The following is a 457,697-nucleotide window of genomic DNA, read 5'->3' as shown; positions in this document are numbered from 1 at the left end:
TTACGCGCGGCACCGCTCGACGGCACGCTGCGCTTCGGGCTGCTGGCCGATCCGCAATATGCTGACATTGAGGCGGATGTCCCGGCGAATCTCTACTATCGTCATGCGCTGCATAAGCTGCCGCAGGCGATAACCGCGCTCAATCAGCAGCCGCTGGATTTTGTCGTTACGCTCGGCGATCTGGTGGATCGCCACTGGGCCAGCTATGCAACGCTGCTGCCGCTCTACGATCGGCTACTCCATCCGCATGCCGTGGTGCTGGGGAATCACGACGCCCAGACCATCGCGCAGCACTTTGATGACGCGCTGCCGCTGCCAAAAAGTTACTATGCCTTTCAGCTGCCGGGCTGGCGCTTTATTGTCTACGACGGCAACGATATCAGCCTGTACTGCAATCAACACAACGGCGACGATCGCCAGCGCGCGGCCGCACTGCTGGCTGATTTACAGGCGCGCCAGCAACCGCAGGCGCAGCCGTGGAATGGCGCGGTCGGTGCGACGCAGCTGGCGTGGCTGGAAACGCAGCTTATTGAGGCCCGCACCTGCGGCCAGCAGGTGGTGGTGTTCGGCCATTATCCGCTGGCACCGGGCTACAGCCACAGTCTGCTCAACGGCGCGCAACTGGCAGCGCTGTTCTGCCGCTATGGCGTGCGCGCCTGTTTTGCCGGCCATGATCATCGCGGCGGCTATCATCGGCGCGCGGATACCGTGTTTATAACCCTGCAGGGGATGCTGGATGGCCCGTCGCGCGTGCCCTTTGCGGTGGTGGAACTGACGGGCGAGACGTTGCGGCTGCGGGGATGGGGCGGCGAAATCAGCCGCGAAGAGGTATACGGTGCCGCGCCGATGGCTAGCCGGCCAGGTTAAAACTGTTGTCAATGCGCAACAAAACCTCGGTCGTCGGGACTGATCCATCCAGACACAGGGTGACCCAATGCTTTTTGTTCATATGGTAGCCCGGGAAATAAACCTCGCCATCGACCAGCGAAGCGATCGTCTGCGGCGAGACTTTAATATTGACGATTTCAATCAGGCTATCATCCGGTCGGCCCAGCTTGCTGCTGTGAATCATCAACAGCGCGCCGAACCACTTTTGATTATCGTTGCGGCGAAAGATGGCGTTTTCAGGAAAGCGCGGCCATAAGAATTCCAGCTCAGTCTGATACTGCTGTTTCAGGTGCTGAACGATCGCATCGGCCTGCGTTGTTTTGAAATGCTTCTGCGGGAAACATTTTTCTGCGATATCCAGCAAGATAGCGTCATGTTCTTCACGAACCTGTCCCACAAAGGCACCGGTGGCAGAAGTAATACGGTGAAGAATGTAATCTTCTCCTGTGACTTTATCGATAATGGTGGCGGCAATGTCACCCTGAGTAGTGATGTTTACCTGCAGGGTGAACTGTTTATTCATCACATCACAGCGGTAGCCGTAATCCTGCCCGTCCTTGCGGAAACCGTAAGCCAGCAGCTTTTTCACATTCATTTCCCGGCTGACGAAAAGATGATTTACGTTGTACATTTTCATGCCTGGTTAACGGTGAGATGTTCACAATATCCGGAGTTTACTCAGGGGCGAGCGGGCTATTTTAACCGACAGGAGGGATTTTTATGTGCCATAAATCGCTATGGCACCCGGTACCGCTTTTTCGCCATATCACACCGCAAAGCACAACCGCCACCGGACGCTTAACCCAGCCTTACGCAACGCGCGCACATGCTGTATAGTCCGTTTTTTTTCGGAGGAACCATGCTGCCCAACTCATCCACGCGCCTGAATAAATACATCAGCGAGAGCGGAATCTGCTCGCGCCGTGACGCCGATCGTTACATCGAACAAGGCAACGTTTTCATTAACGGCAAACGCGCCAGCGTCGGTGCGCAGGTGTTCGCCGGGGATGAGGTCAAAGTCAACGGGCGGTTGATTGAACCGCGCAACGAAGACGATCTGGTATTAATCGCCCTCAACAAGCCGGTGGGCATTGTCACCACCATGGAAGAGGGCGAGCGTGACAACATTGGTGACTTCGTCAACCACAGCAAGCGCGTGTTTCCGATTGGCCGGCTGGATAAAGACTCGCAGGGGCTGATTTTCCTCACCAATCACGGCGATCTGGTGAATAAAATCCTGCGCGCCGGTAACAATCACGAAAAGGAGTACGTGGTCACGGTGGATAAGCCGATCACCGATGAGTTTATTGCCGGCATGGCGGCGGGCGTACCGATGCTCGGCACAGTGACGAAAAAATGCAAAGTGAAGCGGGAGTCGACCTTTGTATTTCGTATTATCCTGGTGCAGGGACTGAACCGGCAGATTCGCCGCATGGCCAAACACTTTGGCTATGATGTGACGAAGCTGGAGCGCACGCGGATCATGAACGTGAGCCTGAAAGGTATCCCGCTCGGTGAGTGGCGCGATCTGACGGACGATGAACTGATCGACCTGTTTAAGCTGATTGAGGATTCGTCGTCAGAAGATCAAAAAACGCAGCAGGCACAGGCGAAGAAGAAAGCGGCGACGCCCGCCGCGAAAAAACCGGCCGTCAGCGCACCGAAACAGAGTGACAAAGCGGGTCAGGGCGCTAACCGCAAGCGCTTTACCCAGCCGGGACGCAAGAAAAAAGGGCGTTAAAATCACACCCGCGGCGCCCGCGACCATCACGTATCTTTAGCGCCGCACGCCTTCATTCCAGCCACGTTTTTATTATTTATAACCGGGCGTCAGAATATCTGCGCCCGGTCATGCTTTTTCACGCAATCAATATGCAAATCCGCTGCATATCCAAAGGAGAAAATGGCATTAGGGATAAATAGTGACTGTGATAATTTTCAGCTATACGCCGGATAGCAGGCGTCACTCACCTTATTTAGCTGAACCTTTTCCAGGGATATAAACAATGCATAAACACCGCCTGGCCGGACTATTACTGGCCTCTGCATCGCTGCTCGCCGGCTTGTCGCTGCACGCTCGCGCCGCTGATGCATCCATTCCCTCACTGGCCGGTAAACGTATCGGTATTACCGTGGCCGGTACCGATCACTACTGGGATCTGAAAGCCTATCAGGGACAAATTGATGAAGTAAAGCGGCTGGGTGGCACGCCTATCGCGCTGGATGGCGGACGCAAAGAGTCACAGCAGATCGCGCAAATTCAAACGCTGATTGCACAAAAACCGGATGCCATTATTGAAACGCTGGGCACCGCCTCAGTGCTGGAACCCTGGCTGAAAAAAATTCGCGACGCCGGCATTCCCTTATTTACCGTGGATACCGCCAGCCCATCCAGTATTAACGTCACGACCTCCGATAACTTTTATATTGGCGAGCAGCTGGCATTAAAACTGGTCAATGATCTGCGCGGCGAAGGCAATATTCTGGTGTTTAATGGTTTTTATGGCGTGCCGGTGGTGGCGATGCGCTATGACCAGTTAAAAGCCGTGCTGAAATGGTATCCGAAAATTAAAATCATTCAGCCCGAACTGCGCGACGTAATTCCCAATACCGTGCAGGATGCCTATGCGCAGATTAGTCAGCTGCTTAACAAGTATCTGCAAGGGTCAGTACAGGCTATCTGGGCGGCATGGGACGTACCGCAGATTGGTGCCACTCAGGCGGTTGATGCTGCCGGTCGCAGTGAAATCAAAACTTACGCCGTGGACGGCAGCCCGGACGTGGTCTCGCTGGTGAAAGATCCGAAATCCAGCGCGGCGGCGGTGGTGGCGCAGCAACCTTATCTGATCGGACAGACTGCGGTACAAAATGTGGCGAAATACCTTGCCGGCGATCGTTCACTTCCGCCTGCCACCTATGTTCCGGCCATTCTGGTCACCAAAGAGAATGCGGCGCAGGCGCAGCAAACGCTGGGCCAGAGCGATGATAAATAAGACAGTGCGACTGCAGCTGCGCCAGATCAGTAAAGCTTTTGACGGCATTCCCGCGCTGCAAGCGGTATCGCTTGATGTCCACGCCGGCGAAGTGCATGGGCTGATTGGGCATAACGGAGCCGGAAAATCGACGCTGATCAAAGTGCTGGGCGGCATCCACGCTGCCGATGAGGGCAGCGTGACGCTGGAAGGCCGGCCACTGGTGTTGACCAGTCCGGCTCAGGCACAACAGCAGGGCATCGCCATTGTTCATCAGGAGCGGCTATTGCCAGGCACGCTGACGGTGGCGGAAGCGCTGCTGCTCGGTAATGAGCCACGGATTGGCAGCACACCGTTTATCGATCGCCGGCGTATGCGGCAGCAGGCGCGGCAGCTACTGCAACAGCACTTCGATCTGCAGATCGATCCCGATGCGCTGATCGCCGGGTTAAGTGTGGCGGAACAGCAACTGGTGCAGATCTGTCGCGTATTACAGCGCGCGCCGCGCGTGGTGGTACTGGATGAACCGACCGCCGCGCTGGCGCGCCACGAGGTGCAGGCGCTGTTTCGCGTTATTGAACGTATGCGTCAGCAGGGGATCGCACTGATCTACGTTTCTCACTATCTCGATGAAATCCAGGCGCTGTGCCAGCGGGTTACGGTGCTGCGCGATGGTAAAGACGTCGCGCATTTTACCGGCGACGCCCTTTCTCCGCAGGCGCTGATTAATGCCATGATCGGTGAGACGCAGCAGGCGATTGCACCGCGCGGTCTGCCACCTGACGGCGAGCCGGTGCTGACCGTAGACGCCCTGAGCGCGCCGGGTCGCTTTCACAATGTTTGTTTCAGCGCACGACGTGGCGAGATCGTTGGCATTACCGGCCTGCTGGGCTCCGGAGGGAAGGCGTTAATCAGCGCACTGTTTGGTCTGGAACGTGGCGTGAGCGGGACGCTGCGCGTAGGTGAGACGCACGGCGTACCGGCTTCGCCACATGCCGCGGTGAAACGTGGCATCGCGCTGGTGCCGGAAGATCGCCGCGCCAACGGCATCGCGCTCGATGTGAGCCTGCGCGACAACATCACCCTGACGACCGTGCAGCGCCTGCTGCGCTGGGGCGGCGTCTCCGCAACCGCCGAGACCGTGCTAGTGGCGGACAACATCCGCCAGCTGGTGATCCGCACACCGGGCCAGTTGGCACCGCTGCGTCAGCTGTCCGGCGGAAATCAGCAAAAAGCGGTGCTGGCGAAATGGCTCAACACCCACGCCACGCTCTATCTGCTGGATGAGCCCACGGTTGGCGTCGACATTGCCGCCAAGGCCGCCATTTATCAAACCCTGCAGCAGCTGGCGGCCGCCGGGGCGGTGATTATCCTGTTTTCCACCGATCTGCTGGAACTGCAAACGCTCGCCGACCGCATTATTGTGCTGGCGCGCGGCGAGCAGGTCGCCACGCTGTCCGCCCGGCACACCAGTCACCAGGAGATTCTGTCCCTGGCTTCCGGCACGGGCGCATTGACGGAGCAAATCCTATGAGTGAACTGAGCCAACCGGCGGTGGTGACGGCGGCAGGCAAACCGCAGGGGCAGCCGTGGCTGCAGCACGTCGCGCTGCTGATTATTGTACTGGTGCTGGCGGTATTTGCCTGGCTGTCGCCTATTTTCCTCAGCGTGATCAACCTCGGTAATGTATTGCAGCAAACGGCGGTGGTGGGAACGCTGGCGCTGGGTCTGACGCTGGTGCTAAGCGGTGGCGGTGTTCAGGGGATTAGCGGCGGCATTGATTTATCCATTGCCGCTAATATGGGGTTGTGTGCCGCGGTATTCGCGGCGCAGATCGCTGAGCAACACTCTGTCACTTATGCGCTGCTGCTCACGCTGCTCACCGGCATCGCCGTGGGGATATTCAATGCCCTGGCGATTGTCTGGCTTGGTATTTTGCCCCTGCTGGCGACGCTGACCAGCATGAACATCGCCATGGGACTGGAGATGGTACTGAGCGGAAACGCGTCGATTTCAGCCAGCAGCGCGCTGCAAAACCTGCTGATAGCCAGCGGACCACTGGGCGTTTCCTGGCTCGGCTGGGGATTTCTGCTGCTGGCGTTGAGTGCACTCGCGCTCAGTCGTTTCACCGCGTTTGGCCTGCGCCTGCAGGCGGTGGGTAGCCATCCGCAGGCCGCCAACGCGGCGGGCATTAGCGTGGCGCGCTATCAAAGTCTGAGTTATGTGCTGTGCGGCTTCAGCGCTGCACTGGCAGCCATTGCCTCGGTGGCGCTGCTCAGCGGCAGTTCGCCGGGCGCTAACGACAATCTGCTGATGGTGATTGCCGCCGCGCTGCTCGGCGTGGTGTTTTCGCGTCGCCTGGTACCGACCCTGGGCGGTGCACTGATCAGCGCGCTGTTTCTGAGTCTGATAGCCAACGGCTTTCAGTTGGTTAACGTCTCAAGTTACTGGATTAACGGCGTCGAGGGTGTGCTCATCCTGCTGGTTGTGGCGCTGACCGCGCTACTGCGGCGCCGTCAGGCGGGGAGGGCATCTCATGTCTGAACTGAGCCTGAGCGGTAAAAAAGTGCCGGGGCTGTTGCGCAGCCTGATGGTGCTGACCTTTGTTGCGCTGCTGCTGTTTTTCATCATCGCCGCGCCCGCGTTTGCCACTGTCGCCAACATTCGTAGCGTGCTGCTGAATAATGTCGCACCGCTGGCGATTGTGGCGCTGGCCATGACGCTGGTCACGCGTATCGGCGCGATCGATCTGTCCGTCGGTACGGCGATTGATGTCGCCTGCCTGGTGCTGGTGACGCTGGTACTGCATCAGGTCGCGCTGCCGCTGGCGCTGTTGGGTGCGCTGACGGCGGCACTGCTGGTAGGCGTGTTCAACGCTTTTCTGGTGACACAACTCGGCGTTGAGCCGTTTCTCGCCACGCTTGGCACGCTGTTTATTGGTCAGAGCGTACAGCAACTGTCGTCCAACGGTGGGCAGCCGGTCTATCTGCTAAGCCAGACGCTGCCGGCGGGTTTTACCGCTATTGGTCACGGCACGCTACTTGGCGTTCCACTACCGCTCTGGCTGTTGCTGGGCGTGGCGCTGGTGCTGTATCAACTGTTGCACCGCAGCGCCAGCGGTCGCGCACTGCGCATGATGGGTGAACAGCTCAGCGTAGCGCATCATTCTGGCGTGGCGGTCAAACGTCTCACCGCGCTGGCATTCATATTCAGTGCACTGGTCGCCGGCATCGTCGGGTTAATTCTCGCCGCCAATGTCAAAGCCTGGGTACCGTTATCGGGCAATGCCTATCTGCTGAATGCCATCGGTGCCAGCTTTATTGGCGCGACCTTCGCGCCTTCGCGCCGCCCGAATGTACCGGGTACGCTGCTGGGTGTCGTGCTGCTGAGTTTCATCGCCAACGGACTGTTGCTGGTCGGCTGGAACTTTTACTGGCAGCAGGTGGCAACCGGCGCACTGATCTTTGTGGTACTGGCCGTGGGTGCGCTGCGTGCGCGTCGCCCTGTCTGAGGAGGGTAACGGATGCCTTCACCGTTTTTGCTGTTTGCGTTCATGATGAATGTCCCTGGTCATCTCTCTGCCGGATTGTGGCGACATCCCCAGGATCAGGCGCACCGCTATACCGAGCTGGATTACTGGACGACCCTCGCGCAGCAGCTTGATACCGCAGGTTTTGATGCGCTGTTCATTGCTGATGCGCTGGGACAACTGGATGTATGGCAGGGCAAGCCGGACGCGGCGTTGCGCCTGGCCGCTCAGATGCCGGTGAACGATCCGCTGCTGCTGGTCTCAGCCATGGCAGCCGTCACGCAGCACCTCGGTTTCGGTATTACGGTCTCTGCCACCTACGAACATCCTTATTTGCTGGCGCGCAAGTTCACGACGCTTGATCATCTCACCCGCGGGCGTATCGCCTGGAACGTGGTGACTTCCATGCTTGATTCCGCGGCGCGCAATCTGGGTTTGACCCGGCAGCTGCCGCATGATGAGCGTTACGATCGCGCACAGGAGTTTCTGGATGTGACCGCGAAGCTGTGGGAAGGCTCATGGGAGGAAGATGCGGTTAGCCGCGATAAAGCCAACAGCCTGTATAGCGATCCGCAAAAAGTGCACGCTATTCAGCATTATGGTCGCTGGTATCAGGTGCCGGATGCACATCTCAGTGAGCCCAGCCCACAGCGCACCCCGGTGCTGTTTCAGGCTGGCACTTCGGCACGCGGTGCGCAGTTTGCTGCCCGTAACGCAGAAGTCATTTTCCTCGGTGGCGTCACCGCGCAGGCGATTGCCAGCGATATTCAGCGCATTCGTCAGCTGGCCGTGGCAGAAGGGCGCGATCCGGCGTCGCTGCGTTTTGTCACAGCCATCACGGTGATCACGGCCGAGGATGATGATGCCGCCCGGGCCAAACTTGAGGATTATCAGCAATACATCAGTGAAGAGGCTGCGCTGGCGCTCTTCTCGGCGTGGACCGGTATCGACTGGTCGCAGGAGGATCCGGACATGCCGCTGGCCTTTCGCGAAACCGACGCCTGCCGTTCGGCGCTGGCCAGCCTGACGCGAATTGACGATCAAAAACGCTGGACGCTGCGTGAGGCAGCACGCTACATCGGTATCGGTGGTCTGCATCCGTTGCTGGTGGGCGGCGGCGAAACCATTGCCGATCGGCTGGATCAGTTTGCGGCAGAATCGGGCGTGGACGGCTTTAATCTGGGCTGGGCTATTAGCCCGGGCAGCTTCAACGATTTCATTGCCTGGGTCATGCCGGTGCTGCGCCAGCGCGGGCGGGTGCGTCCTCAGCCAGCACAGCCGTTAACCTTGCGTGAACGTCTCACGGGTCAGCCGCGCCTGGCAGCTGACCATCCGGCAACGCGCTTCCGCCGCCCTTAGCTCCACGCATGGCGCGGCGGCGGCGTGCCGTTGAGATAATAATTACCCACGTGGTAATACTTCCAGCGCACCGGATCGTGCAGCGTATGGGTGCGCGCGTTGCGCCAGTGGCGGTCCAGATTAAACTCCTGCAGCGTGGCGCGGGTGCCAGCCAGCTCAAACAGTTTGTTACCGGCAAGCAGAGCGATCTCCGTCGTCAGCACTTTGGCCTCGGCGGTGGCCACGGTCGCGCGTGCCACGCTGGTCTCATCGGGCTGCGCCAGCGCGGCGTCAATCGCTGCTCCGGCCTGCCACAGCAGCGCTTCGGCAGCGTGCAGGCGGATTTTCAAATCACCGACTGCCGCCAGCGTGAAGTGGTCATCGGCAGCGCGCGCCTGGCCACTGTCAATCCACGGCCGCGAGCGTTCGCGAACAAATTGCAGGGTGTCTTCAATGGTGCCGCGCGCAATACCGACATCCACCGCCGCCTGAATGATCTGTGAAATCGGCCCGGCAGCGGTTGGCCGCTCAAACGCCTGCCAGGTTGGAATAACGCGCGACAGCGGGGCGCGGACATTCTCCAGCAGTACGGTACCGGAAGCCGTCGTGCGCTGACCAAAGGCCGACCAGTTATTAATGACGCTGATGCCCGGCGTGTCGCGATCGAGCACAATCAGATGCGCCCGGTCCTGCTCGTCCAGCGCCACGGCATGGATTCGATGCGCCAGCAGCGCGCCAGTGGCATAAAATTTTTCCCCGTTAATCACCACCTCATCACCGTCACGCCGAAAGCGCGTCTGAAAATCGGCGACCGTGCGGCCATGCTTCTCCGAGAAGGCGTTACCCCAGCGCAGCCCGGCCAGTACCTCGCTCAGCAGTACCTGTTTTTGTGCTTCGCTACCGTCTTCCAGCAGATGGGCCACACCGGCCAGATGGTTTTGCGGCAGCTGACCGAGCGCCGGATCGGCAGCTGAAATGATGGCGATCACCCTGGCCACGGTGGTCCACGACACGCCCGCTCCGCCCCAGGCTTTGGGGATGGCCATTGCCCACAGGCCGCTTTGCGAGAACGCATCCAGCTCTTTGAGGGGCAGAATGCCCTCACGATCGCGCAGTGCCGCCTCGCGCGCGAAGCTGGCCGCCAACTGATGGGCTACGGCGATAGCTTCCGCATCGTCGCGAATGATATGCGCGGCGCCAGCCGGTAATGGCACCGGTGCTTCCGTCTGTTGCGTATTGACTTTACGCGGCAGCGCCGCGGAGTCGGCTAAGGTCAGCGACATAATGACTTCTCCGGTAGAAGAGGATAGAGGAGGGCATCATCGCATGCGCACGTGGAGGGCTTATATCTCAATAGCGGTTAAGCAAAGCGCAAAAAAGCCTTAGTGCTCGCACACTAAGGCCGGATTTACAGTCGGGGAGAGAACCGCTGGCTACGCCACTTTCACCACGGTTTTGCCGAAGTTTTTGCCTTTCAGCATGTCAATAAACGCCTGCGGCGCATGCTCCAGCCCTTCTACCATGTGTTCGCGGTACAACACTTTTTGTTGCTCGACCAGCGGCGTCATCGCCTGCAGGAATTCCGGATAGCGATCGCCATAATCCTGGAAGATGATGAAGCCCTGCATACGGATGCGGCGTTTCAGAATCCCGCCCATGATCAGCGGCGTGCGATCGGGGCCGGGTGGCAGTTCGCGACTGCTGTAGCCCGACACCAGGCCACACACCGGCACGCGCGCGGCGGTGTTGAGCAGCGGGAAGACGGCATCGAATACTTTGCCGCCGACGTTTTCAAAATAGATGTCGATACCGCCCGGGCAGGTGGCCGCCAGCTGTTCCGCGAAATCGTCACGATGATGATCGATACAGGCGGAAAAACCGAGGGTGTCAATCGCGTAGCGGCACTTCTCCTCACCGCCGGCCACGCCGACGACGCGGCAGCCATTCAGCTTACCGAGCTGACCGACCGTGGCACCCACCGGTCCGGTGGCGGCGGCGACAACCAGCGTTTCACCGGCTTTGGGCTGACCGATATCCATCAGGCCCATGTAGGCGGTAAAGCCCGGCATACCCAGAATGCCCAGCGCCCAGGATGGATGGGGCAGATGACCGATTTTAGTCACGCCAGTGCCATCGGACAGGGCATAGCTCTGCCAGCCGCTGGCCGCCAGTACCCAGTCGCCGGCGCTGAAGTCCGGATGCTGCGATTCCGCCACCTGGCATACGGTGCCGCCGACCATCGGCTGGTCGAGTTGCGCCGGCGGCGCGTAGGATTTGCTGTCATCCATGCGGCCACGCATATACGGGTCGAGCGACAGATAGTGGGTGCGCAGCAGCATCTGTCCCGCCTGCACCTGCGGCAGCGGTTGTTCGACAAAGCGGAAGTTCTCTTTCACCGGCTCGCCGTCCGGGCGTGACGCCAGCAGCCAGGCGTGATTGAGTGAAGCGTGTTGAGTCATAGCATTTCCTTGTTTCTGCGCGGGTAAAACAGCAAGTGTAGCCAATGACCGGGCAGGGAATGGATGATTGATGCGGCTTGCGCCTACATCAGAATGATACCAAACCGCTTCAGCAACAGCGCCCAGAGGGCGAACAGCACCACGGTAATCACGCAGGAGAGCAGTAGCGTGAGCCAGAAGCCGACGCGCTGGTAAAAAAACGGAAACAGGATAAACATCGGCAGTGTCGGCACCACATACCAGAACGTATACCATGCGTGAGCGGCAATCTTTTCCTGCGTTTGTCCTTCTATTTTCATCCAGATAAGCACCAGCAGGGTGACCAGCGGTAAAGCGGCGAGCAGGCCGCCAAGACGATCGCTGCGTTTCGCGGCTTCTGAGATCAGTACCACCATAAAGGCGGTTAATGCGTATTTTGAGATTAGCCAGAGCATCGTTATTCCCGATAATTATCATTAAGCCGGCTGGGTGCCTGATGTTCTATTTCAGGTAAGAACGAATGACCGCCACGATCTCTTCCAGATCCTCACTTCGCGCCTGCGGCGTAGCCTCTGCGTTCATCAAATGTTCGCGTATATGGCCTTCAAGCAATTCGCTCATCAGGCCATTAATAGCGCCGCGCACTGCCGCGACCTGCTGCAGTACCTTGAGGCACTCTTCACCCGATTCGACGGCGGTTTCAAGCGACGCCGCCTGACCTTTTATACGTCGAATGCGGGTGAGTAAGCTTTTCTGATTTCTCAGGGTATGGGCCATTACTGCCTCCGATTGATCATGTTCTATACTGGGGTATAGTATATAACTCACTTTACGGCGCTTTCGGGTCGCCTGCAACTGATTACCCCGACATTGACATCCAAATCCCAGGAGGCTGGATATGGCCGCAAAATCACCGTGCATTGATCTCTGTGTATTTGATACGAAAACCGGCTGGTGCGAGGGATGCGGACGCACCCGTGGGGAAACCCAAAGCTGGCGCAAGCTTTCGCCTTACCATCGCAAAGCGACAGAGCGGGCGCTTCCGGCGCGCCTGAAAGCGCTTAAAACCCGAGAGGCGTAGTCTTGTTCGTCAGGTCGAGGCGACACACATTGAGGGTGACGCTGCTGCCGGGGAATGAAACCTGAGGGTGTAGCAGGACATTTGTGATTAACATCTTACTTACATCATTAACATCCCCTTTTTGCTGGCTATCGGTTATGGGGTGAATCTATAGTCAATTTACTATGTAAAACTGTGTTTTATCTGGTGCAACTCATAGCTTAGCCGATGAGGCATGCCAGCAGCGTTACAGACCTGATTTAAATCAGGCAGTTAAGAGGGGATACTATGGAGATTGTTAACGCACCGCATCTGCCTGTCAGAGAGCATTGGCTGGCACTGCATCATGAGCCCGCATTGATGCCCGACCTGCCGATGGTCGATGCGCATCATCACTTATGGGACTGCCAGTCAGGGCGTTATCTGGCGCCTGAATTCAGCCACGATATCGAAACGTCCGGCCACCGGATACTCTCCACCGTCTACATTCAATGCCGTTCAATGCTGCGCCGTAACGGACCGGAGGCCTTCAAACCCGTCGGTGAGGTGGAGTTTGCCAGCGGCGTTGCGGCAATGTTTGACAGCGGCCATTACGGCGCGGCGGCAGGCTGTGAAGCGATTGTCGGCGGTGCCAGCCTGCTGGCTGGCGATGACCTGCTGCCGGTGATTGAAAGCATGACGGAACGTTCAGGGGGACGATTACGCGGGATGCGTAATCCGCTGGCCTGGCACGATGACCCACGCGTGGTATCCAGTCCCGTGACGCCGCCCGCCGGTCTGGCGGCCAGTGCCGCATTCCGGCGCGGTGCCGCATGCCTGGCCCGCAAAGGACTGTCGCTGGATGTCTGGGTTTATCACACCCAACTCGATGAAATCGCTGAGCTGGCACGGGCGCTACCCGATCTGCAGATTATTGTGGACCATTGCGGCGGGCCGATCGGTAGCGGGCCGTATGCCGACAAACGGGATGCCACCTTCCAGGAATGGAAAAAGGCCATCATTGCGCTGGCGGCGTTGCCAAACGTGAGCATCAAAATCAGCGGTTTCGGCATGACCGTCATGGGCTACTCCTTCGCCCAGCATGCCATACCGCCGGACTCTCAGACGCTTTCGCAGGCCTGGCGGCCGCAGTTTGAAACCCTGGTTGACGCGTTTGGCGTCGGGCGCTGTATGTTTGCCAGCAACTTCCCGGTCGACAAAGGGATGTTCAGCTACGGCGTATTCTGGAATGCCTGTAAAAGGCTGGCTGAGCACGCTTCGCCAACCGAAAGAGAACAGCTGTTCTGGCGCACCGCGGCTGCACGCTATCGCTTATCCTCCCTGGAGAATATGGATGAATATCAAATCAAGACTGCATGAAGCGCCTCCCCTGGCGCAGGATGAGTCCGCTGCAGCGATCTCGTATACATCGGCAGAAAAAAGGACGCTGGCGCTGGGCGGGTTAGGGTGGACGTTTGAAAGCTATGACTCGTTTTTGCTCTCGCTGTTACTACCGGTACTGGGCGTGGTATTTGATGTCAGCAAAACAGAACTTGGCGTGTTTATCAGCACCACGGCAGGCGGGCAGATTATTGGTGGCATTCTTTTTGGGCTGGTTGCCGATAAGATCGGACGCGTCAGAACGGCCTTCATCTGTATCGCCATCTATTCACTCTTCTCCGGACTGCTGGCGTTCTCCCACAATCCTCAGGCGTTTGCTGCGCTGCGATTCTGCGGTGCGCTGGGTATGGGCGGCATGTGGACGTCAGGAGCGGCACTGATCGCCGAAACATGGCGTCCGGAGCGTCGTGCACGCGGTGGCGCGCTGATGCAAATGGGGTTACCGGTGGGGGCGATTCTGGCGATTGGCCTGACGGCGCTGGTGACGGCCCTGACCGGCGGGCTGGAAAACGGCGGCTGGCGCTACCTTTTCATGATTGGCGCACTGCCGGTGTTTATCATGATGGTCATTGCTTATATCACGCCTGAATCACCTGTCTGGCTGGCGCGCCAGCAGGAACGCGCTCACCGCCAGAACAAAACGGCAGGTACCGGCAAAATCAACCTCAAAGGATTGCTGCTGGCATTTACCTTTATCTTTTTCATTCAGTACCTGTTCTGGGGCGTATTCACCTGGACGCCAACCTATCTTCGTGAAGTTAAGCATCTCGATTTTCTTCACAGCCTGAAATTTGTGCTGGCACTGCAAACCGGTGCCATTGCTGGCTTCCTGGTGTTCTCACTGCTGGCCGATAAGTGGGGGCGCAGGCCGATGTTTCTGCTCTACCTATTTATCGGTGCGGTGGCGGTCGGCATGTATCTGGCGACCACTCAGCCGCTGATTCTGATGGTCGCCATCTTTATGGCAGGTTTTGGCGTAAACGGTATTTTTGCCGGCTCCGGTCCTTTCCTCGCCGAGATCATTGGCGACACGCAGTCACGCGGCTTTTTGATGGGGCTGGCGTATAACGGCGGGCGCCTGGGCGGCTTTATCGCGCCGCTGCTGATTGGCTTTGTGGCCAGCGTTGGAGGATTCACCGCCGGGCTGGCCACCACGGTGATCGCCTTTCTTGCCGCGATGGTGGTGGTCTGGTTAGCGCCAGAAACCAAAGGCGTGAAGTTGCAGTAAGCTGTGCACCTGTCGCGCAATCGGCAGGTTAAAACCTGTGACACGGTTGAACACCTGACGCGCTGTCAGGTGTTCAGCCAGTTGTGTGGTATACCCACCGTAGCCAGAATCATCACCGCAAAATCCTGCACCACATCGCGGCCACGCCAGGTGAGCCCGCGCACAAACCTGGACAAAACATCAGGTTCGCCGGCGCGCTAATTGCCTGATTAGCCTGGCTTGCTGGAGAAGTGCCCAGGTGACGTCGGGCAATCTCACATAACAGGCGCGTGCTTTACTGCGTATAACCGGGTCTGATTACCCTCATCAAGGAGAACACCATGATAAACAGCCTGCGCACCGTTACGCTGCTGGCGGCAATGACGGTGAGCGCGCCACTGCTGGCGCAGACCTTTGTGTACGTATCCGCCGCCGACGACGGCACCATCGCGCGCTATACGCTGGACGCGCGCAGCGGCGCTTTGCAGCTGCTTGGCCACACTGAGGCCGGGAGAAAAGTGATGCCGATGGCGCTCAGTGCGGATCACAAAACGCTGTACGCGGCGATTCGCAGTAAACCGCTGCAACTGGCGAGCTGGCAGATTGACTCGCAGAGCGGCGAGCTGAACAACCGGCACACCGTGCCGGCTGCGGCCAGTTACCCCTACATCAGCACTGACCGTCAGGGACGCTTTCTGCTGGGGGCCTCATATGACGGCGACGTGGTGCAGGTTTACCGCCTGACGGCCAGCGGCACCATCGCTACGCCGCCGGTCGGCAGCTATAAAACCGGTCATGCGGCGCATTCGGTGATTGTCGATGCCAGCGGTCGTCACGCTTATGTGGGTAATCTTGGCACCGATCGCGTGCTGCAGCTCCGGCTGGGCGCAGACGGCACGTTGAGCGCCCTCGGCAAGGGGGAGGTAGCAACCGCCGCCGATAACGGTCCGCGCCACTCGGTGTTGTCGCCGGATAATCGCTATCTGTACAACATTGGTGAAATGGGCGGCATCATTACCCAGTTCCGGCGCGAAACCAGCGGCGAGCTGGTGAAAGTGGCGGAAACGCCTAACGCGGTGGCGGCGCAGTATCATCTGCAACATGGGCGTGAACGGCCGCCGGGTTACAGCGACAGCACGCCGCGCATCTGGTCAGCGGATATCCAGCTGACGCCGGACGGGCGTTTTCTGTATGTCAGCGAGCGCACCAGCAGTACCGTGAGCGGTTATCGTGTTAACCAGCAGGATGGCAAACTGACGCTGATCGGCAGCTGGCCGGTGGAGAAACAGCCGCGCGGCATGGCGATCAGCCCCGATAGCCGCTGGCTGGTGGTGAGCGGTGAGAAGAGTGCGGTTATTGGCAGCTACGCGATTGAGGCGCGCAGCGGGGCGTTGCAGCGGGTGGGCGAGGCGCCAGCCGGCCGGGACGCGAACTGGGTGACCATCGTCAGCTATTAAAATGATCGGGCGCAGGAAACTGCGCCTTATTACGCGAAATTATTTTATGGATAGCATCGTCTGGCAGTAAAGTGTGATCTGCGACACATTTCTGCCGCTGAAGGCAGATTGCTGCTTTCTGCGGCAGTGACAGCGCAGATATCCCGCCGGCGACCCGCCAGTCGCTGCGTTCGATTAGTTTCCTTAAAGCATTCTGTGCCTGATGTCAGGCGTGTATGAACACCGTTTTCGATTACGAAACAATTTGTCGTAGTTATCGGGATGAGTGCCCGCCAGATTCTGGCAGGATACGCCGCACTTAGCGCCTTCTGGTCTCCGTGACATGCAGTGGTTTTCGAAAAACGCCGTTTTTTTTGCCGTAAAAACCTGTCTGGCCGCCTTTCTGGCATTGTATCTGGCTCTTGAACTGAATGTTGATCGTCCCGCCTGGGCGCTGACCACGGTGTTTGTTGCATCGCAGCTTTATTCGGCCTCCACCATCTCCAAATCGCTGTTCCGCCTGCTCGGCACGCTGCTCGGTGGCGTCTTCATCTTTTTTATCTTTCCGCTCACCGTAGCGCATCCGCTGCTGTTCAGCCTGTGTATCTCACTGTGGGTGAGCCTGTGTCTCTATCTGTCGCTGCACGACCGCACGCCGAAAAGCTATGTTTTTATGCTGGCGGGCTACAGCGCCGCGATTATGGGTTTCCCGGAAGTGACGACGCCGCTCGGTATCACCAGCACCGTGCTGTCGCGTATTGAGGAAATTACTTTAGGCATTGTCTGCAGCAGCCTGGTGCACGCGCTGTTGTTTCCGGTCTCGATGCGCAGTCTGCTGGAGCAGAGCGTCAGCCAGTGGTATCTCAACGGGCGCAAGCTGTGCCGCGATTTACTCTCTGGCATTTCCGCTGACCGATCGCCAGAACGCGACGAAATCCTGACCCGTATGGCCACTAATCCGCAGCAGGTCGAGATCCTGATTACCCATTGCGTGTACGAGGGCGACGCGGCCCGGCGGCTGATTCGCCTGGTCAGCACGCAGTATCAGCATCTTTCATACTTAATCCCCACGCTGACGGCGATTGAGATGCGGCTGCAGCGGCTGGCGGCGCGCCAGATTGCCTTTCCTGCCTGGGTTGAGCAGACCCTGCAGCAGTTCCTGCTGTGGCTGAATGACGGCGAAGCGGTGGGCGATGTCATTGGCATTCAGCTGGAACTGAGCCTTTGTCAGGATCGGCTGAATGCGGCGTGGCGCAACGGCGAATTGTCTACCGAACACTGTCTGCTGTTTACCGGCCTGCTGGAGCGGCTGGTGGATTTTGTGCGTATCGCCGGGGCTTACCAGAGCGTGGGCGGGCTGGTAAGCGATCTGTCAGGCGACACCACGCTGGCGCGCGGTAAACGCACGCATCGCTTTTTCGACAAAGGACTGATTCGGCTCTCGGCGCTGACGGCATTTTGCGCCACCTTTGGCTCCTGTCTGTTGTGGATGGCGACCGGCTGGCGCGACGGAGCATCAGCGCCAGTAATGGCCGCGATTCTCAGCTCCTTCTTCGCCAGCCTCGATACGCCGCTGACCTCAATGAAGCTGTTTATTCGTGGGGTGATCGTGGCGATCTTTATCAGCGTGATTTATGTCGCGCTGCTGCTGCCGCAGGCAACCTCGTTCGAGGCGCTGATCCTCTGTCTGGCTCCGGGTTTGCTGCTACTCGGGCTGATGATTGCGCGACCGGCCAGCAACATGATCGGTCTGAGCGTGGCGATTCAGATCCCCGGCTTTATCGGGCTCGGACATCATCTGAAACCCGATCTGGTGCTGCTGGTGAATAACGCGATTGCTTCGATGGCCGGCGTGCTGTTTGCGGTGATCCTGACCGCGCTGATGCGCAATAAGCGGCCATCGTGGACTGCGCGCCGCGCCGTGCGTCACGGCCTGCGTGAACTGCTGCGCTTTATTAAGGAGATTGAGCGCAACGGCTCATCGCTGCTGGGACGCCAGCGTTTTATTGGCCTGATGCTGGATAAGGTCAACGTGGTGCTGCCACGCCTGCACCTTGATCCGCAGTCCGATATGGCGCCGGCGGGAATGCTGCTGACCGAAGTGTGGCTGGGGGTCAATAGCTTTGACTACTACGCGCGCCATCAGGCGCTGCTGAGCCGTTATCAGCTGGACAGCGGGCAGATGTTTCACGAGCTGGGACTGTTTCTCAAGCGCAGGCTGAAGTCGCTGCAGACGCCACCGCATGAGGATTTGCAGGAGGAGCTCGATGTGCTGCTGATGCAGCTGGAACAGCTGGCGCAGCGTGACGAGGCGCTGATGCTGCCGCTGTTTCATCTGTTCAGCATCCGGTTATACCTGTTTCCGCAACTTAGCTGGCCGGTGGCGACGCCGCGTCAGGCCGAACGCCTGCAGCAGCATCGTTACCGCCTGCAGGCTTAGCCATACCAGCTGTAGCCTTTCGGCACGCGGGAAAAACCGGTGGCTTTCAGGGCCGGTAGCAGCGATGACTGGCTGGCCGGCTGATCGTCCACCCGTTCGAGAATGAAGCTGTGGGTTTTCTCCCGGCGTAAGGCCTGGCCCAGCGCCACGATGGCGGCCTGACGTTGGTCCTCAGAGATGTCGCCAAAAGTTAACAGCTCTTTACCACCCGGCGGCAGCCACAACATAACGCGCCCATTGCCAATCACCACCAGTGCGCCGCTGCGGCGGGTAGGCCGCACGCCACCGACGCTGAGCGGCCACGCCAGCTGCACGCCAAAGGGATTGGCGGGATCCAGCACCGCCAGCGCCACCGGCGGGTGCGTGGCCTGCGCGCTGCCGAGCTGGCGCAGCCGGTCGATGGCCGGATTTTCAGCAAACTGCGCGCCGCCCATACCAGCAACAAAGCGGCCGCGCAGCAGCCGTCCGGCATCCTCCATACCGCGCAAGAGCGGCTGCAACGCCGGAAAGCCGCCGGGAATCTGCTCTGCCACGGCGGCACCGCGCGTGATCACGCCAAAGCGGTCGAGCATATTTTCAGTCAGCGCCAGGGCGCGTTCGGTATCGGCCAGCGGCTGCCGCACAATCAGCGACCAGCGTCCGGCCATGCTGTTGAGCGAGGGCTGCGCAGCTGCACTGCGGCTGGCCGCGAAACTGGCCCGACTGTGGCGACTGCGCGCAGGACGGGCCGGGCGTGGACGCGGCGTGTGGCTGGTGGTGCTGAGCTGGCGCAGCGCGGCCCAGGTATCCATGGTCAGATAGCCGCGCCATACCAGTTCCCACATCGCGGCAAAGACTTCGCCGGGATCGACAGCATGTTCAGGCTGCGCCATCACGCGCGGCAGCAGCTCGCGGGCGAACCAGCCGCCACCGTCCTGTAACTGCGCCACAATCGCCTGCTGCAAAGGTGACAACGTCACATTCTTACCCTCATCAGGCACCGGTAACGTTTCACTGGCAAACTCACTCAGGTGCAGGGAGACCAGTCCGTCCTGCGCGCCAGGTGCCCGCTGGCCACTCCAGATGACTTCACCGGAAGAGAGCAGCTCATCCAGCATCGCTGGCTGATAATCACGCACCCGCGCCGGCAAAATCTGGCTTTCCCACAGCGAAACCGGCAGCGCCACGCCAGCCAGTTGTTCAATCACCCGCACCACGCCGTTGATACCGGCAAAGGCGCCCTGCGCCGCAGCTGCCGCGACATCGCTCAGCAATCCCTGCCGCTCAAGCAGAAAAGCCACGTACGCCGGCGCTTCGACCGGTCGGGTGGCCTCACGCGCCGCCTGCAGCGATCGCACTCGCAGACGACGGAACACGCTTTCCGCTACCCACTGCGTTGACGCATCGACCGCAGGCGAGAGGAAGTCGCCTTTCAGTACGCGTTGCTGCTGACACAGCTCTTCCAGCGTGTGGTCGACCACGGCGCGGCCCAGACCAAAACGGGCGGCGATTTGCAGACTGGTGGCGACAGCGTGGGTGCGCAGATAGCGATTAAGTAAGTCATGCAGCGGACGGGCCACCGGCGCGAGCAGCCCGGCGGGCAGATCAGCTGGCAGCGCCGTGCCCAGCGCGTCGCGCAGCCGCACGCCATCTTCGGCGACAGCCCAGCGCGCCTCTGCCGCAATCGTAACCTGAATGATGCGTTGCGCCTGTTGCAGCGTGGTTAGCAGCGGCATCAGCGCCGCCTCGCCGTTGTAGCGCGCCGTGATTTCCGGCACAGTAAGCGGCCCCAGCTCGCGCAGCAGATCAACCACGGCTTCCTGAGTGCTGGCCTGATAATCGGGGACGGTGCGCTGAAGCTCCTGCTCAATGCGTACCACCACCTCGGGCGCCAGCAGCTCGTGCATCTCAACCTGGCCCAGCAGATCGCTCAGCAGCGTGCTGTCGAGCGCCAGCATTGAGGCGCGCCGCTCCGCCTGCGGCGCATCGCTGGCATACATGAATTCAGCGACATAGCCAAACAGCAGCGGCGCAGCAAACGGCGAGGGCGTGTCGGTGGTGACGTCAGTCAGCTTAACCTCGCCCTGTTGTATCCGCGCCATCAGCTGATGCAGCGCCGGCAGGTCATACACGTCCTGCAGACATTCACGCGCGGTTTCGATCAAAATCGGGAAATCGTCGAACTGCCGCGCTACTTCCAGCAGCTGCCCGGCACGCAGCCGCTGCTGCCACAGCGGAGAACGTTTACCGGGATTGCGGCGCGGCAGCAGCAGGGCGCGCGCGGCGCATTCGCGGAAGCGGGCGGCAAACAGCGCAGAATGTCCCACCGCAGCCGTCACCTGTCGCTGGAGTTCGTCCGGCGCAAACAAAAACAGTTCAGCGCCTGGCACCCGGCCTTCGCTGTCAGGGAAGCGCGCGACAATCCCATCATCGCTAGCGACCAAGGCCGGATCGAGGCCCATCTGGCGGCCAATCCGCTCAGCGATGGCCAGCGCCCATGGCGCATGCACACGCTGACCATAAGGGGAATGCAAAATCACGCGCCAGTCGCCGGTTTCATCGCGACAGCGCTCAATCAGCAAATTGCGATCGTCAGGCACCAGGCCTGTGGCGGCAATCTGTTCGTCGATGAGCGCACGAATGTTGTGTCGGGCATTGGCGTCAAGGTTGTCGCTGCCGGGCAACACCCCGCTGGCGGCATGTCGCAAATAGCGGCCAATGGCTTCGCCGAGTGTCGCCGAACGCCCGAGACTGTCGCCGTGCCAGAAGGGCAGGCGCGCTGAGCGACCGGGTGCCGGCACCACTACCACCTGATCATGCGTAATTTGCTGGATGCGCCACGAGGTGGCGCCAAGCGTGATGATGTCGTTAATCCGCGACTCATACACCATCTCCTCATCAAGTTCGCCGACCCGGCGCGCACCGGACTGTTCTTCGCCCTCCGGCAGCATCACGCTGAACATCCCGCGGTCCGGAATGGTGCCACCGCTGGTGACGGCCAGATGCTGCGCGCCCGGGCGACCGCTTAAGGTTTGCTGTTGTCGATCCCAGATAATGCGCGGGCGCAGGTTAGCAAACTCGTCCGAAGGGTAGCGGCCAGACAGCATATCCAGCACCGCATCGAAGGCGTTACGCGGTAACGTTTTGAACGGATCGGCACGGCGCACCTGTTGATACCACGCCTCGACGGACAGGGTGTCCATGGCCGCCGCCGCCACCGTATGCTGGGCGAGAATATCGAGCGGATTGTGTGGCAAAGCGATAGCATCCAGTTCACCTGCCAGCATTGCGTCCACCGTCACGGCCGCATCAACCAGATCGCGGCGCGTGCGCGGCCAGATAATGCCTTTCGGCGTACCGCCGACCTGGTGACCGGCACGGCCAATACGCTGCAGCGCGCTGGCCACCGAAGGCGGTGCCCCGACCTGAATCACCAGATCGATATCGCCCATGTCAATTCCCAGTTCAAGACTGGATGTCGCCACCACGCAGCGCAGTTCGCCGGCTTTCAGGGCGTTCTCAATCTCCAGCCGCTGCTCTTTCGACACTGAGCCATGATGCGAACGGGCAATATACGCTTCAGCAGGCGTGGCGCGTTTTTCGGTTCCACCGCTAAAAGAGCCATAGGCGAGGGCGGGCTCTGTTACGCCCTGTTCCGGCGCGGCTCGTCGCGCATACAGTTCGTTGAGTCGTGCGGTGAGTTTTTCCGCCAGCCCACGCGAATTGGTAAACACCAAAGTCGCGCGATGGCGCAATACCTCATCCAGAATGCCGGCTTCAATATGCGGCCAGATGGAACCGGCGGCGAGGCTGCTCTCCTGCGCGGCGCGCGCATCGGGACGCTGCTGGATGTCCGTCATGTCCTCTACCGGCACAGTAATTGTCAGCTGCAGCGGCCGCTGCGCCGGCGGGTTGACGATACGCGTAGCGCCCGCGCCACCGAGGAAAGCCGCCACCGCTTCTGGCGGTCGCACAGTGGCCGACAGGCCAATGCGCTGAGCAGGCTGCGCTAGCAATACATCGAGCCGTTCCAGGCTGAGCGCCAGATGGGCGCCGCGTTTACTCCCGGCTACCGCGTGTACTTCGTCAATAATCACGGTTGAGATGCCGCGCAGCGTTTCGCGGGCTTTTGACGTCAGCAGCAGGAAAAGCGATTCCGGGGTAGTAATCAGGATGTCCGGCGGCCGGCGCTGCAGCTTTGCCCGTTCGGCGCTGAGCGTGTCGCCGGAGCGCATGCCGACCTCCAGCGTGATGTCCGCCTCACCTAATTCCGCGCGCTGAGCGGCAACGCCCGCCAGCGGTAGCGCCAGGTTACGCTGCACGTCAGCCGCAAGCGCTTTAACCGGTGAAATATACAGAATGCGCGTCTTATGACTGCGCGCTACGGGTTCGTCACGGCTGCGCTCGCGAAACAGCGCGTCGATCGCATGCAGAAATGCCGCGAGCGTTTTGCCGGAGCCGGTTGGGGCAATGACCAGGCAGTGTTGTCCGCTGGCGATGGCGTGCCAGGCTTCCTGTTGTACGGGGGTCGCCGCCGGGAAAGTGCGGCGAAACCACTGTTGCGTGGCCGGGGTGAACAGTGAAAGCGCTGAGGCTGGCATCCATGACTCCTGCAATCTCGTAAGGGCGATCAGCAGTGTAGCGTGCCGCAGCGTTTACGACATTATCAGAATATTGCCGATGAGGGCGGCGCGAAAACACGCGCCGCAGCACTAGTATGCGACAACGTCACTGAGGGTAAACCGAGTCGGCCAGTTTCCCGCGTCGATCAAAGCGACGTGCGGCCAGCCACAGCAATGCGGTAACAAACCAGCCGATGATCCATGACACATCGTTGCCGGCAAAAATCCACGTCAGGGAACCATGATGCAGCGGGTTATCAATGAACGGCAGCTGTACCAGCACTCCGAGGAAGTAAATAATAATGCCGGCCCAGTTCCAGCGACCATAGCGGCCATCCGGTTGCGACAGCGCGGGCACATCGACTTTCCCTTGGGTAATCAGATAAAAATCCGTCAGGCTGATGGCGCTCCACGGCACAAAAAAGGCCAGCAGGAACAGCAGGAAGTGGGTAAATGATTTGAGAAACGCCGGTTCGCTGAGCAGCGCAATGATGCAGGAGATCGTGACCATCAGCACCACAAACAGGATACGTCCGCCACGGCTGATCGCGGTTTGCTGGCGAAAACCGGAGACAATGGTGGTCAGCGACATAAAGCTGCCGTAGGCATTGAGCGTGGTGAAGGTGATTTTGCCAAAACAGATGGCGAAGTAGATAACCATCGCCATGGTGGCGCTGCTGCCCAGCCCGACGATGTAGCCCACTTCATTACCGGAGAACGCTTTACCCGCAATTGCAGCCACAATGACGCCGAGCGTCATGGATGCCTGCGTGCCCAGCACGGTGCCAAAAAACACCGAACTGAACAGCTTTTTCGCGGAGACATCCACCGGCAGATAGCGCGAGTAGTCCGACACATAAGGGCAAAACGCAATCTGCCATGACGAGGAGAGCGATACCGCCAGCAGAAAACTGGCAACGCTGAAGTGCTGATTTTGCCAGACGGCCGCTAAATCGTGGCTGGAGAGTAGGGTGATGAACAGGTAAACAAACGCCAGCACGCCGATGACGCTGGCCACTTTGCCGAGTTTATGAATCACCCGATAGCCGAGCACCGCAATCACGATGATGATGGCGCTGAAGATGATCATGCCGGCTGCATTGCTGACGTTGACCAGCTTCGCCAGCGCCTGGCCGGCCAGTACCGTGCCGCTGGCCGAGAAGCCCACATACATAATGCACACCAGCACCAGCGGGATCACCGCGCCAAACACGCCAAACTGCATACGGCTGGTGATCATCTGCGGCAGGCCAAGTCGCGGGCCCTGAATCGCGTGCAGCGACATGATGGCCGCGCCGACGATCTGTCCCACCAGTAGACCGACAATCGACCACACAACATCGCCACCCAGCACCACCGCCAGCGCACCGGTAACAATGGCGGTAATCTGCAAATTGCCACCAAACCACAACGTGAACTGGCTGAACGGATGCCCGTGACGCTCGCTGAGCGGGATGTAATCAATGGAACGTGTTTCTGACAGGCGCTGTTTCTCTGCACCTGAATAATCTGCGGCAGGTATCTGAGCGGACATAGTTTCCTCGCTGGAACGGCTAAAGGTGGTTAGTCATTGATTTTTCTTGTTAGTCAGTAGTAAATGTCACGAAACATACATGTATATACATGTAGCGATATTGTCACGAGGTTGATAAGGTTACAAGCTGGCCGGTCATTGGAAATTGTGATGACGCTGGCAATGTTGTCCGTTAATGTCAGGAGCCTGGCCGGTAACGGACGCGCACAAAGGCGATGATGCGCTAACTACAGACCCACTAACTGTGGCGATCAGGACAACCCGGGGAGGGAATCATGCAGGCAGTGATTGAAACAGAACGCTTACGACTGGAACCTTTTGCGCTAAGCCACCTCGCCGGCTTGCGCGCGATGGATGATGACCCGGAAATCATGCGTTATATCAATGAGGGACAGGTGAAGAGCGAGGACGAGACGCTGGCGACCATTGAGCGCGTGCAGCAACGCTGGCAGCGCTATGGTTTTTCCTGGTGGGCACTGCGCGAGAAGAGCAGCGATGACATCGTCGGGGCGGCTTGTCTGCAGCATCTGGCCCATCAGGAACAGGCGCCGCTGGAAATTGGCTGGCGACTGTTGCGCAGCAGTCAGGGGAAAGGGTATGCCACCGAAGCCGCTACGGCGATTGTGCAGTTTGCTACCGGGCAGATTGGCGTGGATTATCTGGTGGCGGTGGCACATCCGGAAAACCTTGCATCCCATCGGGTGATGCAGCGGCTGGGTATGCGCTATCGCGGTATCGAGCAGCATTACGACCAGCCCTGTGTGGTTTATGAACTGGATATGAAGAGTGCCCCAGCGCATTCGTGAGGCAGGGCGCGCACCTCTGGTAGCGGCGCGATTTATCACGCAATAAATTGCGCCGCTATCAAACATGCACCCGGTAAGGGTGCGCTCAATACCCTGGTACGTGCGCGGCTTTCATGATCAGATTTGCCACCGCCTGCGGCTGGGAAATCAGCGACACATGGCTGGCCTTGAGTTCGATGGTCTGCGCATGCATGCGTTTCGCCATAAAGCGCTGCAGATCCGGATTGATAGTGTGATCCTCCATCGACACCGCATACCAGCTCGGTTTGCTATGCCAGGCCGCCATGCTGGTTTTCGCCTGGGTAATGGCTTTACCCATCGGTTGCTGAACGGCGTAATAAGCCCGCGCTTCGCTTTCCGGCAGATCGCCGGCAAAGTCGTGGATAAACGCCTGTTCACTGAGCGCCCCGAAACCGTCGTCACGCCACTTCAGGCCAGCGGCAACCGGTGCTGCAGGGAACTTTTTGGTGAGCGCCGGATAATCTTCACCGGCCTCCGGCGCGCGCGCTGCGATGTACACCAGCCCCTTCACTTCAGGTTCATCGCCCGCCTGGCTGATAACCATGCCGCCATAAGAGTGCGCAACCAGAATCACCGGTCCGTTCTGCTGTGCCAGCGCGCGTTTCACCGCCGCCACGTCATCATTCAGCGACGTCGTTGGGTTTTGCACCGCGGTGACGTGCAGACCTTTCGCCTGCAACAGTGGGATGACTTTTCCCCAGCTGGATCCATCAGCGTACAGGCCATGGACCAGCACAATATTTTTTACTTCCTGCGGCGCGGCAGCGCTGTCGGCGTGCGCCAGTCCGGCACTCAGGGCAGAGATTACCAGCGCCGTCAGCGCCGTGATTTTGCGTAATGTCATGATCGGTCCTCATAATTAATCGGGTTCATGCACCACTGTAAGCGCCGGGGACCAACAATCCGCTGACGTGGAAATGACAAAAAAATGACAGCGACACGATGTGGCAGCGGAGGATTTAAAAGTAATAAAAGCAGAGGATTAGCCGTGACTCGGAGCATAGCCGCTATGCTTGATAAGGATGAGACCCGACCAACCCGAGAATCTCTCAAAGGAGTGCTGAATAGATTATGCTGTTGCGCAAGAAGAAAATCCGCTCTCACAGCGAAGACCGCCTGCTGGCGTTAACGCTGGCCACCACGGCCGGTATCCTCAACGCCATGGCGTTTGGCGCATTTGGTTTTTTTCCTTCCCATATGACCGGCAATACCTCGCAAATTTCGGCAGAGGTGAATGGTTCTGACCTGCACGATCTGCTGTTTCTGGCCGTGCTGATTTTTGCTTTTGTCTGCGGTGCCATGCTGGCGCGTTTGACGGTAGCTTACGGCCTGAAGCGGAATCTGCGCACCGTTTACTGTCTGGTGCTGCTGGCCGAGGGTATTTTCCTGCTGCTGACCTCCCTGGTAGAAATCCTGTGGTATTCCGAACGAAACAACGGCGAAATTCTGGTTACGCTGAGTTTGCTGATGGGCATCCACAACTCAACCTCGACCCAGCTTTCTTCCGGTCGTGTTCGCTCCACGCACGTGACCGGCACACTGACCGACGCCGGCATCGCGTTAGGCTCCTGGCTGCGCGCATCCTTCAGTCAAAGCGAGGCCGCCGATCGCGATGGCCATCGAACCGTGCTTTTTACTCATCTTGTTACGATCTTCTCATTTCTTTCCGGCTGCGTTGTCGGTTATCTGCTGTTCAGGCACCTTGGATTTGAAGCGATGGCGGGGTTGGGCATTGTGCTGGCGCTGATCGCCGTCGGTGGCATCGCCAGAACCCTGCATTTAACCGGCATGCGATTTTGGTAACACCGACGAAGATTTGTCCGATTTGAAGCAGGTGGATTAAGTGCACATAAATACCACTTTTTGTTGGTATTCATGTGCACTTGAAAGTGCAGAGCTAATCATGTACACATGAATACTCTATAAATAGGGTTTTCCCGTAGACTTATTATGAACAAAATGACGGCAATCGAGCGGCTTAACGCGTTTGACAGGCAGGGGCGCTATGTCTTTGCTGTTCGTGATTTAGCCAAAGTCTTTTATGACGACAGTGACAAGGCTTTCAATGCTGGCCTGAACCGTCTGGTGAAGGACGGCATCCTGCAGCGCGCCAGCCGTGGCGTCTATGTTTACGCCTATGCGAGAAGTAAAGACGCTTACACGCTGGAAAGAATCGTACAGACGTTGCGCAGAGGAGAATACAGCTACCTGAGCCTGGAATCGGCGTTATCGGCTTACGGTGTAATTTCACAAATCCCGATGGGGCGTCTTACCGTTATGACCACGGGCCGTTCTGAAGAACACATTACGCCTTATGGCGTGATCGAATTTACGCATACCAAACGTTCGCCTGAACAAATTTTGCAGGACACCATTTTGGGCGAGTCACCTTTGCGCCTGGCAACCAAAAAAGCCGCACTGCGCGATTTACGTCGGGTGGGGCGTAATACGCATCTGATTGATGAGGCGGAAATGAACGATGAATCAGAAAGTCAGTTTCACTGAACTGGTCTCTAAGGTCATGGCTTCAGCGCAACTCGAGGGTATGCGTAACGTAGTGGAAAAAGAGCTTTTACACTACGACATCCTTTACTGTCTGGATAAAGCGGGTCTGCTGCAAAATCTGACGTTCCAGGGCGGTACCTCTTTGCGGCTATGTTATGACGGCAATCGGTTTAGCGAGGATCTGGATTTCGCCGGCGGCATCAACTTTTCCGGTGCAGATTTAAAAAACATGAAGGTCTGTATCGAAGACTATCTCGGCACGCGTTACGGTTTAGAAGTTACGGTCAAAGAGCCGGCAGAACTTCGCCGCCAGCCCGGCTATGAAGAGATTAGGGTCGATAAATGGCAGGTCTCCGTGACGACAGCACCCGAAAAACGCGATATGCCTAAGCAACCCATCAAAGTCGAAGTTGCTAATATTCCCGCTTACAGTCGCAAACCGTTGCCGCTGAGCCGCAATTATCCGGTGTTGCCGGATGGCTACAGCGATACGCTGGTGATGTGTGAAAGTCTCGACGAAATCATGAGTGATAAGCTTATTTCTCTGGTTGCGACCACCAAATATCTTCGTTATCGCGATGTCTGGGATTTACCGTGGCTGATGCAGCAAGGCGCTGCGTATGATGTGGGCTGGATTCGGCAAAAAATCGAGGATTACCGGATTCCTGACTATGAAAAGTTATTAAAACAACGACTGGCTGGTATCGAAAACATCGTCAAAGACGGACGTTTTTACAACGAGATGCGCCGTTTCATACCCCAGCAGGTATTTGCCAGAACGCTGGGACGTGCAGAATTTACCGATTACATCGCCGAACGTTTGACCTCGCTGTTGCAAAGATTGCAGCGAGATTTAGCAGGAAAACGACCAGACGACGCCTTCAGAATGTAACAGCGACAGCTGGCCCGGCGTGCAGAGGAGATAAAAGAGCAGGGGACGGGCGCTGTCAAGCCGGCAGCACGCTCAGGAAGCGGATTTTTTTGTTAATTTGCCGTCTGGTTTTCTCACAGGCGCTATAACTTACTATTCCTGCTTCAACAAACTGCTGATGAGGTAAAATAATGGATAACACCATGATAACGGATGAATTTTCCAAAGATTTGTCTGCGTTTGTCGGGACACATTTCGTTTATACCTATGATAATGGCTGGAAATATGAGTGGTACGCGCGCAACGCGACGACCTGTGATTATCGTATCCATCAGGGATTGGTTGGTGGCCGTTGGGTGACCAATCAAAGCATGAATGCGGTGCAGTTTGCACCGGGCATTTATAAAGTCGACTGGCACGAGCCGACCGGCACCTGCGTCAGTCTGCTGTTTGATATCAACCGCAAGGTGATTCACGGCACCATCTTTTTCCCGCAGTGGATTGCCGGCGAAGGACAGCATCCGGAAAAAACCATCTGCTATCAGAATGAATTTATCGAAGATATGCATCGTTTCCGTGATGAAGGGCCAGCGTATCCGTACGTAGTGATTCCTGAGTTTGCCAAAGTGACCTACATGAAGAATGAAGGTCCGGATAATGATGCCGTAATCAACATGCCGCCGGGACAAATGCCGGAAGATTATTTTAAAGATAAATGAGGGTGGCAATCCGCTGACGGCGCCGGGTTCGGTCGCCATGAATGGCGACCCTGCGATTGTGCAGTGCGGAGTGGCATTGCAGGGTTCGCATTGATGCGCACCAGAGTTACTCGTGAGTGGTATCCAGCAAACAGACCGATCGCGCTACGTGAAATCTGACAAAAGCGCTGAGGGATAACCGGGAAGTCTTCGCGTAGCGTTGTCGTTTTGGATGAGCTAAAGACATGATTAAAGCGACGAAGCGCGAAGCTGACTTGTAGGGTGCGCATTGATGCGCACCAGGATAACACAGTAGTGTCAATCAAACAGACCGGTGGGATAGGTAAGAGGCGTGAAGGGCGAAACTGAAGGATTGAGATACCTGATCAGACACCTTATTTAACATAATATACATTATGCGCCATTTGATTATAGAGTCAAAGCTGACCTGTCCGCTAAGGCTACCTGCTGAAAATCCTGAAATACCTGAATAATTTCTGCATGCATTTCCGTGAATACCTTTTAGACAAAAAGCCTGGCATCCATCAGGTTCAACCCAGAGTTCATGCTTCAAACTTTGCTTTCCTGAGCATGTGTCGGCTCCACTGAACATACTCTGATCACCTGCAATAAGATTCCATTTGAAAGCGGCAATGATAGATTCATACGCTCAACGCTATGACACGTTGCGTAATTAATCCGGCAATGTGCAGAGATCAGCAATATTTGTTGGATAAACGACGTCGCGAGTGTTTCGCAGCTCAGTAAGATCCCACCAGTGATAACTATCAATGACTGACTTTTCATTTTCAGTCCAACCACTGGTACGAATATCTTCATCTCCAACTTTAATTAAATAAAATCGTTCATTTGCCAAAACCACCTCACCGCTGGGAAGCGTCATTTCAAAAATGCGCTTAGTTAACGGCTGACCCACATCATCGACATAAAAGCCTGTTTCTTCTCTGAGCTCTCTGATAGCTGCCTGTTCAAAAGTCTCTCCCGGTTCAACGCCTCCGCCGGGTGTGGCCCAGTATTCTCTGCCTGACAGGGCATTATTTTTATGCTTAAACCAGAATAATAAAACCTGATTAAGAGGATTTATAATAAGCAAACGAGCCGAATCGCGGGTGCGCACTTTATAATTCCTTTATGATTTTTAATACAAATCAGCATAACTGATCATGGTCAGAAAACGAAACGCCACAGGCTGCAGGAACAGGACGACAGGATAGACATCCCTCCCCGGCTCGCTATATAGTAAGCGCGCATCTCACTTCTGACTTGCCGTAGGCGTTACCGTCATCCAACGCGCCCTGAACCGGAATGGGCCTCTGCGCAGAGGAAAACCGGAACAGCGCCACGGCATCGTTCACGCTTTCTACGCATCCTGTTTCACGGGATAGCTAGCAGTGCATCACTGCACGTGGCCTTTCATTCTCTGACTGACAAGGCACACTATGAAACTGACCAACAACACCCTGCTCATCACCGGCGCAACCAGCGGTATTGGCCGCCGACTGGCCGAGGTTTTTCACGATCGCGGTAACCGCGTCATTATCACCGGCAGACGTCAGGCGCTGCTCGATGAGATCACCGCCCAGCGTCCGGCCATTACCGGCTTTGCTCTGGATGTTAATGACACCACCGCCCTCGCCCGCTGTTCCGCGGCGATTCACGCGCAGTTCCCGCATATCAACGTGCTGATCGCCAACGCCGGTATCTCGCAGCCGGAAACGGTGACGGCGGACGAATGGACCAGTGATATTGCTGAGCAAATCGTGATGACCAACATCCTCGGTGTGATTCGCGTCACCGCCGCTTTTTTGCCGCTGCTGCGCCGTAAGCCGCAGGCGACGCTGATGGCAACCAGCTCCGCGCTGGCCTTCCTGCCGCTGGCCAGTTTTCCCACCTACTGCGCCAGCAAAGCCTTTCTGCATTCCTGGCTGGTTTCGCTGCGTCATCAGCTGCGTAATACCTCGGTAGAAGTGCTGGAAATGCTGCCGCCGTATTTACAGACGGCGCTGACCGGTAATCAACAGCTCAGCGATCCCCGCGCCATGCCGCTGGACGACTATATCGCGCAGATTCTGCAGATGCTGGAAAATGGCCCGGTCGCGCGCGGCGAACTGCTGCTGGAGCGTGACCATGCGCGGCGCTGGGCCGAACGCGACGGCAATTTTGACGCCATATTTGACATGATGAACCCGCGCTAATCCGCTTTGATCCGGTGCGCCCGGCAGCGCACCGGGTCTATCATGATGTACGCAAAGGTGCGCCGTGGCTGAAGTGCGCCAGCACCCGTTCTACCGCCGGATTGGCCTGCGCCTGAACCGCATAGCAAATGCCGACACGCCGCATCAGCGGCTGACCGGGTAAAGCGCGCCAGGCCAGACGATGACGCGCAGCAACCAGCGGCGCCGGCGCAATGGTGACGCCAAAGCCGGCTTCCGCCAGATCCAGCGCCAGCGCGTAGCTGCCGGCGTTGGCCGCGGCCGCACCCGCACCGTAAAACGGCAGCAGCCGCTGATGTGACTCATCAGTCGGCACCATCACCCACGGCAGCGGATGCAACTGGTCATGAGTCAGCGTCTCCAGCTGACTTAGCGCATGACTGGCGGGATACGCCAGCACGTAGTGCTCTTCAAACAGCGGCATAAACAGCTCGTCTTCGCAGCGCAGTCTTTCACACGCCAGCCGGATATCGCCCACGCAACCGGGCTCGACGTTAAGCAGCACCGTGGGAAAATGTTGCCGGATGGCCGTCAGCAGTTGTGCCAGCTGGGCGGGCGCGACATCCCCTTCGACGCCAATCTTCAGCGGCAGGCAATCCGACGGCTGCCGAAAGCGTATGACCAGCGCCTGCATATCGCTGAGCATCTTGCGCGCCTGCGGATAAAGGACGCGAGCTTCCTCCGTGACCTCCACGCCGCGCGGCCTGCGGATAAAAAGCGTGGTGGCCAGCTCCTCTTCCAGCAGTTTGATCGTGGCCGAGAGCGCGGGCTGCGTCAGATTGAGTAACTGTGCGGCGCGCGTGATGTTGCGCTCCTCAAACACGCAGATAAAAGCTTTTAGCTGTCGCTTATCCATAGAAAATCATTATATCGGCGAAAGAAATAAACCATTTTTCACCAATTGCTGCGCGATTTAAAGTGCACGCCTCAGCTTCGCCATTAATTTTATCTATGAGGAAGTCATTATGACGCAGAATGTTAAACCCTTAATCGTCATCACCGGCGCCAGCTCCGGTATCGGTCTTGCCACGGCGAAACTGCTTTCGGCGCGTGGACATGCCCTGCTGCTGCTGGCTCGCCGTATCGATCGTATGACGGCACTGAATCTGCCCAACGCCCTGTGCCGCGCGGTTGATGTGACCGATCGCCACGCATTTACCACCGCAGTGCAGGATGCTGAGCAGCAATTTGGCCCGGTCGATGCGCTGATTAACAATGCGGGCGTGATGCTGCTCGGCGCGATTGAACAACAGGATGCCGGCGAATGGGATAAGATGTTCGACGTCAACGTGAAAGGCCTGCTCAATGGCGTGCAGGCGGTCACCGCAGGCATGATTGACCGTAAAAGGGGCACGATCATTAATATCAGCTCAGTGGCCGGACGGAAGACGTTTCCTAATCACGCAGTGTATGTTGGCACTAAATTCGCTGTGCATGGCATGTCAGAGAACCTGCGCGAAGAGCTGTCGCCGCACAATGTACGCGTGATCGTTATCGCGCCGGGCGCAGTTGAAACCGAGCTGTTGAGTCACACCACCAGCGAAGCAATTAAGGAAGGTTATCACGCGTGGAAAGCCGAAATGGGCGGCAAAGTGCTCAGCGCAGACGACGTGGCCAGCGCCATCGATTACGCCTATTCACAGCCGCAGTCGGTCTGCGTGCGGGAAATCGTGCTGGCGGCCACCCACCAGGGCGCATAAACCTCAGTAACCCGGCAGCGCTGCGCCGGGCTCCATCTCTTCGGCTAAGGCCATCAGCGCCGCGCGGTTACCGATCGCATAACCCCCCTGCTGCTTACGCAGCACCCCTTCTGCGCTGAACTGCGCAAACACATACAGCAGGTGGCGATAGGTCACGCCAAGGTACTCCGCCACCTGCGTATGCTTCTCTTTATACACACCATCATGCTGGGTCAGCAGGATAAAGGCCGCCAGCCGGTTAACCAGCGGAAACGCCTGATTGCGCGTTGAGGTGACAATATTGCGGAAATTCTTTTTCACCAGGCCGAGACAGGCGTGGCGCAGGAACTGTGCATCATTTAACAATAGCGTGCGGCAGGTTTTCACCGGCAGCGCCAGGCACCAGCAGGCTTCAATCGCCTGTACCGCGCGTGAAGCATGCGTTTCATCCAGCACTTCAATCTCGCCAATAAAACAGGGCGCATTAAAGAAATCCACCAGCGAAATACGGCCGTTTGCCAGCGTGACATACAGTTTAGTGCGACCGCGCGCCAGATAAAACATATACGCCGGCAGAGCCCCCTCGCGCACAATATAGTCCCCGGCAAGAATATGAAATAAATGTGTGTGCGGGATCACATCGGCTGAAAATTTATTGCAATAGCCGGACGCCATTATTAACTGCTGCTTCAGCGCGTCATTATTTATTTCTTTCATCATTCGATGTCCACTATGAGATTTCTCATACTCTGGCGTGTCACGCCGCTGCTAAGGTGAAGGCCTCTACCCTACCGCACCGGAAAATTTCTGCAATGAAATTAAGGTGATAAATAAAGAAGCTGAGGAGTTAACCATGACAGCACGTAAAATTATTCTGGACTGTGATCCCGGTCATGATGATGCCATCGCCATCATGCTGGCCGCGAAACATCCTTCGATAGAACTGCTCGGCATCAGTATCGTGGCGGGCAATCAAATTCTGGACAAAACGCTGGTTAATGGCCTGAACGTTTGCCAGACGCTGAATATTGACACGCCAGTTTATGCCGGCATGCCGCAGCCGATTATGCGCCAGCAGATCGTCGCCGATAATATTCACGGCGAAACTGGTCTTGACGGCCCGGTGTTCGGCCCGCTGACGCGTAAAGCGGAAACAAAGCACGCGGTGAACTTTATTATCGACACGCTGATGAACAGCGACGGGGATATCACGCTGGTGCCGGTCGGCCCGCTCACCAATATTGCGGTAGCGATGCGCATGCAGCCGAAAATCATTCCTAAAATCCGTGAAATTGTGCTGATGGGCGGCGCTTACGGCACCGGTAATTTTACCCCGTCGGCGGAGTTTAATATTTTTGCCGACCCGGAAGCCGCGCGCGTGGTATTTACCGCCGGCGCCCCGCTGGTGATGATGGGGCTCGACTTAACGCACCAGACGGTGTGCACGCCGGACATCATTACCCGCATGGAAAAGGCCGGCGGCCCGGCCGGAAAGCTGTTCAGCGACATGATGAATTTTACGCTGAAAACCCAGCACGACAATTACGGTCTGGCGGGCGGCCCGGTGCATGACGCCACCTGTGTCGCCTATCTGATCAATCCGGATGCCTTCAACGTTCAGCCGATGTTTGTCGAAATCGATGTTAACAGCGGTCCCTGCTATGGCCGCACGGTGTGTGATGCGCTGGGCGTGCTGGGGAAACCGGCAAACACCAAAGTGGGCATCACGCTGGATACCGCATGGTTCTGGGATTTAGTCGAAGACTGCGTGCGCAGGTACCGCTAATCATTTAACCCCACAATATGGGCAGAAAGTGGTCGCCCATACCGCTATGCAACCTCACCAGGCTGACATCAGGAAATATCATGATGGATATAATGAGAAGTGTTCTGGGTATGGTGGTATTACTGGCGATCGCGTTTCTGCTGTCAGTAAATAAAAAGCACATCAGTCTGCGCACCACCGGTGCCGCGTTACTGATTCAGATTGCCCTCGGCGGCGCGATCCTCTATTTGCCGCCGGGCAAATGGCTGGCGGAAAAAGTCGCCAGCGGCGTGCATCAGGCGCTGGCTTACAGTGATGCGGGCAGCGCGTTTCTGTTTGGCGCGCTGGCCGGACCGCAAATGGACAAGGTGTTTAACGGCGCCGGCTTTGTGTTTGCTTTTCACGTTCTGCCGGCCATCATCTTTATCACCGCGCTGGTTAGCGTGCTCTACTACATTGGCGTGATGGGCGCCATCATTCGCCTGCTGGGCGGCATCTTTCAGCGCGCGCTCAACATCAGTAAGATCGAATCCTTCGTGGCGGTCACCACCATTTTCCTCGGCCAGAATGAGATCCCGGCCATCGTCAAACCCTTCGTCAACCGTCTCAATCGCAACGAACTGTTCACCGCCATCTGCAGCGGCATGGCTTCAATAGCCGGTTCCACTATGCTCGGCTATGCCGGGCTGGGGGTACCGATTGAATATCTGCTGGCCGCCTCGCTGATGGCCATTCCTGGCGGCATTCTGTTCGCCCGGCTGCTCAGTCCGGCAACGGAAGCGTCGCAGGTGACTTTTACCCACCTGTCGTTTAGCGACACGCCGGCACGCAGCCTGATTGAAGCCGCCGCCAGCGGAGCGATTACCGGGATGAAAATAGCCGCCGGTCTGGCGACGGTGGTGATGGCGTTTGTCGGTATCATCGCAATGCTCAACGGCATACTCGGCGGCATCGGCGGCTGGTTTGGTCACGGCGACATCAGCCTGCAGGGAATACTCGGCTTCGCGCTGGCCCCGCTGGCGTGGCTGATGGGTGTGGCGTGGCACGATGCGGCGCTGGCGGGCAGCCTGATAGGTCAAAAACTGGTGGTGAACGAGTTTGTCGCCTACATCAGCTTTTCACCTTATCTGCATCAGGCGGGCGCGCTCGACGGCAAAACCATCGCCATCGTCTCGTTCGCCCTGTGCGGCTTTGCTAACTTTGGTTCGATTGGCGTGGTGGTCGGCGCCTTTTCTGCCGTCGCACCAGAGCGCACCCCGGAAATCGCGCGGCTGGGCCTGCGCGCGCTGATCGCCGCAACGCTCTCCAATCTGATGAGCGCCACCATTGCCGGCTTCTTCATCGGCCTTGGCTAAGGCGCGAACCGGGCATTACGCCTCTGTGCGTCCCTGCCCGGTTTTCATTGGTGCCACCACCACATTCACCCCCAACTCCTGCAGGCGACGCAGCACCGGCACCGGCGTGCCCTGATTAACGATCACCACATCAAACTCGCTCAGGTGAGCAAAGCGATGCAGCGCGCGCCGCTCAAACTTGGTGTTATCCATCATCAGGATGCGCTTCTGCGCCGCCTCGAACATCGCGCGCTTGGTTTCCACCGTCTCGGCCGACTGGTGAAACACCGCATCATCAATAATCGCCGACATGCTGACAAAAAACACATCGGCGCGCAGGCTGGCGATTTCGTCTCGCGTCATGCGCCCCATAAAGGCGTTACACCAGTGATGAAACTGGCCGCCGAGCCCCATCAGAGTGATATCGCGACCGTTGCGTAATTCATTCATTAACGTCAGCGAATTGGTGATCACCGTGAGCGGCGCTTTGGCCGGCAGCAGCCGCGCCATCTGCAGCACGGTGGTGGAATCATCAAGAAACAGCGCCTGGCCGGGTTCAAGGTACCCAGCGGCCACTTCGGCAATCGCCTGCTTCTCTTCCAGCTGGCGCGTGGCACGGTAGAGATCGCTGGATTCCACCAGGCTGGTTGGTGTGGCAGAGACCACGCCGCGTGATTTATGCAGCAGCCCGCGCTCAACCATCTCATCAATATCGCGATGGGCGGTCATCAGGCTGATCCCGAAACGCTCAGTAATATCTTCGATACGCACCGCGCCTTCGGCCATCACGGCTTCGGCTATGAGCTGGCGTCGTGCCAGCTGACGCGCCTGACGGCTGTCGCCCGGTAAGGTTTCATTCAGGAAGTGACCAGCGGAGGTCTCTTGCGGGTTATGCGCCATGTTTCGTCCGGAAAGTGAAGCGGAAATGCAGTTTCGGCTTTGATTACAGCGCGTAAACGTTTCTTTTGCAAATCAGGCGCGCAGCAGGCAACCGATGACGGCCAGAATGCCGCCATCGGTAATCTGACTTACTGCTTCAGGACAAACGGCGAAACGAAATCACCGGCGTTGTCTTTGGTGATCAGAATACAGTCAAACAGCTGCTTCTCCTGTGCTACCCCGGTTTTGCCGGTTTTGAGGAAGGTGTCCGCCTGCTCTACCGCCTTCTGCGCAAACTGCGCTACCGGCTGCATCACGGTATAGGCCAGCGTACCGGCTTTAACCGCGTCGACCGCATCCGGTGAACCGTCAAACCCACCCACTTTCACCTGACTGAGTTTGCCGGCTTCCTTCAGGGCGGCGATAGCACCCAGCGCCATCTCATCGTTACCGCTGATCACCCCTTTGATGTTCGGATTAGCCTGCAGCAGCGACTGCATTTTGTTGAAGCCCTGGGTGCGATCCCAGTTCGCCACTTCCTGGCCGACTTTCTTCAGCGTCGGGTACTGAGACAGCACGGTATCGAAACCGTTGGCGCGCGTGGCGGCGTTGTTATCCGACGGCGGTCCCACCAGCTCGACATAGCTGGCGCTGTCACCCACCTGCTTCACCCACTCCATCGCGCCTACTGCCGCGCCCTGCGCGTTATTCGACACCAGCTGCGCTTTAGCCAGCCCGCTCTGGTTCAGTTCGGCATTGATCACGAACACCGGAATATTGGCGGCGATGGCTTTCTTTACCGAGCCAATCGAGCCGTCGGCGTTAGCCGGATCGAGAATGATCGCCTTCGATTTATTGGTGATCGCCGTATCAATCAGCTGGCTTTCGGTGTTGGTATCCCCTTTGTGCGCGCTGACTTTGGCACTGTAGCCCAGCTTCTCCGCCGCCTTCTGCGCGACCTGGCCCTCAGTCAGCCAGTAAGGGTTGGAGGGATCGTTGACGATGATGGTCATCAGGCCGTTGTTGGCCCAGCTGGGTAAGGCAAAGGTGGAGATGGCCATCGCGGCGGCGGCGATAAACAGACGTTTAGTGAACATAGGTGCTCCGTTATTATTAGGGTACAGGTTTGTTTTACGGTTACTCGCGCGCCAGCCGGCCAGCGCGCACAGGGTTAGCGACCGCGCCGGCCGTATTGCAGGGTGTTGAGCAATACCGCCAGTACAATCACGGCGCCAGTGAACACCGTCTGCCAGTAGGCAGAAACGCCGATAATCACCAAGCCATCAGAGAGAAAGCCAATCACGAACGCGCCCAGCAGCGTGCCGCGCACGTTACCGCGTCCTCCGGTCAGTGCCGCACCGCCAATCACCACCGCAGCAATGGCGGTCAGCTCGTAGGTGGTGCCTGCGGTCGGACCGGCGGAGGTCAGCTGCGAAGAGAGCACCAGCCCGGCCATCGCCGCACAGATACCCGACAGCACGTAGACGCTGATTTTGATGCGTTTCACCGGCACGCCGGAGAGATCGGCGGCGCGCTCGTTACCGCCCGAGGCATACAGCCAGCGGCCAAACGCCGAGCGACTCAACAGGAAACCGCAGGCCAGCGCCACTGCGCCGAGCACCAGCACGCCGACCGGGATGTTGAACAGGCGGTTAAAACCGAGCCAGTCGAAACCGGTATTGCCCAGCGCTTCGCTGCCGGATAGTTTGTTGTAGGTCAGACCGTTGGTGATCAGCAGCGCGATACCGCGCGCCACATACATGGTGCCGAGCGTGGCGACAAACGCCGGGACGCGAAAAATCGCAATCAGCACGCCGTTGACCAGCCCTACCAGCGCGCCCAGCACCAGCGTCAGAATTGCCACCGCCCACACTGGCAGATAGAGCACCACGCCCAGCGCTTCAAGGTTGATGCCCTGCATCATAAAGCCGGCCATCACCCCGGCCAGTCCCAGCGTCGAGCCGACTGACAAATCAATCCCGCCGTTAAGGATCACCAGCAGCATGCCGATCGCCGGCAAACCGAAGATGGCCACATGGGACGCCATGGTGAGGAAGTTCGCGCCGGTAAAGTAGTTGGGCGATAGCAGGGAGAAAGTGGCGATAATCACCAGCAGCGCGATAAAGGCACGCCCTTCCAGCAGCAGCCGCGCCAGATTGAGGCGCTTGCCGCTGGCCGGTTTCGCCACCCGCGGTGCGCTATCCAGCGTTTGAGTTCTGTCAGTCATACCGTTTGCTCCGTTTTTCATGTCATGCCACCAGAGACTCGCCCGAAGCGGCCATAATGCGTTCTTTGCTCACGCTGGCGTCGAAGATGGCCGAGATGCGCCCTTTGCTCATCACCACGATGCGGTGCGCGATACTCAGGCACTCGCCCACTTCCGAGGTGGTGTAAACCACCGCCAGCCCTTTGCTGGCATTCTCCGCCAGCAGACGAAACACTTCGGCTTTGGCACCGATATCGATGCCGCGGCTCGGCTCATCCAGCAAAATCACTTTGGGTCGGGTGGCGAGCATCTTGCCGATCACCACCTTTTGCTGATTGCCGCCGGACAGGGAACCGATAGCCGCCTCACCGCCGGCAGTCTTGACCGTCACGTTACGAATGCTGTCACTAATCAGCTGTTTCTCCCGTCGCGTTGACAGCACCAGCCCGCGCACAAACTCGCTGATGCTGGCCAGCGACAGGTTTTCGCCCACCGTCATGGTCTGCACCAGCCCATCGCGCTGGCGATCCTCCGGCACCAGCGCCAGTCCCATTTTGATGCGCTGCGACAGCGACAGCGCGGAGATCTCGGTATCCTGCAGCAGGATGTGCCCGCTGCTCTGCTTCAGCCGTCCGGCGAGACACTCCAGCAGCTCGGTGCGCCCCGCGCCCATCAGGCCATAAATGCAGACAATCTCGCCGGCCTGCACCGTCAGCGACAGCTGATCCACCAGCCGGATGCCGGTTTTGCTTTTCACGGTTAACGCCTGCACCGTCAGCGCGTCACCGCCGAAGGCATAGCCGCCGGGCGGTGAACCGAGGTCGAAGTGCTCTCCCACCATGTTGCGCACGATCCATTCGAGGTCGATCTCGTCGCGCCGGGCATAAGCGGTCATCACGCCGTCACGCAGCACCACTGCGCGATCGGTGATCTCCAGTGCTTCCTCCAGGTGGTGTGAGATATACACAATCGCCACGCCCTGACTGGTCAGATCGCGGATGACCTGAAACAGCACCGCCACTTCCGCCGCGCTGAGCGCCGAGGTCGGTTCATCCATGATCAGGATTTGTGAATTCACCGACAGCGCGCGGGCGATCTCCACAATCTGCTGCTGCCCGAGACGCAGGTTCTCCACCGGCGTCAGCGGATCAATATCCTCCTCCAGCGCCGCCATCAGATGGCGGGTCAGCCGCGCCTCTTCGGCGTAATCCACCCCGCCGGGCCGCATGATTTCCCGCCCCATAAAAATGTTGTCGCGCACGTTCATGTTGGGCGCGAGATTCAGCTCCTGATGAATAATCGAGATACCACAGTCGCGCGCCTCGGTGGCCGAACGGAACACCTTTGCTTCGCCGTTTAACAGAATTTCCCCGGATGTTGGCGTAATCACGCCAGAAAGAATTTTCATCAGCGTCGATTTACCGGCGCCGTTTTCACCAAACAGCGTGGTGACTTCGCCGCGGCGGATTTCAAAATTGACGCCTTTCAGCGCATGGGTGGAGCCATATACTTTGCTGACGTTGCGCGCCTGCAGAATCACTTCTCCTTTCAGCAGCGCCGGGTTGACGTTGAACGGTTTCATTGCACCTCCACGCGCACCGGCGTAATCAGCCAGTTGGTTGGACTGAGCAGACGGAACACGCCGACCACCTGCACGGTTTTGCCCGGCAGCGCGTCGCGGTCTAGTTTCTCCAGCACCGCCGCTTTCATGGCACGGTTAATCGCCGCCCCGGCGTTCTGGTATTCGATCTGATTAGTAAAATCACCAAACTGAATTTTGCCGCTGGCATCACGCAGATCGGTGCCGGTAATCGCCGGGCCGGTTTGCAACCGCAGCTGCGTGCCCGCCGGCAGACCGGCGACCTGTAACGGGAAAACACCCATCTGCCCCGGCTGCACCACGCCCTGCAGTTTGACCGGCAGCACCGGCAGCGGCGAGCCGACACCGTATCTGGCCACCGCCTGCTGCCGATCGCTGTTCAGTGCGGCCGCAAGCGTGGCGGCATCCACCGCGCGCGCTTCAACATCCTGCTGGATGCCGGGAAAGGTTTTTTGCCCGTAGCTGTCTGCGGAGAAGCCCTGCTGACGCGCGTCGTCCGCCGAACCGATGCGCACCACTTTGGTATCCAGCGCCATGGCGGCTACCAGCGCCACGATCACCACGCCGCTGAGCGTGTAGCGCCGCCGACGTTTGCGTGCCAGCTGCTGCGTTAAGATTGAGACCTCGGACATAACGTGACCTCTCAGGGTGAACAGCGACGATATTCATCGCCGTGCAATGTTATAAATGTGATAACTTGTGTGATGAGAATTGTGCTGTTGTGACTAAATTGTCAACAGGTGGCGCGCAATTTTTCGCACAGCGCGATCTGGATCGCTTATTTGCCTGCAATCACCCCAAATCCGTTTAAAAACCCCTTTAATACAATCATTAAAAACCTTTCACAGTGTTCAGGTGCATCCGCAACCCCCACTAATTTTGTGATCGTACTCGCCATCCGGAGTGAAATTTATTCTTTTTTGAGAAAAATAATACATCAGATATGTTATCTCCATGAGAAGTGGTGTAAGACATTATTTAGCAAAATCATCACAGCTCATTAACAAGGCTGCGGATAAACCAAACAGGGGTTCCCGCACCGGGAGCAGCGAACGGAGGTGTATGTGGAGAGTGGCGATATCATTCTGGGTCTGGATTCCGGCACCTCGGTGGTTAAAGCGGTGGCGTTTGATCTGGAAGGTAACCAGCTGGCGTGCGCGTCGGCGCGCAATCGCTATTATCGCAGCGCAGGCGGTGCCGCCCAGCAGTCAATGACGCAAACCTGGCAGGATGCGGTCAGTGCGATTCACAAGCTCGGCGATCGGGTGGAGAATCTGGCGGCGCGCGTGGTGGCCGTGGCGGTGACCGCCCAGGGCGATGGCAGCTGGCTGGTCGGTGCTGATAATCAGCCGGTGGATGATGCGTGGATCTGGCTGGATGCCCGCGCCGCCGCCACGGTGGAAAAACTCAATCAGCAGCCGCTGGCCGCCGCACGCTTTCAGGCCACCGGCACCGGTCTTAACACCTGCCAGCAGGGTGCGCAGCTGGCGCACATGGACCAGCACTATCCCGAACTGCTGGCGCGCGCCGAAGTGGCACTGCACTGCAAGGACTGGCTCTATCTCAATCTGACCGGTGTGCGCGCCACCGATCCGTCTGAAGCCAGCTTTACCTTTGGCAACTATCGCCACCAGCGCTATGACGATACGGTGATTGACGCGCTGGGGCTTAACCACCGGCACCACCTGCTGCCGGAGATTATCGACGGTACGCAAATCACCCATGGCCTCACCGCTGACGCCGCCCGGCAAACCGGCCTGCTGGCTGGCACGCCGGTGTGTCTCGGCTATGTCGATATGGCGATGACCGCGCTCGGTGCCGGGGTGCACACCGGTGAAGCCAATACCGCCTGTTCGATTGTCGGCTCAACCGGCGTGCATCTGCGCAGCGTCACCATTGACGAGGTATGGCTCAACCCGGCGCAAACCGGCTACGTGATCCCGCTGCCGTGGCCAGGTTATGTCACTCAGGTACAAACCAACATGGCCTCCACGCTCAATCTCGACTGGCTGCTGAACGTGGCCAGCGATCTGCTGAGCAGTTTTGGTTGTGAAACCGATCATGCGCGGCTGGTGCAGCAGATCGATCGCTGGCTCAACGACGCGCAGCCGGGCACCCTGCTGTTCCATCCTTACATTTCGCTGGCCGGTGAGCGCGGACCGTTTGTTAACGCCGACGCGCGCGCCAGTTTCACCGGCCTCAACTACCAGCACAACTTTGGCGACCTGGTGCGCGGCGTGATTGAAGGCATCGGCATGGCGGCACGCGACTGTTATCAGGCGATGGGCGCCACGCTGCCGGGAGAAATTCGCCTTACCGGCGGTGCGGTGCGATCGCAGCCGCTCAGGCAGATACTTGCCGCCTGCATCGGCGCGCCGGTGCGCATCAGCCAGCGCGAAGAAGCCGGCGCTGCAGGCGCGGCCATGATGGCGGCGGTGGCGATTGGCGCGTATCCGGACATGGCGCACTGCGTTGAACTCTGGGTGCGTCCGCTGCTGGACGACGCCGAAGCACCGTCGCCTGCGCTGATGCAGCGCTACCAGCAGCTGTTCCCCCAGTATCAGCAGATCCGCCGCGATCTTCCTGCCGCCTGGCAGGCATTAAACAGTTTTAAGGAGTAACGCATGAGTGACAACACGTTGGATCTGTTTGTGATCGGCGGTGGCATTAACGGTGCTGGTATCGCGCGCGATGCCGCCGGGCGCGGGCTGTCGGTGATGATGTGTGAAAAGGACGATCTTGCCGCAGGCACCTCCTCGCGCTCCGGTAAACTGGTGCACGGCGGCCTGCGCTATCTGGAGTACTACGAATTCCGCCTGGTGCGCGAGGCGCTGATTGAACGCGAGGTGCTGCTGAACGCGGCGCCGCACATTATCTGGCCGATGCGCTTTGTGCTGCCGCACAGCCCGTCCGATCGTCCGGCGTGGCTGGTGCGGCTGGGGCTGTTCCTGTATGACCACCTTGGCGGACGCAAAAAACTGCCGGGCACGCGCGTGCTCGATCTGACGCGCGATCCTGAAGGCGCACCGCTGCTGGACAGCTACCAGAAAGGCTTTGAGTACTCCGATTGCTGGGTGGACGATGCCCGGCTGGTGACACTCAATGCGCTGGATGCCGCCGAGCGCGGCGCCACCATTCTGCCGCGCACCCGCTGCGTGGCAGCACAGCGTCTGCCGGGCAAATGGCAGATTACCCTGCAGGATCAGGCCAGCGGCGCGCAGCGCACGGTGTTCGCCCGTGCGCTGGTGAATGCCGCCGGGCCGTGGGTGCTGGATATCGTCAATCAGGTTAGCCACACGCAAAGCCAGCGCAGCGTGCGGCTGGTGAAAGGCTCGCACCTCATCGTGCCGAAATTCTGGGAGGGCCAGCAGGCCTATCTGGTGCAAAACACCGACAAGCGGGTGATTTTTATCAATCCTTATGAGGGTGATAAAGCGTTAATCGGCACCACCGACATTCCCTGGCAGGGCAAAGCGGAAGATGTCAGTGCGGATGATAGTGAGCAGCAGTACCTGATCGACGTGGTGAATCGCTACTTCAAGGTTAAGCTGCGCGCCAGCGATGTGATTACCCGCTTCTCCGGCGTACGGCCGCTGTTTGACGACGGTAAAGGCAATCCCTCGGCGGTGACGCGGGATTATGTGTTCGACCTCGATAATCAACAGGATGCCCCGCTGCTGCACGTGTTCGGCGGCAAAATTACCACGTTCCGCAAGCTGGCCGAGCATGCGCTGCAGCAGCTGGCGCCGTTTTTCCCCAACATGGGCGCGGACTGGACGCGCAGCGCCACGCTGCCGGGCGGCGAGATCGCCAATGCCGATTTTGACAGCTTCCTGGAGGAGATCAAAACGCGCTGGCCGTGGCTGCCGCAGCCGCTGCGCAAGCACTATGCGCGACTGTACGGTGCGCGTATGAGCACGCTGCTGGGCACCGCCAGTTCGCTGAGCGATCTCGGTGAGCATTTTGGCGGCCAGCTGTACGAGGCCGAGGTGCGTTATCTGGTGCAGTACGAATGGGCGCAGCAGCCGGAAGACATTCTCTGGCGTCGCACCAAACATCAGCTGCACCTCAGCGCTGCACAGCGCACCGCGTTCAGCCAGTGGTTCGAACAGACTTTCCACCCTGCCGCGCCGCTGCGCGCCCACGCTGGCTGAGAGGTGCCGCATGCCATTAACGCTTTCGCTGAATACCAATCCGCTGGTGAACCGCTTCGCCGATCCCGGCGATTTAATTCACACCGTGGCTCAGCAGATCCGCATCCGCGATCTGCAGCTGACGCATGAGTTTATCAATCCCGGCTGGCCTGCTGCCACGCTCACCCACATGACGCGCCGCATGCAGCAGGCGCTGCGTGCCACCGGCGTGCGCGTCACCTCCGGCATGACCGGCCCGTATGGCCGCCTCAACCATTTTGGTCATCCGGATGCGGCGGTACGTCGCTACTACATTGACTGGTTCAAGACCTTTGCCGACATCACCGCGGAACTGGGCGGCGTCGCGGTGGGCTCGCAGTTTGCCATCTTCACTCAACGGGATTTTAACGATGCGGCGCGGCGTGAAGCGCTGATTGCCATCGCCATTGACTGCTGGGCGGAAGTGGCGGAACACGCCAAAGCGGCCGGTCTGCATTACCTTTTCTGGGAACCAATGAGCGTCGGGCGCGAATTTGGCGAAACCATTCCCGCCTGTATGGCGCTGCAACAGCGGCTGAGCGCGGCACAGTTTGCCCTGCCGATGTGGATGATGGCGGATATCGATCATGGCGATGTCACCTCTGACGATCCGCGTGACTACGATCCTTACGCGTGGGCTGAAGCGGTGCCGCGCTTTTCGCCCATCATCCATATAAAGCAGAGCATGATGGATAAAGGCGGGCACAGGCCCTTTACATTGCAGTACAATGCCGGCGGTCGCATTCAGCCGCAGCCGCTGCTTGAGGCGCTGGCGCGCGGCGGCGCGCAGGATAACGAGATTTGCCTCGAGCTAAGCTTCAAAGAGCGCGAACCCACCGACAGCAATGTGGTGGCGGAGATTGCCGAAAGCGTGGCGTTCTGGGCCGACCATATTGATACCGGGGTGCAGGATTTGCATCTCGCGTGAGCATGCCGTGCTGAGGGCTTTCGTCAGCCCGCAGCACCCCTCAACCAGACAGGGACAACCCGATGAAATCCGCACCGACTTCCGCTGAACGCGATGACTCTCTGGCCCTGCGGGCGGCCTGGCTGCACTATGTTGGCGGCCTGACGCAGGCTGAAGTAGCCAAACGGCTCGGCCTGCCGTCGGTGAAAACCCATCGGCTGATTGCGCGCATGGTGGCCGAAGGCGCGGTGAAAGTCACCATCGACGGCGCGATTGTCGCCTGCGTGACGCTGGAAGAGCAGTTGCGCAGCCGCTACGGCCTGAACTTTTGTCAGGTGGCACCCGATCTCGGTGAAGAAGGCCTGCCGGTGCGCGCGCTGGGCATGGCCGGTGCCGACTATTTGCGTAATCTGCTGGCCTCCACGCCGGCAATCACGCTGGGTCTCGGCCATGGCCGGACGCTGTCGGCAGCGATTCACCAGCTGGCACGTATCGACGCGCCGCACCTGCGCTTTGTCTCCCTGCTCGGCTGTCTGACGCGCAACTACGCGCTCAATCCGCATGACGTGATGCATCGCATCGCCGAAAAAACCGGTGCGCAGGCCTACATGATGCCGGTACCGTTTTTTGCCAACACCGAAGAGGATCGCGATGTGCTGCTGGCGCAGCGTGGTGTCAGCGAAGTATTTAGCATGGCCGCGCACAGTGAAGTGAAGCTGGTGGGCATTGGCACCGTGGAACCAGCCGCCCAGCTGGTGGAAGCCGGGATGATCGATGCAGCCGAGATCCGCGCCCTGTCGGAAGCCGGTGCGGTGGGCGAACTGCTGGGGCACTTTTTCGCTGCCGACGGGCAGATGATTCACAACTCGCTGACGGCACGCACGCTGTCGGTGCCGCTGGATCTGGCGCAGCGCGCAGAGATCGTGGCGCTGACCGGCGGACCGAGCAAAGTGGCGGCGATCCGCGCGGTGCTGGCCAGCGGACTCGTCACCGGTTTGATCACCGACGAGCTGACCGCGCAGGCGCTACTCAGCGCATGAATCAGGTTAAACCAGACTGAGCTGCAGCGACTGCGCACGCAGCTGCTGCTGCCAGCCTGCGGCGAGTTCCGCGTCGGTGATCACCTGCTTAAACGGCTGTAGCGGCGCCAGCGCATAGGGATGAATCTGACCAAATTTGGAGGAGTCGGTGAGCGCGACGGTGTGCGTCGGTTTTTCCATGATGGCGTTCACCACATCGCAGCGCAGCATGTCGCGGCTGGTGAAACCGGTCGCCTCATCCCAGCCGTCAATGCCAATAAACGCCTTATGGAAGTTGAGGTGCTGAATGCACAGCCGCGTTAACGGCCCGACTACCGACTCACTGCTTTTCTGAAACAGCCCGCCGAGGATAATCACATCGCCGCCCTGCTCACGCAGCAGTCCGGCGATGTAATGGCTGACGGTGATGATGGTGATGTCCTGCCGATGGCTGAGCTCTCGCGCCAGCAGCGCATTGGTGCTGCCGCCTTCAATAAACACCGTTTCGCCGGGGTTAACCAGCCCGGCGGCGTACTCCGCCAGGCGTTTTTTCACCGCAAAGCGGGTTTGCATGCGCGCGCCTACGTCATCACTTTCCGGTGCCACGGCGGAACCGTGCACGCGGCGCAGAAAGCCGCCCTTCTCCAGCAGGTTCAAATCCTGACGCACCGTCACCTCCGAAACGCCGGTGGTTTGCGCCAGTTCATTGACGCTGACGCTGCCGCGCTCGCTGACCAGTTGAATAATGTGCTGATGACGTGCGTTCATAGAGCCTGCTGTAAAAAAGTTTTTGCCCAGCTTAGCAGAAATCACGCTAATCCCAGACTGCGCCGGCCGTTTTCATTCAGATCCTGCGGCGTAAAACGGCCGCGCCAGCTGGCTTCGTAATCCTCTTTGGGGAAATCGCCCGGCGAGACACCGGTCGCCAGCGCCTGCGCCACCTGCTGCGCATAGTCGGCGTTTTTATCGCACATCGGCGCGGCAGGAATGTACATCACGTTGCCCCAGCCCTGCTGATTTTCTACCGGTGCCACCGCATGAATCACATCGCAGTGCCACCACACCGAATCGCCCGCCTGCAGCGCCGGGATCGAACACAGGCCGGCAATTAATTCCGGATGCCAGCGCTCCGATACCGGCAGCACTTTGCCCGGCGCCACGCCGCACAGTTCCTCTTCCGGCACATCCTTCAGTAACGGACGCAGCAGCAGATAAGCCATGGCTTCCGGCACCGGCACCACGTGCAGCAGTCCCTGACCGGGCTGCATATCAGAGAGTGCGGTCCAGCCCTGGAAAGTGCGGAACACCGAACATTTGGTGGTGGTGCCAGACTGATACTCCTGCACGGCCGTGCGGTGCGCCGCATCCCACGGATCGTACTGATCGAACTGGTTAGAAAAGATCTTGCTGAACACCTGCTGATAGGCCGGCAACAGCCAGCGCTCCAGCGCGCCGGAATCGGTGTGCGCGCCCAGCCCTTTTGAGGTGGTACCCGGCAGCCGGCGCCGGATGCGATCCGGATAGATGATGCTCACGTCCGGATCAAACCAGCGCGTACCGGCGGATTCGAATTTCCACAGGCGATTGAGGAACGCCTGGGTTTGCGCCATGGCCTCGCTCTGGCGGGCTGACATCTGCGCATCGCTCCAGTAAATGGGGTAGATCTCCGGCCGCGAGGCGTCGAGGTTGCCAAAGAAGTTGTCGCCCGGCCCCTGATAGACACGGTCGAAATCATTGTCGTCGAGGTAGTTGAGCATGTCAGCATCCCACGCCAGCGCCTGCTCGCGGCTGAAGGTTTGCTTCACCACCACGCAGCCGCGGCGGCGGATATGATCTTTGGTCTGTTCGCTGATGCGACCGGCGGCCAGATCCGCGAAGCTGACCTGCGGCCACGCCGTTCCGTGCTGCTTCTCTTCGGCGCGCGCGGCCGCGATTTCACTGACAATCTTACTTCTGACCTGCTCAAACAGGCCTTCGACATCGCCAATCTGTGCTCTGAGCGCCTGCTTCATCAGGCGCACATGCTGTTTAAAATCGTCGGGTTGTTGTTCTGAGGTAAAAGTGGTGTTCATCTCGCACTCCGTCTGTTTACGCCTTAGTTTCATTCGAAACACATTACATATTCATTCATAACATCGAGCGAACAAAAAGACAGCACGCAGGCAAAAAATAGCGAGCATGATCACAGTTATTTATCTGAGGGATTTTCGTTTGAAAGGGTTCAGGGAGCGAAACGGTGGGATGAATAACGCAAGCGCGCCTTGATCAGGCACGCGAGGGCCACCCTCCATGGCAGCCCGGGAAAATTATGGCTGATCGAATAAATGACGGTACTGCACAAAGTCGGTTTGTTGCGCCAGCCGATCGTACAGCGCCCGCGCGTGGCTATTAGACGCCTGCGTCAGCCAGTAAACGCGCGAACAGCCGAGCTTCTCTGCCTGTTCATAGACCGCCAGAATCAGCGCCTTGCCGGCGCCCAGACCGCGCGCGGCCTCGCTGACGTAGAGGTCCTGCAAATAGCAGTAGTCGCCCTGGGTCCAGGTTGAGCGATGGGTAAGAAAATGCACCAGCCCGACCATCGCGCCGTCCTGCTCGGCCACCAGACAGTGCATGGGTTCCGCGCGGGACAGCAAGCGGCGGAAGCTCTCGCCGGTGGTGTTATCGTCAATGGTAGTCTGATAAAAGCGCTGATAGCCCTGCCACAGCGCCAGCCACGGCATAAAATCTTCTGCGCGCAGCGCTCTGATGGTGATCATTCGCCCTTCCCGATGTTGCTGATGATTTTTTCCGCAGCCACCACCCGATCGTCATTCGGGAACCACTTATTTGCCAGCATAATCAGCGCAACCCGCTGCGACGGAATAAAGACCGCATAGGTGGCGAATCCGTTAGTGGAGCCGGTTTTGTTATACCACGCCTGCTGCGGCGCAGCCTGCGGCGGCGTAATCAGCGTGGCTTTCATGCCCTTCATGATGCGCGCGCCGCTGTTGCCATCCACCAGCTGCTGCGTAGTCACCGGCAGCGGGTAATATTCCCACATCATCGCCTGAGTAAAAGCGGCCTCGGTGTGGTAATAGCCCTGATGCGTCGCGGCCACCGCCTGTTGCCATGCGGGCGCGACCGGCTGTTGCTGCAGCTGAATGGCCAGCCAGCGAATCAGATCGGCAGAGGTGGATTTCAGGCCATAGGATTCCGCATCCAGCGGGCCTGGCGTCACCCGCACCGGGCGATCCTGCTTGTTATAACCCTGGGCGTAGCGCCCCATCTGCGATGCAGGCACCTGCACATAGCTGTGCGTCATGCCCATCGCCGGCAGCAGCTGCTTTTCCATCGCGCTGATGAATGGCTGATGCAGACTCTTAGCCGCAATCATGCCGAGCATACCGATACCGAGGTTGGAATAAACCCGCACCGTGCCCGGCTGGGCCTCTGGCTGCCACTGTTTGTACCAGCGCATCAGCTCGCGGGTGTTGGTTACGTCATCCGGTACGAACAGCGGCGTGCCGCTGGTGTGCGTCGCCAGATTCAGGAGCGAGACGCGATCAAAAGCGCTGCCTTTCAGTTCCGGCAGCCACTGGCTGGCCGCGTCGCTGAATTTCAGTTTGTTCTGCTGCGCCGCATAGCTGGCTAAGGTGGCGGTAAACGTTTTACTCAGCGAGCCGATTTCAAACAGCGTCTGCTCGTTGATCGGCTGTCCGCTCTCTTTCGATGCCACGCCGTAGTTATAAAATTCGGTTTTGCCGTCGTGCAGAATCGCCACCGCCATTCCGGGAATCTGATACTGCTGCATCAGCGGTTTGATGATGCTGTCTGGTGATGTCGTTGCCAGCGCACTGCCGCTGACCAGCAGCGCGAGTGCGCTTAATCGGGCCCATGAAAACATGAAAATTCCTTTTCCTGCAGGTTAACCATGATGTCTGACCGGCAGTATATCGTTACCCCTGCCAGGCTTCCCGACAATTCTCATTGGTAGTGAACAAAATCACATCCTTTATGACCTGATTTGCCGTTTGCTGCGCCCGCTCCTATACCTTTGACAAGTAAGCGTTCATCGCAAGGAGCTGACAATGGAACAGGTTTTGACCCGCGGACAACGGCTTAGCCGCCTGCGCGCGCGCAGTTCGCTGCCGGTGCTGATCGTCGGCGGCGGCATCAACGGCATCAGTACTTTTCGTGAGCTGGCATTACAGGGCATTCCTGCGGTGCTGGTGGAGAAAGGTGACTGGTGCCAGGCGGCCAGCGGCGCGCTGTCGCGCATGATTCACGGCGGCCTGCGCTATCTGGAGACCGGCGAGTTTGGCCTGGTGAAGGAGTCGGTGATGGAGCGCGATCGCCTGCTGAAAAACGCCGCGCACTATGTGTTTCCGCTGCGTACCACCGTACCGATCGATAATCTCGGCGGTGGACTGGTTAACGCCACGCGACGTTTCCTGCGCCTGAGCGATAAGCCCACCCGGCGCGGCGCGCTGCTGATCAAAACCGGCCTGAGCCTGTACGACCTCTACACGCGACAGTATGGCGCTATGCCGCGCCACCAGCTGCGTAACGAAGCCGCCACGCGCGATCGCTGGCCTGGCTTCGCGCCCTGGGTGAAATACAGCGCCAGCTACTACGATGCGTGGATCAGCGCGCCGGAGCGACTCGGGTTTGAGCTGATTGAAGATGCGGAACGCGCCTGCCCGGAGGCGCTGGCGCTCAATTATCTGCGGGTGGTCAGCGCTAGCGACGAGACGGTGCTGCTGGAAGATACGCTGAGCGGTGAGCGCTTTAGCCTGCAGCCGCACGTGCTGGTCAATGCCGGCGGCGCGTGGATCGACCAGCTGAATCAGCAGCTGGCCGTGCATTCACAACCCACCAGACTGATAGGCGGCACCAAAGGATCGCACCTGATCCTCGATCATCCCCAGCTGTTACAGATGCTGGACGGTGAAATGGTCTATTTCGAAAACCAGGAAGGCCGGGTGTGCATCATGTTTCCTTGGTTTGGCAAAGTGCTGGTGGGCTCCACCGATATCCGCGTTGATGACCCTGATAGCGTGGTATGCGAAGCCGAAGAGCAGGCTTACATCCTTGAGTCGCTGCGCTTTGTGTTTCCTGACATTGTGGTGCCAGCATCCGCGGTGGTTTACACCTTCTGCGGCGTGCGCCCGCTGCCGGCCAGCGAGGCCAAAGTTAATGGTCAGATTTCGCGTAACCATTCGCTGGTGCTGCTGCCGCCAGACCACGCGCGCGCCTGGAGCACGCTGTGTCTGGTCGGCGGTAAATGGACTACCTTCCGCCGCTTCGGGGAAGAGGCCGCCGACCGCGTGTTGCGCCTGCTGGGAGAAAAGCGTCGCGTCTCCAGCAGCGACCTGCCGATTGGCGGCGGCCGGGATTTTCCGGCGCCGTCCGCCCAGCCCGCCTGGCTCAGTGCGCTGGCGCAGCAATATGACATTCCGCTGGCGCGCGTGACGCAACTGGCGAAACGCTACGGCAGCCGGGCCCTGCCGCTGCTGCAGCAGATTCAGCAGCACGGCGAACAGCCGCTGCAGCATCATGCCGGTTACAGTGCCACCGAACTGCGCTATCTGATTGAGCATGAACAGGTGTGCCAGCTGGAAGATGTGCTGGTGCGCCGCACGTCGCTGGCTATCTGCGGTGAATTAACGCCGCCGCTCATGCAGGAAATTTCGCAGCTGCTGGCCGACTCGCTCGGCTGGCAGGACAGCCAGCGCGCTGAACATCTGCAGCACACCGCAATCAGCCTGGCGCAGCGCCATGGGCTGCACGCGCTCGCATCCGCGTTTTCACAGGAGGAAGTTCAGGATGTCACTCACCCCTAAAGTTCGCCTCAACCGGTTATTTCACCACGGCAAGTGCCTGGATGTGGCGATCGATCACGGCATCGCCAACGAGCCCGATTTTCTGCTGGGGCTGGAAGATATTGAAAGCGTGATGCGCAACCTGATTGCCGCACAGCCGGATGCGATCCAGGTCAATTATGGTCAGGCCGATCTGCTGCAGTGCGTTGCCGGGCGCAAACCGGCGCTGGTGATGCGCACCGACGTCGGCAATGCCTATAACGCGGCGCGCCATCGCGAGATGTGGGCGGTGCTGCACAATCCGGAGGCACCGATTCTTGCCGCGCTGCAGATGGATGCCGCCGCCGTGGTGGTCAATCTCTACCAGATCCCGGATGAACCGGGCATTTTTCGCATGTGCGTGGAGAACATTGGCCGCCTGCGCCAGGCCTGCGATCGCTATGCCATGCCGCTGATGGTGGAGCCGCTGGTGATGGCCCCCGCCGGCCAGGGCGCGGCGTACGGCTCGCTGGGTGACGTCAGACAAATTGTGCCGCTGGTGCGGCTGGCGCGGGAGCTGGGCGCCGACATCATTAAAGCCGACCCCACGGATAACGTAGAGGATTTCCATCGTGTGGTGGAGGCGGCGCGCTGTCCGACGCTGGTGCGCGGCGGCGGTAAAGGGGAACTGGGCGCGGTGCTGGCGAAAAGCGCCGCGCTGATGGCGCAGGGTGCCAGCGGCATGGTGTATGGCCGCAACGTTTATCAACATGATAATCCGTCACGCGTGGTCAGCGCGCTGATGGCGATTATTCATCAGGGTGTCAGCGGCGCGGATGCGCTGGACATCTACCAGCAGGGTTAAGCGTGACCTGCACCGGCGCTTAAGCGGTGCGCCGTCTTCGCCTGAAACGGAGTCGGATATGAGCCAGATTCTCGGCATCGATGCCGGAAATACCATGATCAAAGCGGTACTGTTTGACCTGAGCGGCCGCGTGCTGTCGGTAGCGGAGTGCGCCGGCGAAACGCATCAGCCGCAGGAAGGCTATGCTGAACGGCCAGTTGAAGATATCTGGCGCGGCGTCAGCAACGCGGTGAGTCGCTGCCTGCAGCAAGCCGGCACGCGTGGCAGCGAAGTGATTGCCATCGGGGCCGCCGGACACGGCAACGGGTTGTATGCGCTGGATCGTCAGCAGCGCCCGCTGTTTGGCATCCAGTCGATTGATCATCGCGCCAGCGCCACGGTGCAGGCGCTGGAATCCAGCGGTGCGGCGCAGCAGATTTACGCGCTGTCATTGCAGAAACCGTGGCCCGCCGCCACGCCGGTGCTGATCAGCTGGATACGTCAGCATCAGCCGGAACGCTGGGCGCAGATCGGCCATCTGCTGTGTGCCAAAGATGTCATCGCCCATTTTCTGTGCGGCAATGTCAGCGCGGACTATTCGGATGCCGCCGGTGCCGGGCTGATTGATTATCGCCAGCGCAGCTACAGTCGTGAATTGCTGGCGCTGTACGGCATCGAAGAGGCGCTCGCCCTGCTGCCACCGCTGCGTGAATCCTGCGAGGTTACCGGCGTGGTCTCGGCCCGCGCGGCACAGCTCACCGGTTTACCGGCCGGCATCCCGGTGGTGGCCGGCATGTTTGACGTGGTTGCCAGCGCGGTCGGCTCGGGCGTAGTGAACTGCGGTGAGGCCTCCATTGTCGCCGGTACCTGGAGCATCAATCAGGTGGTGGTCGACAAACCTGATTATCTGCGCCCGGTGTTTATGAATTCGATCATCGAGCGCGACCGCTACATGGCGATCGAGGCCAGCGCCACTTCTGCCGCCAATCTTGACTGGTTCCTGCGTGAATTTGATGATGGCCGCGCCGGCCAGGGCGCGGCGCGCAGCAGCGACAGCGTGGCACAGGTCAGGCCTGACGCGCAGCTGCCGCTGTATCACCCTTACCTCTATTCGGGGCGGAAAGCCGAACCTGCCAAAGCCGGCTTTTACGGCCTCGGCGGCTGGCATACGCGCGCTGACATGCTGTTTGCCCTGTTCGAAGGCGTGACCTTTGCCCACCGGGCGCACATTGACCGACTGCGCGCGGCCGGCATTACGGTCAACCAGGCCACGCTCTCCGGCGGCGCGACGCGCAGCAGTGTCTGGCCGCAAATGTTTGCCGATGTGCTGGGGATGCCGATTCGCGTCGCAACCTGCCACGAAACCGGGGCGCTGGGCGCGGCCCTGTGTGCGGGCGTGGGCGTGGGTCAGTGGCCGAATCTGGCTGCCGCCGTGCAGCAGGCGGTCACCCTTGCGCCGGAGGCGCTGCAGCCCCGCGCGGCGCGCTTCGCGTTCCATGACACACGCTACCGGCTGTTTAAAAAACTTGAGCTGGCGATGAGCGACATCTGGCGCACCGCCAGTTAATGGCGGTGAGGCGTGAACAAACCATGACACCGGTGGGCAAATGCTGTACACTTGATGCATAAAAATGTTCACATGAACATTATCAGGAGGTTGTGATGTCCACCGCATCGGCTTTTAATCCCACCAGCGGATCGCGCATCTTTGATCCGTCGCTGATTCAGCACGCCCGCCCCTCTTTTATGGATCAGATGGGGCTGCCGCGTAACCGGCTTAAGGCGCATAAGTTGATCACCGACGGCATGGATGTCGGCATTGTCGAACGCGCCGCCACGATTCTGAAAGCGACGCCGATCGACATCGCGCAAATGGTCTCGATTGACCGTAACACCTACCGGCGCCGCGAGAAGTCCGGATCGCAGCTCTCGGTCGAACAGGGCGCACGCATCTATCAGGTGTTTGAAGTGCTGGATGCGGTGATCCAGCTGTTCGCTGGCGATCCGGAAGTGGCGATGCACTGGATGTATCAGCCTGCGCTGGCGCTCGACAACGCGCAGCCGATTAACATGCTCAGTACGCCCGCCGGCTGCGATGCGGTACTGACGCTGATTGGCCGCCTTGAGCACGGAGTGATTGTCTGATGACACGACGGAAGGATCCGGCTGCACCCGTCAGGGTGTTCTATCGAATTGTCAAAGCGGAGTACGCCAGCCAGGCGTTTAACGGTGCTGGCGCAGAAAAATGGGGTGGCCGCTGGAATCCGCCCGGAATGAAAGCGGTTTACCTCAGCAGCTCAAAAGCGCTGGCGACGCTGGAACTGGTGGTGCACGCCGGGAAAACGCTGCTGGAGCAAAGCCGCTTTGTGGTGTTTACCGTGGCGGTACCGGAGTCCGACATCATCGCCCTCGACAGCAGTAAACTGCCGGCCGGCTGGGAAAAATATCAGCAGCAGGAGGAGACGCAGGCCATCGGCGCGGCGTTTCTCGATCCGCACAACGGCTTTCCCCTGCTGATGACGGTGCCCAGCATCCTCACCGGCGAAGATAATGCGCTGTTTAACCCCGATCACCCGGGCGCGGCCGCGCTGATTGCCACAGCGACCTCCGCTCCCTTCGCCATCGATCGCCGCATCAAAGACGATCCGTAAACGCTCTAGCGGCACTGGCTGGCACAGTTTTGTACGCAAATCTGCGCCAGCGAGCCACAGCCGCCGCCGTTGTCATTCTTGCACTGTGATTGCTGCACGTAACAGTTCTGCTGACAGGAAGAGACATCACACTTCGCTGCTACCGGCGTGAGCTGCGGCAAATCCCCTTTTCTCTCCGGCTGCCACGGCGTTTGGGCCGCTGCGCTCAGGCTGCCCAGCAGCCATAACATCATTATCCATTTCATCATTCAGTCCTCGCAGGATGGATGTAGAGAGTATGAACGCTGGCCGGATGATTGCCAGCGTGAAACCTTTGGTTCACCTTCCGCCTGATGATGCCCTGTTAAGGTGCAGCATCTGCGCCCATTGCCGAAGCAGCGTCTGACCCAACCGGAATATAAATCATTATTTTCAATACTTTAACTCGCCATCACCCTGACCCCGCAAGATGGTACAAAAGTTGCATGGCTTAGGGTGCACAGTAAAGGAGACGGTAATGAAAGCGATTGTGATTGGAGCGGGTATCGGCGGCATGAGCGCGGCGCTGGCGCTGGAAAAAGCGGGTTTCAGCACCGCAGTGTATGAAGCGGTGAAAGAGATGAAACCGGTCGGCGCGGCTATCTCTATCTGGCCTAACGGCGTGAAGTGCCTCAATGCGCTGGGTCTCAAGGCACAGCTGCGCGCGCTCGGCGGCAATATGGCGTTTATGGCTTACAACGATGGCCACAGCGGCAGCACCCTGACCCGCTTCAGTTTGTCACCGCTGGTGCAGCAGGTCGGCGAGTATCCTTATCCGGTCGCACGCGCAGAGTTACAGGCGCTGCTGATCGACAGCTACGGCCGCGAACGCATCCGCTTTGGCAAACGCGTTGTGCGGGTGGAGCAGCATGCCAGCGGCGTGACCGCCTGGTTTGATGACGGCAGCCAGGCTGAAGGGGATTTTATGGTGGCCGCCGACGGCACCCACTCGGTGATTCGCCATCACGTGCTGGGCGAACACGTCGAGCGCCGCTACGCAGGCTACGTTAACTGGAATGGCCTGGTCACCATCGATGAGAGCATCGCGCCCGCCGATCAGTGGACCACGTTTGTCGGCGAGGGCAAGCGCGTCTCGCTGATGCCGGTGAGCGGTAACCGCTTCTACTTTTTCTTTGATGTCCCGCTGCCGAAAGGGCTGGCGCAGGATCGCGCAACGGTGAAAGACGATCTGCGCGGCTATTTTGCCGGCTGGGCCGAACCGGTCCAGCGGCTGATCGCCAGCATTGACGCACAAACCACCAATCGCGTGGAGATTCATGATATCGAACCCTTCAGCCGCTTTGTCAGAGGACGTGTGGCGCTGCTGGGGGATGCGGCACACAGCACCACGCCGGATATCGGTCAGGGCGGCTGTGCGGCCATGGAAGATGCGGTGGTACTGGCGCAAACCCTGACCGCCCACTCGCTGGGCATTGAGGACGGGCTGCTGCGCTATGAAGCGCGGCGCGTGGCGCGCACCCGTGATTTGGTGCTGAAAGCGCGCAAGCGTTGTGATGTCACCCACGCCAAAGATGCGGCGGTCACCGCGGAATGGTATGCCGGACTGAAAGAGGAAACCGGCGAGCGCGTGCTGGCCGGCATGTGTGACACCATTGAAGGCGGTCCGCTGGGATAAGCGTGCAGGCCAGCCAGCTGCACCGCTGGCTGGCCCTTCGGTTACGGCGCGTTATGCCTCGTCGAGGCCGCGGTGTTTCAGCATCGGCCCGATGTCCGGCGCTTTACCGCGCCAGGCCAGCCAAAGATGCTGCAGATCGCTGCTGTTACCGCGCGACAGAATCTGCTCACGGAAGCGCTGACCATTTTCGCGTGTCAGACCGCCCCGCTCGACAAACGCCTGATAACCATCGTCGGCCAGCATCTGCGTCCAGATATAGGCGTAATACCCGGCCGCATAGCCGCCACCCCAGATATGACGGAAGTAGCTGGAGCGATAGCGCGGCGGCACGGCACTCAGGGCAATATTCTCCGCCGCCAGCGCCTGCTGCTCAAAATGGCTGACATCCTGCGGATTATCGTGCGGTGACAGCGAGTGCCACTGCAAATCAAGCAGTGCCGCCGCCAGCAGTTCGGTCATGTCATAGCCTTTGTTGAATTTCGCGGCGCGCACCATTTTGTCGCGCAGCGCGGCGGGCATCGCTTCACCGGTCTGATAATGGCGCGCATAGTGGGCAAACACCTGATCCTGACTGGCCCAGTGTTCGTTGATTTGCGACGGAAACTCGACAAAATCACGCGGCGTGGCGGTGCCGGACAGGCTGGCATAGCGCTGGGTGGCGAACAGGCCGTGCAGCGTGTGGCCAAACTCATGGAACAGCGTGATCACCTCATCCCAGCTGAGCAGTGCCGGCTGACCGGGCTGCGGCTTGCTGTAATTGCAGACGTTGTAAATCACCGGCCGGCTTTCCAGCAGCGTCGACTGGTCGACGAAATTGCCCATCCATGCGCCACCGCTCTTGTTATCCCGCGTGAAGAAATCGGTGTAGAACAGCGCTAACGGTGCACCGTCGGCATCGAAAATCTCATAAACGTTGACGTCCGGATGGTAGACCGGCAGATCGTGGCGCTGTTCAAAGCGAATGCCATACAGCTGGCTGGCACACCAGAACACGCCCTTTTCCAGTACAGTGTTGATCTCAAAATAGGGGCGGATTTGCCCTTCGTCCAGCGCGTATTGCGCGGTGCGTACCTGTTCCGCGTAGTAATTCCAGTCCCAGGCGCGCAGCGGGAAGCTGTGGTTTTGGTCGGCGATCAGCTGCTGAATATCCGCCGCTTCACGCCCGGCGCGCGCCGTCGCGGCGGGCACGATGTTGCGCATAAAGGACTGGGCAGCTTCCGGCGTTTTCGCCATCTGATCCTGCAGACTCCATGCTGCAAAGCTGTCAAAGCCCAGCAGACTGGCCTGCTGCGCACGCAGTTGCGCCATGCGCGACACGATGGCGCGCGTGTCGTTGTCGTCACCCTGCTCGCTGCGCGTCAGCGCCTGCTGAAACAGCGCTTCGCGCGTGGCGCGCACCGTCAGCGACTGCAGTACCGGCTGCTGGGTGGTATTTTGCAGAGGGATTAGCCATGCGTCGTGCAGCCCGCGCGCCTCAGCGGCGTCCTTCGCCTGTGCCAGCGCCGCCGGCGACAGGCCGTCCAGCGCCGCCGCGCTGCTGACGGTATAAGCGGCGGCGTTAGTTGCCGCCAGCAGCCGGTTACCGAAACGCGTTCCCAGACTGGCCAGCTCCTGATTACAGGCGCGCAGTTGCGCTTTATCGCGCTCACTCAGACTGGCGCCGGCCAGCTGAAAGCGCTGCCAGGTGACTTCCACCAGACGCATCGCTTCGGCATCCGGGCACTGCGAACCGCGCTGCTGATACACGCTGTCGAGCCGCGCAAACAGCGCCGGGTTAAGGTAGATTTCGTCATTGAGCGCCGTCAGCTGCGGGGTGATCAGCTCGTCAACCTGCTGGAGCCGCTCGCTGGTATTGGCTGAGGTCATCGCGGCAAAAACGGGGTACACCCGGTTTAGCAGGCTACCGCTGCGCTCCAGCGCTTCATAGGTATTGGCAAAGGTTGCCGGCTTGGGGTTGCTGGCAATGGCCGCCACTTCCTGGCGCTTTTCGGCGATTCCGGCTTCCAGCGCCGGCAGGAAATGCGCTTCGTCGATCAGATCAAACGGCGGTGTCTGGTACGGCAACGGGCTGACGTTAAAAAACGGATTGGCACGTGAAGTCATTATCGCTCCTGATAATCAGCAACGCCGCAGCCACCTGCGGCGGGATGCTTTTATCCTGGCAGTTTCGTCGCCTGGCAACAACCTTGCGCGTGCGTATGGCTTTCCCGCTGCCACACGCACTTACCGTTGACCCAGGTTTGCGCGATGTTACGGTCATCACCCAGCGTCATCAGGACAAACAAACGCTGATGGATATCGTCGCTGTTGGCCATGCGCAGCTGCTGCAGTGGTGATACGGCAGGATCGATCACCACAAAATCTGCCTCTTTACCGGGGTTGAAGTTGCCGATTTTGTCATCAAGATCCAGCGCATGGGCGCCGCCCAGCGTAGCGTGGTAAATCGCTTCTGCAGCGCTGAGTTTGTACTGCTGCAGTTGCCCCACCTTATAGGCTTCACCCAGCGTCTGCAGCATATTGAAGGTAGTGCCGGCGCCAACATCGGTGCCCATGCCCATGCGCACGCGCTGCTGCCAGCGGCGTTTAAGATTGAACAGCCCGCTGCCGAGGAACAGGTTGGAGGTCGGACAAAAGGCCATCGCCGAATCGGTGTCATGCAGGCACTGCCATTCGCGATCCTCCAGATGCAGGCAGTGGGCAAATACGCTGCGTTTGCCGGTGAGCTGATGCTGGTGATACACATCAAGATAGCCGTCATGGGCGGGAAACAGCGTTTTTACCCAGGCGATCTCCTGCTGATTTTCGCTGAGATGGGTATGCAGCCAGGTATCGGGAAACTCGTTTTTCAGCTGCTGCACTTTTTCCAGCAGCTGCGGCGATGAGGTCGGCGCAAAGCGCGGCGTCAGCGCATAACCGAGACGCCCGCGCTGGTGCCAGCGCTGAATCAGCTCACGCGTCTGCTGATAACTTTGCGCCGGCGTTTCGGTCAGTTCCGGCGGTGCGTGGCGATCCATCATTACCTTGCCGGCGATCAGCCGCATCTCCAGCTGTTCGGCGGCGCTGAACAGCGCGTCTACCGATTGCGGATGCACCGTACCAAACACCAGCGCAGTCGTGGTGCCGTTGGCCAGCAGCTGTTGCAGGAAAAACGCTGACATGCGCGCCGCGTGCGCCGCACAGTGATACTGGCTCTCGACCGGAAAAGTGTACTGATTGAGCCACTCCAGCAGCTGTTCACCGAATGCGCCGATCATTTCGGTCTGCGGATAGTGAATATGGGTATCCACAAACCCCGGCAGGATCAGCTTGCCGCGCAGATCGATCACCTGCGTTGATTCCAGGTGTTGATGTGCCGGCTGCCAGCGCTCCAGACTCACCACTTTACCGTCGCGCAGCGTCAGCAGACCGTCTTCAATATAGCGTGCCTGGTCGGCGAGGCCATCGGGCTGGTCAGCTAGCGCGGGGAAATCAAAAAAACTGGCGCGCAGACGGGTTACAACAGAGTCAGACATGACGCTTCCTTCAGGGTATAATGCAGGTTTCAGATAGATATAGCAAAGATATTGCAAACCGCATGCCAGGCAAGCCCACCCAACAATCACTTTAAATTCAGATAAATACACAATTTCAGCGCGATTATCGTCGCAAAAATTGCAGGCAATCGTATGCGTAACCGATTGCCTGTTCATGGTATTGCCCTTGCGCATTGCGCTGGCGTTTTACGCCGGGAAAAGGTGCCTGATCGGGCTCGCTCATGGTGCAGGACTGCACCGCAAACGTGCAGGAAAGATTCTGCAACACGCCGCTCACGCTTTTCATGAGCGCCGCTGCGGGGTTAATGCTAAGGTGTGGCAGAGAACCTGAAATCGTATAAGGAACAGTGAGATGATTATTTTTGTTACCGGTGCGACCGCCGGTTTTGGTCAAAGTATCACCCGCCGCTTCATTGCTACAGGTCACAAAGTGATCGCCAGCGGACGCCGTGCTGAGCGTTTGCAGGAATTAAAACAGGAACTGGGCGACAACCTGTACACCGTGCAGTTGGATGTGCGTAACCGCGCGGCTATCGAAGAAGCCATCGCCGCCCTGCCCGCCGAATGGCGTGATATCGATGTGCTGGTTAACAATGCCGGGCTGGCGCTGGGCGTCGAACCGGCGCATAAAGCCAGTGTTGAAGACTGGGAAAATATGATCGACACCAACAACAAAGGGCTGGTGTATATGACGCGCGCCGTGCTGCCTGCCATGGTAGAGCGCAACGTCGGTCACATCGTCAACATTGGCTCGATAGCCGGCAGCTGGCCGTACGCCGGCGGCAACGTGTACGGGGCAACCAAGGCGTTTGTTCGCCAGTTCAGCCTCAACCTGCGCACCGACCTGCACGGCACCGCGCTGCGCGTCACCGATATCGAGCCTGGCCTGGTGGGCGGCACCGAGTTTTCGAACGTGCGCTTCAAAGGTGACGATGGCCGCGCGGATGCGGTGTATGAAGGCACCACCGCGCTGACGGCGGAAGACGTGACGGAAGCGGTCTATTGGGTGACCACGCTGCCGAAGCACGTCAACATCAACACGCTGGAAATCATGCCGGTGACGCAAACCACCGCCGGACTGAAAGTGTTTAAAGGATAAGCAAGCTTAGCGTGGCGGCCCATCGGGTCGCCCTGCGCGGCCGGTTCAGGCCTTGCCCCAGCCGATAACGATAATCAGCATGCCGCTGAACGCCACCAGCGCACCCACCCAATCCCACGCACTCAGTTTGACGCCATCGACCAGCCGCAGCCAGATCAGCGCCGTTAACACATACACGCCGCCATAAGCCGCATATACCCGGCCGCTGGCTGCCGGATGCAGGGTCAGCAGCCAGACAAACAGCGCCAGGCTGGCTGCGGCCGGTAACAATAGCCAGGCGCTCATGCCACGCTTCAGCCACAGCCACGGCAGAAAACAGCCGGTGATCTCGGCAATCGCAGTGATAAAAAACAGCAGCGCGGTTTTCACCAGCATACAAAGTCTCTCTGATCGTTAAACAAACCGCTCACCGCTGGTGAGCAAAGAAGCAGCGATGATATACTGGCAGACAGTGTTGTGACAGCCGCCCTGCGCGCTGTGCTGGAGTTAACGAAAGGAAATGACGATGAAAAAACTGTTTTCCGCCCTGCTGGCTACCACGCTGACCGCCAGCGTATTGCTGACTGCGCCGCTGGCTGTCGCTAAGACGGATCGCCTGATTATTGAAGATGGCAACAACGCGGCCAGCAACGAGGCGGCGCGTCAGAGCAAAGAGCAGTGGAACGATACGCGCAACCTGCGTAACAAGGTAAATACCCGCGTGGAGAAAGAGTTCGACAAGGCAGACCGGGCCTTTGATACCCGCGACGCGTGCGAAAAAAGCTACAACGTTAATGCGTACTGGGAACCGAACACCCTGCGCTGCCTCGATCGCCGCACCGGCCGTCCGCTGGCGCCGTAATGCGCGCCAGCTGCTATAGTTTTCACGGGAATGACGCAACAAGGAGTGAGTGATGAAAAAACGTAATGCAGTTGTGTTGCTAATGGCGCTGGCGTTACCGCTGGCGGTGCAGGCGTCCTGCGAAAGCGTGCGCGCCGACATCAGCAAAAAGATCATCAACAATGGCGTGGCGGAATCGGATTTTACGCTGGATATCGTGCCGAACGATCAGGTTGATCAGGCAGGCGGTCAGGTCGTTGGCCACTGTGAAAACGACACGCAGAAAATCGTTTACAAGAAAAACGGTCGCGATGCGGATAGCAGCGTGCCGGACAGCGCGGGCAGCTCGCAGGATGCTCCCGCACAGTAATCTCTTCGGGCGGCTGGTCGGCCGCCCTGCTTTATTCCGCCTCCGGCCGCTGACGCGGCATCAGCCACGCAATCCACAACGTCAGCAGCGCAATCAGCAATGACACCACAAATACCCAGTGCAGCGAACTGGCAATCTGCCCGGTCCAGAAGTGTAACTGCTCCTGCGGCAGCGCCTGACGGCTCTCCGGTGCCATAATTTTCTGCATCGGATCGCTGGCCTGCGGCAGCCGCAGCGACAGGTTGAGATTGAGCACCGCGCCCATTATCGCCGTGCCGATCGCCGATCCCAGCATGCGGCTGAACATAATTGAGGCGGTGCAGATGCCGCGAATTTCATAGTGCGCATGATTTTGTACCGAAACCAGAAAGGTGGTGCTGGTCATGCCCATCCCGGTGCCAATAACAAACGCCGTCAGCCCGGCCTGCATGATGCTGCTGTCGGCGCGCAGCAGCAGTAACAGCGCGCTGCCGGCAATCAGTAAAAACGCGCCGAGCTGCGCGGTAAAACGATACGAGGTGATCAGCATCAGGCGCCCGCTGAGCGTACTGGCCAGCGGCCAGCCAATTGACATCATCGCCAGCGCGCTGCCCGCCTGCAGCGGCGTGCCGCCAGTAATGCCCTGAATCCACGTCGGCAGAAACGCGCTGATGCCCATCATGGTGGCCCCGATAATCAGGTTCCCGGCATTACCGGCCACAATCAGGCGGCTGCGCCACAGCGCCAGCGGAAACAGCGGCGCATCGGCCCGCTGCTCGTGATGTTTCAGCCGCCAGCCGGCCAGCAGCGCCAGCGCCAGGAACGGCACCAGCCAGAAACCCAGCGCTTCCGCCTGTAACAGCGCCACCAGCAGTGCGGTGACGCTGATCATCAACCAGCAGCTGCCGGTCAGATTCAGCGTTGCGCCCTGATGCTGTTCGCGCGCCGGCAGAAAACGCGCCAGCAGCAGCATGGAGAGCAGACCAATCGGCACGTTTACCCAGAAAATCACCGACCAGTTAAAGTGCTGAACCAGCCAGGCGCCGCTGAGCGGACCGATGACGGCCGCGACGCCCCAGACGCTGGAGAGCCAGCCCTGCACGCTGGCGCGCTCGCGCGGCGAATAGATGTCCGCCACGATGGTGGTGGTCAGCGGCATAATCGCCCCGGCCCCCAGGCCCTGAAAGGCACGAAACACAATCAGCCACATCATACTATGGGCAAAACCGCACAGCACCGAGCCCAGCAAAAACAGCGTTACGCCGATGAAAAATAATCGTTTGCGGCCCCAGATATCCGCCAGTCTGCCGTACAAAGGGACGCTTACCGCCTGCGTCAGCAGATAAATAGAAAACACCCAGCCAAACTGCGCGAAACCGCCAAGATCGGCAATGATGGTTGGCATGGCCGTGGCCACAATGGTGACCTCAATGGCAGCCATAAACATCGCCAGCATGCAGGCAATCAGAATCCAGTGGCGATGTTCCGTTTGTAATTGTGCGCTTTCAGTCATACGTCTCCCTTTTTCTTACAAGGCTAGTCGAAATTTCGCCGACTCAGTTTCCTCTGCGTGCGCCGCTTTGTGACAATGTCACCTATCTTGATGAAAATTTTTTATTGTCGAGCGACTCCTTATTTCATGCGGGTTTCGCTTAGTTTTACTGCTTTTGTATCTACCTGATTTTGCCGTGAAAACTGGCAATGATCATCAAGCGTTGCTATAGGTCTAAAGGCAGTTTCTGGTTTTTCACTGTGAAAAAGCCGGGAAGCAGTCATTTTAACTGCAATTTGACAGCGTGCTGGATTTTCGTCTGTGTATTGCACCGCATAACGCCGGCACGCTGAAAATAACGTCATAAAATCAATCGATTTTTTCAATCAGGGAGACGCACGCTATGCACAACGCATCGCTCGCCCGACGTGCCGGGCTGGCACTGCTCGCCATCATGGTGGTGATAGCCCTGCTGGTGTGGGGATTAGGGCTGGATACGCTGCGCGACCGCAAGGTGGATTTACTTTACCTTGGGCAGCAACACCTGTACTTAGTGTTCTGGTCGATGTTATGCGCTTTACTGGTTGGCATCCCGAGCGGGATTTTGCTCAGCCGTCCCTTCGCCCGTCGCTGGGCTGAATATGTGATGCAAATCTTCAACGTCGGTAACACGCTGCCACCGCTGGCCGTGCTGGCGCTGGCGATGGTGATTGTCGGCATTGGCGATCGCCCGGCGCTGATCGCCTTGTTCCTCGCCTCGCTGCTGCCGATTGTGCGCAACACCTATGCCGGTCTGAGCGCGGTGCCGCCGTCGCTGATTGAAGCCGCCAACGGTATCGGCATGACCAAACTGCAGCGGCTGAGCCGGGTTGAACTGCCGAATGCGCTGCCGGTGATCCTCGCCGGGGTGCGCATCGCGACCGCGATTAACGTCGGCACCGCGCCGCTGGCCTTCCTAATTGGTGCCAGCAGCTACGGCGAGCTGATCTTCCCTGGTATTTATCTCAACGACTTCCCGACGCTGATCCTCGGCGCAGTGGCCACCGCCCTGTTTGCCCTGATCCTCGACATGCTGCTGGCAGCATTGGGACGCGTCCTCAGCCCGCACTCTGCGGCTTAACCCGGAGCATGTAATCATGGCCACTGCTAATCTGCTGGCGCGCTGGGTCAAACGCACCGCGCTGGCCCTGACCGCCACCTTAACCCTCAGTCACGGCGCGCTCGCCGCCACCCCCATCGTGATGGCGACCAAAAGCTTTACCGAGCAACATATCCTGTCTGCGATGACGGTGATGTGGCTGCAAAAGAAAGGTTTTCAGGTCATCCCGAAAACCAACATCGCCACCACCATCGGGCGTAACGCGATGATCAACAAGCAGATTGATATGACATGGGAATATACCGGCACCTCGCTGATTATTTTTAACCATATCAACAAGCCGATGTCGTCTGAAGAGGCGTACAAAACCGTTAAACAGCTGGACGCGAAGCTGGGACTGGTGTGGCTCGATCCTGCCCCGATGAACAACACCTACGCGTTTGCCATGCAGCGCCAGCGCGCTGAGGCGGAAGGCATCAGCACCATGTCACAGCTGGTGGCGAAGCTGGAATAGGTGCGCAAAACCGACCCGGATCACAACTGGAAACTCGGTCTGGATCTGGAATTTGCCGGCCGTTCGGATGGCCTGAAACCGCTGCAGAAAGCTTACAACATGCCGCTGGATCGCCCGCAGATTCGTCAGATGGACCCAGGCCTGGTGTACAACGCGGTACGCGACGGCTTTGTCGATGCCGGACTGATCTACACCACCGACGGCCGGGTTAAGGGTTTTGAACTCAAGGTACTGGAAGATGATAAGCACTTCTTCCCAAGTTACAACGTCACGCCGGTGGTGCGTCAGGATGTGCTGGAAAGCCATCCCGGCCTTGAGGCCGCGCTGAATGCGCTGTCGCCGCTGATTACAGATGAAGCCATCACCGAGATGAACAAGCGCGTCGATATCGATCACCAGTCGCCGCAGCAGGTTGCGCGTGATTTCCTCAAATCCAAAAACATGCTGTAAGGAGGCGCAATGGATACCCTGCATTACATCATGGATAACTGGAACACGCTGCTGGCGCTGACCTGGCAGCACACCTGGCTGGTGCTAGTGGCGGTAGGTTTTGCCATCCTCGTCGGCGTGCCGCTGGGCATTCTGATTGTCCGCTTCAAATGGCTGGCAACACCGGTGCTGGGCATCGCCACCATCGTGCTGACCATCCCGACCATTGCGCTGTTTGGCCTGATGATTCCGCTGTTTTCACTGATCGGTCAGGGGATTGGCGCCCTGCCGGCGATTACCGCGGTGTTCCTCTATTCACTGCTGCCGATTGTGCGTAATACCCATACCGCGCTGGAAAATCTGCCGCCCGGGCTGCGCGAAGCCGGTCGCGGTATCGGCATGACCTTCTGGCAGCGCCTGCGCTGGGTGGAAATTCCGATGGCGCTGCCGGTGATTTTTGGCGGTATCCGCACCGCCGTGGTGATGAACGTCGGCGTGATGGCCATTGCGGCGGTGATCGGTGCCGGCGGCCTGGGCCTGCAACTGCTGGACGGCATCAGCGGCAGCGATGTGCGTATGCTGATAGCCGGCGCACTGATGATCTGTTTACTGGCGATTATTCTTGACTGGCTGCTGCACCGTCTGCAGTCGGCGCTGACTCCTAAGGGGATTCGATAATGATAAAACTGGAAAACCTGACGAAAACCTTTACGCAAAAAAACGGCACCACATTCAATGCCGTCGATAACGTCAGCCTGGAAGTGCCTGCCGGGGAGATGTGTGTGCTGCTGGGCCCGTCCGGCTGCGGCAAAACCACCACGCTGAAGATGATTAACCGTTTGATCCCCGCCAGTAGCGGGCGGATTTTAATTAATGGCGAAGACACCAGCGGCCAGGATACCGTCACGCTTCGCCGCAACATCGGCTATGTGATTCAGCAGATTGGTCTGTTCCCGAACATGACCATTGAAGAGAACATTACCGTGGTGCCGCGCATGCTGGGCTGGGACAAAAAACGCTGTCGGGAACGGGCGACGGAGCTGATGAGCATGGTGGCGCTTGACCCGACGAAGTTTCTGCATCGCTACCCGCGTGAGATGTCGGGCGGCCAGCAGCAGCGCATCGGCGTGATCCGCGCGCTGGCGGCGGATCCACCGGTACTGCTGATGGATGAACCGTTCGGTGCCGTCGATCCGATCAACCGCGAGGTGATTCAGAACGAGTTCCTCGATATGCAGCGCCAGCTGAAGAAAACCGTGATGCTGGTGAGCCACGATATTGATGAGGCGCTGAAACTCGGTGACCGCATCGCGGTGTTTGGCCAGGGCAAAATCGTACAGTGTGCCAGCCCGGACGAACTGCTGGCGCAGCCGGCCAACGAATTTGTCGGCTCGTTCGTCGGTCAGGACCGTACGCTGAAGCGTCTGCTACTGGTGCAGGCGGGCGACGTCACCGATCAGCAGCCGACCATCACCGTGCAGCGCAGTACCCCGCTGCAGGAGGCGTTCGCGACCATGGACGACAACGACATGCGTTCGGTCACGGTGGTCGACGAAGATGGCAAACCGCTGGGCTTTGTCAAACGTCGTGAAGCGCGCGGCGCCACCGGCCGCTGCGAGGAGATGCTGCACACCTTTAAGGTCACCGGCAAAGCGGAGGAGAACCTGCGCGTGGTGCTGTCGAAGTTGTATGAACACAACACGGTATGGATGCCGATTGTCGATGAGGAAGGTCGCTACAGCGGCGAAATTTCGCAGGATTACATCGCGGATTACCTCAGCTCCGGCCGCACGCGCCGTCGTCTCAACCCGTAACCCCGACCGAACCGCGCCACGGAGGGCGCGATTCTCCAGGTAAATTGTGCGTCAGTGGCTCTCTTCGACCGCGCCGACCGCCGCAACCGTTTTAGCTTCATTCGGCAGCACCACGTTCAGCAGCATGGCGAGAATCCCGCCGGTGGTGACTGCGTGACCAAACAGGTTGCTGACCAGCGGCGGAAACTGTTTCAGCACGTCCGGAACCGCTTCCACCCCGAGGCCAATGCCAAACGACACCGCCACAATCAGCATCTCACGCCGCCCCAGCGGTGCCTGGGTCATCACGCGAATACCGGCGGCGACCACGCTGCCAAACATCACCAGCGTTGCCCCGCCCAGCACCGGCGGCGGAATCTGCTGTAGCAGGTTGCCGACCAGCGGGAAGATGCCCAGCAGCACCAGCATCAGGCCAATCACCATCCCCACGTAGCGACTGGCGACACCGGTCATCTGAATCACCCCGTTGTTCTGCGCAAAGGTGGTATTGGGAAACGCCGAGAACAGTGCCGCCAGCAGACAGCTGAGGCCATCGGCCAGAATCCCGCCCTGCAGCCGGCGCTGAAACCCGTCGCCTTCCAGCGGCTGGCGTGAAATCAGACAGTTGGCGGTCAGATCGCCCACCGCCTCAATCACGCAGATCACCGAGACCAGCGCAATCGGCACAAACAGCGTCCAGCTAAAATCAAAGCCAAAATGCAGTAGCGAAGGCAGCACCAGCCAGTGCGTCTCCGCCATCGGCTTCAGCGGCAGATGACCGCTCAGCGCCGCCGCGATGCAGCCCGCACCAATGCCGGCGACCACCGCCACCAGTCGCGCCCAGCGCGAGTGGGAACGGTTAAGCACGATAATCACCAGCAGGGTCAGCGCCCCCAGCGCCAGATTACCCGGCGCACCAAAATCGCGGGCGTTATGCCCGCCCGCCCAGTCGGTAATACTGACTTTTATCAGGCTGATACCAATCAGGGTGATCACCGTACCGGTTACCACCGGGGTCAGCACTTTTCGCAGCGGTGTGATGCAGCGGCTAATCAGCATCGGGATCAGCGCCGCCACCAGGTTGCAGCCAAAGATCATGGCGAGGATCGCCTGCGGTGAACCGCCCTGCGCTTTCACCGTCATCCCCGCAGAGAGAATGACGCCGAGAAAGGCGAAGCTGGTGCCCTGCAGACAGATCATGCCTGCGCCAATGCCGCAGAAACGGCGCGCCTGCAGAAAGGTACCGAGTCCGGAAACCAGCAGCGACATGCTAATGAGATACGGAATCCAGGCCTGTAACCCCAGCACGGAACCGATAATCAGCGGCGGCGTGATGATACCGACCACGCTGGCCAGCACGTGCTGCAGGGCGGCAAAGAACGCCGGTGCAGGACCGATGCGGGCATCCAGCCCGTACAACAAACCTTTATCTTCTTCTGGGTGCGACATAGCAGGGCTCCGGCAAACGATTTATCAGTTTGCCTGATGCATGAAACGCGCCAGGGCGACAACGGACAGGAAAAATTCAGGACAGATGATTGAATATAAACAGGTTTATTGCATAAAAAAAAGCAGCCGCTCCTGAAACTCCGGATTCAGCTGCGTGCGATATGCCGCATTTTGTTTCATCAGGCGGCGGGCTTTGCACTCTCGCTGTGCAGCGCATCACCCCCGAGTAACGTAATATCCAGATAACCACTCAAATCACGCTGTTCGGCGCGCGGCAGATAAGGCAATTCACCCAACAGCGGCGCGTTCAGCTTATCGCGCAGAACATCAATGATTTCAGCATAGTGCGCCAGACCGGGATTAATACGATTGGCGACCCAGCCCGCCAGCGTCAGACCATCGGCAGCAATCGCTTCGGCGGTCAGTAAAGCGTGGCTAATGCAACCCTCTTTAATGCCCACCACCAGCACCACCGGCAGTTGCGCCTGCTGCACCCACTGCGACAAGGGCCGTAAGTCGTTCATCAGGCTGCGCCAGCCGCCCGTGCCTTCCACCACCACACGTGCAGCGCGATCCTGTAAGCCAGCCAGCCCGCGATTGAGTAACGGATAATCGATGCGCTGCGCCGGGCTGGTGCTGATTTCATCCTCTTCCAGCGTCACAGGATTGACGTCGCTGTAGTTCAGCGTGAGGCCGGATGCCTGCTGCAGCAGTACGGCATCTTTATTACGGAGCCCTTCCGGCGTGTGCTGCGCGCTTTTGGCAACCGGCTTGTAGCCAGCGGCACACAGATTCGCTTTGGCAAAGCACTGTAACAGTGCGCGGGAAACCACGGTCTTACCCACCGCGGTGTCGGTACCGGTGACAAAAATCGTTTTCACCTTTCTCCTCCTTCATTAAAGCGATGTGTAACCTGCAAAGGAGGCAGTTTAAGGATTTGTCCCAGGCGAGAGCTTGCGTTAGCGCAAACTTAAGGCGGGCTGGCGTTAGCCCTGCAACAGTTTTATCAGTAAATGGCCGCTATAGAGCGCGTCTTTGATCAGCGCCGCGCCGCCCAGCGTGCCGGGATCGTTGAAGGCCGCAGGGGTTAGCTGGATAGCGTGACTGTACGCCGGCAGGGCCTGCTGGCGAATGGTGCTGCTGACCGCCGGGAACAGCACGTCCGCCGCCTGGTTAAGCGGTGAACCGATAAGAATTTGTTGAGGATTAAAGATGTTGACCATCATCGCCAGCATGCGCCCGATATGATGACCGACGCCGGCAATAACGTCCCGCGCCAGCCGGTCGCCCTGCTGCGCAGCGGCACACAGCGAGGCCAGCGTCAGCGGCTGCTGGTGCAGCTGGCTGTCCGGCTGCGACGATAAACGCTGTGCCGCCAGCTGCAGCAGGCTGCCGGTGCTGGCCACCGTTTCCAGACAGCCATGGTTGCCGCAGTAACACTGCTGGCCGTAAGGATCGATCTGCGTATGACCGATCTCCACCAGCGCGCGTCCGCTTTTGTGCAGCAGCTGGCCACCGCTGATCACCCCGGCGCCCACCGTTTCGTCAATGACAATCTGAATCACGTCCTGCGCACCCCGCGAGGCACCAAACAGCGCCTCTGCCAGCGTCCATGCGGAGATATCGTGCTGGACGAATACCGGCAGCCCGGTGCGCTGCGCCAGGGTTTCGCCCAGCGGCATATCCTGTACCTCATAGCCCGGCATACGGTGCACCACGCCGGAGGCGGCGTTGATCAGTCCCGGCAGGGTAATGGCGATAGCGGTGAGACGCTCAAGTTTTTGCTGATGGCGAATGAAAAAGGCGTTGACCAGCTCCTGCAGCGTCTGCAGTAGCGGCGTGTCGGCGCTGGCAGGCAGCGGCAGGCGATCTTCCTGTAGCGCGCGGCTGCTGAGATCGCGCAGCGTCAGGGTAATGAACCCCGGCTGGAGGCGAACAGCCAGATAGTGCCAGGCCAGGGTATCGAGGATCAGCCCTATCGCCGGCCGTCCGCGACTGCCTGGCTCCTGAAACTCGGTCTCCTGCACCAGATGCGCATCCAGCATTTCGCGCACAATTTTGGTGATGCTGGCCGGGGCCAGCTGGGCACGTTTCGACAGCTCAATCCGCGAAATCGGACCGTAATGGTCAATCAGACGATACACTGCACCGGCATTGGTCTGTTTTATTTGGTCAATATGGCCAGGCTGACTGTCCAGATTCACGCCCTGCTCCCGGATATTTTCGCGCTTCTAAATAAACAGCAGCTATGGTGATGCAGATTGGCGCGCAGCGTCAAATATTTGATTAGAAATGTGATTTATCGCACACAAAGAACGCGGTTTTCTGTACCCTCGGGTTCATTCCTCGGCATGGTGCAGCAGCAGCGCCATCATATTGCTCATCTGCGCACTCGGCTGGCGCAGCGCTGACCACACCAGCCACACCTCAGAAATGGCATCGCTTTCCTGTAGCGGAATCCAGGCGACTTCCGCCAGTCGCGCGCGGGCAAACGAGGCGGGTAAAATCGACACGCCAAGGCCGGTTGCCACCAGGCCGAGTATCGTCATGGCTTCACCCACTTCCTGGGTAATGTAAGGTTTGATTTGGTAGCGATGCAGCAGCGCCAGAATTTCACCGTACAGGGCCGTGCCGCCCTGCGCATCAAAGAAAACAAAAGGTTCGCTGGCTAACGCCCGGATGCTAATTGACGTGGCCTGTGCCAGCGGATGCGCGTGGTGCACCACCGCGCACAGCGGTTCACGCAGCAACAGGCGGTGCTGAAGATCCTCCGGCAGCGGCGTATTGCGCATGACGCCCAGATCGAGTCGCCCCTCGTGCAGCGGTGCCAATTGCTGCCGCGTGTTGTACTCCTGCATCTGAATATGCACGTCCGGCCAGCGCTGCCGATAGTGATACAGCGCATCCGACACCAGTCCGGTAAACGGCGCCGAGGAGGTAAAGCCAATACGCAACTCTCCCTGCTGACCGTGATGAATGCGCGCCGCGCGCCCGGCCGCCTGCTCTACCTGCAATAAAACCGCGCGCGCATCCTGTAAAAACGACTGGCCGGCCGGCGTGAGCTGTACGCTGCGATTAGTGCGGGTGAACAGCTGCGCATCCAGCGCCTGTTCCAGTTGAAGAATCTGCTGACTGAGCGGCGGCTGAGAAATGTGCAGCCGCTGCGCGGCGCGGCCAAAGTGCAGCTCTTCCGCAACGGCAATAAAGTAGCGCAGATGGCGCAGCTCAATCATCATATCTTAAACGTCTCATTTGAGATTATTAATATATTGTACAACCTATTTAGCCTTTCCTACAGTATTCAGACATTTGCTGAATTGAGGATGTACTGTGAGTCGCTCTTCCCAGGCTGTGACGCTTGATGAGGACAGCTTGTCCACGAAGCCTGTTACCGCCGATACCGCTACTGAATGGATTGAACGTGGATCGCCGCAGTTTATGCGCGTGACGCTGGCGCTGTTCTCTGCCGGTCTTGCCACTTTCGCCCTGCTCTATTGTGTACAACCGATTCTGCCGGTGCTGTCACAGCAGTTTGGCGTGACGCCTGCCGAAAGCAGTATTTCGCTGTCGCTCTCCACCGGGCTGATGGCGCTGGGCCTGCTGTTCACCGGCCCGCTGTCAGATGCGATTGGGCGTAAATCGGTGATGGTGACCGCGCTGATGCTGGCGGCGATTTGTACGCTAATCTCCGCCACCATGAGCAGCTGGCAGGGGATTCTGCTGATGCGCGCGCTGACCGGTCTGTCGCTCAGTGGCGTCGCGGCGGTGGGCATGACTTACCTGAGCGAAGAGATGCATCCGCGGGTCATCGCCTTCTCCATGGGTCTGTACATCAGCGGCAACTCGATTGGCGGCATGAGCGGTCGTTTACTCTCCGGTGTGCTGACCGACTTTTTCTCGTGGCGTATTGCCATTGGCGTCATTGGCTGCTGCGCGCTGGCTGGCGCGCTGATGTTCTGGAAAATTCTGCCCGCGTCGCGCCATTTTCGCCCTGCCTCGCTGCGGCCACGCAGTCTGCTGATCAACTTCCGCCTGCACTGGCGCGACAAAGGGTTGCCGCTGCTGTTTGCCGAAGGCTTTCTGCTGATGGGCGCGTTTGTCACGCTGTTTAACTACATTGGCTACCGTTTACTGAGCGCGCCGTGGTCACTGAGCCAGGCGGTGGTCGGGCTGCTGTCTGTGGTGTATCTCACCGGTTCGTGGAGTTCGCCGAAAGCTGGCGCGATGACCAGCCGCTTTGGTCGCGGTCCGGTGATGACGGGCGCCACGGCGATCATGCTGGCCGGTCTGCTGCTGACCGCCTTTAGTTCGCTGTGGCTGATTTTGCCGGGCATGATGCTGTTTACTGCCGGCTTCTTTGCCGCCCATTCGGTGGCCAGCGGCTGGATTGGACCGCGCGCGCGCCGGGCGAAAGGCCAGGCATCATCACTTTACCTGTTCAGCTACTACGTGGGCTCCAGCGTGGCCGGCACCATGGGCGGCGTGTTCTGGCACCGCTACGGCTGGCCGGGCGTAACCCTGTTTATCAGCGCCCTGCTGGTGCTGGCACTGCTGGTTGGCCTGCGTTTACAGGGCCGCAAACTGTAATACCCTTCATCGTTAGCGCGGGACCTCAGCGTCCCGCCTGCTCCGCTGGATTCGAATAATCAGGCATTCGCGCCGTACCACTTAAAACAAAATAGCAATTCATCGCTATAATTCGTTCTATTCCAATAATACATAGACTTATTTTTTACACAGCAATGAGGTAGTCAGATGGAGCTTTACTATTATGTCGATAAGCATGCCGGTTATAACGACAATCATGTGGTGCATGCGAAGGGCTGTCCGTTCCTGCCTTCCGACGGCGGTCGCCGTTTTCTGGGGACTTTTTACACGCCCGGGGCCGCAATCCAGCAGGCGCGTAAATTTTACGCCACTGCGTTGGGCTGCGAACACTGCTGCCCGGTGGGCGTAAAAAAAAATCCGACCCACAACTTTAGCGTGGCACTAAAGCATATGGCGTGACTCTGATAATCCTGGTCTGAACCACACCCGTCCGCACGATACCCGCCCTCAGCACGGCTAAGTGATTTTTCTATTACAGAAACAGCTGACTTAGCCTGTGCTGGTACGGCAGACTCGCGGGCCGGCAGCACGCAGCCGCAACAACTCCCCATAACCGCAGGCTATTTACCACGCTCAGCGCGATAAGAAATATTCAGTGATAAAACCCGGGTTAACGGTTTTCATCGGCTGACTAATGCTCCACAATAGCGGAAATTTGTGATCGAGGTCACTTTACCGGGTGCGTTCCTGCCCCCTCACTCGTCGTTTAGCCGATTTGAATTCAATGCAATCAACAACCGTTTCCCGTAAAACAGCCTGGCTGCGCGTGGTGCTGCTGGCTATCGCTGCTTTTGTCTTCAATACCACCGAATTTGTGCCGGTTGGCCTGCTGTCGGACATCGCCAGCAGCTTTGCAATGAAAACCGCTGATGTCGGTATCATGCTGACCATCTATGCCTGGGTCGTGGCGCTGTTATCGCTGCCGTTAATGCTGCTGACGCGCAACGTCGAGCGCCGCCTGCTGCTGGCCATCCTGTTTATTCTGTTTGTTGCCAGCCACCTGTTATCGGCCGTGGCGTGGGATTTCACGTCGCTGGTGCTGTCGCGCATTGGCATTGCGCTGGCGCACGCGGTGTTCTGGTCGATCACCGCCTCGCTGGCGATTCGCGTTGCGCCGGCCGGCAAGAAAACCCAGGCGTTGAGTATGCTGGCCACGGGCACGGCGCTGGCGATGGTGCTGGGCGTACCGATTGGTCGTATTGTGGGTCAGTATCTGGGCTGGCGTACCACCTTTGGTATGATCGGCCTGTCAGCGCTGGTACTGCTGATTATGCTGGTGCGGATACTGCCGCGCCTGCCGAGTGAGCACACCGGTTCACTCAGCAGCGTGCCGATGCTGTTTCGCCGCCCGGCGCTGGTGGCGATGTACATTCTGGTCACCGTCGTGGTGACCGCGCACTACACCGCTTACAGCTATATCGAGCCGTTTATGCAGGTAGTGGCCAGTGCCGATGAGAACTTCACCACCCTGTTACTTCTGCTGTTCGGCTCAGCCGGCATTCTGGGCAGCATTCTGTTCAGCACGCTGGGCAATAAATTCCCGTCCGCGCTGCTGATCGCCGCCATTGCGCTGATTACCTTGTGTATGGGTCTGCTGGTGTTTGCTGCGGTACGCCCGGCAGCGATTACCGTGCTGTGTATTATCTGGGGAATGGCAATGATGATGATCGGCCTGGCGATGCAGGTGCGCGTGCTATCGCTGGCACCGGACGCCACCGACGTCGCCATGTCGCTGTTTTCCGGTATTTATAACATCGGTATTGGCGCAGGCGCGCTACTCGGTAACCAGGTCAGTCTGCATCTGCAGATGGCAGACGTGGGCAACGTGGGCGCAATCATTGGCCTGGCGGGACTGTTCTGGTGCATCGCCATTTTCCGCCGTTATCCGCAGCTGCGCTCCAACGGCTAGTGCGTTTCACAGGCAGCGGCGCCCCTGGCGGCACCGCTGCTGACATGGCCGGCTAAGGCAGGAAAAACATCGGCTGAAGTGTTTTGCTCACCGGGCTGTTGTCGGGATTTGATGGCATCAGATCACGCATCGACGCCCACCAGCGCTGACACACCTCAGTTTGCGCCACGGCCTGCCAGCGCGCTTCGGATTCAACCTCGACGCTGGCAAACAGCAGGTTGCGTTCAGCATCCAGCCAGATCGCGTAGTTGTGCGCGCCATGCGCTTTCAGCGTCCGTTCCAGCTCCGGCCAGATTGGCGTGTGACGGCGCTGATACTCTGCATGGCAGTGCGCATAGACTTGCATGACGAACGCTTTACGCAACATCACTGCGCTCCGCCTGCAGCGCCGCCGGCCACGGCTTCACGTTAAAGCGCTCGCCCAGCGCAATCAGCTGTTCAGTGGTGATGCTCTGACGAATGCCGCCCATCGACAGCGCCATGACCACCACCTGCGATGACTTCTCAGCGGTATCAATCAGACCAAAGGTTTCGTCGAGCGTCGGTCCGGCGCCAAAGATTCCGTGGAAAGGCCACATCACCAGGCTATGGCTGGCCATCGCTTCTGCCGTCGCCTGACCAATGCCATCGGTACCCGGTACCATCCAGGGCAAAATGCCGACGCCATCGGGGAACACCACCAGGCACTCGGTGCTGCCCTCCCACAGCAGGCGGGTAAAGCGCGCCGCATCCAGATCCACCACATAGCTGAGCGCCATGAAGTGGGTGGCGTGACAGTGCATAATCACCCGGTCCGCGCCGTGGCTCAGTGCCTTGCGTACGCTGTGTGACTGAAAGTGCGCCGCCAGCTCGGACGTTGGCAGCCCTCCGTTGCTGAGCCCCCAGTGAATTTTGTACGACAGCCCTTTGTCATCCACCTGCAGCAGCACCAGACTGTCTGACGGATCGAGCTGCACGTTGCGAAAGAACTTCCCGGAGCCGGTCACCAGAAACCAGTCGTTGGCCAGCGCGGGCGCCGGCTTGCTCAGTTCAATACAGCGCGGTGCCGGATAAAAATCGCTGGCATACGCGCTGACCTCTTCCGGCAACAGACGCAGACTGACGTTGCCGCCGTTACGTTCATCCCAGCCTTTCAGCCACATGTCACTGGTGGCTTTAACCATGTCGCGCACAAACCACGCGGAGAGAATTGTTTGCATGAATCGATTCCTTAACGTTGACGCAGCACGTGTTGTTCGTAGTGACGGACTTCGCTTAGCCAGCTGGCATCGGCTGGCACATCGTGGCGCAGGCACCACGCTTCCCATACCGCCTGCCACGGCAGCGACTTCTGCTCTTCAAGCAGCGCCAGACGGGCGGTGAAATCCCCTTCACGCTCCCGCTGACGCAGCTGTTCGCCTGGCTCCAGCAGCGCCCGCAACAGGGCTTTTTGGGTATTGCGCGTGCCGATCACCCAGGCGGCAATGCGGTTGATCGAGGCATCGAAGAAGTCGAGACCGATGTGCACCTTGTCGAACAACTTTTGTCGGGCGATCTCACTGGCAATCGCCTGGGTTTCATCATCCAGCAGCACCACGTGATCGCTGTCCCAGCGGACCGGACGGCTGACGTGCAACAGCAGGCGCGGCACAAACAGCATGGCGCTGGAGATTTTGTCGGAGATCACTTCGGTAGGATGGAAGTGGCCGGCATCCAGCGTCAGCGCGGTCTGGCGGCTGGTGGCGTAACCGAGGCAGAACTCACTGGAACCCACGGTGTAACTCTCCGCGCCAATGCCAAACAGTTTGCTTTCTACCGCATCAATGTGGTGCTGCGGATTCAGCGGTTCGCGGATGATCTCATCCAGCGCGCTGGCGAGACGCTGGCGCGGCGCGAGGCGATCGACGGTGAGATCTTTCATCCCGTCCGGCACCCAGATATTCATGACTGACGGCGTGCCCAGCTGCTCGCCAAACCAGGCAGAAATACGGCGGCTGGCGGTGCAGTGGTCGATCCAGAACTGGCGAATGCCCGGATCGGCATGCGACAGCGTAAACCCGTCTGCGCTAAGCGCATGAGAAAAACAGGTTGGGTTAAAATCCAGCCCCAGCTGCCTGCTTTTCGCCCACTCCAGCCAGTTGCTGAAGTGCTGCGGTTCAATCGCATCACGTTCCACCGGGCGGTCGCTCTCGAGGTAGATGGCATGCAGGTTGAGGCGTTTGGCGCCGGGAATCAGCGACATCGCTTTGTCGAGATCGGCACGCAGTTCAACCGCGTTGCGCGCCCGCCCCGGATAGTTGCCGGTCGCCTGAATGCCGCCGGTGAGCGCCCCCTGCGGATTCTCAAACCCACGTACATCGTCGCCCTGCCAGCAGTGCATCGACACCGGAATGGTATCCAGTTGTGCCATCACCTGTTCCACATCTACCCCAATGGCGGCGTAGCGTTGTCTGGCCAGTTCAAAGGCCTGTTCAATCAGCTTTGTCATATGCAAGTTCCTTAGCAGGTAGGCTCAGCGCCGCAAAGCGAGCCTGATGGGCCGCAAAGACGCTGTGATTCAGCGGGATAAATTTTTCTAACGGGAAATTGTGGCGAATGCAGCGGCGTAAATCGGCCACGTCGCGCAACTCACCCAGCGCGATCAGCTGGCAGCCGATGTTGCCCAGCGTCGAGGCTTCCACCGGGCCGGCAAACACCGGCAGCTGGCAGGCATCGGCGCACAGCTGGTTAAGTAGCGGATTCTGGCAGCCGCCACCGACGATATGTAACTGACGCAGCGCAGCGCCGCGCAGGTGGCTAAGCTCCTGCAGCGTCTGCGAATAGAGCAGCGCCAGGCTGTCAAAGATGGTGCGCGCCAGCGCCGCCGGGCTGTGCGGCACGGGCATCGCCTGTTCGGCGCAGGCGTTCTGGATCTCCTGCACCATACTGGCGGGATTGATGAAGCGGTGATGATTAGGGTGAATCAGGGCGCGGCAGGCCGGTTCCCGCGCGGCGTCGGCAATCAGCGCAGTGAGATCGCTGATGTGCAGTTCGCTGCACACCCGCTGCAACAGCCACAGGCCCATGATGTTTTTCAGCACCCGATAGCCTTCCGCACCGCCTTCATTGGTCAGATTAGCCTGCAGCGCCGCCTCGCTGACGCAGGGCTGCAGGCTTTCGATGCCGATCAGCGACCAGGTGCCGGAGCTGAGATAGGCAGCATCGTCCTGCTCCAGCGGCGTGGCCAGCACCGCGCTGGCGGTATCATGGGTGGCGACGGCGATCACCGGAATGCGCTGGCCGCTGGCGTTGCGCCAGTAACCGACGGTATTGCCCGGCGCACGCGGCGTGCCGAACCAGCTGGCGTCGGCGCCCGCCCAGGCCAGCAGCTCGCGATCCCATTCGCCGCTGTGAATATTGAGCAGCTGGGTGGTGGTGGCGTTGGTGTATTCCCAGTTGAGTTCACCGGTCAGGCGATAGTGCAGATAATCCGGAATCATCAGCGCGTGCTTCACCTGCGCCTGCCAGTCGGGTTGCTGCAGATGCAGCGCGCGCAGCTGATACAGCGTGTTGAACGGCAGAAACTGAATGCCGGTGCGCTGATAGAGCGCCGGTTTCCCGAGTTCACGCATCGCCTGGGCCATCAGGCCGTCGGTGCGTTTATCACGGTAGCTGACCGCTTCGCCTACCCGCTCGCCGTGCGCGTCCAGCAACACCAGATCCACGCCCCAGGTATCAATACCAAGGCTGTCCGGCACAATGCCCTCCTCATCCAGCTGCTGCAGTCCGGCGCGGATCTCCTGCTCCAGCCGGTCCAAATCCCAGCAGTCATAATCGCCGCGCTGCACGCGCGGGTTGGCGAAACGCCGCACTTCGCGCAGGCTGAGCTGCTGACGGTCAGCCTGCCAGCTGGCCAGCATGACGCGGCCACTGGATGCGCCTAAATCGATGGCAACAATATTACGCAGACTCATGGCGAGTACTCCCTGTGAAGACATGGCGACAGAGTAGAAATCCTGCGCCGCAGACACCTTCCCGCGAGTGCCAGCGGGTCATCACCGCTGGCAGGTTTGCAAAGGTGTTCGTGAGTGAGCTCACAGAACCGCATAACGGCAGAGTTGTGAGCCTTGCCGCAATTCCATCAATCACTTAGGCGATCTTGAATAATTGGCGATTTTCCTGCGCTGCCCGGTGCAAAATTCAAGGTAAGGTGGCAGGCGGCTGCGTAGACTCGGTTACGGTTTTGTTAACTGAGGGCGCATGATGACGGTATTACACAGTGCTGATTTCTTTCCGGCCGGCGATTACACGATAGCCATTGAACCGCGTGTACCGCAGTCGGCGTTTCCGGAGCATCACCATGATTTTCATGAAATTGTGCTGGTGGAACAGGGCTCGGGCATCCACGTATTCAATGGTCAGCCGCAGGCGCTCAGCGCCGGCTGCGTCTGTTTTGTGCGCGATCACGATCGCCATCTGTACGAGCAAACCGACAATCTGTGCCTGACGAATGTGTTGTATCGCAGTCCGGCGGCGTTCCGCTTTCTGTCCGGCCTGCAGGCGCTGCTGCCGCGCGAACAGGACGGCCAGTATGTTTCACACTGGCGGATCAACCATAAAGTGATGGCGCAGGCGCTGCAGCTGGTGACGCAGATGAAGCAGCCGGCCAGCTGGTCGCTGGAACGTCAGGCGCAGCAGGAACAGCACTTTTTGCAGCTGCTGGTGCTGCTGCGCGAGGCGGCGCACAACGATCAGGCGCAGGACCAGGATGCCCGCCTGCACCGCTTGCTGGACTGGCTGAATGCGCACTACAGTGAGGAGATTGCGTGGGAAGCGCTGGCCGATCGCTTCTGTTTGTCGCTGCGTACCCTGCATCGCCAGATGAAGCAGCAGACCGGCAGCACGCCGCAGCGCTATCTCAATCGGCTGCGTTTATTGCAGGCGCGGCACCTGTTGCGCCACAGCGAGATGCGCATCACGGACATCGCCTATCAGTGTGGGTTTGGTGACAGTAATCACTTCTCCACCCTGTTCCGGCGGGAATTTGGCTGCGCGCCGCGCATGGCGCGCCAGCAGATGGGGTAACCGGAGGGCTGACATGCCGCTGTTACTGACGCGCGAGGATTACTTCCCGGCCAGCAATTTGCCCATAGCCGTGGCAGAACGCATGCCGCAGCCCTCTTTCCCACCGCACCGGCATGAATTCAGCGAGATTGTGATTGTCTGGCGCGGTAATGGCCTGCATATCCTCAACGATCGGCCGTGGCTGATCACCTGCGGCGATGTGTTTTACATCCGCGACAGTGATTGCCACAGCTTTGATAGCGTCAACGACCTGGCGCTAGACAATATTCTCTACTGCCGCGATCGCTTCAGCCTGGCGCTCGACTGGCAGCAGCTGCTGCCGCCACAGGATGAAGAGACACCCGCCAGCTGGCGTCTGACCACGCGCGGCATGGCGCTGGCGCGCGGCGTCATCAGCCAGCTGGAGCGCGAAAGTCGCAAAAGCGATTCGCTATCGATTCAGCTGTCGGAAGCGCTGTTTTTGCAGCTGGCACTGATATTGCGCCGTCACGGCTATGCCGCCGATCGCCCGTGGGTGCTGCCGGAGGGCGAACAGCTCGATCTGCTGATGTCGGCGCTGCTCGGCGATATCAGCCGCCCCTTCGATCTGCCCCATTTCTGCCAGCAAAATCAGCTCAGCGAACGGTCGCTGAAACAGCTGTTCCGTCAGCAAACCGGCATGACCATCGGCCACTATCTGCGTCAGCTGCAGCTGTGTCAGGCAAAATATCTGTTGCGCACGCAGGCATGTCTGATTAGCGAAGTGGCGGCGCGCTGCGGGTTTGATGACAGCAACTACTTTTCCGTGGTGTTTACGCGCGAAACCGGGTTAACACCCAGCGCGTGGCGTCAGCGTTTTTTGTCGCCGCGCGAACCGATGGCAGACAAAGAAAAAGCCTGACGCGCGCAGAGACGCGTCAGGCGGTGTGATGTTAAGCGCGGTCAGGCGGCCATACCGAGACCGACAATGTTTGCCGCGATAATGATCACCACGCAGCCAATCGATAACACGCTCACCGGTCGACGCCCCACCGATTTCCACTCCTTCAGCACCAGTCCTACCAGGCCGCCGCACAGCACGTACAGGCTCATGTGCAGCATCCAGCTTACGAAGTCGTACTGCGGAGGAATTTTTGCGTGGCCCCAGGCATAAAAGAAGAACTGCAGATACCACATGGTTCCCCCCAGCACGGCGAAGGCGATGTTGGCGATCAGCAGCGGTTTTGCCACGGAAAAGTCGCGGCGCAGCGAAAGCTCCGGCTTCACCGCCAGGCGGATAAAGCAGTACGCGAGGTTGAACAGCGCGCCACCGCCCATGATCACCACGTAACTCGGCAATGCCACATACAGCGGATTGATGCCCAGACTGGCAGCGGCTTCATGCATCGGCTTCGCCGCATCCATGGCAAATGACATGCCAGCCGAGAAGATGCCGCACAGCACCGCCAGCACCAGGCCTTTCTTCAGGTTGAAATCTTCGGCGTTAATCCCCAGCGCCCGTTCCTTTAGCAGCCCGGCGCGCGACACAATCGCCACACCCAGCAGCGCAACCAGTACGCCCAGCAGCGTCATCCGGCCGCCGGCGGAGCTGAACAGTTCAACGAATCGGCCCTGCAACAGCGGCGTCATCAGCGTCCCCACCACCAGCGTAATGCCAATGGCGATGCCAATCCCCATCGACATCCCCAGATAGCGCATGGTGAGGCCATAGTTGATGTTGCCGATGCCCCACATGGCACCGAACAGAAACACCGGCAGCAGCTGCGATAAACTGAAACTGCTGTAGTACGCCCAGAAGTTCGGTAACAGCGCAGCACTGACTGCCCAGGGCAGAATCAGCCACGACATCACGCCGCCGACCGACCACATGGTTTCCCATGACCATTTTTTAACCTGTTTAAACGGAGCATAAAAACAGGCGGCGCTGGCGGCACCCACCAGATGCCAGAAGATACCTGCAAGAATGGCACTGTTCATTGTTATTCCTTCGTAAGGTTGAGGCCAGACGGAAACACCTGCGGTTTCCGATTAGTGGCAGTCTATGGCGCACTGCGTGGACTCAGCCTTTAGATGGTTGCCGTAAAGCCAGGCTGACTGGCAAAATCGGGGGGGTATGCAACATAAGGATCACAAATTCGCATTTGCCGCTGTTATGCCGGATAAGTTCTCTAAGTTGCTTATTATTCGGCATATTTTTAATTTATGTTGTGTTGATCGGCACAATTTTTCCTCTGTTGCCAGCGCGCCGCTTAACATGGCACTCACACAAAGCTGCGCGAAGCACTTCCCCCGACGGGGTTAAATCCGTATAACGTGGGAAAAATCATCGGAACCAGGGATTGAGATGAAGAGCAAACGGTTAACGCTGGTGCTGTCGCAGGCGGTGAGCCGCGTGATGCTGGATGACATCCGCGCCATCGTGCCGCCCGAGGCGCTGAATGTGTTCATTAATGGCTTAGATACTACTCACTACGCCACGCTGGACTGCGTGCAGAGCGAAGAGAACTGCGCGCTGCTGGCGTCAGCCATTGTGGTGTGGCGTCAGCTCGGCCATGTGCATCAGATTCAGTATCAGAAAGGCGAACATCTGCGTCAGGTCGATGACGCGACACAATTTCAGCTATTCAGTATGATGAAAACCCACCGCGCGCTAATCCAGCTCGCCTAACGCTCAGGATGCATATGAAAATCGGTCTGCTGTTCCCCATCGCCATTATCGTTGCCGGTGTCAGTTTTCTGGTCTGGTTTATTGCCAGCGGCGCCATGATGCCCGGTTCCTGAAAAGGTCCACTGACGCAGAATGCTGCGTCGGTCGCGTGATTCTTGCCGCTATTGCCAGCGCCCTGCCGGTGCTGGCAGTGATAAAAAGGTCGCCAGTGTTCATCTGCTTCACTCTTCCTTCACATCAGTTTAACAAAACCGAGCGTGGAGCCCCTGCACATGACCCTTCATCATCAACACTACATTAATGGCGCGTTTGTCGAGGCGCATAACGATAGCTGGATTGAAGTGATTAACCCGGCGACGGAGACCCTGCTGTCACGCGTGCCCCAGGGCAGCAAACAGCAGGCGGCGGCAGCCATTGCCGCCGCAGAAGCCGCTCAGCCCGGCTGGGAAGCGTTACCGGCGGTGACGCGCGGCGGCTGGCTGCACCGCATCGCCACGGCAATTCGCCAGCGCGAGCCTGAGCTGAGCGCCACCCTCGTCGCGGAGGGCGGCAAAACCCAGGCGCTGGCGCAAACCGAAGTGCTGTTTACCGCTGACTACTTCGACTACATGGCGGAATGGGCGCGACGCTACGAAGGGGAAATCGTCAACAGCGATCGCCCAAACGAAAACATCTTTGTGTTTAAGAAAGCGATTGGCGTGACCACCGGCATTCTGCCGTGGAATTTTCCCTTCTTCCTGATTGCGCGCAAAGCGGCACCGGCGCTGATCACCGGCAACACTATCGTGCTGAAGCCGAGTGAGATCACCCCGAACAACGCCGCCCTGTTCGCCGCCATTATCGACGACCTCGGCCTGCCGCCCGGGGTAATTAACATCGTTTACGGCTATGGCCCGGAGGTGGGACAGGAACTGGCCGCCAATCCTAAAGTCGGGTTAGTGAGCCTGACCGGCAGTGTCAACGCCGGCATCGCCACCATGGCCGCCGCGGCACCGAATGTGACCAAAGTGTCGCTGGAGTTGGGCGGTAAAGCGCCGGCAATTGTCATGGACGACGCCGACCTCGATCTGGCCGTCAGGGCTATCGTCAGTTCGCGCATTATTAACAGCGGTCAGGTGTGTAACTGCGCCGAGCGCGTGTATGTGCAAGACGGCATTTACGATCGCTTTATCAGTGCCCTGACCGTGGCGATGCGGCAGGTGAAATTTGGCGATCCGGCGCAGCAGGCCGATGTGGATATGGGGCCGCTGATTAGCGCAGCCGCGTGCGACCGTGTCGGGCAAAAGGTTGCCAGCGCCGTTGCGCAGGGCGGCAAGGTGGTGCTGGGCGGCAAACGCGCCGGTGAACGTGGCTTTTATTTTGAACCGACCATCATCACCGGGGTACGTCAGGAGATGGCGATCATGCGTGAGGAAATTTTTGGCCCGGTGCTGCCGGTGATGCGCTTTAACACGCTGGATGAAGCCATCGCGCTGGCTAACGACTGCGACTATGGCCTGACCTCATCGCTGTATACCCGCGATCTGAACACCGCGATGATCGCGCTGCGCCGGCTGAAATTCGGGGAAACCTACATTAACCGCGAAAATTTTGAAGCGATGCAGGGGTTCCATGCCGGCTGGCGCAAATCCGGCATCGGCGGTGCCGATGGCCGCCACGGGCTGGAGGAGTATCTGCAAACGCACGTCTCCTATCTGCAGTTTGCCTGATGCGTAAACACCGGTGCGCAGTGCGCGCACCGGTTGCCACTTAGCGTATCCGTTTCTGACTGCGCAGCAGCGCTACCCCGCTTAAGAGCGACATCGCCATCAGGTAGTAGCCCGGCGCCAGACTGGTGCCGGTAGCGCTGATCAGCAGCGTGCAAATCAGCGGCGCAAAACCGCCAAACACCGTGACCGCAATGTTATAGCTGATGGCCATGCCGCTGGCGCGCGTACCAATCGGGAACAGATCCGCCATCACCGAGGGTACGGTAGAAAAATAGATCGATTTCAGCAGCGCCATCCAGCATACCAGCACAATCAGCGTGGCCGGCGTGGTGTGATTGACCACCAGCCGAAAGGCCGGATAGATGGTGACCATCAGCAGTATGAGCGATCCCCACATTAGCGGCAGGCGGCCAATGCGCTCCGCCCACCATCCCATCAGCGGCGTCACCACCGTCAGAATCACTCCGGCCAGCAACGTGGCGGTAAAGGCCACCGAGCCCGGCAGATGCAGGTTTTTAGTTGCGTAGGTCGGCACGTAGTTGAGCATGTAGTTGACCGCCGTTGAGATCACCATCAGGCCAATCGCCAGCAGCATCAGCGCTTTTTGCCGGCCAAACAGCCGTTTCAGCGGGGCCGCTTCCGGTGTCTGCGCAGCAAAGCTGGCGGGCTCGTGCACGTGACGGCGGATATACAGCCCGAGCGGGCCAATCAGCAGGCCGAAGGCAAACGGAATACGCCAGCCCCACGCCTGAATCTGGCCTTCGCTCAGGATCTGCGTCAGACCGAGACCAAACGCCGAGGCCATCAGCGTGCTGGCGCCCTGGGTGGCGAATTGCCAGCTGGCGATAAAGGCTTTGCGCTCGGGAAAATGCTCGACCAGAAACGCCGTAGAGCTGCCAAATTCGCCACCGGCAGAGAAGCCCTGCACCAGGCGCGCCAGCAGGATCAGCAGCGGTGCGAGCAGGCCGATGCTGTCGTAGCCCGGCATAAACGTGATGATGGCTCCGCCAAGCATCATCAGGTTGATGGAGAGCAGCAGCGCTTTTTTACGCCCGTGGCGATCGGCATAGTTGCCCAGCACCACCGCACCCAGCGGGCGAATCAGGAACGAGACGCCGAAGCTGCCAAAGGTCAGCAGCAGCGAGACCGACGCATCGCTGGTGGGAAAGAAGGCGTGGGCGATATAGCTGGCGAAAAAGCCATACACCGCAATGTCGAACCACTCCAGCGCATTACCAATGCAGGTTGCAAACAGCGTTTTGTGCAGGTTTGGCTTCACGCCGCTCAGCGGCGCGCTATGGCTGAGGCTGCTCATGCGCCACCTCCGGCATAGGCGCGGTGTTGCGCCAGCCATTGCGTGCCCTGCTCGCCCAGCTCCCACAGCAGCTGCGTCATGATCTGCAGCCCTTCGCGGGCAATCGATTTCAGCATGTGCTCATTCACGCCATGCTGACCGCAGGCGGGATACGAATGTGGCACCCACAGCGTTGGCAGGCCCAGAATCTCCGCGAACACCTCATTTGGCAGCGATCCACCAAGGTTGGGCAGCAGCGCCGGTTTTTTGCCGCTGGTTGCCGCCATGCTGTTCAGCACCCAGTGCACCAGCGGATCGTCAGGATCCAGACGCGTGGCGGGTGAACCACGCAAAAATTCAACCTCAACATCATGGAAGCCGTGCTGCGCCAGATGCGCGCTGACGTGCTGCGCCAGCAGCTGCCAGTCGGTACCGACCACAAAACGCAGCTGGCACACCGCTGTCGCGCTGCCGGGAATGGCATTCATCGGGCGCGCCGGGTTACCGGTGAGAAACGACAGCACTTCCAGCGTGTTCCAGCCGTACAGGCGTTCGGCAGGCGTCAGGCCTGGCTCGCCCCAGTTGGTGTCAATCGCGGGATCGCCTGGCATGCCACCCACCTCGATATCGCTGAGAATGGCGCGCACCTGCGGGGTCAGCGAATCGGGCCGCAGCGCCTCAACCTGCAGCACGCCCTGTGCGTCCACCAGCGTGGCGATGGCGCTGGCCAGCCGGGTGCCGGGATTGCTCAGCAGTCCGCCCCAGTTGCCGGAGTGATAAGCATTGTCACGCGCGTTGATGGTCAGACGGAAATTTACCGCACCGCGCGAACCGAGGAACAGCGTCGGCCGCACGGCGTTGAGCCGCGGACCGTCTGAGGCAATGAACAGGTCAGCCTGCAACAGTTCCGCCTGCTGCTGACACAGCTGCGCCAGCCCCGGCGAGCTGATCTCTTCGCCCATCTCAAACAGCCATTTGCAGTTAAAGCCGAGACGGCCGCCGCGCGCCTGGTAAACCTGCTCCAGCGCCGCAAGATTGACGCAGTGTTGACCTTTGTTGTCGGCGCTGCCACGCCCGTACCAGCGATCACCCTCTTCGGTCAGCTGCCACGGCGACAGCCCGCTGCGCCAGTTTTCGTCATCGCCGAATACCACATCACCGTGCCCGTAGCTCAGCAAGGTCGGTAAGGCGGGATCTTCCATGCGCACCGCCACGAGGAATGGCCGGCCGGCGGCGTGTGGGTTATCGATGAGCTGTAGCGTGAAGCCCAGCGCCTGCAGTTGCGGCGCAATCTCCTGCTGCAAATAGTCCTGTAGCGCCGCATCGCGATCGTCGCGCTGGCTCTCGGTGCGCCACGCCACGCGGCGCGCCAGGATACGTTGAAATTCCCCGCTGTCGAAATATGCGGTGGCCTGCTGAACCGCCTGTTGTGCTGTCATGTTTGCCCTGCCTGTTATAGGTCTGCTGTTTTTTCATCTTTGCGGAAAGGCAGCTTTGCCACAATTATCAATTTATCGAGTAAGATTTGCCTTTAAAGCAAAGCTGCGTTGCCCGATTTCGAGGCAGGCACAGACGGAGGCCATGGCATGTTAAGCACGGAAATGCGTTATTTTCTCGCGGTAGCCGATTGCGGTTCGCTCAGCGCGGCCAGCGCCCAGCTGTTTGTGGCGGTCTCTGCCATTAGCCGCCAGATTCAGCGGCTGGAGCAGCAGCTGGGCGTGACGCTGTTTGCCCGTCATGCGCGCGGCATGGTGCTGACCGAGGCCGGCGAGATTTTTGCCCATCACGTGCGCAAAAATCTGCTGGATATGGAGTATGCGCTGGCGGAGATCAAAGGCCTGAAGGCGGTGCGGCGCACGCTGATTCGTGTCGCCTGTACCGACGGGCTGGCGTTTACCCTGCTGCCCCGGCTGATTGCCGCCTTTCGCCGCGATCATCCCGGCGTGCTGTTTGACGTCCGGGTGGCTAGCGCGCAGGGCGTGGCTGAACTGCTGCGCAGCGGCGAGTGCGACGTGGCATTGCAGTTTAGCCTGCACGCGGAACGTGCGGTTGAGGTGGTGGGCTCATGGCCGGCGCCGGTGTTGCTGGTGATGCATGACAGCCATCCGCTGGCGGGCGTGCCGCAGGTGGCGCTGGCCGATCTTAGCCACTATCCGCTGGCGCTACCGCAGCAAAACACCACGGTACGCCAGCTGTTTGAGCTGGCCAGCCACATGAGTGGCCACCTGATTGAACCGGTGCTGACCTGCGACAACTTCTCCACCCTGTTTCATTTTCTACTGCGCACGCCGCTGGCGGTGACCATTTGCAGCAGTTTTACCCTGGCGGAAGAGGCCCAGCAGCAGGGTCTGGTGATGCGCGCGGTCAATATCGATCAGCTGAGCCAGCGTACGCTGCAGCTGCAGACGCAGTCAGGGCGACCCCGTAGCGCCGCCCTGACTCTGTTTCTGACCTTTCTGCAACAGCAGCTCAGCGCGCTGTCCGCTGCGATTAAGGCGTGATATCCACCGGATAGAAGATGTGCTTGCCGAACGGATCCACCTGGTAGCCGCTGACCGATTTACGCACCGGCTCGAAAATCGTTGAGTGCGCAATCATTACCGCCGGCATCTGGTCATGCATCATCTCCTGCGCCTCACGGTATAACGCCACGCGCTTGTCGTGATTTTGCTCGGCGCGCGCCTCGGTGATGATTTTCTCAAACGGCGCATAGCACCATTTGGACGAGTTGGAGCCGCCGTTCGCCGAGGTGCAGCTGTACAATGGCCCGAAGAAGTTATCCGGATCGCCGGTGGCGGTGGTCCAGCCCATCAGCGCCGCCTGATGCTCGCCGCCCTTAACGCGCTTGAGGTATTCGCCCCACTCATAGCTGACGATGTTGGCTTTGATGCCCACTTTTGCCCAGTCGGCCTGAATCATCTCAGCCATGCGGCGGGCGTTGGGATTATACGGCCGCTGGACCGGCATCGCCCACAGCGAAATTTCGGTGCCCGGCTGAATGCCGGCCTGCTGCAGCAGCGCTTTGGCCTGTTGCGGATCGTAGGCGTAATCCTGCAGATCTTTATCAGCACTCCACACATCCGGCGGCAGAATATTCTTCGCCACCGTGCCGGTACCTTTGAAGATGGCATCAATGATCGCCTGCTTATTGATGGCCATCGCCAGCGCCTGGCGCACTTTCACGTTGTCCAGCGGGGCTTTGGTGGTGTTGAACGACAGGAAACCGGTGTTGAGGCCAGATTTCTGTTCCAGCGTGATGTTCGGGTTGTGGCGCATGTTGTCGAGATCGGCCGGATTAGGGAACGGCATCACCTGGCACTCGTTTTTCTCCAGTTTGGCATAGCGCACCGAGGCGTCCGGGGTGATGGAAAACACCAGACGATCGATCTTTGCTTTGCCCTGCCAGTACTGCGGGAAGGCTTTGTAGAGAATGCGGGAATCTTTTTGATACTGCACCAGCTCAAACGGTCCGGTGCCAATCGGCTGCATGTCCACTTTTTCCGGCGTACCGGCTTTCAGCATCTGGTCGGCATATTCCGCCGAGTGAATCGAGGCGAAATACCACGCCAGATCGGCGAGAAACGGCGCTTCGGCATGGGCCAGCGTAATCCGCACTGTCAGATCATCCACCTTATCGATACGGGTGATCAGTTTTGCCAGCTCGAGGCTTTCAAAGTTGGCATAGTTACCGCCCGAAACGGTGTGATACGGGTTTTTCGTATCCAGCTGGCGCATAAACGAGAAGATCACGTCGTCGGCGTTGAGATCGCGTGACGGCGTAAACAGTTTATTGCTCTGGAACTTAACCCCTTTGCGCAGATGGAAGGTATACACCTTGCCGTCCGGGCTGATCTCCCAGCGCTCCGCCAGGCTGGGCACCAGCTCGGTGGTGCCCGGTTTGAAATCCACCAGGCGGTTAAAAATCGGCACGGCGCTGGCGTCCACGCTGGTACCGGAGGTGTAGAGCTGCGGATTGAAGTTTTCCGGCGAGCCTTCAGAACAGTAAACCAGCGTCTTCGCCGAGACGCCGCCTGCAACCGCTAACCCCAGTGCGCTAAGCGCCAGTTTTCCTATCATCTTTTTCATCGTCTTCTCGCTTTTTATTGACTTCCATGAGCCAGCATCGGTATTTATTTCATAAATAACATGATTTAGCCGTCTGGCGTATCTCCAGTGGCGCAAAGCTAATAAGGAATTGTGATGACAGACCAACTTGCCCGTCAGCTGACCCAGCGTTTTTACCGTTATCTGGCGGTCTCCAGCCAGAGCGATGCCAAATCCAGCACGCTGCCCAGTACGCCGTCGCAACATGCCATGGCGGAACTGCTGGCGCAGGAGCTGCGCGATCTCGGTCTGCAGGATGTGGTGATTGATCAGCATGCCACGGTGACCGCCGTGAAACCGGGCAAGCGGCCTGGCGCGCCGCGCGTAGGCTTTATCACCCATATTGATACCGTGGATGTCGGGCTATCGCCGGATATCCATCCGCAAACCCTGCGCTTTGAGGGCGCGGATCTGTGTCTGAATGCGCAGCAGGACATCTGGCTGCGGGTGGCGGAGCATCCGGAAATCCTGCCGTATGTCGGTCAGGAGATTGTGTTCAGCGACGGCACCAGCGTGCTGGGGGCCGACAACAAAGCGGCAGTCAGCGTGGTGATGACGCTGGTGGAGAACCTGCGTGGCGAGCACGGTGATGTGGTGGTGGCGTTTGTGCCGGATGAAGAGATCGGCCTGCGCGGCGCCAAGGCGCTGGACCTGGAGACGCGCTTTAACGTCGATTTCGCCTGGACCATCGACTGCTGCGAGCTGGGCGAAGTGGTGTACGAATGCTTCAACGGCGCCTCCGCTGAAATTACCTTCACCGGCGTGCCGGCGCATCCCATGTCGGGCAAAGGCGTGCTGGTGAATCCGCTGCTGATGGCGCACGACTTCATCGCCCGCTTCGACCGGCTTGCCACGCCCGAACATACCGCCGGGCGCGAAGGCTATATCTGGTTCAATGATATGCAGGCCAATGCCAGCCAGGCGGTATTGAAAGCGTCGATTCGCGATTTCGATTTAAAAGGTTTTGATGCGAAGAAGCAGCAGCTGGTGGAAGTCGCCGATCAGATCGCCGCGCACTATCCGACTGGTCACGTCGCGCTGAAGATCAATGATATCTATAGCAACATCAGTAACGCGATAGGTGAGGACCGGCGGGCAATCGATCTGATTTTTGCTGCGCTGCAGCAGGTGGGCGTGGAACCTAAAGTGATTCCGATGCGCGGCGGCACCGATGGGTCTGCGCTGTCGGCCAAAGGGTTACTGACGCCGAATTTCTTCACCGGCGCGCACAATTTCCATTCGCGCTTTGAATTCCTGCCGATCCCGTCATTTGTGAAGTCGTATCAGGTGGCGGAAGCGCTCTGTTATCTGGCAGCCCGATAAGCGCGGTTGCAGAGAAATGTTGAAACTGCCTGACCGGCGACTGCCGGTCAGGCTGACACCCGCTTATTTGCTAACGCTGACGTCAATGCCCGGGAAGAATTTCGCCGCCAGTTTAGTCACGGTGCCGTCGGCCTGGACTTTGGCGATGGCCGCATCCAGTTCACCTTTCAGCTTGCTATCGCCTTTGCGCAGACCGAAACCAATGCCGGAACCGAGAATGGTGTCGTCTTCCACCGGCTTACCGGCGAAGGCGAAACCTTTGCCCTGCGGCTTATCGAGGAAACCAGACTGACCGGCGGCGGACATCACCAGCGTACCGTCAAGACGGCCAGCGACCATGTCGTTGTATACCTGGTTCTGATCCTGATACGACGTCACCGTCACGCCCTGGGATTCCCAGTGCTTTTTAGCGTAGGTTTCCTGGATTGAGCCCTGCAGCACGCCGATATTTTTTCCTTTCAGCGACGCCGCCGTCGGCTCGAGTTTCTCGCCCTGCTTCACAATCAACATGGTGGGAATGCGGTAGATCGGGTTGGTGAAGTCGATACTTTTCGCCCGCGCCTCGGTGATGTTCATCGCCGAGTTAATCGCATCGAATTTTTTCGCCTGCAGCGCCGGGATCAGCGCATCAAAGCTGCTCTCAACCCATTTGCAGTCAAAATGGCCGACCTGACAGATAGCTTTACCCAGCTCGATGTCGAAGCCTTCCAGTTCGCCCTGAGCATTGCGGCTTTCAAACGGCGGATATTGCGACTCCAGGCCATAGCGCAGGCTCTCCTGCGCCAGCGCCTGCACGGAGGTGATCATGCCCAGTGCGATAAACAGTGCGTTCAGTTTTTTCATTATTTTTCCCCTAATTACCCTTTAACCCGGCACAGCGCCTGCGCGCCGGCTTCGAGCGTTGCGTCGTCTTTAGCAAAAGAAAGGCGGATTAATTTATTGTCAGTGCCATCCATATAAAACGCCGACAGCGGAATGGTAGCCACACCGTGATCGACGATGAGACGTTTTACCATTTCACTGTCGCTTTCGTCACTGAAATGTCCGTAGCTGGCCAACGTAAAGAACGAACCGGCGCTCGGTAACAGCCTGAACGGTGAATCCTGCAGCAGCGTCTGCAGCCGATCGCGCTTCGCCTGATAAAACGACGACAGCTGCAGATAGTTTTGCGGGTTCTGCAGATACTGCGCGAAGCCAACCTGCATCGGCGTATCGGCGGCGTACATCATGAACTGATGCACCTTGACGATCTCCGCCATCAGCGCAGCAGGCGCCAGCGCATAGCCGACGCGCCAGCCGGTGACGTGGAAGGTTTTACCGAAGGAGGACACCACCACGCTACGCTGTGCCAGTTCCGCGTGCGTGGCCATGCCGCAGTGCGTCTGGCCGTCAAACACGATGTGTTCGTAGACTTCATCAGACAACACCACGATGTCGGTATTACGCGTCAGGGCCGCCAGCTGGTCGAGATCGGCGGCATTCAGCACCTGTCCGCTCGGGTTATGTGGCGTATTGATGATGATCATGCGCGTACGCGGCGTGATCGCGGCACGCAGTTCGTCCCAGTCAATCGCAAAATCCGGCACCTGCAGCTTGAGGCCGATCGGCGTCGCGCCCTGTAACCGCACCACCGGCGCGTAGCTGTCAAAGGCCGGCTCAAAGAAGATCACTTCATCTCCCGGGTGCACCAGCGCCGAAATCGCCATGTAGATGCCCTGACTGGCACTGCCGGTGATCAGGACTTCGCTGGCGGCATCGTACTGCTGGCCATACAGGCGGTGCACTTTCTCCGCCAGCGCTTCGCGCAGCGCCGGTAAACCGGTCATGGCGGCGTACTGATTATGGCCGTCGCGCATCGCCTGGCTGACCAGCTCAACCAGCTGCGGGTCACACGGGAAATTGGGTGCGCCCTGAGAGAGATTAACGGCCTGGTGCTGTGCGGACAGCTGGCCGATCACGCTAAAAATGGTGGTGCCGACGTCCGGCTGTTTGGAGGAGAGCTTCACGCTGCTGTTCAGGGTCATCATTGCTCCACAGGTTGCATAAACACGTATCGTAAGTAGATTTCTATTCAACGGCGCGACGCTTGAGTCGACAAGCGAATTGTTGTCATAATAGCCATGATAAAAAATCATAGCTCGAGGCCGTTATGTCCCGCTCTGCTCTGCCACTCAACGCCATTCACGCCTTTCTGGTCACCGCGCGTCATCTCAACCTGACGCGCGCCGCCAGCGAACTGTGCATCACTCAGGGTGCGGTGAGCCGCAAAATTGCGGCGCTGGAGAGCTGGCTGGGATTTGCCCTGTTTGAACGCCACGCGCGCGGTCTGCATCTCACCGATCAGGGCGCGGCGCTGCTGCCGGAGCTGCAGCAGGGATTCAATCTGCTGGTCAATGCCACTGAGAAAGCCAGCCGCAGCAACGCCTCGATTCGGCTGAAAGCCCCGACCTGCGCCATGCGCTGGCTGGTGCCGCGCCTGGTGGCGCTGGAGCAGCAGCGGCCTGACATACACGTGGCGCTAACCACCACGCTCGATCATGCGTCGCAGCTGGAAAACTTTGATGCGGCAATTGTGTTCGGCACGCCGCCTGCCGGTGCCATTCCGCTGTTTGCCGAGCGCCTGACGCCGGTGCTGGCCAGCAGCGTGCCGGCGCCGCGCCATGTCAGCGAACTGGCCAGATTCACCTTCCTGCATCCGACCGGCGATACGCGCGACTGGCAGCTGTGGCTGTCCGGCCAGGCGGAGCAGCTGCCGATGGCGCGCAATCAGCACTTCGCCACCATGGATTTGGCGATCAGCGCGGCGATTCAGGGATTTGGCGTGACGGTGGCGGATATTACGCTGGTGGAGAATGATTTGGCGAATGGGCGGTTAATCGCCCCGTTTGCCGCGAGTGTGGCAACCGGGGCGAGCTACAGCCTGTTACAGCGGGCGGAAAAAGATGCGCCACCGTTTTTGCCGCAGCTGGTGGCGTGGTTGTGTCAGCCTCAGAATGAAACCCACTCTTCACTGCTGGCGGGTTTACCCTGAGCGCCTGCGGCGGCAGATAACACCGGCCGGCGCAGCGCAGGCGCGGCAGCGGATGCTACGGCCTGCGCGCGCGGCGCGCTGTCGGACAGGCGGAACTTCGCCACCGACGCCTGCAGCTCTTCGGTCTGACGCTCCAGCGCGCTGGCCGCCGCCGACACCTGCTCCACCAGCGATGCGTTCTGCTGGGTGACGCTGTCCATTTCGGTGACGGCGGTGCCGACCTGCGAAATCCCTTTGCTCTGCTCTTCCGACGCGGCAGCGATGTGCTTCATGATCTCATTCACATCCTGCACCGACTTCAGAATGTCATGCATGGTGCTGCCAGCGCTGCTGACCAGCTCCGAGCCCTTTTCAACGCGTGACACCGAATCTTCAATCAGCGTGGCGATCTCTTTTGCGGCGCCGGCGCTGCGTTGCGCCAGGTTGCGCACTTCGCTGGCCACCACGGCAAAGCCGCGCCCCTGCTCACCGGCACGCGCCGCTTCGACTGCCGCGTTGAGCGCCAGGATGTTGGTCTGGAAGGCGATGCCGTTGATCACGCTGGTGATTTCGGCAATCTTTTTCGAACTGCCGGAAATGCCCTGCATGGTGGTCACCACTTCGCCAACCAGACGGCCGCCCTGCTGTGCGGTGCCGGTGGCGGTCTCCGCCAGCGCGCTGGCCTGACGTGCGTTGTCGGCGTTGAATTTCACCGTGGCGGTCAGTTGCTCCATGCTGGCCGCGGTCTGTTCCAGCGCGGCCGCCTGCTCTTCGGTGCGCGATGAAAGATCGTTATTGCCGGCTGAAATTTCTGCCGCGCCGCGATAGATGTTCTCCGTGCCGCTGCGGATGGCGCTGACTGCTTCACGCAGGCTGTCCTGCATCGCCCGCAGCAGTGGCACCAGTTTGCCGACGCAGTTGCGGCCAAATTCTTCCACCGGCTGGCTGAGATCGCCCTGCGCAATCACCGTGAAATGGTTACGGATGCGATCCAGCGGTTTCACCAGCATCGTCACCAGGTAACGGTCAGTGAACAGCAGAATCAATAAGCCGAACACCACCGCCGACACAATAATCACTTTGGTCATGCTGGTAAGCGTATCCACGGTCACGCGGGTCTCATCCAGCTTGCTGCTGGCGGCCTGATTAAACGCTTCTGCGCTGGCACCAAACGCCCGGCTCAGCGGCGGCGTGACATTGTTGGCCTGCGCGCGCCATGCATCCAGTGAAGCCTGCTGCGCCAGCGCCACCTGTGGTGCGATCCCCTCATCCAGCAGTTTCTGCCAGCTGCTGATCACATTGTTCACCGTCTCGCTGTCCATCGGACCCGGCGCCATGGCTTTGAACTGGCTTAACTGCTGTTTCATGTTATCCAGTGCCTGCTGCACCGGCGCGAACGCTTCTGCGGTCGGCGCGTTACCGGCGGTGCGGCCTTCCATTACCCGCGACAGACGCGTGACCACGCGGAAATATTGATCGTTGCCTTTGCTGAGCGCCGTCATCTGGTTTACCAGCTGACGATCAATCTCGTTACCCTCGCCGAGCGCATTCAGCGAGTGGACGCTGAACAGCCCTACGCCACACCATAACAGGCAGAAAAGCCCGAGAATGGTCAGCATAACGGCGCGAATCGTGAAGTTTTTTAACATACCCATACATAATCCCCTGGTGTGAACGCTGGCAGCCCGGATAAAACAGGGCTTAGGGTATTTATCGGCAGCGAACCGGGAAAAGATAAATGTTTTGTAAGCTAATTAATTGCAGGATGAGGTGCCGCGCGGAGCGGCTGAGCGGTCGTAAAATCAGGCAGATAGCGGCCAATTTGCCTTAAAAAAACATTGATGTTTTTACATGATTAGCAGGCTTATTAAAGTTTAACGTGGCTGCGCATCATCAGGCGAAACAGACGCAGACGGCCGCGCATAAATCGCGCCTTCAGCACCGATTCCGCTTTACCGTCGTGGCCAAAGGCGAGAGTCAAATCTTCCCCTGGCCGCCATACCGGCCAGTCAGGTTCTCCGTCGAGCCGCAGCCGATGGCTGAACTCACTGGCATCCCGTGCAAAGGCCACCCACCAGGCGCTGACGCGACCGGCAAAGGCGATATCGCTGGCGCTGTAATGCCAGTCACCCGGCGGCGGCAGCGTCGCGAGCGTATTGAAGACATAAGGAATTTCGTTGCCGTGCCAGGTGCCGTGCGGATAGAGATGACGCGCGTTTTCTGACACATAATCAAACCAGTAACGCCACGCAGGCATGCCGATGCTGTGCTGTGACTGTGCCACCAGCAGCGGCATGACGGTAAACGCCATGTCGCGCGCCACCGCGCGCCCCAGCAGGCTGTCATCATGGATATCGTACAGCCACCTCAGCAGGCGATAACTCAGGCGACTTTTGCTGCGCAGTTGCTGTAACACGCTGCGGGCATCCACGCCGAAGTAGTCCAGCACGCTGGCTTCATCGCTGTTGCTGCCAATCATCAATGGCACGCGATGCTGTTTACCCGCCATAAAGGTGTCGAGCATCGGTCTGGGTAGCACCGCATCGCCGCTGATGGCCACCGGCCCCAGCGCCAGCGGTCGCTCCAGCGGCCAGAAACTGTCGGCCGGCAGTGCGCGCAGCTGCTCCGCACTGGCATCCGCGGCCAGATTGAAATGCGCTGCCACCTGCAGGCCGGTTTGCTGCGCCTGCTTATGCGGCACGTCCGGCAGGCTGTAGGCACTTTGCACGATGCCCTTATGAAACAGTCCTTCGGCCAGCGGCGAGCAGCACAGCGACAGTACGCTGCGCGCGCCGGACGATTCGCCAAACAGCGTGACGTTATGGCGATCGCCGCCAAATGCCGGAATGTTGCGCTGAATCCACTGCAGCGCGGCAATCTGATCCAGCAGCGCAAAATTATTGACCACCTTGCCCGGCGGATACTGGGCGTCGAGCGCCGGATGCGCGAAAAAGCCGAAATGGCCAAGGCGGTAATTGAGTGTCACCACCACCACGCCCTGCGCCGCCAGCGCTTTGCCGCGATAGGGATCAAGGCTGCCGGCGCCGATGCTGAAGCCACCGCCGTGCAGCCATACCATCACCGGTAACGGCGTAGCGGGTTCGACATCCGGCGTCCAGACATTCAGATAGAGGCAATCTTCGCTGAAGCGGCCCGGATCGCCGCCGCCGGCCGCCACGCAGTAATCACGATTTTGCCAGCTGGCATCGCCCCACGCGGTGGCATCGCGCAGCGTTTGCCACGGTACCACCGGCTGCGGCGGACGCCAGCGCAGTGCGCCAACCGGCGGCGCTGCATAAGGTATTCCTTTAAAGGTAAACAGTTCATCATCCATCAGGCCTCTGAGTTCACCTTCTGCCGTCATGATCCTCAGACGTCGTTCATTTTTCATTGCGGGTTCCTGGTAAAGCCTGATTCCATTATTTGCAGGCCTCAGTGGAATGTCTATGTTCTGCAAGCATTTGCAGATTAAGCCGAATAAGCGACCGATTCATTGAACAACTTCATCAAATTTTTTGGTTAACTGCAGCGGTGCATTCTGTTTTATGGTTGCAAGTTAACCTGGCGTGACGGAGAGACGCGATGTTTGCTGGCATCAATCAGCTGTTCACCCGGATGAGCGATCACCCGGATTTCGGTAAATTGCTGTTACGCTTAACCTTCGGCGGGCTGTTGCTGTTTCATGGCGAGTTTAAGGCGATTCATGGCGTCGGCTGGATCGCCCATCTGCTCAGCGTCAAAGGCATGCCAGGTTTCATCGCTTACGGTGCTTACATCGGGGAAATTGTGGCACCCATTATGGTCATCGTTGGCCTGCTGACGCGCCCGGCGGCCTTTATCATTGCCGTTAACATGGTAGTCGCAACGCTGCTGGTGAAAATGGGCGCACTCTGGCATCGCACCGATGTCGGCGCCTGGTCGCTGGAAACGGAAGCGCTTTACCTGCTGGGCGCGCTGGCCATCCTGTTCCTGGGTGCCGGAAAATATACGCTGGTGCGCGACGCACGCCTGCAATAATCATTAGAAAGAAAACCAGCCGGCCTGTAAAAGTGATCCTGTCACTTTTCAGGCCGCTTTTTTACGCCCTACTCCTGCACGCCGCAGCGCGCCAGACTGCGCTGTTGAGTCTGCTGATACAGCACCATCTCATCCTGCACGGCGGCACCGAGCGCGGCTTCAAAATCGGCACGGCTGGCATTGCCAGCGCTGCGCGCCTGAGTCTGGTTGCCCAGATTCGACTGGAAGATGCCGGCCGCGCTCACCGGCAGAAAATCTTCGTAGACAATCGGTTCCGCCTGTAAACGGCCGGCGGCCAGCAGCTGCGCCACGGTTTCCCCGGCGCGCGGCGGCTGATGCTCGCCCTGCGGCGTCAGACGGTAGCGGAACCACGCCAGCTCCTGCTCGCGCAGCGTCTGTTCATCATCAGGAAAATCACGAAACACCGCGCTGAGGTGCTGCTGATGCTGCTGGTTATCGCTGCCGGTACCGGCCTGCGCCAGCAGCCGGTCGTACAGCGCGCGGCCTTTAGGCGTAAGCGCCGCGCCGCGCTGCTCAATTTCACCAAAGCGCGCGGTATGGGTGCCAGGCGTGCCATCATTAAAATGCACCGCCTCTTCCAGCGCTTTGAAGCTGGTCTGGCGCAGCAGAATCGGCACCGCGCGCGGCGGCGGCCCCTCAATCAGGATTTTCGGTTCGATGCCGCGCGAAGGCATCAGCGCCTGTACGCGATCGATGTCCAGCGTGCGTGGCGTCAGGTGATTGATGTGGCAGCCGCGGAAGCACACGACGTCGGCAATCAGGCGATGCTGCTGGCTCAGCGCGCGGTAGGTGGCGCTGTCCACCGTGGTGTGCGCATGCCAGCGAAAGGTTTCCAGCGCCTCCTGAACAAAGCGGGCGGCATCGGCAGCATTGAGACCGCCCTGCTGCTGATGCTGCGCGATCAGTGCCCGGCAGCCAGGCGTGAAGATGTCGCGCGCCGCCAGGATAGCCGCGGCTTTGTCGCGCAGTGCGGCATCGTCGATCAGATCCAGCCGCAGCAGCGAGGTGAAAACGCGGAAGGGATTGCGCCGCAGCGCGCTGTCGCTGACCGGGCGAAAGGCAGTAGAGTGCACCGGCACGCCCGCCTGTGACAGATCGTAATAGCCCACCGGCTCCATCCCCATCACGGCAAACATCTGCCGCAGCGTGCTGAGCTCTGCGGCAGTGCCGACGCGAATAGCACCGTGACGCTCCACGCCGAGCCGGCTCAGCTCATCGGCGGCGGCCAGACGGTTTTTCAGCGCCGGCTGCGCTTCTAAGGTGCGTTCGTTAACGGCGGTAACCAGCTGCGTCAGGGTGCCATATTGCGGCACCTCCTGCTGGTACATGGCCGACATGGCCTGAGAAAACAGTGTGCGGATGGCATCGCGGGTGAGAAAGTTATCCATGGTCATCACCTTGGGCTAAAGGGTTGCTGCTACTGTAGATCAACCCTTTAGCGGCGGGTAACATTTTCGCGGAACTGTGATCGCCCTGTCACTCGGTGGCGCGCGGCCGGTCACCAAAGCGGCATTTCAGTATCAGCATCAGCGTGGTCAGCGCCGCCGGCAGCGCCAGCAGCAGAAAGATCTGACTAAACGACCAGCCGAGGGACAGCAGCTCAGCGCCGACGAAGGCGCTGATGATTGCGCCGATGCGGCCAACGCCGTGCATCCAGCTGGAGCCGGTCGCGCGGGCATGGGTGGGATAGTAACTGGCCGAGAGTGCATTCATGCCGGTGTTGGCACCGTTAAAACAGAAGCCGCTGCAGAAGGCGATGGCGCTCATCAACCCGACCTGCGCCGGGGAAAACCCGAGCGCCACGATGGCGATGCCGCCGCAAAAGTAAATGATGGCCAGCGCCAGATTGGCGTTGATGCGGTCCATCAGCCAGCCGGCAAACAGTGAGCCAACGGTGCCGCCCGCCTGATACATGGCGGTGACGATAGCCGCTTCGGTGACAGACATGCCCAGTGTGTTAATCAGCGATGGCAGCCAGCTGCCGATCAGGTAGACCAGAAACAGCCCCATGAAGTAACCGCCCCACAGCATCAGGCTGCCAAACAGATAGCGGGGTGAGACGACGGTGGCCACTGCACCGTGGCGCGCGGCCAGCGGTTCACTGCTTTGAAAATGGCTGTCAGGCCGGACGCTGCCCGGCAGCATGCGCGCCAGAATGGCGTGAATGCGCGCAGCAGGCGCGCGCTGGCTGATGAGAAAGCGCACTGACTCCGGCAGGCCGCGCAGCAGAAACGGCAGCACCAGCAGCGGCAGCACGCCGCCCATCAGCATCACCGAATGCCAGTCATAGCGCGGCAGCAACCACGAGGCGGCAAAACCGCCGGAGGCCGCGCCAAAGGTGAAGCCGCAGAACACCACGGTGATAATAAACGAGCGACGCCGCTCGGGCGCGTATTCAGCCACCAGCGTGCCGACGTTGGGCATCGCCGCTCCCAGTCCCAGACCGGTAAGGAAGCGGAACAGCATCATCTGTTCGATGTTTTGCGCCATGGCGGTCGCCAGCGTCCAGAGGCCAAAAAACAGCACGCTGAGCAGAATCATCACGCGGCGGCCGTAGCGATCGGCCAGCGGTCCAGCCACCATAGCACCCAGCGCCAGGCCAATCAGCGCCGCGCTGATCACCATCCCCAACTGATGATTGGTCACGCCCCAGCTGGCTTTCAGCGTCGGCGCGATAAAGCCCATCAGCGCGATATCCATGCCATCCAGCGCCACCACGACAAAGCACAGCGCAATCAAACGCTTCTGCCAGCTGCTTAACGCGCTCTGGTTGATGAGCTGGCGGACGTCAATGGCTTCAGCGCTGGTCACGGTACCACTCCTGCAGGATTATCACTAATAGGTCATCAGTTTTGGTAAAAAAAAACGGCGCTTATGATAGCGCATCGTTAACAATAACGGGCAGGATTTTTAAGTGGAATTGAGAATTATTCAACATTTTACCCGCTAAGCGACTGATAATGTTGAGTACTGAAACGCGCCTGGATACCCGGTTATTTATAAAGCCAACCAATACAGCCACTTACTAAAACTTCTCACGCTGACCGTTTTTGTTAATATAATTTTGCAGGTAAGTTAACAGAATCCCGGTCAGCCACTTGCCGCTGACCGCTCTGACTCATTACGCTGGCGTTTATGGACAAAAATCATCTCTTTAATCAGCGCATTCGTCTGCGCCATTTACACACCTTTGTGGCAGTCGCGCAACAGGGCACGCTGGGCCGCGCGGCGGAAACCCTGAATCTGAGTCAGCCGGCGCTGTCTAAGACGCTGAATGAGCTGGAGGAACTGGCGGGCGCCCGTCTGTTTGAGCGCGGTCGCCTCGGTGCTCAGCTGACGACGTTGGGAGAACAGTTCCTGACCCACGCGGTGAAAGTACTGGATGCGCTTAACCACGCCGGCCAAAGTTTCAACTCGCCGGTTTCCGGACGCCCAATCGTGATCCGCCTTGGCGCCCTCACCACCGCCGCCATGGGGATGCTGCCGCAAATTCTGGATCGCTTCCATGAACAGCAGCCGAACACCACGGTACAGGTGGCCACGCTGCACAATAATGTGCTGCTGGCTGGCCTGCGCGCCGGGGAGTTTGATATTGGCATTGGCCGTATGGCGGACAGCGAAATGATGACCGGCCTGACCTACGAATTGCTGTTTCTCGAATCGCTCAAGCTGGTGGTGCGACCGGAGCACCCGCTCTTAAGTGACAACGTCACGCTCTCCCGCGCCATGCAGTGGCCGGTGGTGATTTCGCCTGAAGGCACCGCGCCGCGGCGTATTGCCCAGCACATGCTGGATGAACAAGGCTGCTCGTTGCCGGGCAACTGTGTCGAAACCTCGTCCACCTCGCTGGCCCGCCAGCTGGCGCTGCGTTATGACTATGTGTGGTTTGTACCATCCGGCGCGGTGAAGGAAGATTTAAGTCACAATGCGCTCAGCGCACTGCCCATCGCATCGCCCGGCCCCGGCGAGCCGGTGGGCATTATTACCCGCAGTGGCCACTCGCTCTCGCTAAGCGCGGAAGTGCTGATGGCCACCATCCGCAAATTTCACAGTTAACGGCTGCGTTTGGCGTGGCGTTCGCGATTGTCGAGGCGCGCGCGATCGGTTTTGCGCAGCCCGACATAAACTGCACCGCTGCCACCGTGCTGCGGTTGCGCGCTGCAGAAGGTCTGAACGTCGTCAAATTGCCGCAGCCAGCGTGCCACGTAGCTGCGGACAATATTGGCGTGCGCTTCATCATCCCGCCCTTTGCCATGAATAATCAGCAGATTGCGCAGGCCCTGTTTGCGCGCTTCCAGCATAAAGCTAAACAGCGATTGCCGGCAGGTCTCCACCGGCTGGCGTAACAGATTAAGACTGGCGTCCAGCGTATATTTGCCCAGCCGCAGCTTATCGAGCACGCCCTGCTGAATGCCATCGGCTTTGTATTCCAGCGGCGTGTCGCGCGGGATAATCTCAAGGAAGCCGCGCGTCAGGAAGTTGTCCGGTGCGTCGTCATGCGGCTGCTGGCGCGGCGCTTTGGTTGACGGCGCGCGCAGCCACTGGGTGTTGGCGCAATCTTTTAACGGGGTTACATCACCCATGGCATCGCGGAAAAGGTCTTCATCATCAAGGTTCATGGTGTTTTCCTCACGCCTGGTGGTGAATCGGGCGCAACATGCCACCCGAAAGCAAAATAGTAGCAAAGGTTATCGGCTATCACATCCGTCACTTTCTGCGCGGGATCAGGTTGTGTCCGGATGTAAATATGGAAAGAAAACGTTCCAGATCAAAAACCGGCTGGTAATTTGCAGACATCAAAGCCGCGAATACCCAGCATTTGTGCGGTTTTGATCATTATTACTGCTCGGATGAGTTCACATGACAAAGAAAAATGTTAAAATTGACGACAGTCAATAATCATCGAGCGTACCTATATGATCCCGGAAAAACGCAGCATTCGACGTATTCAGTCTGGCGGTTGTGCCATCCACTGTCAGGATTGCAGTATCAGCCAGTTGTGTATTCCCTTCACGCTGAACGAACATGAACTGGATCAGCTGGACAATATTATTGAACGCAAAAAGCCGATTCAGAAAGGCCAGACGCTGTTCAAAGCCGGTGATGAACTGAAATCCCTTTATGCTATCCGCTCCGGCACCATTAAAAGTTACACCATTACCGAACAGGGTGATGAACAGATCACCGGTTTCCATCTGGCGGGCGATCTGGTGGGCTTTGACGCCATCGTCAGCGCGCATCATCCGAGCTTCGCTCAGGCGCTGGAAACGGCCATGGTATGTGAAATTCCGTTTGAAACCCTCGACGATCTGTCCGGTAAAATGCCGGCGCTGCGTCAGCAGATGATGCGTCTGATGAGCGGCGAGATCAAAGGCGATCAGGATATGATCCTGCTGTTATCGAAAAAGAACGCGGAAGAGCGTCTGGCGGCGTTTATCTGGAACCTGTCGCGCCGCTTCGGCCAGCGCGGTTTCTCACAGCGTGAATTCCGCCTGACCATGACGCGCGGCGACATCGGTAACTATCTGGGACTCACCGTCGAAACCATCAGCCGTCTGCTGGGACGTTTCCAGAAAAGCGGCATGCTGGCGGTGAAAGGCAAATATATCACCATCGAAAACCATGCGCTGCTGGCTGAACTGGCCGGCCAGACCGATCAGGCAGCGTAACCGCCTGCCGGGTCGATAAATGTTATTTTATTGATCCGGCAACAACTTTTCCGCTTCTGCCCTGCGCCATCTTAGGCTATCTTTAATCCAACTTCGCTTTGGTTTGAGGAGAGTGCCTTATGTCCCGGTATCAGCATATTCTGGTGGCGATTGATGCTCAGCAGGACGACCAGCCGGCGCTGCGGCGTGCGGTGTATCTCAATCAACGTATCGGCGGAAAAATCAAAGCCTTCCTGCCTATCTACGACTTCTCCTACGAAATGACCACCCTGCTGTCGCCCGACGAGCGCGTCAACATGCGCAAAGGGGTGATTAGCCAGCGTACCGAATGGATCCGCGAACAGGCGCAGGCCTATCTGGAAGCCGGCGTGGATATCGAGATCAAAGTGGTGTGGCATAACCGGCCGTACGAAGCCATCATTCAGGAAGTGCTGGCGCATCAGCATGATTTGGTCCTGAAGATGGCGCACCAGCACGATCGTCTGGAAGCAGTGATTTTCACCCCCACCGACTGGCACCTGCTGCGTAAGTGCCCGTGCCCGGTATGGATGGTCAAAGACCAGCCGTGGCCGGAAGGCGGCAAAGCGGTGGTGGCGGTAAATCTTGCCAGCGAGGAACCGCATCATGATGAGCTTAATCAAAAACTGATCCGCGAGACCACACGACTGGCCGAAATGGTGAATCACACCGAGGTGCATCTGGTGGGCGCTTATCCTGTCACGCCGATTAACATTGCCATCGAACTGCCGGATTTTGATCCCAGCGTCTATAACGATGCGATTCGCGGCCAGCACCTGGTGGCGATGAAAGCGCTGCGCCAGAAATTCTCCATCGGCGAGGAGTTCACTCACGTGGCGAAGGGCCTGCCGGAAGAAGTCATCCCGGATATCGCTTCGCATCTCGACGCCGGGATTGTGGTGCTGGGCACCATCGGTCGTACCGGTCTGTCAGCTGCGTTTCTCGGCAATACCGCTGAACAGGTGATCGATCACCTGCGCTGTGATTTGCTGGCGATTAAGCCGGATGATTTCAAATCGCCGATTGACCTCGACGATGAGGAAGATGAAGAGGATTAAATAACACAGGGCGGCCATCCTGCGCCGCCCCGGTTTGAGCTTGTCAGGGCGGTGACATCACCGCCCTTTTCGTTTCCTACAGCGCGCGCAGAATGCCTTCGACGCTGGCTTTGGCATCGCCAAACAGCATCTGGGTGTTCTCTTTAAAGAACAGCGGGTTCTGCACCCCGGCATAGCCGGTGTTCATCGAGCGTTTGAACACGATGACGTTTTGCGCTTTCCACACTTCCAGCACCGGCATACCGGCAATCGGGCTGCGCGGATCGTCCTGGGCCGCCGGGTTGACGGTGTCATTGGCACCGATAACCAGCACGGTGTCGGTATCGCTGAAATCATCGTTGATCTCATCCATCTCCAGCACCACATCGTACGGCACTTTGGCTTCCGCCAGCAGCACGTTCATGTGCCCCGGCAAACGACCGGCTACCGGGTGAATACCGAAACGCACCTTAATACCGCGCGCGCGCAGCTTCTCGGTGATCTCTGCCACCGGATACTGCGCCTGGGCGACCGCCATCCCGTAGCCCGGCGTGATGATCACCGAGGTCGAGTTTTTCAGCAGTTCTGCCGTCTCTTCCGCGCTGATCTCACGGTGTTCACCCGCTTCTTCGCCCGCATCCGCACCGCTCACGTCAGTACCGAACCCGCCGGCAATCACGCTGATAAAGGAACGGTTCATCGCTTTACACATAATGTACGACAGGATGGCACCGGAGGAGCCCACCAGCGCACCGGTGACGATCAGCAGGTCGTTGCTCAGCATAAAGCCCGCCGCCGCCGCCGCCCAGCCCGAATAGGAGTTGAGCATCGAGACCACCACCGGCATATCCGCACCGCCAATCGACGCCACCAGATGCCAGCCGAACACCAGCGCAATCACCGTCATCAGCAGCAGCGCAACGACCTGTGCAGCGGTGCTGTCGGTACGCACAAACCACAGCATCAGCAGGAATGAGACCACCAGCGCCGCCAGATTCATTTTATGGCGATGCGGCAGCATCAGCGCTTTTGAGGAGATCTTGCCGCGCAGTTTGCCAAATGCCACCACCGAACCGGTGAAGGTCACCGCGCCGATAAAGATGCCGAGGAACACTTCGGTCAGATGGATATTTTCCATCACCGCTGACAGCCCGGGCGCGTGGTCAAGGTAGCTGTTGAACCCGACCAGCACCGCCGCCAGACCGACAAAGCTGTGCAAAATCGCCACCAGCTCCGGCATTTCGGTCATTTCGACTTTCTTCGCCAGACGAACGCCAATTGCACCGCCGATCACCATCGCCAGCAGAATCCACGCCACGTGGCCGCTGTGCGGACCAAAAATGGTGGCGAGCAGCGCCAGCGCCATGCCGCTGATACCAAAAATATTGCCCTGCTTTGAGGTCTCATGCTTCGAGAGCCCGGCCAGGCTGAAAATAAACAGAATTGCGGCAACAATGTATGCTGCAGTCACTAATCCGCCAGACATGTTGTTACCCCTTAATTCTTACGAAACATTTTCAGCATGCGCTGGGTGACGGTGAAACCACCGAAGATATTGATGCTGGCAATCAGGACGGCGATAAACGCCAGGAAGGTGACCCAGCCGCCATGGCCCATCTGCAGCACCGCGCCCACCACAATAATGCCGGAGATGGCATTGGTGACGGACATTAACGGCGTATGCAGCGCGTGACTGACGTTCCACACCACGTAATACCCGACGACGCAGGCAAGCGCGAACACGGTGAAGTGCGACAGGAATTCCGCTGGCGCGACGTTGGCCAGGCAGCCGAACAGCACTACCGCGAGCGCCAGCAGCAGATATTTGCGCCACGGCGCAGCGGGCTTCTCTGCCGCTTTCACCTGCGGCTGTGCGGCAGGTTTTGCGGCCTGTGGCGCAGCAGAGACCTGAATCGGTGGCGCAGGCCAGGTCACTTCGCCGTCACGAATTACCGTGACGCCGCGCACCACGACATCGTCAAAATCAACCACGATCTCGCCGTTTTTCTCTTTACACAGCAGCTTCAGCAGGTTCACCAGGTTGGTGCCGTACAGCTGCGAGGACTGCGTTGGCAGCCGGCTCGGCAGATCGGTGTAGCCGATGATTTTGACGCCGTTGTCGCTCAGCGTGACGCGGTCGGCGACAGTCAGATCGCAGTTACCGCCGGTGGCTGCCGCGAGATCAACAATCACGCTGCCCGGCTTCATGCTGGCCACCATCTCTGCGGTGATCAGCTTCGGTGCCGGCTTGCCCGGGATCAGCGCGGTGGTGACGATAATGTCCACTTCCTGCGCCTGCGCCGCGAACAGCGCCATTTCCGCCTTGATAAAGGCCTCGGACATCACTTTGGCGTAACCGTCGCCGCTGCCCGCTTCCTCTTGAAAGTCGAGTTCAAGGAACTCGGCGCCCATACTCTGCACCTGCTCCTTCACTTCCGGACGGGTGTCGAAGGCGCGCACGATGGCACCGAGGCTGCCCGCCGCGCCAATCGCCGCCAGACCTGCCACGCCAGCCCCGATGACCATCACTTTGGCCGGTGGCACTTTACCGGCGGCGGTGATTTGCCCGGTGAAGAAGCGGCCAAACTCATGGGCTGCTTCGACAATGGCACGGTAACCGGCGATGTTCGCCATCGAGCTGAGCGCATCCAGCGACTGCGCGCGTGAAATACGCGGTACGGAATCCATCGCCATTACGGTGATGTTGCGTGCGGCTAATTTCTCCAGCAGCGCCGGGTTCTGTGCTGGCCAGATAAAGCTCACCAGCGTACTGCCCGCGCGCATCAGGGCGATCTCGCTGTCGTCTGGCGCGTTCACCTTCAGCACGATGTCGGACTGCCAGACATCCTGCGGATGACTGATGCTGGCACCGGCGGCGATAAAACTGTCATCATCAAAGCTGGCGCGCAGACCGGCGCCCTGCTCAACGGTGACGCTGAATCCCAGCTTAACGAGCTGCTCAACGGTCTTTGGCGTCGCTGCGACGCGGGACTCGTTAGCTAACCGCTCTTTGGGTATCCCAATTAACATACTGTTTCCTTTCCATGATTAAAGGATGAGGTTCTGTAAGGGGCACATGCTTAAAAGCCGAAACGCTGTTTCAGCTTTTTATGAGCGAAATGCACTATGTAACAAAGTCTTTATAACCTACTGAAAATGCCCAGGACGATCTAGCGCCATAACGCACACTTATGACATTCACACAGATATTCAGATGCCAGCGATGAATACCGCGGGATGCGACCAGGTTTGCGGCATTATGGAAAATAATCTGCTGTGCCTAATCGTGTCATGACGAATTAACTGTTTTTAAAAACCTATATTTAACAATGCGTTAACTATTATGGTACTAAGCGATACCGGTTAAAGCGGTAAGCTGACCAAAAAAAAGCCATAACAGCGAAAGATGACAGGCCGATGAATAAAATGCTGGGATTGTCAATGTTATGCGCATAAATTGGCTGAGACAGGCCGATTATTACATGCAATAATCAGCGGCTAATCTGTTATACATCAAGAGTCCAGCACGTTTTCGTACTCAATTTGCGTAAGGCGAAGGATCATTTTTATGAAGCTGAAGAACACCATTCTGGCGTCGACCCTGTTATCACTGCTGGCAGCCAATGCGTTTGCTGCCAAAGAGTTAACGCCAGAACAAGCGGCCGCGTTAAAACCATTCGAACGCATCAATATTAGCGGCCGTTTTAATGCAATTGGCGATGCAACAGACGCCGTATCTAAAGCCGCCGACGCCAAAGGCGCGGACTCTTTCTACGTGCAGGGCATCAACGACAGCAACGGTAACGGTGGCAACTGGCGCGTTACCGCCGATCTGTACAAAGCCAACGCGGCTAAAGTGGAGCAAAGCACGCAATACCGGATGTTCAACGGCGTGAAAGAGCTGCCAAAAGCCGAAGCCTATCGTCTGGAACCGTTTGATACCGTGTCCGTTAGCGGCTTCTTCTCCAGCCAGCCGGACGTGAACGAAGCCATCGCCAAAGCGGCGAAAAACAAAGGCGCGGCCTCCTTCTTTATTGTGCGTCAGGTGGATGCTAACAACGGTGGCAACCAGTACGTGACCGCCTACGTGTATAAAGCCGATGCCAAAGCGCGCGTGGTGCAGGATACGTCTGACTCCATTCCGGCCGATTCAGAAGCCGGTAAAGCAGCCCTGGCTGCGGGCGGCGCAGCGGCGAAGAAAGTGGCAATCCCTGGCGTTGCTTCCTCAGATACGCCAAGCACCAGCGTGGGTCGTTTCTTTGAAACCCAAAGCTCTACCGGTCAGCGTTATACGGTGACGCAGCCGGATGGCCGCAGCGTGCAGGAAGTCAATGCGATCACGGCCGCACAGATGCAGCCGTTTGACACCATCTCCTTCTCCGATCACTTCGGCACGCCAACCGAAATCTCAGAAGCCGTGGGCAAACGCGCCATCGCTAAAGGCGCGAAGTATTATCACATTACGCGCCAGTGGCAGAACCAGAGCGGCGGCAACCTGACCGTCACCGCTGACCTGTTTAAATAATCCCCGCGCAGGGCGGCGCCCGTCGCCCTGCCGTTTGCATAATCCGTGTGCAAATCTGCATAGTCTTGCATTGCCTTCACCGTTCGCTCTCCGTAAAATCTGCCGCCTGTTTTCAGGGTATTCCGTTTTAAACGGGACTGATTGCCACGTTACACTCTGGCTGAACAACTACTACCCAGCACACTCTGCTGCTCAGGAATGGCGTTTTGGATAAAAAATTAGGTCTTAGCGCGCTCACTGCGCTGGTGCTCAGCTCGATGCTCGGCGCGGGCGTCTTTAGCCTGCCACAAAATATGGCGGCGGTTGCCGGTCCGGCGGCGCTGCTGATCGGCTGGCTGATCACCGGTGTCGGTATCCTCTTTCTGTCGCTGGCGATGTTGCTGCTGACGCGTCTGCGCCCGGAACTGGATGGCGGCATCTTCACCTACGCGCGCGCCGGCTTCGGCGAGCTGACCGGCTTCTGCTCGGCATGGGGCTACTGGCTGTGCGCGGTAATTGCTAACGTCTCGTATCTGGTGATTGTGTTCTCGGCGCTGAGCTTCTTTACCGATACGCCAGATCGCATCGTGTTTGGCGATGGCAACACCTGGCAGGCGATGCTCGGCGCTTCCGTGCTGCTGTGGCTGGTGCACTGGCTGGTGCTGCGCGGCGTCCAGACCGCAGCCAGTATCAACCTGCTGGCGACGCTCGGCAAGCTGGTGCCGCTGCTGCTGTTCGTGGTGCTGGCGCTACTGGCATTTAATTACGATCGCTTCCGTTTTGATTTTGACGGTATCGCGCTCGGCCAGCCGCTGTGGCAGCAGGTTAAACAAACCATGCTGATCACACTGTGGGTGTTTATTGGTGTGGAAGGCGCGGTGGTGGTCTCCGCCCGCGCGCGGCACAAAAAAGATGTCGGGCGCGCCACGCTGCTGGCGGTGCTGGCCGCGCTGCTGGTCTATCTGCTGGTGACGCTGCTGTCGCTTGGCGTGGTGCCGCGTGCGGAACTGGCGCAGATGCGCAATCCGTCGATGGCCGGTCTGATGGAACGGCTGCTCGGTCACTGGGGCGATGCGGTGATTGCGGTTGGCCTGATTATCTCGGTGTGCGGGGCCTATCTCAGCTGGACCATTATGGCGGCGGAAATCCCGTTCCTCGCCGCGCAGCAGGGTGCGTTTCCGCGCAGCATTGCCCGGCAGAACCGCCATAACGCGCCGGCGGCGTCACTGTGGCTGACTAACGGCAGCGTGCAGGTGTGCCTGATTCTGATTGCGGTTACCGGCGCGGATTACAACACGCTGCTGACTATCGCCTCAGAAATGATCCTCGTGCCCTATTTGCTGGTCGGTCTGTATCTGGTCAAAGTGGTACGTGGTCAGCACAAACCGCTGGCCCTGTTGACCGGTCTCGGTGCCAGCGCCTATGGACTGTGGCTGCTGTACGCCTCGGGGCCGCTGCATCTGCTGTTGTCGGTGGTGCTTTACGCGCCGGGCCTGCTGCTGTTCCTGTATGCACGACGCGGTGGCCGCGGCGATCAACCGCTGTTTGCGCTGGAGCGCATCGCCATCGTGCTGTTAATTGCCGCCTCACTGCCCGCGCTGTGGCAGCTGACGCGCTAATCAGTGCGGTTGTAAGGGAATAGAAACGCACAGCAGATCATTCTGCTGTGTCAGATTGAGTGGCTTGCGGTATTCCAGATGGATGGCGTCAAGCTGCTCAGCGGACAGCGGATAAGGCAGCTGAATATCGAAGCGGCTAATGTGCTGCTGTTCGGCCAGAGTGATCAGTCGGGCGATGTTAATTTCGTCGCTGACCTGGGTTGAAATGATTTGTAATGCTAATTCTTTCAGATGGTCGTCGCTGGCCTGTAAACTGTGCCCGGACTTGCGCGTCACCATGCCAAAAATTGGCATCACGCCGTAAATGGCATCGACAAAGCTCCAGCGTTTTTTGCAGGAAGCGGAAAGGAAGTCACTGTAGTTGAAGCAGATGCGGTCACTGTATCCGGCTGAAGCCAGCTCTTTATCAGACACCCTCGCACTCCTCCTGTTTTCAGTACGATTCCGAACCTTGCGCCAGAACGCGCCGGTAATAATGGCACATTTCACGGTGTACATACCAGTAAGACAAGGATAATTCGTGCGGTAGCGTAGAGCTCAGGACCAGGAAAAGCTATGCTGCTGACATTCTCAGCCATGACAGAGCATTATGAACAAAATTGTCTATGTGGAAGATGAGCCGGAAGTCGGCGAACTGATTGCGGCTTATCTTGGCCGCCACGATATTGAGGTGCTGGTTGAGACGCGCGGCGATCGCGCGGAAGCGACCATTCTCGCCGCCGATCCGGATCTGGTGTTACTGGATATCATGCTGCCGGGCAAAGATGGCATGACGCTGTGCCGCGATTTGCGTGCGCACTGGCAGGGGCCGATTGTGCTGCTGACCTCGCTCGACAGCGACATGAACCACATTCTGGCGCTGGAGATGGGCGCCAATGACTATATTCTGAAAACCACGCCGCCGGCGGTGCTGCTGGCGCGCCTGCGCCTGCATCTGCGCCAGGCGCACGTGGCCAAACCGGAAGCCGCACCCGCCGTGCAGAGCTCGCAAAAGGTGCTGCGGTTTGGTTCGCTCACCATTGATGCGCTCAACCGCCAGGTGATCCTGTTCGACGAACCCATCACCCTTTCGACCGCCGATTTTGATCTGCTGTGGGAGCTGGCGAGCCACGCCGGAGAAATTCTCGACCGTGACGCGTTGCTGAAAACCCTGCGCGGCGTGAGCTATGACGGCATGGATCGCAGCATCGACGTCGCCATTTCACGCCTGCGCAAGAAACTGTACGACAGCGCCACCGAGCCGTTCCGCATCAAAACCATCCGTAACAAAGGCTATCTGTTCGCGCCGCAGGCCTGGGATACCCGCTCCTGATGAGAAAGCTCTTCATTCAGTTCTATCTGCTGCTGTTCGTCTGCTTCCTGGTGATGACGCTGCTGGTGGGTCTGGTGTACAAATTCACCGCCGAGCGCGCCGGACGCCAGTCGATGAACGACCTGATGGCCAGCTCGCTGTTTCTGATGCGCAGCGAACTGCGTGAGATCCCGCCGCGCGACTGGAACAAAACCATCCGCAATCTCGATCTCGATTTATCCTTTGAGCTGCACATCGAACCGATGAGCAAGTATCAGCTGGACGAAGCCGACATGAAGCGGCTGCGCGCCGGTGAGATCGTCGCCCTCGACGATCAGTACACCTTCCTGCAGCACATCCCGCGCAGCCACTATGTGCTGTCGGTCGGACCGATTCCTTACCTGTTTTATCTGCACCAGATGCGCATCCTTGATATCGCCCTGCTGGCGTTTATTGGCATGTCGCTGGCGCTGCCGGTGTTCATCTGGTTGCGCCCGCACTGGCAGGAGATGCAGCGGCTGGAGAAAGCGGCTCAGCGTTTTGGTCGCGGCGAGCTTGACGTGCGCACCCATTTTGAAAATACCTCCAGCCTGCACAGCCTTGGCGTGGCGTTCAACCAGATGGCGGACAACATCAATACGCTGGTGGCGAGTAAAAAACAGCTGATTGACGGTATCGCGCACGAGCTGCGCACGCCGCTGGTCCGGCTGCGTTACCGGCTGGAGATGAGTGAAAACCTCAGCGCGGCAGAGTCGGCGGCGCTGAACCGTGACGTCGGCCAGCTGGAGAGCCTGATTGAGGAGCTGCTGACCTATGCGCGCCTCGACCGGCCGCGCGTTGACCTCAATCTGCAATCTTTCGATCTGGCCCAGTGGCTGCGCGTGCACATCGCTGACGTGCAGACCATGAATCCGCAGACGCACATTACGCTGGATATTCCGCAGCTGGAAAACATTGGCGCGGCAGATACGCGCCTGATGGAGCGCGTGCTGGATAACCTCGTGAATAACGCCCTGCGCTATGCGCAGCAGCGGCTGCGTGTCAGCCTGTGGTTTGACGGCGCCATCGGCAATCTGCAGGTTGAAGATGATGGTCCGGGCATTCCGCCGGATGAACGCCAGCGGGTATTCGAGCCTTTCGTACGGCTCGATCCCAGCCGCGATCGCGCCACCGGCGGCTGCGGCCTCGGTCTGGCGATTGTGCACTCTATTGCGCAGGCGCTGCAGGGCCAGGTCTCGATTGAGAGCAGTCCGCTGGGCGGCGCCTGCGTGCGCTTCTGCTGGCCGGTTGATCTCCCCCTGCGCGACGTGACGCCGCGCTTACCTTCATAAGGAGCTTGTTACATGACTGCAGCTTATCAGGAACTTAGCCGCACCTTTCAGCGCCTGGCGCGTTTTGGCCATCTGGGCGCGATTGCCGGCGTGGATATGCAAACCACCATGCCGCCGGGCGGCAGCCAGGCGCGTGGAGAAGCGATGGCAGAGCTGAGCGTATTTATGCACGAGCTGCTGACCGACAAGCGCCTCGGCGGGCTGTTTGACGCCGCCGGACAGGAGTCGCTGAACGATGTGGAGCAGGCCAATCTGGGCGAAATGCAGCGCGCGTGGCGCCAGGCAACGCTGCTGCCGGCCTCGCTGGTGGAAGCCAAATCGCTGGCCGGCTCGCGCTGTGAACACGCGTGGCGCAGTCAGCGTCCGGCCAATGACTGGCAGGGCTTCAGCGCTAACCTGAAAGAAGTGGTGAAGCTGAGCCGCGAAGAGGCACAGCTGCGCGCCGATGCGCTCGGCGTATCACGCTACGATGCGCTGCTGGATGTGTTTGAGCCAGGCATGACCAGCGCGCAGCTCGACAGCACTTTTGGCGATCTGAAAAGCTGGCTGCCGGATCTGCTGCAAAAAGCGGTAGCCCGCCAGCAGGCAACGCCGATTGCCCAGCCGGTCGGTCCCTTCGCCATTGAATCGCAGAAACAGCTCGGCCTGAGCGTGATGGCTACGTTAGGGTTTGATTTTAATCACGGCCGGCTGGACGTGAGCGCCCACCCGTTCTGCGGCGGCGTACCGGAAGATGTGCGTATCACCACACGCTACAACGAAAACGATTTTCTCAGCGCGCTGATGGGCGTGATCCACGAAACCGGCCATGCGCGCTATGAGCAGAATCTGCCACAGCAGTGGCGCGGACAGCCGGTGGCGCTGGCGCGCTCGACCGCGATGCATGAATCGCAAAGCCTGTTTATGGAGATGCAGCTGGGGCGCAGTCACGCCTTCCTGCAGCATATTCATCCCCAGGTGGTGGCGCTGATGGGCGACCAGCCGGCGCTGGAGCGCAACAACTTTATTCGGCTGACCCAGCGCGTGAAGCCGGGCTTCATTCGCGTTGATGCCGACGAGCTGAGCTATCCGGCCCACGTGATTTTACGTTACGAAATCGAGCGGGCGCTGATTGAAGGCGAGATTGAAGTCGAGGATATTCCGGCGCTGTGGGATGAAAAAATGCAGCAGTCGCTGGGTATTGATACGCGCGGCAACTATCGCGACGGCTGCATGCAGGATATTCACTGGACCGACGGTGCCTTCGGCTACTTCCCGACCTACACGCTGGGCGCGATGTACGCCGCTCAGCTGTTCCAGGCGGTAAAGCGCGCCATTCCGCAGGTGGACGAATTGATTCAGCAGGGTGAACTGCAACCGGTGTTTGACTGGCTGCAGCAGAACATCTGGCAGCACGGCAGCCGCTTCCCGACGCAGCAGCTGCTGATCAATGCCACTGGCGAAGCGCTTAATCCACACTATTTCCGTCAGCATCTGGAACAGCGTTATCTCTCTGCCTGATTCGTGCGGCGGCCTGCCCGGCCGCCGTTTTTTCCGCGGAGAGTGATCCGCAATTATCCCCGCCCTGCCCGGTTTTCCTGCTTTGTACAATCCGTTACACGCCGATACCATTCCCTCACTGAAGGCGCGAATTGTTTTACATATAGTGCATTCACCGGCCCCGCAGTGGGCTACACATGAAAAAATAGTTCGAGGGTTTTGCAATGAAAAAATTATTTGCGCTGGTGATCGCCGCTGCTATGGGTCTGTCTTCTGTAGCCTTCGCTGCTGAGACAACAACTGCTGCTCCTGCTGCTGCTGCAACTACCGCTGCACCGGCTAAGCACAAAGCTGTTCACCACAAAAAAGCCGCTGCTCAGAAAGCGCAGGCTGCCAAAAAGCACAAGAAAGTAGAGAAGAAAGCACCAGCGGCTCAGAAAGCGCAGGCGGCTAAAAAGCACCACAAGAAAGCCACCAAACCAGCTGCTCAGAAAGCCCAGGCCGCTAAAAAGCACCACAAGAAAGCCACCAAGCCAGCTGCTCAGAAAGCCCAGGCTGCTAAAAAACACCACAAAGCCACCAAGCCAGCTGCACAGAAAGCTCAGGCTGCTAAAAAGCACCACAAAAAAGTAACCAAACCTGCTGCTCAGAAAGCTCAGGCTGCTAAAAAGCACCACAAAGCGAAAAAAGCTGCTAAATAAGGTTGCCTTGCGCGCCAACACCGCATTAATGATTGAAAACACCCGGTTCTGCCGGGTGTTTATTTACTGGAGTAGCGAAAAATGGTGCGTCGCTATCGCTTCGAAATTATCCTGATTGTCATGATTCTGTGCGGCATTATTGCGGCCAGCTTTTTTATCTAGTCGTTGTAGCGTGCTGATTACTCCAATATTTCTCCCTTTTTTACCGCTCACCGACTATAGTTATCGCTCAAGCGTGATGACCATAACCTCTATTTATTCTCGCCATTGAGAGAACTATGCGCCTGGCTATCCTGTTATTTGTAGGTCTTTTTAGCTTTAACCTCACAGCACATGCCGATGATGAAGACGGCCCCAGCCCGGAAGAGATTAAGACCCTGTTCTTCGGCAAAGATCATCGTAAAGCCATTACCGACGTCAGTGCGGCGCCGTGGGATGCCATTGGTCAGTTAGAGACGGAAAGCGGCAATTTGTGCAGTGCCACGTTGATTTCGGCCCATCTGGCGCTGACGGCCGGACACTGCTTACTGACGCCCCCGGGCAAATTCGACAAGCCGGTCGCGCTGCGCTTTATGGCGGGTGCCAAAGGCTGGCGCTACGAAATTCATGATATTGACGCGCGCGTAGAGCCTTCGCTGGCGCGGCGTCTGCAGGCGGATGGTGAAGGCTGGATCGTGCCGCCAGACGCGGCACCTTACGATTACGGCCTGGTGATTCTGCACAATCCGCCGTCCGGTATCGTGCCGATTCCGTTGTTTGACGGTTCGCGCAGCGATTTAACCGCCGCGCTGAAAACCACCGACCGCAAAGTGACACAGGCCGGTTATCCCGCTGACCATCTGGATACGCTCTACTCGCACAGCGATTGCCTGATCACCGGCTGGGCGCAGCGTGCCGTGCTGTCGCACCAGTGCGACACCCTGCCGGGCGACAGCGGTTCACCGCTGCTGCTGAAGCGCGACGGCGAGTGGCAGCTGATTGCGGTACAGAGCTCGGCACCGGCACCGGCCGATCGCTATCGCGCCGATAACCGCGCCATTGCCGTTACATCCTTTAAAGACAAGCTGGAAGCGCTGGCGCAATAAGTCAGCCCAGCTGCTCCATCGCCTGCAGAATACGTTTGTCGGAGATGGGATACGGCGTGCCCAGCTGCTGCGCAAAATAACTGATGCGCAGCTCCTCCAGCATCCAGCGGATCGCCTGTACCTCTTCATCGTCCTGACGCTGCGGCGGCAGCTTGTTACGCCAGCTTTGCCACGCCTGCTCTACCGCCTGCACTTTCAGCATCCGCGCCCGATCGCTGTGCGGATCAACCGGCAGCTTCTCCAGCCGGCGCTCAATACCGTGCAGATAGCGCAGTGTGTCGCCCAGCCGCTGATAGCCGTTGCCGGTGACAAAACCGCGATACACCAGGCCGCTCAGCTGCGTTTTAATATCCGCCAGCGCCAGTGCCAGCGTCATGTCCACCCGTCCCTTAAGGAACTTGTTGATGTTGAACACGCTGGTGAGAATCTGCTCGACCTGGCTGGCGATGGTCACCACCGTGTCGTTCAGTTCAGCGCGTACTTTATCGCGCAGCTGCTCGAAGTTTTCCTGCTGCCACGCCGGGCCACCGGCGTCCGCCATCAGCTTGTCCACGCCGCAGGCGATACAGTCATCAATCAGCTCCAGCACTTTGCCGTACGGATTGAAATAGAGTCCGAGCTTGGCTTTGTTTGGCAGCTTCTCGTGCAGATACTTGATCGGCGAAGGGATGTTCAGCAGCAATAACCGCCGCTGGCCGCGCCACATCATCTTCTGCTGCTCGCGTTCACTGTCAAACAGGCGAATCGCGACGCTGTCTTTTTCATCCACCAGCGCCGGCCAGGCTTTGACCTGATAGTTGCCGCGCTTCTGCTCGTAGCTTTGCGGCAAATCACCGAAGCTCCACAGATGCAGCCCGCGCTGTTCCAGCCCGTCATCCGCCACGTTGGACAGCGTCTCCTGCACCTTGCCTTTCAGCACCTGCTTCAGCTGATGCAGGTCTTTGCCTTCCTGCAGCTTCCGGTTGTGCTCATCCACCACGCGGAAGGTCATTTTCAGGTGATCGGGCACCTGATCCCACTGCCAGGCGTCGCGCTCAATGGTGACGCCAGACATGCGGCGGAACTCACGCTCCAGCGCATCCAGCAGCGGCTGTTCCAGCGCCGTCACGCGGCCAAGGAAGGCTTCGGCATAGTTGGGCGCCGGCACAAAGTTGCGTCGCACCGGCTTGGGCAGCGACTTGATTAGCGCGATGATCAGCTCGCGGCGCACGCCGGGGATCTGCCACTCGAAACCGGCTTCGTCGACCTGGTTGAGCAGCGGCAGCGGGATGTGCACCGTTACACCATCCGCATCGGCCCCCGGTTCGAACTGGTAGCTGAGCTTCAGTTTCAGGTTGCCCTGATACCAGAAGTTCGGGTAATCCAGCTGGCTGACCTTCTCCGCCCCGTCTTTGATCAGCATCTGCTTATCAAAGCTCAGCAGGTCCGGATTGTCCTTACTGGCCTGTTTCCACCAGCTGTCAAAGTGCCGCGCTGAGACCACCTCGCTGCCAATGCGGCGATCGTAAAACGCAAACAGCGTCTCGTCATCGACTAAAATGTCGCGCCGCCGCGATTTGTGCTCCAGATCCTCGATTTCATTGCGCAGTTTCAGGTTGTTGCGGAAGAAGGCGTGACGCGTCTGCCAGTCGCCCTCCACCAGCGCATGACGAATAAACAGCTCCCGGCTGAGTTGCGGATCGATGCGGCTGTAATTGACCTTGCGCGCCTGCACAATCGGCAACCCGTACAGCGTGACCTTTTCCGTCGCCATGACTGCGCCCTGCGCTTTCTCCCAGTGCGGTTCACTGTAGCTACGCTTCAGCAGATGCTGGGCCAGCGGTTCGATCCACTCCGGATCGATGCGCGCCGCAACGCGGCCCCACAGGCGGCTGGTTTCCACCAGTTCCGCCACCACGGTCCATTTAGGCGGCTTCTTAAACAGGCCGGAACCGGGGAAAATAGCAAACCGCGCATTGCGTGCGCCGGTAAACTCCTGCTTTTCCGCATCTTTCTGACCGATGTGTGACAGCAAACCGGTGAGCAGCGCGCAGTGCACTTCGCGGTACGGTGCCGGCTCGCTGTTGAGCGGCATGCCCAGTTCCCGCACCACCTGACGCAGCTGGGTGTAGATGTCCTGCCATTCGCGCACGCGCAGGTAATTGAGATAATCGCTTTTACACTGGCGGCGGAACTGGTTGCCAGACAGCGCTTTCTGCTGTTCCTGCAGGTAGTTCCACAGATTAACAAAGGCGAGAAAATCCGACTCTTTGTCAGCAAAACGCCGGTGTTTCTCGTCAGATGCCTGCTGTTTCTCCACCGGACGCTCGCGCGGATCCTGAATCGACAGCGCAGCGGCAATAATCATCACTTCGCGCACGCAGCCAAATTTCTGCGCTTCCAGCACCATGCGCGCCAGGCGCGGATCGACCGGCAGCTGCGCCAGGCTGCGCCCGGACGGCGTCAGTTTGTACGCACCTTCCTCGCTCAGGGTGATCGCGCCGAGCTCCTCCAGCAGGCGCACGCCGTCCTGAATATTGCGCTTATCCGGCGCTTCGACGAACGGGAATGCGGCGATGTCGCCCAGTCCAAGCGCCGTCATCTGCAAAATTACCGACGCCAGGTTGGTACGCAGAATTTCCGGGTCAGTAAACGCCGGGCGGCTGAGGAAATCATCCTCTGAATAAAGGCGGATACAGATCCCTTCCGACACGCGGCCGCAGCGCCCTTTGCGCTGGTTAGCCGACGCCTGCGAGATCGGCTCGATCGGCAGACGCTGAACTTTGGTGCGGTAGCTGTAACGGCTGATGCGCGCGGTGCCGGGATCGATGACATATTTAATGCCCGGCACGGTGAGCGAGGTCTCAGCGACGTTGGTCGCCAGCACAATGCGGCGGCCGCTGTGCGCCTGGAACACCCGGTTCTGTTCGGCGTTGGACAGGCGCGCATAGAGCGGCAGAATCTCGGTGTGCGGTAAATCGCGCTTCATCAGCGCATCGGCGGTATCGCGAATTTCGCGCTCACCGCTCATGAAGATCAGGATATCGCCGCGCCCTTCGCTGCTCAGTTCGTCAACCGCATCGAAAATTGCCTGCAGCTGATCGCGCTCGGTGTCCTCGGCATCTTCCACCACCGGACGATAACGTACATCGACCGGATAAGTGCGGCCCGAAACCTCGATTACCGGGGCATTATTGAAGTGGCGCGAGAAGCGCTGCGGATCGATGGTCGCGGAGGTGATGATCACTTTCAGATCGGGACGATGCGGCAGCAGTTCGCGCAGGTAACCCAGCAGGAAATCGATGTTCAGACTGCGTTCGTGCGCTTCATCGATGATGATGGTGTCATACTGCAGCAGCAGACGATCCTGCTGAATTTCCGCCAGCAGAATACCGTCGGTCATCAGTTTGACCTGAGTGGTTTCGCTGACCTGATCGTTAAACCGCACCTTGTAACCGACGGTGCCGCCGGGTGTGGTTTCCAGCTCTTCGGCAATGCGGTTCGCCACGGTGCGTGCCGCCAGACGACGCGGCTGCGTATGCCCAATCAGCCCTTTCACACCGCGCCCGAGCGCCAGACAGATCTTTGGTAGCTGGGTGGTTTTACCTGAGCCGGTCTCACCGGCGACAATCACTACCTGATGATCGCGAATCGCGTCGGCGATGTCCTGCTGCTTCTGGCTGACCGGCAGATTGTCCGGAAACGTAATGCGCGGCGTCGCGGCGGCGCGCTGCGCCACGCGCTGTTCTGCCGCGGCGAACACCGGCTCCAGCTCAGCCATAATTTCCTGCTGCGCAGCGGGATTTTTCACCTTCGCCGCACCGTGCAGACGACGCTGCAGCGCTTTGCGGTCGCGCAGCATCAGGTTATCGAGCCGCGACCAGAGGGGGGCCAGAGGTGACGTAACGGATGATGACATAGTGATGAATTACCTGTTGTTGCAGTGAGCCGGCACTTGCGGCTCGGCGCCGGGCAGAATTTTCCGGCGGATTCAATCGATTAATGCCCGCCATCTTAGCACAGATTGGAACATCTCACCTGACCGGACGTGCCGCCTTATTCAATAATTTCGAACATAGGCCTCGAAATATTGCGCTTTTACCTGCCGGACGAACTCCGTAGAGTGTAACGCATTGAGCGGTAAGCCAACCGCGTAACGTACAGGAAAATACCATGAGCAAAGTTTTAGTTCTGAAATCAAGCATCCTTGCCGGTTATTCACAGTCTAACCAGCTGGCAGACTTCTACGCTGATGAAGCCCGCGCCAAAGGCGACGAAGTCACGGTACGCGATCTGGCTGCCCAGCCGATTCCGGTACTGGACGGTGAACTGGTTGGCGCCCTGCGTCCTTCAGACGCGCCGCTGTCGCCACGTCAGCAGGACGCGCTGGCCCTGTCCGATGAACTGATTGCTGAACTGCAGGCGCACGATACCGTGGTTATCGCCGCTCCGATGTACAACTTCAACATTCCTACTCAGCTGAAAAACTACTTTGACCTGATTGCCCGTGCCGGCGTCACCTTCCGCTACACCGAAGCAGGCCCGGAAGGTCTGGTGAAAGGCAAACGTGCGGTGATCCTCTCCAGCCGTGGCGGCATTCACAAAGACACCCCGACTGATCTGCTGACCCCGTACGTGAAACTGTTCCTTGGCTTCATCGGCATCACCGACGTTGACTTCGTGTTCGCCGAAGGCATTGCTTACGGTCCGGAAGTGGCAACCAAAGCCGCCAGCGATGCCAAAGACGCCATCAAACAGATTGTTGCTGCGTAATCATCATTAAAACAATGCTATCTGTCTTGCCGGGCCTGAGTGCCCGGCTTTTTTATGCCTGCGCTGTCGTGGAAGCAGCTATTTCTGCACCCACTGGCCATTAATCCCGCGCACATATTCGCCGCTGCGGGCACGGTTAACCAGCTTCTCGCCGGCGATGCGCGCCACCTCGGCGGTGGTGAGATTGTTCTGCTGCGCCACGCGCTGATACTGCTGGCTGCGGCCTTCATTGATGCGCTTAACCAGCGCCAGCGTCTCGTCATCCTGCTGACGAGCGGCGATATAACCGCTTAGCGTTTCGCCCACGCGCCCCTGCTGGCGCGCCTGATCCAGCGTCAGTGCCCAGGCCGACGGCACCAGCAAAAACGCCAGCAACAGCGCTATCCCCTTGCGTTTCATCGGGCCTCTCCTCAAAACAGTCCGCTCTGATTCTTCAGCAGCGCTTCGACGTCTTTATCCACCTTGATGTGGATTTCATGTTCGATTTTTACGTTCATGTTGATGGTGATTGGCTCTTTGGGTGCGGCGACTTCGATGCGCGGCACACAGCCCAGCAGCGGCAGTCCCGCTGTCAGCACCAGTAATGCCCTCAGGCTCATGGTTTCGGGTCCTTGTTGGATGGCAGGGTGGCGTTTTGCTCCACCCAGGATTGCAAATTATCGCCAAAGCGCAGGCTGCGCCACAGCTGGAACAGGTTTTCCTGATGACGGTAGTTAAGATTGACGGACTGGCGGCGGTTACTGAACTGGCTGGTGCCTTTCACCTCGCTTTGCAGAATCAGGTTACCGAAGTTATCCAGATCCAGCGTCGCCCACGAACGGGCAATCTCCATGTAGCGCAGCCAGTCCATCGCCGCCCCGGCGGCCACGTTATTGCTGACAATCGCATCCGCCATGTCTTTGTCCATGCGGAATGTCAGCGGGCCACTGTTAGCGATCCAGCCCTTTTCAATCAGCCAGTGCGGATTGTTCACCCACAGCGGCAATTCGCCATTCACTTTACCGGACATGGCAAACTGCTTCGGCTTGAGCGCCGTCACCAGCCGGCTGAGATCAATGTCACGCAGCGAAATCCGCGCCGGCTGATGCTGCGGTAAACGCAATGCTGGCATGCTGACGTGCCCGCCGAGCAGATCGAGATTGACGTTGCTGAGCGTCAGCGGCTGGCGCTCCTGCCACGGATAGTGGCCCTGCAGATCCGCGGTAATGTTCTGCAGCGCAAACTGGTTTTTCACTTCGGCGATGCGCAGCGACACCGGCCCGCGGCGCCCCAACTGCCACTGATGATCTTTCAGGCGGAACGGCAGGATAAAATCGATGCCGTTGATTTCGCTGTCCGGCATCCATACGCTGCCCTGTTTCACCGCCCAGAAACCGCCCGCCTCAAACCCCTGGCCGCTGACGGCGGAAAAGGCCATCTGCGCGCGCAGCTCGCCAGACTGGATACGCATCTTCAGATCGCTGCTCAGCAGCGGCTGAAAGACACTGAGCGACTGCGCCGGCCACCAGGCTTCGCCGCGCAGCCGCTCGCCGTCCCAGCGGCCGTGCACGCGCAGCGGTCCGATGTCTTCAGCGGTCAGCTGACCGCGCCACAGAAAATGCCCCGGGTCGCGCCCTTTGGCATCGAAATGCAGTTCGGACGGCGGCAGCCAGCCACCGTAGCTAAAGCGGGTCTGGCCGGAACGCAGCGCAAACCCGCCGTTAAACGCCGGCTGTGCCACATCGCGCTGCCAGCGCACCGGCGCGGTCAGCGTCAGGCGCGGCTTATCCACCTGCACCATGCCGTACGCCAGCTGATCAAACCCGGTGTTCAGCGTATCGAGACTGATCAGGGTGTCGTGCCAGCTACCGGTGCCCTTCACATCCCATTTTGCGCTAAGCGGCGCCATCACGCCTTCGCCCCAGTAACGCCAGTTCCAGCGTCCGCTGTCTGGCCAGAAGTCGCTGGCGCGTCCGTCGAGATGCAGCCTGAAGCGGCCGAAACTGGGGTCGTGCGCGTTGAGAATCGCCTGTAACCGGCCGTTGATGCCGCGCGAGGCCACGCTGACGCCGGCCAGCGGCCAGCGCGCTTCATCCACTTCCAGCGTCGAGAGTAAGCGTCCGCGCAGGCGCAGCAGTGCGCCCGGCTGCAGGCTGAGCTGCGGATCGCTGAGCATGCCATGTAGTTGTCCGGGAATGGTGCCGTACAGCTGCAGGTCGGCAAACTTGCTTTCGCCGGTTAACTGGAACGGCAGTGCGCTGTCAGTCAGGCTCAGCTTGCCCGGCCCAACACTCAGTACCAGGTTGCCTTTCCCGCCGCGTCCGGCGGTCAGTAAATTGAAGCGGCCGCGGATCTGCGTCTGTTCCAGCCCCTGCTGCCAGTCATCCAGCGTCAGCGCCACGCCGCCCGACAGCGGCTGCGACCCGAATGGCCAGCGCCAGTGACCGGCAGTGATGCGGATTTGCTGCGCATCGACCTGCCACGGCAACTGCAACAACGGCTGTGGTTCCTGTTGCTGGCGCACCACCAGTTCGCCCTGCTGCTGCTGCCAGTTGAGCGTCAGCGCCAGCGGCTGCGGCCACTGCGTCAGGTTAAGCGCACCGCTGAGCTCACCCGCCACCGGCAGGCCATCGGCAAAAGTTGGCAGCGTCAGATTGCCATGCAGTTCGACCGGTTGCGGCAGTAAAGGATGGCTGAGCTGGAGCTGATCAATGTGCAACTGCTGCCCCTGCAGGCGCGCGGCGACGCGCAGGTTGTCGCCCTGATAACGCAGCTGCTGAAGGTCTTTGTCTAAAGTCAGATCGAAGCGGCCGGCATATTGCTGCCATGGCAAAATACTGAGCTGTTGCAGATGGATATCCGCGCCGGGCAGCATCTGCTGCCACTCTGCGAGGCTGCGCGGCGCATCGCGCGTGGCACTGTGCGGCAGCGCCTGCAGGCAATCGCTGTTTAGCGCCACCTCGCGCGCATCAAGCTGCCAGCGCTGTTGCGTCCGGCCAAGCCCCACGTCCGCGACCTGCGCCAGCAGGCAGTCACCGGCCAGATAGCGCACATCAGGAAATACCAGCCGGCCCTGCTGCCAGTGCGGCGCGCCGTGTAGCTCGACGCGGGTATTTTCCGGCAGCCAGATACCTGCCAGCCGCGGCAGCCAGTGCGTCAGCGTCAGCAGCAATCCCAGCAGCAGCAGTATCAGCGCCAGTAGCGCAGCAAGTAGTCGACGGAGGCCCCGCGTCATGGCTGTTAACGTTCCTGTTCTTTACCCAATCCTGACAGAGATGATGGCATGTTACGCCCGGCAAATGAAGGCGTTACCGCTTTAGTCTGGCTGAAGAACAGCAAAATGACGCGGAAAACGTTATCCTGATGTGATACCGACGTAACATTTTTCAGGAGCGAAACAATGAAAGTTGCGGTTTACAGCACCAAGCATTACGACCAGAAATACCTCGAGCACGTTAACGAAGGCTACGGATTTGAGCTGCAGTTTTTTGACTTCCTGCTGAGCGAAACCACGGCGAAAAACGCCGCTGGCTGTGATGCGGTCTGTATCTTCGTTAACGATGACGGGAGCAAAGCGGTGCTGGAGGAGCTGGCGGCGCTGGGCGTGAAATATATCGCGCTGCGCTGTGCCGGTTTCAATAACGTCGACCTCGACGCAGCCGCCGCGCTGGGACTGCAGGTGGTACGCGTGCCCGCCTATTCGCCGGAAGCGGTGGCGGAACACGCGGTAGGCCTGATGATGACGCTCAACCGCCGCATTCACCGCGCTTACCAGCGCACGCGCGATGCCAACTTCTCGCTGGACGGCCTGACCGGTTTCAACATGCATAACAAAACCGCTGGCGTGGTCGGCACCGGCAAGATTGGTGTGGCGACAATGCGCATCCTGAAAGGTTTTGGCATGCGTCTGCTGGCGTACGATCCGTACCCCAGTGACGCCGCGCTGGCGCTCGGGGCGGAATATGTTGATTTGAAAACGCTGCTGGCGGAGTCCGATGTCATCACCCTGCACTGTCCGCTGACGCCGGAAAACCATCATCTGCTCAACGCACAGGCGTTCAGCCAGATGAAAGATGGCGTGATGATTATCAATACCAGCCGCGGTGGGCTGATTGATTCACAGGCGGCGATTGAGGCGCTGAAACAGCAGAAAATCGGCTCGCTCGGCATGGACGTGTATGAGAACGAACGCGACCTGTTTTTTGAAGACAAGTCGAATGACGTGATTCAGGACGACGTGTTCCGCCGCCTGTCGGCCTGCCACAACGTGCTGTTTACCGGCCATCAGGCCTTTCTCACCGCCGAAGCGCTGACGGCGATTTCAGAAACCACGCTCAGTAATTTACAGCAGCTGTCACGCGGGGAAACCTGTTCGAATCAGGTTAAGGCGTAAGGTTTTGCGCCTGCGTTAGCGGGCGCAGGCACCGCCGATCAGCGCCTGTTCGTCGCAGCGACGACCGTTAGCCAGCTGACACATCCCGATGCGTGAACCGTCTAACTGACGCGAGAACGCCAGCGTGCCGCCTGCGCTGTTGCAGTTGGCTTCTGCCATGGACGACATCACGACGTGCGGCTGCACGTGCGCGGCGGTGGCCTGTTGCGGCGGTTCATTGTCGCTGTTGCTGCTGCAGGCAGAGAGTAACAGCGCTGCGCCGGCCAGCAGTAAAGTTGCGGCTTTCATCGGTCGGGCTCCGGGAGTGTGAGCGGAAAAGTCGCACCAGCATATGTCAGCAGCGGTGCGCGATCGATAGGCGACACAGCTTTTTACAAAATTTAATATCGTCGTTGGCAAGCAGAATTATCCTGATTGCAGCGTTTTGCCTCTTTTCTCTGCCTGTTCATAAAAAACATCAATCAATAAGGAGGAAGGATGTTAGCCGACATGCTCATCCGCATCGCATTAGCCGGAATACTGGGCGGACTGATTGGCCTGGAGCGCCAGATGCGCGCTAAAGAAGCGGGCCTGCGCACCCACATTCTGGTCGGCATTGGCAGCGCCATGTTCATGCTGGTGTCAAAATATGGCTTTGCCGATATGCTGACTAACGACCATGTGGCGCTGGATCCCAGCCGTATTGCGGCGCAGGTGGTCAGCGGCATGGGCTTTCTTGGCGCCGGCACCATCATCATTCAAAAGCAGATTGTGAAAGGCCTGACGACCGCCGCCGGCCTGTGGGTGACCGCCGCGATTGGCCTGGTGATCGGTAGCGGCATGTACGAAATCGGTATTTACGGCACGGTGCTGGCGCTGGTGGTGCTGGAAACGTTCCGCCGAATCAGCCACTGGCTGATTGGCCGCCATCACACTCTTATCGTCCATCTCAAAGCCAAAAGCGTACCGCTGGTGTTGCTGGTACTGCAGCGCGAAAATTTGCGCTATGGCCACATCGCTGTAGTCAATCGTAACGAAGAGAGCGGCCTGTGCGAGCTGAGCGTTGAGGTGACGTTGTCACGCAGATTTCCTATGCACAGCATTTATGACAAAGTGATGGAAATCAAAGGTGTGCAGTCGCTGGAAATGGTTTGACTGCGCTGGCGCTGGCGGGTTAACCGCTGCCGTGGAGGGAAGATAAAAAGCCCGGCACTGAAGGCCGGGCGGCTGGGTTAGCAGGGTTTGAGTTGTCCAATCGCCATTTCAACAGCGCGATTGGGCGCGCCGGTTAATTCCCGATAGCGCAGTTGCAGGTTCCGCAACTCGCTGGCCAGCACCTCTTTTTCGGTAGCGGCACCGCGCTGCGCCAGTTCCAGATAGCATTGCCCCACCAGCCGGCACGCCTCCTCAAACACCATATCGTACGTTTGCATTATTCCTCTCCTCACCTTTAAAAACTAAAAAAAGCGCTGAATCCATCCTGTCAGCGCAGTGAGAAGAAATCTTTACCCAGATCAATAAATATGCAGTTACCGCTGGCAAAATGTGCGCAATGGTAGCCGACTGCGGCGCTGCGTGATTAAGACGGATCCTTTTTGTCGTCATCGCTGGCGCTGCTCACACCGGTAATACCTTCCAGCGCCTGCTGGTTGATGACATCATCGGCGCTGTCAACCGCACGCGAAATCGTCAACAGATCCTGGAACTCGCTCAGCAGAATAGCGGCGTCCGACTTAAGCATATCGTCAGCCTCGGCTGACTCAATCACCATGTTGATGGCTTTGTTGGCGCTTTCAATAACTTCAGTGACACCGCCTTTCTTACTGACGGCAAGTACCAGCGCACCGATCAGCAGCGACTGAGCCTCAACGCGCGCGGTCAACTGCTTGGTGGTGGCATCAATTTGTGAAATCTTCGCCAGCATGCTTAACACAACATTTTTCATCGCTTATTCCTCCCTGGGGAAGCAGGCAGTGTACCGCTTGCCAAATCCGCGACAAACTAAAAATTGTGAATAGCGCAACAGGTCTCTGAGCGCGATCGCGCGGCGCACAGAGCGCATCACTGGCAAACCCATAAATCGTGCTGGAATTTGGCGCTGTAATCCGTACCATACGCCACAGACTTTTCCTGCTGACTGCGGTCAGCCGGCACCCATAAAGGCCAGCGCAGCGACCCACAGCGTGCGCGGACACGGTTAATGCAGGCCTGACCAGGGCCGCATCAACGCGACATCCGCAGCTGACCAGCGATCACCGAGACCGAAATTCATGTCTGAACATCAAGAAGTTAATAAAAAAGAGCAGTACAACCTGAACAAACTGCAGAAGCGCCTGCGCCGTAACGTCGGTGAAGCGATTGCGGATTTCAACATGATTGAGGAAGGCGATCGCATCATGGTGTGCCTGTCCGGCGGTAAAGACAGCTACACCATGCTGGAAATTCTGCGTAACCTGCAGCAGAGCGCGCCGGTCAACTTTTCGCTGGTGGCAGTGAATCTTGACCAGAAACAGCCGGGATTCCCGGCACACGTGCTGCCGGCTTACCTCGACACGCTGGGCGTGGAGTATCAGATCGTCAACGAAGACACTTACTCCATCGTTAAAGAAAAAATTCCGGAAGGCAAAACCACCTGCTCGCTCTGTTCACGCCTGCGTCGCGGCATTCTTTACCGTACCGCCACTGAACTGGGCTGCACCAAGATTGCCTTAGGTCACCATCGCGATGACATCCTGCAAACGCTGTTCCTCAACATGTTTTACGGCGGCAAGATGAAAGGCATGCCGCCAAAACTGATGAGCGATGACGGTAAACATATCGTGATTCGCCCGCTGGCCTACTGCCGCGAAAAAGATATCGTGCGATTCGCCGAAGCGCGCCAGTACCCTATCATTCCGTGCAACCTGTGTGGTTCACAGCCGAACCTGCAACGTCAGGTGGTTGCCGATATGCTGCGTGACTGGGACAAGCGCTATCCGGGCCGCATTGAAACCATGTTCAGCGCCATGCAGAACATCGTGCCATCACATATGGCTGATATTAATCTGTTTGATTTTAAAGGCATTAAGCATGGTGATGCGGTGGTTGACGGCGGGGACATTGGTTTTGATCGCGAATCGCTGCCAGCGCAGCCCGTCGGCTGGCAGGCTGACGAGGACGATCAGCCGGACCTGAGCGCTCGCCTCGACGTGCTGGAAATTAAATAACGCGGTGACTTTGCAACATAGAGGCGCGTCGCTGCGGCAACGCGCCTTTTTTATTAGCGGTGCGGTGGAGGATCGCTAATCGGCGGAAACTCAGGATCGTGCGGCGGCTCAGGCTCGGGAATCGGCTGCGGTTGCGGCACGGGTTCGGGAATCGGTGGCGGATCGGTCGGGATAGGTTCGCTGGCGTGAATCATGCGCATGCCGTTCTCCTGTTCGCTGAATGTCTGTTAAGCATAGGAAAGGATGCGGCAGCAAGCCAAACGGCAAAAAAAAAGCCGGCGGATAAGCCGGCGTCGTACGAATCAAATGTGCTATGCAGTAATTCAAAAAAAGGAAGTAAGACAATATGGAGCGCAACGCCCATCGCTTGACGTTGCATTCACCTGCGGGAGAGAGTTTGCCCCGGTTGGGCTATGCGCTTATTGATGTCGATCAGGTTTTTTCCGCTTTTCTCCCCTGCACCGCCACAATTACCCGTTCATGACCTGCAGATAACCCCCTGATAACATCACAGCCAGTTGCGGCGTTTCAGCCACAGCGCGACCCCCAGCACCATCACCAGTAACAACCCGCAGAACATGGTAAAGCCGTGCGGCCAGCTGCCACCGGGAATGCCGCCGAGATTGACGCCAAACAGCCCGGTGAGAAACGTGGCAGGCAGGAAAATCATCGCCATCAGCGACATGGTGTAAGTGCGCCGGTTCATGGATTCCGCCAGCAGCGAGGCCACTTCATCCGCCAGAATACCGGTACGCGCCACGCCCGCATTGAGGTCATCCAGTCCGCGCCCCAACCGGTCCGCGACATCCTGCATGCGGCGGCGATCGTCATCGCTCATCCACGGCAGTTTCTCGCTTGCCAGCCGCGCATAGACATCACGCTGCGGCGCCATATAGCGGCGCATCACGATCAGCTGTTTACGCAGCAGCGCCAGCTCTCCGCGCGCCGGGACCTGCTGGTCCATCAGCGCATCTTCCAGCGCGATAATTTTATCGTGCATCTCTTCAATGAATTCGCTGGCGTGGTCGGTGAGCGCATCGCAGACGTCCACCAGCCAGCTGCCGCCGTCCACCGGCCCGTTGCCGTTTTGCAGATCGGTCAGCACTTCATCGATGGCATACACTTTACGACGGCGGGTAGAAACAATCAGCTTGTCATTAATAAATACCCGCATCGCCACCAACTGGTCCGGGCGCGAATCGGCGTTATGATTCACGCTGCGCAGCACGATCATAAAGCCGTCACCGAGGCGCGTCACGCGCGGTCGCATGCTGTCACCGGCCAGCGCATCCCGCACCGCATCAGGAATCAGCGGCGTGTGCTGCAACCAGTCAGCGCTCTGCCGCTGGGTGTAGTTCAGATGCAGCCAGCAGTGACGCTCGCAGTTGATGACATCTTTATCTTCAATGGCGATAACGCCACCCTTGCCGTCGAACTGGCAGGCGACAATCGCATCCGACACCTGCAGCGCTTTTCCTTCAATGACGTTCACGTACTCGCCTCACTAACAAAAACAATACGATACAGTCTAGCGCGGCGCGGGACAGTTGCAATTACCAGGGTGTGAGTAAAAATGACAGCGCAACCGGGTCGTTCACCGCCCTCCGTGGCGGTTCAACGTCAGTGCTTCTCAATCCACAATTCCCGGCTGTAGGCAACGTCTTCCGGATTAGTGATGGGATAGCCCTTAACCCACGGCTTGATCAGCCGCCCGTTGGTGTACTGGTAGATCGGCGCAATCGGCGCCTGGTCAGCGATGATCTGCTCGGCTTTGTTGTAATCGGCATTGCGCGCCGCCACGCTGGTTTCATTGCTGGCCTTACTCAACACCGCATCATATTCCGCGTTACTGAAGCGGGAAATATTGCCGCTGTGGCTGGCGGTCAGCAGGCTGAGGAAGGTCGATGGCTCATTGTAATCGCCCACCCAGGAAGCGCGGATCACATCGAAATTACCGCTGTTGCGGCTGTCGATATAGGTTTTCCACTCCTGGTTCTGCAATGTCACGTCAACGCCGAGATTCTTTTTCCACATCGAGGCTACCGCAATCGCAATCTTCTGGTGACTTTCAGAGGTGTTATACAGCAGCGTCAGGTGCAGCGGTTTAGCCGGGCCGTAACCGGCGGCGGTCAGTAGGGCTTTGGCCTGCGCATTCAGTTCCTGCTGGCTGTGCTGCTGCAGATAGCTCTGCTGCGGCGTGAAGCCGGCAGTGACGTCCGGTGTGAAGTGCCAGGCCGGTTTCTCGCCGGTGCCCAGCACTTTTTCCGCGATAATGCGGCGGTCAATGCTCCATGACAGCGCCTTACGCACCCGCACATCCGCCGTCGGCCCTTTCTGGGTATTAAACGCGTAGTAGTAGGTGCCAAGCTGATCCGGCGTATACACCTGCCCCGGCAGCTCTTTTTTCAGCAGGCCGTACATATTTTTCGGGAAGGATTCCGTGATATCGATATCCCCGGCGCGGTAACGCTTGGTGGCGCTGGATTCTTCATTGATGGGAATAAAGGTCACTTTAGTCAGCACCGAATGGGCGTTATCCCAGTAGTGCGGGTTGCGCACCAGCACAATCTTTTCGTTAACCACGCGCTCCTGCAATTGATAAGCGCCATTGCCCACCAGTTTACCCGGCGCAGTCCAGCCATCGCCGTTTTGCGCGATGACCTTTTGCGGCACCGGGAACATGGCCACGTTAGCCACCATGCTGGGGAACCACGGTAGCGGACGTGACAATGTCACCTTCAGATGCGTCTCATCGGTCGCCACCACGCCCAGCTTGTCCGGGCTCATCTGCCCTTTGGTGATGGCTTCAGCATTCTCAATGCCGCTCAGCGCAGCAAACCAGGCAAAAGGCGAACTGTTTTTAGGATCGACCAGGCGTTGCCAGCTGTAGACAAAATCCTGTGCGGTCACCGGTTCACCGCTGGACCAGCGCGCATCTTTGCGCAAAGTAAACAGCCAGGTTTTATTGTCATTGCTGCTCCAGCTCTGCGCAACGCCCGGCACGATTTTGCCCTGCGCGTCCTGGTTGGTCAGCCCTTCAAACAGATCGCGCAGCACCTGAATCTCCGGCAGACCGACCGCTTTGAGCGGATCAAGCGAGGCCGGTTCATCTTTGATATGGCGCACGATTTCCTGGCTGCTGGCCAGTTGCGCCCCGGCAGGCACACTGGCGGCATAGGCGGATGAGAGAGCGCTGCTGATGATGAGCGCGGCCAGCGTGGTGCGGAAAGTTAGTTTCATCACGACTCCTTGACCCGAAAAAAGGGCGACGGCCAAACCAATGCGTCGCCAGCAACTTTTCGCACTTTATCGCAAATCGCTGATTGATAAATAGCTATTTCCCCGTCTGCTGTTTACCGTTATGTTGAGGCTGGATGGCAGCTCACAATTTTTGCGGCTGAACGCGATGCATGACAGAGAGGAAGGTTATGTCGACACACCACCCGCGCCCGCTGCGCGGTAAGCTGGACGCCGTCTGGCAACAGTATGGACATTCGGTGCTGGGTGCGCCGCTGCTGTGGTTTCCGGCATCAGCGGCCGACGAGGACAGCGGACTGATTATCGCCGGCACCCACGGCGATGAAAACGCGGCGGTAGCCACGCTCTCTGCCGCCATGCGCACGCTGCCGGACACATTGCGGCGTCATCATGTGATTCTGGCGGTCAATCCGGATGGCTGCCAGCTCGGGCTGCGCGCCAATGTCAACGGTGTCGATCTCAACCGCAACTTCCCTGCCGCCAACTGGCAAGCGGGCGATACCGTCTATCGCTGGAACAGCGTGGCCGACGCGCGCGATGTGCTGCTCTCAACCGGAAACGCGCCGGCGTCAGAGCCGGAAACCGCCGCACTATGCCAGCTGATTCATCGTATCCGGCCGCGCTGGGTCGTCTCCTGGCACGAACCGCTGGCCTGTATTGATGATCCGCACCACAGCCCGCTGGCCAGCTGGCTGGCGGAACAAACCGGTCTGCCGGTGGTGAGCAGCGTCGGCTACGCCACGCCGGGCTCGTTTGGCAGCTGGTGCGCCGATCTCAGTCTGCCCTGCATCACCGCCGAAATGCCCGCCATCTCGGTGGACGAAGCCACCGAGGTGTATCTTGATGCGATGATCAACCTGCTGCGCTGGCAGCCGTCGTCTTAAGCACGCCGTGCGAGAAGTGCAGCGACGGTTCCACATCGGCCGCCAGCCACGTCGGACCGTCGAGATCAGCAAACGTAGCCTGCGGCGTTAACGGTAACGCGGCGCGAATGGCGCGTGAGGTACACAACATACAGCCCAGCATGATGGCAAATCCCTGCGCGCGCGCGGCCGTGGCCAGCGCCAGCGCTTCGGTCAGCCCACCGGTTTTATCCAGTTTGATATTCACCATGTCGTAGCGCCCGTGCAGTGCTGCCAGACTGTCGCGCGTGTGGCAGCTCTCATCCGCACAGATCGGTAGCGGATGGATAAAATGGGCCAGCGCCGCATCCTGCGCGGCAGGCAGCGGCTGCTCCAGCATCGCCACCTGCAAATCCGCCAGCAGCTGGCAGCGCGCCGCCAGCCCTTCTGCCTGCCAGGATTCATTGGCATCGACGATCAGCGTGGCGTCCGGCACCGCACTGCGGATCGCCACCAGCCGTTCGCTGATCAGATGGTTATCCAGCTTAATTTTCAGCAGGCGCGCGCCGTGCTGCCACAGCGCCAGCGCGCTGCTGGCCATCGCTTCTGGCGTATCAATGCTGACGGTATGCGCCGTGACGATCTCCTGTGCCGGCACCGCTTCACACAGCGCCGCCAGGCTGGTGCGCTGCTGCTGGCGCTCCAGATCCCACAGCGCGCAATCAATCGCGTTGCGCGCGGCACCGGCCGGCAACGTCTGTTGCAGCGCCGCACGCGTCATGCCGTTTTGTAACGCACCAAGCTGTGAAGCAATCTGCTGCAGCACCGAAGCCTCACTTTCGCCATAGCGCGCATAGGGCGTGGCCTCGCCAATCCCTTTGAGGCCATCCTGCTCAATCTCCACCACCACCACGTGCGCCTCGGTGCGGCTGCCGCGCGAAATCACAAACGGCGAGTGCAGCGGCCAGGCTTCCGGATAACTTTTCACTGTTCTCATACTGACTCCTCAAATCCATGACGTCATAACGTGCTGGTGCAGCTCCACGTTGAATTAGGCTCGTAAACCCTTAAAATTTATGTCATAAACAAACGCTATACCTGTTCTGGTGGGGTTAACGCCAGATATTTCATCGTTAAAAGGAAATTGTATGTCGCAGAATGTTCACTTTCAGGGCAATCCGGTGCCGGTTGCCGGCCACTTCCCGCAGGCTGGCGAGCAGGCAAAACCGTTCAACCTGGTAGCGAAAGATCTCAGTGATGTGTCCCTTTCTCAGTATGCAGGCAAACGCAAAGTTCTGAACATTTTCCCAAGCATTGATACCGGCGTGTGCGCCGCGTCGGTGCGCAAATTCAACGAGCGTTCTGGCGAAGCTGACAACACCGTGGTGCTGTGCATCTCTGCCGATCTGCCTTTTGCGCAATCGCGCTTCTGCGGCGCCGAAAACGTCAACAACGTAGTGACGCTGTCTACGCTGCGCGGTGCAGAATTTATTGAAAATTACGGCGTCGCGATCGCCGATGGCCCGCTGAAAGGCCTGACTGCCCGCGCGGTGGTGGTGCTGGATGAGAACGATAAGGTGCTGTACAGCGAGCTGGTGAATGAAATCACCGAAGAGCCGAACTATGAAGCGGCACTGGCCGCGCTGAAGTAAGGCTATTGCTGATAAAAAAGCCGTCTGTCACAGACGGCTTGTTCATGCAGAACGCGGATTATTCGCCTTCGCTGCGTTTCTGACCGAGGCCATATTCGCGCAGCTTGTTGGCGATCGCGGTGTGTGACACCCCAAGGCGTTTCGCCAGTTTACGCGTGCTGGGATACGACAGATAGAGACGAGTCAGCACTGAACGCTCGAAACGGCTGGTGATTTCATCCAGCGACCCTTCCATTGCCTCTTCGCCCAGCGACACATCCAGCGCCTGCTCCGGTAGTACGATATCCTGCGGACGCAGTTCATAACCTTCAAGCTGCGTGAGCGCGCGATACAGCGCATTTTTCAACTGGCGCACGTTGCCCGGCCAGTTATAGCGCGTCAGGAACGGCGTCAGCTGCGGTGACAAACGCGGGCGCGGCAGTCCCTGCTCATCGGCGAAGCGCGCCACAAACATTTCGGTGAGCGGCAGAATATCCAGCGGACGTTCGCGCAGCGGCGGCAGATTCAGCGTCAGCACGTTCAGACGATAGAACAGGTCTTCGCGGAACTCGCCGCGCTGCACCAGCTCAATCAGATTCTTTTGCGTGGCGCAGATCACGCGCACATCCACATGCACTTCATGATCCTCGCCGACGCGGCGGAAGGTGCCATCGTTCAGGAAGCGCAGCAGTTTGGTCTGCATGCGCGGCGACATCTCGCCGATTTCATCCAGCAGCACCGAGCCGCCGTTCGCCTGCTCAAAGAAGCCCTTCTTCCCTTCCAGCGCGTTGGGATACGCGCCCGCCGCGTGACCAAACAGCTCGCTCTCAGCGACGTCATCCGGGATCGAGCCGCAGTTAAGCGCCAGGAACGGTTTTTTACCGCGTGCACTGCGCAGGTGGCAGGCGCGCGCCAGCATATCTTTACCGGTGCCGGTGTCGCCGACAATCAGCAGCGGCGCATCGTGCATCGCCAGTTTGCGCGCCTGGTCGATCACCTGACGCATTTTCGGCGTCACCGCCACGATGTGATCGAATTCGGAGTCATCGGTGACGCTGAGGTTCTGCAACTGCCGCCCCATGCGCGCGGTGGATTTCAGGGTGATCATCGCACCTACCGGCTGATCGTTCTGCTCATCTTCCTGAGCCAGATAGATCGGGCGCGCTTCCATGAGGAAATCACGCCCCTGTATCACCACATGCTGCGCCTGCGCGTCAACACGTTCACTCTCCAGCCAGCGCTGGAAATTAAAGCCGGCAATCAGCGTGCCGGCGTTCTGGTTACGGATCTTCTGTTCGTCGAGGTTAAACAGGTTCTGCGCCGCCGGATTCGCCAGTTCGACTTTACCTTTCAGGTCGAGGGAGAACACCGGCTCGGGCATCGCCACCAGCAGCGCGCTCAGCGCGCGATGTTCACGCTCAGACGGCATGAAAGACACGGTGCGAACGTCTGTCACGCCCGGTGTACGGCGAATCTCCGCCATCAGGTTGCTGAATGCGTCAAATTCCAGCGCAGAAAAGTTGAGGTAGATGCGGCCCAGCGAAGCAATTTCAATGCCGCGCAGGTCAATATTACGGGCAACCAGCAGGTCGAGTAGCTCGCGCGCCAGACCGATACGGTCCTGGCAGAAAACTTCCAAACGCATTGCGATGAGCCTTAGTCAGGTTTTGATTTTAGAGATAATACGCTAACTTGCAGCGCCTCAGAAGGGTTCTGTCATGAAAAGTTGACACTCTGAGGCAGGTGACGAAGAGAAGTGTAGCGGAACAACCAACAATAATCCCGCCAGAAAACACCCTGAGCACAGATAATTTTACCTTTCACGCCATCGGCAGCGTGAAAGGCAGACAAGGTGAGATTATTTAGCAGCCTGACCTGCTTTATCACCGCTTTTGGCCAGCGATTCTTTAAGCTGTCCCACCAGTTCACGGCGGAAATCGCCGAGCCGCGGTTTGTCCTCCGCCAGCCACGGCAGCGGACGGCATAATTCCATCGCTTTGATCCCCAGTCGGGCGGTGAGCAGCCCGGCACCGATGCCCTGCGCCGCACGCGCCGAGAGGCGGGCGGCGATGTCCTGCGACATCCAGTCCATACCCACTTCGCGCACCAGCTCTGACGCCCCGGCAAACGCCATATTCAGTAATACCAGCCGGAACAGCCGGATGCGACTGAAGTAGCCGAGCTCAATGCCGTAGATGGCCGCGATGCGGTTCACCAGCCGCAGGTTACGCCAGGCGATAAACGCCATGTCCACCAGCGCCAGCGGGCTGACGGCAATCATCAGCGTCGATTCTGCCGCGTGGCGGCTGATTTCGCGCCGCGCCTGCCGGTCCAGCACCGGCTGCACCAGCTGGGCATACAGCGTGACAATTTCGCGGTCGTTATGGGTTTCGTGCAGCGCCGCATGCCAGCGCTGCAGTGCCGGATGCGCCTGATCCAGCTGCGCCTGGCGCGCCAGCTTTTCACAGAACGCCCGGCCTTTGCCGATACCGTGGCTGGCCAGGAGTTCACGGCCCACGTCCCGCTCTTCCGCCCGCTGACGCAGACGATACAGCCGACGCCATTCGCCAATCAGCGCGCCCGCGCCGGCGGCGACAATCAGCCCACCGGCCACGCCGCTGCCCAGCGCAAACCAGTCGCGCGTCAGCCAGGCATCGTGCAGCCACTGGGCGCCCTGCGCCACCACGCTAATGCCAAAGATACCCAGCCCGACGCCCACCATTTTGCGCCACAGGCTGCGCTTAGGCCGCAGCGCGGCTTCCACCACTTTCTCGCCGGTGCCCTCTTCCAGCGGCTCCGCGTCAGGCGTCACCAGAAACCCCTGTTGCGCGTCGCTGCTAAAGGTGTGTGCCGCGCGCAGGGTCGGCTCCACAGGCTCCTGCAACGGGCGGGCAAAATCTATCCGTGGTTTGAGTGGCGTTTCATCGCTCATCGCAATTTATCTCCCAGTAAAAATTCCAGCGCAGCATCCATGCGGATATGCGGCAACGGCCGATCGACATCCAGCTGCTGCGGCCGGAACTGTTCAAACTGAAACCCCTGCTGGTGCCAGAAGCTGTTGCCCGGCAGGCGCGGCGGTACTTCGCCCGGGTAAAAGGTCAGCGGTTCACCGTCGGCGAGGCGATGACCGCGCAGCGCCGGTAATTTTTCTCCGCGATGATCCACCAGCCCGCTCTCGGTCGCCTGCACCGACGCCAGCCCCAGACAATCCATGCTGATGCCTTCGAACGCGGCATTCTGCCATGCGTCCTGCACCAACTGCTGCAGCAGCGACACCATATTGGCGTGCTGATCGGCGGTGATGTGATCGGCCTTGGTGGCGGCAAACAGCAACTTATCGATGACCGGCGAGAACAGACGGCGGAACAGCGTGCGCTGGCCATAGTGAAAACTTTGCATCAGTTGGGTGAGCGCCAGCCGCATGTCGTTGAACGCCTGCGGTCCACTGTTGAGCGGCTGCAGGCAATCGACCAGCACGATCTGGCGATCGAAGCGCAGGAAGTGATTTTTATAAAACCCTTTCACCACATGCTGACAGTAGTAGTGGAAACGCTGCTGCAGCATGGCGAAATTGCTGCCGGCCGGTGCCTGCAGCAGCTTGCCGGCCTGCTGTTCATCGACGTTGGGCCACGGGAAAAACTGCAGTGCCGGCGCGCCAGCCATGTCACCCGGCAACACAAAACGTCCCGGCTGGATGAAGTGCAATCCTTCGGTTTTGCACTGATGCAGGTAGTCGGTCCAGGCGGCTGCGATCTCCGCCAGGCGGTTTTCATCGGCGGGCGCGAACGGGTCGAGATCGGCGCTCAGGCTGTGCCAGCGCGCGGCCCACTGCTGCCGATCGCCCTGCAGCAGGCCGACCATCTGGCGTGACCAGCTGAGATAATCCTGCGCCAGCATCGGCAGATCGAGCAGCCACTCGCCGGGATAATCGACAATTTCGAGGTAAAGGGTGGCGGTATCTTTGAAATGGCGCAGCAGAGACTGATCCGGCCGGTAGCGCAGCGCCAGGCGCATCTCGCTGACGCCGCGCGTCGGGGTCGGCCACATCGGCGGTGTGCCGTACAGCTGGGCCAGCCCTTCGTCATAGGTAAAGCGCGGCGTACCCAGCTCTCGCTGGGGTACGCGCTTCACGCCCAGCAGCCGCTCTTCGCGCACCACGGAAAACAGCGGCAGACGCGCGCCGCTGTGGACATTGAGCAGCTGGTTAACCAGCGAGGTGATAAAGGCGGTTTTGCCGCTGCGGCTCAGGCCGGTGACGGCGAGGCGCAGATGACGATCCACGCCACGGTTCATCAGCCCCATCAACTCATTTTGCAGTCTTTTCATCGCTCTCCCTGATGAAACGTGCCGACAGGCGGTTAAACGCCTTACTCAGCAACGGTTCCAGGGCGGCCGCCAGCAACAGGCGCAGCGGACGGCGCGCCACCGATTTCACTGCCCAGCCGGCCAGGCCGCCGGGCGCATAGGTTACTGCACTGATGATGATGAATTTTCCCGCCGACTTCAACGCAGGCGTTGCGCGGCGGCGCAGAGCAGTTAAACGTTGCGTATGCATAGCGCCTCTCTTAGAGCAGCGGACCCGCTGACGGGCCCGCGACAGGGATTAAATCTGGCGGAAACGGCTGCGTACGCTGAAGGTTTCTGAGGTCACGTAACGCTCAATATCGCGTACGTTACGCTCATCCGCTGTGAGCGTGTTCTCCAGCTCATCCAGCAGTTCGCGCGCCGTTGGTGTGCGCTCAGAGGGTGCGTCCAGCGGTTTTTCATCCAGCACGTAGCCAAGGATAAAATAGGCGGTCACAGTGATCATAAACAGACCGAAAAACAGTGACAGCACCACAATCACACGCAGCAGTCGCACCGGAATATCCAGGTACTCGGCCAGCCCGGCACACACGCCGCGCACTTTGCCCTGCTGCGGAATACGCCACAGTTTGCGTCCGTTCATCATGGCTGCCTCCAGTTCGGGTGTTCGGCATCGAGGATCGCTTCCAGCGCTTCGACCCGGTCACGCATGCGGCGCGCTTCCTGCGTCAGCTGCTGCAGGCGCTGCAGGTCACCGGACGAAAGCGTCCCGCCGTTGCGTTTGTTGCTGTAGTGCAGCCATAACCAGATCGGTGCCACAAACAGCACGAAGATCGTTAACGGTATGGCCAGAAATAGTGCGCTCATTGACTCTCCTTTTTCAGTACACCCGGCAATCCGGGCCCGTTAGCAGGCCCGGGGCGATCACTCGCTGCGGTTCATTTTGGCTTTCAGCGCAGCCAGCTGCTGACTGATTTCGTCATCGGCTTTCAGGTCGGCAAACTGCTGGTCCAGCGTTTTGCTTTTGCCGAAGCGCTGGCTTTCCGCTTCTGCTTCCATGTGATCGATGCGACGTTCAAACGATTCGAAGCGTGCCATTGCCTCATCCAGCTTGCCGCTGTCAAGCTGACGACGCACATCGCGTGACGATGAAGCCGCCTGGTGACGCAGCGTCAGGGCCTGCTGGCGGGCGCGGGTTTCGCTGAGTTTTTTCTCCAGCTCGCCGATCTCGCCTTTCATGCGATCCAGCGTCTCTTCAACGTGGCTGGCTTCCTGCTGCAGCGCAGCGATCAGGTCGGTCAGCTTCTGTTTCTCAATCAGCGCCGAACGGGCTAAATCTTCTTTCTCTTTACTCAGCGCCAGCTCAGCTTTTTCCTGCCATTCGGCCTGCTGAATTTCGGCCTGCTCAATACGGCGCAGCAGCTGTTTCTTTTCTGCCAGCGCGCGGGCCGAGGTGGAACGCACTTCCACCAGCGTGTCTTCCATTTCCTGAATCATCAGGCGTACCAGTTTCTGCGGATCTTCGGCACGCTCCAGCAGCGAGTTGATGTTAGCGTTCACGATATCGGCGAAACGAGAAAAAATACCCATAATGATGTTCCTCTGGTTGTCATGTCTTTACGCCCATAACTAATACAAGATGCGTGCCAGTTTTTAATGTGCTGATTTTACTGGGTTTGACTGTTTTACACGAGCGGCGCAATCCGTTAAGGTAGTGAAATTAATTAATCAGTGGTGAATTTCATCATGGCAAACGGTAAAGACAATCTGCTGGGCGAGTCGAATAACTTTTTAGAGGTGCTGGAACAGGTATCGAAACTGGCGCCGCTGGAGAAACCGGTGCTGGTGACTGGCGAACGCGGTACCGGTAAAGAGCTGATTGCCAGCCGCCTGCACTACCTCTCCGACCGCTGGCAGGGGCCGTTTATTTCGCTCAACTGCGCCGCGCTGAATGAAAACCTGCTGGATTCCGAGCTGTTCGGCCATGAAGCCGGAGCCTTTACCGGTGCCCAGAAGCGCCACCTTGGCCGCTTTGAGCGCGCCGATGGTGGCACGCTGTTTCTGGATGAGCTTGCCACTGCGCCGATGCTGGTGCAGGAGAAACTGCTGCGGGTGATTGAGTATGGCCAGCTGGAACGCGTTGGCGGCAATCAGTCGCTGCAGGTTAACGTGCGGCTGGTGTGCGCCACCAACGAAGATCTGCCCGCGCTGGCCGCCGCCGGCCGTTTTCGCGCCGACCTGCTCGATCGCCTGGCGTTCGATGTCGTCCAGCTGCCACCGCTGCGCGAGCGCCGCAGCGATATCCTGGTGATGGCCGAGCATTTTGCCATTCAGATGTGCCGCGAGCTGGGCCTGGCGCTGTTTCCCGGCTTTAGCGAGCGCGCTCAGCTCACCCTGTTGCAGCACAGCTGGCCGGGCAACGTGCGTGAACTGAAAAACGTGGTGGAGCGCTCGGTGTACCGTCATCACAGCACCGAACAGGCGCTCGACACCATCATCATCAATCCGTTTGCGCCACGTAGCGCTCCTGCGGTAACTGAAGCGGAAGCAGAACAGCGTGAAAACGCCCTGCCGGCGCTGCCGCTGGATTTACGCCAGTGGCAAAACCAGCAGGAGCGCGCACTGGTCGAAGCCAGTCTGCAACAGGCGCGATACAACCAGCGCCGCGCCGCTGAACTGTTGCGCGTCACTTATCATCAGCTGCGTGCGATGATGAAAAAACACGGGATCGAAGCACAGTAGGGTTTAACTGACGGGTATCGCTGCGGCAGCTGTCAGTTTTGCACGCCGGGTTGTCAGCTATGCGTGAGCCGCGTCCGGCAGGTTACTGCAGACTACAGGCAGACCTCAAGGAGACCCCCATGCTGACTCAACCTGCTGAAAAATATCGCCCGTGGCCTGTCATCAATCTGGCGGATCGCCAGTGGCCGTCTCGCCAGATCACCCGCACGCCGCGCTGGCTCTCAACCGATTTGCGTGATGGCAATCAGGCGCTGGCCACGCCGATGGACAGCGCGCGCAAATTAGCATTCTGGCAACTGCTGCTGCGCTGCGGCTTTAAAGAGATTGAAGTGGCGTTTCCCGCCGCCTCGCAAACCGATTTTGATTTTGTGCGCCTGCTGATTGAACAGCAGCACATCCCTCACGACGTCACTATTCAGGTATTAACCCAGGCGCGCGGCGATTTAATCGATCGCACCTTTACAGCGCTGCGTGACGCGCCGCAGGCGATTGTCCATCTGTATAACGCCACCGCCCCGCTGTTCCGTGAGCGCGTATTTCGTCAGAGCAAAGCTGAGATCGTCGAGCTGGCCTGCGCCGCCGCGCGGCAAATCCGCGCACGCTGTGCGGCGCAGCCCGCCACACACTGGACCTTTCAGTACTCGCCGGAAACCTTCTGCTTTACCGAGCCGGAATTTGCGCTGGAAATCTGTGAAGCGGTCGCCGCCATCTGGCAGCCGGGACCGCAGCGGCCGATGATCATCAATCTGCCCGCCACGGTGGAAGTCAACACGCCCAACGTGTATGCCGACCAGATCGAGTATTTCTGTCGCCACTTCAGCCAGCGCTCGCAGGTGGCCATCAGTGTCCATCCGCATAACGATCGCGGCACCGGCACCGCCTGCGCCGAGCTGGCGCTGCTGGCCGGGGCCGATCGCGTTGAAGGCTGTCTGTTTGGTAACGGCGAGCGCACCGGCAACGTCGATCTGGTGACGCTGGCGCTGAATCTCTATACCCAGGGCGTGACGCCTGAGCTGGACTTTAGCGATATGCGCGAGGTGCTGGAAGTGGTGACGCGCTGTAACCAGCTGCCGGTGCATCCACGCCATCCTTACGCCGGCGAACTGGTGTTCACCGCCTTCTCCGGCTCACATCAGGATGCCATTCGCAAAGGCTTTGCCGAACGCAGCGCGCGTAATGAAGTGGTATGGCAAATGCCCTACCTGCCGCTCGATCCGCTGGACATCGGCTGCAGCTATGAAGCGGTGATCCGCGTGAACAGCCAGTCCGGTAAAGGCGGTGCCGCCTGGCTGCTGGAACAAAATCACGGCCTGCAACTGCCGCGCGGCCTGCAGCAGGATTTCAGCCGCTGCGTGCAGCAGCAGACCGATGCTCACGGCCAGGAGATGACGCACCACGCGCTGTGGCAGCTGTTCTGTCAGCAGTACGGCCTGCAACAGCCACGGTGTCGCCTGCTGCAGGCGGAGAGCCATAGCGATGATCAGGGCGAGACGCGGATTAAAGTGCGCCTGCAGCAGGGCCCGCAGCAGCTGACCCTGGAAGGGCGCGGCAACGGACTGCTGTCAGCAGCGGTCGCCGCGCTGCGTCAGCGCTACGATCTGGCCGTAACCATTGAGGATTACCATGAACACACGCTGGGCAAACGCAGCGACAGCCGTTCGGTGTGCTATATCAGCTGCATCACGCCGCGTGGCGAGCGTGCGTGGGGCGTGGGTATTGATAATGACGTGACGCGCGCCTCGCTGCAGGCATTGCTTAACGCGGCGGGCGCTTTTCTGCCGCCGGAAAGTAGTTCGCTGGCGTAACGCCCAGCACACGGCGAAACATGGCGCTGAAGGCGCTCGGGCTGTCATAACCGAGATCGAGCGCCACGGCCAGCACCGTATCGCCCTGCGCCAGCCGGGTCAGCGCCACGCTCAGCCGGGCACGCCGCAGCCAGTCGCTAAACTGCAAACCGGTTTCGCGACTGAAATGGCGCGCCAGCGTGCGTTCCGCCACACACAGCTGCGCTGCCGCGCGCGCCAGCGTCCAGCTCTCGCCCGGCGCCTGCTGAATCTGCTGGCACAGCGCCAGCAGCCGGTCGCTGTGTGGCAGTGGCAGGCCAAACGGCAGCACGTCCATCACGCGAATTTCATCGAGAATCAGCTCGTAAATGCGCTCGGCGCGACTGCCAGACGCGTAATGCTCCGGCAGCGTGAGCGCGCTGACAATCAGCTCCCGCAGCAGCGGCGATATCTGCACCACCTGACAGCTGGCGGGCAGATCGGCGCGCGCCAGCGGATCGACAAACAGCGTGCGCGCCGCCACGCTGCCAACGATGTGCAGCGCATGACGCGTGCCGGCCGGCAGCCACACGCCGCGGCTGGGCGGCACAATCCAGCTGCCGTGTTGTGTTTCCACTTTCACCACGCCGCTCAGGGTATGGATCAGCTGCGCGCAGTGGTGATAGTGCCACGGCTCCGCATCGCCGTGCGCGTAATCGTGCGCATACGGCACCAGCGGACGCTGAGAGAAGTCAAAGTCGAGCCGCTGACTCATTTAGCGTTTCAGGTACTGATAAACCGCCGCCAGATCCTGCTCGCCGTAACCGGCATCGACCGCCTGCTGCCAGACATCGACGATGTTTTCCAGCGCCGGCAGTGAGGCGTCGCCAGCGGCGTCCAGCGCCAGCCGCGCATCCTTCAGCGCCCAGACCAGATGCATCTGCGGCGTAAAGTCGCCGCTGGCAATCATGCCGAGTTTCATTTTGGCGTACGGGGCTGCCAGCGGACCGCCCTCCAGCACCTGCCAGAGATCGTCGGTAGTGAAACCAAACTGCTCTGCCAGCCGGGTGCTTTCGGCAAGACTCTGCATCAGGCCAATCAGCCAGCTATTCACCACCAGCTTCATGCGCGAGCTGGCACCGGCGGCCCCCAGCCACTGCGTCCCTTTACCAATTGCGGCAAACACCTGCTCCGCCGCCTGGGCACGCTGCCGGTCGCCGCTGGCCATCACCAGAATCTGCGCGTTCTCCGCCGGCGCTTTGGTACCGGAGACCGGCGCATCAATAAACACCACGTCCGGCCGTGCGGCCGCCAGCCCGGCGATCAGCGCGTCGGTCGCTTCAACACCGATGGTGCCCATCTGCGCCACGGTAGCGCCCTGCTGCAGCGCGTTTTTCACCTGGTTTAGCGTGGCGCGCGTGGTAGCGCCGTCCGCCAGCATGGCAATCACCACGTCTGCGCCTTCCACAGCCTGCGCGGCGCTGTCGCTCAGCGTCAGGCCTGCGGCCACCAGATCTTCACCTTTGGCACGGGTGCGGTTCCAGCCGCGCACGGTAAAGCCCTTCTTCAACAGATTGGCGGCAAATGCGTGTCCCATCGCGCCTAATCCCAGTACCGCCACTACAGGTTGCTGATTCATGTTTTCTCCTTCTTCTTACCGCAGGCAAAACGATCACACTGACAGAAATTGGGGCTGACAGCCAGGCCAGAGGTGCGGTGAAAGGACATTTTTCACGCCACACTTAACAGGGTTCCGCCCTACTATTAACGCTTTTCAAACCCGCGCTAAAACGATTAACATACGCGCGATAAATGTCCCGATTGGTTCATTTCACGTCTTTTTACGGTTTATTAAAATGAAAATTGCTCTTTTGCGACAGGCGCCGTTGCTGATGCTGCCTGCACTCCTGCCGCTGCCGTTATTAGCGGCGGACAATGCCAGCAATACCCTGGTGGTGAGCGCCGCGCCCGCGGCCAGTGGACTCTCCGAGCTGGATACCCCGGCGGCGGTCAGCGTTGTCAGCGGCGACGATATGCGCCACGCCGCACCGCGCGTTAACCTGTCTGAAAACCTCACCAGCGTGCCCGGTCTGCAAATCCAGAACCGACAGAATTATGCGCAGGATCTGCAGATTTCAGTGCGCGGCTTTGGATCGCGTTCCACCTTCGGCGTACGTGGCATCCGAATGTACGTCGACGGCATTCCGGCCAGCATGCCGGATGGCCAGGGGCAAACCTCGAATATCGATATCGGTTCCATCGATCGCGTGGAAGTGCTGCGCGGCCCGTTTTCCGCGCTGTACGGCAACGCATCGGGCGGCGTCATCAATGTGGAAACCCAGCGCGGCCAGCAGCCGACTACGCTGGAAGCCAGCAGCTGGTACGGCAGCTACGGCAGCTGGCGCAACAGCGTGAAAGCGAGCGGTGCCACCGGTGATGGCAGCCACACCGGCGATGTTGACTATACGGTGTCGGCTTCGCGCTTCACCACGCACGGCTATCGCGACCACAGCGCCGCGCAGAAAAACCTCGGCAATGCCAGGCTTGGCGTGCGCATTGACGATGTCAGCACCCTGACGCTGCTGTTCAACAGCGTTCACGTTGAGGCGCAGGATCCGGGCGGCCTGACGCCAGCACAGTGGCATGATAATCCGCGCCAGGTGGCCAGCAACGTCACGCTGTACAACGCGCGCAAAACCGTTGATCAGACCCAGGCGGGTCTGCACTACCAGCGCCAGATGAGCGATAACGACGACCTCAGCGTGATGCTCTATGCCGGTGAGCGCGAAACCACCCAGTATCAGTCCATCCCGCTGGCGACTCAGCTGAAAGCCGGCTATCCCGGTGGTGTCATTTCACTGGCGCGCCACTACCAGGGCATTGATACGCGCTGGACGCACCGCGCTACGCTGTTGACGCTGCCGGTGACCCTGACCGGCGGCCTCGACTATGAGACCATGAGCGAGAAACGCAAAGGCTATCAGAACTTTACCCGCAGTGATGGTGCCACCGACTACGGCGTGCAGGGTGATCTGCGCCGCAACGAGCGCAACCTGATGTGGAACCTCGATCCCTATCTGCAGACCGCGTGGCAGCTGAGCGATCGCTGGTCGCTGGACGCCGGCGTGCGCTTCAGCACGGTCAATTTCGATGCTAACGACTATTACGTGACCGCCAGCGATCCGGATGACAGCGGCAATCGCCGCTATCACCGCTGGCTGCCTGCGGCCTCGCTCAAATACGCGATTAATGATGGCTGGAACGCCTATGTTTCCGCTGGTCGCGGCTTTGAAACGCCGACGCTCAATGAACTCTCCTACCGCGCGGCGGATCAGGCCGGGCTCAATCTCAACCTGCAGCCGGCCACCAGCAATACCGTGGAGCTCGGCAGCAAAAAACGCCTCGGCAACGGCCTGCTGACCGCTGCGCTGTTTCAGACCGATACCAAAAACGAGATCGTGTCAGACAGCAGTTACGAAGGCCGCACCAGCTACAAAAACGCCGGTGAGACGCGCCGCCGAGGCCTGGAACTCGGACTCGATCAGCAGTTTGGCTATGACTGGCACCTGAAAGCCGCGTGGACGCTGCTCGACGCGCGCTACCGCAGTAACGCCTGCGGCAGCGACAGCTGTGACGGCAAGCGCATCCCCGGTATTGCACGCAATATGGCTTACGCCGGACTGGCCTACGCGCCGGAGCAAGGCTGGTATGCCGGCGGCGACCTGCGCTACCTGAGCGACATTGCGGCCAACGACCAGAATGATGTCAAAGCGCCGGCGTATACGGTGGTGGGACTGAACAGCGGCTATAAATGGCTGGTGCAGAACTGGACGCTGGATCTGTTTGGCCGTGTGGATAATCTGCTCGACCGCCACTATATCGGCTCGGTCATCGTTAATGAGAGCAATGGCCGGTATTACGAACCCGCACCGGGGCGTAATTACAGCGTCGGCCTGACGCTAAGCTACGCTTTCCAGTAATCTAAATGGGGCACCGGCGCACGTCGGTGCCTTATTCAGGTGCGATAACGCGCTGAGCCGACAAATTTCGAAAATTGCTCACTCCAGATTTGTACGGCACAATATTCCTGCGGATCGATGCCTTCCGGCAGCGATTTAATAAAATCACCAAAGTTATTTAAATCGCCAATTAACGCCGATTGATGTTTTATTTGCAGAAATGAGTGCTGATCAAACGCCTGAGTTTTGGTGAGGTAAATTTTATAGTGTGGACCGGGGGCAATTTCCCCCTCAAAGGCGATGACGTTTTCATTGAGATAGACCTTGCCGCTGGCCCAGTACAGCGCATCACTGCCCGGCTGATGGCGATCAAACTCACCGCTATATAGTGCTTGCTGTTTCACCAGATTAACCTCCTTTTGCGTGGCATTTACTTCCGCGGTAATTAACGGTGACAGCACCAGACCTAAGGTAATACCGGTGCCCAGAAAAAACAGGCTGGCGATGAGATAAAGCACGTTTAATTTTTTTAGCATCCCTACCTCCCTGCAGCAGAATAGCGCTGTATTTCTCTACCCGATCCTGCTGCTCACTGGTGTTAATAAAAACGTAAAGTCAGGCTAAATATTGGTTATCGTGTTGCTGTGCATACTGTGACAGTAACCAGCGCTGTTACAACCAACTCTCAACGGCGGCAGGGAAAGCGAGGCGCAGCAGAATAACCCGCGGCAGCGAGCAGCAAAGATAAGGGCCGGCAGCGCCAGCCCTGGAGGGAAAAGATCAGTTCAGCAGCGCGAGGATTTCGTCAGTGGTGCCGGTTTCACCGAGGCGCGGGAAGATACGCTCAATGCTGTTGTGGTGGGTTTCGGCGTTCAGGCAGCTCATCGCATCGGTCGCCAGCGTAACGTTGTAGCCCAGCTCGTAAGCCTGACGCGCTGTGGATTCCACGCCGATACTGGTGGCAATCCCGCACACCACCACCTGCGTTACGCCACGCTGCTGCAGCTGCTGGTGCAGATCGGTATTGTGGAACGCGCCCCAGGTTTTTTTCGTTACGCTGATATCGCCCGGCTGCGGGGTCATTTCCGGCACCAGCACCGCCCAGTCTGCCGGCAGAGCAGCATCGTGACGCGGCTGCTGATTGCGGCCCGGCGCGCCGCCCGCCACGTTCACCAGCACCACCGGCAGCTGTTTCGCGCGAAACGCCTGCGTCAGCTGCGTGGCGCGTGCAATCACTTCATCCGAATGGCGCGGCGTAACCGGCAGGCGGACGATGCCGTGCTGCAGGTCGATGACAATCAAGGCGGTTTGGGCATCTAACGTGGTGACAGCCATGGTGAGTCCTCTCAAATTAGTGGTCAGCGAGTCGTTGCAGTAAGGGAATGGCGGCCAGCAGCGTTTGCTGTTCCTGCGGGCTGAGCAGGCTGCTGATGCTGTGCAGTAGCCAGTCGTCACGCTGGGCGCGATTGCTGGCGACGAGCTGCAGGCAGGCAGCGGTAGGCTGATAACGGGTTTTGCGGCCATCCTGCGCATCGGCCACGCCCTGTACCAACCCCAGCGTCTGCAGGCTGGCGACCGTGGCACTCATCGACTGGCTGCGCACCCCTTCGCGCGCGGCCAGCTCGGTCACCGTCATCGCGCCGTCACGCACGAGATACCCCAGCACGGAAACCTGCGGCCAGGTGAGATCGCCCGGCGGGGCCGATTCACGCAGGCGGCGCATCAGTTTGCCATTGATGCTGCGTAACGCGGCAGCGGCGCTAATCAGCTCGCTCATCGCCCTTCTCCTTTACTGATGAGACCGCAGTATATAAATACGCAGGTAAACTGTGTAGTTTGCCTTCGTATCAATTTGTAATTGCGCATCCCGCCGCTCAGCTGCGCTGCAAATAGTGAATCAGGCTATGAAAGCGCAACGGGCTGGCCAGCGGATTGCGGTAGCTGTGCGGCTGATCGGCGGCGAACTGGCTGGCCTCGCCGGCCTGCAGGCGACGCCAGCTGCCCGCCATGCCCAGCAACAGCTCACCTTCCAGCACCACCACCTGCTCAATCACCCCGCTTTCGTGCGCTGACGAATCGCTTTGCGCGCCCGCCGCCAGCGTCACTTCCAGCAGATCGAAGCGCAAACGCGCGTCATACGGCAGCAGCGGCTTCACCTGCATTTGTGCATTGGGCTGGCTGAAGGTCGCCACATCGCCCGACGGCTGCGCCCCGCTCTGCACAAAAAACGAGAACGGCACATTAAAGCCGGTGGCGATTTTCCATAGCGTGGCGATCGTTGGACTCGACTCGCCGCGCTCAATCTGACCGAGCATGGCTTTACTCACGCCGGTGCGCGCCGCCGCCAGCGTCAGGCTCCAGCCATTGGCCTGACGCAGCTGCTTCAGCGCCTGGCTGAGATGTTGATGCAGATTTTCCATGAATTCTCCTGAAAAGCGGGCGCGCAGTGTACCACTTGTGCGCGCCATACCGTGCGTGCCACAATGTGCGTTATAACGCACAACAGGATGTGATTCCATGACCACTGCGACTGTTCGTCCGGCTTTTTCCTTTCCGATGCTGATTTCCGGCCTGATCGCCGTGCTGGTCGGCTACAGCAGCACCGCGGCGCTGATCTTCCAGGCGGCGCAGGCCGCAGGCGCCTCACCGGCGCAGATTGGCGGCTGGCTGTCAATGCTGGGCGTGGGCATGGGGCTGGCGTCACTCGGCCTGTCGCTGTGGACGCGGATGCCGGTGCTCGCCGCCTGGTCGACGCCAGGTGCCGCGCTGCTGGCCACCAGCGTGCACGGTCTGACGCTGAATGAAGTGGTCGGGGTGTTTGTCGCGACCAATCTGCTGATTGTGCTGAGCGGCGTGACCGGCCTGTTTGCCCGGCTGATGAACCATATTCCCCAGTCGCTGGCGGCCGCGATGCTGGCGGGGATTCTGCTGCGATTTGGCATCGGCACCTTCAGCGGCTTACAGGATCATTTTGCCCTGTGCGGCAGCATGTGTCTGGTGTGGTTGCTGGGCCGCCGCTGGCTGCCGCGTTATGCCATTCTGCTGGCGCTGGTGACGGGCGTACTGGTGGCGCTGGGTCAGCGCGCCATTCACTTTCCGCCTCATGCGCTAACGCTGAGCGTGCCGGAATTTATCATGCCGCACTTTAATCCTGCCGCGCTGATTGGCGTCGGCTTGCCCTACTTCCTGGTGACCATGGCGTCGCAGAATGCGCCCGGTATTGCCACGCTGCAGGCGCATGGTTACCGGCCGCCGGTCTCCGCGCTCACCGGCTGGACCGGCCTGATCGCGCTGCTGCTGTCGCCGTTCGGTGGCTTTTCGGTGTGTATTGCGGCGATCACCGCCGCGATCTGTATGGGCGATGATGTCGATCCGGACCCGGCGCGCCGCTGGGTGGCTTCCGCGCTGGCGGGCGTGTTCTATCTGCTGACCGGCTTTACCGGCGCGCTGATCGCCGTGATGCTCAGCGCATTGCCGCCGGTACTGATCGCCACGCTGGCCGGTCTGGCACTGCTGGCCACGCTGGCGGGCAGCCTGCAGCGCGCGCTGGCGGAACCCGCGCAGCGCGACAGCGCCATCGTGGCATTCCTGATCACCGCCAGCGGCATCTCCCTGCTCGGCGTCGGCTCGGCGTTCTGGGGCCTGATCGGGGGTGTCCTCACCCATTTGCTGCTCAGCCCACGCCGGAACGGTTAACATTTCACCACCCCGCGTACCGTGGGGGGAATAACGCCCTGTTTTCCCCCCTTTTTCCCCCGTTTGATTGCGGCGCATTTGGCTTAAGATCACTACCATCGCCCATCACACCCGATGTTTGGCTTCAGATAACCACCGATAAGGGCCCAACGAGTGGCAAAAACTTTTCTGCGCAGCGGTAATCTCGACGCGTTACTGGCACTGGGGGAGAACGGCCAGCCGGTCTGGGCTTCTGCCCTGCAAATTCGCGAAACGTTACGTTTGCGCCGCCAGACGACACTGGCCAACTGCCTCGCGATCCCGCAGGCCAACGAGCGCGGTGACCGCCTTGACTGGTACGCGCCATTCAGCGGCAAAGTGAAATCCTGGCTGGCGGCCAGCGATCGCGAAAAGCGTCAGGCGCTGGAACAGCTCACCCTTAATCAGCAGGATTTGCAGGCGCTCAGCCTGCGCGCCCGGGATGCCGACAATCCGGCGATGCGCCTGTTTGGGGCGCTGCTGGCAAAGACGCTGCAGTTTCCCGATCAGCAATACGTCTATCTGGTGGATGGCAAGCCGGTGATCACCTTCTGGGGCTTTGTCGACCCGCAGGCGCGCACGCGTGATGATGCGCTGGCCTGCCTGCGCGACAGTCTTGATGAAGAACTGCCGCCGCTGGTGGTGCCCGCGCCGGAGCCAGAAAGGGCTGCCGCGCCTGAACCGGTTGCGGCCCCCGTTGTGGCGGAGCCCGAGCCGGAACGGCTGGCGGAACCCGAACCACAGGCCGCACCCGAACCCGCACCGCTGAGCGTGGTCGCCGACGCGCCCGCGCGGAATAAATCCGCACTGCGCCCGCTGCTGCTGGTGCTGCCTCTGGCCGCTGCCGCCGCAGCGGGCGTGGCCTTCTGGTTACACGACGCGCCGGTCCAGCCGGCAGAAACCGAAACCGCGCCTGTGGTCAGCGCCGCGCCCGCGCTGGCCCCGGCGATGCTGGCGAAAGCACAGACGCTGGCCGCCACGCTGCCGCACAGCAGTGCGACGGTGACGCCTGCGCCGGCACCGGCTACCCCACCGGCACCGCCGGAGGTCGTAGCGGAACATACCGAACCGGCCAAAGCGGACGATCTGGTGATGACGGCCGATGACGCGCGCCTCGGCTCGGTGAAATTTATCAATGGTACCTGGCGCGTGACGCTGCGTCAGACCAATCTGCCGACCGGCAAGCCGCCGAGCCTGCGCTATCAGATCCGCAACGGTAAAGGCAGCGCAGTGATTACCCAGGGCGACAATATTCGCTGTAAAGCCGATGTCACCGCCGCCATGACCAGCGCCGGCACCATGGTAGTGCGCAGCCGCTATACTGCCAGCTGCAGCGATAAATCACGCTATCGCATGCCGGAGCTGGTGTGCAAAGCCGGTGATGGCATTGCCAGCTGTACGGCGCAGTATGGCGCCGATCAGGTGTTCCCGTTGACGATTAAGCGTGAGAGTAAGTAACCATGTTGGCTCCCCTGATTGATGACAAACAGAAAATCACGCTGATCGAAGACAGCGGTGTGCAGTTTCTTGATTTTGGTCTGCGCCTGCCCGCGCTACAGGCGCGGCGGCAGTTTGTGCGTCAGACCGCCAACGGCCCGCTGCTGCGCCTCAACGTTGATGGCAACAGCGGCAAGTTTCTGCTCTATCCGCAGGATGGCGGTGCCGCTGAGGTAGTGCGCCCGGAGACCGATATCGCGCTGGCCGATTCCCTGACGCTGCTGGCCGGGCAGTGGCTGCCGCTGCCGGTGCTGCGCTGTTCCAGCGGCCGTCGTTTTATCGGTGGCCCGGATAACTGGGCGCGTCTGCGCCTTGCGCCGCTCAGCCAGCCCGACGCGGCGGGTAATACCCATCGCATCACCCTCGCCTTTGATACGCGCCTGGTGGCCGACGCGGACGGCGGTGAGCAGCTGGGGTTGAGCAAAGCCGATGCGCAGAACGGCGTCAGCTTTGCGCTGGCGTGGCACAACTATGAACTGGGCGAGTTCCTCGACCTCACCTGGGTTGACGGCTGGCTGCGCGAGACGTTCAGCCAGCAGGTGTATGCGCTGGAATCACGCCGCGAGCAGGAAGTGAACCAGGCGCTGCGCGAATTTGAATATCAGGCGCACTATCTCAACGTGCTGGAACTGCTGGGCGAACAGCTCGATCTGGCAGAAATCACTATCCAGACGGCCTCACCGCAAACGCCGGCGGTCAACGTGGATATCATTCTCGACGTCGGCAACTCGCACACCTGCGGCATTCTGGTGGAAGATCACCCCGAAGAGAGCAACGGCCTGCGCCAGACCTATGAGCTGCAGCTGCGCGATCTGTCGCAGCCGCACCGGGTCTACAACGAGCTGTTCGATAGCCGACTGGAGTTTGCCGAAACGCACTTTGGCAAAGCCAACTTCTCGCTGGAGAGCGGCCGCGAAAACGCGTTTATGTGGCCCTCGCTGACCCGCGTCGGTCGCGAAGCCAGCCGCCTGGCGCTGCAGCGCGCCGGCACCGAGGGCAGCACCGGCCTCTCCAGCCCGCGCCGCTACTTATGGGACGAAGCGCGTTATCAGCCAGGCTGGCGCTTCAACGCCAGCGGCGGCAGCGACGAGCCGCAGGCCACCGCGCTGCCGTTTACCCTGTTGCTCAACGATGAGGGGCAGCCGCTGCATGCCCTGCCGGAAGATGACCGCCTGCCGGTGTTTTCTGCCAGCTACAGCCGCAGCTCGCTGATGACCTTTATGCTGTGTGAACTGCTGGCGCAGGCCATGATGCAGATGAACAGCGTGGCCCAGCGCCAGCGTATGCCGCAAAGCCAGGCGCCGCGCCAGCTGCGTCATGTGATCCTGACGCTGCCGTCGGCCATGCCGAAGCCGGAGCGGGAAATTTTCCGTCGCCGCATGCAGGAAGCCATCGCGCTGGTGTGGAAAGCCGAAGGCTGGCATCCGGCCGACGCCGCGTTTGACGCCGCCAGCCAGGCACACAGCCTGCGTCCGGTACCGGATGTGCAGATGGAGTGGGATGAAGCCACCTGCGGTCAGATGGTGTGGCTGTTCAACGAAACCCAGGTGAACTTTGCCGGTCGCGCGGAAGATTTCTTCAGCAGCATGGCGCGCCCGGATCGCCCGCGCGAAGCGGATGAGCTGCCGGGCAAAAGCCTGCGCATCGCCTCGATTGATATCGGCGGCGGCACCACCGACCTCGCCATCACCCAGTATCGTCTGGATGATGGTCAGGGCAACAACGTGAAAATCACCCCGCGTCTGCTGTTCCGGGAAGGGTTTAAAGTGGCCGGCGATGACATTCTGCTGGACGTGATTCAGCTGTGGATCCTGCCCGCGCTACAGCAGAGTCTGCAAAAAGCCGGCCTGGCGCTGGCGGAACCGCTGATGAACAAGCTGTTTGGACACGACAGCCGCATGGACGGTCAGGCCACGCTGCGCCAGCAGGTCACCCTGCAGCTGTTTATTCCGCTGGCGCAGGCGGTGCTGGAGCGCTATGAAAACTGGAATCCGCTCGACAGCCACAGCGAAATTAACGCGCTGTTTGGCGAGCTGGTGCCGCAGAAGCCAGCCAGCAGCGTGCTGGCGTTTGTCAACGGAGAGATTCAGCGCGCGCTCGGCGGCGACAGCCGTTTCGATCTGCTTGACGTGCCGCTGGTGGTGAGCATGGCGCAGTTGCATGCTGAGTTTCTGCAACACCGGATGGCAATCATCCCGGCGCTGCGCGCCATGTGCGAAGTGGTTTCCCTCTATCAGTGCGATGTGCTGCTGCTGACCGGTCGCCCGTCGCGCTTCCCGGGCATTCAGGCGCTGGTGCGTCATTTGCAGCCGCTGCCGGGTAGCCGCATTTTGTCGCTGGAGGGGTATCACACCAGCGACTGGTATCCGTTCAACAAACAGGGGCGCATTGACAACCCGAAATCCACCGCGGCGGTCGGTGCCATGCTGTGTCTGCTGGCACTCGATCTGCGTCTCAGCAGCTTCTGGTTCCGCGCCGGCGATTTTGAACCCTACTCGACCATTCGCTACCTTGGCGTGCTGGATGAAAACGCCACGCTGAGCGATGACAATCTGTGCTACAGCGAGATTGATCTCGACAGCCACAGCTTCGCGCTGGACCGTAAAAGCAGCTTCCGCATTCGCGGTAACGTCTGCCTCGGTTTCCGCCAGCTGGAGAACGACCGCTGGCCGGCGACACCGCTCTACAGCCTGAGCATTACCGATCCGCAGCTGGCGCGCCAGGTAGCGGGCGAAAGCGTGCTGCGCATCAGGCTGGCGGTACAACCGGGCCCGGATAACCTCGGCCCGGAGCGGCTGGTGCTGAGCGAGGCGCGCATGGACGATGGCACGCGCGTGCCGCTGGAGCAACTGAGTCTGAAACTGAATACGCTGTCGGCCACCGGCAACGCCAATGCGCAATACTGGATCGACAGCGGGAGCGTGTGTAAACGATGAGAACTGCCAAAAAAGCCACGCCGGCGACACCTGCTAAACGCCTGGGTCTGCTGCAGGAGACGGTTGACGGCGCGCTGAACTGGGTGGAGAGCCACCAGGCGCACTCGCCGCGTCTGGCGCTGGAAGCCGATACGCTGCGGCTCCAGCTGCGGCGCGCCCGAGTTGAAAGCCACGCGCTGGCGCGACAGCTGGCGCGGCCGGTCACCCTGGCGCTGTTTGGTCAGTCGCAGGCGGGTAAAGCCTGGCTGCTGAGTGAAATGGTCGGCGACGCGCAGGGCCAGCTGATCGCCCGTCTCGGCGACAAAACCCTGAACTATTTTCAGCACATCAATCCCGGCAATCTCGATTTTGCCATCGCCACCCGTTTCAGCCATCAGCGTGAAGCGCAGTCTGGTGCGTGGCCGCTGGAGATGACGCTGCTGAGCGAAGCCGAGCTGATTCGTCTGATGCTGGCCGGCGCCAGCGCGGGCACCCAGCCGGACAGCGCGGCGATTGATGCCGCGCTGCAGCGCCTGCAGCGCCATCGCCAGAGCGAGATGCAGCCCGGCCTCGACAGCGACGCGCTGGTGACGCTGTGGGCGTGGCATCGCCGCCAGCCCGACCACGCCGAGGTGCTGGACCGCCATTTCTGGCCGCAGGCGATTGAGCTGGCACCGTGGCTCAACGTGGACGACCGCGTGCAGCTGTTTGCGCTGCTGTGGCCGCAGCGTCCGGCGCTGAATGAAACCCTGCGCAGCCTGCTGCATCTGCGCCATCAGCTGCGGCACGCGCCGCGCGTGCTGGCGCCGCTCAGCCTGCTGGTGGATGACGCCTCGCTGCCCGCTGAAAAGCTCATCGGCCATGACGCCGACCTGAACGAATTGATTGAAGTGTGTCCGGTTGTCGCCAACCGCGTGGGCAAACCGCAGTCGGTACCGCTCGGCTGGCTGGCGCTGCTGACGCTGGAAATCACCCTGCCGCTCAGTTCGACGCCGCGTCAGGCGCTGTATGACGAAGCCGATATGCTGGAACTGCCCGCGCCGGGCACGCCCGCCGACCGCGATCAGCAGGATGAGCGCGCAAGGCTGCAGGCGCGTGATGCGCTGCGCGCCAGTCTGCTGGAGCAGAAACGTGCCCTGCTGCCGGGCTTCTATGCCGCCCGTCAGGGCATCGATTTAATGCTGATTTGTACCGCCGCCAGCCAGCGTCAGGATGCGGATCTCGCCGCCAGCGCGCTGCGCGAGTGGCAACTGCAACAGAGCGCGACGGCCAGCGCAGACAAGCCGCGCCTGATTTGGGCGATTACGCCGCACGATGCGCGCTATCAGCAGTCGCAAATCAACGTCGATGAAGCGGTACAGCGGCAGATTGGTCAGCCTGGCCAGAGCTGGGGCTCAATGCTGGCGCGCGATCGCGCGGGCGTCGACCGCATGAGTAGCTGGCTGCAGGATGAGATGCAGCCGGAGGCACGGCGCGACCGGCTGGCGCTGCAGCTCAGCACGCTGCAGCAGAAACTGGTTGAGCGTCTGCAGCCGTGGACCGAAGCCAGCGCCACATCGGAACAGGCCGCGCGGAAACAGGCCATCGCCGATACGCTGCTGAAGTGTTTACAGCATCGCACCGGCCTGCACGGCGAGCTGCTTGAGCGTTTACAGCCCTCGCGCGAAGCGGTGCGCCAGCTGTGGCTGAGTCAGAGCCACGGCAGCACGCCGTCCACCGGCGGTCAGGCAGCCGCGGTGGAGCAGAGCTATTTTGGTATTGGTTTTGAGTTTGACCTGTTTAACGATGAGCCGGTAACCACCGCCGAACCGCGCAGCAGCAGCGGCCAGCGCGATCAGCAGTTTCCTCAGCAGGTGTTCGCGCTGTGGCTGGCGCACCTGCGTCAGTTGCCGGAGAGCCAGAGCCTGCTGGCGCTGCTCAACGTTGATAAGCCGACGCTGGAACTGCTGGTGGAGGAGCTCATCACCGCCAGCTTCCGTCTGCAGGTGCTGAGCAAACTGCAAAGCGCGCTGAACGAAACGGAGACGCAGGCCAGTGCCCATGAAGCGCGCACCGATCGCCAGGTGTCGCGTGCCATGACGGTGCTGGGTGACTTTGTCGCCTGGCTCGGCTTCCTGCAGCGGGATGAACGTGAACGGCCGCAGAGTCGCGTCAATCGCGGCAGCCCGATTTTCGCCCGCCCGCCGGCGCCCAGCGTCAGCTTTTCTTCAGGCCAGCGTCTGACGCGGCTGTCTGCCGCGCCGGCTAATCACACCGCCTATTATATTTATGACTGGCTGGTGGGGTTAAATTCGCTGATCGTCGAGAATAACGGCTACACCGGCGGCGGCGATTTGCCGGCCAGCGCACGCCAGACGCTGGCGATTATGCTGCTGCCGCTGCACGCGTAGTCAGTGAGTAATCAGGCGCAGCTCACCCGCCAGCTGCTGCGCCGCCTCTTCCAGCAGCGCCAGCACCGGGGCAAACTCCGCACTGGCGCTGACCTCGGCGACATGCTGCAAATGCAGCGTTGCCGGCAGCGCCATGCCGCCGGTTAGCCAGTCCCACAGCGCATCCAGATTGTAGCCAAAACGTTCACCGCAGCCGCTCTGATCGACCAGCGCCTGATAAAAGGCCTGGCGCGTTTCCAGCGTGCGAAAATCAAAATGGAGTGTCAGCATAGTCAGGGTACCGGCGTGAAGCTGCGATAGTGATCGGTGGTGAGAAAGATCAGCCCATCAGAAGAGTAAAGCAGACGATCGGCATCGCGGTGGCCGCAGTCGTAATTGACGTCCGCTTCATACCACTGGCGCCCCGCCTGCATCGGCAGCCGCCGTTCGCGGTTACTGAAGCGATCGCCGCCAATCGCCCGCCCTGGCAACACCTCACACAGGTTACCCTGCGCCGGGTTCCAGCCCTGACGACGTGCCGCGCTTTTGGTGAGATAAAAATCAGGCAAACGGTGATGCTGCTGTAGCCAGCGCGCCACGCGATGTACATCGGTCAGTTGCGCAATATCCGTCTGTTTTTCTGGTGCAGTACCGCTCAGATGGGGCTTCAGCCCGATCCAGCAAACCACCAGCGCAAACAGTAATCCAATCCAGAGTTTTTTCGACATAGTGACATCCTGAAAAGCAGGACGCCGATAATAGCAGGTTTCAGGCGGGGAAAAACGCGGGCCAGCATGGCTGGCCCTGGCGGAGGTTTACTGCTGCATCGCGCTCGGGGTGTGCGCGGCGTGACGACGCCATGCGCCCGGTGCCACGCCATACTGGCGCTTGAAGCTGCGGTTAAACGACTGCTGTGAATCGAAGCCCAGCGAAATGGCTACGTTGAGGATCGGTTCGTTGGTGGTTGTCAGGCGGTCGGCCGATTTTTTCAGCTTCTTAGCCCGGATGTACTCACCCAGCGGATAGCCGGTGTGCTCTTTGAACATACGCTGCAGGTGCCACTTCGAATAGCCGGCGCGCCCCGCTACGGTGTCCAGATCCAGACGTGCTTCAATGTTGTTATCAATCCAGTCGATCAGATCGTGAATAAAAGCGTCGCTCATCATCCCATTCTCTCCCGTCGCCATGGCGAACAGTATCAGTATCAGTTGCAATTACACTTTAAGGGTGACTGACTATCGCATTTAATGCAAGTTTTATTATTGCATTAAATGCCGCACTCGCCGTAGGGGCTTTCGCTACCTGTTACGAATTGATCAAAACCGCACATAAAGTGTATCAGATATTCTTGCAGATGCAGTTCGCCCAAGCCTACACTCCTGTGGTTTTAATGCAATCTTAAAAGTTGCAGATTTTTCGTACGTCTCCTTTCTTTTTCACCAACGCGGAATAACAACAATGCATCTGCAAACATATGGGGTTCGTCGGGCCGTAAGCCTGTCAGGAGTGATGTTGCTGGGAAGCCTGCTGGCCGGTTGTGATCGCGGTGTGGCGCAAAATGCGCCGCCGCCTCCGCCCGAAGTGAGTGTCGCGCAGGTGGTGCAACAAAAAGTCAGCCAGTGGGATAGCTTCAATGGCCGCATTGAAGCGGTGCAGAGCGTGCAGCTGCGTCCGCGCGTCTCGGGCTACATCGATCAGGTTAACTATCGCGAAGGCGATGAGGTGAAGAAAGGTCAGGTGCTGTTCACCATTGATGACCGCACCTACCGCGCCACGCTGGAGCAGGCGCAGGCCGAACTGGCCAGCGCGCGTAGCCAGGCGGCGCTGGCCCGCAGCGAGTCGGCCCGTACCGACAAGCTGATCGGCACCCAGGTGGTGTCGCGCGAAGAGTGGGAACAGCGGCGTTCGACCGCCAGTCAGGCGCAGGCCAGCGTGCTGGCCGCCCAGGCGGCAGTCGATATGGCGCAGCTGAACCTCGACTTTACCCGCGTCACCGCGCCGATTGATGGTCGCGCCAGCCGGGCGATGATCACCACCGGTAACCTGGTGACCGCCGGCGACAGCGCCAGCGTTCTCACCACGCTGGTTTCGCAGGACCGCATGTACGTCTACTTTGACGTCGACGAGGCGATTTATCTGCAGTACCAGGCGATGGCGCGTCAGGGCCAGAACCGCGGTTCGCTGCCGGTAGAGATTGCGCTGACCGGCGAACAGGGCTATCCGCACCGCGGCACCGTCGATTTTCTCGATAACCAGCTGACCGCCAGCACCGGCACCATTCGTATGCGCGCCACGCTCGACAATCAGCAGCGTCAGTTTACCCCAGGCCTGTTTGCCCGCGTGCGGCTGCCGGGCAGCGCAGAATTCAACGCGCTGCTGGTCGACGACCGCGCGGTACTGACCGACCAGGATCGTAAATACGTTTACGTGGTTGATGCGCAGGGCAAAGCCGAACGCCGCGATGTTCAGCTGGGCGATCTGGCTAACGGCCTGCGTATTGTGCAGCAGGGTCTGAAGCCAGGTGACAAGGTGATTGTCAACGGTCTGCAGAAAGTGTTCATGCCCGGTATGCCGGTAAAAGCGCAGCCGGTGGCCATGCGCTCCGCTCAATAATAATCGAGACTGCCCGTTATGGATTTCTCCCGCTTTTTTATCGACCGACCGATTTTCGCCGCGGTGCTGTCGATTTTGATATTTACCACCGGACTGATCGCCATTCCGCTGTTGCCGATCAGTGAATACCCCAACGTGGTACCACCCAGCGTGCAGGTGCGCGCAGAATATCCCGGTGCCAACCCCAAAGTGATTGCTGATTCGGTGGCAACGCCGCTGGAAGAAGCGATCAACGGGGTGGAAAACATGATGTACATGAAGTCGGTGGCCGGCTCAGATGGCGTGCTGGTTACCACCGTGACCTTCCGCCCGGGGACCGATCCCGACCAGGCGCAGGTCCAGGTGCAAAACCGCGTGGCACAGGCTGAAGCGCGTCTGCCGGAAGAGGTGCGTCAGCTCGGCCTGACCACCCAGAAGCAGTCACCTACCCTGACGCTGGTGGTGCATCTGTTCTCGCCCCACGGCAAGTACGATTCGCTCTATCTGCGTAACTACGCCACGCTGAAGGTGAAAGATGAGCTGGCGCGCCTGCCGGGCGTCGGCCAGATTCAGATCTTCGGTGCCGGTGACTACGCGATGCGCGTCTGGCTCGACCCGAACAAAGTGGCGGCGCGCGGCATGACCGCCGGCGACGTGGTCAGCGCCATGCAGGAGCAGAACGTGCAGGTTTCTGCCGGGCAGCTGGGCGCAGAGCCGACGAAGAAAGAGAGCGATTTTCTGCTGTCGATCAACACCCAGGGGCGGCTGGAAGATGAGGCGCAGTTTGGCAACATCATCCTGAAAACCGCCGACGACGGCACGCTGGTGCGCCTGCGTGACGTGGCGCGCATCGAGATGGGCTCCGGCAGCTATGCCCTGCGTTCGCAGCTGAACAACAAGGATGCGGTCGGTATCGGTATCTTCCAGTCACCGGGCGCAAACGCCATCGACCTGTCGAATGCGGTACGCGCCAAGATGGCCGAGCTGGCAACGCGCTTCCCGGATGACGTGCAGTGGGCCGCGCCTTATGACCCGACGGTGTTCGTGCGTGACTCGATCCGCGCCGTGGTCCAGACGCTGTTCGAAGCCATCGTGCTGGTGGTGCTGGTGGTGATTCTGTTCCTGCAGACGTGGCGCGCCTCGATCATCCCGCTGCTGGCCGTGCCGGTGTCGGTGGTCGGTACCTTCAGCGTGCTCTATCTGCTGGGCTTTTCGCTCAATACCCTGAGTCTGTTCGGGCTGGTGCTGGCGATTGGTATCGTGGTCGATGACGCCATCGTGGTGGTGGAGAACGTCGAGCGTAACATTGAGCAGGGCTTAACACCGGTGGCGGCAGCTCACCAGGCGATGCGCGAGGTCTCCGGGCCGATTATCGCCATCGCGCTGGTGCTGTGTGCGGTATTTGTGCCGATGGCCTTCCTCTCGGGCGTAACCGGTCAGTTCTATAAGCAGTTTGCCGTGACCATTGCCATTTCGACGGTGATTTCGGCGATTAACTCGCTGACGCTCTCTCCGGCGCTGGCGGCGAAACTGCTGAAGGCGCACGGTGCGCCGAAGGACCTGCCGACGCGCCTGATCGATCGCCTGCTGGGCTGGGTGTTCCGGCCGTTTAACCGCTTCTTCCAGCGCAGCTCAGACGGCTATGAATCGATGGTCGGCAAAACCCTGCGCCGGCGCGGTGCGGTGTTTGGCGTGTACGTGCTGCTGCTGGCCGGTGCCGGCTTTATGTTCCATACCGTGCCAGGTGGCTTTATTCCGACGCAGGATAAGCTGTACCTGATTGGTGGCGTGAAGATGCCGGAAGGCTCATCGCTGGCGCGTACCGATGAAGTGATTCGTAAGATGAGCGAAATCGGCATGAACACCGAAGGCGTGGCCTACTCCGTCGCCTTCCCCGGCCTGAATGCGCTGCAGTTCACCAATACGCCGAATACCGGCACGGTGTTCTTCGGTCTGAAGCCGTTCAGCGAGCGCAGCCGCACTGCGGCGGAAATCAACGCTGAGATCAACGCGAAAATTTCCAAAATCCAGCAGGGCTTCGGTTTCTCCATCATGCCACCGCCGATCCTCGGTCTGGGCCAGGGATCGGGCTATTCGCTGTATGTGCAGGACCGTGCGGGCCTGGGCTATGGTGCTCTGCAAACCGCGATTAATACCCTGTCCGGTGCGGTGATGCAGACGCCTGGCATGATGTTCCCGATCTCCTCCTATCAGGCCAACGTGCCGCAGCTGGATGTGCAGGTCGATCGCGACAAAGCCAAAGCACAGGGCGTATCGCTGACCGATCTGTTCACGACGCTGCAGGTGTATCTGGGTTCCTCTTACGTCAACGACTTCAATAAGTTTGGTCGTACCTGGCGCGTGATGGCGCAGGCCGACGGGGATTTCCGCGACAGCGTGCAGGATATCGCAAACCTGCGCACCCGTAACGATCGCGGTGAGATGGTGCCGATTGGCAGCATGGTGAACATCACCACCACCTACGGTCCGGACCCGGTGATTCGCTATAACGGCTATCCGGCGGCCGACCTGATTGGCGATGCCGATCCGCGCGTGCTCTCTTCTGCGCAGGCGATGGAGAAACTCGAGGCGATGTCCAGCCAGGTGCTGCCGAACGGCATGAATATCGAATGGACCGACCTGAGCTATCAGCAGGCAACCCAGGGCAACACCGCGTTTATCGTGTTCCCGGTGGCGGTGCTGCTGGCGTTCCTGGTACTGGCGGCGCTGTATGAGAGCTGGACGCTGCCGCTTGCGGTGATCCTGATCGTACCGGTGACGATGCTGTCCGCACTGGTCGGCGTGTGGCTGACCGGCGGCGATAACAACGTGTTTGTCCAGGTCGGTCTGGTGGTGCTGATGGGGCTGGCATGTAAGAACGCCATCCTGATCGTCGAGTTCGCCCGCGAACTGGAGATGCAGGGCAAAGGGATTGTGGAGTCGGCGCTGGAAGCCTGTCGCCTGCGTCTGCGCCCTATCGTTATGACCTCCATCGCCTTTATCGCCGGCACCGTGCCGCTGATTCTGGGCGAAGGTGCGGGTGCCGAAGTGCGTGGCGTCACCGGCATCACCGTGTTCTCGGGCATGCTGGGGGTTACGCTGTTTGGCCTGTTCCTGACGCCGGTGTTCTACGTGACGCTGCGTAAGCTGGTGACGCGCAAGCAGCAGCCAACGGTGGAAACGCAGACGGTGTAAACGCTGAGGAGTAAAACCCATCCGGGCCACCGTGCCCGGATTTTTTTTGCCTGGCGCAGCATGACGATGTTACACAGCAACAGCGCGCCTCTGCGCCAGAGCACAGCAGCGTGATTTCACAGGATTTACAGGGGTAGATTGCGCATGCAGAAGCGGAATGGAAAGGTGCGCATCAGCGATGCGCACGGGAGGTTAGCGGTCTTTTTTGCAGAGTTCGGCGATTTCGAGGTCAGGCAGCGGTTCACAGTTGCTGGTATCGTGCTTTTTCAGCTCGTTAAGGGCATCGGCGACGGTGCGGGTTTCCAGCACTTTAAGCGACGCCTCTTCCGCTTGCTCCGCGATCGATTTGAAGTACCAGCACAGGTTGGCGCTGACCAGGCAGCGCGGTGCGACATCGGGGCGCGACGCCCACAGTTTTTTGTCTTCAATCACTGAGGTGTAGATATCGCGCAGCGTGATCTCAGCGGCCGGACGACCCAGATGGATCGAGCCGGTACGGCCAAGCGTCGAGACAATGATGCCATCGCGCGTTAACGGAACCATGAGTTTCCGAATGAAACTGGGGTTCGCTTCAAGACCGTACGCCAGAATGGCACTGGTCGAGCGTTTACCCAATTGCTCCGCCATCGCTACGCTCAAAACCATCTGCAAAGCTGTCGGGAAGCGGTAATCTAGCATTTCTGTTTCCTGAGTTGCGGCCTATCTTCTTGTTTTCATACCGCGGCAGTGAATAATCAATGAGCAATAAATATAACAAACACTGTTGCTTTTTAGAATACCGAAAATGCTTTCCACCCGTGACTAACCTGCGCTATTACCCGCCTTGATATCGACTTAATATATTGAATTTAAATAAAAAGATACCAGTATGACATGCCGCTGGCCGCTTTAGCACTCTGAGCCTTGCGCAACAATATGCGCGATGTGTCACTTTTTTGCCCCCACCGCTGTAGCTGCGGGCTGGCAAAGGACGTTGTGACAAGGGGACGATGATTTCTGCACGGGTGTCGCGCCGTGTGCGCAACCCAGCCTCTGACAAGCTGTTGTTTCTGAGTAAGAAACAAAAACACACCGGCGAAGGGGGCTGCGTCAGGGTCGATAAACCGTCTTCTGAAGGGGATAATATTGATCCGGGTCATGATTCCCTTGCTATTTTTTGCACAAAATGCGCGCCGTTACTATTTTCGAGGCGCGAAATAATGTCTGTATTATCCCCGGTCGTCGGCGCATTATTGCTGACCGTTCTCCCGCTGACGGTGGGCATCATCACGGCGGCAACCAGCTGCCTGAACGCGCCAACCTTATGGCAATGCGCACGAATGGCACCGCTGCCTTTCGTTGTCTCGGCTGGCTGCACTCTGCTGTTAAGCGCGTTGTGTTGCCTGCTGCAATATCTGACGGATCGCCACTAAAGCGCAGCAGCGGCCATCTCTGCCCGTTAGCCGTCAGTGGCGATTTCAACCTGCGGATTCCGGAGCGCCTGCCGGCAATTTCCGCTTCAGCACCACCACCAAAAGCACGTTGATGAGCGCCAGCCCGCATAACAGCCACAGCGTAGCCTGCGCGCCGGAATGCTGGAAAATATAGCCGCCAATCAGCGGCGTGAGCGCCTGACCAATCAGCGCCGGTCGCGCCATGCGGCCAACCACAATGGCGTACTCTTCCGGTTTTACCATCGCCAGCGGCAGCGTACCGCGCACGATAGCCCGCAAGCCATTTCCTGCACCGTACAGCACCATACTTACCAGCGCCCACGCGGGATAACAGGCCAGCAGCAGTAATCCCAGCGCCACCAGCCCGACTGAGAAGAAAGTGGTCCAGATGGGATGGCCGCGCTTAAACGCCATATCGACAATGCGCGACGCCACCTGGCACGGCCCCAGCAGCGTGCTGATCGCCAGCGCGGCGCTCAGCGAATGCCCGCTCGCCTGCAGCAGAGTAATCAGCTGCACCGATATCGCCGTCATGATCACCGACGCAAGGGTAAAAATGCTGCACAGCAGCCAGAACAGCGTGGGAGCCAGTGAATTCTGTGCGGTATGCTGTTGCCTGGTTTTTGGCATCGATGGTGTGCGCGGCGCCGGCAGCGCATACAGGTAAGCCGGCAGCACCGCCAGACACAGCAGCGCGGCAATGGCCAGACAGGCGCCGCGCCACTCCAGCCAGTGGATCAGCAGCGCGATGCCGGGCCACACCAGCGAGGTGCAGAATCCTGAAATCAGCGTAATACCGGTAATCGCGCCACGCGCCTGGCCGCCATATAAGGTGCCCAGCGTGGCGAACAGCGCGTCATACAGGCCCATCGCCATGCCCGCGCCGATAATCAGCCAGGCGAACAGTAACAGCGGCAAATTGTGGCTCAGCGCCATGATCACCAGCCCGAGCGCCATCACCGCCCCGCTCGCCGCCAGCAGCCGGCGACCCTGTGCGCGGGCAATCAGTCGGCCGCACAGCGGTGCCAGCAGGCCGGAGACCAGAATGCCAAGCGAAAGTGCGCCATACACCCACTGCTGCGACCAGCCGGTTTCCGCGATGATCGGGTTAGCCATCACGGCCATCAGATAAAACGATCCGCCCCACGACAGGATCTGCACGGCGCCGAGCGTGACGATAGCGGGCGCGCCCGGTTTTGGCTGATACTCCACAGCTAATATCCGTTAACAGGTAAATCACGGTTATAACATGTTCATCCGGCAGGAAAAATGCCCGCACGCCCTGTCGAGCCAAATTCCACGCCGGGGTTTCAGCGATCGGATGGATAAATTTTGTTATAGTATGTTGTAACTAGTATACCTGCTTGCTCGCCGCGTCATTCAGTGCCACCCTTTGGTATGTTGTAACTATGGAGAACTGTAATGGCTCGCTACGATTTGGTGGCTGATTTACACGAATGCGTGAATACGCTGGAGCGCGAACTTACTGCACTGCGGGCGTCGGTTGAACAGCAGCCGCTGTTGCTGGCGCGCGTATTCAGCCTGCCGGAGATCGAGAAAGGCAAAGAGCATGATGAAATCAACCGCATCGCGGTAACCCAGCATCTCGGTAAACGCGCGCGCGAACTGGCCCTCGCCCACTATTGTCGCCTGTTTATGCAGCATCAGTCAGAAAAACTCAGCACCAAAGCGGCGGTGCGTCTGCCTGGTGCCCTCTGCATTGAGGCGGATGAGGCGGCCAGCCAGCGACTGGAGCAGCAGGTCACGACCATCAACACCCTTAAACAGCGGCTGGAGCAATTGATCACCGTCGACTCCGGCCTGCCGAGCGAGGCGCGTTTTGAGTTTGTGCACCAGCATCTGCGTGGCCTGATCACGCTCAACGCCTACCGCAGCGTCACGCTACTGCAGGCGCCGGATACGCTGCGTTTTGGCTGGGCGAATAAAAACATCATCAAGAAGGTGACGCGCGAGGCTATCGTCGGGCAGCTGGAGCGCAGCCTGAAGGCGAACCGCGCGCAGGCGCCGTGGACGCGCGAACAGTGGGCAGAGAAAGTGCAGCAGGAGCTGGAGCGGGTGCGGTCATTGCCGGACGGCGCGCAACTGAAGATCAAGCGGCCGGTTAAAGTGCAACCTATCGCGCGGCTGTGGCGCGCCAGCGAGAAAAAACAGCTGCAGCTGGCCTGCCCTTCGCCGCTGCTGGTGCTGTGCCGCGATCGTACGCAGGTGCCGACGCTGGGTGAACTGCTGGATTACGATGCTGAAAACATCACGCACCGTTACAAGCCGCTGGCGCAGCCGCTGCATCTGATCATCCCGCGGCTGCATTTATGGAGTGACCGTCTGTAAGGCAAAAAAAACAGCGCGACAGGTCGCGCTGTAGTGTCCGGCAGTAAAGCTATTGCTTCATGCTGCCAACCATCTCTTCCGGCCGCACCCATTCGTCAAACTGCGCTTCGGTCAGGTAGCCGAGCTGCAGCGCCGAGGCTTTCAGCGTCAGCCCCTGTTTGTGCGCCTGCTTGGCAATCTCCGCCGCTTTGTCATAGCCGATATGGGTATTCAGCGCGGTAACCAGCATCAGCGACTCGTTGAGCAGCTGATCAATGCGCTCGCGGTTGGGCTCAATGCCCACCGCGCAATGGTGATTGAAGCTGTCCATGCCGTCGGCCAGCAGCCGTACCGACTGCAGGAAGTTGTGGATCACCATTGGCCGGTAGACGTTGAGTTCGAAGTTACCGGATGCACCGCCCATGTTCACCGCCACGTCATTGCCCATCACCTGGCAGCACAGCATGGTCAGCGCTTCACACTGCGTTGGGTTGACTTTGCCTGGCATGATCGAGCTACCGGGCTCATTTTCCGGAATGCTGATTTCACCGATGCCGCAGCGCGGACCGGATGACAGCCAGCGCACGTCGTTAGCGATTTTCATCAGCGACGCGGCCAGTCCTTTCAGCGCGCCGTGCGCATGCACCAGCGCATCGCAGGTCGCCAGCGCTTCAAACTTGTTGGGCGCAGTGACAAAGGGTTGCTGCGTCAGGTCGGCCAGCGCTTTCGCCACGCGCACCGCATATTCCGGATGGGTATTCAGGCCGGTACCGACCGCCGTGCCGCCCAGCGCCAGCTCGGCGACGTGCGGAATACTGTGTTCGATGTGCTTCAGATTGTGCTCCAGCATGGCAACCCAGCCGGAAATCTCCTGGCCGAGCGTCAGCGGTGTGGCGTCCTGCAGGTGGGTACGACCAATTTTAACGATGTCTTTAAACGCGGCGGACTTTTCGCTCAGGGTATTTTTCAGCACCTCAATTTGCGGAATCAGCTGTTCGCGCAGCGCAATCACCGCGGCAACGTGCATCGCCGTCGGGAACACATCGTTGGAGCTCTGGCTCTTGTTAACATCATCATTCGGATGCACTTTGCGCGACATGCCGCGCTCGCCGCCCAGCAGTTCGCTGGCGCGGTTCGCCAGCACTTCATTCATGTTCATGTTGGTCTGGGTGCCGGAGCCGGTCTGCCAGATGGCCAGCGGGAACTCGTCGCTGTGCTGGTCGCCCAGCACCTCGTCAGCGGCGTCGATAATCGCCCCGGCCCGTTCAGCCGGCAGCAGCCCCAGATCGCGGTTAACCTGGGCGGCGGCGCGCTTGGTCAGCGCCAGCGCGTGCACCAGCGCCACGGGCATCTTCTCGGTGGAGATACGGAAGTGCTCCAGCGAACGCTGCGTTTGTGCGCCCCACAACTTATCTGCCGGAACTTCGATCGGACCCATTGAATCTTTTTCAATGCGGTTGGCTGCCATGACTACGTCTCCTTAGCTCAGATTTTGAGGTTTCCGCCTAAGTCGTCTTCCCGCGACGCCTTAGAGCGAGCAAGATTGTCACATACAAGAAATTAACATTATGCGAGCCCATCGCGTTTATTGCACTTGTTCGTGTATTTTCTATGGCACTTTCTGCTTTAATACGCTTATTTACTTACCGTTATTAAGGGTAAACGATGCAAAAATTGAACAATTCGCTGCAAAATTATGCATGGGGCAGCAAAACCGCGCTGACCGAACTCTACGGCATCGAAAACCCGCAGGGATTGCCGATGGCGGAATTATGGATGGGCGCGCACCCGAAAAGCCCCTCTACCGTTGAAGTGAATGGCGTCACCCGTTCGCTGCGTGACGTGATCAATGACGATCAGGTCGCGACGCTGGGCGCTGCGGTAGCGCAGCGTTTCGGTGAGCTGCCGTTTCTGTTTAAAGTGCTGTGCGCCGATCAGCCGTTATCGATTCAGGTGCATCCCAGTAAAACCGCCGCAGAAGCCGGTTTCGCGCGTGAAAACGCGGCGGGCATTCCGCTCAGCGCCGCCGAGCGCAACTATAAAGATGCTAACCACAAGCCCGAGCTGGTCTATGCCCTGACGCCGTTCCAGGCGATGAACGGCTTTCGCGAACTGCCTGAGATTGTCTCGCTGCTGGAGCCGGTCGCGGGCGCGCATCCGCAGATCGCCCATTTCCTCGAAAACGCCAGCGAAGCCGCGCTGGCTAAACTGTTCGCTACCCTGCTGTCGCTGAAAGACGAGAGCAAAACCCGCGCGCTCGGCGTACTGAAATCCGCGCTGAACGCGCGCGAAGGCGAGCCGTGGCAGACCGTTAAAACCATCGCCAGCGACTATCCGGACGATAATGGCCTGTTCTCACCGCTGCTGCTGAATGTCATCACCCTGCAACCGGGTGAGGCGATGTTCCTGTTCGCCGAAACGCCGCATGCCTATCTGAAAGGCGTGGCGCTGGAAGTGATGGCCAATTCGGATAACGTGCTGCGCGCCGGCCTGACGCCGAAATTCATTGATATTTCGGAACTGCTGGCCAACCTGAAGTTCGAGGCCAAACCGGCGGCGACGCTGCTCACACAGCCGCAGACACAGGGCGACAGCCTCAACTTCCCGATTCCGGTAGAGGATTTTGCCTTCGCCATCCATACGCTTTCGGCCACGCCGCAAACGCTGGCACAGCACAGTGCCGCCCTGCTGTTCTGCATTGAAGGCCAGGCGGTGATTGAAAAGGCCGGACAGCAGCTGGTACTGCAACCGGGCGAATCCTGCTTTGTCGCAGCCAGCGAGTCGCCGGTGAGCGCGGCGGGGACCGGTCGTCTGGCGCGGGTGTACAACGCGCTGACGTGAGGCGGCTGACGCCTGCAGCATTAACTGCTATTATTTCAAACTATTAATTAAAAAACGCCTGCGGGCGTTTTTCTTCACCCGTCGCGCGGCCCAACGGTATGCGCACGCAAGGATAAGGACGACTCAGCGATGAAAAAGACCAAGGTTGCCGTAGGTGTGATTGTGGCGCTCGGCGTAATCTGGACTGGCGCAGCGTGGTTTACCGGTAAACAGCTGGAAAGCCACATGGATGAGATGCTGCAAAATGCCAACAGCCAGATTAACGCGTACGCGCCGAATAGCCGTCTGACGCTCAGCTATCAGGATTACCAGCGTGGCGTATTCAGCAGCAAAACCAAACTGGTGATTCAGGCCAGTTCGCAGACCGAAGACAATCCGTTGCTGAAGCCGGGCCAAAGCATCGTGCTCAACGAAACCATCGACCACGGTCCTTTCCCGTTTGCTCAGCTGAAGCGCGGCAACCTGATCCCCAGTATGGCCTCGGTGCACACCGAACTGGAAAACACCGATGCGGTGAAGAAACTGTTTGAACTGACCCAGGGCAAATCGCTGGTTAATGCCGATACCCGCGTCGGGTACAGCGGCGCGACCGATACCGCGCTGCACCTGCTGCCGGTGGATTACAGCAATGCGCAGACCGGTGATCGCCTCGCCACCAACGGCGGCACGCTCAACGTCAGCGCGGACAGCAAAGGCGACAAAGTCAGTCTGCAGGGCGACTTCTCGAGCATCGCCGTCACCAGCAAAAACCAGCTGCAGCAACCGGTGCTGTTTACCCTTAACGGTCTGAAACTGGGCGGTGACACCCACCTGAGTCCGGAAGGCGTGCGCGTCGGCGACCAGACCATCACGCTGGATAAGCTCGACGCCAGCATCAACGGTCAGGAAGGCCTGACGCTGGAGAAGCTGGACGGGAAGTCCTCGTTCGACAACAAAGACGGCAAGATTGGCGGCCAGATTGATTATCAGGTTGATAGCATCAGCCTGCAAAAACAGCCGTTCGGCAAAGCCAAACTGGCGATGAAATTTGCGCAGTTTGATGCTCAGGCGGTGAAAACCTTCTCTGACCAGTACAATGCGCAGATGCAGGATCTGCTGAACCAGCCTGGCGTGGTGGACGATCCTATCCGCTACCAGGCCAGCGTGCAGACCATCCTGAGAAATAACCTGCCGACCCTGCTGAAAGGTTCGCCGACCGTGAGCGTCGCGCCGCTGAGCTGGAAAAATGACAAGGGCGAGAGCACGTTTAACCTTAACGTCGGTTTCAACGATCCAGCGACCGTCACCGGTGAACCGCAGAGTCTGGGTGCCGCCGTGGATCGCGTGCTGAAAACGCTCGACGGCAAGCTGAGCATCAATATGCCGATGGCGACCGAAGTGATGCGTCACGTCGGGCTGGCGGAAGGTTATCAGGGTGATGATGCGCAGAAGCTGGCCGATCAGCAGGTGAAAGGTCTGGCGGCGATGGGCCAGATGTTCCGTCTGACGCAGCAGCAGGACGATAACATCACCACCAGCCTGCAATACGCTAATGGTCAGGTCACCATGAATGGCGACAAAATGACGCTGGAGCAGTTCCTGTCGCGCTACATGTTAGGCGCGCCAACCAGCGAAGGCATGCCAGAGTAATCCCCGCGGCAGCCCGCTCCGGGCTGCCGTTTTCCCCCGGCAAAAAAATTTCACCCTTTTCTGCATCCGTTCAGCCGCACCGTACGTATATCCCTTTGTGAGCACCCTTCTGCTCCTTCAATGAGGATATATGATGAAAAAGTTAATCAGTTATGCCGTCCTGTCTGCCGCCCTGCTTGGCGCGAACGCTGCGATGGCGGCCATGCACGCCGATTCGGTGATGGTAGGCGGCGCGGCAATGTATCCACAAAAAAACATTATTGAAAACGCCCTGAACTCGAAGGACCACACTACGCTGGTCGCCGCCGTTAAAGCCGCGGGTCTGGTCGATACCTTACAGGGCAAAGGCCCGTTTACGGTGTTTGCGCCGACTAACGCCGCCTTTGCCAAACTGCCTGCCGGCACCGTTGATGCACTTCTCAAACCGGAAAACAAAGCCAAACTCACCAGCGTGCTGACCTACCATGTGGTCGCCGGTAAATATGATATGAAAGCGCTGGAGCAAAAAATTAAACAGGGTGGCGGTAAAGCCGAATTGAAAACGGTGAATGGTCAGCCGCTGTGGATTATGAACAACGGTCCGCACAATATTCAGCTGAAAGATGGTCAGGGTAATGTGGCGAATATCAGCACTTATGATGTTAACCAGAAAAATGGCGTGATTGATGTTATTGATACTGTTTTGATGCCTGAATAACTGTCTATACTCGGTAAGGTTAAATAAACCCGCCAGGAGTATTATGGACGCGTCTCAGGCTGAGCAACAAATAGCCTTAATACAGGCGGTCGCGAAGAGCGATCGCCTGGCTTTTGAACAGCTGTACCGGCTGACTTCCCCGCATCTGTTTGCGGTAGCGCTGCGCATGTTACGCCAGCGGGCGTGGGCGGAAGAGATTCTGCACGAGTGCTATATCACCATCTGGCACAACGCCGCGTCATTTAACAGTGCGCTAAGTTCGCCGCTGACCTGGATGACGCACATTGTGCGTAACCGCTGCATCGACTGGCTGCGCAGCGGCTATGCCAGACAATTTAACACTGACGAAACCTGGCTCGACGAACACAGCAGCGCGCTGGATGACACCCGCATTGATGAGCAGTGCGATCCGCAGGTCGCCCGCTTACACCAGTGTATGAAGCATCTCAGCAGTGAGCAGCGTCAGTCTATCGCGCTGGCCTACTATCAGGGCTTGTCACATGCGGACATCGCCGGATGGCTGCAGCAGCCGGTGGGCTCGGTGAAAAGCTGGATTCGACGCGGGATGGAACATTTACGGGAGTGCGTAGGACTATGAGCGACAAGGTGCAGCGAGACGAAGCCCTGGCTGCAGAATACGCCCTCGGCACCCTGCGCGGCAGCGCACGCCTGCGTTTTCAGCGCCGGCTGCAGGCCGAGCCGGCGCTGGCAGCGCGCGTGGCGCACTGGCAAACGCTGTTAGCCGGACTCGATCTGGCGCAGCCGCCCGTCACGCCGCCGGCAACGCTATGGAAAAAAATCGTGCTTTCCCTGCCACCGCAAACACGCACTGCGCCAAAGCGTCGCACTCTGCCGTGGCTGGCCGCCGCCTGTGTCGCGCTGGGATTAGCGCTGTCGGCATACTGGCTGCGCGAGCCGGCAATGACGCCGCTGGCGGTACTGACCGATGCGCAACACAGTCAGCAATGGGTGGTGAGCGCCAGCCGCCGGCAGGACGTGATCAGTCTGGCGCCGCTGCAGGTCAGCGCGGTCAGGGCGGATCAGAGTCTGGAACTGTGGCTGATTCCGCCTGGCCAGGCGCCCGTTTCACTCGGTCTGGTCACCGGAAGTGCGCCGCAGCAGTATCCGATTGAGAAACAGCAGTCGCTGGTTAAGGCGACGCTGGCGATCAGTCTTGAGCCGCACGGCGGTTCGCCAACCGGACGTCCTACTGGCCCGGTGCTGTACAGTGTGAATTTATAAATTGTCAGGGTCGCGGCAAAAAAGACCACGTTAGCGTGGCATGCTATTCAGACGTGTTACGCCGGGCGGATATTAACGGATAGGGTTAATAAAATAGCCGCGCGTGACTTAATGCAAATTATTAAGTCGTGGAGAATACTATTTCAGCAAACGGAAATAACGATTAATCATTATTTACTTTTTCGCCATGTTTAATGCTGCGGCCGGGCTGATATCGTCAGCATGAAAATTAATTTAACGCATCTTGCGGAAAGAAATATTTTATCGACGATTCATTTTCTTTTTCAGAATTCCCTGCCATGCTTAAAACGCTAAACCATAGTACGCGATATTATCGCGAACAATAAATAATAACGCTCGACACCATTGTGTCTTAAACGACACCGGGGAAACTCACCATGCGATTTCTTAAAAACTTCACCATTCGCCGGGTTGTGCAGTGCATCCTGGTCGCGGCGCTGCTGATTGTGGCGCTGGCCGGGATCTATGGCAGCACGGTGCTGCGCGACATGCATCAGCGCGAACTGCATAACGCCACCCTGACCAGCCAGCTGCTGTTTCTCAATCGCGCCAGTTTAGTGATGGCATCGGGAACCACGGCGGCAAAAGCGGCCGTAGCGGCCGATGCCCCGGTCGATAGCGACTGGGCGCCGCTGCGTACCGCCCTCACCGCATCGCCGGCTGACTTTGCGGTGCCTGCGGCTGAGCGCCTGCAGTTGCTGCAGCGCGACATCGCAGCGAATAACCATGCCGACCAGTCCGATCGCCAGCGTCTGCAAATGGCCTTTGGCATTGCTGCACTGCTGATGCTCGCGCTGCTGCTGTTCTGTGACCGTTTTCTGGTCACGCATCTGGTCAGGCCGCTGGGTTCGCTGCGCGAGCACTTCCGCGGCATCGCCGCTGGCGATCTTACGCGCGAACCACAGGATTTTGGCCGCAACTGCGTGGGTCAGCTGATTCCGCTGGTGCAGCTGATGCAGCAGAGCCTGCTGACCACGGTGCGCGCCGTGCGTGACACCACCGAGGTGCTGCGCAAGGAGTCAGCGGATATTGCCGGCGGCAATGTCGATCTGTCCGATCGCACTACCCGCCAGGCCGCCGCGCTGGAGCAGACTTCCGCCAGCATGGAGCAGCTTAGCGCCACGGTAGAGAAAAATGCCCACAGTGCGGGCGAAGCGCGCGAGCTGGCTGAGGATGCGGCGCGCACCACGCGCGACGGCGAAGCGCTGGTCAAAAGCGTGTCAGCGATGATGGCCGATATCGCCGCCGAAGCCGATAAAATCCGCCAGTTTACCGCCACGGTTAACAGCATCGCGTTTCAGACCAATATTCTGGCATTGAACGCAGCTGTTGAAGCCGCCCGCGCCGGCGAGCAGGGACGCGGCTTTGCCGTGGTGGCAGCTGAAGTGCGCACGCTGGCACAACGCAGCGCCAGCGCCGCGAAGGAGATCGAAGGGCTGATTAATGGCACCGTGACGCGCGTTGGTGAGGGAACGCAGACCGCACAGCGCGCCGGCGCCATCATGGACAGCGCCACGCAAAGCGTTTCTGCCGTCACCTCGCTGATTGGCCAGATTGCGCTGGCGTCAGACGAACAGAGTAAAGGCATTGCCCAGGTGACGCTGGCAGTCAACGATCTTGACCGCGTCACGCAGCAGAATGCTGCACTGGTGAAAGAGATCGCCACCTCTGCCGGCAGCCTGAATGGCCGCACCGAAACGCTCTCTGCGGTCATCAGCCATTTTCGTTTTTCTGACAGCCCACCGCCCGGGGCTCAATCCGGGTTAACAACATCCGGCACCGGCACCGCTGCTGTTGCGGCCAGCCTTGCCAGCCTCTGACCGACGCTGCGTGCAGCACATAACAACACCGCCAGGGAAAGGCCACAATAAGAGAAAAATTTATGAGTCATCAATTATTGCAGCACCTTGTACCGGTTCAAACCGATGTCCGCGACTTGCGTATTGCCGCAGGCATGACACAACTGCTTGCCGCGGAGCGCTTCGACCTCAGCCTGCGCGTCTGGCAGATGAAGGAGTCCACCGCAAAACCCTCCCCGCTCAGTCAGGGAGAATATGAGTTTTTGCTGCTGCTGGCGGGCAAACATCCCTTTCTTGATCTGACGACGAAAGCACGTTAACTCACCTGGCGCTGGCCGTCAGGCCAGCGCCGCTCTGCCCCCAGGGTTGATGAGAAGCGGCTAAACCGGCCGGTCATATATCCACTCGCTTTGGTGCGTTTACGCCTGAGGCCCGATCGGCCTCGCCAGCTAACTGATAAAAAGCGTCCAGGCTGGCGCGAAAGCGCGCCGGATCGTGCTGGTCTTTAATTCTTTGCAGCGCCCGCGCCGAGCGGGTGCTGATCGCCTCGCGCTGCGCCATCATCTGCGTGATGATCTGTTTGAGCTGCGCAATAATTCTGGCCCTGATCACCTGTTTCTCCTGCGCTGAAGCGATAGCGATTTCAAACATATCATTCAACGGACAATCAATAAGCCAGCCGGCCGAAGCCGGGTTTATTTCCGGCAGTGCGCGCACATTGGTGGTAATGACCGGACAGCCGCACGCCTGCATTTCCAGCACTGAAAAGCCGTAGGTATCCTGCCAGGTCGGTAATAATCCCACATCGGTCTGTTCGAGCATTTTCATCAGCCGATCATTTTGCAAAAATGTTTCATGCCTGAAGATTGTCTGCTGATTAATCAGGTCTTCAATCCGCTGATGAAATTGCGCGTCATCCTGCTGCGCGCCGTGCGCGATATTATAGCGATGCTTCAGGTTGCCCGTTAAATTCACCTGCACGCTGTCGGGGTGAATGATGCCTTCTGCCAGCAACTCGCTAAAAGCCAGCACCACTTCCGCCCCACCTTTACGATAAAACTCATTGCCGACAAAGCTGAACGTCAGCTTCGCCTGATTCACCGGCCTGACCCGATCACAGATAATTGCCTGCGGCGGATGCAGCGTATGCAGTTTGGGCAAAATGGCTGCAGCCTGCTGCGGAAACGCCTGTAACAGCTTGATTTGAATCTTTTTCGTCGCGTCGGAAATAGCCAGCAGCGCCGTACACTGCGGTGCCGCGATCAGTTTGAGTTGTTTCTGCAATTGTGGATTATGCAGTTTGGCCATGCCCGGCACCAGCAGCACGCGCGGAATTTCGGTTTCAAATGTCGCCATCCAGCGTTTTTTCGTGCAGGCCACTTCATTAAAAAGATGGATGATTTGTGCATCGTCCGGCACCGAGAACGGTAGCGGCGCGAAAATAAACAACTTATTGGCTTTGCTGATTTTCTGCCTGACGGCGTTACGATAAAACCAGATATTTTTATATTTCAGATTGAGATAATGGTGTAAATCGTTGACGATGATATTTCTCTTTTCCGGATAACCTTTCCCATTTACGATTATTTTCATACGTGCCCCGGCACAGGAAAAATAAGCATAACTGGCAGTATATTCCTCGCCAGTCACAAATCCAGCGAGCAAGTAAACCCTCGCTAAACAATAAGAAAATACACATTTTGTGACAGGTAATAACATCAGCCAGCCTGAATAAAATTCAGGCGCGGCCGGTAAAGAATATTAATCAATACAAAATTCGCGTAATTTATAAAAATGGCTAACGCGTTGATTTTTATTTAACGCTGGCCATATTATGACAATTTCGTGTCAGGATTTGATGCCGAAGTTTAATCTTTATTTTCTGCTGGCCCGCAATGCATAAGCAGAACGATGATCACAGGACGGCTGACAATCGGTAAGCAGCGGTAACAGAAACGCGGCAAGGGATGACCTGACGCCGGGCGGGCGACAGGCTTAGCGGCCCTGCACCAGCTGCGGCGGCACGATTAACGTCTGCACATCGGCCTGTGGCTGCGCCAGGCGCTGTAATATGCGTTCTGCCGCACGCCGCCCGACGATGCGCGCTTCACTGCTGACAAACGTCAACGCCGGATCGTTCAGCTCAGGCTGCGGATCGTCATTGAAGCCGACCAGCGCCAGCTGCTGGGTGTAGTAACTGTCCACGGCATCTTCCCCGAGGGTGCGGCCGCTGCGCAGCGCGCCGAAATAGCAGCCGAGCGTGGTGCTGGCATTGTGCGCCAGGATAGCGGTAATACGCGGATGCTGATGCAGCAGCGCCTGCGTCAGCGCAGAGACACTCTGCTGGCGATCGTCACATTCGATAATCCAGTCCGGACGAAACGGCAAACCGTACTGTAGCAGCGTGGCGCAATAGCCGCCGATACGTTCGGCGCGCGTCAGTGAGGAACCCAGACCGCCCACCCAGGCAATGCGCTGATGCCCCTGTTTGATCAGATACTCGGTGGCCATCCGCGCCGCCTGGCTGTTATCCGGACGCAGCGAATCGACTTTTTCCAGACTGCTGGCGCGCGCGGCGCAGATCAGCGCAATATTTTGCTCCTGCGCCTGCAGCCGCAGCGATTCCGCCTGCGCCACCGCGCCGCCCAGCACAATGCCATCGGCGCCCTGCGCCGCCAGCGAATCAAAACAGCGCTGCAGATGCTGGCCGTGCTGGCCACTCTGCGTCAGCACCAGCACTTTGCCCTGCTGCTCCAGCACCTCGCTCAGTCCCGCCGTCATTGCCGCATAAAAGGGCTGGCTGAGATCGCGCACGATCAGGCCAATCACCCCGCTCTCACCGCCGCGCAGCATGGAGGCTGAGCGGTTACGCACATAGCCGAGTTGCTCAATCGCCTGATTCACCCGCGCGGCGGTGGCGGGTGAAATACGCCCTTTGCCGGACAGCACCAGCGATACCGTGCTGACCGATACGCCAGCGGCCTGCGCGACATCATGGATGGTGATTTTTTGCTGGGACATAGTGTGACGCTATTCGTTGCCGGAAAATTCAAAGAGGTAAAACGTTACACTGATTCACATAAAAATAAAGCCTGATGCTCGTCACGCTTTGTGATTATCACCACAAAAAGCCGTGATAAAACGTTTTATCATCCCCCACCACTTTACCCGCTTGTTACTTTTTAGCCAGGAGAGACTATGCCTCACAGCCAACCCAAAATGTCGCTCTGGGAATTTTTCCAGAGCCTGGGGAAAACCTTCATGCTACCCGTGGCGCTGCTGTCGTTTTGCGGCATCATGTTAGGGATCGGCAGTTCACTCAGCAGCCATGATGTACTGACGTTGATCCCGCTGCTCGACCAGCCGTTCCTGCAATATTTGTTTATCTGGATGGCGAAAATCGGCTCCTTTGCCTTTAGCTATTTGCCGGTGATGTTTGCCATCGCCATCCCGCTGGGCATGGCGCGGGAAAACAAAGGCGTGGCGGCATTTGCCGGCTTCGTCGGCTTTGCGGTGCTCAATCTCAGCGTTAACTTCTGGCTGAACATCAACGGGATTCTGCCGACTACCGATGCGGCGGTGCTGAAAGCCAATAACGTGCAGAACATTCTCGGCATTCAGTCCATCGACACCGGTATTCTCGGCGCGGTGATTGTCGGCATTGTGGTGTTCTGGCTGCACGAGCGTTTTCACAATATTCGCCTGCCGGATGCGCTGGCATTCTTCGGCGGCACGCGCTTTGTGCCGATTATCACTACCGTGGTGATGGGCCTGCTGGGGCTGGTGGTACCGCTGATCTGGCCTTTCTTTGCGCGCGCGATCACCGGTCTTGGCTGGATGATCAACAGCGCGGGCGAATTCGGCCCGATGATCTTCGGCACCGGTGAACGTCTGCTGCTGCCGTTTGGCCTGCAGCATATTCTGGTAGCGATTATTCGCTTTACCGATGCCGGTGGCACCATGGAGGTGTGTGGTCACAGCGTCAGCGGCGCGCTGACCATATTCCAGGCGCAGCTGGCGTGTCCGGAAACTCACGGCTTCGCGGAAAGCGCCACCCGCTTCCTGTCGCAGGGTAAAATGCCGGCATTCCTTGGCGGCCTGCCGGGAGCAGCGCTGGCGATTTATCACTGCGCGCGCCCGGAAAACCGGCACAAAATTAAAGGCCTGCTGATTTCGGGCGTGGTTGCCTGCGTGGTCGGCGGCACTACTGAACCGATCGAATTCCTGTTCCTGTTTGTCGCACCGGTACTGTATCTGATCCACGCGCTGCTGACCGGTCTCGGCTTCACCGTGATGGCAATGCTTGGCGTGACCATTGGTAATACCGACGGTAACGTGATCGACTTCTTCGTGTTTGGCGTGCTGCACGGCCTTTCGACCAAATGGTACTGGGTGCCGGTGATTGCCGCCGTGTGGTTTGTGGGTTACTACGCCATCTTCCGTTTCGCCATCACCCGCTTCAACATCAAAACACCGGGCCGCGAAGCAGAAACCAGCCGCGTTGAGCAGCAGGTCAGCCGCGCCGGCGTGGGCAAATCCGGCTACAACACGCCAGCGATTCTCGCGGCGCTGGGTGGCGTTGACAACATCACCTCGCTGGATAACTGCCTGACGCGCCTGCGCCTGTCGGTGGCCGACATGAGCAAGGTCGACGATGCCGCGCTGAAAGCCAACGGCGCCATCGGCGTGGTGCACCTGAACCAGACCAATCTGCAGGTGGTGATTGGCCCGCAGGTGCAGTCGGTTAAAGATGAAATGGCCCATCTGATGAGCGCGACGGTGTAAACATGCAGGCGTTTAATTTTGATCGGGTGGTGGATCGCCACGGCAGCTGGTGCACGCAGTGGGACTTTGTCGCCGACCGCTTTGGCGTGCCAGATCTGCTACCTTTCACCATCTCGGACATGGATTTCGCCACCGCTCCCTGCATCATTGACGCGTTGCAGCAGCGGCTGAATCACGGCGTGCTGGGCTACAGCCGCTGGCAGCACGAGGATTTCCTCTCCGCCCTGCAGCACTGGATGCGCAGCCGCTTCGAATGCGAGGTTGCGGCGGAATCGCTGGTGTACGGCCCGTCGGTGATCTACATGGTGGCGCAGCTGCTGCGCCACTGGACGCAGCCGGATGATGAAGTGCTGATTCACACGCCCGCCTATGATGCGTTTTACCAGACGATCGCCGGCAACCAGCGCAGGGTGCTGGAACTGCCGTTACAGCGCGCTGGCGAGACATGGCACTGTGATATGGCTCAGCTGGAAACCCTGCTGGCGCGGCCGCGCTGTAAGGTGATGCTGCTGTGCAGCCCGCACAATCCCACCGGCAAAGTGTGGCAGCGCGCGGAGCTGGAGCAGATGGCGGCACTGTGCGCACGCCATGGCGTGAGCGTGATCAGCGATGAAATCCATATGGATATGGTGCTGAGCGCGGCGCGTCACACGCCGTGGTGCAAAGTGGCGCAAAGCCGCTGGGCGCTGTTTACCTCGGCCTCAAAGAGCTTCAATATTCCGGCGCTGACCGGCGCCTGGGGGATGATTCCGGACGCGGACGATCGCCGGGCATGGTTTCACGCGCTGAAGCAGCAGGATGGGCTGTCGTCACCGGCGGTGATGGCGCTGGCTGCTACCATTGCCGCCTACCGTCACGGCGCACCCTGGCTCGACGCGCTGCGCGATTATCTGCGCGCCAACATGCAGCACATTGCGCAACGGCTGAACGCAGCGTTTGCCGGACTCAACTGGCAACCGCCGCAGGCTACTTATCTGGCGTGGATTGACATCGCACCGCTGGCCATTGATGACGTCGCGCTGCAGCAGCGGCTGATCCACCAGCATAAGGTGGCGATCATGCCGGGCAGTACTTACGGCAGTGCCAGCCGCAACTATCTGCGTCTCAATGCTGGCTGCCCGCGCAGCAAGCTGGATGACGGCCTGGACCGGCTGATTGCCGCACTGCAATCGTTCTGAACGGGGGCGGATGCTGATTAATTCAGCATCCGCTGCCCGGTTTGCGCAAATCACTGGCGCGGTTGCGCAAGATGTTTTTATAATGGTCTGCACTTTACGTTAATTCAGCGAGTGCGACATGATTGATGCGAAACTTCCCCTCACCGACCTTCACCGCCACCTCGATGGCAATATCCGCGCCCAGACCATCCTTGATTTAGGTCGCCAGTTCAATCTTGCACTGCCCGCCGATACGCTGGATACGCTGCGTCCGCACGTGCAGGTGACCGCCAACCAGCCGGACCTGGTGAGCTTCCTGCAGAAGCTTGACTGGGGCGTCAAAGTGCTGGGCGATCTCGACGCCTGCCGCCGCATTGCGCTGGAAAACGTCGCTGACGCCGCGCAGGCCGGTATCCATTACGCTGAGCTGCGCTTCTCCCCGGGCTATATGGCAATGAACCATCAGCTGCCGATTGCCGGCGTGGTGGAAGCGGTGATTGATGGCGTGCGCGCGGGCGTACAGCAGTATGGCGTTGATGTGAAGCTGATTGGCATCATGAGCCGCACCTTCGGCGAAGAAGCCTGCCTGCGCGAGCTGGAAGGTCTGCTGGCGCACCGCGACGGCATCACTGCCGTCGATCTGGCCGGTGACGAACTGGGCTTCCCGGGCAGCGAATTCCTCAGCCACTTTAACCGCGCCCGCGATGCCGGATTCCGCATCACCGTACATGCCGGTGAAGCCGCCGGACCGGAGAGCATCTGGCAGGCGATCCGCGAGCTGGGCGCTGAGCGCATCGGTCACGGTGTCAAAGCGATTGAAGACCGCGCGCTGATGGATTTCCTCGCCGAACAGCGCATTGGCGTTGAATCCTGCCTGACGTCGAACATTCAGACCAGCACCGTGGCCTCGCTGGCCAGCCATCCGCTGAAGGCGTTCCTGCAGCACGGCATTCTGGCAACCATCAACACTGACGACCCGGCGGTACAGGGCATTGAGCTGGCGCATGAATATGAGGTCGCTGCACCGCAGGCGGGCCTGAGCGCCGCTGAGATTCGCCAGGCGCAGGAGAACGGTATTGCCATCGCCTTTTTAACCGAGGCAGAGAAAGCCGCGCTGCGCCAGCGCGTGGCGGCATAAGCCATAAAAAAGGAGCGCAGATTGCGCTCCTTGTTGATCGGCTGGCGATAACGCCGTCCGGTTTACTTCAGTGACAGAGTCTGGCGTTTCTCCGCCGACTGCAGGCCAAGCTCAATCAGCTCCATCACCTGAATCGCCTCTTCCGCCGTAACCGGGTTGGCACCGTTACCGGCAATGGCGTCGCGGATCGCCGCATAATAGGCCGGATAGTTCCCCGGCAGCGTCAGCAGCTCTTTCTCCACCATCACCTCGCCTTCGGCCAGCGTCAGCGTGCCGTTGCGCATGTCGTAACCCCAGTCTTCCTGCGGCGGGCGTTCACCGGCTTTCAGACGGTCTTCCTGCGGATCGAGCCCGTACTTGACGTAGCTGCCGCGCGTGCCGTGCACCACAAAACGCGCCGATTCCGCGGCCACCAGCATGCTGGCGTGCAGCACCACGCGCCGGGTGGGATAAGTCAGCACCGCGTGGAAGTAATCGGTGGTTTGCGCGCCCGGACGCAGTTCAGCCATGTCGACGTTGATCGCCACCGGCGGTCCAAACAGCTGCAACGCCTGGTCCAGCACGTGCGGTCCAAGATCGAACCAGATCCCGCTGCCCGGGCCTTTCATTTCGCGCCAGCGCTGACGCACTTCCGGACGGAAGCGATCGAAGTGCGATTCCAGATAGCGTACCTCGCCCAGCGTACCGTCGTTCAGCAGCGTTTTCAGCGTCAGGAAATCGCTGTCCCAGCGGCGGTTATGGAACACCGACAGCAGCAGCCCTTTGGCTTTCGCCAGTTGGTCGAGTTCGCGCGCCTGTGACAGTGTCACGGTAAACGGTTTATCGACCACCACATGCTTGCCGGCATTGAGTGCCGCTTTGGCGAGCGGGAAATGGGTGTCGTTCGGGGTAGGAATTACAATCAGGTGCAGCGTCGGGTCATCCAGCAGCGCCTGCGGATCGGCCACCACCTTTACCGACGGCCAGTCAGCGTGCACTTTACTGGCATCGCTGCTGGAGATCGCCGCCAGCTCAACGTCTGGCGTACCGGCGATCAGCGGCGCATGGAAGGTTTTGCTGGCAAATCCGTAGCCGATCAGGCCGACACGTAGTTTATCGCTCATTCTCATTCCTCTTGTTCGTGACCTGACTGATTTAAGACGAATCAGTCATTAAGAACAAGGCGGAATCACCTGAAAGCTCAGGAGATCGCACTCCGTGCCGGTTGCCAGCTCTCCTGGGCCACCAGCGCGTCGTGCGCATCCTGACTGCGGCGGCGGAAATCGCTCGGACTGACGCCCACCCGCTTGCGGAACACGCGCGAGAAGTAGAGCTGGTCGTCATAGCCGACCTCGCGCCCCACCGAGGCGATCGGTTCCTGAGTGGTTTGCAGCAGCAGCTTGGCGCGGATCACCCGCTGATCTTCGCGCCAGCGCAACAGGTTGATCCCCATCTGCTCGCGGAACAGGTGGGCCAGACGCGACGGCGACAGACAGACGTGGCGCGCCACTTCCTCGATTTTCACCTCGCTGGCCAGATGATTGGTGACGTACTGGCAGGCTTCAATCACGCGCGGATCGCGAATTTGCTGATGGCTGCGCGGATCCTCTTCCACCGCACGCAGCAGCAGACGCTCCAGCAGATTCATCGCCAGCTCCTCGGCAAAGCGACGTCCGGAGTTGTGCGTCTGTTCGATGCTGGCAAACAGACGGTCAAATTCGGCGCGCAGCGCATCCGGCAGCCGCAGCCGGCCAACGCCCTGGTTCTGATCCTGCCACTGCAGCCAGTCGGTCCAGTAGGCGCGCGGACGGAAATAGACCCAGCGATGGTGCCAGCACGGACTGTCCGGCGCGCGGCCATAGTAGTGCGGCGTTTTCGGCTGGAACAGCAGCAGGTCGCCCGGCTCGCAGTCAAACGCTGACGCCCCGTCAAACACCCGTCCCTGACCTTTGATGGTCAGATTGAGGATGTAACCTTTCATACCGTGCGGGCGATCGATAAAAAAATCGAGCTGATCGCCGGCGTTGATTGGCGTCAGGCCGGCCACCAGCCAGGCGTTAAACGGATAGCCCGGCAGTAACGGATTTTGCTGTTCACTCGGCGCTTCGCGGTGGTACATAAGGATCTCCCGGTTCGCGTGACGTTGGGGCGCAGCGTTGCGGCTGCGCCCGCGGGATCAGGCGGTTCTGCCTTTTTGTTTGTAACGGTCAAAGATCACCGCCGCTAACAGTATCAAACCGCGCACCACATACTGTGAGAATGGCGAGATATTCAATAAATTCATCGCATTCTCGACGGTACCCAGAATCAGTACCCCGGCGACCACGTAGGAGATCTTGCCAATACCGCCCTTCAGCGACACGCCGCCCAGCACGCAGGCGGAGATGACGATCAGCTCATAGCCGAGCGAGGTCATCGGCTGACCGCTGGTCATGCGTGAAGCCAGGATAATGCCGGCCGCCGCTGATACCAGCCCGGAAAGGATAAAGATGATGATGCGCGTGCGCACCACCGGCACCCCGGCCAGCCGCGCCGCTTCCTCGTTGCCACCAATCGCCAGCGTGTTGCGGCCAAAGGTGGTTTTGTTCAGCAGGAAACCGAACACGATCATGGTGGCGATGGTCAGCCAGATCGGTGCCGGCACGCCCAGCCAGTTGGCGTAGCCGAGGGTGAAAAAGCGCTCATCCTCAATCCCCACCGCTTTACCGTCGGAGAAGATATAGGCCAGGCCGCGCACAATCTGCATGGTCGCCAGCGTGGTGATCAGCGCGTTAATTTTGAGACGCGCAATCACGAAGCCGTTAACGAAGCCGGTGGCCATACCGAGCAGCAGGCCGGCGGCGACGCCGATCCACAGGCTTTCGGTCATGTTGATCACCACGGCGGTGACGACGCCAGCGCAGGCAATCACCGACGCCACCGACAGGTCGAAATCGCCGGAGGCGAGGCAGAACAGCATGCCGCACGCCACCATGCCGGACATCGACATCGCCAGGCCCAGCCCTTTCATGTTGATAAAGGTGCCAAAATTAGGCACGAAGATGGCGCAGACGATAAACAGCAGCGCAAACACCACCAGCATGCCGAAGTTGTCCCAGATGCGCCCGAGCTGCAGGCCACTGCGCTGCACCGGTGGCGTATTGGACGTGGTAGATGAAGCCATTTTTACTCTCCTTTACCTCAGGCCACGGCGGCCGCTTGAGTGGTTTTCGGCATGGCCAGGCTCAGCGTCAGCTGCTCCGTGGCGGCGTCGTGGGGCAGTTCACCGGCAATCTCACCTTCGCGCATCACCACGATGCGGTCGGCCAGTCCCATCACTTCGGGCAGATCGCTGGAGGCAAACAGCACCGCGATCCCTTTGTTCGCCAGCTGATAAATCAGGTTATAGATTTCATGTTTGGCGCCGACATCAATGCCGCGCGTCGGTTCGTCGAGCAGGATCACGTTCATCTCCTCCGACAGCCAGCGGCCCAGAATTGCCTTCTGCTGGTTGCCACCGGACAGATTCATGATCAGCTGATGCGCACCCGGCGTTTTGATGTTCAGCGAGCGAATGTGGTGGTCCGCGTTTTTCGCTTCCCAGCCCGGCTTGATCAGACAGCCGGCACTCAGGTTGTGGCGGCGCGCGCTGATATTGATGTTCTCGCGCACCGAGTGCACCGGGATGATGCCTTCGGCTTTGCGATCTTCCGGGCACAGCATGATGCCGGCGCGGATGGCATCAATCGGTTCGCGGATGTTGAGCTGCTTACCGTCCAGCGTGACCGTGCCCGCGCGCAGGCGGGTGGCACCAAACAGCCCTTTCATCAGTTCGCTGCGGCCGGCACCGACCAGTCCAAACAGACCGACAATTTCTCCGGCGCGCACCGTCAGCGATATCGGCATCCGCACGCCTTTCGCTTCCACCTTGTCCAGCTGCAGACGCACGGGGCCCAGCTCACGTGGCGCGTAGCCATAGATATCTCCGAGGTTGCGTCCGACCATCGCCTCCACCAGATCGTCATGGTGGGTATTGGCCATATCCGTGAAGGTGCGCACGTAGCGCCCATCCTTAAACACCGTAATGGCATCGCTCAGCGCGAAAATTTCTTCCATGCGATGCGACACATACAGCACCACCCGGCCCTGCTCGCGCAGCTGGCGAATCACGCGGAACAGATGCTCAATTTCGCGCGCCGACAGCGAACTGGTCGGCTCATCAAAGGCGATGATGCGCGCGTTGCGCGCCAGCGCTTTGGCGATTTCGACCATCTGCCACTGACCGAGCGACAGGTATTTCAGCGGCATGTCGGGATCGATATCCATGCCAAGATTTTTCAGCTGCAGACCGGCTTCGTAGCGCAGCAGCTTGCGGTTAACCAGCCCGCGCTTGTGCGGCAGCTGGCCAAGATAGATGTTCTCCGCCACGCTCATTTCCGGTACCAGATGCAGCTCCTGGTAAATGATCGCTACACCGGCATCCAGCGCATCAACGGTATTGCTGAAGCTTTTCGCTGTGCCTTTGATGCGGATTTCGCCGCCGCTGGGTTGATAGCTGCCGCTGAGGATTTTCAACAGCGTGGATTTGCCCGCGCCGTTTTCTCCCATCAGCGCGTGCACTTCCCCGGCGCGGCACTGAAAAGAGATATCCTGCAGCGCTTTCACGCCAGGGAAGGTTTTGCTGATGCCATGAAATGACAGAAATGCTGGATCCGTGTTCATGGGAACTCCTGAGCCTCCATATTTCGCACCGTAGCGGCGTTGGCTGCACACATTTACCCCGGTCACTGACTTCAGTAAGCTCCCGGGGATAAACGTGCCTGCCGCCTTGCTACAGCACGAACTATGCCGGCTGCCTGTTAATTAACATCACATTGAGGACGGCTTATAACCGACTTACATCAGCCCTTTCTTCGCCAGCTCGGTTTTGAAATTGTCGCGGGTGATCAGCACCACGTCGGTCACTTCGGTGAATTTCGCTGGCTCCTGCCCTTTGGTCACCCAGTTATAGAGCATTTCGCTGCTCTTATAGCCGTGCACATCCGGGCTCGGCAGCAGGGAACCGTAGAAGCCGGTTGGCGCGCCCTTCGACAGCTCGCTTACCGCATCCACCCCGTTGATGCCGATACCGATCACGTCCGGTGCCTTGAAGCCCTGGCCTTCGGTGGCGCGCACGCCGCCCAGCACGGTGTTATCGTTCATGCCGACAATCAGCCAGTGCTTCACTTCCGGATGCTGCACCAGCAGCGAGTTACCGGCGTCAAACGCGCCCGGGATATCGTTGGATTTGGTCGGCACCTGATAAATCTGTTTCTCCGGGAAGCCGGCCGCTTTCAGCGCGGCCATCGAGCCACCGGTGCGGCGGCGCGCTGTGTCCAGTTCGTTAGCGGTAATCGCCATCACGGCGGTTTGCTTCACATCCCAGCCGCGTTTCTGCATCTCTTTGTACAGCTCCTGACCCTGACGCTCGCCGATTTTGGTCGCCGCCATCATCACCAGCGGCACGGTATCCATTGGCTTACCTTTGGCGGTGACAAACTGGTCATCCACGGCAATCACTTTCAGGTCATAGCTGCGTGCTTTGGCAACGATGGCCGAGCCCAGCTTGGGATCCGGGGTACAGATGACAAAGCCTTTGGCGCCGCTCGCCGCCAGGCTATCGATAGCGTTCAGGGTTTTTTCACCGTCCGGCACGGCAATTTTGATCACTTCAAAGCCGAGATCTTTGCCGGCCTTATCGGCGAATTTCCACTCGGTCTGGAACCAGGGTTCCTCCGGCTGTTTGACGAGAAAACCGAGCTTCATGGTCTCGGCGATAGCGGATTGTGACATAAGCGCGGCGAGGCCTGCGGCCGCCAGTGCTTTAGTGAATTTATGCATGATGCTCTCCGGCACAATGGTGTTTTATCGCTGTTATCAACGAATCGGTGTAAACGCTACCAATCAGATTTCACGTTCGGGTACAGCGCAAAATCAGCGCGTTAGCTCAAAGGTTGTACAAAGGCTGTGCAAACGCTGGGCTAGTTGTAGCGGGAAAAGCGCGGAAAAATGTAGAGCGGTATCACATCCCAAAACGATGACTAAATCCTCCATATATTCAGCAAAATTAACCGGACATTAACTTTTGCTGTCGATCACACAACCCCGCCGATGACAGAAAAGTGCATATTCTCAGCCGCTGATGACTAACCGCCGCCCGCGCCCCATTCCAGGATAGAGCGAGACAACTCACACAGGAGAATCCCGATGAGCGCGGGTGCCATAACAATTGGGCTGGATTTCGGCAGTGACTCGGTACGGGCGCTGGCCGTGGAGTGCCACAGCGGTAAAGAGCTGGAAAAGGCGGTGGTCAACTATCCGCGCTGGGCAAAGGGTGAATTCTGCGATGCACACGCAAACCGCTTTCGTCATCATCCTCAGGATTATATTGATGCGCTGGAACAAGCCATCGTCAGCGTGGTGCAGGCGTTAAGTCCGGGGCAGCGCGCCGCGGTGGTGGGTATTGGCGTCGATTCTACCGGCTCGACGCCGGCCCCCATCGATCGCGACGGCAACGTCCTCGCGCTGCGTCCGGAATTCGCCAGCAATCCCAACGCCATGTTTGTGCTGTGGAAAGATCATACCGCCATAGAAGAAGCCGAAGAGATCAACCGCCTGTGCCGCAGCGGCCAGTTCACCGACTATACCCGCTACATCGGCGGCGTTTACTCCTCCGAATGGTTCTGGGCCAAAATTTTGCACGTGTCGCGTGCCGATGCCGCGGTGCGAGAGGCGGCGGTTTCGTGGGTAGAGCTGTGCGACTGGGTGCCCGCGCTGCTGAGCGGCACCACCGCACCGGCCGAACTGCGGCGCGGACGCTGCGCCGCCGGGCACAAATCATTGTGGCATCCGGAGTGGCAGGGTTTACCGCCGGCGGCGTTCTTTCGCGCGCTCGATCCCATGCTGGTGGAACAGCTCGATTCGCCGCTGTTCAGCGATACCTTTACCGCCGATGTGCCGGTCGGCACGCTGTCGGGCGAATGGGCGCAGCGCCTCGGTCTGTCAGAACAGGTGGTGCTGTCCGGTGGCGCCTTTGACTGCCACATGGGCGCGGTTGGCGCGGGCGCACAGCCGTACACGCTGGTGAAAGTCATCGGCACCTCGACCTGCGACATCCTGATCGCCGACAGCGAACAGGTGGGCGATCGCGCGATCAAAGGCATCTGCGGTCAGGTCGACGGCAGCGTAATGCCGGGCGCCATCGGCTGTGAAGCCGGACAATCGGCGTTCGGCGACATCTATGCCTGGTTCAGTCGCCTGCTCGGCTGGCCTTTGCAGCAGGCGGCGCAGCGCCATCCTGAATTACAGCCGCAGCTGGCCGCGCTGCAGCAGGATCTGATCCGCCAGCTGACCGACGCCTGGGCGGCAAATCCGCAACTCGATCACCTGCCGGTGGTGCTGGACTGGTTTAACGGTCGCCGCACGCCGGACGCCAACCAGCGCCTGAAAGGCGTGATTACCGACCTCAACCTCGGCACCGATGCGCCGGCGCTGTTCGGCGGCCTGATTGCCGCCACCGCCTTTGGCGCGCGCGCCATCATGGAGTGCTTCGAGCAGCAGCAGATTCCGGTGCAGAACATCCTGACGCTCGGTGGCATTGCGCGCAAATCCCCTGCCATCATGCAGGCCTGCTGCGATGTGATGAACCGGCCGCTGGATATTGTCGCTTCCGATGAGTGCTGCGCGCTGGGCGCGGCAATTTTTGCCGCCGTTGCCGCCGGCGTTTACCCCGATGTGCCGGCGGCGCAGCAGGTGATGGCCAGTCCGATTGCCGTCACGCTGCAGCCGGACAGCCAGCGCGTGGCGGCTTATCAGCAGCTTTATCAACGTTATCAACACTGGTGCCAGGCGGCTGAACCGCAGTACGCCGCGCGCGCCGCATCCGCTAAGTAAAGGAGCGATGAATGGAACAGAAAGTCTGGTTTGTGATTGGTACACAGCATCTCTACGGAGCGGAAACCCTGCGCCAGGTTGAGCAGCATGCGCGCCAGGTGATGGACGGCCTCAACCAGGCCGGTACGCTGCCGGTGCCGCTTGAGCTGAAGCCGCTGGTGAAATCACCGGATGAAGCGCTGGCGCTGTGCCGCGAGGCCAATCACGACAGCCAGTGCGTCGGTATCATTACCTGGCTGCATACCTTTTCGCCGGCAAAAATGTGGATTGGCGGACTGAGTATTTTGCATAAGCCGCTGCTGCAGTTTCACACCCAGTTCAATGCGGAAATTCCGTGGGACAGCATGGACATGGACTTCATGAACCTGAACCAGACCGCGCACGGCGGCCGTGAGTTCGGCTTCATTGGCGCGCGCATGGGTCTGCAGCACAGCGTGGTGACCGGTCACTGGCAGGATAAAACCAGCCAGCAGCGTATTGCGCGCTGGATCAATGCCGCCCTGGCGAAGCAGGCCAGCCAGCAGCTGAAAGTGGCGCGCTTCGGTGACAATATGCGCGAAGTGGCGGTCACCGAAGGCGATAAAGTGGCAGCGCAGATTCAGTTTGGCTATGCGGTTAACGGCTGGGGCGTCGGCGATCTGGTTGAGGTGGTGAACAGCGTCAGCGACGGTGATGTCAACGCGCTGGTCGACGAATATGAGAGCCAGTATCTGTTCAGCGCGGCGGCGTCTGTAAACGGCGACAAGCGGCAGAATGTGCTGGATGCCGCACGCATCGAACTGGGCCTGAAGCGCTTCCTCGATAGCGAAGGCTGTAAAGCCTTTACCACCAATTTCCAGACGCTGCACGGTATGACCCAGTTGCCCGGTCTGGCGGTTCAGCGCCTGATGGCTCAGGGCTACGGTTTCGCTGGTGAAGGCGACTGGAAAACCGCCGCGCTGCTGCACATCCTGAAAGTGCAGGCCGGCACGCGCGCCGGCGGCACCTCGTTTATGGAGGATTACACCTACCACTTCGCGCCGGGCAACGAGCTGGTACTGGGCTCGCACATGCTGGAAGTGTGCCCGTCGATCGCCAAAGAGGAGAAGCCGCTGATTGATGTGCAGTTCCTCGGCATTGGCGGTAAAGCCGATCCGGCGCGTCTGATTTTCTCGACGCCGGCGGGTCGCGCGGTGAACGCCAGCGTCATCGACATGGGCGATCGCTTCCGTCTGCTGGTCAACGTGGTCGATACCATTGAACAGCCGCAGGCGCTGCCGAAGCTGCCGGTGGCACGTGCGCTGTGGCGCGCGCAGCCGTCGCTGGCCACCGCTTCTGAAGCGTGGATCCTGGCGGGCGGCGCACACCATACGGTGTTCAGCCAGGCGCTGGATGTAGAGGATATGTACCTGTACGGCGAACTGCACGGCATTGAAGTGCTGGTGATTGATGACAAGACGCGCCTGCCGGCCTTCAAAGATGCGCTGCGCTGGAACGATGCGTACTACCGCCTGAAACGTTAATAGCCTGAAATGTTGAAGCAAGCCGCGAGGGTATCGCGGCTTTTTTTATGGCGAAACTGCGGTCCAGTCAACAACGGCAGGCGTTACGTAAAGCCGGCGTGAATACCTCCCTGTCGCCCCGGCCGCCTTGATCTCCTTAATGCAGGTTGGTTGCGCTTTTACCGGAGCCGAATTTGCATCAGCCATTAAGCGTCGTACTGACTACAGCAATGACAGTCCCACTTGCCCCATCAAGACCAGCCCGAATAGCAAAGCGTCCGCGCCAGGGATGGCGCGGCCGATCGGCATGGATGCGGGGTTTCTTTGCGATCGGGCTAGCCTTTGTGGGGCCTGGCACCCAATTAACAGCAACCCCACCAAACTTTCACGACTCTGAGCGCTAAAACTGCAAACCCCACCTAACATCCACGAATCTGAGCATAAAAAAAGGTGCGCCAGTTTGCGCACCTCTTAAAAGACACATGCGATCACGACTAAGAGGTTAAACGCTTAACCGGCGCGTTCTGCTGGCGGTCCCACATCACCGTCAGCAGACGCTGCAGCGCAATAAAGGCAAACAGCAGAATACCGATGGCGATTTTGGTCCACCACGAACTCAGCGTGCCGTCGAAGTTAATCCATGTCTGAATCAACCCCTGAATCAGCACCCCGAACAGCGTGCCCAGCACCGTACCGACGCCACCCGACAGCAGCGTGCCGCCAATCACCACCGAAGCGATGGCATCCAGCTCGACGCCCAGCCCGGCCAGCGCGTAGCCGGCCGAGGTGTAAATGGAAAATACGATGCCTGCCAGCGTCGCCAGCGTGGTCGACAGCATATAAATCCTGATCGTGGTGGCGCGCGTCGACACGCCCATCAGCTGAGCCGACGTCAGATTGCCGCCAATGGCGTACACCTGATTACCGAAGCGCGTACGGTGCGCCAGCAGAATGCCCCCCGCCACCACCACCAGCATAATCACCGCCAGCAGGCTGAGACGTCCGCCGCCGGGAATTTTCCACGCCAGGCTCGACAACGTGGTATACAGCGGATGATCGATAGGAATCGAGTTCTCCGATACCAGATAGCTGCAGCCGCGCAGGAAAAACATCCCGGCGAGCGTGATGATAAAGGCCGGGATTTTTAACGCATCAATCAGCCAGCCCATCATGGCACCAAACAGTGCGCCTGCCGCCAGAATCAGCGCAAAGGCCAGCAGCGGATCAACATGGTAGTCGCCGATGATGCGCGCCAGGAACACGCCGGTGAAGGCGATCACCGCGCCAACGGACAGATCGATGCCGCCGGACAAAATCACAAACGTCATGCCGACGGCGATGATGCCGAGAAACGCATTATCAGTGAGGATGTTGCAAATCACCCGCGTTGAGGCAAAGCCGGGAAACTGGCTGAGGCAGAAGAGGTAACCCGCGACAAACACCAGCAGGGTAATCATTAACGGTAAATGACGCTTGATCATGGTTTACGTCTCCCCTGCAGCATGGCGATAAAGCGCGGCGACTGCAGCAGCAGAACGCACATCACCACCACCGCTTTCACCACCTGGTTCAGCTCTGGCGGAAAACCTGACAGCAGTATTCCGGTATTCATTGACTGGATAATCAGCGCACCAACCAGCGACAGCACCAGGTTAAAACGCCCGCCCATCAGCGAGGCGCCACCAATCACCACCGCCAGAATGGCGTCCAGCTCCAGCCACAACCCGGCATTATTGGCATCGGCACCGCGAATATCGGCGGCGACAATCAGCCCGGCTACCGCCGCACACACGCCGCTGATGGCGTAGGTGGACATTACCACCAGCCAGCCGGTCACCCCGGCATTGCGCGCCGCGCGCAGGTTGATGCCTACCGCTTCGATGAACAGGCCAAGCGCGGTTTTGCGCGTCAGCAGCCACACCGCCACGGCCACCAGCAGGGTAATCCACACCGGTACCGGCAGCAGCCACAGCGAACCGCTGCCAAACCACGCGAGGCTGTCACTGTTAAAGGTGACGATCTGTCCCTGGGTAATCAGCTGCGCGATGCCGCGCCCGGCCACCATCAGAATCAGCGTGGCGACAAACGGCTGAATCTTCAGCAGCGCCACCAGCACGCCGTTCCACAGGCCGCACAGCAGCCCGGTGCCGAGCGTAGCCAGAATAATAAAACTCAGGCTGTGCCCCGCCACCGTCAGCGTCGCCGCCGTCGCGCCGGCAATCGCCATCACCGCCCCCACCGACAAATCGATCCCGCCGGTGGCGATCACCAGCGTCATACCAATCGCCAGCAGCGCCACCGGTGCGGCGCGGTTGAGAATGTCAATCGGGCTGCCGAATAACCGCCCGTCCTGAATGTGAATAGCAAAAAAGTTATTCGCCACCAGGCTGTCGATCAGCAGCACCAGAATCAGCGCGACGATCTGCGGCATGCCCGGCGGCAGCTTCGGCTTCCGCCGTTCCGGTTTTTCGTGTGTCATAGGCGATTCAAGCATGTTGTGCTCCTCCGTCCGCGATGGCGTTGACGATCGACGCCACCGACAGCTGCTCCAGCGGAATTTCGGCGACCTGCTTCAGATCGCGCATAATCAGCACGCGATCGGCATAGCCCACCAACTCTTCCAGTTCAGAGGAGATGACCAGCAGCGCCAGTCCGTCGGCGCACAGGGATTCAATCAGCCGAATGATCTCGGCGTGGGCACCCACGTCGATACCGCGCGTCGGCTCATCCAGAATCAGAAACTGTGGTTTAGTCACCAGCCAGCGTGACAGCAGCACCTTCTGCTGGTTGCCGCCCGACAGCAGCTCCACCGGCTGGTCGGCGTGCGGCGTGCGAATACCCAGGCTCTTGATAAAACGCTCGGCTATCGCCTGCTGCTCACGACGTTTGATCGGCCGCAGCCAGCCACGCTGCGCCTGCAGCGCCAGAATGATGTTTTCCCGCACCGAGGCCGCGCCGATGATGCCGTCAGTTTTACGATCTTCCGGGCAGAAGCCCATGCCGAGACGCGAGGCTTTGGCCGGCGTGCGGATGTGCTGCACTTTGCCTTTGATGGTGGCGGTACCACGATCGGCACGGCGGATACCAAACAGCACCTCGGCGGTCTCAGTGCGCCCGGAGCCGAGCAGTCCGGCCAGCCCCACCACTTCGCCCGGCCGTACCTGCAGGCTGAACGGTTCAATGGTGCCTTTCTTGCCGTAATCCTCAAACGACACCACCGGCTGATTGCTGCGTAACGTGCTGCCCTGGCGCTGCAGTGCGGTTTCCAGCAGCTCTCGCCCCAGCATAAGCTTGATCAGCTCAATCTGCGGCAGCGAGGCGGTGTCCCGCGTGGCGATAAACTGACCGTTGCGCAGTACGGTAATGCGATCGGTGATGCGGTACACCTGGTCGAGAAAGTGGGTGACGAAAATCAGGCTCATACCTTTGGCTTTCAGCTGCGCCATCAGTGTAAACAGCATCTCCACTTCGCTGGCATCGAGGCTGGCAGTTGGTTCATCCAGAATCAGCACCTGCGCGGAGAGATCGACCGCGCGGCAAATCGCAATGATCTGCTGCATCGCCACCGAGTAGTGGCCGAGCGGACGCGTCACATCCAGCGCGAAGCCGTAGTTGCGCATCAGCGCATCGGCGTCGCGCACCATGCGCTTGCGATCGATCATGCCGAAGCGGCGCGGCTCGCGGCCAATATAGAGGTTATCCGCCACCGACATATTCGGCAGCAGATTCACTTCCTGATAAACGGTGCCAATGCCCATCTGCTGCGCATCGGCGGTACTGTGCGGCGCAATTACCGCGCCGTTGAGGGTGATAGTGCCGGCATCCCGCGTGTAGACGCCGGTCAGCACTTTAATCAGGGTGGATTTCCCCGCGCCGTTCTCACCCAGCAGCGCCATAATTTCGCCCTTGCGGATACTGAACGACACGTTATCCAGCGCTTTGACACCGGGAAAGCCTTTGCTGATGCCGTTGAGGCTCAGCAGGGGTGTTTCATCGTAGCTGCTCATCAGATTCTGCCTCGCTTACGTCATAAAAACCGCCCCGAAGGGCGGTTGCGGGGATCAGTAACCCATGCCTTTTTTCTTATCCAGCTCCGCCTGAGCGTCAGCCGGTAAGAACAGTTTTGATTCGGTTTTGATTATTTTCGGCGGCAGCGTGCCGTCTTTTTTGAATTTCTCCAGCGCATCAAACGCCGGGCCGGCCATGTCCGGCGTCAGCTCAACGTTGGCGTTGGCCTCGCCGGCCAGCATCGCTTTATAGATATCCGGCACGCCATCAATCGAACCGGTGAGAATGTCTTTGCCCGGTTTCAGGCCAGCTTCTTTAATCGCCTGGATGGCGCCGATCGCCATGTCGTCGTTATGCGCATACACCATGCAGATGTTTTTGCCGTTGTTCTCGGCTTTGATAAAGCTCTCCATCACCTCTTTACCCTTACTGCGGGTAAAGTCACCGGACTGCGAGCGAATCACTTTGATGTTGTTGTGGCCGGCGATGGCTTCGGCAAAGCCTTTCTTACGGTCGATCGCCACGCTGGCACCGACGGTACCCTGCAGTTCCACCACGTTACACTGCTTGTCACCGACGGTTTTCACCAGCCAGTCACCAATCAGTTTGCCTTCCAGCACGTTGTCGGCCGTCACCACCGCCATGTACAGCGATTTATCTTTCACCACGATGGCGCGGTCCAGCAGGAACACCGGGATTTTGGCGTCTTTGGCCTCTTCCAGCACCGGTTCCCAGCCAGTCTGTACCACTGGCGCGATAAAAATGGCGTCAACGCCCTGAGCGATAAACGAGCGCACCGCTTTGATCTGGTTCTCCTGCTTCTGCTGACCATCGGCAATTTTCAGGGTGATACCGCGCTTTTGCGCTTCACTTTTTGCCACGTTGGTTTCGGCTGAGCGCCAGCCGGATTCAGAACCGACCTGCGAGAAGCCCACCGTCATGTCGGCAGCCAGAACCGATGTGCTGAGTGCGGCGCTGACCATGGTGGCCAAGAGTAAACGTTTCCACATAATTTTCATTCCTCTGAAGGGAGTGTGCTGTAGGGGTACAAACGCGCTTCAAGCCTGGCGCAATTGCGCTAAAACAAGCGCGACACACCTCACAAAACAGAATGAATTAAAGGGGTTACGCGTATCAGCGTGTCAGACAGCTGACTCAGCTTATGGACAAAACGCCTGTACTTTATGTCAGCGGAGGTTAAATAACTGTAATAAACAGAAGCGGTTATGACCGCAGGCACTGGAAACGATTACAACGGACGCGTAAAGAATGGTTATTCATACGCGCGGCAGGCAATGTTCTGTTTTGTGATAGTTCGCACACTTGCGATTTGACGTTTCATCACAGCTGCACCCTTGTGCGTCACCCGTTACCGATAAATCGCTTTTTCGCGCCTGCTGCGTTTCAAAATAAGCGTAACAAAAGTGCGAAAAATAGCGTCTGGAATACCGCTTAAGGCACCTGTTAAATTTTCTCACCAGCCCCCGGTTAACGGGGCCAAAAACGCGCCTGACGCGCAGGAAAATGCGCGTTAAAAAAGATAAAAGCGTAAAAAAGTCCCTTTTGATGAGCGAATTAGCGCACGTTGTCTGAATTTTGAATTTTTTTAACCGCGGTGTCTGGACTCTGGCCGCGTGCTCCCTATACTTGAGCACTTCCCCGTTCTCTATCTTTTATGGCAATCATGACTGCGCTCGATTACCTGCTGAAATTTCGTAAAGTGAATAATCTTGAGAGTCTGGAAAAACTCTACGATCACCTCAATTATTCGCTCACTGATGATAACGAGATCATTAATATGTACCGCGCCGCCGATCACCGCCGTGCTGAACTCGCCTCAGGTGGCCGTCTGTATGACCTCGGCTGTGTGCCGAAATCCGTCTGGCGCTACGTGGTGTAAAGCGCGCTTATCTCTGTTTCTGCCCCTGGTGCGCTGTCCGAATCGGGCGTGACCCGTTTGGACATGGTACGCTCTGCCTCGTCTTTTTTCTTACATCAGGATGAACAACATGTCCGAATCGGTAAACCCGCCGCGTATTGCCGGCTGGCTGCTGCTGCCGCTGGCCTGGCTGATTATGACGATGCTGACCAGCGCGCTGGTGGTGGCGCTCTACCTGCGGCCGCTGTTTGACACGGAACTGCGCACCACGCTGTTTTCTCACGCCAGTATTTTAATGACGCAGTGGCTGGTGTCCTTACTCACCGCCGCCGCGGTGTGGCTGTACAGCATCTGGGTGTGCTGGATCTTTTGTCAGCGTTCGCGCCGTCTGCCACGTCACTACATTCTCTGGCTGCTGATGACCGTATTGCTGGCGCTGAAAACCTTCGCTTTTACGCCGGTGGCCGATGGGAAAGCGATCCAGACGCTGCTGCTGGCCCTGCTCTCGGCGGCGGTCTTTGTGCCCTACTTCAAACGCTCACAGCGGGTCAAACAGACCTTTATTCAGCCCTGATGACGCTCTTTTCGTCAGGAATTTAATTCTGAGTGCTCTCAGCCAGCGCACGAATCGCGCAAAGGTTGAGATGCACCTCTCAATTCCGGATAATAAACGCCTTTCGGCTCCCCAGGTTAAAAAATGACCGATTACTTACTGCTCTTTATTGGCACAGTGCTGGTGAACAACTTCGTGTTGGTCAAATTCCTCGGCCTTTGCCCTTTTATGGGCGTGTCAAAAAAACTGGAAACGGCCATTGGCATGGGACTTGCCACCACGTTCGTCATTACGCTGGCGTCGATTTGCGCCTGGCTGGTGAATCACCTGATTCTGCTGCCGCTTGATCTGGTGTACCTGCGTACCATGGCCTATATCCTGGTGATTGCGGTAGTGGTGCAGTTCACCGAAATGGTGGTGCGTAAAACCAGCCCGTCGCTGTATCGCCTGCTCGGTATCTTTTTGCCGCTGATCACCACCAACTGCGCGGTGCTGGGCGTGCCGCTGCTGAGCGTCAACCTCAACCACACGTTCCTGCAGGCGGCGCTGTACGGCTTCAGTGCGTCACTCGGCTTTTCGCTGGTGATGGTGCTGTTCGCTGGCATGCGTGAACGTCTGGTGCTGGCCAACGTGCCGGCACCGTTCAAAGGAAACTCCATTGCCCTGATCACCGCTGGCCTGATGGCGCTGGCGTTCATGGGCTTTACCGGTCTGGTGAAATTCTGATATGACCGCGATTTGGATTGCTATTGCTGTTCTGGCGGCGCTGGCACTGGTGTTTGGTGCCCTGCTGGGCTACGCCTCGCGCCGCTTTGAAGTAGAAGAAGACCCGATTGTTGAGCAGATCGATGCGATTCTGCCGCAGAGCCAGTGCGGCCAGTGTGGCTATCCCGGCTGCCGTCCGTACGCCGATGCGGTGGGCAATAACGGTGAAGCCATTAATAAATGTGCGCCGGGCGGCGAACAGACCATGCTGAAGCTGGCCGAACTGCTCAACGTTGAACCGCAGCCGCTGGACGGCGGCGCGGAGGTGCTGACGCCGGTTCGCACCGTGGCGTGGATTGACGAAGCCAACTGCATTGGCTGCACCAAATGTATTCAGGCCTGTCCGGTTGACGCCATCGTCGGTGCGACGCGCGCCATGCACACCGTGCTGAGCGATGTCTGCACCGGCTGCGACCTGTGCGTCGCGCCCTGTCCCACCGACTGTATTGAGATGCGCCCGGTTGCCACCACCACCGCCAACTGGAAGTGGGATCTCGACACCATACCTGTACGGGTGATCCCGGTAGAACATCATGCTTAATCTGTTATCGCTGCTGCGCAAAGAGAAGCTGTGGGATTTCGAAGGTGGCATTCACCCGCCGGAAATGAAAACCCAGTCCAGCGGCACGCCGCTCAGCCAGCTCCCGCTGCCTGAACAGTTCATTATTCCGTTGAAACAGCATATCGGCCACGAAGGCGAAATCTGTGTCGCGCCGGGCGATAAGGTACTGCGCGGCCAGCCGCTGACCTTTGGCAGCGGCCGGATGCTGCCGGTGCACGCGCCCACTTCCGGCACCATTGAAGCCATCGCGCCACACATGACGGCGCACCCTTCCGGCCTGTCCGAGCTGTGCGTTTTCCTGCGCGCCGATGGCGAAGATCGCTGGATGCCGCTCGATCCGCAGCCGGACTATCGCGCGCTGGGTCGGGACGCGGTAGTGAAACGCATCCACGAAGCCGGTATTGCAGGCCTCGGCGGCGCGGGCTTCCCGACCGCCACCAAACTGCGTGGCGGACTGCGCGGCGTCAACACGCTGATCATCAACGCCGCCGAGTGCGAACCTTACATCACGGCGGACGACCGCCTGATGCAGGATTGTGCGGCGGAAGTGCTGGAAGGCTGCCGCATCCTCGCCTGGGTGCTGCAGGCGGAGCGCGTGCTGATTGGCATTGAAGATAATAAGCCGGAGGCGATTGCCGCGCTGAAACAGGCGCTGGCCGGTGACCGCGAGCTGCAGCTGCGGGTGATCCCAACCAAATACCCTTCCGGCGGTGCCAAACAGCTGACCAAAATTCTCACCGGGCGGGAAGTGCCGCACGGCGGACGCTCCACCGACATTGGCGTGCTGATGCAGAACGTCGGCACCGCCTGGGCGGTGAAGCGCGCCATTGTCGATGGCGAACCGATTACGGAACGCGTGGTGACGCTGACCGGCGAGGCCATTGCCCGGCCGCGTAATGTCTGGGGCCGTCTTGGTACCCCGGTAAGCCATCTGTTGCAACAGGTCGGTTTCACGCCGGGTGCGCGCCAGATGGTGATCATGGGCGGGCCGCTGATGGGCTTTACCCTGCCGTCCCTCAACGTGCCGGTGGTGAAGATCACCAACTGTATTCTGGCACCGTCGGCCAGCGAGATGGGGCAACCACAGGAAGAACAGTCCTGCATCCGCTGCAGCGCCTGCGCTGACGCCTGCCCGGCAAAACTGCTGCCGCAGCAGCTGTACTGGTACAGTCAGGGTGGCGATCATGACAAAGCGCGCGCCCATCACATTGATGACTGCATTGAGTGCGGTGCCTGTGCGTATGTCTGTCCCAGCAATATTCCGCTGGTGCAGTATTACCGTCAGGAAAAAGCCGAACTGCGCGCCATCGATCTGGAGGCCAAACGCACCGCCGAAGCCAAAGCACGCTTTGAAGCGCGTCAGGCACGCCTTGAGCGGGAAAAACTGGCGCGGGAAGCGCGCCACGAGCAGGCCAAACAGCGGGTTGCGCGCAGCGATAAAGCCGAGCTGGAAGCGGCAACCGGGCGCGTGAAAGCGCGTCAGGCGAAGACGCCGGAACAGGAAGCGGCCGAACGCGAAGCGCGCCATGCGCAGGCGCTGGCGCAGCAGGCCGAGAAGCAGGCTGAAACCGAACCGCTAAGCCGCCAGGCCATTGACCCGCGCAAGGCCGCCGTGGAAGCCGCCATTGCGCGTGCTAAAGCGAAAAAAGTGGCCGCGCCGGCACAGCCAGCCGCTGACACCACGACCGCAGAAAGCGATCCGCGCAAAGCGGCGGTCGAGGCGGCTATTGCGCGCGCCAAAGCGAAGAAAGCGGCGGCGGCGCAGACGCCGGCCGACGCTGAGCCGGCAGCGGAAACGCCAGCGGCTGAGGTCGATCCGCGCAAAGCGGCGGTTGAAGCGGCTATTGCGCGCGCCAAAGCGAAGAAAGCTGCGGCCGCGCAGACGCCGGCCGACGCTGAGCCGGCAGCGGAAACGCCAGCGGCTGAAGTCGATCCGCGCAAAGCGGCGGTTGAAGCGGCGATTGCCCGTGCCAAAGCGAAGAAAGCCGCGGCCGCAGCGCAGCAGACAGCCGACGCGCCCGCCGCATCCCCTGAAGTGGAGGCCGCTGCCTCTCCTGACTCCGCCGACCCACGCAAAGCGGCGATTGCCGCAGCGGTCGCCCGTGCCAAAGCGCGTAAAGCGCAGCAGCAGCCTTCGACGACTGAGGACTAAATGGCTTTTCGTATTGCAAGTTCGCCTTATACCCATAACCGCCGCAGCACTGGCAACATCATGCTGCTGGTGGTGCTGGCCGCGCTGCCCGGCATGGCGGCACAGTGGTATTTCTTCGGCATCGGTTTCCTGATTCAGGTGCTGCTGGCGGTCGCTACCGCATGGATCACTGAGGGCGCGATTCTGCGCCTGCGTCACGCGCCGGTAGTGCCGACGCTGGCGGATAACTCTGCCCTGCTGACGGCGCTGCTGCTGGGCATCAGCCTGCCGCCGCTGGCGCCGTGGTGGCTGGTGGTGCTCGGTACCGTATTTGCCGTGGTTATCGCCAAGCAACTGTACGGCGGCCTCGGCCAGAACCCGTTCAATCCGGCCATGGTCGGTTATGTGGTACTGCTGATCTCCTTCCCGGTGCAGATGACCAGCTGGCTGCCGCCGGACGTACTGCAGGCGATTAAACCTGGCCTGATGGACTCACTCAGTATGATTTTTACCGGCCACACGCTGGCCGGTGACACCATGCAGCAGTTGCAGCTGGGTGTGGATGGCGTGAGCCAGGCTACGCCGCTGGATACCTTTAAAACCGGCCTGCGCGCCGGGCACAGCGCCGAACAGCTGCTGGCCCAGCCGATTTATGGCGGCGTACTGGCCGGCCTCGGCTGGCAGTGGGTCAATCTCGGCTATCTGCTCGGCGGCATGCTGCTGCTGGCGAAGAACGCCATCCGCTGGCATATCCCGTTCAGCTTCCTGCTGTCGCTGGCGCTGTGCGCCACGCTCGGCTGGCTATTCGCGCCGCAGTCACTGAACTCGCCGCTGGTGCATCTGTTCTCCGGGGCGACCATGCTCGGTGCCTTCTTTATTGCTACCGATCCGGTCACCGCTTCCACCACCAACCGTGGCCGGCTGATTTACGGTGCGCTGATTGGCCTGCTGGTGTGGCTGATTCGCAGCTTCGGTGGCTATCCGGATGGCGTCGCCTTCGCGGTGCTGCTCGCTAACATCTGCGTGCCGCTGATTGATTACTACACGCAGCCACGCGTGTATGGCCATCGCAGGGATTGATGATGATCGAAACCATTCGTAAAAACGCGTTCACGCTGGGCATGTTTGCCGTGATCACCACCGGCGTGACGGCGGTGGTCAACTATGTCACCAAACCGACGGTCGATCACCAGACCGCGCTGCAGCAGAAAAATCTGCTCGACCAGGTGGTGCCGACCGATTTGTACGACAACAATATTCAGCAGGAGTGTCTGCTGGTGACCGATGCCCGCGCGCTCGGCAACGACAAACCGCATCATCTGTATGTGGCGCGCAAAGGGGATCAACCGGTGGCCGCGGCGCTTGAGACCACGGCACCGGACGGCTATTCTGGCGCGATACAGATGCTGGTCGGCGCCGATTTCCACGGCAAAGTGCTGGGCGTACGCGTGATTGAACATCATGAGACGCCGGGTCTGGGTGATAAAATCGAGCTGCGCATTTCTGACTGGATCAACAGTTTTAACGGCAAAGTGGTGCACGGTGCCGACGATAAAGCCTTTGCCGTGAAAAAAGATGGTGGCGAATTTGACCAGTTTACCGGCGCGACCATCACGCCGCGCGCGGTGGTCAACGCCACCAAACGCACGGCGCTGCTGATTGAAACGCTGCCAGCGAAGCTCGCTTCGCTGCCTGAATGTGGAGATGCACCATGAGTGAAGCGAAAAATTTACTGATTGGCGGACTGTGGAAGAACAACTCGGCGCTGGTGCAGCTACTGGGGCTCTGTCCGCTGCTGGCGGTGACCTCAACCGCCACTAACGCACTGGGCCTTGGACTGGCAACCACGCTGGTACTGACCATCACCAACAGTGCGATTTCCGCTTCGCGCCGCTGGGTGCCGGGTGAAATTCGTATTCCGATCTACGTGATGATCATCGCCTCGGTGGTGAGCTGCGTGCAGATGCTGATCAACGCCTATGCCTATGGCCTGTATCAGTCGCTGGGCATCTTTATCCCGCTGATCGTTACCAACTGCATTGTGGTGGGACGTGCGGAAGCGGTGGCATCGAAAAGCAGCATTCCCCTCTCCGCGCTGGATGGCTTTGCCATCGGCATGGGCGCAACCTGCGCGATGGTGACACTGGGTTCGATTCGTGAACTGATTGGTAACGGCACGCTGTTCAACGGCGCTGACCAGCTGCTGGGGCCGTGGGCTAAAGCGCTGCGCATTGAAGTGGTGCATTTTGATTCACCGATGCTGCTGGCGATGCTGCCGCCGGGTGCGTTTATCGGCCTCGGTATGCTGCTGGCCGGCAAATACCTGATCGATCAGAAAATGAAGCAGCGCGCCGCACGTCAGCTGGACGCTGCTGCTGCCGCGCCGCAGGGCGAAACCGGGAAGGCTGTGTGAATAAGGATAAACGCCTGCAGATCCTCACGCGGCTGCGTGACGCCAATCCCCATCCGACCACCGAACTGAATTTCAGCTCACCGTTTGAGCTGCTGATCGCTGTGCTGCTGTCGGCACAGGCAACCGATGTCAGCGTCAACAAAGCCACCGCCCGACTCTATCCGGTGGCCAATACGCCAGCGGCAATGCTGGCGCTCGGCGTGGAAGGCGTTAAAGAGTACATCAAGACCATTGGCCTGTTTAACAGCAAAGCGGAAAACGTCATCAAAACCTGCCGCATTCTGCTGGAGCAGCACGGCGGTGTGGTGCCGGAAGACCGCGCGGCACTGGAAGCCCTGCCCGGCGTCGGGCGTAAAACCGCCAACGTGGTGCTCAATACCGCTTTTGGCTGGCCCACCATTGCCGTGGATACCCACATTTTCCGCGTCAGCAATCGCACCCGCTTTGCGCCGGGTAAAAACGTTGAGGAAGTGGAGCAGAAGCTGCTCAAGGTGGTGCCGGCCGACTTTAAGGTTGACTGCCATCACTGGCTGATTCTGCACGGTCGCTACACCTGCGTGGCGCGTAAACCGCGCTGCGGCTCCTGCCTGATTGAAGATTTGTGTGAGTTCACGGAAAAGACCGACTGATCAATAACGGCGCGACCCTGCGCGCCGTAGATTGCTTATTAACCGTTATCGCGCCGCCTGCAGCCACGCCACGACCAGCGGCGACAGCCGGTTTTGTAACGCGGCGCGTTCAGACTGGAACAGCGTGGCGACAAAGAACGGATGATCGGTCAGCTCTACCCCGCGCACATCCCCCTCCAGATCCCATGAGGTAATACGCAGATTGCGCGTGGCCAGCGCCTCGCTGAACTCAGCGTTAACGCCAAAGTTGCAGTGATAGCCTTCATTACTCTGCAGCGCGCCATAGGCCTGAGCGATACGTGAACCCGGCTCAAACGTCACTTCACCGCGCTGTTCCACCAGCGAGCAGGCCAGCGGCGCAATCACCCAGCGCGCGTCAGGGTCGGTCTCGGCATGGCCAGCATCCTCCCAGCCCAGCACGTTGCGCGCATACTCCACTACCGCATACTGAAAGCCGGCGCACGAGCCTAAAAAGGGTTTACCGCTTTCGCGCGCCCAGCGAATGACGTCGAACACGCCGGCATCATTCAGGAAGGGACTGCCAGGCACTACCCAGACGGCATCATAGTCGTGCAGACGCGGCAGATCGATTTCCGGCGTCGCGATCCAGTCGGCGGTTACGTTAAGTGAGAGAGAGGTTGCGGCAAGCTGAACAGCGGGAGGAATAGCCTGGTGCGCAACGGCACTGGCACGGTAATCGCCCACGAGAGCGACACGAACGGACTGCTTCATGATGAGTTCCTTGCAGGGAAAAAACGAGGTTACAGCAATTTCTTCAGGCTGTCTAAGGGCTGGCGATCGGCTATCCCTCCTCCCCCTGCCTTGCGCAACAGGTCCCTGCCGCCGGGGCGTTACAGAGCTTATACAATGAAAGCCGCGATTAAGTGGTGAAATTGTCGGCAAACGGGAGAGCAGCAGTCGTTTTCTTTTTTTACATTTCTAATTAATTGATAATTTTGTGCGCGGGATCAACAAATTAGCCTGCGGCGAACCGTCAGCTGCTTATTGTGCTCAACAATCAGACAATTGCGCTTACTTCTTCGGCAAAAATCAGGGGAATCATCCAGCTTAATGGGCTGGATAATATTATGTCCTGCCCGGAGCAGGAAAAGCAGTTTATCTCAGGAAAATCCATCAACCGATCTGCAACAAGAACAATTATCCTGCTATAATGTCACGCAGTGATATTTAACACTGATTTACAAGTTATTATCCTGGTTATAACCCTGCCTGTAACAAGTATTTCAGCGTGCAGAAAATGCTTGCCCTGTTGGCCTGATTCAGCCAAATTAGGCGCCGTTTTTCCTTTCTAATAACAATGTTGCGCGGGATTACCCAGCCCGACGCAGACTTAATTCCTGTTGTAAAACAGGCGATGTATAAACTGAGGTATACGTGTCAACTGCAAACAAACACACTGATGAGGCGGTAAGCCTTAACGCCTTCCGTCAGCCGAAAGCGTTCTATTTGATCTTCTCCATCGAACTGTGGGAGCGTTTTGGCTACTACGGTCTGCAAGCCATCATGGCGGTCTATCTGGTGAAACAGCTGGGGATGTCCGAAGCGGACTCCATCACCCTGTTCACCTCGTTCAGCGCACTGGTTTACGGCCTGGTTGCCATTGGCGGCTGGCTGGGCGACAAAGTGCTCGGCACCAAACGCGTGATTATTCTCGGCGTCATTGTGCTGGCGCTGGGCTATGCGATGATTGCCTTCTCCGGTCATGACACCACCATGGTGTATGTCGGCATGGCGACCATCGCCGTGGGTAGCGGGCTGTTCAAGGCTAACCCTTCTTCACTGCTGTCGACCTGCTACGAGAAAGACGATCCGCGCATCGACGGTGCCTTCACCATGTTCTACATGTCGATCAACATCGGTTCGCTGTTCTCCATGATGCTGACTCCGTGGCTGGCGGCCAAATATGGCTGGGGCGCGGCGTTTTCGCTGTCGGTGGTGGGCCTGGTGATCACCCTGCTGAACTTCCTGTTCTGCCAGCGCCTGGTGAAGAATTACGGATCTAAACCAGACTTTGCGCCGCTGCAGGTCGGTAAGCTGCTGATGACCCTTGTCGGCGTGGTTGCGCTGATCGCGCTGGCCACCTGGCTGCTGCATCATCAGAGCATTGCCCGCATGACGCTGGGCGTGATCGCGATCGGTATCGTGCTGGTGTTTGCCAAAGAAGCCTTTGCGCTGCACGGTGCGGCACGCCGCAAAATGATTGTTGCATTCCTGCTGATGGTCGAAGCCATTGTGTTCTTCGTGCTGTACATGCAGATGCCAACCTCGCTGAACTTCTTCGCCATCCGTAACGTTGAGCACGCGATTCTCGGTATCACCTTTGAGCCGGAACAGTTCCAGGCGCTCAATCCGTTCTGGATCATGGTGGCCAGCCCGATTCTGGCGGCAGTCTATAACAAGCTTGGCGATAAGCTGCCGATGCCGCACAAGTTTGCCATTGGCATGGTGCTGTGCTCTGCAGCGTTCCTGGTGCTGCCGTTTGGCGCGAAATTCGCGAACCAGGCGGGTATCGTTTCGGTAAACTGGCTGATTCTGAGCTACGCGCTGCAGAGTATCGGTGAGCTGATGATCTCCGGTCTCGGCCTGGCGATGGTGGCGCAGCTGGTGCCACAGCGTCTGATGGGCTTCATTATGGGCTCCTGGTTCCTCACCACCGCTGGCGCCGCGATGATTGCCGGTAAGGTAGCGAACCTGATGGCGGTGCCGGAAAACGTCACCGATCCCCACGCCTCACTGGCCGTGTATAGCCAGGTGTTCCAGCAGATTGGTATCGCCACTGGCGTAATCGCCCTGCTGATGCTGATTACCGCCCCGCTGCTCAACCGCATGACGCAGGATGATGCGCAGGCATAACTGAAGCGCGCCAGCGCTAACCAGTAATCGTTTCTGAGCCGGGCTAAGCCCGGCTTTTTTTATCCCCCTTCACAACCCCCGCTTTCCGCTGTAGTTTAAGCAACACGCTTTTTATGCTCGCCTTGCACGGCTGAGCTCGGGAATGGCTCATGGACAGATTTGACGAGCTGCAGGTGTTTGTTGCGGTGATTCAGCAGGGCAGCCTGGCTGGCGCGGCGCGCGTATTGCAGCGTTCGCCGCCGGTCATTACCCGCACGCTGAATGCGCTGGAAGCACGTTTCGGCACCACCCTGATTGAACGCACCACCCGTCAGCTGGCTCCCACCGAGAGCGGCTGGCAGCTGTTTGAGCAGGCACAGCGCTTGCTTAACGATTACCAGAGCGCGCTCGACAGCGCCCACCACAGCGGACTGCACGGCCTGCTGCGCATCACCGCCCCGGTGATGTGTGGCCGTCGCCACGTGATGCCACTGGTCAATGCCTTTCTGCAACAGCATCCGGAAATGCAAATCGAACTGATTCTAAGCGACAGCTATCAGGACCTGATTGAAAACGGGCTGGATATTGCGGTACGCATTGGCGAGCTGCAGGATTCGTCGATGGTAGCGCGCAACGTCGGCAGCGTACGCTCGATGCTGGTCGCCAGCCCGGATTACCTCCGCCAGGCCGGAATCCCGGCCCATCCGGCTGAACTCAGCATGCATGCGCTGGTGGCAGGCGTGCGCCATACCCGTGAGTGGCGCTTCGCGCACGACCTGCGTGTGCGCATCACCCCACGCCTGCGCGTCAATGATATCGCCAGCCAGCTGGATGCATTGCGCAGTGGCCAGGGCATTGGTCGTCTGTTGTCTTATCAGGTGATAGATGAACTGCAGGCTGGCACGCTGATCCGCCTGCTGAGCGAGTGGGAGCCGGCACCGCTGCCGGTGCATCTGGTGGCGCAGCGGGTGAAAAACATGGCGCCCAAGGTACGCTGTTTCTGGGATTTCGCGCTCACGGCACTGCCGCCGCGACTGCAGGCGGCCGCTGAATTTCCCGCGCCCGCCCGCAATTCCTGATCGCTGTCACTGGTAAAAATTTCTGGCAGTTTTATGCTGCTGACATCACAACAACTCATCAGGAGAGGCCATGATGAAACTCTATTGTAAGCCCGGTGCCTGTTCGCTCTCGCCGCATATCGTTGCGCGCGAATGCGGGCTGGATTTTACGCAGGTCAATGTCGATCTGCAGAAGAAAGTCACCGAGCGCGGAGAAGATTACTGGCAGATAAACCCCAAAGGACAGGTTCCCGCGCTGCAGTTTGATGACGGCAGCATACTGACGGAAGGCGTGGCGATTGTGCAGTATCTGGCGGATCTCAAGCCGGATCGCAACCTGCTGGCACCGACCGGCAGCCTGACGCGCTATCACACGCTGGAGTGGCTGAGCTACATCAGCAGCGAATTGCACAAAACCTTTTCCCCGCTGTTCCGTCCGGATACGCCGGAAGAGTACAAAGCCATAGTGCGTGCACAGCTGGAGCAGAAATTTCAGCGCGTTAACGATGCGCTGCAGGATAAACAGTGGCTGATGGGGTTACGCTTCACCGTCGCTGATGTCTATCTGTTTGTGGTTACGCGCTGGGCAAAAACCATCAAACTGAATCTGGAAGGTTTGAGCGCGCTGGAGGCATGGTTTGCGCGGGTGGCCGCGCGGCCGGCGGTTCAGGCCGCACTGAAGGCTGAAGGTCTGGTCTGACGCCACAGGCCGGCGTGCTGGCCGGCCTGTTACTTAGCAGCGATTACAGCTGTTCTGCCGCAAAGTGCTGCGTGGGTTGCGCAATCGCATCCTGCGCCGCCACCAGTTGCAGTTCATACTCGCCCATCTCGTGGGTTTTCAGCATCACTTCATATACTGCCGCCGTGACATGTTCCAGCGCATCCTGCAGCGATTTGCCGTGCAGCAGGTCAACCAGCAACAGGCCACTGGTCAGATCGCCAACCCCCACCGGCTGACGCACACCAAAATCCACCAGCGGACGGCTGATGTGCCAGCACTGATCGGCGGTGACCAGCAGCATTTCGAAGCGATCGCTACGGCGCCCGGCACGCGCCAGGTGTTTCACCAGCACCACGCGCGGCCCCTGCGCAATCAATGCGCGAGCGGCTACCACCGCCTGCTCCACGTTTGCAACCGTCTGGCCACTGAGCATCTCCAGCTCCAGCAGGTTCGGCGCGATAAGATCGCTGGCCGGCATCGCCTGCTTGCAGTGAAACTCCGCTACGCCGGGCGCAACGATGCAGCCTTTTTCCGGATGGCCCATCACCGGGTCACAGAAATACCAGGCGTCAGGATTCGCCGCCTTCACCATACGCACGATTTCCAGGATCTGTTCGCCCTGCTCCGCCGAGCCGAGATAGCCGCTCAGCACCGCATCGCAGGTTTTCAGACGATCGATGGCGGCGATCCCGCTGACGATATCGGTCAGATGGGTGGCGGGCATCACGGTGCCGGTCCAGTGACCATACTGGGTGTGATTGGAAAACTGCACGGTGTTTAACGGCCAGACGTTGGCGCCCATGCGTCGCATCGGGAATTCAGCCGCGCTGTTACCGGCGTGGCCATAAACCACGTGAGACTGGATTGCGAGGATATTTTTCATTATTGCCCTGTACTGCTTGCCATAAAAAAGGGCCGGAGACCGGCCCTTGCACCTTACTGCCAGCTAATCAGGCAGTAGTGTTTTTTGCCGCGACGCAGCAGCGTGTAACGACCAAACAGTTTGTCGCTGTCGCTGAAACGATACTCGGCATCAGACTGTTTCTCACCGTTGACAGACACCGCGTTGGAGCCAATCATGGTGCGCGCCTGGCCGCGTGACGGCACCAGTTCCGCCGCCACCAGCGCCTGTTGCAGATCGTCGTCCGCATTCAGGCTAATGGTCGGCATACCATCCTGTGCCAGCTGCTCAAAGTCCGCTTCGGTCATGTCGCTCAGACTGCCGGAGAACAGACTGTCGGTGATGCGCTTCGCCGCGCTCAGCCCGCTTTCGCCGTGCACCAGACGCGTCACCTGCTCAGCCAGCACATACTGCGCGCGCGGCGCTTTGCCACTGGTTTTGTCTTCTTCTTCCAGCGCATTGATCTCCTCAATGCTCATGAAGGTGAAGAACTTCAGGAAGCGATAGACGTCCGCGTCGGCGGTGTTAATCCAGAACTGGTAGAACTTGTACGGACTGGTTTTCTTCGCATCCAGCCATACCGCGCCACCTTCGGTTTTACCAAATTTGGTACCGTCCGACTTGGTGATCAGTGGCACCGTCAGTCCCCACGCCTGCTGCTGATGCAGACGACGCGTCAGATCGATGCCGGAGGTGATGTTCCCCCACTGGTCGGAGCCGCCAATCTGCAGCACCACGTCGTAGCGCTTGTTCAGTTCGGCAAAGTCGTAACCCTGCAGCAGGTTGTAGGAAAACTCGGTGTAGGAAATGCCCTGATCTTCACGGTTCAGGCGCATTTTCACCGCTTCACGGTTGATCATCTGGTTGACCGAGAAGTGCTTACCGATATCGCGCAGGAAGGTCAGCACGTTCATGCCGCCAAACCAGTCATAGTTGTTGGCCGCGATGGCGCTGTTGTCGCCGCAGTCAAAATCGAGGAAAGGCGCAACCTGTTTGCGGATCTTCTCTACCCACTCGTTAACGGTTTCCGTGGTATTGAGTTTACGTTCGGCCGCTTTAAAGCTGGGATCGCCGATCAGGCCGGTGGCACCGCCGACCAGGGCCACCGGCTTGTGGCCGGCATCCTGGAAACGTTTCAGGCACAGCAGCGGCACCAGATGGCCCAAGTGCAAGCTATCAGCGGTGGGATCAAAGCCGCAATAGAGTGCAATTGGCCCTTGCGCCAGCCGCTCTGCTAACGCTTCCTCGTCCGTTACCTGGGCTACTAAGCCTCTCTCTTGCAATTGTTGTATCAGGTTACTGCTGGTCATCACTGACTCCAAATTGATCAGACTGCACCTATGCTGGTACACAGCTGTCCGCTGACGTGCGGATACGAAAAAAATGAGGGCTATAGCATAAAGCGCTGACGAGCCGTGCGCCAGCGCTGAAAGGGGATAAAACGCAGTTTTACGGTGCTAAACGGTCGATTGTCCAGCCGCTGCCATCACGCTGATAAAGGAAGCGGTCATGCAGGCGATGTTCGCCGCCCTGCCAGAACTCCATGGTGTGGAATCTGACGCGGAATCCGCCCCAGAAACTCGGCAGCGGCACTTCCCCCTGCTGAAACTTCTGCTTCAGCTCAAGGAACTTGCCCTCGAGCACGCCGCGCGCGGAAATCCGGCTCGACTGTTTCGATACCCAGGCGCCAATCTGGCTGTCTCGCGGACGGCTGTGGAAGTACTTCAGCACTTCCAGCGGCGACAGTTTCTCCACTTCGCCCAGCACCATTACCTGACGCTCAAGGAAGTGCCAGGGGAAATGCAGGGAAATGCGCGGATTGTCCGCCAGCTGCAGCGCTTTACGGCTGCCGAGGTTGGTGTAAAACACCATGCCCTGCTCATCGTAGTGTTTAAGCAGTACGATGCGCTGATAGGGCTGGCCGCTGCTGTCCACCGTCGCCACCGTCATGGCGGTGGGATCGGGTAGCTGCGCGGCGCACGCCTGCTGCAGCCACTGCTCAAACAGCGCCAGAGGAGTATCTGGCAAATCTTTGCGCCGCAGCCCGCCGCGCGTGTACTCCCGGCGCAGGTGGGCAATTTGTTGCAAGCTGTCACTGTCGCTCATGCTGGTATCCCGGTTCTCTCTTACTGTGCGGAGGCATCCGCGTTCTGCAGTTCACAATCATTAATCACGATTTTATCGTTGCGTTCAACAAAGGCGCCATTGCCTTTTGACCAGAAAACGTAGGTCCCATCGCTGTAGCGCGCGCCGGAGGCAGACACCGTCTGGGTCAGCGTGAGTGGTTTGCCGTCCAGAATAAAGCTTACCTGCTGCTTCGCGTTGTCCAGAGTGACCGTCAGCGGCAGCGTGCCACACTGGTAATGTAACGTCTCTGGCGCGGGTGCAGGCTTATGCCAGATACCACAGCCGCTGAGTAAGGTCAGGGTGCCGGCCAGCACGATCATCTTTTTCATGTTTGCTCCTTAACGTATTGCTTGGGGATTGGCGGGATAGATAGCACCCAGCACGCTCATTTCGCGCGCGCCGGTTACCGCCGGCAGATTGCCCGGCAGCCCGGACAGGGTGCGGAACGCCAGCCAGGCAAAGGCCAGCGCCTCCATATCATCACCGCTGATACCGGCCTGATCGGTGGTGCCCACCTCGGTGCCAGACAGATGCGCGGCCAGCCGCGCCATCAGCAGCGGATTGCGACTGCCGCCGCCGCACACCAGCAGACGATCGCAGCCATCGTTGAGCTGTACCTGATGGGCGATAGTCAGCGCGGTCAGCTCGCACAGCGTTGCCTGCACATCCTGCGGGGCCAGCGCCGGGAAGCGCTGCAGCTGCTGTTCCACCCAGCCCAGGTTAAAGTATTCCCGACCGGTGCTTTTGGGTGGCGGCAGCGCAAACCACGGATCGCCCAGCATCTGCTCCAGCAGCGCGGGCACGACCTGGCCACTGCGCGCCCAGCCGGCATCTTTATCAAACGGCAGGCCTTTGTGGCGCCAGATCCACGCATCGATCAGCATATTGCCTGGCCCGGTATCAAAGCCGCGCACCGGCTGACCGGGGATCAGCAGCGACAGATTGGCGATGCCGCCAATATTCAGCACCATGCGCCGTTCAACACTGTCCATCAGCAGCGCCTGGTGAAAAGCCGGTACCAGCGGTGCGCCCTGGCCGCCCAGCGCCATGTCGCGGCGGCGAAAATCGCCCACCACCGTGACGCCGGTCGCGGCAGCGATCTGGTTATTGTCGCCAATTTGCAGCGTATTTGGTGCCGCCGACTGCGGCTCGTGCCACACCGTCTGGCCGTGGCAGCCAATCGCCATGATATCGCTGGCCTCCAGCGCCTGCTGCTGCATCAGCGTCAGTACGGCTTCCGCAAACAGCTGGCCGAGCCGGGTATCAAGCTGACCGAGCTGCGACAGCGTCAGCGTCTGTCCCTGACAAATTTCCAACACCCGCTGACGCAGCGCCAGCGGGATGGGATGGCAGTAGCTGGCCTGTTGCGCCACCATATGCTGGTCGATCGCGGCCAGCACGACGTCTACGCCGTCCAGGCTGGTGCCGGACATCACGCCGATATAGCGTCCTGATTTCATAGCGCTTCCTTACCCGTTTGCGGGCCTGCAATGCATCTGTGTTTAGCCTGGCAAATTACCGGGGCTAATTCTATGATAAATTTCCGCTTTTCAACTGCGCTGCGACACGCATTCCGGCAGCAAACTATTTTCATCCGGCAATTGAATTTTTGTTGATGGGCGGTGGTCTATGCTTCGGCCCAGCCGCATATTGTTCGGACATTGCGTCAATTGACCATTTTCTGACTTATACTGTTGCAGTACAGGACGAGAATATGGCGTTTTTTTGCATTAAGGAGCTTTCTCATGATTAAGCGTTTCGTAGCCGTAGCCCTGGCGGGTATCACGCTGGCTGGCTGTGTTAATAACGATACCCTTTCCGGCGATGTTTACAGCGCCAGCGAAGCCAAGCAGGTTCAAAGCGTCTCATACGGTACGCTGGTATCCGTGCGTCCGGTAAAAATTCAGGGCGGCGATGACAGTAATGTGATCGGTGCCATTGGCGGTGCGGTGCTGGGTGGTTTCCTCGGTAACACCATCGGCGGCGGCGCGGGGCGCAGTCTGGCAACGGCCGGCGGTGCGGTACTGGGCGGCGTAGCCGGTCAGGGCGTGCAGGGTGCGCTCAACAAATCTGACGGCGTAGAGCTGGAGATCCGTAAGGATGACGGCAATACCATTATGGTGGTGCAGAAGCAGTCCGCCAGCCGTTACTCGGTCGGCCAGCGCGTGGTGATGGCCTCCAACGGCAGCCAGGTCACCGTCTCTCCGCGCTAAGCGCACAGATAAAAAAAACCGACGCCAGTGCGTCGGTTTTTTTATTTCTCGCGGTTCTGCAACTCGAGAATGTTTTTTTCCAGCCGGGCAATCAGCGTCACCATCTGATTGATCTCTTCGAGGCTGATGCCGGAGAGGATGTCGTCACGCGTCGCGTCGATCACGTTTTCGACCTGCTCAATGATCGGTTCAGCCTGACGGGTCAGCTTGATGCGCTTGGCGCGGCGATCGTTAGCGCAGGTGGCGCGGGTGATGAGCCCCTTCTCTTCCAGCTGATCCAGCGTACGCACCAGCGACGGCTGCTCAATACCGATGGCTTTCGCCAGCTGAATCTGCGACTGCTCTGGCGGGAGTTGATGAATATTGTGCAACGTCACCCAGTGGGTTTGTGTCAACTCAAGCGGCTTCAGACGCTGGTCGATCAACGCGCGCCAGATGCGCACCAGGCGAGACAGATCTGTTCCAAGCGGCGTATCCATTTCATCTCCTTATAATTAGCTTGCTAGCTATCAAGCCAGATTTTACACTATTCTGCGAGTTTACAGGACAAATTACAAATCCCGGGCCAGACGGCACGCCCGCTGTCTACACTTGATTTAACCGTGCCCGGGTAAAAAGGATGATGCCACGTGTCAATCTTCGCGCTCACCGCGACGGCGCCGCTGACCGATCTGGTATTCGGTGCCTCACTGTTCTTCCCGCCGCTGTTCAAAGCGGTGCTGCTGGGCTTCTTTTTCTGGCTGCTGATTCATCCGCTGCTGCGCGGCTGGATCTACTCCGGCGATGTCTGGCACCCCACCTTAATGGATCTCTCACTGTTTGTTCTGTGCGTGAGCGGCGCACTGTGGATACTGAGCCTCGGATAAATCACCATGAAATTCAACCCCTTTAAGTACTTTTCTACCCTTGTGGTGTTTACCCTGGCGCTGCTCGCAGGCTGGTGGATGTGGAACTACTACATGCAGGCCCCATGGACGCGCGATGGCAAAGTGCGCGCTGAACTGGTGGACGTGACGCCCGAGGTTTCCGGCCGTATCAGCACGCTGGCCGTGCGCGACAATCAGTTCGTGCATAAAGGCGAGGTGCTGCTGACGCTGGATCCGGTGCCGTGGCAGATTGCGCTGGCCAATGCGCAGGCCCAGCTGGCGAAGGCGCAGGCCGACCTCGCCAAAGCGCAGCATGAGGCGGATCGCCGTGCCAGCCTGCCGCGTAACGTGATCTCCGCTGAAGATATGGACGCGGCGCGCCTCAACGCGAATGCGGCGGCCGCCACGGCGAAAGCCGCACAGGCGATGCTCGATCAGGCGCGCTGGAACCTGCAGCAAACCACGGTGACGGCACCGACCGACGGCTGGGTCAGTAACCTGACGCTGCGTGCCGGCAATTACGCGACCGCCGGTACGCCACTGTTCGCGCTGGTCGACAGCCACTCTTACTATGTGATGGGCTATTTCGAAGAGACCAAACTGCGCCATATCCGGCCCGGCGCGGCGGCGCAAATCGTGCTGTATAGCAACGGCGCACGACTGCAGGGCCAGGTGGAGAGCATCGGGCGCGCCATTTACGATCAAAGCATCGCCAGCGACGGCGGTCTGGTGCCTGATATCAAACCCAACGTGCCCTGGGTCAGGCTGGCGCAGCGCGTCCCGGTGCGTATCCGGCTAAACGCGGTACCGGATAATGTGCCGCTGGTGGCCGGTACCACCTGCACCATCTCTGTCGCGCACTGAGGCCGGTATGAATCTGCAGTGGCTGGCCTGGCACAATCTGCCGTGGATAAAGGCAACCGGCGGCGAGTGGCGCTATGCGTTGCGTAACGCAATCGCGATGTGTCTGGCGCTCACCCTGGCGTATGCGCTGCAGCTGGATCAGCCTTACTGGGCCATGACGTCCGCCGCAGTGGTGAGTTTCCCCACCGTTGGCGGCGCCATCAGCAAAAGCCTGGGGCGCATCGTCGGCAGCCTGCTCGGTGCCAGCGCCGCGCTGCTGATTGCTGGCCATACGCTCAACGAACCGTGGCTGTTTGCCTTTTTCATGGCCGGCTGGCTGGCTCTCTGCACCTGGGTCGCCAGCCATTTTCAGAACAATGTGGCCTACGCCTTTTCACTGGCCGGTTACACCGCCGCGATTATCGCCTTCAGCAGCGTTAACGTTAGCGACGTCAGCCAGCTGTGGGACATCACCCAGGCGCGCGTGTGCGAAGTGATCGTCGGGATCCTCTGCGCCGGGCTGATGATGATGATCCTGCCCAGCACCTCGGACGGCAGCGCACTGATGCTATCGCTGCGCCAGATGCACACCCGCCTGCTTGACCACGCGGTGCTGCTGTTGCAGCAGAGCAGCACGGAAAATGTGCGCACCGCCCACGAAACGGTGATCAGCCAAATCCTCACCATGAATCTGCTGCGCATTCAGGCCTTCTGGAGCCACTATCGCTTCCGCCGGCAAAATAACGTGCTTAACTACGTGCTGCATCAGCAGCTGCGCCTGACCAGCGTGCTCTCCAGCCTGCGGCGCATGCTGCTTAACTGGCCCGACGCGCCGCCGGCGCTGTACAGCGCAATGCAACAGCTGCTGCACGAACTGGCGCAGCCGCAGTGTGATAAATACCGTCTGGCGCAGATTCTGCGCAGCATCACGCCGGACGTGCACGGTGATTTCCGCCAGCGTGCTTTTGTCCAGCGGCTGCGCTACTTCTGCTGGGTATGGCTGAATGTGGAGCGCTGGATTCGCCTGATTGAGCGCGCCGACGCTGACACCCGTTTCCAGCCGCCGTACGCGCCGGCACTGGCACGTGCCAGCGACAGTGCCGAAGCTGGCTGGAGTGCGCTGCGCACGTTTAGCGTGATCATGCTGGGCTGCGCGTTCTGGATCGGGACCCAGTGGGACGCTGGCGCCGCCGCGCTGACGCTTACCGCTATTGCCTGCGTACTCTACTCGTCATCGCCTTCGCCCGGCGGCAGCGTGTCGCTGCTGCTGAAAACGCTGCTGTGGCTGTCGCTGTTCAGCTTTGTGCTGCAGTTTGGTCTGATGGTGCAAATCAGCGCGCTGTGGCAGTTTTTGCTGCTGCTGTTCCCGCTGCTGCTGACGCTGCAACTGTTTAAGCTGCAACAGAAGAAACGCGCCGCGCTCTGGGGCCAGTTTATCGTGTTTATGGGATCGTTTATCGCGGTAAGTAATCCGCCAGACTGGGATTTCCAGAGCTTCCTTAACGATAACCTGGCAAAAGTGTGTGGCGTCCTGCTGGCGTGGCTGGCGTTTCAGGTGTTACAGCCGGGTTCTGATGCGCGCCGCAGCCGGCGCCATATCCGGGCGCTGCGCCACGCTTTTCTCGATCAGCTACGTCGCCAGCCGCGCCTGAGTGAAAGCCGGTTTGAATCGCAGATTTATCATCACATCAGCCAGCTGAGCCACAGCCGTGATGAGCAGGCGCGCCTGTGGCTGCTGCGCTGGGGCGTGGTGCTGCTGAACTGTTCGCACATTGTCTGGCAGCTGCGCGCCTGGCAACCCCGCTCACCGGCGCTGGCGCAGCTGCGCGACAGCAGTCTGCAGGATTTGCAGCGCATTATGAGTCTGCGCGGTGTGCGTCACGACTCGCTGCAGACCGCGCTGGATACGCTGCAGCATGCCATTGATCAGCTTCAGGGGCAGCCGGAGAGCGACGCGAATACCCTGGCGGGTATGTTGTGGCGCCTGCGCTGTTCGCTGGCGCAGCTGCGTCAGGCGGTGCCGGATTGATCATTCACAGTACTGGGTAAACTGCCGATCAAAGTCATCGTGCAGCTGCTGCAGGGTCTTCTGCCCTTCAAAGCGGGTTTTATCCTGCTCGGACATCGGTTCGATCACCAGCGCTTTCTCGTCCGACGAGTAGATAAAGCGCCGCGCCAGCGTGCTGCCGGTAAAACTGGTGCCCTGAATGCCGCCGCACACCACGGTGATGCTGTGACGGCGGATTTCGGTATGGGTGAAATTGGTTTCGGTGGCGCTGCGCAGGACATTCTGACAGCCTTTGGCTTGCAGCCGCTGCAGGGTATGCTGCGTCAGCCATTCGCGGCCGCGGGCAATATTTTCACAACTGGCGCGCAGCGGATTGGTATCTATATCTCGCTGCAGCTGACGGCTGGCCTCCAGTCGCAGCTGGGTATCATTCGGGCGATCGCAGCCCACCAGCGCTAAACACAACAGCAAAATCCCACGCGTTTTCATGCCTGCCCCTGAGCGGTTCCGTTCCTGAATCAACATCATAGGATGGAATGTTGCCGCTGAGTAGCAGGAAAATGGGTCAGAATTTTTCTGCGCGGCGGCGGCGGGTCAGGCCCGTCGCCGCCCGGTGGTCAGATCACGCCGCAGGCCAGACGCGCCCCGCCACCGCCAAGCGGTTGTGGATGGTCAGCATGGTTATCGCCGCCGACGTGCACCATCAACGCTTTGCCTTTGATCTCGCTTAGCGATTTCAGACGGGGCGCCACCACGGGATAGCTGGCTTTGCCGTCGTCGGTGACATACAGCGCGGGCAAATCGCCGAGGTGGCCGTCAGCGTACGGACCGAGGTGCTTGCCGCTGTTTTGCGGATCGAGGTGACCGCCCGCCGCGCCGGCCGCCACGGTTTTGCCGGCGGATTCGCCGGGCTCACAGCTGCCTTTGGCGTGAACGTGGAAGCCGTGAATGCCGGGTTTCAGCCCGCTCAGCGCCGGCGCGAACTGCAGACCATACGGGGTTTCGCTGATGGTCACCTTACCGATCGACTCACCGATACCCTGCGCCGTCACCTGATGCAGCGTCACGTCTTCTGACGCCGCGTGTGCACCGGCAGCACACACCAGCGTCAGCACGGCCATAATGGTTTTTTTCATAACGTCTCCTTACGGTTCAGATTCCCTCTAAGCCTGGACCGCTTTTGCCCAGGTTGCCGTAGTTTGACGCAGATTTACGCTTCAGGGCACATCGTAGCCGAGTGCCGCCTTGCGAATACGGAACCACTGCTGGCGATCCAGCGTCAGTTCACAGGCTTTCACCGCGTCGCTGACGCGCGCAGTTTTACCGGAACCGATAATCGGCAGCGGACGACTGGGCAGTTTCATTACCCAGGCATAGACCACCTGCTCGATATTGCTGGCACCGATCTCCTGACGCACCTGTTCCAGCTCATCGCGCAGCGGCTGGTAGTGCGGATCGTTAAACAGGCGGCCGCCACCGAGGCACGACCACGCCATCGGGCGCATACGCGTCTGCTGGCACTGGTCGAGCGTGCCGTCGAGCAGCGCCGACTGCTCCAGCGGTGAGATTTCCAGCTGATTGGTGACCAGGCTAAACGGCAGACGGGATTGCAGCAGCGTGAACTGCGCAGCGGTAAAGTTGGACACGCCAAAATAACGCACCTTGCCACTCTGATGCAGCTGCAGGAAGGCGTCGGCGATTTCATCCGCATCCATTAACGGATCCGGACGGTGAATCAACAGCAGATCGAGATAATCGGTGGCAAAGTGGCGCAGGGAATTTTCCGCACTGTGCAGGATGTGGCTGGCTTCGGTGATGTAGTGACCGATTTTATGTTCCGGTTTCGCGCGGGTGGCAATGCCGCACTTGGTGACGATTTGCAGTTGCTGACGCAGCTGCGGTGCCAGGCGCAGCGCTTCGCCGAACGCGGCTTCACAGCGATAGTCGCCATAGATGTCGGCGTGGTCAACGGTGGTGATGCCCAGCGCCAGATGATGCTCAATAAACTGCACCAGTTGCTGCGGCGTCATGCCCCACTCCATCAGCCGCCAGTAACCGGCGATCAGCGGCGAAAAAGCGGGTCCCTGTGGGGCAATAGCGTGCGGTTGTAACATGGTTAAACTCCCTTCTGCGCAATAGCGAAAGCGCGAGTATAACCAAATGCGCACGGCGCGTTTTCTTAAAACAGCTCCGGTTGCTGTGGATCAGGATTTTCATCCACTTTTTGCTGACGCTGCAGGCGCAACAGGCGCTGGCGACACAGGCGCAGCACCTCGCGTTTTTGCGCATCGCTGAATTTCATCCAGTTGAAGCGCTCCTCCCGGCTGCGCAGACAGCCACGGCAATAGCCGCGCGCATCGCTCTGGCAGATACCGCGACAAGGGCTCGGAACCGGAAAAAACTCTAATTGCTCAGCCACATCACCTCCGCAATGAACCTATCCACTCTTATTGATAACAGCTTAGTGACATAGTGCAAGGCATAAACCGTTATTACTGGTACTGTACACGGCGACAACCACGCCAGCTTCCGACACCGTGGCAATAGTCAGGGAATCAATCAGGTAAGGAGACGCGGTTAAGGTTTTCCTCATCTTCAATTCATACGATTGTCATATTCCGTTATTCCGATGAGTCTCCATGAAACCGACCTCTAAGTTACAGTGTCACGACAACAGTTTTAATTTACTGGCCGCGTTGTTCTTTGCCTTTGTCCTCAATGCCCTGTTTTTACTGCGCGCGTGGGAAATTATTCCCTACACACGCGTGCATGATTACCTGTTCGCTGCCAGCATGCCGGTGGTGCTGGTCGCGGCGTTTTATCTGCTCTTCTCGCTACTGGCCTGGCCGTGGATACGCAAACCACTGCTGATTGTGCTGATTCTCGCCAGCGCCGCCGCCAACTACTTTATGCACAGCTTTGGTACGGTCATCGACACCAACATGATTGAAAACGTGTTTGAGTCAAATGCGCAGGAAACCGGCGCGCTGATGAGCCGCAACTATGTCATCTGGATGTTGCTGATGGGCATTCTTCCGGTCGCGCTGGTATGCAGCGTCCGTATCAGCAATCGCCAGCGCTGGTGGTGGAACCTGCTGCAGCGCCTCGCCAGTGCGCTCGGTGCCGTACTGGTGATTCTGCTGATGGCCGTGCTGTTCTACAAAGACTACGCTTCGCTGATCCGCAATAACAAAGGCCTGGTGAAGATGATCACCCCTGCCAATATTGTCAGTGGCACCGGCCATTATGTCGATCAGCGTTATCTGCAGGGCAGCCAGGCGCTGGTGAAGATTGGCGAAGATGCGAAGAAAGGACCGCTAATCACCGCCGGGCCGAAGAAGACGCTGGTGGTGCTGGTGGTGGGCGAAACTGCGCGCGCGGAGAACTTCTCCCTCGGCGGCTATGCGCGCGACACCAACCCACAGCTGAAAAAGCAGCAGGTGATTTATTATCCCAACGCCAGTTCCTGCGGCACAGAAACCGCCATTTCGGTGCCGTGCATGTTCTCGAATATGCCGCGCGAGCATTATGAGGCGAACCTCGCCCATCATCAGGAAGGCGTGCTGGATGTGCTGGCCCATGCCGGAGTCAGTGTGCTGTGGCGCGAAAACGACGGCGGCTGCAAAGGTGCCTGCGACCGCGTGCCGCATACCGATATGACGCAGTGGCAGCTGCCACAGTACTGCCACGATGGCTTCTGCCTCGATGACGTCTTGCTGCATCGCTTTGATAACTATGTCGACAGCCTGCACAATGACGGCATCATTGTACTGCACCAGATGGGCAGCCACGGTCCGGCTTACTTTAAGCGCTATCCGGCCGCGTTCCAGCGCTTTACGCCTACCTGCGACAGCAATCAGATTCAGGATTGCGATCACCAGGCGCTGGTTAACACCTACGATAACTCGCTGCTGTATACCGACGATATGCTGAGTCGCACCATCGATAAGCTGAAGGGCCTGAGCGATCGCTTTAACGTGGCGCTGGTGTACCTGTCCGACCATGGCGAATCGCTGGGCGAACACGGCATGTACCTGCACGGTGCGCCGTACCTGTTTGCGCCGTCGCAGCAGACGCACATCCCGCTGCTGCTGTGGATGTCGCCGGGCTATGCCGCGGCGTATCACATTGATCAGGCCTGTCTGCGCCAGCAGGCGGCAGAGACAGCGGTGTCGCAGGATAATCTGTTCCACACGGTGCTCGGCCTGTTCAATATCCAGACGCAGCAGTATCAGCCCCAGCTGGATATGATCAAATCGTGCCAGAATCGCGTCTGAGGATTGCATTAGACCGACTGGTCTAATACTCTGCCTGCCATGAATAAGACAGTGCAACGCAACGAAACCCGTGAACACCTGCTCGCCACCGGCGAGCAGGTCTGCCTGCAGCGCGGTTTCACCGGCATGGGGTTGAGCGAAATGCTGGCGCTGGCGGAAGTGCCGAAAGGCTCGTTTTACCACTACTTCCGCTCGAAAGAAGCGTTCGGTGTGGCGCTGCTGGAGCGCTACTTCGTCAACTATCAGCAGCAGGTTGAACAGCAGCTGACCCAGCCCGGCGTTACTGCGCGCGAACGCTTACTGCAGCATTTTCGCTACGCGGAACGGCTGTTTATTGAGCAGGGTCACATCGTTGGCTGTCTGGGCGTTAAGCTTTCCGGCGAAGTGTGCGATCTGTCAGAACCGATGCGCGATGCGCTGCAGCGCGGTGCCACGGCCATTACGGCGGCTTACGCACGCTGTCTGACGGAGGTCGCAGCCGAACAGCCGCTGCCCTATGGGCAAAGCCCGCAGCAGCTGGCGCAACGCTGTTATCTGCTGTGGCTGGGTGCCAGCCTGCAGAGCAAGATTTCACGTGAGCCCGGGCCGATTAGCCTGGCGCTCGACACCATCGAACAGTGGCTTAATCACCGCTGATTTTTAAAAACGGCAATTTCTAGACGACCGGTCTATTACAGGAGTCATCATGGCGAGTAAACAGCTGTTCACCCCGCTGAAAGTGGGCGCGATTACCGTACCTAACCGTGTCTTTATGGCGCCGCTGACGCGTCTGCGCAGCATTGAACCGGGCGATATTCCTACCCCGCTGATGGCGGAGTATTATCAGCAGCGCGCCAGCGCGGGTCTGATCATTACCGAAGCCACCCAGGTTTCGTTCCAGGCGAAAGGCTACGCTGGTGCGCCGGGTTTGCACACCGCGGAGCAGATTGCTGCGTGGAAAATGATTAACGAAGGCATTCACGCCGCGCACGGTCATAGCGCCGTTCAGCTGTGGCACACCGGCCGCATCTCGCATAATAGCGTGCAGCCGGATGGCAAAGCGCCGGTCGCACCGTCCGCGATCGCCGCTGGCACCCGCACCTCGCTGCGCGCCGCCGACGGCAGCGTGTATCGCGAAGATACCTCCATGCCGCGTGAACTGAGCGTGGCAGAAATTCAGCAGATCGTTAAAGACTTCGGCCAGGCGGCAGCCAATGCGCGCGACGCCGATTTTGACCTGCTGGAGCTGCACTCTGCGCACGGCTATCTGATGCATCAGTTCCTCGCACCGGGTTCTAACCAGCGTACCGATGAATACGGCGGTTCGATTGAGAAGCGCGGCCGTTTCGCGCTGGAAGTGGTCGATGCGGCAATTGCTAACTGGTCAGCCGATCGTATCGGTATCCGCATCTCGCCAATCGGCGCCTTCCAGAATCTGGAAAACGGTCCGGATGAAGAAGAAGCGGCACTGTGGTACATCAGCGAACTGGGCAAGCGCGGCCTCGCCTACCTGCACCTGTCTGAGCCAGACTGGGCGGGCGGTAAGCCTTACACCGATGAGTTCCGCCAGAAAGTGCGTGCCGCCTTCCCGGGCGTGATTATCGGTGCCGGTGCCTACACCGTGGAAAAAGCGGACGATCTGATTGCGCGTGGCCTGATTGACGCGGTGGCCTTTGGCCGTGACTTCATCGCCAACCCGGATCTGGTAGCGCGCCTGCAACAGGATGCACCGCTTAACCCGCAGCGTCCGGAGAGCTTCTACGGCGGCGGCGCGGAAGGTTACACCGACTACCCGACACTGTAAGTCAAACGCGGCCGCAGCGGATGTGCGGCCGCGTGCTTTCTTCAGGGCATTCCCTCGCTATACTAAGCGGGTTCCCTGATGACTTTTGAAAAGAGGATGTTATGCGTTTACTTCACACTATGTTACGCGTTGGCGATCTGCAGCGCTCCATCGATTTTTACACCCGCGTGCTGGGCATGCGCGTGCTGCGTCAGAGCGAAAACACCGAATACAAATACACCCTGGCTTTCGTGGGTTATACCGAAGAGAGCGAAGGTGCGGTCATTGAGCTGACCTACAACTGGGGCGTGGATAAATACGACCTCGGCAATGCCTACGGCCACATCGCGCTGGGCGTGGATGATGTCGCGGCGACCTGCGACCGCATCCGTCAGGCGGGCGGTAACGTCACACGTGAAGCCGGCCCGGTAAAAGGCGGCAGCACCATCATCGCTTTCGTGGAAGATCCGGACGGTTACAAAATCGAGCTGATCGAAAACAAACACGCCGGTCACGGCCTCGGCAACTAATGCCGTTAGTCAGCCTGCTAATTTGCGGGCTGACTTCCCTCTCCTGCTGCACCCTGCGCCGATTTTTGCCATAATGCGCGCTGCCCCATTTCCTGCAATGAGATCCTGATGTCTGAATCGAACGCCTTAAACGCTCTCCATCAACGCTTCCGTGGTTTTTATCCTGTGGTGATTGACGTTGAAACCGCCGGTTTTAATGCGCAAACCGATGCGCTGCTGGAAATCGCGGCCACCACGTTAAAAATGGATGAGGATGGCTGGCTGCACCGCGATGAAACCCTGCATTTCCACGTGGAGCCGTTCGAAGGGGCGATTCTCAATCCCGAAGCGCTGGCGTTTACCGGCATCGACCCCAGCAATCCGCTGCGCGGCGCGGTGAGTGAATATGAGGCGATGCACGCCATTTTCAAAATGGTGCGTAAAGGCACCAAAGACAGCGGCTGTAACCGGGCGATTATCGTGGCGCACAATGCCACCTTTGATCATAATTTTCTGATGGCGGCAGCAGAGCGCACCGGCATGAAGCGTAACCCGTTCCACCCGTTCGCCACCTTTGACACCGCCGCGCTGAGCGGGCTGGTGCTGGGACAAACGGTACTGGCGAAGGCCTGTAAAGCGGCGGGGATAGATTTTGACAGCACTCAGGCGCACTCGGCGCTGTACGATACCGAACAGACCGCCACGCTGTTTTGCGAACTGGTGAATCGCTGGAAACGCCTCGGCGGCTGGCCGCTGGCGGTGAGTGAAGAGCCGGCCGAAGACGATGCCTCGGCCTGAGGCCCGTGAGACCGCAGCCAAAAAAAAGGCCGACACTGCTGTCGGCCTTTTTCTTATTCTGCTTCTTTGTGCTTCTCAGCGGTCTCTTTGATCAGCGGTTGCAGTTCGCCGCGCTGGAACATCTCAACGATGATGTCACAGCCGCCGACCAGCTCGCCATCCACCCACAGCTGCGGGAAGGTTGGCCAGTTGGCGTATTTCGGTAACTCAGCGCGGATATCCGGATTTTGCAGAATGTCTACGTACGCAAAGCGCTCACCACAGGCAGACAGCGCCTGTACCGCCTGCGCAGAGAAACCGCAGCTTGGCAGTTTCGGCGAACCTTTCATGTACAGCAGGATCGGGTTTTCTGCGATCTGGCGCTGAATTTTTTCAACAGTACTCATTTTTGCCTTCCTTAATCCTTCACTTCGTGTTTGTTTATTGTAGCGACTTCGCCCCGCGACTGAAAACGGGATTTTGCCTTAGCCGGCGCATATCGCCATGTTTGTTAAGTTCGCGCGCCACGAATAACATTTTCATATCATTAATAAGCATTAATCAATTAATAATTAGCAATAATTCCGCTGGGTTAAACAGCTGAAATCGCTCATTTTTGCCCCACTTTCAGTACCGTGACAGATTAATGGAAAAAGACCTTACCTTTTGCAAAAAAAGTGGATTAGAATTGCCCCGGTGCTGATCGTCGATCAGATTTTTCTAACTTTACCGCGGTCTGGCTTCCTGCCGACGGCTTAACCTGTAACCGGACTATGCGTTTACTGATTACGCTTTTCATACTGGCTTTTGCCCAACTGTTCTTTAATGTGGCGGCGGCTTCTCCGCATGCGCCGGTTAATGCCAGTTTGCAGAAAGCGGAGAAAAAGAACGCGCGTGAAGATGAGCGTCGCAAACGACGCCCGGTGAAAACCACCAGCAAAAAGTCACGCCTGACGTCGGTGCAGAAGTTCAGGCTGAAAAAACAGCAGAAAAGCGAAACGGTACTTCAGCACACCACGCAGCGCAAATCCTCACTTAAGCTCAGTGCGAAAAAATATGGTCATCAGCGGCTGGCGAAGAAATCGCGTGACGTTGCCGTTGATGATGAAGTGCAGCAGCTGAGCGGCATTAAAATGAGCAAAGCCCACCGCCTGCGCTATCAAAAAGCACGTGAAACCGCGATGACGAAACTGATGGGCCAGCTGGGTAAACCGTATCAGTGGGGAGGCACCTCACCGCACACCGGTTTCGACTGCAGTGGTTTAGTGTGGTACGCCTACAAAGACCTGGTGAAGTTTAAATTTCCCCGCACCGCCAATGAGATGTATCACCTGCGCGACGCCGCGCCGATCAAGCGCGAGATGCTGGAGAAAGGCGATCTGGTGTTCTTCCGCATCAACAACCGCGGCACCGCCGACCATGTCGGGGTTTATCTGGGCAATGGCAAATTCATTCAGTCTCCGCGCACCGGTAAGGACATTCAGATTAGCGCGCTGGGCGAGGATTACTGGCAGAAGCATTACGTTGGCGCACGCCGTATGATGACGCCGAAAACCGTGCGCTAACCTCAGCGTTGCGCAACAAAAAAGCCGGTGGCTGTTCAGCAGCACCGGCTTTTTTATTAATGCAGAATGGCGGTAAAGCTAAAGGCAATAATCATCAGCAGAGCAGCGGCGGTGGTGGTCAATGCCAGTTTTAAATCGGTACTCATCACAACTCCTTAGTCACACAGTTTGCATGGTTAAATAATTTTCGCACAGTGATGGGCAAAAATCTCGTGTTATCCGCCCCGGCTTGCTAGAATCGCCGCCTTTCGTTGCGCAACAGATTTAGCGCATGCTGCATTGACAGCCTGCTGAAGGATGTTTCCCTGCCCGATTAAGCAGATTAGCCCTGATATTCAGGGCGCAAAACCATTAGCAGACGCAAACGTTTAACAATATACTTATCAGTAAGTTGCGATAAGCCCAGGAGTACCATTTTCATGGCAACCATTAAAGATGTGGCGAAACGCGCCGGGGTCTCAACCACCACGGTTTCGCATGTCATCAACAAAACGCGTTTTGTCGCGGAAGAGACGCGTAACGCCGTATGGGAAGCGATTAAAGCGCTGCACTACTCACCGAGCGCGGTGGCCCGCAGCCTGAAGGTGAATCACACCAAGACGCTGGGCCTGCTGGCGACCTCCAGCGAAGCGCCCTACTTCGCCGAAATTATTGAAGCCGTGGAGAATCACTGCTTTGAGCGTGGTTACACGCTGATTCTCGGCAACGCGCATAACGATCTGCAAAAACAGCGCGCTTATCTTTCGATGATGGCGCAAAAGCGCGTCGATGGCCTGCTGGTCATGTGCTCCGAATATCCCGACGATCTGCTGCAGATGCTGGAAGAGAACCGCAATATCCCGATGGTGGTCATGGACTGGGGCGAATCGCGCGGTGACTTTACCGATACCGTGCAGGACAATGCGTTCCACGGCGGTTACCTCGCCGGGCGTTACCTGATTGAGCGCGGCCATCGCGACATCGGTGCCATCCCCGGCCAGATGGAGCGCAACACCGGTGGTGGCCGTCATGCGGGTTTTCTGCAGGCGATGCAGGAAGCGGGCATCAGCGTCCGTCCCGAGTGGATTGTGCAGGGTGACTTCGAACCGGAGTCAGGTTATCAGGCAATGCAACAGATCCTGAACCAGAAACAGCGCCCGACGGCGGTGTTCTGCGGCGGCGATATCATGGCGATGGGCGCGATTTGCGCGGCCGACGAGATGGGACTGCGCGTGCCGCAGGATATTTCGGTAATTGGCTATGACAATGTGCGCAACGCGCGCTACTTCACCCCGGCGCTGACAACCGTGCACCAGCCGAAAGCGCAGCTGGGGGAAAAGGCACTGGAGATGCTGCTGGACCGCATCACCAGCAAACGCGAAGAGCCGCAGACCATTGAAGTGCAGCCCACGCTGATTGAGCGCCGCTCCGTGGCCGATGGCCCGTTCCGCGATTACCGCCGTTAAGCCGCCTTCTCGCTGAGCCACTCGTGGTTCAGCGTCTCCGCATCGCCCAGATATTCCAGTAACCACGCCAGCGCCGGTGACGCGCGTTGCTCAGACCAGCTGACGCAACACGGGCTGTCCGGAAACGGCTGCGGCAACGCCAGCTCCACCAGCGCGCCGCTGTCCAGCAGCGGGCGCGCCAGGTGCCCCGGCACCATGCCCACGCACAATCCAGCCTGCAGGCAATCCAGCCCGGTTTCCCACTCCGGCACCACCAGCCGCCGCTGGTTATCCAGCGTCCACGTCATGCGGCGCGGCAGCGCGCGCGACGTATCTTCCAGCACCAGCGACGGCCAGGCGCGCAGGGTTTCGTCGTCCAGCTGCGGACTGTGGGCCAGCGCATGCTGCGGACTCACCACGCAGCGCCAGTTGAGCGCGCCCATATCCTGAAAGGCGAAGCGGCCGCCGACCGGAATGGCCTGGGTGGCGCCAATCGCCACATCGACACGACCATCAGCCAGCGCGTCCCACACGCCGTTAAATACTTCGTAGCTGATGATCAGCTCCATATCGGGGAAATGGCGGTAAAAATCCTTTACCAGCTGGCGGGTGCGCTGCGGTTTGACGATGCAATCTACCGCGATACTGAGCTGACCGCGCCAGCCATTAGCCAGCTGCTGACACTGGCGGCGCGTGGCCATCATTTTTTTGATAACAGAACGCCCTTCACGCACAAAATGCTCGCCTGCTGCCGTCAGCACCACTTCGCGATGCTGCCGCTCAAACAGCGGTACCGCCATCCAGCCTTCCAGCTGGCGCACGGTATAGCTGATGGCAGAGGGCACGCGGTGCAGCTCCTGCGCCGCCGCGCTAAAACTGCCGGTGCGCGCTACCGCGTCCACCACCTCAAGTGCATATTCCGACCACATAGTTTTCCCATCAAAAATTTTAACAGCACCCTGCAAATATTAGCGTTTCACAAAGCCCGCTGCACCCTTTTACACTCCCCGCCGTTCAACCTGCCGAATGAGAAAAACCATGCTGTCATCCAAAGGATTTCTGCCTTACCTTGCCGTGCTGAGCATGCTCGGCTTTCTGGCCACCGATATGTATTTACCCGCCTTCGGCGCCATGCAGCGCGACTTTGCTTCCGCACCGGGCACCATCAGCGCCAGCCTGAGCCTGTTTCTGGGCGGCTTTGCCTGTGCGCAGGTGCTGTGGGGCGTGCTGTCGGACCGCTTCGGCCGTAAACCCATTCTGCTGGCGGGCCTGAGCCTGTTTGCGCTGAGCTGTCTTGCCATGCTGTGGGTGACTAACGTCTGGCTGATGCTGGCGCTGCGTTTTGTGCAGGCGGTAGGCGTGTGCGCCGCAGCGGTGAGCTGGCAGGCGCTGGTGGTTGATCGCTATCCGCAGGCCAAAGCCAACAAAGTATTTGCCACGATTATGCCGCTGGTGGCGCTGTCACCGGCGCTGGCACCGCTGCTGGGTGCCTGGCTGATGGCCCATTTTCACTGGCGCGCCATCTTCCTCGCGCTCACGCTGGTGACGCTGGTGCTGCTGTTCGGCACGCTGAAACTGGCCAGCGCGCCGCGTGCGCGCCACGAAAGCACGCCGCAGCCCAGCTGGCTGACGCTGCTGGCGACGCGTATTTACAGCGGTAACGTAGTGATTTATGCCGCCTGTTCCGCCAGTTTCTTCGCCTGGCTGACCGGCTCGCCGTTTATCCTCGCCGCCGCGGGTCTGAGCCCGGCGGACATTGGCCTGAGCTATATTCCGCAGACCATCGCCTTCCTGCTGGGCGGGTTTGGCTGTCGCGCACTGCTGAACCGTTTTCAGGGTGCGCAGCTGCTGCCGTGGTTGCTGATGATTTACAGCCTGAGCATTCTGGGCCTGTTTACGGTGGCGCTGATGACCACGCCGCCGCTGGTGGCTCTGCTGCTGCCGTTCTGCGGCATGGCGCTGGCCAATGGCGCGATTTACCCGATTGTGGTGTCCAGCGCCCTCGCCCCGTTCCCGCAGGCCACCGGCAAAGCGGCCGGCCTGCAGAATCTGCTGCAGCTGGGCTTATGCTTCCTCGCCAGCCTGATTGTTTCCGCCGGTCTGCAGCAGGCGCTGTTACATACCACGCTGGTCATGGTGGCCACGGTGATCCTCGCCTGGGCCGGTTTCCTGTGGCAGCGCAGCGCCAGCGCACAAAGTGATATTGCTCACGCTTCCCGTCCCTGCGAAGATAATTGCTAAGGCAACGATTATCGTTAGCAAACTAACGATAAGCCATTGAATACTGACCTGCGTGAGCATATACTCAGTGGGTCAGCATTTCTGCAACAAATCAATAACATAATGAGCGTATTTTTTAGCGACACTGTCGCTGGGATGGCGTCTGCACGATATTCACCTCCGGAGTTGTGGCAGACATTTCTATTCAGATTCATACCTCTGTAATACGTCGGCTATCTGGCGCACGGATTTTCCGTGAGTTCTCTCACAGGCCTGAGGAATTTGACTATTCTTTTTCTCAGGTTCAAATCGGAAAGGTGATGGAGAAGCTATGAGTTCATCGTGTATAGAAGAAGTGAGCCTTGAAGAAAACCAATGGTTTCGTATCGCCCATGAATTACTGGAGCGGGCGGACATTCACATCAACGGCACACGCCCCTGGGATATTCAGGTCAGACATGCGGATTTTTTCAAACGGGTCCTGCAGGAGGGATCGCTGGGCCTCGGTGAAAGCTACATGGACGGCTGGTGGGAGTGTGAACGTCTGGATATGTTCTTCCACCGCGTGCTGAAACATCATCTGGATAAGCAGTTACCGCACCATTTTAAAGATACGCTGCGCATTGCTGCGGCGCGCCTCACCAATCTGCAGTCAAAGAAACGCGCCTGGATTGTTGGTAAAGAGCACTACGATCTTGGCAACGACCTGTTTTCATTGATGCTCGATCCATTTATGCAGTACTCCTGCGGCTACTGGAAAAGCGCGGAAACGCTGGAGCAGGCACAGCAGGACAAGCTGGATATGATCTGCCGCAAGCTGCAGCTTGAGCCGGGCATGACGCTACTGGATATCGGCTGCGGCTGGGGCGGACTGGCGGAATTCGCCGCGCGTCATTACGGGGTGAAAGTGCATGGCGTGACTATCTCTGCCGAGCAGCAGAAAATGGCGCAGCAGCGCTGTGCCGGTCTGGATGTGACCATTCTGCTGCAGGATTACCGTGATTTGAACCAGCAGTTTGACCGCATCGTATCGGTGGGCATGTTCGAACACGTCGGGCCGAAAAACTATGCCACCTACTTCGATGTGGTTGATCGTAACCTGAAACCGGAAGGCCTGTTTTTGCTGCACACCATTGGGGCGATCAGAACCGACATGAACGTCGACCCGTGGATCGATAAATACATTTTCCCCAACGGCTGTTTACCGTCGGTACGGCAGATCGCCGATGCCAGCGAATCCCACTTCATCATGGAAGACTGGCACAACTTCGGCGCGGATTATGACACCACGCTGATGGCCTGGTACGAGCGATTTCAGGCGGCATGGCCGCAGCTGGCAGAGAAGTATGGCGAGCGTTTCGAACGGATGTTCAGCTATTACCTCAACGCCTGCGCCGGTGCGTTTCGCGCGCGGGATATTCAGCTGTGGCAGGTAGTTTTCAGCCGCGGCGCCGAAGGCGGTTTGCGCGTGGCGCGTTGATTTCCGTGCAATGCTAAAAGGCGCTTAACGCGCCTTTTTATTCGCGATTACTCCGCGTCCGGCAGCGTTTGTGCCGCCAGCGCGGCCGCGGCATCACGCTGCGCCAGCACACGTTCAACGGTGTCAACAATCGCCTGGGTATGCGGATCGATTTCGATATTGACCCGGTGCCCTAGCTTCTTCGCGCCCAGCGTGGTGCGCTCCAGCGTTTCCGGGATCAGGTGCACGCAGAACTTACTTTTGGTGACATCACCGACTGTCAGGCTGATACCATCGATGCCGACGAATCCTTTATGCAGAATATATTTGATCTGCTCAGCGTCCTGTAATTTAAACCACACTTCGCGGTTATTCTCTGACTGGATAATTTTACAGATTTCGGCGGTGGTCATAATATGGCCGGACATCAGGTGTCCGCCAATTTCATCGCTGAATTTCGCGGCGCGCTCAATATTGACGATGTCACCAACCTGTAATTCACCGAGGTTGGTGATGCGCAGCGTCTCTTTGATGAGATCGAAGCTGACGCGATCGCCGTCAATGGCGGTCACCGTCAGGCAGCACCCGTTGTGCGCTACCGAGGCGCCCAGCGCCAGGCCGGGCAGCAGCTCAGCAGGCAAGCGCACGGTGTGGGTGCGGAACAACTCTTTTTCTTCAATGGCGACAATTTCTGCCGTGCCCTGCACAATTCCGGTAAACATAATTTCAGCCTCTGCGAAGTTTGTGGCAGTTTATCACAGCTTGCGCCGCAAGGTTTAATTTGCCGGCGCGCAAACTTTACACAAATGACGCAGCCAAATGCGATCAATGTTTGGCGGAAGTGCGGGCTACCGCTACACTAGGTCGCGCATTCTTTGGGGATTTCACCCCGCTCTCTTCTTAAATTACGCAGGTGATACGTGCAGAAGTATTTAACAGAAGCGCGTCAATTGCTGGCCCTCGCGATCCCGGTCATCCTTGCTCAGGTGGCACAGACCGCGATGGGATTTGTGGATACCATAATGGCCGGTGCGGTGAGCGCCACGGATATGGCCGCCGTTGCTGTCGGCACCTCTATCTGGCTTCCCGCCATTTTGTTTGGTCATGGTCTGCTGCTGGCATTGACGCCAACCGTTGCGCAACTCAACGGATCCGGGCGACGCGAACGCATCGCAGAACAGGTGCGCCAGGGTTACTGGCTGGCGGCGGGCGTGGCGCTGCTGATTATGGTGGTGCTGTGGAACGCCGGCTACCTGATTCACACCATGCATGACATTGATCCTCAGCTGGCGGCCAAAGCAGAAGGTTATCTGCACGCGCTGCTGTGGGGCGCACCGGGCTACCTGTTTTTCCAGGTGGCACGTAATCAGTGTGAAGGGCTGTCGAAGACCAAGCCGGCGATGCTGCTGGGTTTCCTCGGCCTGCTGACCAACATTCCGCTGAACTATGTGTTTATTTACGGCCATTTCGGTATGCCTGCGCTGGGCGGCGTGGGCTGTGGCGTCGCCACCGCGTCGGTTTACTGGGTGATGTATCTGGTGATGCGCTTCTGGCTGAAGCGCATGCCGGCCATGCGCGATATCCGCATGCATAGCCGCTGGTCGCCACCATCGCGCGCCATCCTGACGCGCCTGTTCACGCTGGGATTACCGGTCGCGCTGGCGCTGTTTTTCGAGGTCACGCTGTTTGCCGTGGTGGCGCTGCTGGTGTCGCCGCTCGGCATTGTGAAAGTGGCTGGTCATCAGATCGCGCTCAACTTTAGCTCGCTGATGTTTGTGCTGCCGCTGTCGCTCGGCGTCGCCACTACCATTCGCGTCGGCTACCGTCTGGGCCAGGGCTCGGCCGAACAGGCCCGCATCGCCGCGTGGACCGGCCAGGGCGTGGGTATCACCATGGCGGCGATCACCGCGCTGTTTACCGTGACCTTCCGCCACGATATTGCCGCGCTCTATACCGCTAATCCGGAAGTGATTACCCTGGCGGCACAGCTGATGCTGCTGGCGGCCATCTACCAGTTCTCGGATTCGATTCAGGTGATTGGCAGCGGTATCCTGCGCGGCTATAAGGACACGCGCTCGATCTTCTTTATTACCCTGATCGCCTACTGGGTGCTGGGGCTGCCGGTGGGTTACGTGCTGGCGCTGACCGACTGGGTGGTGGCACCACTGGGGCCAGCCGGTTTCTGGTGCGGATTTATCGTCGGCCTGACGTCGGCGGCGGTAATGATGATCTGGCGCATCCGCCGTTTGCAGCGTTTACCGGCGCAGGTGATTCTGGCGCGCGCCGCGCGCTAAGTGGCTGAGCGGGCGTTTATTTGGCCCGCAATGGCGAAAAAAACGACGCATAGCACAGTTGCTGGTCAGTCGTCAGGAAAAATCACTTTTCCGCTTGCCAGCATCACGGCCTGCCGTTAATATTCGTCCCCGCTGTCGCCCTGACAGCGTGTTGCGCTCTTAGCTCAGTTGGTTAGAGCACCACCTTGACATGGTGGGGGTCGATGGTTCGAGTCCATTAGAGCGCACCAAGTGCGTCCGTAGCTCAGTTGGTTAGAGCACCACCTTGACATGGTGGGGGTCGGTGGTTCGAGTCCACTCGGACGCACCAGATTTCTGAAATGCGCTCTTAGCTCAGTTGGTTAGAGCACCACCTTGACATGGTGGGGGTCGATGGTTCGAGTCCATTAGAGCGCACCACTTTTGCTGTTATCTCCCTTGCGCAACTCGCTTTTCCTTGATCTGAGTCGGTTTTCTCCCTCTGCTTTTATATTGGTTTTCGCATACTTAGCGACTATACTATGCCGCGTTGTTCCACCTGAAAGGTTTCAGCGCTAACGTGCCTATGCCAGCCACTTACATCATTTGCGCAACGCCGTCGCTACGGTCTCTCCGCCCGGCGCATAACTTCTCTGCACGCTTAGCCGTCGTCACCTATTCTTACTTCTGTGGCAAACGTACCATCACCAAACAGATTTTTACTTCGGTGCCAGGCGCATCGAACCCCGACCTTTATCATCCATCACAACTTACAGAAATCTGACATGAAAAAGACCAAGATCGTTTGTACTATCGGTCCGAAAACCGAATCCGAAGAGATGCTGACTCAACTGCTGGAAGCGGGCATGAACGTCATGCGCCTGAACTTCTCTCACGGGGATTATGCCGAACATGGTCAGCGCATCACCAACATGCGTGCCGTCATGGAAAAAACCGGTCGCCAGGCCGCGATTCTGCTGGACACCAAAGGCCCGGAAATCCGTACCATGAAACTGGACGGTGGCAATGATGTGTCCCTGAAAGCTGGCCAGACCTTCACCTTCACCACCGATCAGTCAGTGATTGGTAACAGCGAACGCGTTGCCGTTACTTACGCCGGTTTCACCGAAGACCTGAAAATTGGTAATACCGTGCTGGTCGACGATGGTCTGATCGGGATGGAAGTCACCGAAGTCACGGAAAACACCGTGGTGTGTAAAGTGCTGAACAATGGCGACCTTGGCGAAAACAAAGGCGTCAACCTGCCGGGCGTGTCCATTCAGCTGCCGGCACTGGCGGAAAAAGACAAGCGTGATCTGATCTTCGGCTGCGAGCAAGGCGTGGATTTCGTTGCGGCTTCCTTCATCCGTAAACGTTCTGACGTGCTGGAAATCCGTGAGCACCTGAAAGCCCACGGCGGTGAGCACATTCAGATCATCTCCAAGATCGAAAACCAGGAAGGCCTGAACAACTTCGACGAGATCCTGGAAGCCTCTGACGGCATCATGGTCGCGCGTGGTGACCTCGGTGTGGAAATCCCGGTTGAAGAAGTGATCTTCGCGCAGAAGATGATGATCAAGAAGTGTAATAAAGCGCGCAAAGTGGTAATCACCGCGACGCAGATGCTGGATTCGATGATCAAGAACCCGCGCCCTACCCGTGCTGAAGCCGGCGACGTGGCCAACGCCATCCTCGACGGTACCGACGCGGTGATGCTGTCCGGTGAGAGCGCCAAGGGTAAATACCCGCTGGAGTCGGTCACCATCATGGCGACCATCTGCGAGCGTACCGATCGCGTGATGAAATCGCGCATCGATTCCCTGCAGGATTCGCGCAAGCTGCGTATCACTGAAGCAGTGTGCCGTGGCGCCGTTGAGACCGCTGAGAAACTGGAAGCGCCGGTGATTGTGGTGGCGACCGAAGGCGGTAAGTCGGCTAAATCCGTGCGTAAATACTTCCCGGATGCCACCATTCTGGCCCTGACCACTAACCAGACCACCGCGCGTCAGCTGATTCTCAGCAAAGGGATTGAAACGCGTCTGGTGAGCGAAATCGCCTCGACCGATGATTTCTACCGCATCGGCAAAGAGATGGCGCTGCAGAGTGGCTACGCGCAGAAAGGCGATGTCGTGGTGATGGTTTCGGGTGCGCTGGTACCGAGCGGAACCACCAACACCGCGTCGGTGCACGTACTCTGATCGAGCCGGTGATGTTTATTTAAAAGAGCGCCTTTCGGGGCGCTTTTTTTTATTCCGCGCCTGAGACAGAAAGCGGAAAATTCCAATCGATAATAACTATTCAATATCCCGCAGAATTAAGGTTAATCCGATTAAATCTCTCTGTTTTCGCTAAATATTTTCATCATGTTCTGCGAAACGCTGCTTCTTTGAGCGAACGATCAAATTTAAGCATGTTCTCATCAAAAATTTATTCTCAACTTAAAAAGCTTTGTGTAATACTTGTAACGCTACATGGAGATTAACTCAATCTAGAGGGTATAAATAATGAATCGTACTAAACTGGTACTGGGCGCGGTAATCCTGGGTTCAACTCTGCTGGCTGGTTGCTCAAGCAACGCTAAAATCGACCAGCTGTCTTCAGACGTTCAGACTCTGAACGCTAAAGTTGACCAGCTGAGCAACGACGTGAACGCAATCCGTTCTGACGTTCAGGCTGCTAAAGACGACGCAGCTCGCGCTAACCAGCGTCTGGACAACCAGGCTCACTCTTACCGTAAGTAAGAGTTCTGGTTTGAAAAATGGTGCCCTTGTGGCACCATTTTTTTTGTCCGGATTCTGCCGTCCGCTGGCCCTGAATCACGGTGTCGCAGCGGCTTCGCCCTGCGCCTGACTGATGGTGGCTTGCGCACCGCCTGTTGCCCCCTGCTGCGTCTGCAGCACTGCCGGCAGCGGCGTCGCCTCATTCACTGGTTCCCCACTGCTCACCAGCACCGGCATGCCTGAACGACGTTCAATCGCCGCCTTAATCAGCGCACTGTCGCTCTTCGCACTCTTTATAAAGGCTTTCAGCGGCGCGCTCAGCGCAATTGGCATGGTCTGTGGATCGTCCTGTTCATTACGCGACAGCGGCTGGTGTACCTCGATGTAGCGTTTGCCGTCGGGTTCGATGGCATATTTGATCGGCTGGTTAATCACCTGTACGCGTGTACCCTGCGGCACGCTGTTGAACAGCGCTTCGATATCGTCCGGGCGCAAACGAATACAGCCGGAGCTGACGCGCATCCCGATGCCGAAGTCGGCGTTGGTGCCGTGAATCAGATACTGGCCGCTGCCGCGCGCCAGACGCAACGCAAACAGCCCCATCGGGTTATCCGGCCCGGCAGGCACCATCGCGGGCAGAGTGATGCCCTCTTTGGCGTAGCGTTTGCGGATATTGACGGTGGGCGTCCAGGTGGGGTTAGGGATTTTCTGGCTGATACTCGTCACCATGCTCGGCGTGGCGGCACCCAACTGACCGATGCCGATCGGATAAACCACGACGCGATTTTCCCCTTTGGGATAGTAGTAGAGGCGCAGTTCGGCCAGGTTGATCACGATGCCTTCACGCGGCGCATCCGGCAGCAGCATCTGCAGCGGCACGGTAAGCTGCGTTCCGGCTTTCGGCAGCCAGGGGTCGACGCCCGGATTGGCTTCCAGCATGCCAAGCATGCCTATCTTATAACGCGCGGCAATGCTCTCCAGCGGCCGTTTGTCATCCGGGACGGTGGTCAGGGTGTTTTCGCCAATCAAACGGCTATCAGCGGCTGGCAGGGGGTATTCCGTAGCAAACGCAGGTGCAGACAGTCCGAAACAGGACAACAGCAATGCACCGGCTAAACGAAGCGCAGGTTTCATGCAATTTTCTCTTTGTCGGATGGAACAGACCCCGGTCATGGCCGGGGTCTGGAGAGTGTAACTTAGCTGAGAGACTGTGCGTTATGCCGGATCGCGCGAATCATCGCTTCCAGCCCCTGCGAACGCGAAGGGGTGAGGTGTTGCGTCAGGGCCAGTTCGCCAAACCAGTGGGCGACATCCAGTGCCAGAATCTCTGGCGCTTTCAGACCCTGATACAGGCTAAATACCACGGCAATCAAGCCCTTAACGATGGCGGCATCGCTGTCACCTTCAAAAGCAATGGTGCCGTCAGCCTGTGGGGTCATGCGAATCCATACCTGACTCTGACAGCCTGAAATGACGTACTGCGGCTGATGCAAGCTTTCAGAGGATTCTGGTAATTTTGCCCCGAGTTCAATGATGTAGAGGTACTTCTCTTCCCAGTTGGCGCAACGATTGAAGTTGCGCACCAGTTTCTCTTTTTCTGGCAGGTTTGCCATGCATAACTCCTGAAATCTGCTCAACCGCCCAGCAGACGATGAATGCGCGTCAGGCCAGCCGCCAGGCGATCGGCTTCCTCTTCGCTGTTGTAGAGCGCGAAAGAGGCGCGACACATCGCGGGCACCGCATAATGACGCATCAGCGGCATGGCACAGTGGTGGCCGGTGCGGATAGCAATGCCGTACTGGTCGAGGAAGCTGCCAACGTCAAACGCGTGGTGCTTACCGAGGTTAAACGCTACCACGCCGCTGCGCTCGGCCGGGCCGTAAATAACCAGGTCCGGCACCGACGCCAGCTTGTCCAGCGCGTAACGCATCAGCTGGCTCTCGCGCTGATGGATCGTTTCCAGACCGAGTTCGCTGATCCACGTCAGCGCTGCGCCAAGGCCAATGATGCCGCCGGTATTCGGCGTGCCGGCCTCAAAGCGCCACGGTGCGCCATTCCAGGTGGTGCCGGTGGGCAGCATGACCTGATCGATCATCGAACCGCCGCCTTCCCACGGCGGCATGATCTCCTGCAGCGCTTTACGCGCGTACAGCACGCCAATCCCGGTCGGCCCATAGATTTTATGGCCGGAGAACACGTAGAAATCGCAGCCGATATCCTGCACGTCAACGGGGTGGTGCATCACAGCCTGGGCACCGTCCACCAGCGTCACCACGCCCGCGGCTTTCGCCTGCGCCACGATGGCTTTCACCGGGTTAACCGTGCCGAGCACGTTGGAAACGTGCGTCACGGCCAGCAGGCGCGTACGGCTGTCGATCAGCCCCGCCAGCTGTTCCAGCGCCAGCTCGCCGTTGTCGTTAAGTGGCAGCACACGGATTTCCGCGCCGGTGCGCTGGGCCACCATCTGCCATGGCACGATGTTGGCGTGATGCTCCATCTCAGTGACGATCAGGTTATCGCCCGGCTGCAGCTGACTGCCGCCCCAGCTGTTGGCCACCAGATTGATGCCTTCGGTGGTACCTTTCACGAAGATGATCTCTTCGGCTGCCGCGGCACGCAGAAAACGCGCCGCCTGGGCGCGCACGTTTTCCATATCGCTGGTCGCCTGTGCGCTCAGCGAGTGAATACCACGGTGCACGGCCGCATAGCCGTGCTGATAGAAGTGACTTTCCGCGTTGATCACCGCGAGCGGGCGCTGTGCGCTGGCCGCGCTGTCAAGGTAGGCCAGCGGATGTCCGTTGACCTCACGACTCAGAATCGGAAACTCCGCTCTGACTCGTTCGAGATCGAAACTCATGACTCAACTCCCGGGAAACGGTCGGTAATACGTTGCAGTACCACCTGGCGCAGCGCGTCATCTTCCAGCGCTTCCGTCAGTTCAGCGGCGAAAGCATGGATGATCATCTGCTGCGCCGCGTCTTCGGCGATGCCGCGCGAGCGCAGATAGAACATCTGCTCGTCGTCGATGCGACCGATGGTCGCGCCATGGCTGCACTTGACGTCATCGGCGTAGATTTCCAGCTGCGGCTTGGTGTCCACTTCCGCCAGGCGACCGAGCAACAGGTTGTTGTTGGTCATCTGGCCATCAGTTTTCAGCGCGTGCTGTGCCACTTTGATGTGGCCGTTAAACACCGAGCGCCCTTTGTCACGCGAAATGGTTTTGTGCAGCTGGCGACTCAGGCAGTGGCCTTTGTTGTGCTCCAGATAGCTGCGCGTATCCGCCACTTCGCTGCCTACCGGCAGCACCAGGCTGTTCAGCGACAGCTGGGTGTTCTCACCGTTCAGCTGCACGCTGGTGTTGTGACGCGACAAACCGGCACCCAGCAGGAAGCTGGTGCTGCTCACCTGCGCGTCACGGCCAATCACGATGTCGTTGTGCGCAAAGTGGTAGCTGCTGCTCTCTTCAAACGCCAGCTTGGTATGCTTCAGCTGCGCATTGTCGCCCACCGCAAAGGTAAAGCGCGCGCCAGTGAAGTGGGCGCTGCCATTCAGCGTCACGTAATGCTCGATCACCTGCGCTTCCGCACCGGACTCCAGCTCCAGATGGTGACGATGATGCACCGTGTTGAGCGCATCCGCCTGGCCGCTGGTAATGTGCAGCAGATAGAGCGGCTGCGCCGCAGCTTTGCCGCGCGGCAGACGAATCGAGGTCACCTCTTCCGCCAGACTTTCCGTCAGGTGCAGGAACACCTCCGGCTGTACCGCAGCCGGTAACGGACGTCGCTCAGCGGCACGGCTGTGCTGCACGTCAAACAGACCGGTGTCACGCGCGCTCAGCTCAGGCTGGAAGCGACCGTCGACGAACACCAGGCAAATCGCGTCCAGCGGCAGCGCCAGCGCAGCCACCTGCTCAGCGCTCACGCCTGGCGCTTCCGCCTGCACGAACTGCTGTGCCAGCAGGCTGTCCAGCGCGGTGTATTTCCAGTTTTCATGCTTGCGCGTCGGCAGGCCGACACGCATCAGCTGCTGCCAGTGCTGCTGTGCCTGCAGCGAACGCTGTTCGCCGCGTGACTCAAACAGGTGATGCCACTGCTGCAGCGCGTTATCACTCCTGGTCGGTAAGCCAGCCATAGCCTTGCTCCTCCAGCTGTTTCACCAGCGTAAAGTCGCCAGACTTCACGATTTTGCCCTGATACAGCACGTGCACGTGATCTGGCTTGATGTAATCCAGGATGCGCTGGTAGTGCGTTACGATGATGAATGAGCGCTTGCCGTCGCGCAGGCTGTTCACGCCTTCTGCAACAATTTTCAGCGCATCGATATCCAGACCGGAGTCGGTTTCATCGAGGATGCACAGCTCAGGCTCCAGCGCCGCCATCTGCAGGATGTCATTACGCTTCTTCTCACCGCCGGAGAAACCGACGTTGACGGAACGGGTCAGCAGATCTTCCGGCATCTTCAGCAGCTTGATCTTGTCTTCGATGAAGTCCTGGAAGTCGAAACGGTCCAGCTCTTCCTGCTCACGGTATTTACGCACCGCATTGACTGAGGTCTGCAGGAAAAACTGGTTGCTGACGCCCGGGATCTCGACCGGGTACTGAAACGCCATGAAGATGCCCTCACCGGCACGCTCTTCCGGCTCCAGCTCCAGCAGGTCTTTGCCTTTAAAGGTCACGGAACCGCCGGTGATTTCATAATCTTCACGACCGGCCAGCGTGGCAGACAGGGTGCTCTTGCCGGAACCGTTCGGGCCCATGATGGCATGCACTTCGCCCGGCTTAACCTCGAGGTTCAGACCGCGCAAAATCTCTTTGTCTTCAACGCTAACCTGTAAATCTTTAATGCTTAACATACTCTTTCCTTCACATTGCTTCCGGCAACGCGTGTGGCATCAGCCGACACTGTGCTCAAGGCTGATCGCTAACAGTTTTTGCGCTTCCACGGCGAATTCCAGTGGCAGCTCGGAGAAAACGTCTTTACAGAAGCCGTTGACGATCATCGAGATCGCATCTTCTTCGCTAATGCCGCGCTGCAGGCAGTAGAACATCTGATCTTCACCGATACGCGACGTCGTGGCTTCGTGCTCAAGCTGCGCGCTGTTGTTACGCGTTTCCACGTACGGGAAGGTGTGCGCACCACAGTCCGGCCCAATCAGCATCGAGTCACACTGGGTGAAGTTACGCGCGTTAGTCGCGGTCGGCATGATTTTCACCAGGCCGCGGTAGGTGTTCTGGCTCTTACCGGCCGAGATACCTTTCGAGATGATGGTCGATTTGGTGTTTTTACCAATGTGAATCATCTTGGTACCGGTATCGGCCTGCTGGCGACCGCTGGTCAGCGCGACGGAGTAGAATTCGCCCACTGAGTAATCACCGCGCAGGATGCAGCTCGGGTATTTCCAGGTGATGGCTGAGCCGGTCTCGGACTGCGTCCACGACATTTTGCTGTGCTCGCCTTCACACAGCGCACGCTTGGTCACGAAGTTGAGGATACCGCCCTCGCCTTCTCCGCCCGGGAACCAGTTCTGCACCGTGGAGTATTTCACTTCGGCGTTTTTGTGGATGATCACTTCAACCACCGCTGCGTGCAGCTGGTAGGTGTCGCGCACCGGCGCTGAACAGCCTTCGATGTAGCTGACGTAGCTGTCTTCATCAGCAATCAGAATGGTACGTTCGAACTGGCCGGTTTTCGCCGCGTTGATGCGGAAATAGGTCGACAGCTCCATCGGGCAACGCACGCCTTTCGGGATGTAGACGAAGGTACCGTCGGACGCCACCGCCGAGTTGAGCGCAGCAAAGAAGTTATCGTTGTGCGGCACCACGGTGCCAAGATACTTCTGTACCAGCTCCGGATGATCGTGGATCGCTTCACCGAAGGAGCAGAAAATAATGCCCTGCTCAGCCAGCTTGTCACGATAAGTGGTCGACACGGACACCGAGTCGAAAATGGCGTCCACCGCCACTTCTCTGCCTTCACGCACCGGCACGCCCAGCTGGTTAAACGCGTCTTCCACTTCTTTGGTCAGGTAATCGCTGGAGGCGACGCTGCCGGACGTCTGGGTGGCACCCGGTTCAGAGGCACAGCTGTCATCGCAATTGCCGCAGGACGGCGCGGAATAGTAGCTGTAATCCTGATAATCGAGTTTGTCGTAGTGCGCTTTCAGCCAGTGTGGCTCTTCCATCTCCAGCCAGGCGCGAAACGCCTTGAGACGGAACTCCAGCATCCACTCGGGTTCGTTACGTTTGGCCGAAATGGCACGCACCACATCTTCATTGATGCCGTGTGCCAGTTCGTCGGTTTGCAGCTGGGTGAAGAAGCCTTCTTTATAGTTCAGGCTGCCTTCCCAGGTTTGTACATCGTCAGATGCTTCGCTGTGTCGTGACATATTTCACTTACTCGACGCCAAAGCTTTCACCGCACCCGCAGGCGTGCTGAGCTTTAGGGTTGTTGAATTTAAAAATCTGGTTCAGGCCTTCGCGGACATAATCCAGCTCGGTACCGTCAACAAACGGCATCGCCTGAAGCGGCACAAACAGTTTTGCGCCATATTGCTCGAACTGCAGGTCGTCATCGGCAGGCGCTTTCACCAGGTCCATAACGTACCCAAAACCGGCACAGCCGGACTGTTTCACACCCAGTTTCAGGCCCTTAACTTCCGGGTCCTGTTCCACCAGGCTGAGAATCTGTTTCGCTGCCGACTCGGTCAGCGTGAGCCCTTTCCAGACGAATTCGTCAGGTGAAAAAGACGCTGCATTTACTGATGACATAGTGCTACCTCGTAAGTCTGGGCCTTTTCAGGCTATCCCCCTATGGTAGTGATATCAGATATCACTTCAACCTCTTGTTTTGCAGGGATAATCATCTCGTGCTGTTTTTTACTGCTGCTTTATTAAGCATAGTCCCTTCCCACCAGCTTGTGCGCGCCATTCCCGCGCGCGCCGTCAAAACGTAACCTGTTCATAAGCCGTAAATTTTCCAGTTCGCTTTTTACGTTTATGCTCTAATTGATAGGTTACGCCTTTGCTGAATGTAAAGAGATTGTTATTGCCGATTTTTGTAACAGGCAAAGGAAATCAATAAAATTTCACGGCGGGAATTGCATTCCTGGCGCGGTTTAATATGATAATGATTATCATTAACCTACTTTGGGTGGCGACATGACGCTTTCCGTCTCAGCCTGGTTACAACACAAAATCGACGAATATAAGTTTTCGGTCCGCGATATCACCGTCGACTTCTATCTGGCTCAGGCAAAGCTCAACCGCACCGATTGTTCCATTGAACAACTGCGTCGTTTTAACGATACCTGTCTCGACATGGCCGAAATCTGCCAGCTGAACGGCGACGATCACAGCTACCTGCACGCGATGGGCAAGCTGCACCACCGCTTAGTGCAGGAGATGGGCAATGCCGATCGCGATCGCCTGTTCCGTATTCAGGCTTACCAGCTGGCGCGCCTGTCGCTGACCCGTTTGTGTCATCAACTGGCGCTCAGCGGCGACTGGGACCAGGCTACCCGCCTGCAAAGTGATTTCGTCCGCCACGCAGGCTGGATATTCTAATCCAGCTTTGTGACGGCTCCTACAATTTGTTTACATCAATTCCAGCAAAGCCTGTAGCGGATGGCGCATACCGTTGCCCTCGGCGCGTTTCACCTGGCTGCGGCAGGAGAAGCCGGTCGCCAGACAGCGCTGACGCGGCAGCTTCTGCAGTTGCGGATGCCACGACAGTTCATAAATGCCCAGCGAGTTGGCCAGATTTTTACTCTCGTGACCATAAGTGCCGGCCATGCCACAGCAGCCCACGTTGATGTTCTCCAGCTTCGCGCCAAAACGGGCAAAAATAGCCTGCCACTGATTCGGCGTTGACGGCAGCGCCGTGACCTCAGTGCAGTGGGCAAACAGATACCAGGCTTCGCCGCTGGCGATCTGCTCCTCGCGCCCGGCCAGCACGCCGTGCAGCCATTCATGCACCAGCTGCACACTGAACGCGCCGCGCTGCTCGCCCAGCACCTGCTGATATTCGTCGCGATAGCACAATACCGTGGCCGGATCGACACCGACCATCGGCACACCGAGCTGCGCCACCCGGTTGAGGAACTCAGCGGTTTTGCCAGCGGTGCGGGCAAAGCGCTGCAGAAAACCTTTCACGTGCTGCGCTTTCCCGTTAGGTGAGAACGGCAGCAGCACCGGCCGGTAGCCGAGTTTTTCAATCAGCCGGATGAAATCGGTCACCAGCTGCGCTTCGTAATAGCTGGTAAACGGATCCTGCACCACCAGCACGTGCTGTTCGCGCTGGGCCGCATCCATCGCCTCCAGTTGCTCCAGCGTGACCCGCATCGCCGGGTGGCCGCTCAGCTGCTGCTTCAGGCTCGGCGAGGAGAGCAGCGGCAGATCCACCATGCCGATGTGGCGCTGGCTGAGGTCGCGCATCCACGGCTGTTTCAGGAAGAAGTTGAACACCCGCGGTGCTTTCGCCATCAGCGGCGCATAGCTTTCAACCGACGCCACCAGATGGTCGCTGACCGGGCGCAGATAGCGGGTGTGATAAAGCTGCAGGAAGCGCGAGCGGAAGTTCGGCACATCGATTTTAATCGGGCACTGGGTCGAACAGGCTTTACACGCCAGGCAGCCGGACATCGCCTCTTTCACTTCATGCGAGAAGTCATATTCGCCCTGCTTCGCATGCCACGAATTGCGCGTGCGCTGAATCAGACTGCGCAGGCTGGCGCCCTGTGCTGGCAAGGCCTGCTCCAGCTTAAGCGGGTCAACGCCCTGCTCCGCCAGCAGGCGCAGCCACTCACGTGTTAGCGTGGCGCGTCCTTTTGGCGAATGGATACGATTGCGGGTGATTTTCATCGACGGGCACATCGGGCTGCGCACGTCAAAGTTGAAGCACAGTCCGTTGCCGTTACACTCCATCGCGCCGCGCCAGTCATTGCGTACCGTCAGCGGAATCTGGCGATCCCAGCTGCCGCGCGTGGCGGCATCGACCTGCATCATGGGTTCGTCGTTACCCAGCGGCGTACAGATTTTGCCGGGGTTGAGACGGTTATCCGGATCGAACGCCGCTTTGATGCGACGCAGCTCATTAAACAGCGTTTCGCCAAAGAACGCCGGACTGTACTGGGCGCGAAAGCCTTTGCCGTGCTCGCCCCACAGCAGACCGCCGTAGCGCGCGGTAAGTGCCACCACTTCGTCCGAGATCTGCTTCATCAGCCTCTCCTGCTGCGGATCGCACATGTCCAGCGCCGGACGCACGTGCAGCACGCCGGCATCCACGTGACCAAACATGCCGTAGCTCAGGCCGTGGCTGTCGAGCAGCGCACGAAAATCCACAATGTAATCCGCCAGATGCTCCGGCGGCACGGCGGTGTCTTCCACGAACGGAATCGGTTTGGCGCGCCCTTTGGCGTTGCCAAGCAGACCTACCGCTTTTTTACGCATGTTATAGATGCGCTCAATGCCCGCCAGATCATCACACAGCTGATAGCCCATCACGCCACCCTGCTGCTGCGCCATCAGCTCATCCAGCCGCGCGCACAGCGTGGTCACCTGCTGCGCAATCAGCGCCGCATCGTCGCCGGCAAACTCGACAATATTCAGGCCGAGCATCTCTTTGCCTGGCACATCGGTGATCAGCTCGCTGACCGAATGCCAGACAATATCCTCGCGCGCCAGGTTCAGCACTTTCGAATCCACTGTCTCCACCGACAGGGCCTGCGCCTCGACCATAAAAGGTGCATTGCGCAGTGCGGAATCGAACGAATCGTACTTAATGTTCACCAGCCGGCGCACCTTGGGAATGGGTGTGATATCCAGCCGGGCTTCGGTGATAAAGGCCAGCGTGCCTTCGGCGCCGCACAACAGGCGCGTCAGGTCGAAAGTTTGCAAATCATCACTGAACACATGGCGCAGGTCATAACCGGTGAGGAAGCGGTTCAGTTTGGGGAATTTTGCCAGAATCAGTTCACGCTGCTCGCGGCAGCGGTTAAGCACTGCTTTATAGATGCGCCCTTCAGCGGTCGGCGTCGTGGCCAGCTGTTCCGCCAGCGCGGTCGGCATGGCGCGCGTATCAAGAATTTCGCCGCCCAGCAGCACGGCACGCAGGCCTTCGACGTGATCGGAGGTTTTGCCATACACCAGCGATCCCTGACCGGAGGCATCGGTATTGATCATGCCGCCCAGCGTGGCGCGGTTACTGGTCGACAGCTCCGGAGAGAAGAAAAAGCCGTACGGCCTGAGCCAGGCGTTGAGCTGGTCCTTCACCACGCCGGCTTCTACCCGCACCCAGCCCTGCTCGGTGTTGATCTCGAGGATACGGTTCATGTAGCGCGACATGTCGACCACAATGCCCTGATTGAGCGACTGCCCGTTAGTGCCGGTACCGCCGCCGCGCGGGGTAAACACCAGGCTGTTGAAACGCGGCTCACCAGCCAGTCGGGCGATCAGCGCCACGTCCGCCGTTGAACGCGGAAACAGCGCCGCATCGGGCAGGAGCTGATAGATGCTGTTATCGGTGGAGAGCGTGAGGCGGTCGGCATAGCTGGTCGCGGTGTCGCCGGTAAAACCTTGTTCTTTCAGCGACTGCAGGAATGTCAGCACCAGTTGAACGAGGCCTGGCGCCTGAGAAATCTGTGGGATCATTATTTCGTGACCGGGATGTTGTAAACGTTTGCGTGGTTAATTTTTTTCAGCTCTTGGTTGTATCACATTTTTTTGCCGCCCGCTGTTTTTTCAGGAAAACGGCCGCGTCGCGCTGCTTTTTCTGTTTAATTTTCAGGAAATAGATCATCATTGTGAAGGCGCCGCGGAGCGCCCTCCTGAAGGATTACTGAGGTCTGTGTTGTGATGAAAAGCCTGCAACGCGGTGTGGATCTACCGCAAATGTTGTTCTCGCTGATGTTTATTTTGCTGATGATCATTGCCTGTCTGTGGGTGGTGCAGCCGTTCATTCTCGGCTTCGCCTGGGCCAGCATGGTGGTGATTGCCACCTGGCCGCTGATGATTCGTCTGCAGCAACTGCTGTGGGGTCGCCGTTCGCTGGCGGTGATTGCCATGACGATTCTGCTGTTGCTGCTGTTTATTATTCCTATCGCGCTGCTGGTCAGCAGCCTGATTGATAACAGCGCGCCGGTCATCGCCTGGGCGACCCAGCGCCATCTGGTGCTGCCGGATCTTGCCTGGCTGCGCGATATTCCCTATGCCGGACGCAAACTCTATTCCAGCTACCATAAACTGATCGATGGCGGCGGCGCGGCGATCATGAGCCAGGTCCAGCCTTATATTGGCCGCACCACCGGCTTCTTTGTCGCCCAGGCCGGACATTTTGGCCGTTTCATGCTGCACCTTGCCCTGATGCTGTTGTTCAGCGTGCTGCTGTACTGGCGCGGTGAGCAGGTTGGTCTCGGCATCCGTCACTTTGCCTACCGCATGGGCGGACGGCGCGGTGACGCCGCCGTGCTGCTGGCCGGTCAGGCGATCCGCGCCGTGGCGCTCGGCGTGGTGGTGACCGCGCTGGTGCAGGGCGTGCTGGGCGGCATCGGCCTGGCGATTTCCGGCATTCCGTATGCCACGCTGCTGACCGTATTAATGATTCTTACCTGCCTGGTGCAGCTTGGACCGTTGATTGTGCTGGTGCCGGCAATTATCTGGCTCTACTGGAGCGGCGACACCACCTGGGGCACGGTGCTGCTGGTGTGGAGCTGCGTGGTAGGCACGCTGGATAACGTGCTGCGTCCAATGCTGATTCGCATGGGCGCCGATTTACCGATGATTCTGATACTTTCCGGCGTCATCGGCGGGCTGATCGCCTTCGGTATGATTGGACTGTTTATCGGTCCGGTCGTACTGGCGGTCTCTTACCGGCTGGTTTCGGTGTGGATGCATGAAGCGCCGGCACCGGATGACGATCCGGAAACGGCCATCGAAGCACTGGCCGAACACGAAGAGCCGCAGCCGTAACGCGCTTCCGGCGCATAACCGGGCGTCCAGCCCGGTTTGCTTATCCGCATTTCCCTCACATCACCCAACGCGATTTGCATTAGTCAGCCGTGGTTAACACTCATTAATCCGTACCACTTAATTTCGCGGCACAATAATTTTTTCCATTAGTGATTTTTAAGAAAAAACGCACTTTTCAGCGTTTAAGCCCGATCGCACCGATAAAATGATTATTTTTCGCACTGATTCCTGTGCCGGATGGGTCATAAAACGTAATGAAAGATTATCAGCTTTAAACTAATAAGAGGATTCTTAAAGACGCCAGCGGCGGCGGTGAATAACATGTTCACTATGTTTTAAATCAAGCCACTGATTTTTAAACAACCTTTTTCCCCTGAGTAAAGTGAAGAATTGCTGTGTGTAGTCTTTGCCCATCCCCTGTGATGGGCTTTTTTTTGCCTGCAATTCAGCGATAAACAGAGCGGCCCGGCGGCGAACGCCGTCAGCGCTGGGTTTATGGCAATCTTATGTTGTGAAAAGTGGGATGGGATAAGGGACAGGTGCCCGACGGTTGCCGGGCACCAGGCAGGTGTAACAGATTATGCTTTGGCCGCGTCCAGCTCAGCGAGGCTCAGCCAGGTTTCCACCACGGTGTCCGGGTTGAGCGACAGGCTGTCGATGCCCTGCTCCATCAGCCAGGCAGCAAAGTCCTGATGATCGGAAGGTCCCTGGCCGCAGATACCGACGTATTTACCCTGCTTCTTCGCCGCCTGAATCGACATCGACAGCAGCGCCTTCACCGCATCGTTGCGCTCATCAAACAGCGCCGACACCACGCCGGAGTCGCGATCCAGCCCCAGCGCCAGCTGCGTCATGTCGTTGGAGCCGATAGAGAAGCCGTCAAAATGCTGCAGGAACTGCTCTGCCAGCAGCGCGTTGGACGGGATCTCACACATCATGATCACCTTCAGTCCGTTCTCGCCGCGTTTCAGGCCCTGCTTCGCCAGCTCGGCCACCACGGCCTCGGCCTGATCGACGGTGCGTACAAACGGCACCATGATCTCAACGTTGGTCAGCCCCATCTCGTTGCGCACGCGCTTCACGGCTTCACACTCCAGCGCAAAGCAGTCGCGGAAGCTGTCGGCCACGTAGCGTCCGGCACCGCGGAAGCCCAGCATCGGGTTTTCCTCTTCCGGCTCGTAACGCTCGCCGCCGACCAGGTTGGCATACTCGTTGGTTTTGAAATCCGACAACCGCACTATCACCCGCTTCGGCGCAAATGCCGCGCCCAGCGTGGCGATCCCTTCGGTCAGCCGCGCGATGTAGAATTCCACCGGATCGTCAAAGCCTTTCATCATCTGACCAATTTGCGCCTGCAGTTCCGGCGTCTGCTGATCAAACTCCAGCAGGGCTTTCGGGTGCACGCCAATCATGCGGTTGATGATGAACTCCAGACGCGCCAGACCAACGCCCTCGTTGGGCAGGCAGGCAAAGTCAAAGGCGCGATCCGGGTTACCGACGTTCATCATAATTTTCAGCGGCAGATCCGGCATGGTATCAACCTGCGAACTGGTGACTTCAAAGTCCAGCAGATCGTTATACACATAGCCGGTATCGCCTTCAGCGCATGACACCGTGACCTTATGACCGTCCTTCAGCTGCTCAGTGGCGTCACCACAGCCCACCACCGCCGGAATGCCCAGCTCGCGTGCAATGATTGCCGCGTGACAGGTCCGCCCGCCACGGTTGGTGACGATCGCCGACGCCTTCTTCATGATCGGTTCCCAGTCCGGGTCGGTCATGTCGGTGACCAGCACATCGCCTTTTTCGATGCGGTGCATCTCGCTAATATCGTGAATCACCTTCACTTCACCCGCACCGATGCGATGACCGATGGCCCGGCCTTCCACCAGCACGCTGCCTTTGCCCTGCAGGCTGTAGCGTTCCATCACCTGTCCGTTGGAACGCACCGTTTCCGGCCGCGCCTGCACGATGAACAGTTTGCCGGTGTGGCCATCTTTGGCCCACTCAATATCCATCGGACGCTTATAGTGCTGCTCAATCAGCACCGCCTGGCGCGCCAGCGCCTGCACTTCGTCATCGGTCAGGCTAAAGCGGTCTCGCTGTTCCTGTTCCACGTCCTCAATGCGCACCTGTTCGCCGTGCTCCTGCGAATCGGCATACACCATACGGATCTTCTTCGAGCCCAGGGTACGGCGCACAATCGCCGGGCGATTAGCGGCCAGCGTCGGTTTGTGCACGTAAAACTCATCCGGGTTGACCGCGCCCTGCACCACCATTTCGCCAAGACCAAACGCCGAGGTGATAAACACCACCTGGTCGAAGCCGGATTCGGTATCAATGGTGAACATCACGCCGGAGGAGGCGAGATCGGAACGTACCATGCGCTGCACACCGGCCGAGAGTGCCACGCCACGGTGGTCGTAGCCCTGATGCACGCGGTATGAAATGGCGCGATCGTTAAACAGCGAGGCGAATACGTGCTTCACGGCCACCAGCACCGCGTCGAAGCCCTGCACGTTAAGGAAAGTTTCCTGCTGGCCGGCAAACGAGGCATCGGGCATATCCTCGGCGGTGGCCGAAGAGCGCACCGCAAAGGAGGCTTCGGCGTCATCAGCAGAAAGTTGTTCATAGGCGCTGCGGATCGCCGCTTCCAGCTCTGGCTGGAAAGGCGTATCCACCACCCATTGACGAATCTGTTTGCCGGCCTGCGCCAGCGCTGCAACATCATCAATATCCGTGTTGTCCAGCAATGCATAAATACGCTGGTTCAGTCCGCTTTGGTCGAGAAACTGATTAAAAGCGAAAGATGTCGTCGCGTAGCCGTTTGGCACGGATACCCCGAGCGACGACAAATTGGTAATCATTTCTCCCAGGGAAGCATTCTTGCCCCCTACCCGATCAACATCATGCATGCCAAGCTGGTTGTACCAGAGCACTAGCGACTGTTGGTCTTGATTGGACATTGAGATTATCCTTTTAAATGATTGGAGCACATGGAACATTTTGCTATTCGCCAAATCAGCCTGGCACAATCAATTAATAAAGACTAAGTGTTGAATCGTTAAAGCAGAAAATCAGCGTTAAAATCGGATTACTCCCCGAAAAGCGCCTTGTTGCGCAACGCAGCTATTTTTTGCCAACCTATTGGCAATGCGATATTTTTCACTTTTTCATGAGGTTATCCGCGTTTTTTTGTTGCGCAACGCCTGCCGTTTTTATTTTGCGCCCGCGCGGGCAAAAGCGAGAAATTAGCGCTGAATAACCTGGCATTTCATCTATGATGGGTAATCAGCGCAGCGTAAAAATAGATTATTCGCCGGGCAGATATGGATATTTCATTTTACCCTTAGTGAAAATGAAATATTTTAGGCGATAATGTTACGCAAAAGTAAACAAAAGCATGAGGTCAACCATGAGCACTGAACGCAGCGTATTCTATATCTCTGACGGCACCGCCATCACCGCGGAAGTGCTGGGCCACGCGGTACTGTCACAGTTTCCGGTGAATACCAACAGCGTGACGCTGCCGTTCGTGGAGAATGTGCAGCGCGCCCAGGCGGTGAAAGCCCAGATCAATGCGCTCTACCAGCAGAGCGGCGTGCGCCCGCTGGTGTTTTTCTCGATTGTCACACCAGAGGTGCGCGACATCATTCTGGAGAGCGAAGGTTTCTGCCAGGACATCGTGCAGGCGCTGGTGGCACCGCTGCAGAGCGAACTGGGCGTGGCCTCGATGCCGGTGGCGCACCGTACCCACGGCCTGACGGCCAGTAACTTAGGTAAATACGATGCCCGCATCGCCGCGATTGATTACACCCTGGCGCACGATGACGGTATTTCGCTGCGCGGGCTGGAAGATGCGCAGGTGATTCTGCTGGGGGTATCGCGCTGCGGCAAAACCCCGACCAGCCTGTATCTGGCGATGCAGTTTGGCGTCCGCGCGGCTAACTATCCGTTCATCGCTGATGACATGGACAACCTAAAGCTGCCGCCTGCGCTGCGCGCCCATCAGCACAAGCTGTTTGGCCTGACCATCGATCCGGAACGGCTGGCGGCGATTCGTCAGGAGCGCGCTGAAAATACCCGCTATGCGTCGATGCGTCAGTGCCGGCTGGAGGTCGGTGAAGTGGAAGCGCTGTTCCGCACCCATCAGATTCGCTATCTCAACAGCACCAATTACTCTGTCGAAGAGATCGCCACCAAAATCCTCGACATCATGGGCCTGCGCCGCAGCATGTACTGACCTCACCTGCCAGGTTGTAAAGCCTGGCTGCCGTCAGTAATGAATAGCCTTTTGATTTAGCTGGTTGAATTCACGGGCTAATGGTTTATTGTGATCATCATCACTTCCCGGTATTTCACCGCTGCGAAGAACAGATTTTTGAGAATCCCAATGAACAAAACTGATGAACTGCGCACCGCGCGCATCGGCACGCTGCTGACGCCGGCCGCGCTGGCGCAACAACACCCCATTTCGGCGGCGATTGCCGCTAACGTTACCGCCGCGCGTCAGCGTATCGCGCGCATCCTGACCGGTGAAGATCCACGCCTGCTGGTGATTATCGGCCCCTGCTCGCTGCACGACCCAAAGGCCGCGCTGGAGTACGCAGAGCGTCTCAATCTGCTGCGTGAACAGCACAAGGACCGGCTGGAAATTGTGATGCGTGCCTACTTTGAGAAGCCGCGCACCGTAGTCGGCTGGAAAGGTCTGATTTCCGATCCGGATCTCGATGGCAGCTTCGACGTCAACCGCGGCATCGCTATCGCGCGCCAGCTGCTGCTGGATATCAACGCCATCGGCATGCCAACCGCCACGGAATTCCTCGATATGGTGATCGGCCAGTTTATTGCCGACCTGATCAGCTGGGGCGCGATTGGCGCGCGCACCACCGAGAGCCAGATTCACCGTGAAATGGCCTCGGCGCTCTCCTGCCCGGTGGGCTTCAAGAATGGCACCGACGGCAACGTGCAGATCGCGGTTGATGCGATTCGCGCTGCGCGCGTCAGCCATATGTTCCTGTCACCCGACAAAACCGGACAGATGACGATTTATCAGACCAGCGGCAACCCGCACGGTCACGTGATCCTGCGCGGCGGGCGTCAGCCGAACTATCACGCTGAAGATGTCGCCGCTGCGGCCGCCAACCTGCGCGACTTCAACCTGCCGGAACAGCTGGTGATCGACTTCAGCCACGGCAACTGCCTGAAGCAGCATCGCCGCCAGCGCGATGTGGCGCAGGACGTGGCGGCGCAGATCCGGGCCGGTTCACGGGCAGTGGCGGGGGTAATGATTGAGAGTTTCCTGCAGGAGGGGAATCAGAAAGTGGTGAGCGGCCAGCCGCTGACCTATGGCCAGTCGATTACCGATCCGTGCCTCGGCTGGGATGACAGCGCGGAGGTGCTGGCGCTGCTGACGGCTGCCGTGGACAGCCGCTTCTGATGCCTGCTAGCTGGAGCAGCTTACCTCCAGCGTTTTTCCCCACTCCGGCGGCCGCTGGCGCAGTTCCGGGCTGATAGCCGCCTCGTTAAACGGCTGCTGCAGCGCCAGATGTAATCTGGCCAGCGCCGCCGTTTCCCCCTGCTCAACCTCATCGATCACCTGCTGGGCCAGATAGTTGCGCAACACCAGCGCCGGGTTAGCCGCTTTCATGACTGCCTGACGCTGCGCATCGCTGACGCCATCCTGCAGCAGGCGCTGGCGATAGCCGTGATACCAGCGGTCGAAGGCGTCACGGTCGATAAACTCATCGCGCAGCGGTGAACGCGTCTCTGCCTGCTGCGTCTCGCTCAGCAGGCGGAACGTCAGGGTGTAATCGCTGTGCTCTGCGGTCATCAGCGCCAGCAGGTCAGTGAGGATGGCGTTATCCCCCGCATCGGCGGTCAGCAACCCGAGCTTCGCGCGCATTTTCTCGCCCCACACCCGCATCAGCTCGCTTTCGTAATGGCTGAGCGCCTGTTTCAACTGTTCCGTGCTCAGCAAACCGGACAGCGCATGCGCCAGGCGGTTAAGATTCCACAAGCCGATCATCGGCTGGTTGCTGAAGGCGTAGCGCCCCTGATAATCGCTGTGATTACAGATGAAATCCGCATCGTAGTCATCAAGGAAACCGTATGGCCCGTAATCGAGCGTCAGGCCGAGGATCGACATATTGTCGGTATTCATCACGCCATGCGCGAAGCCGACGCTCTGCCACTGGGCAATCAGGCTGGCGGTACGTTTGACGATATCGGTAAACCACAACAGATAACGATCGGCCTCCTGCTCCAGCTGCGGCCAGTGATGATGAATTGCGTAGTCCGCCAGCTGGCGTACTTTCTCCGGCTCACCGCCGTAATAGAAATGCTCGAAGTGACCAAAACGCAGATGGCTGTCGGCGATGCGCATCAGCATCGCGCCGCGCTCGCGGGTTTCACGCTGGACCGGTTCGTCGCCAATGGCCAGCGCCAGCGCGCGCGTGGTCGGGATGCCAAGATGGTGCAGCGCTTCCGAGGCGAGAAACTCGCGCACGCTGGAGCGGATCACCGCGCGGCCATCACCCATGCGTGAATAGGGGGTCAGGCCCGCGCCTTTCAGATGCCAGTCAAGTTTGCGGCCGTCGGTCAGTTGCTGTTCGCCCAGCAGCAGACCGCGTCCGTCACCCAGCTGACCGGCCCACACGCCAAACTGGTGCCCGCTGTAGACCTGCGCCAGCGGCGACATGCCGGGAAGCAACGCTGCGCCATACCACACGCCGTGGCCCTGGCCAGCAAACAGCGCGGCATCCAGGCCCATCTCCTGCGCCAGCGCGTCATTGTGATAACACAACCGCCCGCCGGCAAGCGGCGTTGGGTCCAGCGCGGTGTAGAATCCCGGCAACGTCTGCTGCCAGCTATTAATAAATTGCATCGACACTCCGGAAGGTGCGCAACGGTGCGCCACCCGCATTGCGTTTAAAGATAAAGCGTAGTCTACCGTCGGAGTGACGGAGAAGACAGATGAAAGGTTACTGCTGTGAAGGCGTGGTGAGCGTGACGTGCGGATAGATGAGATCGCTTAACCGTTCCGCTTTAACCACCGGGAACAGGCTGCCCTGCAGCTGTGCGCCGCTCAGGGAACTGACTTTCTCCAGCAGGGCATTATCGTCAACGCCACAAATAATTATTTGCGGGGCGTAAGCGGAAAAATTATCGATAACAGTCTGAATAAATGGCGTAAATGAGGCACGTTTTGCCAGCGCATGAATAAACGCTTTGTCCATTTTTAACACGCTAAACAGATTTTCGTATACTGCCGTAGCCGGTGCTTTTCCTGCCCCAAATTGAGAAAGCGATAAGCGAAATTCCTGTTGCAGGCGCGCTAACAGCGGCTGCTTTTTACCAGCCGATAATTGCGGAAACGTTTCACTGATATCCAAAACAATAAAGGGAAGTTGTTTAAATTTCCTTAAGAGAAACTCACTGGCCAATAGCGTCGTGGCCATAGATTCATCAATACGAACCAGCGCGATAATTTGATGTAACTCAAAAAAGTCACGGTACTTTTCCAGCAGCACTAACTGGCTCTGCAGCAAACGTAATTGCTGGGCATCGTCAAGCTGCGGCAACAGCAAGTCCTGCGGCAGCGTAATCGGTGCACTGTCGTGAACAAACTGGGTGACCAGCTCAACCGCAGTCAGCTGGCCCGCCAGAGAATAGGCAGGATAAAACCAGGTTTCCGACTGATAGTCGGCAGATAAATGGACTTTCATTTTTTACAGCCAGATGCAGTGGCAATTGGCGCATCGTATATCAATGAAAACGGTCAGGCAATAGGACCAAACGTTAGAAGAGACGCCGTTTTCTGTCTAATTACCGACTTTTCTGCATCAAATAATACTTAAGCCAAATGATCCAGGTTAATGTCCATACTGATTAAATTCACTGACGTCTATTTTTAGTCGCAAACCCGATTGCGGTAAAGTGCCATTTTAAATGAGAGTTATATCTGGCGGAAAAAAACAAATAAATCGGATCAAAACCCATCTGATTATTACGCCTTTTTTTAACACTAATGGGTTAAGCGGATTAGATGCGACGCGCCTGCCAGAATACTTTGCGCCAGTAAACATTATCCAGCGAGGAGCGGATCACGCCCTGGCTGGTAGAGGCGTGAATGAAGGTATTGTCGGTGTCATAGATGCCGACGTGCAGGCCATTTTCGCCGCTGCCGGTTTTGAAAAATACCAGGTCGCCGGGCAGCAGATCGCTTTTATCGATGCGCGTACCGATATCAGTCTGATCAATCGTTGAGCGCGGCAGCTGCAGGTCAAAGCGGTCACGAAAGGTCAGGTAGACAAAGCCAGAGCAATCCACGCCACCACGGCTTAATCCGCCATAGCGATAAGGTGTACCGCGCCAGCGGCTGAGCTGATCGTTAAGTTGCGCAATTACGGTGATGGAGTCAGACAGGCGGCCATTGGGCGGCGGCGCATGATGGCTACAGCCCGCCAGCAGCAGCACGAGGAGAAACAGGGTCAGCCGCATCAGAATAGTCCTTAAAAACGTCGTCCGGCTGACACTGTAGCGACAAAGCGGCGCGGCGCGCAAGTCAGGGAAGATAAAGCAGCGGCCCCTGTGGCGTCTCCAGCTGCACGAATTCGGCCTGATAAAGCGGTTCCAGTCGCTCGGCGGTCAGCACCTCGCGCGCCCTGCCCTGACTGACTACGCGGCCCTGATGCATCAGCCAGACGCGATCGGCATGGCGCAGACTGTGGTTGAGATCGTGTCCGCTGGCCACAATGCCGATGCCGGCCTCGCTGAGCTGCAACAGCAGCTTATCCACCGCGCGCTGCTGTGCGATGTCGAGCGCGGTGAGCGGCTCATCCAGAATCAGTAACGCACCGCGCGGATTAATTGCCGGATGGATCTGCAGCACCACCGCCGCCAGGCGCACCCGCTGCCACTCACCGCCGGAGAGCTGCGCCAGCGGACGCGTCAGCTTATCCTGCAAGCCAAGCTGCTGCAGCAGGTCAGTGAGCGTCGCCTGCGCGTAGTCGCCACCCGGCGGGCTGTGCAGCCGCAGATAGTGCCACACCGGCAGCGCCGCAGGTGCCGGCTGCTGCTGCGGGAGCCAGGCGCGCTGCTGCGCCAGTGCGGCACCCGACCAGCTTCGCAGCGGCTGGCCGGCCAGCGTCAGCTGCCCTTCAGCGTCGAGCAGGCCAGCGAGCGCGGTCAGCAGCGTGCTCTTGCCGGCGCCGTTAGGGCCGACCACGTGCACACGCTCACCGCGGCAGAGCGTCAGCTCCCCCGCGCTCAGCCGTCCGGGCACGCGCAGGCCGTGGCACTGCAGCAGCATTACGCCGCCAGCGCCTGCTCAATGCGCTTCAGAATGATCGGATCGTCCGGCGTCATGTCCGGCGAGAAGCGCGCGATCACCTCACCCTGTTTGTTGATGAGGAACTTTTCGAAATTCCACAGGATATCGCCCGGCGCTTTCGGCGCGCGGCCTTTGCTCTCCATGCGCTCAAGGAAACCGCTGCCTGCCGGGCGTTCGGCTTCCGGCTGCGCAGCGACCAGCTGACGGTACAGCGGATGACGCTGCTCGCCGTTAACCTCCGTTTTGTCGAACAGCGGGAAGGTTACGCCGTACGTGGTGCTGCAGAAGGTTTTGATCTCTTCGTTGCTGCCCGGTTCCTGCTCGAGAAACTGATTGCAGGGGAAGCCCAGCACGCTGAAATCTTTGTCCTGCCAGGCCTTCTGCAGCGACTCCAGCTGTTCATACTGCGGCGTCAGGCCGCATTTTGATGCTACGTTAACCACCAGCAGCACCTTGCCCTGATACTGTGCCAGCGTGGTTTTTTCACCGTCCAGCGTAACCAGTTCTGTCTGATAAAGGCTCATCGTCGATTCCCGTTGTTGATTGCACTGTGCCAGCCGCAGCTAGCGCGAAGACTTCACTAATAACATGATAAACAGCGGCGCGCCGAGCGTGGCAGTGACCACCCCAATCGGCAGCTCGGCCGAGGTGAGCACCAGCCGTGCCAGAATGTCCGCCGCCAGCAGTACCGCCGCGCCCGCCAGCGCCGCGGCCGGCAGCAGGTAGCGATGATCGCTCAGGCCGCTGAGGCGCAGCATATGGGGGATAACCAGTCCGACAAATCCAATCGCACCGGCCATCGCCACGCTGACGCCCACCAGCCAGCCCATCGCCAGCACCAGCAGATTGCGCCACAGCAGCAGTGGCAGGCCGAGCTGCCGCGCCGACACCTCCCCCAGCGCCAGCAGATTAAGCGTCCGGGCGCTGGCCAGCAGCGCCAGCGTCACCGGCAGCAGCGCCAGCATCATCCAGCCGTAGCGCCAGTCGATGCCGCTAAATCCCCCCATCATCCAGTACATCAGCTGGCGCAGATCGAGGCTGGTGCTAAAGTACACCGCCCACGTCATGATGGCGCTACAGATAATGCCGAGCGCCACGCCAGTCAGCAGCAGACGGCTGGCCGAGAGCTGACGATGGGCAAAATGCAGCAGGATCAGCGTGATCAGCAGCGCGCCCGCCATCGCTGCCAGCGCCAGGCTCCACAGTGCGCCGTTACCCAGCAGCACCGCCAGCACCAGGCCGATGCCGGCGCCGTTCGATACGCCCAGCAGCCCGGGCTCCGCCAGCGGATTGTTGAACAGCGCCTGCATCACCACGCCGCAGACTGCCAGCGCCGCGCCCACCAGCAGCACCGCCAGGGTGCGCGGCAGGCGAAGCTGCCACACGAACAGATCGCCGCTGGCAGAAAACCATTGCAGCGGAGATATCCAGCTGTCGCCCGTGCACAGACTGAGCACCAGCAGCAGCAGCACTGCGGCAGTAAGCGCGCCGAGCCAGCGCCGGCTGCGACGGTCGGCCTGTTGGGCCAGCTGATCCAGCAGAGTCATAAGTAAGATTGGCTGAGAAAACAGAGATTTGATTGTAGAGAGATTACGCTAAAAAGAAAGCCGCGCCTGCAGCGTGCTGCCGGGATTGCGCGCATAAAAAAGGCCGCTGAGCGGCCTTTTTGTCATACTGAAATCAGTCAGCATCCTTGGGTGACGCGTTCTCCACGCGACTTTTCAACTTCTGCCCCGGACGGAATGTCACCACGCGGCGGGCGGTGATTGGAATATCTTCCCCCGTCTTCGGGTTACGGCCCGGACGCTGGTTTTTGTCACGCAGATCAAAATTACCAAATCCGGACAGTTTTACCTGTTCTCCGTTTTCCAACGCGCGGCGAACTTCTTCGAAAAAAAGCTCTACCAACTCTTTGGCATCGCGTTTGCTCAACCCGAGTTTTTCAAACAGGTACTCTGACATTTCAGCTTTTGTAAGCGCCATAGGTTCAATCCCTCAAGGTTGCCTGGAATCGCTCTTTTAATGCTGCAACGCATTTGGCAACGGTCGCAGCAATCTCCTCTTCTTCGAGTGTCCGGCTGGTATCCTGCAAAATCAGGCTAATCGCGAGGCTCTTTTCACCCTCGTTTACGCCCTTACCACGGTACACGTCAAACAAGTTTACGCCAACTACCTGATTTACGCCAACTTTCTTACACTCCGCGATGATATCTGCTGCGGGCACATTTTCAGCCACTACCACAGCGATGTCACGGCGGTTTGCCGGGAAGCGTGAGATCTCGCGCGCGTCAGGCAGGACGCGGTCTGCGACCTTATTCCAAAGCAGTTCAAACACTAAGGTGCGGCCGTTAAGATCCAGCTTACGTTCCAGCTCCGGATGAACCACCCCGATAAATCCGATTCGTTCGCCGGCTAAATAAATGCCTGCACTCTGTCCCGGATGCAGCGCCGGATTGGCTTCTGCACGGAACGAAATCGCGTCGAGTTTACCGGTCAAATCCAGCAGCGACTCTAAATCGCCTTTCAAATCATAGAAGTCAACCGTCTGGCGCGCCAGATCCCAGTGCTCTTCGTAGCGGTTACCGCTCAGCACGCCCGCCAGCATAAGATCCTGACGGATGCCGAGATCGGCCTGCGTATCAGGCACAAAGCGTAAACCGCTCTCAAACAGGCGCACGCGGCTCTGCTGACGGTTCTGGTTATACACCACGGCGCCGAGCAGACCGGTCCACAGCGACAGGCGCATCGCCGACATATCGCTGGAAATCGGGCTGGGCAGAATCAGCGCTTCTTCGCCCGGATGCAGCAGTTGCTGCACTTTCGGATCGACAAAGCTGTAGGTAATCGCTTCCTGATAGCCTTTATCCACCAGCAGGTTTTTGGCACGTTTCAGCGACAGATCGGCTTCACGGTGCTGGGTCATCAGCAGGCTGGCTTTCACCGGCACATCCGGAATGTTGTTGTAGCCGTAAACGCGCGCCACTTCTTCGACCAGGTCTTCTTCGATGGCCATATCGAAGCGCCAGCTCGGGGCGACGGCCTGCCATTCGCCGTTGCCGACGGTGACGTCACAGCCGAGACGGGTCAGGATGTCGGTCACCTGCTCATCCGCAATGACGTGGCCAATCAGGCGGTCCAGCTTCTCACGGCGCAGCGTAATGGTGGCGCGCGCCGGCAGTTTGCTGGCATCGGTCTGATCGATAACCGGGCCGGCTTCGCCGCCGCAAATCGCCAGCAGCAGCTGAGTGGCGCGCTCCAGCGCCTTATGCTGCAGCGCCGGATCGACACCGCGCTCGTAGCGGTGGGAAGCATCGGTATGCAGACCATGACGACGCGCACGACCGGTGATCGCCAGCGGATCGAAGAACGCGCACTCAAACAGCACGTTCTGCGTCGCTTCGTTGACGCCGGAGTGCTCACCGCCGAAGATGCCACCCATCGCCAGCGCTTTGTGGTGATCAGCAATCACCAGCGTATCGCTGTGGAGGGTCGCTTCGCTGCCGTCCAGCAGCGTCAGGGTTTCCCCCTCTTTCGCCATGCGCACCACGATACCGCCGTCAATGCGGTCGAGATCGAAGGCGTGCATCGGCTGGCCGAGCTCCAGCAGCACGTAGTTAGTGATATCCACCACCGGATCGATCGAGCGGATACCGCAGCGGCGCAGTTTTTCGCGCATCCACAGCGGCGTTTCTGCTTTCACGTTTACGCCTTTTACCACGCGGCCCAGGTAGCGCGGGCAGGCATCGGTGGCGTCAACGCGAATCGGGAAGGTGTCGCTAATGGTGGCTTTAACCGGCTCGATGACCGGCGCCTGCAGCGGCAGGCCATTAATCACCGCCACGTCACGCGCGATACCGATGATGCCCAGACAGTCGGCACGGTTCGGCGTCACGCTGATTTCGATGGTGTTGTCATCCAGCTGCAGGTACTGGCGAATATCGGTGCCCACCGGCGCATCGGCTGGCAGCTCGATAATACCGTTGTGATCGTCAGAAATCCCCAGCTCGGAGAACGAGCACAGCATGCCTTCTGACGGCTCACCGCGCAGTTTTGCCGCTTTGATTTTGAAATCGCCTGGCAGCACGGCACCAACGGTCGCCACCGCCACTTTCAGGCCCTGACGGCAGTTTGGTGCGCCGCAGACGATATCCAGCAGGCGATCGCCACCCACGTTGATTTTGGTGACGCGCAGTTTGTCGGCGTTCGGGTGCTGGCCGCACTCCACCACTTCACCCACCACGACGCCATGAAACGCCCCTGCCACCGGGTCGACGCCGTCGACTTCCAGACCGGCCATGGTGATTTGCTCAGACAGCGCGGCGCTGTCCAGGGCTGGATTTACCCATTCGCGTAACCAGAGTTCACTGAATTTCATTGGATAACCTGCCCTTATTTAAATTGTTTGAGGAAACGTAAATCGTTTTCGAAGAAGGCACGCAGATCGGTCACACCGTAGCGCAGCATGGTCAGACGCTCCATGCCCATACCGAAGGCGAAGCCGGAGTAGATTTCCGGATCGATGCCCACGTTGCGCAGTACGTTCGGATGCACCATGCCGCATCCCAGCACTTCCAGCCATTTGCCGTTTTTACCCATCACGTCCACTTCCGCTGACGGTTCGGTGAACGGGAAATAAGACGGGCGGAAACGAATCTGCAGGTTCTCTTCGAAGAAGTTGTTCAGGAAGTCATGCAGCGTGCCTTTCAGATTGGTGAAGCTGATGTCTTTATCGACAATCAGACCTTCCATCTGATGGAACATCGGGGTGTGCGTCTGATCGTAATCGTTACGGTAAACGCGGCCCGGCGCGATGATACGAATCGGCGGCTGCTGATTTTTCATGGTGCGGATCTGCACGCCGGAGGTCTGGGTGCGCAGCAGGCGCGTGGCATCGAACCAGAAGGTGTCGTGATCGGCGCGCGCCGGGTGATGCCCCGGAATATTCAGCGCATCAAAGTTGTGATAATCGTCTTCAATTTCCGGACCGGTCGCCACCGCGAAACCCAACTCGCCGAAAAAGGTTTCGATACGATCGATGGTGCGGGTCACCGGATGCAGACCGCCATTCTCAGTACGGCGTCCCGGCAGCGATACGTCGATAGTCTCAGCCGCCAGGCGGGCATTCAGCGCCGCGCTTTCCAGCGTATCTTTACGCGCGTTAAGACGGTCCTGTACCTGCTGTTTGGCATCGTTGATGACCGCACCGGCCGCCGGGCGCTCTTCCGCCGGCAGTTCACGCAGGGTGGTCATTTGCAGCGTCAGGTGCCCTTTTTTACCCAGAAATTCGACGCGCACGGCGTCCAGGGCGGCGATATCCGACGCCTCGTCGATGGCGGCCGTGGCACGGGCCACCAGGTCTGCGAGTTGGGACATGATTTCCTCTTCTTCCAGCCGGGCTGGTCAGTTCTCGTTGGGATCGTGCGATCCGATTAAGTGTCGCCGGAAACAAAAAAGCCTCCACGAGGGAGGCTTTCAGCGCGATTTTTCGTTTCTTTTCTTATGCGCAAAAGCCCCTGACGATCAGGCGCTAAAGTAAAAAAAGAAACGGAAAATAGCAGCGTGCATGCTTGCGTTACCTTGTCTTGATAGAAACCGCACTATTGAAATGCCCTGCAGCTAAAATGTCAATCATTTGCGTGGGTTGCAGGCAATAAAAAAGGGAGCAAGCTCCCTTTTTTACCTGACTTACGCCAGAGCTGATTTTGCTTTTTCAACCAGTGCAGTGAATGCCACTTTGTCGAATACAGCGATGTCAGCGAGGATTTTACGGTCGATTTCAATGGACGCTTTTTTCAGGCCATTGATGAAACGGCTGTAAGAGATACCGTTCTGACGCGCCGCAGCGTTGATACGTGCGATCCACAGCTGACGGAACTGACGCTTACGCTGACGACGGTCGCGGTAAGCATACTGACCAGCTTTGATAACAGCCTGGAAGGCAACGCGGTAAACACGTGAACGTGCACCATAGTAGCCTTTAGCTTGTTTTAAGATTTTCTTGTGACGTGCGCGAGCAATTACACCACGTTTTACGCGAGCCATGTGAGCTCTCCTATATCATATTCTGTGATTTCCCCATCATCTCTCGTGCCGCAGTGACGTTGGCTGCCTTCATTCATCCCAGTCACTTACTGATGTAAGCTCCAGGATTCATTCCGTTGCCGCCTGACTGCAACCCGAAATCTATCGGGGAATTAAAAAAGGGTTAACTTATGCGTACGGCAGGCAGGCAACAACCAGACCCAGATCGCCTTTAGACACCATGCCTTTTGGACGCAGGTGACGTTTACGCTTAGTAGACTTTTTAGTCAGAATATGACGCAGGTTTGCGTGCTTACGCTTGAAGCCGCCAGAAGCGGTCTTCTTGAAGCGCTTTGCGGCGCCACGTACAGTTTTAATCTTTGGCATTTTTACAAATATCCACTTCGCATTGTTAATAAAATGAACCAGACAGGCGAATAAAAATCCGCGCAGCGCGAACGCTACGCGGCATTATTACTTGAAAGCCTACTGTTTCTTCTTAGGTGCGAGCACCATAATCATCTGGCGGCCTTCGATCTTCGTCGGGAAGGATTCGACCACTGCCAGTTCATTCAGATCTTCTTTCACGCGGTTAAGCACTTCCATACCGATCTGTTGGTGCGCCATCTCACGACCACGGAAACGCAGCGTGATTTTGGCTTTATCGCCCTCTTCCAGAAAACGAATCAGGCTGCGGAGTTTTACCTGATAGTCGCCTTCATCGGTACCAGGACGGAATTTGATTTCCTTAACCTGGATAACTTTTTGCTTCTTCTTCTGTTCCTTAGAAGATTTGCTCTTTTCATAAAGGAACTTGCCGTAATCCATAATGCGGCAAACCGGCGGTTCGGCGTTCGGGCTAATTTCAACTAAATCTACGCCAGCTTCTTCTGCTTTCTCAATCGCTTCGCGCAGTGAGACAATGCCAAGTTGCTCGCCGTCTACGCCAGTTAAGCGCACTTCGGTGGCACGGATTTCGCCGTTGATACGGTTCGGACGCGTCGGTTGTACTCGTTTTCCGCCTTTAATAACCTTATTCCTCTAATTGGTGAAGATGTCGGCTGCGAATCTCTTGTTGCAGCTTCTCAACAAACACATCTACGTCCATGCTCCCGAGGTCTTTACCACGGCGGGTGCGCACGGCAACCTTGCCTGCTTCCACCTCTTTCTCACCGCAGACCAGCATGTAAGGGACGCGACGTAATGTGTGCTCGCGGATTTTAAAGCCTATCTTCTCGTTTCTCAAGTCTGCTTTGACACGAATGCCAGCATTCTGCAATTTCTTCGTCAATTCACTGACATATTCTGCCTGGCCGTCGGTGATATTCATCACCACTGCCTGTACCGGCGCCAGCCAGCTCGGGAAGAAACCGGCGAACTCTTCGGTCAGAATTCCGATGAAGCGCTCCATCGAACCCAGAATCGCACGGTGAATCATCACTGGCGTCTGACGATCGTTGGTTTCGCCCACGTAGGTGGCGTCCAGACGTTTCGGCAGGGAGAAGTCTAGCTGAACGGTGCCGCACTGCCAGGCGCGGTCGAGACAATCGTGCAGCGTAAACTCAATTTTCGGGCCGTAGAAGGCGCCTTCACCCGGCTGATATTCGAACGGAATGTTGTTCTCTTTCAGCGCTTCGGCGAGGTCCACTTCGGCACGATCCCACATCTCATCGCTGCCAATGCGCTTCTCAGGGCGCGTCGACAGTTTCACCACGATTTTTTCAAAACCGAAGGTGCTGTACATGTCATAGACCATGCGGATGCAGCTGTTCACTTCATCACGCACCTGATCTTCAGTACAGAAGATGTGGGCGTCATCCTGGGTAAAGCCGCGCACGCGCATCAGACCGTGCAGCGCACCTGACGGTTCGTTACGGTGACAGCTACCGAACTCCGCCATACGCAGCGGCAGGTCGCGGTACGATTTCAGACCCTGGTTAAAGATCTGCACGTGACCCGGACAGTTCATCGGTTTGATGCAGTATTCACGGTTCTCGGAAGAGGTGGTGAACATCGCTTCTTTGTAGTTGTCCCAGTGCCCGGTTTTTTCCCACAGCACGCGGTCCATCATGAACGGACCTTTCACTTCCTGGTAGTCGTACTCTTTCAGCTTGGTGCGTACAAACACTTCCAGCTCGCGGAAGATGGTCCAGCCGTCATTGTGCCAGAATACCATACCCGGTGCTTCTTCCTGCATGTGGTAGAGATCGAGCTGCTTACCGATTTTACGGTGATCGCGCTTCGCGGCCTCTTCCAGGCGCTGCAGATACGCCGCCAGCTGTTTCTTGTCCGCCCAGGCCGTACCGTAAATACGCTGCAGCATTTTGTTGTCGCTGTTGCCGCGCCAGTAGGCTCCGGAGATTTTCTGCAGTTTAAAATGATGGCAGAAACGCATATTCGGCACGTGCGGACCGCGGCACATGTCGATGTATTCTTCATGGTGATACAGGCCAGGACGATCGTCATGGCTGATGTTTTCGTCAAGAATAGTGGTTTTGTAGCTTTCGCCCCGCGCGGCAAACACGTCACGCGCTTCCTGCCAGCTCACCTTCTTCTTCACGACGTCGTAATTGGTTTCAGCCAGCTGGTGCATGCGCTTTTCCAGCAGCTCAAGATCTTCCTGGGTCAGCGTATGGTCGAGATCGACATCATAATAGAAGCCGTTATCGATAACCGGACCGATGGCCATTTTGGTATTCGGCCACAGCTGTTTGATCGCATGCCCTAACAGGTGCGCACAGGAGTGACGAATAATTTCCAGACCGGCTTCATCTTTCGCGGTGATGATAGCGACCTGCGCATCGCTGGTGATCGGATCAACCGCATCCACCAATTCGCCATTGACGCGACCGGCAATGCAGGCTTTCGCCAGACCCGGACCGATATCCAGCGCAATGTCCATCACGCTGACCGGACGGTCAAATACGCGCTGGCTGCCATCAGGAAGAGTAATTACTGGCATTTCATATCCTTAATTGCAGTGGTAAGCCACACGAAAGCCTACATGCAACACTGAGTTTTGTTTGGTTAACCTGGCGCGATGTCAGACCCACACTGTCGGAATGACGCCAGGCGCGTAAAGCGGCAACGATGATAACAGCTTTCCGCAGTGAGCAAAACCCGCGAAGAAATGCGCTAAGCCAAAGAGAGATCAAAAAAAACCGCCGCGCGGCACAGGCCGGGCGACGGTGTAACAATGCGCTCTGGTTTACATCGCGTAAGAGAGCTGGACCGTGGTTTTGGTGTCGGTACGGTCTGGCGCAGATTCTGGCGGATTGTTATTCCAGGTGACGTTATAGCCCAGTTTCAGCGCGAAGTGGTCGTTGATCGCTACCTGCAGTGCGGTTTCGGAGTTCAGCGTGGTGTCTTCACCAAAGCTGCTCAGCACCGACACACCCTGGATGAATTTGGTGGTGTCAGTCAGCTGCCACTGATAGCTCAGCGCGCCGTAGCCCAGTGCTTTGGTTTCGTGGCCGCCATCGTGGAAGTCATCGTAACGTACACCCGGACCGAATTCAGCACGCAGCGAGTGCACCGGACCGTTGAGGATCTGACGACCATAACCGGCGGTCAGGACATCGCGTGAATCATAACCGTTCAGGCGGTCGCTCAGCCAGCTCGCCTGACCGAACAGGTAGTCAGCGCTGTTGAGGTTGTAACGGCTACGTCCACCGATGTTATAGGTTTCCGACGAGCGCTCATCGTTGGATGAGGTATTCGCGGCGTTACCCCACAGGCTGTACGCCGTTGAGGTCTGATACCAGGTCATGCTGGTTGACGCGGTCAGCGATGAGCTGGTGGTGTTACCGGTCTGTGCCAGGTAACCGGCTGACGCGGTGCCTTCAAACGGTTTTTTTGCCGTAGAAGGGTCATCCATTGAGGTGAAGACAGCGTTATCTGCAAAGGCCTGGTGACAAAATGCTCCGGCGGAGAGCAACAAAACAGCGGACAGCTTATTGAAGGCTTTCATTAAAAGGTAACCCGTACGACAGTTGAAAAAGAGATGAGTCTGGAGAATTTTCCCGGGCAATCAATGCAATTTACGGTAAGTTTTGTAAAAAAGTATGAAAGCACCAGAATCGCCAGGTTTTGCGCTGGCACCGCTTGTGGATTGGGAATCTTCCCATTTCCGGCGCGCATTATAGGCGGCAAATAACCAAATAACAGCTTAAATGCTACAAGAATTTTCTGCCGACCCTGACAGGACTTTACGCTGTGCGCCGCCGGGCGATTGTGCAGAATTCGCTCTATCGCAGGCGCTGGTCTACGCTGAAATCTGTTCGATAACAATGAGGTGAAAAGATGAGCGATCATGATCTCAAGCGTTACGTTGTCACCTTCCGTTATCAGGAAAGGGGTCTTGGCGATCTGCAGGCGCTGAATAGCGCGATGGTTAACGGCGGTTACAGCACCACGTTACACGATGCGGACGGCCATCCGCACGAGCTGGGCACCAACAGCTTTGGCATTGTCAGTGCGCTGGAGGAGCAGGCGCTGGCGGAACACGCCGCCGGGCTGGCGGCAGTGGCGCTTGATCAGCAGCCGGACGCTGACGTCACCACGCTGGAGGCGTTTCTCAAAGCGCAAGCCTGACGCAATCCGCAAATTGCGCATTGCCGCTGGAGTTGTGCAAGTTTTGCGCGTTACAATCGATCTTACGCAGCGAATAAAGAGGATTACCCGATGTGGTCAGCCATTAGTCGTCTGTTAAGCGAGTACGCCGGCGATGCCGAAATCACCGAACGTCATGAGTTGCCCGGTGGCGATATTCATCCGGCGTGGCGCCTGCGCTACGGTGAGCTGGAAGTGTTCGTCAAATGCAACACGCGCGACATGCTGACGCTGTTCAGCTGGGAAGCCGACCAGCTTGATCTGCTGGCGCGTACCCACACGGTGCGCGTGCCGAAGGTCTACGGCGTCGGTAACGATCGTGACACCAGCTTTCTGCTGCTGGAATACATTCCCCCGCAGCCACTCAACGCCCAAAGCGCATTCCAGCTCGGCCAGCAGCTGGCCCATCTGCACCAGTGGAGCGAGCAACCGCAGTTTGGTCTCGACTTCGACAACAATATTACCACCACGCCGCAACCCAACAGCTGGTTACGCAAATGGTCGGTGTTTTTCGCCGAACAGCGCATCGGCTGGCAGCTGCAGCTGGCGGCGGAGAAAGGCGTGCACTACGGTGACATGGAGTTGATCGTGGATTGCGTGCAGCGCAGCCTCGCTAATCACCATCCGCAACCGTCGTTACTGCATGGTGATTTGTGGCCAGCCAACTGCGCCGGCAGCGCCAGCGGCCCGTGGCTGTTCGATCCCGCCTGCTACTGGGGCGATCGCGAATGCGACCTGGCGATGCTCAGCTATTACGCCGATCTGCCGCGCCAGATTTACGAAGGGTATCATGCGGTGTGGCCGTTGCCGGAAGGCTTCTCGCAGCGTCAGCCGGTGTATCAGCTCTACTATCTGCTCAACCGCGCCAACGTCTTTGGCGGCAACTGGGCCGGCGAAGCGCAGTTCGCTATCGGCCAGTTGCTGGAGGAGGATGCGCTGGGCCAGCGCCAGGTCAGACCGGCCTGACGCTTTACAGCATACCGAGCAGTTTCAACACGAAGTAACCGGCCACGGCGATGATCACCGGCAGAATATACAGCGGAAAAATCTGCAGCAAAATGGTGTGACGCGGCACATGGATTTTCTCTTCCAGCTGCGCGCGCGTGCGCCCTTCGCTGCCCTTCGCCTGTTCCAGAATCATCTGGTCTTCAATGCCTTCTTTGATATGGCGCGCCTGACGCCCCATGCGTGCGCCCGAGGCCTGCAAAGCGATGCCCACGAATATCAGGATATAGATCAGCCAGAAGCCAATATTGGCCCCGCCGTTAAATTCCGGCACCGGCGAATTGTTCCAGAACACATTGAGAAACGGCGTGTTGAACTTAATCATATCCACCATCACATGCACGAAGTCGAGCATCACGGCGTCAATGCCGGGCTGCTTTTCGCTGTGTTTAAACATGAAGCCTAAGATGGAGATAAGGGTGGATAACAGCGCCGGGATAAAAATCACCCAGCCAGCCACTCGCTTGAGGATGGCGATGCGGCCAGCCTGTTGATACGTCATGGTGTCTTCCCTTCACAAACAGTAGTTTTGCCCTAAGTCTACCTGCACTACAGCAAATTTTCCTGAAAAATGCGTAACCTGCCGTAAGTCGGTTTTCGCCGCCGCCCATGTTAAGGTAGGGCAAACTGTCAATGGAGCTGTTGTATGACCTATCGTCGCCCTGTGCTGGCCGCTATTTTTGATATGGATGGCTTACTGATTGATTCTGAACCGCTATGGGATCGCGCCGAGCTGGAGGTGTTTGCCAGCCTGAATGTGGATATTAGCCGCCGCCACGAGCTGCCGGATACGCTCGGCCTGCGCATCGATCAAACCGTGCGCATGTGGTACGAAGCGCTGCCGTGGAACGGGCCGGATCAGGCCGAAGTCACTCAGCGCATTATTGCCCGCGCGCTGGCGCTGGTCGAAGAGACGCGGCCGCTGTTGCCTGGCGTAGAGCAGGCGCTGCAGCTGTGTCAGCAACAGGGCCTGGCGATTGCGCTGGCCTCGGCGTCTCCGCTGGCGATGCTGGAACACGTGCTGGAGATGTTCAATCTGCGTCACTACTTTAGCGCCCTCGCTTCGGCTGAAGCGCTGCCTTACAGCAAACCGCACCCGCAGGTGTATCTGGATGCTGCGGCAAAGCTGGGGGTTGATCCGCTCAACTGCGTGGCACTGGAAGACTCGTTCAACGGCATGATCGCCAGTAAAGCCGCGCGCATGCGTTCCATTGTGGTGCCTGCCGCCGAACATCGCCACGATGCGCGCTGGGCACTGGCCAATGTGCAACTGGAAAACCTGACGCAGCTGCAGGCGGAACATCTGTTTAACTGATCGATTTGCGACGCGCGTTACGCCTGGCTGATGTTTCGCCCGGTTGCCAGGCGCAAAAGTAAGCCAGACCGTTAATTTCCCGCGCTTTTTTCAGGCGCGGGTCAGCAAAAAATTCACTCTTCGTTACAGCGTCACCGTTCTCATTTACTGGATAAATCCCTATACTGGATGCATCGACAGTTTTTGCAGCCAGGTTCCATCATGACGGCCGAAGGCCATATCATTTTTGCCATCGCCAGTGCGATATTTGCCAAACGCGCCGAACTGACGCCGGTGATGGCCAGTGCCGACTGGTGGCATCTGGTGCCGGCTGCGCTGCTGACCTGCCTGCTGCCGGATATCGATCACCCTAAATCGGTGCTGGGCCAGCGGCTAAAGTGGCTGTCGCAGCCGATAGCCCGCGCTTTTGGCCATCGCGGCTTTACCCATAGCCTGCTGGCGGTGGCGGTCAGCCTGTGGCTGTTTCAGATTAACGTGCCGGCTGACTGGTTCCTGCCAGCGGATGTCCTGCAGGGCATGACGCTCGGCTATCTGAGCCACATTGTCGCCGATATGCTGACGCCCGCCGGCGTGCCGCTGCTGTGGCCGTGCCGCTGGCGCTTTCGCCTGCCTATCCTCAACAGCCAGCAAGGCAACCAGCTGGAGCGCGCGCTATGCCTCGCCCTGGTGGGTTATGCGCTGTGGTTTCCGCCCGGTATGCCATCGTTTGGCGCCCACGGCTGGCCGGAACAGCTGTTCAACAATTTACAGAACGGTATTGGCCGGCTGGTGAACGGCAGTACGCGCTGAGGTGTTTTTCCTTCTGCCAGCGATTGCTGAAAAAATCGCCTTAAATACCATTTAGTTATAACCCAGACGATTTAGATATATTGTTCCCGCAGGGCCAACTGGTACCATGCCGCGACAGTTACAGAGGATCCCTCTGCTATTTTCGGTTACGCGGCGCGATCGCGTGGCGACCTTCAGGAGTTAACAATGAATATTCCTCTGATCATCAATATCGTGGCATTTGTCGCGCTGCTGATTGCGTTAAACCGCGTCGGCAACCAGAGCTGGAGCCTGTCGAAGCGCGTGCTGACCGGCCTGGTGCTGGGGGTGATCTTTGGCCTGGCACTGCAGGCCATTTATGGCGAAAACAGCCCGGTGGTGAAAGAGTCGATTGGCTGGTTCAACATCGTCGGTAACGGCTATGTTCAGCTGCTGCAGATGATTGTCATGCCACTGGTGTTTGCCTCGATCCTCAGTGCGGTGGCGCGGCTGCATAACGCCTCGTCGCTGGGCAAAATCAGCGTGCTGACCATCGGCGTGCTGCTGTTTACCACCGCCATTTCCGCACTGGTGGGCGTGCTGGTGACCGGCCTGTTCCACCTCAGCGCCGAGGGACTGGTACAGGGCGCGCAGGAAACCGCGCGTCTGAGCGCCATTCAGAGCAACTACGTTGGTAAAGTCGCGGATCTGAGTACGCCGCAGCTGCTGCTCTCCTTTATCCCGAAAAACCCGTTTGCCGATCTGGCCGGTGCCAATCCAACGTCGATCATCAGCGTAGTGATTTTCGCTGCGTTCCTCGGCGTGGCGGCGCTGCAGCTGCTGAAAGATGACAAAGCCAAAGGCGAGCGCGTGCTGGTGGCGATTGATACCCTGCAATCCTGGGTGATGAAGCTGGTCCGTCTGATCATGAAGCTGACACCGTACGGCGTGCTGGCGCTGATGACCAAAGTGGTTGCCGGTTCCAACCTGCAGGACATCATCAAGCTGGGCGGTTTTGTGGTGGCCTCGTATCTCGGCCTCGCGATTATGTTTGGCGTTCACGCGCTGCTGCTGTCAATCAACGGTATCAACCCGCTGCGCTTCTTCCGTAAAGTCTGGCCGGTGATAACCTTTGCCTTCACCAGCCGTTCCAGCGCCGCCAGTATTCCGCTGAACGTGGAGACACAGACGCGTCGTCTGGGCGTACCGGAATCCATCGCCAGCTTCTCGGCCTCATTTGGCGCGACCATCGGCCAGAACGGCTGTGCCGGCCTCTATCCCACCATGCTGGCGGTGATGGTAGCGCCGACCGTGGGTATCAACCCGTTTGACCCGGTATGGATCGCCACGCTGGTCGGTATTGTCACGCTGAGCTCAGCCGGTGTGGCGGGCGTCGGTGGCGGCGCGACCTTTGCCGCGCTGATCGTCCTGCCGGCGATGGGACTGCCGGTCACGCTGGTGGCATTGCTGATCTCCATCGAACCGCTGATTGATATGGGCCGTACCGCGCTCAACGTTAATGGCTCGATGACCGCCGGTTCACTGACCAGCCGCTGGCTGGGTATGACCGACAAAAAAGTGCTGGAGAGCGACGAACACGCGGAACTGGCGCACCGCTAATTAACCCGTTTTCCCGTAACGGCAGGCCGCCAAGCCTGCCGTTTTTTTTTGCCGTTTTCTGCACTTTTTTCCGCAATCATGGCGCTAACGTCAGGAAAGCGTTAAGCATGGTAAACGGAGGCAAAATCGCCGGTTTTTTGCTTGAGTTTGCGCGCTGAAAGGCGAATGCTGCGGGGAGTTACCGCAGGAGAACCCCCATGAGAAACGTTATCGCCTCAATGCTGGCGTTAACCCTGATAGCGCCAACCGTAAGTTTTGCTCATCCGTATGGCTGGGGTCCGGGCCCTGGCCCGCACTGGGGTGGTCCGGGACCCCGCTGGGGCCATCCCGGACCGCTGCGTTTTCTGCCGGAGGCCGCGACCGCCGTGCTGATTGGCGGACTGACCTACTACCTGCTGAACGGTAGCTACTACCAGCGGCAGGGCGACACCTACGTGGTGGTCCAGCCACCGGATGGCCCACCGGCCAGCGCCATGCGTGTTCTGGATTACAATGGCAAACGCTATTACGTGCAGGATGGTCACTACTATCAGCGCGAGATCAGCGGCAGCTACATTGAGGTGCCGCGGCCGTATGGGCTGTAAGCGCACAAAGAAAAACGGCCCGTCTGAGACGGGCCGTTTGTTATTCTGCTGCCGTTACTGCGCGGCTTGCGGATCGGTATCGTAATCCTTACAGCTCTGGAAGCCGTAGTTCATGACGCGACCGGTGTCGTTATAGCTCACAAAGTAAGTCTGCTGTTTGCCATCACGCTCACCAATCACGTAGGTCTGGCAGGTACCCCGTGCGTGAACCATGGTAATCTCGGTTGACGCCGGTCCGGCAATCTGGCGCACCTGTTCACGCGTCATGCCTTTTTTCACATCCTTCACCACAGGCTTAGTCACGTAGCTTTCCGCACGATCGTAAGTTGTACAACCAGACAGGGCTGCCAGCGTCATAGCGGCAGCGATACATCCCAGCACTTTATTCATCTTGTTGTTCCTCATACTTTGTCCATGTCCCACTAAGCCTGGAACATAATTCCAGATTTATCAACTCAATGGCGGTGCTTTCGGTCAGTTCTGAAGCGTCAGGATTACGTAAAGATGCTGTGTTGCCGTCACCGGCTCCGTATAATCGCGGCGCAAGATACATCTTAAAGCCAAAAATAACACAGAGGATCAATGACACCTGCACACCCTAACCGGCTGATTTATGCCATCACGCTCGGCCTGCTCGCCGCGCTCGGGCCGCTTTGTATCGATCTCTATCTGCCTGCCCTGCCTGAACTGGCGCGCGACCTCGGTACCGAAACCGCTACTGCCCAGCTAAGTCTGACCGCCGGTCTGCTGGGGCTGGGCGCCGGACAGCTGCTGTTTGGTCCGATGAGCGATAAGTTTGGTCGTATTCGTCCGCTGCTGCTGTCGCTGGCGCTGCTGTTCATCGCCTCGATTGGCTGTGCGCTGGCGAAGGATATTCACGCTCTGCTGGTGGCACGCCTGTTTGAAGGGCTGGCCGGTGCCGGCGGCGCGGTGCTGTCGCGTGCCATTGCCCGCGATATGTATAGCGGCCATGAGCTGACGCGCTTTTTTGCCCTGCTGATGCTGGTGAATGGCCTGGCGCCGATTGGTGCGCCGGTGCTGGGCGGTGCGCTGATGACAGTGCTGAACTGGCGCGGCATCTTTGTGGTGCTGGGCGCGATTGCCGTGCTGCTGATTCTGCTGGCGCGCTGGAAGCTGCGCGAAACCCTGCCGGCCGAACGCCGTAGCCAGGGATCGCTCTTCTCCGCCTGGGCGGCGCTCGGCCAGGTCATCACCCACCGGCCGTTTATGGGCTTCTGCCTGACGCAGGGCTTCATGATGTCCGGCATGTTTGCTTATATCGGCGCCTCGCCGTTTGTGCTGCAGCAGATTTACGGCCTGTCACCGCAGGCATTCAGCTTGTGCTTTGCGGCGAACGGTATTGGCCTGGTGATTGCTTCCCAGACCAGCGCCCGGCTCTGTCCGCTGTGGGGCGAATATCGCGTGCTGAAGGGCGGCCTGACGCTGGCGTTTGTCGCCTCCAGCTGCCTGCTGCTGGCCGGCGTGAGCGGCGCGCCGCTGCCGCTGGTGCTGGTGGCGCTGTTCTTCACCATCGCCAGTAACGGCGTGATCGCCACCACCGCGTCATCGCTGGCGATGCAGAGCCAGGGCCACCGCGCCGGCAGCGCCTCGGCGGTGATCGGCGTTGCGATGTTCTCGCTCGGCGCGCTCAGCGTACCGATCACCGGCCTCGGCGGCACCTCGGTAATCAGCATGACGGCCACCATCTTTGGCTGCTTTATGCTGGCCATCGTGATGTTCATGCTGCTGGCGCAGAAACCAAAAAGCGCCTGAATTGCCAACAGAAACACCGGACAACAAGCCGTTCGGCTTGTTGTTTTTCTGCGGAGGCGTTAGCTTTAGCACATGATTCGCATTGTGCCGTCAGGCTACCGACTTGAGGAGAGGTTCATGTCACTGCAGCAGGAAATCATTCAGGCCCTGGGTGTTAAACCGGTTATCGACCCGCAGCAGGAGATCCGCGTCAGCGTCGATTTTCTAAAGTCCTATCTGAAAGCCCATCCGTTTATTAAGACCCTGGTGCTCGGCATCAGCGGCGGTCAGGACTCAACGCTGACCGGCAAGCTGGCGCAGACTGCTATCACTGAACTGCGTGAAGAGACCGGCGATCACGACTACAGCTTTATCGCCGTGCGCCTGCCGTATGGCGTGCAGGCTGACGAGCAGGATTGTCAGGATGCGCTGGCCTTTATCCAGCCGAATCGCACGCTGGTGGTCAACATCAAAGAAGCGGTACTGGCCAGCGAGCGCGCACTGCAGGAGGCGGGCATTGCCCTGTCGGATTTTGTGCGCGGTAACGAGAAAGCGCGCGAACGCATGAAAGCTCAGTACAGCATTGCCGGCATGACCAAAGGCGTCGTGGTCGGCACCGATCACGCCGCAGAAGCAGTGACCGGCTTCTTTACCAAGTACGGCGACGGCGGCAGCGACATCAACCCGATTTTCCGCCTCAACAAGGGCCAGGGCAAACAGCTGCTGAAAGCGCTCGGCTGCCCGGAACACCTCTATCTCAAGCACCCCACCGCCGATCTGGAGGACGATCGTCCCGGTCTGCAGGATGAAGTCGCGCTGGGCGTGACCTATCAGCAGATTGATGATTTCCTCGAAGGCAAAACCATCGACGCCGACGCGGCGAAAATCATTGAAGGCTGGTATACCAAAACCGAGCATAAACGTCGTCCGCCGATCACCGTATTCGACGACTTCTGGAAGAAGTAATCCCTGCGGCTTCCCGCTCCCCCGGCGGGAAGCCAGCCTCTTCACGTCCCCGCTGGCGAGAAAAAGCGCGCGCTGATATACTGTATGCACAACCAGTAAGCGGAGCGTTCTTTGGTCAGACGAGCAAACCGCCATCGCCTCGAATTTGATGCGGCGGCTATCTATCAATATCCCGAACATCTGCGTCAGTGGCTGGAAGGCTTGCCTAATCAGCCGGGCGTTTACACCTTCCACGGTGATAACGACAACCTGCCGCTGTACATCGGCAAGAGTATCAACCTGCGCAGCCGGGTGATGGCCCATTTTCGCACGGCGGATGAAGCCAGCATGCTGCGCCAGGCGCGGCGCGTCAGCTGGATCCCCACCGCCGGGGACGTGGGCGCACAGCTGCTCGAAGCGCAGATGATCAAAACGCAGCAGCCGCTGTTCAATAAGCGCCTGCGCAAAAACCGCCAGCTGTGCTCGCTGCAGCTGGGCGATGGCGCACCACAGGTGGTGTACGCGCGCGATCTCGATTTCTCCTCCTCGCCTGACCTGTACGGGTTATTCCGCAGCCGCTTTGCCGCGTTAGAGAAGCTGAAAAGCCTCGCCGACGAGTTGCGCCTGTGTCACGGCCTGCTGGGATTAGAGCGCCTGCAGCCGGGACGCGGCTGTTTCCGCGCGGCGCTTAAACGCTGTGCCGGTGCCTGCTGCGGGGCGGAACCGCTGGCGGCGCATCAGCAGCGCCTGCTGGCAGGGCTGGAGCAGCTGCGCGTGGTGTGCTGGCCGTGGCAGGGCCCGGTGGGTATGGTGGAGCGCGGGACGGAGATGACGCAGATTCACGTCATCGATCACTGGTTCTGGCTGGGATCGGTCAGCAGTGAGCAGGAAGCGCGTCAGCTGCAGCGTGCGCGTCACGGCTTCGACCATGACGGCTACAAAATTCTCTGCCGACCGCTGCTGTCCGGCGTTTATCCGCTGATTGAGCTGTAACGCAAAACCGCCGACGCTGCCCAAAGCACAGTGTGCCATGGACAACGTCGGCGGTCTCAAACCGGTGAGCTAAACGGCTTATTCGCCATCAGCCGGCGGTGGCGGCATTTTACCGTCATGCGGGCCTTTTTCTGTCAGACGTTTCTCAAAGTTAGCGTTGTACTGCTTCTTCTGGTCTGGCGTCAGCACGTTATAGATCTTGTTCTGGGTTTCCAGCATCTTCAGCGCATGCTCTTTCGCATTGGCGCTCATTTTGTCTGCCTGCGCTTCTGCTTTGGCACGGTCAAAGGTGTCGGATGCGATGATGCTGTGGTTAGCACGACGCTCTTCCAGCGATGGACGCTTCATGTCTTTATGGCTGTCACGCAGGATATCGCGAATCTGGGTTTTCTGCGCGTCGGTCAGGTTGAGGTCTTTGAACATCATGTCCATGCCGTGGTGGCGCATCGGCTTGTGCATCGGTTTTTCACTGCCCGCTGGCGGCGGCGTCAGGTTGTCAGCCGCAGCATGGACGATATTGGCGGCGCCGAAAGCCATTGCGGTAGCCAGAAACAGGGAGGTCAGTTTACGCATAATATTGTCCTTACTTTTCAGTTTAATGACGACAGCCTGTGTCGCGTCTTCGGAAACAAGCATACGACGCTGAACGTCAACTACTCAGAGGCTGAGTAAAGCCCTGCAAGCATAAAAGACAGATATCGGGCAATCATGGAGAGATTGCGAAGAAATGCGTGAGGAATTGCAAAAGAGTATGACGATCAAGGGGAAAGCGCAGGAATTAAGGAGGAGTGTAATGGCTTTGTCGGTTTTGCGGAAGGGAAAATGTCGTTAATTTGCGCACGTTCTCTGCTCACCCGTGACCTCTCCCGTCACAAGGAGAGGATGAATTGCCGGGTAAAGCTTTCGATTACAACTCCAGCGCCTGGGTCTGCTCACTCTCCTCCACCAGCATCAGCCCGGCGCGCAGGCCCGGTGCCACGTTGGGATTGGGGAACAGCACATATTCACGCGCCTGCTGCACGTAATAGCGCCGCTCACCCTCTTCTGCCAGCAGCGTGCCCTGCGGGAAAGCCGTGAAGTTGAGAGTTTCCGGACCCATATGCAGAACAAACTGCTCGCCGTGCCGGGTGATTTGCTGCGCCACGCGGTAATGGCGCGGCGTCTCGCGCACCGCCGGCAGCGCCTCACCGTACAGCAGCGCCGCCAGCGCACGCTGCACGCCGCTGAACTGAGTGAGATCGTTCTCGCCAAACGGCAGCGCCTTTCCCAGCTCCAGCGTACAGCTGGCTGCTGCGTAGTGTTCACAGCTGAAGTGGGTGAAGGTGCCGCCCGGCGCACGGTGAAACACCAGCGCCTCCAGTTCGGCCGCTGCCAGCCAGTGTAAAAAATCTGCTGGCCACGGCTGGCTGTTGAGCGGCATCACGCCAAAGCGCGTATGCCACGAACCGCGAATCGCGGTGTGCAAATCGAGATGCCAGCGAATTTCGTGATCGAGGCACTCGCACCAGAAGTTCTCCAGCGCCTGCTCCAGTTGCAGCGCGCGCTGCGCCTCCGGCACGTCGGCCACCTGTTGCCAGCGGCCACCGAACAGCCGGTTGATATCATAATGCTGGTAGCGTTTGCCGCTGCGCAGCGCCGCCGGGTTGCCGAGGATCACCAGCAGGCGCACGGCCAGCGGTTTTTCCCCCTGCAGCAGCGGCGTCAGCAACAGGTTGAGGATCTCCACCGGGGCGGTCTCGTTGCCGTGAATCCCGGCGGAGAGGACCAGCGCCTGCTGCGTGGGCGTATGCGGTGTCAGGGATAGTATGCCCTCATCATGCCACTGCCAGTGCAGGTGGGCGTTACTGCCCTGCCGCTGCGCGGGCGGCCTGCCTGACAAGGTTTGCTGTAAAAAGTCCTGCATGTTCACTCCTTTCTGACACAGGGGGCAACACATTTGCCCCCGGCGTTAACGCTGAAACGCGTAGACACTGCCTAAGTCTAGCAGCTGTGTCAGCTCGTCCAGCGCGCTTCGCCCTTCGCTCAGCAGCTGCGGATCGGCCAGATCGGCCTGCGTCAGGCGGTCGCGATAGTGACGATCCACCCAGTCATTCAGACGCGTAAACAGGCGATCGTTCATCAGCACCGCCGGATTGACGGCCTGACGCTCCGCCTCGGTTAACACCACGCGCAGACGCAGGCAGGCCGGTCCGCCGCCGTTGCACATGCTTTCACGCAGATCGAACACCTGCAGCGCGCGAATCGGGCCGCCGCTCTCCACCAGCTCGCTCAGGTAGCGCCACACGCCGGGATGCTGGCGCGACTCTTCCGGCAGCACCAGCCGCATGCCGCCATCCGGATGCTGCAAGAGCTGGCTGTTAAACAGATAGGTGTTCACCGCATCAGCCACTGACACCCGATCGCGCGGCACCACAACCGGCTGGAAGCCCGGCACCTGATCCGCCAGCTGTTGCAGCAGCTGGGGCTGGTCGACAAACGCCTCTTCGTGGCAGAAAAACACCTGCTGATTGCTGACGGCGATTACGTCGTTGTGGAACACCCCCTGATCGATCACCGCCGGATTTTGCTGAGCAAACAGCGTGCGCGCGTCATCCAGCTGATGCAGTCTCGCCACCGCCGCGCTGGCTTCACGCGTCTGGCGCGCCGGATAGCGCGCCGGTGCGCTGCCTTGCTGCTGGCCATCGCGGCCGTAAACAAACAGCTGAACGCCGGGCGCGCTATAGTCAGCACCGAAGCGGTTATGGTTGGCTGCGCCTTCGTCACCAAACAGCGCCACCTGCGGCAGCGCGTCGTGCACGCTGAAGTGGCGGCCATCGCGGAAGATGGCGCGCAGCAGGTCGGCGGTTTCCGGCGCTTCGATCGCCCGGTGGAACTTATTGTTGAGGTTGGCTACGGTAAAATGCACTTTGCCGTCGGCGCTGTCGGCCGATGGCGAAACCGTGGCCGCATTGGCCACCCACATCGCCGACGCCGAACTGGCCGCTGACAGCAGCTGCGGTGCCTGCTGCGCCGCTTTGGCCAGTACCTGCGCATCGCTGCCGCTGAATCCCAGCTGGCGCAGCAGCGGCAGATTAGGCCGCTCGTGCGGAGGGATAACCCCCTGCACATAGCCCATGTCGGCCAGCGCCTTCATTTTCAGCAGCCCCTGTTTGGCCGCCAGCCGCGGATTGGAGGGCTGCAGCTGATTGCGCGTGGAGGCTTCGTTGCCAAACGACAGGCCAGCGTAGTGGTGCGTCAGGCCGACCAGACCATCAAAGTTTGCTTCAAACGCCTTCATGATGTCGCTCCTGAAGCAGCAAAATCGAGCCCCGGCGACAGGCTGCCCGGCAGCGCTAAGCTGCTGCTCTCCAGCGAGGCCATCGGCCAGGCGCAGTAATCCGCCGCGTACCAGGCGCTGGCACGGTGATTACCGGAGGCGCCCACGCCGCCAAAGGGTGCCGAACTGGCGGCGCCGGTCAGCGGTTTATTCCAGTTCACGATGCCGGCGCGCGCTTCCAGCAACAGCTGATCAAACTGGTCACGCTGTGGTGACACCAGCCCGCACGACAATCCGTAGCGCGTGTCATTGGCGAGGCGAATCGCCTGCGCATAATGGTCGTAGCGGATGACCTGCAGCAGCGGTCCGAACACCTCTTCGTCAGGCAGTCCGGCGACGCCGGTCATGTCGATGATGCCGGGCGTGATAATCGCGCTGTCGCGATCCGGCCAGCGCATCGCCAGCAGCACCTTGCCACCCAACTCAACCCGCTGCTGCCAGGCGGCGAAGATCTGCCCGGCGGCGGCGGGCGAAATCACGCTGCCCATAAACGGCTGCGGTTCGGCGTCCCACGCTGCCGGTTTGAGGCGCGCACTCACCTCGACCAGACGCTGCAGGAAGGCATCGCCTGCCGCACCGCGTTTCACCAGCAAGCGACGCGCGCAGGTGCAGCGCTGGCCGGCGGTAATGAACGCCGACTGAATGGCGATATGCACCGCGCCATCAATGTCGGCCGGATCTTCCACAATCAGCGCATTGTTGCCGCCCATCTCCAGCGCCAGCATTTTCTCCGGCTGTCCGGCGAACTGGCGATGCAGGTGATAGCCGGTGGCCGCGCTACCGGTAAACAGCAGGCCATCAATCTGCTCCGCCTGCGCCAGCGCCTGGCCGGTATCACGTCCGCCCTGTAACAGCGCCAGCGTACCCGCCGGCAGGCCCGCTTCATGCCACAGCTGCACGGTTTTCTCTGCGGTGGCGGGGGTCAGTTCGCTCGGTTTAAACAACACGCAGTTGCCCGCCAGCAGCGCCGGCACGATATGTCCGTTCGGCAGATGGCCGGGGAAGTTATACGGGCCGAACACCGCCAGCACGCCGTGCGGCCGGTGGCGCAGTGAACTCTCACCTTCGGCCTGTTCGCCGGTGCGGGTGTGATAAGCCTTAACCGAAATGGCCACTTTATTGATCATCGCCTGCACTTCGGTCAGCGTTTCCCAGCGCGGCTTGCCGGTCTCACGCGCGATGATCGCCGCCAGCTCGGTTTTATCCCGCTCCAGCAGACGGGCAAAGTCCTCTACCCGCGCCTGACGGGCAGCAAACGGCAGACGTGCCCAAGCCGGGAACGCCGCGCGTGCCGCCTCACAGGCCGCCGCCACCTGCGCCGCAGAGGCAGCGTTGCCCTGCCATAAGATCTCGCCGCTCACCGGATTGTGTTTACTCAGCGTCTCCGCGCTGCCCGGCTGCCATTCACCGTTGATAAAATGCGTCATGCGTTATTCTCCTCGCGACCCAGGGTAACCACCCGCAGCGAATCGCCATAGTCGCAGCGCAGCGCGGTGCGCTGCTGCTGATTAATCAGAACCTGACCGGATGCGACATCGACCGGCAGCAGCGCCACGCGGAACTGCTGATAGTCGCAGTTCGCCACCAGACACAGCGGCCAGTGCGCCTCAGCTTCGCCTTCGCTGGCGGTCAGCACTTTGCTCTTGCGGATGGCGCGGATGCGGTCGATCTCACACTCCAGCGTCGGGCCGCCGTCAAAGATGTCGATATAGTTGAGATAGCGGAAACCCTCGGCTTCCAGCACCGCGCGCGCCGGCGCGGTTTTCGGGTGGACTTCACCAATCACCTGCTGTGCCGCTTCCGACAGATAGTGGATATACAGCGGATGCTTGGGCATCAGTTCTGCGATAAAAGCTTTTTGCCCGGTGCCGCTGAGAAAATCGGCCTGGCGAAACTCCATGGAGAAGAAACGGCTGCCCACGCTGTCCCAGAATGGCGAATGTCCCTGCTCGTCGCTGACGCCGCGCATCTCCGCGACCACGTGCTTCATGAAGCGCTCGCGGAAGTTCGCCATAAACAGAAAGCGCGACTTGGACAGCAGATGGCCATTTTTTCCGTCGCGGTAGTCAGGATCGAGGAACAGCGTGCACAGTTCGCTGCTGCCGGTGTGATCGTTACTCAGCGACAGCGTCGGCAAACTGGCGTAAACGTTCAGCTCTTTCGAGGCGTGTACCTGAGTACCGACGCGGAAGTTGTACCAGGGATCCTGCAAACCTACCGCCACTTCAATGGCGCAGATGCCGACGGCGCGATTATCACTGCTATCCGCCAGCACAAACACATAGCCCTGTTCAGCGCGCGGCAGCGCGTCCTGCCAGGTTTGCAGCGAGCGCTCAATGCGCGCCTTCAGCGTCTCGCTGTCAGCGGGCAGCGAGGTCAGACCGCCGCCGGTTTTCCCCGCCAGCGCCAGCAGCTGCGGCAGATCGTCACGTTCGACGGGGCGGATCACCATCATGATGTGGCTCCTTTGAGCACGCGTGCGCAGGCGCGTTCGAAGCGCGCCAGCCCTTCTTTTACTTCACGCTCGCTGATGTTCAGCGCCGGGGCAAAGCGCACCACGCTGGCACCGGCGATCAGTACCATCACGCCCTCTTCCGCCGCCGTCAGGTTGAACTGTTTGGCTTTACCGGCAAAATCGTCATTCAGCACCGCGCCAATCAGCAGGCCCAGGCCACGAATCTCTTTAAACACCGGCAGCCGCTGGTTGATCTCCTGCAGCGCCGTGACAAACCACTGGTGCCGCTCGGCGACGCCAGCCATAAAATCAGGCTGATTGATCAGCTCCAGCACTTTACCGGCCACCGCACCGGCCAGCGGGTTGCCGCCGTAAGTGGTGCCGTGCGTGCCGACGCCCATCACCTGCGCCAGATCTTCACGCGTCAGCATTGCACCGATGGGGAAGCCGCCGCCCAGCGCCTTGGCGGTGCTCAGCACATCAGGCGTGACGCCGTAATGCATATAGGCATACAGCGAGCCGGTACGGCCGACGCCGCTCTGCACTTCATCAAAAATCAGCAGCGCCTGATGGCGGTCGCACAATTCGCGCAGTCCGCGCAGGAACGCCGGATCGGCCGGTAATACACCGCCCTCGCCCTGAATCGGCTCGACGATGACCGCGCAGGTCTGGTCATTAATTAAGGCCGCCGCCGAGGCCAGATCGTTAAAGGTGGCATGCTGAATGGCTGGCGGTAACGGGGCGAAATCGCGCGAATAGGCGGGCTGGCCGCCGGCTGAAACGGTGAACAGGGTGCGGCCGTGGAAGGCATTGGTGAAGGCGACGATACCGTTTTTTTCGGCACCGAAACGATCGTGCGCCACTTTACGCGCCAGCTTCAGCGCGGCCTCGTTGGCTTCCGCCCCGGAGTTACAGAAGAATACGCGGTCGGCAAAGGTAGCATCAATCAGCTGCTTCGCCAGGCGCAGAATCGGTTCGTTGGTGTAGCCGTTGCCGGTGTGCCACAGTTTACCGGCCTGCTCGGTCAGTGCCTGCTGCAGCGCGGGATGGGCATGGCCAAGCGCGTTCACCGCGATGCCACCGGCAAAATCGATGTACTCTTTGCCCTGCTGATCCCACAGCGTAGAACCTTCGGCACGCACCGGCACAAAAGCCGCAGGGGCATAAACCGGCATCATCCATTGATCGAAATCGTGACGTGAAACCTGCAGTGACATAGCCATTTCTCCTGCCTCACTTCGGGTGAAGCTTTTGTTTTAAAATTGTTAAAAGTTGCTGAGTTGCAGCTCGACTATAGAGTGCAGTTAACGTGCCAGCCAGAGGAAAAAATGCATAAATCAGGTTCAGCAACGAAATATCAATAAGTTACGCCCTTTCGCTATGCACATTTAATGCATAAAAAGTGAATAACCATCCGATGACAGCGGCACCGTGGTAATTTGTTTAGCGGATTTATGCATTCGCAAAATGAAATATTGCTTTTGTGATCGCACAGCAGATATTTCGCCAAAATGAGGCGTCTGCTGCGCCATTTTGGGGCGCACTGCGCTCAGCGGGTGCAAGTGACAGCCCGGTTCAGGCATCGGCGTGGTGCAGGTCGGTCGCTTATTAGTAACAACTGATTAACTTATTTTGACTACCCTGTGCCAGGCTGGCCGGTAATTAGACGTATTAAAGATCGGGATATTATTTAGCCTGAAATAAACCGACACAGTGCGTCAATGCGGATAATTTACGGGGTGACTATCAGCCTGCTTTGATTCATAAGCATTGAACTTTAAGGCATAGGCTTGTGCTATTTAAGGCAATAAATCGCTATTTTTATCAAGTCATACCCTTCTTAGTTTAATCATTATTTATCAATAAGATAAATATTAATCGTCGATTAAACGCTCACTTAATCATGATAAGTAAAAGCGATTCCCATTTCCGAATAATGGAATTGGCGTATGAAAATCGCACAAATAGCCAATAAGAAATTATTTGTTACAACTATTGCACTACTGATCTTTATCCTTTTGTGTCATTTTCTTGTCACCCCACCAGGGGCTTAAAAAATCAAAAAATAACACAGGGTAAAAATATAAATGATGAAGCGCACTTTACTGGCAGCAGTCATGCCATTGCTGCTGGGATTTTCTGTAGCTCAGGCCGCTGAAATCTATAATAAGGATGGTAACAAGCTGGATCTGGTCGGCAAAATTAACGTGTCGCACCTGTTCTCCGATGACACCACCAATGATGGTGATACCTCATCGTATGTCCGTATCGGTTTTAAGGGCGAAACCAAAATTACCGATCAGCTGACCGGCTACGGTTTCTGGCAATCGCAGTTCAGCCTGCGTAACACGGAAGGTGCCGATGCGCAGGCCGGTAACAAAACCCGTCTCGGCTATGCGGGTCTGAAGTTCGCGCAGTTTGGTTCGATCGACTATGGTCGTAACTATGGTCTGATTTATGACGTGCTGGGCTATACCGATATGCTGCCTTTCTTCGGCGGTGATTCCGGTTATGTCGATGCTTTCCTGTCCGGTCGCTCCACCGGCGTGCTGACCTGGCGTAACAAAGATTTCTTCGGTCTGGTTAAAGGCTGGAACGTCGCAGCGCAGTACGAAGGGAAAAACGAGCGCAGCGACAGCGCGGCAACGCCAAACCTGGCGGTACGTCGCTCTAACGGTGATGGTTTCGCCCTTTCCACCTCGTATGACACTGACTTTGGCCTGAGCGCGGTTGCCGCCTATGCCAGCCTCAATCGCGTCAGTGCGCAAAACCTTGCCACCTACGGCAGAGGTGAGAAAGCCGAACACTGGGAAACCGGGGTGAAATATGATGCTAACCAGCTCTATCTGGCGACCATCTACGGCGAATCCCACAACGCTACGCCAATCGGTAACAGCGGGTTCGCCAACAAAGCGGTGAACTTTGAAGCCGTGGCGCAGTATCAGTTCCTGAACGGTTTCCGTCCGTCGCTGGGCTACGTGAGCTCAAAGGGCAAAAATATTGAAAACGTCGGCGACGCCTGGCTGTTCAAATACACGTCCGTGGGTGCCACCTACTACTTCAACAAGAACATGTCGGTCTACAGCGAATACCGCATCAACCTGCTGAAAGATGACAACGCGCTGCGCCTGAAAACCGACGATATTACCGCGGTAGGTCTGGTGTACCAGTTCTGATGATGATTTACCCTCATGGCATCCCGGCAAGTGTCGGCTGAGGATGCAGCAAAGGGCAGCTCCGGCTGTCCTTTTTCTCTGGTGCCGCGCTGATTATGGTGCCAGCAGGTCGAAGCGGTTTTCGCCCCCCTGCTCCAGCATCACCGGCGGCTGCACCTGCAGCGTAATCCAGTTGGAAGTCACGCGATTTTGCTTGCTGTCCTCCAGCGTCACAGACAGGCGATAACTGTTGTTCGCCTCAGGCGACGCATCCCACGCCGGCATAATGATGCTCCAGCCCTGTGGATCGTTGGGATCGGCTCCCGGCGTCAGGCTCAGCGCCTGCGTATCGCCCTGCCAGCTGACTTTACTGATTGGATGTGCACTGCGGATCTGCAGTTTCAGCGGCAAACTCTCGCCCGCATTGAGCTGCCACGGCGGCGTGGCGAGGAATACCGACAGGGTTTTACGCTGGCGGAACTCCAGCACCGGCGTATTGCTGCGCGTGACCAAATCATAGCGACTACCGCGCAGCGAACGCGCGGCGGCGACGTTATCCGGATTGAGCTGCTGACTGAGCGCCACGCCAAAGCGGTAGTTGAGACGTAAGCCGAGCTGATCCTGGCTCTCGCCTTCATTACTGGTTTTGTGGCTGGCCGATACGGTGACCAGCGGCACTGGCGTGTAGGAGACGCCCAGCGTCAGCGCTGAAGGATTGTGGTAGCTGTTGCCGGAATTAAACAGATCGACATTGTTGCCGAGATACTGCTGCCAGCTGACCGACACGCCCAGCTGGCGGTAAAACGGCAGATAGCCCTGAGTGGTGACATCATACCCGCGCGCCAGCCGCTGCTGCTGGAACGGGTTGCGATTGCGCCAGCCGGACAGCGGCGTGTAGTAGTTGGCGGATAAGCGCAGGTAGTCGCTCCAGGCCTCGGTGCCCAGCGAAGCGCGCTGCAAGCCGCTGTCGAACAGCCGATCAACGAAGCCGTTATAGCCCAGCAGCCAGCTGCCGGCCACCCAGCGCTGTCCCAGCCCGGCATTGCCCACCAGCCCGTCATCGGTCTGGTGCACGCCCAGCTGGCTGAACGTGAGGTAATTGTAGCGATCGGCCCATGGCGTCAGCAGCGAAGCCCCGCTGCCGCTGAAGTTACCTTCCATATCGACGTTGAGATCGATCTGTGCCTGGCCATAAGGCGACAGCAGCGACTGCCCTTCATCCGCCACCCGGGTAGCAACCTCATCACGAAAATGGTTAAACGCCCAGATACCGGCCTGCTGGCCAAGCGTGGTGTCGCTGTCGCTGTTCTGGCTGGCCTCGCCGATGCTTTTGGCAATGCCCGCCAGCTTTTTACTGAACGCCGACGTATCGTCCTGATAGCCCAGCGCCGGTAATCCATCAGCAATCTTCTGGAAACGTGCCGGATCGGCAAACGGTGTTGCGGAGACGTCGCTGTTACCGGTGAAGGCCTGCGCAGGCGCAACGGCCGCCAGTACAGGGGCCCCTAAAGTTACAGCAGCGAAAATTTTGCGGGTCAGAACCAATGGCAGCATAGCAAAAGAGTAGTCGTTTCAGTTTAGAATTTGAAGTAGCTCACAAAACTGTACGAGGTTACCTTAACATATCCTTGCGCCAACGTAGGACTTGTCTTGCTATGTTTCAGATTTTACGCCACCTAAGGGCATACAGGGCGATCAGACGGGAAAACACGTCGTGCGGTCCCCTCTCCCGGGCGGGAGAGGGTTCGGATGCGGGTTGAACACCCGATCAGCATTAAAAACCTAAACTGTCCAGCAGGTCGTCAACCTGGTCCTGGCTGGAAACCACACCTGGCGCGTTAGCATGGATCTGCGGACCGTTCAGCAGGCTGTTGCCCTCTTTACGTGCCGCCGCATTGGCTTCCGGCATGTTCTCCAGCAGTACCATCAGCAGCTGGCGTTCGATCTCCTGGATCACATCCATCATGCGCTTGATTACCTGACCGGTCAGGTCCTGGAAATCCTGCGCCATCATGATTTCCAGCAGCTGCTTGTTGGTGTACGCCGTGTGAGACGGAACGTCGTCAAGGAACTGGCGCGTATCCGAAACCAACTCGCGTGCATCCGCCAGCTCGATCGGGTTTTCAAACCAGGCATCCCAGCGGCCTTTCAGCTGGGTGGCGCCGGCTTCCATCTGGTCCTGGTGTGGCTGCGCCGCTTCCACACAGTTCAGCGCACGTTCCGCTGCCTGTGCGGTCATCTGCACCACATAATCCAGACGGTCACGCGCGTCCGGAATCGCTTCTGCCGCTTCGGCAATGGCCTGATCCAGCCCCAGTTCGCGCAGGCTGTCACGCAGCATACGTGTCAGAGAGCCAATCCGGGCAATAATCTCGTGTGCCGAAGCTTCTTCAGTTGGTTTCGGAAGGTCGCTCATCACATCTCCTTACATACCCAGTTTTTCGAAGATTTTGCCCAACTTCTCTTCCAGCGTGGCGGCAGTGAAAGGCTTCACCACGTAACCGCTGGCACCGGCCTGCGCGGCGGCGATGATGTTCTCTTTCTTGGCTTCGGCTGTGACCATCAGCACCGGCAGTTTGCCCAGCGTGGCGTCGGCACGAATGGTCTGCAGCAGTTCCAGACCGTCCATGTTCGGCATGTTCCAGTCAGAGATAACGAAATCGAAGCCGCCTGCACGCAGTTTGGTCAGGGCGTCGACGCCATCCTCGGCCTCTTCCACGTTATTGAATCCCAGCTCTTTCAGCAGGTTACGGACGATACGACGCATCGTGTTGAAGTCGTCCACTACCAAAAAGCGCATGTTTTTATCAGCCATATCTACTCCTGTGTTGTCTTGTCCGGCAGGACCGGCTCGTTAAATTCGCAATGCCTGTCCGGCGCTAATTTTGGCCAGCATATGCTGGCTGATGTGACCCAGATCGACCACTTCACTGGTGCCGCCCATCGCTATCGCTTCGCGCGGCATACCAAATACCACACAGCTGGCTTCATCCTGGGCGATGGTCCACGCGCCGGCGCGGTGCATTTCCAGCATCCCGGCCGCGCCGTCGTTGCCCATGCCGGTCAGAATGACCCCCACTGCATTTCGCCCGGCGTTGACCGCAACCGAGCGGAACAGGACGTCCACCGACGGTTTATGGCGGTTCACCGGCGGTCCGTCGTTCAGTTTCACCACGTAGTTGGCACCGCTGCGCGCCAGCTCCATGTGCATCGCGCCCGGCGCGATATAGGCGTGACCGGGCAAAATACGCTCGCCGTCTTCCGCCTCTTTCACGGTGATCTGGCACAGCTTGTTCAGCCGCTCGGCAAACGAGCGGGTAAAACCGGGCGGCATGTGCTGCGTAATCAGCAGCGCCGGGCTGGTGGCCGGCAGCGGCTGCAGCACATGGCGAATCGCCTCGGTGCCGCCGGTTGAAGAGCCGATAGCAATCAGCTTTTCACTGCTCAGCAGCGGTCCCGCTTTCAGCATCACCGGCTGCGGCGTGGCGGCACGCGCATGCAGTTTGGCGCGCGCGGCGGCGCGAATCTTGTCGGCGATCATCTGGCTGTAGGCCAGCATGCCTTCACGGATGCCGAGCTGCGGCTTGGTGACGAAATCCACCGCGCCTAACTCCAGCGCACGCAGCGTCACTTCCGATCCTTTACCGGTCAGCGACGAAACCATCACCACCGGCATCGGCCGCAGGCGCATCAGTTTTTCAAGGAAGTCGAGGCCATCCATGCGTGGCATTTCGACATCCAGCGTCAGCACCTGCGGGTTGTACTGTTTGATCAAATCCCGCGCTACCAGCGGGTCCGGCGCCGTCGCGACCATCTCCATATCGGGATGGCTGTTGATGATCTCCGTCATCAACTGGCGCATCAGCGCGGAATCATCCACGCACATCACGGTGATTTTGCTCATCGTCTTTCCTTGGTCAGTCCATAGACAGTCTGTCCACGCAGCCAGAACTCTTTACTGATCTGACTGAAGTTTTCCGAATGCCCGGCAAACAGCAGACCGCCCGGCTTCAGCAGGGGGACAAAACGGCGCAGAATTTGTTCCTGCGTCTCTTTATCGAAATAGATCATCACGTTACGACAGAAAATCGCGTCGAACGGCCCCGGCAATGCCCAGTCGTGCGCCAGTAAATTGAGCTGCGCGTAGTTCACCATATTGGCCAGCTCGCTGCGCACGCGCACCATGCCGGCGTGCGGGCCGGTGCCGCGCAGGAAGAAGCGCTGCAGCTGCGACTGCGATAAGGTGCGCAGCTCCTCCTGGCGATAAACGCCCGCTACCGCTTTCTCCAGCACCTGGGTATCAATATCACTGGCGTGGACGGAAAATTTTCCTGGTCCGGTGCCCAGCGTTTCTGCCAGCGTCATGGCAATCGAGTACGGCTCTTCACCGGTTGAAGCGGCGGTGCTCCACACGCTGTAGTTGCCGCTGCGTTTGCGCGCATGCTCTGCCAGAATCGGGAAGTGGTGCGCCTCACGGAAAAATGAGGTCAGGTTGGTGGTCAGTGCGTTAATAAACGCCTGCCACTCGGCACTGTTCGGGTCCTGCTCCAGCAGCGCCAGATAGCGACCAAAATCATCAATATTCAGCATGCGCAGCCGACGTACCAGACGGTTGTAAACCATCTCGCGTTTGTGGTCAGCCAGCACGATGCCCGCACGCTGATAGATCAGCTGGCTGATACGACGAAAATGTGTATCGGAAAGCGGCAGGCGCTGCACCATTTGTGAGAGCAGCGTCGTGGCTTCATTTTGATCCAATAACGTCGATTTCTTCATTTCGGGTCACCCGGCAACAAACTGATTAAATTGTGATACTGCGGTTGCTACTGTGCTGCCAGTGCACACCATTCACACGGGCCGCCCTGCGGCGGCCACAAGGGTTAAAAGGTTTCCCAGTTATCGTCAGCGCCACGAGCTCCTGCCGCTGGCGCCAGCGCCTGCGGTGCAGACGGACGCGCAATTTTTGGCGCTGTAGTTACGTTAACGGCCTGGGCGACAAATTCTTTACCAATATTGAACACCGCCACCGACTGTTTCAGTCGGCTGGCCTGATCTTCCAGCGCCGCTGCCGCCGTCGCGGACTCTTCCACCAGCGCGGCGTTCTGCTGGGTGACGCGGTCCATCTCGTTCACCGCCAGGCCAACCTGGTCGATACCGCGGCTCTGCTCATCGGAAGCCGAGGCGATTTCGCCCATGATGTCGGTCACGCGGGTCACCGCGTTGACGATCTCGCTCATGGTTTCGCCCGCGCTCTCTACCAGCACCGAGCCGGTATTGACGCGGCTGACCGAATCTTCAATCAGGCCTTTGATCTCCTTCGCCGCCTGCGCGCTGCGCTGGGCCAGACTGCGCACCTCGCCCGCGACCACAGCGAAACCACGCCCCTGCTCACCGGCGCGTGCCGCTTCCACCGCGGCGTTCAGCGCGAGGATATTGGTCTGGAAGGCGATACCGTCAATCACGCTGGTGATATCGGCAATCTTCTTCGAACTTCCGGCGATATCCTTCATGGTGCTGACCACGCCATCGACCACTTTGCCGCCCTGCTGCGCCGTTTCGGACGCGTTCAGCGCCAGCTGCGACGCCTGACGGGCGTTTTCTGCGTTCTGCTTCACGGTGGCGGTCAGCTGCTCCATGCTGGCCGCGGTCTGCTCCAGCGATGCGGCCTGCTGTTCGGTACGCGAAGAGAGATCGTTGTTGCCCATGGCGATTTCGCTGGCGCCGGTGTAGATGGCGTCCGAACCGTCGCGCACGATGCGTACGGTGCGCGCCAGCTCCTGCTGCATGTGCTGCAGCGAACTGAGCAGGTCGCCCATTTCGTTGCGCACGCTGAGATCGACTGGCTGCGTCAGATCGCCGCGCGCAATATGGCGGATGTGCTCAATGCTCTGCTGCAGCGGACGGATCAGCGTCTTACGCATGCCGCTCCACACCAGCGCAATCACCAGCAGCGTCACCAGCAGCGTACCGACCACCAGCATAATCGCGTGTTGGTAAGCGCTCTCGTTGGCGTCAATGCCCTGTTTTGCCAGCACAATGTTGTAGGCGAGCCAGGCGTTGTAATCCTTTTCAAATTTGTCCTGAAAACCCTGCGTTGGCTGATCGACAAAGCCTTTAAAGTTACCGGCACTGAGAAAATCAATCAGCTCGGCCAGCGCCCCGCGAAACGCGTTGTAGTTGGCCTGCAGCGTCAGCACGTTCTCCGCGCTTTTGCCCTTTTCCGACAGGTTAGCGTTGAACTCGGCAAAGCTCTGATCGGCGGTTTTCAGCTCCGTATTGGCCAGCGCCACCAGATCTTTTACCGTGGCACCGGAGCCGGCCTGCTGACTGTCCAGCAGATAGCGGATACCGGCACGGTTCAGTGTGTTACGCGCCTGTACCAGCGAAACCCATGAGGTGCCCATCGCCCGCTGCAGGGTGCTAAGACGTTGGTTGTACGCAAAATTATCTTTATCGGCTTTCACCGTTGAAAAAAACATTCCTCCGGAAAACAGCTGCAGTAAGGCAAATAACGCCAGCACGCACAGCAGGCCGGATACCACTCGAACACGACTAAACATAAACACCTCATTAATTGGCGGATCGCTGGTGTTATCGGCGCGCAGACGCGGATCTTTATGTGAGGTGAAAGGGGTAAGACCAGCAGCAAACCGGGGAAGGGCCAGCCACGTGCCCCTCTCCCGCTGCGGGAGAGGGGACGATTCAGGCAGTGATTAAAACGTTTCCCAGTTTCCGTCACTCACCGGGGCCGCAGCGGCTTTGCGCACCGCCGGCGGTGTCGTGGTCAGCGGGGGACGCACAGGGGCCGCTGCCGACGCGCGCGGAATGCGGAACACCGCCACCGACTGGCTCAGGCGGCTGGCCTGCTCCTCCAGCGAGGCCGCGGCGGCGGCCGACTCTTCTACCAGCGAGGCGTTCTGCTGCGTGACGCGGTCCATCTCGGTCACCGCCTGGCCCACCTGGTCGATGCCACGGCTCTGCTCATCCGAGGCCGAAGCGATTTCGCCCATGATGTCAGTCACGCGCGTCACCGCTCCGACGATATCCTGCATGGTGTCACCTGCGGTGCCGACCAGCTGCGAACCGGCGTTAACCCGGCTGACCGAATCGTCAATCAGTCCTTTGATCTCCTTCGCCGCCTGCGCGCTGCGCTGCGCCAGGTTACGCACCTCGCCCGCTACCACGGCAAAACCACGGCCCTGCTCACCGGCGCGCGCCGCTTCGACCGCCGCGTTAAGCGCCAGGATATTGGTCTGGAAGGCAATGCCGTCGATCACGCTGGTGATATCCGCGATCTTCTTCGAACTGCCGGCGATGTCATGCATGGTGCGCACCACGCCTTCAACCACGTCGCCACCTTTGCGTGCGGTCTCCGACGCGCTGAGCGCCAGCTGCGAAGCCTGCCGGGCGTTCTCAGCGTTCTGCTTCACCGTGGCGGTGAGCTGTTCCATGCTGGCCGCGGTCTGCTCCAGTGATGCCGCCTGCTGCTCGGTACGCGCCGAGAGATCGTTGTTGCCGGCGGAGATTTCGCTGGCGCCGGTAAAGATGGCGTCCGAGCCGTCGCGTACGTTGCCGACGGTGTGCACCAGCGACTGCTGCATCTCATGCAGACTGCTGGCCAGCTGGCTCATTTCGTTACGCCCTTCAACGGTGATGGTCTGCGTCAGATCGCCTGCGGCGATATGGCGAATGTGACCGAGCAACTGATGCAGCGGCTGAATCAGCACCGTGCGCAGGCCAAACCAGCAGGCGACAATTACCGCGATCACCATCACGGCGACGATCGCCAGCAGCCACATCATGGTGTGGAAGGCACGCTGGTTCTGCGCCACGCCCTCAGCGGCTAAAGCACTCTGCGCGCTGCGCCACTCTTCATAGGTGGCTTTCATTTTGACCTGTTTGGCTTCAATGTTCTGATCAAACATGCCCTGCAGATCGTTGGCTTTCAGCCGGGCCAGCATCGCCTTCAGGCCGTTATTGAACGCGGCATAATCCGCTTCCAGCCGGTCGCGCAGCGCATCAGACAGTCCTGGCGTCGCTGGCAAATCGTAATAGCGCTGATAGTGACCGGCCGCGGTGTCGAGCTGTTTCTCCGTCTGCGCGATCAGTGCATTAAGCTGACCGCCGTTGGTCTGCGACGCCATGCTGCCCTGCATGCGCAGCATGGCGCGGTTGAGCACGGTACGGGTTTGATTGAGTTCAATCCAGGCATCGGACATGGCAGCGACGTTATTACTTGACGTTTGTGCCACAGCAAACGCCTCTTTATCTTTTTGTAATGCCGACCAGAACAGCCCGCCGGACAGTAATTGCATAGCACCGAACACCAGCAGGACTGCGATCAGGCTGGTGACGACGTTGATTCGTTTTAACATGGTGTCTCCAAAAAGGGGGGTTACGCCCTGTTTATCGACCGCTGCGCTGAATATTTGAGAGGGTTTACCGGACTTTACGAGGGATAATGCTGAATTAAAGCTTTTTTACAGCGTTTTATAAGTAAAGAAAGCAGGAGATGAGGGAGCGGCGCGTTGTCCGCTCCCGTTTCAGCTTAGAACGTTTCCCAGTTGGCGTCGCTGACCGGCGCGGTCAGCGCTTTGCGTGGCGCACTGGCCTGCGGGGGGGCGATCTGCGGATGGCGCACACCCGTGCTGCTGACAGGCTGAGCGCCACGTGGAATGCGGAACACCGCCACCGACTGGCTGAGACGGCTGGCCTGCTCCTCCAGCGAGGCCGCCGCCGCCGCCGACTCTTCCACCAGCGAGGCGTTCTGCTGCGTGACGCGGTCCATCTCGGTCACCGCCTGGCCGACCTGATCGATACCGCGACTCTGCTCGTCCGACGCCGAGGCGATCTCGCCCATGATGTCGGTGACGCGCGTCACCGCATTGACGATTTCGCCCATGGTATTGCCCGCCGTGCCGACCAGCTGTGAGCCGCTGTCAACGCGACGCACCGAGTCTTCAATCAGCCCTTTGATCTCCTTCGCCGCCTGCGCGCTGCGCTGGGCAAGGTTGCGCACTTCACCGGCCACCACCGCGAAGCCGCGGCCCTGTTCCCCGGCGCGCGCCGCTTCGACTGCGGCGTTGAGCGCGAGGATGTTGGTCTGGAAAGCGATACCGTCAATCACGCTGGTAATGTCGGCAATCTTCTTCGAACTGCCGGCAATATCGTGCATGGTGCGCACCACGCCTTCCACCACTTCTCCGCCTTTCTGCGCGGTTTCCGATGCGCTGAGCGCCAGCTGCGAGGCCTGCCGCGCGTTCTCGGCGTTCTGCTTCACCGTGGCGGTGAGCTGCTCCATGCTGGCCGCGGTCTGCTCCAGCGACGCCGCCTGCTGTTCGGTACGCGCCGAGAGATCGTTATTGCCGGCGGAGATTTCGCTGGCGCCGGTAAAAATGGCGTCCGAGCCGTCGCGCACGTTGCTGACGGTGCGCACCAGCGCCTGCTGCATCTCCTGCAGCTTGCTCGCCAGCTGGCTCATTTCATTGCGTCCTTCGACGGTGATGGTCTGGGTTAAATCGCCCTGCGCAATGTATTCAATGTGCTGGATGCTGTCGTTGAGCGGCTTAATCAGCACCTTACGCAGGCCGAACCAGCACAGCACGATCACGCCCACCACCAGCGCCAGTACCAGCCCCAGCAGCCACATCATGTGCTCGTAAGCGGCGCTGTTCGCCGCCACGCCGGCCGCCGTCAGACGATCCTGATCGGCGCGCCACTGAGTGTAGTTTTCCAGAAAGGCACTTTGCGTCGGGGCCACCGGTACTTTGCCGGCTGCGGCGGTATCGTTGTGCTGCAGCACCTGCTGCATCTCAGCCAGTGCGCTGGCGTAAGCTTTATAGGTCTGTTCCAGCTGCTGATTGAGCTGCAGATTCTGGCCCGGCGTGTCCGGCGTGTTTTTAAACAGGGTGAAGTTGTCCTGCGCCGTCTGCTGGAACGTCCTGCTCTGCCCGAACAGCGTACCGATGTCAGCTTCGGTGCCGGTCAGTTTACTGGTGGCAATACGCAGCTGGATGCGCGTCAGGATCACGCGGCTTTGGTTAAGGCTCATGTAAGCATCATTGATGGCGGCAATATTTTTGCTCGCCAGCTGAGAGGTATTGAAACTTTTTTTGTCGTCACTCAGCGCTTTAAAAAACAGCGAGCCGGAAGCCAGCTGCAGTACGCCAAACACCAACAACACCAGCAACAGGCTGGTCACAACGCGGATTTTCGTAAACATAGTTTGCCCTGGGAAATGAAGAAAAATCGTGCAATACAGTTATCGACCTGGCGGCGGGAATATTGAGCGAGGGCAGGAAATATTTGTGGGCTTTGTTATTGATTTATAACGGTTTAATAAAGGATGTAATAGTCACGGGCCGCATCAGCGACCCGTGACTCTCTGCGAACGATTATGCGCTACGCAGCGTATCCACCAGCGCCATCTCTTCACTGCTCAGCAGTTTTTCGATGTCGACCAGAATCAGCATACGCTCGCCCAGCGCACCGAGACCGGTGAGGTACTCGGTCGACATGGTGACGGCAAATTCCGGTGCCGGACGGATCTGATCCTGCGTCAGCGACAGCACGTCAGACACGCCATCCACCACGATGCCGACCACGCGATGCTCAAGATTCAGCACGATCACCACGGTGTTTTCGTTGTACTCCACGTCCGGCTGCGAGAACTTCACGCGCAGATCGATAATCGGCACAATCACGCCACGCAGGTTAGTTACGCCCTTGATGAACTCCGGCGTGTTAGCGATACGCGTTACCTGATCGTAACCACGAATCTCCTGCACTTTAAGGATATCGATGCCGTACTCTTCGTCACCGAGGGTGAAAACCAGGAACTCCTGGCCGACGGTTTCGCCGGCGATTTTCGTCACGGTTGCCATGTCAGTCATTTTTTTACCCTTTCGTTATCTGTTACGCTGCGGCACCGGCCACACGCTTCTCACGGTTCAATGATTGCAGTGCCGATACGTCGACAATCAGCGCAACGCTGCCATCGCCGAGGATGGTGGCGGCGGAAATGCCCGGCACTTTGCGGTAGTTGCTTTCCAGGTTCTTCACCACCACCTGATGCTGACCAATCAGCTGATCGACCAGCAGCGCATAGCGACGTCCTGCGCTCTGCAGGATCACCACGATGCCCTGCGTGGCGTCGGTTTTGGCGTTCTGCACGTCAAACACGTTCCACAGCTCAACCAGCGGCAGGTACTCGCCGCGCACTTCCAGTACGCGCTCGCCACCGGCCAGCGGTTTCAGCTCTTCAGCCGTGGGCTGCAGTGACTCCATCACCGCGTTCAGTGGCAGGATGAACACTTCGTCTGCCACGCGCACCGACATCCCGTCGAGGATCGCCAGCGTCAGCGGCAGCAGAATGCGAATGGTGGTGCCTTTGCCCTGCTTCGAGGAGATTTCGACGTGACCGCCCATCTCCTGGATATTACGTTTCACCACGTCCATGCCGACGCCGCGGCCTGATACGTCGGTCACCTGCTCGGCGGTCGAGAAGCCTGGCGCGAAGATCAGCATGCCGACTTCTTCATCACTCATGCTGTCGCTGACCGGCAGGCCGGACGAGAGCGCTTTCGCCAGGATACGTTCACGGTTGAGGCCGGCACCGTCATCGATCACTTCGATGCAGATGTTGCCGCCCTGATGTTCCGCTGACAGCGTCAGATTGCCGACCGCCGTTTTGCTGGCGGCCAGCCGTTTTTCCGGGGTTTCGATGCCGTGGTCGAGGCTGTTACGCACCAGGTGCGTTAACGGATCGATGATGCGTTCGATCAGGCTCTTATCCAGTTCGGTTGAGCTGCCGAGCAGCGTCAGTTCAACCTCTTTGCCCAGCTTGCTGGCCAGATCGCGCACCAGACGCGGGAAGCGGCTGAACACGTACTCCATCGGCATCATACGAATCGACATCACCGATTCCTGCAGGTCGCGGGCGTTACGCTCCAGCTGACCCATGCTGTTGAGCAGGTCACCATGTGCCACCGGATCCAGCGCACCGGAGCGCTGCGCCAGCATCGACTGGGTAATCACCAGCTCGCCGACCAGGTTGATCAGCTGGTCAACTTTTTCCACCGCCACGCGAATACTGCTGGATTCGCTGCTTTTGGCGGGCGCGGCGGCACGTTTGCTCTCACGCTTCACCGCCGGAGTAATGTCGGTGACGGTCGCCGTTTGCTGCACCGGCGCTTCGGCTTCGGCCTCTGCGACGGGCGCGGCGGCAACGGCGGCGGGTGCGGCGTCCTGCGGGAACTGAATCTGCGCTTCATCAATCACGAAACACAGCACCGCCACGATATCGTCTTTGCCGACACCGTCGATGGTGGCTTCCAGCGAGCTGGCGCCTTTCACCACATCGGTCAGGGTGCCGAGGTTGCCCAGCTCTTCCAGCAGCAGATCCGGCTCTTTCTCTTTCAGATTGATCAGCTGCAGGCGCAGGCCGCTGCTGGCGGGCGCGGCAGGTGCTGCCACGTCGGCGAGCGCCACCACCGGTGCGGCGGCTTGCGGGGCTATTCCTTTGGCTTCCAGCGCCAGCTGGCGCAGGGCTTCACAGATGTAGTTAAAGCTTTCTGCGTTTGGCTCCTGCGCGGTTTTATAGGCATCGAGCTGTTCCTGCATAATATCTTTGGTTTCCAAAAACAGGTTGATGATGTCGGTGCTGAGCTGCATTTCGCCACGGCGCGCACCATCCAGAATGTTTTCCAGGATGTGGGTGGTTTCCTGTAAAACCGTAAAGCCAAACGTACCGGCTCCGCCCTTAATGGAGTGGGCGGCGCGGAAGATGGCATTCAACTGCTCGGAATCGGGCTCCTGGGGATCCAGTCCCAACAGGTGTTGCTCCATATCCGCTAACAGCTCATCGGCTTCATCAAAAAACGTCTGGTAAAAATCGCTGATGTCCATGCTCACGGGATCACCTCGGCTGTGAGGGTTGGTCTGGTGTCACCGCGCTGGCGGCGGGCGGTGCCGCTGCCGGCGGATTCGCCGCGGCTGCCGGTGTGGCCGGTGCTGCGGTAGAACCCGTGGGGGCAGTTGGCGCCGCCGGACCAGCCGGTGCGGTAATGCTAGGTAAAATCTGCGCCGGGTCACTCACCTGAACGGCATCGCTCTCGGCATTCTCTTTTTCAATCGCCGCTTCGGTGTCATGGTTCAACACCAGCAGGCTGATACGACGGTTCACCGCGTCGTTGGCGCCGCGGTTTTTCAGTTTCATGGTGTCGGCCATGCCGACCACGCGCAGCATTTTGCCGCCGTCCAGCCCGCCCGCCACCAGCTCACGGCGTGAGGCATTGGCACGATCCGCCGACAGTTCCCAGTTGCTGTAGCCGCGATCGCCGCTGGCGTACTGGAAGTCATCGGTATGACCGGACAAACTGATTTTGTTAGGAATATCATTCAGCAGCGGCGCAATGGCGCGCAGGATATCGCGCATGTACGGCTCCACTTCCGCGCTGCCGGTTTTAAACATCGGGCGGTTCTGGCTATCGATAATCTGAATGCGCAGACCCTCTTCCACCATGTTGATGATCAGATGCGGACGCAGCGCTTTCAGGCGCGGATCGGCCTCAATCAGCTGGTCGAGTTTTTCACGCAGCCGGTTCAGGCGAATGTCATCCAGCTGGCGCTTTTGCGCATCCATATCGACCTGTTTTTGCACTTCACCTTTCTTCTGCGTCGGATCATCGCCGCCGCCGGGAATCGGACTTTCGCTGTCGCTGCTACGCTGACCGCCGGTCAGGGCGACCTTGAGCGGCGTTTTAAAATATTCGGCAATCTGCACCAGCTCCTGCGGATTGGCGATCGAGATCAGCCACATCACCATGAAGAACGCCATCATCGCCGTCATAAAGTCGGCATAGGCAATCTTCCATGAGCCATGGCTGCCTTCATGCTTTTTATGTTTGCGCCGTTTGACCAGCACAATCGGGCGATTACCGTGCTTCATGAAGGCGTATCCGAAGTCTGCTTAGCCGGGTTTTTCGCGTTACGCACGTGCTCTTCCAGCTCGGTAAAGGACGGACGCTCGGTGGAATACAGGGTTTTACGACCAAACTCGACGGCGATCTGCGGCGCATAACCGTTCAGGCTGGAGAGCAGCGTGACTTTGACGCACTGCATCATCTTGGTGGTTTCCGCGCACTTCTGGCGCAGCACGGATGCCAGCGGCGAAATGAAGCCGTAAGCCAGCAGAATACCGAGGAACGTTCCCACCATGGCGTGCGCAATCAGCGCGCCCAGTTCTGCCGCCGGGCGGTCCGCGGAGGCCAGCGCGTGCACCACGCCCATTACCGCGGCGACGATACCAAACGCCGGCAGGCCATCACCGACTGCCGCTAAGCTTTGTGCTGGTACTTCGCACTCGTGTTCATAGGTTTCGATCTCTTCATCCATCAGGGCTTCGATCTCGAAAGCATTCATATTTCCGCTCACCATCAGACGTAAATAGTCGGTAATAAAATCCACTAAAGGTTTATCGGACAAAATACGCGGATAGTTAGCGAAAATTTCGCTCTGGCTGGGATCTTCAATATCGCGTTCCAGCGACAGCATGCCCTGCTGACGTGATTTCGCCATCAGGCGATACAGCAGCGCCATTAAATCCATGTATACGGCTTTGTTATATTTTGAGCCGCGCATTAACAAGGGCAGCGCTTTTAGCGTCTTTTTAATCGATTTGCCGTTGTTGCCCACCAGAAACGCACCTATGCCGGCGCCGCCAATAATCAGCAACTCCGACGGCTGGTAAAGCGCGCCCAGATGGCCGCCTACCATCATGTAACCGCCCAGCACGGAACCGAGGACTACGATATAACCCACAATAATCAGCACAAAAACATCCTTACGTCCGTAACGTGTTGGTGGAAGTTAAGCCAGAGAGCCGCAGGTGTTATTCACAGGGTGTGGGCAAAAAAAAAGCAGCGGTATTAACCGCTGCTGGATGCTTTCCACGATGCGAACAAACTTAAACGGCGCGTTTAACCTGTTCATCCAGCAGTTGTGGAAAGGTATCGGCAGAATCTGCAGAAAGTTTACGTCTTTTTACGGCACGTGATGGCGGCTGGCACAGGCTGCAAACAAAGCTGCCCGGCGGCTGATGCGCGTGGTTGATGAAGCTTCCGCCACAGCATTTACAGTCCGACAATTCCAGCATGCCACTTTCAACAAATCGCACCAGGGTCCAGGCGCGGGTCAGCGCCAACAGCGGGCCCTCGTCCGATTGCGGACACTGCTCAAGATACAGGCGATACGCTTTGATAACCGCCTCTACACCACTGCTCAGCCGGGTTTTCAGCAGAAACTGCCAGGCGTTGCAGAACATCGACGCATGAATATTTTGTTCCCAGGTCATGAACCAGTCGGTAGAGAATGGCAGCATGCCTTTCGGTGGGGGTGCACCACGCAGCTCTTTGTACAGTTTAATCAGGCGACCGCGGCTCAGCTGGGTTTCACTTTCCAGCATCTGCAGTCGTGCGCCCAATGTAATCAGCTCCATTGCCAGCTGAATATCACGCGCTTCCTGAACAATACTTTTTTCGGTCATTATACCGCCCTCTTTTTAGCAGAGGCATCATCTTTCGATGCGCTGCGCAATAAACGGCTGGATAATAAAATACCGGTGTGGATTTGCTGCAAATCATCCACACGTGATTCCTGCGTTAAACGGTTAATAAGATTGTGATCGGTAAAGCGGAACTGGCAAACCAGTTGATTGGTTTCCGCTAATTTTACCATCTCAGGTAAAGTCAATTGCTGCAATGCATCCGCCATTGGCTCATCGATACCTAAACGAAACATTGCTGAAGCTTTTTCCTGGTTTATCAAACGCTGTGCAAGCAATAAATATGACAGATTGATGTCATATATGTGTTTTAGTAATTCTGATGTACCCATTTTTTTCCATCCTGATAGACGCGACATATATACGGCCACAGAATTAAGTGTTCTATGGTTCGGGTTGCTGGTTGGTAAATCTAAAGATGGCAAAAAATAATCAGGCATAAGCCAACGCGTACTGAACTGTTTCACTTCCCACCGGGATATTGATCAGTAGTAGTCAAAACTCCAGGCCAATCTTTTCTTGAGTTGTAACCATCTTCCGTGACGTCTGCTTACAGTTTTTTAAGACTAATCCGAAAACAAGGCAAATCTATATCGTCTGATTTCGACATACAACGTGATTGGTATGAAATTTTAGATAAAGTGTGATCTGCGTCACACTTTTAAGGCAAATTTTTCAAGTGAAGCTTCAGCAATGCTTTTCTGTTGTTCTTTTTTTGAACGATTTTGAAACGTTTCGCTAATATTTCACAGGAAAAGTCTGAATTTTGAAGTGTGTCGCAGATCGTCACTATGGGGCGATCTTTTATCTGCTACGTTGGCTTTAGGCAAAGACAAGACCCCGAAATAAACCAAAAAGGCAGCATAAAACACCAAAAATAGCCGTAATTATTCGCTTTTAAATTAATCACTTACAGGGAATATTGCCACACAGGACTAATGGCGCTGTGCTAGCGAAGCGTGAAGAGTGGATGCAGCGCGCTTGTGGTGTGTAAAGAGTTTGTAGGGAGGGTTTAGCGAGTCACAAGGGATGTAACAGCACGTTACATTAGCGATATGAATGAATTGACTAACTAACACACTGATGTATTAGAACTATCGGCCTGGCCAGCCAAATCTTTAGGGTCGGAAGGAAAAATTCAGCGTTTCAGTGATTAACTGGCTTAATTTTAACCAATTCGTGCGTTTTTTGGTGCCGGGTCAGCGGGTTAGCGCTTAACAAAATGAAATCGATTTCATTCGGTGAGGATATCGCGTGAAAACGCTACGCAGCACGGTCCTGCCTGCGTCGTCTGACGGATACCTCTCCCGCGTACGGGAGAGGCATTGCCTGAGGGGAAAATCGCGCCTTGCGGGGCTAATTACGCCAGCTTCTGAAACGTCGCGACCTTGTTATCGCTACCGTGGCTGGCGCTGCGTGCCGGCAGCGTGTTCAGATCGTTCAGGAAGCTTTCGCGCCAGTGCGAAATGTCCTGCTTACGCAGTACGGCCATCATGTCGTTATAGCGCGAGATACGCTCGGTGCGCGGCATGGTCAGCGCGCGGTCCAGCGCCGCCGCCACATCATCACGATCGTACGGGTTGACGATCAGTGCAGAAGTCAGCTCGTTGGCCGCTCCGGCAAAGCGCGACAGCACCAGCACGCCCGGATCGTCCGGATCCTGCGCCGCGACATACTCTTTCGCCACCAGGTTCATGCCGTCACGCAGCGGCGTAACCAGCCCCACGTCGGTCAGGCGGAAAATCTTCATCAGCAGACGGCGGTCAAAATGCTGGTTGAGATAATAGAGCGGCGTCCAGCCCAGCGTGCCGTATTTACCGTTAATGCGCCCCGCTTCCGTCTCCAGCTGGTGACGAATATCCTGATAGGCCTGCACGTCGCCGCGCGAGGTCGGCGCAATCTGTGAGTAGCGGATTTTGCCGCGGTGCTGCGGGAAGTTTTCCAGCAGCGCTTCATAGGCAAGGAAACGCTCCGGCAAGCCTTTGGAATAGTCGAGACGCTCACAGGCGATAATGTTCTGCAAATCGCCCAGCTCACGCTTCATCGCGGCCATCTTCGGTGGCAGCGGCCCTTCCGCCATCTCTTTAATGCTGTCCGGCTCGATACCGATAGGGTAAACCTCGGTCATAAAGGTATTGCCAAAGGCGCGATGCTTCTTCTCGCCTTTATTCTGCAGCTGCGTCAGCTGGCTCAGGCTGTCGAGAAACGCCACGCGATCGGATTCTGTCTGGAAACCCAGCAGATCGTATTCACACAGCATTTCCAGCAGTTCCTGATGCGGCGGCAGCGCATTGAAAATTTCCGGCGTCGGGAACGGGATATGCAGAAAGAATCCGATTCGGTTATTGATGCCCTGTTTACGCAGTTCAGCGGCAAACGGCAGCAGGTGGTAATCGTGGATCCACAGGATATCGTCCGGCTTGAGCAACGGTTTCAGCCGCTGCGCCAGCAGGGTATTCACGCGGCAGTAGCCTTCCCAGGCTTCACGCTGGTACTGCACCAGATCGAGGCGATAGTGGAACGCGGGCCAGATCACCGTGTTAGAAAACTGGCAGTAGTACTGATCGTAATCGTTTTGATTGAGGGGGAATGAGGCATAGGTAATGCCGTCTTGTTCGATCTGGGTAAGTTCCTCATCTTCTTCACCGGAAAACTCACTGATCTCTCCGTTCCAGCCAAACCACAATCCTCCGGTGGTCTGCAGCGCATCCAGAATGCCGACGGCGAGACCGCCTGCGTTGGTTTTGCTTCCATCAGGAATAGCGATACGGTTAGATACGACGACTAAACGACTCATAACCTAAACTCCTTACCGACGTTGTTATGTTCTAGTTGTAATAATAGTTGTTCCAGCCAGTGCCAGACTGCTGCCACATCGGGCAGACGATAGCGCGCCTGGCTTGGACCTTCACCGACCTTGACCGAGATGCCATGCATGGCATTGACTGCAAGAAAGCCTTTCTCATCGGTCAGATCGTCGCCCACAAATACCGGAATGCGACCGGTAAATGGCGCTTCCTGCATAAATTCGCGTACCGCAGCACCTTTATCGATGCCCTGCGGTTTCAGTTCCACCACGCATTTACCTGGCTGCAGCGCCAGCGCCGGAAAGCGGGTTACCGCCTCTTCGGCCAGCTGCATGATGGCGTTTTCATACTCTGGCGCGTTGCGGTAGTGCAGCGCAAAGGCCATACCTTTTACTTCCAGCAGCGTACCGGGCCACTGGTCAAGGGTCTGCTGCAGTTCAACCTGCAGCGTTTGCGCCACCTCATCGGGCAGCGACTGACGATGCAGATGTCCGCTGGCATCGCGGCGCTCAGCGCCGTGCACGCCCGCTGCCGGGGCTTCCAGCGGCGCGACCAGCTCATCCAGCTGGCTGATCGGACGGCCGGAAACCAGCGCCAGCGCGCCGTGACTTAAATTAGAAATTTGTTGCAGATGCTGGCGCACCGATGCGGGGATGGAAACCGACTCGGGCTGCGACTGAAGCGCGGCCAGCGTGCCGTCAACATCAAAAAAGAAGGCGTAAAGTCCGCCACTTAGCGACGGCAGGGTGCTGTTCTCATTAACCGCAGGGGTCACGTCTCCTCCTGTATCTGAACGTAAACGGGCAGTCTGTTCGCAGGCAGGCAGGAAGTGAGGAGGTTTTTCCGTAAACACGGGAATCGAAAGGGTAACGCTCCAGAACTAAACGAAATTTTCATCAACACTGCAACCGCACTACGAACATCGGCAACATTAAGTGTAGACAACAATTGAAGTTTCGCCAGACGGGCGCACAGAGTGCTTAGCGAAGAGTGCACTTTTCAGCGGTTTGCGCGGCAAAAAACTGAATTCTGCTGTTTTTCATACGCTTCGCTTTTTTTACCGCGGGCAGACTTGATCATAGCAAAAACCGCCTGATACTGTATATAAAAACAGTATCTATGGAATGTTCGCTATGACGCGTTTCTTTTTGCCACAGCTTTCACCGCCTTCGCGCTCCCGCCCGCTATTCCTTGACGCGGTGCACGGCGGTTTCCCCTCGCCCGCTCAGGACTACATTGAGCGCCAGATTGATCTCAATGAGCTGCTGGTGACCCGCCCCAGCGCCACCTATTTTGTGCGCGTCGAAGGCGACTCGATGCGCGATGCCAATATCCGCGAAGGCGACCTGCTGGTGGTCGACAGCTCACTCAATGCCCGGCACGACGACATCGTAATCGCCGCCATTAACGGCGAGTTCACCGTCAAGCGGCTGCAGACGCATCCCTGCGTACAGCTGATGCCGATGAATCCGCGCTATCAGCCCATCCGGCTGCGTGAAGAGGAGGAGCTGGAAATTTTTGGCGTGGTCACGTTTATTATTTACGCCGCACGCGTCCAGCGTTAGCGCATCGTTTCGGCGCGGATCATCTCAATCAGCCGGCGTAAACCCGGGTGCAGCTGGCGACGGTCGGGGTAATACATCACCAGCGGTTCGTCTTCGCTGCACCAGTCCGTCAGCACGCGCACCAGCTGCCCGCTCGCCAGCTGTGCCTGTACGTAGCGCTCCGGGCAGTAGCCGAGACCGTAACCGCCGGCGACCGCATCAATAATCATGTCGCTCTCATTGAGCGTCAGCGTGCCCGGCACATCGACCTCATACGCCACCTTGCCCTGCGCCAGCGGCCACTTATACAGCGTGCCATTGCCAAGGCGCATGCGAATACAGCGATGGTTGCGCAGATCGTCCGGATGCTGCAGCGGCGGCGCGTCGCGCAGGTAATCGGGTGACGCCACCACAATCCAGCGCAGTTTGGGCGTCAGCGGCATGGCGATCATGTCTTTCGGTACGCTGGCGCCGTAGCGGATCCCGGCGTCATAGCCGCTGCCGATGATATCCACCAGATTGTTATCCACCGTAATTTCCAGGCTGAGCTCCGGATAGGTCGCCATAAAGCGCGCCAGGATCGGCCGAAACAGCAGCTGCCCGGCATCACGCGGGATGTTCAGCCGCAGGCGGCCGCTGGGTGATTCGCGATACAGGTGCAGATCGTTCAGCGCCAGCTCAATCTGCGCAAAGCCGGTTTCCAGATGGCGCAAAAAAGCGGCACCGGCGTCCGTCGGCACCACCGCCCGGCTGGTGCGGTTGAGCAGGCGCACGCCAAGACGCGCTTCAAGACTGCGCAACGTGTGGCTGATGGCCGACGTGGTGACCCCCAGTTCCAGCGCGGCGAGGCGGAAGCTCTTGCGCCGGCAAATCAGCAGAAAAACATTCAGATCGGCCAGTTCATTACGTTGCAGGGCGGGCATTTTCGTATCTCCTGACTCATTGCCACGTTGAATCTGATTCAACTTCAGATGAGCTATGATAGCGAAGCTGCCGTACCGGATGCTATACGCGCGTGGCATGGCAGGCAAAACGTCACTTTTAACCCCGAGCTCAACATGCTGCCCGAAGACCGAAAAGACGCTATTTATCGCTACCTGTTTGCGAAACGATCGGCCACCATTCACGAACTGGCCACGCTGATGGCGGTGTCGGCGATGACCATCCGCCGCGATATTAAATTCCTGCAGGACGCCGGCCTGGTGGTCGGCATACACGGCGGTGCCAGGTTGCCTGCCGTGGTCCATCAGGCATTACCGTATGTGGAGAAGGCACAGCTGAACGTGCACGCCAAACAAAGCCTTGGCCGTTATGCTGCGTCACTGGTAGAGGATGGCCAGGTGGTCTACCTCGATGCCGGTACCACCAGCTATGAAATTGCGCGTGCGTTAGGCGATCAGGCAAGTCTCACCGTGCTGACTAACGACTTTACGATTGCCGCCTGGCTGATGCGTCACAGCCACATCACGCTATTTCATACGGGTGGCAAAGTCGATAAACGGCATATTGCCAGCGTGGGTGCCATGGCGGCGACCGCCCTTGCCTCGTTCAATATTGATCTGGCTTTCCTCAGCGCCAGCGCGTGGGATGTCACGCACGGCCTCTCGACACCCGACGAAAACACCTTGCTGGTGAATCAGGCGGTGCTGGCCGCCTCAGCGCAGCGTTATCTGGTGGCTGACAGCAGCAAATATGGTCGTTACAGCGTGTATTCCCTGTGTAAGCTGCAGCAGCTGGACGGTGTGATCACCGATGACGATTGCCCCTGTGCTGCCGTTGAAGAGATGAAACAGCGTGATATTCGTCTGCACCGGGTAAATCGCCGCGGCTGAGCGGCTCTCTGCGCATCCCGGTAAAGGTCATTAATTAAAAAGGAGGCGCGAACGCCTCCGGTGGCTACAGGGAAATCACATCAACTATTTATTATGGGGCACGGTTTACGGCGTAGGGGCGACTTTAGGATTGGAGCTGAACCAGCCGCGGCGATCCTGCCAGTTGCCATATTCATCCACAATCGCCCCTTTACTGTTGGCCATCAGGAAATGATAACTCTCCAGTTTTTTCAGCGACAGCGTTTCGCCCTGATGCTGAATGACGACATTGTGGCTTTGCACCGGACCAAAACTTTTCGGCGTCGGCGGAATATCCGCTGATGCGGCGCCAATTTCTGAGAAGTTATATACCCAGCCATCGAGGACGCGCCATGATTCATGTTTTGCCGGACGTGCCGGCGGCGCGCTAATCGGCATGTGTCGATGCTCCGGAATCATCTGATTCGGCAGCAGATACATGGTCATAGCGTAATAACCGTAATCCAGATTATTGACCCAGGTGATGCTGGCCAGGCCAACATGCTGATAATCGCCCAGCCCGAAATCATTGACCCACAGCTGCTGGCGCATGGCCGGCGTCAGCGTATGACCATAAGAGGCGAGCAGTTGCGCTATTGCATCTTTCGCCACCTCTTTCTGGAAGACGCCATTTTTATAGAAATCTTTATTGGTATAAACGTGATGCGGCTGAGCCGCAACGGATGCGGTGGCATTGAGCGCCAGTAAGGCCGCAGCGAACGCCAGAGCAGGTTTTGTCATAATTCACCTCCTGTTTATGACAGCCATGTTGATGCAAATAAAAATTTCACCGGCCGGTAAAACGCAAGGGTGGCCAGCGCGGAGAACAGAGTTGCAGATGGCGATGCGGAGGGGAAATTCATTTAGAGAATCGGATCTATCTAATTATCAGATACGGCTGTGCTTTTTTGTGATTATTAACAAATAATCACAGGCTATTCTGCCCGGTAAAGCATCCAGCTGCTGGCGGGCGCAATTTATCTGCTGCTAAAGAAATTCTTAAAATGTTGGTTGCGCTCGCAATTGTGACAGGCGCGCGGCCAATTGTGTTTGACCTGCTTTTCACATCAATGCACACTGGCGGGCGTGAAAAACGGCAGATGAAGAGCCAAGAGATGTTGCAGAATTATAGTCAGCGCGTCCATTTCTATTACTGCATTCTGGTTGCGTTAAAACTCTATGTGAACAGCAAGAAGTCCGGCGGCGTACGCGGGAAAAATAACTTTTTGCTGAAGTGGTTACGCAACGCGCAAAACAACACTATCTTTCATCCTGATATCACCAGTGAAATTGAATGGCTGCGCGGCAAAATTATCAGCGCCGGACCGGATGCCGATTTAGAACCGATGCTGCAATACGTTTACGAGACAGCAAAACGCGCCGAAACGTTGCGTCTCGGGCGGTAATCGCACGGGCTGCGCATGGCATTACCCCTGTCTGCAGGCAAAAAAAGGGGGCAACGCGCCCCCAACCACTACAAAAATTTCATCCCTGACGCCCTGGTGCGGGTTCCCTTCCGGCTGGCGCTAATTCTCTTCGCACTGGCTACGCGTTACAGGGTTAGCACCAGCACGCTGATCAATAACCAGCAGCCCGCGCAAAATGCGCCCGCCGCCACCCAGGTTAACGCCCGGGTATTTAAATTGCAGACATCGCGTTGCCAACGTTTAACCGGCTGCATAACCACTCCTGAAAATACATTCTCATTATGCCTGGCAGAGGATTGCCGTGAACTGAGAATAAGCTTGTCACGTATTAATATCCCTGACCATCGGATGTGCTTACCGGTTATGTAGGCGCAGGACTACAACCCATTAATTACCGCTTATATCGCCGTCGAGACGAAAAATGCCGCAGGTGTGCAGATCGCAATAGCGTCTTTTTCGCGCCGTTTGTCATCCGGAAATACGGTTGCGCATCGTTTAGTTTTCCTAAAAAACAGGCGCAGATTAAATCGTTTTTATTTATCCCCGCTCAGGGTTATTAATAAGCACACCGGACGCGATAATTTGCAGATGATAAAGGGATGTGGCGTGACCAGTCTCTTGATGCACGGCCAGACCGCGTTCAGTGCCCTTTCTCAGGTTGTAAATTACGTTAGCATTTAACTTTGGATTCAATCATCAATGAAAACCCGTCTGGCCGTTATGACCTCTGTTGCTGCGATATTATTTTCACAGCAGGCATTCGCCAAAAACCTGTGTACCCTGATTGTTGACGCTGAATCAGGCAAAGTCCTGCTGGAGAGTGGCAACGACTGCAGTAGAGAAGTCACACCCGCATCCACCTTTAAAATAGCCATCAGCCTGATGGGATTTGATGCCGGCGTGCTGAAAAATGAAAAGGAACCCGCCTGGGATTACCAACAAGGATACCCGGACTGGGGCGGTAAAAACTGGATGAATAAAATCGATCCTACGGCGTGGCTAAAATATTCGGTCTTCTGGTATTCGCAGCAGGTTGTTAAAAAAATCGGGCAACATCGCTTTGAAGACTATGTAAAGGCGTTTGCTTACGGAAACGAAGATGTTTCCGCCGTTGACGTCAGCGCCCCCGGTCAGAATGGGGTGTGGGTTATGTCATCCCTGCAGATCTCACCGGTTCAGCAGATTGGCTTTTTAAGGAAAGTCGTTAACCGTGAGCTGCACGTAAACAAGCATGCCTATGACATGACAGATAATATTACCCGCTACGACGTCAGCGTTAAGGGCTGGACGGTGCACGGCAAAACAGGAACCGGCTCACCGGGGAAAAATAATCAATACGATCCGCACCATGCCTATGGCTGGTATGTCGGCTGGGCGACCAAAGGCAGGAAAAAAATTGTTTTTGCCAAACTGATTCAGGATGAACAGGTGTTAACGCCGAATGCTGGCCTGAGAGCACGTGACGAAGTGTTGAAGCAGATGTCGGCGGTCATTGCGCCGTGATGGCATAACACACGGATGCCACGGATTTTATTAACCTCCCGGTTTTCATGCGGCTGACAGATTGCGCCGAGGCCCTTCATTATGAAACTGACGGTTAGCCAGCAAATAAAGTGACCTCCGGACCGTGGCTTATCTTTCTTTACGCAGCGTCGTCAGCAGTGACTGCGCAGCAACAGAAGACTGACCGGATGGCGAACACACCAGTCCAAACTGACGCTGAATCGCTGGCCTGTGCTAATGGCGTATATGGCACGGATCAATGCGCGCCCTGCTGTGCAGACGGCGTTGCTGGCAGAGGCGTCTGAGTGAGACTGGCAGACAGAGTTTTGTGCCGGCGATCAGGCTCTGTCTGCAAGGTTAGATGTCAGTGTTATTGTGACAACGGCGCGCAGAAAGTTATGCTGTGCGCGCCAGGCTATGCAGCCCGCTATTGGGCCCGCGTGGCAACATCAACATCGAACCTGTGCTGTTTTGAGGACACTGACATGCCCCCTTTTTATCAGTTTTCGGCCACCAGCCTGACCGGTCAACCTATCTCTATGGCCGACTACGCTGGCAAAGTGGTTCTGGTGGTGAATACCGCCAGTCATTGCGGCTTCACGCCCCAGTACGCCGGCCTTGAAGCGCTCTATCAGAAATATGCCGCACAGGGTCTGGTGGTGCTTGGCTATCCCTGCAATCAATTCGGTAAGCAGGAACCGGGAAACGCTGATGACATCTCACAAACCTGTCATGTTAATTACGGGGTAAGCTTCCCGATGTTCGGCAAAGTCGAGGTTAACGGCAGCGCAGCGCACCCGATATTTCGCTATCTGAAGGCGGAGCTACCCGGCGTGCTGGGCGGACGGATTAAGTGGAATTTCACCAAGTTTCTCATCGGACGCGACGGCCAGCCGCTGAAACGCTTTGCACCGATCACGCCCCCGGAAAAAATGGAAGCCGCGATAATCGCTGCACTTTAAGGTGGAGCGTTACCGGATTCGCAGCATTAATTTTAGAGCACGGCGGAAATTGATGGCATCCGGCGGGAGGCTGGTTAAGTCGGGCGCCTTTCCGCCCATTTCAGCATGGCATCAAGAGCAGGACAAAGTGCCTGTCCCCATTCAGTGAGTCGATATTCCACTTTTGGTGGCACCTGAGGATACACCATCCGCGACACTATACCGTCGGCTTCCAGCTGTCTCAGTTGTTGCGCCAGCATCTTCTGCGAAATACCGGGAATTAATTTTTCAAAATCTGAATAGCGCTGTACTTGGCCGTCGAACAGATGAAAAAGGATGATTAATTTCCAGCGCCCTTCCAGCAGTTGAATAACCTGCTCCACTCCGCTTGCGGCTGATTCCGGACTGTATAACTTACTCATCATTCAGTAACTCACTTTTTTGTGCGTATTTGTCAATTTAACAGTCTATGTGGAATATGACCGTACTGTAAACAAAGGGAGTACAGGTCTATGCCATTCACATTACCGCTTGCTATTTATGACGACTTCGCGCTCAGCAAGGGTGGCGATATTGCCAGCATTACTGATTATTGTACTGCCACATCAACAGACCGGAGATTCTCCAATGCCATGTGATCTCGATTTCCACGGTAAACGCATATTGGTCACTGCGGGTACCAAAGGTGTGGGTAAAGCGGTAGTTGGGCTATTCAAACAGCTGGGTGCAACAGTATTAACAACCGCACGCCACGCATCCGCAGAATGTAGAGCAGACGCTTTCGTAACGGCAGACCTGACCACGGTTAAAGGGTGTAACTCAGTCGCGGAAGCCGTTCAGACACATCTGGGAGGCGTCGACATCATTGTTCATGTGGCCGGCGGTTCTACTGCACCCGGTGGTGGCTTTGCAGCATTGGGTGAAGAGGAGTGGCAACAGGAGCTCAATCTTAATCTTTTGCCCGCGGTACGTTTAGATCGTGCGCTGTTGCCTGCCATGCTGCAGCAGGGGGGCGGAGTGATCATCCATGTCACTTCTATCCAGCGAGAACTGCCCTTACCAGAATCAACCACGGGTTATGCAGCAGCGAAAGCGGCGCTGTCAGCCTACAGTAAAAGCCTGTCGAAAGAGGTTGCGTCGCAGGGGGTTCGGGTGGTTCGCGTGGCACCCGGCTGGATCGAAACCGAAGCTTCCGTGGCCATGGCGGAACGGCTGGCGCAGCAGGCAGGAACAGATTACGAAGGCGGTAAGCAGATCATCATGAAGGCACTTGGCGGTATTCCGCTGGGACGCCCTTCCCAACCCATTGAGGTAGCTAATCTCATTGTCTTCCTCGCATCATCTTATGCTGCCGCGATCACCGGTACTGAATTTGTCATTGATGGCGGTACTATTCCAACGGTGTAGTCAGATATCCTCATCGATCCATTCGGGTAGCGATCCGGATATTTTATATACCTTAATAAGGCGCCAGCGGCTATTAGATCAAGCCATGTGCGATATCGACCTGGCCGCTGTGTGATATTCCCCCGACTCTTTGTCGCTAATATTCGCTCCTCGCTCATGGCGAATACACAGTCCGCCTGGTGGCAGAAACGGACATGAATAGCGAAAACAAAGGATGATTATTTGCGCACAAATCAGGGCTTCTTTGGCCGTCCATTGAAAAACGTTTATGACGCTTTTTCATTTACCGTCATGATAAAGTTCAGCGTGTTTTCTCCCTGGTTTGCGTAGAAATGTGGAACATCGGTTTTGGCTGTAACGGAGGATCCCGCCGTTACCTGAAATACGCTCTCTTTCACGCCAAGCGTGAGGGTTCCGGATTTTACGTGCAGTAGCTCCAGCGTGCCTGAGCTATGCCCGGGTGATTCAAACTTTTCGCCTGGCCGCATTTCCCACAGCCACAGCTCAAGCATATCGGGTCCACCCGAGCCGGCCAGCAGCCTGGCGCTTCCCCCTTTGTCTCCTGTCCAGAGTTCGGGGATGTCCGTATCAGCGATGATGTGCACATCAGGCCTGGCGCTGACATCAACAAAATCCGCCACGGACACGCCCATGGCAGCAGCAAGCCGGCATAGCAGCGCAATGCTGGGATTAGCCTTGCACCCTTCTATCTCAACCAGCATCCCCTTACTGATACTGGCTTTGCGGGATAACTCATCGAGAGAAATTTTTCTTTGTTTACGAAACTGCTTAATCCGCAGGGATACGGCTTCGTTAACCGTGTTGACATCTGCGCCGGCAAAGGTCACTAAATTGACTTTTTTGGTCATTGGTCGATATTATGAAATAAAATGGTCATTACAGGATTATCGCGTGTTAATCGTATCTGCGTCAATTTCCCCTGAAGTCTATCAAATCGCCCCCGGTTTTCGGGCGCTCAGCATCAGTGTACAGGCAGCGCCTGTCGTGAATCCGCACGTCGGGGTAACGGCACTGAAGGCGGCCTGTGAGGCGGTGCTGTCAGATTCCCCCAACTGGGCTGAATCCCATCTGGCCGCATGGGCCGATGTGTTTCAGAAATTTGGTGCCAAACCCAAACGCACGCCCTGTTCTGCTGAGGCGCTACGCAAACGCGTGCTTCGCGATGGCACCCTGCCCGCGCTCGATCCGGTCGTTGATCTTTATAACGCTGTCAGTCTGCGTTATGCCGTGCCCGTAGGGGGAGAAAATATTGCCGCGTACCGGGGTGCACCTCGCCTGACGGTGGCAACAGGCACGGAACCCTTTGATACCATGAAAGAAGGGGTTATGGCGGTGGAATATCCTGCGCCTGGCGAAGTCGTCTGGTGTGATGATGCCGGCGTAACCTGCCGTCGCTGGAACTGGCGGCAGGGAATCAGGACTCGCTTAAGCGTTGAAGCGCAACACATGTGGTTTATTCTGGAAAGTCTGCCGCAGATGCCGCCCGATCAGCTGCATGAAGCTGGAAAGATGCTGACCGACGGCCTTGAAGAAATGATGCCCGGACGGCAGTGTAACGTCACCCTCATCGGCGAGTAACGCCTTTAACTCAGTTCTGGAGACTCTGCATGTTCACCGGCTTGTCTGCTTTCCCGTTAACGCCTGTCACCGCGCGTGGTGTCGATGAGCAGGGATTCACGAAGATCCTGGCTCGCCTGACGGCAGCCCGTGTCGATTCTTTGGGTGTTCTGGGTTCAACCGGTAGCTATGCTTATCTGAGCAGGGAACAGCGCAAACGCAGCGCAACGCTGGCGTGTCAGGTTGCCGGGGAGATTCCCGTGATGGTTTGCGTGGGAGCTATCAGCACCGATGCCGTACTGCATCTGGCTGAAGATGCGCAGTCCGCAGGCGCTGCTGCGCTGCTGCTGCCGGCGATGAGTTACCAGCCGCTGCGTGATGAAGAAGTGTATGCCCTCTTTGAGACGGTTACCCGCCATGCTTCAGTACCGATTTGTGTTTATGACAACCCCGGCACCACGCATTTCCGCTTTACCGACGAACTGCTCGGGCAGCTGTCGTCACTGAAAGGGATTCGCTCAATTAAAATTCCGGGAGTACCGGATACCCCCATCGCTGCAGCTGAACGCGTTGCTGCATTACGACAACATCTTCGTCCTGGCGTGACCCTGGGTATTAGTGGTGACGCCAGTGCCGGGCTGGGGCTGAATGCCGGTTGCGAAGTCTGGTATTCTGTTTGCGGCGGTATCTTCCCGGAAACCGCCAAACAAATTACGCAGGCCGCAGCCATTAACGACGCTGAACGCGTTACTGCCCTAACTCACCGCCTTAAACCTTTGTGGGATCTGTTCCGTAAGCATGGCGGAAGTATCCGCGTGATCGCAGCGGCAGCAGGCTTACTGGGGCTGACCGATGCCGACTGTCTGCCTCTTCCCCTGTTACCCTTATCGGTCGCAGAGGTGGCAGAAGTAGCAGCAGTGATGGCCGCTCTGGACCTGAAGTAACGCGCCGGCGGAATCGATCCTGCCCCGAGCAGTTGATAGAAAGTAGGGTTTGAAGGGTGCACAAAAGGTCATGGTGCCTGCATGTATTAGCTTCTGATAAAGAATGCCCGGAGATAAACATCACCGGGCATAAAGCGGTGTTTAAGCTGATTTGTAGCGCGCTTCGAGCTTATCCATGAAGCCAAAAAGTACCTGATTCATTTCGCTGTAGTCGTGCGCTCGAAGTTCTTCTGGCGTATGAACAAAGCGATACTCTGCGGCTCGGCTCAGGTCTTGTTGCGAATGAGCGATTAGCCGTTTTACAACATCCAGCGTCAGTTCCATGTGGCACTGAAAACCAAAGACGCGATCTGAATAGGAAACGATCTGGCGGGGACAGCCTTCGCTGTAGGCGATGATTTTTGCATCCGCGGTCAGGCCCGGCATGTCGTTATGCCAGTGACCGACCTCAAGCGACCTCGCAAAGTGAGAAAACAACGCATCCTCGCGAGCCTCTTCAGTTAGCGTGATCGGGAACTTACCAATCTCCTTTTCAGGGCTGTGAGCAAACGGCGCGCCCAGCGCCTCACCGATCAGCTGTGAGCCAAGGCAGATACCGATAACGGCTTTACCGGTTTTAACAGCAGCAGCAATCAGCGCCTGCTCGCCTTTCGCATCGAAGTGCGGACACTCTCTCTGGGTCGTGGACGGGTCCTGCGGACCGCCCATCACGATCAGGAAATCAATACCTTCGGCGTCCACGGGTAGCTCATCGCCTGCGTATACACGCGAGTAAGTCACATTATGACCTTGATTTCTGGCCCATGTTTCATAAGCCCCTGGCGCTTCAAAACTTTCATGTACGATAAAGTGTACCCGCATGAGGATAGGCTCCTGTTATACCTGTGATAATCTGACTGATAAACGACACACTCATCCAGTGAGTTGGTACACCGGATGGTTTCGAGGCAGCATCATAGTTGCAGGACCCTAATCTGAAATGCCAGGTAGTATAGATAAAGCGCCAAGACATGAAGCATCCACTGGCTGGTCCGGCACAGCGATTAGCTATCAGCGAGGAGAAACCGATCCTCCTCATCATCACCTTGAAGGGCAACTCCTCTATGCAACCAGAGGCGTGATGCTGGTCGAAACGGAAAACAATCGCTGGGTTATCCCCCCTCAGCGTGCATTGTGGCTACCGCCTCTGCAGATACATAGTTACAATCTGCTGTCTCACACAGATCTCAGGGCCGTCTATTTCAGTGGCAGCCTTATCGCGGAATGTACAAATTTTGCGAAGAGTGACCAGGTGCATGTCATTACGGCTACGCCACTGGTGAAAGAACTGATAACCGGTCTGTTCAGTGATAACTACAACAGACCGAGCCAGCGGAAAATGGCTCTGTTGCTTCTGGAAATACTCAGCGAAGCGCCTTCTCTGACTGCGGAACTTCCAATGCCACGTGATGAGCGATTATTCTCTGCGGCCAGAGAACTTGTGGTAAATCATCGCTGGGAAATACCACTGAGCGATCTGGCTTTTATCGCGTCAATGTCTGAACGTACCTTTTCGCGATTGTTTATTAAGGATACGGGTTTTAGTTTCAGAACCTGGAAGCAAAGAGCAAGAATTTATGCTTCGTTAGATCTCCTTGCTAATAACATCCCTATCAAACAGGTCGCTTATAAGCTCGGTTTTTCATGTCCTGCTGCCTATACCGCTGCTTTTCGCTCCATCCTGAATGCAACGCCGCGCGATTATTTGCCTTAATCTATGAATCAATGCCTGCTTCTCACTCCAGGCAAAAATTTTTCCTGAGAGTCAGTCTGCCTTATCCCAGGAACTGACGCTGCCGTTTCAGGCCATTTAATGGCTGTGCGCTGTGTCAGGGTAAATTTATCAGGCGATGTCTCTTAATCACCTGAGCAATAGCCACCCTGAGTTTCCACATCCTGTTAAACACGAGGCCGCGATGACCTCCCCGATGACACAACGGGGAGTCATTCAGCCTTTGGCGTTTTCGTGCTGGCACCGGTGTTCAGCGCTAGCAAGGCAGCCTCTAGGGTTGCAGCGGTTCCGCCAGCGTTATGATAAACAACTCACTGTCCGAGCTGGCTTTATCCAGCGGCTTCACGCTGATGGTGGTGGCAACTGGCTTATCATCTACCGTCAGCTTCCCCTGGTCGTTGACCCGATAATCCTTGCGCTTCTTACCTTCCACCGGATTTTGCAGCACCATTTTCACGCCGAAGTCATTGTCATTGATGACCGCCAGCGTGTTGCTGTCGATCAGTGCCAGCCCTTCGGCCTTCTCCTGCTGCCAGCCGAGTTGACGCAGATCCACCACCCGCGTTTTCGTTGCCAGCACGATGCCGCGCTGCGCCAGCGTTTTTGCGTCGTCAAACTCCGGGTAGTCACCGGCCTTATCGAATGTGGCCAGATCGGTGGCCTGACTGAGATCCACCTTATAGATAAGGTTACGCATCGCGTCGTCTTTGTCGCTGCCCTGCTCAATCAGCAGGATATGCTGATTATCGATCGCCACGATATCGCCAATTTTCGCGTCGCTGTTTTTACTGTACGCCTCGCTGTCGATAGGGTAACCATACATCGCGGTTTTCCCGGTGGCCGGATCGAAGCTCACCAGGCGGGTAAAGCGTGCCTGCTTTTTACTTTTCCCGTTGATATCGAGCGTGCTCTGCACCGCGGCGATGATACGTCCATCCGGCATGCGCGTGATCCCTTCAAAGCCACGATTTGGCTGGCGCCATTTAAGAACGTTCGGCAGACCACCCGCGATCGATTTTTCCCCTTCCATGGCCTGCGGCCCGTGAATCGCCAGAATCCTGCCCTGCTTATCAACGTTAATCAGGAACGGACCATACTCATCGCACAGCCAGTAACCGCCCTTCCCGTCCAGCGTAATGCCTTCCGTATCCAGACCCCGGTTATCGCCCTGCAGCACGTTCAATTTATCGCTTAGCGCGATCTCATTGGTTGACCCGATGACGCCATTCTGCAGCGGCAAGCCGTTAATATTGCCCTTTGCGTCGTGCAGCGGTCGGGCGTCCGTCGCCTGCGCTTTGCCGTTCTTCACCTGGATATTCATCAGCAGTGGCGCGAAGTCCGGCGTGACGAAAATTTTCGACTCCTGTTTACCCATGTCAGGCGAGTCGGCGTTCGGTCCGCGGTCGGTGACGGTCACAAAGTTGAGCGTGTCTCCCTGCCTGCCGGTAAACAGCAAACCGGAACCGATGCCCACCGGCAAACCCTCCGGAAACGCGCTGGCGAACGCACCGCTGTAGCTGACGCGCGTCCCCTGAGGAAAAGTGACGCTATAGCGTTCGGTTTGCGGCTGCGCCGCTAGCGTGGATAACGAGAGGGTACAACCGAGAATCAAAGGAAGCGTTTTTCTTTTCATATTATTCATGTCCATACAGAGGAGCTGACACCCTAAAGACTAAAAATGACAGGAAAATGAAATTGCAGAGCAACAGTGGCAGCTGACATCATCCCGGGCGATCTCCCCGGTTCGCCACCGTACCGGTTTTGCTTCATTCATCAGAAACCAGCTTTCATGTTGTCCCCCTGCAGCTCAGCCATCCCGGACATTTCTCAGCCTTTTCCTACAACCTGACGCAGGCCGTCTGATATCGGCTCCGCGCGGTTTCCGTTCAAATGGGTTAACCGCGAGCACAGGAGGAAACAATGCTGAACATCTTCACTATGGATAGCGACCGCTGGATTACGGAAGGTCTGCGCCTCTACTTTTCCGGGCAGATGATAAGCTGCCTGACGCTCACCTCGCCGGATGACCCAATCCCCACCGGACACGGGCGCAACGTGGTGATCAGCGAGCTGCATTTTGCCAGTAAAAACCTGGAAGAGACGTTGCGTAGCCTGCTGCTGATGCAGCTCAAAACGCCGGGCGTTGAGCTGGTGATTCTCACCGACATCAGCGATGAAGCCGTGCTGAATTACGTGGCCCGCCACCTGAAGAAAGCGCTGATCCTGAGTAAAAAATGCCCGCTGGCGACGCTGGTCAGTGCGGTGCTGACGCCGGAAAACGTTGCCGCCGTCGCCGTACCGCACGGCAACGCCGATGTGCTGACCGAGCGCGAGTTCACGCTGCTGCGCTGGCTGGCGGGTCCGCGCCGCATGACTGAGATCGGGCATGCGCTGCACCTCAGCAATAAGACCATCAGCCACTACAAGAACACCATCTCACGCAAGCTGGGCTGTAAAAACCACATGGATTTTTACCATCGCCTCACCAGCTACGGCTTTTGATTCGCGCCTCCCGCCTCAATTCAGGATGTTCAGCCCGCTGGACATCCTGCGCCTGCCTCCTTTCCTGTTAAAAAATCAAGACATTCAGCCAACATCCTTACCGCAAAAGGGATGACACCCGGTTTGATTCGCGCATAATGACGGGTCACCTGTACGGGCAGGATGCCCGCTGACACCCCTACTCTGCCGTAACGCAGGATAAAACATAAAAACTGAAGGAAGACTGGCATGGAATTCACCATACGCAACGCGCAGCCTGATGATGCCGAACTGCTGCATCAGCTGGGGCGCATGACCTACAGCGCCCACTTCAAACATATGTGGGTCTCCGAAGCCGAGCTGGATGAATTCATCGACAAAGAGTACGGCCTGGCCGAACTGCGCAGCAGCCTGGTGGCCCCCAACGAGAGCTGGCTGATTGCCGAAACCAACAAACCCATCGGCTTTGCCAAAGTGACCTGGAACACGCCGGTACCGGACTCCGGCATGAGCGGTGCCCAGCTGAATAAGCTCTACCTCAACCCGCAGGAAACCGGTAAAAACTATGGCCGGCGCATGTTCGAAAGCATTATCCACGCCGCGCGCGATAAGCAGGAAGGCTATCTGTGGCTGGAAGTGATGGGCGAGAACGTGCGCGCACGCAAATTTTATGAAGCCTTTGGCATGCAGCACATCAAAGACATTCCTTTTATTACTGCTTCGCAACAGAGCACCCTGCAGATTTTAGGCATGGTTATTTAGCGTGGCTCACGGCGCCGGGTCAGCTGTCTGGCCCGGCCGGTTGGGTGCACTGGAGTGTTTCATTTTATTACTTCACCGCCGCAAAATTTTTAAATAAGCGCAGCGACAGCGCAGAATTATTGTTATTTCAACAAACTAAGATAAAAAATAAAAACGCCCTTTTTTATGCGCCGTCACGCTTGCAGAAATAGCACCAGCGATTACTATTAAATACGCAACACGCACATGACAGCGCAACAACGTCATGTTATTTATTACTCATGAAGAGGATATATTATGACTCAGCATCGAGGCGGTTCAGGTAATTTCGCAGAAGATAAACAGAAAGCATCAGAAGCCGGTAAAAAAGGCGGACAGCACAGCGGCGGCAACTTTAAAAACGACCGCGAAAAAGCGTCCGAAGCCGGTAAAAAAGGCGGTCAGAGCAGCAATCGCGGCTCGTGATTAGCCGGCCAGCACAGGATGAGGCGGCCATGGCGCAGGGAGCGCGCCGTTACCCCCGGATTATTATCTTACCCTGCGCTGACTTTCCTCACGTTTAACAGATAACTCTGAAACCGCCTGAATCTGGCAGAAAACGTTATATGATCAATTAACTATTTATTGCCTTACAGGAACAGCCTGACGTGATATTGCGCTATTTTACCTCTCTTTTTTCCAGTCCGGAATCATTACTGCAGGTGATGAGCCGCCAGGATATTCGTGAATCCATTCAGGAAGGTGACCGGATTATTATTGACGAAGACGGTAACGCTTCGGTTAATCCCCTTAGTCCACAGGTACAGCAGGACTTCGCCGATCATATTAAGCGCTTAAAGGATATCTGATGGGAACCGCGATATTTATGGTGCTGATGGTCTGCGGCTACTGGTATACCAGTCGCGATATGTCCAGCCGCCTGAAAATAAAACGCTCCTTTGGCTGGGACGTCTATTTTCTCATTGCGCTGTACGGCTGCATTTTTGTCGTTCAGGGCGTGGTCGCCACCGGCCTGGTCTGGCTGCTACTGCTGGCGGCATCGGCCATCAATAACAGCCTGGCGCTGTCTGCCGATCTCCATGCGCGCTGGCACGTCGATTTCATGACATGGAGTTTTCTCGGCATTCAGGCACCGGTGGTGATCATGCTGGCGTTTGCCGTGCTGTTTTGTGTGTATCGTTCCAATTCCGGCAGCGCGCGGCTGACCGCCGGCAGTCGCAAAGAGCTATATCAGCGCCTGTCGCGCTCTAACGGTATTGAACAACTGCTGCTGCACTGCATGGAAGAAGGCGAACTGGCCTGGGTTACGCTGAAATCGCGCCGTATCTACATCGGCATGATTCACGCCGCTACTTTTGAATATCCCAGCACCGCCAACATCGTGCTGATTCCGATGCTCAGCGGCTACCGTGATTCGCGCACGCTGAATCTGGCCGTAGAGCACAACTACAGCCGCTGGTATCACCAGCACGACATCAGCTTTGTTTCCACGCCGAAAAGCGCGCTGGAGTTCCGCAAGGTCCTGATGGTTGATCAGATTGAGAGCCTGTCGCTGTTCGATCCCGCCAGCGCCAGCGCGCTGGCCATGGGAAAATGCCAGCAGGCAGAGAAACGGCGGAACATACCGGGCTGAAATGCCCAGCCGCCCTTTACATCCGCGTTATCTGGTAACAGTGACGCGGCGTCACGTGGTAACCGCTAAGGAGTATGCAATGACCGATCGTCCCGTTCACGGCGACCAGCCGGATTACGATCCGCGTAAAAACAGCCCCGACCAGAAGCCGAAAGATGACGAAACCAGCGCGCCTGAATCCGGGGATAAACAGGCCGAATAAACCATAAACCGCCTTCTCAGGCGGTTTTTTTTTCGCGCCCGGGTCGGGTTAGCCCGGCCACAGCCAGTTACGTACTTCCGGCACGTCTTCACCGTATTCGCGCACGTAGCGGTGGTGCTCCGCGATGCGCTGCTGCAGGTCGTCGAGCAATTCAGGATGGCGATCGGCCAGGCCCGGCACATGCAAAATCGCCGCCTGCGCCAGATGATAGCGGTCCAGCTCGTTGAGCACCGTCATATCAAACGGCGTGGTGGTGGTGCCCTCTTCGTTGAAGCCGTGCACGTGGAAATTGGCGTGATTGCTGCGCTGATAGGTCAGACGATGAATCAGGCTGGGATAGCCATGAAAGGCGAAAATTACCGGTTTGTCGCGGGTAAACAGCGCATCGAAATCCTCTTCCGACTTGCCGTGCGGGTGCTGCTGCTGCGTCTGCAGCGCCAGCAGATCCACCACGTTGACTACGCGAATGCGCAGCGTGGGCAGATAGTTTCGCAGCAGATCCACCGCCGCCAGCGTCTCCATGGTGGGCACATCGCCGGCGCAGGCCATCACCACGTCCGGCTCGCCGTCATCGCTCGCCCAGCGCCATTCGCCCATACCCGCCTCGCAGTGGGCAATGGCGCTGTCGATATCCAGCCACTGCGGTGACGGCTGCTTGCCGGCGACAATCACGTTGATGCGATCCCAGGTGCGCAGACAGTGATCGCCCACCCACAGCAGGGTGTTCGCGTCTGGCGGCAGATAGATGCGCACGATATCCGCCTTTTTATTCGCCACGTGATCGATAAAACCGGGATCCTGATGGCTGTATCCGTTGTGATCCTGGCGCCAGACGTGTGAAGACAACAGATAGTTGAGCGACGAAATCGGCTGACGCCAGCCCAGTTTGCGCGTCACCTTCAGCCATTTGGCGTGCTGGTTAAACATCGAGTCGACAATATGGATAAAGGCTTCATAACAGTTAAACAGCCCGTGTCGTCCGGTCAGCAGATAGCCCTCCAGCCAGCCCTGACACTGGTGCTCGCTGAGAATTTCCATCACCCGACCGTCACGCGCCAGCTGCTCATCATACGGTTCGATATCTGCCATCCAGCTGCGGCTGGTGACGTCAAAAACCGGCGTCAGGCGATTCGAGGCGGTCTCATCTGGCCCGAACAGCCGGAAGTTATCGGCGTTGCGCTGAAAAATCGCGCTGAGGTAGTGGCCGAACTGTTTAGTGGCTTCGCCGCGCTGGCTGCCCGGCGCGCCGGTGTCGAGCGCAAACTCGCGGATGTCCGGCGTGTTGAGCGTGCGTCGCAGCCGGCCACCGTTGGCATAGGGCGAGGCGCTCATGCGTTTATCCCCCTGCGGCGCCAGCGCACGCAGTTCCGGCCTGAGCTTACCCGCCTCGTCAAACAGATCCTCCGGCTGATAGCTGCGCAGCCACTGCTCTAACACCTGCCGATGCGACGCGTCTTCGCGACACGCCGCCACCGGCACCTGATGCGCACGCCAGAAATCTTCCACCTTTTTACCGTCCACCTCTTTCGGGCCGGTCCAGCCCTTCGGGCTGCGCAGCACAATCATCGGCCAGCGCGGGATCGCCTGCTCTGCCTGGCCGCTGCGTGCCTGCTGCTGATAAGCGGCAATCTTATCAAACGCGTTATCCAGCGCTGCCGCCATCTGCTGGTGCATGTCGGCCGGCTCGTGCCCGCAGACAAACAGCGGCTCATAACCGTAACCGCTGAACAGCTGCTGCAGATCGTCATCACTGCTGCGCCCCAGCAGCGTCGGGTTGGCAATTTTGTAGCCGTTCAGATGCAGAATGGGTAGCACTGCACCATCGCGCTGCGGATTGAGGAATTTGATGCCGTGCCAGCTGGCGGCAAGCGGCCCGGTTTCGGCTTCGCCGTCACCAATCACGCAGGGTACGATCAGCTGCGGATGATCGAAAACCGCGCCAAACGCATGCGACAGCGAATAGCCCAGCTCGCCGCCTTCATTAATCGAGCCCGGCGTTTCTGGTGCCGCATGGCTGGGAATGCCTCCGGGAAACGAAAACTGCTTAAACAGCCGCTGCATACCGGCGGCATCTTCACTGACGTGCGGATAGATTTCGCTGTAGCTGCCTTCGAGCCAGCTGTTCGCCACCATACCCGGACCGCCGTGCCCCGGACCACAGACGTACAGCAGATCCACCTCGCGCTGGCGGATGATGCGGTTGAGGTGCGCATAGATAAAGTTCAGGCCGGGCGTCGTGCCCCAGTGGCCGAGCAGACGTGGCTTGATATGCCCGGGCTGCAGTGGTTCGCGTAACAGCGGGTTGGCCATCAGGTAGATTTGCCCGACGGACAGATAATTGGCGGCGCTCCAGTAGCGATCGATCAGCGCCAGTTCATCGGCGGCACTCGGATTGGTCATGCCTCTTCTCCTTTGGTTAGCCATCAGTTAACCCTAATAGAGGATAGGCGATGCTGCGAGCCAGACGGTATTTCTGCACTGTTGCTATTAACCGCTGCGCTTATTCAATCTTTCACGAAAATATAAGCGCAGCGGTAAAAGCTGTACACGTAAATATTTTTTCCATTTTGTGCACTATTTAATGGGTCGTGACCCGCAAAACTGGCGCTTTTTCACTTTTGGTCTATTGTGCCTTCTACAGGTAATACCAGTAGAAAATAGAAAAATAAAAGGATCCTAAAATGGACTACAAAATGTTCGCTAACCGACTGCAACAGTGGCCGCAGTTACATTTTACGGCGATTGAACTGCAGCAACGCGAGATGACCTGCGAGATCTACGCCACGGCGGCTGAGCACCAGACCATGAGCCAGCTGTTTATTTGTCGCGTCAGTGATGAAAAAAATGCGCAGGAATTAATCAGGCAGTATCGCAGCTGGCTGCATAAATTTAATCTCGGTCGCAGCAGGCGCGATAATTCCCGCCCGCCGCGCAGCGTGTCGGTGAATGTTCCGGGCGCAATAAGCGCAGCGCTAAAATAGAGTTATCGGCATGCTTAACCATTTTTTAGTTGCATGAGTCTGCTACAGCAGCGTATTACTATTCGCGCAGCGTGATAACACCTGGCAATGTGTCTGACTAATAACCTGTGCCATTTTCACTGACAGCAGAAAAAGGTGTTGGGTTGTTATCACCTGTGTAACACTGTACGGATATACAAGTCCCGGAGGTGACGTGAAACAAGTTAACCGTCCTGCACCGGATCTGTATGCGCTGATAGGCATCGCGGTGACGGAATTTATCAGGGAAGGTAGCGTATTCAGGATACATGACGTGACGCAGGTGCTGCATACGATGAAAGCAGACGCGCGTGATGAGGATTTCCGGCATCGCTGCGATGCCGCAATAAGGCTACTGGCAGATCTTATGCACTGAACCGATCCCCGCCTGCGCGGGGACCACTACCTCAGGCGTCGTCTGGCGTATAACCCACCACAATTTCCAGCGTTCTGCGCAGCACACTTGCCTGCGCTTCGTCCTGTGTCGCTTCCAGCGCCATAATCAGACATAGAATGATGGATTTGTTACTGACGCGGCCTTCGCTGGCCAGCACGCTACGAATGACATCATTCAGTACCGCGGCCTCTTCACTCAATGCCACTCCGGCATCGCGAAAATGCGCCGCCAGTTCCGTGTCCGGCAGCGCAGAATAGAGAGAGTGATTCTCCGACATCGTTCTTTTCCCGTACTGTGAGCAATACAGTCAGATTATAATTTAACGGTCAGTCAGTGCTTGCGGCTGCCGCCACCCTGACCGTTGTGGCCAAACAGCGGATGCACATTATCGCGATCCGATTGTTCGCCACGCCGCTTTTGTCCAGCCGTCATGCTCGACCGGACTTCATCGATTGCAGTGCGAATCGCAGCCGCCTGCGCATCATCGCTGGCCTGCTGCTGCATAATGTGGAGCTCATCAAGCAACGCCTGGGTGGTGACCGGCCCGGAGCGCTGCAGCAGTGTTAACGCCGCTTCGCCGATGATCTCATCAATAAGAGTCTGGTGTTCTCTTCTGTTCATAACATAATAAATCTCTGCATGCTGCCTGCCCCGACCGGGAACGCGACAGAAAAACAGCGCCGCTATCCTGCGGCGCGATACAGCCCGTCACAAGTCATACATGCAGTGATACGTTATCAGAATGGCGTTTTCGTGTGTACAACCTGGACGCTTTCGCTTCGCTCTCAGCTCTCGCGTTCAAATAGCAGGCCAATCAGCTGGTGATAATGGTGCTCTTCTTCCGTGGTAGAAGCGAGCTCCAGACGACGCAGCAGCTTAGTACACAGCGATTTACGGTTCAGATTACGGCCTTCACGCAGGATTTCGACCACGACCTGGCCCAGCGTCTCCTGCTGCGAAGGCAGCGTGGCTTTGCTAAAATAGTTGGCAATCGCCTCGACTGAGTTCGGAGTGTATCCGTTCTGGCGCATAAGTGACTCCCGTTAACATTAAATTGTCAGAAAAATGTTCTGGCTAAGTTGTACAAGTTTTTCAAAATCTGTACAAGAGGATAAACAAGAGAATGGGGTTTTTTTGTTGCAAAAAGTGCTACCGAAAAGTTATTAACCCATGCATAAATTGAAATTTTTTAACATCGTCAACGCCCGATCAGGTCCACATTAATAATGAGTCGATAACGTATCGCTTCGTTATCAGTGCCACCTAATCTGCCTGTTACTTATTTCCTCTCGCGCTAACAATCGTTATTGGCGGTTGCAGCCGCTGCGCTTATCAGATATTACCGCGCGTCATTTTTTCGTTCCCTGCAGCACGGCAGCTGGTGATATAAAATGCGTGCGGCGCAATGGACCACTCCCTGAATTGCGCCGCTGCGTTAGCGATTAAGACTGCCTGCATGGCAGCTTAAGGATTACGCTGACTGCATTTACCTTAAAGAAGGCGGTTTAAGCTTCCGCCGTTGCGGTTTTGCCGCGGCGACTCACTTTTCCACCGCGCCTGCCCGCTTCTACTGCCCTTTCCGGACAGTTTTTAAAATTCCCGCTGCTGACGCTGCCGCCTTTTTTACCCGCTTCGCGAGCACGCTCGGTATTTTCTGCAAAATTACCTGCACCACCACGTCGTTGTGTCATATGTCACCCCATTGATAAAAATAATTAAGTAGTTAAACGACAGAATATCTCCACACAGGAACAATATGGATGGGATTGGAGATAAAACAACATTTAATATGCATATTTGCGCTGACAAAAAGCCATGCGCAAATGGTTATTTTCACCGCTGCGCTTATAGCGGGTTGCTTGTAAAGATTTTTTTTTCAAACTTGTACAAAATAATTTTAGTGGTATAAAATCAATTAATTAACAAAAGTGTGATCTGCATCACAAACAAGTATTGAGAGATTGTTGCTATTTTTCAGTTTTATCTGAATTTTCCGGGATGATGGAAATATGACCGCTCACTTCCAGCACCGCGTATTTAATTTGATCGATGCGTTCCAGCCCCTGACCTGAACGCGCGGCCTCCAGGATATCTTCCCGGCTGATGCCCGACATTTTTAGCCGCTGCGTTAATATCCGGCCATGCTCCACCAAAACCAGCGGTCCTCCCTCCGCCATTTGTTCGAATAGCGGAAAGCGCGCTTTGAGTTTGCCCAGCACAATATCAATAGTGATTAAGGTAATGATGGTGAGGCTGGCACCGGTAACGGAAAAGTCATCACCCAGCAATGCCTGCTGTGTGGCTTCGCTAATAATCAGCAGCAGAATCAAATCGAATGAGGTCATTTGCAGCAGTGTGCGTCGACCGGCAATTTTAAATACCACCATTAACAACAGATAAATGGCGGCTGCGCGTAATACCGTTTCCATAACGCTCTCCTTTTATGGGTAAATCCACTGCGATACCTTTACCGGTACCTGATGATTGACGTGCACGCTCAGCGCAACCCGTCCCGCCGCCTGCGGCTGAATCCCCAGCCAGATCACATGACCTTCTGCCGCCTCGCTGGCGTAAGTCAGCTGCAGCGTGTTATCCCGCGTGATGGCCTGCTGTGGCTGTGGCTGTAGCGTCTGGATCTGCAAATCGTCTAACGCGCCGCTGCCTAGCGTGACGGTGAAACGCTCGCCGCTCTGCGGTGCCACGCGAATCCGCAGGTTCATATTGCTGTCGATGCGACCAAAACGTTCATAGCGCAGGCTGACGGAACCATCAGCCGACTGCGCCTGCCCGTCACTTAATATGCCTTTGGAAAACAGCCCGCAGGCACCCAGGATCACAATCACCATCAGCACGTATTCACCGATACGCTGTATAACGCTCTCCCTGCGTTGCCAGCGCATATCCTCCTGTACCGGATAATCACGGCTGGCTAACTCATCTTTCTTCATGGCGTTATTCCTCTTACAGTTAATTAGCTGACATCTTATCGCTACGGTTATTTCCTCTTCGTCCTGAATTTTAAGCTTAGCGGTAAACGCCGGGAGCTTCGGTAACAGTTTAATTCGGCTGAGCAGCGGTGCAGAAATTACTCCTATAATTCGGATGCACGCCGCTGGCAATGCATATGAGCAGCGGCAGAGACGGCGTTTATTAATTTCACTCTGACAAGGGATACAGAATATGGATGAAGAACTGGTTAATTTAGCGACCGAAGTGGGTAATAAATTACTGGCCGCCGGCCTGAGCGTCACCACCGCCGAATCCTGCACCTCTGGCTGGGTCGGTTCCGCGCTGGCGGCCGCCAGCGACAGTAGCCGCTTTTACAGCAGCGGCTTTATTACTTACACCAATCAGGCGAAGCAGCGCGTGCTGGGCGTCAGCGCAGAGACGCTGGCGCGTGATACCGCCGTCAGTGAAGCCGCGGTACGGGAGATGGCCTGCGGCGCGAAAAAGCTCTCCGGGGATACGCTGGCTATTGCCGTCAGTGGCTATGCCGGCCCGGACGGCGGTGAGGACGGCACGCCAGCCGGCACCGTGTGGTTTGCATGGTGTCTGGCAGATGGCAGCGTGCACACCAGCCGACAATGGTTTTCAGGTGAAGGTGAAGAAGTGGTGCGCAAAGCAACCCTTTTTAGTCTGGCGGAATTGAACCGTCTGCTCGACGCTATTTAGCGCCGCTTCGCCGTTCAATGATTAAACGTCAATAAAATAAGCCGGGCGGATAAAATTCCCACCGGAGGAAAATGTATTGAGCATAAATAATCATCAGGCAGGTTAAAAGCGAGACCGTAATATTGACCGGCTCGCTAAAAATAGCGTGGTTATTTTACGCCACAATCTTCAGCCTTCTCATTCATATAGCGTTAGCGAGGCGTGAAAAATATAGCCGTCGCGCTTGTCAGTGAGGCAGCCTGCATTAGTATTAAGTGTGCAAAACATGCATGGCGGCAGATGCGTCATGTTATTTATTACTCATCACGAGGTAATAGTATGACAGAGCATAGAGGCGGTTCAGGTAATTTCGCAGAAGACAAAGAGAAAGCATCTGAAGCGGGTAAAAAAGGCGGACAAAACAGCGGCGGTAATTTCAAAAACGACCGTGAGAAAGCGTCCGAAGCCGGCAAAAAAGGCGGACAGAATAGCCATCGCGATTCCTGATGCGCTGTAACGCAGAGTAAGGAATGTCTCGGAGCAGGGAATGCTCCGTCATCAACAGGATGACAGGGATTTATTGCTTCGTTTCATTCCCTCTCTTAATCGCGTTATCACTTAATGGCTTCAGCCTCCCGTTAATCACCGATTCGGAGAATATTCCATGAAAGTTAAATCGCTACTCGATCTTTTTATTCACGATCTTTCGGACGTTTACAGCGCGGAGAAACAGATCACCCGTGCGTTACCCAAACTGGTCCGGGCAGCCTCCGATGAAAGTTTAAAAAACGCTTTTCAGCAACATCTGGAAGAGACCCAGGGACAAATTGAGCGCCTCGATCAGGTCGTAGAGAGCCACGATGAGCTGCGCATCATGCGTATGAAGTGCCATGCACTGGAAGGCCTGGTAGAAGAAGCGCAGGAGCTGATTGAATCCACCGAAGCCGGCCCGGTGCGCGATGCTGGCCTGATCGGCGCGGCGCAGAAGGTTGAGCACTATGAAATCGCCACTTACGGCACGCTGGTGGCCATGGCGAAAAAGCTGGAGCTCAACCAGGCCGCAGAGTTGCTGGCTGCCACGCTGGCAGAAGAAAAATCCACCGATGAAAAACTCACGGATATCGCGGAAAAACAGTAACGCGACTGCCGTACAACGGAGGTAGATATGACGACCACATCCGCACTCTCGCATTATCACGACTGGCTGCGCGACGCTCACGCCATGGAAAAACAGGCCGAAACCATGCTCGAGCAGATGGCAAAACGCCTGGAAAACTACCCGCAGCTGCGGGCCCGCATTGAGCAGCATATCGAAGAAACCCGTCAGCAGCAGTCTCTGCTGGAATCCATTCTCGACCGCCACGGTATTTCCCACTCCAGCGTAAAAGACGTGATGGGGAAAATGGCCGCCATGGGCCAGGCGTTTGGCGGTACCTTCGCGGAAGACGAAGTGGTGAAAGGCGCTATCAGCGGCTACGTGTTCGAGAATGCCGAGATTGGCAGCTACACCAGCCTGATCAGCGCCGCCACGCGTGCCGGTGATCAGGAGAGCGTGGCCATTCTCAAACAGATCTGTGAGCAGGAGATCGCGATGGCGGACTGGATGTTAACGCACATGCCTGAACTGACCGATCAGTTCCTGCTGCGCAGCGAAGACCCGGACGCGAAAGCGAAACGCTGATTTTCTCTTTTCGTAAGAGACTTTTTGAGGTGAGCTATGTTTCGACACGTTAAGAAATTGCAGTATACGGTGCGCGTTAGTGCACCGAACCCGGGCCTGGCCAATCTGCTGCTAGAGCAGTTTGGCGGTCCACAGGGCGAACTGGCTGCGGCCATGCGCTATTTTACCCAGGGCCTGGGCGATGAGGATTTAGGACGCCGCGACCTGCTGATGGATATCGCTACCGAGGAGCTCAGCCATCTTGAGATTATCGGCTCGCTGGTTGGCATGCTCAATAAAGGCGCCAAAGGCAAGCTGGCCGAAGGCACTGAAGAGGAAGGCGAACTGTATCGCTCAATCACGGGTGCCGGTAACGATAGCCATCTGACTTCGATTCTTTATGGCGGTGGCCCGCCGCTGACCAACTCCGGCGGTGTGCCGTGGACCGCGGCTTACGTGGATACCATCGGGGAAGTAACGGCGGATCTGCGTTCTAATATCGCCGCCGAAGCGCGCGCCAAAATCATCTATGAACGCCTGATCAACGTCACTGACGATGTCGGTGTGAAGGATGCGTTAGGCTTCCTGATGACGCGTGAAGCCGCGCACCAGCTTTCATTTGAGAAAGCACTGTACTCCATTCGCGACAACTTCCCACCGGGCAAGCTGCCGCCAATTGAGCAGTATGCGCACAACTACTACAACATGTCAGAAGGTGAGGACGTGCGTGGTAGCTGGAACTCCGATGATAACTTCGATTATGTGGCCGATCCGCAACCGGCGGTGGATGGCGGCGATGGTCTGCCTTCTGTGACGCTGTCGCCGGATGAGCAGCGCGACATTGACGCGCTGGCCGCACGCACCGCGTCCGATCCGCTGATCGATCCGATCACCGGGGCGGAAGCGGGCAGCAAGAAGTCGCCCTGACGTTCAGTCAGACCAGGCAGTGACACGTTTTTTTCTCGCGCAGTAACTGGCCCCTGGCCCACGGCGTTTCCCTGACGGGAACGCCGTTTTTTCGTCCTGCTGCCATAAATTCTTCCGAACAGCTTTCCGCCGGGATGCGTTTATACCTGTGTCCGGCCTGCTAAAAACTCAGGCATGTAAAGCAAAAAAGCTCCCGGGACAGGAGCTTTGATTCTGCTAACGATGCGATTGCATATTGTTAACTGGCGATTCGTGCCTTCGCTGATGGCTTCTCCGGACCAATAACGTCCGCGTCTTTTTCTGCAAAACCTACTCTGGCAAGCTTCGCACCATCAATGGAAGACCAGAAAGCGACTGAACGTTTGGCAGCAGTCATCGCCCTGGATGTATCAATTTTTTTACTTTGCTTAATCATGATGCCTCCTGAAGTTCCTGCTGTGACCATAATTTACCCTACCCTTGTTTATTTATCAAACAGGATGCTGAACCCCTGCATTGATTCACTTTTCCTCAAAAAAACCGCCTCACTTTCTCGCGTATTTTATCTTGTATTTCTTCTACCGATGAGGACATTTTATCAGGAGCATCAAATACGAAAGCAAACCCATACGATCGGTATCGGGTCTGAGCCTCGGGAACAGGGTCGCAGATATGCACGTCATCCAAACCCACCATTGCGCAAAAAGTCGTGGCATATACCAGCGCTATAATAAAGACTTTACCTGATAATGATGTCTCTTTATCAGCAATAAAATTTTCCAGCATACAAATAGCAAACTCGTCACGCAGCATGTCATATTTACAAATAATAACAGCATGCAGTGCTTCGGGGTCTGCATAGTCAACGACCTTGAGGCTTATATCTAATATCCCTTTGTCATTTGCTGTCCCCTGATAGCGCTTCATTCCCCACGCCCAGTTGAGCTTACTCCCCGTAATGCCTGCGGCAAGGGATTGCTTATCCGCTTCGCTCAATACGCCAGTGGTGATATTTTCCCAGTTAAAGCTTTTAATAATACGTTGCGTTAAGTTGAGACAGTAATCGTGAACTTCCTGTATTGATAAATCGCTCACACCTATAACCTTGCAACCGAATAACTATAGAATTATTTTAAGATAACCACATCCCGATTTAGATGATCAGAATCAAATGAGATCTTGAAATTAAATTCAGCGAGAGGTAAGTGAAAACCTTATTTATTTATATTACTTATACTGCCAAAAACGTTGAGCAAAATAGCGTTACTTTACTTTTTAATCTCACGGTTAAGCGGGTTTATGGTTTAATACTGATTATCCTTCAGACTATTAATTTATTCACAGGAATGCATGCGACCAGGCAGGCTTGCTGGCGTTTCGACGCATTAGACTGGGATACGGAAATATCATAAAAATTTTGTCTCTCAGAGACCGGTCAGTTAGCAACTTGCTCCAGCTCTCACATTCGGCAATGCACAATCCTGCCGCTTGATCTTTACCACACTTCCGGCACATACTGTTTTTATATACAGTATTTTTAGGGTGCCGATGATGTATGCATTGGTCGACGTAAACTCTTTCTACGCCAGCTGCGAAACCGTGTTTCGCCCGGATCTGCGCGGCAGGCCGATCGTGGTGCTGTCAAACAATGATGGCTGCATTATCTCGCTGAGCCGCGAAGCGAAGGCGCTCGGCATCAAAATGGGTGCGCCGTGGTTTAAACATCGCGACGAGCTAATGCGTCATCAGGTGGTGGTGTTTTCATCTAACTATGCGCTGTACGGCAACATGTCGGCGCGCGTGATGGAGACGCTCGACCGGCTGGCGCCGCGCGTGGATGTCTACTCGATTGACGAGGCCTTTCTTGATGTCAGCGGAATTGAAGGCTACACCTCGCTGACGCGCTTTGGACAGCAGGTACGTGACTGCCTGTGGAAAGAGACGCACCTGAAAGTGGGCGTCGGCATCGCGCCAACGAAAACCCTCGCCAAGCTGGCTAACTGGGCGGCCAAACGCTGGACCAAAGCCGAAAACGTCATGGACCTCTCTGATCCGGCGCGCCAGCGCGGCCTGATGCAGCGGGTGGGCGTAGAGGAAGTGTGGGGCGTCGGCCGCCGTTTATCGAACAAGCTGAACCTGATGGGCATTCAAACCGCTCTGCAGCTGGCGGAGACGCCCACTGCGCTGATCCGCAAGCATTTCGGCGTGGTGCTGGAGCGCACCGTGCGCGAGCTGCGCGGCGAACCCTGCCTGGCGTTTGAAGAGGTGATTCCGCACCGGCAAAATATCCTCTGCTCGCGCTCGTTTGGCGATCGCATTACCGATTATCAGGATATGCGCGAAGCCATCGCCAGCTATGCGGCACGCGCAGCGGAGAAACTGCGCAGCGAGCGTCAGTATTGCCGCTACATCGGCACCTTTATCCGCACCAGCCCGCACGATCCGCATCAACCCTACTATGCCAACGCCGCCAGCCAGACGCTGATTACCCCTACCGCCGACAGCCGCGACATCATTCAGGCCACGCTCAACTGCCTGGATCGCATCTGGATCCCCGGCAAGCGCTACCTGAAAGGCGGCGTAATGCTGGGCGACTTTTTCAGCGACGGGGTGGCGCAGCTTGATCTGTTTGCTGACTATCAGCCGCGCCGTAACAGCGATCAGCTGATGGCGCTGATGGATAAGATCAACGCTCACCAGCGCGGTGCCTTGTGGTTTGCCGGTCAGGGCATCCAGAAACCCTGGGCGATGAAACGCGACATGCTGTCTCCGGCTTACACCACGCGTATTAGTGACGTGCCGCGCGTGAAGGCCAAATGATGCTGCATGCGATCAGCCCAGGCCGTTTACGCGTGATGAGCGAGCAGCGTCGGGCTAAGCCGCGCCAGGTTGCGCCAGAAATGTTAACAGAAAGCGGCTTGAATTCAGCGTGCTGAACCCCCACTCTAACGCTTTCGCCCTGACAGGAGTAAAACAATGGCAACCGAATATGCGATTATCGCGGGTGGCTGTTTCTGGTGCACCGAAGCAGTATTTAAAGATGTGATTGGCGTCGAGTCAGTCGAAAGTGGTTACACCGGCGGTGAACGTCCTAATCCCACCTACGAGCAGGTGTGCAGCGGCGCGACCGGCCACGCCGAAGCGATTCGCGTAGGCTTCGATCCGGAGAAAGTGAGCTACGGCGATCTGCTGGACATCAGCTTTGCCACCCACGATCCCACTCAGCTGAACCGTCAGGGTAATGATGTCGGCACCCAGTACCGTTCGGCGATTTTCCCGGCTAACGCGGAACAGGAAGCCGAAGCGATTGCGGCAATTGCCCGCGCGCAGGAAGATCACAGCGTGCCGGTGGTGACCACCATCGAGCCGCTGAAAGCCTGGTACCCGGCAGAAGATTATCATCAGGATTACTGGGACGGTGCCGGCCAGCGCAACGGTTACTGCCTGGCGGTGATCCCGCCGAAGCTGCAGAAACTGCGTAAAAGCTTCGCTAACCGGGTGAAACAGGGTTAACCCGCCCGCTCTCCCCCACGGAAGGTCGTCATCGCTGACGGCCTTCCTGCATTTAGCGCGACCCGCTGCGGATTATCCGTCATAATAGCCCCCCGTTTTCCGCAGAGCACGATCATGACCTCTCCACAGCAAGCCACGCCGGCGCGCAGGCGACCGATGAAGCTCAACACCCTGGTGACGCTAATGCTCAGCGCGGTGATTGTGCTGGTGCTGCTGAGCGTACACATGTTTTATTTCTTCCAGATTGGGGCCGCGACGCGCAGCCAGCTGGAGGATAAAGCCATGGCGGTAGCGCGCACGCTGGCGAAATCACCCGAAATTCAGCAGGCGCTGCGCCTGCCGCCCGACCGGGCCGCTATCCAGCCCATCGCCAAAGCGGTGGAAGAGAGCAACCATCTGCTGTTTATCAGCATCACCAACATGGATGGCATCCGCTACTCACACCGTAATCCGGAGCTGGTGGGCAAACACTTTATCGGCCCGGACATCGAACCGGCGCTGCGCGGCAACGAGAATGTCTCCGTGAATCAGGGCTCGCTGGCCAAATCGCTGCGCGTGTTTACCCCGGTTTATGACGCCCAGCAGCGGCAGATTGGCGTGGTGGCCATTGGCATCTCGCTGGAAGCGGTCACCGACCAGATCAACCAGAGTCGCTGGAGCATTCTGTGGACCATTCTGATCGGTACTTTTGCCGGCGCGGTTGGCACCTTCATTCTGGTGCGCGTGCTGAAGCGCATCCTGTTCGGCCTCGAGCCTTACGAAATTTCCACCCTGTTTGAGCAGCGCCAGGCGATCCTTAACTCCGTCAAGGAAGGCGTGGTGGCGATGGACGATCAGGGCGAGGTGACGCTGGTCAATCAGGCGGCGCGCCAGCTGCTGAGCGATAAAATGGGCAGCAGCGTAGTGAGTACCGCGCGCATTTATGATGCCTCAGTGATTGATCAGCATCTGCAGGAAGTGCTCAACGGCGGTCGCGCACGGCGCGATGAGGAGCTCAACGTCAATGGCCGACTGCTGCTGAGCAACACCGTGCCGGTGCGCAGTCAGGGACGCATTATCGGCGCGGTCTGCACCTTCAGGGACAAGACCGAAATCAGCCAGCTGATGCAGCGTCTGACCGGCATGGTAAACTATGTTGATGCCCTGCGTGAGCGCTCGCACGAGTTCATGAATAAGCTGCACGTGATCCTCGGCCTGCTGCACATGAAAAATTATGCGCAGGTAGAAGCCTATATTCTGAAAACCGCCAATAACTATCAGACGGAAATCGGCTTCCTGCTGGAGAAGATCAAATCACCGGTGATTGCCGGTTTTCTGCTCAGCAAAATTAACCGCGCCTCTGATTGCGGCCATCGCCTGACCATCAGCGATGCCAGTTACCTGCCGGACAGCGGCAACGAGCAGCAAATGGCGGCGCTGATCACCGTGGTCGGCAATCTGGTGGAGAATGCGCTGGATGCGATGAGCGAGCAGACCGAGGGCGAAATCCACGTCATGCTGCACTACCAGAACGGCTGGCTGACCTGTGAAGTGAGCGATGACGGACCGGGTATTGCGCCGCAGCATCTGGCAACCGTGTTTGACAAGGGCTTCTCTACCAAAGGCGAGGATCGCGGGGTCGGCCTGTTCCTGCTGAAACAGCAGACGGAGCACCTCGGCGGCAGCGTCAGCGTGGAGTCCGAGCCCGGCGTGTTCACCCAATTTTTAGTCCAACTTCCGTGGGATGGAGGAACCAAACCGCATGATTAACGTGTTAGTGGTCGACGATGACGCCATGGTGGCCGAGCTGAACCGCAGCTTTATCGGCCAGGTACCGGGCTTTCACTGCGTGGGTACCGCCGCGACGCTGCAGCAGGCGCGCGAGTTCCTGTTTAATAGCGAAACGCCGATCGACCTGGTGCTGCTGGATATCTATATGCAGCAGGAGAACGGGCTCGATCTGCTGCCGGAGCTGCGCCAGGCGCAGAGTTCAGTAGAAGTGATCATCATTTCGTCAGCGGCCGACGCGGAGAACATCAAAACCTCGCTGCACTACGGCGTAGTCGACTACCTGATCAAACCGTTCCAGTTCCCGCGTTTTGAAGAGGCGCTGACCGGCTGGCGGCAGAAAAAATCGCTGATGGACAATCAGCACTACTATCAGCAGTCGGACCTCGATCTGCTGATGCACGGCAGCCCGGCCACCCAGCACGACAACAAACGGCTGCCGAAAGGCTTAACGCCGCAGACGCTGCGCACGCTGTGTCAGTGGATTGACGCCCACCCCGGCCATGAGTTTTCCACCGACGAGCTGGCGGCAGAGGTGAACATTTCGCGCGTTTCGTGTCGCAAATACCTGATCTGGCTGGCGCAGATTAATATCCTGTTCACCAGCATTCACTACGGTGCCACCGGCCGCCCGGTGTATCGCTATCGCCTGCAGCCGGAGTACCATTCGCTGCTGCAGCAGTACTGTCAGTGACGCAGCTGCCAGCTGAAATCCAGCTGGCTGAAGCGGAAATGGCGCGCCGGCGAGCAGATAATCTGCCGATCGCGGGTGACAAACACCGCGTCGATGTCAGGCTGGCCGGCGAGATACGCCAGCCCCTGCTCTACGCCCATGCCGTACAGCAGCGTGGTATAGATATCGCCATCCAGCGAGCGATCGGCAATCACCGTCACGCTCAATAACTCATTGTCCAGCGGATAGCCGGTGCGCGGATCAAAGATGTGATGCCAGCAGCGGCCGTCGCGTTCAAAGTAGCGCTCATAAATCCCGGACGTCACCACCGATTTGCCCTGCACCTGCAGCGTACCCAGCAGTTCATCGTCCCGGCCAAACGGTTTTTTGAGCCCGATACCCCAGCCCTGCGGCTGATGCGGCGGGCTGCCCAGCGTCTGCACATTGCCACCGAGATTAATCAGCGCCTGCGCAACACCCTGCTGACGCAGAAATGCCTGCACCACATCGGCGATGTAGCCTTTCGCAATGGCGCCCAGATCGATCTCCATGCCCGGCAGCGGCAGAAACACCGAGTGCTGTTCGGCATCCAGTACCACCTGATGCGGATCGGTCAGGCGCAGCAGCGTCTCAATCTCCGCTGCGGGCGGCACTTCACGCCCCTGAAAACCAATCTTCCAGCGTTTCACCACCGGACCGATGGTGAAGTTAAACGCGCTGTCCGGCAGGATGCTCACCGCGTGCGCCACGCTAATCAGCGCAAAAACCGGCGCGCTCACCACCACCGGATGGCGTCCGGCTGCCTGATTAATGGCCATCACTTCAGATTCGGCGCGGTTGACGGTAAACAGGTTTTCCTGCTGTTTGATCAGGCGAAAGACCTGGCTGGCCAGCGTGGGATTGTCTTCGAACAGTTTAAGCAGAATGGGCGAACCCATGAGGACGGCAGAATAGGAATGGACGCCAGCGTCGCTTGTCATTGTGGCCCCGCAAAAGAACGATGCCCGCAGGGCGCGGGCATCGTGATAGCTTAGTTACCTAACGCCAGTTTAGCGGCATTACGGCCCGCTTTGATACCAAAGATAATGATATCGGCGACGGCGTTACCGCCGATGCGGTTCGCACCGTGGATACCGCCGACCACTTCACCCGCCGCCCAGGCACCAGGAATCACCTGTTTCTGCGCGTCAAGCACCGCGGTCTCGGTGTTGATGGTCACGCCGCCCATGGTGTGGTGCACGCCCGGAGCGATACGAATCGCGAAGAACGGCCCCTGATTGAGCGGATGACGCAGCGCGGTGGCACGGCCAAAGTCTTCGTCTTTCTGGTTAATCACAAACTCATTGTAACGGCCCAGCGTGCTTTGCAGCGTTTCCTGATCCATGTTGAGTTTCACCGCCAGCTCGTGTGGCGTTGGCGCGCTAATCACAAAGCCTTTGGCGATGTATTCATCCGCCGCTTTGTTGTTGGCACGTACCTGCTCATCGAACACGATCCACGCGCTTTTTTCCGGCAGCGCGATAATCTCGGCAGAAACTTTGTCACGGGTTTCCATTTCATTGTAGAAACGCTTACCGGCCTGGCTGACCAGAATCGCCCCGCCGCCGCGCATCGCTTCGGAAATCAGGTACGAGGTGGTCTGCTCAACGGTTGGGTGAATCTGGATTTCACCCATGTCGACGGTCTCGGCGCCAATTTTCTGCAGCATGGCAATACCGCTGCCGGTGGCGCCTTTGTGGTTGGTGGTAACGAAACCATCCAGCTCCGGACGGTATTTCACCACCATCTCGCGGTTGGCGCTAAAACCACCGGTGGCCACAATCACGCTTTTCGCATTCAGGATGCGGCTGTCGTTGTACTCATCAACCACTTTCACGCCGGTCACCGCACCGTTTTCAAACAGGATCTCGGCCACCGAGGTTTCCAGCAGCACTTCGATGTTGCGCTGGTTGACGTTTTTCACCAGGCCGCTAATCAGGAAGCCGCCCACCGCCGAGCGATCTTCCGGACGGTGCGTACGGTCAATGCTCATGCCGCCGGTGATGGTGATATCACTCAGCTCAATGTCTTTCGCCGCCAGCCACTCAATGGCTTCGGGCGCACGCTCAACGAACTCACGCAGCAGCACCGGGTTGTTTTTGAATTTGCCGCCTTTCAGCGTTTCCTCGTAGAACAGCTCTTTGCTGTCTTCGATGCCTTTCAGTTTCTGATAACGGGTTTCCGCGGCATTCATCCCCACCGACGCTTTGATGGTGTTACCACCAATGGTAGGCATCTTCTCAATGATCACCACGCGCGCGCCGTCATCGTGCGCCTGAATTGCCGCCGCCAGACCGGCCCCGCCGGTACCAACCACCACCACATCGTAATTGACCGGCGCATTCGGGTTACCGCCCTCTTCAATCACATACTCTTTGCTGGAAGTGGTGAGCGCGCGCGATACCGCTTTCTTCAGCGCCTCACTCTGCGTGGTAGCGCCGGTAATGGCATCGACGTGCGGACTGTTCGCCACCAGAATACGTTCACGCAGGCTTTCAAAGGTGCTGGTGAAATCGACGTCGAGGTTAGGATCCGGCACCAGCGAGATGTCGGTGATACGGTCGGTGTCGAGCGTCACGTTGATTTTCAGCTTCAGCGCTTCGGCTTCCACTTTCGCCTGGTAAACGCCGGCTTTGTACTTACGATGGCCATCGCTGACGTCACGGATCATCGCATCCACCAGCGAGAAGCGCCACAGCGGTTCCGGAATGGTCAGCGCTTCGCGTTTGGTGCTGTCGATGTACAGATCCATGTGCTCGTTTTTGATGATGCGATCGGCCCAGTCCGGATAGGCAATACAGGCTTTACCAATTGCCACCAGATCGAAGCCCGAGGCCAGCGCCAGTTCGGCATCCTCTTTGTTCACCACGCCGCCAACGCCAATCACCGGCACTTTCGCCAGCGTTGCCGAGCGCTGTTCAATGTATTTGCTGATTAAAGGCGTCGGATCCTGAGTGTCGACAATCGACGGACGCAGCAGCTGGCCGACGGAGAAGTGCACGTAATCCAGCCCGCGCGCCGCCAGTTTTTCCAGCAGGTACAGCGTGTCGTCCCAGCGGATACCGGGCACTTCCAGCTCTTCCGGCGAGAAGCGATAGCCGATGATGAAATCCGCTGCGGCGAAGCGCTCCGCCATTTTGTGGGTGATTTCCAGCACTTCCAGCGGGAAGCGCGCGCGGTTGTCGCGGCTGCCGCCCCATTTGTCGTCACGCTGGTTAGAGTTAGGCGAGTAGAACTGCTGAATCAGGTAGGTGTTAGCGCCGTGGATCTCCACGCCGTCGAAGCCGGCTTTGATGGCGCGGTTCACCGCATCACCAAACTTAGTGATCATCACCTCCACTTCTTCCGCCGTCAGCGCCTGCGGGGTGCTGGCACCTTCACGCGGCGCGGCGATAGCGCTGGGCGCGACCGGGGTTTTCCCGCCGATCAGCGCCGGCTCAACCATGCGGCCGCCGTGGTAAATCTGCAGAATGGCTTTGGAACCCTGGGACTTGATGGCGTGCGCAATTCTGGCCAGGCCGGGAATTTTGTTGTCGCTGTCGATGCCGATAGCGCCCGGGAACGCCGGACCGCGGTTATCGATAAAGGCGCACTCGACGATCACGGTGCCGATGCTGCCGGCACGCACGCGATAATACTCAACGAGATCGCTGGTCACGCCGCCGTCGTAATAGCCGGTACAGGTGGTCATCGGGGCCATCACCAGGCGGTTTTTCAGCACCGCCCCTTTCGGTAAGGTCAGCGGATTAAGAATCGGGGTGAGCGTATTCATGATGAGCAACTCCAGAATTAAGAAATCGTGTATTCAATTCTTTGGCAGTTCGGAGGTCTTTATAATTAATTTAAGTGGTCCGACTTCATGGTATAAATATACCATTTTATTTAGTTACATAACCCAGAATGTTAGTTATATAAGTTTTACGCGTGAAAATACTTTTTATTGCTCATTGCTGAAATCCGCGCTCCGCTAAGTTTTAACCAATACTTGACAAAAATCAACTTTTTCCTTACATTTAAAACAAATGACGTAATATCAAAGAGATAAAAAGCGACTTTCGCCCAATTATGGCGGTATTTTTGCCGTTCCGTTCACTTTTAACACATATTTTACACCTGTTGGTTCATTTATTACGGCGCAAAACGTTAAAACAAAAAACCCGCTAATAATTTTATTGATCCAGATCAAAATAGATATTTTAATTAATCGCATCATAGCGTCATTCAATTGATAATTCGCGAAGCAAAATTGCAATAACGAAGATTCATGTAAAAGACACTTTAAAACGTCCCGGTTGATCTGCTACAAGCGTTTCGTAACTAAAAAAATCAACCCGACCGGGCCGTCAATCGCATTCCCATAACTTGCAGACCAAAACTATGAATACACAAACAACCCAGAGTGAACCCCTAAAGGCGCCACCTGCCGCACCGGGGAAAAAGAACCGGCTAGTCATGTTGTGCCTGCCGATCGTGGTTGCCGTGCTGTTGCTGCTGGTGCCCACCCCTGCCGGGCTGGAGCCGTACGCGTGGCACTTCTTCGCCATCTTCGTCGGGGTGATTGTCGGCCTGATCTTCGAACCGCTGCCGGGCGCGGTCATCGGCCTGACCGGTGTGGTGATCATCGCGCTGTTCAGCCAGTACGTGCTGTTCAGCCCGGCAGAACTGGCCGATCCGAAGTTCAAAACGGCCGGACAGGCGTTTAAATGGGCGGTGAGCGGCTTCGGCAACTCCACCGTGTGGCTGATTTTCGGCGCCTTCATGTTTGCCGCCGGCTACGATAAAACCCAGTTCGGTCGCCGCCTGGCGCTGATTCTGGTGAAATATCTCGGCCGTCGCAGCCTGACGCTCGGCTATGCCATCACCTTTGCCGACCTGCTGCTGGCACCGTTTACGCCGTCCAACACCGCGCGCAGCGGCGGGACTATCTACCCCATCATTGCCAACCTGCCGCCGCTGTACGGTTCTAAACCTAACGACCCAAGCGCACGCAAAATTGGTTCTTACCTGATGTGGGTTGCTATCACCGCCGCCTGTATCACCAGCTCAATGTTCCTCTCCGCGCTGGCCCCTAACCTGCTGGCGCTGGCGCTGGTAAAAAGCGTGGTTGGCTTTGATATCTCGTGGGGCATGTGGTTCCTCGCCTTCCTGCCGCTGGGTATCCTGCTGATTCTCACCATGCCGCTGCTGGCTTACTGGCTCTATCCACCAGAAGTAAAAGTGAATGACGAAGTGCCACGCTGGGCCAAAGCCGAGCTGGAGAAACTGGGTCCGCTGTCGCGCAATGAAATTCTGCTGCTGGTGTTCGTGGTCGCTGCGCTGATGATGTGGATCTTCGCCACTGCGTGGATTGAACCGGCGATGGCCGCCCTGCTGGTTATCGTGCTGATGCTGTGGACCGGCGTGCTGAACTGGAACGACATCACCAGCAACAAAGCCGCCTGGAACACCTTTGCCTGGTTTGCCACGCTGGTCGCGCTGGCTGATGGTCTGGCGCGCGTAGGCTTCATCGCCTGGCTGGGTAAAGAGGGTGCGCTGCTGTTGCACGGCTACGACCCGCAGGTGTCTGCGGTGGTACTGCTGGTGGCCTTCTACCTGCTGCACTACCTGTTCGCCAGCACCACGGCGCACACCACCGCCCTGCTGCCTGCCATGCTGACCATTGCCGCCTCGATTCCGGGCATCAACATGCCGGTGTTCTGCCTGATGATGTGTACCTCACTGGGTGTGATGGGCATTATTACCCCGTACGGCACAGGCCCAAGCCCGATTTACTACGGTAGCGGCTACCTGCCAACCAAAGACTACTGGCGTCTCGGTACCATCTTTGGTGCCCTGTTCCTGGTGGCGCTGATGGTCATTGCCTACCCGTGGATGGTGATGATGTTCTGATGATGTTGCTTTGATGTTAAAAACGCAGCCGCGTAACAACGTTAAAGTGGTATGATACTCGCCAGTCAGCTCTTGCCGCGGACTGGCGAGAGAAAATCGAATAACAGATCGCCTAATTTGTCGCCCGTCATGCTGGCGGGCAACACGAAGCTAAGTGAGCCAACATGTCGAACAAACCCTTCTACTACCAGAATCCCTTTCCTCTCGCCAAAGATGATACCGAGTACTATCTGCTGAGCCGCGACCATGTTTCGGTGGCCAACTTTGACGGCGAAGAAATCCTGAAAGTCGACCCGAAAGCGCTGACGCTGCTGGCACAGCAGGCGTTCCACGATGCCTCTTTTATGCTGCGCGCCTCACATCAGCAGCAGGTGGCGTCGATTCTGGCGGACGATGAAGCCAGCCAGAACGACAAATACGTGGCGCTGCAGTTCCTGCGCAACTCGGAAATCGCCGCCAAAGGCGTGCTGCCGACCTGCCAGGACACCGGTACCGCCATCATCATGGGTAAAAAAGGCCAGCGCGTCTGGACCGGCGGTGGCGATGAAGCTGCGCTGTCTCAGGGCGTTTACAACACCTTTATCGAAGATAACCTGCGCTACTCGCAGAATGCGCCGCTTGATATGTATAAAGAGGTCAACACCGGCACCAACCTGCCGGCGCAGATCGATCTCTACAGCGTTGACGGCGACGAATACAAATTCCTGTGCATCGCCAAAGGTGGCGGTTCTGCTAACAAAACCTATCTGTATCAGGAAACCAAAGCGCTGATCACACCAGCGAAGCTGAAAAACTACCTGATTGATAAAATGATGTCGCTCGGCACGGCGGCCTGTCCGCCGTACCACATTGCGTTTGTCATCGGCGGCACTTCCGCTGAGAGCACGCTGAAAACCGTCAAGCTGGCGTCAACCCACTATTACGATTCGCTGCCGACCGAAGGCAACGAACACGGTCAGGCGTTTCGTGACGTGCAGCTGGAACAGGAACTGCTGGAAGCCTCGCAGAAACTCGGCCTCGGCGCGCAGTTTGGCGGTAAATATTTTGCTCACGATATCCGCGTGGTGCGTCTGCCGCGTCACGGCGCATCCTGCCCGGTGGGCATGGGCGTTTCCTGCTCGGCTGACCGCAACATCAAAGCCAAAATTAACCGCGAAGGCATCTGGATCGAGAAGCTGGAAGACAACCCAGGCCGCTATATCCCGGAAGCGCTGCGTCAGCAGGGCGAAGGCGAAGTGGTCAGCGTCGATCTCAATCGCCCGATGAGCGAGATCCTTGCCCAGCTCTCCGCTTACCCGGTGGCGACGCGTCTGTCGCTGAACGGCACCATCATCGTGGCGCGTGATATTGCGCACGCCAAACTGAAAGAGCGCATCGACAACGGCGAAGGTCTGCCGCAGTACATCAAAGATCACCCGGTGTACTATGCGGGCCCGGCGAAAACGCCGGAAGGTTACGCGTCCGGTTCACTCGGTCCGACCACCGCCGGCCGCATGGACTCCTACGTCGATCTGCTGCAGGCTAACGGCGGCAGCATGGTGATGCTGGCCAAAGGTAACCGCAGCCAGCAGGTCACGGATGCCTGCCATAAACACGGCGGCTTCTATCTGGGCAGTATTGGCGGCCCGGCGGCGGTGCTGGCGCAGCAGAGCATTAAGAGTCTGGAGTGCGTGGAGTATGCCGAACTGGGCATGGAAGCGATCTGGAAAATTGAAGTGGAGAACTTCCCGGCGTTCATCCTGGTGGATGACAAAGGCAACGACTTCTTCCAGCAGATCCACAACCAGTGTGCTGCCTGCGTGAAATAAGCCGGCCTGCAATAAAAAAATCCGCGGCGTAAAAGCTGCGGATTTTTTTTGTCTGCCAGCCCCTGCTGCGCTCACACACCGCGCAGCTGCACGTCCAGCAACAGATCGGCATCGTCGTCGTTCTGGCCAATCACGTAGATTGCCTGGCGGCCCGGCAGATTTACGGTAATGATATTCTCTTCGACCGCATCCAGCACTTCGTCGTGCTGCTCCTGAAAGTGGTACAGGGTGTTCATCTTCTCTCCTTAAAAACGGTGCGTTACTGTATAAACTCACGCCTCTTAATATCGACAAGACGCGTCTTAATAACAGGGGGAATAATCTGTTTTTTCTGTCAGCACTGTGACAGGGCTGTGTGACGTTGCCATGAAGGCGGCAGCGGCGCGCACCGCTGCCGGTTAAATCAGAAAAAGCCGAGAGGCTGCGTACTGTAGCTGACCAGCAGATTTTTAGTCTGCTGGTAGTGATCGAGCATCATTTTGTGGGTTTCACGGCCAATCCCGGATTTTTTATAGCCGCCAAACGCGGCGTGCGCCGGATAGAGGTGATAGCAGTTGGTCCAGACGCGACCGGCTTTGATCGCGCGACCTACGCGGTAAGCACGGTTAATATCGCGCGTCCACACGCCCGCACCGAGGCCGTAAATCGAATCGTTGGCGATGGCAATCGCTTCCGCTTCGTCTTTAAAGGTCAGCACGCCGACCACCGGTCCGAAAATCTCCTCCTGGAAGACGCGCATGCTGTTATCACCTTTCAGCAGCGTCGGCTGAATGTAGTAACCGCTGGCAAACGCCTCACCGATTTTCTCCACCCCGCCGCCGTGCAGCACCTGCGCGCCCTCCTGCTGAGCAATCTCCAGGTAAGAGAGAATTTTGTCGAACTGCTGCTGCGACGCCTGCGCGCCGATCATGGTCTCAGTGTCGAGCGGATCGCCACGTTTAATGGTCTGGATGCGCTTCATCACCGCCGCCATAAACGGCTCAAAAATCGACTCCTGCACCAGCGCGCGTGACGGACAGGTACAGACTTCGCCCTGATTGAGGAAGCCCAGCACTACGCCTTCGGCCGCTTTTTCGATGAAGCTCTCCTCCGCCTGCATGATGTCTTCAAAGAAAATGTTGGGCGACTTGCCGCCCAGCTCGACGGTGGACGGGATCAGGCTTTTTGCCGCCAGCTCAAGAATGTGGCCGCCGGTGGCGGTCGATCCGGTAAAGGCGATCTTGGCGATACCCGGATGCGAAGCCAGCGCCTCGCCGGCCTCTTTGCCGTAGCCGTGCACCACGTTAATCACGCCCGGCGGCACCAGGTCTTTAATCAGCTCCATCAACAGGGTAATGGAGAGCGGCGTCTGTTCGGCGGGCTTCAGCACCACGCAGTTACCGGCACCCAGCGCCGGCGCCAGTTTCCACGCCGCCATCAACAGCGGGAAGTTCCACGGGATAATTTGTCCGACGACCCCAAGCGGCTCATGGAAGTGGTAGGCGGCGGTGAATTCGTCGATCTCTGCCGCGGTGCCTTCCTGGGCGCGCACGCAGCCGGCAAAGTAGCGGAAGTGGTCAACCGCCAGCGGCAAATCAGCCGCCAGGGTTTCACGTACCGGCTTACCGTTATCCCAGGTTTCATTGACCGCGATGGCTTCCAGATTGGCTTCCAGCCGGTCGGCAATTTTCAGCAGCAGCAGCGAACGCGCCTGCGGCGAGGTTTTGCCCCATGCGTCCGCAGCGGCCTGCGCGGCGGCCACGGCGTTGTCGATATCCTGTTTATCCGAGCGCGGAAATTCGCCGATGGTCGAACCGTTGATCGGCGTGGTGTTAACAAAATAGTTACCGTTTACCGGCGGAACAAATTCGCCGTTGATGAAGTTGCCATAACGCGATTGCAGGTGGATGAGAGAACCGGTTTCTCCCGGAGCAGCGTAACGCATGGTGTTTCTCCTTGCGGGACAGAGTAGCGATTAACAACATTTAAACTTGTTATTAACATTGAGCGAACAATGCCAGCCTGTCAGATCGCTCAGCGGGAAACTGTGACCGCATCGAAGGAAAAGAAGGCATTAAGAAACTGCCCTGCCGTCACGCCATAACCTGCGCCTGTCGCAGACAGATAATTCCGAGTTTGGCCATAAGCGCGATGAAAAGCGGAACATGTGCGATTTGTGCGGTCAATATGAAGCAGACCCGTGAACAGGAGAACAAGATGCTGGCTTCAGCCCTGATGGTAATGCGCGCCAAAGCGAACTTCGTTCAGCAATTTATCCGCAATCCGCGCAAAATGGGCAGCATCACGCCCTCTTCAGCCGCCCTGTGTCGCGCCATGTGTGAAACGGTCAACTGGGAGCACAGCCTGCGCATTGCCGAGCTGGGTGCCGGCGACGGCGTGCTGACCCGTCATCTGCTGGCACATATGGCACCGCAGGCGCAGCTGGATGTGTTTGAAATCAGTCCCGAACTGGTAAAAGGGTTACGCCGCTGGAACGATGCGCGCATGCAGGTGCGCGCCTGCTCGGCAGAGTATCTGTCCGGGGAGTACGATGTGATTTTTTCCGGCCTGCCGCTGCTGTCGCTGCCGCCCGCAACGCGCGACGCCATTCTCAGCGCGGTACATGAAGGACTGGGACCGCGCGGCGTGTTTGTCCAGTTTCAATACACCTCGCTGACGCAGCCCAGCCTGTCACGCTACTTCACCTGGCAGCGCCAGCGGGTGCTGAAGAATATGCCACCCGCGTGGGTTTATCGCTGCACGCGGCATTACGCGCCCTGAGCCTGCGCCTGCGGGCGCGTTTGCTGCCAGAAACGCTGCAGCAGCTCGCGCGCCCAGTCTTCGCCAGACAGCTGCGCGCCATCATCGCTGACGCCGGAAGGCAGACAGGCGGTCATGATGTTATGGTCGAACTCCGGATGGAACTGCACTGACAGCGCCTGCGGCGAATAGCGCAGGATCTGGCAACCATCCAGCGCTGAACGCGCCAGCACCTGTGCCTGCGGCGGCGGTACCAGCACCGACTGGCGGTGCGACAACCACGCCGGGAAGGCCTCCGGCAACTGTGCCAGCCACGGATCGCGGTGCGGGGTGCGCGTCAGGGTTTTCAGTCCGCGCTCCCAGCCGTTCGGGTTATCGCCCACTTTACCGCCCAGCGCATAGGCCATCAGCTGATGGCCATAGCAAACGCCGAGCAGCGGCAGTTGCGCGTCGATGGCCGCACGAATCCAGGCGGCGGTGCGCTCGCTCCAGTCGGCGTGATCGGTCACCATCGCCCACGAACCGCTGAAAATCGCGCCGCTGATGCCAGAGAAAGCCGGCAGCTCTTCCCCGAGATGCGGCCGCACAATGACATAATCATCCGGCTGTAGCGCCAGGGCTGCAATAAACCACTGTGGTTGTTCACCAATTTTTGCCACCACCTGCGGCGGCGGCGTTTCGAGTTGAATCAGAGCAAGGGGTAAGGTGCGGATCTGTGTCATGCCGAATACGGTCCTCAAATGATCGTGTTTCGGACATCCACTCTGACAGTAAATTTGCCCCCTGTCCTGGATTTTTCGGCATAAGCTAATGCCATTACGAAAAAAAGCGTCGCCCGCGTGCGCCAACCGATCGCCTTCGTGCCATCATTAGACGGTGACAACATCGATAAAACAAAGGACAGCAGCGTGGCGGTGCGGCATTTTTTTCTGGTTCTGATGGTGGTGTGCATCTGGGCGTTCAATAACGTGGCGATAAAGTGGGGATTGCTGGAGCTTCCGCCACTGTTTCTGACCTGGATGCGCTTTGTGGTGGTGGCTATTGTGCTGGTGCCGTTTTGCCGCATCACGCGCGCCCAGCTGCCGTGGCTGCTGACGCTGGCGTTTACCTTTGGCTTCATGCACTTTTCGCTGCTGTTTGTCGGCATGCGCTATACCGATGCCGGCACCGGGGCCATTGTGGTCCAGCTGGGCACGCCGATTGCCATGCTGCTGGCGATGGTAGTGCTGAAGGAGAAACTGCGGCTGGTGCAGCTGTGCGGTATCGCCATCTCGCTGGCCGGGGTGGTAGTGCTCTCCGGCAGCCCGACAATTCCGGCGTGGTGGGTGCTGTGTATTCTGCTGTGCAGCGCCACTGGCTGGGCGGTGAGCAACATGATTGTGAAAAAGTCACCGCCGATTAAACCGCTGACGCTTACCGGCTGGATCTCCTTCCTTGCGGTGCCGATTGTCGGCGCGGCCTCGTGGCTGACTGAATCGCAGCAGTTTACCGCGCTGAGTCAGGCCGGCTGGCGCGGCTGGTTTGGCATCCTGTACAGCGCCCTCGCCTCGTCGATTGTCGCCTACACGCTGTGGTACGCGCTGCTGAAAAAATATAACGTCAACCTGATCATGCCCTACTCGCTGCTGACGCCGGTGCTGGCGGTACTGATGGGCGTGCTGGTGCTGGGTGACAGCATGAACAGCTTCAAAATCCTTGGAGCCTCGCTGGTGGTGCTGGGGACGGCGATTGCGGTGATTAACCTGCGTAACCTGCGCATGCATGCCCGCTTTCCGCGCCTGCGCCGCCGCTAATCCACTCTGCTATGCTTGAAGCTCGCGTGTTTTCCGGAGGTTTAGCATGGATTCTCAACGCGCTGCCGCATTGTGGCAGCAACTGTGGCAGGGATTGCGGGGTGCGGAACACGCGCCGACGATCCACTTTCTTCAGACCGACAGCTTCCCCTCGGCTTTTGCCGTTAGCGAACTCGCCGCCACCAGCATCGGCCTCGCCAGCCAGGCGCTGAGCGATCTGCTGGAGCGTCCGGCCCCGGTCAGCGTCAACGTCCGGCTGGCCTCGCGCTGGTTTCAGCACAGCCTGACGCCGCTAAACCGTCCGCCAGCCGACCAGTGGGACGCGCTGGCCGGTGACTATCCGTGCGAGGATGGCTGGATCCGCCTGCACACCAACGCACCGCATCATCGCGCCGCCATGGCAAGCGTGCTGGGCGAGCACGCCGATCGGTCATCGCTGGCGGCGGTGGTGGCACGCTGGCAGGGACACGCGCTGGAGCAGGCCGTGGTCGACGCCGGCGGCTGTGCCGCCTGGATGCGCAGCGCACAGCAGTGGCAGCAGCACGCGCAGGGACTGGCGGTAAGCGAAGAAGCGCTGATTGCTCAACGGGCAACCGGCGAAGCGCCCACGCCGGGCTGGGCGCTGCTGCCGGCGCGACCGCTGCTGGGCGTGCGGGTGCTGGATCTGACGCGCATCATTGCCGGACCGGTAGCGACCCGCTTTCTGGCCAGCCTCGGCGCGCAGGTGCTGCGCATCGATCCGCCCGGCTGGCGTGAACCGACGCTGGAAGAGGAGATCAACTGCGGCAAACGCTGCGCGCAGCTGGATATCAAAACCCGCGCCGGGCGCGATCGGCTGATTACGCTGCTACAGCATGCGGACGTGCTGGTGCACGGCTACCGCGCGGACGCACTGGAAAAGCTGGGGCTGGATGCGGAGAGCCGTCAGCGGCTGGCGCCGGGGCTGGTGGATGTCAGCCTCAACGCCTGGGGCTGGCACGGGCCGTGGCGCAACCGGCGCGGTTTTGACAGCCTGGTGCAGATGGCCTGCGGCATCGCCGAACAGGGTATGCGCTGGCAGGCAGGCGTTAAACCGACGCCGCTGCCGGTGCAGGCGCTGGATCACGCCACCGGCTATATGATGGCGGCCGCGGTGCTGGAAGGATTACGCCAGCGCCGAATCAACGGCACCGGCTGGCAGGCGCGTTTGTCGCTGGCGCGTACCGCGCTGTTGCTTCAGCAGCACGGCGCAGCGCCACAAGGCGAACAGCGTGGCATTACGCCGCAGCCGCACGATGCGCTGAGCGCGCTGGAGATCAATCGCTGGGGAATTGGCGAGCGCCTGCGCGCCGCGGCTTATCTGCCCGGTACGCCGATGCTGTGCGCGGCACCGGCGCAGCTGCCCGGCAGCAGCCATCCCTGCTGGTGACGACTCAGGCGTCGTCGCCCTCTTCACGCAGTTCGTCATACATCGCCTGAATCGCCTCACGGCTCAGCGCCGCCAGCGTGCGATAAAACGCGGTGGTGGCGTGGGCTTCCACTTTACCGAGGAAGGCGCCGCACCACGGCAGCAGGTAGTCATCGAACAGCGCCAGCTGGGCCGCCGCCTCATCTTCCGCAGACTGATCTTCCAGCCAGGAGGCCGCCAGCAGCAGCACGCCGAAGTGATCGGCCGGCGACTCGCTCAGTGGCATACCGCGTGAGGTTAAAAACGCCCGCACCCCGGCTTCCTGCGGTCCGTTCGGCCACTGTGAGGCGTACGGCGGCACGCTGCAGTCGCTGCCGACGAACAGCGCGTTGTAATCCGCCGCCAGCGCCTGCGGATCGCTATTCTGCTGCAGCCGGGTCAGCAGTTCATCCTGCTCCAGCGGCCACTGTTCTTTCAGTTTGCCTTCGCGCAGCAGGGTGAACAGCGGCACCAGCAGCGGGTCCTGCGGCTGGCGATTAAACAGCGAGCCGATGACGCGGCAGAGAATGGAAAACTCATTCATGCAACAGAATTCCTTGAGGCAAAAAAGTTAAAAGTCGGCAAATTCCGCAATGTGTTTGCCGGTGCGCTGTTCGAGAAAGTCGAGCAGGCGACGCGGCGTGACATTTAACACGCGATCCTGCGGAAAATCCACTTCGCGCGTAATACGCAGGCAGTGCTCGAAATCGCCGAGCGTAAAGGCGGTGTGCGAATCGGAGCCAAACGCCAGCCGGCCACCGGCGTCACGCACCGCTTCCGCAATCGCGCGGCAGTTAGGTTCACTGCCCGGGCGCGAATGGGTGAACGACGAGTTGTTGATCTCCAGCGCCACATCGTAGTGCGCGGCGGCTTCCGCGATGGCGCGAATATCCACCGGGAATTTCGGGTTGCCCGGATGACTGATGATGTGCACCAGTCCGCTGGCCATGGTGGCGATCATCGCTTCGGTGTGGTGGGCCTTGTCGCGCGGCGCATAGACCGGCTCATGGAAGCCGGCGACAATCAAATCCAGCGCATCCAGCATCGGCCCGCTGCAATCAATCTCACCCTGCTGATTTTTGATGTTGGCTTCAATGCCGCGCAGCACGCCGACGCCGTCAATCACGCGCGGCCAGATGCGCATATTCACAAAATGCCAGTAGTGCGGCGCATCGGCCATGTCCGGACCGTGATCGGTAATGGCGAACAGCTTCAGGCCGTTCTGTTTCGCCTGCGCGACGTAATCGTGCAGCGTGCTGTAAGCATGGGTGCTGGCCACGGTGTGCATATGTAAATCGACGGGATACATCCTCTTCTCCTCTGCTGAATTAATAGCCGCGCTGGCGATCGACCAGACCGCGCGGCTGTTGGCCCTGCTCCAGTGCCGTGATGGCACCGGCGATATAGTCCATCGCCTCATGCGGCAAGGTGGTGGCGGCATTATGCGGGGTAATCATGACATGTGGATGAGACCACAGCGGACTCGCGGCCGGCAGCGGCTCCACCTGGAATACGTCCAGCGCGGCGGCGGCCAGCTGACCGCTCTCCAGCGCCGCCAGTAGATCGGCCTCAACCACGTGCGCACCACGCGCGAGGTTGAGGAAACAGGCGCCGCGCGGTAGCGCGCTAAGAAACGTGCCATCGATCAGGTTGCTGGTTTCCGGCGTGGCGGGCAGCAAATCAATCAGTATCTGCGTGCCGGCAAGGAATTCAGTTAGCTGCGCGCGGCCATGAAAGGTGCTGACACCGGCAATCTGCTTCGGCGAGCGGCTCCAGCAGCGCAGCGGGAAGCCCCACTGCTGCAGGCTCTCCAGTACGCTGCGGCCGAGCACGCCGGCCCCCAGCACGCCAATGGTAAAATTAGCACGTTCGCGGTCCGGCAGCGGCTGCCATAGCGCCTGTCGCTGCTGCTGGTGATAGTCGGCGAAGCGGCGGAACCAGCCCAGCACGCACCAGTTCGCATACTCCTGCATCTGGCGTGCCATGCCGGTGTCTTCCAGCCGGTAGAGCGGCACCGCGTCAGCCAGCATCTCAGGGTGCGTGCGCAGCTGCCGCAAAATTTCGTCCACGCCGGCCCCCATGGCGAATACGCCACGCAGCGCCCGTCCCGCCAGCATCTCCACCGGCGGCGATCGCACAATGGCGTAGTCGGCGGGGGCACTGTCGCCCGGCTGCCACTGGCGGATGCGCACAGCTGGCAGTCGCTGGCGCATGCCGTCCAGCCACGGCTGCGGATTCAGCGACGGGTGATACCAGATGATCTCCATACTGCTCTCCTTTTTTCTTTCAGCCTCAGTCAAATAGCGGCGCAGGGCAAGTAAAAACCCGCGCGGCACCGCAATTTTCCGGCGATTAATCGCGAAGGCTTCACATTTCCGCCGCTGCAAAAGGCTAAGCGGCGCGTTAACGTCTAAAGTTGTTCGGGTGGTCAATGCGTTAGCGCACCACCTTTTCGGACAAGGAGAAAAACCGATGATAAAAAATGTAGTGTTTACGCCTGCGCGTCTTACCCTGTTGCTCAGCGCGGCGCTGCTGAGCGCGTCTGCTGTGCACGCTGAGGATAACAGCCGCATGCTCAGCGCCCAGCCGCAGCCGCCGGATGTGCGACTCGGCCCACTATTCAGTGCCGTGCAGCAGGCCAGATTTTATCCGGACCAGAAAACCTTTGCCGATGCGGTCCCCAAATATGACCCGGCGTCGATTCTCGCCGACTGGCAGATGCAGAAAAATCAGCGTAATTTCGATCTCAGGCGTTTCGTGGATACCAACTTCACCCTGCCCAAAGCGCAGGATAAATACGTGCCGCCCGCCGGCCAGAGCCTGCGCGCGCACATCAATGGTCTGTGGCCGGTGCTGACGCGCAGCACGCCAACGGCCAGCCAGTACGATTCGCTGCTGCCACTGCCGAAACCGTACGTGGTGCCAGGCGGGCGTTTCCGCGAAGTCTATTACTGGGACAGCTACTTCACCATGCTCGGGCTGGCAGAGAGCGGCCACTGGGATCGGGTGCAGGATATGGTGGACAACTTCGCCAGCGAGCTGGACAAGTACGGCCACATCCCCAACGGCAACCGCAGCTACTATCTCAGCCGCTCGCAGCCGCCGTTCTTCAGCCTGATGGTGGATTTGCTGGCCAGCCACAAGGGAGATGATGTCTACCGCCAGTATCTGCCACAGCTGCAAAAAGAGTATGACTACTGGATGGCGGACAGCGACAAGGTGGCTGCCGGCCAGGCGAGCAAGCGCGTGGTGAAGCTCAGCGACGGCACCCTGCTCAATCGCTACTGGGATGACCGTGACGTGCCGCGCACCGAATCCTGGCTGGACGATGTCAACACCGCGAAAAAAGCGCCTGAGCGCAATAAACAGCAGGTGTATCGCGATCTGCGCGCGGGCGCCGCCTCGGGCTGGGACTTCAGCTCACGCTGGTTCACCGATGCGCACAATCTGGCCTCGATTCGCACCACCCAGCTGGCCCCGGTGGACCTCAACAGCCTGCTGTTCCACCTGGAGCAGACGCTGGCGAAAGCCGCGAAGCTGGCAAAACAGAATGATAAAGCGCAGCAGTTTGCGGCGGATGCAGAGAAGCGCCAGGCGGCGATCAATCGTTACCTGTGGGATGACAAACAGGGCTGGTATGCCGACTACGATTTCCAGAAAAAGCAGGTGCACAATCAGCTCACCGCCGCCACGCTGTTCCCGCTGTATATGCAGCTGGCGGGCGACAAACAGGCGGAACGCACCGCTGCCGCCGTGGAAAAACAGCTGCTGAAACCGGGCGGGCTGGTCACCACGACGGTTAACAACGGCCAGCAGTGGGATGCGCCTAACGGCTGGGCGCCGCTGCAGTGGGTAGCAGTCGAAGGTCTGGAGCACTATAAGCAGAACCAGCTGGCGCAGCAGATTGGTCAGCGCTTCCTGCAAAATGTGCAGCAAACTTACGATCGCGAACACAAGCTGGTTGAGAAGTATGTGGTCGACGGTGCCCAACTGGGCGGTGGTGGCGGCGGCGAGTATCCGCTGCAGGACGGTTTTGGCTGGACCAACGGCGTAACGCTGAAGCTGCTGGATAAGTATTGTCCGAAAGATAAAACCTGTAACAGCACGCGCGACATCCCCTCAATGCCGACGCTAAACGCGGCGAAATAACCCTGACGTCAGGTGCGCCGCCGTGCGCACCTGCTTCTCAGGCCCGATGCCACAGCCAGGCGATGACCACGCCCGGTGCTGCGGCATCCCCCCTGCGCATCACACTTTTCCATTACTTATCTTTTACATCTTGAAACACCCCTTACTAAAAGATAATAATTCTTAATCTTAAAATGACTCTTTTTCTCATCGTTAGCCGCCGCGCTGGTGTGGTGCGGCTTTTATTCTCTGCCAAAGGAATCATTATGACCGCGCTGTTCCCCCTCAACCGTGGCCGGCTGCTGTGCGCGCTGGCGCTGGCGTTTCCGGCACTCGGCGTTGCCGAACCCTCTCTGGTGGTCACCGCACAGCCGCAGGAGAGCGCCACCTCGCCCACGGCGGGCTATCTCGCCACCCGCAGCGGCGCCACGAAAAGCGATCGTCCACTCGTCACCACGCCGCAGTCCATTTCCGTGGTGACGCGTCAGCAGATTGACGATCAGGGTGCGCAGGATCTGAACCAGGCGCTGGGCTATACCCCGGGGGTTTTCACCAACTTTGGTGGCGCGGCCACGCGTTACGACACCATTTCGCTGCGCGGTTTCCACGGCGGTGACGTCGACAACACCTTCCTTGACGGTCTGCGCGTGATGAGCGACGGCGGCAGCTTCAACATCCTGCAGGTGGATAACTGGTTCCTTGACCGCATCGACGTAATTAAAGGCCCCTCTTCTGCCCTTTATGGCCAGACGGTGCCGGGCGGGCTGGTGAACATGGTCACGAAGCGGCCGCAGTTTGCTTCACAGGGCCATTTACGCTTCGCCACCGGTAGCAATGCCAGTAACAGCGCCGCCTTTGATTACACCGACGCAATTAACGAGCAATGGGCGTACCGCCTGACCGGCATCACGCGCAACAGCGATACCCAGTACGACCACACGCGCGAAGAGAAATACGCGCTGTCACCCCAGCTACTGTGGCAGCCGGATGAAGACACCAGCCTGCTGCTGCGTGCTTATCTGCAAAAAGATCCCTCAGGCGGCTATCACGGCTCGGTGCCGGCGGAAGGCACGCTGTACAGCCACAATGGCCGCTGGCTGAGCGACGGCTTCTATGAGGGCGACAGCGCGCTGGATCAGTTCAAACGTCATGAGCAGATTTACGGCTACGACTTTTCGCACCGTTTCGATGAGGTATGGTCGGTGCACAGCACCGGCAGCTACAGCCATTCCAACGTGGCGCTCGACCAGGTGTACCAGATTGGCTGGAACAGCGACAATCCGGACCTGCTCAATCGCTACTACTCCGGTGAGCGCTCTTCGCTCAGCGCGTGGGCGACTGATAATCAGCTGCAGGCGGAGTTTGCCAGCGGTGCGCTGCAGCATCGCGTCACGCTTGGCGCGGAGTATCACCGCTACAAAAATGATCTGAGCGACGCCAGCGGCGCTGCCTCACCGCTGAATGCCTGGAGCGGCGAGGCCATCGGCAGCCAGCCGGATTACCTCTGGACAGCGCAGACGCGCCGCTATTACCAGACCGGCCTCTATCTGCAGGATGAGATGGCGTGGCAGCGCTGGCATCTGGATCTGTCTGGTCGCTATGACCGTATCGTGTCAGAGAATGGCAATAGTCGTCGTCAGGACGATCACGTCAGCGGCCGCGCCGCGCTGCTGTACGCTTTTGATAATGGCGTGTCGCCGTACGTCAGCTGGAGCCAGGCGATTACCCCGGCTTCGCTGACCGATCCCGACGGGAATCAGCTGAAACCGACCACCTCAGAACAGTATGAAGCCGGAGTGAAATACCAGCCGAACGGCACGCGCGATCTCTACAGCGTAGCCCTGTACGATCTGACGCAGAACGATGTGGCCAACCGTAACGTGCAGGACGGCACCTATACCCCGTCTGGCAAAGTGCATGCGCAGGGCATTGAACTGGAGGCGCGCAGCCAGCTGACCGAACGGTTCAGCACCATTGCCGGTTATACGCTCAACCATCTGCGCTTTAAGGATTCCGTGGACGGCAACGATGGCCATACGCCGTACGTCACGCCAAATAGCATGGCGTCGCTGTGGGGGCATTATCAGTTTGATTACGGCCTGAGCGCGGGTGCCGGGGTGCGCTATATTGGCCGCCAGTGGGCCGATAACGAAAACACCACCCGTTTGCCGTCGGTGACCCTGTTTGACGCCTCACTGCGCGCCGACCTGGGTGCGTGGCAGCCGGATCTGAAAGGTGCCTGGCTGCAGCTGAATGCCCGCAATCTGACGGATAAAAAGTATCTGGCAGCCTGCTACGGCACCGGTTACTGCTATCGCGGCGCGGAGCGGACGCTGACCGCCACAATCGGCTACGATTTCTGACGACATAAAAAAATCCGCAGCCCCGGACGGGACTGCGGATCTTGTTGAATCGTGATTTGGCGTCAGCTGCGGACTTTACGGTAGATCCACAGCACCACAATGGCACCGATCACCGCGACCACAAAGCTGCCAAAGTTGAAGCCGTCGACCCGGCCAAAGCCGAACAGGGTACTGATCCAGCCGCCCACCACCGCACCGACAATCCCGAGTACCACGGTCAAAATAAATCCGCCGCCATCTTTACCTGGCATGATCCATTTAGCGATAATCCCGGCAATCAGACCAAAAATAATCCATGAAAGAATACCCATTTGCTGCTCCTTACGTTATGAATCAAGGTGTTCATCGCGCTAAGTATAGCCGGGAATTTTTTCTCTGCTACATCAACATCATGATGAATTCGTTCACGCCGGCTAAAGCTTTTACCGCCCCGGTCGATAACCGACGAAGAGCAGTGGCACTCGTAAAATAGCAATCGGACAGGTGGAGCAGGACGTGAAAGACGCCGATAAAGAACAATATCTCAAGCGCGGTACGCTGGCGGTGTTGAACGTGATGAAGGATTTGTTGCGTTATCAAACCCTGCTGATGGTCAATTTCTCCCGTGGTCAGTTCATCAGCCGGCTGCTGGCTGCGGATGAAGATCGGGTGATTTTTGATCTCGGCAGCAACGCGCTGGACAATGATTTGGCACTGCAGGGTGGCGAAGTGAATATTGCGGCCGAAACCCACGGTGCCAAAGTGGAGTTTGGGCTGCAGGAATTAACCCGCATCGATTATGACGGCCTGCCCGCCTTTGCCGCCGCGCTGCCCGACCTGGTGTGGCAGATTCAGCGCCGGGAATTCTTTCGCGTCAACGCGCCACTCGAACCGGTATTTTACTGCCACAGCCAGTGGCCAGACGGCAGCACCGCACGCTTTCGCCTGCAGGATCTGTCGCTCGGCGGCGTCGGCGTGTTGCTGGATGAGGCGCTGCCGGAAGGTCTTAACCGTGGCGATACCTTCAAAAAGCTGCGCGTTGAGCTGGGCGAATATGGCCAGTTCGAAGTGACCGCACAGCTGCTGCACATCGGCGAGCGCAGCACCGTGACCAGCAAGAACGAAACCCGCATCACGCCGCGGCTTAGCTTCCGTTTTACCGCCATCGAACCGGTGCAGGAGCGTCAGCTGCAGCAGGTGATTTTTGCGCTGGAGCGGCTGGCGCGCGACAAGGCCAATCGCTTCCAGTAAACCGCCGGCGTCCCGCGCGACGCCAGCGTAGTCTATGCTTTCTCCTTGCACATTCTTTTCACCGGCTCCCAGCAAGGAGATGCTCCCCAATGGAAAACTGGCTTTCTGCCCACCATTTGCAACTTATCTTTCTCAATCAAAACTTCTGGATTAATAGCGCCATCATTGTGTTCGGCACACTGATTGTTTACTGGCTGCTGCGCACCGTCATTCGTTTTGTCTCTAACCGTATCGCCCACTACAGCGAACAGCGCCACGTGCGTTTCACCGGCATTCTGGTGGAGATTCTGCGCAGCACCAGTCAGCTGCTGCTGCTGATCTTCTCGCTGCTTATCACCCTGAAATTTGTCGACCTGCCGGACAGCTGGAGCGTCGCCATCGCCCACGGCTGGTTCCTGGCGCTGATTCTGCAGCTCACGCTGTGGATTGACGGCGGCATTCGCCTGTGGCTGCACTCGTTGCTGCGCGATCCGCTGCACGTGCGTAATCCGGTCACCACGGTGATCCTCGGCATTCTGCTGCGCGTCGTGGTGTGGGTGATGATGCTGCTGGCAATCCTCTCCAATATGGGGATCAATATCACCGCGCTGGTGGCCAGCCTCGGCGTCGGCGGTATCGCCATCGCGCTGGCGATTCAGACGGTGCTGAGCGATGTGTTCGCTTCGCTGGCGATTGGCTTCGATAAGCCCTTTGAGCACGGCGACTTTATTGTGTTCGGCGACATCGCCGGCTCCATTGAGCACATTGGCCTGAAAACCACCCGGCTGCGCAGTCTCGGCGGCGAACAGATTGTCTGCTCCAACACCATTCTGCTGCAGCAAACCATCCACAATTACAAACGCATGCAGCAGCGGCGCATCGTGTTTAAGTTCGGGATTAATTACGGCACGCCGGCGGAGAAAGTGCGGCAGATTGGCGGCATGGTGCAACGCATCATTGAAGGCGTGCCGGACACGCGTTTTGATCGCGCCCATTTCCTGTCGTTTGACGAATCGCAGCTGACGTTTGAGGTGGTCTATTTCGTGCTGAGCGCCGATTACAACAAATACATGGACATTCAGCAGGAGATTAACCTGCAACTGATGGCGCAGCTGGAGCAGAAACAGATTCGTTTCGCCTTCCCGATGCGCCGCGTGGAGTTCACCGGCGGCGTGCTGCCGCGCATTAACCTCAGCGATGCCTCAAATGAGGGCGCGGCAGAGCGCGCACAGCACTGAGCTCCGCCAGCGGCATTAGCCGATGGTGCGATAGGCGGTGGTGACTTTCCACAGGTAGCGCGGCGCCTGGGCGGCCGGATGCTTGTTCTGCACGTGCTGGTAGAACTCATCCGGCGTCATGGCGTTGATCATTGCAATGGCGCGATCGCGGTCGCGGGAGAAGGTGCGCAGCAGCGCGCCGGCGCCGTTGGCATAGGAAACAATAGTGGCATAGCGCAGCGTCAGCGGATCGCGAATGCCCGCCAGCGCGGAATCCTGCAGAATCCGGATATAGGCCGCGCCGATATCAATATTTTTCGCCGGGTCGCGCAGTTCGGAGTTACTCGGCTGGCCGTGGCGTCCCTGTGCGCGATACACCTCGCGTCCGGCGGTGGCGGCTTTGATCTGCATCAGCCCGACCGCGTTAGAACGGCTTACCACGGTTGGGTTGCCCCCGGATTCGACACTAATAATGGCGCTGATCAGCTTCTCATCAACGCCATAATGACTGGCGGCATCTTCGGTAAACAGTGACCATGCATCATTCACTTTCGACGGCGGCGCCTGGGTTAATGGCGTATTCTTCTCCGGCGTCACCGGTTTTTCCGGCTCGCTGGCACAGCCAGCCAGCAGCAAAGCAGACAGCATAAGTAGTCGAATTTTCACTGATTTTTGGTTCCGCTATAGGATTGGCGCAAGCTATCATAACCATGACGGTAAAAGGTAAAATTACCGTTTATCCTAAATACGTAAAAAACCTTGTGCTACCGTGACTTCGGTAACGCATTTCGTCATCATCGGCAGGCCAACAGACAGCAGGATGGAAGTTATGCTCGCCCCTCGTTCAATACGCCTCATCGCCCCTTCCGGTTATTGCCACAATCAGGACGCCGCCCGGCGCGCGGTGGAGTGCCTGCAGGCGGAAGGACATCAGTTGCAAAACCCGGAAGCCATTACGCGCCGCTGGCAGCGTTTTGCCGGTGATGACGCGCAGCGCCTGCAGGATGTGAATGCGCTGGCGTCGCTGGCGTCGCTGCCGGATATCGTACTGGCGGTGCGCGGCGGCTATGGTGCCTCACGCCTGCTCGATCACCTCGACTATGTGGCGCTGCAGCGTCGCCTGCTTAATCAGCCTGTCGCGCTGTGCGGCCACAGTGATTTCACCGCTATTCAGCTGGCACTGCTGGCGCAAACCGGGCTGATCACCTTCAGCGGACCGATGCTGGCCGGCAATTTTGGCGCGGAGGCTTTATCTGAATTTACCGTCAGCCACTTTTGGCAGGCGCTAACATCTCCTACAGTCAATCTGGCGTGGCACAGCGCCAGTCCGGATCGCGGCCGCTGGCAGGGCACGCTGTGGGGCGGCAATCTGGCGATGATCTGCTCCCTGATTGGCACGCCGTGGCTGCCGAAGATTGAAGACGGCATTCTGGTGATCGAGGATGTGAATGAGCATCCGTTCCGCATTGAGCGTATGCTGATTCAGCTGCAGCAGAGCGGTATTTTGGCGCGCCAGCGCGTCATTGTCACCGGCAGCTTCACCAGCACCGCCCTGTCCGATTACGACAACGGCTTTGATTTCGCCACGGTGTGGCAGCGGTTGCGTGACGAGTACCAGATTGCGGTAATCAGCGATCTGCCGTTTGGCCATGATGCCGATACCGTGACGCTGCCGCTCGGCGCCAGCGCCACGCTTGAGATTGACCAGGGCGCCGCGCGGTTAGCCTTTACCGGCCATCCGACGTTGCGCTGACGTGTTGCCGCAGGAGACCGCTATTGAAGCCGCTGTACGAAGACTTGTGGATCTCCACGCCGGAATTTCCCGCCGAAGAGACGGCAAATGATTTAATGATGCACGGGTTTATGCTGCGCCATCCGCGCGGCAACCTGTTAATTGGCCGCGTTGAGCAGCTGCTGGATCATGAAGTGCTCGCGGACGCGGGCGGCGTGATTCGCCACTATTTTACCCACTGGCACGAAGCCGCGCCGGGCGCGCGGGCCATTCAGCAGCGCTTCAATAGTGCGCTGTATTGCCACAGCCGATCGCTCGGCCCGGTGAGCCTGGTGATTGAGCCGGACGAAACCTTCACGCATCAGGACGTGCACTTTGGCGACTTTCACCTGCTGCCCACGCCGGGCCACACGCCAGGCAGCTGCAGCTACCTGTACCATTCACCGCTCGGCCAGACCTACCTGTTTGTCGGCGACACCCTGACGCGGGATTACCATCGCTGGATCAGCGTGCTGGTGCCGGACAGTAATCCTGCGGAGCTGCAGCAGTCGCTGGAGCTGTACCGCTCGCTGCGTCCGGATGTAGTGCTGATGAGCACCACGCGCGGGCATCTCTCCTGGGCGAAGGTCGATTTACAGAGCTGGCTGGCCGCGATTGATGAAGCGGAACAGTCGCCGCTGGATCTGCGCCAGCAGCCACTGCTGTGATTACAGCGTCTTGCTCAGATAGTGACGCTGATGTTCGCGCGGATAGTGATCAAGGCTAAAACGTAGCGTATAGCCAAGCTTTTCATAAAACGGCCGCGCCTGAAAGCTGGCGGTATCCACCTGGGCGTAACGGCAGCCGCGTGCGCGGGCTTCCTGTTCGGCAGCCTGAATCAGCTGGCTGCCGGCGCCCTGCCCGCGTAACCCATCGCTGACCCACAGCATATCAATGCGTAACCAGTTGCCATAGGTTGAACCCGTCAGCCCCGCCAGCTTTTTCCCGGCGCCGTCTTTGATGAACACACCGATGGCTTTCATCTCATTGATGTCAATAAAGCGGCTGTTGAAGGCGTTCAGGCCGAGGCGCATTTCATCCAGATCCTGATGCGTGACGCTATCCGTAACGCTTAATTGCATGGTCGGCTCCTTGTGGCGGCATTATGAAGAGGGGTGCTGGCGGTCGTCGTAGCGCTCCAGCGACAGAATATCAGCATCGCGTTTTTCCGTGCGGTTGCAGGGCAACAGCTTATCGCTGTCGGCGTAGACGAAAAAGGTTTCGCCACTGTTTTTATTCACGATCAGCTGATCGCCATTGCGGAAACGGGTAATGGCGACCTTATCGCCGTCCTGCAGATGCGTGCGCTGCTGCCCGGCGGCAATCTGGAAATGCCGGGTTGGCCACATCAGCGTGCTGAGACCGTAAGCGGCACGCGATACCGTCATGGTGGGGCGGCCCGGGCAGGTGATCTGGAATTCGCTTTCGCTCCACGCGGGGGCAATCTGGCAGGCCATCAGGAGCGCGGCAAGGGTTATCGCCTTCATGGGGGGTTCTCCACTGAGGTTAGATCATGATTTTACAGGAATTTAATTGACCAGAGGGTAACATACAACCGCCGCCGGTGCGGTAATCTGCGACCGCAGGTCAGCCACTGCGGGCAGGAAGAACGTCTCCACACCACTGATTTTGTGAGGTTTTATGCGATTGGGATATCTTTGTAACGAGTTAAGTAAAATGCGCTAAGATCGCGTCAGGAGGATGTTATGCGAGATGAACAGGCATTATTCGCGCGGCTGGCGCAATCGCCGTTTCGCCGCCGCTTCCATTTAGGCGCGAAAGAGCGACAGTACTGTATTGAGAAAGGCCCGGCGGTGATCGACCAACACGCGGCCGATTTTATCCAGCAAAGACTGGCTGCAGCCGAACCAAAGAATGATGGCAAACAGACGCCAATGCGCGGCCATCCGGTATTTATCGCCCAGCACGCCACGGCAACCTGCTGCCGCGGCTGTCTGGCAAAATGGCATGGCATTGCTGCGCATCAGCCGTTAACGGCAGAGCAGCAGCAATATATGGTGCGGGTGATTCACCGCTGGCTGGTGGGTGAAATAAATGGTTAAGACCGGGATGGGATGGAACTACTCTGCCGCGACCTGCGCGGCCACCAGCATCAGCGCCAGTCCGGCATCGTCTGGATCGAAACGCTGCATAACTTCATGGATCGCCGTCACGCAGTTCATCACCTGCTGTTTTTTGTCGGCGTCTAACTTATCAATCGCGTGCTGAAGAATCATTAAACTGGCTTCTTCTTCTCTCATGGATTTACCCTTGTTTTGCTTACCTGGTGCGCAACGCTGGCAAGAATAACGTTTATCTGCTAGCAAAGTCACCCCTTTACATGCTTACCGCTTAACGATTAAACAAATGGCAAATGGGCAGTGGCGTCAGACATGCTATGATCGGATCAGTGGCGCGCATCGTCAGGCCAGCATAAATCAGGGAATGCACCAGGAACAGGACCATGTTAAGACTCAGTTTTCTACTCACACTTATCCTGCTGGCTGGCTGCAGCTCCACGCCGAAAGGCGTCGATTGCCCCGGCGAGGTCGCAACGCTCTATGGTCAGTCGCTGGGCCACACCGAAGGGCGCATCTTCGATTTGGTGAATTCGTTTTCGGTGGCGCGCGATGGCGTAACGCTGAGCAGCGGCGCACTGCACTCCACCGACCGTTTCCGCTATGTCCCTTCTGCCGTGACGCCGGAAGGCTTTTATGCACAGCGGCTGAGCGACCAGCAGTTCCGCCTGATCAACCCGGCGCGTAACACCATGATTACCTGGACGTGTCCATAAGCCGTGCGTGGCGCGCGCAGATGGTTTATTGTCAGCGTTTGTCATGCTGCGGACCTGCATTATGGAAAAGAGTCTGGACAATAACGGTTATATCGATTTCCCCTTTCCGGCCACCCGAGACGCGGATGGCTCGGTCAACCCGTGCGGTTTTGACCTGACGCTGGAAACCGATCGCATTGATGAGATCGCCGCCGGTAAACATTCTGAAAATTTGCGTCGTCTGCTGGAAGAGGTCAATCTGCAGGATGGCCTGTTTATGACGCTGGCCTGTGACTGGCAGCAGCGCGCAGATGGCGTGTGCGGCTTTCTCGACGTGGCGTTCCGCCCCACGCTGGACTGTAGCAGCGAAGAGACGCAGAGCCTCGATCAGTTCTTTGAGATGTATCTGCGCCGCCAGGAGCAGCAGCACAGCATGCCGCGCGACGCGCTGGTCAACTATGCGCGCGCGGTGCTGGACTGGAGCTGGTCGCCGCTGCAGCAGCGCCATCGCCACTATGAGAAGGTCACCATTCGCTATTACTGCCAGCAGGCGGACGATGCCGAATGGTGTTTTGATCATCTGCGTCACTTCCTGGTGAGCTGGTACCCGGCGTATCGCAACCAGCAGTGAGGGCGTCCGCGTGACGCCCTGCGCTTACGGCCGTACCAGACGAATCGCGTGCTCGAGCATACGCTGTTCATCGCGTTCGTCGTGGGCGCGATCGTGGCGCGTACGCTGCAGCAAACGGGCAATCTCCTCCCGTCTGGTTTCATGACCGCACTCGGAAAGGACAATCACCGCATCGCCAATCACCCGGCAAACTTCATCGTAATCATCTTCATTCAGGATATCGCGTTTCATTTCTCCTCCGTTCAGTGAGCGCTGCGTGAGGTTGGCGCAGCTTAGCGTGGTCCTTACCAGGTATGGACAGCAATGCCGATTCCTGCAAACCACTGTTACATCCTGAAAAGCCACCAGGTTGCCGGTCTGCACTTCTCTGTCTACGCTGAAAGAGACATTCACCACTCTCAGGGAGTCAATATGACCGATAAAGCGGAAGCAAAATTGAATGAAGCGGCGGGTGCCGTACAGGAAAAATTTGGCGAGTTCACCGGTTCACGCCGCCATCAGGCACGCGGTGCCGCGCGACGCTATCCGGCGCAGGCCAGTTATGCAGTGCAGGATGCAGCAGACTGCGTGGTGAGATCGGTACGCGACAACCCGGCGACCGGACTGGCCGTTGCCGCCAGCATCGGCGTGATTGTCGGTTTCCTGCTGGGCCGTAAATAATCCCCGGCGATCGGGGCCCGTGCGGCCCCGATACTCAATGCCGCTGCGGCACGCCGTCCCGTCGTTCCTGAATATGTTCATCCGGCGTCTCGGCGACATCTGCCGTACTGCTTTGCCCGGCAAGGTGGCGCCCATGCTGCCCCGCCATCACCACAGGACCCACCGGTAATTGTGCACTGGCCGCCAGTGATAGCAGCAATAAAAACCATCCCGTCAGTAACGTTCTTCCCATCCTGCCCGCCTTACACGCTGATTAGTGAGCGCTCAGCTTGCCGGATGTCATGCAAATTAGCGTCAGCACGACGCAAAGCTATGTCGGCAGTTGTGAATAATCAGGCCTGTGCGCGCCGCGCTTTGTAACGCGCCACCATGGTCATTAATGCCTGATAAATCAAACCGGCATACAGGCTCATGACAATCATCATGCCCGGCGTTTTGCCCTGTGCCTGCCAGGATACAAACCACATAAAAATGCCCCATAGCAGGGAAAAAATCAGCCAGCCTTTTACAAACTTGATCACACCTTGCATAGCACCTCCGGATTGATGAAGGCTGAAGATAGCGGTTCAGCCAGCAAATGGCACGCGCGCCGGTGCCGGGATGTTAACTGTTTCAAAGTTTTACGCAAACCGCTATCGCAGCGGGAAAAAGCCGTTGAAAACAGTACGCAGAACGCAGCATCAACGGGTGCCTGTCGCGGCCGTCCCGGTTAGTTTGGCCATGACCCGCCGATGTGATGGCAGAGACCGCCTTGCACCAGTGTGTATTGTGTGTATAATTTCACCTACAGGAAGTCCGATGAAGAGCGCGACGCTGATTAAACTGCTGCAAAAAAATGGCTGGAAGCTGGAGCGCATACGCGGCAGTCATCATCAGTTCTCGCACCCGGATTTTGCTCATCTGATCACCGTGCCGCATCCGCAGAAGGATATGAAGACAGGCACGCTGATGCAGATTCTGAAAGACGCCAGGCTGGATTGATCCATGCTGGTTTTATTCCGCTTGCTCAGAGGTGACATGATGCTGTTTCCCGCTTTGGTAGAGATTGACGCTGACGGCTCGGCCAGTGGTTATTTCCCGGATGTCACCGGCTGTTACTTTGCCGGTGATACGCCAGAGCAAACGCTGCAGGATGCGCAATCTGCGCTGCATGCCCACTTTGAACTGATGGCGGAGAAAGGCTTGTTGATTCCGGAGCCGGCGCAGCACTGGCAGCAGGAATTTAGCCAGCCTGGCGTGTGGATCTACGTTGATATTGATGTCACCCGCTATCTGGGCAAATCCGAGCGCATCAATATCACTATGCCGCATCTGCTGATTGAGAAGATCGATAAGATGGTCAGTAATAATGCGCGCTACAGCAGCCGCAGCCATTTTCTGGCCGAGGCGGCGCGCAAAGCGCTGGTCTCGTAGCAACACTATTGCGCACGCGTCGCTTATCGTCCGTGGCCGCTTTATGTTTGAATTCCCGCCTCAACCGGCCGGCATGTGGTTAAAATGAATTACCTACGCGACATACAAACGTTTATTGAAGGCAACACTGTGCTCTCCGCCACCTTCAGCCTGCTGCTGTTACTGGTTGCCGGTATGGTCACCCATCTGATCTGCAAGTTCTTCGTGGTAAAAGTGGTGCGCCGCGTGTTCTTTAGCACGCATAAAAACCAGGTGCCGCTGGATAAAGACGTCCGGCTCTCAGAAAAGCTGTCGAATTTTATTCCGGTGATCACCGTCTATTACCTGCTGCAGTTTATGCCGGACCTGCCCGAGCATCTGCTGATCGCGGTGAAAACCATCTGCGGCATTCTGTTTTTTGTATATCTGTCGCTGTTCTTTAACGAAGTGCTGGAGATCGTTAATAACTCCTATTCGCGTAAGTCGAAGCGTAAGAACCACTCGATAAAAGGCTATATCCAGATCGGTAAGATCCTGGTGCACATCATTTCCGCCATCATGATTCTGGCTATCATGTCGAACAAATCGCCGGTGATTATCATCTCCAGTCTGGGTGCGGTCGCGGCGGTATTGATGTTAGTGTTTCAGCACACCCTGCTGTCGCTGGTGGCCAATATTCAGGTGTCATCGAACGATGTGCTGCAGCTTGGCGACTGGATTGAAATGCCGGATAACGGCATCAGCGGTGAAGTGATTGATATCGCTCTGCATACCATTACCATCCGCAACTGGGACAATACGCTGTCGCGGATCCCGACCAAAAATTTCCTGACCGAAACCTACACTAACTGGCAGGCGATGTTCTCTTCCGGCGCGCGGCGTATCATGCGCAGCTTTCATCTCGACCAGACCTCGATTCGCTTTCTCGATCAGCAAATGGTGCAGCAGATGAGCCAGATTCGCGGCGTCAGTGAGCAGCTTTCAATCCTGATGGATGGCCGCGATAGCAGCGTGGTCGGTGACCGCTGGTTTGCCGAAAACGGCATTACCAACCTCACGGTGTTCCGTCACTATCTCACCGCCTGGCTGGCGCAGCGCGACGATATTAAAAAAGATATGTATATCGTGGTGCGCGCGATGAAACCCTCACCGGAGGGATTGCCGGTAGAGGTTTATTGCTTTACCTCCTCGGTACTGTGGGTTGATTACGAAAATTCCCAGTCGGCGATATTTGAATTCATCTACGCCATTGTCGGTCAGTTTTCGCTGCGGATTTACCAGCATCCGGCCGGCAATGATTTCTGGCGTTTGTCGCAGGCGCGCGATAGCCAGATCGCTCAGTTACAGCCTCCGGCGGAATAAAGCCACGCATCGCACGGTCGTCATGCATGGCAAACCGGCGGTGACAGAAGTCCTTCCCGCTGCCAGCATAAAAAAAGGGAGCCCTGCGGCTCCCTTTCATGTTGCATTTGCTCAGGGCAAATTACATGTTCGCGATGATCGCGTCACCAAACTCTGAACATTTCAGCAGTTTAGCGCCATCCATCAGACGCTCAAAGTCGTAGGTCACGGTTTTGGCAGCGATTGCGCCTTCCATGCCTTTAACAATCAGGTCAGCCGCTTCGAACCACTCCAGGTGACGCAGCATCATTTCTGCAGACAGGATCACGGAACCAGGGTTCACTTTATCCTGGCCCGCATACTTCGGTGCAGTACCGTGGGTAGCTTCGAACAGTGCGCACTCGTCACCGATGTTGGCGCCCGGTGCGATACCAATACCGCCTACCTGTGCCGCCAGGGCATCAGAAATGTAGTCACCGTTCAGGTTCATACAGGCGATAACGTCATACTCGGCTGGACGCAGCAGGATCTGCTGCAGGAAGGCGTCGGCGATCACATCTTTAACGATGATCTCTTTACCGGTGTTCGGGTTTTTGAACTTCATCCACGGACCGCCATCGATCAGCTCGCCGCCGAACTCTTCTTTCACCAGCTGGTAGCCCCAGTCTTTGAAAGAGCCTTCGGTGAACTTCATGATGTTGCCTTTGTGCACCAGCGTCAGGGAATCACGGTCATTGGTGATGGTGTATTCAACCGCGGCACGCACCAGACGTTTCGTGCCCTCTTCTGAACATGGCTTCACGCCAATACCACACTGCTGCGGGAAGCGAATTTTCTTCACGCCCATCTCTTCACGCAGGAATTTGATCACTTTGTCCGCTTCCGGCGTACCGGCTTTCCACTCGATACCGGCATAGATATCTTCGGAGTTTTCGCGGAAGATCACCATGTCGGTATCTTCAGGACGTTTAACCGGGCTTGGCGTACCTTTGTAGTAACGTACCGGACGCAGACACACGTACAGGTCCAGTTCCTGGCGCAGTGCCACGTTCAGGGAACGAATACCGCCACCTACCGGGGTAGTCAGTGGGCCTTTAATGGCCACGCGGTACTCTTTGATTAAATCGAGGGTTTCCTGCGGCAGCCAGACATCCTGGCCATAGAGTTCGACGGATTTTTCGCCGGTGTAAATTTCCATCCAGGAAATTTTTCGCTCGCCGTTGTAGGCTTTCTTCACAGCGGCATCAACCACTTTCAGCATCACCGGGGAAACGTCAACCCCAATACCGTCACCTTCAATGTAGGGGATGATCGGGTTATTCGGGACATTCAGTTTGCCCTGATCCAGGGTGATTTTTTGACCTTCCGCCGGAACAACTACTTTGCTTTCCATTAACCTCTCCTTCGAGCGATTTTTTGTTAATGATTTGTAAGATGCGCGTCAATACTACTTGAATATTTCCGCCACGCCAATCACCGCAGTTTCGCGCTATAATGCGCCGATTGTTACCAACTGCAAAGCCCATGCGAAAAACTTCTCAACGAATTCACCAGCATAAGCGCCCTGCTGCCCCGGCGCGCCGGCGCGCGCGGCGTGACACGCGGCCAAAAGGTCCGCGTCGCGTCATACTCTTTAACAAACCTTTCGATGTTCTGCCGCAGTTCAGCGATGAGGCTGGCCGCCGCACGCTGAAAGATTTTGTGCCGGTGAGCGAGGTGTATGCCGCAGGCCGTCTCGACCGCGACAGCGAAGGGTTGATGATTCTGACCAACGATGGCGCACTACAGGCGCAGCTGACGCAGCCGGGCAAGCGCACCGGCAAAATCTATTACGTTCAGGTGGAAGGCGTACCGCAGGAATCAGATTTATCCCGCCTGCGCAGTGGCATCACCCTCAACGATGGCCCAACGTTGCCGGCGGGCGCAGAAGTGGTGCCTGAACCCGCGTGGCTGTGGCCGCGCACCCCGCCGATTCGCGAGCGCAAAGCCATCCCCACCTGCTGGCTGAAAATCACGCTGTATGAAGGGCGCAATCGCCAGGTCCGAAGGATGACGGCGCACATTGGCTTTCCGACATTACGCCTGATCCGTTTTGCCATGGGTGATTACCAGCTGCAGGATTTGGCACCGGGCGAATGGCGCGACATCAGCGACCGGACGTAATTTATACATTTCGATAACGTCAGGTTAACTATTTGGGAGGAACGATGTTTAAACCTCATGTAACCGTCGCCTGTATGGTGCACGCGCAGGGCAAATTACTGGTGGTAGAAGAGCGCGTCGACGGCCGCGTTACCTGGAATCAGCCGGCCGGTCATCTTGAGGCCGATGAAACGCTGCTGGAAGCCGCGCAACGTGAGCTGTACGAAGAGACCGGCATCAGCGCGCAGCCCGACTATTTTCTCGGCGTGCAGCAGTGGATCGCCCCGGACCATACACCTTTTGTGCGTTTTCTGTTTGGCCTCGATCTGCCTGCCACCGTTACCACCACGCCACACGACAGCGATATTGACTGCTGCTGGTGGCTGTCGCCCGCGCAGATTCTCAGCGCAGAGACGCTGCGTTCGCCGCTGGTGGCCGAAAGCGTGCGGCTGTGGCAGCAGGGGGCCCGCTATCCGCTGCAGCTGATAGCGCCGTATCAGTGGCCGTTTCATGAGGGTGCGCACAACGCTTCCGCGTGATAGAATGCGCCGCCTGTTTTTATCGTAATCAAGAGTGCGTCATGTCTGACAACAGCCAGAAAAAAGTGATCGTCGGGATGTCCGGCGGCGTCGATTCTTCCGTTTCCGCCTGGTTACTGCAGCAGCAGGGCTATCAGGTTGAAGGCCTGTTCATGAAGAACTGGGAGGAAGACGATGGCGAGGAGTATTGCACCGCCGCTGACGATCTGGCTGACGCACAGGCCGTGTGTGACAAGCTCGGCATCAAACTGCACAAAATCAATTTCGCCGCTGAGTACTGGGACAACGTGTTCGAGCACTTTCTGGAAGAGTACAAGGCCGGACGCACGCCGAACCCGGATATTCTGTGTAACAAAGAGATCAAGTTCAAAGCGTTTCTCGAATTTGCTGCAGACGATCTCGGCGCAGACTACATTGCCACCGGCCACTATGTGCGCCGTGCCGATGTCGACGGCACCAGCCAGCTGCTGCGCGGTCTCGACGGCAACAAAGATCAGAGCTATTTCCTCTACACGCTCAGCCACCAGCAGATTGCACAGAGCCTGTTCCCGGTCGGCGAACTGGAGAAGCCTGAGGTGCGCCGCATCGCCGAACAGCTCGATCTGATTACGGCGAAGAAAAAAGACTCCACCGGTATTTGCTTTATCGGCGAGCGTAAATTCCGCGACTTCCTCGGTCGTTACCTGCCGGCACAGCCGGGCGTCATCGAAACCGTTGACGGTGAAGTGGTCGGTGAACACCAGGGGCTGATGTATCACACCCTGGGTCAGCGTAAAGGGCTGGGCATCGGCGGACGCAAAGAGAGCAATGACGATCCGTGGTATGTGGTCGACAAAGATGTCGCGCGCAATACGCTGATTGTGGCACAGGGCGGCGATCATCCGCGCCTGATGTCGGTGGGCCTGATAGCACAGCAGCTGCACTGGGTCGATCGCCAGCCAGTGACCGCTGCGCTACGCTGCACGGTGAAAACCCGCTATCGTCAGAACGACATTCCCTGCGAGATCATTCCGCACGGCGACGATCGCATTGAAGTGCGTTTCGATGAGCCGGTCGCGGCCGTCACCCCGGGCCAGTCCGCGGTATTTTACCTCGGTGACGTGTGCCTTGGTGGCGGTATTATTGAACAGCGCCTGCCGCTGACAGAGGCCTGAGTCGGCACTGCCGACGCGTCTACAGGAGTGAAGCGTGGCTAAAAACTATTATGAGATAACGCTGGCGCTGGCCGGCGTTTGCCAGGCAGCCCATCTGGTGCAGCAGCTGGCACACCAGGGGCACTGCAACAACGCGGCGCTGCAGGTGTCGCTGCGCAGCCTGCTGGATTTAAATCCAGGCTCAACGCTGGCGGTGTTTGGCAATGATGAAGCCAATCTGCGCCCCGGGCTGGAAGCGCTGATGGCGGTGCTGAACAGCGGCAGCCGGCAGGGTGCCAGCGCCGACCTGACGCGTTATACCCTGAGCCTGATGGTGCTGGAGCGTAAACTGCACGGTAACAAAACCGCGCTAAACACCCTGGCACAGCGCATCAGCCAGCTTGATCGTCAGCTGGCGCATTACGAACTGGAATCAGACACCATCACCAGCGCTATGGCCGGCATTTACGTCGATGTGATTAGCCCGCTCGGCCCGCGCATTCAGGTGACCGGCTCACCGCAGGTGCTGCAGAATTCGCAGGTGCAGAGCAAAGTTCGCGCTGCGCTGCTGGCCGGTATCCGCGCGGCGGTGCTGTGGCAGCAGGTCGGCGGCGGTCGTCTGCAGCTGATGTTTGCGCGCCAGCGTCTGCTGCGCGAAGCGAAAACCCTTTTATCCCGGCTGGGTCCGGCGTATTAAGCGCCGCCCTGCCCTATATTGTTAACGATTCAGGAGTTGCACTGATGGAATTATCCTCTCTGACCGCCGTCTCACCTGTCGATGGTCGTTACGGCGATAAAGTCAGCCCGCTGCGTGCGATTTTCAGCGAGTACGGTTTGCTGAAATTCCGCGTTGAGGTTGAAGTTCGCTGGTTACAGAAACTGGCCGCGACCGCAGAGATCAAGGAAGTTCCTGCATTTGATGCCGACGCAAACGCTTTCCTTGATGCAATTGTCGCCGGTTTTAGCGAAGAAGATGCAGCGCGTATCAAAACCATTGAGCGCACCACCAACCATGACGTGAAAGCCGTCGAGTACTTTCTGAAAGAGAAAGTAGCCAACGTGCCGGCGCTGCACGCGGTGTCTGAGTTTATCCATTTCGCCTGCACCTCCGAAGATATCAATAACCTGTCACACGCGCTGATGCTGGAAACCGCACGCCGCGACGTGATCGTGCCGTTCTGGAACCAGATCATTACCGCCGTGAAGGGCCTGGCGCAGGAGTATCGCGACATTCCGCTGCTGTCGCGCACCCACGGTCAGCCGGCAACGCCGTCCACCATGGGCAAAGAGATGGCCAACGTGGCCTACCGCATGGAACGCCAGTTGCGTCAGCTGAGCAAGGTGGACGTGCTGGGCAAAATCAACGGCGCGGTGGGCAACTACAATGCGCACATCGCCGCGTATCCGGAAGTGGACTGGCATCAGCTGAGCGAGCAGTTTGTGACTTCACTGGGCATCAGCTGGAACCCGTACACCACGCAGATCGAGCCGCATGACTACATCGCCGAGCTGTTTGACTGCATCGCGCGCTTCAATACCATCCTGATTGATTTTGACCGCGACATCTGGGGTTACATCGCCCTGAACCATTTTAAACAGAAAACCATTGCTGGCGAAATTGGCTCTTCAACCATGCCGCACAAGGTTAACCCTATCGACTTCGAAAACTCCGAAGGGAATCTGGGGCTGGCCAATGCGGTGATGCAGCACCTGGCCAGTAAACTGCCAGTATCACGCTGGCAGCGCGATCTGACCGATTCTACCGTGCTGCGTAACCTCGGTGTCGGCGTCGGCTATGCATTGATCGCCTATCAGGCCACGCTCAAAGGTATCTCCAAGCTGGAAGTGAACCGCGATCGCCTGCTGGACGAGCTGGATCACAACTGGGAAGTCCTGGCTGAGCCGATCCAGACCGTAATGCGCCGCTACGGCATTGAAAAGCCGTACGAGAAGCTGAAAGAGCTGACGCGCGGCAAGCGCGTGGACGCAGCCGGTATGCAGGCATTTATCGACAGCCTGGAGCTGCCGGAAGCAGAGAAAGTGCGCCTGAAGCAGATGACGCCAGCCAACTACCTCGGCCGCGCGATTCAGATGGTTGACGACCTGAAGTAATTCCTTGCTCTGAAAACTCAGGCTATGGCAAGTTGGTGTTACCTCAGTCATGCACGTCACGTGGTGGCTGAGGTTCCCCTGCTAGTGCATCACAGCGGAGTGTTAATCTGCGGTTTAGCTGGCGTAGCGTATACTTTTCGCCATCATCACTGAGTTGAAGGTAAGGAAATTCTATGCGTGTTCTGGTTGTGGAAGATAATGCCCTGCTGCGCCATCACCTCGCAGTCCAGTTACGTGACATGGGTCATCAGGTGGATGCCGCCGAAGACGCCAAAGAAGCCGACTATTTCCTGCAGGAACACATTCCCGATATCGCGCTGGTCGATCTTGGCCTGCCCGACGAAGACGGCATGTCGCTGATTCGCCGCTGGCGTGGCGATGCCATTCGTCAGCCAATTCTGGTGCTGACCGCGCGCGAAGGCTGGCAGGCGAAAGTTGAAGCGCTGGAAGCCGGTGCCGATGACTACGTGACCAAGCCGTTCCACATTGAAGAGGTCGCCGCCCGCTTACAGGCGCTGATGCGTCGCAACAGCGGACACGCCTCGCAAATTATCTCCATGCCGCCGTTCCAGGTTGACCTGTCGCGCCGCGAGCTTACGGTGAACGACGCGCCGGTCAAGCTGACCGCGTTTGAGTACACCATTGTTGAAACACTGATCCGCAATGCCGGTAAAGTGGTCAGCAAAGACTCGCTGATGCTGCAGCTGTATCCCGATGCGGAACTGCGCGAAAGCCACACCATTGATGTACTGATGGGCCGGCTGCGCAAAAAAATTCTCGCGCTGCACCCGACCGAAGTGATCAACACCGTGCGTGGCCAGGGATACCGCTTTGATCTCTGATTTATGAAGCTGCTCCGCCGTCAGCGCCCTTTCTCCTTACGCGCGCGTTTCCTGCTGGCGACGGCGGCGATCGTGCTGTTTTTGTCGCTGTCGTATGGCATGGTGGCGGTCATTGGCTACGTCGTCAGCTTTGATAAAAATACCTATCGCGTGATGCGCGGCGAGAGCAATCTGTTCTTCACCCTCGCGCAGTGGAAAGACAACAAGCTCACCATCGCCCAGCCGGAACGCATGACGCTCAATTTCCCGACGCTGGTGTTCATCTATGACGAGCGCGGTAAGCTGCTGTGGCAGCAGCGCGACGTGCCGGAAATCCGCAAAAACATTCGCCGCGACTGGCTGATGAAGCCAGATTTTTACGAGATCGATACCAGCAATCGCACCAGTATGGCGGCGATGGGTAACAATCCGCAGGCACAGCAGCGGCTGCATGCGCTGGACAGTGACAGCAATGACACCTTCACCCACTCGGTGGCAGTGAACCGCTACGACGCGACCACCAATTTGCCGGCGCTGACCATTGTGGTGGTGGACTCGATCCCGCAGGAGCTGCAGCACTCAGACGTGGTGTGGTCGTGGTTTAGCTATGTGCTGGCGGCCAATCTGCTGCTGGTGATTCCGCTGCTGTGGCTGGCGGCACACTGGAGCCTGCGTCCGATTGGCCACCTGACTTCGCAGGTGCGCGAGCTGGAAACCGGTCACCGGGAAAATCTCGACGACAACCCGCCGCAGGAGCTGCGCAGCCTGGTGCGCAACCTCAATCTGTTGCTCACCAACGAACGGCAGCGCTACACGCGCTATCGCACCACGCTGTCGGATTTGACGCACAGCCTGAAAACGCCGCTGGCGGTGCTGCAAAGCACGCTGCGCTCGCTGCGCGGTGGCAAAGAGCTGACTATCGAACAGGCTGAGCCGGTCATGCTCGAGCAGATCAGCCGCATCTCGCAGCAGATTGGCTATTACCTGCATCGCGCCAGCATGCAGGCGGATCACAACCCGCTACAGCGCGATCTGCATTCGGTCTCGGCCCTGCTGGATAGCCTGTGTTCCGCGCTCAATAAGGTGTATCAGCGCAAGGGCGTTGAGATCACGCTGGATATTTCGCCGGAGCTGACCTTTATCGGCGATCAAAATGACTTTATGGAAGTGTTGGGCAACGTGCTGGATAACGCCTGCAAATACTGCCTCGAATTTATTGAGGTCAGCGCGCGCCAGACGGAAAACGCGCTGCATCTGTTCATTGACGACGACGGCCCCGGCATTCCCGAAAGCAAGCGCGATCTGATTTTTGTCCGCGGCCAGCGTGCCGATACGCTGCGTCCCGGTCAGGGACTGGGACTGGCGGTAGTGCGCGATATTCTCGAGCAGTATGCCGGTCAGGTAATCGCCACGACCAGCCCGCTCGGCGGCGCCCGCATGGAGGTGATTTTTCAGCGGCAGGAAGTTGAACATCACCGCGAGTAGAACCGGACGCGGGCTGTTATACTTGGCAGCAATTATGGCCCTAACCGGAATCCTCGCATGGACTATCAGCTCGACATCAACTGGCCCGACTTTATTCAGCGCTACTGGCAAAAACGCCCGGTGGTGCTCAAACGGGGTTTCAAAAACTTCATTGATCCGATTTCTCCGGATGAGCTGGCCGGTCTGGCAATGGAAAACGAGGTGGACAGCCGCCTCGTCAGCCACAACAACGGCAAGTGGCAGGTCAGCCATGGTCCGTTTGAAAGCTACGATCACCTGGGTGAAAGCAACTGGTCGCTGCTGGTACAGGCGGTGAACCACTGGCATGAACCTTCTGCTGCGCTGATGCGCCCGTTCCGCTTTCTGCCCGACTGGCGTATCGACGACCTGATGATCTCGTTCGCCACACCGGGCGGCGGCGTAGGCCCGCACTTTGATCAATACGACGTATTTATTATTCAGGGCACTGGCCGCCGTCGCTGGCGCGTGGGCGAAAAAGTGCCGATGAAACAGCACTGCCCGCATCCTGATCTGCTGCAGGTTGAACCGTTCGACGCCATCATCGATGAAGAGCTGGAACCGGGCGACATTCTGTATATTCCACCGGGTTTTCCGCACGAAGGCTATTCGCTGGAGAACGCGCTCAACTATTCAGTCGGCTTCCGCGCGCCTAACGGACGCGAGCTGATCAGCGGCTTTGCGGACTACATGCTGGCGCATGAACTGGGCAGCTACCGCTTCAGCGATCCGGATGTGCCGGCGCGTGACTGCCCATCGCAGATTCTGCCGTCAGAAGTCGAAGGGATCCGCAAGGTAATGCTGGATGTGATTAATCAGCCGGAGCAGTTTAACCAGTGGTTTGGCGAATTTATTTCCCAGTCGCGTCACGAGCTGGATGTGGCTCCGCCGGAACCGCCGTATCAGCCGGATGAGATTTATGACGCGCTGCAGCAGGGTGATGCGCTGACGCGCCTCGGCGGCCTGCGCGTGCTGACGCTGGGCGACGCGGTGTACGTCAACGGTGAGCGCGTCGAGTGCGCACATCCGTCGGTACTGGCTGCGCTGGCACACAAGCATGTATTGACGCTGGAAGATTTCGGCGATGCGCTGGACGATCCTTCGCTGCTGGCTCAGCTGGCGGCACTGGTGAACAGCGGGTACTGGTTTTTTGCTGATTGAGTTGATCAGGTCCTCTGCGCCCGTTTCCCTCACCCCGGCCCTCTCCCGCCCGCGGGAGAGGGAGCAAACCGCGCGACGATTGCAGTAAAGCGCCGGCGGCGGCATGGGCAAATGAAGAACCTGATTCCCGCTCGATCGGTCCCCTCTCCTGCGGGCGGGAGAGGGTTAGGGTGAGGGCAAGCCCCGCTCCGCCCTACTTCTTCTCCGCCGCGAGCGCGGCCAGGCGCACAATCACCTCAACCGACTTCGCCATCACATTCAGCGACGCAAACTCATGCTTGCCGTGATAGTTGTAGCCGCCGGTAAACAGATTCGGACACGGCAGTCCTTTCCATGACAGCGCCGATCCGTCGGTGCCGCCGCGGATCGGCTTCACGTTCGGTTCGATACCGCAATCGCGCATCGCCTGCAGCGCCAGCTCAATGATGTGCGGATGCGGTTCCACCTTCTCCCGCATATTGCGATAGCTGTCGCTGATCTCCACCTTGATGGAGCACTCAGCCTGCAGGCCTTTACTGACGCGGCGGCCAATCTCCTGGAGCAGCTGCTTACGCTGTTCGTAGCTGTCGGCATCAAAATCACGAATCAGGTACATCAGCTCGGCGTGCTCAACCGATCCCTTAATAGTGTGCAGGTGGAAAAAGCCTTCATAGCCGTCGGTAAACTGCGGCTTCTCTTTGGCAGGCAGCTCGGCGTGGAAACGCATCGCCAGGTCCAGCGCGTTCACCATCACGTTTTTCGCACTGCCGGGATGCACGTTGTTACCGGTGATTTTGACCAGCGCCGTCGCGGCATTAAAGTTCTCGAACTCAAACTCGCCGAGATCGCTGCCGTCAACGGTATAAGCCCAGTCAGCCGCAAACCCCTCAACGTCGAAGTGCGACGTGCCGCGACCAATCTCTTCATCCGGGGTAAAGGCCACGCGAATGGCGCCGTGCGGCACATCCCCTTTGGCCAGCTCGGCCATTGCCGTCATGATCTCAGCGATACCGGCTTTATCATCAGCGCCCAGCAGCGTTTTACCGTCGGTGGTGATCAGCGTATGCCCGGTCAGCTTGTGCAGCACCGGGAACATCACCGGCGAGAGCACTTCATCCCCGTTGCCCAGTGCGATGTCGCCGCCACGATAGTTTTCAATGATCTGCGGATTGACATTTTTCGCGGTAAAATCCGGCGAGGTATCCATGTGGGAAATAAAACCGATCACCGGCGTCGGCCAGTCGACGTTTGCCGGCAGGGTACCCATCACACAGCAATGATCGCTTAAGGTGACGTCCACAAAACCCAGCGCAATAAGCTCTTCCTGTAACTGACGCGCCAGCGTCCACTGCCCTTCGCTGCTCGGCACCTGCCGCGCCTGAGGTTTTGCCTGGGTTTCTACTGCCACATAACTGAGAAAACGCTCAAGTAATTGATCCATCTGTCATCCCTCTAAAGAACCTGCATTATTATCATGGGGCCTGATTATCGCCATGTTGCGTCAAATCATTATCCTTCAGGTTAGCCCTCTCAGCCCAATCGTGCGCTGAAATTCGCCCTGCCAGCCACCCGTCCGGCTGGCCCGATGAGCATACTCCAGCAATTTGCAGACTTTTCAAGGTTATTCCGTGTCTGAACATGGCAATGGCGCATTTTTCAGGTATTATCGCGCCCTTCATCACGGCAAGCTGTCGCCGGCGGCTATGCTGTAACCTGATTCTTATCAGACTGAGTGACTAAAATGACGCAAACACGCGCGCAGCAGGCGCTGGTTACGCTTTCTGGCATCAGTAAAGCTTTCGATGGCAAAACCATCATCCCGGATTTCGACCTGACCATCGGTCATGGCGAATTTATCACCCTGCTTGGCCCCTCCGGCTGCGGTAAGACCACGATTCTGCGCCTGATCGCCGGGCTGGAAAACGCCGACAGCGGACGTATCCATCTGGATGAGAGCGACATCACTGAAACGCCCGCCGAGCATCGCCATATCAATACCGTGTTTCAGAGCTACGCGCTGTTTCCGCACATGTCGGTGTTTGAAAACGTCGCGTTTGGCCTGCGCATGCAGAAAACCCCGGCGGCAGAGCTGACGCAGCGCGTCAACGAGGCGCTGGCGATGGTGCAGCTGGAAAGCTTTGCCGCGCGTCGGCCACATCAGCTCTCCGGCGGCCAGCAGCAGCGCGTGGCGATTGCGCGGGCGGTGGTCAACCGGCCCAAAGTGCTGCTGCTTGATGAGTCGCTCTCCGCGCTGGATTACAAACTGCGCCGCCAGATGCAAAACGAGTTGAAAGCGCTGCAGCGCAAGCTGGGCATCACGTTTGTGTTTGTCACGCACGATCAGGAAGAAGCGCTGACCATGTCCGATCGCATCGTGGTAATGCGCGACGGGCGCATCGAGCAGGACGGCACGCCGCGCGAGATCTACGAAGAGCCCGCGAACCTGTTTGTGGCGCGCTTCATTGGCGAAATCAACGTGTTTGATGCAGAAGTGATCGGCAGCGCGCAGGCGCCGCAGGTACGGGCTCGCGTCGAAGGCCGCGAGTGTGATATTCACTGCCCGTTCCCGGTCAAACCCGGCGATCGGCTGCATGTGCTGCTGCGACCTGAAGATTTGCGCGTCGAGGAGATTGATCACGACAGCCGCAGCGAAAACCTGATCGGCTATGTGCGCGAACGCAACTATAAAGGCATGACGCTGGAGTCCACCGTCGAACTGGAGAACGGCAAGCTGCTCACCGTCAGCGAGTTCTTTAATGAGGACGATCCGGATTTTGACCACTCGCTGAACCAGAAAATGGCGGTCAGCTGGGTGCCAAACTGGGAGGTGGTGCTGCCGTATGAAACGGATGCGTAATCGTCTGCAGAAAGGCATTGTGGCGCTGATCGTCGGCTGGCTGACGCTGTTCGTGTTGCTGCCGAATCTGATGATCTTCGTCACCAGCTTTCTGACGCGCGACGACGCGCACTTTGTCAGCATGGTGTTCACCCTGAACAACTATGGCCGGCTCCTCGATCCGCTGTATGCCGACGTGCTGCTGCACTCGCTCAACATGGCCTGCATCGCCACGCTGTGCTGCCTGCTGCTCGGCTACCCTTTTGCCTGGTGCCTGACCAGACTGCCGGCGCGTCTGCGTCCGCTGATGCTGTTTCTGCTGATTGTGCCGTTCTGGACCAACTCGCTGATTCGCATATATGGTCTGAAAATTTTTCTCAGCACGCGCGGCTGGCTCAATGAATTTCTGCTGTGGCTCGGCGTCATCGACAAGCCGTTTCGCATCATGTTCACCCCGGAAGCGGTGATCCTCGGGCTGATCTATATTCTGCTGCCATTTATGGTACTGCCGCTCTACTCCAGCCTTGAGAAGCTGGATAAATCCTGCCTGGAAGCGGCGCGCGATCTTGGCGCCAGCAGGCTACAGACCTTCATCCGTATCATTTTGCCGCTGACCCTACCCGGTATCGTTGCCGGCGCGCTACTGGTATTTATCCCGGCGATGGGGTTGTTCTACGTAGCGGATTTAATGGGCGGAGCAAAGAACCTGTTGATCGGTAACGTAATCAAAAGCCAGTTCCTCAATATTCGTGACTGGCCGTTCGGCGCCGCCACCAGCATTGTCATGACGCTGCTGATGGGGCTGATGCTGCTGGTTTACTGGCGCGCAGCGCGTCTGCTGAATCACAAGGCGGCGTTGCAATGATGGCGCGCGGATTACGCCACGGCTTCATGGCCGTGATTTATGCCTGGTTCTACATTCCGATCATCATCCTGATCGTCAACTCCTTTAATGCCTCGCGCTTCGGCATCAACTGGCAGGGCTTCAGCACCCAGTGGTATCGCCTGCTGGTCAATAACGATAGCCTGATTCAGGCGGCGCAGCATTCGCTGATCATGGGCGTGCTGTCGGCCAGCTGCGCGACGCTGATCGGCTCGCTCACCGCCGTGGCGCTGTACCGCTATGGTTTTCGCGGCAAGCCGTTTGTCAGCGGTATGCTATTTGTGGTGATGATGTCGCCGGATATCGTGATGGCGATTTCGCTGCTGGTGCTGTTTATGCTGCTGGGGATTTCGCTCGGCTTCTGGTCGCTGCTGTTTTCCCACATCACTTTCTGCCTGCCGTTTGTGGTGATTACCGTTTATTCGCGCCTGAAAGGCTTTGACGTGCGCATGCTGGAGGCGGCAAAAGATCTCGGCGCCAGCGAAGTGACTATTCTGCGCAAGATTTTGCTGCCGCTGGCGCTGCCGGCAGTAGCCGCGGGCTGGCTGCTGAGTTTCACCCTGTCGATGGATGATGTGGTGGTGTCGTCATTTGTCACCGGTCCCGGCTTCGAAATTTTGCCGCTGAAAATTTATTCCATGGTGAAAGTGGGCGTGTCGCCAGAGGTGAACGCGCTGGCTACCATTTTGATGCTGCTGTCGCTGCTGCTGGTGGCAGCCAGTCAGCTGTTGCTGCGTGATAAAACCAAATAGAGGATAACCGATGAAAAAATGGTCTCACTGGCTGGCGGCTGGGGCGCTGGCACTGGGTATGCAAAGCGCTCAGGCGGATGACAACAACACGCTTTACTTCTATAACTGGACCGAATATGTGCCGCCCGGGCTGCTGGAGCAGTTCACCAAAGAGACCGGCATCAAAGTGATTTATTCCACCTATGAATCCAATGAAAGCATGTACGCCAAGCTGAAAACCTGGAAAGCAGGCGCTTACGATCTGGTGGTGCCGTCGACCTACTTCATCGCCAAAATGCGCAACGAGGGCATGCTGCAGAAGATCGACAAGTCACAGCTGAGCAACTTCCGCAACCTCGATCCCGACCTGCTGAACAAGCCGTTTGATCCGAACAACGACTATTCCATTCCCTATATCTGGGGCGCAACCGCCATTGGCGTGAATACCGACGAGGTGGATCCAAAAACCCTGACCCAATGGGCCGATCTGTGGAAACCTCAGTATAAGCAGAGCCTGCTGCTGACCGATGATGCGCGTGAAGTGTTCCAGATGGCGCTGCGCAAGCTCGGCTACTCCGGTAATACGCAGGATCCAAAACAGATTGAAGCCGCCTATGAAGAGCTGAAAAAGCTGATGCCGAACGTACTGGCGTTCAACTCGGATAATCCCGGTAATCCGTTTATGGAAGGCGAAGTCAACGTCGGCATGATCTGGAATGGCTCCGCCTGGGTAGCGCGCCAGGCTGGCACGCCGCTGCAGATTATCTGGCCGAAAGAGGGCGGAATTTTCTGGATGGATAACCTGGCGATCCCGGCGAATGCGAAAAATAAAGCAGGCGCGCTGAAGCTGATTAACTTCCTGCTGCGCCCGGATGTGGCGGCTAAGGTGGCGGAAACCATCGGTTATCCGACGCCCAACCTGGCGGCAAGAAAGCTGCTGCCGCCCGAGGTGGCCAGCGATCCGTCACTCTATCCGCCGGCTGAAGTGATCAAAAACGGCGAGTGGCAGAACGATGTCGGTGCCGCCAGCGTGCAGTACGAAACGCTGTTCCAGAAGCTGAAAGCGGGGCGGTGAGGTTCTGGGGTGGGGATTCGGTGCGGCCTGGCCCTCACCCTGCCCTCTCCCAGAGGGAGAGGGTTCATACGTGCTGGATTCGGCTTGTGGGAAAGACCCTACTGGATTTAGCCTGAGTTTCAGTCGGGCGCGTTTTTCCCCTTCTCCCGCCGGGAGAAGGCCGGGATGAGGGGAAACGCGCAGTACGCTGACTATTTATACAAGCCGCGCAAAAAAGTATGCACGAATTCGGGCACCACTTCGCTGGCTAAGCCGTAATGCGCTTCAGCGAATTCGTTACCAACCTGACTGGGGGCCAGATTCAGCTCCACGGTATGCGCCCCCTGCAGTTTCGCCTCGTGCACAAATCCTGCCGCCGGATAGACGTGGCCTGAGGTGCCGATGGCGATAAACAGATCGGCCTGTTCCAGCGCCTGATAAATCTCCTCCATGCCGAGCGGCATTTCACCAAACCACACCACGTGCGGACGCAGCCGCGACGGGAACTGGCAGCAGGTACAGCGATCGTCCGGACCGACATCCTCCGTCCACGCCAGCACCTGACCGCTGTGCTCACAGCGCACCTTCAGTAATTCACCGTGCATATGCAGCACGCGCTGGCTGCCGGCGCGCTCGTGCAGGTTATCGATATTCTGCGTAACCAGCAGGAAATTATCGCCCAGCACCTGCTCCAGTTCAGCCAGCGCTTTGTGCGCCGCGTTAGGCTGGATTTCTGGCTGCTGCAGCTGACGCCGGCGCGCATTGTAGAACCCCTGCACCAGCGCCGGATCGCGGCGAAAGCCTTCGGGCGTCGCCACATCTTCCACGCGATGCTCTTCCCACAGGCCATCTTCCGCGCGGAAGGTGCGAATGCCGGATTCTGCCGAAATTCCGGCACCGGTCAGCACCACCACGTGCGGCTGCGGATGGGCGGCAAGTTCGACCTGACGATCGCGCTCAAAGATGCGCTGGCGAAAGCGCTGATGCACTTTGCGGCGGTTCTTTTTGTAGCGGGCGAGTCGAAGGCGGCGGCGCGGTTGGCGCATAAAGGCTCCTTAATCTGCGGCGCTGAACGCCGCGCTGCGGGTGTTTTCCGGGTTACTCAGACCCGATAATAGCGGCTGGGTATGACGGCTGCATGCCGCAGACGCTGAAAATGTGCGCAGCCGCGAAGGCGGCTGCGTGTTTTGTCTTTACTGACCGCTCAGCACGCGGGCAGGATCGATGCGGCTGGCGCGCCGCGCCGGATACCAGCTGGCAATCAGGCTCAGGCCAATCGCCGTTGCCAGCACGATGGCCACATCCAGCCAGTGCAGCTCGGACGGCAGAAAGTCGATAAAGTAGATATCGCCCGCCAGCAGTTGATGCCCGGTAAGGTGCTCCACTACGCGCATCACCGGCGTCAGATTGAGCGCCACCAGCACGCCGACCACCACCCCGCTGACGCTGCCCAGCAGCCCGGCCAGCAGGCCATACCAGATAAAGATGGCACGAATCAGGCCGTCTTTGGCGCCCAGCGTGCGCAGCACGGCGATATCGCTGCTCTTGTCCTTCACCGCCATCACCAGCGTCGACACGATATTAAAGCAGGCCACGCCAATCACCAGCACCATCGCCAGATACATAATGGCGCGAATCATCTGGATATCACGATACATGTAGCCGTAAGTGCCAATCCAGCTGCGGATGGTGACATAGGAGTGCGTGGCTTCGCCGGCATCGCGCACCAGCTTCTGTGCCTGGAATGGATCGCTCATCTTCAGCGCAATGCCGCTGACGCTGTCGCCCAAATCCAGATATTTTTGCGCATCGGCCAGCGGCACCAGCGCCAGACTGTGATCCAGCATGCCGCTCAGCTGCAGAATACCGCTCACCTGCAGACGAATGCGTTTTGGCTGCAGCAGTTTGTTCTCGCCATCATTATTCGGGATCATGATGGTGATCCAGTCGCCCTGCTTCACGTTGAGCGATTTGGCGATGCCGCCGCCCAGAATGATCTGCTGCCTGCCGGCGCTGAACTGCGACCAGGCATCACCGCTGACAAAACGCGGCAGCGCGCTGAGGCGCGGCTCCTGCTGCGGATCAACGCCCTTCACCTGCAGCGCCTGCAGCTTCGCACCGCTCTCAATCAATCCGGTAAAGTTAACGTAAGGGGCCGCCGCGGCAATGCCCGGCACCTGTTCGATGGGCGCAATCATCGGCTGCCAGTTGCGAAAAGGCTGGTTAACCGCCTCAATTTCGCCGTGCGGCACCACGGCCAGAATACGGTTGTTGAGCTCCCGCTCGAAACCGTTCATCGCGCTCAGCCCGATGATCAGCACCGCCACGCCAAGCGCAATGCCGATGGTCGAGATGATGGAGATCAGCGACACCATGCCGCCGCGCCGCCGGCCGCGGCTGAAGCGCAGCCCGAGCAGCAGGGATAAAGAGGACGCCATCAGATCGCTCCCAGCGTCAGGTGATCGCTCAGCTGGCCGTCACGCATCTCCATCTGACGGCTCAGGCGCTTCGCCAGGTTGAGGTCGTGCGTCACCACCAGAAACGCCGTGCCCTGCTGTACGTTGAGCTCGCCGAGCAGTTCAAAAATGGCATCGGCGTTGCGCGCATCGAGGTTACCGGTGGGCTCATCGGCCATCACCAGCCGCGGCCGGTTCACCAGCGCCCTGGCAATCGCCACGCGCTGACGCTCACCGCCCGACAGCTCAGAAGGCCGGTGCGCCGCGCGCTTTTCCAGACCAACCGCCGCCAGCATCTCGCGTGCGCGCGCTTCCGCTTCGGCTTTGCCGGTTTTGCCAATCAGCAGCGGCATCGCTACGTTCTCCAGCGCGCTGAAGTCCGGCAGCAAATGGTGAAACTGATAAATAAAGCCGAGTTCACGGTTACGCAGCTCTGCTTTGGCCGCCGACGACATGGCGTTGAGCGATTTCCCGTCAAACACCACGTCACCGGAGGTCGGTGCATCCAGCCCGCCCAGCAGGTGCAGTAAGGTACTTTTGCCGGAGCCGGAGCTACCGACGATGGCCGTCAGTTCGCCCGGCTGCAGGCTAAAAGCCACATTGCGCAGCACATCGGTCTGCACGCTGCCTTCCTGATAGCGTTTGCACAGGTCACGACACTGCAACAAAGGGGTATTACTCATAACGTAAAGCCTCAGCGGGTTGAACGGCGGCAGCGCGCCATGACGGATAGAGGGTAGACAGCAGCGCCACGGCCATCGAGACCAGCGCAATGGTGATCACCTGCCAGACATTGATATCCACCGGCAGCGCCGCGCCATCAAGGAACAGGCCGATCACCGGCATTAAATTGTTGAGCTGGCTGGCCAGCAGCACGCCCAGCAGTGTACCGAGCAGCGCACCGATAATACCGGCGCTGGCGCCCTGCACCATAAATACCGCGACGATTTGCCGCCGCGTTAAGCCCTGGGTTTGCAGGATCGCCACTTCCGCCTGCTTCTCCATGATCAGCAGCCCCAGCGAGGTAATGATATTGAAGGCGGCCACGGCAATGATCAGGCTGAGCAGCAGCCCCATCATGTTTTTCTCCATGCGCACCGCCTGGAACAAGTCGCCCTTGCGTTCGCGCCAGTCTTTCCACGTCAGCCCCTGCGGCAGCGGCTGCTGGCTGAGCGCATCGACATTCAGCGGCTTATCCAGCCACAGGCGCCAGCCGGTAATGTTGCCGAGCGGATAGCGCATCACGCGCGAGGCATCCTGCTGGTTCACCAGAATCTGATAGCCGTCGACTTCGCTATTGGCCGCATAGGTACCGGCAACGGTAAAGATGCGCTGGCTCGGCACACGCCCCACCGGGGTAAACTGGCTGACCGATGGCACCATCAGGCGCAGCTGATCGCCGCGCTTCACACCCAACTGCTGGGCCAGCAGTTCACCGAGAATGACTTTATACTGGCCCGGCTGCAGCACGCTCTGCTGGGTGTTGACCAGATAAGGCGTCAGCGGATCCGGTTCGTCAGGGTTGATGCCCAGCATCACGCCCACCGACACGTTGCGCGCACTCTGCAACACCACGTCGGCGGTGGTCAGCGGCGCGATACGCGTCACGCCCTGCAGTTTCAGATCCTGCGCGCGCATCTGCTGCGGATTGATGCTGCCGGTGTCGCTGGTGACCAGCGCCTGCGGCATCAGGCCGAGAATGTTGCCTTCCAGCTCGCGCTCAAAGCCGTTCATCACCGACAGCACCGTCACCAGTGCCAGCACGCCGAGCGTGATACCAATAGTCGAGAGCCAGGAGACGAAACGACCGAAACGGTCTGAAGCACGTCCACGCATGTAGCGCAAACCGATGAATAACGCGACTGGTTGATACATGAGATCCGTCTTGGCCGTTGCTCAAAATTAAGTAGAGCGATGATAAAGGAGCCGTCTGCTTTATGAAACCTCTAACCCGCTGAGTCAGTTGCAAAGTTGCGTCAAAATGCGTCCTCCTGCGCGACAATGCACAAAATTACGACAAAATAGTGACGCTATTAGTACGATTATTCATCAGCAGGTGGGTTAGACTTAGCTTGCAGTACCGGTTTTCGCATCACAGTAAGCGCAGTACGGAGGTTCTTACCATGAGCAGGTTTCCTAAAGGCAGTATCGTTAAACATAAATCTGGCGAGATCAAAGGCGAAGTGGTCAATGTCTTTGAGCAGGGAGACGCGCTAACCGGTTATTATGTGAAGTGGGACGATGGCAACAACAGCTACCATGTCGAGCGCGAGCTGTCATGGGCCAATGTGGATCGTCCTCGCATGCACTACACACAGCAATCCAGTAAATAACGTGACGCGGCCAGGTCGCCATCAATGACGACCTGGCAACCGGCCATACTGGCGGCCCTTCAGGGTGCCGCTGATGCAAGGTGCGCATTCATGCGCCCTGACATAAACTCAGAAAGGAGAGATGATCCTCACGGCGGAATGTGGAATGATGACGCCCTGGAAACTGAGGAGAGAATGTCGGACCTTATGTCGGAACAGCGTCGTTATACCCTGCCTGCTAAAGCAGGCGACCATCGTCAGCTCGGTCAGCTGGTCGGCGCCGCGCAGGCGGTTGAGTGTGCCAGCATCACCGAACGCCACAGCGGTCCGGTGTTAATGATCACCCCGGATATGCAATCGGCCCTGCGGCTGCAGGAGGAGATCAGGCAGTTTACCGATCTGCCGGTCACCAATCTTGCTGACTGGGAAACACTGCCCTACGACAGCTTCTCGCCCCATCAGGACATTATTTCCGCCCGTCTTTCTACGCTGTACCAGCTGCCCACCCTGACGCGCGGCATGCTGATTCTGCCGGTTAACACGCTGATGCAGCGCGTTTGCCCGCACAGCTTCCTGCACGGCCATGCGCTGGTGATGCAGCAGGGCCAGAAGCTGTCGCGCGATGCGCTGCGCGACCAGCTGGAGCAGGCCGGTTATCGCCATGTCGATCAGGTGATGGAGCATGGCGAGTACGCGACGCGCGGCGCGTTGCTCGACCTGTTCCCGATGGGCAGCGATCAGCCTTACCGCATCGATTTCTTTGATGATGAGATCGATAGTCTGCGCCTGTTTGACGTCGACTCACAGCGCACGCTGGAGGCGGTGAGCGCCATCAACCTGCTGCCGGCGCATGAATTTCCCACCGACAAAGCGGCCATTGAGCTGTTCCGCAGCCGCTGGCGTGAAACCTTCGACGTGCGGCGCGAACCTGAGCACGTCTATCAGCAGGTGAGCAAAGGCACGCTGCCGGCCGGAATTGAGTACTGGCAGCCGCTGTTTTTCGAGCAGGAACTGCCTACCCTGTTTAGCTATCTGCCCGCCAGCACGCTAGTGCTGAACAGCGGCGATCTGCACGCCAGCGCTGAGCGTTTCTGGCAGGATGCTAACGCACGCTATGAAAATCGCCGCATCGATCCTATGCGCCCGCTGCTGGAGCCGGCCACGCTGTGGCTGCGCCCGGATGCGCTGCTCAGCGAGCTGAAAAACTGGCCGCGCATGCAGCTCAGCGCTGAGACGCTGCCGGAGAAAGCCGCGAACAGTAATCTGGGCTATCAGCCATTGCCGGAGCTGACGGTACAGGCGCAGGCCAAAGCGCCGCTCGATCTGCTGCGCCAGTTCCTCGAGCAGTTTACCGGTCAGGTGATTTTCTCAGTAGAAAGCGAAGGTCGCCGCGAGAGCCTGCAGGAGCTGCTGTCCCGCATTAAACTGCGCCCGCAGCCGATCGATCACTTCGAGCAGGCCGATGAGCAGCCGTACAGCCTGATGATTGGCGCCAGCGAGCGCGGCTTTATCGACACCCAGCGCCAGCGCGCGCTGATTTGCGAAAGCGATCTGCTCGGCGAGCGCGTCAGCCGGCGGCGTCAGGACAATCGCCGCACCATCAATCCGGATGTACTGATTCGTAACCTCGCCGAGCTGCACCCGGGCCAGCCGGTGGTGCATCTTGAACACGGTGTGGGGCGCTACATCGGCCTGACCACGCTGGAAGCCGGCGGTATCGTGGCCGAGTATCTGATGCTCTCTTATGCCGGCGATGCCAAACTTTACGTTCCGGTGTCATCGCTGCATCTGATCAGCCGTTACGCCGGCGGCGCCGATGAAAATGCGCCGCTGCACAAACTGGGCAGCGATGCCTGGTCACGTGCGCGCCAGAAAGCGGCGGAGAAAGTGCGCGACGTGGCCGCTGAGCTGCTGGATATCTATGCCCAGCGCGCGGCCAAGGCCGGCTTTGCCTTTAAGCACGACCGCGAGCAGTATCAGCTGTTCTGCGAAGGTTTCCCGTTTGAAACCACGCCGGATCAGGCGCAGGCAATTAACGCCGTGCTCAGCGATATGTGCCAGCCGCTGGCCATGGACCGCCTGGTGTGCGGCGATGTTGGCTTTGGTAAAACCGAAGTGGCGATGCGCGCTGCCTTCCTTGCGGTGGAGAACGGCAAACAGGTGGCGGTGCTGGTGCCAACCACCCTGCTGGCGCAGCAGCATTACGACAACTTCCGCGACCGCTTCGCCAACTGGCCGGTGCGCATTGAGATGCTGTCGCGCTTCCGCAGCGCCAAAGAGCAGGCGCAGGTACTGGAACAGGCCAGCGAGGGCAAAATTGATATTCTGATCGGCACCCACAAGCTGCTGATGAGCGATCTGAAGTGGCGCGATCTCGGTTTGCTGATCGTCGATGAAGAGCACCGTTTCGGCGTGCGTCACAAAGAGCGCATCAAAGCGATGCGCGCTGACGTCGATATTCTGACGCTCACCGCAACGCCGATTCCGCGGACTCTGAACATGGCGATGAGCGGCATGCGCGATCTGTCGATTATCGCCACGCCACCGGCGCGCCGTCTGGCGGTGAAAACCTTCGTGCGCGAGTATGACAGCCTGGTGGTGCGCGAAGCGATCCTGCGTGAAGTGCTGCGCGGCGGCCAGGTTTACTATCTCTACAACGACGTCGAGAACATCGAGAAAGCGGCACAGCGGCTGGCCGAGCTGGTGCCGGAAGCGCGCATCGCCATCGGCCACGGTCAGATGCGCGAGCGCGATCTGGAACGGGTGATGAACGATTTCCACCACCAGCGTTTCAACGTGCTGGTGTGCACCACCATCATCGAAACCGGGATCGATGTGCCGAGCGCCAATACCATCATCATTGAGCGCGCCGACCATTTCGGTCTGGCGCAGCTGCATCAGCTGCGTGGCCGCGTCGGCCGTTCGCATCATCAGGCCTATGCCTGGCTGCTGACGCCGCACCCGAAAGCGATGACCACCGATGCCCAGAAGCGACTGGAAGCGATTGCCTCGCTGGAGGATCTGGGCGCTGGCTTTGCGCTGGCGACGCACGATCTGGAGATTCGCGGTGCCGGTGAGCTGCTGGGTGAAGATCAGAGCGGTCAGATGGAGACCATTGGCTTCACGCTCTACATGGAGCTGCTGGAAAACGCGGTGGATGCACTCAAGGCCGGACGTGAACCGTCGCTGGAAGATCTCACCAGCAATCAGACCGAGATTGAGCTGCGCATGCCTGCCCTGCTGCCGGATGATTTTATTCCGGACGTCAATACGCGCCTGTCGCTGTATAAACGCATCGCCAGTGCGGCCGATGAACAGGAGCTGGCCGAGCTGAAAATTGAGATGATTGACCGCTTCGGCAAGCTGCCCGACGCCGCGCGTAACCTGCTGGACATCGCCGCGCTGCGCCTGGTGGCGCGTCAGCTGGGGCTGCGTAAAATCGAAGCCAGCGAAAAAGGCGGCTTCTTTGAGTTCGCGCCGCAGAATCAGGTCGATCCCGGCTGGCTGATTGGCCTGCTGCAGAAAGATGCCAAGCAGTGGAAGCTGGATGGCCCGACGCGACTGAAATTCACCCGCGATCTCAGCGAACGCAAAACGCGCATGGAATGGGTGCAGAATTTCGTCGCCGAGCTGGCGAAGAACCGGGTTTGATCGCCCAGCCGTTACGCAGCAGCGCTATGCGACGCGCTGCTGCGTACGGTGCTGTAGCCAGAGCATAAAAAAAAGCGCCTTGCGGCGCTTTTTTTGTTACTGCTGCTGTGAAGTAGCTTTGCCCAATCAGGCCTGATTCGAATTCAGGATCAGCTGACCATTACGGTCGAGCGGGATGCGGGTGCCAGGGTCATTCTCCATGCGGATTTTGCCCTGCTGGTCGCCTATTTTATAGGTCACGTCATAACCCAGCATTTTTTCCTGTTTATCGTACACGGTTTTGCAGCGCTGCTCGCTGGTGGTGTATGTGTCACGATCCTGCAGCGCACCCTGTACCTGGTTACCGCCGTAGCCGCCTGCCAGCGCACCGGCTACGGTCGCGATATCCCGGCCGCGGCCACCGCCGAACTGGTGACCAATCACACCACCGGCCACGGCACCCAGTACGGAACCGGCGATGCGGTTCTCATCCTGCACCGGACGACGGTGCGTGAGGGTAACGTTGCGGCACTCCTGACGCGGCTGCTTGATGCTCTCTTTGATTGGCGTTGCCGAAAGCACCTGAGCATACTGCGGGCCACGATCAAACACATCCATGCTGGCGACGGCGGCCACGCCCAACGCTGCTGCTACGCCGATTCCAATACCCGCTAACATTGATTTATTCACAGGAATGTCCTCCTGAAGTTGTTACCGCGCATTCCTGCCGCAACCCGATCCCGGGTTACCGAGGCATAACCGGCGTGCGCGCCGCGCCGTGTTCGTTGGCATAAGTTTTACAGATGGTCCGAAAATGCAACATCAGATTAATGGAGGAAACGCAGCGGAAAGCCAGCAGGACCAGCTTTTAGGAGAGTTCTGAGCGGCAGTGTCATTGCGCCGTAATCTGGCGCTGATTGAACGGCAATCAGCAGGTTACGGCAGCCGGGCGCGCAGCGGGCGGGGATGACCGCCCGCCAGCCATCAATGCAGTTTGAGACGCGGACGCAGCACGCGGTTGAGGCTGCCGACCAGCATCATCAGACCGGTCTTGAAGTATCCATGGAGCGCAATCTGGTGCATACGGTACAAGGAGATGTAGACAAAACGCGCAATACGCCCTTCCACCATCATCGAACCGCGCATCAGGTTCCCCATCAGGCTGCCGACGGTACTGAAGCGGGACAGCGACACCAGCGAGCCGTGATCTTTATACACGTAGGCTTTGAGCGGCTTGCCTTTGCGCTGGGCGAGGATGTTTTCCAGTGCTCGCGACGCCATCTGGTGCGCCGACTGCGCGCGCGGCGGCACGAATCCGCCGCCCGGCAGCGCGCAGGAGGCGCAGTCGCCGATGGCGTAAATATCGTCGTCCAGCGTAGTCTGCAGCGTCTCTTTGACCACCAGCTGATTAATGCGGTTGGTCTCCAGCCCGCCAATCTCTTTCATGAAGTCTGGCGCTTTAATACCGGCCGCCCACACCATCAGATCGGCTTCGATGAATTCGCCCCCTTTGGTATTCAGACCGTTAGCTGCTGCGCTGGTGACCATGGTTTGCGTCAGAACGCGCACGCCAAGCTTGCTCAGCTCCTGATGCGCCGCTGCGGAGATGCGCGGTGGCAGTGCAGGCAGAATACGCTCGCCGGCTTCCACCAGCGTAACGTTGAGCGCGCTGCTGTCGAGACCTTTGTAACCGTAGCTGTGCAGCTGTTTCACTGCGTTATACAGTTCTGCCGACAGCTCGACGCCGGTCGCGCCGCCGCCGACAATGGCGATATTGACTTTCTGCAGCTGCCCTTCGCTGGCAGAGAAGCGCAGGAACAGGTTGAGCATCTCATTATGGAACCGACGCGCCTGATGCGGGTTGTCGAGGAAGATGCAGTGATCTTTCACGCCTGGCGTGCCGAAATCGTTCGAGGTGCTGCCCAGCGCCATCACCAGACGGTCATACGCCAGTTCGCGCTGCGGTACCAGTAGCCCACCCTCCGCGTCGCGGATCTCCGCCAGTTCAATGGTTTTTGTGTCGCGATTAATTTGCGTCAGCGAACCCAGCTGGAACTGGAAACCGTGGTTGCGCGCATGCGCCAGATAGCTGAGCGCATCAATACCTTCATCCATCGAACCGGTCGCCACTTCATGCAGCAGCGGTTTCCACAGATGGCTGTGGTTACGATCGACCAGGATGATCTCCGCCTTTTTTTTGCGGCCGAGTTTATGGCCGAGCTGCGTTGCCAGCTCCAGCCCTCCGGCACCGCCACCGACGATGACGATTTTTTCCATGCTTGTAGTCAATGAAGACCCCCTCAAAGTTGTAAACCAAAAGTTAATTAATGGTTATATAAAACCTTAATAAACATAGGGTTGGCGACATTTAATCGCGAGCTGAGGGCAGAATAGCACGGCATAATCATCCGGACATAAGAAAATTGATGTACATCAATCTTTGCACTGCATTATCAGAATGTTACACGTTTTGTGCGCCGCATCACACGGCGCAGCAGCACTCAGGCAAGGGTTTTGAACGCTTTGATGCGTTGCAGATGCGGGGCAATATTTTTGAATTTGTGGCTGGCCTCCTCGTCCCACACGATTTCATAGTACGGGTGCAATGCGGCCGCGCTGCGCTGATTATCCAGCGCTTCATCGTGACGTGACAAAATGGTCAGGCAGCGGTCGCGGTTCTTTTCACGGAAGTTGCTGACGCATTTGGTGGCGATATCAAGATACTCTTCCGGCCGGTCGATCTTGCCTTCCATGTTTTCATCGGGAAACAGGTTGGGATTGAATATCGCCTGGCGCATGCCGCAAAGGAAGCCGATGCGTTCTGCCCAGTAGCCGCCCAGGCCGACGCCACAAATCAACGGATGCGCATCACTGCCCTGCTGAAGCAGTTTGTCGCACTCTTTCAGCAGAAACTGCATATCGTGTTTCGGATGGCGGGTGCTGTAGCTAATAAGTCTGACGTCCGGGTCAATAAACTGCAGCTGCAGCACCTTTTCATGGTTGCCCGGACTGTTGGAATCAAAACCGTGCAGATAGATGATCATGATTATCCTCAGCGTGGAGTGAGATCCGGGCAGCGGCGATTATCTGCCCGACGCTTTGTGCGCCAGCCAGCGATCCTGCAGGTCACTGAGCTGACGCTGATTTTGCCGCCAGCGCTCGCTGGCCTGCAAACTCTGACAGTCAAAACGTCCCTGATGGTATAACTGCGTGACGCGCGTCGCCTGGATCGGCGTCAAATTATCCAGCACGCTCACCGCGCCAGCACGCTGATTGCACACCAGGATCATATCGCAGCCGGCGTTCAGCGACTGCTGAGCCCGTTCCGCGTAGCTGCCCATCACCGCCGCGCCCTCCATCGACAGATCGTCTGAGAAGATCACCCCGTTGAAGCCCAGCTCCTGCCGCAGCACCGTTTGCAGCCAGTAAGGCGAACCACTGGCCGGCAGCGGGTCCACTTCAGTATAGATAACATGCGCGGGCATCACCGCATCCAGCAGCTGCTCATCAATCAGCTGCTGGAAGATTGCCATGTCATGCTGGCGCAGCGTGGCCGCATCGCGCGTGTCGCGCGGTGTCTCTTTGTGCGAATCCGCGCTGACCGCGCCGTGGCCCGGGAAGTGCTTGCCGGTGGTTTTCATGCCGGCTTCGTGCATGCCGTGGATAAACTGGCGCGCCATCTGCAGCGCAATCGCCGGATCGGCGTGGAAAGCGCGATCGCCGATGGCCGCGCTGATGTGGCCGATATCCAGCACCGGCGCAAAGCTGATATCGATATCCATGGCGATCATTTCCGCCGCCATTTGCCAGCCAGCCTGCTGCGCCAGCTCGCCAGCACGCGCCATGTCGTGCATCGCGGCGAAGGATTGCATCGCCGGCAGCTGAGTAAAACCGTCGCGGAAGCGCTGCACGCGTCCGCCTTCCTGATCGACCGCCACCAGCAGCCGGTTGCGCGACGCCACGCGAATCTGGCGTACCAGCTCCGCCAGCTGCGCAACATCATGGAAGTTGCGGGCGAACAGGATCAGTCCGCCTGTCAGCGGATGTTGCAGAATTTCGCGCTCTTCGGCGTCCAGCTCGTAGCCTTCGACGTCCAGCATCAGCGGTCCGGGCGTTGTCATCGTCATGTTTCGGTTCCTGAATTAAAGATCCTGCCAGCTGGCCTGCGCCAGCCGTTGCAATGTTTGGTCATGGCTCTGCTCGGCGCGCAGCTGATACCAGCTGGCCATCAGCAGCTGCAGCCACGGCTGCCAGCGCCGGCTTTGACGCCGCAGCGCCGTTGCCGACAGCCGCGCCTCGGCGGCATAGTCGGTTATCCAGTAATCGTGTTCAGCGCCATCCACCGCGCCGACAGCAGCCAGCTCCAGCGCCACATCGCCATCCGCAGCATATTCCCAGTCAATTAAACGCAGGCCATCCGGCGTGGCAATCAGATTGCCAGGGTGGACGTCCATGTGCAGCGGTGCCAGCCGCAGCGGCGACGGTTCGCCGCGCTGCAGCAACTGGTTTAAGCGCCGCTGCCAGCGCCAGTGTCGCTGCTGACACAGCTGCCAGTAGCGCTGCAGCAGCGGCGCCAGCCGTAAGCGATAACCGGTCAGCGGCTGGTGATGCAGGCGCAGCAGCAGCGTCAGCACCGCTGCGCGCTGCGCGCTGAACTGATCCGGCGACAGCACTTCACCCGGCAGCCAGCGCTGCAGCAGCCACGGCGCCTGCCACGCCAGCGGCTGCGGCGCCAGCGCCGTAGTACGCAGCTGACGCAGGATGCGGTATTCGCGCTGGCGATCGACAAACGGGATGGGCTGTGGCGGCGTCCGGCGCGCCAGCAGATCGCCCTGATCGCTGCGTACCTGCACGCTGTTACCGCTCAGTCCTGGCAGCGCGAAAAAATGACCGGCAGCTTGCGCCGTCGGCCATTGTTGCTGAACCAGATGCTGCAGCCGGGGATCAGGGTTGTGCAACGCCGTTGCCCGACCAGATGATTTCGCCGGTCTGCACCAGCATCAGCTGCATTTGCAGCGCAGGGGCTTTCACATCGCCCTGCGCGTTGCTGTACAGCACATACTGCGCGTTGACGATGCGCGCCAGGCCAATCGCTTTGCTGCGCGAGTTGAGGCTATCCTCTGGCGACAGGCCGAGCGTTTGCTTCGCCTGATTAAGCTGATCGTTTGAGACCAGGCTGAACTTGCCGTTATTGGCCAGCGCGTTCTCAATCGCTGCCGTGGCTTTTTCCGTTTGCAGCGAGCCGTTGGTGCTGTTTTTGATGCGATCCACCAGCAGCACGCTGCCCGGATTGACGCCCGCCGACTGCACCATATTGGCGACTAACGGCTGGACGCTGGCGTTCCAGTTGATGGTTTTCAGCTTCGGCGGCTGCGGCACAGTTTGCGGCGGCGGCACTGGCTGCGCGGGCGGTTGTTCTGGCTGGGTTGGCGTGGTCGGCTGCGTCGGTTCAACCGGCGCCGGGGTTTGTTGTTTCACCACACAACCGGTGAGCATCAGCGCAAACAGTAGCGCGCCGGAACGTTGTACACTGCGAATCACAGGTTACTCCTCAAAGATAAAGATAGAGACGCACCTTGCTGGCGGTCGGGTTACCCATTTGCGAGGCCACTTCTACGCTGCCGTGCGCCGGTACGGTTTGAGTCTGCGCCGGCTCCTGCGGCTCAATCTCCAGCCCTTTGTCATCGTACCAGTAGAAACGATAGTGCACGGTGACCGGCGTTTCACGCAGATTTTGCAGCACGCTGGCGGCGCGCTGCTGGCCGTCGCGGCTGGTCAGCGCGGGCTCATCAGTGATGATGCCCGCCGACAGTACGGCAGACTCCATCACCAGCGACTGGGAGGTGTTGATCATCGGCTTATCGCTGCTGCAGCCCACCAGGGTCAGCAACAGCAAGCCGCTCAGCCATTGACGCATCACAAGGTCCGCCTGAGGTTAGATGGCCAGCATCGGGCCCAGCGGCTGTCCGCCGACCAGGTGCATATGAATGTGGTAAACCTCCTGCCCACCGTGACGGTTGCAGTTGATGATCAGGCGATAGCCATCCTCGGCGATGCCTTCATCACGGGCAATTTTTGCGGCGGCGGTGACCATGCGGCCCAGCGCCTGCTCATGCGCCGCCTGCACATCGTTGGCAGTCGGAATCAGTACGTTGGGGACAATCAGTATATGGGTAGGCGCTTTGGGCGCGATATCGCGGAAGGCGGTGACCAGTTCGTCCTGATAAACCACGTCGGCGGGAATTTCGCGACGAATGATTTTACTGAAAATGGTTTCTTCAGCCATGGTGCAGTTCCTTAAGCCTGAGTTCAGTCAGGCAGTATGCGTGAGGAATTCCGTTTCTTTCAACCTCAGGACCACTTTTCTTCATTTAATGGCTGCCTTTGCATCACTTTTTCACGCTGGCGCGGCGCGGCCGGCGGTGTCTGGCGGCAGTAAAATAAAAAACCCCTCGGATGAGGGGTTTTGTCGCACCGAAGTTGCAGTGCGGTGAAGCGGCGGCAGAGGAGTAAAGCGTCCCGCGACAGGGATGTCGCGGGCCGAGCCCCAGGGATGGTGTTGGCGTCTTTACGATCTGACGCCGCTTCACCGCACCGGCCCGGCCTGCCGTCATGTCACTTACATACTGCGGATATAATCATCCATCTCGGTTTTCAGGTTATCGGACTTGGTGCCGAAAATCGCCTGCACACCGGAACCGGCCACCACCACACCACGCGCGCCGAGGTTTTTCAGTTCAGCCTGATCCACCTTCGCTACGTCCGCCACGCTGACGCGCAGACGGGTAATACAGGCATCAAGGTTAGTGATGTTCTCTTTACCACCGAACGCCGTGACCAGCTTGCCCGCCATTTCACTGCCGGTCGCGCTGCTCTGCTCCATGGCCGTATCTTCACGACCCGGGGTTTTCAGATTCAGTTTTGCGATCAGCACGCGGAACACGGTGTAGTACACCAGACCGTAGATGATACCGACAATCGGGAACAGCCAGATTTTGCTGCTGTTGCCGCTCAGCACGATGAAGTCGATCAGACCGTGTGAGAAGCTGGTGCCATCACGCATGCCCAGCAGAATACAGATTGGGAACGCCAGGCCCGCCAGGATGGCGTGGATCACGTACAGGATCGGTGCCACGAACATGAACGAGAACTCGATCGGCTCGGTGATACCGGTCAGGAACGAGGTCAGCGCAGCGGAGATCATGATACCGCCCACTTTGGCGCGGTTTTCAGGTTTAGCAGAATGCCAGATGGCGATAGCCGCAGCCGGCAGACCGTACATCTTGAACAGGAAGCCGCCAGACAGTTTACCGGCAGTCGGGTCACCCGCCATGTAGCGCGGAATGTCACCGTGGAAGACCTGACCAGCCGCGTTGGTGAATTCACCAATCTGCATCTGGAAAGGAACGTTCCAGATGTGATGCAGACCAAACGGCACCAGCGCACGCTCAACCACACCGTAAATACCGAACGCCACCACCGGGTTCTGATAGGCCGCCCACTGGGAGAAGTCCTGAATCGCGGTACCAATAGGTGGCCAGATGAAGGACAGCACCACACCGGTGAAAATCGCGGTCAGACCGGAAATGATCGGCACAAAGCGCTTACCGGCAAAGAAGCCGAGGTATTCCGGCAGCTTGATGCGGTAGAAGCGGTTGAACATGTAGGCCGCAATCGAACCAGCAATAATGCCGCCCAGCACCCCGGTATCGGCGAGGTGTTTGGCTTCGATCTCGGCTGCCGGCAGATGCAGCACCAGCGGCGCGACCACAGCCAGGGTTTTCACCATAATGCCGTAGGCGACCACGGCGGCCAGCGCCGACACGCCGTCGTTATTGGTAAAGCCCAGTGCCACACCGATCGCAAAGATCAGCGGCATGTTAGCAAATACCGAACCACCCGCTTCGGCCATCACGTGGGAAACCACTTCCGGCAGCCAGCTGAAGTTAGCAGAACCAACACCTAACAAAATACCGGCAATCGGCAGAACCGATACCGGCAACATCAGCGATTTACCTACCTTTTGCAGGTTCGCAAATGCGTTCTTGAACATAGAAGCTCCTGAGTATGAGTGCATTTTTTAGCGCAGTGCGCATGGCAAAGGGGGAGGATCCTTAGCCGGGGTGACGCTGAGCGTCTTTTGATTTATTACGAAGGGTAAAATAAATGACGACACGTTACTTTGACGGCTATCACGTTTCACCAAACACAGCGCTGAAATTTCAGTCATTTCTTACTGACTTGCTGCTATAAACAGCAATAAATCACTGCCTGCGCCGCGAAACACGCAGCGCAGATGAGTGATTTCAGATTAATTACAGAGTTTGAAATAAAGCGCGTTAGCCGCCGAGTCGGCTCATCGGCACCTTAAACAGGCGGGAGAAGTTTTCCGTGGTGGCGGCCGCCAGGGTCGCAAGATCGACGCCTTTCACCACGGCCATATACTCAGCTACGTCGCGGGTGAAGGCAGGCTGGTTTTCTTTGCCGCGATGCGGTACCGGCGCCAGATAGGGTGAATCGGTTTCAACCAGAATGCGATCCAGCGGTACATAGCGCGCTGCTTCGCGAATCTGTTCGGCGTTGCGGAAGGTCACAATGCCGGAGAAGGAGATGTAGAACCCAAGATCCAGCAGCTGCGCCGCCGTCTCTTTGTCTTCGGTGAAACAGTGCAGCACGCCGCCGCACCGCTCTACCTGCTCTTCACGCAGAATGGCCAGCGTGTCTTCGCGCGCATCGCGGGTGTGCACAATAATTGGCTTATTCAGCGCAATGCCGGTGCGGATGTGCTCACGGAACGAGGCCTGCTGCTGCGCTTTAGTCTCCTGCTGGTAAAAATAATCCAGCCCGGTTTCGCCCAGTGCAATCACCTGCTCTTCCGCCGCCAGACGGCGAAACTCTTCCACGTCATACGGCGTTTCCTGATTGAGCGGATGCACGCCGCAGGCCAGCGCGATGTTGTCGCGATCGCCGACCAGCTGTTTGATTTTATAGTAATCCGGCAGCGTGGTGGCAATCGCCAGCATGAATTTCACATCCCGCGCCGCCGCTTTGGCAATCACGTCATCCAGATCGCGGTGCTGGCTTTCATAATCAAGGCCATCAAGATGGCAGTGCGAATCAACAATAAACATAGATTTCTCTTTTAACCTTAGCCGACCGTCGCGGGAGACAGCAAACGTCCCCAGGCAAGCAGACAGTCGGTCAGAATCAGTTCACGATTAAGCGCCGCCACGTGTAGCAGCTGCTCGCGACACTGCAGCCACTGCTGCACGCTCGCATTCAGCGCGCTGCTGCTGAACTGCTGCGCCAGCTGCGTCACCACGTCCGGGCGATCGCCATTACTCAGCCAGTTGCTGGCGCCCTGCTGCACCTTCATCGCATCCACCAGTAGCGAAAGCAGCCAGCCGAGGCGAACCGCCACATCGTCGCTGTTGAGCGCCGGCAACAGCTGCAGAATATCGCCGCTCAGTGCGCTGTTCAGGCTGTCGCACAGCGTTTGCCGTGCCTGCCAGCGGTCCGGCTGTAACAAGGCCAGCGCCGCAGCGGGTGCACCGTTGCTCAGACGCAGCGCCGCGCGCAGTATCGCTTCCGGCTGCGGCTGCTGTTTCTGCAGCCATTGCAGGCTGTGCGTCTCTTCCGGCGGCGAAAGATGCCATGTCATACAGCGGCTGCGCAGCGTGGCCAGCAGTCGCGACGGCTCGCGCACGCTGAGGAAAAACCAGCAGTTGGCGGGCGGCTCTTCCAGCGTTTTCAGTAGCGCGTTGGCCGCGGCTTCGGTCAGTTGCGTCGCATCCGGCAGCCAGACAATTTTCGCGCCACCCTGCTGGGCAAAATGGTACAGCTTCTCACTGACGTCGCGAACCGCATCAATGCCGAGTGAGGCTTTCCCCTTTTCCGCTTCCAGCCGATACCAGTCCGGATGGGTGTGTGCCTGCATCAGCTGGCAGCCGTGACACTGGCCGCAGCTTTTCAGTCCCTGCGGCTGCTGACACATCAGCCAGCGGCTGACGCCCCACACCAGCGCATCGTCGCCCATGCCCTCAATGGCCTGAATCAGCAGCGCATGATGTGCCTGTCCACTCTGATGGCGGGCAATGATCTGTCGGTACGGCTGGTTCAGCCACGGATACCAGTTCATGCCGCCTGACCTGCCAGCCACTGACGCAGCATGGCTTTAAGTGACGCTGTCACATTCTCAATCGGCTGTGTCGCATCGATGGTTTTGATGGTCGGATCGGCAGCAGCCAGCGCCTGATAGCGTTCGCGCGTGCGGGTAAAAAAGTTCAGCGACTCCTGCTCAATGCGATCCAGTTCGCCGCGCGCCCGGGCACGCTGCAGGCCAATCTCCGGCGTGACGTCGAGATAGAGCGTCAGGTCGGGACGAAAATCGCCCAGCACCGCATCACGCAGCGTGGTCATCAGTTGGGTGTCGAGCCCGCGGCCACCGCCCTGATACGCCTGCGACGAAAGATCGTGACGGTCGCCCACCACCCAGGCACCGCGTGCCAGCGCCGGTTTGATGACGTTTTCTACCAGCTGCACCCGTGCCGCATACAGCATCAGCAGCTCGGCTTTATCACTCACCTGTTCGCCATCAATGCCCTGTTTCACCAGCACGCGCAGCTGTTCGGCCAAAGGCGTGCCGCCCGGCTCACGGGTAAAGACCACGTCTTCAATACCCTGCTCATGCAGGACCGCAACCACCGCCTCACGCGCGGTGGTTTTGCCGGCGCCTTCCAGCCCTTCGATGACGATAAACTTACTTTTCATTTTTTTCCTTCATCGCCAGCCGGTAAACCTGCACGGCTTTATTATGACTGGCCAGATTGGTGGTAAAGGTGTGACCGCCTTTGCCATCCGCGACGAAATAGAGGTAATTGGTCTTCTCCGGATGGGCCGCCGCTTCCAGCGAGGCGCGCCCCGGCATGGCAATCGGTCCCGGCGGCAGACCGCTGATGGTATAGGTATTGTACGCGGTCGGGGTCTCAAGATCCTTGCGCGTCAGCGTACCGGTATAGCTGTCGCCCATTCCGTAGATCACCGTGGGATCGGTCTGCAGTTTCATACCGGTGCGCAGGCGATTGATGAATACCGAGGCAACGCGCGCGCGCTCTTCGCTGACGCCGGTCTCTTTTTCGATAATCGACGCCATGGTGACCATCTGCTGCGGTGTTTTATACGGCAGACTGGCCATCCGCCCCTGCCAGATCTCATCCACCAGCTTGTTCATGCGCGTGCGCGCCCGCTCCAGCAGTGCCACATCGCTGGTGTTGGCAGTATACAGATAGGTATCCGGATAGAAACCGCCTTCCAGCTGGCTGACATCAAGCTTAAGCGCAGCCGCAACGCTGGCAAATTCATCATCCGGCAGCGTGTGTTTAAGGTATGGCGCTTTACGCAGCTCAGCCAGCCACTCTTTCAGCCGGGAACCCTCGACAAAGCGCAGCGGAAATTGCGCCTCTTTGCCGCTGGCCAGCAGTTGCAGTAGCTGGCGCACCGTCATGCCAGTCTCAAGGCGATACGTCCCGGCTTTGAAGTTAGCCAGATCGGGCTCCAGCTTCAGCAACGGGCCAAACCAGATGCTTTGCGAAATGATGTGCTGGCTCTCCAGCTGCGCTTCCAGCACCACGCGACCGCTGCCGGCCGGCAGGGTATACAGGGTTTCCTGGTGAATGGTTAATGGCGTCGCGGCAAAGCGTTCAATCTGCCAGTAGCTCAATGCGGCAGCCAGGCCAGCAATGACTACGGCGCCGGCAACTATTTTTTTCATTCGGATCATGATGCTTCCATCGTCTGGCAACTGGCGAGCAGTTGCTGGTACAGCGTGCGTGCGGAAAAGGTGACGTCGTCAATTTGCCGCACGGGTAATACTGGCATCAGCGCGTTACAGATCACCACTTCATCGGCACTTAACACCACCGACCGGCTGGCCTCCACCTGCTGGCAGTCGTGACCGGCCTGGGCCAGCTGCGCCAGCAGATAACGACGCATGATGCCATCAACGCCCGCCTGCGCGAGGCGCGGCGTGAAAATGACCTCACCGCTGCGCCAGAATAAATTGGCCGCACAGCATTCCACTACCGTCCCGGCGGTGTCAAGCACCAGCGCTTCGTCAGCGTCGCACGCGTCCAGCTGCTGGCGAATCAGCACCTGCTCCAGCCGGTTGAGGTGTTTGATGCCGGCCAGCAGCGGGTTCTGCGCCAGCCGCACCGGGCTGGTCACCAGCCGCGCGCCCTGCTGCTGCAGCGTGGCATAGTGCTGTGGCCAGGGGGCGAGCGCGATGATACGCGTGGGTTGCGTGCAGCCGGCGCGACTGTAGCCGCGTCCGCCCGCCCCCGGCGTCAGGATCACTTTGAGCACTGCTTCGCGCTGGCCCGCCGCCGCGCGGCGCATCTCTTCCGCCAGTAAGGCGCGGTCCGGCGCGGCCATCAGCAAACGTTGGCAGCCGTCCTGCAGACGTTGCAGATGCGCCTCCAGCAGCTGGATATGGCCCTCTTTGACTGCCGCCGTGGTGAAACAGCCGTCACCAAACTGCACCGCGCGATCGCGGGCAGAAAGGGTGTCCTGTGCCACTCCGTTAATCCACATGCGCTTCTCCTCTGCCGCTGGCGTCAGCGTTGAATAGCACTGTAGCGCGTAACATTCCACGCCACTGCGTGACAAAATATAAAAAAGGCCCGCATTGCGGGCCTCTGTTCGGCTGGATAGCGCTTATACCTTGCGGAAGATCAGCGAGCCGTTGGTGCCGCCGAATCCAAAGGAGTTACACAGCGTGTACTCCAGTCCGCTGACCTGGCGCGCCGTATGCGGCACAAAGTCCAGATCGCAACCTTCGTCAGGATTGTCGAGGTTGATGGTTGGCGGAACCGACTGATCGCGCAGTGCCAGAATTGAATAAATCGCTTCTACCGCGCCTGCCGCACCCAGCAGGTGACCGGTCATCGACTTGGTCGAGCTGACCATCACGCTGTGCGCTGACGCACCAAACACCGACTTCACCGCCTGCGCTTCTGCTTTGTCACCGGCCGGCGTTGAGGTGCCGTGCGCGTTAACATAGCCAATCTGCGCCGGATCCAGCTGCGCGTCACGCAGCGCGTTGACCATCGCTGCGGCTGCACCTGAACCGTCTTCCGGTGGTGATGTCATGTGGTAAGCGTCGCTGCTCATGCCGAAACCAACGATTTCCGCATAAATCTTCGCACCGCGTTTCTTCGCGTGTTCGTACTCTTCCAGCACCACGATACCGGCACCGTCGCCCAGCACGAAACCGTCACGATCTTTATCCCACGGACGGCTCGCCGCCTGCGGATTATCGTTACGGGTAGAGAGCGCACGCGCCGCGCCGAAACCGCCTACGCCCAGTGGCGTACTGGCTTTCTCAGCACCGCCGGCCAGCATCACATCCGCGTCGTTATACGCGATGATGCGCGCCGCATGACCAATATTGTGCACGCCGGAGGTACAGGCGGTCGCAATCGAGATGCTCGGACCTTTCAGGCCGTACATGATGGTCAGGTGGCCAGCGACCATGTTAACGATGGTTGAAGGCACGAAGAATGGGCTGATTTTGCGCGGACCGCCATTGACCAGCGAGGTATGGTTATCTTCGATCAAACCCAGACCGCCGATGCCGGAACCGATAGCCGCACCGATGCGTCCGGCATTCTCGTCGGTTACGACCAGACCGGAGTCCGCCATAGCCTGAATACCGGCCACAATGCCGTACTGGATGAAGTCATCCATCTTGCGTTGATCTTTGCGCGAGATGTATTCATCGCAGTTAAAATCTTTCACCAGACCCGCAAAACGCGTTGCGTAGGCACTGGTATCAAAATGGTCGATCAGGTTAATGCCGCTCTGACCGGCAAGGAGAGCACGCCAGGTAGACTCTACGGTATTGCCGACAGGAGACAACATGCCAAGACCGGTCACAACTACACGACGCTTAGACACGTTCGTCCTCCAGGGAGGGAAATAATGACGCTATGTGGGGCAAACATAAAACTCAGGCGGTCGAATGACCGCCTGAAGATATTCATTAACCTTTATGGTTATTGATATAGTCGATCGCTGCCTGAACGGTAGTGATTTTCTCAGCTTCTTCGTCTGGAATTTCAGTATCAAACTCTTCTTCCAGAGCCATTACCAGCTCAACGGTGTCAAGAGAATCTGCACCCAGGTCTTCAACGAAAGAAGCGCCGTTAACCACTTCGTCTTCTTTAACGCCCAGCTGCTCAGCTACGATTTTCTTAACGCGTTGTTCGATATCGCTCATACTATTTAATTTCCTATCAAAACTCGCTTTCGCGATGGTTTTCGTAGTGTATAAAATGTTGAAAAAGATGCAACAAAATCCCGGCTGGTCGAACCACGATTTTGCGTTATTCTGCGGTGTTTACCGCAGATAATGCAAATGATTTCGTGATTATCAGACCATGTACATGCCGCCATTGACGTGCAGCGTCTCACCCGTGATGTAGGCGGCTTCGTCAGAGGCTAAGAATGCAACAGCATTGGCAATCTCCTGCGGGTCGCCTAAACGACCTGCCGGCACTTCTGCCAGAATGCCCGAGCGCTGATCTTCGTTCAGTGCACGCGTCATGTCCGTCTCAATAAAGCCCGGAGCCACGACGTTTACGGTAATGCCACGTGACGCAACTTCTCGCGCCAGTGATTTGCTAAAGCCAATCAAACCTGCTTTTGCTGCCGCATAGTTTGCCTGACCCGCGTTACCCATGGTTCCAACTACCGAACCGATGGTAATGATACGGCCCACGCGCTTTTTCATCATGGCACGCATGACCGCCTTCGACAGGCGGAACACCGATGTCAGGTTGGTATCGAGGATATCCGCCCACTCATCGTCTTTCATGCGCATCAGCAGATTGTCACGCGTAATGCCTGCATTATTGACCAAAATGTCAACTTCGCCAAATTCGGCGCGAACTTTCTCGAGCACGCTCTCAATAGAGGCCGCATCGGTCACGTTCAGCAGCAGACCTTTGCCCTTGTCGCCGAGGTAAGCACTGATGGCTTCCGCGCCGCTTTCGCTGGTGGCAGTACCCACCACTTTTGCACCGCGTGCCGCCAGCGTTTCCGCGATGGCACGTCCGATACCGCGGCTGGCGCCGGTCACCAGCGCTACTTTACCTTCAAAGCTCATGATTTTCCTCTTATTCCTGGCCAAGCGCCGCAGCCAGTGACGATGGATCGTTCACCGCTGCAGCCGTCAGGCTGTCCACAATTCGTTTGGTCAGGCCGGTCAGCACTTTACCCGGACCAATTTCCAGCAGTTCAGTCACGCCCTGTGCAGCAATAAACTCAACCGCCTCAGTCCAGCGCACCGGGCTGTACAGCTGACGCACCAGCGCGCTGCGAATCGCCGCGGCGTCGCTTTCGCACTTAACGTCAACGTTATTGACCACCGGTACCGACGGCGCATTGAAGGTCACGCTTTCCAGCGCCACCGCCAGCTTATCCGCCGCAGGTTTCATCAGCGCGCAGTGTGACGGCACGCTGACCGGCAGCGGCAGCGCGCGCTTGGCGCCGGCCGCTTTACAGGCGGCACCAGCACGTTCAACCGCTTCTTTATTGCCAGCGATAACCACCTGACCCGGCGAGTTGAAGTTGACCGGCGAAACTACCTGGCCCTGCGCGCTCTCTTCACAAGCTTTGCGAATTGCCGCGTCGTCGAGACCGATAATCGCCTGCATGGCGCCCGTACCTTCCGGCACCGCTTCCTGCATCAGTTTACCGCGCAGTTCAACCAGCTTGATGGCGTCAGCAAAATTCAGCACGCCCGCACACACCAGCGCAGAGTATTCACCGAGGCTGTGTCCGGCCATCAGCGCGGGCTGCGCGCCATTTTTGCTCTGCCAGACGCGATAAATCGCGACCGAGGCTGCCAGCAGCGCCGGCTGGGTCTGCCAGGTTTTATTCAGCTCTTCAGCCGGGCCCTGCTGGACCAGCTGCCATAAATCGTAACCCAGCGCGTCAGAAGCTTCACGGAAAAAGGCTTCAACCTGTGGATTTTCCGCTGCCAGATCGGCCAGCATGCCGACGGTCTGCGATCCCTGTCCCGGGAAAACAAAAGCAATTTGCGTCATCTTGCGTTCCTGTCAATCAAAAGCGAACCAGCGCCGAGCCCCAGGTGAAACCGCCACCAAAGGCCTCGAGCAAAATCAGGTGTCCGGGCTTGATGCGGCCATCACGTACCGCTTCGTCCAGCGCGCTTGGCACCGACGCTGCCGAGGTGTTGCCGTGTCGATCCAGCGTCACCACCACTTTATCCATGCCCATGCCGAGCTTTTTGGCGGTGGCGCTGATGATGCGCAGGTTGGCCTGATGCGGCACCAGCCAGTCAAGCTGTTCACGATCGAGATTATTCGCCTGCAGCGTTTCATCGACGATATGCGCCAGCTCAGTGACTGCGACCTTGAACACTTCGTTGCCGGCCATAGTAAGGTAAGCCGGCTCATCCTGATGCGCGCGATCCTGGTACGGCAGCGTCAGCAGCTTACCGTAGCGGCCATCGGCATGCAGATGCGTGGAGAGAATGCCCGCTTCTTCGCTTGCGCCGAGCACCACGGCACCCGCGCCATCACCAAACAGGATGATGGTGCCGCGATCGTCAGGATCGAGGGTGCGAGCCAGCACATCCGCGCCGATCACCAGCGCGTGCTTCACCGCACCGTTTTTGATGTATTGATCGGCCACGCTCAGTGCATAGGTAAAACCGGCACAGGCAGCTGCGAGATCGAAGGCGGCGCAGTCGTTGATTTCCAGCATCTGCTGAATCATGCACGCTGAGCTCGGGAAGGCGTGGCTGGAAGAAGTAGTTGCCACGATGATCAGGCCAACGTCGCTGGCTGCTACGCCCGCCATCTCCAGCGCACGCTGGGCAGCGGTGAAGCCCATGCTGGCTACCGTTTCATCCGGTGCCGCAATGCGACGTTCACGAATACCGGTCCGGGTGACAATCCACTCGTCCGAAGTCTCCACCATTTTTTCCAGGTCCGCGTTGCTGCGAACCTGCTCAGGCAAATAGCTGCCCGTACCGATAATTTTGGTAAACATCTACGCTTTGTCACTCCTGGCTAATACAGCGTCAAGGCGCGCGGCAATTCTCTCGGGAACTTGCTTGCGCACCGCCTGCTCTGCCTGTTCTATCGCCACGGCAAACGCGCGTTGATTCGCCGCGCCGTGGCTCTTGATCACTGTCCCGCGCAATCCTAACAGACAAGCGCCATTGTACTGGTCGGGGTTGAGATGACCGAAACGTTTAGCCAGACGCTTTTGGATCCAGCGTCCCAGCCATTTCAGCCACCAGGCCCGTTTTTTTCCTTCACCTGACGATTTGAGCAGAGAAAGAAACATTCTTACCACGCCTTCCATGGTCTTCAACGTGACATTACCCACGAAGCCATCACAGACCAGCACATCCGTCTTGCCGGTGAGGAGATCGTTCCCCTCAAGGTAACCAATATAGTTGATCTGCGGCGAGGCCCGCAGCACCGCCGATGCGGCGCGGATCGTCTCCAGCCCCTTCGTCTCTTCCTGACCGATGTTGAGCAGCGCGACGCGCGGCTGGCTGATTTCCAGCACTTCTTCCGCCATCACCGCACCCATCACTGCAAACTGCACCAGCATTTCACTGTCGGAATCGACGTTAGCGCCCAGATCCAGCACCACCGTCTTGCCGTGCTGCTGATGCGGCAGCACGGTCATCAACGCCGGACGCTCAATGCCATCCAGCGGCTTCAATAATAATTTTGCCAGGCCCATCAGCGCACCGGTATTGCCGGCACTGACGCACGCCTGCGCTTTCCCCTCTTTCACCAGCTCTAACGCCACGCGCATGGAGCTGCCGCGGCTGTTACGAATCGCCTGCGAGGGTTTGGCATCACTTGCAATAACCGATTCGGCAGGGATTACCTGCACACGCCCCAGTAACGAGGAATCCGCTTTGGCAAGAAATGACGAGATGATGTCGGGATCGCCGACCAGAAGAAGAACCAGCTGCGAATGAGAGGCCAGTGCCTGCAAGGCTGCAGGCACTGTCACGCAGGGACCGAAGTCCCCGCCCATGGCATCAACTGCCAGGGTCAAACGTGTCAAGGTATCGCCTTGCGTAACCGCAAAGAATTACTTGGTGATAACCTTGCGACCGCGGTAGTAACCATCCGCAGTGATATGGTGACGCAGATGAGTTTCACCAGAAACTTTATCTACTGACAGAGTGGTAGTGGTCAGCGCATCGTGCGAACGACGCATACCACGCTTAGAACGGGTTGGTTTATTCTGTTGTACGGCCATGGACCTTACTCCTATTACTTACGCTTTAAACTGGCTAATACGGCAAATGGGTTTGGTTTTTCCGCCTCTTCAGGCAGCTGGCCAAAGACCATGTCCGCGTCGGACACTTCACAGTGTTCAGAATCATGCACCGGAACGACCGGCAGCGCGAGGATGAGTTCATCTTCGATCACCGCCAGCAGGTCGATTTCACCGAAATCGTTGACATCGACCGGCTCGTAGGCTTCCGGCAGTGCCTCGGCCTGCTCATCAGAAGAGACAGGACTGAAGCAATAGCTTACGTGCACAGCATGCGGGAACGGTTGGTTGCAGCGTTGACATAACAACGTTACCTGCACATCGGCTGTTCCTTGCAGAACCGCGAGGCGCTGGTTGTCAACCGCAAACGACATGGCACATTCCACATCACTGTCCACACTCACGACCGTTTCGGCCAGGCGCGCCACCAATTCAGGTGCGTAAACACCGTGATAATCCAGGCGTTTTTGCGCGGCGCGGACCGGATCGAGCGTCAGGGGTAATTTTACCTTTTGCATAGGGCGCGCATATTAACTTTGTAACGTCATAGAGTCAAAGAAAAAGGCCGGTTTACAGCATCTTTCACCCGTTAGTCGCATCCAGTGCGGCGCATAGTTTAAAATGCCTGTCATCTTTACGCTATCACTTCTGCAAAAAAATGATGACACCGCTGGTTTTAGCCTCAACCTCTCCGTTCCGTCAGGCGCTGCTGCGCAAGCTCGGCCTGCCGTTTATCACTGCCGCCCCTGAAAGCGATGAAACGCCGCTGCCGGGAGAAGCCGCGCCGCAGCTGGTGCAGCGGCTGGCCATTGCCAAAGCGCAGGCGCTGGCCGCGCGCTATCCTGCGCACTGGATCATTGGGTCCGATCAGGTCTGTGTACTGGACGGTCGCATCGCCGGCAAGCCGCATACCGCAGAGAACGCCTGTCAGCAGCTGGCGCTGGCGAGCGGTAAAGCCATCACCTTTTATACCGGTCTGGCGCTGATTCACCCCGCCAGCGCGCAGCAGCATGTACTGTGTGAACCCTTTAACGTGCATTTTCGGCAACTGAGCGCGGCAGAGATCGCGCGCTACGTCGAGCTGGAGCAGCCGCTGCAGTGCGCCGGCAGTTTCAAAAGTGAGGGACTGGGGATTTGTCTGTTCGAACGGCTGGAGGGGCGCGATCCCAATAGCCTGATTGGCTTACCGCTGATCGCGCTGAATGGCCTGTTAAGGCAGGCGGGCATCAATCCGCTGGGCTGATGCCACGCTGTCAGGCTTTTTTCTGCTGGCGCAGCTGGGACAGGCAGTGCTTCAGTGCCTTATCCAGCGGCGCTTCCATACGCAGACTTTCGCCGGTGTTGGGATGGGTAAACGTCAGCGCGGCAGCATGCAGGAACAGCCGCGCCAGACCGGTTGGTGCCAGCTGGCGATCGAATTCGCGATCGCCATAGCGATCGTCAAAGGCAATCGGGTGCCCGCCATGCAGGGTATGCACGCGAATCTGGTGCGTACGTCCGGTCACCGGACTGGCTTTAACTAATGTCGCCAGGCCAAAACGTTCTTCAACTTTAAAGCGCGTTTCTGACGGCTTGCCCTCGGCGCTGACCCGCACCACGCGCTCGCCGCTTTGCAGAATGTTTTTCAGCAGCGGTGCCTGCACCACTTTCAGGTGCGATGGCCAGTCGCCGCGCACCAGCGCCAGATAATCCTTCTGCATGCCCTTCTCACGCAGCTGCTCGTGCAGTGAACGCAGCGCCGAGCGCTTCTTCGCCACCAGCAAAATGCCGGACGTGTCACGATCGAGACGGTGCACCAGTTCAAGGAAACGCGCCTCCGGGCGCAGCGCGCGCAGCCCTTCAATCACGCCGAAGCTCAGCCCGCTGCCGCCGTGCACCGCGGTGCCGGACGGTTTGTTCAGCACCAGCAGATAATCGTCTTCATACAGAATGCACGACTCCAGCGCCGCCACTTTATCCAGCTTGGGCGATACCGCCTGCTCTTCACGCTCGGCCACGCGCACCGGCGGCACACGCACTTCGTCGCCGTCTTCCAGCTTATATTCAGGTTTTACGCGCTTCTTATTCACCCGCACCTCGCCTTTACGCAGAATGCGGTAAATCATGCTTTTCGGCACCCCTTTCAGCTGGGTGCGCAAAAAGTTATCAATGCGTTGACCGGCATTTTCAGCCGTGATGGCGACAAACTGTACGCCGGGATTCTCTGTTTTCATGGCGGCGATTCTAAATAGTGTCCCCGGATAGCGCCACCCCTTTTTCTGTGCTTAACTCTGACTTTATCGTCGCGTTAAGCGGCCAGAATGCTGGCTTTTTCAACGATGCGATGATTACCCCTGCAAATGAACAGGTTAAGGATGAACAAACTTCACAGCTCGGTAAAAGTCGCCTTGCTATAAGTTGCTAAGCAATGGAATAATGTAGAGGTTTCTGTCCTGGAAAGAGTCAGGCAGGAAAAAGAGCGAAATTAAGGTATTTTGCCGGATGAAACGGACACGCAGCAATGGCGTAAGACGTGATGTTTAATCAGGCACTTAGCGGGCTGCGGGTTGCGGCCTGGACGACAGACTGGGATGTGTGGATTTTTGAATACTCTGTAGCACTTCCACCTTCAGGCGCTGGTTTTCCTTATGAAAAACAGGCCACCGACAAGATTTGCGCCCCTTTAGCCGCCGACAACCGTGAGGTTGACGTCAGTGCATGCAGACACGGGGCCATCGGTTGATTCTCGTCCAGGGTAACGATGCCCGCAGCTTTATCACTCATGTGAGAATAACGAGTAAGTCACGATGAAAAGAATGTTAATCAACGCAACTCAGCAGGAGGAGTTGCGCGTTGCCCTTGTTGACGGACAACGTCTGTACGATCTGGATATCGAAAGCCCCGGACACGAGCAGAAAAAAGCCAACATCTACAAAGGTAAAATCACCCGTATTGAACCCAGCCTCGAAGCTGCGTTTGTTGATTACGGTGCCGAGCGTCACGGTTTCCTCCCTCTGAAAGAAATTTCCCGCGAATACTTCCCTGCTAATTACAACGCGCATGGCCGTCCGAACATCAAAGATGTGCTGCGTGAAGGCCAGGAAGTGATCGTACAAATCGATAAAGAGGAGCGCGGTAATAAAGGGGCAGCACTGACCACCTTTATTTCGCTGGCCGGTAGCTATCTGGTGCTGATGCCCAACAATCCGCGCGCCGGCGGTATTTCCCGCCGTATCGAAGGTGACGACCGTACCGAGCTGAAAGAGGCGCTGTCAGCGCTGGAGCTGCCGGACGGCATGGGCCTGATCGTGCGTACCGCTGGCGTCGGCAAATCTGCCGAATCGCTGCAGTGGGACCTCAGCTTCCGTCTGAAGCACTGGGAAGCCATCAAAAAAGCCGCAGACAGCCGCCCGGCACCGTTCCTGATTCATCAGGAAAGTAACGTGATTGTGCGCGCCTTCCGCGACTACCTGCGCCAGGATATCGGTGAAATCCTTATCGATAACCCGAAAGTGCTGGAGCTGGCGCGTCAGCACATCGCCGCGCTCGGTCGTCCGGACTTCAGCAGCAAAATCAAACTGTACACCGGTGAAATTCCGCTGTTCAGCCATTACCAGATCGAATCGCAGATTGAATCGGCGTTCCAGCGCGAAGTGCGTCTGCCGTCCGGCGGTTCTATCGTTATCGACAGCACCGAAGCGCTGACCGCCATCGATATCAACTCCGCCCGCGCTACACGCGGTGGTGATATCGAAGAGACCGCCTTCAACACCAACCTGGAAGCCGCCGACGAGATTGCCCGTCAGCTGCGCCTGCGCGACCTCGGTGGTCTGATTGTTATCGACTTCATCGATATGACGCCTGTGCGCCATCAGCGCGCCGTGGAAAACCGTCTGCGTGAAGCGGTACGTCAGGATCGGGCGCGTATCCAGATCAGCCACATTTCACGCTTTGGTCTGCTGGAGATGTCGCGTCAGCGCCTCAGCCCGTCACTGGGTGAGTCCAGCCATCACGTCTGCCCGCGCTGTAGCGGTACCGGCACCATTCGTGATAACGAATCGCTGTCGCTGTCGATCCTGCGTCTGATTGAAGAAGAAGCGCTGAAAGACAACACCAAAGAAGTGCACGCCATTGTGCCGGTTCAGGTGGCCTCTTACCTGCTGAACGAAAAACGTGAAGCGGTCAGTGCCATTGAGAAACGTCAGGGCGGCGTGCGTGCCATTATCGTGCCAAACGATCAGATGGAAACGCCGCACTATTCGGTGCTGCGCGTGCGCAAAGGTGAAGAGACGCAAACCCTCTCCTATCACCTGCCGAAACTGCATGAAGCTGAGATGGCGCTGCCTTCGGAAGAAGAGCACGCTGAGCGTCGTCGTCCGGAGCAGCCTGCACTGGCCGCCTTCGTGATGCCGGATGCACCACCGGCTCCGGTTGAAGTGAGCGAAGAGAGCCAGCCGGCAGCGGTTGACGTCAAAGCCAAACCGGCGGTCGCAGCACCCGCGACGGTCAGCACCGGTTTTGTTGCGCGCCTGCTGGGTGGCCTGAAAAAACTGTTTGCCGGTGATGCCCCCGCCGCAGCCCCTGCTGAAGAGAAGACCGAAGCGAAAACGGCTGACGGTGAGAATACGCAGCAGCGTGGTGAGCGTCGTAACAATCGCCGCAACAACAATCGCCGCGAGCGCACGCCGCGTAACGGTGAGCATGCGCAGAGCCGTGAAGGCCGTGAGCCACGTGAAGCGCGCGAGCCGCGGGAACCCCGTGAGCCTCGTGAAGCCCGCGAGCCACGCGATCAGGATAACCGCCGTAACAAGCGTCAGAATGACGCGCGCGGCGAGCGTCCGGCGCTGACTGAAGAGCAACTGCAGCAGCGTGATGAGCAGCAGCAACAGCGTCGCGAACAGCGTGCTGAGCGCCAGCGTCGTCGTCAGGAAGAGAAGCGTGCGCAGCAGGAACCACAAGTTGCTGAGCAGGTGCCTGTTGTTGATAGCATTGATGACAGCGTTGCGCAGGAAGACGAACGCGTTCAGGTTATGCCGCGTCGCAAACAGCGCCAGCTCAGTCAGCGCGTGCGCGTAGGTGACAACGCTGAGGCGATCCCTGCTGAGCTGCCTGCCGCCGCCGTTACTGAAGCGGTGCAGGAAAACAGCCAGCGCGCCCAGCTGAAAGAGCAAGCCGAAACCGCTCAGGATGAGCAGGATGACAGCGAGAACCGTGACGGGGCCAACATGCCGCGCCGTTCACGTCGCTCACCGCGTCATCTGCGCGTCAGCGGTCAGCGTCGTCGTCGCTATCGTGACGAGCGCTACCCTACGCTGTCTGCGATGCCGCTGGAAACAGCAGCTGCCTCACCAGAGATGGCGTCAGGCAAAGTGTGGATCACCTATCCGGTCACGCAGACTCATGAGCACTTCACCTCTAACCAGGCGCTGAACGAAATGCCAGACTATGGCTATCAGGATGCCGCGCCGGCGGAAGAACTGCCTGTGGCTGTCGAAGCCGCTGCCGTGGCACAGCCAGAAACGCCAGCGCCAGAAGTGGTGCATCAGGCTGAACCGCAGGCGCACACTGAAGTGCCGGTGGTGAATACTGATGACCTGACGCCAGTGGCGGCACCGGTTGATCACCAGCCAGCAGTGATTTCCGCAGCCGATGAAGCAGTTGCACAGGAAACCGCAGCAGAAGCGCAACCGGCTGTTACGCCTGCCGAAGAGACGCCGCCATTGGTTACCGAAGCGGTTAGCGCAGCGGAACAGGCTCCGATCGAGGTGTCACCCGCGGTTGAAGCGCAGGTAGAAGAAGTGCTGTCCGCGCCGGTAGCGGCCGAAGCACCTGTCGCGCCGGTCACCGAACCGCACGCACCGGTTGCCGCCCGTGATACCGGGGTCAGCCATGCTGAGACCCGCTTTAAGCATCACGCTACGGCGCCGATGACCAAAGCACCGGCACCGGCATGGGAACCTGAGCCCGTGCGTCACAGTGACTGGGTCCGTCCGGCCTTCAACTTCGAAGGACGCGGTTCAGCCGGTGGTCACAGCGCCACGCATCAGGCTACCGCACCGGCTACCCGTCCGGAAAGCGCGTAAGTCTCTGCTGTAGAGCGCTACCGTCTCCAAACCCCGGCTGGTCCGGGGTTTTTTATTGCCCGCATTCTCCCCTCCCCACCTGACTGAACACCCTGATTACAAGCCAAAAAAAATCCCACGGCCCTCGCAGGCAGTGGGAAAAACTAAGCGTACCCGGTTTAAGTACGCTCAAACAGTCAGGTTTATTTATTCATCTGGAACAGCGACATCTTCGACATATCGCTAAAGGTGGTGTACGACGCCTGCAGCAGCTGCTGCTGCATGGTGTAGGTAGAAATGGCTTCGGTGTAATCGACGTTAACCAGCGTGCTCATCTGATCTTTCAGCGTCACCTTGCGGTCGTCACCTTTTGCATCCAGCGTATCCAGTTCGTCCAGCTGGGTACCAATCTCAGAACGCACCGCCAGCACGTTGTTCAGCGAGTTGCTGAAGCCACGGTTGGCCTTGTCCATCGCCGCGCTGAAGGTCTGTTTAGTGGCATCGTCAGCGTCATTCTGCGGCACTTTCAGCGCTGCAATGGCGTCATCCAGCATATCGAACAGGTTAGTCTGGCTGGCGCTGCCATCCGGCTCCGGCTTGGCGTTGCTGGTCAGCTGGTCAAAAATTGAATTACCGGTATGGCCCACCGTCATGGTGCGTTCGCTGTCGACTTTCTGGGTGATCGCGTCGCTGCCACCGCTATAGATGATTTTACCGCTGGCATCTTCGGTGAACGGCGGCTTGTCGGACGCATAGCCGGCAAACAGGTAGCGGCCGTTGCCGTCTTTGCTGTTGGCCAGGTTGAGCAGCTGCGAGCGAATGCCCTCCAGCTGGGTAGCATAAGAGGCGCGGTCATCGTCACTCAGCGAGCCGTTACCGGCGCTGATCAGCGTGGATTGCGCCGACTGAATCGCCGTCGTGACATCACTCAGCGTGCTCTCTTCCAGCGACAGTCCCTGATTCGCGAACGAACGCGCCAGCGCGAACTGGCTGTCGCGCGCCTGCGTCTGCGACAGCACCACGGCGCGCGAAGCGGCGATCGGATCGTCAGACGGATTGGTCACACGGCGACCGGTTGACAGTTGTTCACCCGCTTTCAGCCAGGAGGATTGCGCGTCAGTGACGCCGCGCACCTGCTGGTCGAAAATCATATTGGTACTGAGTCTCATCGGTCTGGCCTCCCGTATTAACCGCGAATGCTCATCAGAGCATCGAAAATGGTATTGGCGGTTTGCAGTACCTGCGCGTTCGCCATGTAAAATTGCTGATATTTGCTCAGGTTGGCGTACTCTTCGTCGAGGTTTACGCCAGAAACCGACTGCTGACGTTCGGTCAGCTGCGTCACCACGCCCTTCTGGGTGGTGGCGGCGGTTTCGAGGTTTTTGGTTTTGTTGCCGACGGTGCTCACCAGGCTGGCATAACCCTGCGCCAGCGTGGCGTTACCGTTAATCAGTTTGGCATCCTGCAGGTCCAGCAGCTTTTGCGCGTTACGGTTATCGCTGGCGCCACCCGCAGCCGAAGCTGCCGCGATCTGCGATTCACTGGTGATAGCCACTGACATGCCGCTAATCACATCCTGCACCGGTTTGACCAGGAAGCTGTCTTTGGCGTTAGCCGTTCCATTTACCGTTAATGACAGTCCATCAAAGCTCATGGTGGTATTGCCGGCACCGTCGCTGCCCATGGTCGGCGTCACTTTCACGTTGTCCGAAAGACGCGTCACCGACCAGTTGCTGCCGTCATAGCTCACGCTGTAGTTAGAGGCTTTCATCGCCCCGGTGTCGGTCCAGCTGGCGCTGACGGTAGCGGCAGAGGTGTTTTTGCTGTTGGTCACCACTGTCGGGCTACCAATATTGAAGAAGTTGATACCGGTGTTGCCTTTGCTGTCATAGCCCTGGCTGTGCACCTGGTTGAAGCTGGTGGTGAATGCCGCTGCCAGCTGCCCGAGCTGGTTCTGCGCGTTATCCAGATCCTGGGTACGGAACGCCAGCAGGCCCCCGAGCGAACCGGTGGTTAGCGTTTTTTCCGGGATCTCAACGTTACCGGCCTGCTTATCGACATAGCCCACGGTAATGCGCGACGCATCGCTGCTGGAAGGCATGGCGATCAGCGAGGTGGTTTTGCTGCCGTTAACCAGCGTGGTATTACCCATCGAGACGATGTAGTTACCGTCCTGCTGCGACACGTTCACGCCGACCAGGCCATTCAGGTTATTGACCAGCTGATCGCGCTGATCGAGCAGATCGTTAGGCGCAGAGCCGCCGCCGGTGGTCAGCTTGGCGATCTGCGTGTTGAGATCGGCAATCTGGCTGGAGTAAGTGTTGATCTGCTCGACGCTGGCTTTGATGTCCGTATTGACGCTGTTTTGCATGCTGGTCAGATACTGTGCGGTAGTCTGGAACTGGTTTACCAGTCCCTGCGCATAGCTCAGCATAGACTGACGCGCAGAAGGATCGTCTGCGTTACTCACCACGTTCTGCACGTTAGTGAAAAAGCTCTGAATCGAGTCAGACAGGCTGGTGGTCGACGTCGACAACAGATCATCAATATTCGAAATCTGGTTGTACTGTGAATTGACCGCGCTGTAGTTGGCGCTGTTACCGCGCAGCTGGGCGGTAATAAACTCATCGTATTCACGCTGCACGCCGGTCACATTGACGCCGTTGCCATAATAGTTGCTGCCCTGCAGCGTACTGTTGGCCTGCGACAGCAAAATCGTCTGGCGCGAATAACCGGCTACGGTGTAATTACTGATGTTGTTACTGGTGGTGCTTAATGCGGCCTGTGCGGCGCTCAGCCCGCTCATCGCGGAGTTAATTATGCTGGACATCTCGGTTCCTTTTTCCCGTTAACCGGGCTGGCAGTCATCAGTGCGATTGCGCGGGCCACAACGCCCGCGGCATGTGAAGGTTATCGGCGTGCTTAAGCGAAACTTGAGCGGAAAAATCAGAACAGATCGGTGAAATCCTGGCTGTAAGCCTTAACCACTTTTTCGCCCATGTTTTTGAATTGCTGGATCATTCCTACCAGTTTCTGCGCATATTTCGGGTCAGTCGCATAGCCAGCCGCCTGCAGCGCGCGCGCGCCCTGCTCGGCGCTCGGTGCGTTCGCCACTGCCGCATAGCGCGGGTTACTGGAAATCAACCGCACGTAGTCGCTGAGCGCTTCGAAATAGGAGCCATAAACGCGGAAGGTGGCGCGCACTTTCTTCGCCTCACCGCCCTCGTATTCCGTGGTCATGATGTCGGTGGTTTCGCCCTTCCAGTCGCCGCTGGCTTTGATCCCGAACACGTTGTAGCTCGGCTTACCGTCGCGCGTCAGGATCTGCCGCTGGCCCCAGCCGGACTCCAGTGCCGCCTGCGCCAGGATCAGATGGTGAGGAATGCCGCTCTGCTGGCTGGCCACTTTCGCCGGCTGCGCCAGCTGGGCGATAAACTCATTGCTGTCACCCGGCAGGCTGGCCGGCGAGACCGGCAGACGCGGCACCGCTTTGCGCACCATCTGCTCCAGCTGCGTGGGCGCCATGCTGCTATAGATGAAGCTGTTATCCAGCTTCATCGGCACGGTACCGGCGCTTTCGTCCGGAGCCTGCGCCGGCTGCATCTGTTTGACAATGGTGTCGGCCAGACCCAGCCCGCGCTTGCCGATTTCCTGCGCAATCTGCTGATCGTAAAGCGAGGTGTAAAGCCGCGTCTGATCGTTGCTCAGCATGCCATCCTGCGGCAGCGCTTCACGCATGCTCTTCAGCATCATCTGCACGAACATCCCTTCGACCTGCTTCGCCACCTGCAGCGCTTTGCCTTTCGGGTCCACGGCAGCCTGGCGTTTCAGTTCGTTCAGCGAGCGGCTGTCATACGCCGCGTTCATCAGCGATTGCGTATCGGTCATCAGATAATTTCCAGCTTCGCGCGCAGGCAGCCCGCGCTCTCCATCGATTGCAGAATCGACATCAGCTCAATCGGTGTCGCACCCAGCGCATTCAGCGCCCGCACTACGTTGTTCAGGTTGGCACTGGCGTTAACCCGCTGCAGCGCGCCGCCGCTCTGACGCAGATCGATCTGCGTTTGCGTGGTGGCAACCGTCTGACCACCGGCAAACGGCGTATCCGGCTGGCTGACGTTCTGCTGCTGATTCACCGTGACCGACAGGTTGCCCTGCGCCACCGCACAGGTGTTGAGCGTCACTTCGCGATTCATCACCACTGAACCGGTGCGCGAGTTAATGATCACTTTGGCGTCTTCCAGCGGTACCGACACGTCGATGTTCTGGATCTCCGCCAGCAGACGTACCTGCGAGCTGTTGTTTGGCGACACGCGGATTTGCACGGTACGGGCGTCCAGCGGCAGCGCTGACCCTACGCCACGGCTGTTGATGGCATCGGCGATGCGCTGCGCCATGGTGAAATCTTCGTTGTTAAGCTGCAGGTTGATGGTGTTCTGGCTGCCGAAGTTGCTCTGCAGCTCACGCTCGACGGTGGCGCCACCGGTAATACGGCCGCCGTTGAGCTGGTTAACCTGCACGCTGCTGCCGCCGGCCGAGGCACCCGCCCCGCCGACCAGAATGTTACCCTGCGCCAGCGCGTAAACCTGGTTATCGACGCCCTTCAGCGGCGTCATCAGCAGCGTACCGCCGCGCAAGCTTTTGGCGTTACCCAGAGAGGACACCACCACGTCAACCGTCTGTCCCTGACGGGCAAACGACGGCAGTTTGGCGGTGACCATCACCGCCGCCACGTTTTTCAGCTGCATGTTGGTGCCGGCAGGCACGGTGATGCCCAGCTGCGACAGCATGTTACTCACCGTTTGCGTGGTGAACGGCGTCTGGGTGGTCTGGTCACCGGTGCCATCAAGGCCAACCACCAGACCGTAACCAATCAGCTGGTTATCGCGTACGCCCTGCACGCTGGTGAGATCGCGGATGCGATCGGCCTGCGCCATCAGGCTGCTGATGCCGAGCAACAGGCCCAGGCCCAAACGCAGCAGTGTAGTGTTTTTCATCATGACCTCTTACATCGGCGAGACGTTCAGGAAGAAGCGCTGGAACCAGCCCATGGTCTGCGCCTCATTGATATAACCGTTACCGACGTACTCAATACGTGCATCGGCGACCTGCGTTGACAGCACCGCGTTGCTGGCGCTGATGGTGCGCGGGTTCACTACGCCAGAGAAGCGAATAAATTCGGTGCCCTGGTTGATTTCAATCTGTTTCTCGCCGACCACGCGCAGGTTGCCGTTCGACAGCACCTGGTTAACGGTGACGGTGATGGTGCCGGTAAAGGTATTGTTGGCGGTTGCGCCACCTTTGCCAGCGAAATCGTTTTTGCCGTTGGCATCGAGCGCGGCTTTTTCGCCGCCGGCGCCCACCAGTCCGGCCAGGCCGGTTGGGATGGCGCTCAGGCCAAAGCTGTTACTGCCGTCGCGGCTGGCATTGGCTGAAGAGCTTTTGCTGGCGCTGACGTTTTCCTGCAGCGTAATGGTCAGGGTGTCACCAATGTTACGTGGACGACGATCCTCAAACAGCGGCTGATAGCCGTAGTTGAGCGGCGCCACGCCCTGAAAAATGGAACCGTTCACCACCGGCGGTGCGGATGGCGTCGGCTCAGCCGTCGTCGCACCCTGTACCAGTGGCGTGCGCGGCACCAGCGCACAACCGTTAAGGGTCAGTAGCAGCGTGGCTACTAACCAATGCCCAGGCTTGAGAATCACTTGCTTCGCCACGGAGTTCTGACCTTTTTCATGTTCTTAATCGGGCCAGACGCGCTGGCCCAACGATCCCGGCATTACAGCTGGGTTAACTTCTGCAGCATCTGATCGGAGGTGCTGATCGCTTTGCTGTTGATCTCATAAGCGCGCTGCGTCTGGATCATGGTCACCAGCTCTTCCGCCACGTTGACGTTGGAGGTTTCCACGTAACCCTGATACAGCAGACCGGCCCCGTTCTGGCCCGGCGTGCTTTCAGTTGGTGCGCCAGAAGCCTGGGTTTCCTGATAGAGGTTTTCCCCGACGCTATCCAGTCCGGCATCGTTCATGAAGGTGCTGAGCGTCAGCTGGCCAACCTGCGCCGGCTGCGTCTGCCCCTGCTGTGTCACCGTCACCACGCCGTCACGCGCAATGGTGATGCTGGTGGCGTTCGCCGGAATAGTGATGCCTGGCTGCACCGGGAAACCGGCGTTGGTCACCAGCTGGCCGTTCTGATCCACCTGGAACGAGCCGTCGCGGGTATACGCCGACGTACCGTCCGGCATCTGCACCTGGAAATAGCCCTGACCATTAATTGCCACATCTTTTGAGTTGCTGGTCTGCGACAGGTTGCCCTGGTTGTGCAGACGTTCGGTGGTCACCGGACGCACACCGGTACCGATCTGCAGGCCCGACGGCAGCGTGGTCTGTTCTGACGACTGCGCACCCGGCTGACGCAGGGTCTGGTACATCAGGTCTTCGAACACCGCGCGTGAACGCTTAAAGCCGTTGGTGCTGACGTTCGCCAGGTTGTTGGCGATGACGTCCATGTTGGTCTGCTGTGCGTCAAGACCGGTTTTCGCGATCCATAAAGAACGAATCATTGTGTTTTCCTTAAGCCTTAGCTGCTCATATTGAGCAGCTGATTAGCCCGCTGTTCGTTTTCATCGACGTTGGAGATCACTTTCATCTGCATCTCGAAACGTCGGGCGTTGGCGATCATGTCGACCATGGTTTCCACGGGCTTCACGTTGCTGCCCTCCAGCACGCCCGGCATCACCTGCACGGTCGCGTCATTCGGCAGCGCCGCGCCGCGCTGTGCCTGAGTGGCGGCGCTGGGACGGAACATGCCGTCATCACCGCGCGTCAGTTCCTGGCCTGTGGCACGTACCAGCTTCAGCCGTCCGAGCTGCACCGTGGCGTTCGGCGCGTCACCGGCGTTCAGCGCGGTGATGGAGCCGTCAGCGGCAATGGTCAGTTGCGCGCCCTGCGGCACGGCAATCGGACCGCCATCGCCCATCACGGGATTGCCCTGAATGGTCAGCTGGCCGGTCGGGCTGATCTGCATGTTACCGTTGCGGGTATAAGCTTCGCTGCCGTCAGCGGTACGCACCGCCAGCCAGCCATCCTGCTGCACCGCCACATCGAGCGGACGCTCGGTATAATCGAGCGAGCCCTGCGACATATCGGCACCCGGCGTCGAAGCAGCCACCAGCGTACGTGTTGGCAGCGACCAGCCGTTGACCGGCACCGCGCGCAGCGCATTGAGCTGAGCGCGAAAGCCCGGCGTCGAGGCGTTGGCGAGGTTGCTGGCGGTGACAGACTGTTGCTCCATCGTCTGACTGGCCGCGCCCATCGCGGTATATATTGCGTGATCCATAAAGCAATCCCGTTAGCGTATTAACGAAGGTTGACCAGGGTGTTAAGAATCTGGTCCTGCGTTTTGATGGTCTGGCTGTTGGCCTGATAGTTACGCTGGGCAACGATCATATTCACCAGCTCTTTACTCAGGTCGACGTTGGACGCTTCCAGCGCGCCGGAGGTCAGGTTGCCGTAGGTACCGGTGCCTGCCAGACCGACTGCCGCCTGGCCCGAGGAGTTGGTTGCCGACCAGACGTTATCGCCTTCGGACTTCAGCCCTTCCGGGTTAGAGAAACTCGCCAGCACAATCTGACCCAGCAGCTGGGTTTTCTGGTTGGAGTAAGTCCCGGTGATGGTACCGTCGTCGTTGATGGTGTAGCTGGTCAGATCGCCCGGTGCATAGCCATCCTGGGTTGGGTTACCGAAGTTGGTTTTGCCGGTGTTCTGCTGCAGGCTGCCGAGCACGCTGAGGCTGACGGCCTGGTTGGCCGCGGCACCGTTGGCACCCTGAATGGTCAGCGCCACGGTGCTGGCCGAAGTCAGGTTACCGCTGGTATCGAATACCATGTTGAAGTTACCGGCAGCCTGACCGGTGGTGGAATCAATCGCGTGCACCGTCCAGTTGTTGTCGGCCGTTTTGACGTAGTACAGATCCAGCGCGTGGTCGTTACCCTGCGAGTCGTACACGGTCACGGTGCTTTTGGCGTTGTAAGTATCCACGTTGGTTGCCGTGAACGCACCGCCGGTTGGCACCGCATCGGTTGAGTTCAGGTTGGATACCATGGTGGCGGTAGTGGTGGCGCGCGCCGACATCTGGGTGGTCGGAATGCTCAGCGCGACCGGGTTGGCACCGGCCTGAATGGTTGGCGGGGTGCCGTTAGCCGGATAGCCGGTTACGGTCAGGCCCTGGGTGTTCACCAGGTTACGGTTTTCGTCCAGCGTGAACTGGCCGTTGCGCGAATAGAACACGCCGCCGCTGGCGTCGGTCAGACGGAAGAAACCGTTGCCGCTGAGCGCCACGTCCAGCCCACGGCTGGTAGAGGTGGTGGTGCCGTCGTTAAAGTTCTGAATCACCGCTGCGACTTTGGTACCCATACCGACGTTCGAACCGGCGAACATATCGGCAAACGCGATGGTGCTGGATTTAAAGCCGGCCGTCGCCGAGTTGGCGATGTTGTTACCAATAACGTCGAGGTTGCTGGAGGCAGCGCCCAGGCCGCTCACCGCTTGTGAAAATGACATGCTATTTCTCCTGCTAAGAGGTTAGTCAGAGAATCTGACGAATTTCATCGAGGGTCGCGGAGCCCATGGTGCCGAGATCCAGTTTTGCGGTGTTATTCACGGTGCTGACGCCGTTGACATAGGCGTAGTTCAGCGGCTGTGCCACCAGTTGGGTGCTGCCATTGCTGGCGGCGAGTGAAACCGTATATTTGCCGTCCGGTGCGGCGCTGCCATCGTCCATCTTGCCGTCCCACGAGAAGGTGTGAACGCCGGCGCTGAGACCGCCGAGATCGATAGAGCGCACTACGCTGCCGTTGCCATCTTTGATGGTGACGCTGGTGGCGGTCGACGCGGTGCCCAGCTCCACGCCAAACGGCGTGCTGGTGCCGCTGCCGACCAGCACCTGGCTGCCCTTCACCATCACGCCATGGCCGATCAGCGTTGAGCTCTGCAGCGACTGGCTGGTGCTGATCTGACCGGAGATCGATCCCAGCGTGGTATTGAGTTTTTCAATGCCGCTCAGGGTGTTGATCTGCGTCAGCTGGGTTGTCAGCTGACTGTTGTCCATCGGGTTAGTCGGGTCCTGATTTTTCAGCTGTGTCACCAGCATGTTCAGGAACTGGTTTTGCAGATCCTGCGCGCTGTTGCCGCTGCCGGTGCTGCTGCTGGAGCTGAGGACCGTGGGGTCGAGGTTGTCTTTAATCCCTACTGCAAGGCTCATAATGCGTCTCCGTTACTGACCCATGGTGAGGGTTTTCATCATCATTGACTTCACCGTGTTCAGCACTTCGACGTTGGCCTGATAGCTGCGCGACGCGGACATGGTGTTAACGGTTTCGGCGACCACGTCGACGTTAGGCATTTTGACGTAGCCTTTCTGGTCAGCCAGCGGATTACCCGGGTCATACACCAGTTTGGCGGGCGTCGGGTCGTTCACGACACCGGCCACTTTGACGCCGCCGGTGGCCGCGCCCTGAGCGGCATCGGTCTGGAAAATCACCTGCTTCGCCACGTACGGCTGGCCGTCCGGCCCGGTGACGCTGTCGGCGTTGGCCAGGTTACTGGCGCTGACGTTGAGCCGCTGTGACTGTGCGGTCATCGCAGAACCGGCGATATCAAAGATATTCAGCAATGCCATGATTATTGCCCCTGCAGAACGCTCATCATGCCTTTGATCTGGCTACTGATGAGGGTGAGATCGGTTTGGTATTTCAGGCTGTTATCCGCAAACTGCGTACGCTCGCGATCCATATCCACGGTGTTACCATCCGCGGCAGGCTGATCGGGAATGCGGTACAGCAGATCCAGTGCGGGCTGTGAATTGGTCTGCGCTTCAATGTGACGCGATGACGTGACATTAAGCGCCAGGCTGCTGCCTTCGGCACGGCCGTTCTGCATCACCTTGCTCAGCTGGCTGGCAAAGTCGATATCCCGCGCCTGGTAGCCCGGGGTATCGGCGTTGGCAATGTTAGACGCCAGAATCTCCTGGCGCTGCGCCCGCAGGTTTAATGCTTCTGTACCAAATCGCAGCGCGGCATCGAGTTTGTCGAGCATGCTTCCTCCGCGAATGAGAATTTCGAGCTGACAGCTTAATGGGACAAAAGCAAGGGCTATCGTCTGAATAGCAGCAAAAATCGTGGCTATTTTTCACCTTGAATTTTTGGTGTGCGGAGTAGACTCAGTGCCATCTTTTCGACAGGAGGCGTTGATGCGTACAACTTCTTCCCTGCTGGCCCTGCTGTGGCTGGCCTTCGCGACGCCCGGCTATGCTGCCGATCTCAGCGCGCAGCTGACTCAGTTCTTTCAGGCGCGCGATCCGCAGCACGCCGCCGGTATGACCGTGGTGGTCCGCACGCCGCAGACGCAGTGGCCCGCCTGCGACACACCGCAGCTGCTGCTGCCGGGTAACAGTCGCCAGTGGGGCAATCTGAGCATTGCCGCCAGCTGCGGCCAGAATCGTCGCTATCTGCAGGTGCAGGTGCAGGTGACCGGCGAGTATCTGGTGGCCAATCGTCAGCTGGCGCGTGGTAGTAACGTCAGCGCCAGTGATTTCCGCCTGGAGAGTGGCCGGCTGGACACGCTGCCGGCGCGCGCGCTGCTCAGCAGCAGCAATCTGGCGGACGCCATTGCCCTGCGTGACATTGCGCCAGGCCAGCCGGTGACGGCCACCATGCTGCGCCAGCCGTGGCGGGTGAAAGCCGGTCAGAATGTGATGGTAATTGCCAGCGGCAACGGCTTTAATGCCAGCAGTGAAGGTCGTGCGTTAAACAACGCCAGCGCGGCGCAGACGGTGCGCGTGCGCATGAGCAATGGCCAGGTGGTAAGCGGTCGTGTCAGCGAGGATGGGAATATTCTGATATCGCTATAAAGCGTTAAAGAACGCTGTTGTTCTGCCGATAGAGATATCAACAATGATATTACCCTATGCTGACTCAGTTGGCTGATCCCCAACTGACCCTAACAGGAGCCACACCATGAGTATCGACAGAACGCAGCCTTTAAAACCGGTGAGCACTGTACAAACCCGTGACAGCAGCGACAACCAGGCAAAAGTGCGTCAGAACAGCGCACCGGCCGCCAGCACCAGCCAGAATGGTGCAGAAGTGACGCTGAGTCCCGCTCAGGCGCAGCTGATGCAGCCGGGCAGCAAAGATATTAACACAGCGCGCGTAGAGCAGCTGAAGACCGCCATTCGTAATGGTGAACTGAAAATGGATACCGGTAAGATCGCCGATGCGCTGATCGCCGATACCAGGGCGTTTTTAGAGGGTAAATAGTCCCGATGGATAATCTGCTGACCACCTTAGATAAAATGCAGGATGTGCTGAGTTCGCTTAACGTCGTGATGGATGAAGAGCAGCAGCAACTTTCTGCCGGACGGATTAATGGCAACCTGCTGCAGCGCATTACAGAAGATAAAAGCGCGCTGCTGACGACGTTGAATTATCTGGACGAAATGCGCCGCAAAACCGAGCTGTCGCTGGGTACCAAAGCGCCTTATCGTGGTCACAGTGATATCGCACGCCGCTGGCACAGCATTCAGCAACATACCCAGCGTCTGCGCGACGCCAATCAGCACAATGGCATGCTGTTGCAGCATCAGATGACCTTTACCGAACAGGCGCTGTCGGTGCTGAAACCGCATCAGACCCAGTCCTTTTACGGCCCGGACGGCCGCGGTTTAGGCCAGAGCACGCTGAGCCGCAAAGGCTAAACGCAGCCGTGCTGCGGGTCCGCTGAATCAGGGTCGCCACACCGGGCGGCCCTTTTTATTGTTCGCTCACACCGCCGTGCGGCGGGCAAAATCGCTCGGGCGGAAGCCCAGTAAACCGAGCATCACGAAGTAAGCGCCGCCGCCAATGGCGCACACCGCCGCCAGCCGCAGTAACCGCCACCACATCTGCCCCTCTTCCCACGCCGGCATCACCTGCAGAATGCCCAGCAGCGCAGCAGCCATCACCGCGACGGCGACCAGCAGACGCAGCAGGAAACCGTGCCAGCCCGGCTGCGGCTGAAAGATTTGCTGTTTGCGCAGCTGCCAGTAGAGCAGCGCCGCATTCAGGCAGGCAGCCAGACCAATCGACAGCGACAGACCGGCGTGCTTCAGCGGGCCGATAAACGCCAGGTTCATCAGCTGCGTCATGATCAAGGTGGCGATAGCAATCTTTACCGGCGTTTTGATGTCCTGCCGCGAATAAAAGCCCGGCGCCAGCACTTTCACCACGATCAGCCCCATCAGCCCAACCGAATAGGCAATCAGCGCGCGCTGGGTCATCGCCGCATCAAAAGCGGTAAATTTGCCGTACTGGAACAGCGCCACGGTGAGCGGACCGGAAAGAATGCCCAGCGCAACCGCGCTCGGCAGCGCCAGCAGGAAGCACAGACGCAGGCCCCAGTCCATCAGACGGGAATATTCATCGTGGTTGCCGCTGGCAAAACTCTTCGCCAGCGACGGCAGCAGGATGGTGCCGAGCGCCACGCCCAGCACGCCAGAGGGAAACTCCATCAGACGATCGGCGTAGTACATCCACGACACCGAGCCGGAGACCAGAAACGAGGCGAAAATGGTATTGATGATCAGCGAGATCTGGCTCACTGACACGCCGAGAATCGCCGGGCCCATCTGGCGCATCACCCGCCACACGCCGGCATCGCGCAGGTTGACGCGCGGCAGTACCAGCATGCCAATCTTTTTCAGGTGCGGCAGTTGATAGAACAGCTGCAGCAGCCCGCCCACTACCACTGCCCACGCCAGCGCCATCACCGGCGGATGGAAGTGCGGCGCGGCAAACAGCGCAAAGCCGATCATGCTGATATTCAGCAGCGTGGGCGCGAACGCCGGGACGGAGAAGCGATTCCAGGTATTAAGAATCGCCCCGGCCAGCGACGCCAGCGAGATCAGCAGAATATAAGGAAAGGTGACGCGCAACAGCGAACTGGTTAAGGCGAACTTGTCGGCGGTATCGGCAAAACCCGGTGCCGTCACCACAATCACCCAGGGCGCAGCGACCATGCCCAGCACCGTCACCACCGCCAGCACCAGCGTCAGCAGGCCTGATACATAAGCAACAAACACCCGCGTGGCGTCTTCGCCCTGCTTGCTTTTATATTCGGCAAGAATTGGCACGAAGGCCTGTGAAAAGGCGCCTTCGGCGAAAATACGGCGCAGCAGATTGGGCAGTTTGAACGCCACGAAAAAGGCATCGGTGGCCATGCCAGCCCCGAAAACGCGCGCCACAATGGCGTCGCGGGCAAAGCCCAGCACGCGGGAAAACAGGGTCATCGAACTGACCGCAGCCAGCGATTTCAGCAAATTCATAATGAGTGGCGCATCCTGAAAAGTGTCGGATAAATGAGCAACTTAGCGCGGACATCCTGCGATGTCCGGCGATAGTCTACTGCTGCAGTGGGAAATGACCAGCATTGAGTGTTACAAGGGATTATTCCTGTACGGCGTCGCGCCACAGTTTTTCCACCAGACGCTGCGCCGCCAGCGCCTGTTCACCGCTGGTTTCAGGCATCGTCTGATTTTCCACGCACTGGATAAAATGGTGTGCCGCACCGCTGAAGCCACGCTGGGTCAGATGACTTTGCCACGCCGGCGAGGCATCACTGCGCAGGCCGCTAAGCGTCTCTTCACGCCAGTCGCGCATCTCATTAATTTCGATGTAACGCCCATCGCAGATGGCGCTGACCACTTCACGCTGCGTGCCCGCGCGGCGATGCATACTGGTGGTAATTTGCAGCGATCCGGCTGAGAAATGGTGCTCACCGTAGAGCATTGCGCCGTCATCATGGGTGTCGATATGGCCCAGCTCCAGCCTGAGCTTGCCGCCGGCCAGCCACAGCGCGGTATCGACCACGTGCAGATAATCATCCAGCAGGGTAAAGCGCAGGTCGTGCGGGCCGACGCTGTCTGCCCGGTGTTTCTCAATGCGCAGCGAGGACGCGCCCGGCAGCTGCGCTTTCAGCTGCTGGTAGCGCGGTGCAAAGCGCCGGTTGAAGGCCACCATCAGTTTGCGTTTGCGCTTTTCCGCCAGCGCCACCAGCGTCTCCGCCTGCTGCAGCGTTTCGGCCAGCGGCTTATCGACACAAACATCTTTACCGGCCAGCAGCAGCGACTGCACTACCTCAAAATGGCTGGCGGTGCTGCTGTGCACAAACACCGCATCGCTGGCCGCCGCCAGCGCATCCAGCTGACTAAAATAAGGAATACGGTAACTGTCGCAGACCGGCTGTGCCCGCGCCTGGCTGGGCGAGAACGCGCCGACCAGCTGCCAGCCGCTGGCCTGCGCCAGCACCGGCAGCCAGGCTTTCTGCGCGATACCGCCAAGCCCAACCACACCAATACGCAGCGTCATCTCAGGCCTCCCGCTGCAGCAGTTGCTGCAGCTGAGCATCAAGGCGCGCCACCTGCGCTTCCAGCTGAGCAACGCGCGCGGCCAGATCGTCAGATTCAGGCGACGCTGTGTGGCTCGCGGGTAGCTCGTCTGCCACCTCGCCGCCAAACAGATGCATATAGCGGCTTTCTCGCTTGCCCGGCTCTCGTGCCAGACGCACCACCATGGGGCCGTCGTCGCGCGTCGTCAGCCCCTCCAGCGTGCGTTCCACCTCGGCCATGTCCTGAAACTCATGCAGACGACCACTGCGGGTACGCAGTTCGCCCGGCGTCTGCGCGCCGCGCAGGAACAGTAGCGTCAGCACCGCCACTTCGGCGGCATTCAGCTGCAGATCGCCAAACGCCGAGTTGCAGAAACGCTGTTCATATTTGCTGACGCGCTGACCGAAACCGCTGTTAGCGGTGACCAGATGCTTTTTCACCAGCTCATCGAGCTGAGCCTGCACCTCGCTTTCGCTCAGGTTCATTACCGGCTCACGGTTAGATTTCTGATTACAGGCGGTGACCACGCCATTGAGGGATAACGGATATTGATCCGGCGTGGTGACCTGCTTCTCCAGCAGGCAGCCGATCACGCGCAATGCCTGCGCGGAGAGAGCCATCTTCATTACGTGTTCCTTTTATTATTGTCCGCGACGATCCGGGTTCCATTCGCGCCAGGTAAGCGCCGTCAGCACATGATCCTGCCAGCGGCCATCAATCAGTAAATAGTCTTTAGCGTAGCCCTCTTTTTCAAAACCGAGGCGCGCCAGCAAATCACCGCTGCGCTGATTGTGCGGCATATAGTTGGCCATGATGCGATGAATGCGCTGCTGGCGCTGCATGTAGCGGATCGCCGCCTGCAGCGCCTCAAACATCATGCCCTGCCCCTGCCACTTTTCTCCCAGCGAGTAGCCGAGATAACAGGCATGAAACGATCCGCGCAGCACATTGCTGAAGTTGGCGACGCCGCGCACTTCATGCTCTTCCGGGTCCATCAGCACAAAATAGAACGCGGAGCCCTGTTTATGCATGTCGGCAATTAAACCCAGGCGCGCCTGCCAGCCGGAAGGATAACAGTGGCTCTCATCGCGCACCGGTTCCCAGGGTTTAAGAAAGGCGCGGTTTTCGGCGTAGTAATCCGCCAGACGCCAGGCATCGCGTTCATGTACTAAACGCACCACCAGACGATCGGTGGTAAGCCGCACGCGCGGGCCAGCAGAGCGATAGCCAAACATCATGACTCCTGAAATCCATAACGAAAGAAAGATGTACGCCAGCGGCGTTACTTCTCACTATAACCGTCACCCCGGCTGCGGTAAAACCCCGCGCATCGCTCATGGCAATTGATTCCGATTAAGGATTAATTTCTCTTCAGGCTGGATAAAAAAATATCATCCTGAAAACGCTATTTTTCCCGCCGGAGCAGGCAGAAAATAGACCAACTGGTCACTTTTCCTTCTCACTTGCTCAGGATTCAGCATGTCACGGGTTGCGCGGGCACGACGCCTTGGAAAAACGTTTCTGTTAGTCGATAACATGCTGGTGGTAATGGGATTCTTTGTGGTGTTTCCCCTGATCTCCATTCACTTTGTGGAACAGCTTGGCTGGGCCGCGCTGCTGGTGGGCATTGCGCTCGGCCTGCGTCAGCTGGTGCAGCAGGGGCTTGGTATCTTCGGCGGGGCCATTGCTGACCGTTTTGGCGCGCGGCCGCTGATTGTCACCGGCATGCTGATGCGTGCCGCCGGTTTCGCCTGTATGGCGCTGGCGCATCAGCCATGGCTACTGTGGCTGGCCTGCCTGCTGTCCGGACTGGGCGGCACGCTGTTCGATCCGCCACGCAGCGCGCTGGTGGTGAAACTGGTGCGGGCACGCGAGCGCGGACGCTTCTTTTCGCTGCTGATGATGCAGGACAGCGCCGGCGCAGTGCTGGGCGCGCTGATTGGCAGCTGGCTGCTGGCGTGGGATTTCCGTCTGGTGTGCTGGGTCGGTGCGGCGGTGTTTGTCGTCGCCGCCATCTTTAACGCCGTGTGGCTGCCAGCATGGCGCATCTCTACGGAGCGTATCGCCATGCGCGAGGGAATGCAGCGCGTGTGGCGCGACCGCCGTTTCCGCCTGTATGTCTTTACCCTGACCGGCTATTACATTCTCGCCGTGCAGGTGATGCTGATGCTGCCGGTCATGGTCAATCAGGTGGCGGGCGCACCGGCGGCGGTGAAGTGGATGTACGCGATTGAAGCGCTGCTGTCGCTCAGCCTGCTCTATCCGCTGGCACGCTGGAGTGAAAAGCGCTTCCGCCTGGAAACACGCCTGATGGCCGGACTGTTTCTGATGACCTTCAGCCTGCTGCCGGTTGGCATGACCGATTCGCTGCCGTCGCTGTTTTTGCTGATCGCCGTCTTCTATCTCGGATCGATCATCGCTGAACCGGCACGTGAAACCCTGAGTGCCTCCCTGGCCAGCGCCCGGGCACGCGGCAGCTACATGGGGTTCAGCCGGCTCGGTCTGGCGATTGGCGGGCTGATTGGTTACTCCGGTGGCGGCTGGATGTTCGATATGGGCCAGCAGCTGGCCCTGCCGGAGCTGCCGTGGATGCTGCTCAGCACCGTCGGTATCATCACGCTACTGGCGCTGTGGTGGCAGTTCCAGCCGCGCCAGGTGGCACCGGCGATCTTCAGCAGCTAGTTTGCCGGTTCAGGCGTTCTCTTCCATACTTCCCGCACGTCCGGAAAAAGGGTGACCTCTGTCACCCTGAGAACCACAGGAGAAACGGGATGAAACTTTACATCTACGATCACTGCCCTTTCTGCGTCAAAGCACGCATGATATTTGGCCTGAAAAACCTGCCGGTTGAGCTGATTGTGATGCTCAATGATGATGAAGCAACGCCGAAAAAGCTGATTGGCCAGAAAATGGCGCCGATTCTGCAAAAAGCCGATGGCAGTGCGATGCCGGAGAGCATGGATATCGTGCGCTTTGTCGATAATCAGGATCGCCAGCCGCTGCTGACCGGCAAGCAAAATCCCGCCATCGCCGACTGGCTGCGACGGGTCAATGGCTACATCAACAAGCTGCTGCTGCCGCGCATCGCCGAGGCCGCGTTTGCTGAATTCGCCACCCCCGAAGCACGTGATTACTTCCGCGAAAAGAAACAGGCCAGCCTCGGTGACTTTGCCGAACTGCGTAAGCATGCCCCGGGTTTCATCAAAAATATCAGTGATGATCTGCGCCAGCTGGATAAATTGATCGTCAAACCCAATGCGGTGAACGGCGAGTTGTCTGAGGATGACATTCATCTGTTTCCGCTGCTGCGCTCGCTGACGCTGGTTTCCGGTATCGAATGGCCGAGCCGCGTTGCCGACTACCGCGATAATATGGCGAAACAGACGCAGGTGAATCTGCTGTCGTCGATTGCGGCCTGATGGCGCTGTGATGAGAAGCGCGCGGCTGCGTTTCTCATCTCTCTCCTGGTGACACCTGGCCCTGAATCAGGCAGGCTTAAGGCTGTTTGGCCGTATCAACCAGGAAGAAGAAATCATGAAGAAGGCGTTTCCCGGGCTGTTTGCCCTGTTTTTTGCCGTGCTGCTCAGCGGCTGTAACCAATTGACGCAATACACCATCAGCGAGCAGGAAGTGAATCAGGCGCTGCAAAAGCGCAACAACTACGAGAAAGATATTGGCGTGTCCGGGCTGGTAAATGCCCATATTGTACTGACCGACCTGAGCAGCCAGATTGGCCGCGAAGAACCCGGCAAAGTGACGCTGTCTGGTAAAGCCAACATCAACGTCAGCTCGCTGTTTGGTCCGCAGCAGGCCGAAATGCAGCTGAAGATGAAAGCGCAACCGGTGTACAACGCGCAGCAGGGCGCAATCTATCTGCAGGACCTCGAAATCGTCGACGCGCAGGTGCAACCTGAGAAGATGGCGTCGATCATGAAAACCCTTACGCCGTATCTGAACGAATCCCTCAAGCGCTATTTCAATGAAAAACCCGCCTACGTGCTGAGTGCCGACCGTAGCAAAGGCGAGGCGCTGGCGAAGAAACTGGCTAAAGGGCTGGAAGTGAAGCCTGGACAGCTGGTGATTCCGTTTACCGATTAACGTTGCAAGGGGCCGTTCTCAGTGGCGGCCATGCATAGCGTGGCAGGATGCCGGCATGATTCTGCCCGCGCCTGCCACGCTGCTACGCAATTTGCCGCGCCTGCGGTTATTTCTCTCCCGCACTGCAAAATCCCGTGCAAACGGTTGCCCGCCCCCTTATGATTAGTCCCCGGCCTAAACGAGCCATTTCGTTTTCACCTCAGCCGGAGCCTTTTTGAATGACAGCCCAACCCCAGCAAATCACGATTCGCCGCCCTGACGACTGGCACATCCACCTGCGCGATGGCGCGATGCTCAATGCAGTGCTGCCCTATACCAGCGCGGTGAATGGTCGTGCGATTGTCATGCCAAATCTGGTTCCGCCGGTCACCAGCGTTGCGGCTGCCGAAGCGTATCGCGCACGCATCATGGCGGCGCTGCCTGCTGAGCATCACTTCACGCCGCTGATGACCTGTTACCTCACCGATTCGCTCGATGCGGACGAAATCGAACGCGGCTTCCGCAGCGGTATTTTTACGGCGGCAAAACTCTATCCGGCACACGCCACCACCAACTCCAGCCATGGCGTCACCAACATTGCCTCAATTGCCAGCGTGCTGGAGCGCATGCAGGAAATCGGTATGCCGATGCTGGTGCACGGCGAAGTCACCGATGCACACATTGATATCTTTGATCGTGAAGCGCGTTTCATCGAAACCGTGCTGCAGCCGCTGCGCCAGCAGTTCCCGGGTCTGAAAGTGGTGATGGAACACATCACCACGAAGGAAGCTGCAGAGTATGTGGCCGCCGGCAATGAACTGCTTGGCGCGACCATTACGCCACAGCATCTGATGTTCAACCGCAACCACATGCTGGTGGGCGGCGTGCGCCCGCATCTCTACTGTCTGCCCATTCTGAAGCGCAACATTCATCAGGAAGCGCTGCGTAACCTGGTGGCAAGCGGCAACCGTCGTGTCTTCCTGGGCACCGACACGGCACCGCACCTGCGCCATCTGAAAGAAGCCAGCTGCGGCTGTGCCGGCGTATTTAATGCGCCGACGTCGCTGCCCGCTTATCTGACCGTGTTTGAAGAGCTTGGCGCACTGGAGCATTTTGAAGCCTTCTGCTCTGAGAACGGTCCCAGGTTCTACGGCCTGCCGCTCAACGACGGCACCCTGACGCTGGTGCGTGAGCCGTGGACGGTGCAGGAGAGCATCACGGTCGCTGACGATACGCTGGTTCCGTTCCTCGCCGGTGAAACCCTTAACTGGCGCATCAAAGAATAATCATCTGCCGCTTGCCTTCGGGAATTTTATACTGTACAAATAACCAGTATATTATCCCGGAGGCGTTTATGCGTGTTGAAATTACCGTAGCAAAGACTCAGCCCCTTCCCGCCGGTGCACTGGATGCACTGAGCGCTGAACTCACTCGCCGTATCTCCCGCGATTTTCCCGACGACAATCATCACGTCAAAGTGCGCTATGCCGGTGGTAACCAGCTCAGCGTGTTTGGCGGCTGTAAAGAATCACGCGACCGCATCAGCCATATTTTGCAGGAAACCTGGGAAAGCGCTGACGACTGGTTTATTACCGATTAACCGCCACTGTGCCGTTTTTGCCGGGCCCGCCGCCCGGCTTTTTTGTTTTTATTTCCCGCTCGCCAGAAAAACCCGCGCCAGCTAGACTCTGATTAAACGATGTCTTATTCTTGCCTCGTCGTGCTTACAGGAGGTGTGTTGCACATGACTACTGAAAAACCAGAAGAGGCGATGACGTTTGGGGAATTACTGGCCTTCATTGCTGAACAGCAACGCCGTTTGACCGTGCTGGAAAATGCCTTTGCTACGCTGACCTTCTGTCTGGACGATCGCGCCAGCCAGCTGCTGGCTCACAATCTGACGCTCGAAGCGCAAAACCAGAATCATGACGCTCAGTTACAGCAGCATTTTGCCCGGCTGGCGGACGAGATCCATCGACGCAAAGGGCAGTTGCCTGCCGAGTCGCAGGGATAATTTCAGATTTTTACCCTGGCGTTCAGCCCGTTAAAGTTTTAATGCTGAGATGCCGATAATCGGTATGACGACACGTTGCGCTGCGACAATAAATACCCAGCTGCGTAAGGCGTTTATTTATTCCTTGAAAACCGGCTTTTGGCTGCTTTTATTTTGCTGTGTTTTTAGTCACCACACTTTTTAACTACTGTACTGTTAATTCCATGTTATAATTATCTCGCTAGTGCAAGATACAGACGCATTGAACCTCGAAAGCACTTCGTTTAACGAGTAATAAGGAGGTTATAATGGACAGAAGTAAAGACGTCATCCAGACCCATCCGCTGGTGGGATGGGATATCAGCACCGTTGACAGCTATGACGCCATGATGATCCGCCTGCACTCGCTATCATCGCAGGACCAGAAAGAAGAAGAAGCTGACGTGGGCCCAACATACTGGCTGACAACTGACGTAGCCAGACAGTTTATCTCTATCCTCGAAGCTGGCATTGCAAAGATCGAGTCCACTGAGCAATACCTACGCGATAATCGCAAGCACTAATCATCACCATCGCGTGAAAAGGCACCCTACAGGGTGCCTTTTTCATGGGCGTACTCTTTTGATATGCTATTGAAAAAAATCGCCGTTTTGCAGGAGTGATGTCGTCATGGTTTATGATCTGATTGTGGTGGGAAGTGGTTCCGTCGGAGCTGCCGCGGGTTTCTACGCAACCCAGGCGGGCCTGTCGGTGCTGATGATCGACAGCGCGCACCCGCCCCACAGCCAGGGGACGCATCACGGCGAAACCCGCCTGATTCGTCACGCTTACGGCGAAGGTGAACGCTACGTGCCGCTGGTGCTGCGCGCCCAGACGTTATGGAACGAGCTGGAGCGCCAGAGCGGCGAACGCATCATGCACCGCAGCGGCATTCTTAATCTGGCGCCGGCCAGCTCGGATTTCATTCACAACGTTATCGATAGCGCTAAAACCTGGCAGTTAGCCGTGCAGGTGTTGCAGGCCGACGAAGTGCGCAAACGCTGGCCGCAGCTTAACGTACCGGACGGTTACATCGGCGTGTTCGAGCCCAATTCTGGCTTCCTGAAATGTGAACAGGCGGTGCGCAGCTGGGTGCAGCTGGCGGAACAGGCCGGCTGCGCGCAGCTGTTTAACTGCCCGGTCAGCGCGATTGGCCGCGAGGGCGATCTGCAGCAGGTCACCACCAGCGATGGCGTATTCCGCGCGCGCAAGCTACTGATCAGCGCCGGCACCTGGGTCAGTCAGCTGGTGGACAATCTGCCCGTTACGCCGGTGCGCAAGGTGTTTGCCTGGTATCAGGCCGATGGGCGCTACAGCGAAAATAACCAGTTCCCCGGCTTTACGGTAGAGATGCCGGATGGCAGCCATTTCTACGGCTTCCCGGCAGACAATAATGCCCTGAAAGTGGGACGCCACGATGGCGGTCAGCCGATGCAGACGCCAGCGGACCGCAAACCGTTCGGCAGCATCGCCGCTGACGGTAACGAAGCCTTTAGCTTCCTGCGCCAGTTTCTGCCAGGCGTAGGCGTGTGCCTGCATGGTGAAGCCTGCAGCTATGACAACACGCCGGATGAAGATTTTATTATCGATACCCTGCCCGGTGAGCCTGACCGACTGATCATCACCGGCCTGAGCGGCCACGGGTTTAAATTCGCCAGCGTGCTGGGTGAACTGGCCAGCGAATTTGCGCAGAATAAACCGTTCTCCTTTGACCTCACGCCCTTCTCACTTTCGCGTTTTGCCTGATTTTGTTGCTGCCGGTGCGGATCGCACTGGCAGTTATTGACCTTTCCTGACACAAATTTACTTTTCGCCCGCGTTTATGGCGCATTTGGTGTAGCAAAACCCATTGCCGCCAGGACTAAAACGGCTATTTGCTTATCTATTCAGAATTATTGAATTACACCGCCAGCCTTTCGCCATATATATCGAACCCCTAAATTCAAAGTTATAGAAAAGTAAGGACGATTGATTTTCTATTTCAGGTTGTAGATTCTCATTACCACTTATTTCCTGATAACGGCTTAACTATGTGGCGTAATTCTCCACGGCATTACGGTGCGTTAACCATTGCGTTGCACTGGCTGATGGCGCTGACGATTTACGGTATGTTCGCGCTGGGTTTATGGATGGTCGGACTTGGCTATTACGACGGCTGGTATCACAGCGCCCCTGAGATTCACAAAGGCATCGGCATCTTACTGTTTGCTGCTCTGCTGCTGCGCCTGTGCTGGCGCGTCATAACGCCGCCGCCGGCACCGCTCACCAGTTACTCGCCGCACGTACGCCGTGCCGCCCATGCGGCGCACTGGCTGCTGTATGGCCTGCTGCTGGTGTTGCTGATCAGCGGCTATCTGATCTCTACCGCAGACGGCAAGCCGGTCTCAGTGTTTGGCTGGTTTGAGGTACCGGCACTGTTTACCGGCGCGGGTGAGCAGGCCGATGTCGCCGGTGAGGTCCATTTATGGCTGGCGTGGGCTCTGGTGCTGTTGTCTGCCCTGCACGCCCTGGCCGCGCTGAAACACCATTTTGTCGATCGCGACATGACGCTGAAACGGATGCTCGGTTACCGCATCCCCTTAACCTCTGAAAAGGAAAAGTAATATGATCAGGAAAACCCTGCTGGCGCTCAGCGCCGCTGCCCTCTTTTCGACCAGCCTGAGTGCCAGCGCGGCTGAGTATAAGTTTGATAAAGAGGGTCAGCACGCGTTTGTTCAGTTCCGCATTCAGCATCTTGGCTACAGCTGGCTGTACGGCAGCTTTAAAGATTTTGATGGCAGCTTTACCTTTGATGAAGCCAATCCGGCCGCGGACAAGGTCAATGTGACCATCAATACCAACAGCCTCGATACCAACCATGCCGAGCGCGATAAGCATCTGCGCAGCGCGGATTTCCTCAATACCGGCAAATTCCCGCAGGCCAGCTTCAGCTCGACTGAGGTTAAAAAACAGGGCAAGGATTATAAGATCACCGGCAACCTGACGCTCAACGGCGTAACGAAGCCGATCACGCTGGATGCGCAGCTGATTGGGGAAGGCAAGGATCCGTGGGGCGGTTATCGCGCCGGCTTTGCCGCCAGCGGCGAAATTGTGCTGAAAGAGTTCAACATTAGCAAAGATCTCGGTCCGGCCTCGCAAAAAGCCGAGCTGATCATTTCAGTCGAAGGTGTGCGTCAGTAATCAGCAGTACAGCCTGGCGGGCAATGCGCCAGGCTGTTAAGCCGTTACTTTTTGTCCGGCGCGGGGATCGCCATGGTCATGTTGAGTAAACCGCGCGATTTATTGAACACTTTGTTGCCATTTTCACGGCCAGCGCGGCGCGCGCGCTGCTCTTCCGGCGCCAGTTTCGACTCTTCCATGCACAGCGGGCTGCAGCAGTTCTGATACTTTTCCGCACAGCTCGGGCACTGAATAAACAGCAGATGGCAGCCGTCATTAACGCAGTTGGTGTGGCTGTCGCACGGCGCACCACACTGGTGGCAGCTGGAGAGAATATCGTCAGAGATACGCTCGCCCATGCGCTCGTCAAACACGAAGTTTTTGCCTTTGAAGCGCACCGGTAAACCCTGCTCGCGCGCGCGACGGGTATATTCGATGATGCCCCCTTCAATGTGGTAAACATCATCAAAACCGTTGTGCTTCATCCACGCACTGGCTTTTTCACAGCGGATGCCGCCGGTACAGTACATGACGATTTTTTTGTCTTTCTGCGCCTGCAGCATATCCACCGCCATCGGCAGCTGATCGCGGAACGTATCGGCTGGCACTTCCAGCGCGTTGTCGAAGTGGCCCACTTCGTATTCGTAGTGGTTACGCATATCCACAAACACCGCATCCGGATCGTCGAGCATGGCGTTGACTTCGGCCGCTTTGAGATAGTTACCGACGTTACTGGCGTCGAAGCTACCGTCTTCAATACCGTCAGCCACGATGCGATCGCGCACTTTCAGGCGCAGCACCCAGAACGATTTGCCGTCGTCATCCAGCGCGATGTTCATGCGCAGATTGTCGAGCGCCGGGTCAAAGGCATAGAGCATCGCCTTCATCGCCTCATAGCGACTGGCCGGCACGCTGATTTGCGCATTAATCCCTTCCTGCGCCACGTAGACGCGGCCGAACACCTTCAGCTGGGTCAAGGCAACATAGAGACGGTCGCGGAACGCCTGTGGATCGGCAATCTGGAAGTATTTATAAAAAGAGACTGTGGTACGCGGCTCGGTTTCGGCCAGCATACGTTCTTTCAGCTCTTTATTGGAAACGAGGTTGTGTAACACTGGCATGGTGAACACCTGTTAGCAATCAGAGAAATTTAGCGCGCATATGATACCTGAATTGAGCGTGATGCAAAGCCTCTGGTGCAATTCTCCTGCCATCAGCCACAATCGACGGGGTTCTGCGTTGTGCTCGCCAATATCTGCGCAGAAATGCTGTTCGTCGTGCGCTGACGCACGGATGGTTGATTTCAGTCAGAGAGAAAAAATGGCATAATCCCGGCCAATTACAGAAACCGGACTCTCTGGTACACGACGCAGGACATTGATATTTCCATGACGCAACTTCCGCAATTTACCCGCGAACTCCTTCATCCACGCTACTGGCTGACCTGGCTGGGCATCGGTTTCCTCTATGTGCTGGTGCTGTTGCCCTACCCGCTGCTGTACGTGACTGGCTGCGGGCTGGGACGCCTTGCCATGCGTTTTATGAAGCGTCGTGTTCAGGTCGCGCAACGCAATCTGGCGCTGTGCTTCCCGGATATGCCGACCAGCGAACGTGAAGCCATGGTGAAGCACAATTTCGAATCGGTGGGAATGGGGCTGATTGAAACCGGCATGGCGTGGTTCTGGCCGGACTGGCGTATTCGTAAATGGGTCAGCACCAGCGGCCTGGAGCACGTTACCGAGGCGCTGGCCCAAAAGCGCGGCATCCTGCTGATTGGCATGCACTTCCTGACGCTGGAGCTGGGCGCGCGCGTGTTTGGCATGTACAACCCGGGCATTGGCGTGTATCGCCCTAACGACAACAAGTTACTGGACTGGCTGCAAACCTGGGGACGCATGCGTTCCAATAAAAGCATGCTGGATCGCAAAGACCTGAAAGGCATGATCCGCGCCATGAAGAACAACGACATCATCTGGTATGCGCCCGATCACGACTACGGCCCGCGCAGCAGTGTATTCGCCCCGTTCTTTGCCGTTCAGGAAGCCGCGACCACCACCGGCACGCATATGCTGATTCGTCTGGCTAATCCGAGCGTGGTGCCGTTTCTGGCACGCCGCCTGCCGCACGGCCGCGGCTACGAACTGAAAATGATGCCGGATATCCGCCACAAATTCTCACTGGAGAGTGAACTGGATACCGCTATCGTGATGAATAAAGTGGTGGAAGAGACGGTGCTGCTGGCGCCTGAGCAGTATATGTGGCTGCATCGCCGCTTTAAAACCCGGCCTGAAGGGCAGCCTTCACGCTATTAATCGGTTGCGGGGTATTATCAATGCCCCGCGTTATTAACCGCGCATTTGCCTTAATTCACGTGATTGTCTGCGCAGTGGCGCGCTAAAAAAGGCCCAGCCAGAACTGCTATGCCTTCCACACGGCGACACTTACATCAACGACACCCTTTACGCCGCATGCTGCTATCTTGCGCATTAATCACGGTTTTTCGCTGCTACGCCGACGCTTTCTCCCTCGCCCGCCGCTGCTTTTCAGTGCCTGAGTTTGTACGGCAATATGCGTAAATATGACGGGTGCGGATCTGATTTTGATGACTTCCAGGCCTTTTCCTATTTAATTTTACTCAGGCTTGCCGTCTTGTTTACTTATCTAATAAATTTTACTGATTAAACAAGTATTTGTCTGAAAGTTAACCGCCATATTCTTTTTTGATTAAAAATTCATCTTTAATATATCTTTATGGAATTGGTTAGCCCGATCGAATCCAGTTAGTTTCGACCCTGACAGTTAGCTCGTTAACTGCGCGTTTAAAAATATAAAAAGATTACACACAGCAAATATATTCAGGACACATAATATGAATAAAGGTATCTACTACTACGTGACGATCAGTACCGATCAGGAGGGTTACCATCTGCTGCATCGGAAAGAGTGTAAACGTCTGCCGGTTAAGGAGGATATGGTGTTCATCGGTACGCTCTATAATTTAAATCAGGCTTTGGCCACCGCACGAATTAATTTTAAAAAGGTGAAACCCTGTATTAAATGCTGCATCCGTTATTCTGCACCCGTGTTACGCGAGTCGGTACGACCGGTTCTGCACTTTCCGCAAAAAATGATGTAACCGGCGCGGGTGGATGACTTTTTACGCATCCACCCCGTCATTGTTCTCTCCCGCCCTGACAGCCGCCAATTTTCGTCTATTCTTCTGTGAAATCCCTTTTTGCACTGACAAGGAGTTGCAGATGAGCCTGTATAGTACGTTAGAAGAAGCCATTGAAGCCGCACGCGAAGAGTTTCTCGCCAGCCAGCCTGAGCTGGAGCAGGATGACGCCAGTGTCAGCCAGTTTGCGCTGCAGAAGTACGTAATGCAGGATGGCGACATTATGTGGCAGGCGGAGTTTTTCGCTGATGAAGACGGCCAGGGCGAATGCCTGCCAATTTGCAGCGGTGAAGCGGCGCAGGCGGTGTTCGACGGTAATTTCGATGAAATTGAGCTGCGCCAGGAGTGGCAGTCGGAAAATACCCTGCACGAATGGGACGAAGGCGAATTTCAGCTGGAGCCGCCGCGCGACCTGGAAGAAGGCGAAGCAGCGGCCGAAGAGTGGGAAGACGACGACAGTCCGTCAGACAACTGGGCGTAAGTTACTCGTACGGGCCGTGCTGTGCGTCAACCGGCAGTAGCAGCGTGTCCATCACCAGCGACAGCGGCAGATCGAGAATGGTCAGCACGCGCCACGGCCCGTCACGCACATCCCACTGCACGCCCGGATAATACTGGTTGCCGTGCCCCTGTCCGGGTACGGTCCGGCTGATAATGCTGCCACAGCCCGTCAGCAGCAAAATGGCGGCGCACAGCGCGATTAACTTCAGGCAATATTTCACTGCATTTACTCACCCTGAACTGACACCCCTGATTCTGATGTGCGTCAGTGACTGTTTAAAATGTGCTCAGGAACGCTGGCACATGTCATCGCGCCATTTTAGCTGCGGGTGCAGCTAAACCGCTATGCCTTTATGCGTAAAGATTGTGTGAGGCGCGTTGTGCCCCCCGCTGAAGCGCAGGCATAAAAAAAGCGGCATCGCTGCCGCTTTTCATCACCGTTAGCCTGTCAGGCGCGCTGAGGCAGCGCCTGCGGGTTAAGCGTGAGTTTCTGATAACTCTCAACCCACTGATGATATTTATCCGCACTTTCCCACAAGCGCGTGTGCACGCGCGCCAGCACCACCGGATCGCTGATCAGCTGCAGACGCTGTTCGCGATTCAGTTTTTCCGGCGCATCGCTCAATGCCTGATCGACGCGGCGATCGCGTGCGTGATCCAGCAGTGCACTCTGCTTATGGCGCGATGTCGCCATCGCCGTCGCCAGCGCGTTGAACGCCGGATTGAACAGCGCATGCATGAAGCCATGCTTCAGCGCACGTTCACGGTTCAGCTGCAGATAGTGATCGGTGTCGACCAGCTCTTTCGGCGGCTCATACTCTTCCGGGATCAGGAACAGCCTGGCGCGCTTACTCTTCAGCCCGACCGTGGCGCGACTCGACATCACCGAGACAAACGGCGACAGAATCAGCGAGAAGACGATTGGCGCCAGCCACCACAGGAAGTTGAGATCGAGCACGCCCATCCCGACGGCCCAGACAATCCCCAGCAGCATCTGTGAACCATGGCGACGGAACGCTTCGCTCCACGGCGTGGCGTCATCGTCACGCTGCGGCGAGTTCCACACCACTTCCCAGCCGAGGAAGGCGCTGACCACAAACACGGTGTGGAACAGCATGCGCACCGGTGCCAGCAGCACCGAGAACAGCATCTCCAGCAGCAGCGAGAGGAACAGGCGGAATGCGCCACCGTACGGTTTCGCCCCTTTAAACCAGATCAGCACCACGCTGAGCAGTTTTGGCAGGAACAGCAGCACCAGCGTGGTGGAGAACAGCGCAATCGCCAAATCCGGACGCCACTGCGGCCACACCGGGAACAGCTGACGTGGCTGCAGGAAGTAGGTCGGTTCCATCAGCGTATGCACCACCTGCAGGGCGGTCGATAACGCGAGGAACATAAACCACAGCGGCGCCGACAGGTAGGACATCACGCCGGTCAGGAACACCGCGCGGTGCACCGGGTGCATGCCTTTTACCAGGAACAGGCGGAAGTTCATCAGGTTGCCGTGGCACCAGCGACGGTCACGCTTCAGCTCATCCAGCAGGTTCGGCGGCAGCTCTTCATAAGAACCCGGCAGATCGTAGGCGATCCACACGCCCCAGCCGGCACGACGCATCAGCGCCGCTTCCACGAAGTCATGTGACAGGATCGAACCGGCGAAGGAGCCTTCACCCGGCAGCGGCGCCAGCGCACAGTGTTCAATGAATGGCTGCACGCGAATGATGGCGTTGTGCCCCCAGTAGTGCGATTCGCCCAGCTGCCAGAAGTGCAGACCGGCGGTAAAGAGCGGCCCGTAAACGCGGGTGGCGAACTGCTGACAGCGCGCATACAGCGTATCCATGCCTGACGCTTTTGGTGACGACTGGATAATACCGGCGTTCGGGTTCGCTTCCATCATGCGCACCAGACCGGTAAGACACTCACCGCTCATCACGCTGTCGGCGTCCAGCACCACCATGTAGCTGTAGTTGCTGCCCCAGCGACGGCAGAAGTCATCGATGTTGCCGCTTTTACGCTTCACGCGGCGGCGGCGACGGCGATAGAAGATCTTGCCTGCCCCACCGACATCCCGCACCAGCTCCATCCACGCTTTTTGCTCGGCGATGGCGATGTCGGCATCGTAGCTGTCACTCAGGATGTAAACGTCGAAATGCTCCGCGTTACCGGTGCGTTTCACCGACTCCCAGGTAGCGCGCAGACCGGCGAACACGCGTTCCACGTCTTCGTTACAGATTGGCATGATCAGCGCGGTGCGATGTTCCGGATTGAGCGGCTCATCACCGGTGGTCGAGTACGAGATGCTGTACTTATCGCGGCCGATCAACAGCTGCAGGAAGCCCATCAGCGCGGTCCAGAAACCAGCCGATACCCAGCAGAACAGGATGGCAAACAGGAACAGGATGCCAGTCTGCAGAATATACGGCAGGATCAGCTCCACTGACTGCAGCCAGTTCTGGTTAAACAGCTCGACCGGATCGAGCAGCGTCCAGCCCTGATACGGCAGAATGGTTTTCATGTACCAGGTGGCGACCACGGTCTGCAGAATGGTCAGAATCAGCAGCACGTAGCGACGCATGGAACCTACGTGGCGCCATTTGTCTTCCGCTTTCTGCTCTTCCACCGTGGCATAGCGTGGGTTGCCTTTCTGCCCGCGCAGGGAATCCCAGGCGCGCGCGATCGGGTTAGTACGCCAGGCTTCCGGGAACATCAGCGAACGCTTCACTGGCGGCATCGCCTTCAGCGTGGTGCGGTCGAGATAATCTTTACTGAGCTGCTGGCCACCGGCGAGCGAATCCGGCCACGCCATGGATACGCGCGATGAGACCGATTTCAGCGGCGCATCGTCCGGCCGTTCGCTGGCGGCGATATCCTGCCCCAGCGCGCTGTGAATGGCATGAAACGCCTGCGCATTCTGCAGCGAGGCGCTGAGCGTGGCGCGTGCTGCCGCATCAAGCGGCAGCGCCTCCACGTAAGATTGAGGTAAATAAGTCGATTTATTCATTGGCAGGTAACTGATAGCTCCAGGTTTCCGTCAATGTCTTGTCGCCGCTCACCAGCGCCGCACGCATTTCGGTCGGCTGCTTGTTGTCTTTCACGCGCAGACGCAGCACCAGACGCCAGCCTTTGGTGACCGGGTTGTAGCGTACGCTCTGCTCGACCACGTCGGCGTTGTTACCGACGCTGACCTGCGGCGCCACCTGGGTATTTTCCGGCAGCTTGCTCATCGCTTTACCGACAAAGTCCACGGTAAAGGCGATGGAACCATCCGGCTGACGCACCAGGTTAGACTGCTTCACATCGCCCGCAGAACGCAGCGTGTCTTTCACCCAGGCCACATCGTCCTGGTGCAGCTGGTTTTCATCGCGCGTAAAGTGCAGACGATATTTGAAGTTCATCTCTTTGCCTGGCTCTGGCAGGCTCTCCGGCGTCCAGAAGGCCACGATATTATCGTTGGTTTCATCTGCCGTCGGGATCTCCACCAGCTCTACGCGGCCTTTGCCCCAGTCGCCCTGCGGCTCAACCCAGCCGCTTGGACGCAGATCATAGCGGTCGTCCAGGTCCTGGTAATGGCTGAAGTCACGGCCACGCTGCAGCAGACCGAAGCCTTTCGGGTTTTCGATGGTAAAGGTGCTGACCGCCAGGTGTTTCGGGTTATTGAGCGGACGCCAGATCCACTCGCCATTTCCGGCGTGAATCGACAGGCCGTTCGAATCATGCAGTTCCTGACGGAAGTTGCTGACCGGCGACGGCTGGTTAGCGCCAAACAGGAACATACTGGTGAGTGGGGCTACGCCGAGTTTGCCGACGTTGTCACGCAGATACACTTTAGACTGCACGTCCACGGTGGACTCTTTGCCCGGCTGGATCACAAAGCGATAGGCACCGGCGGCGCGCGGAGAATCCAGCAGCGCATAAATCACCAGCTGTTTATCCTGCGGCTTCGGCCGCTCGATCCAGAACTCTTTAAAGCGCGGGAACTCCTCACCGGAAGGCAGCGCGGTATCAATCGCCAGACCACGCGCCGACAGGCCATACACCTGGCCTTCGCCAATCACGCGGAAATAGCTGGCACCCAGGAAGCTGGTGATCTCATCGTCTTTACCCTTTTTATTTAAAGGATACAGCACTTTGAAACCGGCAAAACCAAGATTTTTCACCGCATCGGCATCGTGTTTCACGTTGCCGAAATTGAAGTAGTCAGGGTTATATTTGATTTCACGTACCGAAGACGCGGTGACTTCATTGATTTTCACCGGCGTGTCGAAATACATGCCCTGATGATAGAACTCGAGCTTAAACGGCGTGCGCAGTTTGCCCCAGTATGCTTTGTCGTGGTTAAACTGGATCTGCTGATAGTCAGCAAACTTCATTTCACGAAACTGAGAGGGTAAATTGCTTTTTGGCGCTTCAAAACCTTTCCCTGCCAGCGCCTTAGCTTGCTTTGCCACATCATCAATGTTGAACGCCCAGCTATTGTTGGCGTACAACGCCAGCAGAACTGCTGCGCCTACCCAGCGCATCTTCACCAGCCCGCCATTATTCTTCACTTTAGTCAGCACATCCCCCCCTTTCGTGTGCTTAGATCAAACCCATTTATCTTAAAGGATTATTCGGTTTTCCGACAGCTTATGTAAAAGATTGTTCCCCTGATTCGTAAGCCGAAAGTGTACTTTTCGGATAATTAAACCCGGAAGATTAAGAAACAGATTCACCTGATAGTATACGCTGTTTACAGCCGGTAGAATTTCGTCCGGCATAATCCGGTTTCAGGGTGAAACCGGCAAGTAAACTGACAAACCGGAAGCTTATGAGTTCAGCCAAACCCGAACGTGAATATTTCCTCGACTCGATTCGAGCGTATTTAATGCTGCTGGGCGTGCCTTTCCACGTCTCGCTGATTTACTCGACCCAACGCTGGTCGGTTAACAGCCAGGACGCCTCACTGTGGCTGACGGTGCTGAATGATTTTATTCACGCCTTCCGCATGCAGGTGTTCTTTGTTATTTCAGGTTATTTCTCGTATATGCTCTATCTGCGCTATCAGCCCAACCGCTGGCTGAAGGTGCGGCTGGAGCGCGTCGGCATTCCGCTGTTAACTGCGGTGCCGCTCATTACCCTGCCACAGTTTTTTATGCTGAAAAATCTCACCAGCAAAGTCGGCGACTGGGCAAACTTCTCGCTTTATGACAAGTACAACGCGCTGATGTGGGATCTGATTTCGCACCTGTGGTTTTTACTGGTACTGGTGATTCTCACCGCGTTTGGCATGCTGAGCTTCCGCTGGCTGCGCGATCAGCAGCGCCGCATCGATTATCAGCAGGTTGGCTGGGGCAAGCTGACGCTGGCCCTGCTGGCCTATGCGCTGGTGTGGTGCGCCTTCCGCCGGCTGATTTTCCACTTTGCTCCCGCGCTGTTAATGGATGGCCTGTTCAGCATTGCGGTAATGCAGTCGCTGTTCTTCCTGCCGTTCTTTATGCTGGGTGCGCTGAGCTGGAAACATCAGGCGCTGAAAGCGCTGTTTGTGCGTTTTAATCCGGTGATGTGCTTTGGTGCCATTGCGGTGTTTATCGCGTACAGCCTGAATCAGCGCTACAGCAGCGGTGAAGGCTGGCTGTACGAGCTTGATGCCATCATTTCTACGCTGATGGGCTTGTGTATGCTGAACGTCTGCTTTAGCTTCGGCCACAAGCTGCTGAACAGCCACTCGCCGCGCATCATGTATCTGGTGAACGCGTCGCTGTTTATTTATCTGGTGCACCATCCGCTGACCATCCTGTACGGCATCTACGTTACGCCACACATCAGCAGTAATACGCTGGGCTTCTTTGTCGGACTGCTGATGGTGTTTGGCGTTGCCTTTGCCCTGTACGAGATTCATCTGCGTATCCCGCTGCTGCGCTTTTTGTTCTCCGGCAAGCCGCAGCGCAAACCAGAGACCTCCGCGCAGACGTAACGGCGTGCTTACCCGCCGGGCTGCGCGCGGTGCAGCCCGGCTATAGCAGCCACTCCACCGGCAGACGCCATACCAGCCGCACCAGCAAACGCTGCAACAGCGTGCACTGCGGCTCGTGCTTATGCACCACTTCCCGCGCTTCGCCGCTGTACTCCACCCAGTTAACGCGGCCCCACTTATCCAGCCGCAGTGCCCAGGCGCGCTCGCGCATGCCGCTGCTAAAGCGCTGATGGGTCTGCTGCGCCAGCGCTTCGCTCTCAATCACCAGCCCCATCTCCGTGTTCAGCACCGCCGAACGCGGATCGAAATTAAACGAGCCAATAAACACTTTGCGGTTATCGACGGTGAAAGTTTTGGCGTGCAGGCTGGAGCCGGAATTCCCGGTCAGACCGCGATCGTGCGGGGCATCCGCGGCATTGGCCTGCGGCTTCAGTTCATAGAGCGCAATGCCGTGACGCAGCAGCTTCTTGCGCCAGCGCGCATAACCGGCGTGAACCACGGTGACATCATTGGCGGCCAGCGAGTTGGTTAAGATGGCGATCTTAACGCCCCGCCGCTTCAGCGCCAGCAGTTGCGCCACGCCGGCACGGGTCGGGACAAAATAGGCCGAGATGATATCGAACTGCTGCTGCGGTGTGCCGATCACCTCCAGCATGCGCTGCGGCAGCAAAGAGGATCGCTTCGCTTTGCCCAGCCCTTTGCGCGGATCGTCACTTAACAGCCGCGTGTGTGCCCAGGTCATGCTCAGCGAGCCCTGCTCCAGCTGGCTGACAAACGAGGATTTCTCCAGCCGCGCCAGGTAGCGCTGCACCGCCTCGCTCTGCTGCCACTCCGGCGGTAAACGCACCGCTTCATGCGGCGGTGCGCCGGTGTCCACGACGCTGCGTAATGGCGATACCGCTTTACTGTGCCAGTAGCGGGCGAAATCTTCCGCCACTTCATCTACCGCCGGTCCCAGCGCCAGCACGTCGAGATCGGTAAACAGCGGCTCATTGCCGGTGCCAAAATATTCGTCGCCGATGTTACGGCCACCCACCAGCGTTACCGCGCCGTCCACGGTCAGGCTTTTGTTGTGCATCCGGCGATTCAGGCGGGCGAAGTCAGTCAGATAGCCCAGCGCGCGCAGGGTTCGAAACGAGAAGGGATTAAACAGCCGCACGGCGATATTTGGATGCCGATCGAGTTCGGCCAGCGTTTCATCCAGCCCGGGCGTATTGTTGTCATCCAGCAGCAGGCGCACCTGTACGCCGCGCTCCGCCGCATCCAGCAGCGCGCTGAACAGCAGGCGTCCGGACATGTCGTTGTGCCAGATGTAATACTGGACGTCGATGGTGTGCTGCGCCATGCCCATCAGCAGATAGCGTGCCGCAAACGCATCCAGCCCATCGTTCAGCGGATGAATGCCGCTCAGTCCCGGATGACGGGCACATTGCTGTTGCGCATGTTCTCTCAGCCCGTCGCCTGGCCGTTCGCGTGAGGAACGCAGTGCCGCTTCGCTCATACTCAATCCCTGCTTACCCTGAAGCTGTTATTGTTGGTATCACCGCACGTAAAGGCAATCAGAGCCGTCTACTTCCGCGTCGGGTGCGGCGTTAATTTAGTCTAGACTTAGCCAGGCGTTCTGCATCCGGCGTTCTTCGTGAGGAGAAGATCATGACTCAGCTATCCCCGCGCCATCAGCCCCGGCTATTTCGCAGCTTTTTTCAGGGCAGCTTCCCCTGCTCTACCGCCTGCCGCAGCGGCGGGCGACGACTGGATATGGTCATCAGCAGCGGCCACGACATGCTGCTGGAGAAAGATTACGCCGCGCTGGCGCAGGAGGGATTGCGCACCGCGCGCGACGGCGCCCGCTGGCACCTGATTGAGGCCACGCCAGGTGAATACGACTGGCGCACCTTTCTGCCGATGATTCACGCGGCGGCGCGTCATGATTTACAAATCATCTGGGAGCTGGCGCACTTTGGCTACCCCGATCATCTTGATATCTGGAAGCCGGCGTTTGTGGAGCACTTTGGCCGCTTCGCGCGCGCCATGGCTGAGCTGATGCGGGATGAGGGCGTGGAGCAGCCGTTCTTTACGCCTATCAATCAGATATCCTTCTGGTCCTGGGCCGGCGCCGATGTCTCGTGGCTCGATCCCTATGCCAGCGCGCGCGGTCGCGAACTGAAACGTCAGCTGGTGCGCGCCTCGCTGGCGGCCATGCACGCCATTCGCGACGTCTATCCGGACGCCCGCTTCGTGCTGACCGACCCGCTGGTGCAGATCGCCGCCGATCCGCATAACCCCGACAGCAAACCTTATGCCGACAGCCAGCATCAGGCGCAGTTTGAAGCCTGGGACTGGCTGGCAGGACGCGATGCGCCGGAGCTGGGTGGTCAGCCCGATTTCCTCGACATCCTGGGGCTGAACTATTATCCCGACAACCACTGGTTCTTCTCCGGCGACACCATTCCACCCGATCATCCGCAGCGTCAGCCGCTGCACCGGCTGCTGATGCAGTGCTGGCAGCGTTATCAGCGCCCGCTGCTGCTGGCGGAAACCGGCGCGGAAGGCGACGCGCGCGCGCCCTGGCTGCGGCATGTCAGTGATGAAGCGCGGCTGGCCTTAGCGCAGGGCGTGGCGCTGGAGGGCATTTCGCTCTATCCGGTGGTGGAGTATCCGGCGTGGGCCGACGATCGGCGCTCGCCTGGCGCGCTGTTTGGTCTGGGCGATCCCAATGGCAATCGCACCCTGCATGAAGCGCTGGCGCTGGAGTTACGCAGTCAGCAGATTAAATGGCGCACCCAGGATTAAGAGTGCTGCACCGGGCTGGCGGTTTTGGGCGGGCAGGTTTGTACATCCAGTGACGGATCGGCTGGATGGCGCACGTCCGTCAGCCAGGTCATGGTGAAAAGGAACACTACGCCGATCAGGCAGGCGGAAAGCAGTCCAATGATGGCGATCAGTTTGTCATCCCGGGATTCCATCGACATCTCCTTGCGGGCGTCCGTAGTCGGTTGCTGGCCTCAGCTCATCCATAATGTAAGCATCAGGACGAAGATTATAAGGGTAACCGAGGTCACTGCAAGTACCACAATGGCGAAGTGCGCATCATCCAGCGGTTGCCGTAAAGGTTCGTCGTGATCGTCAGGTGGCGCGGGTGAACTCATAATGACTCAACAGGAAAGAGGCGTTTTTCAGCGGGATTGCCGCACAGAGTGTAATGGAATAGCGGCCAACGTACAGCACTATTTCTGGCGGAAAAGACCACGGAGCGTCACTACGCCCCGTGGTGGCCGCTTAGAAATCGT

444 protein-coding genes, 3 tRNA genes, 1 other RNA gene, 2 pseudogenes and 1 other annotated feature (2 of these 451 running past the window's edge) are annotated in these 457,697 nt (G+C 58.3%); of the genes and pseudogenes, 214 read left to right on the top strand and 236 right to left on the bottom strand.

Going from position 1 to position 457,697, the window contains the following annotated elements:
- A protein-coding gene (locus tag F3J41_RS05570; protein ID WP_058774662.1) for a metallophosphoesterase crosses the window boundary here: on the top strand, positions 1-867 show its 3' portion. The gene continues 78 nt to the left of window position 1, outside the view; the window shows 867 of its 945 coding nt (coding positions 79-945); its start codon lies beyond the left edge, outside the window; its stop codon occupies positions 865-867.
- Here F3J41_RS05570 and F3J41_RS05565 read toward each other — a convergent pair.
- On the bottom strand, positions 851-1,483 hold the full coding sequence (locus F3J41_RS05565; protein WP_247656251.1) for an MmcQ/YjbR family DNA-binding protein: 633 nt from the start codon (positions 1,481-1,483) through the stop codon (positions 851-853). The genes F3J41_RS05570 and F3J41_RS05565 overlap by 17 nt on opposite strands.
- A 264-nt stretch (positions 1,484-1,747) precedes the next feature.
- On the opposite strand from F3J41_RS05565, the gene rluF reads away from it, so the two are divergent.
- The 6 genes from rluF to F3J41_RS05535 all read left to right on the top strand — a co-directional run bounded on the left by rluF (position 1,748) and on the right by F3J41_RS05535 (position 8,748).
- Positions 1,748-2,629 carry a 23S rRNA pseudouridine(2604) synthase RluF gene (gene rluF, locus F3J41_RS05560; protein ID WP_058774664.1) on the top strand — a complete coding sequence of 294 codons (882 nt, stop codon included), beginning with the start codon at positions 1,748-1,750 and terminating at the stop codon, positions 2,627-2,629.
- Positions 2,630-2,894: 265 nt separating this feature from the next.
- Positions 2,895-3,881: a sugar ABC transporter substrate-binding protein gene (locus F3J41_RS05555; protein ID WP_166710164.1), complete on the top strand. Its 987-nt coding sequence runs from the start codon at positions 2,895-2,897 to the stop codon at positions 3,879-3,881.
- Positions 3,871-5,394 (top strand): sugar ABC transporter ATP-binding protein, encoded by a 1,524-nt coding sequence (locus tag F3J41_RS05550; RefSeq protein ID WP_166710162.1) that lies wholly within the window; start codon positions 3,871-3,873, stop codon positions 5,392-5,394. The genes F3J41_RS05555 and F3J41_RS05550 overlap by 11 nt, the downstream gene beginning before the upstream one ends.
- Positions 5,391-6,404: an ABC transporter permease gene (locus F3J41_RS05545; RefSeq protein ID WP_021506017.1), complete on the top strand. Its 1,014-nt coding sequence runs from the start codon at positions 5,391-5,393 to the stop codon at positions 6,402-6,404. Before F3J41_RS05550 ends, F3J41_RS05545 begins: the two co-directional genes overlap by 4 nt.
- Positions 6,397-7,371, top strand: a complete 975-nt coding sequence (locus tag F3J41_RS05540; protein WP_081315760.1) for an ABC transporter permease — start codon at positions 6,397-6,399, stop codon at positions 7,369-7,371. The genes F3J41_RS05545 and F3J41_RS05540 overlap by 8 nt, the downstream gene beginning before the upstream one ends.
- Before the next feature lie 12 nt (positions 7,372-7,383).
- Complete coding sequence (locus tag F3J41_RS05535; protein ID WP_166710160.1) at positions 7,384-8,748, top strand: LLM class flavin-dependent oxidoreductase; 1,365 nt, start codon at positions 7,384-7,386, stop codon at positions 8,746-8,748.
- On the opposite strand, the gene F3J41_RS05530 is transcribed toward F3J41_RS05535, so the two are convergent.
- The 4 genes from F3J41_RS05530 to F3J41_RS05515 form a co-directional block, all read right to left on the bottom strand.
- Positions 8,745-10,010 carry an SfnB family sulfur acquisition oxidoreductase gene (locus tag F3J41_RS05530; RefSeq protein ID WP_166710158.1) on the bottom strand — a complete coding sequence of 422 codons (1,266 nt, stop codon included), beginning with the start codon at positions 10,008-10,010 and terminating at the stop codon, positions 8,745-8,747. The genes F3J41_RS05535 and F3J41_RS05530 overlap by 4 nt on opposite strands.
- 150 nt (positions 10,011-10,160) lie before the next feature.
- On the bottom strand, positions 10,161-11,186 hold the full coding sequence (locus F3J41_RS05525; protein WP_166710156.1) for an NADP-dependent oxidoreductase: 1,026 nt from the start codon (positions 11,184-11,186) through the stop codon (positions 10,161-10,163).
- Between the two features lie 83 nt (positions 11,187-11,269).
- Positions 11,270-11,620, bottom strand: coding sequence for a DUF3147 family protein (locus F3J41_RS05520; RefSeq protein WP_132462501.1), 351 nt, complete (start codon positions 11,618-11,620; stop codon positions 11,270-11,272).
- Positions 11,621-11,666: 46 nt separating this feature from the next.
- Complete coding sequence (locus tag F3J41_RS05515; protein ID WP_058769814.1) at positions 11,667-11,942, bottom strand: metal/formaldehyde-sensitive transcriptional repressor; 276 nt, start codon at positions 11,940-11,942, stop codon at positions 11,667-11,669.
- Between the two features lie 121 nt (positions 11,943-12,063).
- Here F3J41_RS05515 and F3J41_RS05510 point away from each other — a divergent pair, with 121 nt between their 5' ends.
- The 5 genes from F3J41_RS05510 to F3J41_RS05490 all read left to right on the top strand — a co-directional run bounded on the left by F3J41_RS05510 (position 12,064) and on the right by F3J41_RS05490 (position 18,688).
- Positions 12,064-12,246 (top strand): DUF1289 domain-containing protein, encoded by a 183-nt coding sequence (locus F3J41_RS05510; protein WP_021506023.1) that lies wholly within the window; start codon positions 12,064-12,066, stop codon positions 12,244-12,246.
- 267 nt (positions 12,247-12,513) lie between these two features.
- A complete protein-coding gene (locus tag F3J41_RS05505; RefSeq protein WP_166710154.1) occupies positions 12,514-13,584 on the top strand; it encodes an amidohydrolase in 1,071 nt (356 codons plus the stop codon).
- Positions 13,559-14,833 carry an MFS transporter gene (locus F3J41_RS05500; RefSeq protein ID WP_058758564.1) on the top strand — a complete coding sequence of 425 codons (1,275 nt, stop codon included), beginning with the start codon at positions 13,559-13,561 and terminating at the stop codon, positions 14,831-14,833. Before F3J41_RS05505 ends, F3J41_RS05500 begins: the two co-directional genes overlap by 26 nt.
- 320 nt (positions 14,834-15,153) lie before the next feature.
- Positions 15,154-16,269, top strand: a complete 1,116-nt coding sequence (locus tag F3J41_RS05495; protein WP_166710152.1) for a beta-propeller fold lactonase family protein — start codon at positions 15,154-15,156, stop codon at positions 16,267-16,269.
- A gap of 322 nt (positions 16,270-16,591) precedes the next feature.
- A complete protein-coding gene (locus F3J41_RS05490; RefSeq protein ID WP_166710150.1) occupies positions 16,592-18,688 on the top strand; it encodes an FUSC family protein in 2,097 nt (698 codons plus the stop codon).
- Here the strand turns inward: F3J41_RS05490 and F3J41_RS05485 are convergent.
- Together F3J41_RS05485 and F3J41_RS05480 are read right to left on the bottom strand one after the other, a co-directional pair.
- Positions 18,685-23,268: an ATP-dependent helicase gene (locus tag F3J41_RS05485; protein WP_166710148.1), complete on the bottom strand. Its 4,584-nt coding sequence runs from the start codon at positions 23,266-23,268 to the stop codon at positions 18,685-18,687. The two genes, F3J41_RS05490 and F3J41_RS05485, sit on opposite strands and share 4 nt — an antisense overlap.
- 127 nt (positions 23,269-23,395) lie before the next feature.
- The gene (locus F3J41_RS05480) at positions 23,396-24,823 is read right to left on the bottom strand and encodes a cytosine permease (RefSeq protein WP_136545671.1); all 1,428 of its coding nucleotides are present in this window, start codon (positions 24,821-24,823) and stop codon (positions 23,396-23,398) included.
- Between the two features lie 275 nt (positions 24,824-25,098).
- On the opposite strand from F3J41_RS05480, the gene F3J41_RS05475 reads away from it, so the two are divergent.
- The gene (locus F3J41_RS05475) at positions 25,099-25,629 is read left to right on the top strand and encodes a GNAT family N-acetyltransferase (RefSeq protein WP_058769804.1); all 531 of its coding nucleotides are present in this window, start codon (positions 25,099-25,101) and stop codon (positions 25,627-25,629) included.
- Positions 25,630-25,714: 85 nt separating this feature from the next.
- On the opposite strand, the gene F3J41_RS05470 is transcribed toward F3J41_RS05475, so the two are convergent.
- Positions 25,715-26,494, bottom strand: a complete 780-nt coding sequence (locus tag F3J41_RS05470) for an alpha/beta hydrolase (protein ID WP_136545672.1) — start codon at positions 26,492-26,494, stop codon at positions 25,715-25,717.
- A gap of 227 nt (positions 26,495-26,721) precedes the next feature.
- On the opposite strand from F3J41_RS05470, the gene F3J41_RS05465 reads away from it, so the two are divergent.
- From F3J41_RS05465 to F3J41_RS05450, 4 genes are all read left to right on the top strand, one after another.
- A complete protein-coding gene (locus F3J41_RS05465; protein WP_058758557.1) occupies positions 26,722-27,453 on the top strand; it encodes a YoaK family protein in 732 nt (243 codons plus the stop codon).
- 147 nt (positions 27,454-27,600) lie between these two features.
- Positions 27,601-28,155: a type IV toxin-antitoxin system AbiEi family antitoxin gene (gene abiEi, locus F3J41_RS05460; protein WP_059008831.1), complete on the top strand. Its 555-nt coding sequence runs from the start codon at positions 27,601-27,603 to the stop codon at positions 28,153-28,155.
- Complete coding sequence (locus F3J41_RS05455) at positions 28,130-29,047, top strand: nucleotidyl transferase AbiEii/AbiGii toxin family protein (protein WP_059008829.1); 918 nt, start codon at positions 28,130-28,132, stop codon at positions 29,045-29,047. Before abiEi ends, F3J41_RS05455 begins: the two co-directional genes overlap by 26 nt.
- A 182-nt stretch (positions 29,048-29,229) precedes the next feature.
- Entirely contained in the window at positions 29,230-29,745 is a 516-nt protein-coding gene (locus F3J41_RS05450) for a phenolic acid decarboxylase (protein WP_058758650.1), read from the top strand.
- A gap of 673 nt (positions 29,746-30,418) precedes the next feature.
- Here the strand turns inward: F3J41_RS05450 and F3J41_RS05445 are convergent.
- Complete coding sequence (locus tag F3J41_RS05445) at positions 30,419-30,862, bottom strand: NUDIX domain-containing protein (RefSeq protein WP_166710146.1); 444 nt, start codon at positions 30,860-30,862, stop codon at positions 30,419-30,421.
- A gap of 322 nt (positions 30,863-31,184) precedes the next feature.
- On the opposite strand from F3J41_RS05445, the gene F3J41_RS05440 reads away from it, so the two are divergent.
- Positions 31,185-31,940 (top strand): SDR family oxidoreductase, encoded by a 756-nt coding sequence (locus tag F3J41_RS05440; RefSeq protein WP_166710144.1) that lies wholly within the window; start codon positions 31,185-31,187, stop codon positions 31,938-31,940.
- Between the two features lie 40 nt (positions 31,941-31,980).
- Here F3J41_RS05440 and F3J41_RS05435 read toward each other — a convergent pair whose 3' ends face one another.
- Positions 31,981-32,814 carry a LysR family transcriptional regulator gene (locus tag F3J41_RS05435; RefSeq protein ID WP_166710142.1) on the bottom strand — a complete coding sequence of 278 codons (834 nt, stop codon included), beginning with the start codon at positions 32,812-32,814 and terminating at the stop codon, positions 31,981-31,983.
- Between the two features lie 109 nt (positions 32,815-32,923).
- On the opposite strand from F3J41_RS05435, the gene F3J41_RS05430 reads away from it, so the two are divergent.
- Positions 32,924-33,658, top strand: a complete 735-nt coding sequence (locus tag F3J41_RS05430; RefSeq protein ID WP_166710140.1) for an SDR family oxidoreductase — start codon at positions 32,924-32,926, stop codon at positions 33,656-33,658.
- Positions 33,659-33,661: 3 nt separating this feature from the next.
- Here F3J41_RS05430 and yeiL read toward each other — a convergent pair whose 3' ends face one another.
- Entirely contained in the window at positions 33,662-34,354 is a 693-nt protein-coding gene (gene yeiL, locus F3J41_RS05425) for a transcriptional regulator YeiL (RefSeq protein WP_166710272.1), read from the bottom strand.
- A 136-nt stretch (positions 34,355-34,490) separates the two neighbouring features.
- Between yeiL and rihB the strand changes: the two genes are divergently transcribed.
- Positions 34,491-35,423, top strand: coding sequence for a ribosylpyrimidine nucleosidase (gene rihB, locus F3J41_RS05420; protein WP_058758552.1), 933 nt, complete (start codon positions 34,491-34,493; stop codon positions 35,421-35,423).
- A gap of 83 nt (positions 35,424-35,506) precedes the next feature.
- Positions 35,507-36,757: a NupC/NupG family nucleoside CNT transporter gene (locus tag F3J41_RS05415; protein ID WP_088515899.1), complete on the top strand. Its 1,251-nt coding sequence runs from the start codon at positions 35,507-35,509 to the stop codon at positions 36,755-36,757.
- 15 nt (positions 36,758-36,772) lie between these two features.
- Here F3J41_RS05415 and F3J41_RS05410 read toward each other — a convergent pair whose 3' ends face one another.
- From F3J41_RS05410 to F3J41_RS05390, 5 genes are all read right to left on the bottom strand, one after another.
- Positions 36,773-37,636: a DeoR/GlpR family DNA-binding transcription regulator gene (locus F3J41_RS05410; RefSeq protein ID WP_021506045.1), complete on the bottom strand. Its 864-nt coding sequence runs from the start codon at positions 37,634-37,636 to the stop codon at positions 36,773-36,775.
- 128 nt (positions 37,637-37,764) lie between these two features.
- Positions 37,765-38,712, bottom strand: coding sequence for a D-ribose ABC transporter substrate-binding protein (locus F3J41_RS05405; protein ID WP_058758551.1), 948 nt, complete (start codon positions 38,710-38,712; stop codon positions 37,765-37,767).
- A gap of 74 nt (positions 38,713-38,786) precedes the next feature.
- The gene (locus tag F3J41_RS05400) at positions 38,787-39,842 is read right to left on the bottom strand and encodes an ABC transporter permease (RefSeq protein ID WP_058758647.1); all 1,056 of its coding nucleotides are present in this window, start codon (positions 39,840-39,842) and stop codon (positions 38,787-38,789) included.
- Between the two features lie 22 nt (positions 39,843-39,864).
- The gene (locus F3J41_RS05395; RefSeq protein WP_058780568.1) at positions 39,865-41,403 is read right to left on the bottom strand and encodes a sugar ABC transporter ATP-binding protein; all 1,539 of its coding nucleotides are present in this window, start codon (positions 41,401-41,403) and stop codon (positions 39,865-39,867) included.
- Positions 41,400-42,053, bottom strand: coding sequence for a DUF2291 domain-containing protein (locus F3J41_RS05390; protein WP_021506049.1), 654 nt, complete (start codon positions 42,051-42,053; stop codon positions 41,400-41,402). Before F3J41_RS05390 ends, F3J41_RS05395 begins: the two co-directional genes overlap by 4 nt.
- A 432-nt stretch (positions 42,054-42,485) precedes the next feature.
- Between F3J41_RS05390 and F3J41_RS05385 the strand changes: the two genes are divergently transcribed.
- From F3J41_RS05385 to F3J41_RS05370, 4 genes are all read left to right on the top strand, one after another.
- The gene (locus F3J41_RS05385) at positions 42,486-44,042 is read left to right on the top strand and encodes an FGGY-family carbohydrate kinase (protein ID WP_166710139.1); all 1,557 of its coding nucleotides are present in this window, start codon (positions 42,486-42,488) and stop codon (positions 44,040-44,042) included.
- A 3-nt stretch (positions 44,043-44,045) separates the two neighbouring features.
- Positions 44,046-45,575 (top strand): glycerol-3-phosphate dehydrogenase, encoded by a 1,530-nt coding sequence (locus F3J41_RS05380; protein ID WP_059008817.1) that lies wholly within the window; start codon positions 44,046-44,048, stop codon positions 45,573-45,575.
- A 10-nt stretch (positions 45,576-45,585) separates the two neighbouring features.
- Positions 45,586-46,521, top strand: a complete 936-nt coding sequence (locus tag F3J41_RS05375; RefSeq protein WP_058769794.1) for a sugar phosphate isomerase/epimerase — start codon at positions 45,586-45,588, stop codon at positions 46,519-46,521.
- Between the two features lie 62 nt (positions 46,522-46,583).
- Entirely contained in the window at positions 46,584-47,540 is a 957-nt protein-coding gene (locus tag F3J41_RS05370; RefSeq protein ID WP_059008814.1) for a sugar-binding transcriptional regulator, read from the top strand.
- 6 nt (positions 47,541-47,546) lie between these two features.
- Here the strand turns inward: F3J41_RS05370 and F3J41_RS05365 are convergent, their stop codons facing one another.
- The 4 genes from F3J41_RS05365 to ampC form a co-directional block, all read right to left on the bottom strand.
- A complete protein-coding gene (locus F3J41_RS05365; RefSeq protein WP_058769793.1) occupies positions 47,547-48,287 on the bottom strand; it encodes a DNA-binding transcriptional regulator YciT in 741 nt (246 codons plus the stop codon).
- Positions 48,288-48,328: 41 nt separating this feature from the next.
- Positions 48,329-49,591, bottom strand: coding sequence for a DUF1479 domain-containing protein (locus F3J41_RS05360; RefSeq protein WP_058769792.1), 1,263 nt, complete (start codon positions 49,589-49,591; stop codon positions 48,329-48,331).
- Positions 49,592-49,825: 234 nt separating this feature from the next.
- Entirely contained in the window at positions 49,826-50,275 is a 450-nt protein-coding gene (locus F3J41_RS05355) for a GNAT family N-acetyltransferase (RefSeq protein WP_021506057.1), read from the bottom strand.
- Positions 50,272-51,402: a class C beta-lactamase gene (ampC, locus tag F3J41_RS05350; protein ID WP_058774688.1), complete on the bottom strand. Its 1,131-nt coding sequence runs from the start codon at positions 51,400-51,402 to the stop codon at positions 50,272-50,274. The genes F3J41_RS05355 and ampC overlap by 4 nt, the downstream gene beginning before the upstream one ends.
- 184 nt (positions 51,403-51,586) lie before the next feature.
- Between ampC and F3J41_RS05345 the strand changes: the two genes are divergently transcribed.
- The 5 genes from F3J41_RS05345 (at position 51,587) to F3J41_RS05325 (ending at position 56,794) form a co-directional block, all read left to right on the top strand.
- A complete protein-coding gene (locus tag F3J41_RS05345) occupies positions 51,587-53,341 on the top strand; it encodes a glycerol-3-phosphate dehydrogenase/oxidase (protein ID WP_152391008.1) in 1,755 nt (584 codons plus the stop codon).
- The gene (locus tag F3J41_RS05340; protein WP_058758540.1) at positions 53,325-54,164 is read left to right on the top strand and encodes a class I fructose-bisphosphate aldolase; all 840 of its coding nucleotides are present in this window, start codon (positions 53,325-53,327) and stop codon (positions 54,162-54,164) included. The genes F3J41_RS05345 and F3J41_RS05340 overlap by 17 nt, the downstream gene beginning before the upstream one ends.
- A 58-nt stretch (positions 54,165-54,222) precedes the next feature.
- Positions 54,223-55,710: an FGGY-family carbohydrate kinase gene (locus tag F3J41_RS05335; protein WP_166710137.1), complete on the top strand. Its 1,488-nt coding sequence runs from the start codon at positions 54,223-54,225 to the stop codon at positions 55,708-55,710.
- A gap of 95 nt (positions 55,711-55,805) precedes the next feature.
- Positions 55,806-56,288: an antitoxin Xre/MbcA/ParS toxin-binding domain-containing protein gene (locus tag F3J41_RS05330; protein ID WP_021506062.1), complete on the top strand. Its 483-nt coding sequence runs from the start codon at positions 55,806-55,808 to the stop codon at positions 56,286-56,288.
- Positions 56,288-56,794, top strand: a complete 507-nt coding sequence (locus F3J41_RS05325; protein ID WP_031279110.1) for an RES family NAD+ phosphorylase — start codon at positions 56,288-56,290, stop codon at positions 56,792-56,794. The genes F3J41_RS05330 and F3J41_RS05325 overlap by 1 nt, the downstream gene beginning before the upstream one ends.
- 5 nt (positions 56,795-56,799) lie before the next feature.
- On the opposite strand, the gene F3J41_RS05320 is transcribed toward F3J41_RS05325, so the two are convergent.
- Positions 56,800-57,042, bottom strand: a complete 243-nt coding sequence (locus F3J41_RS05320) for a hypothetical protein (protein WP_369974293.1) — start codon at positions 57,040-57,042, stop codon at positions 56,800-56,802.
- A 248-nt stretch (positions 57,043-57,290) separates the two neighbouring features.
- Here F3J41_RS05320 and hpxO point away from each other — a divergent pair, with 248 nt between their 5' ends.
- A complete protein-coding gene (gene hpxO, locus F3J41_RS05315; protein ID WP_058774691.1) occupies positions 57,291-58,448 on the top strand; it encodes an FAD-dependent urate hydroxylase HpxO in 1,158 nt (385 codons plus the stop codon).
- Between the two features lie 51 nt (positions 58,449-58,499).
- Here the strand turns inward: hpxO and dcp are convergent, their stop codons facing one another.
- From dcp to F3J41_RS05300, 3 genes are all read right to left on the bottom strand, one after another.
- The gene (gene dcp / locus F3J41_RS05310) at positions 58,500-60,551 is read right to left on the bottom strand and encodes a peptidyl-dipeptidase Dcp (RefSeq protein WP_166710135.1); all 2,052 of its coding nucleotides are present in this window, start codon (positions 60,549-60,551) and stop codon (positions 58,500-58,502) included.
- A 50-nt stretch (positions 60,552-60,601) separates the two neighbouring features.
- Positions 60,602-61,960: a guanine deaminase gene (gene guaD / locus F3J41_RS05305; protein WP_141495448.1), complete on the bottom strand. Its 1,359-nt coding sequence runs from the start codon at positions 61,958-61,960 to the stop codon at positions 60,602-60,604.
- Between the two features lie 124 nt (positions 61,961-62,084).
- Complete coding sequence (locus F3J41_RS05300; protein ID WP_166710133.1) at positions 62,085-62,267, bottom strand: hypothetical protein; 183 nt, start codon at positions 62,265-62,267, stop codon at positions 62,085-62,087.
- 66 nt (positions 62,268-62,333) lie between these two features.
- On the opposite strand from F3J41_RS05300, the gene ydfG reads away from it, so the two are divergent.
- Entirely contained in the window at positions 62,334-63,080 is a 747-nt protein-coding gene (gene ydfG / locus F3J41_RS05295) for a bifunctional NADP-dependent 3-hydroxy acid dehydrogenase/3-hydroxypropionate dehydrogenase YdfG (RefSeq protein WP_010618462.1), read from the top strand.
- A gap of 45 nt (positions 63,081-63,125) precedes the next feature.
- On the opposite strand, the gene F3J41_RS05290 is transcribed toward ydfG, so the two are convergent.
- Complete coding sequence (locus F3J41_RS05290) at positions 63,126-63,452, bottom strand: YnfA family protein (protein ID WP_031279118.1); 327 nt, start codon at positions 63,450-63,452, stop codon at positions 63,126-63,128.
- A gap of 133 nt (positions 63,453-63,585) precedes the next feature.
- Here F3J41_RS05290 and F3J41_RS05285 point away from each other — a divergent pair, with 133 nt between their 5' ends.
- Positions 63,586-63,921, top strand: coding sequence for a DUF1283 family protein (locus F3J41_RS05285; protein ID WP_010618460.1), 336 nt, complete (start codon positions 63,586-63,588; stop codon positions 63,919-63,921).
- Between the two features lie 52 nt (positions 63,922-63,973).
- On the top strand, positions 63,974-64,270 hold the full coding sequence (locus F3J41_RS05280; protein ID WP_058769782.1) for a DUF1161 domain-containing protein: 297 nt from the start codon (positions 63,974-63,976) through the stop codon (positions 64,268-64,270).
- Between the two features lie 31 nt (positions 64,271-64,301).
- On the opposite strand, the gene F3J41_RS05275 is transcribed toward F3J41_RS05280, so the two are convergent.
- Both F3J41_RS05275 and F3J41_RS05270 read right to left on the bottom strand, forming a co-directional pair.
- Positions 64,302-65,762, bottom strand: coding sequence for an MDR family MFS transporter (locus tag F3J41_RS05275; protein WP_166710131.1), 1,461 nt, complete (start codon positions 65,760-65,762; stop codon positions 64,302-64,304).
- Positions 65,763-65,881: 119 nt separating this feature from the next.
- On the bottom strand, positions 65,882-66,127 hold the full coding sequence (locus F3J41_RS05270; protein ID WP_166710129.1) for a hypothetical protein: 246 nt from the start codon (positions 66,125-66,127) through the stop codon (positions 65,882-65,884).
- Between the two features lie 17 nt (positions 66,128-66,144).
- Between F3J41_RS05270 and F3J41_RS05265 the strand changes: the two genes are divergently transcribed.
- The 4 genes and pseudogenes from F3J41_RS05265 (at position 66,145) to osmV (ending at position 69,597) form a co-directional block, all read left to right on the top strand.
- The gene (locus tag F3J41_RS05265; protein ID WP_166710127.1) at positions 66,145-66,861 is read left to right on the top strand and encodes an ABC transporter permease; all 717 of its coding nucleotides are present in this window, start codon (positions 66,145-66,147) and stop codon (positions 66,859-66,861) included.
- A 16-nt stretch (positions 66,862-66,877) separates the two neighbouring features.
- Positions 66,878-67,804 (top strand): annotated as a pseudogene (locus F3J41_RS05260) (glycine betaine ABC transporter substrate-binding protein).
- A 9-nt stretch (positions 67,805-67,813) separates the two neighbouring features.
- Positions 67,814-68,461: an osmoprotectant ABC transporter permease OsmW gene (gene osmW / locus F3J41_RS05255; protein ID WP_021506073.1), complete on the top strand. Its 648-nt coding sequence runs from the start codon at positions 67,814-67,816 to the stop codon at positions 68,459-68,461.
- On the top strand, positions 68,461-69,597 hold the full coding sequence (gene osmV / locus F3J41_RS05250) for an osmoprotectant ABC transporter ATP-binding protein OsmV (RefSeq protein WP_021506074.1): 1,137 nt from the start codon (positions 68,461-68,463) through the stop codon (positions 69,595-69,597). The genes osmW and osmV overlap by 1 nt, the downstream gene beginning before the upstream one ends.
- A gap of 51 nt (positions 69,598-69,648) precedes the next feature.
- Here osmV and F3J41_RS05245 read toward each other — a convergent pair whose 3' ends face one another.
- The 4 genes from F3J41_RS05245 to F3J41_RS05230 all read right to left on the bottom strand — a co-directional run bounded on the left by F3J41_RS05245 (position 69,649) and on the right by F3J41_RS05230 (position 74,261).
- On the bottom strand, positions 69,649-71,025 hold the full coding sequence (locus F3J41_RS05245) for a nucleobase:cation symporter-2 family protein (RefSeq protein ID WP_152391015.1): 1,377 nt from the start codon (positions 71,023-71,025) through the stop codon (positions 69,649-69,651).
- A gap of 179 nt (positions 71,026-71,204) precedes the next feature.
- A complete protein-coding gene (gene bioD, locus F3J41_RS05240; protein ID WP_021506076.1) occupies positions 71,205-71,906 on the bottom strand; it encodes a dethiobiotin synthase in 702 nt (233 codons plus the stop codon).
- A 105-nt stretch (positions 71,907-72,011) separates the two neighbouring features.
- On the bottom strand, positions 72,012-73,229 hold the full coding sequence (locus F3J41_RS05235; protein WP_058758528.1) for an ROK family transcriptional regulator: 1,218 nt from the start codon (positions 73,227-73,229) through the stop codon (positions 72,012-72,014).
- 135 nt (positions 73,230-73,364) lie between these two features.
- Positions 73,365-74,261 carry a LysR family transcriptional regulator gene (locus F3J41_RS05230; protein ID WP_125308741.1) on the bottom strand — a complete coding sequence of 299 codons (897 nt, stop codon included), beginning with the start codon at positions 74,259-74,261 and terminating at the stop codon, positions 73,365-73,367.
- Between the two features lie 94 nt (positions 74,262-74,355).
- Here F3J41_RS05230 and F3J41_RS05225 point away from each other — a divergent pair, with 94 nt between their 5' ends.
- From F3J41_RS05225 to F3J41_RS05215, 3 genes are all read left to right on the top strand, one after another.
- The gene (locus tag F3J41_RS05225; protein WP_141495451.1) at positions 74,356-75,612 is read left to right on the top strand and encodes an MFS transporter; all 1,257 of its coding nucleotides are present in this window, start codon (positions 74,356-74,358) and stop codon (positions 75,610-75,612) included.
- A 168-nt stretch (positions 75,613-75,780) separates the two neighbouring features.
- The gene (locus F3J41_RS05220) at positions 75,781-76,032 is read left to right on the top strand and encodes a hypothetical protein (RefSeq protein WP_021506080.1); all 252 of its coding nucleotides are present in this window, start codon (positions 75,781-75,783) and stop codon (positions 76,030-76,032) included.
- A 325-nt stretch (positions 76,033-76,357) separates the two neighbouring features.
- A complete protein-coding gene (locus F3J41_RS05215; RefSeq protein WP_031279126.1) occupies positions 76,358-77,542 on the top strand; it encodes a sugar transporter in 1,185 nt (394 codons plus the stop codon).
- A gap of 52 nt (positions 77,543-77,594) precedes the next feature.
- Here F3J41_RS05215 and rhaM read toward each other — a convergent pair whose 3' ends face one another.
- The 4 genes from rhaM to rhaB are packed head-to-tail and all read right to left on the bottom strand — an operon-like array spanning position 77,595 to position 81,474.
- Complete coding sequence (rhaM, locus tag F3J41_RS05210) at positions 77,595-77,909, bottom strand: L-rhamnose mutarotase (protein WP_141495452.1); 315 nt, start codon at positions 77,907-77,909, stop codon at positions 77,595-77,597.
- Positions 77,899-78,741 (bottom strand): rhamnulose-1-phosphate aldolase, encoded by an 843-nt coding sequence (gene rhaD, locus F3J41_RS05205; RefSeq protein WP_104092925.1) that lies wholly within the window; start codon positions 78,739-78,741, stop codon positions 77,899-77,901. Before rhaD ends, rhaM begins: the two co-directional genes overlap by 11 nt.
- 11 nt (positions 78,742-78,752) lie before the next feature.
- A complete protein-coding gene (locus F3J41_RS05200; protein WP_166710125.1) occupies positions 78,753-80,009 on the bottom strand; it encodes an L-rhamnose isomerase in 1,257 nt (418 codons plus the stop codon).
- Positions 79,993-81,474: a rhamnulokinase gene (gene rhaB / locus F3J41_RS05195; protein ID WP_166710123.1), complete on the bottom strand. Its 1,482-nt coding sequence runs from the start codon at positions 81,472-81,474 to the stop codon at positions 79,993-79,995. The genes F3J41_RS05200 and rhaB overlap by 17 nt, the downstream gene beginning before the upstream one ends.
- A 289-nt stretch (positions 81,475-81,763) precedes the next feature.
- Here rhaB and rhaS point away from each other — a divergent pair, with 289 nt between their 5' ends.
- Both rhaS and rhaR read left to right on the top strand, forming a co-directional pair.
- Positions 81,764-82,585 carry an HTH-type transcriptional activator RhaS gene (rhaS, locus tag F3J41_RS05190; protein ID WP_058769862.1) on the top strand — a complete coding sequence of 274 codons (822 nt, stop codon included), beginning with the start codon at positions 81,764-81,766 and terminating at the stop codon, positions 82,583-82,585.
- A 13-nt stretch (positions 82,586-82,598) separates the two neighbouring features.
- Positions 82,599-83,465, top strand: a complete 867-nt coding sequence (gene rhaR, locus F3J41_RS05185) for an HTH-type transcriptional activator RhaR (protein WP_058758520.1) — start codon at positions 82,599-82,601, stop codon at positions 83,463-83,465.
- Between the two features lie 41 nt (positions 83,466-83,506).
- Here the strand turns inward: rhaR and rhaT are convergent, their stop codons facing one another.
- Entirely contained in the window at positions 83,507-84,541 is a 1,035-nt protein-coding gene (rhaT, locus tag F3J41_RS05180; protein ID WP_166710122.1) for an L-rhamnose/proton symporter RhaT, read from the bottom strand.
- 367 nt (positions 84,542-84,908) lie between these two features.
- Here rhaT and F3J41_RS05175 point away from each other — a divergent pair, with 367 nt between their 5' ends.
- The 3 genes from F3J41_RS05175 (at position 84,909) to aldA (ending at position 86,941) form a co-directional block, all read left to right on the top strand.
- The gene (locus tag F3J41_RS05175) at positions 84,909-85,232 is read left to right on the top strand and encodes a hypothetical protein (protein WP_058780589.1); all 324 of its coding nucleotides are present in this window, start codon (positions 84,909-84,911) and stop codon (positions 85,230-85,232) included.
- 14 nt (positions 85,233-85,246) lie between these two features.
- On the top strand, positions 85,247-85,345 hold the full coding sequence (locus F3J41_RS05170; protein WP_021313714.1) for a YoaK family small membrane protein: 99 nt from the start codon (positions 85,247-85,249) through the stop codon (positions 85,343-85,345).
- 159 nt (positions 85,346-85,504) lie between these two features.
- Positions 85,505-86,941: an aldehyde dehydrogenase gene (aldA, locus tag F3J41_RS05165; protein WP_166710120.1), complete on the top strand. Its 1,437-nt coding sequence runs from the start codon at positions 85,505-85,507 to the stop codon at positions 86,939-86,941.
- 40 nt (positions 86,942-86,981) lie between these two features.
- On the opposite strand, the gene F3J41_RS05160 is transcribed toward aldA, so the two are convergent.
- Positions 86,982-88,256, bottom strand: coding sequence for an MFS transporter (locus F3J41_RS05160; protein ID WP_166710118.1), 1,275 nt, complete (start codon positions 88,254-88,256; stop codon positions 86,982-86,984).
- On the bottom strand, positions 88,253-89,674 hold the full coding sequence (locus tag F3J41_RS05155) for a M20 family metallopeptidase (protein ID WP_021506092.1): 1,422 nt from the start codon (positions 89,672-89,674) through the stop codon (positions 88,253-88,255). The genes F3J41_RS05160 and F3J41_RS05155 overlap by 4 nt, the downstream gene beginning before the upstream one ends.
- A 147-nt stretch (positions 89,675-89,821) precedes the next feature.
- Between F3J41_RS05155 and F3J41_RS05150 the strand changes: the two genes are divergently transcribed.
- Positions 89,822-90,736 (top strand): LysR family transcriptional regulator, encoded by a 915-nt coding sequence (locus F3J41_RS05150; RefSeq protein WP_021506093.1) that lies wholly within the window; start codon positions 89,822-89,824, stop codon positions 90,734-90,736.
- On the opposite strand, the gene F3J41_RS05145 is transcribed toward F3J41_RS05150, so the two are convergent.
- Positions 90,726-92,321: an ABC transporter substrate-binding protein gene (locus F3J41_RS05145; protein ID WP_021506094.1), complete on the bottom strand. Its 1,596-nt coding sequence runs from the start codon at positions 92,319-92,321 to the stop codon at positions 90,726-90,728. The two genes, F3J41_RS05150 and F3J41_RS05145, sit on opposite strands and share 11 nt — an antisense overlap.
- 114 nt (positions 92,322-92,435) lie before the next feature.
- On the opposite strand from F3J41_RS05145, the gene pepT (F3J41_RS05140) reads away from it, so the two are divergent.
- Positions 92,436-93,662, top strand: coding sequence for a peptidase T (gene pepT, locus F3J41_RS05140; RefSeq protein ID WP_159378186.1), 1,227 nt, complete (start codon positions 92,436-92,438; stop codon positions 93,660-93,662).
- Between the two features lie 63 nt (positions 93,663-93,725).
- Here the strand turns inward: pepT (F3J41_RS05140) and F3J41_RS05135 are convergent, their stop codons facing one another.
- Positions 93,726-94,505 carry a transporter substrate-binding domain-containing protein gene (locus F3J41_RS05135; RefSeq protein WP_021506096.1) on the bottom strand — a complete coding sequence of 260 codons (780 nt, stop codon included), beginning with the start codon at positions 94,503-94,505 and terminating at the stop codon, positions 93,726-93,728.
- Between the two features lie 14 nt (positions 94,506-94,519).
- Positions 94,520-95,686: a methionine aminotransferase gene (locus tag F3J41_RS05130; RefSeq protein ID WP_166710270.1), complete on the bottom strand. Its 1,167-nt coding sequence runs from the start codon at positions 95,684-95,686 to the stop codon at positions 94,520-94,522.
- Between the two features lie 125 nt (positions 95,687-95,811).
- On the opposite strand from F3J41_RS05130, the gene F3J41_RS05125 reads away from it, so the two are divergent.
- Positions 95,812-96,693 carry a LysR substrate-binding domain-containing protein gene (locus F3J41_RS05125; RefSeq protein WP_150361039.1) on the top strand — a complete coding sequence of 294 codons (882 nt, stop codon included), beginning with the start codon at positions 95,812-95,814 and terminating at the stop codon, positions 96,691-96,693.
- Here the strand turns inward: F3J41_RS05125 and F3J41_RS05120 are convergent.
- Positions 96,651-98,327, bottom strand: a complete 1,677-nt coding sequence (locus tag F3J41_RS05120; protein ID WP_058774711.1) for a methyl-accepting chemotaxis protein — start codon at positions 98,325-98,327, stop codon at positions 96,651-96,653. The two genes, F3J41_RS05125 and F3J41_RS05120, sit on opposite strands and share 43 nt — an antisense overlap.
- A 212-nt stretch (positions 98,328-98,539) precedes the next feature.
- The gene (locus F3J41_RS05115) at positions 98,540-100,063 is read right to left on the bottom strand and encodes a carboxylesterase/lipase family protein (protein WP_152391024.1); all 1,524 of its coding nucleotides are present in this window, start codon (positions 100,061-100,063) and stop codon (positions 98,540-98,542) included.
- 191 nt (positions 100,064-100,254) lie between these two features.
- Here F3J41_RS05115 and F3J41_RS05110 point away from each other — a divergent pair, with 191 nt between their 5' ends.
- On the top strand, positions 100,255-100,689 hold the full coding sequence (locus tag F3J41_RS05110) for a DoxX family protein (RefSeq protein WP_058769762.1): 435 nt from the start codon (positions 100,255-100,257) through the stop codon (positions 100,687-100,689).
- Positions 100,690-100,757: 68 nt separating this feature from the next.
- Here the strand turns inward: F3J41_RS05110 and F3J41_RS05105 are convergent, their stop codons facing one another.
- The gene (locus F3J41_RS05105; protein WP_150058129.1) at positions 100,758-102,098 is read right to left on the bottom strand and encodes a VOC family protein; all 1,341 of its coding nucleotides are present in this window, start codon (positions 102,096-102,098) and stop codon (positions 100,758-100,760) included.
- A gap of 88 nt (positions 102,099-102,186) precedes the next feature.
- Entirely contained in the window at positions 102,187-103,521 is a 1,335-nt protein-coding gene (locus tag F3J41_RS05100) for an aromatic acid/H+ symport family MFS transporter (protein WP_152391025.1), read from the bottom strand.
- A gap of 324 nt (positions 103,522-103,845) precedes the next feature.
- Here F3J41_RS05100 and F3J41_RS05095 point away from each other — a divergent pair, with 324 nt between their 5' ends.
- A complete protein-coding gene (locus F3J41_RS05095; RefSeq protein WP_021506104.1) occupies positions 103,846-104,766 on the top strand; it encodes a LysR substrate-binding domain-containing protein in 921 nt (306 codons plus the stop codon).
- Here F3J41_RS05095 and smrA read toward each other — a convergent pair.
- On the bottom strand, positions 104,763-105,329 hold the full coding sequence (gene smrA, locus F3J41_RS05090) for a DNA endonuclease SmrA (RefSeq protein WP_152391026.1): 567 nt from the start codon (positions 105,327-105,329) through the stop codon (positions 104,763-104,765). The two genes, F3J41_RS05095 and smrA, sit on opposite strands and share 4 nt — an antisense overlap.
- Before the next feature lie 297 nt (positions 105,330-105,626).
- Between smrA and F3J41_RS05085 the strand changes: the two genes are divergently transcribed.
- Positions 105,627-106,379, top strand: coding sequence for an FNR family transcription factor (locus F3J41_RS05085; RefSeq protein ID WP_031279133.1), 753 nt, complete (start codon positions 105,627-105,629; stop codon positions 106,377-106,379).
- Positions 106,380-106,498: 119 nt separating this feature from the next.
- On the top strand, positions 106,499-107,455 hold the full coding sequence (uspE, locus tag F3J41_RS05080) for a universal stress protein UspE (protein WP_058758505.1): 957 nt from the start codon (positions 106,499-106,501) through the stop codon (positions 107,453-107,455).
- Between the two features lie 76 nt (positions 107,456-107,531).
- Here uspE and pntB read toward each other — a convergent pair whose 3' ends face one another.
- Complete coding sequence (gene pntB / locus F3J41_RS05075; RefSeq protein ID WP_088515812.1) at positions 107,532-108,920, bottom strand: Re/Si-specific NAD(P)(+) transhydrogenase subunit beta; 1,389 nt, start codon at positions 108,918-108,920, stop codon at positions 107,532-107,534.
- Positions 108,921-108,931: 11 nt separating this feature from the next.
- Positions 108,932-110,464 (bottom strand): Re/Si-specific NAD(P)(+) transhydrogenase subunit alpha, encoded by a 1,533-nt coding sequence (pntA, locus tag F3J41_RS05070; protein ID WP_152391027.1) that lies wholly within the window; start codon positions 110,462-110,464, stop codon positions 108,932-108,934.
- Between the two features lie 538 nt (positions 110,465-111,002).
- Between pntA and ydgH the strand changes: the two genes are divergently transcribed.
- Complete coding sequence (gene ydgH / locus F3J41_RS05065; RefSeq protein ID WP_021506110.1) at positions 111,003-111,959, top strand: DUF1471 family protein YdgH; 957 nt, start codon at positions 111,003-111,005, stop codon at positions 111,957-111,959.
- A 206-nt stretch (positions 111,960-112,165) separates the two neighbouring features.
- A complete protein-coding gene (locus F3J41_RS05060) occupies positions 112,166-113,557 on the top strand; it encodes a basic amino acid/polyamine antiporter (RefSeq protein WP_166710116.1) in 1,392 nt (463 codons plus the stop codon).
- On the opposite strand, the gene F3J41_RS05055 is transcribed toward F3J41_RS05060, so the two are convergent.
- A complete protein-coding gene (locus F3J41_RS05055; protein ID WP_021506112.1) occupies positions 113,558-113,971 on the bottom strand; it encodes a hypothetical protein in 414 nt (137 codons plus the stop codon). It lies immediately after the preceding gene.
- 175 nt (positions 113,972-114,146) lie between these two features.
- On the opposite strand from F3J41_RS05055, the gene rstA reads away from it, so the two are divergent.
- The 5 genes from rstA to F3J41_RS05030 all read left to right on the top strand — a co-directional run bounded on the left by rstA (position 114,147) and on the right by F3J41_RS05030 (position 119,444).
- Positions 114,147-114,869, top strand: a complete 723-nt coding sequence (rstA, locus tag F3J41_RS05050; protein WP_021506113.1) for a two-component system response regulator RstA — start codon at positions 114,147-114,149, stop codon at positions 114,867-114,869.
- Positions 114,869-116,179, top strand: coding sequence for a two-component system sensor histidine kinase RstB (rstB, locus tag F3J41_RS05045; protein WP_021506114.1), 1,311 nt, complete (start codon positions 114,869-114,871; stop codon positions 116,177-116,179). The genes rstA and rstB overlap by 1 nt, the downstream gene beginning before the upstream one ends.
- A gap of 12 nt (positions 116,180-116,191) precedes the next feature.
- The gene (locus tag F3J41_RS05040) at positions 116,192-117,679 is read left to right on the top strand and encodes a carboxypeptidase M32 (protein WP_125308779.1); all 1,488 of its coding nucleotides are present in this window, start codon (positions 116,192-116,194) and stop codon (positions 117,677-117,679) included.
- Positions 117,680-117,882: 203 nt separating this feature from the next.
- Positions 117,883-118,359, top strand: coding sequence for an acid resistance repetitive basic protein Asr (asr, locus tag F3J41_RS05035; protein ID WP_071813568.1), 477 nt, complete (start codon positions 117,883-117,885; stop codon positions 118,357-118,359).
- Between the two features lie 278 nt (positions 118,360-118,637).
- Complete coding sequence (locus F3J41_RS05030) at positions 118,638-119,444, top strand: serine protease (RefSeq protein ID WP_021506118.1); 807 nt, start codon at positions 118,638-118,640, stop codon at positions 119,442-119,444.
- Position 119,445: 1 nt separating this feature from the next.
- Here F3J41_RS05030 and hrpA read toward each other — a convergent pair whose 3' ends face one another.
- Positions 119,446-123,342, bottom strand: coding sequence for an ATP-dependent RNA helicase HrpA (gene hrpA / locus F3J41_RS05025; protein WP_166710114.1), 3,897 nt, complete (start codon positions 123,340-123,342; stop codon positions 119,446-119,448).
- Positions 123,343-123,596: 254 nt separating this feature from the next.
- Here hrpA and azoR point away from each other — a divergent pair, with 254 nt between their 5' ends.
- A complete protein-coding gene (gene azoR / locus F3J41_RS05020) occupies positions 123,597-124,196 on the top strand; it encodes an FMN-dependent NADH-azoreductase (protein ID WP_021506120.1) in 600 nt (199 codons plus the stop codon).
- Between the two features lie 78 nt (positions 124,197-124,274).
- Here the strand turns inward: azoR and F3J41_RS05015 are convergent, their stop codons facing one another.
- The 3 genes from F3J41_RS05015 to F3J41_RS05005 are packed head-to-tail and all read right to left on the bottom strand — an operon-like array spanning position 124,275 to position 127,410.
- A complete protein-coding gene (locus F3J41_RS05015) occupies positions 124,275-124,595 on the bottom strand; it encodes a YdbL family protein (RefSeq protein WP_059008755.1) in 321 nt (106 codons plus the stop codon).
- Positions 124,596-124,606: 11 nt separating this feature from the next.
- On the bottom strand, positions 124,607-124,795 hold the full coding sequence (locus F3J41_RS05010) for a YnbE family lipoprotein (RefSeq protein WP_010618431.1): 189 nt from the start codon (positions 124,793-124,795) through the stop codon (positions 124,607-124,609).
- Positions 124,792-127,410, bottom strand: coding sequence for a YdbH family protein (locus F3J41_RS05005; protein WP_166710112.1), 2,619 nt, complete (start codon positions 127,408-127,410; stop codon positions 124,792-124,794). Before F3J41_RS05005 ends, F3J41_RS05010 begins: the two co-directional genes overlap by 4 nt.
- 165 nt (positions 127,411-127,575) lie before the next feature.
- On the opposite strand from F3J41_RS05005, the gene F3J41_RS05000 reads away from it, so the two are divergent.
- Entirely contained in the window at positions 127,576-128,568 is a 993-nt protein-coding gene (locus tag F3J41_RS05000) for a 2-hydroxyacid dehydrogenase (protein WP_059008751.1), read from the top strand.
- Between the two features lie 15 nt (positions 128,569-128,583).
- Here F3J41_RS05000 and F3J41_RS04995 read toward each other — a convergent pair whose 3' ends face one another.
- Complete coding sequence (locus F3J41_RS04995) at positions 128,584-128,856, bottom strand: DUF333 domain-containing protein (RefSeq protein WP_021506124.1); 273 nt, start codon at positions 128,854-128,856, stop codon at positions 128,584-128,586.
- Positions 128,857-129,045: 189 nt separating this feature from the next.
- Between F3J41_RS04995 and F3J41_RS04990 the strand changes: the two genes are divergently transcribed.
- Entirely contained in the window at positions 129,046-129,702 is a 657-nt protein-coding gene (locus F3J41_RS04990) for an MgtC/SapB family protein (RefSeq protein WP_021506125.1), read from the top strand.
- Positions 129,703-129,779: 77 nt separating this feature from the next.
- Here the strand turns inward: F3J41_RS04990 and F3J41_RS04985 are convergent, their stop codons facing one another.
- A complete protein-coding gene (locus tag F3J41_RS04985) occupies positions 129,780-129,980 on the bottom strand; it encodes a DUF2767 family protein (RefSeq protein ID WP_010618426.1) in 201 nt (66 codons plus the stop codon).
- A gap of 146 nt (positions 129,981-130,126) precedes the next feature.
- Positions 130,127-130,492, bottom strand: a complete 366-nt coding sequence (gene iraP, locus F3J41_RS04980) for an anti-adapter protein IraP (protein ID WP_010618425.1) — start codon at positions 130,490-130,492, stop codon at positions 130,127-130,129.
- 325 nt (positions 130,493-130,817) lie between these two features.
- Here iraP and ttcA point away from each other — a divergent pair, with 325 nt between their 5' ends.
- Complete coding sequence (gene ttcA, locus F3J41_RS04975) at positions 130,818-131,753, top strand: tRNA 2-thiocytidine(32) synthetase TtcA (RefSeq protein WP_021506126.1); 936 nt, start codon at positions 130,818-130,820, stop codon at positions 131,751-131,753.
- Between the two features lie 53 nt (positions 131,754-131,806).
- Here ttcA and F3J41_RS04970 read toward each other — a convergent pair whose 3' ends face one another.
- The 3 genes from F3J41_RS04970 to F3J41_RS04960 form a co-directional block, all read right to left on the bottom strand.
- The gene (locus F3J41_RS04970) at positions 131,807-131,953 is read right to left on the bottom strand and encodes a hypothetical protein (RefSeq protein ID WP_021506127.1); all 147 of its coding nucleotides are present in this window, start codon (positions 131,951-131,953) and stop codon (positions 131,807-131,809) included.
- A gap of 308 nt (positions 131,954-132,261) precedes the next feature.
- Positions 132,262-133,245, bottom strand: coding sequence for a zinc transporter ZntB (zntB, locus tag F3J41_RS04965; RefSeq protein WP_021506128.1), 984 nt, complete (start codon positions 133,243-133,245; stop codon positions 132,262-132,264).
- Between the two features lie 128 nt (positions 133,246-133,373).
- Positions 133,374-134,993, bottom strand: coding sequence for an ABC transporter substrate-binding protein (locus F3J41_RS04960; protein WP_021506129.1), 1,620 nt, complete (start codon positions 134,991-134,993; stop codon positions 133,374-133,376).
- A gap of 188 nt (positions 134,994-135,181) precedes the next feature.
- Between F3J41_RS04960 and mpaA the strand changes: the two genes are divergently transcribed.
- Complete coding sequence (mpaA, locus tag F3J41_RS04955; protein WP_166710110.1) at positions 135,182-135,895, top strand: murein tripeptide amidase MpaA; 714 nt, start codon at positions 135,182-135,184, stop codon at positions 135,893-135,895.
- Here the strand turns inward: mpaA and ycjG are convergent.
- Positions 135,864-136,850 carry an L-Ala-D/L-Glu epimerase gene (gene ycjG, locus F3J41_RS04950; RefSeq protein WP_166710108.1) on the bottom strand — a complete coding sequence of 329 codons (987 nt, stop codon included), beginning with the start codon at positions 136,848-136,850 and terminating at the stop codon, positions 135,864-135,866. The two genes, mpaA and ycjG, sit on opposite strands and share 32 nt — an antisense overlap.
- Before the next feature lie 151 nt (positions 136,851-137,001).
- Between ycjG and tpx the strand changes: the two genes are divergently transcribed.
- The gene (tpx, locus tag F3J41_RS04945; protein WP_058780606.1) at positions 137,002-137,505 is read left to right on the top strand and encodes a thiol peroxidase; all 504 of its coding nucleotides are present in this window, start codon (positions 137,002-137,004) and stop codon (positions 137,503-137,505) included.
- A 58-nt stretch (positions 137,506-137,563) separates the two neighbouring features.
- On the opposite strand, the gene tyrR is transcribed toward tpx, so the two are convergent.
- From tyrR to pspA, 7 genes are all read right to left on the bottom strand, one after another.
- Positions 137,564-139,129 (bottom strand): transcriptional regulator TyrR, encoded by a 1,566-nt coding sequence (tyrR, locus tag F3J41_RS04940; protein ID WP_021506133.1) that lies wholly within the window; start codon positions 139,127-139,129, stop codon positions 137,564-137,566.
- Positions 139,130-139,342: 213 nt separating this feature from the next.
- Complete coding sequence (locus F3J41_RS04935; RefSeq protein ID WP_166710106.1) at positions 139,343-140,416, bottom strand: YcjF family protein; 1,074 nt, start codon at positions 140,414-140,416, stop codon at positions 139,343-139,345.
- On the bottom strand, positions 140,413-141,810 hold the full coding sequence (locus F3J41_RS04930) for a YcjX family protein (protein ID WP_166710105.1): 1,398 nt from the start codon (positions 141,808-141,810) through the stop codon (positions 140,413-140,415). The genes F3J41_RS04935 and F3J41_RS04930 overlap by 4 nt, the downstream gene beginning before the upstream one ends.
- The gene (gene pspD / locus F3J41_RS04925) at positions 141,791-142,039 is read right to left on the bottom strand and encodes a phage shock protein PspD (protein WP_021506136.1); all 249 of its coding nucleotides are present in this window, start codon (positions 142,037-142,039) and stop codon (positions 141,791-141,793) included. Before pspD ends, F3J41_RS04930 begins: the two co-directional genes overlap by 20 nt.
- 48 nt (positions 142,040-142,087) lie before the next feature.
- Entirely contained in the window at positions 142,088-142,435 is a 348-nt protein-coding gene (gene pspC / locus F3J41_RS04920; protein WP_058758492.1) for an envelope stress response membrane protein PspC, read from the bottom strand.
- On the bottom strand, positions 142,432-142,656 hold the full coding sequence (pspB, locus tag F3J41_RS04915) for an envelope stress response membrane protein PspB (RefSeq protein WP_021506138.1): 225 nt from the start codon (positions 142,654-142,656) through the stop codon (positions 142,432-142,434). Before pspB ends, pspC begins: the two co-directional genes overlap by 4 nt.
- A 57-nt stretch (positions 142,657-142,713) precedes the next feature.
- Positions 142,714-143,379: a phage shock protein PspA gene (pspA, locus tag F3J41_RS04910; RefSeq protein ID WP_058758491.1), complete on the bottom strand. Its 666-nt coding sequence runs from the start codon at positions 143,377-143,379 to the stop codon at positions 142,714-142,716.
- A gap of 156 nt (positions 143,380-143,535) precedes the next feature.
- Between pspA and pspF the strand changes: the two genes are divergently transcribed.
- Both pspF and leuA read left to right on the top strand, forming a co-directional pair.
- Positions 143,536-144,531 (top strand): phage shock protein operon transcriptional activator, encoded by a 996-nt coding sequence (gene pspF, locus F3J41_RS04905; RefSeq protein WP_058774762.1) that lies wholly within the window; start codon positions 143,536-143,538, stop codon positions 144,529-144,531.
- 119 nt (positions 144,532-144,650) lie between these two features.
- Positions 144,651-146,336: a 2-isopropylmalate synthase gene (leuA, locus tag F3J41_RS04900; RefSeq protein ID WP_166710103.1), complete on the top strand. Its 1,686-nt coding sequence runs from the start codon at positions 144,651-144,653 to the stop codon at positions 146,334-146,336.
- Here leuA and F3J41_RS04895 read toward each other — a convergent pair.
- Both F3J41_RS04895 and F3J41_RS04890 read right to left on the bottom strand, forming a co-directional pair.
- A complete protein-coding gene (locus F3J41_RS04895; RefSeq protein ID WP_021506142.1) occupies positions 146,287-147,069 on the bottom strand; it encodes a helix-turn-helix transcriptional regulator in 783 nt (260 codons plus the stop codon). The two genes, leuA and F3J41_RS04895, sit on opposite strands and share 50 nt — an antisense overlap.
- Positions 147,070-147,933, bottom strand: a complete 864-nt coding sequence (locus F3J41_RS04890) for an NAD(P)-dependent oxidoreductase (RefSeq protein WP_166710101.1) — start codon at positions 147,931-147,933, stop codon at positions 147,070-147,072.
- Positions 147,934-148,150: 217 nt separating this feature from the next.
- Here F3J41_RS04890 and pqqU point away from each other — a divergent pair, with 217 nt between their 5' ends.
- A complete protein-coding gene (gene pqqU, locus F3J41_RS04885) occupies positions 148,151-150,274 on the top strand; it encodes a TonB-dependent receptor PqqU (protein WP_211075040.1) in 2,124 nt (707 codons plus the stop codon).
- 35 nt (positions 150,275-150,309) lie between these two features.
- Here the strand turns inward: pqqU and F3J41_RS04880 are convergent, their stop codons facing one another.
- From F3J41_RS04880 to F3J41_RS04865, 4 genes are all read right to left on the bottom strand, one after another.
- A complete protein-coding gene (locus F3J41_RS04880) occupies positions 150,310-150,789 on the bottom strand; it encodes a DM13 domain-containing protein (RefSeq protein WP_058769739.1) in 480 nt (159 codons plus the stop codon).
- A gap of 244 nt (positions 150,790-151,033) precedes the next feature.
- A complete protein-coding gene (locus tag F3J41_RS04875; RefSeq protein ID WP_166710097.1) occupies positions 151,034-151,588 on the bottom strand; it encodes an isochorismatase family protein in 555 nt (184 codons plus the stop codon).
- A 16-nt stretch (positions 151,589-151,604) separates the two neighbouring features.
- Positions 151,605-152,030 (bottom strand): MarR family winged helix-turn-helix transcriptional regulator, encoded by a 426-nt coding sequence (locus tag F3J41_RS04870; protein ID WP_058780613.1) that lies wholly within the window; start codon positions 152,028-152,030, stop codon positions 151,605-151,607.
- 97 nt (positions 152,031-152,127) lie between these two features.
- On the bottom strand, positions 152,128-152,673 hold the full coding sequence (locus tag F3J41_RS04865) for a helix-turn-helix domain-containing protein (RefSeq protein ID WP_021506147.1): 546 nt from the start codon (positions 152,671-152,673) through the stop codon (positions 152,128-152,130).
- A 97-nt stretch (positions 152,674-152,770) separates the two neighbouring features.
- Between F3J41_RS04865 and F3J41_RS04860 the strand changes: the two genes are divergently transcribed.
- From F3J41_RS04860 to F3J41_RS04845, 4 genes are all read left to right on the top strand, one after another.
- Positions 152,771-153,949 (top strand): benzoate/H(+) symporter BenE family transporter, encoded by a 1,179-nt coding sequence (locus F3J41_RS04860; protein ID WP_021506148.1) that lies wholly within the window; start codon positions 152,771-152,773, stop codon positions 153,947-153,949.
- A 153-nt stretch (positions 153,950-154,102) separates the two neighbouring features.
- Complete coding sequence (locus F3J41_RS04855) at positions 154,103-155,425, top strand: SrfA family protein (RefSeq protein WP_166710095.1); 1,323 nt, start codon at positions 154,103-154,105, stop codon at positions 155,423-155,425.
- 2 nt (positions 155,426-155,427) lie between these two features.
- A complete protein-coding gene (locus F3J41_RS04850; protein ID WP_166710093.1) occupies positions 155,428-158,400 on the top strand; it encodes a virulence factor SrfB in 2,973 nt (990 codons plus the stop codon).
- Positions 158,397-160,769: a virulence factor SrfC family protein gene (locus F3J41_RS04845; protein ID WP_166710091.1), complete on the top strand. Its 2,373-nt coding sequence runs from the start codon at positions 158,397-158,399 to the stop codon at positions 160,767-160,769. Before F3J41_RS04850 ends, F3J41_RS04845 begins: the two co-directional genes overlap by 4 nt.
- Here F3J41_RS04845 and F3J41_RS04840 read toward each other — a convergent pair whose 3' ends face one another.
- The 3 genes from F3J41_RS04840 to F3J41_RS04830 form a co-directional block, all read right to left on the bottom strand.
- Entirely contained in the window at positions 160,770-161,039 is a 270-nt protein-coding gene (locus F3J41_RS04840) for a barstar family protein (RefSeq protein WP_166710089.1), read from the bottom strand.
- A gap of 2 nt (positions 161,040-161,041) precedes the next feature.
- Entirely contained in the window at positions 161,042-161,476 is a 435-nt protein-coding gene (locus F3J41_RS04835) for a ribonuclease domain-containing protein (protein WP_166710087.1), read from the bottom strand.
- Between the two features lie 87 nt (positions 161,477-161,563).
- The gene (locus F3J41_RS04830) at positions 161,564-161,914 is read right to left on the bottom strand and encodes a helix-turn-helix domain-containing protein (RefSeq protein WP_021506154.1); all 351 of its coding nucleotides are present in this window, start codon (positions 161,912-161,914) and stop codon (positions 161,564-161,566) included.
- Positions 161,915-162,206: 292 nt separating this feature from the next.
- On the opposite strand from F3J41_RS04830, the gene F3J41_RS04825 reads away from it, so the two are divergent.
- Positions 162,207-163,361: an efflux RND transporter periplasmic adaptor subunit gene (locus F3J41_RS04825; RefSeq protein WP_031279145.1), complete on the top strand. Its 1,155-nt coding sequence runs from the start codon at positions 162,207-162,209 to the stop codon at positions 163,359-163,361.
- 18 nt (positions 163,362-163,379) lie between these two features.
- The gene (oqxB, locus tag F3J41_RS04820) at positions 163,380-166,535 is read left to right on the top strand and encodes a multidrug efflux RND transporter permease subunit OqxB (protein WP_166710085.1); all 3,156 of its coding nucleotides are present in this window, start codon (positions 163,380-163,382) and stop codon (positions 166,533-166,535) included.
- A gap of 192 nt (positions 166,536-166,727) precedes the next feature.
- On the opposite strand, the gene F3J41_RS04815 is transcribed toward oqxB, so the two are convergent.
- Complete coding sequence (locus F3J41_RS04815; RefSeq protein ID WP_031279147.1) at positions 166,728-167,213, bottom strand: Rrf2 family transcriptional regulator; 486 nt, start codon at positions 167,211-167,213, stop codon at positions 166,728-166,730.
- A 311-nt stretch (positions 167,214-167,524) separates the two neighbouring features.
- Here F3J41_RS04815 and F3J41_RS04810 point away from each other — a divergent pair, with 311 nt between their 5' ends.
- Positions 167,525-167,947: a hypothetical protein gene (locus F3J41_RS04810; RefSeq protein ID WP_166710083.1), complete on the top strand. Its 423-nt coding sequence runs from the start codon at positions 167,525-167,527 to the stop codon at positions 167,945-167,947.
- A 45-nt stretch (positions 167,948-167,992) separates the two neighbouring features.
- Here F3J41_RS04810 and F3J41_RS04805 read toward each other — a convergent pair whose 3' ends face one another.
- Complete coding sequence (locus F3J41_RS04805; RefSeq protein WP_166710081.1) at positions 167,993-169,180, bottom strand: MFS transporter; 1,188 nt, start codon at positions 169,178-169,180, stop codon at positions 167,993-167,995.
- Between the two features lie 210 nt (positions 169,181-169,390).
- Here F3J41_RS04805 and tus point away from each other — a divergent pair, with 210 nt between their 5' ends.
- The gene (gene tus, locus F3J41_RS04800) at positions 169,391-170,317 is read left to right on the top strand and encodes a DNA replication terminus site-binding protein (protein WP_058774740.1); all 927 of its coding nucleotides are present in this window, start codon (positions 169,391-169,393) and stop codon (positions 170,315-170,317) included.
- Positions 170,318-170,366: 49 nt separating this feature from the next.
- Here tus and fumC read toward each other — a convergent pair whose 3' ends face one another.
- Positions 170,367-171,764: a class II fumarate hydratase gene (fumC, locus tag F3J41_RS04795; RefSeq protein ID WP_166710079.1), complete on the bottom strand. Its 1,398-nt coding sequence runs from the start codon at positions 171,762-171,764 to the stop codon at positions 170,367-170,369.
- A gap of 197 nt (positions 171,765-171,961) precedes the next feature.
- Here fumC and manA point away from each other — a divergent pair, with 197 nt between their 5' ends.
- The 7 genes from manA (at position 171,962) to F3J41_RS04760 (ending at position 178,845) form a co-directional block, all read left to right on the top strand.
- The gene (gene manA / locus F3J41_RS04790; RefSeq protein WP_166710077.1) at positions 171,962-173,137 is read left to right on the top strand and encodes a mannose-6-phosphate isomerase; all 1,176 of its coding nucleotides are present in this window, start codon (positions 171,962-171,964) and stop codon (positions 173,135-173,137) included.
- Between the two features lie 129 nt (positions 173,138-173,266).
- Positions 173,267-174,766 carry a YdgA family protein gene (locus tag F3J41_RS04785; protein ID WP_166710075.1) on the top strand — a complete coding sequence of 500 codons (1,500 nt, stop codon included), beginning with the start codon at positions 173,267-173,269 and terminating at the stop codon, positions 174,764-174,766.
- Positions 174,767-174,899: 133 nt separating this feature from the next.
- A complete protein-coding gene (locus F3J41_RS04780; RefSeq protein ID WP_125309706.1) occupies positions 174,900-175,463 on the top strand; it encodes a fasciclin domain-containing protein in 564 nt (187 codons plus the stop codon).
- A 43-nt stretch (positions 175,464-175,506) separates the two neighbouring features.
- Positions 175,507-176,061, top strand: coding sequence for a sigma-70 family RNA polymerase sigma factor (locus F3J41_RS04775; protein WP_166710073.1), 555 nt, complete (start codon positions 175,507-175,509; stop codon positions 176,059-176,061).
- A complete protein-coding gene (locus F3J41_RS04770; protein WP_166710071.1) occupies positions 176,058-176,705 on the top strand; it encodes an anti-sigma factor domain-containing protein in 648 nt (215 codons plus the stop codon). Before F3J41_RS04775 ends, F3J41_RS04770 begins: the two co-directional genes overlap by 4 nt.
- A 398-nt stretch (positions 176,706-177,103) precedes the next feature.
- Complete coding sequence (locus F3J41_RS04765) at positions 177,104-178,546, top strand: methyl-accepting chemotaxis protein (protein WP_247656242.1); 1,443 nt, start codon at positions 177,104-177,106, stop codon at positions 178,544-178,546.
- A gap of 62 nt (positions 178,547-178,608) precedes the next feature.
- Positions 178,609-178,845 carry a hypothetical protein gene (locus F3J41_RS04760; protein WP_058769724.1) on the top strand — a complete coding sequence of 79 codons (237 nt, stop codon included), beginning with the start codon at positions 178,609-178,611 and terminating at the stop codon, positions 178,843-178,845.
- Between the two features lie 73 nt (positions 178,846-178,918).
- Here F3J41_RS04760 and F3J41_RS04755 read toward each other — a convergent pair whose 3' ends face one another.
- A complete protein-coding gene (locus F3J41_RS04755) occupies positions 178,919-180,244 on the bottom strand; it encodes a glycosyltransferase (RefSeq protein ID WP_247656241.1) in 1,326 nt (441 codons plus the stop codon).
- Between the two features lie 276 nt (positions 180,245-180,520).
- Positions 180,521-181,546: a Mal regulon transcriptional regulator MalI gene (gene malI, locus F3J41_RS04750; protein WP_031279152.1), complete on the bottom strand. Its 1,026-nt coding sequence runs from the start codon at positions 181,544-181,546 to the stop codon at positions 180,521-180,523.
- Between the two features lie 177 nt (positions 181,547-181,723).
- Here malI and malX point away from each other — a divergent pair, with 177 nt between their 5' ends.
- The 3 genes from malX to add all read left to right on the top strand — a co-directional run bounded on the left by malX (position 181,724) and on the right by add (position 185,605).
- The gene (malX, locus tag F3J41_RS04745) at positions 181,724-183,310 is read left to right on the top strand and encodes a maltose/glucose-specific PTS transporter subunit IIBC (RefSeq protein WP_031279154.1); all 1,587 of its coding nucleotides are present in this window, start codon (positions 181,724-181,726) and stop codon (positions 183,308-183,310) included.
- Positions 183,311-183,312: 2 nt separating this feature from the next.
- Positions 183,313-184,488: a MalY/PatB family protein gene (locus tag F3J41_RS04740; protein WP_166710069.1), complete on the top strand. Its 1,176-nt coding sequence runs from the start codon at positions 183,313-183,315 to the stop codon at positions 184,486-184,488.
- Positions 184,489-184,606: 118 nt separating this feature from the next.
- Complete coding sequence (add, locus tag F3J41_RS04735; protein ID WP_058758464.1) at positions 184,607-185,605, top strand: adenosine deaminase; 999 nt, start codon at positions 184,607-184,609, stop codon at positions 185,603-185,605.
- A gap of 62 nt (positions 185,606-185,667) precedes the next feature.
- On the opposite strand, the gene F3J41_RS04730 is transcribed toward add, so the two are convergent.
- The 5 genes from F3J41_RS04730 to F3J41_RS04710 all read right to left on the bottom strand — a co-directional run bounded on the left by F3J41_RS04730 (position 185,668) and on the right by F3J41_RS04710 (position 191,443).
- Complete coding sequence (locus tag F3J41_RS04730; RefSeq protein ID WP_059011078.1) at positions 185,668-186,708, bottom strand: oxidoreductase; 1,041 nt, start codon at positions 186,706-186,708, stop codon at positions 185,668-185,670.
- Positions 186,709-186,785: 77 nt separating this feature from the next.
- Complete coding sequence (araC, locus tag F3J41_RS04725; RefSeq protein WP_021506176.1) at positions 186,786-187,703, bottom strand: arabinose operon transcriptional regulator AraC; 918 nt, start codon at positions 187,701-187,703, stop codon at positions 186,786-186,788.
- A gap of 57 nt (positions 187,704-187,760) precedes the next feature.
- Positions 187,761-188,747 (bottom strand): L-arabinose ABC transporter permease AraH, encoded by a 987-nt coding sequence (araH, locus tag F3J41_RS04720; protein ID WP_059011077.1) that lies wholly within the window; start codon positions 188,745-188,747, stop codon positions 187,761-187,763.
- Positions 188,748-188,764: 17 nt separating this feature from the next.
- A complete protein-coding gene (araG, locus tag F3J41_RS04715; protein WP_058758463.1) occupies positions 188,765-190,285 on the bottom strand; it encodes an L-arabinose ABC transporter ATP-binding protein AraG in 1,521 nt (506 codons plus the stop codon).
- A 174-nt stretch (positions 190,286-190,459) separates the two neighbouring features.
- Positions 190,460-191,443: an arabinose ABC transporter substrate-binding protein gene (locus tag F3J41_RS04710; protein ID WP_021506179.1), complete on the bottom strand. Its 984-nt coding sequence runs from the start codon at positions 191,441-191,443 to the stop codon at positions 190,460-190,462.
- A 366-nt stretch (positions 191,444-191,809) separates the two neighbouring features.
- Between F3J41_RS04710 and F3J41_RS04705 the strand changes: the two genes are divergently transcribed.
- Both F3J41_RS04705 and araA read left to right on the top strand, forming a co-directional pair.
- Positions 191,810-193,495, top strand: a complete 1,686-nt coding sequence (locus F3J41_RS04705; RefSeq protein WP_166710067.1) for a ribulokinase — start codon at positions 191,810-191,812, stop codon at positions 193,493-193,495.
- Between the two features lie 11 nt (positions 193,496-193,506).
- Positions 193,507-194,997, top strand: a complete 1,491-nt coding sequence (gene araA, locus F3J41_RS04700) for an L-arabinose isomerase (protein WP_166710065.1) — start codon at positions 193,507-193,509, stop codon at positions 194,995-194,997.
- A 473-nt stretch (positions 194,998-195,470) separates the two neighbouring features.
- On the opposite strand, the gene yjfF is transcribed toward araA, so the two are convergent.
- Genes yjfF through ytfQ form a run of 4 tightly spaced genes read right to left on the bottom strand, consistent with a single transcriptional unit; the run spans position 195,471 to position 199,994 of the window.
- The gene (gene yjfF, locus F3J41_RS04695) at positions 195,471-196,457 is read right to left on the bottom strand and encodes a galactofuranose ABC transporter, permease protein YjfF (protein WP_166710063.1); all 987 of its coding nucleotides are present in this window, start codon (positions 196,455-196,457) and stop codon (positions 195,471-195,473) included.
- The gene (gene ytfT, locus F3J41_RS04690) at positions 196,454-197,470 is read right to left on the bottom strand and encodes a galactofuranose ABC transporter, ATP-binding protein YtfT (protein ID WP_166710061.1); all 1,017 of its coding nucleotides are present in this window, start codon (positions 197,468-197,470) and stop codon (positions 196,454-196,456) included. Before ytfT ends, yjfF begins: the two co-directional genes overlap by 4 nt.
- Positions 197,463-198,983, bottom strand: coding sequence for a sugar ABC transporter ATP-binding protein (locus F3J41_RS04685; RefSeq protein ID WP_021506184.1), 1,521 nt, complete (start codon positions 198,981-198,983; stop codon positions 197,463-197,465). The genes ytfT and F3J41_RS04685 overlap by 8 nt, the downstream gene beginning before the upstream one ends.
- A 54-nt stretch (positions 198,984-199,037) precedes the next feature.
- A complete protein-coding gene (gene ytfQ, locus F3J41_RS04680; RefSeq protein ID WP_166710059.1) occupies positions 199,038-199,994 on the bottom strand; it encodes a galactofuranose ABC transporter, galactofuranose-binding protein YtfQ in 957 nt (318 codons plus the stop codon).
- Positions 199,995-200,668: 674 nt separating this feature from the next.
- Here ytfQ and ydgT point away from each other — a divergent pair.
- The 9 genes from ydgT (at position 200,669) to nth (ending at position 207,916) form a co-directional block, all read left to right on the top strand.
- Positions 200,669-200,884 (top strand): transcription modulator YdgT, encoded by a 216-nt coding sequence (gene ydgT, locus F3J41_RS04675; RefSeq protein ID WP_010618950.1) that lies wholly within the window; start codon positions 200,669-200,671, stop codon positions 200,882-200,884.
- Positions 200,885-200,993: 109 nt separating this feature from the next.
- Positions 200,994-201,437, top strand: coding sequence for a DUF2569 domain-containing protein (locus tag F3J41_RS04670; RefSeq protein WP_058758460.1), 444 nt, complete (start codon positions 200,994-200,996; stop codon positions 201,435-201,437).
- Between the two features lie 123 nt (positions 201,438-201,560).
- Positions 201,561-202,142: an electron transport complex subunit RsxA gene (rsxA, locus tag F3J41_RS04665; RefSeq protein WP_010618951.1), complete on the top strand. Its 582-nt coding sequence runs from the start codon at positions 201,561-201,563 to the stop codon at positions 202,140-202,142.
- Between the two features lies 1 nt (position 202,143).
- Positions 202,144-202,722 (top strand): electron transport complex subunit RsxB, encoded by a 579-nt coding sequence (rsxB, locus tag F3J41_RS04660; RefSeq protein ID WP_021506189.1) that lies wholly within the window; start codon positions 202,144-202,146, stop codon positions 202,720-202,722.
- Entirely contained in the window at positions 202,715-204,895 is a 2,181-nt protein-coding gene (rsxC, locus tag F3J41_RS04655) for an electron transport complex subunit RsxC (protein ID WP_166710057.1), read from the top strand. The genes rsxB and rsxC overlap by 8 nt, the downstream gene beginning before the upstream one ends.
- The gene (rsxD, locus tag F3J41_RS04650) at positions 204,896-205,954 is read left to right on the top strand and encodes an electron transport complex subunit RsxD (protein WP_058769716.1); all 1,059 of its coding nucleotides are present in this window, start codon (positions 204,896-204,898) and stop codon (positions 205,952-205,954) included. It begins immediately after the preceding gene.
- Between the two features lie 2 nt (positions 205,955-205,956).
- Positions 205,957-206,589, top strand: a complete 633-nt coding sequence (gene rsxG / locus F3J41_RS04645) for an electron transport complex subunit RsxG (RefSeq protein ID WP_031279157.1) — start codon at positions 205,957-205,959, stop codon at positions 206,587-206,589.
- Positions 206,586-207,287, top strand: coding sequence for an electron transport complex subunit E (locus F3J41_RS04640; RefSeq protein WP_058757701.1), 702 nt, complete (start codon positions 206,586-206,588; stop codon positions 207,285-207,287). The genes rsxG and F3J41_RS04640 overlap by 4 nt, the downstream gene beginning before the upstream one ends.
- Complete coding sequence (gene nth / locus F3J41_RS04635; RefSeq protein ID WP_021506194.1) at positions 207,284-207,916, top strand: endonuclease III; 633 nt, start codon at positions 207,284-207,286, stop codon at positions 207,914-207,916. The genes F3J41_RS04640 and nth overlap by 4 nt, the downstream gene beginning before the upstream one ends.
- Positions 207,917-207,961: 45 nt before the next feature.
- On the opposite strand, the gene F3J41_RS04630 is transcribed toward nth, so the two are convergent.
- Positions 207,962-208,648, bottom strand: coding sequence for a CTP synthase (locus tag F3J41_RS04630; protein ID WP_104186764.1), 687 nt, complete (start codon positions 208,646-208,648; stop codon positions 207,962-207,964).
- Positions 208,649-209,311: 663 nt separating this feature from the next.
- Here F3J41_RS04630 and dtpA point away from each other — a divergent pair.
- From dtpA to gstA, 3 genes are all read left to right on the top strand, one after another.
- Entirely contained in the window at positions 209,312-210,790 is a 1,479-nt protein-coding gene (dtpA, locus tag F3J41_RS04625; protein WP_166710055.1) for a dipeptide/tripeptide permease DtpA, read from the top strand.
- 149 nt (positions 210,791-210,939) lie between these two features.
- The gene (locus F3J41_RS04620; RefSeq protein ID WP_058776276.1) at positions 210,940-211,848 is read left to right on the top strand and encodes a LysR family transcriptional regulator; all 909 of its coding nucleotides are present in this window, start codon (positions 210,940-210,942) and stop codon (positions 211,846-211,848) included.
- Positions 211,849-211,921: 73 nt separating this feature from the next.
- Complete coding sequence (gene gstA, locus F3J41_RS04615) at positions 211,922-212,527, top strand: glutathione transferase GstA (RefSeq protein ID WP_211075089.1); 606 nt, start codon at positions 211,922-211,924, stop codon at positions 212,525-212,527.
- Between the two features lie 43 nt (positions 212,528-212,570).
- On the opposite strand, the gene pdxY is transcribed toward gstA, so the two are convergent.
- The 5 genes from pdxY to anmK form a co-directional block, all read right to left on the bottom strand.
- Complete coding sequence (gene pdxY, locus F3J41_RS04610; protein WP_058776274.1) at positions 212,571-213,431, bottom strand: pyridoxal kinase PdxY; 861 nt, start codon at positions 213,429-213,431, stop codon at positions 212,571-212,573.
- A gap of 53 nt (positions 213,432-213,484) precedes the next feature.
- Entirely contained in the window at positions 213,485-214,759 is a 1,275-nt protein-coding gene (gene tyrS, locus F3J41_RS04605) for a tyrosine--tRNA ligase (RefSeq protein ID WP_058769710.1), read from the bottom strand.
- 139 nt (positions 214,760-214,898) lie between these two features.
- On the bottom strand, positions 214,899-215,555 hold the full coding sequence (gene pdxH, locus F3J41_RS04600) for a pyridoxamine 5'-phosphate oxidase (protein WP_058769709.1): 657 nt from the start codon (positions 215,553-215,555) through the stop codon (positions 214,899-214,901).
- A gap of 20 nt (positions 215,556-215,575) precedes the next feature.
- Positions 215,576-215,905: an MliC family protein gene (locus F3J41_RS04595; protein ID WP_021506202.1), complete on the bottom strand. Its 330-nt coding sequence runs from the start codon at positions 215,903-215,905 to the stop codon at positions 215,576-215,578.
- Between the two features lie 9 nt (positions 215,906-215,914).
- Positions 215,915-217,036: an anhydro-N-acetylmuramic acid kinase gene (gene anmK / locus F3J41_RS04590; RefSeq protein ID WP_166710051.1), complete on the bottom strand. Its 1,122-nt coding sequence runs from the start codon at positions 217,034-217,036 to the stop codon at positions 215,915-215,917.
- 285 nt (positions 217,037-217,321) lie between these two features.
- Here anmK and slyB point away from each other — a divergent pair, with 285 nt between their 5' ends.
- Positions 217,322-217,789, top strand: coding sequence for an outer membrane lipoprotein SlyB (slyB, locus tag F3J41_RS04585; RefSeq protein ID WP_021506204.1), 468 nt, complete (start codon positions 217,322-217,324; stop codon positions 217,787-217,789).
- 41 nt (positions 217,790-217,830) lie between these two features.
- Here slyB and slyA read toward each other — a convergent pair whose 3' ends face one another.
- Positions 217,831-218,268, bottom strand: coding sequence for a transcriptional regulator SlyA (gene slyA, locus F3J41_RS04580; protein WP_010618966.1), 438 nt, complete (start codon positions 218,266-218,268; stop codon positions 217,831-217,833).
- Positions 218,269-218,418: 150 nt separating this feature from the next.
- On the opposite strand from slyA, the gene F3J41_RS04575 reads away from it, so the two are divergent.
- The 3 genes from F3J41_RS04575 to F3J41_RS04565 are packed head-to-tail and all read left to right on the top strand — an operon-like array spanning position 218,419 to position 221,527.
- Positions 218,419-218,655 (top strand): DUF1656 domain-containing protein, encoded by a 237-nt coding sequence (locus tag F3J41_RS04575; RefSeq protein WP_021506205.1) that lies wholly within the window; start codon positions 218,419-218,421, stop codon positions 218,653-218,655.
- A gap of 6 nt (positions 218,656-218,661) precedes the next feature.
- The gene (locus F3J41_RS04570) at positions 218,662-219,519 is read left to right on the top strand and encodes an HlyD family secretion protein (RefSeq protein ID WP_166710049.1); all 858 of its coding nucleotides are present in this window, start codon (positions 218,662-218,664) and stop codon (positions 219,517-219,519) included.
- A 7-nt stretch (positions 219,520-219,526) separates the two neighbouring features.
- Positions 219,527-221,527, top strand: coding sequence for an FUSC family protein (locus tag F3J41_RS04565; protein ID WP_166710047.1), 2,001 nt, complete (start codon positions 219,527-219,529; stop codon positions 221,525-221,527).
- Here the strand turns inward: F3J41_RS04565 and F3J41_RS04560 are convergent, their stop codons facing one another.
- The 4 genes from F3J41_RS04560 to F3J41_RS04545 form a co-directional block, all read right to left on the bottom strand.
- The gene (locus F3J41_RS04560) at positions 221,528-221,995 is read right to left on the bottom strand and encodes a hypothetical protein (protein ID WP_021506208.1); all 468 of its coding nucleotides are present in this window, start codon (positions 221,993-221,995) and stop codon (positions 221,528-221,530) included.
- Positions 221,996-222,123: 128 nt separating this feature from the next.
- Positions 222,124-222,642: a superoxide dismutase family protein gene (gene sodC, locus F3J41_RS04555; protein ID WP_166710045.1), complete on the bottom strand. Its 519-nt coding sequence runs from the start codon at positions 222,640-222,642 to the stop codon at positions 222,124-222,126.
- Between the two features lie 81 nt (positions 222,643-222,723).
- On the bottom strand, positions 222,724-223,620 hold the full coding sequence (locus tag F3J41_RS04550; protein WP_021506210.1) for an aldo/keto reductase family oxidoreductase: 897 nt from the start codon (positions 223,618-223,620) through the stop codon (positions 222,724-222,726).
- Between the two features lie 65 nt (positions 223,621-223,685).
- Positions 223,686-223,925, bottom strand: a complete 240-nt coding sequence (locus tag F3J41_RS04545; RefSeq protein WP_021506211.1) for a DUF1289 domain-containing protein — start codon at positions 223,923-223,925, stop codon at positions 223,686-223,688.
- 220 nt (positions 223,926-224,145) lie between these two features.
- On the opposite strand from F3J41_RS04545, the gene eptA reads away from it, so the two are divergent.
- From eptA to rnt, 5 genes are all read left to right on the top strand, one after another.
- The gene (gene eptA / locus F3J41_RS04540) at positions 224,146-225,783 is read left to right on the top strand and encodes a phosphoethanolamine transferase EptA (RefSeq protein WP_166710043.1); all 1,638 of its coding nucleotides are present in this window, start codon (positions 224,146-224,148) and stop codon (positions 225,781-225,783) included.
- Positions 225,784-225,822: 39 nt separating this feature from the next.
- Complete coding sequence (locus F3J41_RS04535; protein WP_031279165.1) at positions 225,823-226,419, top strand: TetR/AcrR family transcriptional regulator; 597 nt, start codon at positions 225,823-225,825, stop codon at positions 226,417-226,419.
- Between the two features lie 49 nt (positions 226,420-226,468).
- Positions 226,469-227,566: an alkene reductase gene (locus F3J41_RS04530; RefSeq protein ID WP_058776267.1), complete on the top strand. Its 1,098-nt coding sequence runs from the start codon at positions 226,469-226,471 to the stop codon at positions 227,564-227,566.
- 101 nt (positions 227,567-227,667) lie between these two features.
- Positions 227,668-228,075: a lactoylglutathione lyase gene (gloA, locus tag F3J41_RS04525; RefSeq protein ID WP_021314698.1), complete on the top strand. Its 408-nt coding sequence runs from the start codon at positions 227,668-227,670 to the stop codon at positions 228,073-228,075.
- A gap of 108 nt (positions 228,076-228,183) precedes the next feature.
- Positions 228,184-228,852, top strand: coding sequence for a ribonuclease T (rnt, locus tag F3J41_RS04520; RefSeq protein ID WP_166710041.1), 669 nt, complete (start codon positions 228,184-228,186; stop codon positions 228,850-228,852).
- Between the two features lie 53 nt (positions 228,853-228,905).
- On the opposite strand, the gene F3J41_RS04515 is transcribed toward rnt, so the two are convergent.
- Positions 228,906-229,238 (bottom strand): Grx4 family monothiol glutaredoxin, encoded by a 333-nt coding sequence (locus tag F3J41_RS04515; protein ID WP_021506217.1) that lies wholly within the window; start codon positions 229,236-229,238, stop codon positions 228,906-228,908.
- Between the two features lie 366 nt (positions 229,239-229,604).
- On the opposite strand from F3J41_RS04515, the gene F3J41_RS04510 reads away from it, so the two are divergent.
- Complete coding sequence (locus F3J41_RS04510) at positions 229,605-230,396, top strand: C40 family peptidase (RefSeq protein WP_058757687.1); 792 nt, start codon at positions 229,605-229,607, stop codon at positions 230,394-230,396.
- A 56-nt stretch (positions 230,397-230,452) separates the two neighbouring features.
- Here the strand turns inward: F3J41_RS04510 and F3J41_RS04505 are convergent, their stop codons facing one another.
- The gene (locus F3J41_RS04505; protein ID WP_021506219.1) at positions 230,453-230,542 is read right to left on the bottom strand and encodes a YnhF family membrane protein; all 90 of its coding nucleotides are present in this window, start codon (positions 230,540-230,542) and stop codon (positions 230,453-230,455) included.
- Between the two features lie 273 nt (positions 230,543-230,815).
- Here F3J41_RS04505 and purR point away from each other — a divergent pair, with 273 nt between their 5' ends.
- Positions 230,816-231,841 carry an HTH-type transcriptional repressor PurR gene (gene purR, locus F3J41_RS04500; RefSeq protein ID WP_021506220.1) on the top strand — a complete coding sequence of 342 codons (1,026 nt, stop codon included), beginning with the start codon at positions 230,816-230,818 and terminating at the stop codon, positions 231,839-231,841.
- Here purR and punR read toward each other — a convergent pair.
- Complete coding sequence (gene punR, locus F3J41_RS04495; RefSeq protein ID WP_166710039.1) at positions 231,838-232,749, bottom strand: DNA-binding transcriptional activator PunR; 912 nt, start codon at positions 232,747-232,749, stop codon at positions 231,838-231,840. The genes purR and punR overlap by 4 nt on opposite strands.
- 109 nt (positions 232,750-232,858) lie before the next feature.
- Between punR and punC the strand changes: the two genes are divergently transcribed.
- Together punC and cfa are read left to right on the top strand one after the other, a co-directional pair.
- Entirely contained in the window at positions 232,859-234,061 is a 1,203-nt protein-coding gene (punC, locus tag F3J41_RS04490; RefSeq protein WP_166710037.1) for a purine nucleoside transporter PunC, read from the top strand.
- Between the two features lie 310 nt (positions 234,062-234,371).
- Positions 234,372-235,520 (top strand): cyclopropane fatty acyl phospholipid synthase, encoded by a 1,149-nt coding sequence (cfa, locus tag F3J41_RS04485; RefSeq protein ID WP_021506223.1) that lies wholly within the window; start codon positions 234,372-234,374, stop codon positions 235,518-235,520.
- A gap of 47 nt (positions 235,521-235,567) precedes the next feature.
- Here the strand turns inward: cfa and F3J41_RS04480 are convergent, their stop codons facing one another.
- Entirely contained in the window at positions 235,568-236,221 is a 654-nt protein-coding gene (locus F3J41_RS04480) for a riboflavin synthase subunit alpha (RefSeq protein WP_127833971.1), read from the bottom strand.
- A 198-nt stretch (positions 236,222-236,419) separates the two neighbouring features.
- On the opposite strand from F3J41_RS04480, the gene F3J41_RS04475 reads away from it, so the two are divergent.
- The 6 genes from F3J41_RS04475 (at position 236,420) to F3J41_RS04450 (ending at position 240,492) form a co-directional block, all read left to right on the top strand.
- The gene (locus tag F3J41_RS04475) at positions 236,420-237,793 is read left to right on the top strand and encodes an MATE family efflux transporter (RefSeq protein ID WP_058769700.1); all 1,374 of its coding nucleotides are present in this window, start codon (positions 236,420-236,422) and stop codon (positions 237,791-237,793) included.
- Between the two features lie 153 nt (positions 237,794-237,946).
- Positions 237,947-238,023, top strand: a tRNA-Val gene (locus tag F3J41_RS04470).
- Between the two features lie 3 nt (positions 238,024-238,026).
- Positions 238,027-238,103 (top strand) — tRNA-Val (locus F3J41_RS04465).
- Between the two features lie 12 nt (positions 238,104-238,115).
- Positions 238,116-238,192, top strand: a tRNA-Val gene (locus F3J41_RS04460).
- A 344-nt stretch (positions 238,193-238,536) separates the two neighbouring features.
- Positions 238,537-239,949: a pyruvate kinase PykF gene (pykF, locus tag F3J41_RS04455; RefSeq protein WP_021506226.1), complete on the top strand. Its 1,413-nt coding sequence runs from the start codon at positions 238,537-238,539 to the stop codon at positions 239,947-239,949.
- A gap of 306 nt (positions 239,950-240,255) precedes the next feature.
- Positions 240,256-240,492 (top strand): major outer membrane lipoprotein, encoded by a 237-nt coding sequence (locus F3J41_RS04450; protein WP_007374746.1) that lies wholly within the window; start codon positions 240,256-240,258, stop codon positions 240,490-240,492.
- A 75-nt stretch (positions 240,493-240,567) separates the two neighbouring features.
- Here F3J41_RS04450 and F3J41_RS04445 read toward each other — a convergent pair whose 3' ends face one another.
- The 7 genes from F3J41_RS04445 to sufA form a co-directional block, all read right to left on the bottom strand.
- Entirely contained in the window at positions 240,568-241,605 is a 1,038-nt protein-coding gene (locus F3J41_RS04445) for a L,D-transpeptidase family protein (protein ID WP_058780649.1), read from the bottom strand.
- A 62-nt stretch (positions 241,606-241,667) separates the two neighbouring features.
- Complete coding sequence (gene sufE / locus F3J41_RS04440) at positions 241,668-242,084, bottom strand: cysteine desulfuration protein SufE (protein WP_021506228.1); 417 nt, start codon at positions 242,082-242,084, stop codon at positions 241,668-241,670.
- A gap of 20 nt (positions 242,085-242,104) precedes the next feature.
- The gene (gene sufS / locus F3J41_RS04435) at positions 242,105-243,328 is read right to left on the bottom strand and encodes a cysteine desulfurase SufS (protein WP_166710035.1); all 1,224 of its coding nucleotides are present in this window, start codon (positions 243,326-243,328) and stop codon (positions 242,105-242,107) included.
- Positions 243,325-244,602 (bottom strand): Fe-S cluster assembly protein SufD, encoded by a 1,278-nt coding sequence (sufD, locus tag F3J41_RS04430; RefSeq protein WP_059012320.1) that lies wholly within the window; start codon positions 244,600-244,602, stop codon positions 243,325-243,327. The genes sufS and sufD overlap by 4 nt, the downstream gene beginning before the upstream one ends.
- Positions 244,577-245,323 carry a Fe-S cluster assembly ATPase SufC gene (gene sufC / locus F3J41_RS04425; RefSeq protein ID WP_021506231.1) on the bottom strand — a complete coding sequence of 249 codons (747 nt, stop codon included), beginning with the start codon at positions 245,321-245,323 and terminating at the stop codon, positions 244,577-244,579. The genes sufD and sufC overlap by 26 nt, the downstream gene beginning before the upstream one ends.
- A gap of 39 nt (positions 245,324-245,362) precedes the next feature.
- Positions 245,363-246,856, bottom strand: coding sequence for a Fe-S cluster assembly protein SufB (gene sufB, locus F3J41_RS04420; RefSeq protein ID WP_021506232.1), 1,494 nt, complete (start codon positions 246,854-246,856; stop codon positions 245,363-245,365).
- A 7-nt stretch (positions 246,857-246,863) separates the two neighbouring features.
- Positions 246,864-247,238, bottom strand: coding sequence for a Fe-S cluster assembly scaffold SufA (gene sufA, locus F3J41_RS04415; protein ID WP_010616252.1), 375 nt, complete (start codon positions 247,236-247,238; stop codon positions 246,864-246,866).
- A gap of 390 nt (positions 247,239-247,628) precedes the next feature.
- Here sufA and F3J41_RS04410 point away from each other — a divergent pair, with 390 nt between their 5' ends.
- Entirely contained in the window at positions 247,629-248,033 is a 405-nt protein-coding gene (locus tag F3J41_RS04410) for a hypothetical protein (RefSeq protein WP_021506233.1), read from the top strand.
- 30 nt (positions 248,034-248,063) lie between these two features.
- Here F3J41_RS04410 and F3J41_RS04405 read toward each other — a convergent pair whose 3' ends face one another.
- Entirely contained in the window at positions 248,064-251,117 is a 3,054-nt protein-coding gene (locus F3J41_RS04405; protein WP_166710034.1) for an FAD-binding and (Fe-S)-binding domain-containing protein, read from the bottom strand.
- A gap of 204 nt (positions 251,118-251,321) precedes the next feature.
- On the opposite strand from F3J41_RS04405, the gene ydiK reads away from it, so the two are divergent.
- Positions 251,322-252,434, top strand: coding sequence for an AI-2E family transporter YdiK (gene ydiK / locus F3J41_RS04400; protein ID WP_021506235.1), 1,113 nt, complete (start codon positions 251,322-251,324; stop codon positions 252,432-252,434).
- Between the two features lie 330 nt (positions 252,435-252,764).
- An RNA gene (gene rprA / locus F3J41_RS04395) (antisense sRNA RprA) lies at positions 252,765-252,872 on the top strand.
- A gap of 140 nt (positions 252,873-253,012) precedes the next feature.
- Here rprA and ppsA read toward each other — a convergent pair.
- Entirely contained in the window at positions 253,013-255,400 is a 2,388-nt protein-coding gene (gene ppsA, locus F3J41_RS04390) for a phosphoenolpyruvate synthase (RefSeq protein ID WP_166710032.1), read from the bottom strand.
- 449 nt (positions 255,401-255,849) lie between these two features.
- Here ppsA and F3J41_RS04385 point away from each other — a divergent pair, with 449 nt between their 5' ends.
- Positions 255,850-256,677, top strand: a complete 828-nt coding sequence (locus F3J41_RS04385; protein WP_021506237.1) for a pyruvate, water dikinase regulatory protein — start codon at positions 255,850-255,852, stop codon at positions 256,675-256,677.
- Between the two features lie 150 nt (positions 256,678-256,827).
- Positions 256,828-257,874 carry a 3-deoxy-7-phosphoheptulonate synthase gene (locus F3J41_RS04380; RefSeq protein WP_166710030.1) on the top strand — a complete coding sequence of 349 codons (1,047 nt, stop codon included), beginning with the start codon at positions 256,828-256,830 and terminating at the stop codon, positions 257,872-257,874.
- 6 nt (positions 257,875-257,880) lie between these two features.
- Here F3J41_RS04380 and F3J41_RS04375 read toward each other — a convergent pair whose 3' ends face one another.
- From F3J41_RS04375 to F3J41_RS04305, 15 genes are all read right to left on the bottom strand, one after another.
- Positions 257,881-259,320 carry a YdiU family protein gene (locus F3J41_RS04375; RefSeq protein ID WP_166710028.1) on the bottom strand — a complete coding sequence of 480 codons (1,440 nt, stop codon included), beginning with the start codon at positions 259,318-259,320 and terminating at the stop codon, positions 257,881-257,883.
- A 97-nt stretch (positions 259,321-259,417) separates the two neighbouring features.
- The gene (locus F3J41_RS04370) at positions 259,418-260,161 is read right to left on the bottom strand and encodes an EAL domain-containing protein (RefSeq protein ID WP_021506240.1); all 744 of its coding nucleotides are present in this window, start codon (positions 260,159-260,161) and stop codon (positions 259,418-259,420) included.
- A 316-nt stretch (positions 260,162-260,477) separates the two neighbouring features.
- On the bottom strand, positions 260,478-260,936 hold the full coding sequence (locus tag F3J41_RS04365) for an NlpC/P60 family protein (RefSeq protein ID WP_021506241.1): 459 nt from the start codon (positions 260,934-260,936) through the stop codon (positions 260,478-260,480).
- Positions 260,937-261,000: 64 nt separating this feature from the next.
- Positions 261,001-261,747, bottom strand: a complete 747-nt coding sequence (gene btuD / locus F3J41_RS04360) for a vitamin B12 ABC transporter ATP-binding protein BtuD (protein WP_166710026.1) — start codon at positions 261,745-261,747, stop codon at positions 261,001-261,003.
- Positions 261,747-262,292 carry a glutathione peroxidase gene (locus tag F3J41_RS04355; protein WP_058769691.1) on the bottom strand — a complete coding sequence of 182 codons (546 nt, stop codon included), beginning with the start codon at positions 262,290-262,292 and terminating at the stop codon, positions 261,747-261,749. The genes btuD and F3J41_RS04355 overlap by 1 nt, the downstream gene beginning before the upstream one ends.
- Positions 262,293-262,331: 39 nt before the next feature.
- Complete coding sequence (gene btuC, locus F3J41_RS04350) at positions 262,332-263,315, bottom strand: vitamin B12 ABC transporter permease BtuC (RefSeq protein ID WP_166710024.1); 984 nt, start codon at positions 263,313-263,315, stop codon at positions 262,332-262,334.
- A 133-nt stretch (positions 263,316-263,448) separates the two neighbouring features.
- Positions 263,449-263,751, bottom strand: coding sequence for an integration host factor subunit alpha (ihfA, locus tag F3J41_RS04345; protein ID WP_021506246.1), 303 nt, complete (start codon positions 263,749-263,751; stop codon positions 263,449-263,451).
- Positions 263,752-263,755: 4 nt separating this feature from the next.
- Positions 263,756-266,143, bottom strand: a complete 2,388-nt coding sequence (gene pheT / locus F3J41_RS04340) for a phenylalanine--tRNA ligase subunit beta (RefSeq protein ID WP_021506247.1) — start codon at positions 266,141-266,143, stop codon at positions 263,756-263,758.
- A 14-nt stretch (positions 266,144-266,157) separates the two neighbouring features.
- Positions 266,158-267,141 (bottom strand): phenylalanine--tRNA ligase subunit alpha, encoded by a 984-nt coding sequence (pheS, locus tag F3J41_RS04335; RefSeq protein ID WP_150058241.1) that lies wholly within the window; start codon positions 267,139-267,141, stop codon positions 266,158-266,160.
- A 71-nt stretch (positions 267,142-267,212) separates the two neighbouring features.
- Positions 267,213-267,338: a sequence feature (Phe leader region), on the bottom strand.
- Entirely contained in the window at positions 267,289-267,333 is a 45-nt protein-coding gene (gene pheM, locus F3J41_RS04330) for a pheST operon leader peptide PheM (RefSeq protein WP_121626058.1), read from the bottom strand. Its footprint overlaps the feature before it by 45 nt.
- Before the next feature lie 115 nt (positions 267,339-267,453).
- A complete protein-coding gene (gene rplT, locus F3J41_RS04325) occupies positions 267,454-267,810 on the bottom strand; it encodes a 50S ribosomal protein L20 (RefSeq protein WP_010616241.1) in 357 nt (118 codons plus the stop codon).
- A gap of 168 nt (positions 267,811-267,978) precedes the next feature.
- Positions 267,979-268,176 carry a 50S ribosomal protein L35 gene (gene rpmI, locus F3J41_RS04320; RefSeq protein ID WP_006118955.1) on the bottom strand — a complete coding sequence of 66 codons (198 nt, stop codon included), beginning with the start codon at positions 268,174-268,176 and terminating at the stop codon, positions 267,979-267,981.
- A gap of 99 nt (positions 268,177-268,275) precedes the next feature.
- Entirely contained in the window at positions 268,276-268,818 is a 543-nt protein-coding gene (gene infC, locus F3J41_RS04315; protein ID WP_058757673.1) for a translation initiation factor IF-3, read from the bottom strand.
- A 4-nt stretch (positions 268,819-268,822) separates the two neighbouring features.
- Positions 268,823-270,751 carry a threonine--tRNA ligase gene (gene thrS, locus F3J41_RS04310; protein WP_021506250.1) on the bottom strand — a complete coding sequence of 643 codons (1,929 nt, stop codon included), beginning with the start codon at positions 270,749-270,751 and terminating at the stop codon, positions 268,823-268,825.
- Positions 270,752-270,997: 246 nt separating this feature from the next.
- Positions 270,998-271,759: a YdiY family protein gene (locus tag F3J41_RS04305; protein WP_031279185.1), complete on the bottom strand. Its 762-nt coding sequence runs from the start codon at positions 271,757-271,759 to the stop codon at positions 270,998-271,000.
- Positions 271,760-272,091: 332 nt separating this feature from the next.
- Between F3J41_RS04305 and ghoS the strand changes: the two genes are divergently transcribed.
- Together ghoS and F3J41_RS04295 are read left to right on the top strand one after the other, a co-directional pair.
- Entirely contained in the window at positions 272,092-272,382 is a 291-nt protein-coding gene (gene ghoS / locus F3J41_RS04300; RefSeq protein ID WP_058757672.1) for a type V toxin-antitoxin system endoribonuclease antitoxin GhoS, read from the top strand.
- A 90-nt stretch (positions 272,383-272,472) separates the two neighbouring features.
- Positions 272,473-273,366: a fructosamine kinase family protein gene (locus tag F3J41_RS04295; protein ID WP_058769688.1), complete on the top strand. Its 894-nt coding sequence runs from the start codon at positions 272,473-272,475 to the stop codon at positions 273,364-273,366.
- Between the two features lie 4 nt (positions 273,367-273,370).
- Here the strand turns inward: F3J41_RS04295 and F3J41_RS04290 are convergent, their stop codons facing one another.
- On the bottom strand, positions 273,371-273,907 hold the full coding sequence (locus F3J41_RS04290) for a YniB family protein (protein WP_058776249.1): 537 nt from the start codon (positions 273,905-273,907) through the stop codon (positions 273,371-273,373).
- Between the two features lie 144 nt (positions 273,908-274,051).
- Here F3J41_RS04290 and hxpB point away from each other — a divergent pair, with 144 nt between their 5' ends.
- The 4 genes from hxpB to F3J41_RS04270 all read left to right on the top strand — a co-directional run bounded on the left by hxpB (position 274,052) and on the right by F3J41_RS04270 (position 277,671).
- Positions 274,052-274,720, top strand: coding sequence for a hexitol phosphatase HxpB (gene hxpB, locus F3J41_RS04285; protein ID WP_166710022.1), 669 nt, complete (start codon positions 274,052-274,054; stop codon positions 274,718-274,720).
- Positions 274,721-274,921: 201 nt separating this feature from the next.
- Entirely contained in the window at positions 274,922-275,509 is a 588-nt protein-coding gene (locus F3J41_RS04280; RefSeq protein WP_166710020.1) for a metal-dependent hydrolase, read from the top strand.
- A 186-nt stretch (positions 275,510-275,695) separates the two neighbouring features.
- The gene (locus F3J41_RS04275; protein ID WP_021506257.1) at positions 275,696-277,087 is read left to right on the top strand and encodes an L-cystine transporter; all 1,392 of its coding nucleotides are present in this window, start codon (positions 275,696-275,698) and stop codon (positions 277,085-277,087) included.
- A gap of 197 nt (positions 277,088-277,284) precedes the next feature.
- Positions 277,285-277,671 carry a DUF6515 family protein gene (locus F3J41_RS04270; protein WP_031279187.1) on the top strand — a complete coding sequence of 129 codons (387 nt, stop codon included), beginning with the start codon at positions 277,285-277,287 and terminating at the stop codon, positions 277,669-277,671.
- Positions 277,672-277,725: 54 nt separating this feature from the next.
- Here the strand turns inward: F3J41_RS04270 and osmE are convergent, their stop codons facing one another.
- Positions 277,726-278,061: an osmotically-inducible lipoprotein OsmE gene (osmE, locus tag F3J41_RS04265; RefSeq protein ID WP_021506259.1), complete on the bottom strand. Its 336-nt coding sequence runs from the start codon at positions 278,059-278,061 to the stop codon at positions 277,726-277,728.
- Positions 278,062-278,253: 192 nt separating this feature from the next.
- Between osmE and F3J41_RS04260 the strand changes: the two genes are divergently transcribed.
- The 3 genes from F3J41_RS04260 to cho all read left to right on the top strand — a co-directional run bounded on the left by F3J41_RS04260 (position 278,254) and on the right by cho (position 281,361).
- Entirely contained in the window at positions 278,254-279,444 is a 1,191-nt protein-coding gene (locus tag F3J41_RS04260) for a multidrug effflux MFS transporter (RefSeq protein WP_166710018.1), read from the top strand.
- A 117-nt stretch (positions 279,445-279,561) separates the two neighbouring features.
- Entirely contained in the window at positions 279,562-280,389 is an 828-nt protein-coding gene (nadE, locus tag F3J41_RS04255) for an ammonia-dependent NAD(+) synthetase (RefSeq protein ID WP_166710016.1), read from the top strand.
- 111 nt (positions 280,390-280,500) lie between these two features.
- Positions 280,501-281,361 carry an excinuclease Cho gene (gene cho, locus F3J41_RS04250; RefSeq protein ID WP_058757668.1) on the top strand — a complete coding sequence of 287 codons (861 nt, stop codon included), beginning with the start codon at positions 280,501-280,503 and terminating at the stop codon, positions 281,359-281,361.
- Between the two features lie 78 nt (positions 281,362-281,439).
- On the opposite strand, the gene spy is transcribed toward cho, so the two are convergent.
- From spy to F3J41_RS04220, 6 genes are all read right to left on the bottom strand, one after another.
- A complete protein-coding gene (gene spy, locus F3J41_RS04245; protein ID WP_021506263.1) occupies positions 281,440-281,934 on the bottom strand; it encodes an ATP-independent periplasmic protein-refolding chaperone Spy in 495 nt (164 codons plus the stop codon).
- Between the two features lie 334 nt (positions 281,935-282,268).
- Complete coding sequence (astE, locus tag F3J41_RS04240) at positions 282,269-283,264, bottom strand: succinylglutamate desuccinylase (RefSeq protein WP_150361763.1); 996 nt, start codon at positions 283,262-283,264, stop codon at positions 282,269-282,271.
- 45 nt (positions 283,265-283,309) lie between these two features.
- A complete protein-coding gene (astB, locus tag F3J41_RS04235; protein ID WP_166710014.1) occupies positions 283,310-284,638 on the bottom strand; it encodes an N-succinylarginine dihydrolase in 1,329 nt (442 codons plus the stop codon).
- Complete coding sequence (astD, locus tag F3J41_RS04230) at positions 284,635-286,104, bottom strand: succinylglutamate-semialdehyde dehydrogenase (RefSeq protein ID WP_166710012.1); 1,470 nt, start codon at positions 286,102-286,104, stop codon at positions 284,635-284,637. The genes astB and astD overlap by 4 nt, the downstream gene beginning before the upstream one ends.
- The gene (gene astA, locus F3J41_RS04225) at positions 286,101-287,132 is read right to left on the bottom strand and encodes an arginine N-succinyltransferase (protein WP_021506267.1); all 1,032 of its coding nucleotides are present in this window, start codon (positions 287,130-287,132) and stop codon (positions 286,101-286,103) included. The genes astD and astA overlap by 4 nt, the downstream gene beginning before the upstream one ends.
- Positions 287,129-288,349 (bottom strand): aspartate aminotransferase family protein, encoded by a 1,221-nt coding sequence (locus tag F3J41_RS04220; RefSeq protein WP_166710010.1) that lies wholly within the window; start codon positions 288,347-288,349, stop codon positions 287,129-287,131. The genes astA and F3J41_RS04220 overlap by 4 nt, the downstream gene beginning before the upstream one ends.
- A gap of 870 nt (positions 288,350-289,219) precedes the next feature.
- On the opposite strand from F3J41_RS04220, the gene F3J41_RS04215 reads away from it, so the two are divergent.
- On the top strand, positions 289,220-290,308 hold the full coding sequence (locus F3J41_RS04215) for a porin (protein ID WP_159378244.1): 1,089 nt from the start codon (positions 289,220-289,222) through the stop codon (positions 290,306-290,308).
- A 93-nt stretch (positions 290,309-290,401) separates the two neighbouring features.
- On the opposite strand, the gene F3J41_RS04210 is transcribed toward F3J41_RS04215, so the two are convergent.
- From F3J41_RS04210 to otsB, 16 genes are all read right to left on the bottom strand, one after another.
- Positions 290,402-291,841: a YchO/YchP family invasin gene (locus F3J41_RS04210; RefSeq protein ID WP_141495522.1), complete on the bottom strand. Its 1,440-nt coding sequence runs from the start codon at positions 291,839-291,841 to the stop codon at positions 290,402-290,404.
- 220 nt (positions 291,842-292,061) lie between these two features.
- Entirely contained in the window at positions 292,062-292,703 is a 642-nt protein-coding gene (cheZ, locus tag F3J41_RS04205) for a protein phosphatase CheZ (RefSeq protein WP_058757663.1), read from the bottom strand.
- 9 nt (positions 292,704-292,712) lie between these two features.
- Positions 292,713-293,102 (bottom strand): chemotaxis response regulator CheY, encoded by a 390-nt coding sequence (gene cheY, locus F3J41_RS04200; protein ID WP_021506272.1) that lies wholly within the window; start codon positions 293,100-293,102, stop codon positions 292,713-292,715.
- Positions 293,103-293,141: 39 nt separating this feature from the next.
- Positions 293,142-294,191: a chemotaxis response regulator protein-glutamate methylesterase gene (locus F3J41_RS04195; RefSeq protein WP_021506273.1), complete on the bottom strand. Its 1,050-nt coding sequence runs from the start codon at positions 294,189-294,191 to the stop codon at positions 293,142-293,144.
- Complete coding sequence (cheR, locus tag F3J41_RS04190; protein WP_031279190.1) at positions 294,188-295,063, bottom strand: protein-glutamate O-methyltransferase CheR; 876 nt, start codon at positions 295,061-295,063, stop codon at positions 294,188-294,190. Before cheR ends, F3J41_RS04195 begins: the two co-directional genes overlap by 4 nt.
- Positions 295,064-295,167: 104 nt before the next feature.
- On the bottom strand, positions 295,168-296,847 hold the full coding sequence (locus F3J41_RS04185; RefSeq protein ID WP_166710008.1) for a methyl-accepting chemotaxis protein: 1,680 nt from the start codon (positions 296,845-296,847) through the stop codon (positions 295,168-295,170).
- Positions 296,848-297,000: 153 nt separating this feature from the next.
- A complete protein-coding gene (locus F3J41_RS04180) occupies positions 297,001-298,662 on the bottom strand; it encodes a methyl-accepting chemotaxis protein (protein ID WP_088515878.1) in 1,662 nt (553 codons plus the stop codon).
- A 173-nt stretch (positions 298,663-298,835) separates the two neighbouring features.
- Positions 298,836-300,509: a methyl-accepting chemotaxis protein gene (locus F3J41_RS04175; protein ID WP_166710006.1), complete on the bottom strand. Its 1,674-nt coding sequence runs from the start codon at positions 300,507-300,509 to the stop codon at positions 298,836-298,838.
- 172 nt (positions 300,510-300,681) lie between these two features.
- On the bottom strand, positions 300,682-301,179 hold the full coding sequence (gene cheW, locus F3J41_RS04170; protein WP_021506278.1) for a chemotaxis protein CheW: 498 nt from the start codon (positions 301,177-301,179) through the stop codon (positions 300,682-300,684).
- 22 nt (positions 301,180-301,201) lie between these two features.
- Entirely contained in the window at positions 301,202-303,193 is a 1,992-nt protein-coding gene (gene cheA, locus F3J41_RS04165) for a chemotaxis protein CheA (RefSeq protein WP_181444757.1), read from the bottom strand.
- 10 nt (positions 303,194-303,203) lie between these two features.
- Entirely contained in the window at positions 303,204-304,235 is a 1,032-nt protein-coding gene (motB, locus tag F3J41_RS04160; protein ID WP_021506280.1) for a flagellar motor protein MotB, read from the bottom strand.
- On the bottom strand, positions 304,232-305,119 hold the full coding sequence (gene motA / locus F3J41_RS04155; RefSeq protein ID WP_021506281.1) for a flagellar motor stator protein MotA: 888 nt from the start codon (positions 305,117-305,119) through the stop codon (positions 304,232-304,234). The genes motB and motA overlap by 4 nt, the downstream gene beginning before the upstream one ends.
- A 133-nt stretch (positions 305,120-305,252) precedes the next feature.
- Positions 305,253-305,831, bottom strand: a complete 579-nt coding sequence (gene flhC, locus F3J41_RS04150; protein ID WP_021506282.1) for a flagellar transcriptional regulator FlhC — start codon at positions 305,829-305,831, stop codon at positions 305,253-305,255.
- Positions 305,831-306,181, bottom strand: a complete 351-nt coding sequence (flhD, locus tag F3J41_RS04145; RefSeq protein ID WP_058769677.1) for a flagellar transcriptional regulator FlhD — start codon at positions 306,179-306,181, stop codon at positions 305,831-305,833. Before flhD ends, flhC begins: the two co-directional genes overlap by 1 nt.
- Before the next feature lie 1,028 nt (positions 306,182-307,209).
- Positions 307,210-308,646 carry an alpha,alpha-trehalose-phosphate synthase gene (otsA, locus tag F3J41_RS04140; protein WP_166710004.1) on the bottom strand — a complete coding sequence of 479 codons (1,437 nt, stop codon included), beginning with the start codon at positions 308,644-308,646 and terminating at the stop codon, positions 307,210-307,212.
- Complete coding sequence (otsB, locus tag F3J41_RS04135) at positions 308,643-309,431, bottom strand: trehalose-phosphatase (protein ID WP_166710002.1); 789 nt, start codon at positions 309,429-309,431, stop codon at positions 308,643-308,645. The genes otsA and otsB overlap by 4 nt, the downstream gene beginning before the upstream one ends.
- A 358-nt stretch (positions 309,432-309,789) precedes the next feature.
- Here otsB and umuD point away from each other — a divergent pair, with 358 nt between their 5' ends.
- Positions 309,790-310,221, top strand: coding sequence for a translesion error-prone DNA polymerase V autoproteolytic subunit (gene umuD / locus F3J41_RS04130; RefSeq protein ID WP_021506286.1), 432 nt, complete (start codon positions 309,790-309,792; stop codon positions 310,219-310,221).
- On the opposite strand, the gene F3J41_RS04125 is transcribed toward umuD, so the two are convergent.
- On the bottom strand, positions 310,218-311,123 hold the full coding sequence (locus tag F3J41_RS04125) for a LysR family transcriptional regulator (protein WP_058769675.1): 906 nt from the start codon (positions 311,121-311,123) through the stop codon (positions 310,218-310,220). The genes umuD and F3J41_RS04125 overlap by 4 nt on opposite strands.
- A 135-nt stretch (positions 311,124-311,258) precedes the next feature.
- On the opposite strand from F3J41_RS04125, the gene F3J41_RS04120 reads away from it, so the two are divergent.
- Complete coding sequence (locus F3J41_RS04120; protein ID WP_166710000.1) at positions 311,259-312,032, top strand: DeoR/GlpR family DNA-binding transcription regulator; 774 nt, start codon at positions 311,259-311,261, stop codon at positions 312,030-312,032.
- Positions 312,033-312,137: 105 nt separating this feature from the next.
- Here the strand turns inward: F3J41_RS04120 and F3J41_RS04115 are convergent, their stop codons facing one another.
- Entirely contained in the window at positions 312,138-312,791 is a 654-nt protein-coding gene (locus tag F3J41_RS04115) for a hypothetical protein (RefSeq protein WP_058769674.1), read from the bottom strand.
- Positions 312,792-313,165: 374 nt separating this feature from the next.
- Between F3J41_RS04115 and F3J41_RS04110 the strand changes: the two genes are divergently transcribed.
- Positions 313,166-313,456, top strand: a complete 291-nt coding sequence (locus F3J41_RS04110) for a hypothetical protein (RefSeq protein ID WP_166710264.1) — start codon at positions 313,166-313,168, stop codon at positions 313,454-313,456.
- 146 nt (positions 313,457-313,602) lie between these two features.
- Here F3J41_RS04110 and F3J41_RS23535 read toward each other — a convergent pair whose 3' ends face one another.
- Positions 313,603-313,731, bottom strand: coding sequence for a hypothetical protein (locus F3J41_RS23535; protein ID WP_256378112.1), 129 nt, complete (start codon positions 313,729-313,731; stop codon positions 313,603-313,605).
- A gap of 445 nt (positions 313,732-314,176) precedes the next feature.
- On the opposite strand from F3J41_RS23535, the gene blaOXA reads away from it, so the two are divergent.
- From blaOXA to F3J41_RS04095, 3 genes and pseudogenes are all read left to right on the top strand, one after another.
- On the top strand, positions 314,177-314,980 hold the full coding sequence (blaOXA, locus tag F3J41_RS04105) for a class D beta-lactamase (RefSeq protein ID WP_166709998.1): 804 nt from the start codon (positions 314,177-314,179) through the stop codon (positions 314,978-314,980).
- A 210-nt stretch (positions 314,981-315,190) separates the two neighbouring features.
- Positions 315,191-315,289, top strand: a pseudogene (locus tag F3J41_RS23370) (glutathione transferase GstA); the annotation flags it as partial.
- Positions 315,290-315,465: 176 nt separating this feature from the next.
- Positions 315,466-315,942 (top strand): glutathione peroxidase, encoded by a 477-nt coding sequence (locus F3J41_RS04095; protein WP_058769673.1) that lies wholly within the window; start codon positions 315,466-315,468, stop codon positions 315,940-315,942.
- Between the two features lie 74 nt (positions 315,943-316,016).
- On the opposite strand, the gene F3J41_RS04090 is transcribed toward F3J41_RS04095, so the two are convergent.
- On the bottom strand, positions 316,017-316,343 hold the full coding sequence (locus F3J41_RS04090) for a helix-turn-helix domain-containing protein (RefSeq protein WP_166710262.1): 327 nt from the start codon (positions 316,341-316,343) through the stop codon (positions 316,017-316,019).
- A 205-nt stretch (positions 316,344-316,548) separates the two neighbouring features.
- Here F3J41_RS04090 and F3J41_RS04085 point away from each other — a divergent pair, with 205 nt between their 5' ends.
- On the top strand, positions 316,549-317,328 hold the full coding sequence (locus tag F3J41_RS04085; RefSeq protein WP_058757650.1) for an SDR family oxidoreductase: 780 nt from the start codon (positions 316,549-316,551) through the stop codon (positions 317,326-317,328).
- Between the two features lie 266 nt (positions 317,329-317,594).
- On the opposite strand, the gene F3J41_RS04080 is transcribed toward F3J41_RS04085, so the two are convergent.
- On the bottom strand, positions 317,595-318,197 hold the full coding sequence (locus F3J41_RS04080) for a helix-turn-helix transcriptional regulator (RefSeq protein WP_166709996.1): 603 nt from the start codon (positions 318,195-318,197) through the stop codon (positions 317,595-317,597).
- Between the two features lie 43 nt (positions 318,198-318,240).
- Between F3J41_RS04080 and F3J41_RS04075 the strand changes: the two genes are divergently transcribed.
- Both F3J41_RS04075 and F3J41_RS04070 read left to right on the top strand, forming a co-directional pair.
- Positions 318,241-318,927, top strand: a complete 687-nt coding sequence (locus F3J41_RS04075) for a B3/4 domain-containing protein (RefSeq protein ID WP_166709994.1) — start codon at positions 318,241-318,243, stop codon at positions 318,925-318,927.
- Positions 318,928-318,956: 29 nt separating this feature from the next.
- Positions 318,957-319,850: a dihydrodipicolinate synthase family protein gene (locus F3J41_RS04070; protein WP_166709992.1), complete on the top strand. Its 894-nt coding sequence runs from the start codon at positions 318,957-318,959 to the stop codon at positions 319,848-319,850.
- Positions 319,851-319,991: 141 nt separating this feature from the next.
- Here F3J41_RS04070 and F3J41_RS04065 read toward each other — a convergent pair whose 3' ends face one another.
- Positions 319,992-320,711 (bottom strand): type 1 glutamine amidotransferase, encoded by a 720-nt coding sequence (locus tag F3J41_RS04065; RefSeq protein ID WP_166709990.1) that lies wholly within the window; start codon positions 320,709-320,711, stop codon positions 319,992-319,994.
- 118 nt (positions 320,712-320,829) lie between these two features.
- On the opposite strand from F3J41_RS04065, the gene F3J41_RS04060 reads away from it, so the two are divergent.
- Positions 320,830-321,603, top strand: a complete 774-nt coding sequence (locus F3J41_RS04060; RefSeq protein ID WP_058769667.1) for a helix-turn-helix transcriptional regulator — start codon at positions 320,830-320,832, stop codon at positions 321,601-321,603.
- Between the two features lie 289 nt (positions 321,604-321,892).
- Here F3J41_RS04060 and F3J41_RS04055 read toward each other — a convergent pair whose 3' ends face one another.
- Complete coding sequence (locus F3J41_RS04055; RefSeq protein ID WP_166709988.1) at positions 321,893-323,254, bottom strand: esterase-like activity of phytase family protein; 1,362 nt, start codon at positions 323,252-323,254, stop codon at positions 321,893-321,895.
- A gap of 287 nt (positions 323,255-323,541) precedes the next feature.
- Here F3J41_RS04055 and F3J41_RS04050 point away from each other — a divergent pair, with 287 nt between their 5' ends.
- The 6 genes from F3J41_RS04050 (at position 323,542) to F3J41_RS23530 (ending at position 326,678) form a co-directional block, all read left to right on the top strand.
- Entirely contained in the window at positions 323,542-324,123 is a 582-nt protein-coding gene (locus F3J41_RS04050) for a LuxR C-terminal-related transcriptional regulator (protein ID WP_059010369.1), read from the top strand.
- A 228-nt stretch (positions 324,124-324,351) separates the two neighbouring features.
- Positions 324,352-324,864, top strand: coding sequence for a GNAT family N-acetyltransferase (locus F3J41_RS04045; protein WP_059010367.1), 513 nt, complete (start codon positions 324,352-324,354; stop codon positions 324,862-324,864).
- A gap of 276 nt (positions 324,865-325,140) precedes the next feature.
- On the top strand, positions 325,141-325,308 hold the full coding sequence (locus F3J41_RS04040) for a general stress protein (protein WP_021506316.1): 168 nt from the start codon (positions 325,141-325,143) through the stop codon (positions 325,306-325,308).
- A gap of 185 nt (positions 325,309-325,493) precedes the next feature.
- The gene (locus tag F3J41_RS04035; RefSeq protein ID WP_031279223.1) at positions 325,494-325,691 is read left to right on the top strand and encodes a hypothetical protein; all 198 of its coding nucleotides are present in this window, start codon (positions 325,494-325,496) and stop codon (positions 325,689-325,691) included.
- Positions 325,691-326,476, top strand: a complete 786-nt coding sequence (locus tag F3J41_RS04030) for a hypothetical protein (RefSeq protein WP_166709986.1) — start codon at positions 325,691-325,693, stop codon at positions 326,474-326,476. Before F3J41_RS04035 ends, F3J41_RS04030 begins: the two co-directional genes overlap by 1 nt.
- Before the next feature lie 79 nt (positions 326,477-326,555).
- Complete coding sequence (locus F3J41_RS23530) at positions 326,556-326,678, top strand: hypothetical protein (RefSeq protein WP_255412066.1); 123 nt, start codon at positions 326,556-326,558, stop codon at positions 326,676-326,678.
- Positions 326,679-326,726: 48 nt separating this feature from the next.
- On the opposite strand, the gene F3J41_RS04025 is transcribed toward F3J41_RS23530, so the two are convergent.
- The gene (locus F3J41_RS04025) at positions 326,727-329,078 is read right to left on the bottom strand and encodes a phosphoketolase (RefSeq protein WP_166709984.1); all 2,352 of its coding nucleotides are present in this window, start codon (positions 329,076-329,078) and stop codon (positions 326,727-326,729) included.
- A 281-nt stretch (positions 329,079-329,359) separates the two neighbouring features.
- Between F3J41_RS04025 and F3J41_RS04020 the strand changes: the two genes are divergently transcribed.
- Positions 329,360-329,659, top strand: a complete 300-nt coding sequence (locus tag F3J41_RS04020; protein WP_211075038.1) for a hypothetical protein — start codon at positions 329,360-329,362, stop codon at positions 329,657-329,659.
- A gap of 193 nt (positions 329,660-329,852) precedes the next feature.
- Positions 329,853-330,053 (top strand): hypothetical protein, encoded by a 201-nt coding sequence (locus F3J41_RS04015; protein ID WP_021506322.1) that lies wholly within the window; start codon positions 329,853-329,855, stop codon positions 330,051-330,053.
- Positions 330,054-330,084: 31 nt separating this feature from the next.
- Here F3J41_RS04015 and F3J41_RS04010 read toward each other — a convergent pair whose 3' ends face one another.
- From F3J41_RS04010 to F3J41_RS03985, 6 genes are all read right to left on the bottom strand, one after another.
- On the bottom strand, positions 330,085-330,351 hold the full coding sequence (locus F3J41_RS04010) for a biofilm development regulator YmgB/AriR family protein (protein ID WP_021506323.1): 267 nt from the start codon (positions 330,349-330,351) through the stop codon (positions 330,085-330,087).
- Positions 330,352-330,404: 53 nt separating this feature from the next.
- Entirely contained in the window at positions 330,405-330,695 is a 291-nt protein-coding gene (locus F3J41_RS04005; protein WP_059010363.1) for a hypothetical protein, read from the bottom strand.
- A 164-nt stretch (positions 330,696-330,859) separates the two neighbouring features.
- Positions 330,860-331,105: a regulatory protein YcgZ gene (gene ycgZ, locus F3J41_RS04000; RefSeq protein ID WP_021506325.1), complete on the bottom strand. Its 246-nt coding sequence runs from the start codon at positions 331,103-331,105 to the stop codon at positions 330,860-330,862.
- A 474-nt stretch (positions 331,106-331,579) separates the two neighbouring features.
- The gene (locus F3J41_RS03995) at positions 331,580-331,765 is read right to left on the bottom strand and encodes a general stress protein (RefSeq protein ID WP_072209941.1); all 186 of its coding nucleotides are present in this window, start codon (positions 331,763-331,765) and stop codon (positions 331,580-331,582) included.
- Between the two features lie 276 nt (positions 331,766-332,041).
- Positions 332,042-332,503: a DUF421 domain-containing protein gene (locus tag F3J41_RS03990; protein WP_058776508.1), complete on the bottom strand. Its 462-nt coding sequence runs from the start codon at positions 332,501-332,503 to the stop codon at positions 332,042-332,044.
- A 12-nt stretch (positions 332,504-332,515) separates the two neighbouring features.
- Positions 332,516-333,022: a hypothetical protein gene (locus F3J41_RS03985; RefSeq protein WP_104092840.1), complete on the bottom strand. Its 507-nt coding sequence runs from the start codon at positions 333,020-333,022 to the stop codon at positions 332,516-332,518.
- A 232-nt stretch (positions 333,023-333,254) separates the two neighbouring features.
- Between F3J41_RS03985 and F3J41_RS03980 the strand changes: the two genes are divergently transcribed.
- The 5 genes from F3J41_RS03980 to F3J41_RS03960 all read left to right on the top strand — a co-directional run bounded on the left by F3J41_RS03980 (position 333,255) and on the right by F3J41_RS03960 (position 336,312).
- Complete coding sequence (locus tag F3J41_RS03980) at positions 333,255-333,746, top strand: nicotinamide-nucleotide amidohydrolase family protein (RefSeq protein ID WP_058769659.1); 492 nt, start codon at positions 333,255-333,257, stop codon at positions 333,744-333,746.
- A 318-nt stretch (positions 333,747-334,064) separates the two neighbouring features.
- On the top strand, positions 334,065-334,232 hold the full coding sequence (locus tag F3J41_RS03975; protein ID WP_021506330.1) for a general stress protein: 168 nt from the start codon (positions 334,065-334,067) through the stop codon (positions 334,230-334,232).
- Positions 334,233-334,389: 157 nt separating this feature from the next.
- On the top strand, positions 334,390-334,863 hold the full coding sequence (locus tag F3J41_RS03970) for a ferritin-like domain-containing protein (protein ID WP_021506331.1): 474 nt from the start codon (positions 334,390-334,392) through the stop codon (positions 334,861-334,863).
- 27 nt (positions 334,864-334,890) lie between these two features.
- Positions 334,891-335,406, top strand: a complete 516-nt coding sequence (locus tag F3J41_RS03965) for a ferritin-like domain-containing protein (RefSeq protein ID WP_021506332.1) — start codon at positions 334,891-334,893, stop codon at positions 335,404-335,406.
- A 36-nt stretch (positions 335,407-335,442) separates the two neighbouring features.
- The gene (locus F3J41_RS03960) at positions 335,443-336,312 is read left to right on the top strand and encodes a manganese catalase family protein (RefSeq protein ID WP_166709982.1); all 870 of its coding nucleotides are present in this window, start codon (positions 335,443-335,445) and stop codon (positions 336,310-336,312) included.
- Between the two features lie 238 nt (positions 336,313-336,550).
- Here F3J41_RS03960 and F3J41_RS03955 read toward each other — a convergent pair whose 3' ends face one another.
- Positions 336,551-336,727 carry a hypothetical protein gene (locus F3J41_RS03955; RefSeq protein WP_021506334.1) on the bottom strand — a complete coding sequence of 59 codons (177 nt, stop codon included), beginning with the start codon at positions 336,725-336,727 and terminating at the stop codon, positions 336,551-336,553.
- Positions 336,728-336,822: 95 nt separating this feature from the next.
- Positions 336,823-337,386, bottom strand: a complete 564-nt coding sequence (locus F3J41_RS03950) for a hypothetical protein (protein WP_059010359.1) — start codon at positions 337,384-337,386, stop codon at positions 336,823-336,825.
- A 456-nt stretch (positions 337,387-337,842) separates the two neighbouring features.
- Between F3J41_RS03950 and umuC the strand changes: the two genes are divergently transcribed.
- The 4 genes from umuC to dcuR all read left to right on the top strand — a co-directional run bounded on the left by umuC (position 337,843) and on the right by dcuR (position 342,265).
- Positions 337,843-339,111, top strand: coding sequence for a translesion error-prone DNA polymerase V subunit UmuC (gene umuC, locus F3J41_RS03945; RefSeq protein ID WP_021506336.1), 1,269 nt, complete (start codon positions 337,843-337,845; stop codon positions 339,109-339,111).
- Positions 339,112-339,267: 156 nt separating this feature from the next.
- Positions 339,268-339,804 (top strand): peptide-methionine (S)-S-oxide reductase MsrA, encoded by a 537-nt coding sequence (msrA, locus tag F3J41_RS03940; protein ID WP_021506337.1) that lies wholly within the window; start codon positions 339,268-339,270, stop codon positions 339,802-339,804.
- 114 nt (positions 339,805-339,918) lie between these two features.
- Positions 339,919-341,553 carry a sensor histidine kinase gene (locus tag F3J41_RS03935; RefSeq protein WP_132462880.1) on the top strand — a complete coding sequence of 545 codons (1,635 nt, stop codon included), beginning with the start codon at positions 339,919-339,921 and terminating at the stop codon, positions 341,551-341,553.
- Positions 341,546-342,265, top strand: coding sequence for a two-component system response regulator DcuR (dcuR, locus tag F3J41_RS03930; protein ID WP_021506339.1), 720 nt, complete (start codon positions 341,546-341,548; stop codon positions 342,263-342,265). Before F3J41_RS03935 ends, dcuR begins: the two co-directional genes overlap by 8 nt.
- On the opposite strand, the gene F3J41_RS03925 is transcribed toward dcuR, so the two are convergent.
- Both F3J41_RS03925 and F3J41_RS03920 read right to left on the bottom strand, forming a co-directional pair.
- A complete protein-coding gene (locus F3J41_RS03925) occupies positions 342,259-343,224 on the bottom strand; it encodes an FAD:protein FMN transferase (protein ID WP_152391094.1) in 966 nt (321 codons plus the stop codon). The genes dcuR and F3J41_RS03925 overlap by 7 nt on opposite strands.
- Before the next feature lie 50 nt (positions 343,225-343,274).
- Positions 343,275-346,055 (bottom strand): flavocytochrome c, encoded by a 2,781-nt coding sequence (locus F3J41_RS03920; protein WP_021506341.1) that lies wholly within the window; start codon positions 346,053-346,055, stop codon positions 343,275-343,277.
- A 605-nt stretch (positions 346,056-346,660) separates the two neighbouring features.
- Here F3J41_RS03920 and F3J41_RS03915 point away from each other — a divergent pair.
- Both F3J41_RS03915 and fumA read left to right on the top strand, forming a co-directional pair.
- Positions 346,661-348,172: an anion permease gene (locus tag F3J41_RS03915; protein ID WP_058769656.1), complete on the top strand. Its 1,512-nt coding sequence runs from the start codon at positions 346,661-346,663 to the stop codon at positions 348,170-348,172.
- A gap of 164 nt (positions 348,173-348,336) precedes the next feature.
- A complete protein-coding gene (gene fumA / locus F3J41_RS03910) occupies positions 348,337-349,980 on the top strand; it encodes a class I fumarate hydratase FumA (protein ID WP_166709980.1) in 1,644 nt (547 codons plus the stop codon).
- Positions 349,981-350,051: 71 nt separating this feature from the next.
- On the opposite strand, the gene F3J41_RS03905 is transcribed toward fumA, so the two are convergent.
- Positions 350,052-350,216 carry a hypothetical protein gene (locus F3J41_RS03905; RefSeq protein ID WP_021506344.1) on the bottom strand — a complete coding sequence of 55 codons (165 nt, stop codon included), beginning with the start codon at positions 350,214-350,216 and terminating at the stop codon, positions 350,052-350,054.
- Between the two features lie 167 nt (positions 350,217-350,383).
- Entirely contained in the window at positions 350,384-351,904 is a 1,521-nt protein-coding gene (locus F3J41_RS03900; protein ID WP_021506345.1) for an aldehyde dehydrogenase family protein, read from the bottom strand.
- Between the two features lie 272 nt (positions 351,905-352,176).
- On the opposite strand from F3J41_RS03900, the gene F3J41_RS03895 reads away from it, so the two are divergent.
- The gene (locus F3J41_RS03895; RefSeq protein WP_021506346.1) at positions 352,177-352,740 is read left to right on the top strand and encodes a class I SAM-dependent methyltransferase; all 564 of its coding nucleotides are present in this window, start codon (positions 352,177-352,179) and stop codon (positions 352,738-352,740) included.
- Here F3J41_RS03895 and F3J41_RS03890 read toward each other — a convergent pair.
- Positions 352,728-353,441, bottom strand: coding sequence for a glutamine amidotransferase (locus F3J41_RS03890; RefSeq protein WP_058769654.1), 714 nt, complete (start codon positions 353,439-353,441; stop codon positions 352,728-352,730). The two genes, F3J41_RS03895 and F3J41_RS03890, sit on opposite strands and share 13 nt — an antisense overlap.
- Positions 353,442-353,627: 186 nt before the next feature.
- On the opposite strand from F3J41_RS03890, the gene F3J41_RS03885 reads away from it, so the two are divergent.
- A complete protein-coding gene (locus F3J41_RS03885; protein WP_166710260.1) occupies positions 353,628-354,512 on the top strand; it encodes a DMT family transporter in 885 nt (294 codons plus the stop codon).
- 46 nt (positions 354,513-354,558) lie between these two features.
- On the top strand, positions 354,559-355,920 hold the full coding sequence (locus tag F3J41_RS03880) for a CoA transferase (protein ID WP_059010346.1): 1,362 nt from the start codon (positions 354,559-354,561) through the stop codon (positions 355,918-355,920).
- Positions 355,921-355,924: 4 nt separating this feature from the next.
- On the opposite strand, the gene F3J41_RS03875 is transcribed toward F3J41_RS03880, so the two are convergent.
- Genes F3J41_RS03875 through ghrA form a run of 3 tightly spaced genes read right to left on the bottom strand, consistent with a single transcriptional unit; the run spans position 355,925 to position 358,205 of the window.
- Positions 355,925-356,482, bottom strand: a complete 558-nt coding sequence (locus tag F3J41_RS03875; RefSeq protein WP_059010344.1) for a molecular chaperone — start codon at positions 356,480-356,482, stop codon at positions 355,925-355,927.
- A gap of 27 nt (positions 356,483-356,509) precedes the next feature.
- On the bottom strand, positions 356,510-357,247 hold the full coding sequence (locus tag F3J41_RS03870) for a phosphatase (protein ID WP_021506351.1): 738 nt from the start codon (positions 357,245-357,247) through the stop codon (positions 356,510-356,512).
- Between the two features lie 19 nt (positions 357,248-357,266).
- Complete coding sequence (gene ghrA / locus F3J41_RS03865; protein ID WP_166709978.1) at positions 357,267-358,205, bottom strand: glyoxylate/hydroxypyruvate reductase GhrA; 939 nt, start codon at positions 358,203-358,205, stop codon at positions 357,267-357,269.
- Between the two features lie 205 nt (positions 358,206-358,410).
- Here ghrA and treA point away from each other — a divergent pair, with 205 nt between their 5' ends.
- Together treA and F3J41_RS03855 are read left to right on the top strand one after the other, a co-directional pair.
- Complete coding sequence (gene treA / locus F3J41_RS03860) at positions 358,411-360,087, top strand: alpha,alpha-trehalase TreA (protein ID WP_166709976.1); 1,677 nt, start codon at positions 358,411-358,413, stop codon at positions 360,085-360,087.
- A 245-nt stretch (positions 360,088-360,332) separates the two neighbouring features.
- Complete coding sequence (locus F3J41_RS03855) at positions 360,333-362,429, top strand: TonB-dependent siderophore receptor (protein WP_166709974.1); 2,097 nt, start codon at positions 360,333-360,335, stop codon at positions 362,427-362,429.
- 62 nt (positions 362,430-362,491) lie between these two features.
- Here F3J41_RS03855 and F3J41_RS03850 read toward each other — a convergent pair whose 3' ends face one another.
- Positions 362,492-362,740 carry a GlsB/YeaQ/YmgE family stress response membrane protein gene (locus F3J41_RS03850; protein WP_021506355.1) on the bottom strand — a complete coding sequence of 83 codons (249 nt, stop codon included), beginning with the start codon at positions 362,738-362,740 and terminating at the stop codon, positions 362,492-362,494.
- Between the two features lie 184 nt (positions 362,741-362,924).
- Here F3J41_RS03850 and F3J41_RS03845 point away from each other — a divergent pair, with 184 nt between their 5' ends.
- Together F3J41_RS03845 and F3J41_RS03840 are read left to right on the top strand one after the other, a co-directional pair.
- Positions 362,925-363,659 (top strand): flagellar brake protein, encoded by a 735-nt coding sequence (locus F3J41_RS03845; protein WP_166709972.1) that lies wholly within the window; start codon positions 362,925-362,927, stop codon positions 363,657-363,659.
- Between the two features lie 89 nt (positions 363,660-363,748).
- Positions 363,749-364,876 carry a mechanosensitive ion channel family protein gene (locus F3J41_RS03840; RefSeq protein WP_166709970.1) on the top strand — a complete coding sequence of 376 codons (1,128 nt, stop codon included), beginning with the start codon at positions 363,749-363,751 and terminating at the stop codon, positions 364,874-364,876.
- Positions 364,877-364,891: 15 nt separating this feature from the next.
- Here F3J41_RS03840 and emtA read toward each other — a convergent pair whose 3' ends face one another.
- The gene (gene emtA, locus F3J41_RS03835; protein ID WP_072208977.1) at positions 364,892-365,521 is read right to left on the bottom strand and encodes a membrane-bound lytic murein transglycosylase EmtA; all 630 of its coding nucleotides are present in this window, start codon (positions 365,519-365,521) and stop codon (positions 364,892-364,894) included.
- Positions 365,522-365,684: 163 nt separating this feature from the next.
- Between emtA and ldcA the strand changes: the two genes are divergently transcribed.
- Together ldcA and F3J41_RS03825 are read left to right on the top strand one after the other, a co-directional pair.
- The gene (gene ldcA, locus F3J41_RS03830; RefSeq protein ID WP_166709968.1) at positions 365,685-366,608 is read left to right on the top strand and encodes a muramoyltetrapeptide carboxypeptidase; all 924 of its coding nucleotides are present in this window, start codon (positions 365,685-365,687) and stop codon (positions 366,606-366,608) included.
- A gap of 23 nt (positions 366,609-366,631) precedes the next feature.
- Positions 366,632-367,294 (top strand): MBL fold metallo-hydrolase, encoded by a 663-nt coding sequence (locus F3J41_RS03825; protein ID WP_021506360.1) that lies wholly within the window; start codon positions 366,632-366,634, stop codon positions 367,292-367,294.
- Here the strand turns inward: F3J41_RS03825 and F3J41_RS03820 are convergent, their stop codons facing one another.
- A complete protein-coding gene (locus F3J41_RS03820) occupies positions 367,295-367,708 on the bottom strand; it encodes a GNAT family N-acetyltransferase (RefSeq protein WP_058757613.1) in 414 nt (137 codons plus the stop codon). It abuts the gene before it with no gap.
- 21 nt (positions 367,709-367,729) lie between these two features.
- A complete protein-coding gene (locus F3J41_RS03815; protein WP_058780734.1) occupies positions 367,730-368,113 on the bottom strand; it encodes a hypothetical protein in 384 nt (127 codons plus the stop codon).
- Positions 368,114-368,332: 219 nt separating this feature from the next.
- On the opposite strand from F3J41_RS03815, the gene F3J41_RS03810 reads away from it, so the two are divergent.
- The gene (locus F3J41_RS03810) at positions 368,333-368,689 is read left to right on the top strand and encodes a DUF4186 domain-containing protein (RefSeq protein WP_010617204.1); all 357 of its coding nucleotides are present in this window, start codon (positions 368,333-368,335) and stop codon (positions 368,687-368,689) included.
- An 18-nt stretch (positions 368,690-368,707) separates the two neighbouring features.
- On the opposite strand, the gene F3J41_RS03805 is transcribed toward F3J41_RS03810, so the two are convergent.
- Positions 368,708-368,887 (bottom strand): hypothetical protein, encoded by a 180-nt coding sequence (locus F3J41_RS03805; RefSeq protein ID WP_031279245.1) that lies wholly within the window; start codon positions 368,885-368,887, stop codon positions 368,708-368,710.
- 203 nt (positions 368,888-369,090) lie between these two features.
- Here F3J41_RS03805 and F3J41_RS03800 point away from each other — a divergent pair, with 203 nt between their 5' ends.
- Both F3J41_RS03800 and F3J41_RS03795 read left to right on the top strand, forming a co-directional pair.
- Positions 369,091-369,420 carry a hypothetical protein gene (locus F3J41_RS03800; protein ID WP_104186853.1) on the top strand — a complete coding sequence of 110 codons (330 nt, stop codon included), beginning with the start codon at positions 369,091-369,093 and terminating at the stop codon, positions 369,418-369,420.
- 61 nt (positions 369,421-369,481) lie between these two features.
- Entirely contained in the window at positions 369,482-370,030 is a 549-nt protein-coding gene (locus F3J41_RS03795; protein ID WP_059010387.1) for a hypothetical protein, read from the top strand.
- 24 nt (positions 370,031-370,054) lie between these two features.
- Here the strand turns inward: F3J41_RS03795 and F3J41_RS03790 are convergent, their stop codons facing one another.
- Positions 370,055-370,261 (bottom strand): DUF2767 family protein, encoded by a 207-nt coding sequence (locus tag F3J41_RS03790; RefSeq protein WP_021506367.1) that lies wholly within the window; start codon positions 370,259-370,261, stop codon positions 370,055-370,057.
- A 180-nt stretch (positions 370,262-370,441) separates the two neighbouring features.
- Here F3J41_RS03790 and F3J41_RS03785 point away from each other — a divergent pair, with 180 nt between their 5' ends.
- Positions 370,442-370,690: a DUF883 family protein gene (locus tag F3J41_RS03785; protein ID WP_021506368.1), complete on the top strand. Its 249-nt coding sequence runs from the start codon at positions 370,442-370,444 to the stop codon at positions 370,688-370,690.
- A 34-nt stretch (positions 370,691-370,724) separates the two neighbouring features.
- Here F3J41_RS03785 and F3J41_RS03780 read toward each other — a convergent pair whose 3' ends face one another.
- Together F3J41_RS03780 and F3J41_RS03775 are read right to left on the bottom strand one after the other, a co-directional pair.
- Positions 370,725-370,922 carry a hypothetical protein gene (locus F3J41_RS03780; RefSeq protein WP_153002028.1) on the bottom strand — a complete coding sequence of 66 codons (198 nt, stop codon included), beginning with the start codon at positions 370,920-370,922 and terminating at the stop codon, positions 370,725-370,727.
- A 100-nt stretch (positions 370,923-371,022) separates the two neighbouring features.
- Positions 371,023-371,220, bottom strand: coding sequence for a DUF6404 family protein (locus F3J41_RS03775; RefSeq protein ID WP_021506369.1), 198 nt, complete (start codon positions 371,218-371,220; stop codon positions 371,023-371,025).
- 268 nt (positions 371,221-371,488) lie between these two features.
- Between F3J41_RS03775 and F3J41_RS03770 the strand changes: the two genes are divergently transcribed.
- The 3 genes from F3J41_RS03770 to F3J41_RS03760 all read left to right on the top strand — a co-directional run bounded on the left by F3J41_RS03770 (position 371,489) and on the right by F3J41_RS03760 (position 373,444).
- On the top strand, positions 371,489-371,671 hold the full coding sequence (locus F3J41_RS03770) for a type II toxin-antitoxin system HicA family toxin (protein ID WP_058757609.1): 183 nt from the start codon (positions 371,489-371,491) through the stop codon (positions 371,669-371,671).
- Between the two features lie 39 nt (positions 371,672-371,710).
- On the top strand, positions 371,711-372,103 hold the full coding sequence (locus tag F3J41_RS03765; RefSeq protein ID WP_022548759.1) for a type II toxin-antitoxin system HicB family antitoxin: 393 nt from the start codon (positions 371,711-371,713) through the stop codon (positions 372,101-372,103).
- Between the two features lie 84 nt (positions 372,104-372,187).
- Positions 372,188-373,444, top strand: a complete 1,257-nt coding sequence (locus tag F3J41_RS03760) for a mechanosensitive ion channel family protein (RefSeq protein WP_058757608.1) — start codon at positions 372,188-372,190, stop codon at positions 373,442-373,444.
- A 121-nt stretch (positions 373,445-373,565) separates the two neighbouring features.
- On the opposite strand, the gene icd is transcribed toward F3J41_RS03760, so the two are convergent.
- On the bottom strand, positions 373,566-374,816 hold the full coding sequence (gene icd / locus F3J41_RS03755; RefSeq protein WP_010617214.1) for an NADP-dependent isocitrate dehydrogenase: 1,251 nt from the start codon (positions 374,814-374,816) through the stop codon (positions 373,566-373,568).
- Between the two features lie 101 nt (positions 374,817-374,917).
- Here icd and rluE point away from each other — a divergent pair, with 101 nt between their 5' ends.
- The 8 genes from rluE (at position 374,918) to F3J41_RS03715 (ending at position 382,834) form a co-directional block, all read left to right on the top strand.
- Positions 374,918-375,586 (top strand): 23S rRNA pseudouridine(2457) synthase RluE, encoded by a 669-nt coding sequence (gene rluE, locus F3J41_RS03750; protein WP_166709966.1) that lies wholly within the window; start codon positions 374,918-374,920, stop codon positions 375,584-375,586.
- Positions 375,587-375,630: 44 nt separating this feature from the next.
- Positions 375,631-376,104, top strand: a complete 474-nt coding sequence (locus tag F3J41_RS03745) for an NUDIX domain-containing protein (protein ID WP_031279253.1) — start codon at positions 375,631-375,633, stop codon at positions 376,102-376,104.
- 41 nt (positions 376,105-376,145) lie between these two features.
- Positions 376,146-377,258, top strand: coding sequence for a tRNA 2-thiouridine(34) synthase MnmA (gene mnmA, locus F3J41_RS03740; RefSeq protein WP_125309336.1), 1,113 nt, complete (start codon positions 376,146-376,148; stop codon positions 377,256-377,258).
- A gap of 34 nt (positions 377,259-377,292) precedes the next feature.
- On the top strand, positions 377,293-377,934 hold the full coding sequence (gene hflD / locus F3J41_RS03735; RefSeq protein ID WP_088517707.1) for a high frequency lysogenization protein HflD: 642 nt from the start codon (positions 377,293-377,295) through the stop codon (positions 377,932-377,934).
- 44 nt (positions 377,935-377,978) lie between these two features.
- Positions 377,979-379,349, top strand: a complete 1,371-nt coding sequence (purB, locus tag F3J41_RS03730; protein ID WP_166709964.1) for an adenylosuccinate lyase — start codon at positions 377,979-377,981, stop codon at positions 379,347-379,349.
- Between the two features lie 173 nt (positions 379,350-379,522).
- On the top strand, positions 379,523-380,191 hold the full coding sequence (gene phoP, locus F3J41_RS03725) for a two-component system response regulator PhoP (RefSeq protein ID WP_010617222.1): 669 nt from the start codon (positions 379,523-379,525) through the stop codon (positions 380,189-380,191).
- 3 nt (positions 380,192-380,194) lie between these two features.
- On the top strand, positions 380,195-381,655 hold the full coding sequence (phoQ, locus tag F3J41_RS03720) for a two-component system sensor histidine kinase PhoQ (protein WP_021506378.1): 1,461 nt from the start codon (positions 380,195-380,197) through the stop codon (positions 381,653-381,655).
- A 57-nt stretch (positions 381,656-381,712) separates the two neighbouring features.
- The gene (locus F3J41_RS03715) at positions 381,713-382,834 is read left to right on the top strand and encodes a cupin domain-containing protein (RefSeq protein WP_058757604.1); all 1,122 of its coding nucleotides are present in this window, start codon (positions 381,713-381,715) and stop codon (positions 382,832-382,834) included.
- A 193-nt stretch (positions 382,835-383,027) separates the two neighbouring features.
- Here the strand turns inward: F3J41_RS03715 and pepT (F3J41_RS03710) are convergent, their stop codons facing one another.
- Positions 383,028-384,254: a peptidase T gene (pepT, locus tag F3J41_RS03710; RefSeq protein ID WP_021506380.1), complete on the bottom strand. Its 1,227-nt coding sequence runs from the start codon at positions 384,252-384,254 to the stop codon at positions 383,028-383,030.
- Positions 384,255-384,554: 300 nt separating this feature from the next.
- Here pepT (F3J41_RS03710) and potA point away from each other — a divergent pair, with 300 nt between their 5' ends.
- The 4 genes from potA to potD are packed head-to-tail and all read left to right on the top strand — an operon-like array spanning position 384,555 to position 388,338.
- Positions 384,555-385,670 carry a spermidine/putrescine ABC transporter ATP-binding protein PotA gene (gene potA / locus F3J41_RS03705; RefSeq protein WP_159378261.1) on the top strand — a complete coding sequence of 372 codons (1,116 nt, stop codon included), beginning with the start codon at positions 384,555-384,557 and terminating at the stop codon, positions 385,668-385,670.
- Positions 385,663-386,514 (top strand): spermidine/putrescine ABC transporter permease PotB, encoded by an 852-nt coding sequence (gene potB / locus F3J41_RS03700; protein WP_166710258.1) that lies wholly within the window; start codon positions 385,663-385,665, stop codon positions 386,512-386,514. The genes potA and potB overlap by 8 nt, the downstream gene beginning before the upstream one ends.
- On the top strand, positions 386,511-387,284 hold the full coding sequence (gene potC / locus F3J41_RS03695) for a spermidine/putrescine ABC transporter permease PotC (protein WP_166709962.1): 774 nt from the start codon (positions 386,511-386,513) through the stop codon (positions 387,282-387,284). The genes potB and potC overlap by 4 nt, the downstream gene beginning before the upstream one ends.
- Positions 387,285-387,294: 10 nt before the next feature.
- On the top strand, positions 387,295-388,338 hold the full coding sequence (gene potD, locus F3J41_RS03690) for a spermidine/putrescine ABC transporter substrate-binding protein PotD (protein WP_058776483.1): 1,044 nt from the start codon (positions 387,295-387,297) through the stop codon (positions 388,336-388,338).
- A gap of 191 nt (positions 388,339-388,529) precedes the next feature.
- Here potD and cobB read toward each other — a convergent pair whose 3' ends face one another.
- The 4 genes from cobB to lolC all read right to left on the bottom strand — a co-directional run bounded on the left by cobB (position 388,530) and on the right by lolC (position 392,648).
- Positions 388,530-389,363 carry a Sir2 family NAD+-dependent deacetylase gene (cobB, locus tag F3J41_RS03685; protein WP_010617227.1) on the bottom strand — a complete coding sequence of 278 codons (834 nt, stop codon included), beginning with the start codon at positions 389,361-389,363 and terminating at the stop codon, positions 388,530-388,532.
- A 147-nt stretch (positions 389,364-389,510) separates the two neighbouring features.
- Positions 389,511-390,755, bottom strand: a complete 1,245-nt coding sequence (lolE, locus tag F3J41_RS03680) for a lipoprotein-releasing ABC transporter permease subunit LolE (protein ID WP_021506385.1) — start codon at positions 390,753-390,755, stop codon at positions 389,511-389,513.
- Positions 390,755-391,456 (bottom strand): lipoprotein-releasing ABC transporter ATP-binding protein LolD, encoded by a 702-nt coding sequence (gene lolD / locus F3J41_RS03675; protein WP_021506386.1) that lies wholly within the window; start codon positions 391,454-391,456, stop codon positions 390,755-390,757. Before lolD ends, lolE begins: the two co-directional genes overlap by 1 nt.
- Positions 391,449-392,648, bottom strand: a complete 1,200-nt coding sequence (gene lolC / locus F3J41_RS03670; protein ID WP_166709960.1) for a lipoprotein-releasing ABC transporter permease subunit LolC — start codon at positions 392,646-392,648, stop codon at positions 391,449-391,451. The genes lolD and lolC overlap by 8 nt, the downstream gene beginning before the upstream one ends.
- 248 nt (positions 392,649-392,896) lie before the next feature.
- On the opposite strand from lolC, the gene F3J41_RS03665 reads away from it, so the two are divergent.
- Both F3J41_RS03665 and mfd read left to right on the top strand, forming a co-directional pair.
- Entirely contained in the window at positions 392,897-393,106 is a 210-nt protein-coding gene (locus F3J41_RS03665; protein WP_021506388.1) for a hypothetical protein, read from the top strand.
- Between the two features lie 186 nt (positions 393,107-393,292).
- Positions 393,293-396,736, top strand: a complete 3,444-nt coding sequence (mfd, locus tag F3J41_RS03660) for a transcription-repair coupling factor (RefSeq protein WP_058775435.1) — start codon at positions 393,293-393,295, stop codon at positions 396,734-396,736.
- A 126-nt stretch (positions 396,737-396,862) separates the two neighbouring features.
- Here mfd and F3J41_RS03655 read toward each other — a convergent pair whose 3' ends face one another.
- From F3J41_RS03655 to yceD, 22 genes are all read right to left on the bottom strand, one after another.
- Positions 396,863-397,405 (bottom strand): glycine zipper 2TM domain-containing protein, encoded by a 543-nt coding sequence (locus F3J41_RS03655; protein ID WP_031279257.1) that lies wholly within the window; start codon positions 397,403-397,405, stop codon positions 396,863-396,865.
- A 294-nt stretch (positions 397,406-397,699) separates the two neighbouring features.
- Positions 397,700-399,004: an NAD(P)/FAD-dependent oxidoreductase gene (locus F3J41_RS03650; protein WP_031279261.1), complete on the bottom strand. Its 1,305-nt coding sequence runs from the start codon at positions 399,002-399,004 to the stop codon at positions 397,700-397,702.
- Between the two features lie 212 nt (positions 399,005-399,216).
- Positions 399,217-399,759: an alpha/beta hydrolase YcfP gene (gene ycfP / locus F3J41_RS03645; RefSeq protein ID WP_021506392.1), complete on the bottom strand. Its 543-nt coding sequence runs from the start codon at positions 399,757-399,759 to the stop codon at positions 399,217-399,219.
- Between the two features lie 39 nt (positions 399,760-399,798).
- Entirely contained in the window at positions 399,799-400,842 is a 1,044-nt protein-coding gene (gene nagZ / locus F3J41_RS03640) for a beta-N-acetylhexosaminidase (RefSeq protein WP_166709958.1), read from the bottom strand.
- A gap of 15 nt (positions 400,843-400,857) precedes the next feature.
- A complete protein-coding gene (thiK, locus tag F3J41_RS03635; protein ID WP_141495559.1) occupies positions 400,858-401,673 on the bottom strand; it encodes a thiamine kinase in 816 nt (271 codons plus the stop codon).
- Entirely contained in the window at positions 401,660-402,256 is a 597-nt protein-coding gene (gene lpoB / locus F3J41_RS03630) for a penicillin-binding protein activator LpoB (protein ID WP_021506395.1), read from the bottom strand. The genes thiK and lpoB overlap by 14 nt, the downstream gene beginning before the upstream one ends.
- A gap of 10 nt (positions 402,257-402,266) precedes the next feature.
- On the bottom strand, positions 402,267-402,632 hold the full coding sequence (locus F3J41_RS03625; RefSeq protein WP_021506396.1) for a YcfL family protein: 366 nt from the start codon (positions 402,630-402,632) through the stop codon (positions 402,267-402,269).
- A gap of 18 nt (positions 402,633-402,650) precedes the next feature.
- The gene (hinT, locus tag F3J41_RS03620) at positions 402,651-403,001 is read right to left on the bottom strand and encodes a purine nucleoside phosphoramidase (RefSeq protein ID WP_021506397.1); all 351 of its coding nucleotides are present in this window, start codon (positions 402,999-403,001) and stop codon (positions 402,651-402,653) included.
- A gap of 333 nt (positions 403,002-403,334) precedes the next feature.
- Complete coding sequence (gene ptsG, locus F3J41_RS03615; RefSeq protein ID WP_021506398.1) at positions 403,335-404,768, bottom strand: PTS glucose transporter subunit IIBC; 1,434 nt, start codon at positions 404,766-404,768, stop codon at positions 403,335-403,337.
- Positions 404,769-405,054: 286 nt separating this feature from the next.
- Entirely contained in the window at positions 405,055-405,846 is a 792-nt protein-coding gene (locus F3J41_RS03610; RefSeq protein WP_166709956.1) for a metal-dependent hydrolase, read from the bottom strand.
- Positions 405,847-405,863: 17 nt separating this feature from the next.
- A complete protein-coding gene (holB, locus tag F3J41_RS03605) occupies positions 405,864-406,853 on the bottom strand; it encodes a DNA polymerase III subunit delta' (protein WP_058780746.1) in 990 nt (329 codons plus the stop codon).
- Complete coding sequence (gene tmk, locus F3J41_RS03600) at positions 406,850-407,485, bottom strand: dTMP kinase (RefSeq protein WP_166709954.1); 636 nt, start codon at positions 407,483-407,485, stop codon at positions 406,850-406,852. The genes holB and tmk overlap by 4 nt, the downstream gene beginning before the upstream one ends.
- On the bottom strand, positions 407,475-408,494 hold the full coding sequence (mltG, locus tag F3J41_RS03595) for an endolytic transglycosylase MltG (RefSeq protein WP_166709952.1): 1,020 nt from the start codon (positions 408,492-408,494) through the stop codon (positions 407,475-407,477). The genes tmk and mltG overlap by 11 nt, the downstream gene beginning before the upstream one ends.
- On the bottom strand, positions 408,491-409,303 hold the full coding sequence (gene pabC, locus F3J41_RS03590; RefSeq protein ID WP_166709950.1) for an aminodeoxychorismate lyase: 813 nt from the start codon (positions 409,301-409,303) through the stop codon (positions 408,491-408,493). The genes mltG and pabC overlap by 4 nt, the downstream gene beginning before the upstream one ends.
- Positions 409,304-409,426: 123 nt before the next feature.
- Positions 409,427-410,668, bottom strand: coding sequence for a beta-ketoacyl-ACP synthase II (gene fabF, locus F3J41_RS03585; protein ID WP_166709948.1), 1,242 nt, complete (start codon positions 410,666-410,668; stop codon positions 409,427-409,429).
- Positions 410,669-410,753: 85 nt separating this feature from the next.
- Positions 410,754-410,990 carry an acyl carrier protein gene (gene acpP / locus F3J41_RS03580; protein WP_010617251.1) on the bottom strand — a complete coding sequence of 79 codons (237 nt, stop codon included), beginning with the start codon at positions 410,988-410,990 and terminating at the stop codon, positions 410,754-410,756.
- A 153-nt stretch (positions 410,991-411,143) separates the two neighbouring features.
- Entirely contained in the window at positions 411,144-411,878 is a 735-nt protein-coding gene (fabG, locus tag F3J41_RS03575) for a 3-oxoacyl-ACP reductase FabG (RefSeq protein ID WP_021506405.1), read from the bottom strand.
- Between the two features lie 10 nt (positions 411,879-411,888).
- Positions 411,889-412,821, bottom strand: coding sequence for an ACP S-malonyltransferase (fabD, locus tag F3J41_RS03570; protein WP_166709946.1), 933 nt, complete (start codon positions 412,819-412,821; stop codon positions 411,889-411,891).
- A gap of 16 nt (positions 412,822-412,837) precedes the next feature.
- A complete protein-coding gene (locus tag F3J41_RS03565) occupies positions 412,838-413,791 on the bottom strand; it encodes a beta-ketoacyl-ACP synthase III (protein ID WP_021506407.1) in 954 nt (317 codons plus the stop codon).
- Complete coding sequence (gene plsX / locus F3J41_RS03560) at positions 413,792-414,832, bottom strand: phosphate acyltransferase PlsX (RefSeq protein ID WP_058759470.1); 1,041 nt, start codon at positions 414,830-414,832, stop codon at positions 413,792-413,794.
- A 27-nt stretch (positions 414,833-414,859) separates the two neighbouring features.
- The gene (rpmF, locus tag F3J41_RS03555; RefSeq protein ID WP_016192161.1) at positions 414,860-415,030 is read right to left on the bottom strand and encodes a 50S ribosomal protein L32; all 171 of its coding nucleotides are present in this window, start codon (positions 415,028-415,030) and stop codon (positions 414,860-414,862) included.
- 14 nt (positions 415,031-415,044) lie between these two features.
- Positions 415,045-415,566 (bottom strand): 23S rRNA accumulation protein YceD, encoded by a 522-nt coding sequence (gene yceD, locus F3J41_RS03550; RefSeq protein WP_058759469.1) that lies wholly within the window; start codon positions 415,564-415,566, stop codon positions 415,045-415,047.
- Positions 415,567-415,709: 143 nt separating this feature from the next.
- On the opposite strand from yceD, the gene F3J41_RS03545 reads away from it, so the two are divergent.
- On the top strand, positions 415,710-416,291 hold the full coding sequence (locus F3J41_RS03545; RefSeq protein WP_211075078.1) for a nucleoside triphosphate pyrophosphatase: 582 nt from the start codon (positions 415,710-415,712) through the stop codon (positions 416,289-416,291).
- 10 nt (positions 416,292-416,301) lie between these two features.
- Here F3J41_RS03545 and rluC read toward each other — a convergent pair whose 3' ends face one another.
- Positions 416,302-417,261: a 23S rRNA pseudouridine(955/2504/2580) synthase RluC gene (rluC, locus tag F3J41_RS03540; protein ID WP_021506411.1), complete on the bottom strand. Its 960-nt coding sequence runs from the start codon at positions 417,259-417,261 to the stop codon at positions 416,302-416,304.
- 573 nt (positions 417,262-417,834) lie between these two features.
- On the opposite strand from rluC, the gene rne reads away from it, so the two are divergent.
- Positions 417,835-421,110 (top strand): ribonuclease E, encoded by a 3,276-nt coding sequence (gene rne, locus F3J41_RS03535; protein ID WP_166709942.1) that lies wholly within the window; start codon positions 417,835-417,837, stop codon positions 421,108-421,110.
- A gap of 182 nt (positions 421,111-421,292) precedes the next feature.
- Here rne and flgL read toward each other — a convergent pair whose 3' ends face one another.
- The 11 genes from flgL to flgB all read right to left on the bottom strand — a co-directional run bounded on the left by flgL (position 421,293) and on the right by flgB (position 431,183).
- Positions 421,293-422,258: a flagellar hook-associated protein FlgL gene (gene flgL / locus F3J41_RS03530; RefSeq protein ID WP_059010446.1), complete on the bottom strand. Its 966-nt coding sequence runs from the start codon at positions 422,256-422,258 to the stop codon at positions 421,293-421,295.
- A 17-nt stretch (positions 422,259-422,275) separates the two neighbouring features.
- The gene (gene flgK / locus F3J41_RS03525; protein WP_021506414.1) at positions 422,276-423,919 is read right to left on the bottom strand and encodes a flagellar hook-associated protein FlgK; all 1,644 of its coding nucleotides are present in this window, start codon (positions 423,917-423,919) and stop codon (positions 422,276-422,278) included.
- Positions 423,920-424,035: 116 nt separating this feature from the next.
- Positions 424,036-424,977 carry a flagellar assembly peptidoglycan hydrolase FlgJ gene (gene flgJ / locus F3J41_RS03520; RefSeq protein ID WP_021506415.1) on the bottom strand — a complete coding sequence of 314 codons (942 nt, stop codon included), beginning with the start codon at positions 424,975-424,977 and terminating at the stop codon, positions 424,036-424,038.
- The gene (locus F3J41_RS03515) at positions 424,977-426,026 is read right to left on the bottom strand and encodes a flagellar basal body P-ring protein FlgI (RefSeq protein WP_230201060.1); all 1,050 of its coding nucleotides are present in this window, start codon (positions 426,024-426,026) and stop codon (positions 424,977-424,979) included. The genes flgJ and F3J41_RS03515 overlap by 1 nt, the downstream gene beginning before the upstream one ends.
- Positions 426,027-426,095: 69 nt before the next feature.
- The gene (locus F3J41_RS03510; protein WP_021506417.1) at positions 426,096-426,806 is read right to left on the bottom strand and encodes a flagellar basal body L-ring protein FlgH; all 711 of its coding nucleotides are present in this window, start codon (positions 426,804-426,806) and stop codon (positions 426,096-426,098) included.
- A gap of 62 nt (positions 426,807-426,868) precedes the next feature.
- Positions 426,869-427,651: a flagellar basal-body rod protein FlgG gene (gene flgG, locus F3J41_RS03505; protein ID WP_021506418.1), complete on the bottom strand. Its 783-nt coding sequence runs from the start codon at positions 427,649-427,651 to the stop codon at positions 426,869-426,871.
- A 17-nt stretch (positions 427,652-427,668) separates the two neighbouring features.
- Positions 427,669-428,427, bottom strand: a complete 759-nt coding sequence (locus tag F3J41_RS03500; protein ID WP_058759464.1) for a flagellar basal body rod protein FlgF — start codon at positions 428,425-428,427, stop codon at positions 427,669-427,671.
- Positions 428,428-428,447: 20 nt separating this feature from the next.
- On the bottom strand, positions 428,448-429,650 hold the full coding sequence (gene flgE / locus F3J41_RS03495) for a flagellar hook protein FlgE (RefSeq protein WP_021506420.1): 1,203 nt from the start codon (positions 429,648-429,650) through the stop codon (positions 428,448-428,450).
- Between the two features lie 25 nt (positions 429,651-429,675).
- Positions 429,676-430,350: a flagellar hook assembly protein FlgD gene (gene flgD, locus F3J41_RS03490; protein ID WP_021506421.1), complete on the bottom strand. Its 675-nt coding sequence runs from the start codon at positions 430,348-430,350 to the stop codon at positions 429,676-429,678.
- Between the two features lie 12 nt (positions 430,351-430,362).
- Positions 430,363-430,767, bottom strand: a complete 405-nt coding sequence (gene flgC / locus F3J41_RS03485) for a flagellar basal body rod protein FlgC (protein WP_021506422.1) — start codon at positions 430,765-430,767, stop codon at positions 430,363-430,365.
- Between the two features lie 2 nt (positions 430,768-430,769).
- Positions 430,770-431,183 (bottom strand): flagellar basal body rod protein FlgB, encoded by a 414-nt coding sequence (gene flgB / locus F3J41_RS03480; protein WP_021506423.1) that lies wholly within the window; start codon positions 431,181-431,183, stop codon positions 430,770-430,772.
- A 154-nt stretch (positions 431,184-431,337) separates the two neighbouring features.
- Here flgB and flgA point away from each other — a divergent pair, with 154 nt between their 5' ends.
- The 3 genes from flgA to flgN all read left to right on the top strand — a co-directional run bounded on the left by flgA (position 431,338) and on the right by flgN (position 432,843).
- Positions 431,338-431,997 carry a flagellar basal body P-ring formation chaperone FlgA gene (gene flgA, locus F3J41_RS03475; protein ID WP_021506424.1) on the top strand — a complete coding sequence of 220 codons (660 nt, stop codon included), beginning with the start codon at positions 431,338-431,340 and terminating at the stop codon, positions 431,995-431,997.
- A 106-nt stretch (positions 431,998-432,103) separates the two neighbouring features.
- A complete protein-coding gene (gene flgM, locus F3J41_RS03470) occupies positions 432,104-432,406 on the top strand; it encodes a flagellar biosynthesis anti-sigma factor FlgM (protein ID WP_058775421.1) in 303 nt (100 codons plus the stop codon).
- 5 nt (positions 432,407-432,411) lie between these two features.
- Positions 432,412-432,843 (top strand): flagellar export chaperone FlgN, encoded by a 432-nt coding sequence (gene flgN, locus F3J41_RS03465; protein ID WP_058775420.1) that lies wholly within the window; start codon positions 432,412-432,414, stop codon positions 432,841-432,843.
- A 66-nt stretch (positions 432,844-432,909) separates the two neighbouring features.
- Here the strand turns inward: flgN and murJ are convergent, their stop codons facing one another.
- The 4 genes from murJ to rimJ all read right to left on the bottom strand — a co-directional run bounded on the left by murJ (position 432,910) and on the right by rimJ (position 436,745).
- Positions 432,910-434,448, bottom strand: coding sequence for a murein biosynthesis integral membrane protein MurJ (murJ, locus tag F3J41_RS03460; RefSeq protein WP_058775419.1), 1,539 nt, complete (start codon positions 434,446-434,448; stop codon positions 432,910-432,912).
- Between the two features lie 121 nt (positions 434,449-434,569).
- Positions 434,570-435,490, bottom strand: coding sequence for a Gfo/Idh/MocA family protein (locus F3J41_RS03455; RefSeq protein WP_166709940.1), 921 nt, complete (start codon positions 435,488-435,490; stop codon positions 434,570-434,572).
- A 1-nt stretch (position 435,491) separates the two neighbouring features.
- Positions 435,492-436,136 (bottom strand): DUF480 domain-containing protein, encoded by a 645-nt coding sequence (locus F3J41_RS03450; protein ID WP_166709938.1) that lies wholly within the window; start codon positions 436,134-436,136, stop codon positions 435,492-435,494.
- A gap of 15 nt (positions 436,137-436,151) precedes the next feature.
- On the bottom strand, positions 436,152-436,745 hold the full coding sequence (gene rimJ / locus F3J41_RS03445) for a ribosomal protein S5-alanine N-acetyltransferase (RefSeq protein WP_021506430.1): 594 nt from the start codon (positions 436,743-436,745) through the stop codon (positions 436,152-436,154).
- A gap of 244 nt (positions 436,746-436,989) precedes the next feature.
- Between rimJ and mdtH the strand changes: the two genes are divergently transcribed.
- The 10 genes from mdtH to F3J41_RS03395 all read left to right on the top strand — a co-directional run bounded on the left by mdtH (position 436,990) and on the right by F3J41_RS03395 (position 444,799).
- Positions 436,990-438,192: a multidrug efflux MFS transporter MdtH gene (mdtH, locus tag F3J41_RS03440; protein WP_021506431.1), complete on the top strand. Its 1,203-nt coding sequence runs from the start codon at positions 436,990-436,992 to the stop codon at positions 438,190-438,192.
- 89 nt (positions 438,193-438,281) lie between these two features.
- Entirely contained in the window at positions 438,282-438,929 is a 648-nt protein-coding gene (gene grxB, locus F3J41_RS03435) for a glutaredoxin 2 (protein WP_021506432.1), read from the top strand.
- 115 nt (positions 438,930-439,044) lie between these two features.
- Positions 439,045-439,608: a lipoprotein gene (locus tag F3J41_RS03430; protein WP_021506433.1), complete on the top strand. Its 564-nt coding sequence runs from the start codon at positions 439,045-439,047 to the stop codon at positions 439,606-439,608.
- A gap of 218 nt (positions 439,609-439,826) precedes the next feature.
- On the top strand, positions 439,827-440,873 hold the full coding sequence (gene pyrC, locus F3J41_RS03425; protein WP_021506434.1) for a dihydroorotase: 1,047 nt from the start codon (positions 439,827-439,829) through the stop codon (positions 440,871-440,873).
- A gap of 68 nt (positions 440,874-440,941) precedes the next feature.
- On the top strand, positions 440,942-441,187 hold the full coding sequence (gene dinI, locus F3J41_RS03420; RefSeq protein ID WP_166709936.1) for a DNA damage-inducible protein I: 246 nt from the start codon (positions 440,942-440,944) through the stop codon (positions 441,185-441,187).
- Between the two features lie 144 nt (positions 441,188-441,331).
- Positions 441,332-441,601 carry a hypothetical protein gene (locus F3J41_RS03415; RefSeq protein ID WP_010617279.1) on the top strand — a complete coding sequence of 90 codons (270 nt, stop codon included), beginning with the start codon at positions 441,332-441,334 and terminating at the stop codon, positions 441,599-441,601.
- A gap of 287 nt (positions 441,602-441,888) precedes the next feature.
- Positions 441,889-442,143: a biofilm formation regulator BssS gene (bssS, locus tag F3J41_RS03410; protein WP_021506436.1), complete on the top strand. Its 255-nt coding sequence runs from the start codon at positions 441,889-441,891 to the stop codon at positions 442,141-442,143.
- A 106-nt stretch (positions 442,144-442,249) separates the two neighbouring features.
- Positions 442,250-443,365, top strand: a complete 1,116-nt coding sequence (gene solA / locus F3J41_RS03405) for an N-methyl-L-tryptophan oxidase (RefSeq protein ID WP_166709934.1) — start codon at positions 442,250-442,252, stop codon at positions 443,363-443,365.
- 284 nt (positions 443,366-443,649) lie between these two features.
- Complete coding sequence (locus F3J41_RS03400) at positions 443,650-444,222, top strand: cytochrome b (RefSeq protein WP_150058335.1); 573 nt, start codon at positions 443,650-443,652, stop codon at positions 444,220-444,222.
- A 1-nt stretch (position 444,223) separates the two neighbouring features.
- Positions 444,224-444,799 (top strand): YceI family protein, encoded by a 576-nt coding sequence (locus F3J41_RS03395; protein WP_021506439.1) that lies wholly within the window; start codon positions 444,224-444,226, stop codon positions 444,797-444,799.
- A gap of 44 nt (positions 444,800-444,843) precedes the next feature.
- Here F3J41_RS03395 and F3J41_RS03390 read toward each other — a convergent pair whose 3' ends face one another.
- A complete protein-coding gene (locus F3J41_RS03390; RefSeq protein ID WP_021506440.1) occupies positions 444,844-445,899 on the bottom strand; it encodes a rhodanese-related sulfurtransferase in 1,056 nt (351 codons plus the stop codon).
- A 267-nt stretch (positions 445,900-446,166) separates the two neighbouring features.
- On the opposite strand from F3J41_RS03390, the gene F3J41_RS03385 reads away from it, so the two are divergent.
- The 3 genes from F3J41_RS03385 to F3J41_RS03375 all read left to right on the top strand — a co-directional run bounded on the left by F3J41_RS03385 (position 446,167) and on the right by F3J41_RS03375 (position 448,434).
- Positions 446,167-447,090 (top strand): Kdo(2)-lipid IV(A) acyltransferase, encoded by a 924-nt coding sequence (locus tag F3J41_RS03385; RefSeq protein WP_021506441.1) that lies wholly within the window; start codon positions 446,167-446,169, stop codon positions 447,088-447,090.
- A 557-nt stretch (positions 447,091-447,647) separates the two neighbouring features.
- Positions 447,648-447,914 (top strand): hypothetical protein, encoded by a 267-nt coding sequence (locus F3J41_RS03380; RefSeq protein WP_021506442.1) that lies wholly within the window; start codon positions 447,648-447,650, stop codon positions 447,912-447,914.
- A 121-nt stretch (positions 447,915-448,035) separates the two neighbouring features.
- Positions 448,036-448,434, top strand: a complete 399-nt coding sequence (locus tag F3J41_RS03375) for a MysB family protein (protein ID WP_021506443.1) — start codon at positions 448,036-448,038, stop codon at positions 448,432-448,434.
- A gap of 1 nt (position 448,435) precedes the next feature.
- On the opposite strand, the gene F3J41_RS03370 is transcribed toward F3J41_RS03375, so the two are convergent.
- From F3J41_RS03370 to F3J41_RS03360, 3 genes are all read right to left on the bottom strand, one after another.
- Complete coding sequence (locus tag F3J41_RS03370; protein WP_021506444.1) at positions 448,436-448,675, bottom strand: YceK/YidQ family lipoprotein; 240 nt, start codon at positions 448,673-448,675, stop codon at positions 448,436-448,438.
- Between the two features lie 227 nt (positions 448,676-448,902).
- The gene (gene mdoH / locus F3J41_RS03365; protein ID WP_059010463.1) at positions 448,903-451,455 is read right to left on the bottom strand and encodes a glucans biosynthesis glucosyltransferase MdoH; all 2,553 of its coding nucleotides are present in this window, start codon (positions 451,453-451,455) and stop codon (positions 448,903-448,905) included.
- The gene (locus F3J41_RS03360; RefSeq protein ID WP_182688977.1) at positions 451,448-452,983 is read right to left on the bottom strand and encodes a glucan biosynthesis protein G; all 1,536 of its coding nucleotides are present in this window, start codon (positions 452,981-452,983) and stop codon (positions 451,448-451,450) included. Before F3J41_RS03360 ends, mdoH begins: the two co-directional genes overlap by 8 nt.
- Before the next feature lie 278 nt (positions 452,984-453,261).
- Here F3J41_RS03360 and mdoC point away from each other — a divergent pair, with 278 nt between their 5' ends.
- Positions 453,262-454,407, top strand: a complete 1,146-nt coding sequence (gene mdoC / locus F3J41_RS03355; RefSeq protein WP_021506447.1) for a glucans biosynthesis protein MdoC — start codon at positions 453,262-453,264, stop codon at positions 454,405-454,407.
- A gap of 40 nt (positions 454,408-454,447) precedes the next feature.
- Here the strand turns inward: mdoC and F3J41_RS03350 are convergent, their stop codons facing one another.
- Positions 454,448-455,908 (bottom strand): phosphatidylserine/phosphatidylglycerophosphate/cardiolipin synthase family protein, encoded by a 1,461-nt coding sequence (locus F3J41_RS03350; protein ID WP_166709932.1) that lies wholly within the window; start codon positions 455,906-455,908, stop codon positions 454,448-454,450.
- A 152-nt stretch (positions 455,909-456,060) separates the two neighbouring features.
- Between F3J41_RS03350 and F3J41_RS03345 the strand changes: the two genes are divergently transcribed.
- Positions 456,061-457,200, top strand: coding sequence for a hypothetical protein (locus F3J41_RS03345; RefSeq protein WP_058780764.1), 1,140 nt, complete (start codon positions 456,061-456,063; stop codon positions 457,198-457,200).
- Here F3J41_RS03345 and F3J41_RS03340 read toward each other — a convergent pair.
- Together F3J41_RS03340 and F3J41_RS03335 are read right to left on the bottom strand one after the other, a co-directional pair.
- Positions 457,197-457,373 carry a hypothetical protein gene (locus F3J41_RS03340; protein ID WP_021506450.1) on the bottom strand — a complete coding sequence of 59 codons (177 nt, stop codon included), beginning with the start codon at positions 457,371-457,373 and terminating at the stop codon, positions 457,197-457,199. The genes F3J41_RS03345 and F3J41_RS03340 overlap by 4 nt on opposite strands.
- 313 nt (positions 457,374-457,686) lie before the next feature.
- Positions 457,687-457,697, bottom strand: the 3' end of a protein-coding gene (locus F3J41_RS03335) for a TonB-dependent siderophore receptor (RefSeq protein WP_166709930.1). The gene runs 2,191 nt beyond the window's last position; only the last 11 of its 2,202 coding nucleotides appear in the window; its start codon lies off the right edge, out of view — the gene reads right to left on this strand; it ends in the stop codon at positions 457,687-457,689.

The sequence above is a fragment of the Pantoea sp. Ap-870 genome (genome assembly GCF_011752515.1).
Taxonomy (GTDB): Bacteria; Pseudomonadota; Gammaproteobacteria; order Enterobacterales; family Enterobacteriaceae; genus Pantoea; species Pantoea dispersa.
Note: the sequence above shows the minus strand (reverse complement) of the source record. Positions and strands in the feature narration are given on the sequence as shown.

Coding starts and splice junctions, on each gene's coding strand:
- F3J41_RS05565 (WP_247656251.1), bottom strand. CDS start 1,483: ATGAATGTGAAAAAGCTGCTGGCTTACGGTTTCCGCAAGGACGGGCAG.
- rluF (WP_058774664.1), top strand. CDS start 1,748: ATGCTGCCCAACTCATCCACGCGCCTGAATAAATACATCAGCGAGAGC.
- F3J41_RS05555 (WP_166710164.1), top strand. CDS start 2,895: ATGCATAAACACCGCCTGGCCGGACTATTACTGGCCTCTGCATCGCTG.
- F3J41_RS05550 (WP_166710162.1), top strand. CDS start 3,871: ATGATAAATAAGACAGTGCGACTGCAGCTGCGCCAGATCAGTAAAGCT.
- F3J41_RS05545 (WP_021506017.1), top strand. CDS start 5,391: ATGAGTGAACTGAGCCAACCGGCGGTGGTGACGGCGGCAGGCAAACCG.
- F3J41_RS05540 (WP_081315760.1), top strand. CDS start 6,397: ATGTCTGAACTGAGCCTGAGCGGTAAAAAAGTGCCGGGGCTGTTGCGC.
- F3J41_RS05535 (WP_166710160.1), top strand. CDS start 7,384: ATGCCTTCACCGTTTTTGCTGTTTGCGTTCATGATGAATGTCCCTGGT.
- F3J41_RS05530 (WP_166710158.1), bottom strand. CDS start 10,010: ATGTCGCTGACCTTAGCCGACTCCGCGGCGCTGCCGCGTAAAGTCAAT.
- F3J41_RS05525 (WP_166710156.1), bottom strand. CDS start 11,186: ATGACTCAACACGCTTCACTCAATCACGCCTGGCTGCTGGCGTCACGC.
- F3J41_RS05520 (WP_132462501.1), bottom strand. CDS start 11,620: ATGCTCTGGCTAATCTCAAAATACGCATTAACCGCCTTTATGGTGGTA.
- F3J41_RS05515 (WP_058769814.1), bottom strand. CDS start 11,942: ATGGCCCATACCCTGAGAAATCAGAAAAGCTTACTCACCCGCATTCGA.
- F3J41_RS05510 (WP_021506023.1), top strand. CDS start 12,064: ATGGCCGCAAAATCACCGTGCATTGATCTCTGTGTATTTGATACGAAA.
- F3J41_RS05505 (WP_166710154.1), top strand. CDS start 12,514: ATGGAGATTGTTAACGCACCGCATCTGCCTGTCAGAGAGCATTGGCTG.
- F3J41_RS05500 (WP_058758564.1), top strand. CDS start 13,559: ATGAATATCAAATCAAGACTGCATGAAGCGCCTCCCCTGGCGCAGGAT.
- F3J41_RS05495 (WP_166710152.1), top strand. CDS start 15,154: ATGATAAACAGCCTGCGCACCGTTACGCTGCTGGCGGCAATGACGGTG.
- F3J41_RS05490 (WP_166710150.1), top strand. CDS start 16,592: ATGCAGTGGTTTTCGAAAAACGCCGTTTTTTTTGCCGTAAAAACCTGT.
- F3J41_RS05485 (WP_166710148.1), bottom strand. CDS start 23,268: ATGCCAGCCTCAGCGCTTTCACTGTTCACCCCGGCCACGCAACAGTGG.
- F3J41_RS05480 (WP_136545671.1), bottom strand. CDS start 24,823: ATGTCCGCTCAGATACCTGCCGCAGATTATTCAGGTGCAGAGAAACAG.
- F3J41_RS05475 (WP_058769804.1), top strand. CDS start 25,099: ATGCAGGCAGTGATTGAAACAGAACGCTTACGACTGGAACCTTTTGCG.
- F3J41_RS05470 (WP_136545672.1), bottom strand. CDS start 26,494: ATGACATTACGCAAAATCACGGCGCTGACGGCGCTGGTAATCTCTGCC.
- F3J41_RS05465 (WP_058758557.1), top strand. CDS start 26,722: ATGCTGTTGCGCAAGAAGAAAATCCGCTCTCACAGCGAAGACCGCCTG.
- abiEi (WP_059008831.1), top strand. CDS start 27,601: ATGAACAAAATGACGGCAATCGAGCGGCTTAACGCGTTTGACAGGCAG.
- F3J41_RS05455 (WP_059008829.1), top strand. CDS start 28,130: ATGAATCAGAAAGTCAGTTTCACTGAACTGGTCTCTAAGGTCATGGCT.
- F3J41_RS05450 (WP_058758650.1), top strand. CDS start 29,230: ATGATAACGGATGAATTTTCCAAAGATTTGTCTGCGTTTGTCGGGACA.
- F3J41_RS05440 (WP_166710144.1), top strand. CDS start 31,185: ATGAAACTGACCAACAACACCCTGCTCATCACCGGCGCAACCAGCGGT.
- F3J41_RS05435 (WP_166710142.1), bottom strand. CDS start 32,814: ATGGATAAGCGACAGCTAAAAGCTTTTATCTGCGTGTTTGAGGAGCGC.
- F3J41_RS05430 (WP_166710140.1), top strand. CDS start 32,924: ATGACGCAGAATGTTAAACCCTTAATCGTCATCACCGGCGCCAGCTCC.
- yeiL (WP_166710272.1), bottom strand. CDS start 34,354: ATGAAAGAAATAAATAATGACGCGCTGAAGCAGCAGTTAATAATGGCG.
- rihB (WP_058758552.1), top strand. CDS start 34,491: ATGACAGCACGTAAAATTATTCTGGACTGTGATCCCGGTCATGATGAT.
- F3J41_RS05415 (WP_088515899.1), top strand. CDS start 35,507: ATGGATATAATGAGAAGTGTTCTGGGTATGGTGGTATTACTGGCGATC.
- F3J41_RS05410 (WP_021506045.1), bottom strand. CDS start 37,636: ATGGCGCATAACCCGCAAGAGACCTCCGCTGGTCACTTCCTGAATGAA.
- F3J41_RS05405 (WP_058758551.1), bottom strand. CDS start 38,712: ATGTTCACTAAACGTCTGTTTATCGCCGCCGCCGCGATGGCCATCTCC.
- F3J41_RS05400 (WP_058758647.1), bottom strand. CDS start 39,842: ATGACTGACAGAACTCAAACGCTGGATAGCGCACCGCGGGTGGCGAAA.
- F3J41_RS05395 (WP_058780568.1), bottom strand. CDS start 41,403: ATGAAACCGTTCAACGTCAACCCGGCGCTGCTGAAAGGAGAAGTGATT.
- F3J41_RS05390 (WP_021506049.1), bottom strand. CDS start 42,053: ATGTCCGAGGTCTCAATCTTAACGCAGCAGCTGGCACGCAAACGTCGG.
- F3J41_RS05380 (WP_059008817.1), top strand. CDS start 44,046: ATGAGTGACAACACGTTGGATCTGTTTGTGATCGGCGGTGGCATTAAC.
- F3J41_RS05375 (WP_058769794.1), top strand. CDS start 45,586: ATGCCATTAACGCTTTCGCTGAATACCAATCCGCTGGTGAACCGCTTC.
- F3J41_RS05370 (WP_059008814.1), top strand. CDS start 46,584: ATGAAATCCGCACCGACTTCCGCTGAACGCGATGACTCTCTGGCCCTG.
- F3J41_RS05365 (WP_058769793.1), bottom strand. CDS start 48,287: ATGAACGCACGTCATCAGCACATTATTCAACTGGTCAGCGAGCGCGGC.
- F3J41_RS05360 (WP_058769792.1), bottom strand. CDS start 49,591: ATGAACACCACTTTTACCTCAGAACAACAACCCGACGATTTTAAACAG.
- F3J41_RS05355 (WP_021506057.1), bottom strand. CDS start 50,275: ATGATCACCATCAGAGCGCTGCGCGCAGAAGATTTTATGCCGTGGCTG.
- ampC (WP_058774688.1), bottom strand. CDS start 51,402: ATGTTTTCATGGGCCCGATTAAGCGCACTCGCGCTGCTGGTCAGCGGC.
- F3J41_RS05345 (WP_152391008.1), top strand. CDS start 51,587: ATGGAACAGGTTTTGACCCGCGGACAACGGCTTAGCCGCCTGCGCGCG.
- F3J41_RS05340 (WP_058758540.1), top strand. CDS start 53,325: ATGTCACTCACCCCTAAAGTTCGCCTCAACCGGTTATTTCACCACGGC.
- F3J41_RS05335 (WP_166710137.1), top strand. CDS start 54,223: ATGAGCCAGATTCTCGGCATCGATGCCGGAAATACCATGATCAAAGCG.
- F3J41_RS05330 (WP_021506062.1), top strand. CDS start 55,806: ATGTCCACCGCATCGGCTTTTAATCCCACCAGCGGATCGCGCATCTTT.
- F3J41_RS05325 (WP_031279110.1), top strand. CDS start 56,288: ATGACACGACGGAAGGATCCGGCTGCACCCGTCAGGGTGTTCTATCGA.
- F3J41_RS05320 (WP_369974293.1), bottom strand. CDS start 57,042: ATGATGAAATGGATAATGATGTTATGGCTGCTGGGCAGCCTGAGCGCA.
- hpxO (WP_058774691.1), top strand. CDS start 57,291: ATGAAAGCGATTGTGATTGGAGCGGGTATCGGCGGCATGAGCGCGGCG.
- dcp (WP_166710135.1), bottom strand. CDS start 60,551: ATGACTTCACGTGCCAATCCGTTTTTTAACGTCAGCCCGTTGCCGTAC.
- guaD (WP_141495448.1), bottom strand. CDS start 61,960: ATGTCTGACTCTGTTGTAACCCGTCTGCGCGCCAGTTTTTTTGATTTC.
- F3J41_RS05300 (WP_166710133.1), bottom strand. CDS start 62,267: ATGAAAAGCGTGAGCGGCGTGTTGCAGAATCTTTCCTGCACGTTTGCG.
- ydfG (WP_010618462.1), top strand. CDS start 62,334: ATGATTATTTTTGTTACCGGTGCGACCGCCGGTTTTGGTCAAAGTATC.
- F3J41_RS05285 (WP_010618460.1), top strand. CDS start 63,586: ATGAAAAAACTGTTTTCCGCCCTGCTGGCTACCACGCTGACCGCCAGC.
- F3J41_RS05280 (WP_058769782.1), top strand. CDS start 63,974: ATGAAAAAACGTAATGCAGTTGTGTTGCTAATGGCGCTGGCGTTACCG.
- F3J41_RS05275 (WP_166710131.1), bottom strand. CDS start 65,762: ATGACTGAAAGCGCACAATTACAAACGGAACATCGCCACTGGATTCTG.
- F3J41_RS05265 (WP_166710127.1), top strand. CDS start 66,145: ATGCACAACGCATCGCTCGCCCGACGTGCCGGGCTGGCACTGCTCGCC.
- osmW (WP_021506073.1), top strand. CDS start 67,814: ATGGATACCCTGCATTACATCATGGATAACTGGAACACGCTGCTGGCG.
- osmV (WP_021506074.1), top strand. CDS start 68,461: ATGATAAAACTGGAAAACCTGACGAAAACCTTTACGCAAAAAAACGGC.
- F3J41_RS05245 (WP_152391015.1), bottom strand. CDS start 71,025: ATGTCGCACCCAGAAGAAGATAAAGGTTTGTTGTACGGGCTGGATGCC.
- F3J41_RS05230 (WP_125308741.1), bottom strand. CDS start 74,261: ATGATGATTGAGCTGCGCCATCTGCGCTACTTTATTGCCGTTGCGGAA.
- F3J41_RS05220 (WP_021506080.1), top strand. CDS start 75,781: ATGGAGCTTTACTATTATGTCGATAAGCATGCCGGTTATAACGACAAT.
- F3J41_RS05215 (WP_031279126.1), top strand. CDS start 76,358: ATGCAATCAACAACCGTTTCCCGTAAAACAGCCTGGCTGCGCGTGGTG.
- rhaM (WP_141495452.1), bottom strand. CDS start 77,909: ATGTTGCGTAAAGCGTTCGTCATGCAAGTCTATGCGCACTGCCATGCA.
- rhaD (WP_104092925.1), bottom strand. CDS start 78,741: ATGCAAACAATTCTCTCCGCGTGGTTTGTGCGCGACATGGTTAAAGCC.
- F3J41_RS05200 (WP_166710125.1), bottom strand. CDS start 80,009: ATGACAAAGCTGATTGAACAGGCCTTTGAACTGGCCAGACAACGCTAC.
- rhaB (WP_166710123.1), bottom strand. CDS start 81,474: ATGAGTCTGCGTAATATTGTTGCCATCGATTTAGGCGCATCCAGTGGC.
- rhaS (WP_058769862.1), top strand. CDS start 81,764: ATGACGGTATTACACAGTGCTGATTTCTTTCCGGCCGGCGATTACACG.
- rhaR (WP_058758520.1), top strand. CDS start 82,599: ATGCCGCTGTTACTGACGCGCGAGGATTACTTCCCGGCCAGCAATTTG.
- rhaT (WP_166710122.1), bottom strand. CDS start 84,541: ATGAACAGTGCCATTCTTGCAGGTATCTTCTGGCATCTGGTGGGTGCC.
- F3J41_RS05175 (WP_058780589.1), top strand. CDS start 84,909: ATGAAGAGCAAACGGTTAACGCTGGTGCTGTCGCAGGCGGTGAGCCGC.
- F3J41_RS05170 (WP_021313714.1), top strand. CDS start 85,247: ATGAAAATCGGTCTGCTGTTCCCCATCGCCATTATCGTTGCCGGTGTC.
- aldA (WP_166710120.1), top strand. CDS start 85,505: ATGACCCTTCATCATCAACACTACATTAATGGCGCGTTTGTCGAGGCG.
- F3J41_RS05160 (WP_166710118.1), bottom strand. CDS start 88,256: ATGAGCAGCCTCAGCCATAGCGCGCCGCTGAGCGGCGTGAAGCCAAAC.
- F3J41_RS05155 (WP_021506092.1), bottom strand. CDS start 89,674: ATGACAGCACAACAGGCGGTTCAGCAGGCCACCGCATATTTCGACAGC.
- F3J41_RS05150 (WP_021506093.1), top strand. CDS start 89,822: ATGTTAAGCACGGAAATGCGTTATTTTCTCGCGGTAGCCGATTGCGGT.
- F3J41_RS05145 (WP_021506094.1), bottom strand. CDS start 92,321: ATGAAAAAGATGATAGGAAAACTGGCGCTTAGCGCACTGGGGTTAGCG.
- pepT (WP_159378186.1), top strand. CDS start 92,436: ATGACAGACCAACTTGCCCGTCAGCTGACCCAGCGTTTTTACCGTTAT.
- F3J41_RS05135 (WP_021506096.1), bottom strand. CDS start 94,505: ATGAAAAAACTGAACGCACTGTTTATCGCACTGGGCATGATCACCTCC.
- F3J41_RS05130 (WP_166710270.1), bottom strand. CDS start 95,686: ATGACCCTGAACAGCAGCGTGAAGCTCTCCTCCAAACAGCCGGACGTC.
- F3J41_RS05125 (WP_150361039.1), top strand. CDS start 95,812: ATGTCCCGCTCTGCTCTGCCACTCAACGCCATTCACGCCTTTCTGGTC.
- F3J41_RS05120 (WP_058774711.1), bottom strand. CDS start 98,327: ATGGGTATGTTAAAAAACTTCACGATTCGCGCCGTTATGCTGACCATT.
- F3J41_RS05115 (WP_152391024.1), bottom strand. CDS start 100,063: ATGAAAAATGAACGACGTCTGAGGATCATGACGGCAGAAGGTGAACTC.
- F3J41_RS05110 (WP_058769762.1), top strand. CDS start 100,255: ATGTTTGCTGGCATCAATCAGCTGTTCACCCGGATGAGCGATCACCCG.
- F3J41_RS05105 (WP_150058129.1), bottom strand. CDS start 102,098: ATGGATAACTTTCTCACCCGCGATGCCATCCGCACACTGTTTTCTCAG.
- F3J41_RS05095 (WP_021506104.1), top strand. CDS start 103,846: ATGGACAAAAATCATCTCTTTAATCAGCGCATTCGTCTGCGCCATTTA.
- smrA (WP_152391026.1), bottom strand. CDS start 105,329: ATGAACCTTGATGATGAAGACCTTTTCCGCGATGCCATGGGTGATGTA.
- F3J41_RS05085 (WP_031279133.1), top strand. CDS start 105,627: ATGATCCCGGAAAAACGCAGCATTCGACGTATTCAGTCTGGCGGTTGT.
- uspE (WP_058758505.1), top strand. CDS start 106,499: ATGTCCCGGTATCAGCATATTCTGGTGGCGATTGATGCTCAGCAGGAC.
- pntB (WP_088515812.1), bottom strand. CDS start 108,920: ATGTCTGGCGGATTAGTGACTGCAGCATACATTGTTGCCGCAATTCTG.
- pntA (WP_152391027.1), bottom strand. CDS start 110,464: ATGTTAATTGGGATACCCAAAGAGCGGTTAGCTAACGAGTCCCGCGTC.
- ydgH (WP_021506110.1), top strand. CDS start 111,003: ATGAAGCTGAAGAACACCATTCTGGCGTCGACCCTGTTATCACTGCTG.
- rstA (WP_021506113.1), top strand. CDS start 114,147: ATGAACAAAATTGTCTATGTGGAAGATGAGCCGGAAGTCGGCGAACTG.
- rstB (WP_021506114.1), top strand. CDS start 114,869: ATGAGAAAGCTCTTCATTCAGTTCTATCTGCTGCTGTTCGTCTGCTTC.
- F3J41_RS05040 (WP_125308779.1), top strand. CDS start 116,192: ATGACTGCAGCTTATCAGGAACTTAGCCGCACCTTTCAGCGCCTGGCG.
- asr (WP_071813568.1), top strand. CDS start 117,883: ATGAAAAAATTATTTGCGCTGGTGATCGCCGCTGCTATGGGTCTGTCT.
- F3J41_RS05030 (WP_021506118.1), top strand. CDS start 118,638: ATGCGCCTGGCTATCCTGTTATTTGTAGGTCTTTTTAGCTTTAACCTC.
- hrpA (WP_166710114.1), bottom strand. CDS start 123,342: ATGTCATCATCCGTTACGTCACCTCTGGCCCCCCTCTGGTCGCGGCTC.
- azoR (WP_021506120.1), top strand. CDS start 123,597: ATGAGCAAAGTTTTAGTTCTGAAATCAAGCATCCTTGCCGGTTATTCA.
- F3J41_RS05015 (WP_059008755.1), bottom strand. CDS start 124,595: ATGAAACGCAAGGGGATAGCGCTGTTGCTGGCGTTTTTGCTGGTGCCG.
- F3J41_RS05010 (WP_010618431.1), bottom strand. CDS start 124,795: ATGAGCCTGAGGGCATTACTGGTGCTGACAGCGGGACTGCCGCTGCTG.
- F3J41_RS05005 (WP_166710112.1), bottom strand. CDS start 127,410: ATGACGCGGGGCCTCCGTCGACTACTTGCTGCGCTACTGGCGCTGATA.
- F3J41_RS05000 (WP_059008751.1), top strand. CDS start 127,576: ATGAAAGTTGCGGTTTACAGCACCAAGCATTACGACCAGAAATACCTC.
- F3J41_RS04995 (WP_021506124.1), bottom strand. CDS start 128,856: ATGAAAGCCGCAACTTTACTGCTGGCCGGCGCAGCGCTGTTACTCTCT.
- F3J41_RS04990 (WP_021506125.1), top strand. CDS start 129,046: ATGTTAGCCGACATGCTCATCCGCATCGCATTAGCCGGAATACTGGGC.
- F3J41_RS04985 (WP_010618426.1), bottom strand. CDS start 129,980: ATGCAAACGTACGATATGGTGTTTGAGGAGGCGTGCCGGCTGGTGGGG.
- iraP (WP_010618425.1), bottom strand. CDS start 130,492: ATGAAAAATGTTGTGTTAAGCATGCTGGCGAAGATTTCACAAATTGAT.
- ttcA (WP_021506126.1), top strand. CDS start 130,818: ATGTCTGAACATCAAGAAGTTAATAAAAAAGAGCAGTACAACCTGAAC.
- F3J41_RS04970 (WP_021506127.1), bottom strand. CDS start 131,953: ATGCGCATGATTCACGCCAGCGAACCTATCCCGACCGATCCGCCACCG.
- F3J41_RS04960 (WP_021506129.1), bottom strand. CDS start 134,993: ATGAAACTAACTTTCCGCACCACGCTGGCCGCGCTCATCATCAGCAGC.
- mpaA (WP_166710110.1), top strand. CDS start 135,182: ATGTCGACACACCACCCGCGCCCGCTGCGCGGTAAGCTGGACGCCGTC.
- ycjG (WP_166710108.1), bottom strand. CDS start 136,850: ATGAGAACAGTGAAAAGTTATCCGGAAGCCTGGCCGCTGCACTCGCCG.
- tpx (WP_058780606.1), top strand. CDS start 137,002: ATGTCGCAGAATGTTCACTTTCAGGGCAATCCGGTGCCGGTTGCCGGC.
- tyrR (WP_021506133.1), bottom strand. CDS start 139,129: ATGCGTTTGGAAGTTTTCTGCCAGGACCGTATCGGTCTGGCGCGCGAG.
- F3J41_RS04935 (WP_166710106.1), bottom strand. CDS start 140,416: ATGAGCGATGAAACGCCACTCAAACCACGGATAGATTTTGCCCGCCCG.
- F3J41_RS04930 (WP_166710105.1), bottom strand. CDS start 141,810: ATGAAAAGACTGCAAAATGAGTTGATGGGGCTGATGAACCGTGGCGTG.
- pspD (WP_021506136.1), bottom strand. CDS start 142,039: ATGCATACGCAACGTTTAACTGCTCTGCGCCGCCGCGCAACGCCTGCG.
- pspC (WP_058758492.1), bottom strand. CDS start 142,435: ATGATGAACGGACGCAAACTGTGGCGTATTCCGCAGCAGGGCAAAGTG.
- pspB (WP_021506138.1), bottom strand. CDS start 142,656: ATGAGCGCACTATTTCTGGCCATACCGTTAACGATCTTCGTGCTGTTT.
- pspA (WP_058758491.1), bottom strand. CDS start 143,379: ATGGGTATTTTTTCTCGTTTCGCCGATATCGTGAACGCTAACATCAAC.
- pspF (WP_058774762.1), top strand. CDS start 143,536: ATGGCAAACGGTAAAGACAATCTGCTGGGCGAGTCGAATAACTTTTTA.
- leuA (WP_166710103.1), top strand. CDS start 144,651: ATGCTGACTCAACCTGCTGAAAAATATCGCCCGTGGCCTGTCATCAAT.
- F3J41_RS04895 (WP_021506142.1), bottom strand. CDS start 147,069: ATGAGTCAGCGGCTCGACTTTGACTTCTCTCAGCGTCCGCTGGTGCCG.
- F3J41_RS04890 (WP_166710101.1), bottom strand. CDS start 147,933: ATGAATCAGCAACCTGTAGTGGCGGTACTGGGATTAGGCGCGATGGGA.
- pqqU (WP_211075040.1), top strand. CDS start 148,151: ATGAAAATTGCTCTTTTGCGACAGGCGCCGTTGCTGATGCTGCCTGCA.
- F3J41_RS04880 (WP_058769739.1), bottom strand. CDS start 150,789: ATGCTAAAAAAATTAAACGTGCTTTATCTCATCGCCAGCCTGTTTTTT.
- F3J41_RS04875 (WP_166710097.1), bottom strand. CDS start 151,588: ATGGCTGTCACCACGTTAGATGCCCAAACCGCCTTGATTGTCATCGAC.
- F3J41_RS04870 (WP_058780613.1), bottom strand. CDS start 152,030: ATGAGCGAGCTGATTAGCGCCGCTGCCGCGTTACGCAGCATCAATGGC.
- F3J41_RS04865 (WP_021506147.1), bottom strand. CDS start 152,673: ATGGAAAATCTGCATCAACATCTCAGCCAGGCGCTGAAGCAGCTGCGT.
- F3J41_RS04860 (WP_021506148.1), top strand. CDS start 152,771: ATGACCACTGCGACTGTTCGTCCGGCTTTTTCCTTTCCGATGCTGATT.
- F3J41_RS04850 (WP_166710093.1), top strand. CDS start 155,428: ATGTTGGCTCCCCTGATTGATGACAAACAGAAAATCACGCTGATCGAA.
- F3J41_RS04845 (WP_166710091.1), top strand. CDS start 158,397: ATGAGAACTGCCAAAAAAGCCACGCCGGCGACACCTGCTAAACGCCTG.
- F3J41_RS04840 (WP_166710089.1), bottom strand. CDS start 161,039: ATGCTGACACTCCATTTTGATTTTCGCACGCTGGAAACGCGCCAGGCC.
- F3J41_RS04835 (WP_166710087.1), bottom strand. CDS start 161,476: ATGTCGAAAAAACTCTGGATTGGATTACTGTTTGCGCTGGTGGTTTGC.
- F3J41_RS04830 (WP_021506154.1), bottom strand. CDS start 161,914: ATGATGAGCGACGCTTTTATTCACGATCTGATCGACTGGATTGATAAC.
- F3J41_RS04825 (WP_031279145.1), top strand. CDS start 162,207: ATGCATCTGCAAACATATGGGGTTCGTCGGGCCGTAAGCCTGTCAGGA.
- oqxB (WP_166710085.1), top strand. CDS start 163,380: ATGGATTTCTCCCGCTTTTTTATCGACCGACCGATTTTCGCCGCGGTG.
- F3J41_RS04815 (WP_031279147.1), bottom strand. CDS start 167,213: ATGCTAGATTACCGCTTCCCGACAGCTTTGCAGATGGTTTTGAGCGTA.
- F3J41_RS04810 (WP_166710083.1), top strand. CDS start 167,525: ATGATTTCTGCACGGGTGTCGCGCCGTGTGCGCAACCCAGCCTCTGAC.
- tus (WP_058774740.1), top strand. CDS start 169,391: ATGGCTCGCTACGATTTGGTGGCTGATTTACACGAATGCGTGAATACG.
- fumC (WP_166710079.1), bottom strand. CDS start 171,764: ATGGCAGCCAACCGCATTGAAAAAGATTCAATGGGTCCGATCGAAGTT.
- manA (WP_166710077.1), top strand. CDS start 171,962: ATGCAAAAATTGAACAATTCGCTGCAAAATTATGCATGGGGCAGCAAA.
- F3J41_RS04785 (WP_166710075.1), top strand. CDS start 173,267: ATGAAAAAGACCAAGGTTGCCGTAGGTGTGATTGTGGCGCTCGGCGTA.
- F3J41_RS04780 (WP_125309706.1), top strand. CDS start 174,900: ATGAAAAAGTTAATCAGTTATGCCGTCCTGTCTGCCGCCCTGCTTGGC.
- F3J41_RS04775 (WP_166710073.1), top strand. CDS start 175,507: ATGGACGCGTCTCAGGCTGAGCAACAAATAGCCTTAATACAGGCGGTC.
- F3J41_RS04770 (WP_166710071.1), top strand. CDS start 176,058: ATGAGCGACAAGGTGCAGCGAGACGAAGCCCTGGCTGCAGAATACGCC.
- F3J41_RS04765 (WP_247656242.1), top strand. CDS start 177,104: ATGCGATTTCTTAAAAACTTCACCATTCGCCGGGTTGTGCAGTGCATC.
- F3J41_RS04760 (WP_058769724.1), top strand. CDS start 178,609: ATGAGTCATCAATTATTGCAGCACCTTGTACCGGTTCAAACCGATGTC.
- F3J41_RS04755 (WP_247656241.1), bottom strand. CDS start 180,244: ATGTTATTACCTGTCACAAAATGTGTATTTTCTTATTGTTTAGCGAGG.
- malI (WP_031279152.1), bottom strand. CDS start 181,546: ATGTCCCAGCAAAAAATCACCATCCATGATGTCGCGCAGGCCGCTGGC.
- malX (WP_031279154.1), top strand. CDS start 181,724: ATGCCTCACAGCCAACCCAAAATGTCGCTCTGGGAATTTTTCCAGAGC.
- F3J41_RS04740 (WP_166710069.1), top strand. CDS start 183,313: ATGCAGGCGTTTAATTTTGATCGGGTGGTGGATCGCCACGGCAGCTGG.
- add (WP_058758464.1), top strand. CDS start 184,607: ATGATTGATGCGAAACTTCCCCTCACCGACCTTCACCGCCACCTCGAT.
- F3J41_RS04730 (WP_059011078.1), bottom strand. CDS start 186,708: ATGAGCGATAAACTACGTGTCGGCCTGATCGGCTACGGATTTGCCAGC.
- araC (WP_021506176.1), bottom strand. CDS start 187,703: ATGTACCACCGCGAAGCGCCGAGTGAACAGCAAAATCCGTTACTGCCG.
- araH (WP_059011077.1), bottom strand. CDS start 188,747: ATGGCTTCATCTACCACGTCCAATACGCCACCGGTGCAGCGCAGTGGC.
- araG (WP_058758463.1), bottom strand. CDS start 190,285: ATGAACACGGATCCAGCATTTCTGTCATTTCATGGCATCAGCAAAACC.
- F3J41_RS04710 (WP_021506179.1), bottom strand. CDS start 191,443: ATGCATAAATTCACTAAAGCACTGGCGGCCGCAGGCCTCGCCGCGCTT.
- F3J41_RS04705 (WP_166710067.1), top strand. CDS start 191,810: ATGAGCGCGGGTGCCATAACAATTGGGCTGGATTTCGGCAGTGACTCG.
- araA (WP_166710065.1), top strand. CDS start 193,507: ATGGAACAGAAAGTCTGGTTTGTGATTGGTACACAGCATCTCTACGGA.
- yjfF (WP_166710063.1), bottom strand. CDS start 196,457: ATGATCAAGCGTCATTTACCGTTAATGATTACCCTGCTGGTGTTTGTC.
- ytfT (WP_166710061.1), bottom strand. CDS start 197,470: ATGCTTGAATCGCCTATGACACACGAAAAACCGGAACGGCGGAAGCCG.
- F3J41_RS04685 (WP_021506184.1), bottom strand. CDS start 198,983: ATGAGCAGCTACGATGAAACACCCCTGCTGAGCCTCAACGGCATCAGC.
- ytfQ (WP_166710059.1), bottom strand. CDS start 199,994: ATGTGGAAACGTTTACTCTTGGCCACCATGGTCAGCGCCGCACTCAGC.
- ydgT (WP_010618950.1), top strand. CDS start 200,669: ATGACTGCGCTCGATTACCTGCTGAAATTTCGTAAAGTGAATAATCTT.
- F3J41_RS04670 (WP_058758460.1), top strand. CDS start 200,994: ATGTCCGAATCGGTAAACCCGCCGCGTATTGCCGGCTGGCTGCTGCTG.
- rsxA (WP_010618951.1), top strand. CDS start 201,561: ATGACCGATTACTTACTGCTCTTTATTGGCACAGTGCTGGTGAACAAC.
- rsxB (WP_021506189.1), top strand. CDS start 202,144: ATGACCGCGATTTGGATTGCTATTGCTGTTCTGGCGGCGCTGGCACTG.
- rsxC (WP_166710057.1), top strand. CDS start 202,715: ATGCTTAATCTGTTATCGCTGCTGCGCAAAGAGAAGCTGTGGGATTTC.
- rsxD (WP_058769716.1), top strand. CDS start 204,896: ATGGCTTTTCGTATTGCAAGTTCGCCTTATACCCATAACCGCCGCAGC.
- rsxG (WP_031279157.1), top strand. CDS start 205,957: ATGATCGAAACCATTCGTAAAAACGCGTTCACGCTGGGCATGTTTGCC.
- F3J41_RS04640 (WP_058757701.1), top strand. CDS start 206,586: ATGAGTGAAGCGAAAAATTTACTGATTGGCGGACTGTGGAAGAACAAC.
- F3J41_RS04630 (WP_104186764.1), bottom strand. CDS start 208,648: ATGAAGCAGTCCGTTCGTGTCGCTCTCGTGGGCGATTACCGTGCCAGT.
- F3J41_RS04620 (WP_058776276.1), top strand. CDS start 210,940: ATGGACAGATTTGACGAGCTGCAGGTGTTTGTTGCGGTGATTCAGCAG.
- gstA (WP_211075089.1), top strand. CDS start 211,922: ATGAAACTCTATTGTAAGCCCGGTGCCTGTTCGCTCTCGCCGCATATC.
- pdxY (WP_058776274.1), bottom strand. CDS start 213,431: ATGAAAAATATCCTCGCAATCCAGTCTCACGTGGTTTATGGCCACGCC.
- tyrS (WP_058769710.1), bottom strand. CDS start 214,759: ATGACCAGCAGTAACCTGATACAACAATTGCAAGAGAGAGGCTTAGTA.
- pdxH (WP_058769709.1), bottom strand. CDS start 215,555: ATGAGCGACAGTGACAGCTTGCAACAAATTGCCCACCTGCGCCGGGAG.
- F3J41_RS04595 (WP_021506202.1), bottom strand. CDS start 215,905: ATGAAAAAGATGATCGTGCTGGCCGGCACCCTGACCTTACTCAGCGGC.
- anmK (WP_166710051.1), bottom strand. CDS start 217,036: ATGAAATCAGGACGCTATATCGGCGTGATGTCCGGCACCAGCCTGGAC.
- slyB (WP_021506204.1), top strand. CDS start 217,322: ATGATTAAGCGTTTCGTAGCCGTAGCCCTGGCGGGTATCACGCTGGCT.
- slyA (WP_010618966.1), bottom strand. CDS start 218,268: ATGGATACGCCGCTTGGAACAGATCTGTCTCGCCTGGTGCGCATCTGG.
- F3J41_RS04570 (WP_166710049.1), top strand. CDS start 218,662: ATGAAATTCAACCCCTTTAAGTACTTTTCTACCCTTGTGGTGTTTACC.
- F3J41_RS04565 (WP_166710047.1), top strand. CDS start 219,527: ATGAATCTGCAGTGGCTGGCCTGGCACAATCTGCCGTGGATAAAGGCA.
- F3J41_RS04560 (WP_021506208.1), bottom strand. CDS start 221,995: ATGAAAACGCGTGGGATTTTGCTGTTGTGTTTAGCGCTGGTGGGCTGC.
- sodC (WP_166710045.1), bottom strand. CDS start 222,642: ATGAAAAAAACCATTATGGCCGTGCTGACGCTGGTGTGTGCTGCCGGT.
- F3J41_RS04550 (WP_021506210.1), bottom strand. CDS start 223,620: ATGTTACAACCGCACGCTATTGCCCCACAGGGACCCGCTTTTTCGCCG.
- eptA (WP_166710043.1), top strand. CDS start 224,146: ATGAAACCGACCTCTAAGTTACAGTGTCACGACAACAGTTTTAATTTA.
- F3J41_RS04535 (WP_031279165.1), top strand. CDS start 225,823: ATGAATAAGACAGTGCAACGCAACGAAACCCGTGAACACCTGCTCGCC.
- F3J41_RS04530 (WP_058776267.1), top strand. CDS start 226,469: ATGGCGAGTAAACAGCTGTTCACCCCGCTGAAAGTGGGCGCGATTACC.
- gloA (WP_021314698.1), top strand. CDS start 227,668: ATGCGTTTACTTCACACTATGTTACGCGTTGGCGATCTGCAGCGCTCC.
- rnt (WP_166710041.1), top strand. CDS start 228,184: ATGTCTGAATCGAACGCCTTAAACGCTCTCCATCAACGCTTCCGTGGT.
- F3J41_RS04515 (WP_021506217.1), bottom strand. CDS start 229,238: ATGAGTACTGTTGAAAAAATTCAGCGCCAGATCGCAGAAAACCCGATC.
- F3J41_RS04510 (WP_058757687.1), top strand. CDS start 229,605: ATGCGTTTACTGATTACGCTTTTCATACTGGCTTTTGCCCAACTGTTC.
- F3J41_RS04505 (WP_021506219.1), bottom strand. CDS start 230,542: ATGAGTACCGATTTAAAACTGGCATTGACCACCACCGCCGCTGCTCTG.
- purR (WP_021506220.1), top strand. CDS start 230,816: ATGGCAACCATTAAAGATGTGGCGAAACGCGCCGGGGTCTCAACCACC.
- punR (WP_166710039.1), bottom strand. CDS start 232,749: ATGTGGTCGGAATATGCACTTGAGGTGGTGGACGCGGTAGCGCGCACC.
- punC (WP_166710037.1), top strand. CDS start 232,859: ATGCTGTCATCCAAAGGATTTCTGCCTTACCTTGCCGTGCTGAGCATG.
- cfa (WP_021506223.1), top strand. CDS start 234,372: ATGAGTTCATCGTGTATAGAAGAAGTGAGCCTTGAAGAAAACCAATGG.
- F3J41_RS04480 (WP_127833971.1), bottom strand. CDS start 236,221: ATGTTTACCGGAATTGTGCAGGGCACGGCAGAAATTGTCGCCATTGAA.
- pykF (WP_021506226.1), top strand. CDS start 238,537: ATGAAAAAGACCAAGATCGTTTGTACTATCGGTCCGAAAACCGAATCC.
- F3J41_RS04450 (WP_007374746.1), top strand. CDS start 240,256: ATGAATCGTACTAAACTGGTACTGGGCGCGGTAATCCTGGGTTCAACT.
- F3J41_RS04445 (WP_058780649.1), bottom strand. CDS start 241,605: ATGAAACCTGCGCTTCGTTTAGCCGGTGCATTGCTGTTGTCCTGTTTC.
- sufE (WP_021506228.1), bottom strand. CDS start 242,084: ATGGCAAACCTGCCAGAAAAAGAGAAACTGGTGCGCAACTTCAATCGT.
- sufS (WP_166710035.1), bottom strand. CDS start 243,328: ATGAGTTTCGATCTCGAACGAGTCAGAGCGGAGTTTCCGATTCTGAGT.
- sufD (WP_059012320.1), bottom strand. CDS start 244,602: ATGGCTGGCTTACCGACCAGGAGTGATAACGCGCTGCAGCAGTGGCAT.
- sufC (WP_021506231.1), bottom strand. CDS start 245,323: ATGTTAAGCATTAAAGATTTACAGGTTAGCGTTGAAGACAAAGAGATT.
- sufB (WP_021506232.1), bottom strand. CDS start 246,856: ATGTCACGACACAGCGAAGCATCTGACGATGTACAAACCTGGGAAGGC.
- sufA (WP_010616252.1), bottom strand. CDS start 247,238: ATGTCATCAGTAAATGCAGCGTCTTTTTCACCTGACGAATTCGTCTGG.
- F3J41_RS04410 (WP_021506233.1), top strand. CDS start 247,629: ATGACGCTTTCCGTCTCAGCCTGGTTACAACACAAAATCGACGAATAT.
- F3J41_RS04405 (WP_166710034.1), bottom strand. CDS start 251,117: ATGATCCCACAGATTTCTCAGGCGCCAGGCCTCGTTCAACTGGTGCTG.
- ydiK (WP_021506235.1), top strand. CDS start 251,322: ATGAAAAGCCTGCAACGCGGTGTGGATCTACCGCAAATGTTGTTCTCG.
- ppsA (WP_166710032.1), bottom strand. CDS start 255,400: ATGTCCAATCAAGACCAACAGTCGCTAGTGCTCTGGTACAACCAGCTT.
- F3J41_RS04385 (WP_021506237.1), top strand. CDS start 255,850: ATGAGCACTGAACGCAGCGTATTCTATATCTCTGACGGCACCGCCATC.
- F3J41_RS04380 (WP_166710030.1), top strand. CDS start 256,828: ATGAACAAAACTGATGAACTGCGCACCGCGCGCATCGGCACGCTGCTG.
- F3J41_RS04375 (WP_166710028.1), bottom strand. CDS start 259,320: ATGCAATTTATTAATAGCTGGCAGCAGACGTTGCCGGGATTCTACACC.
- F3J41_RS04370 (WP_021506240.1), bottom strand. CDS start 260,161: ATGAAAGTCCATTTATCTGCCGACTATCAGTCGGAAACCTGGTTTTAT.
- F3J41_RS04365 (WP_021506241.1), bottom strand. CDS start 260,936: ATGCGGCTGACCCTGTTTCTCCTCGTGCTGCTGCTGGCGGGCTGTAGC.
- btuD (WP_166710026.1), bottom strand. CDS start 261,747: ATGCTGCTGCAGTGCCACGGCCTGCGCGTGCCCGGACGGCTGAGCGCG.
- F3J41_RS04355 (WP_058769691.1), bottom strand. CDS start 262,292: ATGAGCCTTTATCAGACAGAACTGGTTACGCTGGACGGTGAAAAAACC.
- btuC (WP_166710024.1), bottom strand. CDS start 263,315: ATGACTCTGCTGGATCAGCTGGCCCAACAGGCCGACCGTCGCAGCCGG.
- ihfA (WP_021506246.1), bottom strand. CDS start 263,751: ATGGCGCTTACAAAAGCTGAAATGTCAGAGTACCTGTTTGAAAAACTC.
- pheT (WP_021506247.1), bottom strand. CDS start 266,143: ATGAAATTCAGTGAACTCTGGTTACGCGAATGGGTAAATCCAGCCCTG.
- pheS (WP_150058241.1), bottom strand. CDS start 267,141: ATGTCCCAACTCGCAGACCTGGTGGCCCGTGCCACGGCCGCCATCGAC.
- rplT (WP_010616241.1), bottom strand. CDS start 267,810: ATGGCTCGCGTAAAACGTGGTGTAATTGCTCGCGCACGTCACAAGAAA.
- rpmI (WP_006118955.1), bottom strand. CDS start 268,176: ATGCCAAAGATTAAAACTGTACGTGGCGCCGCAAAGCGCTTCAAGAAG.
- thrS (WP_021506250.1), bottom strand. CDS start 270,751: ATGCCAGTAATTACTCTTCCTGATGGCAGCCAGCGCGTATTTGACCGT.
- F3J41_RS04305 (WP_031279185.1), bottom strand. CDS start 271,759: ATGAAAGCCTTCAATAAGCTGTCCGCTGTTTTGTTGCTCTCCGCCGGA.
- ghoS (WP_058757672.1), top strand. CDS start 272,092: ATGAGCGATCATGATCTCAAGCGTTACGTTGTCACCTTCCGTTATCAG.
- F3J41_RS04295 (WP_058769688.1), top strand. CDS start 272,473: ATGTGGTCAGCCATTAGTCGTCTGTTAAGCGAGTACGCCGGCGATGCC.
- F3J41_RS04290 (WP_058776249.1), bottom strand. CDS start 273,907: ATGACGTATCAACAGGCTGGCCGCATCGCCATCCTCAAGCGAGTGGCT.
- hxpB (WP_166710022.1), top strand. CDS start 274,052: ATGACCTATCGTCGCCCTGTGCTGGCCGCTATTTTTGATATGGATGGC.
- F3J41_RS04280 (WP_166710020.1), top strand. CDS start 274,922: ATGACGGCCGAAGGCCATATCATTTTTGCCATCGCCAGTGCGATATTT.
- F3J41_RS04275 (WP_021506257.1), top strand. CDS start 275,696: ATGAATATTCCTCTGATCATCAATATCGTGGCATTTGTCGCGCTGCTG.
- F3J41_RS04270 (WP_031279187.1), top strand. CDS start 277,285: ATGAGAAACGTTATCGCCTCAATGCTGGCGTTAACCCTGATAGCGCCA.
- osmE (WP_021506259.1), bottom strand. CDS start 278,061: ATGAATAAAGTGCTGGGATGTATCGCTGCCGCTATGACGCTGGCAGCC.
- F3J41_RS04260 (WP_166710018.1), top strand. CDS start 278,254: ATGACACCTGCACACCCTAACCGGCTGATTTATGCCATCACGCTCGGC.
- nadE (WP_166710016.1), top strand. CDS start 279,562: ATGTCACTGCAGCAGGAAATCATTCAGGCCCTGGGTGTTAAACCGGTT.
- spy (WP_021506263.1), bottom strand. CDS start 281,934: ATGCGTAAACTGACCTCCCTGTTTCTGGCTACCGCAATGGCTTTCGGC.
- astE (WP_150361763.1), bottom strand. CDS start 283,264: ATGCAGGACTTTTTACAGCAAACCTTGTCAGGCAGGCCGCCCGCGCAG.
- astB (WP_166710014.1), bottom strand. CDS start 284,638: ATGAAGGCGTTTGAAGCAAACTTTGATGGTCTGGTCGGCCTGACGCAC.
- astD (WP_166710012.1), bottom strand. CDS start 286,104: ATGACGCATTTTATCAACGGTGAATGGCAGCCGGGCAGCGCGGAGACG.
- astA (WP_021506267.1), bottom strand. CDS start 287,132: ATGATGGTGATCCGCCCCGTCGAACGTGACGATCTGCCGCAGCTGCTG.
- F3J41_RS04220 (WP_166710010.1), bottom strand. CDS start 288,349: ATGTCACTGCAGGTTTCACGTCACGATTTCGATCAATGGATGATGCCG.
- F3J41_RS04215 (WP_159378244.1), top strand. CDS start 289,220: ATGATGAAGCGCACTTTACTGGCAGCAGTCATGCCATTGCTGCTGGGA.
- F3J41_RS04210 (WP_141495522.1), bottom strand. CDS start 291,841: ATGCTGCCATTGGTTCTGACCCGCAAAATTTTCGCTGCTGTAACTTTA.
- cheZ (WP_058757663.1), bottom strand. CDS start 292,703: ATGAGCGACCTTCCGAAACCAACTGAAGAAGCTTCGGCACACGAGATT.
- cheY (WP_021506272.1), bottom strand. CDS start 293,102: ATGGCTGATAAAAACATGCGCTTTTTGGTAGTGGACGACTTCAACACG.
- F3J41_RS04195 (WP_021506273.1), bottom strand. CDS start 294,191: ATGAGCAAAATCACCGTGATGTGCGTGGATGATTCCGCGCTGATGCGC.
- cheR (WP_031279190.1), bottom strand. CDS start 295,063: ATGAAGAAATCGACGTTATTGGATCAAAATGAAGCCACGACGCTGCTC.
- F3J41_RS04185 (WP_166710008.1), bottom strand. CDS start 296,847: ATGTTTAGTCGTGTTCGAGTGGTATCCGGCCTGCTGTGCGTGCTGGCG.
- F3J41_RS04180 (WP_088515878.1), bottom strand. CDS start 298,662: ATGTTAAAACGAATCAACGTCGTCACCAGCCTGATCGCAGTCCTGCTG.
- F3J41_RS04175 (WP_166710006.1), bottom strand. CDS start 300,509: ATGTTTACGAAAATCCGCGTTGTGACCAGCCTGTTGCTGGTGTTGTTG.
- cheW (WP_021506278.1), bottom strand. CDS start 301,179: ATGACTGACATGGCAACCGTGACGAAAATCGCCGGCGAAACCGTCGGC.
- cheA (WP_181444757.1), bottom strand. CDS start 303,193: ATGGACATCAGCGATTTTTACCAGACGTTTTTTGATGAAGCCGATGAG.
- motB (WP_021506280.1), bottom strand. CDS start 304,235: ATGAAGCACGGTAATCGCCCGATTGTGCTGGTCAAACGGCGCAAACAT.
- flhC (WP_021506282.1), bottom strand. CDS start 305,831: ATGACCGAAAAAAGTATTGTTCAGGAAGCGCGTGATATTCAGCTGGCA.
- flhD (WP_058769677.1), bottom strand. CDS start 306,181: ATGGGTACATCAGAATTACTAAAACACATATATGACATCAATCTGTCA.
- otsA (WP_166710004.1), bottom strand. CDS start 308,646: ATGAGTCGTTTAGTCGTCGTATCTAACCGTATCGCTATTCCTGATGGA.
- umuD (WP_021506286.1), top strand. CDS start 309,790: ATGACGCGTTTCTTTTTGCCACAGCTTTCACCGCCTTCGCGCTCCCGC.
- F3J41_RS04125 (WP_058769675.1), bottom strand. CDS start 311,123: ATGCCCGCCCTGCAACGTAATGAACTGGCCGATCTGAATGTTTTTCTG.
- F3J41_RS04120 (WP_166710000.1), top strand. CDS start 311,259: ATGCTGCCCGAAGACCGAAAAGACGCTATTTATCGCTACCTGTTTGCG.
- F3J41_RS04115 (WP_058769674.1), bottom strand. CDS start 312,791: ATGACAAAACCTGCTCTGGCGTTCGCTGCGGCCTTACTGGCGCTCAAT.
- F3J41_RS04110 (WP_166710264.1), top strand. CDS start 313,166: ATGTTGCAGAATTATAGTCAGCGCGTCCATTTCTATTACTGCATTCTG.
- F3J41_RS23535 (WP_256378112.1), bottom strand. CDS start 313,731: ATGCAGCCGGTTAAACGTTGGCAACGCGATGTCTGCAATTTAAATACC.
- blaOXA (WP_166709998.1), top strand. CDS start 314,177: ATGAAAACCCGTCTGGCCGTTATGACCTCTGTTGCTGCGATATTATTT.
- F3J41_RS04095 (WP_058769673.1), top strand. CDS start 315,466: ATGCCCCCTTTTTATCAGTTTTCGGCCACCAGCCTGACCGGTCAACCT.
- F3J41_RS04090 (WP_166710262.1), bottom strand. CDS start 316,343: ATGAGTAAGTTATACAGTCCGGAATCAGCCGCAAGCGGAGTGGAGCAG.
- F3J41_RS04085 (WP_058757650.1), top strand. CDS start 316,549: ATGCCATGTGATCTCGATTTCCACGGTAAACGCATATTGGTCACTGCG.
- F3J41_RS04080 (WP_166709996.1), bottom strand. CDS start 318,197: ATGACCAAAAAAGTCAATTTAGTGACCTTTGCCGGCGCAGATGTCAAC.
- F3J41_RS04070 (WP_166709992.1), top strand. CDS start 318,957: ATGTTCACCGGCTTGTCTGCTTTCCCGTTAACGCCTGTCACCGCGCGT.
- F3J41_RS04065 (WP_166709990.1), bottom strand. CDS start 320,711: ATGCGGGTACACTTTATCGTACATGAAAGTTTTGAAGCGCCAGGGGCT.
- F3J41_RS04060 (WP_058769667.1), top strand. CDS start 320,830: ATGCCAGGTAGTATAGATAAAGCGCCAAGACATGAAGCATCCACTGGC.
- F3J41_RS04055 (WP_166709988.1), bottom strand. CDS start 323,254: ATGAAAAGAAAAACGCTTCCTTTGATTCTCGGTTGTACCCTCTCGTTA.
- F3J41_RS04050 (WP_059010369.1), top strand. CDS start 323,542: ATGCTGAACATCTTCACTATGGATAGCGACCGCTGGATTACGGAAGGT.
- F3J41_RS04045 (WP_059010367.1), top strand. CDS start 324,352: ATGGAATTCACCATACGCAACGCGCAGCCTGATGATGCCGAACTGCTG.
- F3J41_RS04040 (WP_021506316.1), top strand. CDS start 325,141: ATGACTCAGCATCGAGGCGGTTCAGGTAATTTCGCAGAAGATAAACAG.
- F3J41_RS04030 (WP_166709986.1), top strand. CDS start 325,691: ATGGGAACCGCGATATTTATGGTGCTGATGGTCTGCGGCTACTGGTAT.
- F3J41_RS23530 (WP_255412066.1), top strand. CDS start 326,556: ATGACCGATCGTCCCGTTCACGGCGACCAGCCGGATTACGATCCGCGT.
- F3J41_RS04025 (WP_166709984.1), bottom strand. CDS start 329,078: ATGACCAATCCGAGTGCCGCCGATGAACTGGCGCTGATCGATCGCTAC.
- F3J41_RS04020 (WP_211075038.1), top strand. CDS start 329,360: ATGGACTACAAAATGTTCGCTAACCGACTGCAACAGTGGCCGCAGTTA.
- F3J41_RS04010 (WP_021506323.1), bottom strand. CDS start 330,351: ATGTCGGAGAATCACTCTCTCTATTCTGCGCTGCCGGACACGGAACTG.
- F3J41_RS04005 (WP_059010363.1), bottom strand. CDS start 330,695: ATGAACAGAAGAGAACACCAGACTCTTATTGATGAGATCATCGGCGAA.
- ycgZ (WP_021506325.1), bottom strand. CDS start 331,105: ATGCGCCAGAACGGATACACTCCGAACTCAGTCGAGGCGATTGCCAAC.
- F3J41_RS03995 (WP_072209941.1), bottom strand. CDS start 331,765: ATGACACAACGACGTGGTGGTGCAGGTAATTTTGCAGAAAATACCGAG.
- F3J41_RS03990 (WP_058776508.1), bottom strand. CDS start 332,503: ATGGAAACGGTATTACGCGCAGCCGCCATTTATCTGTTGTTAATGGTG.
- F3J41_RS03985 (WP_104092840.1), bottom strand. CDS start 333,022: ATGAAGAAAGATGAGTTAGCCAGCCGTGATTATCCGGTACAGGAGGAT.
- F3J41_RS03980 (WP_058769659.1), top strand. CDS start 333,255: ATGGATGAAGAACTGGTTAATTTAGCGACCGAAGTGGGTAATAAATTA.
- F3J41_RS03975 (WP_021506330.1), top strand. CDS start 334,065: ATGACAGAGCATAGAGGCGGTTCAGGTAATTTCGCAGAAGACAAAGAG.
- F3J41_RS03970 (WP_021506331.1), top strand. CDS start 334,390: ATGAAAGTTAAATCGCTACTCGATCTTTTTATTCACGATCTTTCGGAC.
- F3J41_RS03965 (WP_021506332.1), top strand. CDS start 334,891: ATGACGACCACATCCGCACTCTCGCATTATCACGACTGGCTGCGCGAC.
- F3J41_RS03960 (WP_166709982.1), top strand. CDS start 335,443: ATGTTTCGACACGTTAAGAAATTGCAGTATACGGTGCGCGTTAGTGCA.
- F3J41_RS03955 (WP_021506334.1), bottom strand. CDS start 336,727: ATGATTAAGCAAAGTAAAAAAATTGATACATCCAGGGCGATGACTGCT.
- umuC (WP_021506336.1), top strand. CDS start 337,843: ATGTATGCATTGGTCGACGTAAACTCTTTCTACGCCAGCTGCGAAACC.
- msrA (WP_021506337.1), top strand. CDS start 339,268: ATGGCAACCGAATATGCGATTATCGCGGGTGGCTGTTTCTGGTGCACC.
- F3J41_RS03935 (WP_132462880.1), top strand. CDS start 339,919: ATGACCTCTCCACAGCAAGCCACGCCGGCGCGCAGGCGACCGATGAAG.
- dcuR (WP_021506339.1), top strand. CDS start 341,546: ATGATTAACGTGTTAGTGGTCGACGATGACGCCATGGTGGCCGAGCTG.
- F3J41_RS03925 (WP_152391094.1), bottom strand. CDS start 343,224: ATGACAAGCGACGCTGGCGTCCATTCCTATTCTGCCGTCCTCATGGGT.
- F3J41_RS03920 (WP_021506341.1), bottom strand. CDS start 346,055: ATGAATACGCTCACCCCGATTCTTAATCCGCTGACCTTACCGAAAGGG.
- F3J41_RS03915 (WP_058769656.1), top strand. CDS start 346,661: ATGAATACACAAACAACCCAGAGTGAACCCCTAAAGGCGCCACCTGCC.
- fumA (WP_166709980.1), top strand. CDS start 348,337: ATGTCGAACAAACCCTTCTACTACCAGAATCCCTTTCCTCTCGCCAAA.
- F3J41_RS03905 (WP_021506344.1), bottom strand. CDS start 350,216: ATGAACACCCTGTACCACTTTCAGGAGCAGCACGACGAAGTGCTGGAT.
- F3J41_RS03900 (WP_021506345.1), bottom strand. CDS start 351,904: ATGCGTTACGCTGCTCCGGGAGAAACCGGTTCTCTCATCCACCTGCAA.
- F3J41_RS03895 (WP_021506346.1), top strand. CDS start 352,177: ATGCTGGCTTCAGCCCTGATGGTAATGCGCGCCAAAGCGAACTTCGTT.
- F3J41_RS03890 (WP_058769654.1), bottom strand. CDS start 353,441: ATGACACAGATCCGCACCTTACCCCTTGCTCTGATTCAACTCGAAACG.
- F3J41_RS03880 (WP_059010346.1), top strand. CDS start 354,559: ATGGATTCTCAACGCGCTGCCGCATTGTGGCAGCAACTGTGGCAGGGA.
- F3J41_RS03875 (WP_059010344.1), bottom strand. CDS start 356,482: ATGAATGAGTTTTCCATTCTCTGCCGCGTCATCGGCTCGCTGTTTAAT.
- F3J41_RS03870 (WP_021506351.1), bottom strand. CDS start 357,247: ATGTATCCCGTCGATTTACATATGCACACCGTGGCCAGCACCCATGCT.
- ghrA (WP_166709978.1), bottom strand. CDS start 358,205: ATGGAGATCATCTGGTATCACCCGTCGCTGAATCCGCAGCCGTGGCTG.
- treA (WP_166709976.1), top strand. CDS start 358,411: ATGATAAAAAATGTAGTGTTTACGCCTGCGCGTCTTACCCTGTTGCTC.
- F3J41_RS03855 (WP_166709974.1), top strand. CDS start 360,333: ATGACCGCGCTGTTCCCCCTCAACCGTGGCCGGCTGCTGTGCGCGCTG.
- F3J41_RS03850 (WP_021506355.1), bottom strand. CDS start 362,740: ATGGGTATTCTTTCATGGATTATTTTTGGTCTGATTGCCGGGATTATC.
- F3J41_RS03840 (WP_166709970.1), top strand. CDS start 363,749: ATGGAAAACTGGCTTTCTGCCCACCATTTGCAACTTATCTTTCTCAAT.
- ldcA (WP_166709968.1), top strand. CDS start 365,685: ATGCTCGCCCCTCGTTCAATACGCCTCATCGCCCCTTCCGGTTATTGC.
- F3J41_RS03820 (WP_058757613.1), bottom strand. CDS start 367,708: ATGCAATTAAGCGTTACGGATAGCGTCACGCATCAGGATCTGGATGAA.
- F3J41_RS03815 (WP_058780734.1), bottom strand. CDS start 368,113: ATGAAGGCGATAACCCTTGCCGCGCTCCTGATGGCCTGCCAGATTGCC.
- F3J41_RS03810 (WP_010617204.1), top strand. CDS start 368,333: ATGCGAGATGAACAGGCATTATTCGCGCGGCTGGCGCAATCGCCGTTT.
- F3J41_RS03805 (WP_031279245.1), bottom strand. CDS start 368,887: ATGAGAGAAGAAGAAGCCAGTTTAATGATTCTTCAGCACGCGATTGAT.
- F3J41_RS03800 (WP_104186853.1), top strand. CDS start 369,091: ATGTTAAGACTCAGTTTTCTACTCACACTTATCCTGCTGGCTGGCTGC.
- F3J41_RS03795 (WP_059010387.1), top strand. CDS start 369,482: ATGGAAAAGAGTCTGGACAATAACGGTTATATCGATTTCCCCTTTCCG.
- F3J41_RS03790 (WP_021506367.1), bottom strand. CDS start 370,261: ATGAAACGCGATATCCTGAATGAAGATGATTACGATGAAGTTTGCCGG.
- F3J41_RS03785 (WP_021506368.1), top strand. CDS start 370,442: ATGACCGATAAAGCGGAAGCAAAATTGAATGAAGCGGCGGGTGCCGTA.
- F3J41_RS03780 (WP_153002028.1), bottom strand. CDS start 370,922: ATGGGAAGAACGTTACTGACGGGATGGTTTTTATTGCTGCTATCACTG.
- F3J41_RS03775 (WP_021506369.1), bottom strand. CDS start 371,220: ATGCAAGGTGTGATCAAGTTTGTAAAAGGCTGGCTGATTTTTTCCCTG.
- F3J41_RS03770 (WP_058757609.1), top strand. CDS start 371,489: ATGAAGAGCGCGACGCTGATTAAACTGCTGCAAAAAAATGGCTGGAAG.
- F3J41_RS03765 (WP_022548759.1), top strand. CDS start 371,711: ATGCTGTTTCCCGCTTTGGTAGAGATTGACGCTGACGGCTCGGCCAGT.
- F3J41_RS03760 (WP_058757608.1), top strand. CDS start 372,188: ATGAATTACCTACGCGACATACAAACGTTTATTGAAGGCAACACTGTG.
- icd (WP_010617214.1), bottom strand. CDS start 374,816: ATGGAAAGCAAAGTAGTTGTTCCGGCGGAAGGTCAAAAAATCACCCTG.
- rluE (WP_166709966.1), top strand. CDS start 374,918: ATGCGCCGATTGTTACCAACTGCAAAGCCCATGCGAAAAACTTCTCAA.
- F3J41_RS03745 (WP_031279253.1), top strand. CDS start 375,631: ATGTTTAAACCTCATGTAACCGTCGCCTGTATGGTGCACGCGCAGGGC.
- mnmA (WP_125309336.1), top strand. CDS start 376,146: ATGTCTGACAACAGCCAGAAAAAAGTGATCGTCGGGATGTCCGGCGGC.
- purB (WP_166709964.1), top strand. CDS start 377,979: ATGGAATTATCCTCTCTGACCGCCGTCTCACCTGTCGATGGTCGTTAC.
- phoP (WP_010617222.1), top strand. CDS start 379,523: ATGCGTGTTCTGGTTGTGGAAGATAATGCCCTGCTGCGCCATCACCTC.
- phoQ (WP_021506378.1), top strand. CDS start 380,195: ATGAAGCTGCTCCGCCGTCAGCGCCCTTTCTCCTTACGCGCGCGTTTC.
- F3J41_RS03715 (WP_058757604.1), top strand. CDS start 381,713: ATGGACTATCAGCTCGACATCAACTGGCCCGACTTTATTCAGCGCTAC.
- pepT (WP_021506380.1), bottom strand. CDS start 384,254: ATGGATCAATTACTTGAGCGTTTTCTCAGTTATGTGGCAGTAGAAACC.
- potA (WP_159378261.1), top strand. CDS start 384,555: ATGACGCAAACACGCGCGCAGCAGGCGCTGGTTACGCTTTCTGGCATC.
- potB (WP_166710258.1), top strand. CDS start 385,663: ATGCGTAATCGTCTGCAGAAAGGCATTGTGGCGCTGATCGTCGGCTGG.
- potC (WP_166709962.1), top strand. CDS start 386,511: ATGATGGCGCGCGGATTACGCCACGGCTTCATGGCCGTGATTTATGCC.
- potD (WP_058776483.1), top strand. CDS start 387,295: ATGAAAAAATGGTCTCACTGGCTGGCGGCTGGGGCGCTGGCACTGGGT.
- cobB (WP_010617227.1), bottom strand. CDS start 389,363: ATGCGCCAACCGCGCCGCCGCCTTCGACTCGCCCGCTACAAAAAGAAC.
- lolE (WP_021506385.1), bottom strand. CDS start 390,755: ATGGCGTCCTCTTTATCCCTGCTGCTCGGGCTGCGCTTCAGCCGCGGC.
- lolD (WP_021506386.1), bottom strand. CDS start 391,456: ATGAGTAATACCCCTTTGTTGCAGTGTCGTGACCTGTGCAAACGCTAT.
- lolC (WP_166709960.1), bottom strand. CDS start 392,648: ATGTATCAACCAGTCGCGTTATTCATCGGTTTGCGCTACATGCGTGGA.
- F3J41_RS03665 (WP_021506388.1), top strand. CDS start 392,897: ATGAGCAGGTTTCCTAAAGGCAGTATCGTTAAACATAAATCTGGCGAG.
- mfd (WP_058775435.1), top strand. CDS start 393,293: ATGTCGGAACAGCGTCGTTATACCCTGCCTGCTAAAGCAGGCGACCAT.
- ycfP (WP_021506392.1), bottom strand. CDS start 399,759: ATGATCATCTATCTGCACGGTTTTGATTCCAACAGTCCGGGCAACCAT.
- nagZ (WP_166709958.1), bottom strand. CDS start 400,842: ATGACGATGACAACGCCCGGACCGCTGATGCTGGACGTCGAAGGCTAC.
- F3J41_RS03625 (WP_021506396.1), bottom strand. CDS start 402,632: ATGCGTCAATGGCTGAGCGGCTTGCTGTTGCTGACCCTGGTGGGCTGC.
- hinT (WP_021506397.1), bottom strand. CDS start 403,001: ATGGCTGAAGAAACCATTTTCAGTAAAATCATTCGTCGCGAAATTCCC.
- ptsG (WP_021506398.1), bottom strand. CDS start 404,768: ATGTTCAAGAACGCATTTGCGAACCTGCAAAAGGTAGGTAAATCGCTG.
- F3J41_RS03610 (WP_166709956.1), bottom strand. CDS start 405,846: ATGTTTATTGTTGATTCGCACTGCCATCTTGATGGCCTTGATTATGAA.
- holB (WP_058780746.1), bottom strand. CDS start 406,853: ATGAACTGGTATCCGTGGCTGAACCAGCCGTACCGACAGATCATTGCC.
- tmk (WP_166709954.1), bottom strand. CDS start 407,485: ATGAAAAGTAAGTTTATCGTCATCGAAGGGCTGGAAGGCGCCGGCAAA.
- mltG (WP_166709952.1), bottom strand. CDS start 408,494: ATGATCCGAATGAAAAAAATAGTTGCCGGCGCCGTAGTCATTGCTGGC.
- pabC (WP_166709950.1), bottom strand. CDS start 409,303: ATGTGGATTAACGGAGTGGCACAGGACACCCTTTCTGCCCGCGATCGC.
- acpP (WP_010617251.1), bottom strand. CDS start 410,990: ATGAGCGATATCGAACAACGCGTTAAGAAAATCGTAGCTGAGCAGCTG.
- fabG (WP_021506405.1), bottom strand. CDS start 411,878: ATGAGCTTTGAAGGTAAAGTAGCGCTGGTGACCGGCGCCAGCCGCGGT.
- fabD (WP_166709946.1), bottom strand. CDS start 412,821: ATGACGCAAATTGCTTTTGTTTTCCCGGGACAGGGATCGCAGACCGTC.
- F3J41_RS03565 (WP_021506407.1), bottom strand. CDS start 413,791: ATGTTTACCAAAATTATCGGTACGGGCAGCTATTTGCCTGAGCAGGTT.
- rpmF (WP_016192161.1), bottom strand. CDS start 415,030: ATGGCCGTACAACAGAATAAACCAACCCGTTCTAAGCGTGGTATGCGT.
- yceD (WP_058759469.1), bottom strand. CDS start 415,566: ATGCAAAAGGTAAAATTACCCCTGACGCTCGATCCGGTCCGCGCCGCG.
- F3J41_RS03545 (WP_211075078.1), top strand. CDS start 415,710: ATGACACCGCTGGTTTTAGCCTCAACCTCTCCGTTCCGTCAGGCGCTG.
- rluC (WP_021506411.1), bottom strand. CDS start 417,261: ATGAAAACAGAGAATCCCGGCGTACAGTTTGTCGCCATCACGGCTGAA.
- rne (WP_166709942.1), top strand. CDS start 417,835: ATGAAAAGAATGTTAATCAACGCAACTCAGCAGGAGGAGTTGCGCGTT.
- flgL (WP_059010446.1), bottom strand. CDS start 422,258: ATGAGACTCAGTACCAATATGATTTTCGACCAGCAGGTGCGCGGCGTC.
- flgK (WP_021506414.1), bottom strand. CDS start 423,919: ATGTCCAGCATAATTAACTCCGCGATGAGCGGGCTGAGCGCCGCACAG.
- flgJ (WP_021506415.1), bottom strand. CDS start 424,977: ATGACCGATACGCAATCGCTGATGAACGCGGCGTATGACAGCCGCTCG.
- F3J41_RS03515 (WP_230201060.1), bottom strand. CDS start 426,026: ATGGCGCAGGCCGATCGCATCCGCGATCTCACCAGCGTGCAGGGCGTA.
- flgG (WP_021506418.1), bottom strand. CDS start 427,651: ATGATTCGTTCTTTATGGATCGCGAAAACCGGTCTTGACGCACAGCAG.
- F3J41_RS03500 (WP_058759464.1), bottom strand. CDS start 428,427: ATGGATCACGCAATATATACCGCGATGGGCGCGGCCAGTCAGACGATG.
- flgE (WP_021506420.1), bottom strand. CDS start 429,650: ATGTCATTTTCACAAGCGGTGAGCGGCCTGGGCGCTGCCTCCAGCAAC.
- flgD (WP_021506421.1), bottom strand. CDS start 430,350: ATGAGCCTTGCAGTAGGGATTAAAGACAACCTCGACCCCACGGTCCTC.
- flgC (WP_021506422.1), bottom strand. CDS start 430,767: ATGGCATTGCTGAATATCTTTGATATCGCCGGTTCTGCGATGACCGCA.
- flgB (WP_021506423.1), bottom strand. CDS start 431,183: ATGCTCGACAAACTCGATGCCGCGCTGCGATTTGGTACAGAAGCATTA.
- flgA (WP_021506424.1), top strand. CDS start 431,338: ATGCGTACAACTTCTTCCCTGCTGGCCCTGCTGTGGCTGGCCTTCGCG.
- flgM (WP_058775421.1), top strand. CDS start 432,104: ATGAGTATCGACAGAACGCAGCCTTTAAAACCGGTGAGCACTGTACAA.
- flgN (WP_058775420.1), top strand. CDS start 432,412: ATGGATAATCTGCTGACCACCTTAGATAAAATGCAGGATGTGCTGAGT.
- murJ (WP_058775419.1), bottom strand. CDS start 434,448: ATGAATTTGCTGAAATCGCTGGCTGCGGTCAGTTCGATGACCCTGTTT.
- F3J41_RS03455 (WP_166709940.1), bottom strand. CDS start 435,490: ATGACGCTGCGTATTGGTGTGGTTGGGCTTGGCGGTATCGCGCAGAAA.
- F3J41_RS03450 (WP_166709938.1), bottom strand. CDS start 436,136: ATGAAGATGGCTCTCTCCGCGCAGGCATTGCGCGTGATCGGCTGCCTG.
- rimJ (WP_021506430.1), bottom strand. CDS start 436,745: ATGTTTGGCTATCGCTCTGCTGGCCCGCGCGTGCGGCTTACCACCGAT.
- mdtH (WP_021506431.1), top strand. CDS start 436,990: ATGTCACGGGTTGCGCGGGCACGACGCCTTGGAAAAACGTTTCTGTTA.
- grxB (WP_021506432.1), top strand. CDS start 438,282: ATGAAACTTTACATCTACGATCACTGCCCTTTCTGCGTCAAAGCACGC.
- F3J41_RS03430 (WP_021506433.1), top strand. CDS start 439,045: ATGAAGAAGGCGTTTCCCGGGCTGTTTGCCCTGTTTTTTGCCGTGCTG.
- pyrC (WP_021506434.1), top strand. CDS start 439,827: ATGACAGCCCAACCCCAGCAAATCACGATTCGCCGCCCTGACGACTGG.
- dinI (WP_166709936.1), top strand. CDS start 440,942: ATGCGTGTTGAAATTACCGTAGCAAAGACTCAGCCCCTTCCCGCCGGT.
- F3J41_RS03415 (WP_010617279.1), top strand. CDS start 441,332: ATGACTACTGAAAAACCAGAAGAGGCGATGACGTTTGGGGAATTACTG.
- bssS (WP_021506436.1), top strand. CDS start 441,889: ATGGACAGAAGTAAAGACGTCATCCAGACCCATCCGCTGGTGGGATGG.
- solA (WP_166709934.1), top strand. CDS start 442,250: ATGGTTTATGATCTGATTGTGGTGGGAAGTGGTTCCGTCGGAGCTGCC.
- F3J41_RS03400 (WP_150058335.1), top strand. CDS start 443,650: ATGTGGCGTAATTCTCCACGGCATTACGGTGCGTTAACCATTGCGTTG.
- F3J41_RS03395 (WP_021506439.1), top strand. CDS start 444,224: ATGATCAGGAAAACCCTGCTGGCGCTCAGCGCCGCTGCCCTCTTTTCG.
- F3J41_RS03390 (WP_021506440.1), bottom strand. CDS start 445,899: ATGCCAGTGTTACACAACCTCGTTTCCAATAAAGAGCTGAAAGAACGT.
- F3J41_RS03385 (WP_021506441.1), top strand. CDS start 446,167: ATGACGCAACTTCCGCAATTTACCCGCGAACTCCTTCATCCACGCTAC.
- F3J41_RS03380 (WP_021506442.1), top strand. CDS start 447,648: ATGAATAAAGGTATCTACTACTACGTGACGATCAGTACCGATCAGGAG.
- F3J41_RS03375 (WP_021506443.1), top strand. CDS start 448,036: ATGAGCCTGTATAGTACGTTAGAAGAAGCCATTGAAGCCGCACGCGAA.
- mdoH (WP_059010463.1), bottom strand. CDS start 451,455: ATGAATAAATCGACTTATTTACCTCAATCTTACGTGGAGGCGCTGCCG.
- mdoC (WP_021506447.1), top strand. CDS start 453,262: ATGAGTTCAGCCAAACCCGAACGTGAATATTTCCTCGACTCGATTCGA.
- F3J41_RS03350 (WP_166709932.1), bottom strand. CDS start 455,908: ATGAGCGAAGCGGCACTGCGTTCCTCACGCGAACGGCCAGGCGACGGG.
- F3J41_RS03345 (WP_058780764.1), top strand. CDS start 456,061: ATGACTCAGCTATCCCCGCGCCATCAGCCCCGGCTATTTCGCAGCTTT.
- F3J41_RS03340 (WP_021506450.1), bottom strand. CDS start 457,373: ATGGAATCCCGGGATGACAAACTGATCGCCATCATTGGACTGCTTTCC.